The sequence below is a fragment of the Solwaraspora sp. WMMA2101 genome (genome assembly GCF_049179175.1).
Taxonomy (GTDB): Bacteria; Actinomycetota; Actinomycetes; order Mycobacteriales; family Micromonosporaceae; genus Micromonospora_E.
The window spans coordinates 1-461,373 of the sequence record NZ_JBMHMA010000006.1; the positions used below are offsets into that span (position 1 = coordinate 1).

General features: G+C 71.9%; 409 protein-coding genes, 1 tRNA gene, 3 rRNA genes, 9 pseudogenes and 4 riboswitches (1 of these 426 only partly in view). Of the genes and pseudogenes, 168 read left to right on the forward strand and 254 right to left on the reverse strand.

What is annotated here, in order from left to right; translation table 11 throughout:
• A partial coding sequence (locus ACN28F_RS00495) for an SDR family NAD(P)-dependent oxidoreductase (RefSeq protein WP_421356801.1) occupies window positions 1-372 on the reverse strand: 372 nt, incomplete at its 3' end.
• Window positions 373-445: 73 nt separating this feature from the next.
• On the opposite strand from ACN28F_RS00495, the gene ACN28F_RS00500 reads away from it, so the two are divergent.
• Complete coding sequence (locus tag ACN28F_RS00500; protein WP_421356763.1) at window positions 446-1,294, forward strand: patatin-like phospholipase family protein; 849 nt, start codon at window positions 446-448, stop codon at window positions 1,292-1,294.
• Window positions 1,295-1,382: 88 nt separating this feature from the next.
• Window positions 1,383-2,087 carry a hypothetical protein gene (locus tag ACN28F_RS00505; protein WP_289210961.1) on the forward strand — a complete coding sequence of 235 codons (705 nt, stop codon included), beginning with the start codon at window positions 1,383-1,385 and terminating at the stop codon, window positions 2,085-2,087.
• Window positions 2,088-2,165: 78 nt separating this feature from the next.
• Here the strand turns inward: ACN28F_RS00505 and cydB are convergent, their stop codons facing one another.
• Window positions 2,166-3,164, reverse strand: a complete 999-nt coding sequence (cydB, locus tag ACN28F_RS00510; RefSeq protein ID WP_289206187.1) for a cytochrome d ubiquinol oxidase subunit II — start codon at window positions 3,162-3,164, stop codon at window positions 2,166-2,168.
• Window positions 3,165-3,182: 18 nt separating this feature from the next.
• Window positions 3,183-4,604: a cytochrome ubiquinol oxidase subunit I gene (locus tag ACN28F_RS00515; RefSeq protein WP_421356762.1), complete on the reverse strand. Its 1,422-nt coding sequence runs from the start codon at window positions 4,602-4,604 to the stop codon at window positions 3,183-3,185.
• Between the two features lie 165 nt (window positions 4,605-4,769).
• Here ACN28F_RS00515 and ACN28F_RS00520 point away from each other — a divergent pair, with 165 nt between their 5' ends.
• Window positions 4,770-5,603 (forward strand): lysophospholipid acyltransferase family protein, encoded by an 834-nt coding sequence (locus tag ACN28F_RS00520; protein WP_289206189.1) that lies wholly within the window; start codon window positions 4,770-4,772, stop codon window positions 5,601-5,603.
• A 22-nt stretch (window positions 5,604-5,625) separates the two neighbouring features.
• Here ACN28F_RS00520 and ACN28F_RS00525 read toward each other — a convergent pair whose 3' ends face one another.
• On the reverse strand, window positions 5,626-6,147 hold the full coding sequence (locus tag ACN28F_RS00525; RefSeq protein ID WP_289206190.1) for a LuxR family transcriptional regulator: 522 nt from the start codon (window positions 6,145-6,147) through the stop codon (window positions 5,626-5,628).
• Window positions 6,144-8,726, reverse strand: a complete 2,583-nt coding sequence (locus ACN28F_RS00530; RefSeq protein ID WP_421356761.1) for a LuxR C-terminal-related transcriptional regulator — start codon at window positions 8,724-8,726, stop codon at window positions 6,144-6,146. The genes ACN28F_RS00525 and ACN28F_RS00530 overlap by 4 nt, the downstream gene beginning before the upstream one ends.
• Before the next feature lie 229 nt (window positions 8,727-8,955).
• Here ACN28F_RS00530 and ACN28F_RS00535 point away from each other — a divergent pair, with 229 nt between their 5' ends.
• Genes ACN28F_RS00535 through ACN28F_RS00545 form a run of 3 tightly spaced genes read left to right on the forward strand, consistent with a single transcriptional unit; the run spans window position 8,956 to window position 12,988 of the window.
• Complete coding sequence (locus tag ACN28F_RS00535; RefSeq protein WP_289206192.1) at window positions 8,956-10,482, forward strand: dynamin family protein; 1,527 nt, start codon at window positions 8,956-8,958, stop codon at window positions 10,480-10,482.
• On the forward strand, window positions 10,479-12,347 hold the full coding sequence (locus ACN28F_RS00540; protein WP_421356772.1) for a dynamin family protein: 1,869 nt from the start codon (window positions 10,479-10,481) through the stop codon (window positions 12,345-12,347). The genes ACN28F_RS00535 and ACN28F_RS00540 overlap by 4 nt, the downstream gene beginning before the upstream one ends.
• On the forward strand, window positions 12,344-12,988 hold the full coding sequence (locus ACN28F_RS00545; RefSeq protein ID WP_421356773.1) for a hypothetical protein: 645 nt from the start codon (window positions 12,344-12,346) through the stop codon (window positions 12,986-12,988). Before ACN28F_RS00540 ends, ACN28F_RS00545 begins: the two co-directional genes overlap by 4 nt.
• A gap of 61 nt (window positions 12,989-13,049) precedes the next feature.
• Here ACN28F_RS00545 and ACN28F_RS00550 read toward each other — a convergent pair whose 3' ends face one another.
• The gene (locus ACN28F_RS00550; protein WP_421356774.1) at window positions 13,050-13,460 is read right to left on the reverse strand and encodes a thiol-disulfide oxidoreductase DCC family protein; all 411 of its coding nucleotides are present in this window, start codon (window positions 13,458-13,460) and stop codon (window positions 13,050-13,052) included.
• Window positions 13,461-13,671: 211 nt separating this feature from the next.
• Here ACN28F_RS00550 and ACN28F_RS00555 point away from each other — a divergent pair, with 211 nt between their 5' ends.
• Window positions 13,672-14,895: a glycosyltransferase 87 family protein gene (locus ACN28F_RS00555; protein ID WP_421356775.1), complete on the forward strand. Its 1,224-nt coding sequence runs from the start codon at window positions 13,672-13,674 to the stop codon at window positions 14,893-14,895.
• Window positions 14,896-14,921: 26 nt separating this feature from the next.
• Here the strand turns inward: ACN28F_RS00555 and ACN28F_RS00560 are convergent, their stop codons facing one another.
• Complete coding sequence (locus tag ACN28F_RS00560; protein WP_421356781.1) at window positions 14,922-16,268, reverse strand: Hsp70 family protein; 1,347 nt, start codon at window positions 16,266-16,268, stop codon at window positions 14,922-14,924.
• On the opposite strand from ACN28F_RS00560, the gene ACN28F_RS00565 reads away from it, so the two are divergent.
• Both ACN28F_RS00565 and ACN28F_RS00570 read left to right on the forward strand, forming a co-directional pair.
• The gene (locus ACN28F_RS00565) at window positions 16,267-17,148 is read left to right on the forward strand and encodes a glycerophosphodiester phosphodiesterase (protein WP_421356780.1); all 882 of its coding nucleotides are present in this window, start codon (window positions 16,267-16,269) and stop codon (window positions 17,146-17,148) included. The two genes, ACN28F_RS00560 and ACN28F_RS00565, sit on opposite strands and share 2 nt — an antisense overlap.
• Window positions 17,149-17,164: 16 nt before the next feature.
• Window positions 17,165-18,571: an MFS transporter gene (locus tag ACN28F_RS00570; RefSeq protein ID WP_289206198.1), complete on the forward strand. Its 1,407-nt coding sequence runs from the start codon at window positions 17,165-17,167 to the stop codon at window positions 18,569-18,571.
• Window positions 18,572-18,713: 142 nt separating this feature from the next.
• On the opposite strand, the gene ACN28F_RS00575 is transcribed toward ACN28F_RS00570, so the two are convergent.
• Window positions 18,714-19,538: a poly-gamma-glutamate hydrolase family protein gene (locus ACN28F_RS00575; protein WP_421356779.1), complete on the reverse strand. Its 825-nt coding sequence runs from the start codon at window positions 19,536-19,538 to the stop codon at window positions 18,714-18,716.
• A 234-nt stretch (window positions 19,539-19,772) separates the two neighbouring features.
• The gene (locus tag ACN28F_RS00580; RefSeq protein WP_289206200.1) at window positions 19,773-20,162 is read right to left on the reverse strand and encodes a DUF1304 domain-containing protein; all 390 of its coding nucleotides are present in this window, start codon (window positions 20,160-20,162) and stop codon (window positions 19,773-19,775) included.
• A gap of 76 nt (window positions 20,163-20,238) precedes the next feature.
• On the opposite strand from ACN28F_RS00580, the gene ACN28F_RS00585 reads away from it, so the two are divergent.
• The 4 genes from ACN28F_RS00585 to ACN28F_RS00600 all read left to right on the forward strand — a co-directional run bounded on the left by ACN28F_RS00585 (window position 20,239) and on the right by ACN28F_RS00600 (window position 23,846).
• On the forward strand, window positions 20,239-21,456 hold the full coding sequence (locus ACN28F_RS00585; RefSeq protein ID WP_289206201.1) for a PP2C family protein-serine/threonine phosphatase: 1,218 nt from the start codon (window positions 20,239-20,241) through the stop codon (window positions 21,454-21,456).
• Complete coding sequence (locus ACN28F_RS00590; RefSeq protein WP_421356793.1) at window positions 21,453-22,367, forward strand: pentapeptide repeat-containing protein; 915 nt, start codon at window positions 21,453-21,455, stop codon at window positions 22,365-22,367. The genes ACN28F_RS00585 and ACN28F_RS00590 overlap by 4 nt, the downstream gene beginning before the upstream one ends.
• An 88-nt stretch (window positions 22,368-22,455) precedes the next feature.
• Window positions 22,456-23,706, forward strand: coding sequence for a pentapeptide repeat-containing protein (locus ACN28F_RS00595; RefSeq protein ID WP_421356794.1), 1,251 nt, complete (start codon window positions 22,456-22,458; stop codon window positions 23,704-23,706).
• Window positions 23,610-23,846, forward strand: a complete 237-nt coding sequence (locus ACN28F_RS00600) for a pentapeptide repeat-containing protein (RefSeq protein ID WP_421356800.1) — start codon at window positions 23,610-23,612, stop codon at window positions 23,844-23,846. The genes ACN28F_RS00595 and ACN28F_RS00600 overlap by 97 nt, the downstream gene beginning before the upstream one ends.
• A gap of 40 nt (window positions 23,847-23,886) precedes the next feature.
• Here the strand turns inward: ACN28F_RS00600 and ACN28F_RS00605 are convergent, their stop codons facing one another.
• Entirely contained in the window at window positions 23,887-24,168 is a 282-nt protein-coding gene (locus ACN28F_RS00605; protein WP_421356795.1) for a flavin reductase, read from the reverse strand.
• A gap of 228 nt (window positions 24,169-24,396) precedes the next feature.
• On the opposite strand from ACN28F_RS00605, the gene ACN28F_RS00610 reads away from it, so the two are divergent.
• The 4 genes and pseudogenes from ACN28F_RS00610 to ACN28F_RS00625 all read left to right on the forward strand — a co-directional run bounded on the left by ACN28F_RS00610 (window position 24,397) and on the right by ACN28F_RS00625 (window position 27,198).
• A complete protein-coding gene (locus tag ACN28F_RS00610) occupies window positions 24,397-25,284 on the forward strand; it encodes a helix-turn-helix domain-containing protein (RefSeq protein WP_421356796.1) in 888 nt (295 codons plus the stop codon).
• Window positions 25,274-25,456 carry a DUF397 domain-containing protein gene (locus ACN28F_RS00615; protein WP_421356797.1) on the forward strand — a complete coding sequence of 61 codons (183 nt, stop codon included), beginning with the start codon at window positions 25,274-25,276 and terminating at the stop codon, window positions 25,454-25,456. Before ACN28F_RS00610 ends, ACN28F_RS00615 begins: the two co-directional genes overlap by 11 nt.
• Window positions 25,457-25,682: 226 nt before the next feature.
• Window positions 25,683-26,426, forward strand: a complete 744-nt coding sequence (locus ACN28F_RS00620) for a D-Ala-D-Ala carboxypeptidase family metallohydrolase (protein WP_421356802.1) — start codon at window positions 25,683-25,685, stop codon at window positions 26,424-26,426.
• Between the two features lie 74 nt (window positions 26,427-26,500).
• A pseudogene (locus tag ACN28F_RS00625) lies at window positions 26,501-27,198 on the forward strand (histidine phosphatase family protein).
• Window positions 27,199-27,211: 13 nt separating this feature from the next.
• On the opposite strand, the gene ACN28F_RS00630 reads toward ACN28F_RS00625, so the two are convergent.
• The 3 genes from ACN28F_RS00630 to ACN28F_RS00640 all read right to left on the reverse strand — a co-directional run bounded on the left by ACN28F_RS00630 (window position 27,212) and on the right by ACN28F_RS00640 (window position 30,040).
• Window positions 27,212-27,802, reverse strand: a complete 591-nt coding sequence (locus tag ACN28F_RS00630) for a dihydrofolate reductase family protein (protein ID WP_421356803.1) — start codon at window positions 27,800-27,802, stop codon at window positions 27,212-27,214.
• A 66-nt stretch (window positions 27,803-27,868) separates the two neighbouring features.
• Window positions 27,869-28,708 carry a helix-turn-helix domain-containing protein gene (locus ACN28F_RS00635; RefSeq protein WP_421356804.1) on the reverse strand — a complete coding sequence of 280 codons (840 nt, stop codon included), beginning with the start codon at window positions 28,706-28,708 and terminating at the stop codon, window positions 27,869-27,871.
• 111 nt (window positions 28,709-28,819) lie between these two features.
• Entirely contained in the window at window positions 28,820-30,040 is a 1,221-nt protein-coding gene (locus tag ACN28F_RS00640) for a macrolide family glycosyltransferase (RefSeq protein WP_421361189.1), read from the reverse strand.
• 124 nt (window positions 30,041-30,164) lie between these two features.
• Between ACN28F_RS00640 and ACN28F_RS00645 the strand changes: the two genes are divergently transcribed.
• On the forward strand, window positions 30,165-30,749 hold the full coding sequence (locus tag ACN28F_RS00645; protein ID WP_289206208.1) for a TetR/AcrR family transcriptional regulator: 585 nt from the start codon (window positions 30,165-30,167) through the stop codon (window positions 30,747-30,749).
• A gap of 30 nt (window positions 30,750-30,779) precedes the next feature.
• Here the strand turns inward: ACN28F_RS00645 and ACN28F_RS00650 are convergent, their stop codons facing one another.
• Window positions 30,780-31,370: a dihydrofolate reductase family protein gene (locus tag ACN28F_RS00650; RefSeq protein WP_421361191.1), complete on the reverse strand. Its 591-nt coding sequence runs from the start codon at window positions 31,368-31,370 to the stop codon at window positions 30,780-30,782.
• A gap of 317 nt (window positions 31,371-31,687) precedes the next feature.
• Between ACN28F_RS00650 and pip the strand changes: the two genes are divergently transcribed.
• From pip to ACN28F_RS00665, 3 genes are read left to right on the forward strand one after another with little or no spacing between them, the layout of a single operon-like run.
• The gene (gene pip, locus ACN28F_RS00655; protein ID WP_421356805.1) at window positions 31,688-32,680 is read left to right on the forward strand and encodes a prolyl aminopeptidase; all 993 of its coding nucleotides are present in this window, start codon (window positions 31,688-31,690) and stop codon (window positions 32,678-32,680) included.
• The gene (locus ACN28F_RS00660; protein ID WP_421356806.1) at window positions 32,673-33,617 is read left to right on the forward strand and encodes an aminoglycoside phosphotransferase family protein; all 945 of its coding nucleotides are present in this window, start codon (window positions 32,673-32,675) and stop codon (window positions 33,615-33,617) included. The genes pip and ACN28F_RS00660 overlap by 8 nt, the downstream gene beginning before the upstream one ends.
• 34 nt (window positions 33,618-33,651) lie before the next feature.
• The gene (locus ACN28F_RS00665) at window positions 33,652-34,563 is read left to right on the forward strand and encodes a MerR family transcriptional regulator (RefSeq protein ID WP_289206213.1); all 912 of its coding nucleotides are present in this window, start codon (window positions 33,652-33,654) and stop codon (window positions 34,561-34,563) included.
• Here the strand turns inward: ACN28F_RS00665 and ACN28F_RS00670 are convergent.
• The 7 genes from ACN28F_RS00670 to ACN28F_RS00700 form a co-directional block, all read right to left on the reverse strand.
• Window positions 34,532-35,878 carry a DJ-1/PfpI family protein gene (locus ACN28F_RS00670; RefSeq protein ID WP_289206214.1) on the reverse strand — a complete coding sequence of 449 codons (1,347 nt, stop codon included), beginning with the start codon at window positions 35,876-35,878 and terminating at the stop codon, window positions 34,532-34,534. The genes ACN28F_RS00665 and ACN28F_RS00670 overlap by 32 nt on opposite strands.
• A 70-nt stretch (window positions 35,879-35,948) precedes the next feature.
• A complete protein-coding gene (locus tag ACN28F_RS00675; RefSeq protein ID WP_289206215.1) occupies window positions 35,949-36,932 on the reverse strand; it encodes a GlxA family transcriptional regulator in 984 nt (327 codons plus the stop codon).
• A 160-nt stretch (window positions 36,933-37,092) separates the two neighbouring features.
• Window positions 37,093-37,755 carry a nucleotidyl transferase AbiEii/AbiGii toxin family protein gene (locus ACN28F_RS00680; RefSeq protein WP_289206216.1) on the reverse strand — a complete coding sequence of 221 codons (663 nt, stop codon included), beginning with the start codon at window positions 37,753-37,755 and terminating at the stop codon, window positions 37,093-37,095.
• Complete coding sequence (locus ACN28F_RS00685; RefSeq protein ID WP_289210962.1) at window positions 37,752-38,072, reverse strand: hypothetical protein; 321 nt, start codon at window positions 38,070-38,072, stop codon at window positions 37,752-37,754. Before ACN28F_RS00685 ends, ACN28F_RS00680 begins: the two co-directional genes overlap by 4 nt.
• 79 nt (window positions 38,073-38,151) lie before the next feature.
• Entirely contained in the window at window positions 38,152-38,829 is a 678-nt protein-coding gene (locus ACN28F_RS00690) for an adenylate cyclase (RefSeq protein ID WP_289206217.1), read from the reverse strand.
• Window positions 38,830-39,324: 495 nt separating this feature from the next.
• Window positions 39,325-40,242 (reverse strand): hypothetical protein, encoded by a 918-nt coding sequence (locus tag ACN28F_RS00695; RefSeq protein ID WP_421356807.1) that lies wholly within the window; start codon window positions 40,240-40,242, stop codon window positions 39,325-39,327.
• A gap of 63 nt (window positions 40,243-40,305) precedes the next feature.
• Complete coding sequence (locus ACN28F_RS00700) at window positions 40,306-40,662, reverse strand: ArsR/SmtB family transcription factor (RefSeq protein ID WP_289206219.1); 357 nt, start codon at window positions 40,660-40,662, stop codon at window positions 40,306-40,308.
• Between the two features lie 74 nt (window positions 40,663-40,736).
• Between ACN28F_RS00700 and ACN28F_RS00705 the strand changes: the two genes are divergently transcribed.
• A complete protein-coding gene (locus ACN28F_RS00705; protein ID WP_421356808.1) occupies window positions 40,737-41,840 on the forward strand; it encodes a cation diffusion facilitator family transporter in 1,104 nt (367 codons plus the stop codon).
• A 12-nt stretch (window positions 41,841-41,852) separates the two neighbouring features.
• On the opposite strand, the gene ACN28F_RS00710 is transcribed toward ACN28F_RS00705, so the two are convergent.
• Window positions 41,853-42,344, reverse strand: coding sequence for an FBP domain-containing protein (locus ACN28F_RS00710; protein WP_289206221.1), 492 nt, complete (start codon window positions 42,342-42,344; stop codon window positions 41,853-41,855).
• Between the two features lie 51 nt (window positions 42,345-42,395).
• Between ACN28F_RS00710 and ACN28F_RS00715 the strand changes: the two genes are divergently transcribed.
• Entirely contained in the window at window positions 42,396-42,995 is a 600-nt protein-coding gene (locus tag ACN28F_RS00715) for a TetR/AcrR family transcriptional regulator (protein ID WP_289206222.1), read from the forward strand.
• Window positions 42,996-43,040: 45 nt separating this feature from the next.
• Here ACN28F_RS00715 and ACN28F_RS00720 read toward each other — a convergent pair whose 3' ends face one another.
• Both ACN28F_RS00720 and ACN28F_RS00725 read right to left on the reverse strand, forming a co-directional pair.
• Window positions 43,041-43,388 carry a transcriptional regulator gene (locus ACN28F_RS00720; RefSeq protein ID WP_421356809.1) on the reverse strand — a complete coding sequence of 116 codons (348 nt, stop codon included), beginning with the start codon at window positions 43,386-43,388 and terminating at the stop codon, window positions 43,041-43,043.
• Window positions 43,385-44,080 carry a hypothetical protein gene (locus tag ACN28F_RS00725; protein ID WP_421356810.1) on the reverse strand — a complete coding sequence of 232 codons (696 nt, stop codon included), beginning with the start codon at window positions 44,078-44,080 and terminating at the stop codon, window positions 43,385-43,387. Before ACN28F_RS00725 ends, ACN28F_RS00720 begins: the two co-directional genes overlap by 4 nt.
• A 128-nt stretch (window positions 44,081-44,208) precedes the next feature.
• Between ACN28F_RS00725 and ACN28F_RS00730 the strand changes: the two genes are divergently transcribed.
• Window positions 44,209-44,538, forward strand: coding sequence for a PadR family transcriptional regulator (locus tag ACN28F_RS00730; RefSeq protein WP_289206225.1), 330 nt, complete (start codon window positions 44,209-44,211; stop codon window positions 44,536-44,538).
• The gene (locus ACN28F_RS00735) at window positions 44,535-46,460 is read left to right on the forward strand and encodes a hypothetical protein (RefSeq protein WP_421356811.1); all 1,926 of its coding nucleotides are present in this window, start codon (window positions 44,535-44,537) and stop codon (window positions 46,458-46,460) included. Before ACN28F_RS00730 ends, ACN28F_RS00735 begins: the two co-directional genes overlap by 4 nt.
• A 24-nt stretch (window positions 46,461-46,484) precedes the next feature.
• On the opposite strand, the gene ACN28F_RS00740 is transcribed toward ACN28F_RS00735, so the two are convergent.
• The 4 genes from ACN28F_RS00740 to ACN28F_RS00755 all read right to left on the reverse strand — a co-directional run bounded on the left by ACN28F_RS00740 (window position 46,485) and on the right by ACN28F_RS00755 (window position 51,730).
• Window positions 46,485-47,489, reverse strand: a complete 1,005-nt coding sequence (locus tag ACN28F_RS00740; RefSeq protein WP_289206227.1) for a threonine/serine dehydratase — start codon at window positions 47,487-47,489, stop codon at window positions 46,485-46,487.
• A gap of 109 nt (window positions 47,490-47,598) precedes the next feature.
• On the reverse strand, window positions 47,599-48,387 hold the full coding sequence (locus ACN28F_RS00745; protein ID WP_289206228.1) for a hypothetical protein: 789 nt from the start codon (window positions 48,385-48,387) through the stop codon (window positions 47,599-47,601).
• Window positions 48,388-48,473: 86 nt separating this feature from the next.
• Window positions 48,474-51,257, reverse strand: coding sequence for an Hsp70 family protein (locus tag ACN28F_RS00750; RefSeq protein WP_421356812.1), 2,784 nt, complete (start codon window positions 51,255-51,257; stop codon window positions 48,474-48,476).
• Between the two features lie 62 nt (window positions 51,258-51,319).
• Window positions 51,320-51,730: a YunG family protein gene (locus ACN28F_RS00755; RefSeq protein WP_421356813.1), complete on the reverse strand. Its 411-nt coding sequence runs from the start codon at window positions 51,728-51,730 to the stop codon at window positions 51,320-51,322.
• Between the two features lie 141 nt (window positions 51,731-51,871).
• On the opposite strand from ACN28F_RS00755, the gene ACN28F_RS00760 reads away from it, so the two are divergent.
• The gene (locus tag ACN28F_RS00760; protein WP_421361193.1) at window positions 51,872-52,552 is read left to right on the forward strand and encodes a thymidine kinase; all 681 of its coding nucleotides are present in this window, start codon (window positions 51,872-51,874) and stop codon (window positions 52,550-52,552) included.
• 30 nt (window positions 52,553-52,582) lie between these two features.
• Here ACN28F_RS00760 and ACN28F_RS00765 read toward each other — a convergent pair whose 3' ends face one another.
• Window positions 52,583-53,581 carry a reductase gene (locus ACN28F_RS00765; protein ID WP_289206231.1) on the reverse strand — a complete coding sequence of 333 codons (999 nt, stop codon included), beginning with the start codon at window positions 53,579-53,581 and terminating at the stop codon, window positions 52,583-52,585.
• Window positions 53,582-53,696: 115 nt separating this feature from the next.
• Here ACN28F_RS00765 and ACN28F_RS00770 point away from each other — a divergent pair, with 115 nt between their 5' ends.
• Window positions 53,697-55,424, forward strand: coding sequence for an acyl-CoA dehydrogenase family protein (locus tag ACN28F_RS00770; protein WP_421356814.1), 1,728 nt, complete (start codon window positions 53,697-53,699; stop codon window positions 55,422-55,424).
• A gap of 84 nt (window positions 55,425-55,508) precedes the next feature.
• A complete protein-coding gene (locus ACN28F_RS00775) occupies window positions 55,509-56,516 on the forward strand; it encodes a TerC/Alx family metal homeostasis membrane protein (RefSeq protein ID WP_289206233.1) in 1,008 nt (335 codons plus the stop codon).
• Window positions 56,517-56,558: 42 nt separating this feature from the next.
• Here ACN28F_RS00775 and ACN28F_RS00780 read toward each other — a convergent pair whose 3' ends face one another.
• From ACN28F_RS00780 to ACN28F_RS00790, 3 genes are all read right to left on the reverse strand, one after another.
• Complete coding sequence (locus tag ACN28F_RS00780; protein WP_289206234.1) at window positions 56,559-57,572, reverse strand: tyrosine-type recombinase/integrase; 1,014 nt, start codon at window positions 57,570-57,572, stop codon at window positions 56,559-56,561.
• A 126-nt stretch (window positions 57,573-57,698) separates the two neighbouring features.
• Window positions 57,699-58,523 carry an SDR family NAD(P)-dependent oxidoreductase gene (locus ACN28F_RS00785; RefSeq protein ID WP_289206235.1) on the reverse strand — a complete coding sequence of 275 codons (825 nt, stop codon included), beginning with the start codon at window positions 58,521-58,523 and terminating at the stop codon, window positions 57,699-57,701.
• A 145-nt stretch (window positions 58,524-58,668) separates the two neighbouring features.
• The gene (locus ACN28F_RS00790) at window positions 58,669-59,094 is read right to left on the reverse strand and encodes an Hsp20/alpha crystallin family protein (protein ID WP_289206236.1); all 426 of its coding nucleotides are present in this window, start codon (window positions 59,092-59,094) and stop codon (window positions 58,669-58,671) included.
• Between the two features lie 179 nt (window positions 59,095-59,273).
• On the opposite strand from ACN28F_RS00790, the gene ACN28F_RS00795 reads away from it, so the two are divergent.
• Window positions 59,274-60,092, forward strand: a complete 819-nt coding sequence (locus ACN28F_RS00795) for a phosphotransferase (RefSeq protein ID WP_421356770.1) — start codon at window positions 59,274-59,276, stop codon at window positions 60,090-60,092.
• Here the strand turns inward: ACN28F_RS00795 and ACN28F_RS00800 are convergent.
• Both ACN28F_RS00800 and ACN28F_RS00805 read right to left on the reverse strand, forming a co-directional pair.
• On the reverse strand, window positions 60,081-60,869 hold the full coding sequence (locus ACN28F_RS00800; protein ID WP_421356769.1) for a Clp protease N-terminal domain-containing protein: 789 nt from the start codon (window positions 60,867-60,869) through the stop codon (window positions 60,081-60,083). The genes ACN28F_RS00795 and ACN28F_RS00800 overlap by 12 nt on opposite strands.
• Before the next feature lie 100 nt (window positions 60,870-60,969).
• Window positions 60,970-61,932, reverse strand: a complete 963-nt coding sequence (locus tag ACN28F_RS00805; RefSeq protein WP_421356768.1) for a TerC family protein — start codon at window positions 61,930-61,932, stop codon at window positions 60,970-60,972.
• Window positions 61,933-62,245: 313 nt separating this feature from the next.
• Here ACN28F_RS00805 and ACN28F_RS00810 point away from each other — a divergent pair, with 313 nt between their 5' ends.
• Window positions 62,246-62,551, forward strand: coding sequence for a helix-turn-helix transcriptional regulator (locus tag ACN28F_RS00810; protein ID WP_289206240.1), 306 nt, complete (start codon window positions 62,246-62,248; stop codon window positions 62,549-62,551).
• On the opposite strand, the gene ACN28F_RS00815 is transcribed toward ACN28F_RS00810, so the two are convergent.
• Window positions 62,541-63,290 (reverse strand): TioE family transcriptional regulator, encoded by a 750-nt coding sequence (locus ACN28F_RS00815; RefSeq protein WP_421356767.1) that lies wholly within the window; start codon window positions 63,288-63,290, stop codon window positions 62,541-62,543. The two genes, ACN28F_RS00810 and ACN28F_RS00815, sit on opposite strands and share 11 nt — an antisense overlap.
• Window positions 63,291-63,330: 40 nt before the next feature.
• Between ACN28F_RS00815 and ACN28F_RS00820 the strand changes: the two genes are divergently transcribed.
• The gene (locus tag ACN28F_RS00820; RefSeq protein WP_421356766.1) at window positions 63,331-64,497 is read left to right on the forward strand and encodes an erythromycin esterase family protein; all 1,167 of its coding nucleotides are present in this window, start codon (window positions 63,331-63,333) and stop codon (window positions 64,495-64,497) included.
• Here the strand turns inward: ACN28F_RS00820 and ACN28F_RS00825 are convergent.
• Entirely contained in the window at window positions 64,463-64,942 is a 480-nt protein-coding gene (locus ACN28F_RS00825; RefSeq protein WP_421356765.1) for a DUF6194 family protein, read from the reverse strand. The two genes, ACN28F_RS00820 and ACN28F_RS00825, sit on opposite strands and share 35 nt — an antisense overlap.
• A gap of 53 nt (window positions 64,943-64,995) precedes the next feature.
• Here ACN28F_RS00825 and ACN28F_RS00830 point away from each other — a divergent pair, with 53 nt between their 5' ends.
• Window positions 64,996-65,754 carry a MerR family transcriptional regulator gene (locus tag ACN28F_RS00830; RefSeq protein WP_421356764.1) on the forward strand — a complete coding sequence of 253 codons (759 nt, stop codon included), beginning with the start codon at window positions 64,996-64,998 and terminating at the stop codon, window positions 65,752-65,754.
• Window positions 65,755-65,856: 102 nt separating this feature from the next.
• Window positions 65,857-66,564 (forward strand): DUF3626 domain-containing protein, encoded by a 708-nt coding sequence (locus tag ACN28F_RS00835; protein ID WP_421361195.1) that lies wholly within the window; start codon window positions 65,857-65,859, stop codon window positions 66,562-66,564.
• Window positions 66,565-66,594: 30 nt separating this feature from the next.
• On the opposite strand, the gene ACN28F_RS00840 is transcribed toward ACN28F_RS00835, so the two are convergent.
• Both ACN28F_RS00840 and ACN28F_RS00845 read right to left on the reverse strand, forming a co-directional pair.
• Window positions 66,595-67,344, reverse strand: coding sequence for a methyltransferase domain-containing protein (locus ACN28F_RS00840; RefSeq protein ID WP_289206245.1), 750 nt, complete (start codon window positions 67,342-67,344; stop codon window positions 66,595-66,597).
• 32 nt (window positions 67,345-67,376) lie between these two features.
• Entirely contained in the window at window positions 67,377-67,871 is a 495-nt protein-coding gene (locus ACN28F_RS00845) for an endonuclease domain-containing protein (RefSeq protein ID WP_289206246.1), read from the reverse strand.
• 262 nt (window positions 67,872-68,133) lie between these two features.
• Between ACN28F_RS00845 and ACN28F_RS00850 the strand changes: the two genes are divergently transcribed.
• From ACN28F_RS00850 to ACN28F_RS00860, 3 genes are all read left to right on the forward strand, one after another.
• Entirely contained in the window at window positions 68,134-68,832 is a 699-nt protein-coding gene (locus ACN28F_RS00850; RefSeq protein WP_421356815.1) for a class I SAM-dependent methyltransferase, read from the forward strand.
• A 152-nt stretch (window positions 68,833-68,984) separates the two neighbouring features.
• Window positions 68,985-70,361: a serine/threonine protein kinase gene (locus ACN28F_RS00855; protein ID WP_421356816.1), complete on the forward strand. Its 1,377-nt coding sequence runs from the start codon at window positions 68,985-68,987 to the stop codon at window positions 70,359-70,361.
• Between the two features lie 241 nt (window positions 70,362-70,602).
• Complete coding sequence (locus ACN28F_RS00860; protein WP_289206248.1) at window positions 70,603-70,944, forward strand: RNA polymerase-binding protein RbpA; 342 nt, start codon at window positions 70,603-70,605, stop codon at window positions 70,942-70,944.
• An 87-nt stretch (window positions 70,945-71,031) separates the two neighbouring features.
• Here the strand turns inward: ACN28F_RS00860 and ACN28F_RS00865 are convergent, their stop codons facing one another.
• From ACN28F_RS00865 to ACN28F_RS00905, 9 genes are all read right to left on the reverse strand, one after another.
• Window positions 71,032-71,553, reverse strand: a complete 522-nt coding sequence (locus ACN28F_RS00865) for an FxsA family protein (protein ID WP_289206249.1) — start codon at window positions 71,551-71,553, stop codon at window positions 71,032-71,034.
• A 58-nt stretch (window positions 71,554-71,611) separates the two neighbouring features.
• Window positions 71,612-72,427 carry a polyprenol monophosphomannose synthase gene (locus tag ACN28F_RS00870; RefSeq protein WP_289206250.1) on the reverse strand — a complete coding sequence of 272 codons (816 nt, stop codon included), beginning with the start codon at window positions 72,425-72,427 and terminating at the stop codon, window positions 71,612-71,614.
• Window positions 72,424-74,034: an apolipoprotein N-acyltransferase gene (lnt, locus tag ACN28F_RS00875; protein WP_421361196.1), complete on the reverse strand. Its 1,611-nt coding sequence runs from the start codon at window positions 74,032-74,034 to the stop codon at window positions 72,424-72,426. Before lnt ends, ACN28F_RS00870 begins: the two co-directional genes overlap by 4 nt.
• Before the next feature lie 499 nt (window positions 74,035-74,533).
• Entirely contained in the window at window positions 74,534-75,967 is a 1,434-nt protein-coding gene (locus ACN28F_RS00880) for a glutamate mutase L (protein WP_289206251.1), read from the reverse strand.
• Entirely contained in the window at window positions 75,964-76,362 is a 399-nt protein-coding gene (locus tag ACN28F_RS00885; RefSeq protein WP_289206252.1) for a hotdog domain-containing protein, read from the reverse strand. The genes ACN28F_RS00880 and ACN28F_RS00885 overlap by 4 nt, the downstream gene beginning before the upstream one ends.
• Entirely contained in the window at window positions 76,359-77,117 is a 759-nt protein-coding gene (locus ACN28F_RS00890; protein ID WP_421361198.1) for an OAM dimerization domain-containing protein, read from the reverse strand. The genes ACN28F_RS00885 and ACN28F_RS00890 overlap by 4 nt, the downstream gene beginning before the upstream one ends.
• The gene (locus tag ACN28F_RS00895; protein ID WP_421356817.1) at window positions 77,101-78,693 is read right to left on the reverse strand and encodes a lysine 5,6-aminomutase subunit alpha; all 1,593 of its coding nucleotides are present in this window, start codon (window positions 78,691-78,693) and stop codon (window positions 77,101-77,103) included. Before ACN28F_RS00895 ends, ACN28F_RS00890 begins: the two co-directional genes overlap by 17 nt.
• Entirely contained in the window at window positions 78,690-80,333 is a 1,644-nt protein-coding gene (locus ACN28F_RS00900; RefSeq protein WP_421356818.1) for an amidohydrolase, read from the reverse strand. Before ACN28F_RS00900 ends, ACN28F_RS00895 begins: the two co-directional genes overlap by 4 nt.
• Window positions 80,334-80,338: 5 nt before the next feature.
• Window positions 80,339-81,388 carry a zinc-binding alcohol dehydrogenase gene (locus ACN28F_RS00905; protein ID WP_289206255.1) on the reverse strand — a complete coding sequence of 350 codons (1,050 nt, stop codon included), beginning with the start codon at window positions 81,386-81,388 and terminating at the stop codon, window positions 80,339-80,341.
• Window positions 81,389-81,526: 138 nt separating this feature from the next.
• Between ACN28F_RS00905 and ACN28F_RS00910 the strand changes: the two genes are divergently transcribed.
• On the forward strand, window positions 81,527-82,909 hold the full coding sequence (locus ACN28F_RS00910; protein WP_289206256.1) for a KamA family radical SAM protein: 1,383 nt from the start codon (window positions 81,527-81,529) through the stop codon (window positions 82,907-82,909).
• Between the two features lie 85 nt (window positions 82,910-82,994).
• Here ACN28F_RS00910 and ACN28F_RS00915 read toward each other — a convergent pair whose 3' ends face one another.
• The 4 genes from ACN28F_RS00915 to ACN28F_RS00930 all read right to left on the reverse strand — a co-directional run bounded on the left by ACN28F_RS00915 (window position 82,995) and on the right by ACN28F_RS00930 (window position 86,272).
• The gene (locus tag ACN28F_RS00915) at window positions 82,995-83,189 is read right to left on the reverse strand and encodes a CsbD family protein (RefSeq protein ID WP_289206257.1); all 195 of its coding nucleotides are present in this window, start codon (window positions 83,187-83,189) and stop codon (window positions 82,995-82,997) included.
• A 194-nt stretch (window positions 83,190-83,383) separates the two neighbouring features.
• Window positions 83,384-83,827, reverse strand: a complete 444-nt coding sequence (locus tag ACN28F_RS00920; protein ID WP_289206258.1) for an Lrp/AsnC family transcriptional regulator — start codon at window positions 83,825-83,827, stop codon at window positions 83,384-83,386.
• Between the two features lie 75 nt (window positions 83,828-83,902).
• Window positions 83,903-85,045, reverse strand: a complete 1,143-nt coding sequence (locus tag ACN28F_RS00925) for an acyl-CoA dehydrogenase family protein (protein WP_421356819.1) — start codon at window positions 85,043-85,045, stop codon at window positions 83,903-83,905.
• Window positions 85,046-85,126: 81 nt separating this feature from the next.
• Window positions 85,127-86,272 (reverse strand): DUF4037 domain-containing protein, encoded by a 1,146-nt coding sequence (locus ACN28F_RS00930; protein ID WP_421356820.1) that lies wholly within the window; start codon window positions 86,270-86,272, stop codon window positions 85,127-85,129.
• An 82-nt stretch (window positions 86,273-86,354) separates the two neighbouring features.
• Here ACN28F_RS00930 and ACN28F_RS00935 point away from each other — a divergent pair, with 82 nt between their 5' ends.
• Window positions 86,355-87,362, forward strand: coding sequence for a 5'-3' exonuclease (locus tag ACN28F_RS00935; protein ID WP_421356821.1), 1,008 nt, complete (start codon window positions 86,355-86,357; stop codon window positions 87,360-87,362).
• Here ACN28F_RS00935 and ACN28F_RS00940 read toward each other — a convergent pair.
• Together ACN28F_RS00940 and ACN28F_RS00945 are read right to left on the reverse strand one after the other, a co-directional pair.
• Window positions 87,333-88,232, reverse strand: a complete 900-nt coding sequence (locus ACN28F_RS00940) for an MHYT domain-containing protein (RefSeq protein ID WP_289206262.1) — start codon at window positions 88,230-88,232, stop codon at window positions 87,333-87,335. The genes ACN28F_RS00935 and ACN28F_RS00940 overlap by 30 nt on opposite strands.
• A 181-nt stretch (window positions 88,233-88,413) precedes the next feature.
• Window positions 88,414-91,194: a DEAD/DEAH box helicase gene (locus ACN28F_RS00945; protein ID WP_421356822.1), complete on the reverse strand. Its 2,781-nt coding sequence runs from the start codon at window positions 91,192-91,194 to the stop codon at window positions 88,414-88,416.
• A 133-nt stretch (window positions 91,195-91,327) separates the two neighbouring features.
• Here ACN28F_RS00945 and ACN28F_RS00950 point away from each other — a divergent pair, with 133 nt between their 5' ends.
• Both ACN28F_RS00950 and ACN28F_RS00955 read left to right on the forward strand, forming a co-directional pair.
• Complete coding sequence (locus ACN28F_RS00950; RefSeq protein WP_353850577.1) at window positions 91,328-92,071, forward strand: HAD family hydrolase; 744 nt, start codon at window positions 91,328-91,330, stop codon at window positions 92,069-92,071.
• A 29-nt stretch (window positions 92,072-92,100) separates the two neighbouring features.
• Window positions 92,101-92,847, forward strand: a complete 747-nt coding sequence (locus ACN28F_RS00955; protein ID WP_289206264.1) for an SAM-dependent methyltransferase — start codon at window positions 92,101-92,103, stop codon at window positions 92,845-92,847.
• A 37-nt stretch (window positions 92,848-92,884) separates the two neighbouring features.
• On the opposite strand, the gene ACN28F_RS00960 is transcribed toward ACN28F_RS00955, so the two are convergent.
• The 6 genes from ACN28F_RS00960 to ACN28F_RS00985 form a co-directional block, all read right to left on the reverse strand.
• On the reverse strand, window positions 92,885-93,784 hold the full coding sequence (locus ACN28F_RS00960; RefSeq protein ID WP_421356823.1) for a diacylglycerol kinase family protein: 900 nt from the start codon (window positions 93,782-93,784) through the stop codon (window positions 92,885-92,887).
• 25 nt (window positions 93,785-93,809) lie between these two features.
• A complete protein-coding gene (gene tatC, locus ACN28F_RS00965) occupies window positions 93,810-94,760 on the reverse strand; it encodes a twin-arginine translocase subunit TatC (protein ID WP_289206266.1) in 951 nt (316 codons plus the stop codon).
• An 18-nt stretch (window positions 94,761-94,778) separates the two neighbouring features.
• Window positions 94,779-95,081, reverse strand: coding sequence for a Sec-independent protein translocase subunit TatA (gene tatA, locus ACN28F_RS00970; protein WP_289206267.1), 303 nt, complete (start codon window positions 95,079-95,081; stop codon window positions 94,779-94,781).
• A 204-nt stretch (window positions 95,082-95,285) separates the two neighbouring features.
• Window positions 95,286-95,534, reverse strand: coding sequence for a hypothetical protein (locus ACN28F_RS00975; protein ID WP_289206268.1), 249 nt, complete (start codon window positions 95,532-95,534; stop codon window positions 95,286-95,288).
• Between the two features lie 9 nt (window positions 95,535-95,543).
• On the reverse strand, window positions 95,544-96,572 hold the full coding sequence (locus ACN28F_RS00980; RefSeq protein ID WP_421356824.1) for a helix-turn-helix transcriptional regulator: 1,029 nt from the start codon (window positions 96,570-96,572) through the stop codon (window positions 95,544-95,546).
• The gene (locus ACN28F_RS00985) at window positions 96,569-97,564 is read right to left on the reverse strand and encodes a helix-turn-helix transcriptional regulator (RefSeq protein WP_421356825.1); all 996 of its coding nucleotides are present in this window, start codon (window positions 97,562-97,564) and stop codon (window positions 96,569-96,571) included. Before ACN28F_RS00985 ends, ACN28F_RS00980 begins: the two co-directional genes overlap by 4 nt.
• An 81-nt stretch (window positions 97,565-97,645) precedes the next feature.
• Here ACN28F_RS00985 and ACN28F_RS00990 point away from each other — a divergent pair, with 81 nt between their 5' ends.
• Window positions 97,646-98,782 carry a DUF3866 family protein gene (locus ACN28F_RS00990; protein ID WP_421356826.1) on the forward strand — a complete coding sequence of 379 codons (1,137 nt, stop codon included), beginning with the start codon at window positions 97,646-97,648 and terminating at the stop codon, window positions 98,780-98,782.
• Here the strand turns inward: ACN28F_RS00990 and ACN28F_RS00995 are convergent.
• The 4 genes from ACN28F_RS00995 to rfbA form a co-directional block, all read right to left on the reverse strand.
• Window positions 98,775-99,050, reverse strand: a complete 276-nt coding sequence (locus ACN28F_RS00995; protein ID WP_289211149.1) for a hypothetical protein — start codon at window positions 99,048-99,050, stop codon at window positions 98,775-98,777. The two genes, ACN28F_RS00990 and ACN28F_RS00995, sit on opposite strands and share 8 nt — an antisense overlap.
• Window positions 99,051-99,068: 18 nt before the next feature.
• Window positions 99,069-100,427 carry a Pup--protein ligase gene (gene pafA / locus ACN28F_RS01000; protein WP_282227403.1) on the reverse strand — a complete coding sequence of 453 codons (1,359 nt, stop codon included), beginning with the start codon at window positions 100,425-100,427 and terminating at the stop codon, window positions 99,069-99,071.
• 113 nt (window positions 100,428-100,540) lie between these two features.
• The gene (locus ACN28F_RS01005; RefSeq protein ID WP_289206272.1) at window positions 100,541-101,164 is read right to left on the reverse strand and encodes a dTDP-4-dehydrorhamnose 3,5-epimerase family protein; all 624 of its coding nucleotides are present in this window, start codon (window positions 101,162-101,164) and stop codon (window positions 100,541-100,543) included.
• Complete coding sequence (gene rfbA, locus ACN28F_RS01010; protein WP_289206273.1) at window positions 101,161-102,072, reverse strand: glucose-1-phosphate thymidylyltransferase RfbA; 912 nt, start codon at window positions 102,070-102,072, stop codon at window positions 101,161-101,163. The genes ACN28F_RS01005 and rfbA overlap by 4 nt, the downstream gene beginning before the upstream one ends.
• A 64-nt stretch (window positions 102,073-102,136) precedes the next feature.
• Here rfbA and ACN28F_RS01015 point away from each other — a divergent pair, with 64 nt between their 5' ends.
• The 4 genes from ACN28F_RS01015 to ACN28F_RS01030 all read left to right on the forward strand — a co-directional run bounded on the left by ACN28F_RS01015 (window position 102,137) and on the right by ACN28F_RS01030 (window position 105,822).
• Window positions 102,137-102,805 (forward strand): class I SAM-dependent methyltransferase, encoded by a 669-nt coding sequence (locus ACN28F_RS01015; RefSeq protein ID WP_289206274.1) that lies wholly within the window; start codon window positions 102,137-102,139, stop codon window positions 102,803-102,805.
• 12 nt (window positions 102,806-102,817) lie between these two features.
• Window positions 102,818-103,804: a dTDP-glucose 4,6-dehydratase gene (rfbB, locus tag ACN28F_RS01020; protein ID WP_289206275.1), complete on the forward strand. Its 987-nt coding sequence runs from the start codon at window positions 102,818-102,820 to the stop codon at window positions 103,802-103,804.
• Entirely contained in the window at window positions 103,801-104,685 is an 885-nt protein-coding gene (rfbD, locus tag ACN28F_RS01025) for a dTDP-4-dehydrorhamnose reductase (protein WP_289206276.1), read from the forward strand. The genes rfbB and rfbD overlap by 4 nt, the downstream gene beginning before the upstream one ends.
• 93 nt (window positions 104,686-104,778) lie before the next feature.
• A complete protein-coding gene (locus ACN28F_RS01030; RefSeq protein WP_289206277.1) occupies window positions 104,779-105,822 on the forward strand; it encodes a glycosyltransferase family 2 protein in 1,044 nt (347 codons plus the stop codon).
• Window positions 105,823-105,882: 60 nt separating this feature from the next.
• On the opposite strand, the gene prcA is transcribed toward ACN28F_RS01030, so the two are convergent.
• The 5 genes from prcA to arc all read right to left on the reverse strand — a co-directional run bounded on the left by prcA (window position 105,883) and on the right by arc (window position 111,579).
• Window positions 105,883-106,734 (reverse strand): proteasome subunit alpha, encoded by an 852-nt coding sequence (prcA, locus tag ACN28F_RS01035; RefSeq protein WP_289206278.1) that lies wholly within the window; start codon window positions 106,732-106,734, stop codon window positions 105,883-105,885.
• A 65-nt stretch (window positions 106,735-106,799) separates the two neighbouring features.
• Entirely contained in the window at window positions 106,800-107,639 is an 840-nt protein-coding gene (gene prcB, locus ACN28F_RS01040) for a proteasome subunit beta (RefSeq protein WP_289206279.1), read from the reverse strand.
• Between the two features lie 139 nt (window positions 107,640-107,778).
• Window positions 107,779-107,994, reverse strand: a complete 216-nt coding sequence (locus ACN28F_RS01045; protein WP_282227412.1) for a ubiquitin-like protein Pup — start codon at window positions 107,992-107,994, stop codon at window positions 107,779-107,781.
• Between the two features lie 94 nt (window positions 107,995-108,088).
• The gene (gene dop, locus ACN28F_RS01050; protein WP_353850453.1) at window positions 108,089-109,606 is read right to left on the reverse strand and encodes a depupylase/deamidase Dop; all 1,518 of its coding nucleotides are present in this window, start codon (window positions 109,604-109,606) and stop codon (window positions 108,089-108,091) included.
• Window positions 109,607-109,797: 191 nt separating this feature from the next.
• Window positions 109,798-111,579: a proteasome ATPase gene (arc, locus tag ACN28F_RS01055; RefSeq protein WP_421356827.1), complete on the reverse strand. Its 1,782-nt coding sequence runs from the start codon at window positions 111,577-111,579 to the stop codon at window positions 109,798-109,800.
• Between the two features lie 203 nt (window positions 111,580-111,782).
• Here arc and ACN28F_RS01060 point away from each other — a divergent pair, with 203 nt between their 5' ends.
• Window positions 111,783-112,112, forward strand: a complete 330-nt coding sequence (locus ACN28F_RS01060) for a ferredoxin (RefSeq protein ID WP_289206280.1) — start codon at window positions 111,783-111,785, stop codon at window positions 112,110-112,112.
• Window positions 112,113-112,154: 42 nt separating this feature from the next.
• Here ACN28F_RS01060 and ACN28F_RS01065 read toward each other — a convergent pair whose 3' ends face one another.
• From ACN28F_RS01065 to ACN28F_RS01075, 3 genes are read right to left on the reverse strand one after another with little or no spacing between them, the layout of a single operon-like run.
• Window positions 112,155-112,721: a hypothetical protein gene (locus ACN28F_RS01065; RefSeq protein WP_289206281.1), complete on the reverse strand. Its 567-nt coding sequence runs from the start codon at window positions 112,719-112,721 to the stop codon at window positions 112,155-112,157.
• The gene (locus ACN28F_RS01070; RefSeq protein WP_421356828.1) at window positions 112,718-113,701 is read right to left on the reverse strand and encodes a tRNA (adenine-N1)-methyltransferase; all 984 of its coding nucleotides are present in this window, start codon (window positions 113,699-113,701) and stop codon (window positions 112,718-112,720) included. Before ACN28F_RS01070 ends, ACN28F_RS01065 begins: the two co-directional genes overlap by 4 nt.
• A complete protein-coding gene (locus ACN28F_RS01075) occupies window positions 113,698-114,882 on the reverse strand; it encodes a M50 family metallopeptidase (protein ID WP_421361200.1) in 1,185 nt (394 codons plus the stop codon). The genes ACN28F_RS01070 and ACN28F_RS01075 overlap by 4 nt, the downstream gene beginning before the upstream one ends.
• A gap of 130 nt (window positions 114,883-115,012) precedes the next feature.
• Here ACN28F_RS01075 and ACN28F_RS01080 point away from each other — a divergent pair, with 130 nt between their 5' ends.
• The 5 genes from ACN28F_RS01080 (at window position 115,013) to ACN28F_RS01100 (ending at window position 121,563) form a co-directional block, all read left to right on the forward strand.
• Window positions 115,013-115,978, forward strand: coding sequence for a RecB family exonuclease (locus tag ACN28F_RS01080; RefSeq protein ID WP_289206282.1), 966 nt, complete (start codon window positions 115,013-115,015; stop codon window positions 115,976-115,978).
• Window positions 115,979-116,006: 28 nt separating this feature from the next.
• Window positions 116,007-117,344, forward strand: coding sequence for a sensor histidine kinase (locus ACN28F_RS01085; protein WP_289206283.1), 1,338 nt, complete (start codon window positions 116,007-116,009; stop codon window positions 117,342-117,344).
• Entirely contained in the window at window positions 117,341-118,039 is a 699-nt protein-coding gene (locus tag ACN28F_RS01090; protein ID WP_421356829.1) for a response regulator, read from the forward strand. The genes ACN28F_RS01085 and ACN28F_RS01090 overlap by 4 nt, the downstream gene beginning before the upstream one ends.
• A 204-nt stretch (window positions 118,040-118,243) precedes the next feature.
• Window positions 118,244-119,017 carry an ABC transporter ATP-binding protein gene (locus ACN28F_RS01095; RefSeq protein WP_421356830.1) on the forward strand — a complete coding sequence of 258 codons (774 nt, stop codon included), beginning with the start codon at window positions 118,244-118,246 and terminating at the stop codon, window positions 119,015-119,017.
• Complete coding sequence (locus ACN28F_RS01100) at window positions 119,017-121,563, forward strand: ABC transporter permease (protein ID WP_421356831.1); 2,547 nt, start codon at window positions 119,017-119,019, stop codon at window positions 121,561-121,563. Before ACN28F_RS01095 ends, ACN28F_RS01100 begins: the two co-directional genes overlap by 1 nt.
• A gap of 85 nt (window positions 121,564-121,648) precedes the next feature.
• Here the strand turns inward: ACN28F_RS01100 and ACN28F_RS01105 are convergent, their stop codons facing one another.
• The gene (locus ACN28F_RS01105; protein ID WP_421356832.1) at window positions 121,649-122,317 is read right to left on the reverse strand and encodes an HAD family hydrolase; all 669 of its coding nucleotides are present in this window, start codon (window positions 122,315-122,317) and stop codon (window positions 121,649-121,651) included.
• Window positions 122,318-122,422: 105 nt separating this feature from the next.
• Window positions 122,423-123,178: a neutral zinc metallopeptidase gene (locus ACN28F_RS01110; protein ID WP_421356833.1), complete on the reverse strand. Its 756-nt coding sequence runs from the start codon at window positions 123,176-123,178 to the stop codon at window positions 122,423-122,425.
• A gap of 267 nt (window positions 123,179-123,445) precedes the next feature.
• Here ACN28F_RS01110 and ACN28F_RS01115 point away from each other — a divergent pair, with 267 nt between their 5' ends.
• The 4 genes from ACN28F_RS01115 to ACN28F_RS01130 all read left to right on the forward strand — a co-directional run bounded on the left by ACN28F_RS01115 (window position 123,446) and on the right by ACN28F_RS01130 (window position 127,732).
• Window positions 123,446-124,330, forward strand: a complete 885-nt coding sequence (locus tag ACN28F_RS01115; protein WP_289206289.1) for a PAC2 family protein — start codon at window positions 123,446-123,448, stop codon at window positions 124,328-124,330.
• Between the two features lie 68 nt (window positions 124,331-124,398).
• Complete coding sequence (locus ACN28F_RS01120) at window positions 124,399-125,421, forward strand: methyltransferase (RefSeq protein ID WP_289206290.1); 1,023 nt, start codon at window positions 124,399-124,401, stop codon at window positions 125,419-125,421.
• A 180-nt stretch (window positions 125,422-125,601) separates the two neighbouring features.
• Window positions 125,602-126,396, forward strand: coding sequence for a GntR family transcriptional regulator (locus ACN28F_RS01125; protein WP_289206291.1), 795 nt, complete (start codon window positions 125,602-125,604; stop codon window positions 126,394-126,396).
• Window positions 126,397-126,604: 208 nt separating this feature from the next.
• Entirely contained in the window at window positions 126,605-127,732 is a 1,128-nt protein-coding gene (locus tag ACN28F_RS01130) for a lytic polysaccharide monooxygenase auxiliary activity family 9 protein (protein WP_421356834.1), read from the forward strand.
• 61 nt (window positions 127,733-127,793) lie between these two features.
• On the opposite strand, the gene mshC is transcribed toward ACN28F_RS01130, so the two are convergent.
• The 6 genes from mshC to ACN28F_RS01160 all read right to left on the reverse strand — a co-directional run bounded on the left by mshC (window position 127,794) and on the right by ACN28F_RS01160 (window position 133,319).
• Entirely contained in the window at window positions 127,794-129,038 is a 1,245-nt protein-coding gene (gene mshC, locus ACN28F_RS01135) for a cysteine--1-D-myo-inosityl 2-amino-2-deoxy-alpha-D-glucopyranoside ligase (RefSeq protein ID WP_421356835.1), read from the reverse strand.
• Window positions 129,039-129,088: 50 nt separating this feature from the next.
• Window positions 129,089-129,907, reverse strand: coding sequence for an SCO1664 family protein (locus ACN28F_RS01140; RefSeq protein WP_421356836.1), 819 nt, complete (start codon window positions 129,905-129,907; stop codon window positions 129,089-129,091).
• 5 nt (window positions 129,908-129,912) lie between these two features.
• Window positions 129,913-130,521: a DUF3090 domain-containing protein gene (locus tag ACN28F_RS01145; protein WP_289206294.1), complete on the reverse strand. Its 609-nt coding sequence runs from the start codon at window positions 130,519-130,521 to the stop codon at window positions 129,913-129,915.
• 78 nt (window positions 130,522-130,599) lie between these two features.
• The gene (locus tag ACN28F_RS01150) at window positions 130,600-131,313 is read right to left on the reverse strand and encodes an MSMEG_4193 family putative phosphomutase (RefSeq protein ID WP_421356837.1); all 714 of its coding nucleotides are present in this window, start codon (window positions 131,311-131,313) and stop codon (window positions 130,600-130,602) included.
• Between the two features lie 70 nt (window positions 131,314-131,383).
• On the reverse strand, window positions 131,384-132,211 hold the full coding sequence (locus ACN28F_RS01155; RefSeq protein WP_289206296.1) for an undecaprenyl-diphosphate phosphatase: 828 nt from the start codon (window positions 132,209-132,211) through the stop codon (window positions 131,384-131,386).
• A gap of 55 nt (window positions 132,212-132,266) precedes the next feature.
• Window positions 132,267-133,319, reverse strand: coding sequence for an LLM class F420-dependent oxidoreductase (locus ACN28F_RS01160; protein WP_289210971.1), 1,053 nt, complete (start codon window positions 133,317-133,319; stop codon window positions 132,267-132,269).
• Window positions 133,320-133,527: 208 nt separating this feature from the next.
• Here ACN28F_RS01160 and ACN28F_RS01165 point away from each other — a divergent pair, with 208 nt between their 5' ends.
• Entirely contained in the window at window positions 133,528-134,499 is a 972-nt protein-coding gene (locus ACN28F_RS01165; RefSeq protein WP_289206297.1) for an aldo/keto reductase, read from the forward strand.
• A gap of 63 nt (window positions 134,500-134,562) precedes the next feature.
• Window positions 134,563-134,754, forward strand: coding sequence for a DUF5703 family protein (locus ACN28F_RS01170; RefSeq protein ID WP_282227433.1), 192 nt, complete (start codon window positions 134,563-134,565; stop codon window positions 134,752-134,754).
• A gap of 24 nt (window positions 134,755-134,778) precedes the next feature.
• Here ACN28F_RS01170 and ACN28F_RS01175 read toward each other — a convergent pair whose 3' ends face one another.
• Window positions 134,779-135,459 carry a hypothetical protein gene (locus tag ACN28F_RS01175; RefSeq protein WP_289206298.1) on the reverse strand — a complete coding sequence of 227 codons (681 nt, stop codon included), beginning with the start codon at window positions 135,457-135,459 and terminating at the stop codon, window positions 134,779-134,781.
• A 63-nt stretch (window positions 135,460-135,522) separates the two neighbouring features.
• A complete protein-coding gene (locus tag ACN28F_RS01180; protein ID WP_289206299.1) occupies window positions 135,523-136,845 on the reverse strand; it encodes a M20/M25/M40 family metallo-hydrolase in 1,323 nt (440 codons plus the stop codon).
• A gap of 167 nt (window positions 136,846-137,012) precedes the next feature.
• Here ACN28F_RS01180 and ACN28F_RS01185 point away from each other — a divergent pair, with 167 nt between their 5' ends.
• From ACN28F_RS01185 to ACN28F_RS01195, 3 genes are all read left to right on the forward strand, one after another.
• Entirely contained in the window at window positions 137,013-137,735 is a 723-nt protein-coding gene (locus ACN28F_RS01185) for a hemerythrin domain-containing protein (RefSeq protein ID WP_421356838.1), read from the forward strand.
• Between the two features lie 100 nt (window positions 137,736-137,835).
• Window positions 137,836-138,822, forward strand: coding sequence for a LysR family transcriptional regulator (locus ACN28F_RS01190; RefSeq protein ID WP_289206301.1), 987 nt, complete (start codon window positions 137,836-137,838; stop codon window positions 138,820-138,822).
• Window positions 138,823-139,048: 226 nt separating this feature from the next.
• Complete coding sequence (locus ACN28F_RS01195; protein ID WP_289206302.1) at window positions 139,049-140,551, forward strand: S1 family peptidase; 1,503 nt, start codon at window positions 139,049-139,051, stop codon at window positions 140,549-140,551.
• A 65-nt stretch (window positions 140,552-140,616) separates the two neighbouring features.
• Here ACN28F_RS01195 and ACN28F_RS01200 read toward each other — a convergent pair whose 3' ends face one another.
• Together ACN28F_RS01200 and ACN28F_RS01205 are read right to left on the reverse strand one after the other, a co-directional pair.
• The gene (locus ACN28F_RS01200) at window positions 140,617-140,973 is read right to left on the reverse strand and encodes a DUF3140 domain-containing protein (protein WP_289210972.1); all 357 of its coding nucleotides are present in this window, start codon (window positions 140,971-140,973) and stop codon (window positions 140,617-140,619) included.
• 67 nt (window positions 140,974-141,040) lie between these two features.
• Entirely contained in the window at window positions 141,041-143,584 is a 2,544-nt protein-coding gene (locus ACN28F_RS01205; RefSeq protein WP_289206303.1) for an ATP-dependent Clp protease ATP-binding subunit, read from the reverse strand.
• Window positions 143,585-143,748: 164 nt separating this feature from the next.
• On the opposite strand from ACN28F_RS01205, the pseudogene ACN28F_RS01210 reads away from it, so the two are divergent.
• The 5 genes and pseudogenes from ACN28F_RS01210 to ACN28F_RS01230 form a co-directional block, all read left to right on the forward strand.
• A pseudogene (locus tag ACN28F_RS01210) lies at window positions 143,749-144,117 on the forward strand (hypothetical protein); the annotation flags it as partial.
• 253 nt (window positions 144,118-144,370) lie between these two features.
• Complete coding sequence (locus ACN28F_RS01215) at window positions 144,371-144,631, forward strand: hypothetical protein (RefSeq protein WP_282227441.1); 261 nt, start codon at window positions 144,371-144,373, stop codon at window positions 144,629-144,631.
• A gap of 4 nt (window positions 144,632-144,635) precedes the next feature.
• A complete protein-coding gene (locus ACN28F_RS01220; protein ID WP_289206304.1) occupies window positions 144,636-145,535 on the forward strand; it encodes a hypothetical protein in 900 nt (299 codons plus the stop codon).
• Window positions 145,528-148,209 (forward strand): FtsK/SpoIIIE domain-containing protein, encoded by a 2,682-nt coding sequence (locus ACN28F_RS01225; RefSeq protein ID WP_289206305.1) that lies wholly within the window; start codon window positions 145,528-145,530, stop codon window positions 148,207-148,209. Before ACN28F_RS01220 ends, ACN28F_RS01225 begins: the two co-directional genes overlap by 8 nt.
• Window positions 148,209-148,874, forward strand: coding sequence for a hypothetical protein (locus ACN28F_RS01230; RefSeq protein ID WP_289206306.1), 666 nt, complete (start codon window positions 148,209-148,211; stop codon window positions 148,872-148,874). Before ACN28F_RS01225 ends, ACN28F_RS01230 begins: the two co-directional genes overlap by 1 nt.
• 23 nt (window positions 148,875-148,897) lie before the next feature.
• Here the strand turns inward: ACN28F_RS01230 and ACN28F_RS01235 are convergent, their stop codons facing one another.
• The 3 genes from ACN28F_RS01235 to ACN28F_RS01245 all read right to left on the reverse strand — a co-directional run bounded on the left by ACN28F_RS01235 (window position 148,898) and on the right by ACN28F_RS01245 (window position 151,599).
• Window positions 148,898-150,160, reverse strand: a complete 1,263-nt coding sequence (locus tag ACN28F_RS01235; RefSeq protein WP_289206307.1) for a cupin domain-containing protein — start codon at window positions 150,158-150,160, stop codon at window positions 148,898-148,900.
• Complete coding sequence (locus tag ACN28F_RS01240) at window positions 150,157-150,435, reverse strand: BatC protein (RefSeq protein WP_289206308.1); 279 nt, start codon at window positions 150,433-150,435, stop codon at window positions 150,157-150,159. The genes ACN28F_RS01235 and ACN28F_RS01240 overlap by 4 nt, the downstream gene beginning before the upstream one ends.
• Window positions 150,436-150,576: 141 nt before the next feature.
• Window positions 150,577-151,599: a LacI family DNA-binding transcriptional regulator gene (locus ACN28F_RS01245; RefSeq protein ID WP_289206309.1), complete on the reverse strand. Its 1,023-nt coding sequence runs from the start codon at window positions 151,597-151,599 to the stop codon at window positions 150,577-150,579.
• A 396-nt stretch (window positions 151,600-151,995) separates the two neighbouring features.
• On the opposite strand from ACN28F_RS01245, the gene ACN28F_RS01250 reads away from it, so the two are divergent.
• Window positions 151,996-154,461, forward strand: coding sequence for a glycoside hydrolase family 3 N-terminal domain-containing protein (locus ACN28F_RS01250; protein ID WP_421356839.1), 2,466 nt, complete (start codon window positions 151,996-151,998; stop codon window positions 154,459-154,461).
• Window positions 154,462-154,527: 66 nt separating this feature from the next.
• Here ACN28F_RS01250 and ACN28F_RS01255 read toward each other — a convergent pair whose 3' ends face one another.
• From ACN28F_RS01255 to ACN28F_RS01265, 3 genes are all read right to left on the reverse strand, one after another.
• The gene (locus tag ACN28F_RS01255; protein WP_289206311.1) at window positions 154,528-154,959 is read right to left on the reverse strand and encodes a DUF2267 domain-containing protein; all 432 of its coding nucleotides are present in this window, start codon (window positions 154,957-154,959) and stop codon (window positions 154,528-154,530) included.
• Window positions 154,960-155,095: 136 nt separating this feature from the next.
• Window positions 155,096-155,500, reverse strand: a complete 405-nt coding sequence (locus ACN28F_RS01260; protein WP_421361203.1) for a TraR/DksA family transcriptional regulator — start codon at window positions 155,498-155,500, stop codon at window positions 155,096-155,098.
• 133 nt (window positions 155,501-155,633) lie between these two features.
• Window positions 155,634-156,296, reverse strand: coding sequence for a winged helix-turn-helix domain-containing protein (locus ACN28F_RS01265; RefSeq protein WP_289206313.1), 663 nt, complete (start codon window positions 156,294-156,296; stop codon window positions 155,634-155,636).
• Between the two features lie 271 nt (window positions 156,297-156,567).
• Here ACN28F_RS01265 and ACN28F_RS01270 point away from each other — a divergent pair, with 271 nt between their 5' ends.
• Window positions 156,568-157,491 (forward strand): AEC family transporter, encoded by a 924-nt coding sequence (locus tag ACN28F_RS01270; protein WP_289206314.1) that lies wholly within the window; start codon window positions 156,568-156,570, stop codon window positions 157,489-157,491.
• Window positions 157,492-157,621: 130 nt separating this feature from the next.
• On the opposite strand, the gene ACN28F_RS01275 is transcribed toward ACN28F_RS01270, so the two are convergent.
• Window positions 157,622-159,124, reverse strand: coding sequence for an LVIVD repeat-containing protein (locus ACN28F_RS01275; RefSeq protein ID WP_421361205.1), 1,503 nt, complete (start codon window positions 159,122-159,124; stop codon window positions 157,622-157,624).
• Window positions 159,125-159,269: 145 nt separating this feature from the next.
• Between ACN28F_RS01275 and ACN28F_RS01280 the strand changes: the two genes are divergently transcribed.
• Complete coding sequence (locus ACN28F_RS01280) at window positions 159,270-159,950, forward strand: DUF305 domain-containing protein (protein WP_289206316.1); 681 nt, start codon at window positions 159,270-159,272, stop codon at window positions 159,948-159,950.
• Here ACN28F_RS01280 and ACN28F_RS01285 read toward each other — a convergent pair.
• The 3 genes from ACN28F_RS01285 to secA2 all read right to left on the reverse strand — a co-directional run bounded on the left by ACN28F_RS01285 (window position 159,919) and on the right by secA2 (window position 163,788).
• The gene (locus ACN28F_RS01285; RefSeq protein WP_289206317.1) at window positions 159,919-160,458 is read right to left on the reverse strand and encodes a DUF2231 domain-containing protein; all 540 of its coding nucleotides are present in this window, start codon (window positions 160,456-160,458) and stop codon (window positions 159,919-159,921) included. The genes ACN28F_RS01280 and ACN28F_RS01285 overlap by 32 nt on opposite strands.
• A 143-nt stretch (window positions 160,459-160,601) precedes the next feature.
• Window positions 160,602-161,249 (reverse strand): GAF and ANTAR domain-containing protein, encoded by a 648-nt coding sequence (locus ACN28F_RS01290; protein WP_421361206.1) that lies wholly within the window; start codon window positions 161,247-161,249, stop codon window positions 160,602-160,604.
• Between the two features lie 241 nt (window positions 161,250-161,490).
• Window positions 161,491-163,788, reverse strand: coding sequence for an accessory Sec system translocase SecA2 (secA2, locus tag ACN28F_RS01295; protein WP_289206319.1), 2,298 nt, complete (start codon window positions 163,786-163,788; stop codon window positions 161,491-161,493).
• Between the two features lie 169 nt (window positions 163,789-163,957).
• On the opposite strand from secA2, the gene ACN28F_RS01300 reads away from it, so the two are divergent.
• Window positions 163,958-164,965 carry a glucosyl-3-phosphoglycerate synthase gene (locus ACN28F_RS01300; RefSeq protein ID WP_421356840.1) on the forward strand — a complete coding sequence of 336 codons (1,008 nt, stop codon included), beginning with the start codon at window positions 163,958-163,960 and terminating at the stop codon, window positions 164,963-164,965.
• A gap of 54 nt (window positions 164,966-165,019) precedes the next feature.
• On the opposite strand, the gene ACN28F_RS01305 is transcribed toward ACN28F_RS01300, so the two are convergent.
• The 3 genes from ACN28F_RS01305 to ACN28F_RS01315 all read right to left on the reverse strand — a co-directional run bounded on the left by ACN28F_RS01305 (window position 165,020) and on the right by ACN28F_RS01315 (window position 167,736).
• Window positions 165,020-165,190: a hypothetical protein gene (locus ACN28F_RS01305; protein WP_421356841.1), complete on the reverse strand. Its 171-nt coding sequence runs from the start codon at window positions 165,188-165,190 to the stop codon at window positions 165,020-165,022.
• A gap of 107 nt (window positions 165,191-165,297) precedes the next feature.
• A complete protein-coding gene (locus tag ACN28F_RS01310) occupies window positions 165,298-166,437 on the reverse strand; it encodes a SigB/SigF/SigG family RNA polymerase sigma factor (protein WP_289206321.1) in 1,140 nt (379 codons plus the stop codon).
• Window positions 166,438-166,629: 192 nt separating this feature from the next.
• Entirely contained in the window at window positions 166,630-167,736 is a 1,107-nt protein-coding gene (locus ACN28F_RS01315) for a Vms1/Ankzf1 family peptidyl-tRNA hydrolase (protein ID WP_289206322.1), read from the reverse strand.
• A gap of 156 nt (window positions 167,737-167,892) precedes the next feature.
• Here ACN28F_RS01315 and ACN28F_RS01320 point away from each other — a divergent pair, with 156 nt between their 5' ends.
• From ACN28F_RS01320 to glgB, 4 genes are all read left to right on the forward strand, one after another.
• The gene (locus ACN28F_RS01320; protein WP_421356842.1) at window positions 167,893-168,441 is read left to right on the forward strand and encodes a hypothetical protein; all 549 of its coding nucleotides are present in this window, start codon (window positions 167,893-167,895) and stop codon (window positions 168,439-168,441) included.
• A gap of 187 nt (window positions 168,442-168,628) precedes the next feature.
• On the forward strand, window positions 168,629-169,552 hold the full coding sequence (locus ACN28F_RS01325; RefSeq protein WP_289206324.1) for a DMT family transporter: 924 nt from the start codon (window positions 168,629-168,631) through the stop codon (window positions 169,550-169,552).
• Window positions 169,553-169,886: 334 nt separating this feature from the next.
• The gene (locus ACN28F_RS01330) at window positions 169,887-171,311 is read left to right on the forward strand and encodes a glycosyltransferase family 4 protein (RefSeq protein ID WP_421356843.1); all 1,425 of its coding nucleotides are present in this window, start codon (window positions 169,887-169,889) and stop codon (window positions 171,309-171,311) included.
• Window positions 171,308-173,227: a 1,4-alpha-glucan branching protein GlgB gene (gene glgB / locus ACN28F_RS01335; RefSeq protein ID WP_421356844.1), complete on the forward strand. Its 1,920-nt coding sequence runs from the start codon at window positions 171,308-171,310 to the stop codon at window positions 173,225-173,227. The genes ACN28F_RS01330 and glgB overlap by 4 nt, the downstream gene beginning before the upstream one ends.
• Window positions 173,228-173,306: 79 nt before the next feature.
• Here the strand turns inward: glgB and ACN28F_RS01340 are convergent, their stop codons facing one another.
• From ACN28F_RS01340 to ACN28F_RS01360, 5 genes are all read right to left on the reverse strand, one after another.
• Window positions 173,307-174,590, reverse strand: a complete 1,284-nt coding sequence (locus tag ACN28F_RS01340) for a citrate synthase (RefSeq protein WP_289206326.1) — start codon at window positions 174,588-174,590, stop codon at window positions 173,307-173,309.
• Window positions 174,591-174,753: 163 nt separating this feature from the next.
• The gene (locus tag ACN28F_RS01345; RefSeq protein ID WP_421356845.1) at window positions 174,754-176,868 is read right to left on the reverse strand and encodes a sulfatase-like hydrolase/transferase; all 2,115 of its coding nucleotides are present in this window, start codon (window positions 176,866-176,868) and stop codon (window positions 174,754-174,756) included.
• Window positions 176,861-178,303 carry a methyltransferase gene (locus tag ACN28F_RS01350; protein WP_289206328.1) on the reverse strand — a complete coding sequence of 481 codons (1,443 nt, stop codon included), beginning with the start codon at window positions 178,301-178,303 and terminating at the stop codon, window positions 176,861-176,863. The genes ACN28F_RS01345 and ACN28F_RS01350 overlap by 8 nt, the downstream gene beginning before the upstream one ends.
• Window positions 178,304-178,316: 13 nt before the next feature.
• Entirely contained in the window at window positions 178,317-178,469 is a 153-nt protein-coding gene (locus tag ACN28F_RS01355; RefSeq protein ID WP_289206329.1) for a hypothetical protein, read from the reverse strand.
• Window positions 178,470-178,786: 317 nt separating this feature from the next.
• Entirely contained in the window at window positions 178,787-181,135 is a 2,349-nt protein-coding gene (locus tag ACN28F_RS01360; protein ID WP_421361208.1) for a HelD family protein, read from the reverse strand.
• Between the two features lie 285 nt (window positions 181,136-181,420).
• Here ACN28F_RS01360 and ACN28F_RS01365 point away from each other — a divergent pair, with 285 nt between their 5' ends.
• Window positions 181,421-181,867: an OsmC family protein gene (locus ACN28F_RS01365; protein WP_289206330.1), complete on the forward strand. Its 447-nt coding sequence runs from the start codon at window positions 181,421-181,423 to the stop codon at window positions 181,865-181,867.
• A 31-nt stretch (window positions 181,868-181,898) separates the two neighbouring features.
• Here the strand turns inward: ACN28F_RS01365 and ACN28F_RS01370 are convergent, their stop codons facing one another.
• The 3 genes from ACN28F_RS01370 to ACN28F_RS01380 all read right to left on the reverse strand — a co-directional run bounded on the left by ACN28F_RS01370 (window position 181,899) and on the right by ACN28F_RS01380 (window position 187,526).
• Complete coding sequence (locus ACN28F_RS01370) at window positions 181,899-184,358, reverse strand: putative bifunctional diguanylate cyclase/phosphodiesterase (RefSeq protein ID WP_421356847.1); 2,460 nt, start codon at window positions 184,356-184,358, stop codon at window positions 181,899-181,901.
• A 355-nt stretch (window positions 184,359-184,713) separates the two neighbouring features.
• On the reverse strand, window positions 184,714-185,751 hold the full coding sequence (locus tag ACN28F_RS01375) for a cobalamin B12-binding domain-containing protein (protein WP_421356848.1): 1,038 nt from the start codon (window positions 185,749-185,751) through the stop codon (window positions 184,714-184,716).
• A complete protein-coding gene (locus ACN28F_RS01380; RefSeq protein WP_289206333.1) occupies window positions 185,751-187,526 on the reverse strand; it encodes a PP2C family protein-serine/threonine phosphatase in 1,776 nt (591 codons plus the stop codon). Before ACN28F_RS01380 ends, ACN28F_RS01375 begins: the two co-directional genes overlap by 1 nt.
• Before the next feature lie 338 nt (window positions 187,527-187,864).
• Between ACN28F_RS01380 and ACN28F_RS01385 the strand changes: the two genes are divergently transcribed.
• The gene (locus tag ACN28F_RS01385) at window positions 187,865-188,068 is read left to right on the forward strand and encodes an STAS domain-containing protein (RefSeq protein ID WP_421356849.1); all 204 of its coding nucleotides are present in this window, start codon (window positions 187,865-187,867) and stop codon (window positions 188,066-188,068) included.
• Between the two features lie 201 nt (window positions 188,069-188,269).
• Here the strand turns inward: ACN28F_RS01385 and ACN28F_RS01390 are convergent, their stop codons facing one another.
• Together ACN28F_RS01390 and ACN28F_RS01395 are read right to left on the reverse strand one after the other, a co-directional pair.
• On the reverse strand, window positions 188,270-189,349 hold the full coding sequence (locus ACN28F_RS01390) for a glycosyltransferase family 4 protein (protein WP_421361210.1): 1,080 nt from the start codon (window positions 189,347-189,349) through the stop codon (window positions 188,270-188,272).
• Window positions 189,350-189,449: 100 nt separating this feature from the next.
• Window positions 189,450-189,989, reverse strand: coding sequence for a redoxin domain-containing protein (locus tag ACN28F_RS01395; protein ID WP_421356850.1), 540 nt, complete (start codon window positions 189,987-189,989; stop codon window positions 189,450-189,452).
• A gap of 164 nt (window positions 189,990-190,153) precedes the next feature.
• Between ACN28F_RS01395 and ACN28F_RS01400 the strand changes: the two genes are divergently transcribed.
• The 3 genes from ACN28F_RS01400 to ACN28F_RS01410 all read left to right on the forward strand — a co-directional run bounded on the left by ACN28F_RS01400 (window position 190,154) and on the right by ACN28F_RS01410 (window position 195,004).
• Entirely contained in the window at window positions 190,154-192,904 is a 2,751-nt protein-coding gene (locus ACN28F_RS01400) for a LuxR C-terminal-related transcriptional regulator (RefSeq protein ID WP_421356851.1), read from the forward strand.
• A 43-nt stretch (window positions 192,905-192,947) separates the two neighbouring features.
• A complete protein-coding gene (locus ACN28F_RS01405; protein ID WP_289206337.1) occupies window positions 192,948-193,628 on the forward strand; it encodes a BON domain-containing protein in 681 nt (226 codons plus the stop codon).
• Between the two features lie 98 nt (window positions 193,629-193,726).
• Window positions 193,727-195,004: a mechanosensitive ion channel domain-containing protein gene (locus ACN28F_RS01410; protein WP_421356852.1), complete on the forward strand. Its 1,278-nt coding sequence runs from the start codon at window positions 193,727-193,729 to the stop codon at window positions 195,002-195,004.
• Between the two features lie 64 nt (window positions 195,005-195,068).
• Here the strand turns inward: ACN28F_RS01410 and dnaK are convergent, their stop codons facing one another.
• The gene (gene dnaK, locus ACN28F_RS01415) at window positions 195,069-196,853 is read right to left on the reverse strand and encodes a molecular chaperone DnaK (protein WP_421356853.1); all 1,785 of its coding nucleotides are present in this window, start codon (window positions 196,851-196,853) and stop codon (window positions 195,069-195,071) included.
• A gap of 253 nt (window positions 196,854-197,106) precedes the next feature.
• On the opposite strand from dnaK, the gene ACN28F_RS01420 reads away from it, so the two are divergent.
• Together ACN28F_RS01420 and ACN28F_RS01425 are read left to right on the forward strand one after the other, a co-directional pair.
• Window positions 197,107-197,295 carry a DUF2795 domain-containing protein gene (locus ACN28F_RS01420; protein WP_289206340.1) on the forward strand — a complete coding sequence of 63 codons (189 nt, stop codon included), beginning with the start codon at window positions 197,107-197,109 and terminating at the stop codon, window positions 197,293-197,295.
• A 42-nt stretch (window positions 197,296-197,337) separates the two neighbouring features.
• A complete protein-coding gene (locus ACN28F_RS01425; RefSeq protein ID WP_421356854.1) occupies window positions 197,338-198,051 on the forward strand; it encodes a methyltransferase domain-containing protein in 714 nt (237 codons plus the stop codon).
• Window positions 198,052-198,133: 82 nt separating this feature from the next.
• Here the strand turns inward: ACN28F_RS01425 and ACN28F_RS01430 are convergent, their stop codons facing one another.
• Window positions 198,134-199,534, reverse strand: coding sequence for a hypothetical protein (locus ACN28F_RS01430; protein ID WP_421356855.1), 1,401 nt, complete (start codon window positions 199,532-199,534; stop codon window positions 198,134-198,136).
• A 20-nt stretch (window positions 199,535-199,554) separates the two neighbouring features.
• The gene (locus ACN28F_RS01435; protein ID WP_421356856.1) at window positions 199,555-201,381 is read right to left on the reverse strand and encodes a S8 family peptidase; all 1,827 of its coding nucleotides are present in this window, start codon (window positions 201,379-201,381) and stop codon (window positions 199,555-199,557) included.
• 238 nt (window positions 201,382-201,619) lie between these two features.
• Between ACN28F_RS01435 and ACN28F_RS01440 the strand changes: the two genes are divergently transcribed.
• Both ACN28F_RS01440 and ACN28F_RS01445 read left to right on the forward strand, forming a co-directional pair.
• Window positions 201,620-206,113: an HAD-IC family P-type ATPase gene (locus tag ACN28F_RS01440; protein ID WP_421356857.1), complete on the forward strand. Its 4,494-nt coding sequence runs from the start codon at window positions 201,620-201,622 to the stop codon at window positions 206,111-206,113.
• Between the two features lie 39 nt (window positions 206,114-206,152).
• Window positions 206,153-206,758, forward strand: a complete 606-nt coding sequence (locus ACN28F_RS01445) for a DUF1345 domain-containing protein (protein WP_421356858.1) — start codon at window positions 206,153-206,155, stop codon at window positions 206,756-206,758.
• 43 nt (window positions 206,759-206,801) lie between these two features.
• Here the strand turns inward: ACN28F_RS01445 and ACN28F_RS01450 are convergent, their stop codons facing one another.
• From ACN28F_RS01450 to ACN28F_RS01465, 4 genes are all read right to left on the reverse strand, one after another.
• Entirely contained in the window at window positions 206,802-207,371 is a 570-nt protein-coding gene (locus tag ACN28F_RS01450) for a hypothetical protein (protein ID WP_421356859.1), read from the reverse strand.
• A 49-nt stretch (window positions 207,372-207,420) separates the two neighbouring features.
• Window positions 207,421-208,902 (reverse strand): NADH-ubiquinone oxidoreductase-F iron-sulfur binding region domain-containing protein, encoded by a 1,482-nt coding sequence (locus ACN28F_RS01455; RefSeq protein WP_421356860.1) that lies wholly within the window; start codon window positions 208,900-208,902, stop codon window positions 207,421-207,423.
• Window positions 208,899-210,578 (reverse strand): hypothetical protein, encoded by a 1,680-nt coding sequence (locus tag ACN28F_RS01460; protein WP_289206347.1) that lies wholly within the window; start codon window positions 210,576-210,578, stop codon window positions 208,899-208,901. The genes ACN28F_RS01455 and ACN28F_RS01460 overlap by 4 nt, the downstream gene beginning before the upstream one ends.
• A 372-nt stretch (window positions 210,579-210,950) precedes the next feature.
• Window positions 210,951-211,802, reverse strand: a complete 852-nt coding sequence (locus ACN28F_RS01465) for a hypothetical protein (RefSeq protein WP_421356861.1) — start codon at window positions 211,800-211,802, stop codon at window positions 210,951-210,953.
• A gap of 586 nt (window positions 211,803-212,388) precedes the next feature.
• Here ACN28F_RS01465 and ACN28F_RS01470 point away from each other — a divergent pair.
• From ACN28F_RS01470 to ACN28F_RS01485, 4 genes are all read left to right on the forward strand, one after another.
• A complete protein-coding gene (locus ACN28F_RS01470; protein WP_421356862.1) occupies window positions 212,389-212,790 on the forward strand; it encodes a PPOX class F420-dependent oxidoreductase in 402 nt (133 codons plus the stop codon).
• Window positions 212,791-212,917: 127 nt separating this feature from the next.
• Window positions 212,918-214,147, forward strand: a complete 1,230-nt coding sequence (gene cbiE, locus ACN28F_RS01475; RefSeq protein ID WP_421356863.1) for a precorrin-6y C5,15-methyltransferase (decarboxylating) subunit CbiE — start codon at window positions 212,918-212,920, stop codon at window positions 214,145-214,147.
• Window positions 214,144-214,887 (forward strand): precorrin-4 C(11)-methyltransferase, encoded by a 744-nt coding sequence (gene cobM / locus ACN28F_RS01480; RefSeq protein ID WP_289206351.1) that lies wholly within the window; start codon window positions 214,144-214,146, stop codon window positions 214,885-214,887. Before cbiE ends, cobM begins: the two co-directional genes overlap by 4 nt.
• Complete coding sequence (locus ACN28F_RS01485) at window positions 214,884-215,675, forward strand: cobalt-precorrin-6A reductase (RefSeq protein WP_421356864.1); 792 nt, start codon at window positions 214,884-214,886, stop codon at window positions 215,673-215,675. Before cobM ends, ACN28F_RS01485 begins: the two co-directional genes overlap by 4 nt.
• Here ACN28F_RS01485 and ACN28F_RS01490 read toward each other — a convergent pair.
• Genes ACN28F_RS01490 through ACN28F_RS01500 form a run of 3 tightly spaced genes read right to left on the reverse strand, consistent with a single transcriptional unit; the run spans window position 215,663 to window position 219,083 of the window.
• On the reverse strand, window positions 215,663-217,186 hold the full coding sequence (locus ACN28F_RS01490; protein ID WP_289206353.1) for a precorrin-2 C(20)-methyltransferase: 1,524 nt from the start codon (window positions 217,184-217,186) through the stop codon (window positions 215,663-215,665). The two genes, ACN28F_RS01485 and ACN28F_RS01490, sit on opposite strands and share 13 nt — an antisense overlap.
• Window positions 217,183-217,821, reverse strand: a complete 639-nt coding sequence (locus ACN28F_RS01495; protein WP_353850454.1) for a precorrin-8X methylmutase — start codon at window positions 217,819-217,821, stop codon at window positions 217,183-217,185. The genes ACN28F_RS01490 and ACN28F_RS01495 overlap by 4 nt, the downstream gene beginning before the upstream one ends.
• Window positions 217,818-219,083 (reverse strand): precorrin-3B synthase, encoded by a 1,266-nt coding sequence (locus ACN28F_RS01500; RefSeq protein ID WP_421356865.1) that lies wholly within the window; start codon window positions 219,081-219,083, stop codon window positions 217,818-217,820. Before ACN28F_RS01500 ends, ACN28F_RS01495 begins: the two co-directional genes overlap by 4 nt.
• A gap of 118 nt (window positions 219,084-219,201) precedes the next feature.
• Window positions 219,202-219,328, forward strand: a riboswitch (cobalamin riboswitch).
• 57 nt (window positions 219,329-219,385) lie between these two features.
• On the opposite strand from ACN28F_RS01500, the gene cobN reads away from it, so the two are divergent.
• The 4 genes from cobN (at window position 219,386) to ACN28F_RS01520 (ending at window position 226,189) form a co-directional block, all read left to right on the forward strand.
• Complete coding sequence (gene cobN / locus ACN28F_RS01505; protein ID WP_421356866.1) at window positions 219,386-223,003, forward strand: cobaltochelatase subunit CobN; 3,618 nt, start codon at window positions 219,386-219,388, stop codon at window positions 223,001-223,003.
• A 48-nt stretch (window positions 223,004-223,051) separates the two neighbouring features.
• Entirely contained in the window at window positions 223,052-224,026 is a 975-nt protein-coding gene (locus ACN28F_RS01510; protein ID WP_281554737.1) for a pirin family protein, read from the forward strand.
• 137 nt (window positions 224,027-224,163) lie between these two features.
• Complete coding sequence (locus tag ACN28F_RS01515; RefSeq protein ID WP_421356867.1) at window positions 224,164-224,916, forward strand: lytic polysaccharide monooxygenase; 753 nt, start codon at window positions 224,164-224,166, stop codon at window positions 224,914-224,916.
• A gap of 22 nt (window positions 224,917-224,938) precedes the next feature.
• A complete protein-coding gene (locus ACN28F_RS01520; protein WP_421356868.1) occupies window positions 224,939-226,189 on the forward strand; it encodes an MFS transporter in 1,251 nt (416 codons plus the stop codon).
• Window positions 226,190-226,243: 54 nt separating this feature from the next.
• Here ACN28F_RS01520 and ACN28F_RS01525 read toward each other — a convergent pair whose 3' ends face one another.
• Window positions 226,244-226,930 (reverse strand): DUF4352 domain-containing protein, encoded by a 687-nt coding sequence (locus ACN28F_RS01525; RefSeq protein WP_289206360.1) that lies wholly within the window; start codon window positions 226,928-226,930, stop codon window positions 226,244-226,246.
• 384 nt (window positions 226,931-227,314) lie between these two features.
• On the opposite strand from ACN28F_RS01525, the gene ACN28F_RS01530 reads away from it, so the two are divergent.
• Complete coding sequence (locus tag ACN28F_RS01530) at window positions 227,315-229,228, forward strand: family 10 glycosylhydrolase (RefSeq protein WP_421356869.1); 1,914 nt, start codon at window positions 227,315-227,317, stop codon at window positions 229,226-229,228.
• A 29-nt stretch (window positions 229,229-229,257) separates the two neighbouring features.
• The gene (locus ACN28F_RS01535; RefSeq protein WP_278168928.1) at window positions 229,258-229,413 is read left to right on the forward strand and encodes a hypothetical protein; all 156 of its coding nucleotides are present in this window, start codon (window positions 229,258-229,260) and stop codon (window positions 229,411-229,413) included.
• Here ACN28F_RS01535 and ACN28F_RS01540 read toward each other — a convergent pair.
• The 3 genes from ACN28F_RS01540 to ACN28F_RS01550 are packed head-to-tail and all read right to left on the reverse strand — an operon-like array spanning window position 229,372 to window position 232,090.
• Entirely contained in the window at window positions 229,372-230,211 is an 840-nt protein-coding gene (locus ACN28F_RS01540) for a sugar nucleotide-binding protein (RefSeq protein WP_421356870.1), read from the reverse strand. The genes ACN28F_RS01535 and ACN28F_RS01540 overlap by 42 nt on opposite strands.
• Before the next feature lie 41 nt (window positions 230,212-230,252).
• Entirely contained in the window at window positions 230,253-230,927 is a 675-nt protein-coding gene (locus tag ACN28F_RS01545) for a response regulator transcription factor (protein ID WP_282227499.1), read from the reverse strand.
• On the reverse strand, window positions 230,924-232,090 hold the full coding sequence (locus ACN28F_RS01550) for a sensor histidine kinase (RefSeq protein WP_421356871.1): 1,167 nt from the start codon (window positions 232,088-232,090) through the stop codon (window positions 230,924-230,926). Before ACN28F_RS01550 ends, ACN28F_RS01545 begins: the two co-directional genes overlap by 4 nt.
• A gap of 131 nt (window positions 232,091-232,221) precedes the next feature.
• On the opposite strand from ACN28F_RS01550, the gene ACN28F_RS01555 reads away from it, so the two are divergent.
• Complete coding sequence (locus ACN28F_RS01555) at window positions 232,222-232,968, forward strand: DUF2306 domain-containing protein (protein ID WP_421356872.1); 747 nt, start codon at window positions 232,222-232,224, stop codon at window positions 232,966-232,968.
• Here ACN28F_RS01555 and ACN28F_RS01560 read toward each other — a convergent pair.
• Together ACN28F_RS01560 and ACN28F_RS01565 are read right to left on the reverse strand one after the other, a co-directional pair.
• A complete protein-coding gene (locus ACN28F_RS01560; RefSeq protein WP_421356873.1) occupies window positions 232,934-233,563 on the reverse strand; it encodes a hypothetical protein in 630 nt (209 codons plus the stop codon). The genes ACN28F_RS01555 and ACN28F_RS01560 overlap by 35 nt on opposite strands.
• Before the next feature lie 143 nt (window positions 233,564-233,706).
• Window positions 233,707-233,925, reverse strand: a complete 219-nt coding sequence (locus ACN28F_RS01565; protein WP_421356874.1) for a DUF2277 domain-containing protein — start codon at window positions 233,923-233,925, stop codon at window positions 233,707-233,709.
• A 116-nt stretch (window positions 233,926-234,041) separates the two neighbouring features.
• On the opposite strand from ACN28F_RS01565, the gene ACN28F_RS01570 reads away from it, so the two are divergent.
• Complete coding sequence (locus ACN28F_RS01570; RefSeq protein WP_289206369.1) at window positions 234,042-234,602, forward strand: TetR/AcrR family transcriptional regulator; 561 nt, start codon at window positions 234,042-234,044, stop codon at window positions 234,600-234,602.
• A gap of 34 nt (window positions 234,603-234,636) precedes the next feature.
• Here the strand turns inward: ACN28F_RS01570 and ACN28F_RS01575 are convergent, their stop codons facing one another.
• The 3 genes from ACN28F_RS01575 to ACN28F_RS01585 are packed head-to-tail and all read right to left on the reverse strand — an operon-like array spanning window position 234,637 to window position 238,657.
• Entirely contained in the window at window positions 234,637-236,037 is a 1,401-nt protein-coding gene (locus ACN28F_RS01575; RefSeq protein ID WP_421356875.1) for a cobyrinate a,c-diamide synthase, read from the reverse strand.
• On the reverse strand, window positions 236,031-236,633 hold the full coding sequence (cobO, locus tag ACN28F_RS01580; protein WP_289206371.1) for a cob(I)yrinic acid a,c-diamide adenosyltransferase: 603 nt from the start codon (window positions 236,631-236,633) through the stop codon (window positions 236,031-236,033). The genes ACN28F_RS01575 and cobO overlap by 7 nt, the downstream gene beginning before the upstream one ends.
• The gene (locus ACN28F_RS01585; protein WP_421356876.1) at window positions 236,633-238,657 is read right to left on the reverse strand and encodes a VWA domain-containing protein; all 2,025 of its coding nucleotides are present in this window, start codon (window positions 238,655-238,657) and stop codon (window positions 236,633-236,635) included. The genes cobO and ACN28F_RS01585 overlap by 1 nt, the downstream gene beginning before the upstream one ends.
• A gap of 80 nt (window positions 238,658-238,737) precedes the next feature.
• Window positions 238,738-238,865: riboswitch (cobalamin riboswitch) on the reverse strand.
• 112 nt (window positions 238,866-238,977) lie between these two features.
• Window positions 238,978-239,154: riboswitch (cobalamin riboswitch) on the forward strand.
• 32 nt (window positions 239,155-239,186) lie between these two features.
• On the opposite strand from ACN28F_RS01585, the gene ACN28F_RS01590 reads away from it, so the two are divergent.
• The 6 genes from ACN28F_RS01590 to ACN28F_RS01615 all read left to right on the forward strand — a co-directional run bounded on the left by ACN28F_RS01590 (window position 239,187) and on the right by ACN28F_RS01615 (window position 243,069).
• A complete protein-coding gene (locus ACN28F_RS01590) occupies window positions 239,187-239,387 on the forward strand; it encodes a CbtB domain-containing protein (protein WP_421356877.1) in 201 nt (66 codons plus the stop codon).
• A gap of 16 nt (window positions 239,388-239,403) precedes the next feature.
• Window positions 239,404-240,159, forward strand: a complete 756-nt coding sequence (locus ACN28F_RS01595) for a CbtA family protein (protein WP_421356878.1) — start codon at window positions 239,404-239,406, stop codon at window positions 240,157-240,159.
• Between the two features lie 47 nt (window positions 240,160-240,206).
• A complete protein-coding gene (locus ACN28F_RS01600) occupies window positions 240,207-240,548 on the forward strand; it encodes a hypothetical protein (RefSeq protein WP_421361212.1) in 342 nt (113 codons plus the stop codon).
• Window positions 240,549-240,844: 296 nt separating this feature from the next.
• Window positions 240,845-241,828 carry a LuxR C-terminal-related transcriptional regulator gene (locus ACN28F_RS01605; RefSeq protein ID WP_421356879.1) on the forward strand — a complete coding sequence of 328 codons (984 nt, stop codon included), beginning with the start codon at window positions 240,845-240,847 and terminating at the stop codon, window positions 241,826-241,828.
• Window positions 241,825-242,448, forward strand: coding sequence for a hypothetical protein (locus ACN28F_RS01610; protein ID WP_421356880.1), 624 nt, complete (start codon window positions 241,825-241,827; stop codon window positions 242,446-242,448). Before ACN28F_RS01605 ends, ACN28F_RS01610 begins: the two co-directional genes overlap by 4 nt.
• 30 nt (window positions 242,449-242,478) lie before the next feature.
• A complete protein-coding gene (locus ACN28F_RS01615; RefSeq protein WP_421356881.1) occupies window positions 242,479-243,069 on the forward strand; it encodes a hypothetical protein in 591 nt (196 codons plus the stop codon).
• On the opposite strand, the gene adhE is transcribed toward ACN28F_RS01615, so the two are convergent.
• The 4 genes and pseudogenes from adhE to ACN28F_RS01635 all read right to left on the reverse strand — a co-directional run.
• Window positions 243,002-245,782, reverse strand: coding sequence for a bifunctional acetaldehyde-CoA/alcohol dehydrogenase (gene adhE / locus ACN28F_RS01620; protein WP_421356882.1), 2,781 nt, complete (start codon window positions 245,780-245,782; stop codon window positions 243,002-243,004). The genes ACN28F_RS01615 and adhE overlap by 68 nt on opposite strands.
• 159 nt (window positions 245,783-245,941) lie before the next feature.
• Window positions 245,942-246,730 (reverse strand): helix-hairpin-helix domain-containing protein, encoded by a 789-nt coding sequence (locus tag ACN28F_RS01625; protein ID WP_289206378.1) that lies wholly within the window; start codon window positions 246,728-246,730, stop codon window positions 245,942-245,944.
• 108 nt (window positions 246,731-246,838) lie between these two features.
• A complete protein-coding gene (locus tag ACN28F_RS01630) occupies window positions 246,839-247,597 on the reverse strand; it encodes a maleylpyruvate isomerase family mycothiol-dependent enzyme (RefSeq protein ID WP_421361214.1) in 759 nt (252 codons plus the stop codon).
• Window positions 247,571-248,020, reverse strand: a pseudogene (locus tag ACN28F_RS01635) (ASCH domain-containing protein); the annotation flags it as partial. The gene ACN28F_RS01630 and the pseudogene ACN28F_RS01635, both read right to left, overlap by 27 nt.
• 116 nt (window positions 248,021-248,136) lie before the next feature.
• Here ACN28F_RS01635 and ACN28F_RS01640 point away from each other — a divergent pair.
• The 3 genes from ACN28F_RS01640 to ACN28F_RS01650 are packed head-to-tail and all read left to right on the forward strand — an operon-like array spanning window position 248,137 to window position 250,530.
• Complete coding sequence (locus tag ACN28F_RS01640) at window positions 248,137-248,670, forward strand: GNAT family N-acetyltransferase (RefSeq protein ID WP_421356883.1); 534 nt, start codon at window positions 248,137-248,139, stop codon at window positions 248,668-248,670.
• A 56-nt stretch (window positions 248,671-248,726) separates the two neighbouring features.
• Window positions 248,727-249,719, forward strand: coding sequence for a MerR family transcriptional regulator (locus ACN28F_RS01645; protein ID WP_289206380.1), 993 nt, complete (start codon window positions 248,727-248,729; stop codon window positions 249,717-249,719).
• Between the two features lie 37 nt (window positions 249,720-249,756).
• Window positions 249,757-250,530, forward strand: a complete 774-nt coding sequence (locus ACN28F_RS01650; protein WP_421356884.1) for an aminotransferase class IV family protein — start codon at window positions 249,757-249,759, stop codon at window positions 250,528-250,530.
• 77 nt (window positions 250,531-250,607) lie between these two features.
• On the opposite strand, the gene ACN28F_RS01655 is transcribed toward ACN28F_RS01650, so the two are convergent.
• Genes ACN28F_RS01655 through ACN28F_RS01675 form a run of 5 tightly spaced genes read right to left on the reverse strand, consistent with a single transcriptional unit; the run spans window position 250,608 to window position 252,854 of the window.
• Complete coding sequence (locus tag ACN28F_RS01655) at window positions 250,608-250,880, reverse strand: DUF6510 family protein (protein ID WP_289210979.1); 273 nt, start codon at window positions 250,878-250,880, stop codon at window positions 250,608-250,610.
• 28 nt (window positions 250,881-250,908) lie between these two features.
• Window positions 250,909-251,661: a ferredoxin reductase gene (locus ACN28F_RS01660; RefSeq protein WP_421356885.1), complete on the reverse strand. Its 753-nt coding sequence runs from the start codon at window positions 251,659-251,661 to the stop codon at window positions 250,909-250,911.
• Window positions 251,631-252,233 carry a sulfite oxidase-like oxidoreductase gene (locus ACN28F_RS01665; protein ID WP_421356886.1) on the reverse strand — a complete coding sequence of 201 codons (603 nt, stop codon included), beginning with the start codon at window positions 252,231-252,233 and terminating at the stop codon, window positions 251,631-251,633. Before ACN28F_RS01665 ends, ACN28F_RS01660 begins: the two co-directional genes overlap by 31 nt.
• Window positions 252,234-252,291: 58 nt before the next feature.
• Complete coding sequence (locus tag ACN28F_RS01670; RefSeq protein ID WP_282227517.1) at window positions 252,292-252,606, reverse strand: type II toxin-antitoxin system PemK/MazF family toxin; 315 nt, start codon at window positions 252,604-252,606, stop codon at window positions 252,292-252,294.
• Window positions 252,603-252,854, reverse strand: a complete 252-nt coding sequence (locus tag ACN28F_RS01675) for a hypothetical protein (protein ID WP_289206384.1) — start codon at window positions 252,852-252,854, stop codon at window positions 252,603-252,605. The genes ACN28F_RS01670 and ACN28F_RS01675 overlap by 4 nt, the downstream gene beginning before the upstream one ends.
• A 240-nt stretch (window positions 252,855-253,094) precedes the next feature.
• Here ACN28F_RS01675 and ACN28F_RS01680 point away from each other — a divergent pair, with 240 nt between their 5' ends.
• From ACN28F_RS01680 to ACN28F_RS01695, 4 genes are read left to right on the forward strand one after another with little or no spacing between them, the layout of a single operon-like run.
• Complete coding sequence (locus tag ACN28F_RS01680) at window positions 253,095-254,354, forward strand: ABC transporter substrate-binding protein (protein WP_289206385.1); 1,260 nt, start codon at window positions 253,095-253,097, stop codon at window positions 254,352-254,354.
• Between the two features lie 19 nt (window positions 254,355-254,373).
• Window positions 254,374-255,348: a carbohydrate ABC transporter permease gene (locus ACN28F_RS01685; protein WP_421356887.1), complete on the forward strand. Its 975-nt coding sequence runs from the start codon at window positions 254,374-254,376 to the stop codon at window positions 255,346-255,348.
• The gene (locus ACN28F_RS01690) at window positions 255,345-256,199 is read left to right on the forward strand and encodes a carbohydrate ABC transporter permease (protein ID WP_421356888.1); all 855 of its coding nucleotides are present in this window, start codon (window positions 255,345-255,347) and stop codon (window positions 256,197-256,199) included. Before ACN28F_RS01685 ends, ACN28F_RS01690 begins: the two co-directional genes overlap by 4 nt.
• Window positions 256,196-256,813 carry a hypothetical protein gene (locus ACN28F_RS01695; RefSeq protein ID WP_289206388.1) on the forward strand — a complete coding sequence of 206 codons (618 nt, stop codon included), beginning with the start codon at window positions 256,196-256,198 and terminating at the stop codon, window positions 256,811-256,813. Before ACN28F_RS01690 ends, ACN28F_RS01695 begins: the two co-directional genes overlap by 4 nt.
• Before the next feature lie 8 nt (window positions 256,814-256,821).
• Here ACN28F_RS01695 and sthA read toward each other — a convergent pair whose 3' ends face one another.
• The gene (gene sthA, locus ACN28F_RS01700; protein ID WP_289206389.1) at window positions 256,822-258,225 is read right to left on the reverse strand and encodes a Si-specific NAD(P)(+) transhydrogenase; all 1,404 of its coding nucleotides are present in this window, start codon (window positions 258,223-258,225) and stop codon (window positions 256,822-256,824) included.
• 334 nt (window positions 258,226-258,559) lie between these two features.
• Here sthA and ACN28F_RS01705 point away from each other — a divergent pair, with 334 nt between their 5' ends.
• The gene (locus ACN28F_RS01705; protein WP_421356889.1) at window positions 258,560-258,916 is read left to right on the forward strand and encodes a hypothetical protein; all 357 of its coding nucleotides are present in this window, start codon (window positions 258,560-258,562) and stop codon (window positions 258,914-258,916) included.
• On the opposite strand, the gene ACN28F_RS01710 is transcribed toward ACN28F_RS01705, so the two are convergent.
• Window positions 258,913-259,857, reverse strand: a complete 945-nt coding sequence (locus tag ACN28F_RS01710) for a serine hydrolase (protein WP_289206391.1) — start codon at window positions 259,855-259,857, stop codon at window positions 258,913-258,915. The two genes, ACN28F_RS01705 and ACN28F_RS01710, sit on opposite strands and share 4 nt — an antisense overlap.
• 206 nt (window positions 259,858-260,063) lie before the next feature.
• On the opposite strand from ACN28F_RS01710, the gene ACN28F_RS01715 reads away from it, so the two are divergent.
• Both ACN28F_RS01715 and ACN28F_RS01720 read left to right on the forward strand, forming a co-directional pair.
• Entirely contained in the window at window positions 260,064-260,930 is an 867-nt protein-coding gene (locus ACN28F_RS01715) for an MEDS domain-containing protein (protein ID WP_289206392.1), read from the forward strand.
• A complete protein-coding gene (locus ACN28F_RS01720) occupies window positions 260,923-261,381 on the forward strand; it encodes an ATP-binding protein (RefSeq protein ID WP_289206393.1) in 459 nt (152 codons plus the stop codon). Before ACN28F_RS01715 ends, ACN28F_RS01720 begins: the two co-directional genes overlap by 8 nt.
• Before the next feature lie 25 nt (window positions 261,382-261,406).
• Here the strand turns inward: ACN28F_RS01720 and ACN28F_RS01725 are convergent, their stop codons facing one another.
• Window positions 261,407-262,450, reverse strand: a complete 1,044-nt coding sequence (locus tag ACN28F_RS01725; RefSeq protein WP_421356890.1) for a sodium:calcium antiporter — start codon at window positions 262,448-262,450, stop codon at window positions 261,407-261,409.
• Window positions 262,451-262,633: 183 nt separating this feature from the next.
• On the opposite strand from ACN28F_RS01725, the gene ACN28F_RS01730 reads away from it, so the two are divergent.
• The 3 genes and pseudogenes from ACN28F_RS01730 to ACN28F_RS01740 form a co-directional block, all read left to right on the forward strand.
• Window positions 262,634-263,614 (forward strand): sporulation protein, encoded by a 981-nt coding sequence (locus ACN28F_RS01730; protein ID WP_289206395.1) that lies wholly within the window; start codon window positions 262,634-262,636, stop codon window positions 263,612-263,614.
• 441 nt (window positions 263,615-264,055) lie between these two features.
• A pseudogene (locus tag ACN28F_RS01735) lies at window positions 264,056-265,921 on the forward strand (BTAD domain-containing putative transcriptional regulator); the annotation flags it as partial.
• A 480-nt stretch (window positions 265,922-266,401) separates the two neighbouring features.
• Window positions 266,402-267,103 (forward strand): annotated as a pseudogene (locus ACN28F_RS01740) (tetratricopeptide repeat protein); the annotation flags it as partial.
• On the opposite strand, the gene ACN28F_RS01745 reads toward ACN28F_RS01740, so the two are convergent.
• From ACN28F_RS01745 to ACN28F_RS01780, 8 genes are all read right to left on the reverse strand, one after another.
• A complete protein-coding gene (locus ACN28F_RS01745; protein ID WP_289206397.1) occupies window positions 267,078-268,139 on the reverse strand; it encodes a lysylphosphatidylglycerol synthase domain-containing protein in 1,062 nt (353 codons plus the stop codon). The pseudogene ACN28F_RS01740 and the gene ACN28F_RS01745 overlap by 26 nt on opposite strands.
• Window positions 268,100-269,152, reverse strand: coding sequence for a glycosyltransferase (locus ACN28F_RS01750; RefSeq protein WP_289206398.1), 1,053 nt, complete (start codon window positions 269,150-269,152; stop codon window positions 268,100-268,102). The genes ACN28F_RS01745 and ACN28F_RS01750 overlap by 40 nt, the downstream gene beginning before the upstream one ends.
• A 14-nt stretch (window positions 269,153-269,166) precedes the next feature.
• Window positions 269,167-270,288: an endonuclease/exonuclease/phosphatase family protein gene (locus ACN28F_RS01755; RefSeq protein WP_289206399.1), complete on the reverse strand. Its 1,122-nt coding sequence runs from the start codon at window positions 270,286-270,288 to the stop codon at window positions 269,167-269,169.
• Window positions 270,285-271,304 carry a glycosyltransferase family 2 protein gene (locus tag ACN28F_RS01760; protein WP_421356891.1) on the reverse strand — a complete coding sequence of 340 codons (1,020 nt, stop codon included), beginning with the start codon at window positions 271,302-271,304 and terminating at the stop codon, window positions 270,285-270,287. Before ACN28F_RS01760 ends, ACN28F_RS01755 begins: the two co-directional genes overlap by 4 nt.
• A gap of 1 nt (window position 271,305) precedes the next feature.
• Window positions 271,306-272,316, reverse strand: coding sequence for a glycosyltransferase family 2 protein (locus ACN28F_RS01765; protein WP_289206401.1), 1,011 nt, complete (start codon window positions 272,314-272,316; stop codon window positions 271,306-271,308).
• Window positions 272,317-272,380: 64 nt separating this feature from the next.
• On the reverse strand, window positions 272,381-273,373 hold the full coding sequence (locus tag ACN28F_RS01770) for a UbiA prenyltransferase family protein (protein WP_289206402.1): 993 nt from the start codon (window positions 273,371-273,373) through the stop codon (window positions 272,381-272,383).
• A 13-nt stretch (window positions 273,374-273,386) separates the two neighbouring features.
• Entirely contained in the window at window positions 273,387-274,430 is a 1,044-nt protein-coding gene (locus ACN28F_RS01775) for an NAD-dependent epimerase/dehydratase family protein (RefSeq protein ID WP_289206403.1), read from the reverse strand.
• On the reverse strand, window positions 274,424-275,740 hold the full coding sequence (locus tag ACN28F_RS01780) for an aspartate aminotransferase family protein (RefSeq protein ID WP_421361217.1): 1,317 nt from the start codon (window positions 275,738-275,740) through the stop codon (window positions 274,424-274,426). Before ACN28F_RS01780 ends, ACN28F_RS01775 begins: the two co-directional genes overlap by 7 nt.
• A gap of 343 nt (window positions 275,741-276,083) precedes the next feature.
• Here ACN28F_RS01780 and ACN28F_RS01785 point away from each other — a divergent pair, with 343 nt between their 5' ends.
• The 5 genes from ACN28F_RS01785 to ACN28F_RS01805 are packed head-to-tail and all read left to right on the forward strand — an operon-like array spanning window position 276,084 to window position 280,736.
• Window positions 276,084-277,094: a glycosyltransferase family 2 protein gene (locus tag ACN28F_RS01785; RefSeq protein ID WP_353850455.1), complete on the forward strand. Its 1,011-nt coding sequence runs from the start codon at window positions 276,084-276,086 to the stop codon at window positions 277,092-277,094.
• The gene (locus ACN28F_RS01790) at window positions 277,091-277,891 is read left to right on the forward strand and encodes a polysaccharide deacetylase family protein (RefSeq protein ID WP_421356892.1); all 801 of its coding nucleotides are present in this window, start codon (window positions 277,091-277,093) and stop codon (window positions 277,889-277,891) included. Before ACN28F_RS01785 ends, ACN28F_RS01790 begins: the two co-directional genes overlap by 4 nt.
• A 1-nt stretch (window position 277,892) precedes the next feature.
• Window positions 277,893-278,525 (forward strand): class I SAM-dependent methyltransferase, encoded by a 633-nt coding sequence (locus ACN28F_RS01795; RefSeq protein WP_289206406.1) that lies wholly within the window; start codon window positions 277,893-277,895, stop codon window positions 278,523-278,525.
• The gene (locus tag ACN28F_RS01800; RefSeq protein WP_421356893.1) at window positions 278,522-279,769 is read left to right on the forward strand and encodes a glycosyltransferase 87 family protein; all 1,248 of its coding nucleotides are present in this window, start codon (window positions 278,522-278,524) and stop codon (window positions 279,767-279,769) included. The genes ACN28F_RS01795 and ACN28F_RS01800 overlap by 4 nt, the downstream gene beginning before the upstream one ends.
• A 49-nt stretch (window positions 279,770-279,818) precedes the next feature.
• On the forward strand, window positions 279,819-280,736 hold the full coding sequence (locus tag ACN28F_RS01805; protein WP_421356894.1) for an aldo/keto reductase: 918 nt from the start codon (window positions 279,819-279,821) through the stop codon (window positions 280,734-280,736).
• A 55-nt stretch (window positions 280,737-280,791) separates the two neighbouring features.
• Here the strand turns inward: ACN28F_RS01805 and ACN28F_RS01810 are convergent, their stop codons facing one another.
• The 3 genes from ACN28F_RS01810 to ACN28F_RS01820 form a co-directional block, all read right to left on the reverse strand.
• Window positions 280,792-283,275 (reverse strand): DNA gyrase/topoisomerase IV subunit A, encoded by a 2,484-nt coding sequence (locus ACN28F_RS01810; protein WP_289206408.1) that lies wholly within the window; start codon window positions 283,273-283,275, stop codon window positions 280,792-280,794.
• A gap of 38 nt (window positions 283,276-283,313) precedes the next feature.
• Complete coding sequence (locus tag ACN28F_RS01815) at window positions 283,314-285,371, reverse strand: DNA gyrase/topoisomerase IV subunit B (protein WP_421361219.1); 2,058 nt, start codon at window positions 285,369-285,371, stop codon at window positions 283,314-283,316.
• Between the two features lie 226 nt (window positions 285,372-285,597).
• A complete protein-coding gene (locus ACN28F_RS01820) occupies window positions 285,598-287,034 on the reverse strand; it encodes an endo-1,4-beta-xylanase (protein WP_289206409.1) in 1,437 nt (478 codons plus the stop codon).
• Between the two features lie 480 nt (window positions 287,035-287,514).
• On the opposite strand from ACN28F_RS01820, the gene ACN28F_RS01825 reads away from it, so the two are divergent.
• Complete coding sequence (locus ACN28F_RS01825) at window positions 287,515-288,486, forward strand: pyridoxal-phosphate dependent enzyme (RefSeq protein ID WP_289206410.1); 972 nt, start codon at window positions 287,515-287,517, stop codon at window positions 288,484-288,486.
• Window positions 288,487-288,575: 89 nt separating this feature from the next.
• Here the strand turns inward: ACN28F_RS01825 and ACN28F_RS01830 are convergent, their stop codons facing one another.
• On the reverse strand, window positions 288,576-289,790 hold the full coding sequence (locus ACN28F_RS01830; protein WP_289206411.1) for a S8 family peptidase: 1,215 nt from the start codon (window positions 289,788-289,790) through the stop codon (window positions 288,576-288,578).
• A 280-nt stretch (window positions 289,791-290,070) separates the two neighbouring features.
• On the opposite strand from ACN28F_RS01830, the gene ACN28F_RS01835 reads away from it, so the two are divergent.
• Together ACN28F_RS01835 and ACN28F_RS01840 are read left to right on the forward strand one after the other, a co-directional pair.
• Window positions 290,071-290,508: an SCP2 sterol-binding domain-containing protein gene (locus tag ACN28F_RS01835; protein ID WP_289206412.1), complete on the forward strand. Its 438-nt coding sequence runs from the start codon at window positions 290,071-290,073 to the stop codon at window positions 290,506-290,508.
• Window positions 290,456-292,543: a glycogen debranching N-terminal domain-containing protein gene (locus ACN28F_RS01840; RefSeq protein WP_289206413.1), complete on the forward strand. Its 2,088-nt coding sequence runs from the start codon at window positions 290,456-290,458 to the stop codon at window positions 292,541-292,543. Before ACN28F_RS01835 ends, ACN28F_RS01840 begins: the two co-directional genes overlap by 53 nt.
• A 47-nt stretch (window positions 292,544-292,590) precedes the next feature.
• Here ACN28F_RS01840 and ACN28F_RS01845 read toward each other — a convergent pair whose 3' ends face one another.
• The 3 genes from ACN28F_RS01845 to ACN28F_RS01855 all read right to left on the reverse strand — a co-directional run bounded on the left by ACN28F_RS01845 (window position 292,591) and on the right by ACN28F_RS01855 (window position 296,609).
• Entirely contained in the window at window positions 292,591-293,577 is a 987-nt protein-coding gene (locus ACN28F_RS01845) for a diacylglycerol/lipid kinase family protein (protein WP_289206414.1), read from the reverse strand.
• A gap of 124 nt (window positions 293,578-293,701) precedes the next feature.
• Entirely contained in the window at window positions 293,702-295,156 is a 1,455-nt protein-coding gene (locus ACN28F_RS01850) for a glycoside hydrolase family 43 protein (protein ID WP_421356895.1), read from the reverse strand.
• 58 nt (window positions 295,157-295,214) lie between these two features.
• Window positions 295,215-296,609, reverse strand: coding sequence for a family 43 glycosylhydrolase (locus ACN28F_RS01855; protein WP_289206416.1), 1,395 nt, complete (start codon window positions 296,607-296,609; stop codon window positions 295,215-295,217).
• Between the two features lie 135 nt (window positions 296,610-296,744).
• On the opposite strand from ACN28F_RS01855, the gene ACN28F_RS01860 reads away from it, so the two are divergent.
• Window positions 296,745-297,395, forward strand: coding sequence for a nucleoside/nucleotide kinase family protein (locus ACN28F_RS01860; RefSeq protein ID WP_289206417.1), 651 nt, complete (start codon window positions 296,745-296,747; stop codon window positions 297,393-297,395).
• Window positions 297,396-297,398: 3 nt separating this feature from the next.
• Here the strand turns inward: ACN28F_RS01860 and ACN28F_RS01865 are convergent, their stop codons facing one another.
• The 4 genes from ACN28F_RS01865 to ACN28F_RS01880 all read right to left on the reverse strand — a co-directional run bounded on the left by ACN28F_RS01865 (window position 297,399) and on the right by ACN28F_RS01880 (window position 301,980).
• A complete protein-coding gene (locus ACN28F_RS01865; protein ID WP_289206418.1) occupies window positions 297,399-298,196 on the reverse strand; it encodes an SAM-dependent methyltransferase in 798 nt (265 codons plus the stop codon).
• A 142-nt stretch (window positions 298,197-298,338) separates the two neighbouring features.
• A complete protein-coding gene (locus tag ACN28F_RS01870) occupies window positions 298,339-299,250 on the reverse strand; it encodes an ATP-grasp domain-containing protein (RefSeq protein ID WP_289206419.1) in 912 nt (303 codons plus the stop codon).
• Window positions 299,251-299,349: 99 nt separating this feature from the next.
• Complete coding sequence (locus ACN28F_RS01875; protein WP_421356896.1) at window positions 299,350-300,924, reverse strand: DUF4139 domain-containing protein; 1,575 nt, start codon at window positions 300,922-300,924, stop codon at window positions 299,350-299,352.
• Window positions 300,925-301,053: 129 nt separating this feature from the next.
• On the reverse strand, window positions 301,054-301,980 hold the full coding sequence (locus tag ACN28F_RS01880; protein WP_289206421.1) for an endo-1,4-beta-xylanase: 927 nt from the start codon (window positions 301,978-301,980) through the stop codon (window positions 301,054-301,056).
• 173 nt (window positions 301,981-302,153) lie between these two features.
• Between ACN28F_RS01880 and ACN28F_RS01885 the strand changes: the two genes are divergently transcribed.
• On the forward strand, window positions 302,154-302,975 hold the full coding sequence (locus tag ACN28F_RS01885; protein WP_289206422.1) for an HARBI1 family protein: 822 nt from the start codon (window positions 302,154-302,156) through the stop codon (window positions 302,973-302,975).
• A gap of 187 nt (window positions 302,976-303,162) precedes the next feature.
• Entirely contained in the window at window positions 303,163-304,359 is a 1,197-nt protein-coding gene (locus tag ACN28F_RS01890) for a hypothetical protein (protein WP_421356897.1), read from the forward strand.
• 104 nt (window positions 304,360-304,463) lie between these two features.
• On the opposite strand, the gene ACN28F_RS01895 is transcribed toward ACN28F_RS01890, so the two are convergent.
• A complete protein-coding gene (locus ACN28F_RS01895) occupies window positions 304,464-305,093 on the reverse strand; it encodes an ABC transporter permease (RefSeq protein ID WP_289210983.1) in 630 nt (209 codons plus the stop codon).
• Window positions 305,094-305,124: 31 nt separating this feature from the next.
• On the opposite strand from ACN28F_RS01895, the gene ACN28F_RS01900 reads away from it, so the two are divergent.
• The 5 genes from ACN28F_RS01900 to ACN28F_RS01920 all read left to right on the forward strand — a co-directional run bounded on the left by ACN28F_RS01900 (window position 305,125) and on the right by ACN28F_RS01920 (window position 308,942).
• Window positions 305,125-305,706, forward strand: a complete 582-nt coding sequence (locus ACN28F_RS01900; protein WP_421356898.1) for an ABC transporter substrate-binding protein — start codon at window positions 305,125-305,127, stop codon at window positions 305,704-305,706.
• Window positions 305,703-306,512: an ABC transporter permease gene (locus tag ACN28F_RS01905; RefSeq protein ID WP_421356899.1), complete on the forward strand. Its 810-nt coding sequence runs from the start codon at window positions 305,703-305,705 to the stop codon at window positions 306,510-306,512. Before ACN28F_RS01900 ends, ACN28F_RS01905 begins: the two co-directional genes overlap by 4 nt.
• A 72-nt stretch (window positions 306,513-306,584) precedes the next feature.
• Window positions 306,585-307,397, forward strand: a complete 813-nt coding sequence (locus ACN28F_RS01910; protein ID WP_421356900.1) for a class I SAM-dependent methyltransferase — start codon at window positions 306,585-306,587, stop codon at window positions 307,395-307,397.
• Between the two features lies 1 nt (window position 307,398).
• The gene (locus ACN28F_RS01915) at window positions 307,399-308,085 is read left to right on the forward strand and encodes a SitI3 family protein (protein WP_289206427.1); all 687 of its coding nucleotides are present in this window, start codon (window positions 307,399-307,401) and stop codon (window positions 308,083-308,085) included.
• Window positions 308,082-308,942 carry a hypothetical protein gene (locus tag ACN28F_RS01920; protein ID WP_421356901.1) on the forward strand — a complete coding sequence of 287 codons (861 nt, stop codon included), beginning with the start codon at window positions 308,082-308,084 and terminating at the stop codon, window positions 308,940-308,942. The genes ACN28F_RS01915 and ACN28F_RS01920 overlap by 4 nt, the downstream gene beginning before the upstream one ends.
• Here the strand turns inward: ACN28F_RS01920 and ACN28F_RS01925 are convergent.
• From ACN28F_RS01925 to ACN28F_RS02045, 25 genes are all read right to left on the reverse strand, one after another.
• The gene (locus ACN28F_RS01925) at window positions 308,832-309,575 is read right to left on the reverse strand and encodes a transposase (RefSeq protein WP_421356902.1); all 744 of its coding nucleotides are present in this window, start codon (window positions 309,573-309,575) and stop codon (window positions 308,832-308,834) included. The genes ACN28F_RS01920 and ACN28F_RS01925 overlap by 111 nt on opposite strands.
• Window positions 309,576-310,261: 686 nt before the next feature.
• Window positions 310,262-310,972 carry a hypothetical protein gene (locus ACN28F_RS01930; protein ID WP_289206430.1) on the reverse strand — a complete coding sequence of 237 codons (711 nt, stop codon included), beginning with the start codon at window positions 310,970-310,972 and terminating at the stop codon, window positions 310,262-310,264.
• Between the two features lie 448 nt (window positions 310,973-311,420).
• Complete coding sequence (locus ACN28F_RS01935) at window positions 311,421-312,380, reverse strand: tyrosine-type recombinase/integrase (protein ID WP_289206431.1); 960 nt, start codon at window positions 312,378-312,380, stop codon at window positions 311,421-311,423.
• 113 nt (window positions 312,381-312,493) lie between these two features.
• Window positions 312,494-312,567, reverse strand: a tRNA-Pro gene (locus ACN28F_RS01940).
• 93 nt (window positions 312,568-312,660) lie between these two features.
• The gene (gene der / locus ACN28F_RS01945; RefSeq protein ID WP_289206432.1) at window positions 312,661-314,046 is read right to left on the reverse strand and encodes a ribosome biogenesis GTPase Der; all 1,386 of its coding nucleotides are present in this window, start codon (window positions 314,044-314,046) and stop codon (window positions 312,661-312,663) included.
• Window positions 314,043-314,723, reverse strand: coding sequence for a (d)CMP kinase (gene cmk, locus ACN28F_RS01950; RefSeq protein ID WP_289206433.1), 681 nt, complete (start codon window positions 314,721-314,723; stop codon window positions 314,043-314,045). Before cmk ends, der begins: the two co-directional genes overlap by 4 nt.
• A gap of 100 nt (window positions 314,724-314,823) precedes the next feature.
• The gene (locus ACN28F_RS01955; RefSeq protein WP_282227610.1) at window positions 314,824-315,564 is read right to left on the reverse strand and encodes a pseudouridine synthase; all 741 of its coding nucleotides are present in this window, start codon (window positions 315,562-315,564) and stop codon (window positions 314,824-314,826) included.
• The gene (gene scpB / locus ACN28F_RS01960) at window positions 315,551-316,387 is read right to left on the reverse strand and encodes an SMC-Scp complex subunit ScpB (protein ID WP_289206435.1); all 837 of its coding nucleotides are present in this window, start codon (window positions 316,385-316,387) and stop codon (window positions 315,551-315,553) included. The genes ACN28F_RS01955 and scpB overlap by 14 nt, the downstream gene beginning before the upstream one ends.
• Window positions 316,384-317,373, reverse strand: coding sequence for a segregation and condensation protein A (locus ACN28F_RS01965; protein ID WP_421361221.1), 990 nt, complete (start codon window positions 317,371-317,373; stop codon window positions 316,384-316,386). Before ACN28F_RS01965 ends, scpB begins: the two co-directional genes overlap by 4 nt.
• 24 nt (window positions 317,374-317,397) lie before the next feature.
• A complete protein-coding gene (locus ACN28F_RS01970) occupies window positions 317,398-318,327 on the reverse strand; it encodes a ParA family protein (RefSeq protein ID WP_282227613.1) in 930 nt (309 codons plus the stop codon).
• Window positions 318,328-318,521: 194 nt separating this feature from the next.
• A complete protein-coding gene (locus ACN28F_RS01975) occupies window positions 318,522-319,481 on the reverse strand; it encodes a site-specific tyrosine recombinase XerD (protein ID WP_289210985.1) in 960 nt (319 codons plus the stop codon).
• 17 nt (window positions 319,482-319,498) lie between these two features.
• The gene (gene ald, locus ACN28F_RS01980; protein ID WP_289206436.1) at window positions 319,499-320,614 is read right to left on the reverse strand and encodes an alanine dehydrogenase; all 1,116 of its coding nucleotides are present in this window, start codon (window positions 320,612-320,614) and stop codon (window positions 319,499-319,501) included.
• A gap of 185 nt (window positions 320,615-320,799) precedes the next feature.
• Window positions 320,800-321,417, reverse strand: a complete 618-nt coding sequence (locus ACN28F_RS01985) for an NUDIX domain-containing protein (protein WP_289206437.1) — start codon at window positions 321,415-321,417, stop codon at window positions 320,800-320,802.
• Window positions 321,414-323,111: a CTP synthase gene (locus ACN28F_RS01990; RefSeq protein ID WP_421356903.1), complete on the reverse strand. Its 1,698-nt coding sequence runs from the start codon at window positions 323,109-323,111 to the stop codon at window positions 321,414-321,416. Before ACN28F_RS01990 ends, ACN28F_RS01985 begins: the two co-directional genes overlap by 4 nt.
• 45 nt (window positions 323,112-323,156) lie before the next feature.
• The gene (locus ACN28F_RS01995; protein WP_421356904.1) at window positions 323,157-325,403 is read right to left on the reverse strand and encodes a hypothetical protein; all 2,247 of its coding nucleotides are present in this window, start codon (window positions 325,401-325,403) and stop codon (window positions 323,157-323,159) included.
• Entirely contained in the window at window positions 325,403-326,599 is a 1,197-nt protein-coding gene (locus tag ACN28F_RS02000; protein ID WP_289206440.1) for a glycosyltransferase family 4 protein, read from the reverse strand. Before ACN28F_RS02000 ends, ACN28F_RS01995 begins: the two co-directional genes overlap by 1 nt.
• Window positions 326,596-328,236, reverse strand: a complete 1,641-nt coding sequence (gene murJ, locus ACN28F_RS02005) for a murein biosynthesis integral membrane protein MurJ (RefSeq protein WP_289206441.1) — start codon at window positions 328,234-328,236, stop codon at window positions 326,596-326,598. The genes ACN28F_RS02000 and murJ overlap by 4 nt, the downstream gene beginning before the upstream one ends.
• A gap of 12 nt (window positions 328,237-328,248) precedes the next feature.
• Window positions 328,249-329,106 (reverse strand): hypothetical protein, encoded by an 858-nt coding sequence (locus tag ACN28F_RS02010; RefSeq protein ID WP_353850456.1) that lies wholly within the window; start codon window positions 329,104-329,106, stop codon window positions 328,249-328,251.
• 19 nt (window positions 329,107-329,125) lie between these two features.
• A complete protein-coding gene (locus ACN28F_RS02015; protein ID WP_282227620.1) occupies window positions 329,126-330,061 on the reverse strand; it encodes a copper transporter in 936 nt (311 codons plus the stop codon).
• 93 nt (window positions 330,062-330,154) lie between these two features.
• Window positions 330,155-331,333, reverse strand: coding sequence for a putative cytokinetic ring protein SteA (gene steA / locus ACN28F_RS02020; RefSeq protein ID WP_289206442.1), 1,179 nt, complete (start codon window positions 331,331-331,333; stop codon window positions 330,155-330,157).
• 208 nt (window positions 331,334-331,541) lie between these two features.
• Window positions 331,542-333,299, reverse strand: a complete 1,758-nt coding sequence (recN, locus tag ACN28F_RS02025; RefSeq protein WP_289210986.1) for a DNA repair protein RecN — start codon at window positions 333,297-333,299, stop codon at window positions 331,542-331,544.
• 49 nt (window positions 333,300-333,348) lie between these two features.
• Window positions 333,349-334,278, reverse strand: coding sequence for an NAD kinase (locus ACN28F_RS02030; RefSeq protein WP_421356905.1), 930 nt, complete (start codon window positions 334,276-334,278; stop codon window positions 333,349-333,351).
• Complete coding sequence (locus ACN28F_RS02035) at window positions 334,275-335,093, reverse strand: TlyA family RNA methyltransferase (RefSeq protein ID WP_421356906.1); 819 nt, start codon at window positions 335,091-335,093, stop codon at window positions 334,275-334,277. The genes ACN28F_RS02030 and ACN28F_RS02035 overlap by 4 nt, the downstream gene beginning before the upstream one ends.
• 24 nt (window positions 335,094-335,117) lie before the next feature.
• Window positions 335,118-335,348: a hypothetical protein gene (locus ACN28F_RS02040; protein WP_421361224.1), complete on the reverse strand. Its 231-nt coding sequence runs from the start codon at window positions 335,346-335,348 to the stop codon at window positions 335,118-335,120.
• 29 nt (window positions 335,349-335,377) lie between these two features.
• Window positions 335,378-335,884: a phasin family protein gene (locus ACN28F_RS02045; protein WP_421356907.1), complete on the reverse strand. Its 507-nt coding sequence runs from the start codon at window positions 335,882-335,884 to the stop codon at window positions 335,378-335,380.
• A 147-nt stretch (window positions 335,885-336,031) separates the two neighbouring features.
• Between ACN28F_RS02045 and ACN28F_RS02050 the strand changes: the two genes are divergently transcribed.
• Window positions 336,032-336,370, forward strand: coding sequence for an SCP2 sterol-binding domain-containing protein (locus tag ACN28F_RS02050; protein WP_289206446.1), 339 nt, complete (start codon window positions 336,032-336,034; stop codon window positions 336,368-336,370).
• Between the two features lie 40 nt (window positions 336,371-336,410).
• On the opposite strand, the gene ACN28F_RS02055 is transcribed toward ACN28F_RS02050, so the two are convergent.
• The 6 genes from ACN28F_RS02055 to tyrS form a co-directional block, all read right to left on the reverse strand.
• The gene (locus tag ACN28F_RS02055) at window positions 336,411-337,496 is read right to left on the reverse strand and encodes an HAD-IIA family hydrolase (RefSeq protein ID WP_289206447.1); all 1,086 of its coding nucleotides are present in this window, start codon (window positions 337,494-337,496) and stop codon (window positions 336,411-336,413) included.
• Window positions 337,493-338,320, reverse strand: coding sequence for a tetratricopeptide repeat protein (locus ACN28F_RS02060; RefSeq protein WP_289210988.1), 828 nt, complete (start codon window positions 338,318-338,320; stop codon window positions 337,493-337,495). Before ACN28F_RS02060 ends, ACN28F_RS02055 begins: the two co-directional genes overlap by 4 nt.
• Before the next feature lie 1,464 nt (window positions 338,321-339,784).
• A 5S ribosomal RNA gene (rrf, locus tag ACN28F_RS02065) occupies window positions 339,785-339,901 on the reverse strand.
• 75 nt (window positions 339,902-339,976) lie between these two features.
• A 23S ribosomal RNA gene (locus ACN28F_RS02070) occupies window positions 339,977-343,083 on the reverse strand.
• 354 nt (window positions 343,084-343,437) lie between these two features.
• Window positions 343,438-344,954 (reverse strand): 16S ribosomal RNA (locus ACN28F_RS02075).
• Together the 16S, 23S and 5S rRNA genes form the textbook arrangement of a ribosomal RNA operon.
• A 656-nt stretch (window positions 344,955-345,610) precedes the next feature.
• Window positions 345,611-346,912, reverse strand: a complete 1,302-nt coding sequence (gene tyrS / locus ACN28F_RS02080; protein ID WP_421356908.1) for a tyrosine--tRNA ligase — start codon at window positions 346,910-346,912, stop codon at window positions 345,611-345,613.
• A 160-nt stretch (window positions 346,913-347,072) separates the two neighbouring features.
• On the opposite strand from tyrS, the gene ACN28F_RS02085 reads away from it, so the two are divergent.
• The 4 genes from ACN28F_RS02085 to ACN28F_RS02100 all read left to right on the forward strand — a co-directional run bounded on the left by ACN28F_RS02085 (window position 347,073) and on the right by ACN28F_RS02100 (window position 350,926).
• Entirely contained in the window at window positions 347,073-348,677 is a 1,605-nt protein-coding gene (locus ACN28F_RS02085) for a flavin monoamine oxidase family protein (RefSeq protein ID WP_421356909.1), read from the forward strand.
• 212 nt (window positions 348,678-348,889) lie between these two features.
• Window positions 348,890-349,342, forward strand: coding sequence for an OsmC family protein (locus ACN28F_RS02090; RefSeq protein ID WP_289206450.1), 453 nt, complete (start codon window positions 348,890-348,892; stop codon window positions 349,340-349,342).
• A gap of 92 nt (window positions 349,343-349,434) precedes the next feature.
• Window positions 349,435-349,788, forward strand: a complete 354-nt coding sequence (locus ACN28F_RS02095) for an ArsR/SmtB family transcription factor (RefSeq protein WP_289206451.1) — start codon at window positions 349,435-349,437, stop codon at window positions 349,786-349,788.
• Between the two features lie 103 nt (window positions 349,789-349,891).
• Window positions 349,892-350,926 (forward strand): App1 family protein, encoded by a 1,035-nt coding sequence (locus tag ACN28F_RS02100; protein ID WP_289210989.1) that lies wholly within the window; start codon window positions 349,892-349,894, stop codon window positions 350,924-350,926.
• 8 nt (window positions 350,927-350,934) lie between these two features.
• Here ACN28F_RS02100 and ACN28F_RS02105 read toward each other — a convergent pair whose 3' ends face one another.
• A complete protein-coding gene (locus ACN28F_RS02105) occupies window positions 350,935-351,126 on the reverse strand; it encodes a hypothetical protein (protein WP_289206452.1) in 192 nt (63 codons plus the stop codon).
• Window positions 351,127-351,143: 17 nt separating this feature from the next.
• Here ACN28F_RS02105 and ACN28F_RS02110 point away from each other — a divergent pair, with 17 nt between their 5' ends.
• The 3 genes from ACN28F_RS02110 to ACN28F_RS02120 are packed head-to-tail and all read left to right on the forward strand — an operon-like array spanning window position 351,144 to window position 353,177.
• Window positions 351,144-351,818, forward strand: coding sequence for a hypothetical protein (locus ACN28F_RS02110; protein WP_289206453.1), 675 nt, complete (start codon window positions 351,144-351,146; stop codon window positions 351,816-351,818).
• Window positions 351,815-352,555 carry a hypothetical protein gene (locus ACN28F_RS02115; protein WP_421356910.1) on the forward strand — a complete coding sequence of 247 codons (741 nt, stop codon included), beginning with the start codon at window positions 351,815-351,817 and terminating at the stop codon, window positions 352,553-352,555. Before ACN28F_RS02110 ends, ACN28F_RS02115 begins: the two co-directional genes overlap by 4 nt.
• Entirely contained in the window at window positions 352,497-353,177 is a 681-nt protein-coding gene (locus ACN28F_RS02120; RefSeq protein WP_289206455.1) for a TRM11 family SAM-dependent methyltransferase, read from the forward strand. The genes ACN28F_RS02115 and ACN28F_RS02120 overlap by 59 nt, the downstream gene beginning before the upstream one ends.
• Window positions 353,178-353,248: 71 nt before the next feature.
• Here ACN28F_RS02120 and ACN28F_RS02125 read toward each other — a convergent pair whose 3' ends face one another.
• Window positions 353,249-354,598, reverse strand: a complete 1,350-nt coding sequence (locus ACN28F_RS02125; protein WP_289206456.1) for a hemolysin family protein — start codon at window positions 354,596-354,598, stop codon at window positions 353,249-353,251.
• A gap of 256 nt (window positions 354,599-354,854) precedes the next feature.
• Between ACN28F_RS02125 and ACN28F_RS02130 the strand changes: the two genes are divergently transcribed.
• On the forward strand, window positions 354,855-355,682 hold the full coding sequence (locus ACN28F_RS02130; protein WP_289206457.1) for a sulfotransferase family protein: 828 nt from the start codon (window positions 354,855-354,857) through the stop codon (window positions 355,680-355,682).
• Here ACN28F_RS02130 and ACN28F_RS02135 read toward each other — a convergent pair.
• On the reverse strand, window positions 355,658-356,998 hold the full coding sequence (locus ACN28F_RS02135) for a helix-turn-helix domain-containing protein (RefSeq protein ID WP_289206458.1): 1,341 nt from the start codon (window positions 356,996-356,998) through the stop codon (window positions 355,658-355,660). The two genes, ACN28F_RS02130 and ACN28F_RS02135, sit on opposite strands and share 25 nt — an antisense overlap.
• Window positions 356,999-357,050: 52 nt before the next feature.
• On the opposite strand from ACN28F_RS02135, the gene ACN28F_RS02140 reads away from it, so the two are divergent.
• Both ACN28F_RS02140 and ACN28F_RS02145 read left to right on the forward strand, forming a co-directional pair.
• The gene (locus tag ACN28F_RS02140; RefSeq protein ID WP_289206459.1) at window positions 357,051-357,194 is read left to right on the forward strand and encodes a hypothetical protein; all 144 of its coding nucleotides are present in this window, start codon (window positions 357,051-357,053) and stop codon (window positions 357,192-357,194) included.
• Window positions 357,195-357,268: 74 nt separating this feature from the next.
• Window positions 357,269-357,535 carry a hypothetical protein gene (locus tag ACN28F_RS02145; protein ID WP_289206460.1) on the forward strand — a complete coding sequence of 89 codons (267 nt, stop codon included), beginning with the start codon at window positions 357,269-357,271 and terminating at the stop codon, window positions 357,533-357,535.
• A gap of 50 nt (window positions 357,536-357,585) precedes the next feature.
• On the opposite strand, the gene ACN28F_RS02150 is transcribed toward ACN28F_RS02145, so the two are convergent.
• A complete protein-coding gene (locus ACN28F_RS02150) occupies window positions 357,586-358,218 on the reverse strand; it encodes a DNA-3-methyladenine glycosylase (RefSeq protein ID WP_421356911.1) in 633 nt (210 codons plus the stop codon).
• 32 nt (window positions 358,219-358,250) lie between these two features.
• Here ACN28F_RS02150 and ACN28F_RS02155 point away from each other — a divergent pair, with 32 nt between their 5' ends.
• Window positions 358,251-358,598, forward strand: coding sequence for an antibiotic biosynthesis monooxygenase family protein (locus ACN28F_RS02155; RefSeq protein WP_289206462.1), 348 nt, complete (start codon window positions 358,251-358,253; stop codon window positions 358,596-358,598).
• Between the two features lie 53 nt (window positions 358,599-358,651).
• Here the strand turns inward: ACN28F_RS02155 and argH are convergent, their stop codons facing one another.
• From argH to ACN28F_RS02195, 8 genes are all read right to left on the reverse strand, one after another.
• On the reverse strand, window positions 358,652-360,115 hold the full coding sequence (gene argH / locus ACN28F_RS02160) for an argininosuccinate lyase (RefSeq protein WP_289206463.1): 1,464 nt from the start codon (window positions 360,113-360,115) through the stop codon (window positions 358,652-358,654).
• 8 nt (window positions 360,116-360,123) lie between these two features.
• Entirely contained in the window at window positions 360,124-360,648 is a 525-nt protein-coding gene (locus ACN28F_RS02165) for an arginine repressor (protein WP_289206464.1), read from the reverse strand.
• A complete protein-coding gene (gene argF / locus ACN28F_RS02170; RefSeq protein ID WP_289206465.1) occupies window positions 360,645-361,640 on the reverse strand; it encodes an ornithine carbamoyltransferase in 996 nt (331 codons plus the stop codon). Before argF ends, ACN28F_RS02165 begins: the two co-directional genes overlap by 4 nt.
• On the reverse strand, window positions 361,637-362,854 hold the full coding sequence (locus tag ACN28F_RS02175) for an acetylornithine transaminase (RefSeq protein ID WP_289206466.1): 1,218 nt from the start codon (window positions 362,852-362,854) through the stop codon (window positions 361,637-361,639). The genes argF and ACN28F_RS02175 overlap by 4 nt, the downstream gene beginning before the upstream one ends.
• Entirely contained in the window at window positions 362,855-363,775 is a 921-nt protein-coding gene (gene argB, locus ACN28F_RS02180; RefSeq protein ID WP_289206467.1) for an acetylglutamate kinase, read from the reverse strand.
• The gene (gene argJ / locus ACN28F_RS02185) at window positions 363,772-364,941 is read right to left on the reverse strand and encodes a bifunctional glutamate N-acetyltransferase/amino-acid acetyltransferase ArgJ (protein ID WP_289206468.1); all 1,170 of its coding nucleotides are present in this window, start codon (window positions 364,939-364,941) and stop codon (window positions 363,772-363,774) included. The genes argB and argJ overlap by 4 nt, the downstream gene beginning before the upstream one ends.
• Window positions 364,942-364,996: 55 nt before the next feature.
• Entirely contained in the window at window positions 364,997-366,022 is a 1,026-nt protein-coding gene (gene argC, locus ACN28F_RS02190) for an N-acetyl-gamma-glutamyl-phosphate reductase (RefSeq protein WP_289210990.1), read from the reverse strand.
• Window positions 366,023-366,192: 170 nt separating this feature from the next.
• Window positions 366,193-366,477 carry a DUF427 domain-containing protein gene (locus ACN28F_RS02195; RefSeq protein ID WP_289206469.1) on the reverse strand — a complete coding sequence of 95 codons (285 nt, stop codon included), beginning with the start codon at window positions 366,475-366,477 and terminating at the stop codon, window positions 366,193-366,195.
• A 197-nt stretch (window positions 366,478-366,674) separates the two neighbouring features.
• On the opposite strand from ACN28F_RS02195, the gene ACN28F_RS02200 reads away from it, so the two are divergent.
• Entirely contained in the window at window positions 366,675-367,760 is a 1,086-nt protein-coding gene (locus ACN28F_RS02200; protein ID WP_421356912.1) for an NUDIX domain-containing protein, read from the forward strand.
• A gap of 7 nt (window positions 367,761-367,767) precedes the next feature.
• On the opposite strand, the gene ACN28F_RS02205 is transcribed toward ACN28F_RS02200, so the two are convergent.
• Entirely contained in the window at window positions 367,768-368,196 is a 429-nt protein-coding gene (locus ACN28F_RS02205; protein WP_289206471.1) for a hypothetical protein, read from the reverse strand.
• Window positions 368,197-368,457: 261 nt separating this feature from the next.
• On the opposite strand from ACN28F_RS02205, the gene ACN28F_RS02210 reads away from it, so the two are divergent.
• The gene (locus ACN28F_RS02210) at window positions 368,458-369,801 is read left to right on the forward strand and encodes an SGNH/GDSL hydrolase family protein (RefSeq protein ID WP_289206472.1); all 1,344 of its coding nucleotides are present in this window, start codon (window positions 368,458-368,460) and stop codon (window positions 369,799-369,801) included.
• Window positions 369,802-369,893: 92 nt separating this feature from the next.
• Here the strand turns inward: ACN28F_RS02210 and ACN28F_RS02215 are convergent, their stop codons facing one another.
• The 25 genes and pseudogenes from ACN28F_RS02215 to rpe form a co-directional block, all read right to left on the reverse strand.
• A complete protein-coding gene (locus ACN28F_RS02215) occupies window positions 369,894-370,241 on the reverse strand; it encodes a hypothetical protein (RefSeq protein WP_421361226.1) in 348 nt (115 codons plus the stop codon).
• A pseudogene (locus ACN28F_RS02220) lies at window positions 370,239-371,150 on the reverse strand (phenylalanine--tRNA ligase subunit beta); the annotation flags it as partial. The gene ACN28F_RS02215 and the pseudogene ACN28F_RS02220, both read right to left, overlap by 3 nt.
• Window positions 371,123-372,473, reverse strand: a pseudogene (locus ACN28F_RS02225) (phenylalanine--tRNA ligase subunit beta); the annotation flags it as partial. The pseudogenes ACN28F_RS02225 and ACN28F_RS02220, both read right to left, overlap by 28 nt.
• Window positions 372,474-372,476: 3 nt before the next feature.
• Window positions 372,477-373,538: a phenylalanine--tRNA ligase subunit alpha gene (gene pheS, locus ACN28F_RS02230; RefSeq protein WP_289206474.1), complete on the reverse strand. Its 1,062-nt coding sequence runs from the start codon at window positions 373,536-373,538 to the stop codon at window positions 372,477-372,479.
• Between the two features lie 223 nt (window positions 373,539-373,761).
• Window positions 373,762-374,658, reverse strand: coding sequence for a TrmH family RNA methyltransferase (locus ACN28F_RS02235; protein ID WP_421356913.1), 897 nt, complete (start codon window positions 374,656-374,658; stop codon window positions 373,762-373,764).
• A 118-nt stretch (window positions 374,659-374,776) separates the two neighbouring features.
• Window positions 374,777-375,169 (reverse strand): 50S ribosomal protein L20, encoded by a 393-nt coding sequence (rplT, locus tag ACN28F_RS02240; RefSeq protein ID WP_282227657.1) that lies wholly within the window; start codon window positions 375,167-375,169, stop codon window positions 374,777-374,779.
• Window positions 375,170-375,200: 31 nt separating this feature from the next.
• The gene (rpmI, locus tag ACN28F_RS02245) at window positions 375,201-375,395 is read right to left on the reverse strand and encodes a 50S ribosomal protein L35 (RefSeq protein ID WP_282227658.1); all 195 of its coding nucleotides are present in this window, start codon (window positions 375,393-375,395) and stop codon (window positions 375,201-375,203) included.
• 19 nt (window positions 375,396-375,414) lie between these two features.
• The gene (infC, locus tag ACN28F_RS02250) at window positions 375,415-376,029 is read right to left on the reverse strand and encodes a translation initiation factor IF-3 (protein ID WP_289206476.1); all 615 of its coding nucleotides are present in this window, start codon (window positions 376,027-376,029) and stop codon (window positions 375,415-375,417) included.
• Between the two features lie 420 nt (window positions 376,030-376,449).
• A complete protein-coding gene (locus tag ACN28F_RS02255; RefSeq protein WP_289210991.1) occupies window positions 376,450-376,851 on the reverse strand; it encodes a PH domain-containing protein in 402 nt (133 codons plus the stop codon).
• Between the two features lie 165 nt (window positions 376,852-377,016).
• On the reverse strand, window positions 377,017-378,066 hold the full coding sequence (locus ACN28F_RS02260) for a DMT family transporter (protein ID WP_289206477.1): 1,050 nt from the start codon (window positions 378,064-378,066) through the stop codon (window positions 377,017-377,019).
• A gap of 72 nt (window positions 378,067-378,138) precedes the next feature.
• Entirely contained in the window at window positions 378,139-381,363 is a 3,225-nt protein-coding gene (locus ACN28F_RS02265; RefSeq protein WP_421356914.1) for a glycoside hydrolase, read from the reverse strand.
• 259 nt (window positions 381,364-381,622) lie between these two features.
• On the reverse strand, window positions 381,623-383,392 hold the full coding sequence (locus tag ACN28F_RS02270; protein WP_421356915.1) for an FAD-dependent oxidoreductase: 1,770 nt from the start codon (window positions 383,390-383,392) through the stop codon (window positions 381,623-381,625).
• Window positions 383,393-383,436: 44 nt separating this feature from the next.
• Entirely contained in the window at window positions 383,437-385,347 is a 1,911-nt protein-coding gene (locus ACN28F_RS02275) for a maleylacetate reductase and hydroxyquinol 1,2-dioxygenase domain-containing protein (protein ID WP_289206480.1), read from the reverse strand.
• A 131-nt stretch (window positions 385,348-385,478) separates the two neighbouring features.
• Window positions 385,479-386,390: a helix-turn-helix domain-containing protein gene (locus ACN28F_RS02280; RefSeq protein ID WP_289206481.1), complete on the reverse strand. Its 912-nt coding sequence runs from the start codon at window positions 386,388-386,390 to the stop codon at window positions 385,479-385,481.
• Between the two features lie 7 nt (window positions 386,391-386,397).
• Window positions 386,398-387,858: a benzaldehyde dehydrogenase gene (locus tag ACN28F_RS02285; protein WP_289206482.1), complete on the reverse strand. Its 1,461-nt coding sequence runs from the start codon at window positions 387,856-387,858 to the stop codon at window positions 386,398-386,400.
• A gap of 175 nt (window positions 387,859-388,033) precedes the next feature.
• Complete coding sequence (gene hisG, locus ACN28F_RS02290) at window positions 388,034-388,882, reverse strand: ATP phosphoribosyltransferase (protein ID WP_289206483.1); 849 nt, start codon at window positions 388,880-388,882, stop codon at window positions 388,034-388,036.
• Between the two features lie 48 nt (window positions 388,883-388,930).
• Window positions 388,931-389,194 (reverse strand): phosphoribosyl-ATP diphosphatase, encoded by a 264-nt coding sequence (locus tag ACN28F_RS02295; RefSeq protein WP_282227667.1) that lies wholly within the window; start codon window positions 389,192-389,194, stop codon window positions 388,931-388,933.
• A gap of 103 nt (window positions 389,195-389,297) precedes the next feature.
• Window positions 389,298-390,398 carry a GerMN domain-containing protein gene (locus tag ACN28F_RS02300; protein ID WP_289206484.1) on the reverse strand — a complete coding sequence of 367 codons (1,101 nt, stop codon included), beginning with the start codon at window positions 390,396-390,398 and terminating at the stop codon, window positions 389,298-389,300.
• Window positions 390,398-390,964 carry a SigE family RNA polymerase sigma factor gene (locus ACN28F_RS02305; RefSeq protein WP_282227669.1) on the reverse strand — a complete coding sequence of 189 codons (567 nt, stop codon included), beginning with the start codon at window positions 390,962-390,964 and terminating at the stop codon, window positions 390,398-390,400. The genes ACN28F_RS02300 and ACN28F_RS02305 overlap by 1 nt, the downstream gene beginning before the upstream one ends.
• 107 nt (window positions 390,965-391,071) lie before the next feature.
• Window positions 391,072-391,557 (reverse strand): 6,7-dimethyl-8-ribityllumazine synthase, encoded by a 486-nt coding sequence (ribH, locus tag ACN28F_RS02310; protein ID WP_289206485.1) that lies wholly within the window; start codon window positions 391,555-391,557, stop codon window positions 391,072-391,074.
• On the reverse strand, window positions 391,557-392,804 hold the full coding sequence (locus ACN28F_RS02315; RefSeq protein WP_421356916.1) for a bifunctional 3,4-dihydroxy-2-butanone-4-phosphate synthase/GTP cyclohydrolase II: 1,248 nt from the start codon (window positions 392,802-392,804) through the stop codon (window positions 391,557-391,559). The genes ribH and ACN28F_RS02315 overlap by 1 nt, the downstream gene beginning before the upstream one ends.
• Entirely contained in the window at window positions 392,801-393,445 is a 645-nt protein-coding gene (locus tag ACN28F_RS02320) for a riboflavin synthase (RefSeq protein WP_421356917.1), read from the reverse strand. Before ACN28F_RS02320 ends, ACN28F_RS02315 begins: the two co-directional genes overlap by 4 nt.
• A 4-nt stretch (window positions 393,446-393,449) precedes the next feature.
• Window positions 393,450-394,514: a bifunctional diaminohydroxyphosphoribosylaminopyrimidine deaminase/5-amino-6-(5-phosphoribosylamino)uracil reductase RibD gene (gene ribD / locus ACN28F_RS02325; protein ID WP_289206488.1), complete on the reverse strand. Its 1,065-nt coding sequence runs from the start codon at window positions 394,512-394,514 to the stop codon at window positions 393,450-393,452.
• A gap of 206 nt (window positions 394,515-394,720) precedes the next feature.
• Window positions 394,721-394,908: riboswitch (FMN riboswitch) on the reverse strand.
• Between the two features lie 116 nt (window positions 394,909-395,024).
• The gene (locus ACN28F_RS02330; protein ID WP_289210992.1) at window positions 395,025-395,987 is read right to left on the reverse strand and encodes a GGDEF domain-containing response regulator; all 963 of its coding nucleotides are present in this window, start codon (window positions 395,985-395,987) and stop codon (window positions 395,025-395,027) included.
• On the reverse strand, window positions 395,984-396,664 hold the full coding sequence (gene rpe, locus ACN28F_RS02335) for a ribulose-phosphate 3-epimerase (RefSeq protein ID WP_421356918.1): 681 nt from the start codon (window positions 396,662-396,664) through the stop codon (window positions 395,984-395,986). The genes ACN28F_RS02330 and rpe overlap by 4 nt, the downstream gene beginning before the upstream one ends.
• Before the next feature lie 293 nt (window positions 396,665-396,957).
• Between rpe and ACN28F_RS02340 the strand changes: the two genes are divergently transcribed.
• The 3 genes from ACN28F_RS02340 to ACN28F_RS02350 are packed head-to-tail and all read left to right on the forward strand — an operon-like array spanning window position 396,958 to window position 400,718.
• Window positions 396,958-398,589, forward strand: coding sequence for an amino acid adenylation domain-containing protein (locus tag ACN28F_RS02340; protein WP_421356919.1), 1,632 nt, complete (start codon window positions 396,958-396,960; stop codon window positions 398,587-398,589).
• Window positions 398,586-399,926 (forward strand): hypothetical protein, encoded by a 1,341-nt coding sequence (locus ACN28F_RS02345; RefSeq protein WP_421356920.1) that lies wholly within the window; start codon window positions 398,586-398,588, stop codon window positions 399,924-399,926. The genes ACN28F_RS02340 and ACN28F_RS02345 overlap by 4 nt, the downstream gene beginning before the upstream one ends.
• Before the next feature lie 27 nt (window positions 399,927-399,953).
• Window positions 399,954-400,718, forward strand: a complete 765-nt coding sequence (locus ACN28F_RS02350; RefSeq protein ID WP_421356921.1) for an enoyl-CoA hydratase-related protein — start codon at window positions 399,954-399,956, stop codon at window positions 400,716-400,718.
• 59 nt (window positions 400,719-400,777) lie between these two features.
• Here ACN28F_RS02350 and ACN28F_RS02355 read toward each other — a convergent pair whose 3' ends face one another.
• The gene (locus ACN28F_RS02355) at window positions 400,778-401,458 is read right to left on the reverse strand and encodes a response regulator transcription factor (protein ID WP_289206492.1); all 681 of its coding nucleotides are present in this window, start codon (window positions 401,456-401,458) and stop codon (window positions 400,778-400,780) included.
• Window positions 401,459-401,925: 467 nt separating this feature from the next.
• On the opposite strand from ACN28F_RS02355, the gene ACN28F_RS02360 reads away from it, so the two are divergent.
• The 5 genes from ACN28F_RS02360 to ACN28F_RS02380 all read left to right on the forward strand — a co-directional run bounded on the left by ACN28F_RS02360 (window position 401,926) and on the right by ACN28F_RS02380 (window position 407,356).
• The gene (locus ACN28F_RS02360) at window positions 401,926-403,377 is read left to right on the forward strand and encodes a cytochrome P450 (RefSeq protein WP_421356922.1); all 1,452 of its coding nucleotides are present in this window, start codon (window positions 401,926-401,928) and stop codon (window positions 403,375-403,377) included.
• Window positions 403,374-404,405, forward strand: coding sequence for a terpene synthase family protein (locus ACN28F_RS02365; RefSeq protein WP_421356923.1), 1,032 nt, complete (start codon window positions 403,374-403,376; stop codon window positions 404,403-404,405). The genes ACN28F_RS02360 and ACN28F_RS02365 overlap by 4 nt, the downstream gene beginning before the upstream one ends.
• Window positions 404,402-405,427, forward strand: coding sequence for a polyprenyl synthetase family protein (locus ACN28F_RS02370; RefSeq protein ID WP_421356924.1), 1,026 nt, complete (start codon window positions 404,402-404,404; stop codon window positions 405,425-405,427). The genes ACN28F_RS02365 and ACN28F_RS02370 overlap by 4 nt, the downstream gene beginning before the upstream one ends.
• A gap of 61 nt (window positions 405,428-405,488) precedes the next feature.
• On the forward strand, window positions 405,489-406,424 hold the full coding sequence (locus ACN28F_RS02375; RefSeq protein WP_421356925.1) for a septum formation family protein: 936 nt from the start codon (window positions 405,489-405,491) through the stop codon (window positions 406,422-406,424).
• Window positions 406,421-407,356 (forward strand): septum formation family protein, encoded by a 936-nt coding sequence (locus ACN28F_RS02380; protein ID WP_289206497.1) that lies wholly within the window; start codon window positions 406,421-406,423, stop codon window positions 407,354-407,356. The genes ACN28F_RS02375 and ACN28F_RS02380 overlap by 4 nt, the downstream gene beginning before the upstream one ends.
• A 37-nt stretch (window positions 407,357-407,393) precedes the next feature.
• On the opposite strand, the gene ACN28F_RS02385 is transcribed toward ACN28F_RS02380, so the two are convergent.
• Complete coding sequence (locus ACN28F_RS02385; RefSeq protein WP_421356926.1) at window positions 407,394-409,007, reverse strand: FAD-binding oxidoreductase; 1,614 nt, start codon at window positions 409,005-409,007, stop codon at window positions 407,394-407,396.
• A gap of 185 nt (window positions 409,008-409,192) precedes the next feature.
• Here ACN28F_RS02385 and ACN28F_RS02390 point away from each other — a divergent pair, with 185 nt between their 5' ends.
• The gene (locus ACN28F_RS02390; protein WP_289206499.1) at window positions 409,193-410,137 is read left to right on the forward strand and encodes a septum formation family protein; all 945 of its coding nucleotides are present in this window, start codon (window positions 409,193-409,195) and stop codon (window positions 410,135-410,137) included.
• 187 nt (window positions 410,138-410,324) lie between these two features.
• On the opposite strand, the gene ACN28F_RS02395 is transcribed toward ACN28F_RS02390, so the two are convergent.
• Entirely contained in the window at window positions 410,325-410,687 is a 363-nt protein-coding gene (locus ACN28F_RS02395) for a hypothetical protein (protein ID WP_289206500.1), read from the reverse strand.
• A gap of 208 nt (window positions 410,688-410,895) precedes the next feature.
• On the opposite strand from ACN28F_RS02395, the gene ACN28F_RS02400 reads away from it, so the two are divergent.
• Both ACN28F_RS02400 and ACN28F_RS02405 read left to right on the forward strand, forming a co-directional pair.
• On the forward strand, window positions 410,896-411,723 hold the full coding sequence (locus tag ACN28F_RS02400; RefSeq protein WP_289206501.1) for a DUF5753 domain-containing protein: 828 nt from the start codon (window positions 410,896-410,898) through the stop codon (window positions 411,721-411,723).
• Window positions 411,720-411,914, forward strand: coding sequence for a DUF397 domain-containing protein (locus ACN28F_RS02405; protein ID WP_289206502.1), 195 nt, complete (start codon window positions 411,720-411,722; stop codon window positions 411,912-411,914). Before ACN28F_RS02400 ends, ACN28F_RS02405 begins: the two co-directional genes overlap by 4 nt.
• A gap of 33 nt (window positions 411,915-411,947) precedes the next feature.
• Here ACN28F_RS02405 and ACN28F_RS02410 read toward each other — a convergent pair whose 3' ends face one another.
• The 3 genes and pseudogenes from ACN28F_RS02410 to ACN28F_RS02420 all read right to left on the reverse strand — a co-directional run.
• Complete coding sequence (locus ACN28F_RS02410; protein WP_421356927.1) at window positions 411,948-412,658, reverse strand: DJ-1/PfpI family protein; 711 nt, start codon at window positions 412,656-412,658, stop codon at window positions 411,948-411,950.
• A 90-nt stretch (window positions 412,659-412,748) separates the two neighbouring features.
• Window positions 412,749-412,886, reverse strand: coding sequence for a hypothetical protein (locus ACN28F_RS02415; RefSeq protein WP_289206504.1), 138 nt, complete (start codon window positions 412,884-412,886; stop codon window positions 412,749-412,751).
• Window positions 412,856-413,257, reverse strand: a pseudogene (locus ACN28F_RS02420) (zinc ribbon domain-containing protein); the annotation flags it as partial. The gene ACN28F_RS02415 and the pseudogene ACN28F_RS02420, both read right to left, overlap by 31 nt.
• A gap of 203 nt (window positions 413,258-413,460) precedes the next feature.
• On the opposite strand from ACN28F_RS02420, the gene ACN28F_RS02425 reads away from it, so the two are divergent.
• From ACN28F_RS02425 to ACN28F_RS02440, 4 genes and pseudogenes are all read left to right on the forward strand, one after another.
• Window positions 413,461-414,174 (forward strand): response regulator transcription factor, encoded by a 714-nt coding sequence (locus tag ACN28F_RS02425; RefSeq protein WP_421361229.1) that lies wholly within the window; start codon window positions 413,461-413,463, stop codon window positions 414,172-414,174.
• A 2-nt stretch (window positions 414,175-414,176) separates the two neighbouring features.
• The gene (locus ACN28F_RS02430) at window positions 414,177-415,658 is read left to right on the forward strand and encodes a sensor histidine kinase (protein ID WP_289206505.1); all 1,482 of its coding nucleotides are present in this window, start codon (window positions 414,177-414,179) and stop codon (window positions 415,656-415,658) included.
• A gap of 149 nt (window positions 415,659-415,807) precedes the next feature.
• Complete coding sequence (locus tag ACN28F_RS02435) at window positions 415,808-419,524, forward strand: MMPL family transporter (protein WP_421356928.1); 3,717 nt, start codon at window positions 415,808-415,810, stop codon at window positions 419,522-419,524.
• 137 nt (window positions 419,525-419,661) lie between these two features.
• A pseudogene (locus tag ACN28F_RS02440) lies at window positions 419,662-419,979 on the forward strand (class I SAM-dependent methyltransferase); the annotation flags it as partial.
• 82 nt (window positions 419,980-420,061) lie between these two features.
• Here the strand turns inward: ACN28F_RS02440 and ACN28F_RS02445 are convergent.
• From ACN28F_RS02445 to ACN28F_RS02470, 6 genes are all read right to left on the reverse strand, one after another.
• Window positions 420,062-420,925 (reverse strand): aldo/keto reductase, encoded by an 864-nt coding sequence (locus tag ACN28F_RS02445; protein ID WP_289206507.1) that lies wholly within the window; start codon window positions 420,923-420,925, stop codon window positions 420,062-420,064.
• Window positions 420,926-421,028: 103 nt separating this feature from the next.
• Window positions 421,029-422,798, reverse strand: coding sequence for a GNAT family N-acetyltransferase (locus ACN28F_RS02450; RefSeq protein WP_421356929.1), 1,770 nt, complete (start codon window positions 422,796-422,798; stop codon window positions 421,029-421,031).
• A 78-nt stretch (window positions 422,799-422,876) separates the two neighbouring features.
• Complete coding sequence (locus ACN28F_RS02455) at window positions 422,877-424,202, reverse strand: hypothetical protein (RefSeq protein WP_421356930.1); 1,326 nt, start codon at window positions 424,200-424,202, stop codon at window positions 422,877-422,879.
• Between the two features lie 100 nt (window positions 424,203-424,302).
• Entirely contained in the window at window positions 424,303-424,980 is a 678-nt protein-coding gene (locus ACN28F_RS02460) for a response regulator (protein ID WP_289206510.1), read from the reverse strand.
• A 25-nt stretch (window positions 424,981-425,005) separates the two neighbouring features.
• Window positions 425,006-426,619, reverse strand: coding sequence for a sensor histidine kinase (locus tag ACN28F_RS02465; RefSeq protein ID WP_289206511.1), 1,614 nt, complete (start codon window positions 426,617-426,619; stop codon window positions 425,006-425,008).
• A 109-nt stretch (window positions 426,620-426,728) separates the two neighbouring features.
• Window positions 426,729-427,097 carry a hypothetical protein gene (locus tag ACN28F_RS02470; protein ID WP_421356931.1) on the reverse strand — a complete coding sequence of 123 codons (369 nt, stop codon included), beginning with the start codon at window positions 427,095-427,097 and terminating at the stop codon, window positions 426,729-426,731.
• Window positions 427,098-427,313: 216 nt separating this feature from the next.
• Between ACN28F_RS02470 and ACN28F_RS02475 the strand changes: the two genes are divergently transcribed.
• Entirely contained in the window at window positions 427,314-428,159 is an 846-nt protein-coding gene (locus tag ACN28F_RS02475; protein WP_421356932.1) for a hypothetical protein, read from the forward strand.
• A gap of 355 nt (window positions 428,160-428,514) precedes the next feature.
• Window positions 428,515-430,341 carry a hypothetical protein gene (locus ACN28F_RS02480; protein ID WP_289206514.1) on the forward strand — a complete coding sequence of 609 codons (1,827 nt, stop codon included), beginning with the start codon at window positions 428,515-428,517 and terminating at the stop codon, window positions 430,339-430,341.
• Window positions 430,342-430,430: 89 nt separating this feature from the next.
• Here ACN28F_RS02480 and ACN28F_RS02485 read toward each other — a convergent pair whose 3' ends face one another.
• The 4 genes from ACN28F_RS02485 to dapF all read right to left on the reverse strand — a co-directional run bounded on the left by ACN28F_RS02485 (window position 430,431) and on the right by dapF (window position 435,801).
• The gene (locus ACN28F_RS02485) at window positions 430,431-430,811 is read right to left on the reverse strand and encodes a cellulose binding domain-containing protein (protein WP_289206515.1); all 381 of its coding nucleotides are present in this window, start codon (window positions 430,809-430,811) and stop codon (window positions 430,431-430,433) included.
• Window positions 430,812-431,087: 276 nt separating this feature from the next.
• Entirely contained in the window at window positions 431,088-432,959 is a 1,872-nt protein-coding gene (locus tag ACN28F_RS02490) for a S8 family serine peptidase (RefSeq protein WP_421356933.1), read from the reverse strand.
• A 108-nt stretch (window positions 432,960-433,067) separates the two neighbouring features.
• Window positions 433,068-434,390, reverse strand: a complete 1,323-nt coding sequence (locus ACN28F_RS02495) for an IS701 family transposase (RefSeq protein WP_421356934.1) — start codon at window positions 434,388-434,390, stop codon at window positions 433,068-433,070.
• A 367-nt stretch (window positions 434,391-434,757) separates the two neighbouring features.
• Complete coding sequence (dapF, locus tag ACN28F_RS02500) at window positions 434,758-435,801, reverse strand: diaminopimelate epimerase (RefSeq protein WP_289206517.1); 1,044 nt, start codon at window positions 435,799-435,801, stop codon at window positions 434,758-434,760.
• A gap of 137 nt (window positions 435,802-435,938) precedes the next feature.
• Here dapF and ACN28F_RS02505 point away from each other — a divergent pair, with 137 nt between their 5' ends.
• Window positions 435,939-437,000 carry an SMP-30/gluconolactonase/LRE family protein gene (locus ACN28F_RS02505; RefSeq protein WP_421356935.1) on the forward strand — a complete coding sequence of 354 codons (1,062 nt, stop codon included), beginning with the start codon at window positions 435,939-435,941 and terminating at the stop codon, window positions 436,998-437,000.
• 36 nt (window positions 437,001-437,036) lie between these two features.
• Here ACN28F_RS02505 and ACN28F_RS02510 read toward each other — a convergent pair whose 3' ends face one another.
• Window positions 437,037-438,152: an SGNH/GDSL hydrolase family protein gene (locus ACN28F_RS02510; RefSeq protein ID WP_289206519.1), complete on the reverse strand. Its 1,116-nt coding sequence runs from the start codon at window positions 438,150-438,152 to the stop codon at window positions 437,037-437,039.
• Between the two features lie 121 nt (window positions 438,153-438,273).
• Between ACN28F_RS02510 and brig1 the strand changes: the two genes are divergently transcribed.
• The 4 genes from brig1 (at window position 438,274) to ACN28F_RS02530 (ending at window position 444,337) form a co-directional block, all read left to right on the forward strand.
• A complete protein-coding gene (gene brig1, locus ACN28F_RS02515) occupies window positions 438,274-439,347 on the forward strand; it encodes an anti-phage DNA glycosylase Brig1 (RefSeq protein WP_289206520.1) in 1,074 nt (357 codons plus the stop codon).
• Window positions 439,348-439,408: 61 nt separating this feature from the next.
• Entirely contained in the window at window positions 439,409-440,743 is a 1,335-nt protein-coding gene (locus tag ACN28F_RS02520) for an SWIM zinc finger family protein (protein WP_289206521.1), read from the forward strand.
• Complete coding sequence (locus ACN28F_RS02525; protein ID WP_421356936.1) at window positions 440,740-443,328, forward strand: DUF6493 family protein; 2,589 nt, start codon at window positions 440,740-440,742, stop codon at window positions 443,326-443,328. Before ACN28F_RS02520 ends, ACN28F_RS02525 begins: the two co-directional genes overlap by 4 nt.
• A 22-nt stretch (window positions 443,329-443,350) precedes the next feature.
• Window positions 443,351-444,337 carry a hypothetical protein gene (locus ACN28F_RS02530; RefSeq protein WP_421356937.1) on the forward strand — a complete coding sequence of 329 codons (987 nt, stop codon included), beginning with the start codon at window positions 443,351-443,353 and terminating at the stop codon, window positions 444,335-444,337.
• Here the strand turns inward: ACN28F_RS02530 and ACN28F_RS02535 are convergent.
• From ACN28F_RS02535 to ACN28F_RS02575, 9 genes are all read right to left on the reverse strand, one after another.
• Window positions 444,313-444,990, reverse strand: coding sequence for a TcmI family type II polyketide cyclase (locus tag ACN28F_RS02535; RefSeq protein WP_289206524.1), 678 nt, complete (start codon window positions 444,988-444,990; stop codon window positions 444,313-444,315). The genes ACN28F_RS02530 and ACN28F_RS02535 overlap by 25 nt on opposite strands.
• A 101-nt stretch (window positions 444,991-445,091) precedes the next feature.
• A complete protein-coding gene (locus tag ACN28F_RS02540; RefSeq protein WP_421356938.1) occupies window positions 445,092-446,333 on the reverse strand; it encodes a cytochrome P450 family protein in 1,242 nt (413 codons plus the stop codon).
• Window positions 446,330-446,692: a putative quinol monooxygenase gene (locus tag ACN28F_RS02545; protein WP_421356939.1), complete on the reverse strand. Its 363-nt coding sequence runs from the start codon at window positions 446,690-446,692 to the stop codon at window positions 446,330-446,332. The genes ACN28F_RS02540 and ACN28F_RS02545 overlap by 4 nt, the downstream gene beginning before the upstream one ends.
• Entirely contained in the window at window positions 446,689-448,968 is a 2,280-nt protein-coding gene (locus ACN28F_RS02550) for an FAD-dependent monooxygenase (protein WP_421356940.1), read from the reverse strand. The genes ACN28F_RS02545 and ACN28F_RS02550 overlap by 4 nt, the downstream gene beginning before the upstream one ends.
• A gap of 138 nt (window positions 448,969-449,106) precedes the next feature.
• On the reverse strand, window positions 449,107-451,230 hold the full coding sequence (locus ACN28F_RS02555) for an alpha-galactosidase (protein ID WP_421356941.1): 2,124 nt from the start codon (window positions 451,228-451,230) through the stop codon (window positions 449,107-449,109).
• A gap of 4 nt (window positions 451,231-451,234) precedes the next feature.
• Complete coding sequence (locus ACN28F_RS02560; protein ID WP_289206529.1) at window positions 451,235-452,569, reverse strand: ABC transporter substrate-binding protein; 1,335 nt, start codon at window positions 452,567-452,569, stop codon at window positions 451,235-451,237.
• Between the two features lie 56 nt (window positions 452,570-452,625).
• The gene (locus tag ACN28F_RS02565; protein WP_289210995.1) at window positions 452,626-453,423 is read right to left on the reverse strand and encodes a carbohydrate ABC transporter permease; all 798 of its coding nucleotides are present in this window, start codon (window positions 453,421-453,423) and stop codon (window positions 452,626-452,628) included.
• Window positions 453,424-453,512: 89 nt separating this feature from the next.
• Entirely contained in the window at window positions 453,513-454,427 is a 915-nt protein-coding gene (locus tag ACN28F_RS02570; protein ID WP_289206530.1) for a carbohydrate ABC transporter permease, read from the reverse strand.
• Window positions 454,424-456,451, reverse strand: a complete 2,028-nt coding sequence (locus tag ACN28F_RS02575; protein ID WP_421356942.1) for a beta-galactosidase — start codon at window positions 456,449-456,451, stop codon at window positions 454,424-454,426. Before ACN28F_RS02575 ends, ACN28F_RS02570 begins: the two co-directional genes overlap by 4 nt.
• A 145-nt stretch (window positions 456,452-456,596) precedes the next feature.
• Between ACN28F_RS02575 and ACN28F_RS02580 the strand changes: the two genes are divergently transcribed.
• Entirely contained in the window at window positions 456,597-457,619 is a 1,023-nt protein-coding gene (locus ACN28F_RS02580; protein ID WP_289206532.1) for a LacI family DNA-binding transcriptional regulator, read from the forward strand.
• A gap of 23 nt (window positions 457,620-457,642) precedes the next feature.
• On the opposite strand, the gene ACN28F_RS02585 is transcribed toward ACN28F_RS02580, so the two are convergent.
• Window positions 457,643-458,302 carry a YceI family protein gene (locus ACN28F_RS02585; RefSeq protein WP_421356943.1) on the reverse strand — a complete coding sequence of 220 codons (660 nt, stop codon included), beginning with the start codon at window positions 458,300-458,302 and terminating at the stop codon, window positions 457,643-457,645.
• 481 nt (window positions 458,303-458,783) lie between these two features.
• On the opposite strand from ACN28F_RS02585, the gene ACN28F_RS02590 reads away from it, so the two are divergent.
• Together ACN28F_RS02590 and ACN28F_RS02595 are read left to right on the forward strand one after the other, a co-directional pair.
• Window positions 458,784-459,716: a hypothetical protein gene (locus ACN28F_RS02590; RefSeq protein WP_421356944.1), complete on the forward strand. Its 933-nt coding sequence runs from the start codon at window positions 458,784-458,786 to the stop codon at window positions 459,714-459,716.
• 157 nt (window positions 459,717-459,873) lie between these two features.
• On the forward strand, window positions 459,874-460,779 hold the full coding sequence (locus ACN28F_RS02595) for a septum formation family protein (RefSeq protein WP_289206534.1): 906 nt from the start codon (window positions 459,874-459,876) through the stop codon (window positions 460,777-460,779).
• A gap of 42 nt (window positions 460,780-460,821) precedes the next feature.
• On the opposite strand, the gene ACN28F_RS02600 is transcribed toward ACN28F_RS02595, so the two are convergent.
• A protein-coding gene (locus ACN28F_RS02600; protein ID WP_421356945.1) for an RsmB/NOP family class I SAM-dependent RNA methyltransferase crosses the window boundary here: on the reverse strand, window positions 460,822-461,373 show its 3' end. Its footprint extends 852 nt past the window's final position; the window shows 552 of its 1,404 coding nt (coding positions 853-1,404); its start codon lies off the right edge, out of view; its stop codon occupies window positions 460,822-460,824.

The following is a 461,373-nucleotide window of genomic DNA, read 5'->3' on the forward strand; positions in this document are numbered from 1 at the left end:
GCGGGCGGCCTGCTGGGCGCAGAGGACGTACCCGATGAGGTTGACGTCCACGACCCGGCGCAGGTCGTCGACGGTGAGGTCGACGAAGGGTCCGATCCGGCTGGTGACGCCGGCGTTGTTGACCAGGCCGGTGAGCGCGCCGAGGTCGGCGGCGGCGTCGAACAGCGCGGCGACCCCCGCCGGATCGGTGGTGTCGACGGCGACCGTGACCGCCCGGCGGCCCGCCGCCTGCACGTCGTCGCGGACCGCGTGGGCGGCGGCGGCGTCGCGCCGGTAGCCGATGACGAGGTCGTGTCCGGCGGCGGCGAGGCGGCGTACGGTGGCCGCGCCGATCCCCCGGCTGCCGCCGGTGACCACGGTGACCGGTGCCATGGTGTCCCCTCTCCCCTGCGGTGTGTCGTCGGCGGTGACGTTACCGCCGACGTCGCGGGGCAATAGGACAGGTATGGCGGGTAGGCGTGCGGTGGTGCTGGGCAGCGGCGGGGTGACCGGGGTGGCCTGGCAGATCGGGGTGTTGGCCGGGTTGGCGCGGGCCGGGGTGGAGTTGGGCGTGGCGGATCTGGTGGTCGGTACCTCGGCGGGCGCGGTGGTGGGTGCGCAGCTGCGCTCGGGGGCGGATCTGGATCAGCTGTACGCGGGGCAGCTGGTGGCCGGTGAGCCGTCGACGGACCGGATGGGTCCGGGTGCGGTGTCGTGTCTGCTGTGGGCGGCGGTGTGCAGCGGGGACGGGCGGCGGGCGCGGGCGCGGATCGGCCGGTACGCGGCGGCCTTCGCGGCGGGGTCGGCGGTGTCGCGGCGGCCGGTGTTCGAGGAGGCGTTGCCGGTGTGGTCGTGGCCGGAGCGGCCGTTGTGGGTGACGGCGGTGGACGCCGAGACGGGTGAGCTGGTGGTGTTCGACGGGTCACGGCCGGGGGTGGACCTGGTCGACGCGGTGTCGGCGAGTTGCGCGGTGCCGGGGGTGTGGCCGCCGGTGGTGGTCGGTGGGCGGCGGTTGATCGACGGTGGGATGCGGTCGGCGGCGAACGCGGATCTGGCGGCGGGGTACGCGTCGGTGGTGGTGTTGGCGCCGATCACGTGGGGGTTGGGCTGGTTGGCGCCGGTGGCGCGGCAGGTGGCGGGGTTGTCGGGGCAGGTGGTGGTGGTGTCGCCGGACCGGGCGGCGAGGCGGGTGATCGGGCGGCGGTTGCTGGATCCGGCGCGGCGGCCGGGTGCGGCGCGGGCGGGGTGGCGGCAGGGGTCGGCGGCGGCCGGCCAGGTGGGTCGGGTGTGGTCGGGTGGTGCCGCGTCGGGGTGAGCGGGGGTGGTGGGGTGCGGTCGGCGGTGTCGGCGGCGGCTGGTAGGAAGGCAGCACTCAAACAGGTGTACGGACGGAAAGGGTGCTGATGGTTGCCGCGGGCGCTGGTGCGGGTGGGTTGTCGGACGAGGAGTTGGGGGTGATCCGGGAGGCGGTGGCTGCTGGGCGTAAGCCGAAGGTGATGTTCACCGAGTCGGCGGGGCAGATCGCCGGGCAGGTGGGTCAGGTGGTGGGCCTGGCGGATCCGGCGGTGTCCGACGAGTGGGTGGTGGTGCGGTTCGGTCGTGACGAGTTGCCGTTCTCCCCCGGTGATCTGGTGGTGGCGCCGCGGGGTGCGGGTGCGCGGCGGCCGGCGGCGGAGCCGGTGGTCGACCCGGTGCCGGTGGTGCCGGAGCCGGAGTTCAAGTTGGGTGAGCCGCCGGTGGTGGTGCCGGCGCGGCGGGAGCAGGTGGAGGAGTCGACGGTGGACGAGGGTGCGCAGCGCCCGGCGCGTCGGGCGGCGAAGGCGGTGAAGCCGAAGGCGCCGGCCGGGTTGACGGTGACGTTGGCGTATGCCGACGGTGAGTGGACGGTGGCGGCGGCGCAGGGCGCGAAGGCGTTGGCGAAGCCGTACGTGATCCGGCCGGCGGAGGCGTTGAAGATGGTGGCGTTGGTGGATGTGCCGGGGGTGCATGAGGCGGTGGAGCAGATCCTGGCGTCGGAGCGGGCCGAGGCGCAGCGGCAGGCGGAGAAGTTGCGGGCGGAGTTGGCGGAGGTGGAGGCGCGGTTGGCGGAGTTGCCGGAGGTGGGTTGACGTCGGGCCTGTGGGTGGTGCCCCCGGTGGTTGGTCGCGCCGGGGGCACCGTCGTGTGCGGGTCGGTGGCTGGTGGAGTCAGTGGCTGGGTTGGTCGGTGACGTGGACGCGGTGGCGGAACACCCAGTAGGTCCAGCCCTGGTAGAGCAGGACGACGGGGGTGAGTGCGGCGGCGACCCAGGTCATGATCGTCAGGGTGTAGGTGGTGGAGGCGGCGTTGGTGGTGGTCAGGGTGCCGGCGGGGTCGCCGGTGGAGGGTAGGACGGTCGGGAACAGGGCGGTGAACAGGGCGGCGACGGCGAGGCCGATGGCGGTGGCGGTGCCGGTGAAGGCCCAGCCTTCGCGGCGTACCTGGTTGGCGGCCAGGCCGGCGACGAGGGCGAGGGCGGCGGTGACGGCGAGGACGACGGCGGTGGGGTTGGCGCGGATGGTGAGGGTCCAGGTGAGGAATCCGACGGCGAGCGCGGCAGCGGTCAGGCCGGTCCAGGTGGCGACGCGGCGGGCGCGGTGGCGCAGGTCGCCGGTGGTCTTGAGGGCGAGGAAGACGGCGCCGTGGGTGACGAACAGGGCGGTGGTGGTGGCGCCGCCGAGCAGGGCGTAGGGGTTGAGCAGGGTGAGCAGGGTGCCGGTGTATTCGTGGTCGGCGTCCAGGGGTACGCCGCGCACGATGTTGGCGAAGGCGACGCCCCAGAGTGCGGCGGGTAGCAGTGAGCCGATGAAGATGGCGTTGTCCCAGCGGCGGCGCCAGTGGGGTTCGTCTCGTTTGTCGCGGTATTCGAAGGCGACGCCGCGCAGGATGAGGGCGATGAGGATGAGCAGTAGCGGTAGGTAGAAGCCGGAGAACAGGGTGGCGTACCACTCGGGGAAGGCGGCGAACATGGCGCCGCCGGCGGTGATGAGCCAGACCTCGTTGCCGTCCCAGACGGGGCCGATGGTGGTGATGGCGGCGCGTCGTTCGGGTTCGGTGCGGCCGATGAGGCGGGCGAGGATGCCGACGCCGAAGTCGAAGCCTTCGAGGATGAAGTATCCGGTGAAGAGTACGGCGATGAGCCCAAACCAGACGGTGGTGAGTTCCACGAGGGGTCTCCGGGGTGGTCAGTGGGTGGCGGCGAGGGGCCGGTCGAGGGTGGTGTCGTCGTCGGTGTCGTCCGGTGGGGGTGGGTCGGTGAGGTCGGGCAGTCCGTTTCGGGCGTAGCGGATGAGGAGCTTGACCTCGATGACGGCGAGGGTGGCGTAGATGAGGGTGAAGGCGGTGAAAGAGGTGAGGACTTCGGTGAGGGAGACGCTGCGGCTGACGCCGTCGCGGGTGAGCATTTCGCCGAAGACGATCCAGGGTTGGCGGCCCATTTCGGTGAAGATCCAGCCGAAGGTGTTGGCCAGTAGTGGTAGGACGGGCAGGGTGAGGCCGGCGCGCAGCAGCCAGCGTCCGGTGGGGGTGCGGCCGCGGCGGGTGGTCCACAGGGCCCAGAGGGCGATGGCGGCGGTGGCGAGGCCGAATCCGATCATGAAGCGGAAGCTCCAGTAGGTGACGGGGATGATCGGGGTGTAGTTGCCGGGGCCGTACTGGGCGGCGTACTGGGCCTGCAGGTCGTTGATGCCCTGGACCTGGCCGGTGGGGTCGCCGGTGGACAGCCAGGACAGCAGGTACGGGATCTTGAGGGCCCAGATTTCGCGGCTGCCGTCGAGGGTGCCGACGGTGACGACGGAGAAGGAGGCGGGGCTTTCGGTGGTGTAGAGGCCTTCGGCGGCGGCCATCTTCATGGGCTGGACCTGGGTCATGATCTTGCCTTGGATGTCGCCGGTGATGATGACGGCAGCGGTGGCGGCCAGGGTGGTCCAGGCGCCGATCTTGGTGGCGGTGCGGAAGGCGGGGGTGTCGGGGCCGTCGGGGTGGCGGATGAGGTGCCAGAGGGCGACGGCCAGGACGAGGGCGCCGGCGACCATGAAGCAGCCGGCGAGGGTGTGCGGGAAGGTGATGAGGGTGACCTTGTTGGTGAGTACGGCGATGAAGTCGGTGAGTTCGGCGCGGCCGGTGTCCGGGTTGATGCGGTAGCCGACGGGGTTCTGCATCCAGGAGTTGGCGGCGAGGATGAACCAGGCGCTGATGATGCTGCCGAACGAGGCGAGCCAGATGGTGGCCAGGTGCAGGGCTTTGGGGAGCCGGTTCCAGCCGAAGATCCACAGTCCGAGGAAGGTGGATTCGAGGAAGAAGGCGAGCAGGGCTTCGATGGCCAGGGGTACGCCGAAGATGTCGCCGACGAACCGGGAGTAGTCGCTCCAGTTCATGCCGAACTGGAATTCCTGGACGATGCCGGTGACGATGCCCATGGCGAAGTTGATGAGGAACAGTTTTCCGTAGAACTTGGTGAGTTTGAGGTAGCGGTCGTCGCCGGTGCGGTGCCAGGCGGTCTGCAGGATGGCGACGAGCAGGCTGAGGCCGATGGTGAGTGGGACGAACAGGAAGTGGTAGACGGTGGTGACACCGAACTGCCAGCGGGCTATGTCGAGCGCGTCCACGGCTCCCCCATCTAGTTACTACAAGGCGTAGTACATACTACGGCCTGTCGTGGAACGGGCCAGGGGCGGTGGTCCCGACGGGAGAGGGCCGTCGGTCCCGACCCTCGCGGGACGGTCGGCACGGGGCGCCCGTGGCGGGCCGGACTGTGCGACGATCGACCGCTGATGGACACCCCCACTCCCCCTGCCCCGACGCCCTGGCGGCCGCCGCCGCTGTGGCGGCTGCTGCAGGTCGCCGCCCGGATCGTCGTCGGGCTGCTCGCCCGGCTGCGGGTCACCGGCGACGTACCGGACGCGCTGCGGCACGGACCGCTGATCCTGGCCGCCAACCACATCAGCCCGTTCGACCCGGTCGCGCTCGCCGCCGCCTGCCGCGTGCGGCGGGTCGCCCCCCGGGTGCTCGCCACCGGCGGGCTGTTCCGGGCCCCGGTGGTCGGCCCGGTGATGCGCCGCGCCGGGCACATCCGGGTCGACCGGCGCACCGACACCGTCGCCCAGGCGCTCGACGCCGCCGTGGCGGCCGTCGCTGGCGGCGCGGTGGTCCTGGTCTACCCGGAAGGGCGCATCGGTCTCGACCCGTGGATGTGGCCCGAACGCGGCCGCACGGGTACCGCGCGGCTCGCGCTGGCCAGCGGCGCGGTGGTGGTGCCGGTGGCCCAGTGGGGGGCCCACGAGGTGCTGCCGTGGGCGGCACCCCGCGGCCTGGGCCGCGCGGTGCTACGGGCGGTGCTGCGCCGCCCGGTGGTCCGGGTCCACTTCGGCGCCCCGGTGGACCTGTCCGGGGTCGACCCGGCGCGGCCGGGCGCCGCGCAACGCGCGACCCAACGGATCATCGACGCCCTCACCGACGAGTTGGCGGCGTTGCGCCCGGACGAGCCGCAGGCACCCCGGCACGTCGACGTGACCCGACCGGTCGACGTGAGTCGGCGACACCGCCGGGGCCGGGTCGACGCGGCGGACGACGCCCCGGCCGCCGGCCAGGCACCGGACGGCGGCTGACGGCGCCGTACCCGGTGCCGGTTCAGCGGGAGCGTTGCCGCAGGTAGGCCAGGACGGCCTCGCGGGTGGTGCGGACCCCGAACGCCGCGCGGGCCTGCGCGATGCGGCGGTTCGCGGTCCGCAACGACAGGAACTCGGCGGCGGCGGCCGCGGCGATCGTCTCGCCGTTGGCGAGCCGGTCGAGCAGGGCCCGCTGCTCCGGCACCAGGACGGAGTCGACCGGTGACGCCGGCGGGCCGACGTCACCGTGGCGCAGCACCGGGCCGAGCCGGCCGAGGTCGTCGACCAGGGCCCGACCGACGTCGCCGCCCGGGTCGACCACCGCGACGACGGCGGCACCCCGGGCGGCGGCCAGCGCCACCAGGGCCACGGTGTCGGCGTCGGTGACCCGGCCGTGCAGGGCCAGTCGGGCGGCGGTCAGGTCCCAGGCGGCCTCGGTCAACGCGAAGCCTTCCCGGACGGTCCAGCCGTCGCGGGCGAGCCGCCGCAGAACGGCGTTCGCCTCGGTGGAGCTGGACAGGACGTAGCGCGGCGGTGCGCTCATCGGTCGGTCTCCATGGCCAGGGCGGCTGCTTCGGTGCGGGTGCGGGCACCGAGTTTACGCATCCCGGCCCGGACGTGGGTTTCCACGGTTTCGGTGGAGATGCCGAGTTGGCCGGCGATGCGGCGGGTCGGCTCGCCCTGGGCGACCAGCCGCAGCACGTCACGTTCCCGGCCGGTGAGCAGCTCACCGTCGCGGGTGCCCCGGTCGTCGCGGCGTACCGCGTGCCGGCGCAGCGCACGTCGGCAGCGGCCCAGCAGTACGACCAGGCCGGCGCGCGCGGCGATGCGTTCCGCGGCGAGCAGGGCGGGCACCGCGCGGTGCGGGTCGGCTTCGTGCAGGCCCTGGGCGAGCAGGCAGCGGACCTGTTCGCGAACGCTGACGTCGGGCCAGGTGGCGGCGGCGGCGCCGAACCGGCGCGGGTCGGCCGTCGACCAGGCGGCCAGCGTCGCCGCTACCGGTGCCGGCAGCGTCGGTGGTGTCCCGGCGGCCGGCGGCGGTGTCACCGTGGGGGTGTCGTGGGCGGCCCAGTGGGCGGTGATCCGCCGCAGTCCGTCGACCAGCGGTGACGCGCTCGGCGCAGCGGCGGCACCGGTGGTCGGGTCGGTGCCGGCAGGCGCGGCGGCTCTGTCGGGTTGACCGTCGAGCCAGGCCGCTTCCCGGGCGACCCAGTCCAGCAGGCCCGGCGGCGGCGCGGTCGCGGTGGTGGCGGCGGCGAGCCGGGCCCGGGCGGCCGCGAGCAGTCCGCCGTCGGCTTCGAGCAGGCCCGCCGTGGCGGTGGCGTAGCGGTGGGCGGTGGCGGGCAGGGTGCGGTCGGTGAGGTCGGCGGCGGCGCGCAGCAGCGCGTCGGTGGCGGTGGGCAGTGTGTCGGTGGGTGCGGGCGGGTCGTCGCCGACCGGGCCGGGCTGGTCCCCTGCCGACGGTTCACCGCGCAGTGCCAGGCACCACAGGCGGGCGGCGAGGAAACGGGTCTGCCAGCTGTAGGCCAGGTCGGCGGCGCAGGCGGCCGCGGCGGCGGTGGCGGCGTGCGCGGCCTCGGCGAGCCGGCCGTCGCCGGTGAGGGTCTCGACCAGCTGCCAGGCGCTCCACCGGGCGGTCAGCAGGTCGCCGTCGGCGGCCGCCGCGGCGGCGGTGCCGGCGAGCCGGTGTTCCCAGCCGGGGGTGCGGTCGGCGGCGGCGACGGCGGCCAGCGCCGCGCGCAGGCCGACGTGGGTCGGCGTGGCGCCGTGGCGGGCGGTGACGGCGGCGGCACGGCGGGCCGCCGCCGTCGGGTCGACGGCGAGGTCGGCCAGCAGCAGCACCCGGTCGGCGGTCGCGGCGGGCGGCGACGTGGCGGCCGGGTGGTCGGTGACGCGGGCGGCCAGGGCGGCGGCGGTGGCGCGGGCGGCGGCGAGCTCCCCGGCCTGCAGCAGCGCTTCGGCGCGCAGGGCGGCGACCTCGTCGCTGACGTCGGAGTCGGCGGCGTCGAGCAGGGTCAGGGCGTGGCGGGGCCGGCCGGTGGTCAGGGCGGCCCGGGCCGCGTCGAGCCGCACGGTGGCGGTGGCGGCGGGCTGGTCGCAGGCGAACAGCAGCGCCTCGGCGCGGGCGCCGCCGGTGGTGGCGTCGGCGGCAGCGGTCACGGCCCGCTGGTAGGCGGCGTCGGTGTCGCCGGCGGCGGCGAGGTGCCGGGCGGCTTCCAGAGGGTCGGTGACCAGGTCGGCGAGGCGTCGGTGCAGGGCTCGGCGGCTGGCGGCGTCGAGCAGGCCGGCGGCCACGTCGGCCTGGTACGGCGACACCGGGGTGATCAGGCCGGTGGCGGCGGTGACCAGGCCGGCGTCGGTGAGTTCGGCGACGCCGTCGCCGAGAGCGGCGGCGGGTGCCGGCCGGCCGAGCAGGCCGAGGGCGGCCAGGGCGGTGCGGGCCGGCCGGGTGAGGTCGGCCAGGGCGGCGGCGACGGCGTAGGCGACCTGGTCGAGGTCGGTGGTGTCGGGTGGCGGCGGCGAGGTGCGGGCGGTGCGGTGGCGGGCCAGGGCGGTGGCGGCCAGCGGGTTGCCGCCGGCGCGTCGGGCCAGGTCGGTGACGGTCGCCGGGTCCAGGCCGGGGGCGGTACGGCGGATCAGGTCGGCGGTGGCCGTCGGGTCCAGCGCCGGGAGCGCCAGCCACAGGGCGTCGCCGTCGCGCAGCGGGTCGATGGCGGCGGCGGGCAGCGGGTGCGGGGTGCGCAGGGCGACGACGACCCGGCAGTGGCGGGCCACGGCGGGCAGGGCGGCGACGGTGACCGGGTCGGCCCACTGCAGGTCGTCGAGGACGAGCAGGCCGTGGCGTACCCGGGAGCGGACCGCCTCGGCGAGCAGCGCCACGTCGTGGGTGGGTAGCCGGACCCGCAGGGCGTGGCTGAGGGGGAACGCGGGGACGTGGCGCAGGGCGGTGAGAGCGCCGCCGGGGTGGACCGGGCCGGGCGACGCCGTGGCGACGCGGCGCAGCGTGGTGGTGCGGCCGCTGCCGGGCACGCCGGTGATGACGACGAGGCCGGGGCGGGTGAGCCGGGCGGCGGCGGCCGCCGCCACGTCGGTGGCGTGAGCGCCGTCGGCTGGTTGCCGCACCCGTCCTCCCCCGCTTTTCCGGCTCGTGGCCCTCCCCGGGCGAAGGTGGCACGAACATGGGATCCTGCGCCGGAGAGGATATTCGTACTGTGGATGTCGGTGGTGGGCGCACCACCGCGTGCCGTGCTGTCGGGAGGACGACCAGCGAGATGAGCGGGTACCACCGTTGGGCGTGGCGTCATTGTCGCCGACCCTGTGGGGCGGTGACCAATCCGTGGGTGCGGGGCCGTTGAGCAGCCGGGTCGCGGCGTTGTGTGACGAGGTGGGTCCCCGGGTGGGTGCGCCGACCGGTGGTGAGGTGGCGCGGGTCCGGCGGCGGTTGGACGAGCCGCTGCGGGTGGCGATCGCCGGGCGGCTCAAGGCGGGCAAGTCGACGCTGGTCAACGCGTTGATCGGGCGGCGGGTGGCGCCGACGGAGGTTGGTGAGTGCACCCGGGTGGTCACCCAGTTCCGGTACGGCACCGCCGACCGGGTGGACGTGGTGCGCCGCGACGGCGTACGGGTCAGTCTGCCGTTGGATCCGACGGGGATGATCCCGCAGCGGCTGGGGGTGCCGACGGCGCGGATCGCGTTCGTCGACGTCACCTTGACCAGTGACCATCTGCGGGAGTTGACGGTGATCGACACGCCGGGGCTGTCGTCGGCCAGCACCGGGGTCAGTGACGCGGCGCGCCGGTACCTGTTCGCCGGTGCCGGCGCGGACTCCCCAGACGCAGGTGAGGCGACGGCGCCGTTCGACGCCGGGATCGACGACGACTCCGTCGGGGCGGTCTCCGGCGCCGAGGCGATCGTGTACGTGTTCACCCAGTCGGTGCGTGACGACGACGTACGGGCGTTGGAGGCGTTCCGGGCGGTGTCGGCGCGGTTGTCGAGCAGCCCGATCAACTCGGTCGGGTTGTTCAACAAGGTCGACAAGTTGGTGGCCGGTGGTGCCGATCCGTGGCCGGTGGCGGCGCCGCTGGCCGCCGACCAGACGCGGGTGCTGCGTCGGATCGTGTCGGACGTGGTGCCGGCGGTCGGGTTGCTGGCGGAGACGACCGAGGCGGGCCGGTTGACGGCGGCCGACTGTGAGGCGTTGCGGACGTTGGCGCAGGTGCCGGCGGCGCAGTGGACGGTGCTGACCGCGTCGGTGGACCTGTTCGTGTCCCGGGACTGCCCGGTGCCGCGGGCGCAGCGGGAACGGCTGCTGGCGCTGCTGGACCTGTACGGGATCGGGTTCGCGGTGGCGCAGCTGCGGGCGGCGCCGCAGTTGGCGTCCGGGGACCTGGTGCGGGCGTTGTACGCGGCGTCGGGGTTTCCGCGGCTGCGGCACACCGTGGACGAGGCGTTCCGGTGGCGCACCGACGCGATCAAGGCCGGGTGGGCGTTGTCGACGCTGGAGAAGGTGGCCAGCCACACGGCGCATCCCGGTGACCGGGAGACGCTGCGCGACGCGATCGAGCGGCTGCTGCACCAGCCGGAGTACCACCGGCTGCGGCTGCTGGAGGTGGCGCAGCAGGTGACCACGGGCAGTGTGGAGCTGCCGGAGGCGATGGAGCAGGAGTTGACCCGGTTGGCGTTGTCGGCGGATCCGCGCTGGGTGCTGGAACTGCCGGCGGCGTCGGTGGAGCAGTTGGCGGCGGCGGCGGTGGAGGCGGCCACCCGGTGGCGGGTGTTCGCCGTCGCCGGGGCGTCACCGGCGCAGTCACGGGTGGCGTTGGTGGCCCACCGGGGGTTCCATCTGCTGTCGCAGCAGGTACGGGCGGTGCGCCGGTGAGCGGCGGGGCCGGGTCGGCGGCGTTGGGCACGTTGCTGACCGGGGCGGTCGACACGTGCCTGGGGTTCGTGCGTGGCCTGGACCCGGACGCGGCGGCGGAGATCGACGCCCAGCGGCGCCGGGAGGTGACCCGGCCGTCGGTGGTGGTCGTCGGGGAAACGAAACGTGGCAAGAGTTCCCTGGTGAACGCGTTGATCGGGGTGACCGGGTTGTCGCCGGTGGACGCGGCGGTGGCGACGTCGGCGTACCTGGAGTTCGACCACGGGCCGGTGACGGCGGCGCGGGCGTTCGTGCCGGGTGAGGCCGAGGCGGTGGACGTGCCGGTGGACCGGCTGCGGGACTGGGCCACGGTGTCGGGGGTGCTGCCGCAGGGGGCGCGTCCGCCGAGGCGGATCGCGGTGACCTGCCCGGCGCCGCTGCTGCGGTACGTGTCGCTGGTGGACACCCCGGGCGCGGGTGGGCTGGACCCGGCGCACACCGAGATCGCGTTGGACGCGGTGTCGCGGGCGGCGGCGCTGCTGTTCGTGGTGGACGCCTCGACCCCGTTCACCCGGCCCGAGCTGGATTTCCTGATCGAGGCGAGCAAGCGGGTCAACGTGGTGGTGTTCGCGTTGACGAAGACCGACGCTTACCCGGGTTGGCGCACGATCCTGGCCGACAACCGGGCCCAGCTGCAGGCGCACGCGCCCCGGTTCGCGGCCGCCGCGTGGTTCCCGGTGTCGGCGCGGCTGGCCGAGTTGGCGTTGACCCTGCCGGCGGCCGACGCCGGTGAACTGGTCGACGCCTCCCAGGTGGCGCCGCTGCAGCATGCGCTGATCGAGCTCGCCGGCAACGGTCACCTGTTGGCGCAGGCGAACGTGCTGCGGACGATCCGCAGCGAGCTGGTGCGGCTGGACCTGACGGTCGGGCAGCAGGTCGCCGCGTGTGACCCGGACCCGGGTGAGGTGCAGCGGGCGAAGCAGGAACGGGCCGGGTTGGCGGCCCGGAAACGGACCGAGTCGCGGCAGTGGTCGTTGGCGTTGAACACCGAGACGCAGCGGGCCCGGGTGGAGGCCACCGGTCGGCTGCGGACGGCGGTCGGTGGGCTGCAGGAGCAGTTCCTGGCCCGGATCGACGCGGCCCGGGGTGAGGCGTTGAAGCAGTTGCCGGCCGAGCTGGACCGGGCGTTGCACGCGGTGTCACTGCGGTTCTCCCACGAGTTGCAGGCCCGGTTCCGGACGGTCGCCGAACGGACCCTGGCGCAGGTGTTCCCGCCGGCCGAGTTGCAGTTCGTGGTGGGTCGGATCAACGCCACGTTGCGGCACACGTTGGCGAGCCGGCCGCGACGTGACGGCGGCGGCGCCGACAACGTGATGGTCGCGTTGTCGGCCGGTGGGATGGCGTTCATGGCCGGGCGGGGCGTCGCGGCGGGCGCGTCGGCGTTGGGCGCCGGCGCGGTGGTCGGCGGTGGGCTGCTGGTGCCGGTCGCCGGTCTCGGGCTGGGGTTGGCCGCCGGGGCGTTCATCCTGTACCGGCGGCGGGTCGCCACCGACCGGCAGCAGGCCCGGATGTGGCTGCGGGAGGTGCTCGGTGAGGCGCGGGCGGCGTTGACCGACGAGTTGGCGCAGCGGTTCACCGACCTGCAGTACGCGTTGACGGTGGCGTTGGACGACGCGATCGAGCGGCGGCTGGCCGAGTTGGACGCGCACATCGCCGAGATCGACGCGGCGGCGGCGCGGGACAAGGCGCAGCGGACGCGGCGGCGGTCGGCGTTGCAGGCCCGGCGGGACACGATCCGGGCCCGGGTGAAGCAGGTCGACGAGGTGCTGGCCCGGGCCCGGGTGTTGGCGCCGACGGCCCCGGCGGCGGAGGCGGTGGCACGGTGAACAGCGACTTCGGCGACTGGCCCGGTGACGACTTCCCGGGTGACGACGCCGACACCGCCGACCTGGGTGGTGGTGGCGACGGGTTGCCGCAGGAAGGGTTCGGCCCCGCCGACGCGGTGTCGGGGTTCGGCCCCGCCGACGACGTGCCGCTCGGCGACGACAGCGACGATGTCGACGACGGTCGTGGCGGTGACGGCGGCGGGGCTGCGGGTGCGTTGAGTTACGGCGGCGACCTGTCCGGGCCGGACCCCGACGACGCCGACACGATGCCGGCGGAGGCGGGTTTCGGCGCCGCGCCGGCGGCCGAGTCCGGGTTCGGCCCGGCCGACCCGCCGCCCGGTGCCGACCCGGACGCCCCGGCCGGTGTCGACGAGTGGTCGGCGGCGGCGTTCCCGCCGCCGCTGGACCCGTCCGGGGTGCCGACCCCGGTCGACGGCTGGCCGTGGGCGGATCCCGATCTGATCGGCGGCGGGTCCGTCGGCGACGCCACAGGTCCGGGCGGTGAACCGGTCGGCCCGGCAGACGTGGCCGGCTACGCCGGCCGCACCGACGACGACGGCGGTACGCGGCAGTGGGCGACGCTGATCGCCTCCGACGATCCGGCGACCAGCACGCTGGCCCGGTTCTGGTCCGACGGCTGACCTCGGGCGGCTGTCCGACGCGATCCGCGCGGCGGCGATCCCGTGACCTGCGGTGCCGGTTTCAGCCGGCCGACGCCGCCGGTGGACGCGGCACGGCGCAGGCGGCGGTGCCGCCTGGCAGCCGGTGCCGGTTCGCGGCGACCCAGCGGTACACCGGCCAGGCCAGGGCGGTCACCGGACGCAGACCGAGAACGGCGCCGGCGGCCCGCCACAGCGGGTTGCTGGTACGCAGCAGCGCGGCGATCGCCACCGGCCCGGCACCGGCCGCGCCGGTGGTGCCGGCGGGCACCCACTGCACGGCCGTCGTGCCCTGCTCCCGGGTGAGCCCGAGCGCCGGCAGGTCGGCCCACTGCCACGGTACGAGGGTCGCCTTGTGTGGCACCCGCCGTTCGATGAACCGTACGCACATAGTGCAGAACGCGCAGTCGCCGTCGTAGACGAACGTGCCTTCGGGTTCTCCGGTGCCGGTCACGTGGTGATTGTCCCGCGTCGGCGGCGGCCGGTGCCACCGGTTGTGTCGGATCACCCACCACCGGCGGCGGGGCGACGCCGCAGCCGGCCGCGCCGAATCCCCGCGACGGGCCCACGCGATCTCGCGGTCAGTGCCCCGCGCCGCACCGCGCTACGGGGACGTGCGTAGTCTGGTCCGGACTCGAGTCGGGACCGCTGCGTTCGGGGGCACAGTGCGGAGCCAGCTGGCGCGTCGGGGCACCATCAGTCGACGCGACGTCGCGGTGATCGCGGTGTGGGCGTTCGTGATCGCCGCCGCCGCAGGCCAGGTGGCGGGCGCGTTTCTCCGACCACCAGGCGAGCGTCTCACCGACCTCAACGTCTACTGGGGCGCCGTTCGCCTCATGTTGCGCGGCGGAGACCTGTACGGGTTCTCCGGCCATGACGGAGCTCCGTTCACGTATCCGCCGTTTGCGGGACTGCTGTTCGTCAGCATCGCCGTCTTCCCGGAAGTCATCATCCAGGTCCTGTGGACGGCAGTCACGCTGATCGCTGTCGTCTTCGCGGGATGTCTGCTTCGTGATGCGGTCGTCGGCCGCACGGGCACGCTGCCCGCCCTACCCGTCGTCTGCCTCCTGCTATTTCTGTCCGCACCGGTTTCCAGTAACATCCGCTTCGGTCAGATCAGCTTCTTCCTGGGCGTACTGGTTCTGATTGACTGCCTGGACACCGTCCCGGCCCGCTACCGGGGAGTCGCGACCGGGGTCGCCAAGGCCATCAAGCTCACACCCGCTATTTTCATCGCCTACTGGTGCGTCTCCGGCCAATGGCGGAAGGCGATCACCGCAAGTGCAGCGTTTCTGGCATCGACTGCCTTGGCGTGGCTGATTCTGCCCGCCGAGTCGATTCGTTTCTGGTTCACCGAGATCTGGAGTGTCGACCGGATTGGGAACATCGTCACCACCGGAAATCAGTCGCTCAACGCGGTGCTGCTGAGATTCGACGTAGCCGACGACGCCCGTACCCTGGCGGTCGGCGGGCTCGGCCTCCTGGTAGTCGGCATCGCCTTCTATTGTGCGGTACGCGCATCCCGACGTGGATGGAACCTGGCGGCTGCGGTCATTGTCGGCGCGGCGGGTCTCGTTGTTTCCCCGGTGTCGTGGACGCACCACCAGATCTGGTTGGTCTTCGCGGCGCTGTGCGTCGTGTCCGCTCACCGGAGATACAACATCGCGTGGTCGGTGTCGGTGGCCTTCCTGATGATTGCCCCGGTCACCTCGGTCGGTGGCGATCTGCTCGGCGACGCCGTCGCCGGCAACCTCCGTTTCGGGCTGGCTGTCGCTGTGGCCTGTTTCGTTCCGCTGCAGGATGCGCGACGCCCCACAGGCACCGGGGAGCGGACCGCACCGCGGCAGCCGGGCGCGGTCACCGCCGCGCTGGACCGGACCGCACCGTGACCTCCCGGTCCTGGACCCTGCCCTGCTCAGACCAGCAGCAGCGCCACGAGGACCACGCCGGCGACGCCGACCAGGGCGGCCAGGACGGTCACCAGGACGGGGCCGTGTTCGTCGTACCAGGGACGGGCCGGTGCCGCCGACGCAGCCGGCACCGGGTATGACGCTGGCAGCGGCGACTGGTACGGCACCGGCGCGACGGCAGGTGACCTCGGCGCCGGCGGTGGCGCGGGTGAGCCGGTGGGCGCGGTCCGGGCGGCGCCGCCGGTGCGCAGTACGCCGTCGGCGACGACGGTCTCCGGTTGCTCCAACGTGGTCGGCGCCACCCCCAGTTGGGTGTGGATCAGCCGCGCTGCCAGCGGAATCCGGCTGGAACCGCCGACGAGGAACACGCCGACCAGGTCGGCGGGGGTCAGGCCGGCGGCGGCGACGGTGCGCGCCAGGCAGTCCACGGTCCGGGAAAGGTGGCCGTGGATCAGTGACTCCAGCTCGTCGCGGGTGAGGTGGGCGGCGACGTCCAGCGCCGGCAGGTGCACGTCGGCGCTGGCGGTGCGCGACAGGGTCTCCTTGGCGGCGCGGACGTCGTCGTAGAGCAGGGCACGGGCCCGTCGCGATCCCGTGTCCGCGGGGGCGACCAGGCCGTTCCACATGACGGTGCGGTTCGGTGAGTAGGCGCGGCCCAGGTGTTCCACGAGGGCCTGGTCGAACTCGAGGCCACCGACCTCGGTCAGGCCCTGCTCGGCGAGGACCACGAACCCGGCGGCGTCGGATCCGGTGGCCCTGGGCCGGGCGGGGTCGCGTCCGGCGGCCTCGGATCCGGTCGGGTCGCGGCGGACCACCGCCGCGTCGAAGGTGCCGCCGCCGAGGTCGTAGACGGCCAACGCTCGACCGGGTGGCAGCGCCGCACCCAGCACCGCCGTGTAGTAGGCGGCGGCGGCGACCGGCTCGGCGACCAGCGTCGGTTGCGGCAGTCCGGCGGCGTACGCGGCCTGGACCAGGACGGCCCGGCGCCGCTGCCCCCAGCTCGCCGGGTGGCTCAGCCGGACCTCGTCGACGCCGCCGAGCTGGCGGCGGGCCTCGACGGCGACGTGGCGCAGCACGGCGGCGATCAGCTGCGGCACCGGGACCTCGGCGTCACGCAGCAGCACCGTGCCGTCGTCGACGCGGCGCTTCGGGTGGGGTTCGAATCCGGCCGGGTCGACGCGGGCGCGCCGGTGCGCGTCGTGGCCGACGGCCAGTCGTCCGTCGGGTTCCCGGTACACCGCCGACGGCAGCAGCGGGGTGCCGTCGAACAGCAGTGGCCGGGTCCGTCCGTCGCCGCCGCGCACCACCGCCACCGTGTTCGAGGTGCCGAAGTCGATGCCCAGTGCCCGCATGGGGGGCACCCTACTGCCGGCGCGGCGCAACCTGACGTACGCCCGCCGGTTGCCGGCGGCAGGCATACTGCCCAGCGTGCCGCACCGTTACGCGTACCTGGACTCCCCCACGCCGATCGCGTTCGCGCACCGGGGCGGGGCGGCCCGGGGTGACGAGAACACCGCCGAGGCGTTCGCCCGTGCCGTCGAGCTGGGTTACCGGTACGTGGAGACCGACGTGCACGGCACCGCCGACGGCGTGGCGGTGGTGTTCCACGATCCGACGTTGGACCGGCTGGCCGGGATCAAGGGCGCGGTGGCGAAGATGCGCTGGGCGGACCTGGCGACGGTACGTGTCGGCGGGTCGGCGGCGGTGCCCCGTCTCGACGACGTCCTCGACGCCTGGCCGCAGGTGCGGTTCAACATCGACGTGAAGGCCGACGGCGGGGTACGGCCGACGGTGGAGACGCTTCAGCGGTGCGGTGCCGCCGACCGGGTGCTGCTGGCGTCGTTCTCGGACCGGCGGCTGCACCGGCTGCGGACGTTGACGCAGGGCCGGGTCGCGACGTCGCTGGGGATGCGGGCGGTGACCCGGTTGCGGATCGCGTCGGTCACCGGTGGCCGGCTGCGGCTGCCGCCGTCGGTGGTAGCCGCGCAGGTGCCGGTGCGGTTCAACCGGGTCCCGGTGGTCGACGCCCGGTTCGTGGCGTACTGCCACCGGCTGGGGTTGCAGGTGCATGTCTGGACGATCGACGAACCTGCCGAGATGAACGAGTTACTCGACCTCGGGGTGGATGGCATCATGACCGATCACGTCGAGGTGCTGCGTGACGTCTATCTGCGTCGTGGCCACTGGCCGCCGGACCGGCGGGTCGACGTGGACAGTGCCGCCCGTACCTGACCAGTAGAAGGATCCGATGGCCGACCCCACCGAGCCTACGTCCGTTCCGCCCCCGGCCGCGTCGGCCGGCGCCGCACCGGCGAGCACCCGCCGGGAACGCACCGGCTGGTACTTCTACGACTGGGCGATGTCGGCGTTCTCCACGACCGTGATCACCGTGTTCCTGGGTCCGTTCCTGACCAGTGTCACGAAGCAGGCGGCCGGCTGCGCGATCGACGCCGTCGAGTGCACCGGGTACGTGTATCCGCTGGGTATCCAGGTGGCGCCGGGGTCGTACTTCCCGTACCTGGTGTCGTTGTCGGTGGCGTTGACGGTGCTGGCGTTGCCGGTCACCGGGGCGATCGCCGACCGCACCATGCACAAGAAGCGGCTGCTGGCGGCGACGGCGTTCCTCGGCGCGGCGGCGACCATCGCGATGATCTTCGTGACGGGTGACCGGTACCTGCTCGGTGGCGGGCTGTTCATCCTGGCCAACGTGACGTTCGGCGCGAGTGTGGTGGTGTACAACTCGTTCCTGCCGCAGCTGGGTGGCCCGGACGACCGGGACGGGATCTCCAGCAGGGGCTGGGCGTTGGGGTACCTCGGTGGTGGTCTGCTGCTGGCAGCGAACCTGGTGGTGGTGCAGTCGTTCAGCATCGACGGTGATCCGCAGCGCACCCTGGACCTGGCCCGCTGGTCGATCGTGTCGGCCGGGGTGTGGTGGGCGGTGTTCACCCTGGTGCCGCTGGCCTGGCTGCGGGAACGTCCGGCAGCCGACGCGCACCCGGGCGGCAACGTGCTCACCGACGGGTTCAGACAACTTGGTCGTACGGTGCGGGGGCTGAAGGCGTACCCGTTGACGTTGTTCTTCCTGCTGGCGTTCCTGGTCTACAACGACGGCATTCAGACGGTGATCGCGTTGGCCAGCCAGTACGGCACCGAGGAGCTGCGGCTGGGGCAGTCGACGCTGATCGTGACGATCCTGCTGGTGCAGTTCCTGGCGTTCGGTGGGGCGTTGGCGTTGGGGGCGGTGGCGAAACGGATCGGCGCGTGGAAGACGGTGCTGGCCAGTCTGGTGCTGTGGACGGCGGTGATCCTGGCGGCGTTCCGGCTGCCGGCGGAGGCGCCGGCGCAGTTCATGGCGTTGGGGGCGGCGATCGGTCTGGTGCTGGGCGGCTCGCAGGCGCTGAGCCGGTCGTTGTTCAGCCAGATGATCCCGGCCGGTAAGGAAGGCGAGTACTACGGGTTCTACGAGATCAGCGACAAGGGCACCAGTTGGTTGGGGCCGTTGGCGTTCGGGGTGGTGTTCCAGCTGACGAACTCGTACCGGGTGGGCCTCGTGTCGTTGTTGATCTTCTTTGTGATCGGGTTCCTGCTGCTGGCGGCGGTGCCGGTCCGGCGAGCGATCATCGCCGCCGGCAACACCCCACCCCGGGTGCTCTGACCCTCTCCCCTACCCCATGATCGCGACGATCTTGCGCTTATCGAGAAGATTTGTCGGAATTGTCCAACGATAAGCGCAAGATCGTCGCGATCATGGCCGGGGCAGGCGGGGTGGACGGTTACGGGACGGGTCAGGGGATGGGTCAGGGGATGGGCTGGGTCGCCTCGATGGCGGCGATGGCGGTACGGGTGGCCGCCACGAAGTTCCAGAACACCGTGTTGGTGGTGTTGCGCCGCTGCGCGACCGTGTTGGTGCCGAACATCGCCGTCCGCAGCGGGGTGGTGATCTCCAGCTGGGCGCCCATGCCGAGCAGCGTCCGGTTGACGATGTTGTTCGTGGCGGTGCCGGCGATCGCCGAGATGCCGGTGGCGTCGAAGGCGGTGAACCCGGCCGCCGTGTAGGCGGTGATCAGCGCGGCCCGGAACGCGGCGTTGCGCCCACCGACGGCCACGGCCTGGGCGTTCGACGGCAGCCCGGCGGTGCCCGGGGTGCAGCCGTGCAGGGCGACGACATTGAGCGCGCCGGCCGCCACCGACAACGCCGGGGTGTCGTCACAGTTGCTGGCGGTGACGTGCAGCTCGCCGTTGCCCGACGAGCGGATGCCTTCGAACATCCAGTAGTCGTGGACCGGGCCGGCGGCGGGGGTCGCCGCCAGGGTCGCCGGGTGGTAGCCGGCGATCGCCAGGCACAGCTCCGACGTGCCACCCTCGATGCCGCCGCCGTGCGGGGCGATGATCGCCGTACGCGGGAACGCGACCGTGCCCGCGTTGGCGTTGTCGAGCAGGGCGTGCCGGCGGAACCGGCGGGCGTAGTCGACGCCTTCGGCCAGGTCCGGGTCGGCGTACAGGTCGGTGTTGGAGTCGTACAGGTCGGCGGCGAGTGCCGGCGCGGCCGGCAACGTCACCAGGGGTCCGGCGACTGCCGCGGTGGCGAGCATGCCGAGGACGGCCCTTCTGCTGGTGCTCATGAGGTGGTTCCTCCATCAGGTGTGGTTGCCCGGTGGTTCGGGCGAGGCACACCGTGTCACATCGACTGCGACGATCACCAACGATTTCCGTTGCCGCAGGAAGCCTGCACCGCCGGATTCGGCGGCAAAATCCACTGGTACGGCGGATTTCGCACCGCTGCGGTGTCGGATCGACGACGTGGGCCGTATCGGCGACCCGACACCGCCCCGGGCCCGACCCAGGCGGGCGGGCGGTCAGGCGGCGAGACCCACCGCGAGCGCGACGATGCCGAGCAGCGGCGCCAACCCCTGGATGAGCGCGGCGCGCACCAACGCCGGCCGGGAGATCACCAGGACCGCACTGGCGGCGAGCATCGACCCGGCACCGGTGAAGACCAGGGTCGCGCCGACGGCGGTCGCCCCGGCGACGATCACGACGATGCCGAGCACCACCGCGACCGCCAGGAACAGGTTGTAGAAGCCCTGGTTGAAGGCGAGGGAGCGGGTGGTGAGGGCCTCCTGCTCGCTGCGGATGCCGAACACCGCACGGGTACGCGGCGCGGTCCACGCCACCGACTCGAGGTAGAAGATGTAGCCGTGGATCAGTGCCGCCACGGCGGCGAAGACCAGTCCCGCGACAACCACGTAGCCCCCCGATCCCCCGAGTCGCACGCCTACCGGAGGGAATCTATCGGATCGGCCAGGCCGTAAGGTGGCGGCCATGGACCGGACCCCGGAACGGCAGTGGCTCGACGCGCTCAGCGACGTGCTGACCCGTTCCCACCTGTTCCAGCCCGACGAACTCGCCCCCGAGTTCGCCGAGGTGATGGCCGGCCTGGGCGTGCAGACCACGATCTACCTGGTCGACGAGGAGCAGCAGGCGCTGCGCCCCGTACCGCATCCGGGCCGAACCGACCCGCCACCGCAACCGGTCGAAGGGTCCCTCGCCGGTCGGGCCTTCACCCTGGTCGAGTCGATCCCGGCGCTGAACGAACCCGCCTGGTGGATTCCGATGATCGACGGCACCGATCGGCTCGGCGTCATCGACTTCGCCTTCGACGACCCGGACGTCGCCGCCGACCCGCACACCCGGCGTCGCTGCGAGACCATGGCCGGGCTGATCGGCCACCTGATCACCGTGACCGTCCCGAAGGGTGACTTCCTGCTGCGGGTCGGCCGGTCCCGGTCGGCGACCGCCGCCGCCGAACTGATGGCGCAGGTGTTGCCGCCGCTGACCGCCGCCACCCGCCGGATCACCGTCAGCGCCGTCCTGGAGCCGAGCTACGACATCGGCGGCGACGGCTTCGACTACGCCATCGACGGCCACCACGCCCAGTTGGCGATCTTCGACGCCGTCGGGCACAGCATGAAAGCCGGCCTGACCTGCAGCGCCGTCATCGCCGCGATCCGGGCGGCCCGCCGTGCCGGGCTGGACCTGCCCGGTCAGGCCGAGGCCGCCGACGCGGCCGTGCTGGACCAGTTCACCGACGCCCGGTTCGTCACCGCGATCCTGGTCGACATCGACCTGGACAGCGGGCTGCTGCGCTACGTCAACGCCGGACACCCGAGGCCGATGCTGCTGCGCGGCGGCAAAATGGTCCGTGAGCTGCGCGACGGCCGGCGGCTGCCGCTGGGCATCCGGCACCCGGCCCGCGCCGTCGGCGAGGAACAGCTCGAACCCGGCGACCAGCTGCTGATGTTCACCGACGGCGTGGTCGAGGCGCGGGGCAGTGACGACGGCGGCGAGTTTGGCCTGAGCCGGCTGGCTGACCTCGCCGAACGCCAGGCCGCGACCGGGCTGCCGGCCCCCGAGGCGGTACGCCGGCTCGCCCGCGCCGTCGCTGACTTCCGGGGCGGCCCGCCCAGCGACGACGCGACCCTGCTGCTGGCCGACTGGTCCCCGGCCGCCGCCGAACGCACCGTGATCACCCCGCTGTGACGCCGCTGGAGGAGCTGCGGGCCACCGGGCTGTACGTGCGGGCCGCGCGTCAGCTCGGCGCCGACACCGCACCGGTACGCCTGGCCGGGCTGCACGCCCTGGAACGCCTCGGTCAGGCCGGTGCCGCCGACCGGCAGCAGGTCACCGACGTGCTCTGCGCCTACCTGCAGCTGCCGTTGCCGGCGCAGCGGCCGGACGCCGCGCAGGAACGGCGGGTGCGGCTCGCCGCGCAGCACATTCTGGCCCGGCACCTGCGGCCAGGGCCGGCCGAACACACCCCGGATCCGGCATTCTGGGCGGGGGTCGTCGTCGACCTGACCGGGGCCACCGTCATCGACGCCGACTTCACCGGCTGTCACCTGCACGACGCCCGGTTCGGCGGGGCATGTTTCGTCGGCGACGCCCGGTTCGACGAGGCGACCTTCACCGGCACCGCCGGCTTCGTCGAGGCCAGCTTCGCCGGTACGGCCGGTTTCGTCGACACCCGGTTCACCGGCCCCGCCGAGTTCGACCGGGCCGTGTTCAGCGGCCCCGTCGGTTTCGGCGACACGATCTTCGCTGGCACCGCCGGGTTCGCCGGGGCGACATTCGCCGGTACGGCCGGTTTCGGTGACACGACGTTCCACGGCATCGCCCGGTTCACCGGTGCCGTGTTCGCCCGCGACGCCCTGTTCGGCGGGGCGGCGTTCAGCGGCACCGCCCAGTTCGCCGACGTCCGGTTCGGGGTCGACGCCTGGTTCACCGAGGCCACGTTCGCCGGCATCGCCCGCTTCACCGGGGCGACGTACGGCAAGGATGCCTGCTTCGACGGGGCGGTCGTTGGCGTCGGCGGCCGGGACCGCGACGAATGGCCGGCCGGCTGGCACGTCGACCCCGCGACCCGTCACCTGGTACGCGCCCCGCACCGCTGACTGCGACCGCTACCACTGGCGCTGGCGGTACGGCTCTACTGTGGTGGGCCGACGACGGATGGTATCCAGCGGACGGCGGGACACACAGGTGATCAAGCATTGGAAGTCGGCGGCGCCGGCCGCAGCGGGTGCGGCGGCCCTGCTCGCGGCTGCTGTCGTGCTGCTGCCGGGTCGGCTGTGGTTGACGCTGTGGCAGACGATCGTCCAGCACTGGTTGGCCACGTTGCTCGCCGTTGTCGGCCTGGCCGGCCTGGTGAGCGGCGGTCTGCTGTGGCGGCAGGCGCAGCCGCCGGTCGAGTCGTCGGCGGCACCCGTACCGCCGCAGCGTCCACTGCGTCCGCTGCCGACCTGGATCATCCCGGTCGGCGCGCTGGTCGTGGCCGGCATCACCTGGGCGGCGGTGTGGGGTCTACAGTCCGCGATTCCAGCCGGCGCGGGAACACCGCTGGAGCGGGCGCAACTACGGGTGGAGACGATCCGCACCGGCCTGTCGGTCGGTGCGGGTGTCGGTGCAGCCGCCGCGCTGCTACTGGCGTTGCGCCGCCAGCAGGTCACCGAACGGACCCAGCAGGCCACGGAGTACGACGCGGGCGAGAAGCGGGTCACCGAGCTGTACGTCAAGGCCGCCGAACAGCTCGGCTCCGACAAGGCACCAGTACGCCTGGCCGGCCTGTACGCACTCGAACGCCTCGCTCAGGACAACCCGGTGCACCGGCAGAGCATCGTCGAGGTCGTCTGCGCCTACCTGCGCATGCCGTACACCCCACCGGCCGAGAAGCAGACAGGTCAAAGTAGTGCCGAGCCCGACGCGGCGGAGACCACGGACGCCGCCGAGAGGCCGAAGCCGGACCAGCCGACGCAACCTGACCCCCGTGAGGAACGCCAGGTACGGCTGGCCGCGCAGCGCATCCTCGCCCGCCACCTGCGGCCGACGACGCCGGACGGCACCCCGAGCCCGACCTACTGGAAGGGCGTGACTCTCGACCTGACCGAGGCCACCCTTCTCGACGCCAACTTCGCCAACTCCGTTCTGAACGATGCTTCGTTCGTCAGGTCGACGTTCACCGGCACCGCCTGGTTCGACGGGGCGACGTTCACCGGCACCCCCAGATTCGACGGGGCGACGTTCACCGGCACCCCCAGATTCGACGGGGCGACGTTCACCAGCACCCCCAGATTCGACGGGGCGACGTTCACCGGCACCCCCAGATTCGACGGGGCGACGTTCACCAGCACCCCCAGATTCGACGGACGACCGTCACCGGCACCCCCAGATTCGACGGGGCGACGTTCACCAGCACCCCCAGGTTCGACGGGGCGACGTTCGAGAGCGGGGTGACTTTCGGCGCTGTCCGTGTCGAGGGCGACGGTCGTGCCAGTGACGTGTGGCCGGCGGGGTGGCAGGTCGATCTCGACACGCGGCGGGTGGTGCGCGTACCGGTGGAGGAGAAGCCGGAAGGGGACGCGGAGCCGGAGTGACGGGCGGTGCTGTCACTCCGGCGGGGTGCCGCGACAGTGGTCAGGGCCTACCGGGACTCGCTGACAGCCGAGCCATGGCCGCGGTTTCGGCGATCTGGTCGGGCCAGCGGAGGAACCGGCGGTACAGGTCCGGCGGGCTGAGCTGCTCGGCGTCGCATTCCAGCAGGTCGTCGATCGCCTCGTACATGAGGGTGGCGAGGTAGACGCACATCCCGATCCGGTCGTTGGCCCAGTCGGCGGTGATCTCGATCTTCGCGCTTTCGCACGGCCATTCTGTACCGCACTCGCGACAGTTCCAGTCGGGCCGGTTGGCAATGTGCATCAGCCTTCTCCGTCCGCGTAGGCGTTGTGCCGTCGCGCGAACCGCGTCACGCGGTCGTGTGTGGACTTCAATCCCATCTGTCAACCCTTCTCGCAACACATTTCCCATGATCACTGAACACTTCCTTCACATCATGCTTATTTGCCAACTGGCTCAGCGCAATCTCGCACCGGTAGGTTCGGACCCAACATCCACCCGCCATTACGTGACACGAGAGGACGGGGTTTCGTGGACGACGTCGGCAGCACTGTCCCCCGCAGGCAACTGGGTCGATACCTGAGAGAGCTTCGCGAAGACGCTCATGTCACGGTCGCCGCTGCGGCCAAGGCACTCGAATGGTCGCCGCCGCGCATCTGGCGCTACGAGGGCGGCCAGGTGCCGATCCACCCGAACGACGCCGAGGCGATGTGCCGGCTCTACGGCGCGTCCCCGGAAACGATCACGACGATGCGCGACCTGGCCCGGGAGACCAAGTCACGCGGCTGGTACCACAGCTACGACCACGCCATCAAAGAATGGTTCAAGCTGTACGTCGGTCTCGAAGCCGCTGCCTCGACGATCCGTCAGTACGAGCCGAACGTCGTCCCCGGCCTGCTCCAGTCCCTGGAGTACATGACCGAGATCATCACCACCGGAAACCCTGACCTCAAGCCCTCCGACCAGCAGGCAAAGATCGAAGTACGGTCCAAGCGGCAGAAACTGCTCGCCCGCGTCGTCCCGCAGGCCCCCGACCTGGACGTGGTGATCGGCGAAGCCGCATTGCGCCGCCCACTCAAGGACCGGGCCGCAATGGCGCGCCAACTGCGGCACCTTGCTGCCGTCGCCACCCAACGCCACAACGTCACCGTCCGGGTGCTCACCTTCGCCGCCGGACTCCCCAGCCGACCAGCAGTCGCGCCGTTCTCCATCCTGACCTTCCCCAAGGTCAGCGTCCGCCCACCCGAGCCGACCACCGTCTACTCCGACGGCCCGTGCGGTGCCATCTACCTCGACAAAACCGCCGAGATCGAGACCTACGAGGGCATCTGGTCGTCGCTCAAGCAACACTGCCTCACCCCGTTAGAATCGACCGAATTCATCACCCGGATCGCCAAGGAGTACGACCATGAAGGCTGACGGCGTGTGGCGTAAGTCCACCCGGTCCGATGCTGACGGCAACTGTGTCGAGGTGGCCGGCCACCCGTACCGCGTCGCCGTACGCGACAGCAAGGACCACACCGGCCCGGTCCTCACTTTCGACACCGCCGCCTGGCAGCACTTCGTCGAGACGGTGAAGACCCGCCCCTGATCTGCCCCGGACCACTACCCCATTCCAGCGCCACGGGAATCCTCGCCACACCGAGGATTCCCGTGGCGTCTTCGTGTCCCGGACGTTACGTCAGCAGGCCACCATACTCGTCGCAAGATACGGCCACCACAGAGGACAGACGACAGAAAGTAGTGGCTCTTGACCGCTGCGTGATCGACGGGTGATGATCTCGCAGTTGATCGTCAACTGTCGATAGGAATGACCGATGAGGACTGCTCTCCACCGGGCCGGCCGCATGCTCGTCGCCTGCGCCGTCGTCGCCGCCACCGCTCTCGCGGGCGTCGTCGCCACCGGTAGTGCCGCCCAGGCAGACGGCTGCTACACCTGGGGACGCGTCCTGTCCCAGGGAATGTCCGGAGAGGACGTACGGCAGCTGCAGATCCGCGTCTCCGGCTACCCGGACTACGGCGCGGTGCTCGCCCTCGACGGCGCGTACGGACCTGCCACCCGGTCCGCCGTGGTTCGCTTCCAGCAGGCCTACGGCCTGTCCGCCGACGGCGTCGCCGGCTCGCAGACCTTCAACAAGATCTACGCGCTCCAGGACAACGACTGCACGCCGGTCAACTTCAGCTACGCCGAGCTGAACAAGTGCAACAGCAACTGGTCCGGTGGCGCGGTGTCCGCCAGCACCGCCAAGTTCAACGCCCTCGTGTCGATGTGGAAGCTCCAGGCCATGCGGCGCGCCCTCGGCAACGTACCGATCCAGATCAGCAGCGGCTTCCGCAGCTACTCCTGCAACAGCGCCGTCGGCGGCGCCTCCAACAGCCGGCACCTGTACGGCGACGGCGTCGACCTGGTCGGCTCACCCTCGTTCTGCCGGCTCGCCCAGCAGGCCCGCTACCACGGCTTCAGCAACATCCTCGGCCCCGGCTACCCCGGCCACAACGACCACACCCACGTGGGCGCCACCCCGAGCCGGTCCTGGTCCGCGCCGAGCTGCGGCATTTGATGATCATCGGCGGGCAGGTCCGGCCGCCCGGTGCCGGGTCCCCGGACGACGCGTCCCCCGAACACAATGAACAGATGGACACCGTCGCGCAGTTGACCATCGTCCGCCATGGGCAGAGCACCGCGAACGCGGCCTTCGCCGACGCCCACGCCCGTGGTGTGGCCGACCACGGCCTCACCGGTCGCGACGCCGACATCGAGCTGACTGCGCTCGGCTGGCAGCAGGCCACCCACCTCGGCACCTGGCTTGCCACCCGACCCGCAGACCAGCAGCCCGACGTGGTCTCTGCTCCCCGTACCTGCGGGCCCGTCAGACCTGGACCCGGGTGGCCGGCACCGCCGCCGCGCTCGGCGTGCCCTGCCCGGAGGCGGTCATCGACGCACGGCTGTGCGACCGCCTGATGGGCGACCTCGAACTGCTCACCCCGCAGATGATCACCCAGCGGTTCCCGGCCGAAGCCGCCCGGCTCGCCGCCGACGGACCGTACGCCTACCGCCCGCCGGGCGGTGAGACGTTCGACGACGTCGTCGCGCGTGTCAAGGCCGTCCTGGCCGACCTGGACCGCGATCACGCCGGCCGGCGCGTCCTGGTCGTCGCCCACGACGCGGTGGTCATCGCGGCCCGCCACCTCCTCGACGGCCTGCCGTTCACCGAACTCGACGCGATCATCGCGACCACGCCGGTCGCCAACGCGTCGATCACCCGCTACGCCGACACTGGCGACGGCCTCGAACTGGTCGAGTTCGCCACCACCGCCCACCTGCCGCCGTGACTTGTGCTGCCACTCAGGCAGACGGACGGCGCACCCGATAGCGCAGGTGAAGGACCCGGCTGCCCTGAATGATCACGTCAGGATCCGCCAACAGGTGCTGCGCGTCGACCGACCCGAAGTAGCGCTTGCCGGACCCGAACACGACGGGTATGACGTCCATGCGTACCTCGTCGACCAGGCCTGCGGCGAGCACCTGGCCGCCGACGTCGCCGGCGGCGACCTCGACGAGGCGATCACCGGCAAGTTCCTGCGCCCTGGCCACGGCCGCCTCGACGCCGTCGACGAAGTGAAACGGCGCCTCGGGGTCCCAGCCCTCTGGAGCCGGCCGGTGCGTCACGACGACCACGTGGTCGACCCCCGCTGGCGGGGTGCCGTCCCAGCCGTCCGTCATGTCGAAGACGTGGCGGCCGACGATCGTCACCCCGATCTGATCCCAGTACGGCCGGACGTAATCGTAGGAGGTCTGCGACACCGTCAGCTCGCCGCTGTCGTCCAACGGGACATCACCGTTGGACATCCAGTCGAACAGCGGTCCGGGCTGGTCCTTCACGTCGGCGATGAAGCCGTCCACCGACACCGACCCGTACATGACCACTATGCCCACGGGGCTCCCCCTCTACGTCTGGAGGCATCAACGTAGCGCGCCGTGCGCCGACGTGCTTGTAGAAAATCAATCCGCCGGCAGCGGCCAACTGTCCAGCACATGGTCGGGATGTTCGCGCAGGAACCGCTGCCGGACCTCGACGTACCGGGTCGGTGTGAGGCCGGTGAACGCCCGGAACTCGTGGCCGAAGTGCGCCTGGTCGAAGTAGCCGGCGCCGCTGGCGAGCTCGGCCCAGTCGACCGGTCCGGCCGGGTCGATCGCGAACACGGTGGCGGCGAAGCGGGAGGTGCGGGCCAGCCGCTTCGGCGTGACACCGACGATCTCCTTGAACCGCTGCGCCAGATGAGTGCTGCTCACACCGGCCGCCGTGCCCAGGTCGCCGATCGGGATCGCCCCGCGGGTCGCGGTGATGACGCCGCTGGTGTGGCGGACCAGCCCCAGACCGGCGGTCACGCGCAGCCGCCGCGTCAGCTCCTGCTCCAGCAGCGTCAGCATCTCGGCCGGTCCGTCCGCCGAGGCCAGCCGGTCCCGCAGCTCGACGACGGCGGGCCGACCCCACACCTGTTCCAACGTCACCGGCCGGTCGCACAGCTCGGCCGCCGGCATCGGCAGGAACGGCGCCAGCCCCCACGGCTTGACGTGCACGCCGACCGACCGGGTCTGGACCGGGTAGCCGAAGTCGTACGCGCGGGTGGGCGTCGTGACCACGCAGCCGTCGGCGTACTCGGCCGGCTCGATGTCGGTGCCGGCGCGGATGCGCAACGGCGCCCCGAGGTTGACGATGAGCAGCGCCGCCGGCGTGGGCGGCAGCGTCAACCGGGCGTACGGCGGCGTACCCTCCAGGTAGTAGATGTCGTCGATCAGCCCGTCCAGCGGCGGTCGCGGCACTCTGGACACGTACTCCATGCCCACAGCATCACCGACGCCCGGCCGGCACACGGTGGCGGGATGGTTCCAATTGATCGCCATCTGACCGTCTCGGGCCCCGCTGAGGCAACGACTGCACGCAGGTCAACGTCAGCTACGCCGAACTGACCAACATGCAACAGCACCTGGTCCGGTGGCGTGATGTCCGCCAGCAGCGGCGAGTTCGGCCTCGATCAGATTAGCGGCCCGGTCGGCGCCCCCAGCCGACCGGGCCTGCTGCTTCAGGTCGGCGCTGCGGGCCGCCACGGCGGGGTCCGCGGTGTGGGCGAGCAGCGTCCCACGGAGCTCGGCGGCGGTGACGGTGGCCGCGTCGACGACCCGGGCGACACCCAGGCCGGCCAGCTGCTCGGCGTTGGCGAACTGATCGGCCGCCTGCGGTACGGCGATCATCGGGGTCCCGCAGTAGATGCCCTCACTGCTGCCGCCCATGCCGGCGTGGGTGACGAAGGCGTCGGCCTGCTCCAGTACGGCGAGTTGCGGCACCCACGGGTGGACCTCGACGCTGTCCGGCACGGTGCCCAGCTCGGCGGGGTCGACGTGGCTGCCGATCTGCAGCACGGTGTGCCAGCCGGGCAGGTCACCGAAGGCGGCGACGCACCGGCGGTAGAACTCGGCCTGCCGGGTGAAGGCGGAGCCGAGGGAGACCAGCAGTACGTTGTCGACGCCGGCCGGGCGGACCCAGGTCCCCTGATCGGAGCGGTCGCCGAGGACCGGGCCGACGAAGCTGTAGACGGACCGGTCCACCCGGTCGGCGTTTGGTTGCAGCGCCTCCGGTGGCAGCACCAGGCTGCGCGTCGGCCGACCCTGGAACGCCATGCTGTCGGTGACCGACGAACCCTCCGAGGTCAGCCACTGCTCGAACCGCCGGTAGTAGTCGGCGCCGCGCGGATCAGCCCGCATCGCCGCCACGACAGGCGCCATCTCCTGCTCGTAGCCGTCCCACGCCACGAACGTCGACGACAGCTGGACGGCCGGGATGCCCCACTGCTCGCCGAGCAGCCGGGCCGGTGCGCCGGCGATGTCGTAGAGGAACAGGTCCGGCCGGTCGTCGGCGTACGCGGCCCGCAGCTGCGGCAGCATCGCGATGGCGTCGTCGAGGAAGAGCGTGAGCTGCTCGATCGGGTCGTCGGTCCCGGAGCCACCGTCGCTGGGCAGCGTCGATTCGTACGGTGTCAGCTCCGCGCCGGTGCGCTCGATGACCTCAGCGAAGGCGGGGTCGTTGGCGTAGGTGACCCGGTGGCCGCGCTGCACGAGGGTACGGATGATCTCCAAGCTCGGGTTGACGTGGCCGTGGAACGGGATGCTGACCATGGCGATGTGCGGCACAGCGGACCTCCGAAGCTTGGAGACGAGACGTTTCGTCTCGCCAGCAGCGAAGCACGACACCCGGCGGCACGTCAAGACGAGACGTACCGTCTCGCAGTAGGCTGTCGTGGTGACCCCACAGCCCGCCCGGCGCAACGAACAGTCCCGCCGCGCGATCCTCGCCGCCGCCCTGGCGCTACTGACCGAACAGGGCTACGCCGCCGTCACCGTCGAGGCCATCGCCGCCCGCGCCGGCGTCGGCAAGCAGACCATCTACCGCTGGTGGCGCGGCAAGGGCGCGGTCATCCTGGACGCGCTCACCGACAACCTGCCGGACGTCCTCGCCCTGCCCGACACCGGTGACCTGCGGGCCGACCTGCGACAGGTGCTCCGGGCCACCGTCGCCGAGTTCGCCGATCCACGGCTGTCCGCCACCACCCGCGCCATCACCATCGAGACACTCACCGACGAGCAGCTGGCCGACCAGGCGCGCGACCGGCTGCTCCGCCCCCAACTGGACATGGTCCGTGCCCGGCTGGAAGCCGCCCGCGACGCCGGACAGGTCCGCCCCGACGCTCCCCTGGACCAGGTCGTGGAGCTGCTGTTCGGCCCGCTCTACCACCGTTGGCTGCTGCGCAACGGCCCACTGACCGACGAGTACGCCGACAGCATCGTCGACCTGGTCGTCGCCGCCGTCACCCCCGCCGCCACCTGACGAGGCGTACGCCAACGATCGTATCGCCGGTCAGGCCGAGTGGCGGCGGACCCGATAGCGCAGGTGCAGCACCCGGCTGCCCTGAACGATCATGTCAGGATCCGCCAACAGGTGCTGCGCGTCGGCCGAACCGAAGAAGCGCTTGCCGGAGCCGAACACGACAGGTACGACGTCCATGCGTACCTCGTCGACCAGACCGGCGGCGAGCACCTGACCACCGACGTCGCCGGCGGCGACCTCGACCAGGCGGTCACCCGCAAGCTCCTGCGCCCTGGCCACGGACGCCTCGACGCCGTCGACGAAGTGAAACGGCGCATCGGGATCCCAGCCATCGGGCGCCGGCCGGTGCGTCACGACGACCACGTGGTCGACCCCTGCTGGTGGCGTGCCGCCCCAACCGTCCGTCATGTCGAAGGCTCGGCGGCCGACGATCGTCACCCCGATCTGATCCCAGTACGGCCGGACGTAATCGTAGGAGGTCTGCGACACCGTCAGCTCGCCGCTGTCGTCCAACGGGACATCACCGTTGGACATCCAGTCGAACAGCGGTCCGGGCTGGTCCTTCACGTCGGCGATGAAGCCGTCGACCGTCACCGACCCGTACATGACCACCGTGCCCACGGGGCGCTCCTCTGCTGACGGACGTTCCGGATGCCAACTTAGCGTGTCGTGAGCTGGCGTTCTTGTAGAAATCAAATCCGCTTCGATGTCGGTGCCGGCGCGGATGCGCAACGGCGCCCCGAGGTTGACGATGAGCAGCGCCGCTGGCGTCGGCGGCAGCGTCAACCAGGCGTACGGCGGCGTACCCTCCAGGTAGTAGAGGTCGTCGATCAGCCTGTCCAGCGGCGGTCGCGGCACTCTGGACACGTACTCCATGCCCACAGCATCGCCGACGTGGTGGCCTTCGCCCCCGCCGGCACCCGAGAAGGAGTACGCGAATGACCGAGCCCTACGACACCGGCATGCTCGACGTCGGCGACGGCCACCAGGTCTACTGGGAGGTCTGCGGCAACCCCGACGGCGTACCCGTCGTCGTGTTGCACGGCGGGCCCGGCAGCGGATGCACGCCCCGGCACCGCCGCGCGCTCGACCCCGAACGCTTCCGCCTCGTCCTGTTCGACCAGCGCAACTGTGGGCGCAGCACCCCGTCGGCGGCCGACCCGGCCACCGACCTGAGCGCCAACACCACCGCCCACCTCGTCGCCGACATCGAACGGCTGCGCACCCACCTCGGCGTCGACCGCTGGGTCGTGTACGGCGGCTCCTGGGGCGCGACGCTCGCCCTGGCGTACGCGACCAACCACCCCGACCGGGTACGCGGCATGATCCTCGTCGCGGTCACCATGACCCGCCGCAGCGAGGTCGACTGGCTGTACCGGGGCGCCGGCCGGTTCTTCCCCGAAGCGTGGCAGCGGTTCATCGCCCACGCCGGCCTGCCCGGCTACGCGTTGCCGACCGACACCGAGCCGCCGATCGAGCCGGTGCTGCTGCGCTACGGCCGGCTGCTCGCCGACGCCGACCCGGCGGTACGCCAGCGGGCCGCCGACGAGTGGTGCGCCTGGGAGGACGCGCTGATCTCCGAGGAGCACAACGGCAACCCCGGCGCGTACTCCGCCGGACAGCTGCGCCAGCGGCTCACGATGACCCGCATCTGCGCGCACTACTTCGGCAACGGCGCGTTCCTCACCGACGGCGAGATCCTGCGCGACGTGCCGAAGCTCGCCGGCATCCCAGGGGTGCTGGTCCACGGGCGGGCCGACGTCAGCGGGCCGGCGATCACCCCGTGGGAGATCGCGCAGGCCTGGCCCGACGCGCGGCTGCACGTCATCGGCGACGCCGGACACACCGGCAGCGCCACGATGCGCCGCGTCATCGCCGACGCCGCCGACACCATGGCCCGGCACACCGGGGCGGTGCGGTTCCGTGAGTGACGTTCCCGACCTCGGTCCCCCGCCGCAGCGGGTCACCGTCGACGCGCACCAGGTGCATCGGCTCGTCGCCGACCAGTTCCCGCAGCTGGCGCACCTGCCGGTCGCTCCGGTGGCCAACGGCGGTTGGGACAACTGGACCTTCCACCTCGGCCCCGAACTGCTGGTACGGCTGCCCAGCGCCGCCGAGTACGCCCTGGCGGTCGACAAGGAACACGGGTGGCTCCCGGCCCTCGCCGCCCGACTACCGCTGCCCGTCCCCACCCCGGTGGCGAAAGGCAAGCCTGCTGTGGGCTACCCCTACCCGTGGTCGATCTACCGGTGGCTCGACGGCGAGCCGGCGAGGGCGGACCGCATCACCGACCCGGTCCGCTTCGCGACCGACCTGGCCGAGTTCCTGGCGGCCCTGCAGGGCGTCGACGCCGCCGGTGGTCCGCAACCGGGTGTCCACAACTGGTTCCGGGGCGGCACCCTGCGTACGTACGGCCAGGAGGTGGAGCGCGCGCTCGCCGAACTGGGCGACCACGTCGATGCCGACCTGGTGCGCGAGATCTGGGCGGCGGCGCTCGACGCCCGCTGGGACGGAATCGACCGCTGGTTCCACGGGGACGTCGCCCCGGGAAACCTTCTCGTCGCCGACGGCCAGTTGGCGGCTGTCATCGACTTCGGGACCTGCGGCGTCGGCGATCCGGCCTGTGACCTGGCGATCGCTTGGACCTTGCTGACCAGCGACGGCCGGCAGGCATTCCGTGCGCGGCTGTCGGTCGACGACGCGACGTGGACACGCGGACGTGGCTGGGCACTCTGGAAAACCCTCGCCACCTGCGCCTACACCTACGGTGACCCGGAGCGCACGGAGGAATTCGCGACCGCGCGCCGCGTCCTGGCCGAGATCGTCTCCGAGTACGCCGCCGACATTTTCCCGTACCGTCCGGCTTGAGTCTCCACCGGCTGGAAGGTGCACGCTGAAAGCCATGAACGACCGCACCGAGCTGATCACCATCGGTCAGCTCGCCCGCCGTACCGGCCTGTCGGTACGCACCATCCGGTTCTGGTCCGACCAGGACGTGATCACCCCGACCGGCCGTAGCGCCGCCGGCTACCGGCTCTACGACGTGGCGGCGGTGGCCCGACTGGACCTGGTGCACACCCTGCGGCAGCTGGGGCTGGACCTGGACACCGTACGACAGGTGCTGCAGCGGCAGACCAGCGTCGCCGACGTCGCCAAGGTGCACGCGGCGGCGCTGGACACGGAGATCCGTGCGCTGCAGCTGCGGCGGGCGGTGCTGCGGTCGATCGCCGAACGGGACAGCACGACAGAGGAGTTGAGACTCATGCACAAACTCGCCAACCTCACCGCCCAGCAGCGGCAGCGGCTGATCGACGACTTCGTCGCCCAGTCGTTCGACGGGGTGGATCCGCAAGCTCCCGGCGCGCAGATCGCCACGATGATGCGGCAACTGCCGGCCGAGTTGCCGGCCGACCCCACCCGCGAGCAGATCGACGCCTGGGTGGAGCTGGCCGAACTGGTCAGCGACGAGCAGTTCCAGCGGCGGGTCCGCGAGATGGCGGTCACCGGCGCGCAGCAGCCCTCGGCGCAGCCGCCGTTCGACCCGGCCCGGGTCGCTGAGGAGGCCGGCGCGGCGCTGCAGGCCGGCGTCGCACCGGAGTCCCCCGAGGCCCGGCAGGTCCTGGACCGGATCGTCGGCGCCGACCTGACCGGCCCGGACCGGCTGCGCCTCGCCGCGCAGACGGAGACGTTCACCGACCGGCGGGTGGAGCGTTACTGGCAGCTGCTGGGCGTCCTCAACGGCTGGCCGGCCGCCCCGCCGCAGGTGCCGGCGATGGAGTGGTTCATCGCCGCCCTGCGCGCCCACGCCGGCTGATGCACCGGCCCCGGTACGTGTACCGGGGCCGGCCCAGCCACCGGCCCGCCAGCAGCGGCGTCGCGACTCCGGCCGCGACCGACGCCAGCAGGGTGGCCAGCGCCCATCCGGTCGCCCGCCACGGCCACGCCGGCCCGGTCAGCCGCAGATGTGCCTGCGGGTATTCGGTGAACTTGGCGGTCGTGCGGGCGGTTGCCCGGTCGGCGTCGCGGGCCAGGTCGAGCAGCACCGCGTCGGCGGCGAACCGGCCGTCGTCGACGCGGTGCGGCAGGCCGACCGGTACGCCCGCCGGAGCCCAGGTTGGTGCCGTGTCGACGCCCGGCACCACCAGCCGGTCCAGCTGCGGTGCCTGCGTCACCGCAGTGGTGAACAGCCGCAGCCCGTGGCGGGTGGTGACCACCGGGCCGGCCCCGACGGCGACCGTGTCGGCCGCCGACGACGTGCCCGCGTACGCCTCGGCGACGGCCGCGACCTCGACCTCGCCGACCCCGTCGACCAGGCCGATGCCGACCGTCGGGCGTCCCCACGGGAACGCGGCGTTCAACGCGTACGGCGCGTCGGACAGCGCCAGCCGGTGCGCCGGGATCGTGGTCGTGCCGCCGGCACGCCACCCCGGGAAGGCCAGCTCGCCGCCGATCCGCTCCGCCTCGTTGCGGCCGACGGCCAGCTCGACCGCGTACAGCGCGCCGGCGACCCCCGAGGTGACACCCGCTGTGGTGACGACGTCGCCGTCGTGCACGTACCGCTGCCCGGCCTGCCAGGACACCTGCGGATAGCTGCGGCGCAGCGACCCCAGGGAGGACCAGAAGCCGGTGGCGGACCGGCCGTCGAGGATCCCGGCGGCCGCCAGCACCTCCACCCCGGCGCAGACCCCGAGGACCAGGGTGCCGGCCGCCGCCTGCTGATCGATCCAGTTTCGCAGCGGCGCTTCGACGTCGCCGGTGGGCGCGGTGACGGCCGGCACCACCACGATGGCAGGGCGCGGGGCGGTCTCCAGAGTGTGATCGGCCGCCACGTGCAGGCCGCCGGAGAGGATCTGCGGGCCGGTCGTCGCGGCGACGGTGAAGACCGCGAACCGTTCGGAGCGGGCGAACACCTCGTAGGGCATCAGCACGTCGGCGGCGACCGACCCGCTGGCACCCAGGACGACGGCGACCGGGATCCGGCCAGCCGGCAGCGCCGCGAAGGTGGGCAACTCGGCTGCGGCGGAGTGCATCCCGGTGGTCGGCGTGGCGTAACTCGCCGACATCGTCGCCGTCACCCCGGCAGCCGCGGCACCGGCGAACAGGCCGGCGGCCAGGAACACCCCGACCACCGGGCCGACGACACGCCGGACCGGGGCCGCGGCGACCCGCCTCCGAGGAACAACGTGGACTCGTGTCGGCTCAGCCATGCCGCACCGCCGACGGTGCCGCCCCACGCCTGGCGGCGTACGTCCGGCGGAAATGCCTCGGGTCGGGGAAGCCGCAGCGCAGCGCCACCGCCTCCACCGGCAGGTCCGTCTCGCGGAGCAGGTTGGTGGCGTGCTCCATCCGCAGCTCCTGGTGGTATTCGAGTGGGGTCATTCCGACCGCGACGGTAAACGCCCGGCTGAGGCCACGCGGCGACAGGCTGGCCACCTCAGCCAGCTGGGTCAGGCTGAACCGGCTGGCGAGGTGCTGGGCGAGGTGGTCCTGCACCCGGTGCACACCGGGGTGCAGGTGGTCGCGGTGACGCAGGAACGGGCTGATCTGCGTACCGGATCCGGGGCGGCGCAGGTACACCACCAGGGTGCGGGCCACCGTCGCGGCCAGCAGCGGCCCGTGGTGGCGTTCGACGATGGACAACGCCAGGTCGATGCCGGCGGCGATCCCGGCGCTGGTGGAGACCGGCCCGTCGTGGACGTACAGGACGTCGTCCTGTACCCGGGCCCGCCGGTAGCGGTGCCGCATCGCTTCGATGAGCTGCCAGTGGGTGGTGCAGCGGCGGCCGTCGAGCAGGCCCGCCTCACCCAGGGCGGCGGCTCCGGTGCAGACCGCGACGACCTGGGCGCCGACGTCGTACGCGGCTCGCAGCCACCGGGTCACGGTGGGGTCGGTCAGCGGTTCGCCGGCGACCGGTGGACGCAGCCGGGGACCTGGTACGAGGACCAGGTCCCCGGCTGCGACGTGGGGCAGCGGGGCGAGCGCCGCCAGGGTGAGTCCCTGCGCCGACACGACCTCGGTACGCGTCGCGGCGTACTCGACGCGGTAGCTGGCACCGGCCACGGTGGCGGCGTCGAAGACCTGGACCGGGCCGGCCAGGTCCAGCAGGTTGACCTCGGGCAGGAGCAGGACGACGATTCGCCCGGTCGGCGGGGGTCGGTCACCGGTGGCGGGTACGGCATTCACACCGCTGACGGTAGAACGCCACTGAACTGCGGTGACAGGGCTCAGTTGGCCAGCCACCGGGCGGATCCGGCAGTCGACTCCCTCGACTCGCCGATTCGGACGTTCCGGCAGTGGCCGGTCACTGCTCACCTGGCTGGATTGGGCTGCCTGACAGCGGCCGTCAGGTCGCCGACCTCGGCCAGGTGGAGAAGCGGTGACGAACCTCGTCGACTTGCGCTGCCGTCAGCCCGTAGACCTCGCGGAAGACCGAGTCGTCCATCCGGTCCAGCCGCTGCACGGCGTCGGCGAAATCCTCCTCGGTCAGGCCGGAATCTGCCTGTCTGGCGAGTTCGATCAGCCGATCGCGGGAGTACCGGGCGAGCGCGGCGGACGTGTCGATGTAGTCACGAGGTGCGGCCCGGGTTGCCAGCGCCGCCACCTTCGTACCGAGCACATCGTCGAGGTGCAGCACCGGCCCGATCCGCATCGTCACCGGCTGGCGGTGCCGGTCGAACCGCACCAGCTGCAGCCGTACCACCTGGTGTTCGTCGCTGACCTCGCGCTCGACCAGGTCGTGCTCGAAACCGTCGAAGACGCCGCCGACGTCGTCCGCGTCACCGACCGCTTCGACCTGCAGCCCAGCCTGCCTCAGGGCTGACATCACCAGGTCGGCGGCGGCAGCGACCCCACCGTCCTGGTCCGTGAACAGGTCGACGTCCTCGGTCGGCCGGTCCACGACCCCGTGCGCGATCAGAGCGTGCCCGCCGGCCAACGCGAATCCGTGCCGCCGGGCGACGGCGAGCGCCAGCCGCGCCACCTCGGCCTGGAACTCCTCTGACGTCACGCAGCGGCGGGCTGATGGGACATGCGCAGCTGCGGGTGCCGGTCCTCCCACGCCTGCCGGACGCCGCGCGGGACCCACAGGTCGGGCCAGAGTCGGACCAGGGTCGGGCCGTGCAGCCAGGTGGTCAGCTCGACCGAGGTGACCGCCTCGACCAGCACGGTCTCGTACATCCACCGCAACAGCGCGGGATTGTCGAGGTCGACCCGGCGGTCTGCCTGCCAGTGCAGCCGGTGCGGCAACTCGACGACCCCGCTGACCGGTCCGCGCATCGCGGCGAGATCAGCGGCGACGACCGCGCGGCGGCCCGGCCTGGCCATGTACCGTGCCTGGCTCCGCCTGTCGGTCTCGCTGCGTCCCACCCTCTCAGGGTAGCGGGCAATCCCGCTCGTGACCGGCCTACGGGCCGCTCACCTGGCTGGCCGCGGCTGCCACGCTGATCCGATGGGCCGCCCGTGACAGCCACAACGCCACCAGCCAGATTGCGGTCACCGGCAGGGCGAGCGGTACGAGCAGCGGCAACCACATGCCCACCAGCACGGCAGTGGCCGGCACCGCCAGACACGCCGCCAGCACCACTGTCGCGTACGCCGGACGGACGTAGGACGTGACCAGCGGAATCGCGACGAAGGCGATCGTCGCGCAGACGCCCACCACGACACCCCAGAAGGCCTGTCGTGTCACCGCCGAGGTGGACACCACGCTGACCCACACCAGGCCGGGCAGCGCCACCACCCAGGCGGCCAGCAACAAGCCGTGCCGGGCCACGCGGGCAACCGTGGAGGCGTCGGCCCGCCGGCTGATCAGCTCCGCCCCCACCGCCAGGACGACGACGCAGCCGAGACCCGCGAACACCAACGCCGGGAGAACCTTGCCGGTGCCGTCGGGGCACTGCAGCTCGCCGCCGGGCAGCACGTCCCCACCGGCGGGACGACACCCGATCCGCAACGCGGACAGCACCAACAGGCCGACTCCGCCGGCAACCACGCCGACCACCGCAGCGGCGGCCGCAGTCGCGAGGTACCAGATGAACAGATGTTCCCCGCCGAATCGGCGCCGAGGACTCTGCCGCGACATCCTGATCATCTCCCTGAGACCGACAATGGCCCGTGCGCCCAGGCAGCCATGGAACCGGTGACGGTCAGACTGCCTGGGCCGGCACTATCAGCGTAGGCGTCAGTAGTAGACCACGGTTGGACAGCCGCTTACACCCGGAGCGTAGCGAATCGGATTGGTGAATCCCTTTCCCATCAGGAAGCAGGCCGGCACTGTGCAGTTGCGGCTTGAGGTGACCAGCGGGGCGCTGCCGTCGAACCCGGCTGGAGGATCTCGATCGGTGTTCAGTCCCATGCAATCGGTCTGCGGGGACAGTCCAGGATCGTTGCAGTGTTCCACGTTGTTATGCCGAGTTCCGTTCTCCCATCGCTCGGGAAAGTCGAAGGTTGCGCGCGGTAGGCGCTTTACCTTTCCGTTATCACATTTTTGAACGGTAAGTCATGTTTGTCAATATCAATCTTTGACTCTGGGTAGACCAATGTTTCGTGACCCCGACCTGCGGTCTCCATGGCGCGGCTACGGTCGGCCGTCGAGGAACATCCGCAGCCGGGTCAGCGTCTGCTTGTCCTCGCCTGGTACGTGCCCGTTGACCGCCCGGCAGACCCAACCCAGGCGCGACGCCAGCCGGGCGGCGGCCACCAGGTCACCGCCGAACCGGTCGGCGTACGGGGCCAGGTAGGCGTCGCGGAACGGTGTGGTGTCGACCGAACCCGGGACGTCGTCGAGCCCCCAGGCCAGCACGCCGTCGAGGGTGACCGACAGGGTGAAGAACGGGTGCGACACGCAGGCGTCGCCCCAGTCCATCAGCAGGTGGCGGCCGTCGCGGACGAAGACCTGCGCGTCGTGCAGGTCGTCGTGTTGCAGCAGCTCCGGCAGCCCGTACCCGGCGAGCTCGGCACACAGCCCGGCCACCACCGGGACCGCGTCGCGGAACCGCGGTTCGGCGCCGACGGCGTCGACCAGCTGTGCGTACGCCTGCGGCAGGGTGGCCAGCCGCCGGTCGGGCACCCCGAGGGCGAGCAGGTCGTCGACGTCGTCGGCGAGGTCGAGCTGCACACCGGCGTACAGCTGCAGGACGGCGTACCACCGGTCCAAGTTGCGCTCACGCTGGCTCACCACCCGCAGCGTCTCCCCGGCGTCGGCCATCAGCAGCCACCCGGCGGCGGTGTCGACGGCCAACGGCGGCGGCACCGCGTCGGGCCGACGGGCGGCGAGCCGGGTCACGACGGCGGCTTCGTGCCGCAGCGGCTCGGCGTTGGCCTTGAACCAGACGTCACCGGCGTCGGTCGGTACCCGCAGCACCGTCGACCAGGGGTACACGTGCGGCTGGACGGGCGGACCGGTCCTGGTCATCGCGAGCTCGTCGAGCCGGCCGTCGATCCAGTCCCGTACCTCGGCCAACCACTGGGGGTCGCGCCAGCGCATGTCGTCCACGGCCCGGGATGCTAGCGAGCCGTCTGGCCGGGCGACACCGCGTTTTCGTCGGGCGACGCGGCCTCAGTCGTGGTCGGGGGCGCCGGTGATGTGGTGGTCGGCGGCGTACAGCGCCTCGGCGACCAGTCGGCGGACGTGGCCGCCGCGCGCCCGGTAGAGCGCCCGACGCCCGTCGCGGCGGCTCGCGACCAGGCCGGCGAGCAGCAGTTTCGCCAGATGTTGCGACACGGCGGGTCGAGCGGCGCCGACCGCCGCCGCGAGGGTGCCGACGTCGTGCTCGCCCTCGCGCAGCTGCCACAGCAGACGCAGCCGGGTGGGGTCGGCGAGCATCCGCAACGCGGTCACCGCCGTGTCGATCTGCGCGCCGGTGGGTGGCTGCTGCCCAGCTGTGGCACCTGCAGCGTTGTCGCGTGCGTACATGAGCACCTATTCTGCCGTCCGGGTGGCCCGCACCGCCACCCGGCACAGCGGCGAGTGACAGAGGTGAACAAGACATGGCGCACGACCACGACCAGCACGGCCACCACCACCATCCGCACGCCGATCCGCATGCGGCACGGCATGGCTGGTGGCAGCGGGTACGGCACCAGCTGACTCCGCACTCCCACGACACCGCCAGCAAGGTCGACGACTCCCTCGAATCGTCGCGCGACGGACTCCGTGCCCTGTGGATCTCCCTGGCGATTCTCGCCGCCACCGCAGCAGCCCAGGCCGTCATCGTCGTCGCCTCCGGCTCGGTGGCGCTGCTCGGCGACACCCTGCACAACGTCGCCGACGCGCTCACCGCCGTACCCCTCACGATCGCGTTCCTCATCGGCCGCCGCGCCGCCACCCGCGCCTACACCTACGGGTACGGTCGCGCCGAGGACGTCGCCGGCATCGTCATCGTGGCCGTCATCGCCGGTTCGGCGATCGCCGCCGGTTGGACCGCCGTCGACCGGCTGATCGACCCGGCCCCGATGAGCCACGTGCCGTGGGTGGCCGCCGCCGGCGTCGTCGGCTTCGCCGGCAACGAACTCGTCGCCCGCTACCGGATCCGTGTCGGCCGGCGCATCGGCTCGGCCGCGCTGGTCGCCGACGGCCTGCACGCCCGTACCGACGGGTTCACCTCGCTGGCCGTCGTCGCTGCCGCCGGCGGCGCCGCGGCCGGCTGGCAGTGGGCCGACCCGCTGGTCGGACTCGCCATCACCGTCGCGATCGGATACGTGCTGCGCGACGCGGCGCGCGAGGTGTACCGGCGGCTGATGGACGCCGTCGACCCCGATCTGGTCGACACCGCCGAAACGACCCTGCGGTCGGTGGCCGGCGTCCGTGACGTCACGGCGGTACGGCTGCGCTGGATCGGCCACCGGCTGCACGCCGAAGCGGACCTGGTCGTCGACGCCGACCTGACCCTGATCGCCGCGCACGAGGTGGCCGCCGACGCCGAACACCAGCTCACCCACGCCGTACCGAGGCTGCGGTCGGCGACCGTGCACACCGACCCGGCCGGCCACGCCGGCGCCCACCACCACGTGACCCTGTCCCACCAGCGTCGTCGCGCCGCCGACCCGGAGTGCGACGCCCACCGGCACCACGACAGCGTGGCCACCGGCTGACAATGCGGCGATTCAGTCGGTGACCCTGGCGATGAAGGCCGCGACGTTCGCCACGGTCCGGGCGACCTTCTCCTCCAGGGTGAGCGACTCGTGCAGCCGCGCGCCCGCGCCGGCGTCCTTCCTGCCCCGTACGTACAGCGAGCAGGACAGGTCGCTGCACAGATAGGTGCCGACCGAGTTGCCGGCCTGCCCGGACCGGCCCGCCTTCGCCGCGACCATCAGCGACACCCCGGACACCGGCGCGGTCAGACAGATCGAGCACATGCTGCGCCGCCGCTGGGTGGTCGACGGCGTGGGGCAGCGCAGCGCCACCGCCACCGGCCGCTGCCCCAGCTCGGTGACGAGGTAGGCCCGCTCGGGCGACTGCGGGTCACGCCAGCCGAGGAAGTCCAGCTCCGGCCACGGCCGGCCAGCCAGATCACGCGGGACGTGCAGACGCTTCGTCTCGCCCTTGGTGCAGTTCACGAACGCGGCACGGATCTCCCGCTCACTCAGTGGGGTCATACCGGGCAGGCTAGTTTTGCCTAAAGGTGTTAGGCAAATGGATAATGGGTCATGGATTCGGTGTGGGAGGGGGACGTCGCGGTGCCACGTGCGGGGCTGACTACCGAGAAGGTGACCACGGCCGGGGCGGAGCTGGCCGATGAGGTCGGGTTCGACCAGGTCACCGTCTCCGCGCTGGCCCGCCGCTTCGGCGTCACCGTCGCCAGCCTGTACTCACACGTCCGCAGCGGCCACGACCTCAGGACCCGGATCGCTCTGCTCGCCCTCGCCGAGCTCGCAGACCGGGCCAGCGACGCCGCCGCCGGCCGCTCGGGCAAGGACGCGTTGACCGCGATCGCCGACGCGTACCGGAACTACGCCCGCGAACACCCCGGTCGTTACGCCGCAGCCAGGCTGCGGCTCGATCCGACCACCGCCGCAGCCAGCGCCGGTGCTCGGCACAGCCGGTTGCTCCGCGCGGTACTGCGCGGCTACGAGCTGCCCGAGCCGGAGCAGACCCATGCCGTACGGCTGCTCGGTGGTGCCATCCACGGCTACATCAGCCTGGAAACCGGCGGCGGATTCGACCACAGCGACCCCGACCCGCAGGAGAGCTGGTCGCGCGCTCTGGACGCGCTCGACGCCCTGCTGCACAACTGGCCGAGGCGCTGACACCGGGGGCCGATCCGAGTGCCGTCACCGGCCCGAAGGGTGTCGCTAGGGCCCATTGGCCGACTCCACACGGATGATGAGCTGCTTGAGTCGCGCGACCTCGTCGGTGAGCGCGCTGCGCCCGGCGGCGGTCAGCGTGATCCAGGTGCGGCCACGTCGACCCTCGTAGCCCTTTTCGATCTCGATCAGGCCGGCGGTTTCCAGGACGCTGAGGTGCCTGGAGAGATTGCCGGCCGTCAGCTCGAGATGGGTACGCAGGTATCCGAACTCGACCCTGCGTGCCTCGTGCGCGATGGTCAGGATGCCGAGCCGCGCCCGCTGGTGCACCACCTCGTCCAACCCGGTGACCGGGTGCCCGGCCTCAGGCTCCGGGGTGCCCGTCCCGGGCGTCACCGATGCCGCCTGCGGGCGGCGGCGAAGAATCCGATCGCGCCGAGCAGCAGCGCCCCGCCGCTGACGACCTGCGGTAGCGCGAATCGGGCCTGAAGGCCCCAGCCCGCCGGTCCCCAGCCGGTGTTCATCGGCAGCACCAGCAGCACCAGGACCAGGTAGGCGAGGGTGAACAGCAGCAGTCCGAGGTTGCGCTCCAGCCGGGCCAGCACCAACAGCGCGATCCCGATCATGCCCCACGGTGCGACCAGCCGGTCCAGCACCAACCCCCAGTACGGGAGTGGCTGCATCCACTCCGGGTTGCTCGGAAAGTACAGGGATGCGGCCACCCACGCGGCGGTGAACACGACGGTCGTCACGGCGCCGACGATCGCGTACGGCACGACGCGGGTGCCAAGGCCTCGCGTCCGGGCAGTCCGCACATAGCAGACGGCGATCACCGCGTAGGCGAGCAGGAGCGCCAGTGGCCAGTAGTACAGAACGCCCCGCCGCGCGAATTCACAGCTGCCATCCGACTGACAGCGCACGGTCATCCCGAGCCAGTCGAACGGGATCCCGACGAGGGTTACCGCGCCGAGTACCACCAGCGCGACCCAGGTCATCCGTTGGTCAAGGCGCACCTGGTACGCCAGGGAGCGGACATCGGACAGCAGCCGGCGGGGATCGCCGCCGGCAGACAACGGCTCAGTGGTCATGCCAATAGGTTTGCACAGCAAACCTATTGGCGCTAGTGCCAGATCGGGTCGAGTGTGCCCGGGCCACTATGTAGCGAAGCATTAAGCTATGTAGCAAACTTACCGAGGGGTCGGCTACGGTCCATGACGTGATAACCCCCGTACGCACCACCACAGCCGTGGTAACGGTCCTCGCCGCCCTGCTGGAGCAGCCCGACACCGACCGGTACGGCACCGACCTGATGCGGGCCACCGGCTACCCCAGCGGCACCCTGTACCCGATCCTGCACCGGCTGCAGAAGGCCGGCTGGGTCGACGCGGCCTGGGAGCAGATCGACCCGGTCGCCGCCGGACGTCCCGCCCGGCGCTACTACCGGCTCACCGCCGACGGTGCCGAAGCCGCCACCGCCGAAATCACCGCGCTGCGCCGGCAACTCGCCAAGGCACAGCAGCCCACCACGAAGGTGCGGCCGGCATGACCGCCCTCACCGACTGGTGCCTGCGGATCGCCGCGCGACGCTGGCCGGCCGACGTACGCCCCGACATGCTCGCCCAGTGGCACGCCGAACTCGTCTGGCTGGCACAGCAGGGCCGACACGCCGAACGCCTCCGGTTCGCGGTCAGCCTGGCCTGCGCGTCGCCGGACCTCGACGACGACCTGCCCCACGGATGGCGGGACGACCGGCCCGGATCAGACGCCGTGCTGCGGCCCGCAGCGGCCCTGCTGCTCATCGGCACAGCGGTGGTCGCCTTCGGCACACTCGCCCCGGTCGGTCTGCTGCTGGAGCAGATGTCCGGGACGTCGTTCGGCGACCCGGGCCAGCCGCTGCCCACCGGGGCGGTCGACGCCGTACTCATGACGGTGTTCTGCCTGGTGGCCGGCCGCGCACTCGGCCGGCGGCTACCGATGGCGGCGACACGTTCCGGTCGGTTCGGACCGGCCGGCCCCGCCGCGTACGCCGCCGTGCCGGTCGCCGTCGCGTTCGTCCTCGGTTCGCTGACCAGCCTGACCGCGCCGTCGCTGACGGCACTGGCGATCGCCGCACTCGGCTGGACGGCCGCCACCGCCACCCTGGCCATCGCGGTCGCCCGGCGGGCCGGCGGCACCCGGCGCGGCCGGGCGCTCGCGCTGGCGGCCTGCGGTGCCCCCGCAACGGCGGTGGCCGCCGTGCTTCCCGCCGTCTGGGTCGCCTCGCTGGCCACACCCGGCACCGGCCAGGTGCTGTCGTCGGTCGGCTGGTTCCTGATCCCGCTGATCCCACTGGGCGCACTGGTGGTGGCCTACGGCTGGGCGGCGGCCCGACACCGGCCGCCGGTCGACGCCGCCGCAGCGGCGGCCGACGGACACACCGCGACACCGGCCCGCGCGGCGCTGCCGACCCCGGTCCTCGCCGCCGGTGTCGCCCTGCTCACGGCGGCGGTCACCTTCTGGGCGTACGCCGTCGCGGTGCTCACCCCGGCGATGCCCGCAGTGTCCGCCCGGGCCCCGATGCCCGGTGGCGACGGCGAGATCCACGTGTGGGTCGCCGAACTGCGGTGGGCCGCCATCGTGCTCGCCGGGTTGGCGCTGCTGACCGCCACCGCGCACCGGCGTCGGGCCGGATACGGTGCCGGCGCGCTGACCGGGATGCTGGTCGTCGCCGACAGCGCGCTCGGCCGCACCGACCCGGACCTGCGGCTGCCGCTCGTCGTGGGGGCGCTCGCCGTCGGCGTGAGCTGGCTGCTCACCGGCCACCCCGGCCCCGCCACCCCCGCCGGGACCCGACGGCTGCGGCTGCGCCTCGGTACGGCGGCCGTCGCCGGCGCGGCCTGCGCACCCGTGCTGTTCGCCCAGGGCACCCCGGAGGTCAACCACGCGTTCCTGCCCGTCGGGCTGCCCGCCGGCACCGTCGCCGTGGCGGCCGGATTCGCGGTGCTCGCCGCCGTCGCCGCGCTCGCCGCCCGACGTGACCGGCTGCCGCGCCCGGCGGCGGTGGCCCTGCTGGTGGCACCCACGGTGGCCCTGGCCGGGCTCGGCATCTATCTCGGCAACGGCGTGGACAGCACCGTCCCGGTGTTCGCGGTCCTGCTGACGGTGCCGCTGGCGATGACCATGATCGGCGTGCTGCGGGACCGCAACCGCCACGCGGGCATGTGGTGGACGGCGACCGCGCTGTCCGCGTTGGCCACCCCACCGGTGATCTTCGTCGCCGCGGTGCTGCTGATGCCCGTCCCGTCGGCGCTGTTCGTCCTGGCCGGCACCGGCTACCCGGCGGACGGCGTCTCCGTCCTGCCGGCGATCGCGCTGATCGCCGTGCCGGTCGGTGCCGTCGTCGCCCACGCCGTCATGTCCCCGCCCGGCCAGCCGGCCACGGCCGACGACCCCCTGGTCGACCTGGCCGGGCGACCAGCGCCGGCCTGAACCGGTCAGCTCACGGCTGGGCCGTCAGCGCAGGCTGAAACCGGCGGCCCAGCCGGTCAGGTCGGCCACAGTCACGTTGCCGCCACACAGCACCAGGCCGATCCGGGCGTGCGGGCCGACCTGGTCGACCACCCGGCGGGCCGCCGGCAGCAGACAGCCGGCGGCCGGCTCCGCCCACACCTTGGCGTGCTCGGCCAGCTCCACGCTGCCCCGCACCGCTTCGGCGTCGGACACCACCAGCACGTCGGTTACCAGCGTCGACACGTGGTCGAGGGTCAGCTGGGACACCATCGGCGCGCTCAGCGTGGTCACGATCGACGACAGGTCCACCGGCACCGGGGCACAGGCCACGCGGGCCTGCGCCATCGCCTGCGCGCCGTCGGTCTCCACCCCCCAGATCCGGGTGCCCGGCGCGCGGGCGTGCAACGCGGCCGCCACCCCGGAGATCAACGCCCCACCGCCGATGCTGACCAGCACATCGGTCGGCGCGACCGCCGGGTCCGCGTCGGCTGCGTCAGCTGCCTCAGCGGCGAAGGCGTCGTCGGCGAACTCCAGACCGACGGTGCCCTGACCGGCGACCACGACCGGGTCGTCGAACGGGTGCACCAGCGTCAACCCGTCGGCACACAGCCGGTTCATCAGGTCGAACGCCGCGTCCATGCCGTCGACCAGCCGGACCGTCGCCCCGGCTGCGCGGGCGAGCTCGGTGGCCCGCGCCGGCGCGCTCGTCGGCATCACCACGGTCGCTTTCACATCCAGGGCCTGCGCCATCACCGCCACCGCGATGCCGTGGTTGCCGCCACTGACCGCCACCACACCAGCGGCGCGCTGCGCGTCGTCGAGGGTCAGCAGCTTCGACGCCGCACCCCGCGCCTTGAACGACCCGGTACGCTGCAGCAGCTCCAACTTCGCCGTCACCGGCACACCGAGCAGCTGCGACAGGCCCGGGCTGGGCACCGTCGGGGTCCGTACGACGTGACCGGCGATCCGCCGCGCCGCCGCCTCGATCTCCGCAAGCCCGATGATCATCCGGTCCTCCCCCGTGTCTGCCATCCAGCGGCAACGCCCCAGTATGCCCGGCCGCGCAGCAGTCTCTGACCCGGCCCGACCCGGTCGGAGCCAGGTCCGACCGGCGCGCTCAGCGCACCGGTCGGGCTCCGGCGGCCTGGTCACGCAGCTCCCACCGCGTATAGCTGAACGTCAACCTGCGGGCGAGTACGTCCGGCGGGTGCTCGACGGTCAGCATCGCGGCTGCGGTCCGCCCGTCGGTGAGACAGATGTCCGTACCGGCCGGCGGTTCGTACACGCCGTTGATCGTGCCGTCCCAGGTCTGCGGCGCGGCGTCCAGGCACCGGCGCACGGTGTGCTCGCCGGTCGCGCCGAGCACCGCCAACTCTCCACCGTCGAGCGCCGTCACCCGGTCCGCCCGCTGGGACAGCAACAGGTCCGCCCCGGCCAGGTGCTCACCGCCGAGCTGTCCGGTGTCCAGATCGACGGACTGGTGGTCGCCGAGCACGACACCGGTGCCGGTGCCGACCTCGACCCACCCCGGCGCCCCGGCCACCGTCGAACCGGTCTCGCGCAACGCCGCCGACGTCACCCCGATGGCGGCGGCGACCAGCAGCGCCGAGGCGATCACCGGCAGCCGGCGCGGTGCGCGCACCGGCGCTGTCGGATCCGCTGTCGGATCGGCTGTCGGATCGGCTGTCGGCGACGAGGGGTCGACGGCGTTGGCCGGCGGTCGCGACAACAGCCCCCAGATCTGCACGACGAGCGCCGCCACCCCGAGGAACACCGCCAGCACCCCGGCCCACTGGCTGGCCCGGTCGAGGCCCTGCGCCGCCAGGAACGCCACGAGGCCGACCAGCACCGCGGCCAGGACACCGGCCACGGCGAACAGGACGGGACCAGGTCGGCGGAAGGCCATGCCGCCCATTGTGGCAGGTCCACTCACCACAGCCGATCCCGCAGACGGAGGCGGTCACCCACCCGCCGCCCCGAAGCACAGCCAGGTCAGCCCAGGTCGGCAGGGACGGTCAGGACCCGTACCTGATGGTCGGCGGTGACCACGGCGACGGTGTCACCGCCGAGCACCACCCGCTGCACCCCGGCGGTCTCCAGGTCCGCGCCGACGTCGACGGCGGCGCTGCGGCGACCGGTCGCCGTGTCCCAGACGGCGACCTGCGGCACGGCCGTGCTCGTGGTCAGGTCGACCCGGATGCTCACCACCGCCGCACGGCCGGCACCGGTCGCGGCGGCCGAACCATGATCACCGGCCGGTACGACCTCCGTACCGTCGAAGGCGAGCAGCGCGAAGTCGTCGACGGTGTCGAACGTCTGGTCACCAAAGACCAGCGCGTCGGGGCCGGCGTACCAGTTGGCGTCGACGCCGGAGTCGGTGGTCCGTTTCCACGCCTCGGCGCCGTCGGTGGTGCGTACCGCGACCGTCCGGTACGCGGTGCCTTCGACCGCCACGCACACCAGTCGCGGGCCGCAGGCCTTGACCCGTTCGATGGTGTCGGCGCCGGCGAACGGCACCTCCCACTTCTTGGTGAACCCGTCCAGGTCGTAGGCGGCCAGCACGGCGCGCCCCGGCGAGGCGTCGTCGGAGAGTTTGCCGATGGCCAACCCGTCGTAGACCGTCCACCGGTCGTGGTCCAGCGGCAGGTCACCGTCGCTGACCGGGCGGCCGTTGCCGACGTCCAGGACGACGCCCCGGCCGCTGCCCTCGTTCAGCTCCACGACCCGGTCCGCGGCGGCGTGCCGGTTGTCGGCCAGGGCGTGTTCGGCGGCGGGCAGCAGCCCGGCGCCGTCGGGCACGGTGGCACCGTCGGTCCAGACGCTGACCGGCCGGATCCGTTCGGCGTCGATGATCAGCAGGTCGTCGTCGGGTGCCTCGCGGCGCCACCGCTGCTCACCGGTGGTCAGGTCGACCCGGGCGACCGCGTTGTCGAAGATGCCGTCGCGGATCTCCACGACCACGTCGGTGCCGACGTACACCACGTCGGTGAAGGTCTCCCAGCTGCGTTTCCACTTGACGGCGCCGTCGGCGGCGTCGAGGACGACCCGTATGTCGTCGCCGGCGTCGGTGGCCGAGTCGGCCGCGTCGACGACCAGCAGCCCGCCGACGGCGGTCAGCACCACCTCGGTCGGTTCGACGTCCAGGTCGACGTTCCAGACCGGGTCGCCGCCGCCGGCCGGCACGGCGGTGACGGTGGTCGCGCCGACCCGCACGGACGCGTACACGGCCAGGTCACCGGCGACGGTGACCGTCGAGGCGATCGTTGCGGCCGGCAAGGTGACCTCATGGGTCGGGGTCAGGCCGGCACCGACGGCCGGGTCGCCGCCCAGGAACCCGCCGAGCAGGCCGGTGCCGCTGCTGTCACCGGTGCCGTCGTCACGGCCGAGCATCCGGTCCAGCAGCCGACCGTTGGTCAGCCCGACGGCGCCGACGAGGGTCAGCACCACGGCGGCGGCGACCGCCGCGACCCACCGGCCGACACGCCGACGCGGCCTGCCGGCCGGCAGGTCAGCCGGCCCGGCCGGCCCGGCCGGGCCGTCCGCCGCAGGCCCGGCGGTCGGCGGGTACGCGCGTGCCGGCTGCTGCCCGTACGGCCCCGGCTGCCCGTACGGCCCCGGTGACGTCGGTGCCGCCCCGGTGGACGGTGCCGCGTACGGGGTGGCCGTCGACGGTGCCGGCCCCGACGTCGCCGGGTCGTGGTGCAACGCCCCGTACGCCACCGGCAGTTCCGGCTGCTCCGGCACGGACGCGGCGACGCCGAGCCGGGCGTGCAGCCGGCTGGCGACCAACGGCATCCGGCTCGCCCCGCCGACCAGCAGCAGCCCGGCGAGGTCCGTCGGTGCCACCCCGGCCAGTTGCAGCACCCGGCGGGTCTCGTCGACGGCCCGGTCGACCAGCGGCCCGGCGATGCGGTCCAGTTCCTCCCGGGTCAGATGCATCGGGTCGTCCCGCCCCGGCACCGTCACCGGTGCCACCGACGTCCGCGACAGCATCTCCTTCGCCGCCCGTACCTCGGCCCAGAACGCGTGCCGGTCCCGGCGGTCGGCGGCGGTCACCGGCCGGTCCAACCGGGCCCACAGCTGCTGATCCCGGGTCGCGACCAGCTGGCCCAGGTGAGCGACGAGGGCGTTGTCGACGTCGAGACCACCCAGGTCGTCCAGGCCACCGGTGGCCAGCACCCGCAGCCCGCCGGCCCGGCCGGCCCCGGCCGGCTCGTTACGGACCACCGCCACGTCCAGGGTGCCGCCGCCGAAGTCGAACACCGCCAGGGCACCACCGGGTGGGACCTGCTGCCCGAGTACCCGTACGCAGTAGGTGGCGGCGGCGATCGGCTCGTCCAGCAGCCGCACCGGGCCCAGCCCGGCGGCGTCGGCCGCCGCCCGCAGCAGGTCCCGCCGGGGCGTACCCCAGTCCGCCGGGCAGGTCAGCACGGTCGCGCCGGCCGGATGCACCCCGGCCAGCGCGGCTTCCCCGGCGACCCGGCGCAGGCTCGCCGCCAGCAGCTGCGCCACCGGCAGCTCCCGGTCGCCCAGCAGCACCGCACCGTCGTCGATGTGCCGTTTCGGGTGCGGCTCGAACCGCTGCGGCTCCCCGGCGGCCAGCCGCTGCGCGTCACGTCCGGTGTGGATGGTGCCGACGGCGTCGACGAACACCCCGGACGCCAGCAGCGGCGACCCGTCGAACAGCAGCGTACGGGGCGGCTCGTCGCCACGGCGGACCGTGGCGACGGTGTGCGTGGTACCCAGGTCGACGGCGAGCCGTACCGGTCCGTTCACGGTGAGTGTCGTCCTTTCCCGGTCAGGACCGGTGACATCGTCGTGCTGCGTCGGCGGGCATGCTATCTGCCGGCCGCCACCGCCGTGTCGGCGCCGAGCTGGCGCAACACCCGGGTACGCAGCGTCTCGTACTGCTCGCTGCACCGCGCCGGCGGACCCGCCGGCCGGGCCACGACCTCGCCGGCGGTGATCCGCTCGTGCGGCCCGAACTGGTCACGGGTCAGGTCGATCTCGACCGTGCCGAGCCGGTTCCACCAGTGGTGGCCGGTACGCCGCCCGTCGGCGTGCACCTCGCCGCGCAGCAGGTCACCGCCGAGCAGGTCGTGCAGCACCAGGGCGGTGACGCCACACTGGCCACGCGCCGGGTTGCCGGTGTGCCAGTCGGCCAGATCAGCCGGATCGCAGGTGTCGGCGGACCAGGCGGAGCGGATGACACGTTCGATGTGGGTGAGGGTCCAGGTGCGGGGGAACATGGCGGCAGATCCTGCCACAGTGGTCCGACATCGCTTTCGGTTGCGGCGTCGGCGGTGCCGGCCGCCGGCGGGCGGGGGCCACCACCTGCCGGGTAACGGCTAGTAAGCTGCCCGGTCGTGACCGACGACAGTCTGCGGGTGGTGTCCGGGCCGGCCAGTGGCGAACAGTCCGCGTTGGCGACCGCGTGCCTGGCCGCCGGTGACGGACGGCTACGCCACGGCGCGGCGTTGAAGTTCTTCTGGGGGCCGATGGACTGCGGCAAGTCGACCCTGGCCCTGCAGATGGACCACAACCATGCCCGGCAGGGCCGCCGGGGCCTGGTGCTGACCCGCAACGACCGGTCGATGGGCCCGCAGGTCACCACCCGGATCGGCCTGGCGCACTCGGCGATCGAGGTCACCGACGACCTCGATCTGGTGGCGCTGGTCCGGGGCCGCTGGGCCGACGGCACCCGGGTCGACTACCTCATCTGCGACGAGGCCTGTTTCTACACCGTCGCCCAGGTGGAGCAGATGGCCGACCTGGTCGACGGGTACGACGTCGACGTGTTCGCCTTCGGCCTGGCCAGCGACTTCCGGTCGGCGCTGTTCCCGGCCGCGCAGCGATTGTTCGAACTCGCCGACGAGGTGTGCCGTATCCAGGTCGAGGTGCTCTGCTGGTGCGGCCGGCAGGGCCTGCTCAACGCGCGGGTCGTCGACGGGGTGGTGGCCCGCCATGGCGAACAGGTCGTCATCGGCGACACCGTCGACCACGCCGACGTGCGCTACCAGGTGCTGTGCCGCCGCCATCACCGCACCGGCGACCTCGGACCCGCCACCTGACACGCCACCGGTGGCGGTGTCCGTGGTCGCTCAGAGCGGACCGAGGCGGGCCAGCAGCTCGGCCTCCCGCTGCGGGTCCAGCCCTACCGGTGGCCGGTCGGGGCGCTGCGGCGGCTGCGCGTCGAGGCCACGCAGCCAGGCCCAGGTGTCGGCGACGGTCTCGGCCACCGGCCGGCAGCGCAGCCCGGTCGCGACCGCCCGGGACACGTCACCACGGTGCAGCGCGTCGTAGAGCTCCCCCGGCGGCAGCCAGACCGGCAGCTCCGTCCAGGGCGCGATGCCGGCGTCGGCGATCACCGCCGGATCGACCCAGCGCAGTCGGGCGTGCGACCCGGTCACCCGTACGCAGGTTTCCAGCAGCTCACCCATCGTGGTGTGGCCGAGCGGGCTGACCACGTTGTACGGCCCCGCCAGTCCGGCGACGGCCGCGTCCAGCGCCCAGGTGGCCAGGTCCCGGGCGTCGACGTACTGCAACGGCAGGTCGGGTGGGCCGGGGGCGAGCACCTGGCCGCCCCGGGCGACACGGGTCAGCCACCACGGCAGCCGGCCGACGTCCTCGTACGGGCCGAGGATCAGCCCGGCGCGGGCCAGCAACGCCCGGTCGCCGAACGCGTCCAGTGCCGCCAGTTCACCGCCGCGTTTGGCCCGGGCGTAGTCGACGTCGTCGCCGTCGTCGGCGCACGCGTCGACCAGCGGGGCGTCCTCGTCGGCGTCGGCCGGTGGCGCGAACACGTACACCGACCGGCTGGACACGTACGTGTAGTGCCCGACCCGGCCGCTCAGCAGCCGGGCCGCGTCACGGACCACCGACGGCGCCGCCGACCAGGTGTCGACGGCCAGGTCCCAGTCGCCGGTACGCAGCCCGGCGAGGCCGTCGGCAGTCCTCCGGTCACCGACGACCACCTGCGCGCCGGCCGGCGCCGGCCGGTGGCCCCGGTGCAGCAGAGTGACCGCCCAGCCACGGGCCAGTGCCGCCTCGACGACGCACCGGCCGACGAACCCCGTACCACCCAGCATCAGCAACCGCATACCGGCCACTGTGCCGGCCGGCGGAGCCGTACGGAAGGCCGTCACGCTCTCAGCGGAACCACCACCGGTTACTGTCAGGTAGTCATGGCTGTCCGGAGGGGAAGGACCGAACATCGTGGACCGGTACGTCCAACCGGTGCCCGCCCCGGGTGACCCGTACCGCACCGACTGGCTGCTCGGCGCCTGGCTGCGCCGCCACCTCACCCCCGCCGGGCTGGCCACGGCCGACCACCACCTGACGTCGCTGTCCGCCGAGGTCACCGGCGCGCTACGGGCCGCGCACGACGACGCCGAACGGCATCCGCCGCAGCTGGTCCGCTACGACCCGTGGGGTGCCCGGATCGACCGGATCGACACCGCCGTCGGCTGGCGGCGGCTGCGCGCCGCAGCCGCCCGGCACGCCCTGGTCGCGCTGCCGTACCAGGGCGACGACCGGGCGGGTCCCGACCCGACGGGCCGGGTCGTGCAACACGCCCTGCTGCACCTGTACGCCCCCGAGTCGGCCACCTTCTCCTGCCCGGTGGCGATGGCCGACGGTGCGGCCGCGCTGCTGAGCCGGGCCGACGTCGACCCGGCGGTCCGCGACGCCTGGCTGCCCCGGCTGACCAGCACCGACCCGGACGTCGCGATCACCAGCGGACAGTGGATGACCGAAGCTCAGGGCGGCTCCGACCTGTCCGGGACCGGCACCGTGGCGGTACCGTCGGACACCGGCGGTTGGCGGTTGACCGGCGAGAAGTGGTTCTGCTCCGCCGTCGACTCGGCGATGGCCGTCGCGTTGGCCCGCCCCGTCGGTGCGCCCGCCGGCAGCCGGTCCCTGGCGCCGTTCCTGGTACCCCGCTACGCCGCCGACTCCCCGCTGGCCGCCGCCGGCGTCGACCCGGCCGCGCCCGCCCCCGGCGTGCGGGTCCACCGGCTCAAGGGCAAGCTCGGTACGTGGGCGCTGCCCACCGCCGAGGTCGGCCTCACCGACGCGTACGCGCTTGCGCTGGGTGACCCCGGCGCACCGGGGCTGGGCCGGGCGATGACCCTGGTCGTGGTGACCCGGCTGCACAACGCCTCCGCCGCGGCCAGCGGGATGCGCCGCGGCCTGGCGTACGCGCACGCCTACGCCACCGCCCGGCACGTCGCCGGCGGGCCGCTGATCGGTTCCCCGGCGCACCGGGCGGTACTCGGCGGGCTCGCCGTCGACGCCGCCGGCGCGTTCGTCCTGGCCGGGCACGCGTTCGTGTTGCTCGGCCGGGCCGAGTCCGGCGACACCGACGCCGCGGCCGAGCTACGAATCGTCGCCCCGCTGGCGAAGCTGGCCACCGGCCGGCTCGCCGTCGCCTCGGCCAGCGAGTACGTCGAGTGTTTCGGCGGCGCCGGGTACGTCGAGGACACCGGGGTGCCCCGGCTGCTGCGCGACGCCCAGGTGCTGCCGATCTGGGAGGGCACCACCACGGTGCTGGCCCTGGACGCGCTGCGGGCGGTGCGACGCGGCGGCGGCACCCCGTTGCTGGCCCGGATCGACCAGGCCGTCGACCTGGCGGCCGGGTTCGCCGCCGACCTGGCCGGTACGCTCGCCGCCGCAGCCGCGCGGCTGCGTGACGACCTGACCGGGGTCACCGCTGCAGTCGACGGGTCGGCGGCCCTGGCCGGTGCCCGACCGATGGCACTGCGTGCGGCGCACGCCCTGGCCGCCGCGCTGCTCGTCGAGCAGGCCGCCCCCACCGACATCGGCGGCGAGGGCGAGGGCGTCGCGGCCCGCGTCGCGGCCCGGCTGTGGGCGCGCCGCTGGTTGGCCGGCGACGACATCGCCGTCGACGCCCACCGGCACCTGGAACTGCTCAGTCGGATCTGACCGACGGTCGTCCCGCGACTACCCGGGCCGCGAATAGTGTGTGTCGGCGCGCGCGGCGGCGTCCGGCGGTGCACGATCACTGTCATGGGTTCGTTGGAGATCAGCCCGACGGTCTGGATCGTCACGATCGTCGTCATCGTCGCGTTGCTCGCGCTCGACCTGGCGGTCGCGGCGTGGCGCCCGCACGCCGTCGGCTTCGGTGAGGCCGTCGCCTGGTCGGTGTTCTACGTCGCCGTGGCCATCGTCTTCGGGTTGATCTTCATGGCCTGGGCCGGCAGCGGCTACGGCACCGAGTACTTCGCCGGCTACCTGGTGGAGAAGAGCCTGTCGGTCGACAACCTGTTCGTCTTCGTCATCATCATCAGCACCTTCGCCGTACCGGAGGAACACCAGCACAAGGTTCTCACGTTCGGCATCATCGCGGCGCTGATCATGCGGGCGATCTTCATCGCCGCCGGCGCGACCCTGCTGAACCTGTTCTCCTTCATGTTCCTCGTCTTCGGCCTGCTGCTGATCTTCACCGCGGTCCAGTTGTTCCGCCACCGCAACGAGGACCCGCAGGTCGACGACAACGTCCTCGTCCGCGCCACCCGCCGGGTCCTGCCGGTGGCCCCGGACTACGTCGACGGACGGCTGGTCACCCGCCTCGACGGCCGACGGGTCGTCACCCCGCTGTTCATCGTGCTGATCGCGATCGGCAGCACCGACCTGCTGTTCGCTCTCGACTCGATCCCGGCCGTGTTCGGCATCACCCAGGAGCCGTACATCGTCTTCGTCGCCAACGCGTTCGCCCTGATCGGGCTGCGGGCATTGTTCTTCCTGGTGAAGGGGCTGCTGGACCGGCTGGTCTACCTGTCGACCGGGCTGGCGCTGATCCTCGCGCTGATCGGCGTCAAGCTGATCCTGCACTGGGGGCACACCCTCGACGACCGGGTGCCCGAGGTGGAGACGCCGGTGTCGCTGGGCCTGATCCTGGTGATCCTGACCATCACCGTCGTCGCCAGCCTGATCAAGGTCCGCCGCGACCCGACCGCCCGCGCCCACGCCGGTTCGCTGCGGGCCCACGACGACCAGCGGCCCACCGCCGGCTGACCGCGCGGCCGACCCCGCCGGTCAGGTCCGCCGGTGGGGTCGTCAGCCGGTGGTCGCGGCCCGCGCCGACCGGGCGGCCGCGATCCGGTACGCCGGATCCCGGTCCAGGTTGTGCCGGTCCCGGTCGTAGCGCCGGGTGGTCCGGGGATCGGCGTGCCCCATCGCGTCCTGCACGTCCTCCAACGGCACGCCCTCGGCACGGGCGGTGGTGGCGAACGCGTGCCGCAGCGAGTGCGGCGACAACCGGTCCCACGCCGGCAGCCCGGCGGCCCTGGCCAGCCGGCGCACCAGCCGGAACACCGCGTGCCGGTCCAGCCGGGCCCCGGTGGCGGTGACCAGCAGCGGGCCGGTGAGCGCGTCGACCGTCGTCGCGGCCGCCCCGGCCCGCTCGTCGAGATAGGCGTCGAGAATTCGCGCGGTGTCCGGGGCGAGCGCCCGTCGCCTGGACCGGCCGCCCTTGCCGACGAACCGCACACTGCGGTGTCCGCGTTCGTGACCCAGGTCGGACACGTCCAGCGACACCAGTTCACCGACGCGCAGCCCGAGGTCGGCCAGCAGGGCCAGCACCGCGAGGTTGCGCCGGCCGCTGGGGCGCGGGTCGGCGCGGGCCGCCACGAACAACGCGTCGACCTGGTCGGGGGTGAGCCCGATCGTCGCCGAATGGTCCCGGTTGACGCGGGGCCGGTCGGCGTCGGTGACCGGGTTGGCCGGCACCGCCCGCAGCCGCACCAGGAACGCGTACCAACTGGACAGCGCCGACAGTTTGCGGGCCACCGTCGCCGGGGTCAGCAGCCGGCCGCTGCGCGGGTCGATCGTCGCCTCCAACGTCCGCGCGTAGGCGTTGACGTCGAGAAACGACGCTTGCAGCGGGTCGAGGTCCGCGCCAGCGCACCAGGTCAGCCAGCCGGCGACGTCGCGGCGGTACGCCTCCCGGGTGTGCGCCGACAACCGGCGGTTGCGCAGCCACGCATCGGTGAAGTCGGCCGGTGCCGTGGCGGCGGGCAGGGCCCGGTCGGTCGGCCGGGGGACGAGACCGGGGACGGCTGCGCGGCGCATCGCAGCAGGATGCCAAAACCGTACGGTGTCGGCGGTGCCGGCACGCCGTAGATGATGATCATTTCCCGCGAGCCCGGCGGTCCCTCGGTGTCGGCGGCGGCGCTGGACGCGCCGCGGCGTCGCCGCTCAGGACATCCGGATGATCTGGCCGGTGACGTAGCGGGCCTGGTGCGCGGCGAGCAGCACCACGACCTCGGCGACGTCCTCCGGCCGCGCGATGCGGCTCACCGGGCTGGCGCCGGTGACCTGCTGCTCGACCTCCGGGGTCACCCAGCCGGTGTCGGTGACCGGCGGCGCCACCACGTTGGCCGTCACCCCGTACGCCGCGAGTTCGGCGGCCGCCGACATCGTGTAGTTCTCCTGCGCCGCCTTGGCCGCCCCGTAGGAGACCTCCTCGGGGAAACCGTGCGGGCCGCCGGAGGTCAGCCCGACGATCCGCCCCCAGGTGGCCTTGCGGGCCAGGTGCCGGCGGGCGAACTCGGCGATCAGCAGCGCCGGGGCGCGGGCGTCGACGGCGAACTGCCGGTCGAAGGTGCCGGCGTCGACGTGGGTCAACGGCCGGCCGAACCGGTCCCGGCTGTCCGGGCGGAAGGTGTCACTGAGCCAGCCACTGGCGTTGTTGACCAGGATGTCGACCGGGCCGAACGAGGCAGCGGCCTCGTCGAACAACCGGGCCGGGGTGGCCGGGTCGGCCAGGTCCGCCTCGACGGCGACGGCCTTGCCGCCGGCGGCGACGATCCGGTCGACGACGCTGCGGGCGCTCTGGGCGCGGGCCCGGCCGTACTGGGCGGGAAACGACGGGTCGTCGGCGTAGGTGGCCGGGTCCATCCGCAGGTACGTGGCGAGCACCGCCGCTCCCTGGGTGGCCAGCGCGACGGCGATCGCCGCGCCGATGCCCTGGTTGGCGCCGGTCACGATGGCCACGTGGCCGGTCAACCGGGGATCGATCATGGCCGGGCCGGCTCCTCGCGGTGGTCGGGATACGGTGCTGCCGGTTCAGGATGCCGCCTCGGTCGCACCGCCGCGACCCGTTTCCCGCCGTGTCCCCCCGTCGGCGTCCCCCTGCCCGGCGGCAGGGAGACGCCGACGGGATGTTTCAGTTGACGAGCTGCCGGCGGCCGGTGTCGCCGACGCTGATCGAGACCCGACGCGGCTTGGCCCGCTCGGCGACCGGGATCCGCAGGGTCAGCACACCGGCCTCGTAGCCGGCCTCCAACTTGTCGGTGTCGAGAGTGTCGCCGAGGAACAGCTGACGGGTGAAGGTGCCCATCGGGCGTTCGGCGGCGACCAGTTCGACCTTGTCTCCAGTGGGACGCTTGCGCTCGGCGCGGACGGTGAGCACGTTGCGCTCCACGGTGCACTCGATGCTGTCCGGGTCGACCCCGGGCAGGTCGAACGCGGCGTAGAACCAGTCGCCGTCGCGGTAGGCGTCCATGTGCATCACGGCCGGACGCGCGCTGGTGCCGAAGAACTGCTCGGCGATCCGGTCGATCTCACGGAACGGGTCGGTGCGCATCAACATCGTCGGACCTCCTCACGGGTGCGAGCTCCCTTGCCTCTCGTACTTCTCAACTCCTGATGTTGAGCCCCTCAGACTCAACTTACTTATAGCTATAGCGCGCAACTCTGCCGTCGTCAACTTGTTCCGCGTACGTGACAAACCGGTCGACACCACGCCACCCGCGACGGCAGGATCCCCGCGTGCCCACCGACCGCGACGACCCGGCCGCCTCGACGGCCTTCGGCGACGACGACGCCACCGAGCAGCCGTTGACCGGCGGAAACGTCGCCGCCGCCGTGGTCCGCGTCGGGGACACCGTGCGCCGCCCCGCCGGCGAGTGGACCCCGGCCGTGCACGCCTACCTCACCCACCTGCACGACGTCAGCTTCGACGGCGCGCCCCGCCCGCTGGGCATCGACGACGCCGGGCGCGAGGTGCTGACCTACGTACCGGGAACGGTTCCCTGGCCGGACCGGTTCGACCTGCTCGGGCCCGACGCCGCGGTACGCCGGGTCGGTCGACTCCTGCGTGACCTGCACGACGCGGCGGCCAGCTTCACCCCGCCGCCGCACGCCCGGTGGCGACGGCTCATCCCACCCGACGGCACCGACCTGGTCGTCCACCACGACCCGGCCCCGTGGAACCTGGTCGTCGGCGACCGGTGGGCGTTCATCGACTGGGACACCGCCGCGCCGGGCACCCGGCTGTGGGACCTGGCGTACGCGGCCAAGAGCGTCGTGCCACTCACCGCCGACCCGGCGTGGCAGCCGGCCGACCCCGGCCGGCGGCTACGCGTCCTCGCCGACGGCTACGGGCTCGACGAGCGGCAACGCCGGGCGCTCGTGCCGCTGCTGACCCGCCGCGCCCGGTCGATGTACGAGTTCCTCGCCGCCCAGGCCGCCGTCGGCGCCGCACCGTGGACCCGACTGTGGCACGAGGGCCACGGCACCGTCTGGCGCGACGACGCCGCCTACATCCGGGCCCACCAGCGTCGCTGGGCCGACGCCCTACTCGGTTGACGCTCCGGCCCGCTGCTCCAACCGCTCCAGCCGGGCGAGGACCGGCGCCAACTCGCGGCGGACCAGGGCCGCGACGGCCTCCGCCCCGACCGGCGCGGCTCCCGCGCCCGCGCCGCCGGAGGCGGGCGAGGCACCGGCGGTCTGGGCACGCAGATGCGCGTACCCGACCAGGGCCGCCGCGACCGCCCGGCGGGTCGCCCGCAGGTCGGCACCGGACTCCCGCAGCACCCGTCCGGCGGCACCGTCCGGTTCGGCGACCAGTCCGAGCAGCAGATGCTCGCAGCCGACGTAGTTGTGCCCGAGCGCGGTCGCCTCGGTGACGGCCAGTTCCAGCGCGCCCGCCCCGGTGACCGACCACCGCGTCGGCGCGCCGGTCGCGTCCAGCGTCGCCGCCGCGTCCCCGGGCGCGCTGTCCGTCGTCGACCGGGCCGCCAGTGCGGCCGGCGACACGTCGAGCGTGCGCAGCACCCGTACGCCCAGGTTGTCGCCCTCGTCGAGCAGTGCCGCCAGCAGATGTCCGGTCCCGACCTCGGCGGCGCCGCCGGCCCGGGCCTGGTCCCGGGCCCGCAGCAGGACGTCGCGCAGCCGGCCGGTCAGGTGCGGCAGCCGCGCCGCCAACTGCTCGGCGTCGAGCTCGGCCAGGGGGATCGCCCGGACTGCGGTGACCCGCCGGACGGCCTGTTCGAGTGCCTGCTGGCAGACCGCCGACACCGGGATCCCGGTGTCGCGGACCGCGTCGGCGAGATCGTCGGGCAGGTAGACGTTGATTTTGGGCATGGTGTGGTCGCCTCTTCTCCGTGTCGGAGCAACCAGGACGCCCGCAAGCATAACCCCACCTGTAACCCTATTGGGGTTATGCTTGCGGGCGTCGGTCGGGTCAGCCGACCCGGCCGGGCCGCTCGTCGACCGGTGCCGGCGACCGGCCGGCACCGCGCGTGCTGCGCAGGCTCCACACGATCGACACGGTGATGGTGACGACGATGACGCCCAGGGTCACCGGGATCGGCAGCTTGCCGACCGGCGTCTCGGACAGGATCAGCTTCACTCCGGCGAAGGCCAGCAGGAGGGCCAGCCCGTAGTGCAGGTACACGAAGCGGCGCAGCAGCCCGGCGAGGCAGAAATAGAGGCTGCGCAGGCCGAGGATGGCGAAGGCGTTGGCGGTCCAGACGATGAACGTGTCGGTGGTGATGGCCAGGATCGCCGCCACCGAGTCGATGGCGAAGATGAGGTCGGTGGCCTCGACGGCGACGAGAACCACGAACAGCAGCGTGGCGACGCGCCGACCGTTCACGCGGGCGAAGAACCGGTCACCGTGGTAGGCCGGGTCGGTCGGGACGAGCCGGCGGACGAGGCGGACGACGGGGTTGCGGTCCGGCGGGGTCTGCTCGCTGTGGCGGAACGCCATCGTGTAACCGGTGTAGATGAGGAACGCGCCGAACACGTACGCCGTCCAGAAGAACGTCTCGAGCAGTTCGGCGCCGACGAAGATGAACACCAGACGGAACACCAACGCACCGATGACCCCCCAGAACAGCACCTTGTGCTGGTAGGCGGCCGGCACCGCGAAGTACGTGAAGATCAACGCGAAGACGAAGACGTTGTCGACCGACAGTGCCTTCTCGATCAGGTAGCCGGCATAGTACGTGCCGGCGACGTCGCCGCCCTGCCACGCCCACAGCAGCACCCCGAACAGCAGACCTGCGGCGATCCAGATCCCCGACCAGGTCAGGGCCTCGCGGAACTCGATGACATGGTTGTCGCGGTGCAGGTACAGATCGACCGCGAGCATCGCGGCGACCCCGACCATGACAGCGGCCCACACCCACCAGGAGACAGCCAACGCAGGACCTTTCGGTCGGCCGGACCCGCTGCCGCGGGCCGGCGCCACTGGTCGACAGTCTCCCCGGGACACCGCCGGTGGGCGGTGACCGCGCCACCGGGGCCCGGATCCGCCGGACCCGTACTGACGACAGCGCGTCGAACGCCGGGTACTCCCCCTCGAACTACGGTCAACTATTCACGAAGCACAGTTCGCCTGTCAAGGGGCGATCGGCTCGCCGACCGGTGGCGGCGGCCCATCCCCGGGACTTACGATGCGGTTTTCACGTCTCGTCGTACGTATGTGGACGCCGCCACCGCAGGAGGACCGCACCGTGTCAGGCACCGACGCGCCGCCGCCGGCACGCCAACGGAGCTGGACGTTCCTGACCAACCACGCCCACGTCCTACTCGCCATCGCCCGCGACCCCACCACCCGGCTGCGTGACGTCGCCGCCACCATCGGCATCACCGAACGCGCCGCGCAGGCCATCGTCGCCGACCTGGTCGCCGCCGGCTACCTGCGCCGCGAACGGGTCGGCCGGCGCAACCAGTACACGGTCAACCGCGCCGGGCACTTCCGCCACCCCGCCGAAGCCGACCGCAGCATCGGCGACCTGCTCAACCTGTTCACCGACTGACCGGCGCCGCCGCCCGCTCCCGCAGATAGGCGTCCAACTGCGCCGCCCCGACCAGCATCGCCCGGCCCCGCGCCGACAACCGGTCGCGCCAGCCCCGCAGCGTCGCCTCCAACGGGGCCACCCCGCCGGCGTCACGGACCTGCGCGATCAGCGGGGCGACCTGCGCCAACAGGTGGCCGCCCCGCCGCAACTGATGGATCAGCAGCACGTCCCGTACGTCGTGCGCGTCGTAGACGCGGTACCCGGTCCGCCGGTCCCGGCTCGGCCGGACCAGCCCGGCCGCCTCCCACTTGCGCAGCGTCGCCGGCCGCAGCCCGAGCCGGGCCGCCAACGGGCCGATGAACGTCCCGCCGGGCACCGGGGCGACCGGGGTCAGCTCGCGCAGCGCCGCCTCGACAGCCCGCACGGTACGCCGGTCCTCCCCCAACTGACAGTGGCTGTCGTCGATGATCCGCAACGCCTCGTCGACCGCGTCCCGGTTCACCGCCCGCATGACCGCCGTCGCCGTGGCGTGACCGTGCCCGCGTACCAGCGCGACGAACGTCCGCAGCGCCTGCGCGTGCAGCGGCGTGTAGCAGCGGTGACCGGCGGCGGTCCGCGCGGCCGCCGGCAGCACACCGGCGTCCTCGTAGTTGCGGACCGCCTGCGTGGACAGACCGTGCTCACGCGCCAGGTCCACCGGCCGCATCGACTCCCCCTCGTTTGAAGGTTCACCGGGCATCGACAGCGTGCCGGACACACAAACCTTCCACCGTCGATTCAACGATACCGTTGAAGCAATGACCATCACGGACCTGGCCCGCCCCGTCGACGGCGACGCCATCTCGGCGTTCCTGCGGGCACAGCCCACCCGCCCCCTGCTGCTCGGCCTCGGCGAAGCCCGGCACTTCGTCGGTGAACTGGGCGAACTACGCAACGAGATCTTCCGCCACCTCGTCACCCACGAGGGCTACCGGTCGATCGCCATCGAAAGCGACTGCCTGCGGGGCCTGCTCGTCGACGGTCACATCGCCACCGGCGCCGGCAGCATCGACGACGTCATGCGCGACGGCTTCAGCCACCAGTTCGGCACCTCGCCGGCCAACCGCGACCTCGTCCGCTGGATGCGGACCTACAACGACGACCACGACCACCAGCTGCGGTTCTTCGGCATCGACGGCCCACTGGAGTACTGGGCGGACAGCCCCCGGACGGCACTGACCGCCCTGCACGACCTGCTCGACGGCCCACTGCCCTGCACCCGGGAAACCCTCGACGCGCTACTGGGACCCGACGACCGCTGGTCGGACGAGGCCACCGTACGGGACCCGTCCCGGTCGATCGGCCGGTCCGCCGACGCCCGCCAACTCCGGCTGATCACCGACGACCTGCTGGCGCTGACCGACACCCAGCTGCCGCAGCTGGACCCTCCGCGCCGCGAACGGGCACAGCTGTACGGGCGTACCGCACTCGGTCTGCTGCGATACCACCACGCGATGGCCGACCCGTCCCCGGACCGACTGTCCCGACTGTCCGCGCTGCGCGACGCCATGATGGCCGCGAACCTGCTCGCCGCCGCCGACCACGGCCCCACCCTGGTCTTCGCCCACAACCTGCACCTGCAGCGCCACCCCGCCGTGCTGACCCTCGGCGACCAGCGGCTACGGATGTGGAGCGCCGGCGCGATCACCGCGACCCGCCTCGGTGACCGGTACGCCTACCTGGCCTCGGCCTTCGGCACGCTCGGCGACGACGCCCCGGCACCGGACACCGTCGAAGGTGCCCTGGCCATGCTGGGCTGGGACAACTGCCTCGTGGACGCCCACGCCCTGGCCCGCGCCCACGCCACAGCGGCGACACGGGTCAGCGAGGACTTCGCCTACTTCCCGCTCGACCCGGCCCAGCTCGACATGGTCGACGGCGTCGTCTTCCTCAACCAGGCCCGTCAGCTGCAGGACCCATGGTGACCCGGCGCGTCCCGCGACCCTGATCGCGCCAGTGGGCCGCGGCCAGCAGGTCCCGCACCAGCGACGCGGTCCGCGTACCGGGGTCGACCACCGCCAACCAGCCGGCGCCACCGTAGACGGGATGGGCGAACACGGTGTCGGCGGCTGCGGGATCGACCCCGGCCGGGTCCTGCCCGACGTGACGCCGCACCTCGTCGCGGCCCACGGCGATGTTGAGCCGGAACACCCCGGGCCGGTCCAGCCGCGACGACGTGTCACCGGGGTAGTCCTTGGTCACGATCGTCGCGAACGGCTGACGCCGGGCCGGGACCGTGCCGTCGGGTGAGACGTAGAAGAACGTGTCACCCCAGCTGATCGGCGGCGTGCCGTCGCCGACGGCCGGCCGCAGCACCAGTACGTCGTCGCCGAGGCCGGCGACGAAAGCGATGATCTCTTCCTGTGTCACCGTTCCAGCGTTACATTGCAGTGCTCGTGGAGACTTCACGCTCACGATCAGCGGTGAACGGGGCCGCATGTCTCCACTCGGGGGCCGTCGGTGCCCGCTCAGCGGCGCTGCGTACGGTCGACGTCGCCCGCCGGGCCGGGTACGGCGTCCAGCAGATCCGCAATCTGGAACGCGACGGCGTCCTGCCGCCGGCGCGTCGCACCGTCGCCGGCCACCGCATCTACGGGGAACTGCACCTGCGGTGCGCGCTGGCCTACCGGCACCTGGCCGCCGCGACGGCACCGGCCGACGCCCGCCGGATCGTCACCGCAGCACACCAGGGCACGCCCGCCGTGATGCTCGCGCTGCTCGACGCCGTACACGCCCGGCTGGACACCGAACGCGCCGCCCTGCGCCGGGCTCAACTGGCCGCCGAGGCCATCGCCGCCGAACCGATCACCGACGTACGGGTGTCCGACGCGATGGGCATCTCCGAACTCGCCGCCGCCCTCGGCGTACGCCCGTCGACCCTGCGGCACTGGCACGCCGAAGGTCTCGTCGTGCCCGACCGGGCCGGCACCACCCGGCGGTACACCCCGGAGCAGGTCCGCGACGCGCGGATCGTGCACCAGCTGCGGGCCGCCGGCTACCGGGTCGCGCCGCTGCGCGCACTGATGCCGCAGCTACGGACCGCCCGCAGGTCGGCCGACGTCCGTACCGCGCTCGCGGCCCGCGACACCGCGATCACCGCTCGGTCCCGGGCCCTGCTCGACGCCGCCGCCGAGCTCGGTACGGTGTCGACCCTCACCGCCGCCCGGGAACCTGTGTCGTGATGAGCCCCTACCAGCGCGCGATCGGTCGGCCCACCGCTGGATCCGACGGTCCCGGTCACCGTCAACTTCCACCCCGACCGCCTCGCCGGGCACCGTACCGTCATCGACGCCCTCGCCGACGACGGCCGGTACCTGTCCCAGTTCGTCACCGCGATCAGCAACGGCGGGCTGACCGCCCACCCCGGCGGTGACCGGTGGCGCTGGGAGAGCACCATGTTCGGCGGTGCCTACGACGACGCGCCCGCGCACCACCGACCGGTGTACGGGGCGCTCGACCCGCGCCACCGGCCCGGGGGCGCGGCGCCCCGGTTCGGCTCGTGTCACCTGAGGCTGTCGCCGACCGTGCTGGACCGGTGCACCTTCTGCTATCCGGACAGCGTGTTCGACCCGACCATGTTCGGTGTCGCCGCCTCCTGCGCGTTGGTCGACCTGCTGGCCGCCGCCGCACACGACGACCCGCTCGACGCCTACGTCGAGGCTCAGGTGCACGGCCCGGTCCGTCTCGACCGCGACGTCGCCGCACTGGTCCTCGACCCGTCGTACCGGGACACCCCGGTGGAGGCCGCCGCCCGGCGGTCGTCCTGCCCGCTGGAATGGCACCGCGGCTTCCAGCTGGACGTCGCCACACTGCGCCGCCACCACGACTACCGGGGCGCCCGGTACGTCGACCTCGGCGTCCGGCTCGCCGTCGACGGCACGCTCACCCCACGGATCATCGGCGACGCCGCCCGCACCGGCCGGTACGACCCGCAGGACCTCAAACGGGTCTGGCACTACCTCGCCCGGTTCGGGGCACCGGACCCGGGCTGACCCCTGCGGCGCGCCGACGCCGGTGACGCCTCACCGCCGCCGTGCCCGCACCAGGACCCGACGTGAGTGGGCGACGAACACCCCGTCGGCGACAATCCGCCGGTGCACCGCCGCCAACTCGTCGCGGTACCGCTCGACGGTGAACCCCGGCACCGTCCAGACGACCTTACGCAGGAACACGATCACCGCCGCGATGTCGAAGAACTCCATCCGCAGCGACTCCATCCGCAGGTCGACCACGTCCAGACCGGCCCCCGTCGCGGCGTCGCGGATCCGGTCCGGGTGCTGATCGGTACGTGGCGGCACCGACACACCCAACGCCGCCCGCAACTCACCGACCGAGTCCGGACCGATCTGCTGCGACAGGTACGTCCCGCCGCGTTCCAATACCCGCGCTACCTCGGGCCAGCGCACCACCGTCGGATGCCGACTCACGACCAGGTCTAAGACGCCGTCGCGAAACGGCAGGTCCTCGTCCTCGGTGGCGTGCACGACGGTCGCCCCGAGCGGGGTGAGCCGCTCGCGGGCCACCTCGACGTTCGGCGGCCAGCCTTCCGTGGCCACCAGGACGGGCGGCGGTGCCGCCACCGTGGCCAGCACCTCACCGCCGCCGGTCTGCAAGTCCACCGCCCGTCGGGCGCCGGCCATCCGCTCGCCCAACAGAGCGGAGTATCCCCAGGACGGGCGCCGCTCGGTTGCCCGGCCGGCGAACCAGGTGAAGTCCCAGCCGGCCACCGGCACCGCCGTCGCCTCGGCGACGTACTCATCGAAGGTCGGCACCGGCTGATTCTTTCGTCGGGCCGGTCGGGGCCTCAACCGGATAACGGCGGCGGCGTGGCCGTCGGGCCGGAGTTGGACGTCGCGTCCCGTGCCACAAGGTGCGTTTGCAGGTACGCCCGCACCTTGTCCAGCAGGGCGGGATTCTCCTCGACCGCCCATGTCACCAGATTGCAGCGGTGGCAGAGCAACTGCCGGACGACTCCGCTGCGGTGGTCGTGGTCGACCGCCAGGCGCCGTGGCGCACCGCCACGGCCGCGCGCTGTCTCGGACTGGCCGCAGATCGCGCACCGCCCTGCCTGGTCGGCCAGCATCTGCTCGTACTGCGCCGAGGTGAGGTTGTACTTCTCGCGCAGGACCTGCGCGTGCGAGACGCGGTCGCCGTCCTTGGTCGCGTAGCGGGCACGTTTGTCCGCCAGGATGCAGGCCTTGCATGGTCTGCGGGGCAGCGCCGAGTGCAGCTGGTCGTAGAAGGCGGTGCGCGGCTTCGTCTGGCCGCATTTTCTGCAGAACACTACGTCGTCACCCACTACTGCACCATACAACCTGTGTGTTGTTGCCGCATAACTGTCATTATGGTGTCTGGCGTCCTCAGGTAAGGCGGGTGACTCAATTATTGGATTGTCGTTATCGGCAATCCAATAATTGGGTCACGTAGTGGCCGTAAGCGATGGCGGGCGACTGGTCCGCTGCGGATCTCCCCCGTGCACACGCACCGTCGGCGCTGGACACCATGTGCCACCATCGTCCGGGTTGCTCCCACCGGACTGATCAGAGAATGCGAGGGACGGGATGAGGGCAGACCACTACGACGGCTTCGCTCGCAGCTACGCGCAGGAGAACGAGTCGGGTCTGTTCAACGCTCACTACGAGCGGCCGGCGATGCTCGCACTCGCAGGCGATGTCCACGGTCGCCGGATCCTCGACGCCGGGTGTGGCGCCGGGCCCCTGTTCGAAGCGCTCCGCACCAGAGGCGCCATCGTGACCGGGTTCGACGCCAGCCCTGCCATGATCGAACTGGCACGACAGAAGCTGGGCGAGGACGCCGACCTACAGGTGGCCGACATCAGCCTGCCGCTACCGTACGCCGACGACACCTTCGACGACGTCGTCGTCTCACTCGTGCTGCACTACCTGCAGGACTGGACGGCACCACTGGCCGAGCTGCGGCGTGTGCTCAAGCCCGGGGGCCGCCTTCTGCTGTCGGTCAACCACCCCCGCATCCTCGAGTCGAGCGACCCCAGCGCCGACTACTTCGCCGTCACGCCGTACTCGTTTGAGTACACGTTCGGCGAGGAACGCGCGATGCTGACCTTCTGGCACCGTCCCCTGCATGCCATGACCGACGCGTTCATCCGGGCCGGCTTCCGGATCGCGGTCGTCAGTGAGCCGCCCTTCTCACCCGACACCCCACGCGAACTGCTCCCGCCCGACCTCGGCGACCGGACGGCCTTCATCTGCTTCATCTTTTTCGTCCTGGAAGCACACTGAGGCCGCTGCTCCGAAGACCGCGCCTGGTGAACACCGTCGAACCGGCCACGGCCAGTGGAGGCCCCAACGCGGCATGAGCCAGGGCGCTGGCGGGCCATCCGGCTGCGGCCGACGAACCCCCGCCCCCGACGGCGCGGCTCCTCGCCCACCTGGTGGCATCGGCGACCGCACCGCGCGCCACGACACAGCAGCGCATCGACGCCGACCTGCAGACCTGGCGAGTGCTCAACGGCGACGTCCTGTCCTTCGACGGACCTGCCGCGCGCCGGTTCGTCACAAGCCCGCCGAGGGTTCGCGCCGACGACACCTGCGGCGGGACGTGGCCGGTGAGCGGCACCCGTTACACTTCGGCGGCGATGGACACCCCGCCGCCGGCCACCGCACCCCCGACCCGGCCCTGTGCGCACTGCGGAACCCCGGTGCCGCAACGGGCCGCCGCCGGCAGACCGTTCCGGTACTGCCGCGACAACGACGGCGCCTGCCAGCGGGCCTCCCGCGCCAACCGGATGCGCCACCGCGACGCGCCGGGCCTGGCCGGACAGCTCGCCCGCAGCTGGGAGCTGGTCGACCGGCTCGACCAGATGGTCGGCACCCTGACCGAGACCCTGCACGCCGAACTGTCCCCCGCCGGTGTCGAACGGCGCGTGGCGCAGGTACGCGCCGAAGCCGCCGCCATGCTCGCCGCCGCCCAGGCCGAACGCGACGACGCCAGACAGGCGGCCGAGTCCGCCGCCGAGGTCGCGGCCACCGCCGGGCGGAACGCGGCTGACGCCGCCGAGCAGGCCCGGCAGGCCCGGCAGCGGGCCGAGGCGGCGGAGTCCGCCGCCGAGGCGGCCCGGGCGGACGCCGCCACGGCGTACGCCGCGCAGACGACGGCGCAGCAGCAGGCGGCCGCCGCCGACGCGTTGCGGCAGCAGGCCGCCGCCGACCTGGCGGCTGCCCGTACCGAGCTGGCGGCCCTCACCGCCGCCCGTGACGACGACCGACGCACCATCGAAGCCCTGCGCCGCGACCTTGCCGCCGCCGACGAGGCGACGAAACAGGCGGCGACGCGGGCAGCGGACGCGCAGCTGCGGTGCCGGCAGGCGCAGCAGGAGGCCGAGCAGGCCGCCGCCGACGCCGCGACGGCTCGTGCCGAGGCCGCCGCGCTTGCCGAGACGCTGCGGGAGGTCCGGGCTGACGCCGACGCGGCCCGCCGCGACGCCGAGCAGGCCACGCGGCGGGCCGATACCGCCGATACCGACGCCGCGTCGGCGCGCGCGGCGGCGGAGACCGCGAGAGAGGAAGCGGAACAGGCCCGCACCGAGGTGGTCACCGCAGCCTCCCGCGTCGAATCGGCCCAGCACGACCTCGCTGCCCGCACCGCCGAACGGGACGCCGTCCGAGCCGAACGGGACGCCGCGCTGGCCCGGGTGGCCGAACTGACCCGTCAGGTCAGCGATCTGGCCGGGGCGTTCGCCGCGCTCAGCGCGACCGGCACCGGCGCACCGGTGACCGCACCGCCGCCGGGCACATCCTCGTCACAGTGACATACATCGCATCCGTGCCGTCACCGGTGTGCCAAACTTCGTTAACGCCACGTTTCAATCGCCTGACAATGCCCAACGCCGGACCGTGTCGACGCGGCGACGGGCGCCCGCCGGATACGCTCGCACAGGTCGTGCGCGGACTGGCGTCACCGGGGCGGCGCCGACCGACGGCGGGAATCGCCCGCCCCGCGCACATCGTTACACCTGAAGACCAGCACCACGACCGAGGGGATAGCCGATCATGGGCGAGCGCATGCTGCGCGGAAGCCGTCTGGGAGCAGTCAGCTACGAGTCCGACCGCAACACGGAGCTCGCGCCGCGCCAGACCCGCGAGTACCTCTGCGCCAAGGGGCACCAGTTCGAGGTCCCGTTCGCCGTCGACGCAGAAGTCCCGGTCACCTGGGAATGCAAGTTCGACGGCAGCGTCGCCCGGCTGGTCGACGGCAACGAACCGGAGCAGAAGAAGGCCAAGCCACCGCGTACCCACTGGGACATGCTGCTGGAGCGCCGGTCGATCGCCGAACTCGAGGACATCCTGGCTGAACGTCTGCAGGAGGTCCGCAACCGTCGCGGCGGTGTCTGACCCGGGGGCGAACACCCGGTCCGGCTGTAGCAACGGTGTGGGGCCCGTACGCGTCGCGTACGGGCCCCACACCGTTTCACACCACGATCAGCGTGGATCCACGATCTCGCCCTCGATCGTCGGGCCGTCCGCCGCCTGCTGGGCGGTGCCCGGGTCGGCCGGCGACGGCCCACCAGTCGACGACGGCGGATACACCCGGACCCGCCGTGGGCCGAAAACCTGTCCGGCCGCCGCTGACGACATCCGCCGCTCCGCCGCGACCTGGACCCGGCGGCGCACCAGCCGCCGCACCGGCGGCACCGCCAGCACCGCGCCGGCGGCACCGCTGACCAGACCGGGCGTCGCCAGCAGCAGACCGGCGACAAGACCGAGCACACCGTCGCTGACCTGCTCGCCAGGGGGCTGACCGGCCTGCGCCGCCGCCCGGAAGTTGCGCCACGCGCGGACACCTTCCCGCCGCAGCAGCACCATTCCCGCCATCGACGCCGCGATCACCACCAGCAGCGCCCAGCCGTACCCGATCTGGCGGGCCACCGACACGAAGACGACGAGTTCCAGAATCAATCCGGCGACCAGCGCCAGCGGAATCCAGCGCACCCGTCGACGCATGTCACCTCCAGCGAACGTGCGGTGTGGCGTCACCCGTCCAGCATGACACGCCGTACCGTCACGGCCAGCGCGCCGGCGACGCCGCGTCGCGGTCACGCCGTCCCGCGCCGGTGACCGCGTCACGACGGGCCCGCAGCCCCCACACCGTGACCCGCCACAGCGCCTCCCGCACGATCGCGGCGCTCATCTTGCTGGCACCCTGCTCTCGCTCGGCGAAGGTGATCGGCACCTCGACGATGCGGAACCCCTCCCGGTACGCCCGCCAGGTCAGCTCCACCTGGAACGAGTAGCCCTGCGACGACACACTCCCGTAGTCGATCTTGTCGAGGACCGGCAGCCGGTACACCCGGTACCCGCCGGTCGCGTCACGCACCGGCATCCCCAACGCCAACCGGGTGTACAGGTTGCCGCACTGCGACACCACCCACCGGTGCCGGGGCCAGTTCAACACCTCACCGCCCGGCACCCAGCGCGACCCGATGACCACGTCGGCGCCCACGGCCGCGTCCAGCAGCGCCGGCAGCTGCTCCGGCGCGTGCGAGCCGTCGGCGTCCATCTCCACGACCGCGTCGTAGCCACGGTCCTTCGCCCAGCTGAACCCGGCGACGTACGCCGCGCCCAGGCCCTGCTTGCCGGGTCGGTGCAGCACGAACACCTGCCCGTCGGCGGCGGCCAGCTCGTCGGCGACCGCGCCGGTGCCGTCCGGCGAGTTGTCGTCGGCGATCAGGACGTCGACCTGCGGCACGGCAGCCCGGACCCGCCCCACGATGAGCCGTACGTTGTCCGCCTCGTTGTAGGTGGGGATGACCACCAGCACCCGACCGACACCCGGGTAGCCCTCCGGGCCATCGCCTGCCGACACCGCCTCGCTCACCGTGCCTCCGCATCCACGCCGCCCGAGCGCCGTCGCAGCCACGCCGCCGCGACCACGACCGCCCCAGCGGCCACCACCAGCACCATCTCGGGCCAGAAACCTGTCCGAGTCGCAAGAGTACGCGTCGAGCCCAGATCCAACTCACTCACCACGACGGCGGCGGTGTTGAACTCCGTCGCCTGCGACACCCGCCCATTGTCATCGACGAATGCCGATACGCCAACCGTGGAGGCCATCAGCCCCGCCCGGCCGTGTTCCACCGCCCGCAGCCGCACCATCGCCAACTGCTGACCCGCCTCCGCGGCGTTGAACGTCGCGTTGTTCGTCTGCACCGCCAACACCTGCGCCCCACCGGTCACCGTGTCGCGGACCAGCCCGTCGTAGGCCACCTCGAAACAGATGATGCCGCTGACCGTCACCGGCCCCACCCGCAGCACGCCCGGCTCCGAACCGGCAACGAAATCCGCCCGGACCAGATCCACCTGATCAGTGACCATCCGCGCCAACCGCCGAAACGGGACATACTCGGCAAACGGCACCGGATGCCGCTTCACGTACACCTGCTCGACGCCACCGGAACCCGAACCCGGCTCCCACACCAGACTCACGTTGCGCACCTCCCCCTCACCGGGCCCGTACGCCAACGCACCCACCACGATCGGCACCCCGACGGCCGCCGCCGCCTCGTCGATACTCGCCGCCGCCCGCGCGTCCCGCATCGGATCCACATCACTGGCGTTCTCCGGCCACACCACCAGATCCGGCGCCGGCACCTGCCCTGCCCGCACCTGCTCCGCCAACCGCACCGTGCCCTGCACATGGTTGTCCAGCACCGCCCGCCGCTGCGCGTTGAAATCCAACCCCATCCGCGGCACGTTGCCCTGCACGATCGCCACCGTCACCGACCCCGCCGCACCACCACCCAGCGGCACCACCGCCCCCACCAGCAGCACCCCCGCCGCGACCAGCACACCACCGGCGGCCACCAGCGCCGACCGGCCCACCCGCCACCGCCGCCACACCGCCGCCGCCAGCACCCCACCGGCCACCGCCACCACGAACGTCACCAACGGCGCACCACCGACCGCCGCCCACGCCAACGCCGGCGAATCACTCTGACTGAACGCCAACCGCCCCCACGGAAACCCACCGAACGGGGTCCGACCCCGCAACGCCTCCTGCCCCACCCACAACACACCCGTCACCACCGGCCACACCACCAGCCGCCGCCGGTCCACCACCGGCGACACGAACGCCGCCGCCGCCCCCAGCACCGCCAGGTAACTGGCCTGCAGCCCCGACAGCAGCACCCACGGCAAACTCCCGGTATGCAGATTCGTCCAACTCAGCAACGGCGCGAAGAACACCACCCCGGCGAGGAAACCGACACCCGCGCCCGCCCACCACCGCCGACGGTGCACCGCCACCGCCAACGCCGCCACCCCCACCGGCGCCGCCCACCACAGGTCGTACGGCGGAAACGCCACCAGCAGCGCCACCCCGGCGACCACCGCCAACCCCACCGCCACCGGAACCGGCACCGCCCGACCCGGCACCGCCGACACCGACGGACCCGACCGCACCGGCACCGCCACCGCATCCACCATCGCCACGTCGAGCCCCACTGCGCCGCGGGCCACCGCCCACGGCGGCCTCTCCGATACGTCCGACGAAGGCTACCGGCAACCCGGACCCGGCGGCGACGCAAGCGACCACCGCGAACGGCGTACCGTCCGCACACGAAGAATCGGGGCGCGGCCGGTCGGCCGCGCCCCGCACTCCCAGGCCCCCGCCGGTGCGACAGGACACCCGTGCAGTGACCTTCGGACCGACCCACCGGGAACTGGCTGCCCCCGACGGGCCGTTGTCTACTGGCCCTGCACGACCACCTGCCCACACACCGGAAAGTCGCGGCCGGTCCGCGCCGCCTCGCCGACCCTCGCCCACTGGACCTGGCCGATGCGGACACCACCTGTGGCTGACCCACAAGTGGCCCACCCGCACTGCGACACACGTCGCTCGGCCAGCGGACGAAGAAACGAAGCGAACATCAGCCGCTTCCCGTGGTAGGACTCAAAGACGGTACGCGCCAGACCCCCCGTGCTGTCAACCCGACCCAGGGCATCGACCACCACCTACCGCGTGTCGACCGGCGTGTCCCCGCCGACCACCGGCCGCCACCCCCGGCACCGCCACCACATGACGCTCCAGCAGACCCGCCGCCGCCTGCGGAAACTCCCCCGCCAGCAGACCCGCCGCCGCCAACACGTACGACGTGTCGACCACCGGCACCGCCGCCCGCGGCACCAGCCAGCCGCCACCCCGGTCGTCGACCAGCCGCCGCAACACCCCACCCGCGTCGGCCCCCGCCGCGTGCCGCAACACCCCACCCGAACCCACCAGCCACCGCACCCGCCGCAGATCCCGACCACCGCCCGGCTCCTGCCCGCCCCCGCGCGCGTGCCGACGCACCGCCACCACCGCCGCCAACTCCACCAGCCGCAGATCCACCGCCCGACCCGCCGCATCGACCGGCACCAGACCCGGACACGCCACCCGCCGCGCCGCCAACGGCGTCAACACGGCCGCCTCCTCATCACCGACCAGACGCTCCGCCACCGCCGCGGCCACCACACCCGCCGCACCCGCCCGCACCCCCAGATCGCCCTCCACTGTGCGGGCCTGACCCCACCAGCCGGCCACCTCCGGCGTCGGCACCGGCTCGGCACCCGCCGGCTCACCGTCCGGCGCCACCACCGAATACACGTCCGTCGTCGCCCCACCCACATCGACCACCAGCACATCGCCCCCCACCCGGTCAGCGAGGACCCCCACCCCCGACACCACCGCGTCCGGCGTCGCCGCCCGCACCCTCGATGCGAACCGGCCGTCACGCGACAACCCCGAACCGCCGATCACATGCCGCAGAAACACCTCCCGCACCGCCGCCCGCGCCGCCGCCGGCGACAACACCCCCAACCGGGGAAGCACGTTGTCCGCCACCGTCACCGCCACCCCCGCCGCCCGCAACGCGGCGGCCGCCGCCGCCCGCCCCTGCACGTTGCCCGCCACCACCACCGGCGAAGACATCCCCGCCGACGCCAACCGCGCCGCGTTGTGCAGCAGCACCTCCACGTCACCGCCGTCGGTCCCGCCGACCAGCAGCACCACATCCGGTGCCGCCGCCCGCAGCCGCGCCACCTCCGGCGCGTCCAACCGGCCCGCCGCCACATGCACCACCCGCGCACCCGCCGACAACCCCACCCGGACCCCCGCCCGCGCCGTCACCAACGGCTCGTACCCCACCACCGCCAACCGCAGCCCACCACCCGCCGACGAACACACCAGCCACGGCGCACCCCGCACCCCGCCCGGCACCCGCGCCTCCGCCGCCGTCACCGCCGCCGCGAGGCCCTCCCACACATCCGAGGCCACCGTCGTCGGATGCGCCGCCGACGCCAGCAACGCCCCGTCGGCCGTGTCGACCACCACGACCTTCGTCACCGTCGACCCGACATCGGCACACACCGCCACGCTCACCCGGCACCACCCGCCGCCGGCACCACCACCGTCCCCGACGCCGTCACCGCCACCAACGGCGGCACCACCACCCGCGCCGCCGACACCGACAGGTCAGGCCGCCCCCGACACACCACCGCGCATTCGAACCGCACCGACCGGCTGCGGACCCCCACCCGTACCACCGTCCCGGTCGCTTCCACCACGTCCCCGGCCCGCACCGGCGCCACGAACCGCACCTCGTCGTAGCCCGCGAACAACCCCTCGTCGCCGTCACCCCGGATACACAACTCCGTCGCCACGTCACCGAACAGACCCAGCACGTATGCGCCGTCGACCAGACCACCCGCGTAGTGCGCATGCCCGTACGGCACGTACCGCCGATGCGTCACCGACAACCCGACCACCGCGCTCACGACGCCGCCACCCGCCCCCGCGCCACCACCGCGTGCACCAGATAACTCGCCACCTCACGCGGTGTCGCACCCCGACCGAAGATCCGGTCCACCCCCAGCTCCCGCGCCATCAGCTCGTCGAACCGGGGACCACCGACCACCAGCAACGGCCGCCGCGACGCCGGCACCGCCTCCCGCACCGCCGCCGACAACTCCCGCACATTGTGCAAATGCGCATCGCGCTGCGTCACCACCTGGGAAACCAGGACCGCGTCCGCGTCCACCCGCACCGCCTCCTCCACCAACTCGGCCACCGACACCTGCGCCCCCATGTTCACCACCGCGAACTCCCGGTAGTACTCCAGACCCTTCTCCCCCGCGATCCCCTTCACGTTGAGAATCGCGTCGATGCCGACCGTGTGCGCGTCCGTACCGATACACGCCCCCACCACCGACAACCGACGCCCCAACCCGCCCCGCACCGCCGCGTTGACCTCCCTGGCCGCCAACAACGGAAAGTCCCGCTCCACCACCCGCACCGCCGACAGATCCACCAGATGACGCACCCGCCCGTACACCACGAAAAACGTGAACCCCTCCCCGACCGGCGCCGCGTGCACCACCATCACCGCCTCCAGCCCCATCTTCTGCGCCAACTGCGCCGCCGCGCCCTCCGCCCGCTTACCCGCCGGCACCGGCAACGTGAACGACACCTGCACCATCCCGTCACCGGTCGTGTCCCCGTACGGACGCACCACCTCAGCCACCGACACCACCACCCACCGGCTCCGCCAACAACTCAGACACCGGATTGACGTACCCGTCGGCCTGCACCACGACCCCGTCACGGCCCTTACCGCCGTCCACCGGCCGACGCATCACCCCGAACGTGCCGTCGGCGATCGCCGACAACAACGACCCGTCGACGATCCGCTCCAACAACTCCACCGCCTCACCCAGCACCTGCCCGGCCCGCCGCTGAATGAACCCACCCGGCGCCGGAACGAAATCCTCCGCCAACCCCCCGGCCGCACCCAGCACGTACCGCACGTTCTGCAACGCGATGTCCCGGTCACTCAGCCACGGCGTCGCCACCGCCTCCGTCATCATGCCGACCAGCAGAATCCCCTGCCCCGTCAACACCCCCGCCAAATTGAAAAACCCGTTCAACAGATTCCCCCGGAACACGTCACCGGTCATGTGCCGGGTCGGCGGCATCCACTTCAACGGCGCATCCGGAAACAACTCCCGCGCCAACAACGCATGCGCCAGCTCCAAGCGGAACGACTCCGGCACCGACGGATCGATCTCGAACGCGTGCCCCAGCCCCAACTGCCAGTCCGCCAACCCCGCCTCACGGGCGAAGAACTCGTTCAGCAGCTGCGACACCGTCACCGTATGCGCCGCCTCCACCGCATCCGCCGTCGTCAGATAATTGTCCTCACCAGTGTTGATGATGATGCCCGCCCTCGCATGCACCTGCCGCGAAAACCGCTGATCCACGAACGTCCGAACCGGATTGATGTCCCGGAACAAAATCCCGTACATCGAATCGTTCAACATCATGTCCAGCCGTTCCAGACCGGCCAACGCCGCCATCTCCGGCATACACAGACCCGACGCGTAATTCGTCAACCGCACATACCGGCCCAGCTCAGCCGACACCTCGTCCAACGCCGCCCGCATCAACCGGAAATTCTCCTGCGTCGCGTACGTTCCCGCGAACCCCTCCCGCGTCGCCCCCTCCGGCACATAGTCCAACAACGACTGCCCCGTCGACCGGATCACCGCGATCACATCCGCACCGGCCCGCGCCGCCGCCTGCGCCTGCGGCACATCCTCATGGATGTCCCCCGTCGCCACGATCAGATACACCCACGGCCGCCGCGGCGGATCACCCCACCGCGCCACCAGCCGCTCCCGATCCCGCCGCGCCGCGTCCACCCGCCCCACCCCGACCGCCGCCGCAGACCGCGCCCACCGCCGCGCCGCCCGCGCCGCCGCACCCGAGGGCACCTCGAACCGCGCCCCACCCGACGCCGCCTCCTGCGCCAACCGGGTCAACGCCGCCCCGTCCACCCGCGACCCTCCACCCCGCAGCACCGCGTCACACACCGGCACCGCCACCCCGTACCCCAAACCCACCTGGTCCGCCACCGCGTCCACCAACCGGTTCACCCACGGAATCCCCTCCGCGTCCGCCCCGGCCACCCCCATCAACCGCAGCACCGCCCGCTCCACCGACACCGTCGTACGGCTCCGCGCCAACTCCACCACCGGCGCCCCCGCCCGCGCCGCCAACTCCCGTGCCCGCGCCACCACCACCGGGTCCAGGCCCAACACCCCGCTCACCCCGCACCCACCGCGACCTGCTCCGCCGCCACGAAGATCTCCCGCCCCCGCGACACCGTCCGCAGACACCTCGGCAACGGCGTCGGATCCGCCGGACCCCACACCGCCGGATCGTCCGCCAGCACCACCGGCAACCCCTGCGGCGACACCCCCGCCGGAGCCGACCACACCGCGAACGTCGCCGCCGCACCCAACGCCAACACCCCCTCCCGGGACGCGTCCACCACCCCCGGCGGCAACGCCCGCCACCCACCCCGGGTATGCGCCGCGAACGCCGACCGCACCGCCAACCGCGACGCCGGATTGAAATGCGCCGCCGCCGCCCGCACCGCACCCCACGGATCCAGCGGCGTCACCGGCGAATCCGACCCGAACGCCAACGGCACCCCCACCCCGTGCAGCACCGCGAACGGATTCGACGCCAACGCCCGCTCCGCCCCCAACCGGGCCGCGTACATCTGCCCGTCACCACCCCACAACCTGTCGAACGCCGGCTGCACACTCGCCACCACCCCGAACTCCACGAACGCCGCCACCACCCGCCGATCCAGCAACTCCACATGCTCCACCCGGTGCCGACCCGCCCGCAGCCGCTCCACGCCGACCTGACGCGCCGCCGCCGCGAACCCGTCCGCCACCGCCGACAACGCCGCGTCACCGATCGCGTGGAACCCGCCCTGCACCCCCGACCGGACGCACTCCACCAGATGCGCCGCCACCTGATCCGCCGTCAGGAAACACCGGCCACAACCGTCCCGGTCCACATACGGCCGCGACACGTACGCCGTACCCGAACCGAACGCACCATCGACGAACAGATCACCCCCCGCACCCACCGCACCCAGCTCCCGCGCCCGCGCCGCCCCCATCAACTCGCCCCAGTAGCCGTACACCTCCGGCAGCCCGTCCCCCGACATCGCCAACACACCGGCGAAATCCGCCTCCGACGAGATCACCGGACCACCACACTCGTGCACCGCCGCGATCCCCGCCCGCGCCGCCGACTCCAACGCCGCCCGCTGTGCGCCCGCCCGCTGCACCGCCCCCAACGCACCGAACGCCACCGCCCGCACCGCATGATGCGCATCCGCCCGCACCCAACTCGACACCCCGCCCGCCACCGGCCCGTCCGCCTCGGTCGTCGGCGCCGGCGGCACCGCCGCCAGCAGCGCCTGCGACACCAACGCCGAATGCATCGACGCCTGCGACAGATACACCCGCCGACCACCAGCCGCACTCGACAACTGCCCCGCGTCCGGCGGCACCGCCCGCTCCCACGTCGACTCGTCCCACCCGTGCCCCAGCACCACCGCGTCACCCGGCAGCCCCGCCGCGAACCCCGCCACCCGGTCCAGCAGCTCCTGCGGCGACCGCACCGCCGACAGGTCCAGCCCGCCCGACACCAGACCGGTGTCCGTCACATGCACATGGGCGTCCACGAACGCCGGCGTCACCACCGCCCGGTCCAGCTCCACCACCACATCGGCCCGGGGCGCGTCCGCATCCACCCCCAGCCAGGCGATCCGGCCGTCGCGCACCAGCAACGCCGTCGCCCCCGGCTGCGCCGGACAGTACAACCGGCCACCCCGGTACAGCACCGCAGGCAGATCGGCACCGGACACCATCGCAGGATTCGTCATGACGATCAGTCTGCCGCCAGCCGGGCCTCGAACAACGCCCGAACCCCCGGCTCGGCACGCAGCAGCCCCACCGCGAACTCCGCATGACCCGGCACGAACCCGTTACCGACCAGCATCGTCACATCCGCTGCCAGCCCCTCGGCACCCAACGCCGCCGCCGCGAAGCTCGTCGCCATCGAGAAGAACACCACCGTCCCACCATCGGCGGTCGCCAGCACCGCCCCGTGCTCACAACCGGGGACGTCGACACAGACCACCGTCACATCGGCCCCGCCGCCCAGAACCTCGCGCACGGCGGCCGACACCGCCACCGGATCCCGCGCGTCCGCCACCACCACCGCCGACGCCAGACCGGTCGCCGCCAGCCGGTCACGCTCCGCCCCGGTCGGCACCACCCCGACCGTACGGGCGGCACCCGCCCGCCGCGCCGCCGCCACCGCCAGGCAGCCACTCTTGCCCGCCGCCCCCAGCACCGCCACCGACAGCCCCGCGCGTGGGTCCGCCGGCACCTGCCGGCGGACCACCCGGTCGGTCAACGCCGGCGCACCACACACGTCGAACACCGCCAACGCCAACCGGTCCGGCAGATCAGCCGGCAGCGGAGCCACCACGGTACGGCCGAACAGGATCGCGTGGCCCGTACACGGCACCTGCTCCCCGGTACCGTCCCAACCCGCCAGCCCGTCGGTGACCACCAACGGCGTCAACGTCAACGAGACCAGGCTGGCCACCCGCTGCCCCACCCGCACACCGGCGCTCGACCGGGGACCGACCGCGTCGACCGTGCCGATCAGCATCCCACCGGAGCCGGTCACCGGGTTGTGCATCTTCCCCCGCCGCGCGATGATCCCCGCGACCTCGGCACGCACCGCCGCGCCGTCACCGCCGTGCGCCTCGCGCAGTTGGCGGAAGCTCGCCGCGTCGAGGTTGAGCCGCTCCACCCGGATCCGGATCTCGTCGTCGGCGATCCGGGGATCGGTGTCCAACCGCCAGGCCGCCTGCGGCAACGCGCCGACCGGCTCGCGTACCCGATGCAGACCGACCGGCGACGACACCGCACCCTCCCTCGCAGCAGACCCGCCTGCCGTCAAGAACCTCAACCTGGACCTGACAAGACGGGAAGTCTTCCGGCAGAATAGTGGTCCAGCGAAAAGATATCCAGATGCCTTCGAGGTCGGCCCGCAGGAGCACACATGCCGCAACCCATCTCGGCCGCGACCACCTCGGCCACCCCGCACCAGCCGTACGCCTACCGCCGACGCCCCCTCGTCGAACCCGACTGGACCCGGCTGCCCGGATGGCGGCACGTCACGACCGACGAGTGGCACTCCGCCCAGTGGCAGCGGGCCCACTGCGTCAAGACCGTCGCCCAGCTACGCGCCGTCCTCGACGACCTGGCCGACGACAGCTTCTACGCCGACCTCGCCGCCGACCAGACCGGCAACGCCACGATGTCGATGCTCATCACCCCACAGATGATCAACACGATGGTCCCCGACCGGACCCCCGACACCGACTCGCTGCGCGCCGACCCCGTCCGCCGCTACATGCTCCCGCTGGCCAGCGACCGCCGCACCGACTGGCCGTCCCACCCGTACGCCAGCCGCGACTCGCTGCACGAACACGACATGTGGGTCGCCGAGGGCCTCACCCACCGCTACCCCACCAAGGTCCTCGCCGAACTCCTCGCCACCTGCCCGCAGTACTGCGGGCACTGCACCCGGATGGACCTCGTCGGCAACTCCACCCCCACCGTCGACAAACTCCGGCTCACCCTGCGGCCCGCCGCCCGCTACCAGGCCCAACTCGACTACCTGCGTACCCACCCGCAGGTACGCGACGTCGTCGTGTCCGGCGGCGACGTGGCGAACCTGCCCTGGCGACACCTCGAGAGCTACCTGCAGGGCCTGCTCGACATCGACACCGTCCGCGACATCCGGCTGGCCACCAAGGCGTTGATGGGGCTACCACAGCACTGGCTGCAACCCGACGTCGTGGCCGGCCTGGAACGGGTCGCCCGGACCGCGGCCAGCCGCGGCGTCAATCTGGCCATCCACACCCACGTCAACCATGCCCAGTCGCTCACCCCACTGGTCGCCCGCGCCGCGCAGACCGCCCTCGACGTCGGCATCCGCGACGTCCGCAACCAGGGTGTGCTGATGCGCGGTGTCAACGCCGACCCCGACTCCCTGCTCGACCTCTGCTTCGGGTTGCAGGGCGAAGCCGGCATCCTGCCCTACTACTTCTACCTGTGCGACATGATCCCCAACGCCGAACACTGGCGGGTCCCGGTCGCCGCCGCCCAGCAACTGCAGCACGACATCATGGGCTACCTGCCCGGCTATGCCACCCCGCGGATCGTCTGCGACGTCCCCCTCGTCGGCAAACGGTGGGTGCACATGCACACCGAGTACGACCGGGAACACGGCATCTCCTACTGGACGAAGAACTACCGCACGTCGCTCGACGGCGACACCGACGACGCCCTCGACCGCCGCTACCCCTACTACGACCCGATCGACACGCTGCCGGAGTCCGGCCAGCGGTGGTGGCGCCGGCAGCGGAACCAGGCCTGAGACCGCCGGACGAAGGCCTGGCACGGAATCGGCCGGGCGGCCCCGTCACGGGGCCGCCCGGCCGATTCGATATCGACGCGCCTACTCAGGCACCGAACGCGTCCTTCACGTTGCGCCCAGCGTCCTTGGCGTGCTCGCCGGCCTGCTTGGTGCGCGCCTTACTCGCCTCCGCCGCACCTTCGGCCCGCATCTGCTCGTTGTCCGTGGCCGCGCCGTAGCGCTCCTTCGCCTGTCCCTTGAGCTCCTCGGCCTTGTTGCGCGCCTTGTCGGTCATGCTCATGGTGGTCACTCCTTCAGGTGCATCGGGTCGGCCGGTACTCCGCCTGTGCTTCCTGAGTTCCCCCGCTCAGTGCTGCCCAAACGAGTGTCGTGAGGGTGTGCCGGTTGGCACGCCTTCTCAGGCATCCTAGGATGATAGGTTGTTGGGGATCGGCACAGTGACCGCCGGCCCGATGCCGGATGCGTACCTGCCGGTCAGGTCAGCCGGGGCGGACGGGCCTCGTACGGCGTGGACAGCACCACGGTGGTCCGGGTCGTCACGTTGGCCGCGGTCCGGATCTCCTGCAGCAACCGTTCCAGCTCCGCCGGGCTACCCACCCGCACCAGCAGCAGGTAGAAGTCCTCCCCCGCCACCGAGTAGCACGAGTCGATCTCGGCCAGGTGCGACAACCGCTCCGGGGCGTCGTCAGGCTGCGACGGATCGAGCGGCCGGATCGCCACGAACGCACTCAGCGGCAGACCCACCGCCTCGTAGGACACCCGCGCCGCGTACCCCTTGACGACGCCCCGCTGCTCCAGGCGCCGGACCCGCTGATGGACCGCCGACACCGACAGACCCACCCGCTCGGCGAGGTCGGTGTACGACACCCGGCCGTCAGTGGTCAACGCGGTGACAATGGCGCGATCGGTCTCCTCCACGGCGGCAAACCTACCGCCGCCGCCCGGTGCGCGCGAGGCCGATACCCGCGTCGAGCGGACTCCCCCGCGCAGGTCTCAGTCCCGGGCGAGGGCGCGGGAGATCACCACCCGTTGGATCTGGTTCGTGCCCTCCACGATCTGCAGCACCTTCGCCTCCCGCAGATAGCGCTCCACCGGGTGGTCGCTGACGTAGCCGTACCCGCCGAGCACCTGAACCGCGTCGACGGTGACCCGCATCGCGACGTCCGTGGCGAACAGCTTCGCCTTCGCCGACTCGACCGCGTACGGTCGACCGGCGTCGCGCAACCGGGCGGCGGCCAGGGTCAACGCCCGCGCCGCCGACACCTGGGTCGCCATGTCGGCGAGCAGAAACCCGAGGCCCTGCAGATCGATGATGCGGCGACCGAACTGCTCCCGCGCACGGGCGTAGCCGACCGCGTGGTCCAGCGCCGCCTGGGCCAGGCCCACGGCACAGGCCGCGATCCCCAATCGGCCGCCCGCCAGCGCCGACATCGCCACCGTGAAGCCCTGGCCGGGCTCGCCCACCACCTGGTCGGTCGACACCCGGGCGTCGTCGAAGACCAACTGCGCCACCGGCGACGAACGCAGGCCCATGGTCCGCTCCGCCGGCTGCGCGGCCATCCCCGGCGTACCGGCGGGAACCAGCAGGCAGGAGATCCCGCCCGCTCCCGGACCACCGGTCCGGCAGAAGACGTTGTAGAAGTCGGCCACCGCGGCGTGGGTGATCCACGCCTTCGTCCCGGACACCACGTAGTCGGCACCGTCGCGGACCGCCCGGGTGGTCAACGCCGCCGCGTCCGAGCCGCCCTGCGGCTCGCTGAGGCAGTACGCACCGAGCAGGTCCCCGCCGAGCATCTCGGGCAACGCCTTGCGCTGGCGTTCGCTGCCGAACTCGGCGACCGGACCGCAGGACAGGGTGTGCACGCTCACCGCCTCGGCGACGGCCAGCCACCGGCTCGCCAGCACCTCCAGCACCTGCAGGTAGACCTCGTACGGCTGGCCACCGCCACCGTCGGCCTCGGCAAACGGCAGCCCCAGCAGGCCCGCGCGGCCCAAGGTCCGGAGCACCTCGCGGGGAAACTCGCCGCGCGACTCGAAGTCGTCTACCCGACCGGCCAGCTCCCGGTCGGCGATCTCGGTGGTCAACTCGATCAGGTCGTACGCCTCCGGGGAGGGCAGGATCCGTTCGACGGTCATCTCAGGGCGCTCCTGGGTGGTGAGCGGGTCCGACGCCGACCACGGTGGTGGTCGGCGGTGCCGCGACGACACCCTGCAAGCTTAACGTTCGTTTGGTAGCGGGACGGACGAGTGCAGACCGAGCGCGGTCGCCACCAGCGGCCGGGTCCACGCCACGTCGGTCAACAGCCCGGTATGGTCGACGAACTGGTCCACCCCGCCCAGCGCCGGCAGCGCACGCAGCCGGGCGTCGCCGATCGCCGCGCGCAACGCCCGGACGAACCGACCGGCGTCGAGCACCAGGAACGGCCGGTCGTGGAACGGACGTACGGTCGGCTCCACCGGGTCGGCCAGCCCCAGGGCGTTGGTCCGCGCCGCCAGCAACTCGTACGCCCGGCACAGCTGCCCGGTACGGACCTGCCAGCTGTCCGTCGTCGCCGCCACCGACAACACCCCCGCCAGGCCATCGACGTCGGGCAGGCGGGCGAACGCCGTGCCCAACCATTTGCCGTACGGCGGATAGCGCTGCCCGACCAGCAACGCCAGCCGCATCAGGTCACGGATCAACCGGGCGGCCACCACCGCGCCGCCGATCTCGTCGCCCACCTCACCGCACCGACCGACGAACGGCTCCTCGCCGGCGACCCGCGACCAGCCGGCCGCCAGGACGTAACGCCACACGTCGTCCGGGTACCAGGCCAACCGGTCCCGTCGGGCACACAGCCCACCGCCGCCACGGTCACCGCCCGGTGCCGACGGCCCCACCGGCAGCCCGTCGTGAAACACGTCCCCGCCGGTGAACTCCGCCAGCCGCTGGGTCGGGACCGCGAGCCAGTCCAGCAGCGCCACCCCGGACAGTGGGTCGAAGCCCAGTGCCCGTCGGCACCAGTCGCCGATCCGGGTCACCGTCACCCCGTGCCGGGTCCCGTTCAGCGTCGGCACCCCGAGGCTGCGGGACGCGTCCGGGGTGAACCGGGTCGGAAAGCCCAGGTAGGTCTCCGGCAGGGCGGCACCGACCTCGTCGCGCACCCGGTCGACCAGGTCGGGGCCGGCGTCGTGCAGGAGGATCTGCAGCCGTGGACCCCAGTCGTGGTCGCGGGACCGGACCGTGTCGAATCCGAACAGCTCCGAACCGTTGTCGACGCGCGCCGCGGCGTAGCTCAGCCCCGGAAACCGGGTGGTGAGCACCGGTTCCACCACGTCGTGGTGGAACCGCCGGCTCAGCTCCAGACCAGGCAGGAAGCTCATGTTCGCAGCCTGCCGTACCGGAGCCGGACGTGACCGGCCAACCGGTGGGTCCGGCCCGCATGGTGGGTGCGGGCGCTCAGCGGTGTCGGTGGCGTGTGCGAGGCTGGACCACGTGACCCGACACGACTCCCTGCTGGCGGTCGACGCGCCCAGCCTGTACTTCCGGGCCTACTTCGGGGTGCCCGAGGCCGCCGCCCGCACCGACGCCGGTGAGCCGGTCAACGCGGTGCGCGGCTTTCTCGACATGCTCACCTCGCTGGTCACCCGCCGCCGACCGGGGCAGCTCATCTGCGCGCTCGACCACGACTGGCGACCGGCCTGGCGGGTCGAGCTGCTGGCGACGTACAAGGCCCACCGGGTGGCGCCCGCCGGCGGTGAGATCGTCCCGGACACCCTCGCCCCGCAGGTACCGGTGCTTCTGGAGGTGCTGGCGGCACTCGGCGTACCGGCCGTCGGCGTGGCCGGCTACGAGGCCGACGACGTGCTCGGCACCCTGGCCACCCACCACCGTGGCCCGGTCGAGGTGGTCTCCGGTGACCGGGACCTGTTCCAACTGGTCGACGACGACCACCCGGTCCGGCTGCTCTACGTCGGCCGAGGGGTGGCCAGGCTGGAGGACTGCGACGACGCGGCCGTGCGGGACCGGTTCGGCGTGCCGGCCGACGCGTACGCCGACTTCGCGGCGCTGCGTGGCGACCCCAGTGACGGGCTGCCGGGGGTGCCCGGCGTCGGGGCCAAGACCGCGGCCCGGCTGCTGGAACGCTACGGCGACCTCGCCGGGATGCTCGCCGCGCTCGACGATCCCGCCGCCGGCTTCGCCCCCGGTCTGCGGCGGCGACTGGCCGACGCCCGGGAGTACCTGGCGGTCGCGCCGACGGTGGTCCGGGTCGCCCGCGACGTCGACGTGCCGGCACCGCCGGTACGGCTACCCGCCGCGCCGGCGGACCCGGACCGTCTGATGGCGTTGGCGGCCCGGTGGAACCTCGCCGGATCCTGCCGGCGGCTGGTCGACGCGATGACGCTCGGGCCGGCTACCGCCGAGGCTCCGTCGCCACGGCGGTCAGGCCTGGAACCCGTTGAATCCGCCTGAGCCGCTGGAGGAGTCCCGGTCACCGGTGCCGGCGGCGGATCCGCTGCGCAGCGGGGTGAAGCCGGTGGGTCGCGCCGGTGCCGGCGGCGGCGCGCTGCGCCGCTGCGCGATCCGCGCGTCCAGGTAGGCGGCCGCAGCCCGGTCCTCCTCGGTGGGCGCGGACAGCACCGCGTACACCAGGCCGATCACCACCAGCAGCACCGCGACGCCGATGGGGACCAGCAGGGTCGCGGCGGTGGCGCCGCTGAGCAGCCCGGTCGGCTCGTGCAGGTGCACCGACATGGCGGTCATTCCGGTGAAGTGCATGCCGTTGACCGCCACGCCCATCAGCAGCGCGGAGCCGGTCATCGCCAGCGGCCGACGGACCGTGACCGCCAGCCACAACGCCACGGTCGCGGCGACCACCGCGATCACCACGGACAACGCGACCCGACCGGCGTCGTAGCCGATGTCGCCGTTGAGTCGCATCGCGGCCATTCCGGTGTAGTGCATCGCCGCCACCCCGAGGCCGGTGAGGACCCCGCCGGAAAGGATCTTCACCAGTGACGGACGGCCGAAACCGACGAGGAACAACCCGAGCCCGACGGCGGCGATGGCGATCACCGCGCTGGCGATGGTGATCGCGATGTCGTAGCGGATCTGGGTGCCGGCCACGCTGAAGCCGAGCATCGCCATGAAGTGCATGGTCCAGATCGCGGTGCCGCCGATCGCGAACGCCGCGAGCACCAGCCACCAGGCCCGGCGACCCGGGGTGTTCGACTCACGGACCCGCACCGCGCAGATCAGACCCAGAAACGAACCGAGCACCGACAGCGCGTAGCTCAGTGTCGGCGTGATGAAGCCGTACTCGAAATGGTTGATCTCTGCCACGTCCGCCCCTTCATGGCCCTGCTCACCGGGCTGTGCTTCCCCGCAGACGATCCTGAGCAGCCAAAAGGCTCTCCGCAAGCGCACGATCGTTGTTTCGAGGGTCCGTGTCGACATCGTGACGTTCCGACGCGGACCGCCGGCCCATCCTGCCACGTACGGCGATCGGCCTGTCGACGGAGGGTCAGTTGACCGTGTTGAACGCCAGCACCCCGCGTTGCAGCGCGGCCACCGCCTGCGCGGCGGTCCTGGTCAGCTGGGGTGACGCGCCGTGCGCCTGGGCGAGCTGCCCGAGCAGGTCCGCCACCTGCCGGGCCCAGCGTACGAAGTCGCCCGCAGGCATCTCCCCGTCCAGGCTGTCCCCACTGGCGAGCACCTTCGCCAGCGGCTCACCGCGCGCCCAGCGGTACACCGGCCAGACGAAACCGAGATCCGGCTCGCGGGTCGATTCCAGCCCGGCGGCGGCCTCGTCCGCCTCCAACTGCGCCCAGATCGCCGCGGTCGCCTCGATCGCCGCCGTCACCGGCCCTCGGGGCAGGGCCGCCCGCTCGTCGGTGTCCCGACGGGCCTCGTACACCAGCACCGACACGGCCGCGGCCAGCTCCGCCGGTGCCAGGCCGTCCCAGACGCCCCGGCGCAGGCACTCCGCGACCAGCAGGTCGGTCTCGGCCCAGATCCGGCCGAGCATCCGGCCCGCGTCGCTGACCGTACCGTCGGCGCTGAGGTAGCCACGCGCGGTGAGCAACCCGCAGACCCGGTCGAAGGTACGGGTCAGCGACCCGGTCCGGCCCGCCACCCGGTCACGCAGCTCGTCGGTGTCTCTGGCCAGGCGACGCCGCCGCTCCGCCCACCGGGCGTGTTCCTCCCGGTCCGGGCAGCCGTGGCACGGATGCCGGCGCAGCTCGGCCCGCAGCTGCACGACCCGGTCGTCGGCCCCGTCGTCGCCGCCCCGGCCCCGCCGCCGACCGCCGTGGCGGTGCAGGCCGGTGCCGGCGACCGCCGACGCCAGGTCCCGGCGAGCCGCCGGGGACCGGTGGTTGAAGTGCTTCGGTACGCGGATCCGGGTCAACACCTCGGCCGGCACGGTGAAGTCGCTGGCCGCCACCCGGCCGGCCCACCGGTCCTGGGTCAGCACCAGCGGACGTGGCTCGCCGAACCCGCCCGTGTCGGGATCCAGGACCACCGCCAGGCCGGCGCGACGGCCCGACGGCACCCGGATGACGTCACCGACCCGCAACCGCTGCAGCGAGTCCGCCGCCGCCGCCCGCCGCTGCTGCTGGCTGCGGCGGGCCAACTCCCGTTCCCGGTCGGCGATCGCCACCCGCAGGTCGAAGTACTCGTCGAAGTCACCAAGGTCACAGCTGACCTCGACGCCGTACGCCTCGATGGTCTCGGTGTTGCGCTGCACCTGGCGGGCCAGGCCGACCACCGACCGGTCCGCCTGGAACTGGGCGAACGACGACTCCAGCAGCTCGCGGGCGGCGTCCGCGCCGACCGAGCCGACCAGGTTGACCGCCATGTTGTACGACGGCCGGAAACTCGATCGCAGCGGGTAGGTACGCGTCGACGCCAGACCGGCGACGTGCCGCGGGTCGACCTCGGGGGACCACACCACCACGGCGTGGCCCTCCACGTCGATACCGCGCCGACCGGCCCGCCCGGTGAGCTGGGTGTACTCGCCCGGGGTCAGGTCGACGTGGGCCTCACCGTTGAACTTGACCAGCCGCTCCAGCACCACGCAGCGGGCCGGCATGTTGATACCCAGCGCCAACGTCTCGGTGGCGAAGACCGCCTTGATCAGGCCCCGGACGAACAACTCCTCGACGACCTCCTTGAACGCCGGCAGCATCCCGGCGTGGTGGGCCGCCAGGCCCCGCTCCAACCCGTCGAGCCACCCCCAGTAGCCGAGCACGGACAGGTCCTCGGCCGGCAGGTCGGCCAGCCGCGACTCCGCCACCCGGCGGATCTCCACCCGCTCGTCGGGCGTCGTGAGCCGCAACCCCGACGCCAGGCACTGGGCGACCGCGGCGTCACAGCCGGCGCGGCTGAACACGAACACGATCGCCGGCAGCAGCCCTTCCCGGTCGAGACGCTCGATCACGTCGGCGCGGGCCGGCGGACGCCAGCGCGGGCCACGCCCACCGGAGCGGCCCCAGCCCGGCCCGTGGGTGCGGCCGTCGCCGAGCTCGAGCCGGCGCAGCATCTCCCGGCTGTAGCGCACCAGCTCCGGATGTACGTCGTGTTTGCGGGCCGCGTCCGCGTCGTGGAACAGGTCGAACATCCGTCGACCGACCAGCATGTGCTGCCACAGCGGCACCGGACGGTGCTCGCTGACCACCACCTCCGTCTCACCCCGCACGGTGACCAGCCAGTCGGCGAACTCCTCGGCGTTGGACACCGTCGCCGACAGCGACACCAGGGTGACCGACGACGGCAGGTGGATGATCACCTCCTCCCAGACCGCGCCCCGGAACCGGTCGGCGAGGTAGTGGACCTCGTCCATCACCACGTACGCGAGACCATCCAGAGTGGCCGATGCTGCGTAGAGCATGTTGCGCAGCACCTCGGTGGTCATCACCACCACCGGCGCGTCACCGTTGATCGCGTTGTCGCCGGTGAGCAGCCCGACGTTCGCCGCGCCGTGGCGGTCCACCAGGTCGTGGTACTTCTGGTTCGACAACGCCTTGATCGGCGTGGTGTAGAAACACTTGCGCCGGTGCCCGTCACCGGTCGACCCGCCCCGTAGGGCCAGATGGACCGCGAACTCGCCGACCACGGTCTTGCCCGCACCGGTCGGCGCGCAGACCAGCACCCCGCTGCCACGCTCCAGCGCCTGGCAGGCCGACCGCTGGAAGTCGTCGAGGTCGAACCCGAGATCGAGGGCGAACTCCCCGAGCGCGGGAAAGGAGGAGGCCTGCGCGGCCCGGCGGCGCGCTGCGGCGTACCGCTCGGCGGGGCTCGACATACCGCAAGATTAATCCCCGCCGTCCGACGACGTACCGCTCAGGGCAACCTGCAGGGCGGATGACCCGGCTCGATAGGGTGCAGGCGTGCCGGAGCATCCCGAAAGTCCCCTCGCCGACGTACCCGCCGGACCCGTGCACGAACCGGCGGTGGGTGTCCCCGGACGGCCACCCAGCCGGCCGGTGGAGGCGGTGCTGTTCGACTTCCACGGCACCCTCGCCCAGGTCGAGGACGCCGTACGGTGGGTCACCCAGGGGGCCGCCAGCTGCGGCGTCGACCTCGACCGGGGGCGGGCCACCGTACTCGCCGACCGGCTGCTGACCGCCGGCCGCGCCGGCGGGCCGCTGCCGGCCCGGGTCCCACCGCAACTGGCCGAGGTCTGGGCCGAGCGGGACCTGTACCCGCACGCGCACCGGGCCGCCTACACCGGGCTGGCCGCCACCGTCGACAGCGGCGTCGACGGACTCGCCGAGGCGCTCTACGAGCGGTTGCTCGTCGCCGACGGCTGGCTGCCGTACGCCGACACCGCCGCCACCCTGCGGGCGCTGCACGCCGCCGGGGTACCGGTGGCCGTGGTGAGCAACATCGGCTTCGACATCCGGCCCCATTTCGCCGCCTGGGGACTCGCCGACCTCATCGACGCCTGGGCGCTCTCCTACGAGGTCGGCCGCTGCAAACCCGACCCGGCGATCTTCCACCGCGCCTGCGGGATGCTGCGGGCCGACCCGGAACGCACGCTGATGGTCGGTGACACCCCGGCCGACGCCGGAGCCGTCCGGGCCGGCTGCGCCGCGCTGGTGCTGCCGGCCGCCGAGGCCGGACGCGCCAACGGGCTAGCCGCGGTGCTGGACCTGGCCACCGGCGGACCGGCCGGCTGACCCCCGACGTGGCGGAAAGGAACCAGGTCATGGACCTGCCCCGCATCTTCACCATCCGCGAGAGCGGCCACCGGATCCACAACCCGCTGACGGCGGCCAAGTTGGCAACGCTGGGCGACGCGCTCCGCCTCACCCCCGGGACCCGGGTGCTCGACCTGGCCAGCGGCTCAGGCGAGATGTTGTGCACCTGGGCGCGCGATCACGGCATCACCGGCACCGGGGTGGACATCAGCACGGTCTTCACCGCACAGGCCCGCGCCCGGGCCGTCGAACTCGGCGTCACCGACCGGGTCGAGTTCGTGCACGGCGACGCCGCCGGCCACGTCGCGGACCACCCGGTCGATCTGGCCGCCTGCGTCGGCGCCACCTGGATCGGCGGCGGCGTCGCCGGAACGGCCGAGCTGCTCGGCCGCAGCCTGCGCCCGGCAGGCCTGATGCTGATCGGCGAGCCGTACTGGCGACGCACCCCGCCGGACGAGCAGACCGCGACGGACTGCCACGCAGGTGCCATCGCCGATTTCCGGCCACTGCCGGAGCTGCTCGAACAGTTCCAGGAACTCGGCTACGACGTCGTCGAGATGATGCTCGCCGACCAGGACAGCTGGGACCGGTACGCCGCCGCCCAGTGGCTCACCATGCGCCGCTGGCTCGACCGCAACCCGGACGACGACCTGGCCGACGACGTACGGCAGGAACTCGCCACCGAACCTGCCCGCTACGTGCGCGCCACCCGGGAGTACCTCGGCTGGGGTGTCTTCGCCCTGATGCGACGCTGATCGCGCCGATTAGGGTGGTCAGCACAGGAGCCGGGGGTCAGCGCAGGAGCCGGAGCGCGTCCGGTACGGCGGTGACGGTCAACGGCAGCGGCCCGAGCCGTTCCCCGTCGGCGTACCCGACCACCCCGGCCGCTTCGATGGTGATCTGCCTGGCCCGGAAGCTGCGGACCAGCGGATGCCCGACGTGGGTGCCCCGGTAGACCTGGGGCTTGATCCGGATCAGGGTGGCCCGCCCGACCGGACCGGCGACCACCACGTCGAGCAGCCCGTCGGCAGGATCCGCCGCCGGGCAGATCCGCATCCCGCCGCCGTAGCTGGCGCAGTTGCCGACCGCGACCAGCACCGCGTCGAGGTGGTGCGGTTCGCCGTCGAGGACGATGCGGTACCGGCGCGGCCGCAGCCTGGCCAGCTCGACCAGAATGGCCAGGTCGTAACGGCGTGGCCCCGACGGCCAGCGCATCCGGTTGGCGCGTTCGTTGACGATCGCGTCGAAGCCGGCGGCCAGCACCGCGCCGTACCAGCGGTCCGGCGCGCCGGCGACGTCGACCCGGGCCAGGTCGACCCCCTGGGTCCGGCCCGCTCGGATCGCGTCGGCGATGGCTGCGGCCGCCGCTGTCGGATCGGCCGGGAATCCGGTGGCCAGGGCGAAGTCGTTGCCGGCGCCGGCGGGCACCGGTCCCAGCGGGACGCCGGTGATGGCCAGGGCCTGCAGCGCGGCGTGCACCGTGCCGTCGCCGCCGACGGTGACCAGTGCCGACGCACCGGCGGCCACCGCCCGACGGCAGGCCGCCACGGCGTCGGCGGCGGTCGCCGCCGACAGCAGGCACACCGGCCGCCCGGTGGCGGTCAGCAGCTCCCGTACGGCCGGGAGCAGCCCGCCGTGGCGGCCGCGGCCGGCCGACGGATTGGCCAGCACCGCCACCGCACCGGGGGTCACCGGCGGACCGGGTCAGGTCCGGGGTTCACGTCATGTCGTCGTAGCGACGCTCGATCGGCAGCGGTTTCGGCACCGGCTGGGCCGGCACGATCGGCGCGACGGTCTCGGTGCGGTCGGCGACCGGCACCGGCTGCGGATCGTCGTCCAGCGGCGACGCCTCGTCGTCGTCGAGTCCGGCGTACACCTCCTTGCCCCGGCCACGACGCTTGTCGTTGATGAACGCCACCCCGACCGCGACGAAGTACAGGGCGGAAAGACACGCTGCCAACGCGGTCATCCCGAACGGGTCGGGTGTAGGGGTGACCAGGGCAGAGAACAGGAAGAAGACGAATACGGCGACCCGCCACCAACTCAGGAGACGCTTGGCACTCGCAATCCCCACAAAGTTGAGCATCAGGACAACGAGCGGAAACTCAAATGCCACACCAAAAAGCAAGATCAGGTTCGTGACAAATGTTATATACCTCGTCACCTCGAGGGTTGTATTAATATCATCTCCGGCGAAGTTCATCAGGAACTCGAGGCCCTTCTCGACCACGAAGAACGCAAGAACCGCACCGGCCGCAAACAGGGGAGCCGCAATAGCGGTAAAGATGTAGGCATACCGCCGCTCATTGCGATGTAGCCCGGGAGCGATGAATGCCCAGAGCTGGTACAGCCAGAACGGCGCCGCCACGATAAGGCCAACCCAAAGGGCTACCTTGAGGTTCAGCAGAAAGACGTCTGCCGGCCCCAGCTGGACGAACTTACACTGTCCGTCGGGCCCGATCGAGGTGGGCAGGTTGCAGTACGGCTGCTGCAACAATCCACGTACCGGTTCTGCCAACCAAAATCCGAGCGCGATACCAACCACGATGGCAATCGAAGCGCGGAACAGCCTGGAACGCAGCTCGCGAAAGTGCTCGATCAGGGTCATCGAGCCGTCGGAGGCGCGGTCGAAATTGCTCGGACCGCGCCGGCGCAGGGCGAAGCCCACGGGAGGAGGCCCTTCCGGTCAGTTGGCGTCGCGGACGCGCTGTGGCTGCTCGGCCATCGGTGCCGCAGGTGGCTGGTAGCCGGGCTGGTGCACGCTGGTCGGCTCGATGATCGGCTCGGCCTGGTACGGCGCGCGGCCGTGCTGGGCTTCGGCCTTCTCCGCGAGGTCCTTGTCGTCCTCGGCGAGGCTCTTGGTCTCGGCCTTGATGATCCGCAGGGATCGACCAAGCGACCGCGCCGCGTCCGGCAGCCGCTTGGCGCCGAAGAGCAGGATCAGCACGACCACGAGGACGGCGATGTGCCACGGCTTCAGGATGTGCATGGCAAGGCTCCAGTCGGTGCGTCGGTGGTGACGAACCCATCGTACGTGCGTTCGCTGGGTCCGCCACCTGCCAGACCGGGTCAATCTGGCCTGGTCGGTGAAGTCTCAACCACGATCAACTGGCCCGTCAACCACGCGGGCACCAGCTGAAGGCGTCGAACCTGACGGCATGACCGAACAGGCCAGCTCGGCGTGGTCTGGCGGTCAGCCGGTACGGTCCGCGCGGGCCATCGCGCGACGGCGCTCAGCGGACTCCAGGTGGCGTTGCAGCTGGTCGACCCGGGTCTGCAGCTGCTCGGCCCGCAGCGCCAACGCCTCGACTTCGCCCTGGCGATGCTGCAGCGCCAGCACCGCCCGGCGCAGCGTGGACAGCCGGTACAGCACCGGACGGACCGACAGGACGAGCAGCACCAGGGCACAGCCCAGTACGGCGAGGACGATCCAGGTCAGCACCTGAGCAGACTAGCCGGTACCGACCGGGGCCGCAGCCGACGTCTCCTGGCCCGGCACCGGGTCGGCCGCCGCCACCGGGGCCGCGTACGCCGCCAGCGCCTGCGCCGCGCAGGCGTGCACCTGGGCGACCAGCTCGGCCGGCGCGGTGACCGTCACGTCCGCGCCGAGGGAGAGCACGAACCGCCGGGCCCAGGCCAGGTCGGTCACCCGCAGGGTGACCAGCCAGTCGCCGGTGGGCTCGACCTCCACCCGGTCACACGGGTAGTACTCGGTGATCCAGCGCCCGCCGCGACCCACCCGCAGGGTGACCGCCGGCAGGTCCGCCGTGGGCTGGAACGCGGTCTCGCGCGGCTCGCCCCGGCCGGCCTGCGGCGGTACGGCGGCCGGCTCGTCGAGCTCGACGAGTGCGTCGATGCGGTCGGCGCGGAACAGCCGCACCGCGTCGGCGCGCCGGCACCACGCCTCCAGGTAGCCGCGCCCACCGATCATCAGCACCCGGATCGGGTCGACGGTGCGTTCGGTGGTCTCGTCGCGGGTCGCCGTGTAGTAGGTGATCCGGACCGCCCGGCCGCTCTGGGCCGCCGTCCGCAGCCGGTCCAGCCGCTCCGGGTCGCCGACCAGCCGTACCGCCACCGGGGCTCCGGCCAGCTCCCCCGCCGCGTCCTCGATCTTGGCCAACGCCCGTTCGACGGCGTCGCGACCGGCCAGGCCCGGCGTCTCGGCCAGCATCCGCAGCGCCACCACCAGCGCCAACGCCTCGTCGGGGGTGAGTCGCAGCGGCCGGTCGATGCCGGCGTCGTAGGTGATGGTCACCCGGTCACCGTCGAACGCCATGTCGATCAGGTCGCCGGGCCCGTAGCCGGGCAGCCCACACACCCAGAGCAGCTCGAGGTCCTCCCGCAACTGCCGGTCCGTGGTGCCCAGGTCCGCCGCCGCCTGGGCTATCTCCACGCCGGGTCGGGCGAGCAGGTACGGCACCAGGTTCAGCAGCCGGGCCAGCCGGTCGGCCGACGCCCGGGATCCGGTCGGTTTCGTCACCTCGGCACCTCCGCCCCGGCCGGCTCGTGCGCCGCGACGATCTCCTTGAGTCGTTGGACCACCAGGTCGCGTACCTCCGGTGGATCGAGGACCCGCACGTCGGCACCGTACCCGGCGAGGTGTCCGGCGAGCGCCTCCGGTTCGCCGTAGCGCAGGGTGAGCCGGTCGCCGTCGGGCCCGGTGACGCAGGTCTGCGCGGTGCGGCGCAGGCCGGCGGCCCGACCGGGCCGGGCCAGCACCGTGGCCACGCCGGTGCGCTCCACCGGGCCGGACCACCGGGCGACGTGGCTGATCAGGTCGATGTCGGTGGGCGGGGTGAAGCTGCCGGGAGCGCCGGTCGGGCGGACCGGGCCGACCACCCGGGACAACCGGAAGCAGCGGGTCGCCGCGCGGTCCTCGTCGTGGCCGACCACGTACCAGCGGCCCCGCCAGCAGACCACGCCCCAGGGCTGCAGCCGGCGGCGGGTCGGGGTGTCACCGCTGGGCACCCGGTAGTCGAAGCCGACCGGCCGGCGGTCGCGGGCCGCCGCCGTCAGGGCGGCGAACGCCGGATCGACGGTGACCACCGGCTCCACCCCGAGGGTGGCCTGCGGGTCGACGTCGATGCCGGCGGCGCGCAACTTGGCCAGCCCGGACGACGCGGCGGCGGCCAGGCCGGCGTGCTGCCACAGCCGGGCTGCGATACCGACGGCGGCCGCCTCCTCCGGCGCCAACGGAATCTCCGGCAGGGCGTACTCGCGGCGGGCGATCCGGTAGCCCGGCTCGCTGTCGAAGACGCTGGCGGTGCCGGTCTCCAGCGGTACGCCGAGATCGCGCAGCTCCGCCTTGTCGCGTTCGAACTTGCGCTGGAACGCCTCATGGTCGCGGGAGTCGGAGGGATCGTGCTCATAGCCGGGCACGGTCGCGGCGATCTGCGCGGCGGTCAGGAACCGTCGGGTCGACAGCAGGCAGATCACCAAATTGACCAGGCGTTCGGTCCGGTTGCGGGACACGGCACGACGCTAGCAGTGCCGACGCCACGCCGACCGCCCCACCCGGGGCGAACGGTACGCGCGTTGACTACCGTGCCGGGCATGGTGCGTTGGCGCAGTGGCACGGTGACCGGTATCCGACGACGGTGGCGGGGCGCGGTGGAACTCGACGTCACCGTCGACGGCACGACCGTACGGGCGTTGGCCTACCCGGAACTGGTCGGCGTGCCGGAGCCCGGCGACGCGGTGCTGCTCAACGTCGGCGCGCTGGCGATGGGCCTGGGCACCGGCGGTTACGCCCTGGTGGTGGCGGTGCCGCAGCGGCTGCCGGCCGACCCGCCCGGCGGCGACGACCGCTCCGGCGGGCACCTGGTCAAGGCACGCTACACCCCACTGCAGGCGATCGTCTGCAGCGTCGACGAGGAGGCCTCGCCGTACCGGCAGGTGCTGGCCGACGCCGACGACCTGGCCGGCATGCCGGTCGTCACCGCCGACCTGCACTCGGCTCTGCCGGCGATCGTCGCCGGCGCCCTCGCCGACTCACCGACGCTGCGGATCGCGTACGTGATGACCGACGGTGGTGCGCTCCCGGCCGGCTTCTCCCGCACCCTCGACGGGCTGGCCGGCACCCTGGCCGGCACGGTGACCGTCGGCCAGTGCTTCGGCGGTGACCTGGAGGCCACCACCACGCACAGCGGTCTGCTCGCCGCCCGCCACGTGCTGCACGCCGACATCGCCGTGGTCAGCCAGGGCCCCGGCAATCTCGGCACCGGCACCCGGTGGGGGTTCTCCGGCGTCGCGGTGGGTGAAGCGGTCAACGCGGTCGCCACCCTCGGCGGCCGGCCGGTCGGCGCGCTACGGATCTCCGACGCGGACCCCCGGGCACGTCACCACGGCGTGTCGCATCACAGCGTCACCGCGTACGGGCGGGTCGCGCTCGCCCCGGCGGACCTGGTGGTGCCGGCGGAGCTGCCGACGACGATCGCCGCCGAGGTGGCGGCGGCGCTGGCGCCGCTGACCGCGCCGACCGGTCGGCACCGGACGGTCCGGGTGCCGACCGCCGGCCTGACCGCCGCGCTGCGGGACAGCCCGGTGCCGTTGCGCACGATGGGCCGGGACCTGGCCGGCGACCACGCCTACTTCCTGGCCTGCGCCGCGGCCGGCCGGCACGCCGCCGCCCTGGCGGCGGCGTCAGGCCCGGCCGGCGACGCTGGCACCGAGGGCGACGGCGTCAGCTGACGATGATCAGGGTGGCCCAGGCCACCAGGATCAGCCCGAGCGCGGCGGCGAGCACCCAGGTCGGCACGGTGTACTCGCCACGGCGGTTACGGGCGATCTCCTCGACGACCTTCCGGCGTCGGCGCTCCAGCCAGGACTCGGTGGCCGGGAACGGGCTCCACGGCGGTGTGGCCGCCGGTGGCGGCGACGCGCCGGGGCCCGCCGGATCGGACGGCCCAGCGGGCGTCGACGGATCCGGCGGGGAACCGGGTCGGGTGGAGTCAGCCATGACCGGACGAGCCTACCGTCACATGCTCGCGATCAACCGTTCCACCCGCTCGTCGTAGGCACGGAACGGGTCCTTGCACAGCACCGTCCGCTGTGCCTGGTCGTTCAGCTTCAGGTGCACCCAGTCGACGGTGAAGTCGCGACGCTTCTCCTGGGCGTGGCGGATGAACTCCCCGCGCAACCGGGCCCGGGTGGTCTGCGGCGGTGTCTCCTTGGCCTCGAAGATCTCCAGGTTGGTGGCCACCCGGTCGACCTGGCCGCGCCGTTCCAGCAACGCGTACAGGCCCCGGCCACGCCGCAGGTCGTGGTAGGCGAGATCCATCTGGGCGATCCGGGGATGCGACAGCGGCAGGTCGTGCTTGCGCTGGTAACGCTCGATCAGCTTCAGCTTCGTGACCCAGTCGATCTCCCTCGCCACCGGGTCGAGGTCCCCGGTCTCCACGGCCCGCAGCACCCGGCCCCACAGTTCGACCACCCGCTTGGCGGTCTGGTCGCCGCCGCGACGCTCGACGAACTCCGTTGCCCGGGCCAGGTACTCCTGCTGGATCTCCAGGGCGCTGACCTCCTTGTTGGAGGCGAGACGGATCTTGCGGCGGCCGGTGATGTCGTGGGAGACCTCGCGGATCGCCCGGATCGGGTTCTCCAGCGACAGGTCCCGCATCACCACGCCCGCCTCGATCATCCGCAGCACGATGTCCGCGCTGCCGACCTTGAGCAGGGTGGTGACCTCGTTCATGTTGGAGTCACCGACGATGACGTGCAGCCGGCGGTAACGTTCGGCGTCGGCGTGCGGCTCGTCACGGGTGTTGATGATCGGCCGGGAACGGGTCGTCGCCGACGAGACCCCTTCCCAGATGTGCTCGGCCCGCTGCGACAGGCAGTACACCGCACCCCGGGGCGTCTGCAGCACCTTGCCGGCACCGCAGATCAACTGCCGGGTGACCAGGAACGGGATCAGCACGTCGGCCAGCCGGCCGAACTCGCCGTGCCGGGAGACCAGGTAGTTCTCGTGGCAGCCGTAGGAGTTGCCGGCCGAGTCGGTGTTGTTCTTGAACAGGTAGATCTCGCCGGCGATGCCCTCGTCGTGCAGCCGCTTCTCGGCGTCGACCAGCAGGCCTTCCAGGATCCGCTCGCCGGCGCGGTCGTGCGCGACCAGATCGGTCACCGAGTCGCACTCCGGGGTCGCGTACTCCGGATGCGAACCGACGTCGAGGTAGAGCCGGGCGCCGTTACGGAGGAAGACGTTGCTGGACCGCCCCCAGGAGACCACCCGGCGGAACAGGTAACGCGCCACCTCGTCCGGCGACAGCCGTCGCTGGCCGCGGTAGGTGCAGGTGACACCGTACTCGGTTTCGAGCCCGAAGATTCGCCGTTCCATGAGCAGACACTAGCCGCCCGGGACGGTCCATGGTCAGTCTCGGATGACCTGTCGGGCGATGTTCGCGGGCCCGCGGCCGCAGATGCCGCCCGAGAGGTCCGATCTGCGTAGAGTCACTGCGGCGATGCGTACGGTGAATCTTCGGTGTTCAAGCGGGTGACGAACTCCTGACACCGCGCGTAGTCCGGCAGCAGTCCGTCGGCGCGGGCCTGCGCCAGGGTCGGCGCCGCCGCGTCCCTGGCGGACAGCTGCGGCGACCCGGTCGGCCAGTCGATGGCCAGGTCCGGGTCGAGCGGGTGCACCGCGTGCTCGGCCTGCGGGTTGTACGTCGTCGAGCAGAGGTAATTCAGGGTGGCGTCGTCGGTCATGGCGCAGAACCCGTGCCCGAGCCCCTCGCTGAGGTACACCGCCCGGCGGTCCACGTCGTCGAGCCGTACCGCCGTCCACCGGCCGAAAGTCGGCGATCCGACCCGCAGGTCCACGATGACGTCGACCACCGCACCCCGCACGCAGGTCACGTACTTGGCCTGGCCGGGCGGCACGTCGGCGAAGTGGATGCCACGCACCACGTCGCGTGCGGACACCGACAGATTGCCCTGGGCGAGCCGCAGCGGATGGCCGACCGCCTCGGCCAGGTGTTCGAAGCGGTACCACTCCATGAACAGTCCACGCGGGTCGCCGTGCTGCGCGGTGGTGACCTCCCACGCGCCCGGGACCTCCAGTTCGCGGAGCTTCATCGGTCCTCCTCGCCGGTATCGGCCCCGGTGAGCCGACGGTCGTACCGCTCATCGAGCAGGCTCAGCAGGTAGTCGCCGTACCCGCTCTTGGTCAGCGGCTCGGCCAGCGTCCGTAGCTGGCCGTCATCGATCAACCCGGCCCGCCAGGCGACCTCCTCGACGCAGCCGATCTTCATGCCCTGGCGCTCCTCGATGACCCGGACGAACTCCGCCGCCTGCATCATCGAGGCGAAGGTGCCGGTGTCCAACCAGGCGGTGCCCCGGTCCAGGACGGTGACCGAGAGCTGCCCGGCCCGGCGGTAGGCCTCGTTGACGGCGGTGATCTCCAACTCGCCCCGGGCGCTCGGGGCCAACCCCGCGGCGATCTCCACGACCCGGTTGTCGTAGAAGTACAGCCCCGGTACCGCGTACCGCGACCGGGGCCGCTGCGGTTTCTCCTCGATCGACAGCACCCGGCCGGCGGCGTCGAAGTCGACCACCCCGTACGCCTGCGGATTCGCCACCGGGTAGGCGAAGATCAGCCCACCGACGAGGCCGCCGTGGTCGGACAGCTGCCGCCCCAGGCCGACACCGTGGAAGATGTTGTCGCCGAGAATCAACGCCACCGCCTCGTCAGCGATGAAGTCCGCACCCAGGACGAACGCCTGCGCGATGCCTTCGGGCCGGGGCTGGGACCGGTAGGCCAACCGTAGCCCGAACTGTGACCCGTCACCGAGCAACCGCTGAAACTGCGGCTGGTCGTCCGGGGTGGTGACGACCAGAATCTCCTTGACGCCGGACGTGATCAAGGTGGAGAGGGGATAGTAGATCATTGGCTTGTCGAAGACCGGCATGAGCTGCTTCGACACCGCACGGGTAATAGGCCACAACCGCGATCCGGTGCCACCGGCGAGTAGGATTCCACGCACGGCCGGGAGCCTACCGGGCGGGCGTCTACGGGCGGGCGTCGACGGGTCATGATCGGGGGCACCAGTGGGGATCGGCACCTTCGTCCGACACCGGCTGGGCCGGTTGGAGATACCGGCCGCCGAACTGTACCGCCGCTTCTTCATCGACCTCGACCACCTGGGCGGCCGCGTCGCGGCGCTGCACCCGGCGAAACGGATCCTGGAGGTCGGTTGCGGCGACGGGGCGCTGGCCCAGCGGCTCACCACGGTCTTCCCCACCGCCGAATACCTCGGCATCGACCCGGCGGCGACCGCCGGTCGGCTCTACCGCGGCGATCCCGCCCGCGCCGAGTTCCGCCGCCAGGACATCGCCATGCTGGCGGCCGGGCAGCCCGACCCGTTCGACCTGGTCGTCATCGTCGACGTGCTGCACCACATCCCGGCCACCGCCCGCCCAGCGGTGCTGCGGCACGCCGCCGCGCTGACCGCCGCCGGCGGACTCCTGCTGGTCAAGGAGTGGGCCCGGGACCGGCCGGTCGCGGGCCGGCTGGCCTACTGGGCCGACCGCTACGTCACCGGCGACCGCGACGTCGAGTTCATGACCGAGGCGCAGCTGGCAACGCTGCTGGGCGGGACTTTGCCGGAATTCACCCGGACCACCCTGGCGCCGATTCCGCCGTGGCGGGAGAACGTTCTGGTCGCGTTGGAGCGGACTACCGACAGTGCGGGCCCGGGTCGCGGTGCGGTCGCGTAGACTTCGTGACCCGTGAGGATCCTCGTCACCGGCGGTGCCGGCTTCATCGGTTCCGAATTCGTCCGTATGCTGCTCACCGACCCGGAAACGGCGGGGGTGGCCCCCAGCGGCGTCACAGTGCTGGACAAGTTGACCTACTCCGGCAATCTCGCCAACCTCGACCCGGTCCGTGACGACCCGCGGCTGCGGTTCGTCCAGGCCGACATCTGCGACGCCGCCGCAGTCGACCGGGCCCTGCCAGACCATGACATGGTGGTGCACTTCGCGGCGGAGTCGCACGTCGACCGCTCGATCTCCGGGGCGGCCGAGTTCGTCACCACCAACGTGCTCGGCACCCAGACACTGCTCGACGCGGCGATGCGTCACGGTGTCGGCCGGTTCGTCCACGTCTCCACCGACGAGGTGTACGGGTCGATCGAGGACGGGTCGTGGACGGAGGACTGGCCGCTGTCGCCGAACTCGCCGTACTCGGCCTCCAAGGCCGGCTCCGACCTGCTGGCCCTGGCCTACCACCGCACCCACGGGATGGACGTGGTGGTGACCCGCTGTTCCAACAACTACGGGCCCTACCAGTTCCCGGAGAAGGTCATCCCGCTGTTCGTCACCAACCTGCTCGACGGTGGCACGGTGCCGCTGTACGGCGACGGCGGCAACATCCGGGACTGGCTGCACGTCCGCGACCACTGTGTGGGCATCGCACTGGTGGCGGCGGGCGGGCGGGCCGGCGAGGTCTACCACATCGGCGGTGGCACCGAGTTGACCAACAAGGAGCTGACCGGACGGCTGCTCGACGCCTGCGGGGTCGGCTGGGACCGAGTGGTTCCGGTCACCGACCGCAAGGGCCACGACCGTCGCTACTCGCTCGACATCGGCAAGATCTCCCGCGAACTCGGCTACACGCCGAGCGTCACCCTCGACGAAGGGCTGGCCGACACGGTCCGCTGGTACCGGGAGAACCGTGCCTGGTGGGAGCCGCTCAAGAAGCCCGTGGCGAAGTGAGCGCGCCGGACCGATGGCTGGTCACCGGGGCTGGCGGGATGCTCGGCCTCGACCTGCTCGCCGTCCTCGCCGACCAGCCCGACCCGGTGGCGGTGACCGCCTGCACCCGCGCCGAACTGGACATCACCGACCCGGCCGCCGTCGCGGCGGCCGTCGACGGACACCGGGTGGTCATCAACGCCGCCGCCTGGACCGATGTGGACGGCGCGGAGACCGCCGAGCCGGCGGCCACCGCCGTCAACGGCACCGGGGTCGCCCATCTGGCGCAGGCCTGCGCCGAGCGGGGCACCGTCCTGGTCCACGTCTCGACCGACTACGTGTTCGCCGGTGACGGGCGGTCGCCGTACCCGGAGGACGCCCCGACCACGCCGGTCAACGCGTACGGACGCAGCAAGCTCGTCGGCGAGCAGGCGGTCACCCGGCTCCTGCCGGATACCGGCTACGTCGTACGCACCGCCTGGCTCTACGGTGCCCACGGCCCGAACTTCGTCGCCACGATGCTGCGGCTGGCCGGCCAGCGCGACCACCTCGACGTGGTCGACGACCAGCACGGCCAGCCGACCTGGTCGTACGCGCTCGCCGAACGGCTGGTCGCGCTGGCCCGGGTGGCGCGGGCCGGAGCCGCGCCAGCCGGGATCTACCACGGTACGGCCAGCGGCCAGACCACCTGGTGCGGCCTGGCCCGGGAAGCGTTCGCGCTGCGTGGACTCGACCCGGACCGGATCCGCCCCACCGACAGCGGTCAGTTCCGTCGACCCGCCGCCCGACCGGCGTACTCGGTCCTCGGACATCAGCGTTGGGCGCTCGCCGGACTCCCCGCCATGGCAGACTGGCGGAGCATGCTCTCCGCTGCGCTGCGTGACCCCCGGTTCGTCGGCTGACGGCCAGGCTGTCGGCTGATTCGCCCGGCCCGGCCCGCCGCCGCGGGTCGTGTTCCCCGCCCCGCGATCCCCACCCCCAGGAGAGACATCGACATGTCGGCAAGCAATCCTGAGCAGGACTCCACCGGACTCCCACGGGTCAGCGCGATCGTGCTGGCCTGGGGCGCGGAGCCGCTGCTGCGGCGCAGCGTGGAGGCGCTGCTGCACTCGGCGAAGGTCGACGTCGACGTCGTACTGGTCGACAACGGATGCACCACCGACGACGTCACCCACCTGCGGGAGGTCCCCGGGGTGAGCGTGGTCGGCCACGGTGAGAACGTCGGCTTCTCGGCCGGCTGCAACCTCGGCGTCGAGGCTTCCACCGGCGAGTACGTGGCGTTGATCAACGGCGACGCGGTGGTCGAACCGACCACCCTGGCTCGTCTGGTCGAGGAGCTCGCCGATCCCAGCATCGGCATCGCCGCCGGGGCGGTACGCCTGGCCGACGAGCCTGAGCTGTTGAACTCCAGCGGCAACGAGGTCCACGTGCTCGGCCTGAGCTGGATCGGCGGGTTCCGTCAGCGGGAGACCCGCACCGAACCGACCGAGACGGCCGGCGCGATGGGCGCCTGCCTGGTGACCCGACGGACCCACTGGGACCGGCTCGGCGGGTTCGACCCGCACTACTTCGCCTACCACGAGGACGCCGACCTGTCGTTGCGCACCTGGCGGGTCGGCCTTCGGGTGGTCAACGTACCGGACGCGGTGGCGTTGCACCGCTACGAGTTCAGCCGCAACAGCTTCAAGTTCTACCTGGTGGAACGTAACCGGGTGATGTTCGTCGTGACCCTGTGGGGGGCCCGCTCACTGGTCCTGCTCGGCCCGCCGTTGCTGGCACTGGAGTTGGCGATGCTGGCGTTGGCCGCCAAGGACGGATGGTTGCGGGACAAGCTCCGTGGCTACCGCTGGCTGTGGCAGCACCGGCGGCATCTGCGACACCGGCGGGCCCAGCTGCAGGCCGAACGGACCGTCGCCGACCGGGTCTGGATGCGGGTGCTCACCGACCGGCTGGACACCCCGCTGATCAACCCACCGGGCACGCCGGTGTTCAACGCCGCGATGTCGGCCTACTGGCGGCTGGTGCGCCGCTGGGTGTGACACCCGGCGCGGGTCGGCGACGGCTGCTCGGCGTGCCGTCGCCGACCCGCGTGATCGGCGTCAGTCCTGGTCGGTGTCGGCGGACCCCGCCGTGTCCTCCAGGTCGGCGGAGGCCGCCGACGAGGTCGGCTTGTCCGCTGCGGACCCGGGCAGCCGCGGGCCGTCCGTCCGGCTCGCCGCCTCGTCGTCGTCCGACGCCGGGTCGGCGGTCGTTTCGCCGTCGAGCAGCGCGGTGAGCGCGGCACCGGTCACCCGCCGGAACGTCCGCCCACGACGACGCCGGTCGAGCACCGCCACCTCGAGTTGATTGGCGGCAAGGCTACGGGTCGTGCCGTTCTCCGCGCCGACGCCAGCGAGCGAACGCACCGCGAGCGAGATCGCGTCAGCCAGCGGCATGTCCGCCCGATGGTCCGCCCGCAGCGTGCCGGTGATCGCCTCGGCGTGCCCACCCATCGCCATGCAGCCGGGCTCGTCGGTCACCGAGCCGTCGTAGGTAAGCCGGTAGATCTCGTCCGCCGCCGGCTCCAGGCCCACCTCGGCGACGCAGATCTCGACCTCGAACGGCTTGGACTGCTCGGTGAAGATGGCACCGAGGGTCTGCGCGTACGCGTTGGCGAGCGCCAGCCCGGTGACATCGCGCCGGTCGTAGCTCAGGCCGTTGAGGTCGGCCATCCGCACCCCGGCCCGCCGCAGGTTCTCGAACTCGTTGTAGCGGCCGACCGCGGCGAACCCGATCCGGTCGTAGATCTCACTCACCTTGTGCAGCGCGCTGGACAGGTTCTCCGCGACGAAGAGGACCCCGCCCTCGTAGCTGAGCACGAGTGCGCTGCGGCCCCGGGCGATGCCCTTGCGGGCCAGCTCGGAACGGTCCCGCATGATCTGCTCGGGCGAGGCGTAGAACTGCATTGCCACGGCGGCGGCTCTCCTTCGGCCAGGTGGATCGACGACAGCGGACGCGACGGTCGGTGGTGGACCGCTCAGCCGCCGGGATTCTCGGTACGCGCGGCGACGACGGCCTCAGCGATCTCGGCGGACTCCGCGTCGGTGAGCCGATGAGTGCCCTCGGCGGTCGCGGTCATCACCACCGGGAAGATCCGGCGGGTGAGGTCCGGGCCGCCGGTGGCGGTGTCGTCGTCGGCGGCGTCGTAGAGTGCCTCGACCGCGAGCCGGACCGCCTCGGCGCTGCTGAGCCCGGACCGGTAGCGCTTCTTCAACGCGGCCTTGGCGAACAGCGAACCTGAACCGATCGCGTCGTAGCCGGTCGTCTCGTACGGGCCGCCGGTCACGTCGAAGCTGAAGATCCGGCCCGCCGTGGCGGGGTCGGTGGCGGCCAGGTCGTAGCCGGCGAACAGCGGCACCACTGCCAGGCCCTGCAGGGCGGCCCCGAGATTGTTGCGGATCATCGAGGCGAGGCGGTTCGCCTTTCCGTCGAGGGAGAGGACCGCGCCCTCCATCTTCTCGTAGTGCTCCAGCTCGACCTGGAACAGCCGCATCAGCTCGATGCCGATGCCGGCCGTGCCGGCGATGCCGATCAGCGAGTACGCGTCGGCCGGATGCACCTTCTCGATGTCCCGGTTGGCGATCAGGTTGCCCATCGTCGCCCGCCGGTCACCGGCCATCACGACACCGTCGGCGGTGACGAGGGTGACGATCGTGGTGGCGTGCGGCGCGACGTCGGCACTGAGCCCGGGCGGCAGCGGGCGGCGCCCCGGCAGCAGCTCGGGTGCGGCCATCGCCAGGAACTGGGTGAAGGAGGACGTCCCCGCGTTGGTGAACACGTCCGGTAGGCGCCCGGATGGATCGAATCCCGCTGCCACGTGGTCCCTCTCTGCAGAACGTGAACGCCTCGACCAGCCAGCTGTCACAGCCATCCGACCGGTCGAGGGCCGCCGTGTGGTTGAAGCAGACTAGCGTGCGCGCCCGGCGGGCGCGATCATCACCCGCTGGGCGCGGCGGCTACTGGCCGCCCTTCTGGACGTACCCCCGGACGAACTCCTCGGCGTTCTCCTCGAGGACCGAGTCGATCTCGTCGAGCAGGTCGTCGACGTCCTCGGTGATCTCCGCGTGCCGCTGTGCGACCTCGGGGTCGACCTCGGTGACCGCCTCGTCGACCTCCTCGGCCCGGCGGGTCTTGCCGGACTGGGACTGCCCTGCGTTGTCACGGGTAGCCATCAGGTGCCTCCTCAACGATCGCCTGAGTGAAACTTACCTCGCGACGGCGGCGGCGGGCGAGGTGACCGCGCGCCCCGCCGCCAGCGCGGCGACGTCAACTGTTGGTGAGCGCTTCCAGCAGGTCCTTCGCGCTGGCGCAGCGGTCGAACAGTGCACCGACATGTGCCCGGGTACCCCGCTCGGGTTCCATCATCGGCACCCGGACCAGCGACTCGCGACCGACGTCGAAGATGACCGAATCCCAGCTGGCCGCGACGACCTCCGAGGCGTACTGGGCCAGGCAGCGGCCCCGGAAGTAGGCCCGGGTGTCCTCCGGCGGTTCGACCATGGCGCTGCGGGTCTCGGCGTCGTCGAGCAGGGTCCGCATCGCGCCCCGGCTGACCAGTCGGTGGTAGAGGCCCTTCTCCGGTCGGACGTCGGCGTACTGCAGATCGACCAGTTGCAGCTTCGGCGACGCCCAGGTCAGCCCTTCCCGTTCCCGGTAGCCCTCGAGCAGCCGCAACTTCGCGACCCAGTCGAGGTCGGACGCGCAGGACAGCACGTCGCGGCCGAGCCGGTCCAGGACGTCCTCCCACCGGTCGAGCACGTCGGCCGTGGCGTCGTCGACGTCGTCGCCGTACCGGTCGGCGACAAAGGCCTTCACCCGCTCGAAGAATGCCCACTGCAGGTCGAGCGCGGTCAGCCGCCGCCCGTCACGCAGCCGCATCAGGTGCGACAGCGACGGGTCGTGACTGACCGCCTTGAGCTCGGCGACCGGATCGGCGATGCCGAGGTCGGCGCCGAGCGCCTTCTCCTCGATCATGGTCAGGATCAGCGACGTGGTGCCGACCTTGAGGTACGTGGAGATCTCCGACAGGTTCGCGTCACCGATGATCACGTGCAGCCGGCGGTACTTGTCCGCATCGGCGTGCGGCTCGTCGCGGGTGTTGATGATCGGCCGCTTCAGCGTGGTCTCCAGGCCGACCTCGACCTCGAAGAAGTCGGCCCGCTGGGAGATCTGGAACCCGGCGTGCCCGCCGTCCTGACCGATGCCGACCCGACCCGCGCCGCAGACGATCTGCCGGGTGACGAAGAACGGTGTCAGATACGCGACGATGTCGGCGAACGGCGTCTGCCGCCGCATCAGGTAGTTCTCGTGCGCGCCGTAGCTGGCACCCTTGTTGTCGGTGTTGTTCTTGTACAGCTGGATCGGGTGGGCGCCGGGGATGGTCGCCGCGCGACGGGCCGCCTCGGCCATCACCCGCTCCCCCGCCTTGTCCCACCGGACCAGGTCACGCGGGTTGGTCACCTCGGGGGTGGAGTACTCCGGGTGTGCGTGGTCGACATAGAGCCGGGCACCGTTGGTGAGGATCACGTTGGCCAGGCCCAGGTCCTCGTCGGCGAGCGCCTCGGCCGGGTCGTACGCCGCACCCGAGTACGTGAAGCCGCGGGCGTCACGCAGCGGCGACTCCTCCTCGTAGTCCCACCGGGCCCGGCCGCCCCGGTTCAACTCGGGCCGGGCGCCGTAGGCGTTGACCACCTGCGAGGAGGTCACCATCGGGTTGGCTCCGGGCTGGCCGGGTACGGAGATGCCGTACTCCACCTCGGTGCCCATGATCCGCCGCACACTCATGCCGTTACCTCATCGCTTCCCTTGGTGCCGGTCAGGTCGAGCGTAGTCCGCGCGGGGGCGGATCCGGACGCGGCGTGCCTGTCGGCTCCTCGGACCGCGCATCGGGACATCCGGCACCAGGGACGCCGGTAGGAGCCGCACGACGGCGGTGGCCCGCACCCGGACCGGGTGCGGGCCACCGCCGTCGTGCCTCAGAGGTACTGGCCTGTGTTGCTGGCCGTCTCGATCGACCGGCCGGCCTCGGTCCCCTTGCCGCCGGAGACGAGGGTACGGATGTAGACGATCCGCTCCCCCTTCTTGCCGGAGATCCGGGCCCAGTCGTCCGGGTTGGTGGTGTTCGGCAGGTCCTCGTTCTCCCGGAACTCGTCCACGCAGGCGTCGAGCAGATGCTGCAGCCGCAGCCCCTTGCGCCCCGAGGTGAGGAACTCCTTGATCGCCATCTTCTTGCCCCGGTCGACGATGTTCTGGATCATCGCGCCGGAGTTGAAGTCCTTGAAGTACAGGACCTCCTTGTCGCCGTTGGCGTAGGTGACCTCCAGGAAGCGGTTCTCGTCGGTCTCCGAGTACATCCGCAGCACCACGGCGTCGATCATCGCCGACACGGTGGCCTGCGGGTCGTTGCCGTGCTCGACGAGATCGTCGGCGTGCAGCGGCAACCCGGTGAGGATGTACTTGGAGAAGATGTCCTTGGCCGCCTCGGCGTCCGGACGCTCGATCTTGATCTTGACGTCCAGCCGGCCGGGCCGCAGGATCGCCGGATCGATCATGTCCTCCCGGTTGGAGGCACCGATCACGATCACGTTCTCCAGGCCCTCGACCCCGTCGATCTCGCTGAGCAGCTGCGGGACGATGGTGTTCTCCACGTCCGAGGAGACCCCGGAGCCCCGGGTCCGGAAGACCGAGTCCATCTCGTCGAAGAACACGATCACCGGAGTGCCCTCGCCGGCCTTCTCCCGGGCCCGCTGGAAGATCAACCGGATGTGCCGCTCGGTCTCGCCGACGTACTTGTTGAGCAGCTCCGGGCCCTTGATGTTGAGGAAGAAGCTGGTGTGCTTCTCCTCGCCACGCCGCTCGGCGATCTTCTTCGCCAGCGAGTTGGCCACCGCCTTGGCGATGAGCGTCTTGCCGCAACCCGGCGGACCGTAGAGCAGGATGCCCTTCGGCGGCCGCAACTGGTGCTCGCGGAACAGCTCCGCGTGCAGGAACGGCAGCTCCACCGCGTCGCGGATCTGCTCGATCTGGGAGTGCAGGCCACCGATGTCGGTGTAGTCGACGTCCGGCACCTCCTCCAGCACCAGCTCCTCGACCTCGCTCTTCGGGATGCGCTCGTAGGCGTACGCCGACCGGGGCTCGATCATCAACGAGTCACCGGCCCGCAACGCGGCGCCCACCAGCGTCTCCGCCAGATGGACCACCCGCTCCTCGTCGGCATGCGAGATGACCAGCGCACGGTCACTCGCCTCGCCGGTCGGGTTGTCGAGGAGCTCCTTGAGCATCACCACCTCGCCGACCCGCTCGTAACCGAACGCGTCGACCACGTTGAGCGCGTCGTTGAGCAGGACCTCCTGTCCGCGTTGGAGCTCGTCGGCGTCCAACGACGGAGAGAGCGCCACCCGCAGCTTCCGGCCGCCGGTGAACACGTCCACCGTGCCGTCGGCATGTCGGGCCAGGAAGACGCCGTACCCGCTGGGCGGTTGCGCCAGCCGGTCGATCTCCTCCTTGAGCGTGACGATCTGGGCGCGGGCCTCCTTGAGGGTGGCCACGAGCCGTTCGTTGTTCTCGGTCAGTCGGGCCAGCTGCGCCTGCGCTGCCGCCAGCCGTTCCTCGAGCTGCCGGACGTGTCGGGGGCTTTCGGTCAACTTGCGCCGCACCAGAGCGAGTTCCTCTTGAAGAAACGCGACCTGGGTGGAGAGATCGTGGGCCTCCTTCTCCCACCGTGCGGCGCGCGAGTCCGCGTCGTCGCTGCGTGCCACGTCCCACCTCCCCGGGGGCTAAAACGTACTGCCCTAACACTAGCTGTTTGCCGGACGTTTCGAACCCACGCAACACAGTCGTCCCACAACGTTGATCGCTTTGTTCACGTCACCGGGGGTCCGGAGGGGCGCTGGCGTGCCGCCGACCCGGCGTGTCGGGTACCGTCGAGCGCGACCATGGTCAGCATCCAGGGAGGGCACTCGTGACGACCCCGGCCGAGATCCGGGCCACCGACGCACCGGGGGCACCGACCGACGCACACCTGCAGGTCTGGGTCGACCAGGACCTCTGCACCGGCGACGGGCTCTGCGTGCAGTACGCCCGGGACGTGTTCGAGTTCGACATCGACGGGCTCGCCTACGTCAAGGACGACGAAGGGCAACTGCAGGTCGCCGAGGGCGCCCGGGTCGCCGTACCGGCGCACCTGCGGCTGGACGTCATCGACGCGGCCAAGGACTGCCCCGGTGAGTGCATCCACGTGGTGCGCGCCGACGACCAGGTCGAGGTCGCCGGTCCGGCGGCTGACAGCTGACAGCTGACGAGGATCCTGACCGGGGTTCGGACGCGGCCAGGATCACAACAACGGACGACCGATGACAGATGCGACAACCCGGGCGAACTCCTCCAGCCGCGCGATCTGCCCGGAACCGCCGTCGTCGAGGGTCTTGCCGAACCGCAACGCGTCGTGCCGGGGCCCGGTCTGCTCCTCCGGCGAGGACTCGTCCTGTGAGCTCAGCAACAGGTAGACGTCGACGCTGTCCACCCGGACCTGCCCGGTCGGCGTCCGGGTCAACCGCCGCCGGCACCCCACCTCGGTGACCGTCGACAGCGGCACCACCCGCAACGACGACGTCATCGCGCCCGGCGGGCCGTCACCCGGCGGTACGTCCTCACCGTGCCAGAGGACGACGCGGGTGCCGTCGCAGACGGCCACCTCCTGCCAGACGCCGTTGACCTCGTTGACGAACCGTTCCAAGGTGAACGCCAGCACCTCGGCCCCGGCCAGGACCCCACCCAACGCTTCCAGGGCGACGTCCGGGTCGCGCAGGTAGGCACGGGCGGCCGCGTCCAGGTCGAGGTACGGCGACCAGTCCGGGAACACGGCCGGCAGCTCGCCGCCACCGAACGACGGTCGACTCACTCCGGCTCCACCCCGGTCGACTCCCCGACCACGTCGGTGCCGGACACCGCCGGCGGTGGGGCCGCCGTGCGGTCCTGCCGACGCAGCGCGTACGCCTCGGCGCCCTTGCTCGGCTTGCGCCGCCGCGGCGGCGCGGTCACCCCGGGGGCCAGCCGCCGGGCCGACACCAGAAACGCGGTGTGCCCGATCATCCGGTGGTCCGGGCGCACCGCGAGCCCGTCGACGTGCCAGTCGCGCACCAGCGACTCCCAGGCCCGTGGTTCGGTGAACCCGCCCACCTCACGCAACGCCTCGACCAGCTCACTGACCTGCGGTGTCGTCGCGACGTAACCGATGAACACCCCGCCGGGCACCAGCGCGGTGGAGACCAGGTCCACCAGCTCCCACGGGCTGAGCATGTCCAGGATGATCCGGTCGAAGCCCACCTCCCGGCAGGTCGCCACGTCCCCGACGTGCAACCGCCACGCCGGATGGGGACCGCCGAAGAACCCCTCGACGTTCGCCCGGGCGATGTCGGCGAAGTCCGGTCGCATCTCGTACGAATGCACCTCGCCGTCGACGCCGACGGCCCGCAGCAACGAACAGGACAACGCGCCGGAGCCGGCACCGGCCTCCAACACCCGCGCCCCTGGGAACACGTCACCCATCGCCACGATCTGCGCGGCGTCCTTCGGGTAGATCACCTGCGCACCGCGCGGCATTCCCAGCACGTAGTCGGCCAGCAGCGGCCGCAGTGCCAGGTAGGCGGTGCCGCCCGCAGACGTCACCACACTGCCGTCCGGCAGCCCGATCAGGTCGTCGTGCGCCACGATGCCCCGATGGGTGTGGAAGGACCGCCCCGGACTCAGGGTGATCGTGTGCATCCGACCCTTCGGGTCGGTCAGCTGCACCCGGTCGCCGGGCTGGAACGGGCCACGCCGGGCAGAGACCGGAGTGGTGGGGACAGCGCCGGTTGCCACGGCGGTCGGCGGAGGGGTCACGGATTCATCTTTCGGCTCGGCTCCAACAACTGGGCGAGATCGGCGACCTGCAGGACGCCGATCACCTCATCGTCCCGGGTCACCAGATACTGCGCGCCCGGACGTTCCTGAACGGTACGGACCACCTGCTCGCCGTCGAGACCGACGGGGATCCGGGGCAGCCCGTCCACGCCGCGGGCCACCGTGTCGACCGCCACCCACGGCCGGCGCGGCGCGGGCACCGCAGCCGCCGCCGTCCGGTCGACCAACGCCACGAGCCGACCGGCCGCGTCCACCACACCCACCGCCGGCATACCGCGATCCGCCGCGCCGACCGGACCCGACCCGGACGCCTCGGCGCCCCGACGCTCGGCCTCGGCCAGCGAGGTCCCGCTGGGCACCGCGAAGATCGGACGGGCCAACGCCGCCAGGTCGACGAGCGGGAACCGACGGCCGATCCGGGCCACCCGGATCGACTGCCCGGCACCCTGCCAGAGGGTGAACGACACCAGCAGCATGAAGATCAGTCCGAAGGGCGACAGCAGGCCCGTCACGGTCAAGGTCACCACCACCAGGGCGGTCACCGCCGCCACCAACCGGCCCACCCAGCCGGCCACCTCGGTGCCGACGTGCCGGTCCCGGGTCATCGCCCAGACCGCCGCCCGCAGCGCCCGGCCACCGTCGAGGGGCAGCCCGGGCAGCGAGTTGAACGCGGCCACCAGCAGGTTCGCCACCGCCAGCTGGAACGCCAGCTGGTCGATCAGGGTACGGTCGGGCAGCAGTACGGTGACCACCACCGCCACCAGGCCCAGCAGCAACGACACCGCCGGACCCGCCAGCGACACCAGCAGGTCCACCCTCGGTGTCGGCGCGTCCCGGTCCATCTCGGTGTATCCGCCGAGCATCTCCAGGGTGATGCCGCGCACCCCGATACCGTACCGACGGGCGGTCAACGCGTGCCCCAGCTCGTGCAGCAGGACCGAGCCGAGCAGACAGACCACGAAACCCAGACCCACGGCGTACCGCACCGGCGGCGGCACGTCGAGCTGGGTGCGGACGAACTCGCCGTACACGACGGTGACCAGGACCGCGAGCAGCAGCACCGACGCGTTGAGGTAGACCGGAAAGCCCAGTACCCGGCCGAGGCTGAGCCCCGGTCGCCGGTCAGGACGGCGGTCAGGTCGCTGCGCGGTCTCCTCCATCAGCACGATGCTACGGAACACCCGGTCGCCCGCCGCGCACGGTTTGCCCCTCTGGTCGGCCCACGCCCCGGCCGACGCCACGCCCCGGGCGCGGGCCGGGGCGTCACACCCGTGCCATACCCTGCCTGCCATGACAGCGGAAACGGTACGGCGCACGACGATCGGCGCGGACGGCGCACCCGAGGCCGAACATCCCCGGCACGCCACCCTCTCGCCGTCGCGTGCCGCCGACTTCAAGACCTGCCCGCTGCTGTACCGCTTCCGCAGTATCGACCGGCTGCCGGAACGGCCCACCGCCGACCAGGCCCGCGGCACGCTGGTGCACGCGGTGCTGGAGCGGCTGTTCGACCTGCCCGCGCCGGACCGGACCCCGCAGGCCGCCGCCGATCTGGTGGCACCGCAGTGGCAACGGCTGCTCGCCGAGGATCCGGCACTGGCCGGTGTCCTCGCCGACCCGGCCACGACCGGCACGCTCGGCGAGGACACCGGCCCGGAGGCACCAGGCGACGCAAGCCACACCGTCGGCCCGCAACAGGAGACGTTCCTCGCCGCCGCCCGCCGGTTGCTGGACGGGTACTTCACCGTCGAGGATCCCCGTCGGCTGGAGCCGGCCGAGCGGGAGACCCTGATCAACGCTGTGGTCGACGACGAGTTGCTGATCCGCGGCTACATCGACCGGCTCGACGTCTCGCCCAGCGGCGACCTGCGGGTGGTCGACTACAAGACCGGCGGCGCGCCCCGGGAGGCGTTCGAGTCCCGGGCGCTGTTCCAGCTGAAGTTCTACGCGCTGGTGCTGTGGCGCACCCGGGGGGTGGTCCCCCGGGTGCTGCGCCTGGTGTACCTGCGCGACGCCGAGATCTGCGACTACACGCCGGACGCCGAGGAACTGCTGCGCTTCGAACGCACCGTCGTGGCGCTGTGGCGGGCGATCCTGCAGGCGACCCGCAGCGGTGACTTCCGGCCCAAGCCCAGCCGGCTCTGCGACTGGTGCAGCTACCAGGCGTACTGCCCGTCGTACGGCGGGACGCCGCCGCCGTACCCCGACCCGGGTGTGCCGGGCGGGCCGCCCTCCGGCCCGGGGGCCGTCTCCTCCTGACAGGGGCCGTCTCCTCCTGAAGGAGGAGGTGAGGTTCGCGCCGTGGCGGGCGGACCGGTCCGACGTCACCGGCTACCGTCGCGACATGCCACCCGCCACGCCCGGTACGCCCGTCGTCCGCCGTGTGGCGTACCGCTGGTGGCGCCGTGCGCGGGCGGCGGGGCCGGCCGGACCCGCCGCAGGGCTGCTGGCCCGCGACGGGCTGCTGGCGGCGGCGATGGTCCTGGTCGACCTGGCGCTCACCGCGATCGGCCCACCGGAGATCGACGCCGGTCTCGGCTGGCCGGCGATAGTCGGCTGGGGCGTCCTGGCCGCGGTGCCGATCGCGGCCCGCCGGGTGCTCGTCTGGCCGGCGGTCGTGGTCAGCGCCGCGACCCTGGCGATTCCGCTGGCCACCGGCCACCAGCCCGCCGGTATCGGGCTCGGGCTGATCATCATGACCTACACCGCCGCGTGCTGGCTACCGCTGCGCGGTGCCGTGATCGCCACGACCATGCTGTGGCTGCCGGTCGTGACGGCCAACGCCCTGCTGCTACCGGATCCGCAGACACCCGACCTGTCCTGGCCGTACCTGGTGTTCATCAACGGGCTCACCGCGCTGGTCAGTTTCTTCATCGGCCGGGCGGTGCACGCCCGGCGCGCCTCGACGCTGGCGCTGACCGAACGCGCCAGGGTCGCCGAGGCCAACCAGCGGGTCGCCGCCGAGCAGGCCGTCGCCGACGAACGGCGGCGCATCGCCCGCGAACTGCACGACGTGGTGGCGCACCACGTCAGCGTGATGGGGGTGCTCGCCACCGGGGCACGACGGGTGCTGCACCGCGACCCCGACGCCGCCGACGAGGCGCTCGGCACGATCGCCGAGACCAGCCGCAGCACCCTGCGGGAGATGCGCCGACTGCTCGACGTCCTGCGTACCGACGCCGAACCGGCCGGCGCCGAACTGGCACCCCAGCCCGGGCTCAGCGGCATCCAGTCACTTGTCGAACAGATACGCGAGGCGGGCCTGCCGGTGACGTTACGGGTCGACGGGGTACCGGGCGAGCTCGACCCGGGGGTGACGTTGACGCTCTACCGGATCGTGCAGGAGGCGCTCACCAACGCCCTGAAACACGCCGGCACGCCGGCCACCGCCGAGGTACGGCTCAGCTTCGGCATCTACTGGCTGATCGTCGAGGTGTTCGACACCGGTCGGGGCCCCGCCCCGGAGCGGACCCGGTTGGGACACGGTCTGGTCGGCATGCGCGAGCGGGTCGCCCTGTACGGTGGCACGCTGCGGACCGGTCCCCGACCCGGCGGCGGCTTCCGCATCTACGCCAAGCTGCCGATGGAGCAGTTGGGCGCGGCGAACCGAGAAGGAGCACCGTGAGCGAGCCCGCATCCGGCGCGCAGTCCGCCGCCCGTCCCGTCCGGATCCTGCTCGCCGACGACCAGCCGCTGCTGCGTACCGGGTTCCGGATGGTGCTCGGCGCGGAGGACGACCTCGACATCGTGGGCGAGGCCGGGGACGGCGCGGAAGCCGTCGACCTAGCCCGGCGGCTGCTGCCCGACGTGGTGCTGATGGACATCCGGATGCCCCGGATGGACGGGGTGGCCGCGACCAGGGCGATCGTGGACGCCCGGCTACCGGTCCGGGTGCTCATCCTGACCACGTTCGACCTCGACGAGTACGTGGTCGGCGCGCTGCGGGCCGGCGCCAGCGGGTTCCTCGCCAAGGACGTGCCCGCCGAGGACCTGGTGGCCGCGATCCGTACGGTGGCCGTCGGCGAGGCCGTCGTCGCCCCCCGGATCCTGCGCCGGCTGCTGGACAAGTTCGCGCTCACCCTGCCCGACCCGGACGCGGCACCGCCGAAGACCGTGGACGTGCTGACCGAACGGGAACGGGAGGTGCTCGTCCAGATGGCCAAGGGGCTGTCCAACGCCGAGATCGCCGCCGCGTTGTCGATCAGTGAGACCACGATCAAGACCCACGTCGGGCATGTGCTGACCAAGCTCGGGCTCCGCGACCGCGTACAGGCCGTGGTGCTGGCGTACGAGTCCGGGCTGGTCCGGCCCGGACTCTGAGCCGCGCCGGCAGCGGGCCGACGCCGGGCGGCGACACCCGCAGGGGGTCGCCGTCGGCCGCTGGGCGGACGTCGGCGGCGCTCAGCTCCTTCTCAGGTGGGAGGGCCGGTCGCGCCGTGACCGAGCGGTGAACCCTTCCCCGGCACGAGGGAACCGGCCCGGTCCGCGCCTACCGTGAGATGACAGTCCGCAACGGTAGGAGTGATGATCGACATGACGACAGCGACGGGTCCAGCGGCCCGGGCGACGGACGTGTGGAAGGTGTACGGCACGGGCGAGGCACAGGTCATCGCCCTGCACGGGGTCAGCATCGACCTCGAGGCCGGCCACTTCACGGCGATCATGGGCCCCTCCGGATCCGGCAAGTCCACCCTCATGCACTGCCTCGCCGGACTCGATTCCGTCACCCGCGGCACCATCACCATCGGCGACACCACCGTGACCGGCCTGAACGACAACGGCCTCACCCGCCTACGCCGCGACAAGGTCGGCTTCATCTTCCAGCAGTTCAACCTGCTGCCCACCCTGACCGCGCAGGAGAACATCCTGCTCCCCCTGGCCATCGCCGGGCGTAAGCCCGACCCCGCCTGGTACGACACGGTGATCGACACCGTCGGCCTGCGTGACCGCCTGCACCACCGGCCCACCCAGCTGTCCGGCGGGCAACAGCAACGGGTCGCCTGCGCCCGCGCGCTGGTCGCCCGACCCGACGTCGTCTTCGCCGACGAACCCACCGGCAACCTCGACTCCCGGGCCGGCGCCGACGTCCTGGGCTTCCTGCGCAACTCGGTGCGCGACCACGGTCAGACAATCGTGATGGTCACCCACGACCCCGTCGCCGCCTCGTACGCCGACCGTGTCGTCTTCCTCGCCGACGGCCGGATCGTCTCCGAGCTGACCGCACCGACCGCCGACGCGGTCCTGGACCGGCTGAAGAACCTCGACGTCACCGTGCCGGCCGGGCAGGAGCACGTCTGATGCTGCGCGCCACGCTGAAGAGTCTGCTCTCACGCAAGCTGCGGCTGGTGCTGTCCGGGGTGGCGATCATCCTCGGGGTGCTGTTCGTGTCGAGCGCCACCGTGCTCACCGACAGCCTCAGTGACCGCTTCGAGCGGCTGTTCCAGACGGTCAACGCCGACGTCGCCGTCCAGGTGCAGGCCGCCGACCCGGCCAGTCAGCAGGCGCAACCACCGCTGCTGACCGAGGCGGACCTGGACCGGCTCGCCGCCGTGCCCGGCGTGGCCTCGGTCTCCGGCGACGCCAGCGCCACCGGGGTGATCCCGTTCCGGGCCGCCGACGGCAAGGCGGTGCCGAGCCAGGCCCCGCAGCTGGGCATCGGGCTGGCCGACACCGGCGACGACGACGCGCTGCTGCAGGTGGCCCAGGGACGGGTTCCAGCCGCCGACGACGAGGTCGCGCTCACCCGGCTCACCGCCGAGCAGGCCGGCGTCACCGTCGGCGACCGGCTGCGGGTCTACGTCTCGAGCACCTACGAGACCAGCGAGTACGAGGTGGTCGGTCTGCTGGAGTACAGCGGAGGCCGGGCCACCCTCGGCGGGGAGACCCTGGTCGCCTTCACCGTGGCACAGGCCCAGCAGCTGTTCTACGGCGAGACCGGGGTGTTCGGCGCCGCGCAGCTGACCGCCGACGCCGGCATCGCCGACAACGAGCTCAAGCGCCTGGTCGCCGCCGAGGTACCGACCGGATTCGAGGCGGTGACCGGCGCGGAACTCGCCGACCAGCAGGCCTCCCAGTTCACCCAGCTGCTGACCTTCGTGAACTGGTTCTTCCTCGGGTTCGCGCTGATCGCCCTGCTGGTCGGCATGTTCCTGATCTTCAACACGTTCAACATCCTGGTCGCCCAGCGGTCCCGTGAGCTGGCCCTGCTGCGGGCCCTCGGGGCCAGCTGGACCCAGGTGACCTCCACGGTGCTGATCGAGGCGCTGGTCGTCGGGCTGATCGCGGCCACCCTCGGGCTCGCGGCCGGCGTCGGTGTCGCCGCCGGTCTGCAGTACGTGGCGGTCAGCGCCCTGTCGCTGCCCGCCGGCGGACTGATCGTCTCGCCGACGGCGGTACTCGCCTCGTACCTGGTCGGCGTCCTGATGACCGTCGTCGCGGCGTTGGTGCCGGCGATCCGTGCCTCGTCGGTGCCGCCCATCGCGGCGATGCGCGACGTGGTACGCCCGGACCGGTCGTTGACCGCGCTCACCATCACCGGCGCGGTCGTCACCGCCATCGGCGCCGTCGGGCTCGCCCTCGGGCTCGCCGGCGTACCCGGAGTGACCGCCATCGCCCTCGGTGGTGGCGTCCTACTGTCGATGATCGGCGTGGCGCTGCTGTCCCCCGCCCTGACCCGGCCGATCGCCGGCACCGTCGGACGCCTGGTCAGCTGGGGTACGGCCAGCGGGCTCGGGCGGCGCAACACTTTGCGTAACCCGCGCCGCACGGCGGTAACCGCCGCCGCGCTGATGATCGGCGTGACCCTGGTCAGCACCATCGCCGTGATCGGCGCGTCGCTGAAGGCGACCACCACCGACCTGGTCGAGAACGGACTCGGCGCGGAGATCATCATCCTGACCAACGGTCAGCAGTTGCCAACCGGACGGGAAGGTTTCGACCCGCAGCGACTCGACGAGGTCGCCGACCTCGACGGGGTTTCCGGCACCCTCGCCTACCACCTCGCGGTACTCACCGCCGACGGGCGACCCAACCAGATCGTCTCCGCCACCGACCTGTCCCAGGCCGGGTCGATGTTCGCCTTCGAGATCGAACAGGGTCGCCTCGACGCCGGCGACGGCGAAGCGGTGGTGGACGTCAACACCGCGCAGACCAACGGCTGGGCGCTCGGCGACGACGTCGTCGTCGACATGCCGCGCGGCGGCGAACGGTCCTACGAGATCGTCGGGATCTACCGCACCGCGCTGACCGCCGGCCTGATCCTGCCGCGGTCACAGGTGCAGTACCTCGCCGGGCCGCTGGCGTACCAGGGGTTCGTCGCCACCACGCCGGACGCCGACGTCGCACGCATCGTCGCCCAGACCGAGGAGCTGATGGCCGACTACCCGCTGGTGACCGTCGGCGACCGGTCGAGCTTCGTACAGCAGCAGAACCAACTGGTCGACATCCTGCTCAACATCTTCTACGTCCTGCTGGCGCTGGCCGTGCTGGTGGCGTTCATCGGAATCATCAACACGCTCGTCCTGAGCATCTACGAACGAACCCGCGAGCTGGGCCTGCTACGAGCGGTGGGGATGAGCCGGCGGCAGATCCGCCGGATGGTCCGCGTCGAATCGCTGCTGATGGCGGTCTTCGGCTGTCTGCTCGGCGTCGGACTGGGCGTCGCGCTCGGCCTGTCCGCCTCGTACGCGATGCGCAGCCAGGACGTACTGTCCGTGGTGAGCGTCCCGTACGGGCAGCTGGCCGGATTCGTGGTGGCCGCCGCCCTGGCCGGAGTGGTCGCCGCGTGGTGGCCGGCCTGGCGGGCGTCCCGGCTCAACGTGCTGCAGGCCATCGCCTACGAGTGACACCACACGACGGGCGGCTGGCCGCCCGCCGACGGGGGCAGTGGGGACGACCGGTTAGCCGGTCGTCCCCACTGGCGGCGGCGGGTCAGCCCACCTCCACCCGTGGCACGGCCCGGTCACCGGAACACACCGCGGCCAGGTCCGCCACGGTGATCCCGACGAGACTGTCGACGACCCGGACATCGGCGGCGACCGCGAACGACACGTCCGCCGGCACGGCGAGCACCGCCGCGCCGGCGGCACGGGCGCTGGCGACACCCGCCGGCGAGTCCTCGACCGCCAGACACCGCCGCGCCGGCACGCCGAGCGCGGCCGCCGCGGACAGGTACGGCGCCGGATCGGGCTTGGTGGCGGTCACCTCGTCACCACAGACGACGACATCGAAGTTGGCCCGGCCCAGCGTGTGCAGCGCCACCTCCACCAGGGCCCGCTCGGTGGAGGTCACCAACGCGGTGGGCAGGCCGGCGGCGCGTACCGCCCGCAGCAGATCCGCCGCCCCGGGCCGCCACTGGACCCCGGCCGCGAACAGGGCAGCCACCCGGTGCGTCAACCAGGCCGCACCGACCTGCGGATCCCGCTCCGGCTGACCGAGGTCGTCGTGCAACAGCCGCATCGTCGTGGCCATGTCCGACCCGACCATCGTCAGTCGCGCCTCGTCGGACAGCCGGCCGCTGTAGTGCACGGCCAGCTCGGTCAACGCCACGTCCCACAGTTTCTCGCTGTCGATCAGCGTGCCGTCCATGTCGAACAGCACCGCCGCCGGTGTCCGGGTGGTGCTCAGGGTAGGACCTCCTGATCGACTCGCCGCCCACACCGATCCTGCCAGGTCGGCCCGGACACCCGGCCAGTGCCCGCCAGGTCAGCTCAGGTCGCAACCGGCCAGTGAACCGTCGTAGCCCTTGAAGAAGGCCGCGATCCGCTGCTCCGCGGTGCCGTGCGAACCCTCCTCGAACCAGGGTTGGTCCGGGTCGTCGGCGACGGCCTCCAGCCCGCGTTGGAACTCGTCCAGGTCGCCGTCGTCGAGCTGCAGGGTGCCGTCGCGCACCGAGTCGCCCAGGTACGCCCCGGCCAGACAGTCCGCCGCGAGCTCCCGCTGGATGCTGAACGAGTACTCCAGCTCCAGCCTGACCTGGATGCCATGGGCGTACTCGTGGCCGATCAGATAGAACAGGAACGAGTCGCCTACCGCCTGGAACACCGAGTACGCCCAGTTGGCGTCGTAGGCGATGAACTCCGAGGCGGTGGTGAGGCAGTAGACCGCGTTGTTGCGCGGAATCAACTGTTCGCCGCAGGACACCTCGCCGTCGCGGTAGTAGGCGATGGTCCGCCCGATCGGCCGGAACGTGGCACCGAACCCGGCGAACCGCTGCTGCCAGTACCGGTCGGCGAGCGCCTCGGCACCCGCGATGTCCTGCTCGAACTCCTCGACCGTGTCCGTACCCTCCAGCAGGCCGTCGTCGCCAGCCGGTTCCCCACCGGGCACCGCCGGCTGGTTCCCCTCCCCCGACCGACCGTCCGGCAGGGGCGCGACCGCGCAGGCCGCCGCCGCGACGAGGGCGGCACACAGTGCCGCCACCCGGGTAAGACTCCAGGAACGTCCGTCGGGCTGCTCCATCGTCGGCTCCTTCTCCCGCCACGGTCAGATGACGACACACGCGGCCCCGTCCAGCACCATGCTGCCCCAGTTGCGCAATACGGGCCACGGCGGTGTGGGGATCATTCACCCACCACCGATGGTGCCCGGCGCGTGCCGCCGGGCCGAGCCGACGGCCGCAACGTAGGCTGGCGGGGTGAGGCTCGACAACGATTCCGCCAGTACCTGTCGACCGCCCGTGCGTACCACCGGTGGCACCCCCCGGTGCCGCCGGGTCGGGGAGGCACCGTGACCGAGTTCGACGGCCTGCCGGTGCTGCGATCGCCGGTGGCGATCGCAGCCTTCGAAGGATGGAACGACGCCGCCGACGCCTCCACCGCCGCCGTCGAGCATCTCGAGCAGGTGTGGCAGGCACACGAGATCGCCGCGCTGGACCCCGAGGAGTTCTACGACTTCCAGGTCAGCCGGCCGACCATCGCGATGTCCGGTGGGGAGACCCGCCAGATCCAGTGGCCCACCACCCGGTTCATGGTCGCCAGTCCGCAGGGCACCGACCGTGACGTCGTCCTGATCCGGGGCATCGAGCCGAGCATGCGCTGGCGCACCTTCTGCGAGCAGGTGCTGGAGTTGTGCCACAGCCTGGAAGTCAACCGGGTGGTGCTGCTGGGCGCGCTGCTCGCCGACGTGCCGTACACCCGCCCGCTGCCGATCAGCGGCACCGCCTCGGACAAGGAGGCCGCCGAGCGACTCGCGCTGATCCCGACCCGCTACGACGGACCGACCGGGATCGTCGGCGTACTGCAGGACGCCTGCAGTCGGGCCGAGGTCGACGCCGTGTCGTTCTGGGTGCACGTGCCGCACTACGCCAACAACCCGCCCTGTCCCAAGGCCACCCTCGCGTTGCTGCACCGGGTCGAGGAGGTGCTGGACCTGCCCGTGCCGATGGCCGACATGGCGGAGGAGGCCGCGAAGTGGGAGGCCCGGGTGCGGACCACCGCCGAGCAGGACGCCGAGCTGGGCGAGTACGTGCGCGAGCTCGAGGAGCGCGTCGGGGACGCCGGGATCCAGCCGCTCACCGGCGACGAGATCGCCCAGGAGTTCGAAAAGTACCTCCGACGGCGAGGCGGATCGGCCGGCCCGACAGCTGGATCAGGTGAGTGGCCGTCCGGCTGACCACGCCGGTTCTATCGGCTAACTGACACCTCGGTCAGCCGGACGGCCCATTGCCGGAAAATGTCCGGATGCTAACCCCCCTCCCTCTTATGCGTCTGGTGACCGGTTTCTGGAGCTTCAAGACCCTCGCCGCCGCAGTCGAGCTGGACCTGTTCACCCGGCTGGCCGATGGCCGGAGCATCACCGTCGCGCAACTGTGCGACGAGTACGGGCTCGCCGAACGACCCGCGGACACCCTCCTGGCCGCCTGCGCTTCCCTCGGCCTGCTGGTCAAGGAGCCCGGTGGTGACGGATACCGCAACGCCCCCGTCGCCGAGGAGTTCCTGGTGGTCGGGCGGCCGTACTACTTCGGTGGACAGGTACGCTACTGCGACGAGCGCACCTACCTGCCGTGGCACCGCATCGGCGAAGCGCTGCGCACCGACCGGCCACTGACCTGGGATCCGCAGACCCAGGAGTCGGTCTTCTCCAATGTCGACCCGCAGATGCTCGAGCTGTTCTGGGAGGCGATGTACGCGACGTCGATCTTCACGGCGCGGGCGCTCGGCGAAGCGTACGACTTCGGTGCCCACGACCGGTTGCTCGACCTCGGCGGTGGCTCCGGGGCTTACCCGATCGAACTGTGCCGTCGCTACCCGGACCTGCGCGCGAGCGTCTACGACCTGCCCCATGTGGTGCCGATCGCGGCCGACAAGGCGGCTGCGGCGGGCATGAGCGACCGGATCGGCACCATCGCCGGTGACTTCTTCGCCGACCCCGCGTTGCCGGATGGCCACGACGTGATGCTGCTCAGCATGGTCCTGCACGACTGGGACGAGACGACCAACCGGGCGCTGCTCGCCCGCTGTCACCGGGCGCTGCCGTCCGGCGGCGTGATCGTCATTTCCGAGCTGCTGCTCAACCCGGACCGCACCGGGCCGACCGAGGCGGCCCTGATGGGGATGAACATGCTGGTGGAGACAGTCGGTGGACGCAACTACTCGGAGACCGAGTACGCCGACTGGCTGGCCGACGCCGGCTTCGGGTCGATTCGGACCGTGACGTTCGACGCTCCGGGTGCCAACGGCGCCATCATCGCGCGCAAGCGCTGACCGGGACGTCCGGCGGGCGCCCGCCCGGGATCGGGCGCGCCGCGCGGGACGTGCCGACCCAGGTGGACTCGACGGGGGTGGCGGAGGCGTGTTGCCTTCGTCGGTGGTGTCCGGTGTGGCTGGACACAGCCCGTTCGTCATCCTAGGATGCTAGGTGGTCCCCGTCGAACGGAGCAGCCGATGCCACAGGTCAACCCCGGTGCCGCCGAGGTTCCGCACCGTCAGATCGCCGACCAACTGCGCGAACGCATCCGCCGTGGCGACTGGGCACCCGGCGAACGCCTGCCGGCGATTCCCGCCATCGCCGAGATGTACGGGGTCGCCAAGCAGACCGTCCAGCGCACCGTGGACCAGCTCCGCGTCGAAGGCCTGCTGATCACCAAGCCCGGCTCGGGCACCTTCGTCCGTGGCACCCGCCGTCGACTCAACCGGCTCGCCCGGGGCCGCTACGGCGGCCAGCGCGGCTACCACGCCGATCTGGCGGCCCGCTACCGCCAACAGCTGACCGAGGTCGGCCGGGCTCCCGCGCCGGCGGAGGTCGCCGACGCCTTCGGCGTGGCGGACGGCACCGAACTGGTGGTACGCCGGCACGTGGTCCGTACCGACGACTCCCCCGTCGAGGTCGGCGCCTCCTGGTTCCGGGTCGCCGACGCGGCCGGCACCAGCCTGGACCGGGCCGAGCCGTTCGGCCGTCCGCTGTACCAGGAGGCCGAGGAGGTGACCGGCCGGCGGTACACCTGGGCCCGCGACGTACTCACCGCGCGCCAGCCCAGCCGCGACGAGGCGCAGACCCTGCGGATCAGACCGGACACCCCGGTGCTGCACCTGCTCCATGTCGCCTACGACGCCGAACGTCGACCGATCGAGGTCGCTCAGGCCACCTGGCCCGGGCCGGTCACCACCCTGACCGAGGAGTACCGGGTGCCGGCGCCGGTGCCCGATCCGGACCCGGATCCGGGTCTGGTACTCGGCTGAGCGGCGTTTTCTTACGCCGTACTTTGTTTTCCATACCAACTATTGACACGTGTGATCGAGATATGTGAATCTCCCGGCAAGGGTCCACCGCACGGGTCGTGCGGCGGTAGCGGGATCTCCGGGCATCCAGCGCCGACCCCGACCCGGGTGGCGGCGTGCCGTCCCCGGTGACCCCACGACCGTTCCGTCCACCTGTCCGGGAGCAGACATGCCTTCCCTCTCCGTCACCGTCTGGGCGCCCGTACGCCGGGCGCTCACCGTCACGGCAGCCGCCGCCCTGCTGCTGGGCGGTGCCCTCGCCGAGGTCGCCACCGCCCACGGTTCGTCGATCGATCCGCCGTCGCGCAACTACGGCTGCTACGAGCGCTGGGCCAACGACTTCCAGAACCCTCGGATGGCCACCGACGATCCGATGTGCTGGCAGGCCTGGCAGGCCGACTCCACCGCCATGTGGAACTGGAACAGCCTCTACATCGACGGCGTCGACGGCCAGCACCAGGCCCACATCCCCGACGGACAGCTGTGCAGCGCCGGCAACACCGGTGGTACCCGCTACGCCTCGCTCGACGTACCCGGCAACTGGCGGGCGGCCAGCGTCGGGACCAACTTCACCGTCACGTACCACGATCAGGCCCTGCACGGTGCCGACTACCACCTGGTCTACGTCACCCGACAGGGCTTCGACCCGCTCACCCAACGCCTGCGCTGGAGCGACCTGGAGCTGGTCCGGACCACCAGCGGCGCGGCCCCCGGCGCCGGCACCCGGACCAGCAACCCCAACCTCAACGGCGTCTCGGTCGACATCCCGGTCAGCGCGCCGGGACGCACCGGGCGGCACATCGTCTACCTGATCTGGAAGGCCAGCCACGCCGACCAGACCTACTACTTCTGCAGCGACGTGAACTTCGGCGGTACCGGGGCGACCCCGGCACCGACCACTCCCGCACCCGCACCGACCACCCCGGCGCCCGTACCCACCACGGCCGTGCCGACCACGGCCGTACCGACCACGGCCGCGCCGACCACCAGCGCGCCAGGCGACTGCACGGCGACGCTCGCGGTCGTCGCCAGCTGGCAGGGCGGCTTCCAGGCCGAGGTACGGGTCACCGCCGGCGCCTCCGAGCTGACCGGATGGACGGTGGGCTGGACCAATCCGACCGGCCAGCAGGTGACCCAGGCGTGGAACGCCGCCCTCACGAGCAGTGGGTCCTCGGTGACCGCCCGCAACGCCGCCTACAATGGCGCGCTCGCTGCCGGCGCGAGCACCAGCTTCGGCCTGATCGGGTCGGCCACCGCAACGCCGTCGGCGTCGGCGTTGACCTGCCGGGCCGGCTGACCCGCACGCACCGCCGGGGCCGCCACCGTCGCGTCGGTCCCGGCGGTACCGTGGGCACCGATCAGTCGCGGACCCGCACGCCCAGCAGCGCATCGCACATGTCGGCCATCAGCGCCGGCGCGTGGGCGTCCACGCCGACACCGGCCAGCGCCTCGTCGACCCACTCGTCGACCACCGCGAGCGCACCCGGGGTGTCGAGGTCGTCGGCGAGGCGGCCGCGTACCGTGGCGAGCAGGTCCGCGCCGGACGGGCCCGCCGCCGCGCCCGCCGCCGCCCGCCACCGCTGCCACCGCTGCTGGCCCGCCTTGAGTACGTCGTCGGTCCACTGCCGGTCGGCCCGGTAGTGCCCGGACATCAGCGCCAGCCGTACCGCCATCGGGGCGACCCGGTCGCCGCGCAGCCGGGAGACGAACACCAGGTTCCCCCGCGACTTGGACATCTTCTCGCCGTTGAGGCCGATCATCCCGGCATGGACGTAGTGGGCCGCGAACGGTGCCTGGCCGGTCAGCACCTCGGCGTGCGCCGCGGAACACTCGTGGTGCGGGAAGATCAGGTCGTTGCCGCCACCCTGGACGTCGATCCGCTCGCCCAGCAGGCGCAGTGCGATCACCGCGCACTCGATGTGCCAACCCGGCCGCCCCGGCCCGAGTGGACCGCCCTCCCACGCCGGCTCGCCGTCGCGCGCGCCCCGCCACAGCAACGGATCCAGCGGGTCGCGCTTGCCCGGTCGCTGCGGGTCACCGCCGCGCTCGGCGGCGAAGATGAGCATCTGCTCCCGCGACAGGTGCGACTCGTAGCCGAACCGGTCCGCCGCCGCCAGATCGAAGTAGATGTCGCCGCTGCCGTCGGCCAGCCGGTACCCCGCGCCCCGGTCGAGCAGCACCCGGACCTGGTCGGCGATGGCGGGAATCGACTCGACCGCGCCGACGTAGTGCGCCGGTGGAATGATCCGCAGCGCCTCCATGTCCTCACGGAACAACGCGGTCTCCCGCATCGCCAGGACCACCCAGTCCTCGCCGTCACGGGCCGCCCGCTCCAGCAGCGGGTCGTCGATGTCGGTGACGTTCTGGACGTACTCCACCTGATGGCCGGCGTCGCGCCACATCCGCTGCACCAGGTCGAAGGTGATCATGGTGGCGGCGTGGCCGAGATGCGTGGCGTCGTACGGGGTGATCCCGCAGACATACATCGTCGCCGGGCGTCCCGGGCTGGTGGGGGCCACCGCCTGTCGCGCCGAATCGAACAACGCCAACGCCGCGCCGGTGCCCGGCAGCCGGGGCACCTCGTGGCCGGTCCAGGAGTCCATGCCGTCAGCCTATCCAGCGGTCACCGCACGGCTGGTCGCTGCCACAGAGATCACATCGGCGGCCACGGGATCGCGCTACGCTCGTCCGGCGGCGCAGGAAACCGACCGGACTCCGCCAGGTGGGCCGCCCGCCGCCGCAGCTGGGCGATCTCCGCCGAGGTCAGCAACGGGGCCAGCGCCGCACCCACCGGACCGTCCAGGGCCGTCAGCAGCCGGCGCAACGCCGGTGGAGCCTGCGCCGGCAGCCGCTGCCCGGCCCACCCCCACAGCACGGTACGCAGCTTGTCGTCCACGTGGAAGCACAGTCCGTGGTCGACCCCGTACACCTGATCGGAGTCGCCGGTCAGGACGTGGCCGCCCTTGCGGTCGGCGTTGTTGACCACCACGTCGAACACCGCCATCATGGCCAGCCGTGGATCATCGGCGTGCGCCAGGGCGTAGGCGTTGCCGGCCGAATCCCGGGCGGCGGCAATCGGCAACCAGTCCGCCGGCACCTCATCGGCCGCGACGAAGCCGATCAGCGGCACCGCCGACGTGGGCTCGTCGATCCACAGCTGGCAGGCACCCGGACCGAACGGTCCGTCGCGCAGCACCGTCGGCGGCACCAGCGGCCAGTCCAGCGCCTGGGCCACCAGGTACGCCGACGCCTCACGGGCGGCCAACGTACCGTCCGGAAAATCCCACAGTGGACGTTCGCCACGGACCGGCTTGTAGACGCACCGGGCCGCCTGCCCGTCGCCGCTGACCACTGCGCGCAGCGTGGTGTTCGACGCGTCGACCAGCTGCCCCTCCAGCTCGATCGACCCGGTACGCAACAGGGTCAGCGTGTCGGCGACGTCGCGCACCGAGGGCTGTCCACCGGGCTCCATCACGCTCAGCGGTGGTAGCCGTTGTTCCGGGGGCAGAGATGGCCGCGCGGATCCAGCGGCTGGCCGCAGAGCGGGCAGGGAGGACGACCGGCCGCAACCACCCGACGGGCGCGGTCGATGAAACCACGGGTGGCGGCGGGGGTCAGTCGCACCCGGAGGCGGTCCAGGCCCGGATCGTCGGCATCGTCGTCCTCGGCGTCGGCGAGCAGCGCCGCGACGGCACCCGCGTCGGCGTCGTCCTCGGCGTCGGGCTCGGGCTCGGGCTCGGCCTCACCGACGGCAATTGCCTCGATCACCACGGTCGACGTGTCGACGTCGAAGGCCAGCCCGAGGGTGCCGACGCGGAACTCCTCGTCGACCGGCGTCTCCAGCGGGTCGTTGTCCGACTGGCCACCGGGAAGTTCCGGCACGTCGACGCCGAACCGCCGCTGCGCCTCGGCCAGCAGCTCCTCCAGCTTCTCCGCCAGCAGCGACACCTGGACCTTCTCCAGGGCCACGCTGACCACGCGGCCGCCGCCCCGGGCCTGCAGGAAGAACATCCGCTCCCCCGGCGGCCCCACGGTCCCCGCGACGAACCGCTCCGGCGGCTCGAAGGCATGCACCTGGTGGGTCATGCCGTCGACCCTATCGGGCTCCCGGGTCGATCCGGTAACGCACCGACCCGATTGCCCGACCGGCACCCCACCGACGGTTCACCGCGACGGCTCACCATCTCCGGCGCCACCCCCGACGGGAGCGTCCGACTCCGACGGACGACCCCGACGCCGGCCCCGGCCCCGTTTGGCCACGACCGGGCCGGTCAGGTCGGCCCCGGTGTCGTTGAGCCGCAGCAGGAACGGTCGGGTCGCGGTGTAGCGGATGACCGTCAGCGACGCCGGATCCGCCACGATCCGCTGGAACAGGTCGAGGTGCAGACCCAGCGCGTCGGCGACGATGGCCTTGATCACGTCGCCGTGGGTGCACGCCAGCCAGAACGCGTCCGGCCCCTGCTCGGCATCGACGACGGCGTTCCAGTGGCGGACCGCCGCCACCGCCCGGGCGGCGACCGCCGCCATCGCCTCGCCACCGGGGAACACCGCAGCGCTCGGGTGCTCCTGAACCACCCGCCACAGCGGCTGCTTGGCCAGGGCACGCAACGGCTGCCCCTCCCATTCGCCGTACCCGCACTCGATCAGACCCTCGTCGAGGGCCGGCGTCACCGCGGGCAGTGCCAATGCCAGCGTCTGCCGGCAGCGCACCAGTGGGCTGCTGACCACCTGTGCCCACGCCACCTGGGCGAGTCGGGCACCGACCGCCTGGGCCTGGGCCCGGCCGGTGTCGTCGAGCTCGACCGGCCGGCGTCCGGCCAGACCGCCCTCGGCGTTGGCCGTCGTGCGGCCATGTCGCAGAAGCACCACTGTCGCCATCGGGCCAGCGTACGGCGAACGCCGCCGCGCGGTGCGGCCAGCGCACCGGCACCCGGTCGACCGGCGGCGGTCAGGTCGCCGAAATGGTGCCCGTCATCAGCAGCGCCATCACCAGAGAACCGAGGGCCACCCGGTAGAGAACGAAGGCGTACAGGGTGTGATGGGCGACGTAGCGCAACAGCCAGGCGATCGCCGCGTAGCCGACCGCGAAGGCGATCACCGTCGCCACCGCCATCTGGGCGACCGTCGGCGCCCGGCCCTCCGGGTTGAACACGTCCGGCAGGCTGAACAGACCCGACATCACCACCGCCGGGATCGCCAGCAGGAAGGAGAACCGGGCGGCGGCCTCCCGGGTCAGGTTGAGAAACAGGCCGGCGGTCAACGTGCCACCGGAACGGGACACCCCGGGAATGAGCGCCATCGCCTGGGCGAAACCCATCACCACGCCGTCCCGCATGGTCAGGCGCTGCAAGGTACGGGTCTGCCGTCCCCAGTACTCGGCGAACGCCAGAATCAGGGCGAACACGATGAGCACGGTGGCGGTGATCCACAGATTGCGCAGGCCGCTGCGGATCTGGTCCTTGAACAGGAAGCCGATCACCCCGATCGGGATCGACCCGACGATGACGTACCAGCCCATCCGGTAGTCGGGGTCGCCACGCACCGACGAGTCCCAGATGCCCACGATCCAGGTCTTGGAGATCCGCCAGATGTCCTTGGCGAAGTACAGCAGCACGGCGGCCTCGGTGCCGAGCTGGGTGACCGCGGTGAACGACGCCCCGGCGTCGGCGTCGAAGAACAGCGCCGAGGTGATCCGCAGGTGCGCCGACGAGCTGATCGGCAGGAATTCGGTCAGCCCCTGCACCACGCCGAGCACGATGACTTCGATCCAGCTCACCGCCGCACCCCCGGCCGGGCACCGGCGGCCATCGACGCGGACCGTTCCCGGTGGTTCACTGGCCCACCCCGGCGGTGTCGAGGGCCTGCGCCACCGTCCGCAACGTCGCCTTCTTCTCCTCGACGTCGCCGCCGAACAGGCTCACCGACAGCGTCGTCACCCCGGCCGCGGCGAAGTCACCGATCCGCTCGGCGATCCGCCTCGGCGGACCCAGCAACGACGTACGGTCGATGAACTCCAGCGGAACGGCGGCGGCGGCGTCGCGGACCCGGCCGGCCAGATAGTGGTCCTGGACCTCGTCGGCGGCCGCGCCGAACCCCATCCGGGTGGCCAGCTGGTGGTAGAAGTTGCGGGACCGGCTGCCCATCCCGCCGATGTAGAGCGCGGCGTAGCCGCGTACCAGATCGGCGCAGGCGGCCACGTCGTCGCCGACCACCACCGGTACGGTCGGCACCACGTCGAAGCCGGCCAGGTCCGCCCCGACGCGGAACCGGCCGGCGGCGACCGCCGCCAACTGCTCGGCTGCCGCCTCCGGTGAGTAGAACACCGCCAGCCAGCCGTCGGCGATCTCGCCGGCCAGCTCCAGGTTGCGCGGGCCGACCGCAGCCAGGTAGACCGGGATCCGTGACCGTGGCGGACGGAAATTGAGTCGCAGGGCCTTGCCGGGGCCGTCCGGCAACGGCAACGGATAGTGCTCACCGGCGTACTCGACGCGCTCGCGGGCGACCGCGCGACGGACGATCTCGACGTACTCCCGGGTCCGTGCCAGCGGCTGGCCGAACCGTACGCCGTGCCAGCCCTCGGAGACCTGCGGCCCGGACACCCCCAGGCCGAGCCGGAACCGACCGCCGGAAAGGGTGTCGATGGTGGCGGCGGTCATCGCGGTCGCCGCCGGGGTCCGCGCCGGGATCTGCATGACCGCCGCACCCACGTCGATCCGGCTGGTCTGCCCGGCCAGCCAGGCCAGTACGCTCGGCGAGTCGGATCCGTACGATTCGGCCACCCAGACCACCGCGTAGCCGAGCCGATCGGCCTCCTGGGTCAGGGCCAGGTGTTCCACCGGCGAACCGGTGGACGTGAGGTAACCGAGGCTGAGCCCGAGTCGCACTCCCGTCATCCCCCATCCCCCGCGCACGGGGCGTCGACGCGTCCACCCGGCGAGAGCCGGGTGGCAGGCCGCATCAGGGTACGCAATCGTCCGCCGCCGTTGGACGACCGGCCGGGGCGACTCGCCGGTGACCGGATGTCCGGGCAGGTGACCGGGGTTGACAGGAGCGAGGATATCCGTGCCGCCGGGTTCTGCATAAGGTGCACCCATGCAGCAGCGACCGCTCGGCCGCAGCGGGCTGGCGGTTTCCCGGCTCGCGCTCGGCACCATGACCTGGGGCCGGGACACCGACGCCGACGACGCGGCGGCGCAGCTGAAAAGCTACCTGGACGCCGGCGGGAACCTGGTCGACACCGCCGACGTGTACGGCGACGGCGACGCCGAAGCGGTGATCGGGACGATGCTGGACAGTATGGTCCCCCGCGAGGACCTGGTCATCGCCACCAAGGCCGGGTTGCGACCGGGCGATGCACGCCGGCGGGACACCTCCCGCTGGCACCTGCTGCGTACCCTCGACGCCTCGCTGCGCCGGCTCGGCACCGACTACGTCGACCTGTGGCAGGTGCACGGCTACGACCCGCAGACCCCGTTGGAGGAGACCCTCGCGGCGGTGGACCTGGCGGTCGCCAGCGGACGGGTGCGCTACGCCGGTGTGTCGAACTTCAGCGGCTGGCAGACGGCACGGGCCGCCGCCTGGCAGACGGCGGTGCCCGGCCGGGCACCGGTGGTCGCCGTCCAGGTCGAGTACTCGCTGCTGCAGCGCGGCGTGGAGCGCGAGGTGCTGCCGGCCTGCGCCGCCCTCGGGTTGGGGCTGCTGGCCTGGTCGCCGCTGGGTCGTGGAGTGCTCACCGGCAAGTACCGGCACGGCCGGCCGGTCGACTCCCGGGCCGCGTCGACGCACCTGGAGCGGTTCGTCGCCGGTTATCTGGAGCCGCGGTCCTCGAGCATCGTCGAGGCGGTCGCCACCGCCGCCGCCGGGCTGGGGGTGGCACCGTTGGAGGTGGCGCTGGCCTGGGTGCGGGACCGGCCGGGCGTCACCGCGCCGATCCTCGGTGCGCGCACCGCGGGCCAGCTCGTGGGGGCGCTGCAGGTCGAACGGATGACCTTGCCGGCGGAGATAGCCCGGGCCCTCGACGACGTGTCCGCGCCACCGGTCGGCTACCCCGAGCGCGACGGGTGACCGGCGGCGGCGCGGCCGCAGGCCTCGGGTGACAGTGCGCCGCCGGCCCGGCAGGATGGGTCCATGGACTACGAATACGCGCCGCTGCGGTTACCGCCGAACGTCGACCGGGTGACCGCCGCCGCGCAGCTCGCGATCCAGGCCGAGTTCTCCGGTTGGGAACTGGCCCGGGTACGTCTGTACCGCGACGGCACCCGTCAGGTGGTGCTGCGCCGCAAGGTCGCCGCGCTGCCGCAACCCGGCCTTTCCGTCTGACCGGGTCACGGCAGCGACGACGGTTCAGCCCCGCCCGATGGGCTCCGCCTCGGTGACCGCGTCGTCGTCCGACAGGTAGGCGTGCTCGTCGAGGCGTCCGACGATCTCGTCGCCCGGTGCCGACCGGAACGCGGCGTCGACGTCGTCGACATCGAGCGCCTCCGGGTCAAGCGGCGTGCCCACCTCGTGCACCGTCACCACCCCGTCGAGCGGGTCCAGCTCGGGGATGTCCAGTGCGCCGAGCGAGCCGTCGCCGGCCTGCAGCAGCTCCAGGACCGCCTCACCGACCCCGGTCACCGGCTCGGTCTCCTCGGTGGCCGGGGCGCCCTGGCGACGGGCCGCCTCGGCGATGCGGATCAGCGCCGCCACCGATGGCACCCGGTAGTCACGACGCTGCCGCACCGAAACGAACCGCGGGTGCGGATCGTCCGGCTCGCCGCCGTCGACACCGCCGGCACCGACACCGAACCGTTCGTCGGCCTCCTGCGGGTCGATCGACTCGACGTCCCAGGGGGTCACCTCGCCGAACGCGTCCAGCAGCAGCTCGTCATAGGCGTAGGAGGCGTTGTTGAGGGTCACGTACGCCTGCCAGACCGCGTCGTCGTCGATGCGGCCCTGTGCGGCCTTGACCGTGTCCAGGTGTGCCCGGGCCGCCTGGAACACCTGCTCCAACGCGGCGTCGAGTGCGGTGTGCTGGTCGGTCATGCGGATGGAGTTCCCTTCACGGGTGATCTGGCCGCCACCGGCCGGTGGCGGTGGGGCCGTCGGTCAGCTCTGCCGCAGGAAGCGGTCGAGCACGTGCACGCCGAACTGTAGCCCGTCGATCGGCACCCGCTCGTCGATGCCATGGAACAGTGCGGAGAAATTCAGGTCGGCCGGCAGCCGCAGCGGCGCGAACCCGAAGCAGCGGATGCCGAGCTGTTGGAACGCCTTGGCGTCGGTGCCGCCGGAGAGCATGTACGGCACCACCCGGGCACCGGGATCGGCCCAGCGCAGCGCCGCCGCCATCGCGTCGACCAGCGCGCCGTCGAAACCGGTCTCGATCGCCGGCTGCCGCTCGACGTGCTCGATCTCGACGTCGGGGCCGACGATCTGCCGTAGCTCGGCGAGGAACTGGGCCTCCTGGCCGGGCAGCACCCGGCAGTCGATGGTGGCGCTGGCCCGGCCCGGGATGACGTTCTCCTTGTAGCCGGCGTGCAGCCGGGTCGGGTTGGCGGTGTTGCGGATCGTGGCCCCGATGATGTTGGCGATCGGTCCCAGTTTGGCGATCGTGAGCTCCGGGGTGTCCGGGTCGAACGCGATGCCGAGCAGGTCGGAGACCTCCGTCAGGAAGTCCCGCACGGTCGGAGTGACGACGATCGGGAACTGGTGGCGGCCGACCCGGGCCACCGCCTCGCACAGCGCGGTGACGGCGTTGTCGTCGTGCACCATGGATCCGTGCCCGGGACGTCCCCGGGTGTGCAGGCGCAGCCAGTTGATGCCCTTCTCCGCCGTCTCGATCAGATACAACCGCAGGTCGTCGCTGACGGTATAGGAGAAGCCGCCGACCTCGCCGATCGCCTCGGTGCACCCGTCGAACAGATCCGGGCGTTCCCGCACGAGGTGGTGTGCACCGTACCGGCCGCCGGCCTCCTCGTCGGCGGTGAAGGTCAGCACGATGTCGCGGGGCGGCCGGACCCCGGTCCGCTGCCAGTCCCGGACGACGGCGAGCATCATCGCGTCGAAGTCCTTCATGTCGATCGCGCCACGGCCCCACAGGTAGCCGTCACGCACCTCGCCGGCGAACGGCGGCACCGACCATTCGGTGGCATCGGCGGGGACGACGTCGAGATGTCCGTGCACCAGCAGCGCGCCCCGGCCGGGGTCGGTGCCGGGAATCCGGGCGACGACGTTGGCCCGGCCCGGTGCCGACTCGACGATGGTGCTGTCGAGGCCGACCTCGGCGAGCTCGGCCGCGACGTACTCGGCGGCGAGCCGTTCACCGGCGCAAGTGAGCGGATCGCCGGTGTTGGTGGTGTCGATCCGGAGCAGGTCGCGGCAGATCCGCACGACCTCCTCGGCGGGTGCCGGCGACGCGGGAGGTGCACTCATGCGGTTCTTCATACCAGCCCGCCCGCCCTGGACCCAGCCCCGGTGGCCGGTGGCGGGGCCCGGACCAGCGTTGGTGGTGGTCGCGTGTTTGGCAGCCGGCGGGCCCGGGTATCGCCGCGGGCGCCACCGGATGCACCGGCACCCGGTACGGCCCGGAGGAGGTAGGCGTGTCCGTAGGTCTCCCCCCGATCCCGTCGCTGGGCGGGCAGGACGCACATCACGACCCCGGCGGCACCGATCTGGTCACCCTGCTGGTCGAGGAGCACGCGCGGATCGACCGGCTCTGCGCGGCGCTCGCCGACGAGGCCGACCCGGTGCGGCGGCGCGACGGCACCGACGTGCTGGTGGCGATGATCTCCCGGCATCTGTCCGCCGAGGAGCAGTACCTGTACCCGGCGGTACGCGCGGCGGTGCCCGACGACGGGGCGCGGCTGGCCCGGGCCGGACTCGACACCGACGAGTCCCTGCAGGCGGCGTTGGTCGCCTGGCGGACCGCGTCGACCGACGACCCCGCCGGGTCGACGTCGTCGGACGACGAGGGCGGGCCGGGCACCGGTCGGGGCCGGGCGGTCGACGCGGTGGTCACCGGATGGCGAGGCCATCGTGAGGTCGTCGAGACGACCCTGCTGCCCCGGCTGCGGGCGGCCGCGACGCCGGAGGAGCTGATCCGCCTGGGCAACCGGGTGGCGATCGCCGAGGAGGCCGCGCCCACCCGCCCGCATCCGCACGCGCCGACACGTCCACCGTGGAACCGTTTCACGGCGCCGGCCTTCGGCGTGGTCGACAAGGTTCGGGATCTGGCCAGTGGCCGCACCACCTACCCGGAGGATCTGCCATCCGACGACCCCGGCGCGGTCACCGAAAGTGGTGCAGACCGCACCCCAGGTTGATCGATGATGTCCGTTGGGTTCTGTTTCACATTGATGTCGTGGGACGTTTCCCACATCGAAGGTCTTCCCGTCGATCCCGTCTTGGTCCTACCGTCACGTTATGAACCTGGAGCTGCGTCACCTGCGGGTGGTCTGCGCCATCGCCGAGACCGGTAGCGTGACCAAGGCGGCCTCCATGCTAGGTCTGGCACAGCCCGCGCTCACCGCGCAACTGCAGCGCATCGAACGGACCCTCGGCGGGCCGCTGTTCGAGCGAGACCGCCGGGGCGCCCGGCCCACCGCGCTCGGTGAACTGGTGCTGGCCCGCGCCCGGGTGCTGCTGCCGGCGATGAAGGGACTGCAGGACGAAGCCGCCCGGCTGGCCGGCACCGGCAGCGTGATGGGCCGCTTCCGGCTGGGTGGGGTGAACAGCCCCATTCTCGGCGGTCTGGTGCACCGGCTCGCCGCCGACCAGCCACAGGCGCAGATCAGCACCTACGCGTCCTGGTACGTCGACGAACTCGCCCAGATGGTCCTCGGTGGGCGGCTCGACTACGCGCTCACCGGAGTCTGTGGGGACGCGACCCCGTCGTCGGAGTTCGGCCTGGCCTGGCGGGCGGTCGCGGTCGACGCGATCTTCGTACTGCTGCCGGAGTCGCACCCGATGGCGCAGCACCGGGAGATCGAGCTGGGGATGCTCGCCGATGAGCAGTGGGTGGCCGCACCCGGCGACGGCTGCTTCGGTGACTGCTTCGCCGCGGCCTGCGCCCGGTCCGGCTTCACCCCCCGCAAGATGTACGAGACCGACATCCGTGGCTGCGTCGACCTGGTCGAGTCGGGCGAGGCGGTCGCCCTGTGCCAGGCGACGTTCCGGCCGATCAGTGGCCTGGTCACCCGGCCGTTGGCGGATGCGCCGCTGCGCTGGCGGCTGTTGCTGGGGTGGCATCCGGACGCGCCGGCCGCGACGCTGGCGGAGCGGGTGTTCGCGCACGCGGTGTCGGCATACACCGACTCACTCGCCCGCAATCCGCAGTACCTCGGGTGGTTGGCCGCCAACCCCGGGTTCGGTGCGCAGGGACTGGCCGGCAGCCCGGCCACGCCGGGCTGACCTACCAGCCGGCGACGGCGAACCCTAGGACATCGACACAGCTCGCAGCGGCTGATGTGACGGTATGAGCCAGGTGATATCTGCCCACTGACATAGATCGCCATTACGTTGACGAGAACCCGACATTCGATTGATGTCGATGGTGCGGGTGTCAGGTGACGGCACGGTGCCGGCGTGGGATCCGGACGGCCGTGACGACATCTCCCGACGATGGCAAGGGGAGCAGATGAGACGACCACTGATCGCAGCAGCCGCCGCCACGGTGCTGCCACTGGCAGCGGCCGGTCTGGCCGCACTACCAGCCACGGCAGCCCCCGTCGACGGCCCAGCGGCCCGGCCCGGCGCCGACGCGGCGTCCGCCGGGATGCTCGCGGCGATGCAGCGTGACCTCGGCCTGACCGCCGAGCAGGCGAGGACCCGGATCGCCGACGAGGCCCGCGCCGGCAAGAAGGAGTCGATGCTGCGGGCCACGCTCGGGGCCGACTTCGGCGGTGCCTGGCTGTCACCGGACGGGGCGACGCTGACCGTGGCGGTCACCGACGCGGCCGACGCCGCCGCGGTCGTCGCTGCCGGAGCGAAGGCCAAGGTGGTCGCTCGAGGCGAGGCGGAACTGGACCGGGTCAAGGCGACCCTGGACCGCGGTGCGACACACGCCCCGGCCGACGCCGTCGCCGGCTGGTATGTCGACGTGGCCACCAACACCGTCGTGGTGCTGGCCCGTGGCGACGCCGCCGGGGCCCGGACGTTCGTCGCCGACAGTGGCGCGGACGCGGCCGCCGTGCGGGTGGTACGCAGCGACGAGGCACCGACCACGTTGTACGACGTACGCGGCGGAGACGCCTACTACATGGGTGGCCGGTGCTCGGTCGGTTTCTCGGTCACCGGTGGCTTCGTCACCGCCGGCCACTGCGGCTCGGTCGGCACCGCGACCCAGGGGTACAACCAGGTCTCCCAGGGCACGTTCCGGGGCTCGTCGTTCCCCGGCAACGACTACGCCTGGGTGCAGACCAACTCCAACTGGACCCCACAGCCGTGGGTGAACAACTACAGCGGTGGCAACGTGACCGTGGCCGGCTCCGCCGAGGCGGCCGTCGGCGCGTCGGTCTGCCGGTCGGGCTCCACCACCGGCTGGCGGTGCGGCACCATTCAGGCCAAGAACTCGACGGTCAACTACCCGCAGGGCAGTGTGTCCGGGCTGACCCGCACCACCGCCTGCGCCGAACCGGGTGACTCCGGCGGCTCCTGGCTGTCCGGCCAGCAGGCGCAGGGTGTCACCTCGGGCGGCTCGGGCAACTGCAGCATCGGCGGCACCACCTACTTCCAGCCGGTCAACGAGATCCTGTCGGTGTACGGCCTGACGCTGCGTACCGGCACCGGTGGCGGCACTCCCCCGCCGACCACCCCCCCGCCGGGCGGTGGCACCTGCAGCGGCTACCAGAACACCTACTCGGGCACGTTGTCCTCCGGCGCCACCCAGATTCAGCCAGGCGGCACGTACTTCACCGCCGGGGCCGGCACCCACCGGGCCTGCCTCGACGGGCCGACCAGCCGGGACTTCGACCTCTACCTGCAGCGGTGGAGCGGCGCGAGCTGGGTGAGTGTGGCCAGTGGCACCAGCCCCGGCCCGGACGAGACCCTGACCTACAACGGATCGTCGGGCTACTACCGGTACGTCGTGCACGCGTACAGCGGCTCGGGCAGCTACTCGCTGGGAATCACCCGACCGTAGTACCGACCTCCCGGCCCGTCGCCGGTGGGTGACCCGTCATCCGGGCCCCACCGGCGACGTGCCGGTCAGCTCTGTCGCTCGGCACGCAGCGGATCGTGACCGAGGTCCAGCAACGCCCGACGCCAGCGGTCGTCGGCGGACCCGGCCGGCGGTCGCCGATCGAGCAGGTCCCGGATGGTCGCCACCGTGTCAGCCATCACCTGACGGTCCGTCTCGGTCAGGTCGCCCCGGCGTTTGCCCAGCACGGCCAGCACCGCGCGACCGGGATCGGGCAACGACAGGTCGCGGGCACCGAATGCCTCCTCGCCGGAGGACTCGGTGAGCAGCCAGTCCCGCAGCTGCTCGGAGTTGAGGTTCACACAGGAGTGGAAGTCGTCCCACAGCTCGTCGGTCGCGGTCCGGGAACGCCGCTGTGCCGCCATCATCGTCCTCCTCGTGGTCGGCCTACTCGGGTGGTCGGGGCAACGGCCACGGTCGACGCCGACGGGTTCACGGCCGGGCCGGCTGCATCTGGGCCCGCGCGCTGTCACCGACGTCGAAGCGCAGTCCGTCGTCGGCGGCGTCGATGGTGACCCGCTGGCCGGCGACCAGTGCACCGTCGAGAAGCATTCTCGACAGTTGGTTGTCGACCTCGCGCTGGATCGTGCGGCGCATCGGGCGTGCTCCGAACTCCGGCTGGTACCCGGCCTGGGCGATCCAGTCGGCGGCGGCGTCGGTGACCTCCACGGCGATGTCCTGGGCGTGCAGCCGCCGCCGCGTCTCGTCCAGCAGCAGGTCGGTGATCTGCCGCAGCTGCGGCGCGGCCAACTGACGGAAGATGATGACCTCGTCGATCCGGTTGAGGAACTCCGGGCGGAAGTCCTCCTGCAGCCGACGCAGCAGGCGGGCCCGCAGGTCGTCGTCGGGGCCGTCGCCGTCGACGCCGCCGAACCCGACGCTGCGGCCGCCGCCGGTGATCAGCTCCGAGCCGAGGTTGCTCGTCATGATCAGTACGACGTTGCGGAAGTTCACCGTGCGGCCCTGACTGTCGGTCAGCCGTCCGTCGTCGATCAACTGCAGCAGGATGTTGAACACGTCCGGGTGGGCCTTCTCGATCTCGTCGAGCAGCAGCACCGCGTACGGCCGACGGCGGACCGCCTCGGTCAACTGGCCGGCCTCGTCGTAGCCGACGTAACCCGGCGGTGCGCCGACCAGCCGGCTGACCGTGTGCCGTTCCTGGAACTCGCTCATGTCCAGGCGGATCATCCGGTCGGCGTCGCCGAACAGGGCCGCCGCCAGTGCCCTGGCGAGCTCGGTCTTGCCGACTCCGGTCGGTCCGAGGAACAGGAAGCTGCCGACTGGCCGGTCCGGGTCGCCCAGCCCCGCACGGGATCGGCGGACCGCCTCGGCGACCGCAGTGACGGCGTCGTCCTGCCCCACCACCCGCTGGTGCAGCTCCCCCTCCAGCCGCAGCAGCCGCTCCCGTTCCTCCTCGGTCAGCTGATTGACCGGAATCCCGGTCGCCCGCGACACCACCTCGGCGATCTCCTCGACGCCGACCTGCGGCACCCGCGCCCCGTCGGGGCTGCGCGCGGCGTCGATCCGTCGCTGCGCCTCGGCCAGCTGGTCACGGAGCGCGCAGGCTCGTTCGTACTGCTCGTCGGCGACCGCCTGGGCCTTGTCCCGATGCAACTGCTCCAGCTCGCGTTCCAGCTCGCGGACGTCGGCGGCCGGAGTCCTGGTGCGCAACCGCACCCGGGCACCGGCCTGGTCGATCAGGTCGATCGCCTTGTCCGGCAGGAACCGGTCGCTGATGTAGCGGTCGGCGAGTTCGGCCGCCGACACCAACGCGTCGTCGGCGAACCGGACCTGGTGGTGGGCCTCGTAGCGGTCCCGCAGCCCGTGCAGGATCGCCACGGTGTCGGCCACGGTCGGCTCGGGCACCAGCACCGGTTGGAACCGTCGGGCCAGCGCCGCGTCCTTTTCGATGTTGCGCCGGTACTCGTCCAAGGTGGTGGCCCCCACCACCCGCAGCTGTCCACGGGCCAGCGCCGGCTTGAGCATGTTGCTGGCGTCCATCGACCCTTCGGCTCCCCCACCGCCGGCACCGACCAATGTGTGCAGTTCGTCGAGGAAGACGATCAGGTCGTCGCCGTGGGTCCGGATCTCGTCGATGACCTTCTTCAACCGTTCCTCGAAGTCGCCCCGGTACCGGGTGCCGGCGACCAGTCCGGCGAGGTCGAGCTGCACCACCCGCTTGCCGGTCAGGGTCTGCGGTACGTCACCGTCGGTGATCCGCTGGGCAAGGCCTTCGACGATCGCGGTCTTGCCGACCCCGGCCTCGCCGATCAGCACCGGGTTGTTCTTCGTCCGACGGGACAGGATCTCCACGGCCTGCTCGATCTCCTCGTCGCGGCCGACCACCGGGTCGATCGCGCCCTGCGCGGCCAGGTCGGTCAGGTCCTGGCCGTACTGGTCGAGGGTGGGCGTGCCCCGGGCGGGCCGCGACCGCGCGGCACCGGCACGGCCGCGTTCGGCGCTGGCGTTCTGCAGCGAGCCTGGCTCGACGTGACCGGCGGCGAGCATCCGCCCGGCGGCGGACTCGGGGTTGACCGCCAGGGCCATCAGCACGTGCTCCGGGCCGATGTAGGTGGCCCCGGTGGCCCGGGACAGCTGGTGGGCGTCGAGCAGGGCACGTTTGGCGGCCGGGGTCAACGACAGGTTGGCCGGCACCTCACCCCGGCCGGCGGCCGGCCCGCCGAGCTCGCTGAGCAACCCGTCCGGGTCCGCGCCGGCCCGGCGGACCAGGTCACGCAGCGGCTGGCGCTGCAACGCGGCCCACAGCAGATGGTCGGTGTCCAGGTCGCTGGTGCCCGAGTGGGCGGCCCGCCGGGCGGCCGAGGTCAGCAGATCCCGGGCGTCGGCGCTCATCAGTCGGGTGATGTCCACCCGGTGTACCGGCAGCCGCGGCTCACCCCCGGTGAGGAACCGGGCGAGCAGATCCTCCCAGGGATCGGTGCCCAGCCCGCCCGGGCCGTACGGTCCGTCACTCATGGTTCGCGCCCCCTGCCCGGGTCACCCCCGGCGGTGGCCCGGGCAGTGGCTACCCGAGGCGGACCGGTACAAACACCGACGACGGCGGTCGGCGAGACCTGGGCCGGCACCGGGCCGGCGATGACGGCTGGCGGCGCACGGACGGTGGCTGGCAGGCTGACCGGATGGCACACGTGCTGATCGTGGACGGCGCCAACGTGGTCGGGTCGCGGCCCGACGGCTGGTGGCGCGACCGGCTCGGCGCGGCGGCCCGGCTACGCGACCAGTTGACCGGACTCGCCGGTCGCGACCTGCCCGGCCTCGGACCGGTGGCCGAGGTGGTGCTCGTCGTCGAGGGTGCGGCCCGCCCCCTGGCGGGGATCCCGACGGTACGGGTCGCCGCCACCGCCGGCTCCGGTGACGACCTCGTCGTGGCGCTCGTCGCCGAGCGTGCCGCCGCGACCGGGTCGGTCGCGGTGGTCACGGCCGACCGGCGGCTGCGCCAGCGGGTGAGTGCCGCTGGTGCGACGGTCCGCGGCCCCCGTTGGCTGACGGATCAGCTCGACCGCCGCCAGATCGAGTCACCGGCACCGGCCGAACGGCACCCGGCCGACCCGCTGGACGGCGACCCGTATTCAGACTGAAGCCGCCGCGCCGGCGGCGCCAGACCAGCAGGTCGCGCCGCCTGCAACGGTCGGTGCCGGGACGTGAGGGCTCAGCCCATCTGCAGGATCGGACAGCCGGGCAGCAATCACCCGCCGGCGGTAAGCTCTAATAGAGCCTTCCAGCGCCGAGGAGGTTTCACCCGTGGCGAGTGTCGCCGAGGTCAAGTCCGCCATCGAAGCCGCGATCATGCAGGTGTCGGAGGGTCAGGCCGCCGTGCAGGCGGCCAGCGAGAAGATCGCCGAGGCCCAGCAGAGCCTGGCGGCGGCGTTCGACGGCAGCGGCCACGAAGCGGTGGGTGCCGCCCAGGCCGCGCTCTTCCAGGCCAGCTCCGAGCTCGAGGAGTGTCTGGCCGCCACCCTCGCCGCCGTCGAACAGGCCCAGACGTACTCCGCGACGCTGTAGCCCGATGTCGCTCGTCGAGAATCTCGCCGCCCGGGTCCAGGCCACCGCCGACGACCTGCCGATCGGCCAGATCGCCGTGGCGGTCGAACGGCTGCGCGCCGCGACCGAACTGCTCATCTGGGTACGCCAGCAGTCCGCCGATCCACTCGCCGTACCGCAGCTGCTCGGTGCCGTCGAACACGTCGAACAGGCCGGGTACGCGGTGGAGGTGACCCGGCAGTCGATAGCCGACTACCTGGCGTCGATCGGCATCGGCCAGGCAGCGGGCACCGACGGATCCTGGCGTGCCGCGCTGACCGACCGCGATCAGCCGACGGGCTCCGACGGCGAGCGGCAGCCGGGGCACGCCGACGCACCACGGCTGGGCAACTGGTGGGCCGTACGGGTCGCCGAGCTGACCGACAGCGGACAGATCGACCAGGACGGGCCGGCCGGCACCGTGTCCGACACTGCGCACCTGTTGCGCCAGGTGGCGACGGCGGTCGCGCGGACCGACCGCACGGCACTGCACCGGGACCTGGCCGGCGTCGCCGCGCCCACCGGGTTGGGTCTGGCCGCGATCACCCCGCCGGTCCTGCACCGACTGGCCGGCGACCTGCTCGACCACGAGCCCCGCCCCGAGGACCTGCCGGCGCTGACCTCGGCGACCGCCGCGAGGGTGCGCGAACTGCTACCCGGGATGCCCGAGCCGGTGCTGCAGACCCTGCTGGCCCGGATCTGCCGGGTGCCGGTCGAGCAGCAGGTGGCGGCGGACCGGCACGACGAGCCGCCACCGCCACCGCACCCCGCTGACACCGCCGTGGCCGGAGCGGTGCTCACCGGGGTGGTGCTGCGGTTGCTCGACCGCGATCCGCAGACCCTGCGGCCGGAGCAGCCGCAGGCCCTGCGGGGGCGCGATGCCTGACGCGCGGACCGAGCTGGTCGCCAGGGTCCGCCGGGCGCTGAGCCACGCCCGGGCAGCGGCACGGGACCAGCTGGACCTGGTCGAAGCCGATCTCGCGGCAGCCGAACACCAGCTCAAACGCGCCCAGCGAGCCGCCGAGCAGGTGCCGGCCCGGGCGGGCGCGCACCGGGACCAGCGGCTGGCTGAGCTCACTGATCGTTACCACGACCGGATCACGGCGGCGGCCCGGGTGGCGGTGGCCGCCGCCAACCGGGCCGCACCGGGTGCGGCGTCGAGCGACTGGACCAGTTGGACACCGGCACCGGCACCGCGCACCGAACCACCCGGGATGCTGCGGATCGGGTTGACCGGGCTGACCGGCGGGCCGCCGGTACCCGCTCTCGTACCGCTGCTGGACCATGGCCACGTGCTGGTCGACGGCGACGACCTGGCCGGCCGCGACGCCGTGATCAGCACGTTGTTGCTGCGGGCGCTGGGTCGGGCGGCACCGGGCGGGGTGCGGCTGACCGGATACGACCCGGAGCACCTCGGCGGCGGTCTGGCCGGCTTCGCCCCGCTGGCCGGTCCGGGCCTGCTGAGCTTCGTCGGGCCGGGCGGACTCGGCCGACACCTGGACGAACTGGTCGACCACGTCCGGCGGATCAACGAGACCGTACTCGCCGGCGAGTTCGGTTCACTGCGCGAACTGGCGGCGGCCACCGGTCGCCGGCCCGAACCGTGGCGCATCGGCGTGCTGCTGGGCAGCGCGGGTGAGGAACTGTCCCGGCACGAACGGGCCCAGCTGGACCGGATCGCCCGCGCCGGGGCCGCCTGCGGGGTCCACCTGGTGGTCCGCGACGTGCCATTGGGCGACACACCAGCGCTGACCACCGTGTCGGTCTCCGGCGGGACCGCGAGGATCAGCGGGTACGCCCAGTTGCCGGTCCGGCTCGATGCGCCGCCACCACCCGAGCTGGTCACCCGTACCTGCCGGGAGGTCGCGTCCGCGATCATGGCCGGCCCGGAGCCGGCAGCCTTCGCGGACCTGCTGCCCGAGCAGGAATGGACCGGTGACGCGACCAGCGGGATCACCGCTCCGGTCGGCGAGAGTACACACGGTCGCCCAGTGGAGGTGACCTTGAGCGACTACCCACCGCACGCGCTGATCGGTGGGCCGTCCGGTACCGGCAAGACCAACCTGATCTACGCGTGGATCGGTGCGCTCGCCGCCCGCTACTCCCCGACGGAGCTGGAGTTCTACCTGCTGGACTTCAAGGAGGGGGTGTCCTTCGCACGGTTCGCCCCCGGACGCCGGGACCCGAGTTTCCTGCCGCATGTGCGGCTGGTCGGCGTCAACGTCAACACCGACCGGGAGTTCGGGTTGGCGATGCTGCACTTCCTCGGCGCCCAGCTGCGGCGGCGGGCCGACGCCGCGAAGCGGCACGAGGTCACCAAGCTGGCCGAGTTGCGGGCCGAGGACCCGCAGGGCCGGTGGCCCCGGATCGTCGCGGTGATCGACGAGTTCCAGGTGCTGCTCGCTGGCAACGACGCGCTGGCCACAGAGGCGGCGACCCTGCTGGAGGACCTGGCCCGGCGCGGCCGGTCACAGGGCATCCACCTGATCCTCGCCTCCCAGGACGTCTCCGGCATCCAGGCGCTGTGGGGCCGGACCGCGCTGATCGCCCAGTTCGCGCTGCGGATCGCGTTACCGAAGGCGCGGCGCATCCTGCCGGAGACGAACACCGCCGCCGAGGCGTTGCCGCGTCACCACGCCGTGGTCAACGCCGAGTCCGGAGCGCTGGAGGCGAACCAGGTGGTCCGGGTGCCCGCCGCCAGCGACCGGGACACCTGGCAGGAGCTGCAGCACCGGCTGTGGCGGCGACGGCCGGACGGGCTGGCGCCGCCGAGGCTGTTCGACGGGGACGCCGTACCCCGGTTGGCCCAGGCCCCGGACTACCTGGCGCTGTCGGGCGACGGGTCCGGCCCGCACGAGCCGGTCGCGCTGCTCGGCGAGACGATCGACGTCCTGGCCCGCTCGGCGCGGCTGGGGCTGCCCCGGGCGCCGGGCCGCAACCTGGCGGTGCTGGGCACCCGGGTCGACGAGGCGTGTGCGCTGCTCGACGCCGCCGCCCGTTCCCTCGCCCGGCAGTACCCACCCGGCGCGGCCCGGTTCGACCTCGCCTGTCTCGACCCGGACGCGGTGGCCGCCGCCCGGCAACTGCACGCCGCACTGCCGGCCGGGACCGGCCTGTACGATCTGGACACCGTCGGTGGGCTGCTCGCCGACACCGCCGACCGGCTGGCGGTCGACGCCGTGGACGCCCCGGTCCGGCCGCACTTCCTGGTGCTGTACGCGGTGGACGCCGCGGCCGGGCGACTGGCCGCCAAGTTCGCCGGCCGGTCCGGCCTCGACCGGCTCCGCCGGGTGCTGCACCTGGGCCCGGAGCGGCACACCCATGTGCTGGGCTGGTGGCGCGGAGTCGCCCGGATGCGCGACGACCTCGGTGGGATCGGGTCGCGGACCGACCAGATCGGCGCGTGGGTCGCGCTCGACGTGCACGGTGCCGAACTCGCCCCGCCGTTGTATCCGAAGGCCGGCGGACCGACCTGGTACCCCCGGCCGTGGCGGGCGCTGTTCTTCGACCGGACGGTGCACCGCACCGCCGAGGTGATCATCCCGTACGGGTTGTCCTGATGGACGACTCCTATCCGGCGGCGATGCGCCGGCTGGCCGAGCTGGCGGCGGCGTTGCAGGCCCGTCGCGACGAGGCACACCACTGGTACGCGCAGCGCCGCACCATCGCGCAGGACGCGGTGAGCGCGGCCCAGGCCGAGGTCGACGACCTGCTGCAGGCGCACGCCGACGCCGCCCACGACGTAGCGGAGGTCGACCGCGAGGCGGCGCAGATCTGGACCGAGATCGGATACCAGCTCGGCCCGGTCGCCGACCGCTTCGGTGGGCTGCCGGCGCCGGCGGCTGGTCCCGACGCCGCCGGCGGCCCCGAAGGTCCACAGGTCTGGCTGGACCGCGCCCGGGCCCTCGCTGCACGCTCGGCCGAACCCGGTGCGCTGACCCCGGCGGCACAGCCGGTGCTGGCGCTGTTCGGCGCACTCGGCGCGGCGGCGGCGTTCGGCCTCGCCACGCTGGCCCGCTGGGTGGGCCTGCGCTACGGCGGCGACCTGGCGGTCGGCATGCCGGTGATCGCCCTGGTGGTGACCCTGCTGGGACCGCTGTTCGGGTTGGCCCCGGCCAAGGCGCTCGCCGACCGGCGACACGCGGTGCTGCACCTGCGTGCCGTCGCCACCGTGCTGATCGCCGGAGGGGTGACCACAGTGGCCCTGGTCGGCCTGCTGCGCTGACGGTGCCACCCGCTCGCTGGGGATCAATCGACCACGGCGATCGCCTCACGCAGCAACCGTCTCGCCAGCACCACCCGGTCGTCGTCGGCCAGGCCGGGCAGGTCACCGACCCGGATCCGGCGGGCGTGCAGCACGGCCCGCAACGCGGGCGCGCACGGTGCCGGGAAGCTGACGGTACGGTCGAACACCTCGACCGCGATCCGGTCCGGCGGTTGCGGGACCAGCCGCCAGGACAGACCCTGCCGTAGGCGGATCACGTCGTCGAGGTCGAGCGTACGGAGCCGGTCGGCCTGCTCCAGCGGCCGTAGCGGGGCCGGTCGGGTGACGTGCCGGCCCCGCCGACGCAGCTCGGCGGCGAGCTGCGTGGGGGTCACCTGGGTCAGCCAGTCCCGCAGCGCGGTGACCGTGGCGGTCAGTTCCGGTGCGACGCCCGAGGGGTCGGTCAGGTCGACGCCCATCGGCACCGACGCCCGCAGCGCCGGTTCGTCGACCGCCAACTCCAGCAACGCCTCCACCAACGAGAACCGGGTCCGGGACCGGACTCCGACGGTGAGATGCAGGGAGCTGTCGTGTTGGGCCGTGGCGCTGTGCAGCCAGCCCCGGGGCAGGTAGAGCGCGTCGCCGGGGGCCAGCACGACATCGAGCGCCGGTGGTCCGTCGGCGCGGGCGGCGACCTCGTCGGCCCGGCCCGACCACGTCTGCCGGGGCAGCGGGTCGGCCAGCACCGGAGCGTGCACGCGCCACCGCTTGCGTCCCCGTACCTGCAGCACGAACACGTCATGGGTGTCGTAGTGGGTGGCGAAGCCCTGGTTGCCGGCCGGGGTCAGGTAGGCGTTGACCTGCAACGGCTGGCACAGCGCGGCGGACAGTTCGGTGGTGAAGTCGATGATCGGCGGCCAGAGCCGGTGCAGCCCCTGCAGCACGATGGTGGCGCCGTCGGCGTACAGCCCGAGCACCCGCTCGTCGAGGACCTGGTCGCCGATCTCAGCACCGGCCCCGCCACTGCCGGTGTACGTCGATTCGGCGAGCACGGCACCGTCGCGGGCCACCCGGATGAACGGTGTGCGCAGCCCGCGCCGGCTCAGCAGCTCGTCGGCGGTGTCCCGATCGAACAGATCGGTGAAGCCGACCGGATTCGCCAGGTCGGCGGCGCGGGAGAGCAGCGGAGCCCGGCCCCAGTAGGTGGCGGCGAACTTCGCTGGTTCGACGGCGACGCAGCGCGCCAGCGCCGGGCGGGGTGCTACCCCGCCCGGCTGACCGGCCGGTCGCGTGGCGACGCTGGTCACCGCCGGTTGGCGCCGCCGTCGGCACCCCCGTCGTGACCACCCGGATTGGCCCCGCCGTCGGCGAGGCCCTCCTTGGCCCGGGGCCCGGCGCCACCGTCGGCACCCCCGTCGTGACCGCCCGGGTCGGCACCGCCGTCGGCGAGGCCCTCTCCGGCGGCCGGTGCGGCGCCGCCGTCGGCACCGCCGTCGTGACCAGCCGGATTGGCCCCACCGTCGGCCGGGCCGTGACCGGCGGACGGGCCGCTGCTGCGAATGTCGTCGTCGTCGAGTTTCATGGTTGCCCCCTGCGGCGTGTCCGACGCCCGCCGGTACGCGGACGTCGTGATCGTGCCGTCGGGTGGTACCCGGCCCGGGGGCAGGCTAACCGCACCGTGCCCGGCGACGCCGCGCCCCTGCCCCGGCGACGCCGATCGGACTCACTGACCGGGATAGGGCGCGCAACTGTCCCGCACGACAAGCTCGGTGGCCAGTTCGACCCTGGGGGTGTCCAGGGACTCGCCCTGAGCCAACCGCAGGACCGTACGGGCGGCCAGCAGACCCATCTCGGCCAGTGGTTGCCGGACGGTGGTCAGCGGCGGTGAGGACCAGCGGACCTCCGGCAGGTCGTCGAATCCGACGACGCTGACGTCGTCGGGGACCCGCAGGCCACGCAGCCGCAGCGCCTCGTACGCGCCCAGCGCCATCTGGTCGCTGGAGGCGAAGATCGCCGTCGGCCGCTCGTCCAACTCCAGCAACGCGGCGGCGCCTTCGAACCCTGACTCGTGGTAGAAGTCGCCCGGCATGATGTACTCCGGCCGTAGCGGGATGTCGGCCGCCTCCAGCGCGGCCCGGTAGCCGTCCAGGCGGGCCCGGCTGCACAGCAGGCGGGGTGGCCCGGCGACGAAGCCGATCCGGCGGTGCCCGAGCGAGATCAGGTGTTCGGTGGCCCGGAGCCCACCGGCCCAGTTGGTCGCACCGATGGTGGGGATGTCCAGGCTGGGCACGCCGGCCGGGTCGACCAGGACCATCGGTACGTTGAGTCGGCGCAGCTCGGTGTGCAGCGGTGGGGCCAACTCGCTGGTGACCAGGATGACGCCGTCGGTCGCCCGGGTGCGCAGGTTCTGCAGCCACTGCCGGGTCGAGGTGGACCGGCGGTGGATCGCCGAGACGACCGTACCGACGCCGGCGGCGTGAGCGACGTCCTCGACGCCCCGGATGATCTCCACCGCCCAGGGGCTGTCCAGGTCGTTGAAGACGAGGTCGATCAGGCTGGCACCGGCTCGCGACCGGGTGGCCCGTCGCCGGTATCCGTGCCGACGCAGCAGCTCCTCCACCCGCTCGCGGGTCTGCGGGGCGACGTCGTTGCGGCCGTTGAGCACCCGTGACACGGTCGGCACCGAGACACCTGCCTCCTGGGCGATCGCGGTGATGGTGATCCTGCGTCCTTCGTCGACCGTCACAGCAGCTCCTTCGTCGAGACTTCAGCGTACGGCCGAACGTTCCGCCAGTCGGTCCGGCACCGCCCACCGCGTCCGCAACCCATCTTGCCGCACTGGGAAAGCGCTTGGCAGCAGCCCTGCGGCGACGGCATCGTGGCAACGCGGGGCGGAGGGCGACCGGCTGTTGCGGAGCGCGTTTCCGGAACTCGCCCGCTCCGCCGGGCCCCGTACCGCCGACCGCGACCACCGGCGGACATGCGGCGCGGCCGATCATACCCGCCCCGGTGCCAACAAGTTGCCGACCACGAGACCTCGACGGAGCCGCAAATTTCCGGAAACATGTCGGAAAAGTAGCGGCGACGAACCAGTGGGAACAGGACCGGGCAGGTCCCGGCGAGGACGGACAGGAGACTGCGGGTGAGCAGCAAGGACGACACCCCGGGCGGCACGGTGGTCGGCACCGGGCAGGTTGACCGGTCGCCGGCTGCCACGACCGCCGGCGGCAGCCGGCCGACGGACCCCGTCGAGGAGTCGGTGTCGTGGCGTGACCCGACGCTCGCGGTGCAGGATCGGGTCTTCGACCTGCTCAGCCGGATGTCGCTGACCGAGAAGGTGGCGCAGCTGTCCAGCTTCTGGCGCGGCGCCAACGCCTCGATCGACGACATGGCGCCGCTGCAACACGACCTGGTCGACGACACCGTCGACTGGGCCGATCTGTTGCACAGCGGACTGGGGCAGTTGACCCGTCCGTTCGGCACCACTGCGGTGCTACCCGCAGACGGGGCCCAGGCCCTGGCCCGGGTCCAGGCAGGAATCGTCGCCGGCAACCGCTTCGGCATCCCGGCGCTGGTCCATGAGGAGTGCCTGACCGGCTTCATGACCTGGGGTGCGACGGTCTACCCCACCCCACTGGCCTGGGGTGCCAGCTTCGATCCGGACCTGGTGGCGCAGATGGCTGCCCGGATCGGGCAGGACATGCGCCAGGTCGGTGTGCACCAGGGCCTGGCGCCGGTGCTCGACGTCGCCCGGGATCCCCGCTGGGGCCGCACCGAGGAAACCATCGGCGAGGATCCCTACCTGGTCGGCACGATCGGGACCGCGTACGTACGGGGTCTGGAGTCAGCCGGCGTCGTCGCCACCCTCAAGCACTTCGCCGGCTACTCGGCGTCGCGGGCCGGACGGAACTTCGCTCCGGTGTCGGTCGGCCCCCGGGAGTTCGCCGACGTGCTGCTACTACCGTTCGAGATGGCGGTACGCGACGGTGCCGCCCGCTCGGTGATGCACTCCTACGCCGAGGTCGACGGCGTTCCGGCGGCGGCCGACAGCGGACTGCTGACCGATCTGCTGCGCGGCCGGTGGGGATTCACCGGAACAGTCGTCGCCGACTACTTCGGCGTGTCGTTCCTGGAGCTGCTGCACGGGGTGGCCGACAGCCCCGCGGCTGCCGCCGCGCTCGCTCTCGGTGCCGGGGTGGACGTAGAGTTGCCGGGGGTCCGCTGCTACGGAACTCCGCTGGTCGACGCGGTGCGCCGGGGCGGCGTACCGGAATCGGTCGTCGACCGCGCGGTCACTCGGGTGCTGCGGCAGAAATGTGAGCTCGGCCTGCTCGACCCCGAGTGGTCCCCGGTACCACCCGCGATCGCCGATGTCACGGAGGGCAGGCCGATCGACCTGGACCCGGTGTCGAACCGGGACCTCGCCCGTCGCCTGGCCGAGGAATCGGTCGTGCTGGTGAGCAACGACGGCTGCCTGCCGTTGCCGCCCAGGGGTCGGATCGCCGTCGTCGGCCCACTGGCCGACTCGCTGACCGGGATGCTCGGCTGCTACACCTTCCCCAGCCACGTGGGGTCGACCCCGGCCGGCGTCGACGACGACCCCCGGATGACGACCGTGCTTGCCGCGCTGCGCACCGAACTTCCCGACGCGACGCTCGAACACGTCGCCACCGGACCGGTCGACGCCCAGGACACCCCGAGCATCGTGGTCGCCGCCGACGCCGCCGCCCGTGCCGACATCTGCGTGGCGGTGGTCGGCGACCGGGCCGGACTGTTCGGCAACGGCACCTCCGGCGAAGGTTGCGACGCCACCGACCTGGAACTGCCCGGTCGGCAGGGCGAGTTGATCGAGGCGTTGGTGGCCACCGGGACGCCGGTGGTCCTGGTGCTGCTCACCGGCCGGCCGTACGCCCTCGGCCAGTTCGCCGACCGGCTCGCCGCGGTCCTCCAGGCCTTCTTTCCCGGGGCCGAGGGCGGGCCGGCGGTCGCCGGAATCCTCACCGGCCGGGTCTGCCCCTCCGGCCGGCTGCCGATCGGGGTGCCCCGACTACCGGGCGGGCAGCCCGCCAGCTACCTCAGTCCCGCGTTGGCACACCGCAGCGAGGTCAGCAACGTCGACCCCAGCCCACTGTTCCCGTTCGGGCACGGGCTGTCCTACACCACGTTCGAATGGTCGACGCCACTGGTCGACGGCGCCCGAGTCGACCCCGACGACGACGCTGGAGAGATCGGCACCGACGGCGCGGTGCGGGTCACGGTGCGGGTGACCAACACCGGCACCCGCACCGGCGCCGATGTGGTCCAGCTGTACCTGCACGATCCGGTGGCCCAGGTGACCCGGCCGGTGGCCCGCCTGATCGGATACGCCCGCGTCGAGTTGGCACCGGGCGAGTCCCGCCGCGTCGAGTTCGACGTCTCGATGGACCTGTCCTGCTTCACCGGCCGGGACGGACGACGCATCGTCGAGCCGGGTGACCTGCTGCTGTGGCTGGCCACGTCGAGCCGCGACGTGCGGGCACAGGTGCGGTTGCGGCTGACCGGGCCGGGTCGACAGGTCGACCACCGACGTCGCCTGACCTCGACGGTGCGAATTGAGCCGGGTGGGTGAGCACAGGCGGCAGGCTCCGCACGTGCTGCCGGGAGCCCGCTGCCCGCGCCGGCACGGACCAGCAGCTCACGGATCGAGCAGGTTGCGCAGGTCCGCCGGGACGGTCGCGGCCACGTCCTGCCACTGCCCCGCGCTGACGTGCCGGCGGAGGACGTCGGCGACGGTACGGATGACCTGTTCGGCACCGCCGTCGACGTCGAACCGGAAGTCGCGCCGGACCCGACCGACGAACTCGGACCGGTCCAGCTTGGCCGGCGCCGAGGTCGGATCCCAACCTTCGTAGTAGAGCCCCCGCACCAGCATCGGCAACTGTGCGCCGAGATGGACCACCTCGGCCAGCGGAATCCGGTCCCGCAGGGCGTGCAGCACCGCGGCGAGCGCGGAGTAGGACTGGTGGCGGCGCTCGGCCGGCCATCCGAATTCGTGCTCGATCTCGTTGAGCATCCGGTTCGTCTTGTCCACCGTCGAGTCGATCGCGGTGAGCTGTGCGGTCGCCATGGCTGATCCCCCTCGTGCAGTCGGGTCACGGACCGGGGGGCCGCTTCATCGTGGCCGACGAGGGGGTGAGCGGCGGTCACTCCCTCGGAGTGACCGCCGCCGAAACCAACGGGCCGCGCTGTCGGTACGGACCGCTTCAGGCCGCCCGTCGCTCCCGCGACTGCTTGCAGGTGACGCAGGTCGTCGCGGACGGATAGATCTGCAGACGCTCGACGGGAATCGGCTCGGCACAGCCCTCGCAGTGTCCGTAGTCGCCGGCGGCGAGTCGGGCGAGCGCGTGCTCGAACTGGGTACGGCGGTCCAGGATGGTACGGATCAGCGACTGCGCGGCGTCACGTTCCGCGGTCTTGGTACCGCTGTCGGCCTGGTCGTCGCCAGCGGTGTCACCGCCCTCGATCAACCGCAGTACCTGACTCTGCGCCATCGCCTGCTCGTACTCGGCGGTGAGCTCGTCGTACCGGCTGGTCAGCGCGACCCTGATCTGGTCGCGGTCGACCGTCGCCGGGCCGTCGAGGCCTGCTCGCCGTTTCACGTCGTGCATCAGCATGCGCCCATCCCCCTTCGGAATCGACCGCAGCGATCCGTGGCGGCCCACCGGACCGCGTCGCCGATCGCCGCGAAGATCCCGCTCATACCCGTGGTCGACGGCGGGCAAACCTGGTCGCGAGGGCAGGTCAGCCAGCCGGGTCGACGGTGATTCGCACGTCGTCGGAGAGCCGGTAGCCCACCCCGTAGACGGTGGTGATGATCGGCGACTCACCGACCTTGACCCGCAGCCGACGGATGTGCACGTCGACGGTGCGCACCCCGGTGTGTTCGTACCCCCAGACGGCGGCCAGCAACTGCAGTCTGGTGAACACTCGGCGCGGATTCTCCACCAGGTGCAGGAGCAGGTCGAACTCGAGGCGGGTCAGCGGCAGCGGCTCCCCGTCGAGCAGAACGGTCCGGGAGGCGACCATCACATGCAGCGCGGCGGCGGTGGCCGTGGCGGACCGACCGGCCCGGTCGACCGACCGACCGCCGGCGGCCGGGGTGGGCTCCGGCTCGGTGGACCCGACCGCCGATCCCGGTCCCGCCGGCACCACCCGGTGCAGGCCGGCGGTCGGCACCTCGACCGTCGCTTCGCCACGTTCCACCAGCTCACGTGCGGCGTCGAGCAGCCGGCGCGTGGACGGGGACAGCGCCTCCTCACCAGCCAGCAGGGGAATGGAGACGGTGACCGTGACGGTGGCCGTCGCCGGACCGGCGCCCCGGCGCGGGGCGGCCGGCGGCCGGGCTGCTCCCGCGGGTGGTGGACCGGACCAGCCGGCGCGGGGCGAGGCGGGGCTGACCGACATGGTCCTCCTAGGTACCGGGCCGGGAGGGAAGTCCCGCCACCGTCTGGGATCCGTACGAAACAGTCACCAGTCGTCTCAGGACGACCGACACCGGACACAGCAGACAGTGATGTGTCGTGAGCCTCGTACGTCCCGATGCTGCCGCCCGGGGACGTGCCGGTCAATACCCGATGGCGTTGTGGAAATGTGATGATTGACAAACGTAACGTAATCGATTGCTCGCTCTGAATACCCGCCCTCGATGCTAGTGGCGACCCGGCAAGATGATCACATGCGCGCCATCCTCGCCGGATTCGCCGCGATCTGGTCGGTCACCGCGATCGGCTATCTGATCAGCCGGTACGGACTGCTGGGATCCGACGCGACCACGGTGCTCGCCCGACTGGCCTTCTACGTCGCCACGCCAGCGCTGCTGTTCACCACGTTGTCGACCACTCGCCCGGCGGAGGTCTTCACCGGGGCCTTCGCCGCCTACCTGCTCAGCACCGCGGCCGTCGCCCTCGGCTACCTGGCAGTAGCCGGCTTGTGGTGGCGGCACCCGGCAGGTGACGTCGCGGTCGGCACGCTGGGAGCCTCGTACGTCAACGCCGCCAACCTCGGCATCCCGGTCGCCGTCTACGTCCTCGGCGACGTGTCGGCGGTCGCCCCGATCCTGCTGTTCCAGGTCCTCGTCGCCGCCCCCGCCGCCATCGCCGTCCTGGACGTCAGCACCGGCGACCGGCGGCCCTCGCTCGGCCGGCTACTGTCACTGCCCACCCGCAACCCGATCATGATCGCCTCCGCCGCAGGGCTCGCCGTGGCGGTCGCTGGCGTACGCCCACCGATGGAACTCCTGCGTCCATTCGAGCTGCTCGGGGCGGCGGCGGTGCCGTTGGCCCTGCTGGCGCTGGGCATGTCGCTGCCGGGCGCCCGGCCACTGGCGGCAGGACCGCAGGCCGGTCAGCGCGCCACGGCGGTGGCGCTCAAGGTCGTCGGGCAGCCGATCGCCGCCTACCTGATCGGCCGGTACGCCCTCGGCCTGACCGGGCCGGCACTGATCAGCGCAGTGGTGACGGCCGCACTGCCGACCGCCCAGAACGTCTTCATCTTCGCCAGCCAGTACCAGCGCGCTGAGCGACTGGCCCGCGACACCATCGTGCTGTCCACCGTCGCCACCGCCGTCACCCTGCCGTTGATCGCCGCCTGGCTCGGTTGATCCACTTCCCGCCCCGCCGGTCCGGACGGAGCGGCGGTCCCCGCCGGGGTGACACGAGCCGACGGCCGACGCACCGCCACGGTGGGCGGTGCGTCGGACCTGCGTGCGAGCTACCGGCCAGCGGCAGATGTCACCAGCTCAGGTACCAGGACTGCGTCTGCACGTTCAGCTCGGGCAGCCGGACCAGCTTCGCGCTGGCGGTCCGCCAGTCCCGGATCTCCAGCACGTCCAGACCCTTCTGGATGTCGCTGGAGTAGATGTAGCCGTTGTAGTAGTAGGTGGACCACGGCCCACCGGTGACCATCCGGGTGTCGGAGACCGGACCACGCTCCCAGTAGGCGATCTCGACCGGGCGGGCCGAGTCGGTGAAGTCCCAGACCGAGACGCCGCCCTGATACCAGGCCTGGACCATGATGTCGCGGCCGAGCACCGGAATCAGCGAGCCGTTGTGTGCCACGCAGTTCTCGGTGGGCCCGTTCGTCCGGGGAATCTTGAAGTAACTGCGGAAGACCAACGTACGCGACGCACCCTTGCCGGTGATGTCGTACACCGCGTTCGCGCCTCGCTCGAGGCCGATGGTCGGGTTGCAGGTCGCAGCGCCACCGCCACCGAGCTCATCGGTGAAGACCACCTTGGTGCCCGAGTTGTTGAACGTCGCCGAGTGCCAGAAGGCGAAGTTCGTCGTGTCCCTCACCTGGTGGATCACCCGGGGCGCCTCCCGGTCGGCGATGTCCAGCAGGACACCGTCGCCCATGCAGGCCCCAGCCGCGAGGTCCTTCTGTGGATAGGCCGTGATGTCGTGGCAGCCGCTGGTCGTGGAGCTGCCATTGCCGCCGGGGTTACCGCCCTCGGGGAACAGCACCGGCGTGGCGACCAGCGCGGCGTCGGTCGGCTTCTTCACCGGCACCTTGACGATCGAGATCAGGTCATGCGGCGGCTGGCAGTCGGGGAAGCTCGCCGACGGGCTGTACGAGGAAACGTAGAGGTACACGGTACGGCGGTCCTTGCCCGGCACCAGGGTGTGGGTGTGCGAGCCGCAGTTGGTCTCGACCGACTTGATGTACCGCGGGTTGCTCTTGTCCCGGATGTCGAAGATCTTGATGCCCTCCCAGGACTCCTTGATCCCTGCGGACTGGGAGGTGCTGGCGCAGGAGTCGTCGCTACGGGACGAGTCGGTCGACAGGAACAGCAGGTCACCGTGGACGGAGATGTCGTTCTGGGCGCCCACGCAGAGCACCTGCGAGACCAGCCGGGGCTTGCGGGGGTTGAAGATGTCGTAGATGACGAAGCCGTTGTAGTTGCCGACGAAGGCGTACCGGCCCTGGAACGCCAGGTCGGAGTTGAGGGCCGACTCCGTGTCGAACGGCGCGGGCTTCGGCAGGTTGGCGATCTGACGCAGGTTCGGGCTGCTGTCGATCTCGTCCACTCCGAGACCCGGATCGTCCGTTGTGGCCGTCGCGGCCCGGGCGAGGCAGAGCTCGACCGCCAGTGCGTCGGTGGTGTCGGCGCAGTCGCTGTCGAATGGTGTCGTGGCCCGACCAGGGGATGCCATCGCGGTACTGCCGAGCAGGACGGCGATCGCCGTCACCGCAACGACCCGCAGTTGCCGCGGCCCTCGTGGGGAGCGTGTGATCATGTGCGGCACCCTTCGAAAGGGATTGATGATGAGGCGACGATACCGCCGAGTTCCCGCCATCGATGTGATAGGCATCACATCGATGGTGCGGACCGTCCGGATAGCATCGCCGCATTCCCGCCGGCGCCGGCAAGGAGGACTGATGCCGCGACCGACGCTCCACCGACGCTCCACGCTGCTGGCCGTCGCCCTCGTCGCCGGTGCTGTCGTGCTGGTCGCCGTCGTGCGGTCGGTCGGCTCTCCCGGCGACGGCACGAGCTCCACGGTGGCGAGCGTGCCGCCGACGACCGGCACCGCTCCACCGGTGATCGTTCCGGGACGCCCCGGTGAGGAGTCCGAGATCCGGCCGGGGACCGCCATCGTGGTCGACCCGCCGCAGTACAACACGGTGGACACCTGGTACGTCCAGATGATGATTCCGCACCACACGCAGGCCGTGCAGATGGCCGCGCTCGCGCAGACCCGGACGGAGGACCCAGGGGTACGCGCCTTCGCCGACCGGATCCGGTCCGGTCAGGCCGCGGAGATCGACGTCCTGAAGGGCTGGTTGCAGGTTCGCGGGCTACCGGATGGCGACCACGACCACGCCACGATGCCGGGCATGCAGACCGAGGCGGCGATCCGGGACCTCGCGGCGGCCCGTGGCACCGCCTTCGACCGGCTGTTCGTCACGATGATGACCGACCACCATGAGGGCGCGGTCGAGATGTCCCACCGGGTTCTCACCGGTGGCACCGATCTTGCTGTCGAGGAGTTGGCCACGGCCATCGCCGCCGAACAGGCTGCGGAGATCACCCGGATGCGCGACCTGGTCGACGGCTGAGCGGCGACGGGTTCGACTGCGGGTGGACGCTCGTCCGCTGGCGGACGATCCGATCCCCGGCGCGGGACGGCGGCTCGCCTACGGCGACGTCGGCAGCGTGACGCAGCAGGTCCGTGCCGTAGCGCAGGCCGACGGCACCGACCGCCAGCCCGACCAGTTCGACGACCACCAGCGCGGCTCCCGCCACCTGGCCCGCGCCGGAGGCTCGGATCAGGCAGGCGATCAGGAAGACCGACCCCATCGCGCCGGTGACCAGGTTGAACCGGACCAGGGCGCCGCGGGTCCGGCCTGGTGGTTCTTCCCAGAGGTCGACCAGGCCGACGGTGAGAGTCAGCCCGATGGCGGCCAGACCGGCGACCACCGTCGCGTAGCCGACCTCGCCGAACAGACCGGGAGCACCGGCGAGCACCGAGACGTCGAACAGGGTGGCGCAGACGAACAGTCCGAGCGGCAGCGTGACCAGCATCGGCTGGACAGGTCCAGTGCCCGCCCGCAGTCTGCCCCGCATCGTTGCCGCCTCCCTGGTCACGCTGCACGCGTCACGCCCCTACCCGAGTATCACCGTGGACGAACGGTGCCGCCACCGGGCGCGCGGCACCGAGGCAACCAGCCGCTCAGCCCTCGGCGCGCAGCACCGAGGCAACCAGCCGCTCAGCCCTCGGCGCGCAGCACCGAGGCAACCAGCCGCTCAGCGACCTGCGGCAACGGCATCGCGGTTGCCTGGGCGGCGTCCCGCAGCACCGCCAACGCCTCCCCGGCCCGGCACCGCCGCTGGGTCATCACGATGCCGATCGCCGGACCGATCAGGTCGGTGCCGTCCCACCCGGTACCGGCCGGGTCGGCCTCGACGCGGCTGCGGTGCCGTACCGCCGCCAGCAGCAGCCCCGCGTGTTCGGCGAGCAGCAACGCGGTCAACTGCTCATCGTCGGATATCGCGCCGGGCCGGTCGGCGTACAGGTTGATCGAGCCGATCACCTCGTCGTCGACGTCCACCGGGGCACAGAGCACGCCCTGGATGCCACGGTCAAGCGCCGCCGACCGCCACCGCGGCCACCGGGTGGTCCCGGTCAGCGTGGCGGCGAGCACGATCTCCCGGCCACGGATCGCGCTCATCGCTGGTCCGTCCGCGCTGTACTGCAACTCGTCGAGGTCCTTGATCAACGGGTCGGAGGCGGCCACCGAGGCGGGCTGCCCGGCACGCAGGAAACAGACGCTGGCGTACGTCACACCGGGCAGCGCGAACCGGGTGGTCCGGGCCAGATGCGCCAACGCCTGGTCGAAATCGTCGCAGCGGATCATCCCGGCGGTGAGTTCGCGCAGCACAGCTGCGGTCTCCAGCACCGCCAGCCGGCCGTGGTCGACCTGCTCCGGTCGGCTCACCGCGCCCGTACCGGCCAGACCGGACCTGCCGCACCGGCCCGCTTGCTCATCGTCACTCCCGTCGTCGTCGGCGGCGGCCGGACGGTAGCGGTACCACCGCCGGGCACACCTCGAGCGAGGGTACCGGCGACGTGCGGCCGGCACCGGCACTTCGGCCGACTCAGCCTCGTCGGGCACCGCCGAGTCGGCGACCGACCGAGGAGATCAACCGGTCGAGTTCCGAGCCGAACGGGTTGTCGTGCACCAGGTAGGTCCAGGTCGCGCTCGGCCGCACCAGCTGCGCCTCGTCAGGCTGCCAGTCCTCGTCGAACTCCGTCTCCTCGAACGTGGCCACCGTGCGTGCCTCGATTTCGGGAATCAGCTGGTTGAAGGCCGGTACGGCGGCCCGGTGGAACTCGTCGAGCGGATCGAGCCGGCCGAGTGCCCGCAGGTGCACGCCCTCGCGTACCTCGGACAGTTCGGCGAGGTGCTCGGCCCAGAGCCGGTCGAGGTGGTACAGGGCGATCGCGCGCGCCGCCCGCGACAACAGGTCCTCGTCCATGTCCGCGCACCGTTGCGGGAACCGCTCCATCAGCATCAGAGCGGCGACCTCACTGGTGAGCAGCCGCTCACGCCGCTCGGCGAGCGCCTTGCGTTGCTGCTCGATGACGACGCTGTAGCGCCAGGTGTTGCGGTGGATCTCGTAGTCGACGCCCTCGGCGATGCGCTGGGCGTGTTCGATGGCGAAGTCCACCTGCTCGTCCTGCACGATGCCGTCTGCGGTCATCCGAGGCGACGGCGGGATCGCGTCCGGGGCGTGCCGGACGACCAGGTCGTCCTCCAGACTGACGAAGAAGACCGAGCCTCCGGGGTCACCCTGACGACCCGCCCGGCCCCGCAGCTGGTTGTCGACCCGGCGGCTGTCGTGCCGGCCGCTGCCGATCACGTACAACCCACCCAGCTCGGCGACCTGGTCGCGGTCGGCCTGGTCGCTGCCACCGAGCCGGATGTCCACACCACGCCCGGCCATCTGGGTGGAGACCGTCACCGCGCCGAGCGCGCCCGCCTCGGCGATGATCGCCGCTTCCTCGTCGTCGTTCTTGGCGTTGAGCACCACGCACCGCACCCCGGCCTCGCCGAGCGCCGCCGCCAGCGACTCCGACTCCTTGACATCGAGGGTGCCGACCAGCACCGGTCGGCCGGACGCGTGCGCCGAGCTGATCTCCGCGACCAGCGCCTCGTCCTTCTCCGCGCGGGTGGCGTAGATCCGGTCCGGCTCGTCGACCCGCACGCACGGCGTGTGCGGCGGGATCACCGCCACCTCGAGCTTGAAGAACTCCCGCAGCTGGTCACCGACGAGCACCGCCGTCGCCGTCATGCCGCACAGCGTGCGGTACATCGCCACGAACGCCTGCACGGTGGTGGTGCCGAGCACCTCGCCCTCGGCGGTCGCGGCCAGCCCTTCCTTGGCCTCGACCGCGGCTTGCAGCCCGTCGGGCCACCGGCGGCGCTGCGCCACCCGGCCGCGCATCTCGTCGACCAACTCCACCACACCGTCGCGCACGATGTAGTCGACGTCGCGTTTGAGCAGCGCGTGGGCGTGCAGGGCCACGTGCACGGCGGACAACTGCTCGACGTTGTCGTCGGCGTACAGGTCGATGCCTTCGAGCTTGGCCTCGACCGCGGCCAGACCGGCCGAGGTGAACGCCACGCTACGGCCGTCCTCGGCGACCTCGTAGTCGCGGTCTGCCCGCAACCCGCGCACCAGGGCCGCCGCGGTGTGCACCGGATCCTGCTCACTGGTGACGGCACCGGCGAGCACCATCGGCACCCGGGCCTCGTCGATCAGGATGGAGTCGGCCTCGTCGACGATCGCGGTGGACAGCGACGGCTGGACCCGGTCGGCGATGTCGGTGACCAACTGGTCGCGCAGGAAGTCGAAGCCGGCTTCGCTCACCGACACGTAGGTCACGTCCCGCTGGTACGCCTGCCGGCGCTGCTGCGGGGTGCTGCTCTCGGTGACCCAGCCGACGGAGAGCCCGAGCAGCTCGTACACCGGGGCCATCCACTCGGCGTCCCGACGCGCCAGGTAGTCGTTGACCGTGAGCACGTGCACCGGGCCGTTGCCGCGCCGGACGTGGCCGTACGCGGCGATCGTGGCGGTCAGGGTCTTGCCCTCACCGGTGGCCATCTCCGCCACCTTGCCGGCGAGCAGCGACATCGCGCCCAGCAGCTGCTCGTCGAAGGGGCGCTCGCCGATCGCCCGCCGCGCGGCCTCCCGGCCGATCGCGCAAATCTCGGCGAACTCCTTGGCCCGACCGGCCGCCTCGGTCAGCGCGGTGTCCTCCAGCGCCTTCAGATCCTCCTCCCGGTCGGCGATCGCGGGGAGCAACTTCGCCAACGGGGCCAGGTCGACCGTACTTCCCGGCCGCTGGAGGAAACGCCGGAACCGACTCTTCAGACGCTGCGACACACCCATGTCGGTCAACGCTACGCGACCCGTGCGCGATGCGACGCCCCGCCCGGCCCGGACACGGCGACCCGGGACGCGGCGGCCCGGTCGGCGCACCGGCCCGACCCCCCAAGGCATACCTGGTCGGCGCACGGGTAGCCCACCCACAGTCGTGATCGTCGTCAGGGGGTGGATCATGGTTGACGCACGAACAGGCATCACTGCCACGGTCGAGGACTGGGCGGCCCGCCGGACCGCGTCCGCCGGCCGCTGGACCCCCTGGGAGCTGGCCATGGCCAAACAGGGGCGGCGGGTGAGCGTGGTCCTGCCGGCCCGCAACGAAGAGGCCACGGTCGGCGCGATCGTAGGGTCGATCCGCGACCATCTGGTCGACCGGGTGCCGTTGGTCGACGACGTGGTGGTGGTCGACTCACGCTCGCACGACGCGACCGCGGCGGTGGCCACCGCCGCCGGTGCCCGGGTGGTGGGTCAGGACGAGATGACCCGGGGACTGCCCCGGCTGGAGGGCAAGGGCGACGCGCTGTGGGCCGGGCTGGCCGCCAGCGACGGCGACCTCGTCGCGTTCGTCGACGCCGACCTGCGGGAGTTCCAGCCGGCGTTCGTCACCGGCCTGCTCGGGCCGCTGCTCACCGACGACTCGGTGAGCTTCGTCAAGGGCTTCTACCACCGACCGCTGGTCCGGTCGAGCGACGTCGAGGCCGACGCCGGTGGGCGGGTCACCGAGATCATGGCCCGGCCGTTGTTCAACCTCTTCTGGCCGGACCTGGCCGGCTTCGTGCAGCCGCTCGCCGGCGAGTACGCCGCCCGACGCGCCGTGCTGGAGCAGATTCCGTTCGTCTCCGGGTACGGCGTGGAGACCGCCATGCTCATCGACCTGCTCGACGTCTGCGGCCTGGACGCCCTCGCCCAGGTCGACCTCGGTGAACGCCGGCACCGTCACCAGAGCACCGAGGCGCTGGGGCGGATGTCGGCCCAGATCCTGCTGACCGCGTGGTCCCGGCTCTACCGCAAGGGCTGGGTGATCTCGCAGCGTCCACCGGGCAGTCTGCTCACCCAGTTCCGGCGCGGCGACGCGGTGGCGCTGAGCAGCCTGGAACGCGAAATCGTGGTCAGCGACGTGTCCGTACAGGAGCGTCCGCCGCTGGGTCGGCACCGCAACGCGCTCGCCGTGGCCGCCGGCTGAACCGGCACCGACCACCGGCCGCCGACGGACCGGCGGCCCCGCCCGCGGCCCGCGCTAGTTCTTGCTGGGTTTGGTGGCGCTGAAGACCACCAGGCCCACCACCACGCCGATCAGGGCGATCGCCCCGGAGTTCGAGGTGTCCTCCCCGGCGCCGGAGATTCCGAAGGCGAACGTCGCCGCGCCGGCGACGACCGCTGCCATCATGCGATGTCCACGTTGCTTCACGCCTGCGCACGTTACGGAAGGTGCTGTCTGCGCACCGCCGGTGCGACCCGGCTGTCCCCCGATCGGGGTCACCGGCGGATCCGGGTCAGGTGAACGGCGGGTACGGGTCAGGTGAACAACGGTGCCAATCCGGCCACGACCAGGCTGCGCCGCACGTACGGCTGCGGGTCGGTGATCCGCAACCGGACGGCGGCCCGGCGGGCGGCTTCGTGGCTGGCCAGCAGCGCCGCGATGCCGGCGGCGTCGATGAAGCCGACTCCGTCGAGGTCGACGAGCACCTCGTCGGTGCCGGCGGCACAGACCACGTCGACGAGTGCGCAGCGGATCCGCTCGGCGGCCGACCGGTCCAGTTCGCCCCGGATGCCGACCTGGACCCGGCCGTCGGCCCGGTCCACCGATACCGTCACCGCGTCCGGCGGCTCCGGCGGGGCGCCGGTGGACTCCCACCTCGGCGGGGTGTCGGTGAGCATCGCCTGGCGTAGCCAGGTCAGGGTGCGCGACAACAGCCGGGAGACATGCATCTGGGAGATGCCGAACTCCGCGGCGATGTCGGACTGGGTGTAGTTGCCGTAGAACCGCATCGCGAGGATCCGGCGTTCCCGGGCGGGCAGCCGGTACAGCAGTCCGCTCACGGTGAGCCGGTCGTCGACCGATTCCAGGTCGGCGTCGAGCGCACCGAACATGTCGCCGAGCTCGGCCGGGCCGTCGTCACCGACCGGCCCGTTGAGCGAGGCCGGGGTGTAGCCGGCGGCCGACTCGAGTGCGGCCAGGATGTCCTCCTCGGAGGTCTCCAGCCGGGCCGCCAGCTCCGCCACCGTCGGCGACCGGGACAGCTCACTGGTCAGGACGGCGGTGGCCTGGCTGACCTCGATCGTCAGGTCCTGCAACCGCCGGGGTACGTGTACCCCCCAGGTGCGGTCACGGAAGTGACGTTTGATCTCGCCGGTGATGGTGACGGCGGCGTAGGCGGTGAAGGACCCGCGTTCGGGGTCGTAACGGTCCACCGCCTTGACCAGGCCGAGCCGCGCCACCTGCTCCAGGTCCTCCAACGGCTCACCGCGGCCACGGTAGCGACGGGCGAGCCGGCCGGCGAACGGCAACGCCAACTGGACCAGTTCCTCCCGCAGGTGGTCCCGTCGCCGGCCTTCGGACTGCTCCGCGAAACGGGCCGCATAGGACAGCGCGGCCCCGTCCAGATCTTCCAGTGCGTGTTCCGAACGAGTCGCGGTACGTCGTTGTCCGGACATTCCGCCCCTCCCGGTGATCCGGCTCTGAGCTGCACGTTCCGGTATCCGGGCTCGGTCACCGACCAGGCCCCCCTCGCCGGAACACCGATCCCTATGCCGGACCTTACTGCCAGTGACGGGGCCACCCAATCCATAGGCGGTAACTGGCGCGAAAATTCCACGCCCACCCGGTCGTCGCACCGGTGCCGCGTCTCATCCGGTCGCCGGATCCAGATAGCGCAGCACCGCACCGACGCCGCCGTCCAGGTCAGCCTCTCCCGGGCCTACCAGCACCAGGTCCGCGTCGGTGCCGGCCAACGCCCGCAGCAACGCCGCATCGGCGCGCACCTCGCGCGGCGCGGCCACCGACATGGCGGTCAACTCGTCCGGATCCAGTGCGATGTGGGTCGGCTCCGGCCCGATCCACAGCCGCTGCGTCGACGACGGATCGTCGACCAGCAGCAGGGTGTCGACCTGCGCCCGCTGCAGGGCGTCGACCACGGCACCGATCCCGTCGCCACGGCCCCGCTGGGCGCCGTACCGGTCCAGGGCCTGACCGGTGTGTGCGGCCGCGACCTCGGCGATCGCCTGGATGGTGACCTCGGTCAGCGGCTCCGGGTCCGCCCCCACGGCGCGCGAACCGACGTCGGTCTGCACCGTCCGCGACTGCCAGCGTCGCGGCAGCTCGCTGATCAGCAGCTCGCGGGCCTGCGGGTCTCCGGCCACGACCAGGACCTCTGCTCCCACCTGGTCGGCGAGGGCCGCGGTGGCGGCCGCGCTGTGCCCGGCGTTGCGCTGCCAACTGACCTCGGCCGCCCGCTGGAACCGCGCCTGTGACCACGCCCCCGGGTTGACCTTGCGGATCGGGTGGCTGGCCGGACCGGTGACATTCGCCTGCCGGGGCAGGCCGCCGGCGCTGACCGCGTCGATGTCGGCACCGGTCCGGCTGACCAGCACCCGCAGCCAGCTGATCTCCTCGCCGCGCTGGGCCACCAGCGGCATCGCGTGGGGCAGCGGTCCCACGACGGCCAGATCGTGACGTGGCGGCGCAGGCAGGTAGTTCTGCAGGACCACCTCGCCGTCCGTGGCGCTCAACGCCAGGCCGTACTCGCCGGCGCGGGGAACGTGGCGCAGCACCGCGTGGCCGAGCGCGGCGACCGACAACTGATCCGCCCCCTGCTGTTCGAGCTGCTGTCGCAGCGCCCGCCAGCGCAGTTCGAGCGCCTCCACCGCGTCCTCGGTGTCGCGTGACGCGTCCAGGTAGACCGAGGCCCAGGGGCCCGGCCGGGAGTACAGCGGTTGCAGAAACGACAGGTCCATGACGCACCCCCTCCTCTCCGGGCCGACATACCCAGCTGGTCGTACAAATCACCGCAAATCAAGCCTCAATCACCCCATGAGCATCATTCATTCACGGCATTCACTTTCAACAATCGATACAATCTGTGAATAGTTGGCGACTTTGGGTGGTGTCACATGGATCCCGAGCTCTTTCCTGAGCGGGCCGCACACCGGCCCGGACCGATCATCACCGGGCACGTGGTCCGCCTGGAGGGCGGCTACTCGCGACCGATCAAAGTCGGCCAGCCGATCCTGATCGGCGTCCTCGCGGCGGCCGGCATCCCCCGGGTCCTCGGCGCCGCCCTGGCGACACTGCGACTGGCCGGCAGCGGCTCCACCGCCGCCCGCCGCAAGTGGAAGCAGCTACGGACCGGACCCGAGTTCCTGGTCACGCCGCTGCACATCCGCGACACCAGCGGCGTCCTGTGCGAAATGGAGATCCACGGACACGTACCGCAGAGCGCACTGGACCCCAGCGACCACGTCCAGGTGACGGTCCGCCGGCAGAAGGACCCCGAACTGCCGCCCCGGGTCGAACGGATCGTCAACCTGACCACCGGCCAGTTCCTGACGCCGAGGACGCCGACGGTCTGGTCACATCTCGGTCCCGCGCTGTTGTTCCAGGCGTTCCTCGGGGTACTCGTCGTCGCCGCGATCGCCGGCGTCGTCCTGGCCCTGCGGTGAGCCGGCCCGACCCGGCCCCGACCACCTAGGTGATCCACCGGGTGCGCCCCTCCACCTGACGGAGGACCCGACAGCCAGGAGTACTGCGTGAGACGGATACGACGTCGAGCCGACGGACCGAGGCCACCGCAGCCGCCGTACGGGATCATGGATCCATGACCCGCCCGCCGCGCCGACAGGCCGGACCGTGACCGCGCTGCTGATCTCCGTGGCGTTCGCCGTCGCCTCAGCCGGCGCCTACGCGCTCGGCGCCATCGCCCAGGAACGGCTCGCGGTGCGCCTCGGCGCACAGACCCCGTGGCGGGACATCCTGCGCGCCCTGCTGCGGGCACGTCGCTGGTGGCTGTCGGTGGCACTGAACGCCGCCGGCGGCGGGCTGCACGTCGCCGCCCTCGCCTACGGACCGCTGTCGGTGGTACAGCCGCTCGGTGTACTCACCCTCGTGCTGGCGCTGCCGATCGGTGCCGCCGTCAGCGCTCAGCGGATCACCCGGCGGCAGTGGGGCGGAGCCACGGCCACCGTCGTCGGCCTCGTACTGCTGCTGGTGCTGACCGTTCCCGGCAGTGGCGACGGCATGGACGCCGGCGATGCCGACCTCCTCGTGCTGACCAGCGCCGCCGTGCTGGTCGCAACGATCGCCGGGACCATCCTCGTCCGGCGGCCGGTGCCCCGCAGCCTGATGTACGCCGCTGCCGCCGGCGTGGCGTTCGCGATCGCCTCGGCGCTGACCCACGCGGTCACCCGGGAGTACGCCGACGGGGGGCCGTCGGCCCTGCTCACACCCACCGTGCCGGCGATCGCGGCGATGGCGGTCGCCGGTGTACTGCTGTCCCAGCTCGCCTACCGGGGCAGCGGCCTCGGTGCCCCGCTGGCCACCGTCACCCTGGCCAACCCGGTCGCCTCGGCGATCATCGGGGTGGTGCTGTTCGAGGAACGCTTCGCCACCGGGCCGGTCGCGATGACGCTGCTCCTCGCGGCCGGGGCCACCGCGGGCGCAGGCATCCTGCTGCTCGCGCCGCCGTCGGTACCGTCGGCGGCGCCGCCGACGGTACCGGCCGAACCGGTCGCCGACGACCAGCCGCCGCGTACCCCGGCGCTGTGCCAGCGCTGACCGCCACCGCCCGCTCCCGGACACGTCGCCGCCGCCAGGGCACCCGCACGCCGCGCCCCGGCCGTGTCTTCGGTCACCTCCGGCCGTTCCGGGATGCGAATCCGGTCGCCATGCCGTTTGCTTGAGTACGGGCGACGACGCGCACCGCAGCGCGAGCCCACCACCACCGGCCGATCGGCCACCCCTACCGCACCTCGTCGGCCGAACGGCCGGCGCCCCTTCGCGCGTACCCGCAGCAGACACCGCCGCACCAGCAACACCACGCCCCATTAACACCCGGAGCACCTCCCGCCCCTGCCGCCGCCGGTGCCGGCGCCCGCACCACCTCGTATGGATGGAGAAGATTGCGATGACCCTGCGGATCGGCGACCAGCTCGCCAACGCACTGGTCACCCAGGACGGTCCGTGCCGTCCGGTCCCGACGTCACGCCCGCACCCGCCGACCGGCGTCGGCGGCGACTCCGCCGACGGTCGCCGCCGCATCCTGATGCTGTCCTGGGAGTACCCGCCGGTACTGGTCGGCGGCCTCGGCCGACACGTCCATGCCCTCTCCGTCGCCCTCGCCAACGCCGGCCACGAGGTCACCGTCGTCACCCGCCACGCCCCCGGCGCACCCCTGGAGGAATACGCCGACGGCGTCCGCATCATCCGCGCCGCCGAGGACCCACCCCTGTTCCCCCTGGCCACCCCCAGCCTCCTCGCCTGGACCATGGCCTTCAACCACACCCTCACCCGCGCCGCCCTACGCGCCACCCAGTCCGCCGAATACGACGTCATCCACGCCCACGACTGGCTCGTCACCCACACCGCCATCACCCTCAAGGAACACCTCGACATCCCCCTCGTCGCCACCATCCACGCCACCGAAGCCGGCCGCCACCAGGGCTGGCTCCCCGACGAGATGAACAAGTCAATCCACTCCATCGAGCACTGGCTCAGCCACGAGGCCGGCCGGGTGATCACCTGCTCCGGCTACATGCGCGACGAGGTGATCGACCTCTTCGGTGCCCGCGCCGACCGGGTCGACGTGGTGGCCAACGGGGTCGACACCCGACGCTGGCAGGTCCCGGCCGACGCCGTCGCCCACGCCCGCGCGCGCTTCGCCGGCGACGGCCCGCTGGTGTCGTTCGTCGGCCGGCTGGTCTACGAAAAGGGCGTGCAGCACCTGATCGCCGCCCTGCCCCGGCTGCGCCAACGCCACCCCGGGCTACGTCTGGTCATCGCCGGCGACGGCCCGTACCGAAGCGAACTGGAAGCCGACATCGACCGGCTCGGTCTGCGTGACGCGGTCACGCTGCCCGGCTTCCTCGGTGGCACCGACCTGCCGGCGCTGATGGCGGCCTCGGACTGCTTCGCGGTGCCCAGCATCTACGAACCGTTCGGCATGGTCGCGTTGGAGGGTGCCGCCGCCGGTGCGCCGCTGGCGGTCGCGGCCACCGGCGGCCTCGCCGAGATCGTCGAGCCCGGCATCACCGGGATGACGTTCCAGCCCAAGGACACCGACGGGCTGGTCTCGGCGGTCGACGCCCTGCTGGCTGATCCGGACCTTGCCCGGCAGGTCGCCCGGCGGGCCCGGCGAATGGTCACCGACCAGTACGGGTGGGCGGCCATCGCGTACCGCACCGCCGCCACCTACGCCGCCGCCATCGCCCAGGCCTCGGCGTTCGCCACGGAACGGGCAGCCTCTCGGATGGCGCAGGGTCGGGCCACTATCGTCATCCCGGACGGAAACCTCCTCGCTGGCGCGGGGAGCAGGTGACCCCTACCCGGGAGGCCCCGCTGACCGAGACGATCGGCGACTTCGACCTGTATCTGTTCGCCGAAGGCCGCCACGAGCAGCTGTGGCGGATGCTCGGCGCCCACCCGCGACCCGGCGGATGCCGGTTCGCGGTGTGGGCGCCGAACGCCCGCCGGGTCCGCGTGATCGGTGACGGACCCGGCTGGGGTCCGTACGAAGGACAGGAACTGGAACGGCTCGGCTCCGGTGGCGTCTGGGCCGGCTTCGTGCCCGGCGTCGTCGCCGGGCAGCGGTACAAGTACCGCGTCCAGGGTGCGGACGGTTCCTGGTCCGACCGGGCGGACCCGATGGCCGCCGCCACCGAGGTGCCGCCCCGGACGGCCTCGGTGGTGTACGAGTCGGGTTACGTCTGGCAGGACGCCGACTGGCTGGCCGCCCGCCGCAGCGACCACCACGCCCGCCCGATGGCGATCTACGAAGTGCACCTGGGGTCGTGGCGACCGGGGCTCAGCTACCGGCAACTGGCCGATCAGCTGGTGGACCACGTCACCGACCTGGGCTTCACCCATGTGGAGTTCATGCCGGTGATGGAGCACCCGTTCGGCGGCTCCTGGGGCTACCAGGTGACCGGCTACTACGCCCCCACCTCCCGGTTCGGCGCGCCCGACGAGTTCCGGCACCTGGTGGACCGGTTGCACGGCGCGGGGATCGGGGTGCTGCTGGACTGGGTGCCGGCGCACTTCCCGCGTGATGCCTGGGCTTTGGCCCGGTTCGACGGTACCGCGCTGTACGAACACCCCGACCCCCGCCGGGGCGAGCATCCGGACTGGGGCAGCCTGATCTTCGACTACGGTCGCCGGGAGGTGCGCAACTTCCTCGTGGCCAACGCGCTGTACTGGTTGGAGGAGTTCCACATCGACGGGCTGCGGGTCGACGCGGTAGCGTCGATGCTGTATCTGGACTACTCCCGTGGCCCGGGTCAGTGGCTGCCCAACCACTCCGGCGGAAACTCCCACACGGAGGCGATCGAGCTGCTTCAGGAGCTCAACGCCACCGCGTACCGGTTGCACCCGGGCATCGTCATGATCGCCGAGGAGTCCACCGCCTGGCCCGGCGTGACCCGCCCGACCGACACCGGCGGCCTCGGTTTCGGACTCAAGTGGAACATGGGCTGGATGCACGACACGTTGAGCTACCTGGCGCGGGACCCGGTGCACCGCAGTCACCACCACGACGAGGTGACCTGGCCGGCGGCGTACGCGCACACCGAGCAGTTCCTGCTGCCGATCAGTCACGACGAGGTGGTGCACGGCAAGGGCTCGCTGACCGCGAAACTGCCCGGTGACCGGTGGCAGCGGCTGGCCGGCCTGCGCGGCCTGCTGGCCTACATGTGGGCATTCCCGGGCAAGCAGCTGCTCTTCATGGGCTGCGAGCTCGCCGACGAGCAGGAGTGGAGCGAGCAGCGCGGCCTGGACTGGTCGCTGGCCCACGACCCCGGTGTCGGTGGGGTGCAGCACCTGCTGCGGGATCTGAACGCGGCCTACCGGGACTGCCCGGCGCTGTGGGAGCAGGACACGGTGCCGGCGGGATTCCGTTGGATCGACCACACCGACCGGGACGCCAACACGATCTCGTTCCTGCGCTACGACGCCAACGGCGGTGTGCTGGCGTGCATGGTCAACTTCTCCGGGGCGGCGCGCCACCAGCACCGGATCGGACTGCCGGTGCCGGGCCGGTGGCGGGAGGTCGTCAACACCGACGCCGACTGTTACGGCGGATCGAACGTCGGCAACTGCGGTGCCGTCACGGCGGACGGTCCTGCGCTGGCCGGCCAGCCGGTCAGCGCCACCGTCGCGGTCGGACCGTTCGCGGCGGTCTGGCTACGCCCGGAACCGGCACCCTCGACGGTGCCGGTCGACGCCGACGCCCCGGACTGAAACGCGACGTGCCGCTGCGGCGGCCGCCCCGATCCGGGGGTCGGCCACCGCAGCGGCACGTCGCGGTACGGCAGACCGCTCAGCGCTGCGCGATGGGCACGAAGCCGCGTTCGGCCGGTCCGACGTACAACTGCCGGGGGCGGCCGATCTTGTTGCTGGGGTCGGCGATCATTTCCCGCCACTGTGCGATCCAGCCGGGCAGCCGGCCCAGCGCGAACAGCACCGTGAACATCTTCGGCGGGAACCCCATGGCCTTGTAGATCAGGCCGGTGTAGAAGTCGACGTTCGGGTAGAGCTTGCGGGAGACGAAGAAGTCGTCAGCGAGCGCGATCTCCTCCAACTGCATCGCGATGTCCAGCAGCGGATCCGGCTTGTCCAGCCGGCCGAGCACGTCCTGCGCCGCCTGCTTGACGATCGCGGCCCGCGGGTCGTAATTCTTGTACACCCGGTGGCCGAAGCCCATCAGCTTGACGCCGCGTTCCTTGCCCTTGACCCGCCGGACGAAGTCCTGGACGTCACCGCCGGAGGCATGGATCTCCTGCAGCATCTCCAGCACGGCCTGGTTGGCACCGCCGTGCAACGGACCGAACAGCGCGTTGACTCCGGCGGACACGGAGGCGAACAGGTTCGCGTTGCTGGACCCGACCAGCCGTACGGTCGACGTCGAGCAGTTCTGCTCGTGGTCGGCGTGCAGCACGAAGAGCATGTCGAGCACCTGGGCGGCGACCGGATCGACCTCATACCGGGCCGCCGGTACGCCGAACGTCATCCGCAGGAAGTTCTCCACGTACCCCAGCGAGTTGTCCGGGTAGAGCAGCGGCTGGCCGATCGACTTCTTGTGCGCGTACGAGGCGATCGTCGGCACCTTGGCCATCAGCCGGACCGTGGAGATCTCCACGTGGTCGGTGTCGAACGGGTCCAGGCTGTCCTGGTAGAAGGTCGACAGGGCGCTCACCGCCGAGGAGAGCACCGCCATCGGGTGGGCGTCGCGTGGGAACCCGTCGAAGAACCGGCGCATCTCCTCGTGCAGCAGGGTGTGCAGGGAGATCCGTTCGCTGAACGCGGCCAACTGGTCACTGGTGGGCAACTCGCCGTAGATCAGCAGGTAGCTGACCTCCAGGAACGAGGCCTTGCCCGCCAACTGGTCGATCGGGTAGCCCCGGTAGCGCAGGATGCCGGCGTCACCGTCGATGTAGGTGATCGCCGACGCGCACGACGCCGTGTTGACGTACCCGGGGTCGAACGTGACGTGGCCGGTCTCCTTCAGCAGTGCGCCGATCTCGATCCCGGGCGGCCCGTCGACGGCCGGCTGCACCGGCATCGACAGTTGGCCACCAGGATGGTCGAGCTTCACATCCGTCATATGGTCCCTCGCTTCGCCGGCAGATCTTCGTCGAGTGCCTCACTTTTTACCGTAATCGTGCGGCGTGGCGCTGCCACAGGGACAGGGCGAGGGTGAGGGATGCGTCACCCGATCAAGTGGCGCATCCCGCGCGAAACCGGGCAAACCACAGGACTTGGTGCGGTCACCAGCGTCGGACGAGCTGCGTACCGCCGCCGACGACCTCGAACAGCTCGAGCCGGTTGTCGCCGGCGCGCAGCAGCGATTCGTCCTCCAGCAGCACCGCGAAGCGGCGCCCTTTCGCATCGGGGGCCAGCGCCGGCACCACGGTGGCGATCTCGCCGTTGACGGCGACCGCGAGCGGTGCGCCGGTCGGCACGGTGGCGGGCAGTTCGCCGTACGCCAGCATCGGCAGCTCGCCGCTGGCCGGGTCGACGCCGCTGAAGTCGTCGGCGTTGAGAACCTCCGCCCGTACCCCGTCGTCGGTGACCGGTTGGTCACCGACCGACCGGCCGACCAGCTCCGGCAGCATCGGCGCCGGCAACGGCGGCCCCCCGCGCCCGGTGAGCAACGCGTCGAAGGTCGCCGGCCCCGGCACCGTCACCGGCTGGCCAGGTACGTCGCGGAACTCCTTGTCCGCCCGCTGCCGGGGCGGGCACCCGCCGCAGATACCGTCGACGTCGAAGGGCAGCGTGATGCCGGCGTGTGCGGCGATGGTCGGCAGCAGGTCCACGTGTTCCCAGTTGCGGTCGTCCACCCGGCCGCTGCGCTGACCCGGCTCCTTGACGAACGTGGGCACCCAGAGCACCTCGGCCGGTGCGGCCTCGACCGCGCCCATGCCACGCCCCTGCGCCCCCTGGGTGAAGCTCACCCCGTGGTCGGCGGTGACGACCAGCAACGCGTCGTCGTAGCGGCCGCTGGAGCGCAGCGCGTCGAGGGTCTGACCGATCAGCCCGTCGGTGTAGCCGAGCTGGGCGAGGTGACGTTGCCGGGCCAGTTGCACCCAGCCGGCACCCTCGTTCGGAAAGTCACCGGGGGCCTCGTAGCGCACCCCGGACGGCAGGTAGTTCCACGGCGCGTGCGGCATCAGCAGGTGCAGAAAGTGCAGCGTCGGACCGTCGTCGGGCCGGGACAGCCCGTCGATGAACTGGGCGAACCGGGCCGGCTGGTGGTCGTTGAGGGTGTGGAACCGAAACTTCGGATCGCTCGGTACGGCCTCGTCGGCGGTGCTCGCCGGCCCGGTCAGCCCCGCGTCACGGGCCGTCGGCTCCCGGAAGCTGGCGGTCGGATCGTCATGGTTGTCCACCGGCGCGAGGATCTGGCCCAGCAACTGCCCGGTCTCCCGCAGCAGCACCGGCAGGGTGTCCGTCGCGGTCTGGTCGGTGGCGGGGCACACCTGCGGCGCGCAGAGCTCGGTGATGCTCTCCTGCGCCTTGATGTCGTATGTGCCGCCCAGAGCGCTGAACAGGTTGTCGGGGTGCTGGGAGTAGTGCGGCGCCACCTCGTGCTGCGGGTACCGACCACTGAGCATCGCCGGCAACGCGTACGGCGTCCAACCGCCGACCGCGGTGGAGTTGCGGTACCAGGTCGATCCGCCCGCCAGCTCCGCGAAATGCGGGAAGCGCTGCGCGTCGACGCGCCCGTCCGGGCCGAGCAGCGACACCAGCGGCAGCTCGTCGAGGACCAGGACCACCACCGGGGGATGTGACTCACCGGTGGCGGCCCCCGGCCCGGAGCTTTCCTGGCCGCTGGCGAGCACGACCGCAGACGCCGGCGAGGCGAACACGAACAACGACACGAACACGATCGGACCGACCGACGCCAGCCGCAGCAACTGGCCGACTCCGCTCCAGCGGCGGTACGCCCACACGCCACCCAGCGCGACCGCCGCGGCGAGACCCAGCAGCAGCGCACCGCGCAGCGGTGACACCTGCTTGCCGATCTGTACGGCGAACGCGGTCAGCAGCAGTCCGAGGGTCACCAGGTGCGCGACGCGGCGCGCCTGCGGGCCCGCCAACCCGGCCGCCAGCCCTGGCAGCCAGCACACCAGTGGCGGCACGACCGTGTAGAAGGCCACCAGCAGCAGGATCTCGACCGTCCCGGCCCCGTGGAACAGGAAGAAGTCGGGGCTGCGCCCGACGACGTCGAGCAGTGGTTGCGCGACGACCAGTCCGCAGAGCGCGACGATCTCCAGCAGCCGCCGAAGCTCCCCGCCGGACCGGGCATCTGCCCCGACCGGCGGGTCGGCCGGCGGGTCGCCAGTCACCGGGCTGGCCGGCTTCGGGTCGGCGTCAGCCACGGACCACCCCGGCGTACAGGGTCCGCGTCCCGGACGGGAGCTCCTCCCGTCGGGTGATCTCGTAGCGGTCGGCCAACAGGCGTTCGAACTCGGCGCGGTGGTAGTCGGGGAACAGCCCGGCCGGCTTGTTGGCGAGCAACTGCTGAGCCATCGGGTCGTCCGGATGCACGAACTCGATGATCAGCTGGCCGGGGCGGCCCTGGCCGGGCAGCATGGCGGTCAGCCAGTCGAGGACCCGGGGCAACGGCACGTTGCGTCCGATCGCCAGATGGTGCACGACGGCCAACGCCAGCACGGTGTCCGCCCTGGCCCGGGCGAGGAACGGGGCACGCTCGTCGCCGGCCCATCCCCCGCCGGGTGAGGGATCGGCGAGATCCATCAGGATCGGCAGGATGCGGCGCTCCCCCTCGCCGCGCAGCCGACGGTAGAGGTCGTCGACGACCGCCGGATCGCTCTCCACAGCGACCACGTAGTCGGCGTGCTTCGCCGCTACCCGCGAATAGGTGCCGTCATTGGCGCCGAGATCGAAGACCGTCGCGGGCCGCCGGTTGGCCAGCTCCGCATCGACGAAGGCCGTCTTGACGGTCCGGTCGTCGTCGGAGTACGTGCAGGTCTGCTGGTAGTTGACCCAGTGGCTGCGCGGTGGTGCCCAGTCCAGGCGGTCGACCAACCGGGCGACCGCGCGGACCGTGGCCTGCACGAGTTCGGTGGAGAAACCCGCGTCGCGGATCTCCTCGCGGACCTGGCCGGTGGCGGTGCCGGCGTGCCGGGCCTGGATGGCGTCATGCAGGTGCACGTGCTTGAACACCCCGGCGCGCCACCGTCGCGCACCGCCGAACAACCGGCGCATCTGACCGGGCTCAATGCCGTCGATGCGGGCCCGCAGCAACGGCTGGAAGTCCAGCCCGAGGTGGGCCTGGAGCATCAACGGGTAGAGCATGGTCTGGCAGAACTGCCGGTACCCGGCCCACGGTTCGCCGGCGGCACCGGGTTGGAACGAGCCCACGTCGATGAAGACCGGACCCGCGCCACGCCACTGCAGGTTGTACGCCGACCCGTCGGTCATGGTCACCCCGTCGGCGAGCGCCGCCTGCAGGATCTCCAGGTGCAGGCGGGCGGCGTCGCGCAGCATCGCGAACGACCACTCGTACGGGTAGGACACGAACGGCACCCGCTCGTGGCGCAGCACCGTCGTCCACCGACCGGCGGCCTCCGGGGGCACCTCGTCCGCCTCGGCGGTTTCGGTGCCGATCACCGTGCCGGCGGCGAGTAGCGGCGGCAGGAAGGTGCTGGCGGCGACCGCCGACCAGTCCTTCGCGGCCTGCGGACCCAGCCCCCGCAGGACCCGGTCGCCGGCGTAGAAGACCTGGTTCCCGGGATCCCGGAAGGATCCGGGCTCGTCGTGTGACGTCGAGGTCGTCGGTTCGGAGATCATCGAGTGGTGCCGCTCAGTCCTTCTTGGCGGGCTGCTTGCGGAACCGGCTGACCAGGCGGCGCCAGTAGAGCTTCGTCGCGACGACCATCCCGGCCGCACCGGCGACCACCGCTTGAACGATCAAGCTGCCGGATCCGGCGTCAAGGTATGCCAATACGTCAGTCATGCCGGCCACCTCCCAACTGTCGAGTCTCGTGCCGTACAGGGTGGGCGATCGACCACCGACGGGCCGAGCCGGCGTCATCGTTGGTTCGCCGGCCCGCCACCTGGCGGACAACTGCCGTCCACCACCCTACGCCGCCCGTCTCACCCACACCGACAGCCCCACGCACCACGCGGCCCGTGGTGGCCGCACCCCTCGGCAACGTTGTCGCATTTCACAGCCTTTCACCGGGGTTCACCCCGCTGGTAACCCTGCCCGGGGCACGGTCGCCCGCTTGGGTAACAGTTCGACAACGGCAGGTGAAGGCGCGCCGCCGACGCCTACTCGTCACCGGTGCGCAGCACCATCGGCAGCGTTCCGGGGTAGAGCACGCCGAGCCGGGCCGTCGCCCTGGTCAGGGCGACGTACAGGTCGTTTCGTCCCCGTGCCGACTCGGCGAGGATCGCGCCCGGATCCACCAGGATCACCGAGTCGAACTCCAGACCTTTCGCCTGTGCCACGGTCAGCACCACCACCGGCGCGGCCAGATCCGGTTGTTCCCCGAACGCGACCTCGCCGGCCCCTGCCGCCCGGACCGCCTCGCCGAGCGGCCCGGCACCACCGGCGGGCACGATCACCCCCAACCGGCCGGACCCGACCTGGGGCAGTTCCCGGCGGACCAGCTCGACCAGCCGATCCGCCAGCTCCTGCGGCCCGGACACCTGCTCCCACCACGGGTCGACGCCGGACTCCCGGACGGCCTGCGGGACGCTGACGTCGGGATCGATCGCGGCGAGCACCCGGGCGGCGACCGCGAGGATCTCGGCCGGCGTGCGGTAGCTGACGGTCAACTGCGCCAACCGCCACCGGTCGGCCACGTACGGCTCCAGAATGTCCGACCAGGCGGCGGCACCGCCGAGGAAGCCGGTCTGCGCCACGTCCCCGACGATCGTCATCGACCGGCTCGGGCAGCGACGCATCAACAGCCGCCACGCCATCGCCGACAGTTCCTGCGCCTCGTCGACCACGACATGGCCGAAGGTCCAGCGACGATCGGCGGCGGCCCGCTCGGCGGCGGTCCGCCGGTCGCCCGCCACCTGGCGGGTCGCCAGCGACTCGGCGTCGAGCAGGTCCGTCGCGGCCAGGATCTCGGGTTCGGCCTCGTCCTCCACGTCGATCGACTCCGACCCGCGCAGCACCTCCAGGGCGCCTTCGGCGTACTCCAGACGGGCGCGACGACGCAGTTCGGCCGCCGTCCGTGCGTCGCTGTCGTCCTCACCCAGCAGTTCGGCGGCCTCGTCGAGCAGCGGCACGTCCGCCGGGGTCCAGCCGCCACCGGGTGGGCGCGCCAGCAGCGCCCGGCCGGCGGCGTCGAGATGCGGCGCGGCGGCGGCGAGCCGCTCCTCGGAGGCGTACAGGTCGGTCAGCAGCCGCTGCGGGGTCAGCACCGGCCAGAACCGGTCCAGGGCCGACCGCAGCGCGGGGTCCGTCCGCAACTCCCGTCGGATCTCGGCGAGATCAGCTTCGGCGAGCACCTGCGGGTCGCCGGGCGCGTCGTCGCCACCGAGTGGATCGTCGGCGTACGGATCGACGCCGATCTCCTCGGCGATCTGGCTGGCCAGGGCGTGCACGATCTCGGTGTCGAACAGTGGGCGGGCCAGGTTGTGCAGTCGCCCGGCCCGCCGGACGTTGTCCCGGGCCGTCTGACAGATCTGCGGGGTCAGCCGGAGCTGGTGACCGTCCACGTCGATCACGACGGTCTCGTCCGGCACCTCCTGGCGATCGCGGACCGCGGCGGCGATCACGGCGGCCATCTCGGCACGCCCCTTGAGCTGAGCTGCCGCCACCGGCTCGACGCGGGTCGCGCGTACCCCGGGGAACAGTTCCCCCAGGGTACGCAGCAGCACACCGGTCTCCGCCAACGACGGCAGCACCTGCGCGATGTAGCGCAGGAACGTCGCGTTGGGGCCGACGACCAGCACGCCACGGCTGGACAGCTCCCGCCGGTACGTGTACAGCAGGTAGGCGGCCCGGTGCAGCGCGACGGCGGTCTTGCCGGTGCCCGGACCGCCCTGCACGACGAGCACCCCGTCCACCGGCGCTCTGATGATCTCGTCCTGCTCGGCCTGGATGGTCGCGACGATGTCCTTCATCCGGCCGGTGCGCCCGGCGGTGATCGCGGCGAGCAGCGCCGCCTCACCGGTCACCGCGGTCGTCGGCCGGTCACGCGCCAGGTCCAGATCGAGCACCTCGTCGTCGAGCGCGGTCACGGTCCGCAGCCGGGTACGCAGGTGCCGCCGCCGCCACACCCCGTCGGGTGCCGCCGCCGTCGCCAGGTAGAACGGTCGGGCGGCCGGTGCCCGCCAGTCGATCAGCAGCGGGTCGTAGTCGCCGTTCTCGTCGAACAGCCCGATCCGGCCGATGTAGTGGCGGGTGCCGTCGGTCAGGTCGAGCCGACCGAAGCAGAGGCCGTTCTCCACGGCGCCGTACTGGGCGATCCGCTCGCTGTGCAGGGCCACCGTGCTCTCCCGCTCGGAGCGGGCCTGCGGCGTGCCGCCGGTGGAGCGCAGGGCCGCCGCCAGTCGCTGCTGCGCCTGCTGCCGTAACCGGTCCACCTGCTCGTACAGCGTGGTGACGTACTGCTGCTCGGCGGCGAGCTCAGCGGCCAGGGCCGGGGCGGCTGAGGCGATCCGGTGCGCGTCGCCGACGTTGTCACGACCACGGGCGCCCACGACACTTGACACACTTTCCCCCTGTTTGTCCGCCTCGACGCGCCCGCGCCGACCGGTGCGTGGATCCGGCCGTGTCCGCAGCCCACGAAAGATCCCACGATAGCGTGCGACCGCCGGCCGACCCGCCGGCCGCGTCGCCGCCCGACCGGGCCCCGACCCGGGCCCGCCCCGGCACCGACCGGCGGTGTTTCCCCGCCCACCCGGGGGGTACGCGGGGTGGGCGGACGACGCGGAGGGGGCACGATGGGCGACTCAGACACCTGGATCCATCAGGCATCAGCAACCGCCGAGGCGGGTCGGGTCCGGACCGACGACGGCGAGTTCTCCAGCCGGTTGTCCTCACCACTGGCACCGCAGGGCTCGGGGCTGACCCCGGAGCAACTGCTCGCCGCCGCCTTCGCCTCCTGTCTGCACCACGCGGCGGTGGAGGCAGCCACCGAGATCATCGACGAGTCGCACACCGTCGAGGTCCGCGCCGAGACCCGGCTGCACCGGGACGCGGACGGCCGCTACCGCGCCGACGTACGGGCGAGTGTCTCGTCCTGCGGCCTCAGCGGTGAGCAACTGGCCGCCCTGGTCCGCCGGGCGGACCTGCTCTGGCCGTTCTGCGCCACCGACGGCAGCCGGCACACCGTCGACGTGGTGGCCGCCCGACCGGAGGAGAGCCGGGTCGGCGTCCCACCGGGCTGACCTCGCGCCGGCCACTGCGGCACCGGCGTGGTCAGCCCGAGCCGGTCCGGCGCAGGCGTGGCATCCGGACCACGTGGGCGCCGGGGTGCAGCCGGGGTACGAGTGCCCCGACCACTCCGTCACAGCCGCGCCGCAGCGCGGCGAGCAACTGGTCGGCACCGGCGGCCGCCGGCCCGAACAACCGGCCCTGCCCGGCCGCGCAGCCGAGTTCCCAGAGGGTACGCCGGTGTGCCTCGGTGGACACTCCGTCGGCGACGACGGTGTCGGCGAGGTCGCGCCCCAGCCCGATCAGGGACCGTAGCGCCAGCGGGGAGTTGTCCGCCGCGACGAGCGACTGATGGTCCACCTTCACCAGGTGCACCGGGATCCGCAACAGCGCCGACAACGGCGCGTCCGAGGTGCCGAATCCGGCGAACCCGATCCGGACGCCGTCGTCGTGCAACTGGTGCAGCGCGCGCAGTGCAAGCTCCGGGCAGGTGGCCCCGGTCGTCTCGGTCAACTCGACGGTCAGCAGATCCGCCGGCACCTGATGGGCCGCCAGCAGCCGTCGGACCTCGGCGGGAAACGCCGGATCGAGCAGGCTGCGCGAACTGATTCCGATCGACACCGGCAGGGCGAACCCGCCGTCGCGCCAGCACCGGGCGGCGGCCAGCGCGCGGTCCATCGTGCCCCGGGTGAACTCGGCCAGCCAGCCGGACCGCTCGACCAGGGTGAGCAGGCGCTGGGCGGGCTGGTCACCGAGATCAGGCTGACCCCACCGGACGGTCGCCCCGGCGGCCACGACCGTACCGCTGCCGAGGTCGACGACCGGGTCGAAGGCCACCGTGTAACGGCGGGCCGCGAGCGCACCGGGTAGTTCGCCGCCGAGAGCCAGCTGGTCGGGGTCGGCGGTGTCGCGGCTGCGGTCGTAGCGGCACAGGCCCTGCCCGTGCTCCTTGGCCTGATACATGGCGACGTCCGCCCGACGCAACAGTTCCTCGGTGCTGGTGTTGCCGTCCGCGGTGGCCAGCCCGGCGCTCGCCCGCAGGCTGATCCGGATCCCGTCGAGGTCCATCGGCTCCCGCAGGACCTGCAGGATCTGCCGGGCGTGGTGCTCGGCCCGGGCAGGGGCTGTCGGACCGGTGAGCAGGATGGCGAACTCGTCGCCGCCGAGCCGGGCCACGAGGTCGTCGGCCGCCCCTCGGGCGAGTCGCCGGGCGACCTCGATCAGCACCTGGTCGCCGGCGGAGTGCCCGAGGGTGTCGTTGACCTCCTTGAAGTGGTCGAGGTCGATCAGCAGCAACGCGGTCCGGGGCAGGCTGCGCCGATCCGACAACGCGGCGGCGAGGCGTTCCCGCAGGTATCGACGGTTGGCCAGCCCGGTCAACGGATCGTGGGTGGCGTCGTGCTCATGCCGGGCCGCGAGCTCGGTGACCTGGGCGTAGGCGACAGCGTTGCGGATCGCGGTGCCGAGGGCGGAGCCGAAGGTCCGCAGGGTGTAACGCTCCCGGTCGGACAGCGCCGCGCCGGTGAGGCCGAGCCGCAACGTGCCGAGGCCCGCTGGCGTGGTCGCCGCCCCCAGCGGCACGCTGACCACCCCGTCGTCGGTACGCGGCGGTGCGCGATCGGCCGGGCCGTCGTACCGTAGGCCGTGCTCATCGCCCCGGACGAGGCGGCGCTGCGGGCCGTGCTGGAATTCGATCTCGACGAGTCGCGCCGCGAACAACCGGCCGGCTCCCGACAGCGCGGTCCGCACCACGGCGTCCAGGTCGACGTCGTTGAGGGCGTCGGTGGTCTCGGCGAGCTGCCGCCACGCCGCCCGTTCCTCGGCGAGGTGCAGTCTGCGGCGGTAGCCGGAATGCAGCAGCAGCACGGCCAGTGGGGTGGCGACGAGCAGCCGGGCGTCGATGGCGACGACGACCACGGTCAGCATCGCGATCAGCAGCGTGGCGGCCTTCACCACCGCGCGCATCCCGGCACCCCGGCGGACCACCCGTCGCCAGGAGGTGCGTTCCGCCAGCGAGACGACCGGCACCGGCAGGGTCTCGTCCACCAGGGCGTACGCCAGGGCGGCTGCGCACAACGCGAGTGCCGTCGTGGCCCAGGACCGGGTCAGGTGGGTGGTCGACCCGAGGGCCGGGGACAGTCCCCACCAGGCGGCGGCCGAGGCGGCACCGAGCGCGCCGAGCGACTCCTTGGCGCTGGCGAAGGCGACCTTGACCGGGGTGGATCCGGCGACGAGTCGGCCGGCAGCTACGCCCAGCGCCGTACAGACCACCACCCAGGACGGTGGCAGGACCGCCACCGAGACCAGCACCGCCGCGCTGGTCGGCGAGATACCCTGCGGAGCACGGATCCGGATCGGTACGGTACATCCGCTCGCCACGGCGACCAGGCAGGCCAGGACCAGCGGGTGGTGCAGGGCGGGCAGGCTGGGCGTTGCCGCGATCCGCGACACCGCCCATGCCAGCGCCACCAGGCCACAGCAGACGATGAGTCCGACGAGAGGCACCAGCCGCCGGTCCGCCCCATCATTACGCACCGCCGCCGTCGCCTCACTTCCCGTTCGGACAGCACCCTCCACATGAGCCTCGCGTTAGCGTCTCATAACTCACCGTCCACACAACAGGCCCCGACTCAGATCCAATCGTTGTCACGCATCTCGCCACCTCCTCCATCCGACGCTTCGAAGCGAAGGGTAAAGAAGATAAGTGACGTTTGGTATAGCTAAATGTCTTTTACTCCAGTAAGCGAGCAATATTGCCAATATAACTTTACGCCCGTTTCTGGAAACAGCCCGTGAAGCTCACTCTTGACGCCGATCGGCGTGGACACCACAGGTGCCACCACGACCGGTAGCGCCGGACTCAGCGCGCAATCGCGTGGGCGACGGCACGTCGGCCGTCGCGCAGAAAGTCGTACGCACGAGGGAAATCACGCAGGGTCGCAGAGAATACACTCAGCGTTCTAAGCACCCCACGTTGCGGAACGCCACGCGCCCGCAGCACCTCGACCGTCCACGAAATGGCATCGACGAACAGGGCGCCGTCGTCCATGTAGACAGCCGCCGCGAGAAAATCCACCAGATGACCGAGATCGGCGATCGTGGCATCCCACTGTGCCTGTGTGTAGCCGGAGGTGATCCGTTCGGAGCGGCGCAGGTCGTCCAGCGCCAGGTCGATGATCTCGGCCCGCCGCTTCACCAGCCCCGCGTACTCCTCGCCGCCGAGCCGGCCCGTCGGCGCCGCCGCCCCGGACGACACCTCGCCCGGGGCAGCGAGCAGATCGGCGGCGGCGCGGGCGTCCGGCGCCCAGGCCACCCCGAACGCCCGCGCCCACCGGCCGTCCGGACCGAAGCCACGGCCGCCGACCAGAATCGGCACGTCGGCCCGGCGGCAGGCCTCGATCATCTGATGTGCCTGCGGCAGCCGCATCGGCAACGCGCAGGCCAGGGCCAGCGCCACCGCGTCGTGTCGGTGCAGGTAGGCCATCAGGTGTACGGCGGGCACACTCGCGCCGAGGAAGGTGACCTGCCAACCGCGCAGTCGCAACACCTCGGCGACCAGCCGGGGTGGCAACGCGTGCCACTCGCCGTCCATGCAGGCCACGACGACCCGCCCCCGGTGCGCTCGGGGAGCGGCCCGGGCGACGACCGCGGCCACCACCTGTTCGCTGATGTGCGTGGCCGCGTGTTCCTGGGCCACCGACCACTCGTTGCGCTGCCACCACTGACCGACCTGTGCCTGGGCCGGCGCGACGAGGTCGAGCAGCACCGACTCCGCCGGGATCCCGGCCTCCAGCAGGTCGTCGGCCAGGTCCCTGGCGCCGGCCTCGTCTGCCTCGGCCAGACAGTCGAGAAACGCCGGGTATGCCGAAGTGACGTCGACGGTCGAGACAGCGGCCACTACCGTCCGTCCTCCGCCGCCTCGGGGTCGGGAACGGCGCGCAGGTGGCGGTCCCGCTGGCGGCGCGCCGGCGGCTGCGCCCGGATCGCCAGGACCGCGATGTCGTCGTGGTCGCGACCGGCCAACCAGTCCCCGGCCAACTGTTCGACCCGCTGTGCCAGCGCCGGCGCCGGCATCCGATGACACCCACGCAGCGCCTCACAGAGCCGGGCGAGGCCGTACTGCTCGGTGCCGTACCGCCCGCCGCGCGCCTCGGTCACCCCGTCGCTGTAGAGCAGGCAGGTGTCCCCCGCCGCGAGTTCCACGGTGAGCTGGCCGATCCGCGGGTCCGGCACCACCCCGATCAGCATCCCGCTCAACGGCACCGTCTCCACCGTGCCGTCACCCCGTAGCACCAGCGGCGGCAGGTGCCCGCCGCCGGCCAGGGTCAGGCTCAGCCCGCCGTCACCCGTCGGGCTCGCGGTCCCCAGCACCATCGTGGCGAACCGGCCCTGGCCGTGCGCCTGGGTGGTCTCCAGCACCGACTCGTTGAGCAACCGCAGCAGCCGTCGGGGATCGGTCTCGACGTTGCGCAGTGCCTGCAGTCCCTGTCTGACCTGGCCGGTGAAGACGGCCGCGTCGACACCCTTGCCGGAGACGTCACCCAGGAAGAACAGGACGTCGCGGTCGGCGAGCCCGAAGGCACCGTAGAAGTCACCACCGATCCGCAACGACGACTGCGCCGGTCGGTACGCGGTGCCCCACTGCACGCCCGGCACCGGGTGCGGCTCGGTCGGCAGCAGGCTGGCCTGCAACGTCTCGGCGATCTCCGACTGGTGCCGGTAGAGCACGGCGGCGTCGAGTGCGGAACCCGCGCGGGCGGCGAACCCACGCAGCAGGTGCAGGTCCGCGTCGTCGAAGCCGACCGCGCCGCGCCGCGCGACGAGCAGGGCACCGGTCGGTTGCGCGCTGCCGGGCAGCCCCACCACGCGTACGGCGGCATCGGACGCCTGTGCCGGAGCCAGCCAGCCGAGGTCGACGGCCTGCTCGGCGAGCCAGTCCACCGATGTCGCCCCCGTACCGGCGAGCGTTTCGACGAAGGCCGCCGGCAGGTCACCGACGGCGAGTACGCCGCCGTCGACCTGCGGGCCGGTGCTGCCCCCGCCGCGTGCCCGCCACCACCGCGCCTGACCCCGGCGTGGCGCGACGACCAGCACGGCGACCTCACCCAGCGTCGGTACGGCGAGGCGCACCACGGCCCGGGCGGCGCGGTCCTCGTGCAGCGGATTACCCAGCCGTTGGCTGGCCGTGGCGAGGAACATCCAGCGGGCCCGCTCGGCGAGCAGCGCGTCGGAACGTGTCGTGCTCTCCGTGGCGTCGTCGACGTACCACGCGGTCCGGTCCCGGTCCAGGGGCACCCGGCGCAGCCGCAGGCGCAGCCCGCGATGGGTCAGCTCGCCACCGTCATCGCGCATCGCCGCGTCGAGGCCACCGACCCCGCTCACCACGACGACCTGTCCGACCACGAGCTCCGGCAGCAACCGACGCGCCGTGGCGTCGATGTGTCGCACCACGGCAGCCGCGTCGCAGATCACCAGCCCCTCGCGGAAGTTGTCCACCACGGCGGTCATTTCGAAACCGGGCTCCGCCGAGGGCGCGGCAGTGGGTGCCGTGGGGCGTTGCGCGGGCGGCGTACCGGCATCGGACGGATCAGACCCCCCAGCCACCGTCGCCGGCCCGGGTGTGGAGATCCGCCCGTCGCCCGACTCCCAGTTCGTGACGTCGGCGGTGCTCACCAGCCCAGGCCCCACTCCTCGTATCGATCGTCGACACCGGGACGGCGCCCGGCGTCACTGCCCGTGCCCCCACCCTACGCGGCGGCCGGCGAAGCGCCACCCGAGCGTGCGCCCGAGCACGCCGGCGCGGCCGGGTCTACCCTGTAGCTGAGCCAGTCCCGATCTTCCGCCGTCCGCTGACGATGGCGGACACCGACGCGGGCGGACAAGAGACGCGGGTGGGCAGGAAGTGCCGGACCACCATGTCCGGCGGCACAACGAAACGCCGCTGCAGGCGCAGAAGGGGTGATTCTCCGGTGTGGGGTGGCGGATCGGACACCACGGCGGCCCCACTCGTCGTGACCGCAGGCCCGGCCTCGCCGCAGGACGCGGTGCTGCGTCTCGCCGGCGATCTCGACTTCCAGACAGCCGCCCTGGTGCACCAGCAGGTCGATCTGGCCCTCGCCGGGCGACCGGCCCGGCTGGTCCTGGATCTGCGTGGGCTCACCTTCATCGACAGCACCGGCCTCGCGGCGATCGTGTACGCCTGGCGCGCCGCCTAGGACCAGCAGGCCACGGTGCAGCTGCACGACGTTCCCGCATTCCTCGCCAGCGTGCTCGACATCACCGGTGTCGGTGAGCTGCTGGCACGGCCGCTGCCCGAGGCAGCCGACCCGGATGCCAGCACGGCCTGACCGGCCCGCGAGACTCCGGCCGTACGCTCACGCGGGGCCCGCGAGACACCGGGCCCCGCACCACGCCGGTCAGCCGCTGACGACCGCCGGGAGCAGTTCGGCTGACGTGACCGCCGGCCCGGCCGACGCCGTCGCCGGCATCGCGTGCTTCCACCGGTGGTAGATGCGCTCGTACCGGGACGCCATCAGATCCGGGGAGAACGACCTCCGGACATGCTCGGCACAGACCTGCGGATCGAACTCACGCGACCGCTCGATCGCCGCCGGCAACTCCGCCGGGTCGTCGCACACCACTCCGGTCTCACCGTGGCGGATCACCTCGGGTACGGCGCCCCGGTTGAGCGCCACCACCGGGGTACCACACGCCATCGCCTCGAGCATCACCATGCCGAACGGTTCCTCCCAGCGGATCGGCATCAGCAGACACCGCGCCGCGCCCAACAACTGCCAACAGCGCTCCCTGTCGGGGTTGACCAGTAGTTCCACATCAGGGCCGAGCATCGGGCGGACCGTCTCGTCGAGGTAGCGCTGTTCCGACGGTTCGGTCGCCTTGCCGGCAAGCACGAGCCGGACACCGGCCTCCCGGACGGCCTCGATGGCCAGGTCCGGGCCCTTGTCAGCGGAGAACCGGCCCAGCCAGAGCACCGGGCCGTCGGTCGGTGTCGGTTTGGGCCGGATGTCGGCGGCCAGGCCGTTGTGTACGGTTGCCGCCCACGGCAGACCGGCACCCACCCGACGCTGGGCGTACGAGATCGCCACCAGGGCCACCGCCCGGTCGATACCCCGCAGATACTCGCCGAGTTCGCCGTCAGGTGAATTGTGCACCGTGACCACGGTCGGCACCCGGCGCTGCGCGGCGGCCAGCGGGCCCACCGTCGTGTGGTCGTGTACGACGTCGAAGGTGTCGTCCTCGATCAGCCGGTCCACCCGGGCAAGGTGCACGAGCTCAGGCAGCGAATGGCCGAGCCGGTCGGCCTGCAGCTCCCGGACGGTACTGACGAAGTTGGCCGCGGTGCCGGTCCTGCTCCCGGCACCGAACAGGGTCACTTCGTTTCCTCGGGCCACCAGCGCGTCGACGAGCGCCGCGCAGACCTGCTCGACGCCGCCGTATCCGGGTGGCGGGAGTTCGTAGTAGGGCGGCACGATCATCGCGATCCGCAACGGCTGCTGCTGCTCGGTGTGCGTGGACGGGACATCGTTCACGGCGCACCCCCCGCGTTAGCCGACACTACGGCCGGATAGGTTCGGCTTACCCCGTGAAAGCGGGATAAAAACTGATATCTGATGAGTAGGCGGGGACGGTAGCCGGCTCACCCGGCGGGAGGCGCCGGATCGCGTCCAGGATCCCGTCCACACCCGGATCGTCGTCGATCGACGACAGGTGGGTGTAGGTGACCACACCGTCGCGGTCGAGCACGAACACCGCCCGACCGGCGACGGCGCCCTGCGGCTGGTAGACGCCGTAGCGGCGGGCCACCGCGCCTCGGGGTACCGAGTCCGACAACAGCGGGAACCCGATCCCCTGTCGCTGGGCTAACGCCCGGTGGGAGCGGTACCCGTCCACCGACAGCCCCAGCAGCACCGCCCCGTACCGGTCGAACTGCGCCAACGCCGCCGTGCAGCCGGCCAGCTGGGCCGCGCAGACCGGGCTGTCGTCGGCGGGGTAGAACAACAGCACCACCGGACGTCCACGCAGCGAGGCCAGGCGCAGCCACCGCCCGGCACCGACCGGCAGGCAGAAGTCCGGCGCCGCAGCGTCCGGCATCGGTACGCCTTCTCCAGTGCTCATACGGGCGATCGTCGCGCCGCCGCGGATGAGCGCCGTTCACTCGCCCGGGGTGGTCATGTCCCGGCCGGCGCGTTAGATCCGCGGCGGTCGGGGAACGCGCTGCGGCGACAACGACCTCAGGCCGGCCGATCAACGGTACGGCCGGATCGCGACGGGAGCGGCGGATGCGCACAGCCGGACAGGACACCGTGGCGGAGCCGAACCACACGCTGCGGCCGACCGACCCGGTGGGCGTCGGCCCGGTACCGCTGCTGGCCTCGAAGATCACCGCCGCCGGCCCGCCGGCGGGTCTGGTCGAGCGGCCGCGCCTGGCCAGCCGGTTGGACACCGGTACGCGCGGACCGTTGACCCTCCTGGTGGCTCCTGCCGGCTGGGGCAAGACGGCCCTGCTCGCTGGCTGGTTCGCCGCGCGGCAGGGGTCCGGCATCCTCGCCTGGCTCACGGTCGAACCGGCGGACCGGGGCACCCGCTTCTGGACCTATCTGCATGCCGCACTCGACACCGCGCTCACCCGCCGGCCGACGGACCGCCCCGTGCTGCCGGTGCCAGCTGACGACGTGGAGCAGTTCCTGCCCCGGCTCGCCTCGGCACTCGCCGCCCAACCAGAGCCGGTGCTGGTGGTACTGGACGACATGCACACCGCGTCGGACGCCGACGTGTTCAGCGGCCTGGAATTCCTGTTGCGGCACTGCCGGGGCCGGTTGCGTCTGGTGATCGCCGGCCGCAGCGAGCCGCCAATGGCCCTGCACCGGCTGCGGCTGACCGGTGAACTCACCGAGATCGGCACCACCGAGTTGGCGTTGACCTGGGAGGATACTCGGCGTCTCGTCGCCGAGCAGGGCATCGACCAGCCGCCGGAAGTGGTCCGCGACCTGCACCGGCGGGCGCAAGGGTGGCCGGCCGGGGTCCGCCTGGCGAGTCTGGCGGTCGGTCCGCCCGACGAGGGTGCGGCCGGCCGGTCCGGCGTCGATGGCGCGGCGGACCCGGGTATCGCCGACTATCTGCGGGCCGAGGTGCTGGGTGCGCTCGACCCGGCGGGGCGGCAGACTCTCGTACACACGGCGCTGCTCGACCAGGTCTGCGCCCCACTGGCCGACGCGCTGACCGGCCGGACCGACGCCGCCGACCAGCTGTCCGCCGCCGCCCGCGTCGCGACCGGGTTCGTCAGCACCAGCGGCGGTGACCCGACCTGGTACCGCTGTCACCCGATGCTGGCCGACACGTTGCGCGCCGAACTGCTGCAGCGATACCCCGACGAGGTCTCACGGTTGCACCACCGGGCCTACACCTGGCATCGCGACCAGGGCCGCCCGCTCGCCGCGCTGCGGCACGCACTGGTCGTGGCAGATGTCGCCGGGGCGAGGGCGCTGGCCGACGCGCACTGGCCCGAGCTGCTGCTCTGCGGCCATCAGGACGCCGCGACCGGTCCGCTACCGACGACCACCGACGACCACCCGGCGTTGCTGCTGGCGGCCGACCTCGACCGGCTCGAAACGAACGGCACCGCCGGCACGATGCCCGCCGTTGACCCCGACGGTGCCGACCCGCCGGTCGACGTCGGCCAGCCGGTCGTCATCGCGGCGCGACTGGCCGCGGCCCTCGTCGAGGGCCGGTTCACCCCGGCGGTGCGGTACGCGGAGCAGCTGCTCGCCACCGCGACCGCGATGCCGCCACCGGTGGCGGACCGGGCACGAACGGTGGCGGCGGTGCTGCTGGGCACCGCCCGGTACGGGTCAGGCGACCTGTCGGGCGCCGAGGCCCTACTGGCCGAGGTCGTCGACGCCGGTGAGGGGGTGTCCCCCTGCGCGCGTCGGTCGGCCGCCGCTCAGTTGGCGCTGCTGAATGCCGGAGGCGGCCGGCTCGCCGAGGCACACCGGCTGGCACAGACCGTGCTGACCACGCCGGCCTGCCCGGGGCGGCGCTGTGCCGGCCACGCCGCCGCCGCGCATCTCGCGCTGACGCTGATCGCCCTGCACCGCGACGACCTGCCCGACGCCGCCCGCCAACTGGGCCAGGTCGCCGCGCTGGCGGGGCCCGGCACGGTGGCTACCGTGACCGGGCTGGAGCCCCTGGCGCAGGCCTGGCTACGCCACGCGGAGGGCGACTTCGGGGCGGTCACCGAGCTGCTCGCTGCGGCCGACGGCGCGGATGCCGCCGGCCATCACGCGGGCCTGCGTCGGCTGGCCGTGGCGGAGACCTTGATGGCCTGTGGCGACTTCGGCGGGGCCCGGGAGCTGCTGACCGCCCTGGCGGGTGCCGACACCGGTCCAGGGCCGGCGACCGGCCCTGCGGAGACGGGCCCGGCGGCGACCGGCCCGGCGGTGTACCCGGAACTGGTCCGTACGCAGGCCCGGATCGCGCTGGCCCGGCTGCACCTGTTGGCCGGTGAGCCGGCCGCCGCCCTGGCCGGGCTGCCCCTGGACTCCCCGGCGGACCACGACGCACTGACCCGGCTACAGCGGCTGGACAGCGGCCTGATCGAGGCGGTGGCGACGCGAGCGCTGGGTGACCAGCGGCGGGCCCGCGAGCTGCTGGAAGGGGTGCTCGACCGGGCCGTGTCGGACGGTCACCGGCGAGTGTTCACCCAGGCCGGTGCGCCGGTGCGGGACCTGCTGGTGGAACATCTCGACTCGGGCACCCGACACCGGGGGTACGTCAACGATCTCGTCGACTCCGCCGGTCGGCGGCCCGCCGACCGGCACCGGCCGGTGACGACGCTGGCCGAGCCGCTCACCGAGCGGGAACTGACGGTGCTGCGCTACCTGCAGGGCACCTTGTCCAACGGGGAGATCGCCGCCGAACTGTTCCTGTCGGTGAACACCGTCAAGACCCACGTGCGCAACATCTACCAGAAGCTCGGCGCCCCACGCCGTCGGGAAGCCGTGCGCCGGGCCCGGGAGCTACGGCTGCTCTAGCCGCCGGGCGGCAGCCGGGCCAGGCAACGCCATGGGAGGACAGATGACCGCCGCCACGGTACGTACCGACGAGGAGATCCAGCGCGACGTCCTGGAGGAGCTCAAGTGGGACGCCCGGGTGCAACCCAACCAGATCGGCGTGACCGTGCAGGACGGGGTGGTGACGTTGCTCGGCTGGGTCGACAACTATGGCAAGAAGTGGGCGGCGGAGCGGACCACGCACCGGGTACGCGGCGTCGTGGCCGTCGCCAATGACGTGGAGGTACGGCTGCCCAGTTCGGCGGAGCGCACCGACGCCGACGTCGCGGGCGCCGCGACCCGGGCCCTGGAGTGGGACGCGTTCGTCCCGATCGAACGTCTCGAGGTGACGGTGGCGCAGGGCTGGGTCACGCTCAAGGGCGAAGTGGAGTGGGAGTTCCAGCGCCGGGCCGCGGAGCGGGCGGTCCGCCGCCTGTCCGGGGTCCGTGGCGTCACCAATCTGATCGCGGTCCGGCCCCGGATCAACCCGTCGGCGCCGCAGCTGCGCCGCAGCATCACCGACGCGCTGGTCCGCAGCGCCGCCACCGACGCACGGCAGATCACCGTCGACACCGACGGCGGCCGGGTCGTCGTCAAGGGCGTGGTCCGGTCCTGGTTGGAACGTGAGGAGGCGGAACGGATCGCCTGGTCGGCACCGGGGGTGACCTCGGTGGAGAACCGGCTGACCGTCGATCCGGGCGCCTGACCGACCGACGGCGCAGCGACTGGCCGGTCCGCATCCATCGGGCCGCCGCCGGGGGCGACGCGACACGACGCGTACGTGGGTGGGGAGGCGACCGGAGGATGTGGGACGAGCAGGTGGGCCGTCTGGTGCTGGCGGTGATCGCCTCGGTCGGCGGGGCGCTCGCCGTCGCCTGGCTGTCGGGTCGGGTGATCCGCCTGGCCGCGCGGGGCCGGTACGCCGCGTTCCTCACCACCTTGCACCGGGAGTGCCACCGTCCGTGGCGGGCGACGTTACTGGTAGGCGGGCTGCTGACGGCGGTGCCGTTCAGTGGCGTCACCGGTGACCTGCGCGGTGATGTTCTGCACATCCTGCTGCTCGGGCTGATCTACGCCGGTGCCTGGCTGGTGATCCGGATCCTCTTCGTCTTCGAGGACACCGCCTTCCGTCGACTTCCGGTGGACATGGCCGACAACCGCCGACGTCGGCGGGCCCGTACCCAGATCGGGCTGCTGCGCCGCCTCACCGCAGTGATCATCGGTGTCGTCGCGTTGGCCGCGACTCTGATGACGTTCTCCCAGCTGCGGGCCCTCGGCGCATCGCTGCTGGCTTCGGCCGGGGTCGCCGGTGTGGTCGCCGGCCTGGCGGCGCAGTCGGTGCTGGGCCATGTCTTCGCCGGCCTGCAGCTGGCGTTCAGCGACGAACTGCGCCTCGACGACGTGGTGGTGGTCGACCAGGAGTGGGGCCGGATCGAGGAGATCCGGCTCACCTACGTCGTCGTCCGGGTATGGGACCAGCGTCGGCTGATCCTACCGACGTCCTACTTCACCACTACGCCGTTTCAGAACTGGACCCGCAACGAGGCCCAGGTGCTCGGCAGCGTGATCCTGCACCTGGACTTCACCGCCGACATCGACGTGCTGCGGGCCGAGGCGCACCGGATCGTCGACGCCTCCGCGCTGTGGGACCGTCGCGAATGGGTGATGCAGGTGGTCGACGCCACCGAGACGACGATCTGCGTCCGCGTCATCGCCTCGGCCGCCGACGCGCCCAGCTCCTGGGACCTGCGCTGCGAACTGCGCGAAGGACTGTTCGGGTTCCTGCGGCGGCATCATCCGGACTGGCTGCCCCGGGCCCGCAGCGAGCTCGCCGGGCCGTCCGAGGCGGCAGAGCTGGCACCGCCGGGCGGCCACCCGACCGCAGCGGTGGGCCGGCCGGCGACCGCGCGGCTGGGCCGCCCCGGTGCGGGCGGGCCCGACCCGGGCAGCAGCAGGGGGACCGGTCCGCGTGGTCGGGCCGCCCGCACCGCCGGGGGCCGCCAGCAGTTCGGCAGCGCCGAGGCCCGTCGCCAGCAGGCAATCGGGTCGGCGGCGGACCGGCCGTCGGCAGCCGGCGGCTGACCGTCGGCGACAAGGCGCTGACCGTCGGCGACAAGGCGGACGACGGATACGGTCGGCCGGCGCGTCACCGACGACGACGTCCGCTGGTGTCCTCGGTGGCGAAGACGGCGGCAACCTGCCGCAGTTCGGCGGCGAGGGTACGCAGCCGGTCCGCCGGCGCCCGCTCGGCGATCGCACCGCGGGCGTCGTCGACCAGCATCCGCGCCCGGGTCTGCTCGTGTACCGGTGCGGTGGTGGCGTCGGTCAGGGCCCGGTCGACCAGGTCGGCCAGGGCCGCCAGCTCGCGGCCCGGATCGGCGGTGTCGTCGTCGACGTCCGGCGACGGGGCAGGACCGGTCGGTGCCGTGGCCGGCACCTCGACCTGTGTGACGGTGACCGACCGGCAGCGGTCACCGTCGACGTCACGGGCCGAGATGGTGACGATGCCGTCGACGTCGATGTCCACGGTGACCTCGATCCTCGGTACGCCGCACGGCGCCGGCCGGATGTCGGTGAGGCGGAACCGGCCCAGTATCCGGTTGTCCGCCGCGCGGGTGCGCTGGCCCTGCCGCACGACGACGTCGACACTTGTCTGGCCGTCGCGCGCGGTGGAGACGACCTGGGTACGGCGGACCGGAAGGGCGGTGTTGCGCTCGACGATCGTCACCATCGTCTCGTCGTGCGCCTGTAGCCCCAGCGCCAACGGGGTCACTTCCCGCAGCCGCGCCCGGGTGCCGCCCCCGGTGAGCACCCCGGCCTGGACCGCCGCACCCAACGCCACCACCTCGTCGGCGTTGATCAGCAACTGCGGCTCGTGGCCTTCGGTGAGCCGCCGCAGCAGGTCGCGCACCGCCGGGATCCGGGTCGCCCCGCCCACCATCAGCACCTGGTCGAGGTCGGCCGGGCCGACCCCGGCAGCGCGCATCGCCTGCTCCACCGGTGCCTGGCAGCGCCCGACCAGATCGGCGCTGAGCTCGTCGAAACAGGCCCGGTCGACGAGGGTACGCAGATGCCGCGGCCCGGTCGGGTCGGCGGCGACGAACGGCAGGTTCACCTCGGCCTCGGTGGCCGAGGAGAGTTCCTCCTTGGCACGCCGCGCCGCCTCGGCCAACCGCTGGCCGGTCTGGGCGTCGGCCGCCAGGTCGATGCCATGGTCGCGGTGGAATTCGGCCACCAGATGCTCCACCAGCCGGTGGTCGAAGTCGTCGCCGCCCAGATGGGTGTCCCCCGCTGCCGCCCGGACCTCGACCACCCCGTCACCGACGTCCAGGACGCTGACGTCGAAGGTGCCGCCGCCGAGGTCGACCACCAGCACCGTCCGCCGGTGGCGCAGGTGCAGGCCGTAGGCGAGCGCCGCGGCTGTCGGCTCGTTGATGATCCGCAGGATCTCCAGGCCGGCGAGCTGGCCCGCCCGCCGGGTGGCGGTGCGCTGGGCGTCGTCGAAGTGCGCCGGTACGGTGACCACCGCCTGGTCGATCCGCTCGCCCAGGACCGCTGCCGCCTCGTCGGCCAGGGTACGCAGCACCATCGCACTGATCTCCTCAGGTGCGTACCGCCGGCCCTTGACCTCGAACCGGGCCATCGCGCCCTCGTCGACGACGTCGAACAGCACCGCGGCGGCCTCCCGGCCGACCTCGTCGTGGCGACGTCCGGTGAACCGTTTCGCGGAGTGGATCGTGCCCTTCGGGTTGAGGACCGCCTGACGCCGGGCGGCGTCGCCGACGAGGCGGGCACCGGCGTCGGTAAAGGCGACCACCGACGGTGTGGTCCGCAGCCCGACGGTGTTCGGCACGACTGACGGACGTCCCCCGCAGACCGCGGCGACGACCGAGTTGGTGGTGCCCAGGTCTATACCCACTGCGCGCGGCATGGCCGTTCCCCCTCGTGCCGGTGTCCGGCGCAGGGCTGACGTCAGCTGTCGACGGCACGGTCCGGGTCGGCGCCGACGCCCCTGCGGCGTCCGGTGTCAGCGCCATCGTGGCGGCGGGCCGGGCGATCCCGGCTCATCCTGCGGGAGTGATCGGTCGGCCGGGGCGTAGACCCACCGGTCGGCGGGTAGGTGTGCGTCTTGACGATCCTGCTCGCCCTGGCCTGAAGACAGAGGGACCCACGGAAGGAATCCGATGACGGACGCGCTGTGGCTGGCAGACCACGCCGAGGGTCTGGACTTCCCGCTGTCCCGGGAGGATCTCGTCCGCCGGGCGCAGGAGCTCGGCGCCGACACCGCAGTGCTGCAGGCGCTGCGGGCGCTGCCGGTCGAGCGGTTCACCAGCGTCGAGGAGCTGCTCGCGGCGATAGGCGAACCACGCTGACCGACGGCGTTTCACCGACCTGGCACCGGGTACCGGCGACGGGTGTTCTACACGGAATTCTCCCACGCCCGGCACCGGCTGCACGACGGGTACCTGTCGGCTGTCGCCGCTGACCTGCTGGCCACCGATCCCCGGTTGCGCGACCTCGACGTCGAGGTCCGCTTCGACGGTGGGGTGGCCCATCTGACCGGCGACGTGGCCGACGACGACCAGCTCCGGCGGGTACGCGAGGCGCTCGGCCGGCTCGCCGGGGTGCACGGGGTGTGGGACCGGGTACGGGTCGCCGGCCGGAACCCGGTGATCCTCGACATCGGTTGTGGCGAGTGTCCCCAGTATCCGGGCAACATCGGGTTGGACCAGCGACCGGGCAAGGCCGTGTCGGTGGTGGCGGATCTGCGTAACGGATTGCCGGTACGCGACGGATCGGCCGACCAGATCTTCGCGGTGCATGTCCTGGAGCACCTGACCGACTACCTGAAGCTGCTCGACGAGTGCCACCGGGTGCTGCGCCCCGGCGGCGTACTGCATGTGCTTTCGCCCTGGTGGCGGCACGTCAACGCGGTCGCCGACCCGACCCACCTGCGGTTCTTCGACCTGCAGACGATCAAGGGCATCTGCCAGCAGCCGGCTCCGGCCGGTCGCTGGTACCCGCAGCACGCGTCCTGTGACGGGGCCACGGTCTTCGCCGACCTGGTCGCCGCCCGGGCTGCGGATCCGGAGCCGGACCCGCAGCACCTGGCCCGGTTCTTCGACTGACCCGTCGGCTTTACACCCGTCCTCGGACCGGGACCGGACGTAGCGGGGGCGTGCGCGGCGGGTCCGTGATCCGGCGCAGGGGTCAGGCCGGTGTACCTGTGCGGCCGACCAGGCCGCCAGCGGCCAGCACCAGCCAGCTCAGCTCGGGATGGACGATGTCGCTGTGCGCACCGGCCGGCGGACCACCCCGGCGCACCACCGCAGAGACGTCGATGTTGACCGTCCGCCGATGTTCGAGCCGGTAGCCGGCCCGGTCCCCGGCCGCGACCACCGGCACGGACACCGCGTCGACCGCGCTGGCGCCGTGGTAGCCCAGGGCGCCCCAGCGTCGCCCGAGCGACGGCAGCGCCGCCGCGTCGTCGCCGACGGCCACCGACGCGAGCGGGTAGAACACGGCCAGTGCCGCGTCGTTGACCGAGCGGCAGACCACCACCGGTCCGTCGATCCGCTGGGCAAGTCCGGCCAGCGCGCCGCGCCGGTCGACGGCGAACGGCAGCCGAGGGGCGAACGCGTACCGGGACAGGGCCCCCTGCAGCAGCGTCACCGACCGGACGGTGACGTCGGTGTGGGCCGCCGCGAAGCTCACCAGGCGGGCGCCGAAGCTGTGGCCGACCAGATGGACCCGGATGCCGGGTGCCACGGCCGGCACACGGTCCAGCACCGGGCCAAGGCCGATCTGCCCGACGACCCCGGCACGGTTCTTCATCTGCCAGTACGTCAGCTGCCGGAGCGCCTCCTTGGCACCGTGCCAGATCCCGCGCAGCGGATCGGCCAGGGCCGCCGCGCCGGAGGGCGCGGGTTCGGCCAACGGTGTCCGGCACCGGCGCAGCTCGTCGAGGAACCGGCGGTAGACGTCGGTGGGTTCGGCGGCCAGCATCCCTGGCAGCGGCACCGTGTCGGGGTGGGCCGGCCCGCTCTCGCCGTCGTCGAACCCGTCCGCCACGGCCAGCGCGAACCCGCGCAGCTCGGTGGCGAACGCCCGGACCAGGGTCGGGGTCGGCCGGGTCAGCAGCAACGCGGCCATCCGGTCCAGCGCCGGCGCACCGGCGGGAAACGTCGACCGCAGCAGGCGCAGGGTGGCGTCGTCCAGCCACGCCGGGTGCGGTGCGCCGTCGTCGGGCCGGCGGGTGACGGTGGCTGCACCCGCCGGCAGATGGCTCGTCAGCGGGTCGCCGGGCGGGAAGTCCGGCACCGGCTCGTCCGGCCATCGACGCGCCGGCCAGTGCACGCCGAGCAGGCCGATGCTGTCCGCCCACGGTCCGTCCCGGCGGGCCTGGGCGGCCAGCAGACCCAGGAAGCCGTCGTAGAGCGTCGCCGCCATGGGTCCGTCGTTGTTCCACCCGTGGGCGAAGACCACCAGATCGGTGACGGCGCAGGCGCGTACCCCGGTCAGCAGCGCCGCGACCGCCGCCGGATCGGCGTCGCCGGCCGCGTCGAAACGGACCTGCCAGAACGGCAGCCCACCGATGCGTCGAAGCGTCATCTCCGTCTCCTCCGAGCGGGTCACACCGCCTGCAGGGCCCGGAGCAGATCGACCAGGCCACGGCCCTGGAAACGTCGGTCCCGGCCGAGCGGCACGGCCGTGTCGAGCAGCACCTGTTTGACCCGGTCGGGCTGGCCGATGAACTCGCGGCGCACCGACAGGAACGCGGCGACCGCGCCGGAGACGTGCGGTGCGGCCACGCTCGTGCCGGACTCCTCCAGGTAGACGGCGACCGGCGGACCGGTCCAGCCGGTGAGGGCCGCCGTCAACCGGGCGCCGGCCGCGCAGGAGACGATCCGTTCGCCGGGGGCGACCAGGTCGGGTTTGGCCCGCCCGTCACCGGTCGGCCCCTTGGACGAGAAGTACGACACCCCGTAGGTGTGTGGCATGTCGCGGTGGGTCGAGCCGACGGTGATGGCCCGTTCGGCGTTGCCGGGGTCGTTGATCGTCGATCCGAGGACGAACCGTGACGGTACGCCGTACGGTGCTCCGACCGTGCCGTAGCCGGAGTTGCCGGCCGCGGTGACCACGACGACTCCGGAGCGGACCAGTTTGTCGACCTCCCGGCACAACGGTGACTGCCCGCAGGCGAACCATTCGGGGTCGAACTCGTAGCCGACGCTGAGGTTCACCCCGTGGATCCGCATGACCCGGTCGCTCTGGGCGTTGACCTGCCGGACGTAGGCGAGCGCGCTGATCACCCGGGACACCCGCTCGGCGAGTCCGCCGCCACCGTGCAGCACCTTGAGGCTGACCAGTCGGGTCTGCGGCGCGATCCCGGTCAGTCGGTCCGGGTCCACCTGTTCACGCGGCACCGGGATCGGCTCGTCGGGGTTGTCGAGGTCGTGGTGGTACTCGATGATCCGCGCGGTACGTCGCGGGTCCTGGGCCGCCCAGTGGTCGATTCCGCCGGCGATGATGCCCGCGACGTGGGTGCCGTGGCCGCTGTCGTCGACCAGTGCGCCGTCGGGGTGCGGTGCGCCGCCGGCGGGAAAGCTGCGGTGCAGGTCACGCACCTCTGGGGCGCTGAGCGTGGCGTAGCTGGTGAAGTGCGGGTGGCCGGCGTCGATGCCCGAGTCGACCACCGCCCAGACGATCCGGTCGCCCCGGGCGCCGAAGGTACGGCGGGCCGCGTCGGCCTTGATCGTCGCGGCCGATACGTCCAGTTGCGGACGAACCGGGAAGTCCGGCCAGATCCGGTGCACGCTGCGGCCGGCCGGGTCAGCAGCCACCGTGTCGGCGGCTACCAGCCGTTTCATCTGGTTGAGGCTGAGTTCCCCGACGACGTACTCGCCGGCGAGTGGGCGGGGATGCTGCCCGGCGGTGACCCGGAACCAGAGTCCGGCCAGGTGTTCGGTGGCCCGCTGCGCACCGCCGACGAAGTGCAGGTTGAGCGCCACCAGGACCGGCATCGGCTCGTCCGGGCCGGCGGGGAATCCCAGGCGTCGGCGGCCGCCGACGCCACGTAGCGGGTCGGCGATCACGCCGGGGGCGGCGATCGGGGCCGGTGACGGCGGGTCCGGGCCGGTCAGGGGATCCGTTTCGGGCAGGGCGGGCGTGACCGGTGCCGCGGCGGCGAGGACCGTGGCCCGCTGCCGGCCGGCCGGGGTGAGCCGCACGGTGCGTACCCCGTCGACCAGCCCGGCGGCCCGCAACCGGTCGAGCGCGGCCCGCACGGCCGCATGCCAGGCGGGTTCACCGGCGAGGCAGGCGCGGTCGGCGTCGGTGAAGGTCTCCGCGAACCGGAAGGCGACCTCCCGCAGTACGGCCGGTAGGCCGGGTGCCGCCCGAGAGCGGCCCGCCAGGGCGAGCAGCGTCCGGCTGTCCCATTCGTCCGGCTCCGCCATGGCGGTCCCTCCCTGCGGGCCACCCCGGTCGGTCGATCGACGACCACAGCGACCATTTCCAGCATAGAGCGAGCATCCAGTTACTCAAAGTGACCAGTTGGCCACTTCTCGAGCAGGCGGACAGATCCGGAAAAGAAGAAAGCACCTCGGATCCGTCGCTGGCGGATCTACGGTGGGTAAGCGACATGACCATCACCGTCCTCCCCCCGGCGGGCCGCCCACAGGGAGGTGACGCCCCATGCTGGAGCGTCCGGCAGCCACCGTCAGGTCGGTACGGCGACACCGGATGGCGCACGCCCGGCACGCCTGGGCCTACGACGGCCACGCCCACCTGGAAGTCAGCACCGACGACCACGGCCAGGTCGTCGCCGACGTCGCGGAGCTGGAGCAGGCGCTGCAGAGCGTCGACGGGGTGCGGTGGGCGGCATGGAACGGCGCCCTGTGCCGGATGGTGGTCCGGTTCGACCCCGAGGTCCTGGGCGGCAGCCGGCTGATCGCCGCGCTCACCCGGGCCGAGCAGCAGGTCGCCCCGCGGGCCACCGGGACCACCCACGTCGACTCCGGCACGGGCAACATGGTCTCGCTGGCCGGTGACCTGATCGGCGCCGGCGTCGGTGCGCTCGGCAAGGTGCTCCGGCTGCCCGCGATGCCCAACGAGATCGCGGCGCTACCGGCGGCCTTCGAACACGTACCGCAGCTGCGGGCCTGGCTGCGCCGGGCCCTCGGCCCGGTCGGGGCGGACCTGGGCCAGGCCCTGTTCAGCACGGCGGTGGCCGCCGCCTCCCAACGCCCGCTGACCAGCCTCACCGACGCCGTGCTGCGGGCTTCGCTGATCGCCGAGGACGCCGCGTACCACGACGTGTGGGCCCGGCGGGTCCACGAGCTGCATCCCGACGCCGACGCCAGCCGCGCCCCGGTGCTGCCGCCGCCGACCCGTCCCCGGCCGCTGCCCGACGGGCCGATCGAGCAGTACGCCCAACGGATGAGCACGATGACCCTGGTCGCCGCCGGCATCCTCACCGTGCTGCCCGGCGGCCGGCAACGCGCCGCCCGGGTCACCGCCGTCGCCTCCCCCCGCAGCGCCCGCACCGGCCGCGACGCCTACGCCGGTCAGCTCGGCCGGACCCTGGCCCGGCACGGGGTGGTGGTCCGTGAGGCGGCCGCGCTCCGACGTCTGGACCGCGTCGACACCGTGGTCGTCGACGCCTCGGTGCTGCTCACCGGCCGTACCTTGATCACCGCCGTGGTCACCGTCAGCGGCACCGAGGAGCAGGCCCGGCAGCAGGCGACGCGACTGGTGGACACCGGCGCGGGCCGCGGTACCGCCGGGTGCAACGACGGCTGGGCGCTGACCCCACCGCACCGGCTGCACCGTCCGGTGCCCGCCGACGCGCTGGACCGGGTCGGTGCCGGGCCGACGGGCAACGGCGCGGCACCCGACGTACTGGCGCTGACCCGCGACGGCGAACTGATCGCCCTGGTCCGGGCGGAGGCGGAGCTGGACCCGCAGGCCGAGGCGCTGACCGCCGCCGCCCGCCGGGTCGGACGGTTGCTGATCGCCGGACGCGCCAGCGCTGGACGCAACCCGGCCAGCGGCTCCTCCGGCAGCGCCCTGGCCCGGCGCTGCCAGGCCGACGGCACCGTGGCCAGTGGCTCGAAACTGGCCGCCTCGGTACGCACCCTGCAACAGGCCGGCCACGGGGTGATCCTGGTGGCCGCCCGCAACGACGTGGCCCTGGCCGCCGCCGACTGCGGCATCGGGGTGATCCGTACCGCCGCCCGCCGACCCCCGTGGGGCGCCCACCTGATCTGCGCACCCGGCCTGGAGACTGCCTGGCTGGTCCTGGAGGCGACCGCCCTGGCCCGCTCGGTGAGCGCCGCGAGCGCACAGCGGGCCATGATCGGCTCCCTGGCCGCCGCCGCGCTCGGGGTGCTCGACGGTACGCAGCGGGGCGCCGCCCGGTCCCTGTTGATCGACAACGTGGCGGGACTGGTCAACCTCGCCCTCGGCCACCGCGCCGCCCGCGACCTCGGGCACCGGCCGACGCCCGCGCCGGCGACCGACACACCGTGGCACACCATGCCGGTCGAGGAGGTGTTCGACCGGCTCGACGCCGGTCCCGACGGGCTCAGTGAGGCGCAGGCCCGGCAGCGCCGGACCGAGCAGGGCGAACGCACCGAAACGGACACCACCCGCGGACTGTGGCAGGCCGCCGCCGAGGAACTCGACACCCCACTGACCGGGCCGCTGGCCGCCGGAGCCGGCGTCTCGGCGATCACCGGATCCACCGTCGACGCCCTCATGGTGCTATCCGTGATCATGGCCAACGCGTTGCTCGCCGGCGCCCAGGAGGTCACCGCCGGACGGGCCCTGCGGCGGCTGCTCAGCGCCGGTGCGCTACGGGTACGGCTGCGCCGCGGCGGCGAACAGCGCGTCGGACCGGCCGAGGACCTCGTCGTCGGCGACCTCATCTGCCTGGAACCCGGTGACTCGGTGCCCGCGGACTGTCGGCTGGTCACCGCCAACGGCCTGGAGATGGACGAGTCCAACCTGACCGGCGAGTCGACCCCGGTCGCCAAGTCCGCAGACCGCACCGGTGCCACCGATCTCGCCGACCGGACCAGCATGGTGTACGCCGCCACCACCGTCGCCGCCGGAACGGCGACCGCGGTCGTGGTCGCCACCGGCCGGTCCACCGAGGCGGGACGCTCGACCGACCAGGTCCGCGACGAGGCACCGCGCGGCGGCGTCCAGGCCCGGCTGCGGCAGCTCGCCGCCGCCTCGGTGCCGACCGCGCTGGCCGCCGCCGCCGCGACCCTCGGCAGTGGACTGCTGCGGGGCCGGCTCGGCGAATCGGTCGGTTCCTCGGTCGCGCTGGCGGTGGCAGCCATCCCCGAAGGGCTACCGTTCGTCGCCACCGCCGCGCAACTGAGCGCCAGCAAGCGGCTGTCCCGGCACAACGTGCTGATCCGCGACCCCCGGGCGATGGAGGCACTCGGCCGGGTCGACGTGATCTGCTTCGACAAGACCGGAACCCTGACCCAGGGGGCGATCCAGCTGCAGGCGGTCTGCGACGGTCGACAGACCGAACCGGTGGACGCACTCGGCCACGGACACCGGCACATCCTGGCGGCGGCGCTGCGGGCCACTCCGGTTCCGGACGGCGACCAGCGGCTTCCGCATCCGACCGACCAGGCCGTCGTCGACGGCGGGCACCGTGCCGGGGTCGGCATCCGAGAGGGCGCCGACGGTTGGGAACTGCTGGCCGAACTGCCGTTCGAACCGGGACGTGGCTTCCACGCGGTGCTCGGCTCCTGCCCCGACGGGGCGACGATCAGCGTCAAGGGCGCACCCGAAACCGTACTGCCCCGGTGCGCGACCTGGCGGCGCGACGGCGAGGTGGTCCCGTTGGACGACACCGGCCGCCGCGAGATCGACGCCGCGATCGACCGGCTCGCCCGCGACGGGCTGCGGGTGCTGGCGGTGGCCGGTCGGACCGCGTCCGGCCGGCGCGACCTCGACGACGACCGGGTCGGCCAACTCGAACTACGGGGGCTGCTCGGACTCGCCGACCCGCCCCGCGACAGCGCCGCCGCCGCGATCGGGCGGCTCCGCCAGGCCGGCATCGCCGTGGTGATGCTCACCGGCGACCATCCGAGCACCGCCGAGTCGATCGGTGCGCAGCTCGGCCTGCTCAACGGCAGCGCAGTGGTCACCGGGGCCGAGCTCGACGCGGCCGGTGCCGACGAGCTGGCCGATCTGGTGTCGCGTACGGCGGTCTTCGCCCGGGTCAGCCCAGCGCACAAGGTCGCCGTGGTGCGCGCGCTGCGTCAGGCCGGCCGGGTCGTCGCGGTCACCGGCGACGGCGCGAACGACGCCCCCGCGATCCAGCTCGCCGACGTCGGCATCGCGCTGGGCGACCACGGCACCAGCGCCGCCCGGCAGGCCGCCGACATGATCGTGGTGGACGGCCGGATCGAGAGCATCGCCGAGGGCGTGACCGAGGGCCGGGCGATGTGGATCTCGGTACGGGAGTCCCTCGCGCTGCTGCTCGGCGGGAACCTGGGCGAGATCCTCTTCTCCGTACTGAGCTCGCTGCTGTCCGGACAGCAGGCGCTCAACCCCCGGCAGATCCTGTTCGTCAACCTGATGACCGACCTGCTCCCGGCGATCACCGTCGCCGCCCGTCCACCGCGCCGGCGTACCGCCGACGAGCTGGCCCGCGAAGGGCCGGAATCGTCACTGGGCGCGAGCCTGCACCGCGAGGTCGCGCGGCGGGCCGCAGCGACCGCGCTGGCCACCACCGGCGGCTGGCTGGCCGCCCGGTTCACCGGCACCCCCGCGCGGGCCAGCAGCGTCGCGCTCGCCAGCCTGGTCGCCGCGCAGCTGGCCCAGACCGCCGTCGCGGCCAAGGGCGACCCGATGGTGCTCGCCGCCGCCGGCGTCTCGATGGGCGCCCTCTTCGGGGTGGTGCAGACCCCGCTGGTCAGCCACTTCTTCGGCTGCCGGCCGCTGGGGCCGGTCGGCTGGTCCATCGTCGGTGGATCGGCGGCCGCCGGCGCCGCGTTGGGTCTGCTGCCGTTGGAACGCATCGACCAGCTCCGGCGTACCCGGTTGGGCCGGCTCACGGTCGACGTCGCCCGCCGCAGCCGCGACCTGCGGCCCCGTCGGACGGTCCGGCCGGTCCGTCGACTCACGCCGACCGGCGCCGATGCCCCGCAGCCGGTCTGAGCCACGCCGGGTCGGCGCCCGGCACCCGCCCTGGAGCTGGTGGCGCTCGCCGGTCTCGGCGTCGGGGTGGCCGTCGGCGTGGCGGTGACCGGGCCGACGTCGCTGGGGCCGCTGGTCGGCTGGGGCGTCACCGCTGGCGGCTACCTGGCGTGGCGGTGGCCGGTGATCTGGCGCAGCGACGCCGCGGCGACCGCCCGCGCGGTCGACCAGGTCGATCCCGGCCGGATCCTCGCCGACGTGGTGCTGCTCGGTGCGGCGGTGGCCAGCCTGCTGGCGGTGGCGGCGCTGCTCGGCGCACCGCAGGTGGCCCACGACCCGGCTGGCACGCTGCACATCGGGGTGAGCGTCGGCACCGTGGTGCTGTCCTGGGCGGTCATCCACGAGGTGTTCACCGGACGCTACGCCCGCCTGTACTACGGGAGAGGTCAGATCGGCGGCATCGACTTCCACACCAACGAGCCGCCCCGGTTCAGCGACTTCGCCTATCTGGCGTTCACCGTCGGCATGACGTTCCAGGTCTCCGATCCTCAGCTGACCAGCAGCGCGATGCGGCGCAGCGTACTGGGCCACGCGATGTTGTCGTTCCTGTTCGGCGCGGTCATCCTCGCGGTGCTGATCAACCTCATCGGCAGCCTGGTGCGCTGAGGGGCACGACGCGGATGGGGTGGTCGACGTGGTCGGCGGTGCCTCAGGCGGCCCGGCTGACCTGGCTCTCGAACCGCTTGCGCAAGGTGTCCGCGCGGCCCGGGTCGGTGAACCCCTTGAACGACTGCTCCACGAACTCCGCCGGCATCATCGCCTCGACCTGGGAGCGGAAGTCCTCGTCGAGGGCGGTGACGGTGATCTGCGGTGGGTCGGTCAACTGCGCGACGATCGGACCGGCGTTCATCCGCGACAGCATGTACGGCGTGCCCGGGGTGCCGGTGGCGCAGAGGTAGTAGCCGTAGGCGGTCGCGGCACCGCTGGCGGCGGCCGGTTCGTCGATCCGCCAGACCTCGGCCGTACACAGCATCCGCTCGTCCGGATTCACCTCGTGGCCGTGCGCGGCGTGCTCGTCGCTGGTCGACTGCTCGATCGTCACCGCGATCCGCGCCGCCGCGTCCGCACGTGCCTGGCCCTCGGTCAACGTCGGTGCGGCCACCGCCGTCGAGTAGTAGAAACCGACGCCGAGCAGCGCCAGCGCCAGCGCCTCGGGCAGCAGCCACCAGGAGCCGGACCGACGCCGCCGGGCCAGCGATGAATCGACATCTCTCGACACCCTTGCAGTGTCGCAGGTGAGTGCCGGGAAGAAAAGCTACGTCGACCCGTCAGTGGCCGCTCTTGCCCTCGCTGAGCCGCAACGCCAACGCCGGACAGACGTTGACCGCCTTGCGGGCACCCGGCTCCAGCCACACCGGCACCGGACTGGACGGAAAGGCCGGGTACCCGTTGGCGTCCAGCCGGATGTACTCCGGCACCACGTGCGCGCAGAGCCCATGGCCGTCGCAACGGGTCCAGTCCACGCTCAGCCGTTTGGTGCCACCGGACGGCGCGTCCACCGGCAACGGCAGGATGCCCTTCACCGGCTTGCCGCAGCCGTCACCGCCAGCATGCGCGGCGAGGTCCTCGGCGAAGACGTCCAGCGCTGAGATCGCGAACCGCGAGGTGCCGTCCGGATGGCTGCACGCCCCCCGGCCCTTGATCACACTCGCGGCGGCCCGGACCGCGTCGACCGCGGCGCTGCCGATCACCAGCGAGTCGATGGTGCGGGCCATGTCGGGCAGGCCGAGCCGGCACGGCCCACACTGACCGGCGGACTCGCCCGCCATGTAGTGCACCACCCGGGCGACCTCGCCGAGTGGGCAGGTCCCCTCCCCCAACGGAATGGTGATCCCGGCACCGAGGGTGCCGCCCACCTTGGTGAAGCCCTTGCGGGAGACCTCCACCGTGGCCACCGCCTCCGGCGTGATCCACTTACCGTGGTACCCACCGATCAGCAGGCCCGGTCCGACCGGCGCCTCACACAACTCCAGGATGTCGCGCAGCGGCGTGCCGGTCGGGCACTCGACCACCGCCGGACGGGCGGCCGACCCGCCGATGGTCAGCAGCACCGTACCGGGCTCGTCGGGCAGGCCGACCGCGCAGTACTCGTAGGGGCCGAGCCGGGCGGCGACGGCCAACTGCGAGAAGGTCTCCGCGTTGGACAGCAGGGTGGGCAGGCCGGACACGCCGGAGTCGCTGGCCCGGACCTTGACCCCGGGCGGGATGTGCGGCAACCCGTTGATGCCGCGGACCAGCGCACCACCCTCGCCGGAGATGAACCGGTGCGGCACCGTGACGATGCTGGTCGGTACCGGCATCCGCCGTTCCGCCAGGGCCGCCGACAGCGAGCCACCACCGACCCCGTCGTCGGCCACCCCGATGACGATCTCCTCGGCCTCCAGCGCGAACGCGGCGAGCGCGGCACCGTCGAGGATCAGGTGCGGGGCCCGGGTGAGCAGCACCTTGTCCTTCCAGCTGGCCGGCTCACCCTCGGTCGCGTTGACCACGACGACCACCGGCTTGTCCTGCTTGTCGGCCGAATCGACGACCGCTTTGACCTTGCGGTGGAACGGGAATCCGGCCCCGCCGCGGCCCTTGAGATCGATCGCCTCACCGAGGCGCATCAGATCGTTGACCGACAGCGGCCCCACACCTCCGTGCACCTCTTCGTGTGCCCGCAGGTCCAGTCGACCGAACTCCTCGAACCCGGCGGTCAGCCGGGGCGGGCCGACGGTCGCGACGGGAGGAACGGTCGTCGTCGCCCTCAATTCGCCTCTCCTCGTAGCTGGGTCCAGTAGTCCTCGTCGGTGTCGTCGGCCGCACCACGGCGACCACGGGTGCGGCGGCCGGCAGATTCGGCCGCCGCAGCCCGCTGGGCGCGGCGGGATGCCAGGTCGACCAGCGTCGGGGTGTCGTCACCCGGCGGGTAGTCGTCGATCTCCCGACCGACCGGCGCCTGCGCCTCGGCCCGCCGGCGGGCCGACCGGCTACGGGCCGGCTCGGCCGAGACCGGACGGTCGTCGAAGCGGCCACGTGGCCCGGCTCCGGAGACCGGACGGTCGTCGGCGAACCGGCTGCGCGCACCCGCGCCGGAGACCGGACGGTCGTCGGCGTACCGGCCCCGGGAGCCGACCGGTTCCTCCGCCCGCCGGCTGTCGTAGCCACGGTCGTCGTAGTCGCGCTCGTCGTCGGCGTAGCGGCGACGGGCGCCGTCCGGCTCGGCCTGGCGCCGACGCTCGGCGTCGTCGCTGTAGCGCCGTCGCGACCCGGTGTCGTCGTCGGCGTACCGGCCCCGGCCGGCGGGTTCCTCGTCCCGCCGGTCCCGGTCGACGGCGTCGCCGCGACCGGTCGTGCCACGCCGGGCGGCGGGACGGTCCTCGGCGTACCGGCCGCGGCCGTTGTCCTCCTCGCGGGGTGCGTCGATCTGCCGGTACGCCCGGGTCGGCTCGGCCACGGACGACCGGGCGGCCGGCTGCGGCACCTCCGGTACCCGGTACCGGTCAGCTGAGCGGCCGGCCGATCCGCGCCCGGCGCCCGCCTGCGCCCAGGAGTCGATCATGTCGACCGGACGGTCCCCGAAGGAGCCGAACCGGGCGGTCGCCGGTTCCAGGCTGACCCCCTCGTCCCGGCTGCCCCGCCGCCGGCTCGACGAGGAGCGGGAGTCGTCGGCCATCTTGCCCACCGGCTTCATGGACGTCCCGGTGGCCTGCGACACGAACGGCTTCTTCTTGCCCACCCCGGTCGCGAAGCGGACCAGCAGCCCGATGACCACCATCAGCACACAGCCCAGGTAGCTGAGCGTCACCCAGGTCGCCGGCGGCCGCCCGGCACCGAGCCCGTGGGTGATGCCGATCGGCCAGGCCACGTACGCGCCGCTGTGCAGGGCCCGCCAGAGCCACGGCGGGCCGACCCCGACCCAGCGGGCCCGGGCCAGGCCGGTCCAGAGGATCGCGAACATCAGGTACGCCGCGAAAGTGCCGAGCCCGACGTAGACGGCCTGGCCACCACCGAGGAACGGGATGAACGCCCCCACCGCCGAGACGGCACCCGTGGTGATCTGGGTGACGATGTGCAGCACCAGAAAGACGATCGCCATGATCCCGGTGGTCCGGTGCGCCGACTGCAGCAGCACCCGGTGCCGGGGCAGCAGCACGATGCGGTCGGTCGCGGCCAGCCCGATCATCACGGTGAGACTCAGCGCCACCAGCGCGAAGACGCCACCGAAGAAGTCCAAAAAGAAGAACGTGTAGACGTAGGCCACCCGGCCCGCCGACGTGAGCATCGCCAGTGCCCAGAAGACCGCCAGGACCGATGCCGACAGAATCAGGACCGACAACCGCGACGGCTGCCGTCCGCCGGCGAGTTCGGGCCTGGGTCCGGCGGGTCGCTGGTTCTGGTTCGTCCGCGCCATATGCTCCTCGATCTCCCGCTCGGTGCCACCCACACCTGCGGCGCTCCGCGCTGTGTGCCCGGATCGCCGTCAGTATCCTGCCCTCGGCTTGGCGCCGGGAGAAACCGTACCGCTTCCCGGTTGTTTCACCCGCTCCAGTGCCCGTCCCTCAGCATCTACGTACCGGAGGCGTCGGCGGATGAACGGTGCCGCAATTTGATTGCGGCCTGGCCGCTGCGCCGGAATCATCCCGCTAGTTCCCGGTCGGATCCTGCCGCCTGACGCTGCGGAGATGACCCGATGTGATTGCTTCATCACCAGGAATCTTCAGTGGAAATTAAGATGCCCCTCCAGCGCCGCGAGGAGTGCGGCACCGGAGGGGCCGGTTCCCGGGTGAGCGGCGGGAACCCGTTCGTGACGGTCGGTTCAGCTCTGCAGCTGGCAGGTCGCGAGCGACTCCAGGCCGACCGGCCGGTCACCCTGACGGCCGATCGAGATCGCGATCCGCTCCAACGCCGCGATCCGCTTGTCCTCCAGCGGCCCGAGGATCGCGAGGTTGACGAAGTTCGGACCACCCTGACCCTGGCTGCTGACCAGCCGCGCGTTCGCCTCGTCGATCTGCGTCTGCAACTGCTGCAGGTTCCGGTCCACCTCGGCCCGCGCCGCCGCCGGAACCGCCGGCAACCGGTCGGCCACGCTCGGGCAGACGATCGTGCCGGCACCGGTGTTGGCACCGTTGCCGTTGTTGCCGGCGGGCGCCTGCGTCTGGGCAGGTGCCGCAGGCGCGGCGGGCAGGTCAGCGGCGGCACCCCCGCCGGCCGCCGAACCGGCTACCAGTTGGCAGGTCGCGAGCGACTCCAGGCCGACCGGCCGGTCACCCTGACGGCCGATCGAGATCGCGATCCGCTCCAACGCCGCCGTCCGCTTGTCCGCCAACGGCCCGAGGATCGCGTTGTTGACGAAGTTCGGACCACCCTGACCCTGGCTGCTGACCAGCCGCGCGTTCGCCTCGTCGATCTGCGTCTGCAACTGCTGCAGGTTCCGGTCCACCTCGGCACTCGCCGCCGCCGGAACCGCCGGCAACCGGTCGGCCACGCCCGGGCAGACGATCCTGCCGACGTCAGCCGAGCTGGAGGTGTCGGCCGACGCCAGGCCGAGTCCTGCCCCCATGATGACGGCGGCCAGACCGACCGTGCCGGCGATCTTCCAGCGCCGCGAGTTCATCGGCGAGGCAGCGTCCGGGTGGTCCACCTTGCGGCGGGGAGTACGGGAATACATGGGACTGACAACCCAACCCTTCTGGGGACAGCTGCCGGTAGCCGCGCCGCTCGATCGACGGCGTCCCGGGGGCCTTTCGGCCCGTGTCCGGATGACGCCCCGAGCGTGGGGTCACCGGACACTGTCGGAATGTTTCGGTGAGTCGTCGACGGTTTCCGCCGGGTCTCGACCATGCATACGGTGGTCCCACAGGGACGGTTCAACACCGCCCGGTGGATGTTGCGCGGATTTTCCCGCCGCCCCGATCGGGCGACGCCCGGCCGATCGACACAGGTAAATCGTCGTGCGATCAGCGCCACACCCGGTCGACGGCGTCGCGGCGCGACAGGCGGCGGGGCGGTCAACCGGGGCAAGATAGGTGGGGCGACGCAGCCGACTCTTGCGGGAGACCGACGTTAAGGCGCGCCGCCCCGGCTGCACACCCTACTCCCGCACCCTGCGAAAAGGATCGCTGGACGCGCTGTAGCGGACTAGCAATTGCTTGGGCGACCAGCCGGTGGCCGTTGCGTCAGTGAGTCGTCACTCAGCGACGGGCCCGCCACGCCGCTGCCGGACGCCCGGGCCCGACGGTGCGACAATGCCCCTGATGAGCACCTCGGAATCCTGGTTCAGCGACGCACTTGTCGACTTCTGGCGCGAGCGACATCTGTGCACGCTCACCACCCTGCGCCGCGACGGCACCCCGCACGTCGTACCGGTCGGGGTGACCGTCGACCCGGACACCGGCACCGCCCGGGTGATCACCTCCGGCGGATCCCGCAAGGTCGCCCACGTGCGGGCCAGCGGCTCCGACGGTGCCCGGGTGGCAGTGTGCCAGGTGGACGGGGCGCGGTGGTCGACGCTGGAAGGCATCGCCCGGGTCCACGACGACCCGCAGACTGTACGGGACGCGGAGCAGCGCTACGCCCAGCGGTACCGGGTGCCACGCCCCAACCCCCAGCGGGTGGTGATCGTGATCACGATCACCCGGCGGCTCGGCAACGTCTGAGGTCCCGACGGACCGCCAGCACCGGCTGGTCCCGCCCGGCACCGCCGGAGCCGGCAGCGGCCCCGCCGACCGTACCGGCGACAGGTCGACTACCCCGACAGCCGGGGCACCGGTTACGGTCGCAGCCATGCCACCCGCCGCCACGCCCGCCAGGATCACCGTCGTCGGCATCGGCGCCGACGGATGGGACGGGCTCTGCGGCGCCGGCCGGGCGGCGCTGCGGCGGGCCGACGTCCTCATGGGCAGCCGACGGCAGATCGATTCGGTGCCGCCACCGCACCGGCCGGCGACGACCGTCACCTGGCCCACCCCGCTGCTGACCCACCTGCCCCGGTTGCTCGACGAGCATCAGGGGCGACGGCTCGTCGTACTGGCCAGCGGCGACCCCATGCACTTCGGCATCGGGGCCACGCTGGTGCGACTCGTCGGTGCCGACCGGGTGCACGCGGTGCCGCACCCGTCGGCGGCCTCGCTGGCCTGCGCCCGTCTCGGCTGGCCGGTCGAGGAGACCGACGTGGTCAGCACCGTCGGGCGCCCGGTGCAACTGCTGCACCCACGGGTGCAGCCCGACCGCCGGCTGCTGGTGCTCAGCGCCGGCCCGCACACCCCCGGCGAGGTGGCCGCCCTGCTCACCGCCCGCGGCTACGGCCCGAGCACGCTGACCCTGCTCGAACAGCTCGGCGGCCCGAGCGAACGGATCCGGGTCGGCACCGCCGCCGACTGGGCCGGTCCGCAGGCCGATCCGCTCAACGTGGTCGCCGTGCACTGCCGGCCCGCACCGGACGCGCCGACCCTGCCGACCGTGCCGGGACTGCCCGACGACACCTACCGGCACGACGGTCAGCTGACCAAACGGGAGGTCCGGGCGATCACCCTGGCCCGGCTGGCACCGGCACCGGGACAACTGCTCTGGGACGTCGGCGCCGGCTCGGGCAGCATCGCCATCGAATGGGCCCGGGTGCACCCGCAGTGCCGCGCTATCGCCGTCGAACGGCACCCGCAGCGCGCCGAGCGGATCACCACCAACGCGGCCGCGCTCGGCGTACCAGGGGTGCGGGTCCTCGTCGCCGACGCCCCGGCCGCGCTGGCCGGACTGCCACCACCCGACGCGGTCTTCGTCGGTGGCGGGGTGACCACCGCCGGACTGCTCGAAGCCGCCTGGGCGGCGCTGCGGCCCGGTGGCCGGCTGGTCGCCAACGCGGTCACCATGGAGTCCGAGGTGCTCCTCGCCGACTGGTACGCCCGGCACGGCGGGGACCTCACCCGGATCGCGATCAGTCGGGCCGCGCCGGTCGGCGGCTTCACCGGTTGGCGCCCGGCGATGCCGGTCACCCAGTGGGCGGTGCACCGCCGGTGACCGTCCACTTCGTCGGGGCCGGCCCCGGTGCCGCCGACCTGATCACCGTTCGTGGCCGCGAGGTCATCGCGACCAGCCCGGTCTGCCTGTACGCCGGCAGCCTCGTGCCGACCGCGCTGCTCGCCCACTGCCCACCGGACGCCCGGCTGGTCGACACGGCCCGGCTGACCCTCGACGAGATCGTCGCCGAGATGGTCGACGCGCACGCGGCCGGGCACGACGTGGCCCGGCTGCACTCCGGTGACCCGTCGGTGTTCAGCGCCGTCGCCGAACAGATCCGCCGGTTGGCGGCGGCCGGGGTGCCGTACCGGATCGTCCCGGGGGTGCCGGCGTTCGCCGCCGCGGCCGCCGCGCTCGGCCGGGAGTTGACCGTTCCCGAGGTCGGGCAGACGGTGATCCTGACCCGGGTGTCGGCCCGGTCGACCCCGATGCCCCCCGGTGAGGAACTGGCCGTCCTCGGTGCCAGCCGGGCGACCCTGGTGCTGCACCTGGCGGTGCAGCGCATCGACGCGGTCGTCGCCGACCTGGTGCCGCACTACGGCGTGGACTGTCCGGTGGCGGTGGTGGCGCGGGCCAGCCGACCCGACGAGGTGGTACTGCGCGGCACCCTGGCCGACATCGCCGCCGCCGTGCACGCCGCCGGCATCGTCCGCACCGCGGTGATCGTCGTCGGCGCGGTGCTCACCGCCGCCGGTTTCCCCGACAGCCACCTGTACAGCGCCGACCGGTGCCGGCCGTGACCGATCACCGGCCCGGCCCGGACGGCGGGCCCCGGGTGCTCATTCTCGGCGGCACCGCCCAGGCTCGTCAGCTCGCCGCCGCGTTGGCGGCCGACCCGGCGGCGCGGGTGGTGACCTCGCTCGCCGGCCGGGTCGCCCGGCCCCGGCTGCCGCACGGCGAGACCCGCGTCGGTGGTTTCGGCGGACCGGACGGGCTGGCCCGCTGGCTGCGGGCCGAACACATCGGCGCGGTGGTCGACGCCACCCACCCGTTCGCCACCCGGATCTCCGCCTCGGCGGTGCGGGCCTGCGCGCTGGCCGGTACGCCGCTGCTGGTGCTGCGCCGGCCCGGCTGGGTCGCCGGTGCGGGCGACGTCTGGCACCGGGTGCCGGACCTGGGCGCGGCCGCCGCCGCCCTGCTCCGGTTGGGCACCCGGGCGATGCTCACCACCGGTCGGCAGAGTCTGGCCGCCTTCGCGCCGCTGGCCGGGATCTTCTTCCTGATCCGTACGGTGGACCCACCGCAGCCGCCGCTGCCCGCCGACCGGGTGCTGCTGCTCGACCGCGGCCCGTACACCGTGGACGGCGAGCGGGCGCTGATGCGCGCGCACGCCATCGACGTGCTGGTGACCAAGGACAGCGGCGGCGACGAGACGTCCGCCAAACTGGTCGCCGCGCGCGAGCTCGGACTCCCGGTGCTGATGGTCGACCGGGCCGCCGCGCCGTCCGCGCCGACGGTCGCCGACGTCGACGCCGCCCTGACCTGGCTCGCCGACCTCGGCGTGGCGGCGGGCGCTCAGCCCGGGTAGTGCCGTGGGGTGAACACCACCGGCGGCCCGGCGGCGTCGTGGCTGACCTGGGTCGCCGACGAGCCGACGATCAGCAGGGTCCGCATGTCGACCATGGCCGGATCCAGGTCGGCCAACGCCACCACGTCGACGCGTTCACCCGGACCGCCGACGTCGCGGCCCACCACCACCGGGGTGTGTGCCGACCGGTGCTCCAGCAGCAGGTCCCGGGCCCTGGCCAGCTGCCAGGTCCGGCTGCGCGACGCCGGGTTGTAGATCGCGATCACCAGGTCGGCGCGGGCAGCGGCGAGCAGCCGCCGTTCGATCACCGGCCAGGGCTTGAGCCGGTCCGACAGGGACAGCACGCAGTAGTCGTGCCCGAGTGGTGCCCCCACCCGGCTGGCCACCGCCTGGGCGGCGGTCACCCCGGGCAGCACCCGGACCGGCACGTCCTTCCAGCGGGGCTCGGCGGCGACCTCCAGCACCGCCGTGGCCATCGCGAACACCCCGGGATCACCGGAGGAGACCACCGCGACCCGGGCTCCGTCGGCCGCCAACCGCAGCGCGTGGGCGGCGCGCTGCGCCTCGACCTGGTTGTCCGAGGGGTGCCGGCGTTGCCGGGGGTTGGCCGGCACCCGGTCCAGGTATGGTCCGTAGCCGACCAGGTCGTCGGCGGCCGCGAGGGCGGCCTGCGCCTGCGGGGTGATCCAGTCCCGGCCGGCCGGGCCGAGGCCGACCACCACCACCTCGCCCCGGCCCGACCGGTCGGGCTCGGCGGGGCCCGCCGCGACGGTGCCGCCGCGTCGGCTTGCCAGCAGCGCGAGGGAGAAGTACGGCACCGTCGCCGGGTCGACGTCGGCCAGCGGCGCGACGCGTTGCCCGCCGGTGCTGGCCCGCTCGACGTACCAGGCGTCGTCGAGGCGGCCGGCGGCGGTCAGCGCGTCGCGGACGGCCGGGAAGGTCCGACCCAGCTTGAGTACGGCGGCGGCGTCGGTGTCGGCCAACCGCCGGGTCAGCTCCCCGCCGTCGAGGGTGCCGGGCAGGACGGTCAGCACCTCGTCGGCCTCGACCAGCGGCCGGCCGAGTGCGGCGGCCGCCCCGCTCATCGAGGTGACCCCGGGCACCACCTCGGTCGGGTAGCGGTGCGCCAACCGCTTGTGCAGGTGCATGTAGGAGCCGTAGAACAGCGGATCGCCCTCGGCGAGCACGACCACGGTCCGACCGGCGTCGAGGTGGGCGGCGAGCCGTCGCGCGCAGTCGGCGTAGAACTCGTCCATCGCCGCCCGGTAGCCGCCGGGGTGGGTGCTGCGTTCGGTGGTCACCGGGTAGACCAGTGCCTCCTCGATCTGCCCGGCGCGCAGGTACGGCTCGGCGATGGACCGGGCGACGCTGCGGCCGTGCCGGGCGCTGTGGTGCACGATCACGTCGGCGGCGGTGATCAGCCGTGCCGCCTTCACGGTGACCAGTTCCGGGTCACCGGGGCCGAGGCCGACGCCGTACAGCCGACCGGTTGCGTCCTGCCGCGTGCTCAACGCCCCACCTGTCCCTCGTCGTCGCTGGCGATCGCGTTGAGCGCGGCCGCCGCCATCGCGCTACCCCCGCGTCGGCCCCGGACCACCAGGTGTTCCAGTCCACCATGGTCGGTCAGCGCCTGTTTGGACTCGGCGGCACCGATGAAGCCGACCGGTACGCCGAGCACCGCCGCCGGCCGGCCGGCACCGGCGTCGACCAGCTCCAGCAGCCGGAACAGCGCGGTCGGCGCGTTGCCGACGGCCACCACCGCGCCGTCGAGATGGTCGACCCACAACTCGACGGCGGCGGCGCTGCGGGTGGTGCCGAGCTTGTCCGCCAACGCGGGCACCCGGGGGTCGGCCAGGGTGCACAGCACCGGGTTGGCGGCCGGCAGCCGGCGTCGGGTGACCCCGGCGGCCACCATCGTGGCGTCGCAGAGGATCGGCGCGCCGGCGCGCAGCGCGGCCCGGGCCGCCACCACCACCTGCGGCGAGAAGACCAGGTCGTCGACCAGGTCGACCATCCCGCAGGCGTGGATCATCCGGACGGCGACCCGGGCCTGTTCGGCGGTGAGCCGGCTCAGGTCGGCCTCGGCGCGGATGGTGGCGAACGACTGCCGGTAGATCTCGGCCCCGTCGCGGACGTGGTCCATCACGGCTCCTCGCGTGCGGTGCGGACGGCGGCGGCCAGCGCCGCCCCTGGTGGGACGTGGACGGTGGGGCGGCCGGGCGCGCTCACCTGGTAGCCGTCGCCGGTGGCGAGGACCCGCAGCGCCGGCCCCGCTGGGGTGCCGCAGCCGCGCTCACAGCCGATCCAGTGCACCGGCAGGTGCGCCCCGCCGGTCGGGTCCGGCCGTTCGGCGTGCGTCGCCGCCGCGTCGGCCCGTACGTCGGCCCGGGACCGGGCACAGCCGGGCCGGCCCGCGCAGGCGGTGACGCCGAGCCATGGCGACCCGGGATCGGTGTCGAGGCCCGCACGGTGCAGCCGGCGTGCCCAGCCGGGTGCGTCGGTGAGCCGGGGCAGCACCACGGTCCGCCACGGGGTGATCCGCGCCTGCGGTGCGGCGGCGGCGAGCAGGTCGGCCTGCGCGGCGGTGAGCCGACCCAGCGGTACGGCGAGCGCGAGTGCCTGGTCGCCGTCGGGGCGGCGCAGCACGCCCACCGGCGGTACGCCGGACCGTCGCGGTGCGGTCGGCGGATCGGCCGCGACCCGGTGGACGCCCGGCGTGGTGGCGAGCGCCGCGACGAACCGTGCCAGTTCGGCGGCGGCGAGGTCGCCGATGCGCCAGATGGTGCCGGCCACGGCACGTTCGTCGGCGAGGAAGATCCGGGCGGCGGCGACCGCCACCCGGACCGCGTCGGTCGGCGTGGTCCGTAGGCCGTGGTCGACCCCGGCGAGCCGGATACCGACCCGGCCGTCCGACCCGGGCAGCAGGCCCACGTCGGGGCGCGCCGCGACGGTGGCGCCCCGGCCGTCGTCGACGGCGAACAGGAACCGGCCGGAGAGCCGGGCCAGGTCCGGCTGCGCGCAGATCGCCGCGTCGAGGGCGCGGACCTGCGCCGCGACGTCCCACCGAGGCACACTGTCCACACCGGCCAGTGGGGAGCCGAGGATGTTGCGGGCCCGGTCGTGTCCGGGTGCGGGCAGCAGCCCGGCCGCGCTCAGCCGGCCGGCGAGCACCCCGGCGGCGTCGGCGGCCACCCCCCGCAGTTGTACGTTGGCCCGACTGGTCAGCTCCAGGTGTCCGTCACCGAGGTCACGGGCGGCGGCGGCCAGTACGGTCAGCTGGCCGGCGGCTAGCAGCCCACCGGGGCAGCGGACCCGGGCGAGGTGCCCGTCGGCGGCCGGATGCAGCGCCAGCGTGCCGGGGCAGGCATCGGGGCCGCCCCGGACGGGCGGCAGCGGCGAGGCGGACACGCGGCGGATACTACGGGCTGCCACCGGGAGGCGACGCCCTCGCGGCGAATAGATCACACCTTGACGAAACGTCCCCGGGTCGTGACAGTGGTCGGTAGCCAACTGCGGCGGCAAGTGGAGGAAGCCGGTGTGATTCCGGCGCGGTCCCGCCACTGTCACCGGGGAGCGGACCCCACCGACGGCCACGGCCCCGATCCACGGGGCGGGAAGGCCGGGGCGAGCCTCGATCCGGGAGCCAGGAGACTCCGGTCGCCGCGACCGACGACCCGGGGCGCGGACCCCGAGGGAGGACCAGGCGTCCGATGATGCTACTTCTGTCCACTTCAGATACTGATCTGCTGAGTGGACGGGCCAGCGGTGCCGACTGGCGCCTGGCGAACCCGGCCCGGCTGTCGGTCGACGACCTCACGCCCCTGCTTGCCGACGTCGACCTCGTGGTGGTCCGGCTGCTCGGCGGCCGCCGGGCCTGGCCGGACGGACTGGACGCGCTGCTGACCGACGGACGCCCAGTGGTGGTACTCAGCGGCGAACAGGCACCCGACGCCGCCCTGATGGAGCTGTCCACCGTACCGGCCGGGGTGGCCGCCGAGGCCCACGCCTATCTGGCCCACGGCGGCCCGGCCAATCTGGCCGAACTGCACCGATTCCTGTCCGACACGGTGCTGCTCACCGGGCACGGCTTCGCCGCGCCGCGGCCGGCCCCGGAGTGGGGCGTACTGGAACGCCCGAACGTGCCGACCGGACCGGGCCAGCCGACCGTGGCGGTGCTCTACTACCGGGCCCACCACCTGGCCGGCAACACCGGCTTCGTACACGCGCTGTGCGATGCGGTCGACGCGGCCGGCGGCCGACCGCTGCCGGTCTACTGCGCGTCGCTGCGCTCGCCCGACCCACAGCTGCTGGCCACCCTGCGCCAGGCCGACGCCCTGGTGGTGACGGTGCTGGCCGCCGGCGGGACCCGGCCGGCGACCGCCTCCGCCGGCGGCGACGACGACGCCTGGGACGTCGGCGCGCTCGCCGAACTGGACGTGCCGATCCTGCAGGGACTCTGCCTGACCAGCTCCCGGCAGACCTGGGCGGCCACCGACGACGGGTTGTCCCCGTTGGACGCGGCCACCCAGGTGGCCATCCCCGAGTTCGACGGCCGGCTGATCACCGTGCCGTTCTCGTTCAAGGAGATCGACGCCGACGGGCTGTCGGTCTACGTCGCCGACCCGCAGCGGGCCGCCCGGGTGGCCGGGATCGCGGTCCGCCACGGCGCGCTGCGGCACATCGCGGCGGGCGACAAACGGATCGCGGTGCTGCTGTCGGCGTACCCGACCAAGCACGCCCGGATCGGCAACGCGGTCGGGCTCGACACCCCCGCCAGTGTGCTGGCGCTGCTGTCGACGTTGCGCGACGCCGGCTACGACGTGGGGCCGCCCGACGGCCCCGACGCGCTGCCGGGGCTGGCCGACGGCGACGGCGACGCGTTGATGCACGCGCTGATCGCCGCCGGCGGGCAGGACCCGGACTGGCTCACCGAGGAGCAGCTGGCCGGCAACCCGGTGCGCATCCCGGCCGCCGACTACCGGCGCTGGTACGCCGAGCTCCCGACCGAGCTACGCGAACAGGTCGAACGGCACTGGGGTCCGCCGCCGGGCGAGCTGTACGTCGACCGGTCCCGGGATCCGGACGGCGAGATCGTGCTGGCCGCGCTGCGTACCGGCAACATCGTGCTGCTGGTGCAGCCGCCGCGCGGCTTCGGGGCCAACCCGGTGGCCATCTACCACGACCCGGACCTGCCGCCGAGCCACCACTACCTGGCCGCGTACCGGTGGCTGGAGCACGGCTTCGGCGCGCACGCCGTGGTGCACGTCGGCAAGCACGGCAACCTGGAGTGGCTACCGGGCAAGACGGTCGGACTCAGCGCCGACTGCGGGCCGGACGCCGCCCTCGGCGACCTGCCGCTGATCTACCCGTTCCTGGTCAACGACCCCGGCGAGGGCACCCAGGCCAAACGCCGGGCACACGCCACCCTGATCGACCACCTGGTGCCGCCGATGGCCCGGGCGGACAGTTACGGCGACATCGCCCGGCTGGAGCAGCTGCTCGACGAGCACGCGAACATCGCCACACTGGACCCGGCCAAACTGCCGGCGATCCGGGCGCAGATCTGGACGCTGATCCAGGCCGCCCGGCTCGACCACGACCTCGGTCTGAACGACCGGCCGCACGACGCCGAGTTCGACGACTTCCTGCTGCACGTCGACGGCTGGCTCTGCGAGATCAAGGACGTGCAGATCCGTGACGGGCTGCACGTGCTCGGGTCGGCGCCGGTCGGCGCGGCCCGGGTCGACCTGGTGCTGGCGATGCTGCGGGCCCGGCAGATGTGGGCCGGGCAGGTGGCCGCGCTGCCCGGCCTGCGGGAGGCGCTGGGCCTGGACGAGTCCGGCACCGACCGTGACGACACCGACGCGGCCGAGGCGACCGCCCGGGAGCTGGTCGCGGCGATGGAGGAGCACGGCTGGCGGTCGGACGCCGTCGCCGAGGTCGCCAAGCGCGTGCTCGGCGCCGACGGACGGGCCGCGCTGGTCACCCGGATTCTGGACTTCGCGGCGACCGAGGTGGTCCCCCGGCTGGCCCGCACCACCGACGAGCTGGCCCACGTCGCGCACGCGCTGGCCGGCGGGTACGTGCCGGCCGGGCCGAGCGGGTCGCCGTTGCGTGGATTGATCAACGTGCTACCGACCGGGCGCAACTTCTACTCGGTGGACCCGAAGGCGGTGCCGAGCCGGCTGGCCTGGGAGACCGGGCAGGCGATGGCGGAGTCGCTGCTGGCCCGCTACCGGGCCGACGCCGGCGACTGGCCTCGCTCGGTGGGACTGTCGGTGTGGGGCACGTCTGCGATGCGGACCGCCGGTGACGACATCGCCGAAGTGCTGGCGCTGCTCGGCGTCCGGCCGGTGTGGGACGAGGCGTCGCGGCGGGTGACCGGCGTCACGGTGGTCCCGGCCGAGGAGCTGGGCCGGCCGCGCATCGACGTGACGGTGCGGATCTCGGGCTTCTTCCGCGACGCGTTCCCGCATGTGGTGGCCATGTTGGACGACGCGGTCCGACTGGTCGCGGCCCTCGACGAGCCCGACGAGGTGAACTTCGTCGCCGCGCACGCCCGCGCCGACCTGGCCGCCCACGGCGACACCCGGCGGGCCACCATGCGGATCTTCGGCTCCAAGCCGGGCACGTACGGTGCCGGGCTGCTGCAGCTGATCGACAGCCGCAACTGGCGCGACGACGCCGACCTGGCCGAGGTGTACGCGGTGTGGGGCGGCTACGCCTACGGCCGGGACCTCGACGGCGCGCCGGCCCGCGACCAGATGGAGTCGGCGTACCGGCGGATCGCGGTCGCGGCGAAGAACATCGACACCCGCGAACACGACATCGCCGACTCCGACGACTACTTCCAGTACCACGGCGGCATGATCGCCACCGTCCGGGCGTTGACCGGGTCGGCCCCGGCTGCCTACGTCGGCGACAGCACCCGGCCGGAGGCGGTGCGCACCCGCGCCCTGCACGAGGAGACCGCTCGCATCTTCCGGGCCCGGGTGGTGAACCCGCGCTGGCTGGCGGCGATGCGCCGGCACGGCTACAAGGGGGCGTTCGAGCTGGCCGCCACCGTCGACTACCTGTTCGGCTACGACGCCACCGCCGGGGTGGTAGCCGACTGGATGTACGACAAACTGGCCGAGACGTACGTGCTCGACGAGGTCAATCAGCGGTTCCTGACCGAGTCGAACCCGTGGGCGTTGCACGGCATCACCGAGCGGCTGCTGGAGGCGGCCGACCGCAAACTGTGGGAGTACCCCGACCCGGCGGTGCTGGACGGGCTGCGGGAGGTGTTCCTGCGGACCGAGGGCGACCTGGAGGACCGCGCCGGGTGACCGCGCATCCCGGCGGCGGCCCGGCGGCATCCCGCGTAGGGTCGAGGCATGAGTGCGGCGGCGTCGGGAAGCATCCGGTACGACGGGACCACGGTCGCCGGTGCGCAGCCGGAAAGCGTCCTGCTACCCGGCCACGATGTACCGTTGGGCCGCTACACGACGGTCCGGCGGCTGCTGCCGCAGCGACCCCGGCGGATGGTCGGTGCCTGGTGTTTCGTCGACCACTTCGGGCCCGACGACGTGGCCGGGCGGCCCGGCATGCAGATTCCGCCGCACCCGCACACCGGGCTGCAGACGGTGACCTGGCTGGTCGACGGGGAGATCTTGCACCGGGACAGCCTGGGCAGTATGCAGTCGATCGTGCCGGGGCAGCTCAACCTGATGACCGCCGGACACGGGATCGCCCACTCGGAGCAGTCGCCGCCGGCGCATCCGCCGGTGATGCACGGGCTGCAGCTGTGGGTGGCGTTGCCGGAGTCGGCCAGGCACGGGGAGCCGCGGTTCGAGCACTACGCCGCGCTGCCGCGGGTCGGTGCCGGCGACGCGGGGCTCACCGTGGTGGTCGGCGAGTACGCCGGCGTCCGGTCCCCGGCCCGGATGGCCAGCCCGATCGTCGGAGCACAGATCGACATCGGCAGCCCCGCGCCCGTCGAGCTGACGCTGCGCGACGATTTCGAGTACGCCCTGCTGGCGATGTCCGGCACGGCCCGGGTCGACGGGGTGGAGCTGGCCCAGGGTGGGCTGCTCTATCTGGGTGAGGGTCGGTCGGCGTCGACAGTGACCGCCGCCGACGGTGATGCCCGGCTGTTCCTGCTCGGCGGTGAGCCGTTCGAGGAGCCGCTCGTCATGTGGTGGAATTTCGTCGCCCGCAGCCACGAGGAGCTGGTGGCGGCCCGCGACGACTGGGCGGCCGGCCACCGGTTCGGCACGGTGACCGGTTGTGTGGACGCCCCGCTACCGGCACCGGAGATGCCGATCACCCGGATCAAGGCCCGCGACCGGCACGGTCGCACCGTCGGCTGACCGTCGCACGGCGACTCACGGGCGTCGACGTATCGAAATTCTTCGTTCACAATCTTTACTGTTAACTGTCTTTACGCTAACTTTGTCGGCAACGGCCGGCCGCCCCCACCGCCACCCACGACGTGCGGAGCGCCCCCATGCAACGACGACTTCTCCTGCCCCTGCTCGCCACCGGCACCATCCTCGGCACCCTGCTGGTCGCCACGCCGGCCAGCGCCCACGGCTACGTCTCCTACCCGCCCAGCCGACAGGCGATGTGCGCGCAGGGCCGGGTCGCCAGCTGCGGCCCGATCGTGTGGGAGCCGCAGAGCGTCGAAGGCCCCAAGGGGCAGCGCACCTGCCACGGCGGGGTGAGCCGGTTCGCCATTCTCGACGACGACAGCGTCAACTGGCCGGCCACCACGGTCGGCGGGGCGGCCACCTTCACCTGGACGCTGACCGCCCGGCATGCCACCAGCACCTGGGAGTACTTCGTCGGCAGCACCCGGATCGCCGTGTTCGACGACGGTGGCCGGCAGCCCAACGCCACCGTGTCGCACACCGTGCACCTCGGTGGCCGCACCGGCCGGCACAAAGTGCTGGCGATCTGGAATGTCGCCGACACCACGAACGCCTTCTACTCCTGCGTGGACGTCCAGATCGGGGCCGGGCCCGGCCCGTCGCCGACCCCGCCACCGCCGTCACCCACTCCGACGCCACCGCCGCCGACCACCGCGCCACCGACCACCGCGCCGCCCGGCCAGCCCGGTGGCACCTGGGCCGCCGGCACTGCGTACCAGGTCGGTGCCGTCGTCAGCTACGCCGGCGTCGACTACCGGTGCCGGCAGGCACACACCGCCCTCGTCGGTTGGGAACCGCCGAACGTGCCGGCACTGTGGCAGCGCCTCTGACCGGTCGGTGCATGATGTACACATGTCGCAACCGCTCGGTCGACCGTTCTGGCGGTTCTGGAGCGCCGCCACCCTCGCCAACATCGGTGACGGGATCCGCCTCGCCGCACTCCCGCTGCTGGCCCTGTCGCTGACCGGGGACCCGCTCGGGCTGGCCGTCGTCGCCACCGCGCAGACCCTGCCCTGGCTCGTCGCCGGGCTGGCCGCCGGCGCGCTCGCCGACCGGGTCGCGCCGCGTACGCTGCTCGCCGCCGCCGACACGGTACGCGCCCTGCTGCTGGTGGCCCTGGTGGCGACGGTGGCCACCGGCACCGCCACCATCGCCCTGGTCGCCGTCTGCGCGTTCGGTCTCGGCGTCGGCGAGGCGGTACGGGACACCGCCGGTCAGGTGGCGGTGCCGAAACTGGTGCCGCCGGCCGCGCTGGAGCGGGCCAACGGCCGGCTCACCGCCGGCACCATCGTCGGCAACGAGTTCGTCGGCCCACCGGTCGGTGCCGCGCTGTTCGTCGTCGGCGCGGCCGTACCGTTCGCGGCCAACGGGGCCAGCCTGGCGCTCGCCGTGATGCTGGTGCTGTCGCTGCCGCTGAGCCTGGCCCGTACTCCCACGGCCACGGCTGCCGCCGCGACCGCCGCCGCGACCGCCGCCGCGACCGCCGCCGCGACGGTCGGCCCGAGCGTCCGGGCCGGGCTGGGCTGGCTGGCCCGCCACCGGACGCTGCGCGCCCTGGCGCTGGTGGTCGCGGCGGTCGCCGCCGCCGACGCCGCCTGGTTCGCGATCTTCCTGCTGTACGCCCGGGACGTGCTCGGTGTCGGCGCGCTCGGCTACGGCCTGCTGCTGTCCGCCGGGGCAGGTGGCGGGCTGGCCGGGGCGTTCCTGGCCGACCGGCTGGTCGCCGGCCGCCGGCACCGGCTGGTGTTGGCGGTCTCCCTGGCGGTCACCGCCGGGGTGCCGGCGCTGCTCATCGCCGTACCGCAGATCTGGGTGGCGGTGATGGTGACCGTGGTGTCCAGCGGCGCGTTCGCGGTGCTGAACATCTGCGCGGCGGCACTACGGCAGCGCACCGTACCGGACGGACTGCTGGGGCGGGTGACGGCGGCGTCCAAGACGCTGATCTACGGTGCCGCCGGCGGTGGTGCACTGCTCGGTGGCGCGCTGGCCGCCGGGGTCGGGCTGGCCGCCCCGTTCGGCTTCGCCGGGCTGGTCGCCGTGGTCGCCACCGCCGGCTGGTGGCTGGCCACCCGGGGCGACGCACCACTGGTGCAGCCAGCCTGATCACCGGATCATTCTACTGCCGGCGACGTGCCCGACCCGGTTCCGGACCGACAGTCAGTTGAGGCGCACGGTGACGCCGCCGGAGAACATCGAGTCATGCAGTTCCAGAGAGACGAGGTCGACGCCCTTCGGCACGTCGAAGGCGACGATGGCGGTCACCTGGTTCCCGGGGTTGATCTCGGTCAGGAAGGACTCGGCATCCTGGTTGACCGCGAGCCCGGCGGAAGTGTCCGCCTCGAACCGCCGGCCGTCCTTGTCGAAGGCGCGCTGGCTACCGTCGTGGAAGGTCCGGGCCTCGTCGCCGATATTGGTGACAAGCATTGTCACCAGGCAGTACTGTCCCTGCGCGGTCTCGGTGAAGAACCCGCTACCGACCTTGGACTTGCCGCATTCGATCTTGTTGACAACGAACTCGAACTTGCCATCGCGGACCGGGTCGCCGATCCCCGGCTCCGCTGCCGGAGCAGGAGGGGGCGCTTCCTCGGCAGGGGCGTCAGGCTCGCCGCCGTCCGCAGGCGCGACTGCCGTATCGGTCCCGTCCTGAGACACCTCACCCTCGGCAGCCGACTCCACCTGTTGCTCGGTCCCGCTGCGGGCAGTCGACGTCGTCTCGTCGGTGGACCCGTTGAACGCGCCGATGAGCGCGCCGCCACCGCAGCAGAACAGGACGACCACGGCAGCGATGATCCCGACGATCCCGAGCGGCGTCAGTTTGCCCCGGCCCGGTGGCACCGGCTGCACGGGAACGCCGTACGGGGGTGCGGTCCCGGGGTGGTGGGCCCCCGGCGGGTAGCCACCAGGCGGCAGGGGAACAGGCGGGTACGGCCCCGGGTTCGGGTTGCCGTATCCACCAGGCGGGTTCGAAGGCGGGTAAGTCACCGGCTCACTATCGGTGATCGGCGATGACGCTCGCATGGGCCGGCCGGCTCCAACAAGATCCACTATCGCTCGCTGAATGCCCTCCCACCAGCGCAGACGCGGCGACGGGTAGGCGGGATCAGCCACCCTGACGGCGAAACGCCCACTACCCAAACGGCGACCAGCGGAGCCTGGGCGACCATCCGGTCCAGGGTGACGGTGGTGGCCGACGGCGCGGGGCACGGTATGTGCGCCACCCTTGCGGCCATGTCAGCAGCAGGTCCTCCGCCGAAGCGGCAGTTCCGGGGCTTCTGGCTGGCCACGGTCGCCAACCTGGACTGGCCGAGCCGGCCCGGACTGGCGCCGGACGCCCAGCAGGCGGAGCTGCGCGACTGGCTCGACCTGGCCCGGCGGCTACGCTGCAACGCCGTCGTCGTGCAGATACGTCCGAGCGCCGACGCGCTCTGGCCGTCGCCGTACGAGCCGTGGTCGGCGGTGCTCACCGGGCAGCAGGGCGGCCACCCCGGCTACGACCCGCTGGGCGTGCTCGTCGCCGAGGCGCACGCCCGCAACCTGGAACTGCACGCCTGGTGCAACCCGTACCGGGTCGCCAACCACGCCGACCCGACCCGGCTGGTCGCCGGCCATCCGGCCCGCCGCCACCCGGAGTGGGTCATCGCGTACGCCGGCCGGCTCTACTACGACCCGGGCCAGCCGGCGGTACGGTCGTTCGTCCAGGACGCGATGCTCGACGCGGTCACCCGCTACGACGTCGACGCGCTGCACTGGGACGACTACTTCTACCCGTACCCGGTCGCCGGGGAGACCTTCGCCGACCAGGCCAGCTTCGCCGCGTACGGGGCCGGCTTCGACAGCCTCGCCGCGTGGCGCCGGCACAACGTCGACCTGCTCGTCGCGCAGATGAGCGACCGACTGCGGGCGGTCAAGCCGTGGGTGCGCTTCGGCATCAGCCCGTTCGGCATCTGGCGCAACGCCGCCACCGACCCGCTCGGTTCCCGGACGAACGGGTTGCAGTCCTACGACGCGATCCACGCCGACAGCCGCCGCTGGGTGCGGGAACAGTGGATCGACTACATCGCGCCACAGCTGTACTGGCACCTCGGCCACCCGGCCGCCGACTACGCCGAGCTGGTCCGCTGGTGGTCGGCGACGGTGTCGGGTACCAGTGTGGAGTTGCTCGTCGGGCAGTCGACCTACCGGGTCGGCGTCGCCGGGCAGGACCCGGCCTGGCAGGACCCGGCCGAGCTGAGCCGGCACCTGACGCTGCACCACAGCTACCCGCAGATCCGTGGCGACCTGCAGTTCAGCGGCAAGGACGTGCGCGCCGACCGGCTCGGCGGGGTCAGCCGGCTGGTCGCCGACCACTACGCCCGGCCCGCGCTGGTGCCGGTCGCGGCCGGGCGCGGCGGCGTACCGGCCCCGGGCAGCACGCCGCCGCCGCCGGCGATCACCGCCGCGACCCGCACCCCGACCGGGGTACGGCTGGACTGGCTCGCCGCGACCGGCGCCACCGTCCCGACGGCGTACGCGCTCTACCGCTGCCCCGGCACCGACGCGGCCGACCCGACCGCGTTCGACGACGCCCGGTACCTGCTGGCGACGGTACGGGCCACCGGCACCGGCGGCTCCTTCACCGACGTGACGGCGGCGCACGGTTCTGCGTACACGTATCTGGTCGCCGCCCTGGACCGCCAGCACCGGGAGAGCCCAGCCGGGCCGGCGCGGGTGCTGGCCGCCGGCAGCGACGCGTTCAGCGTGATCGTCGACAACCGCACGCCGGGCGGATTCACCGCCGGCGCCGCCTGGGGCACGTCGAGCTGGTCGGCCGGACGCTACGGCGCCGACTACCGGTTCACCAGCCCGCAGCCGGTCAGCGACCCGGCCTGGTTCACCGTCACCGTGCCGGCGGCCGGCAGCTACCGGGTCGAGGTGTGGCATCCGGCGGCGTCGGGCTACCACCCGACCGCGCCGCACCTGGTACAGACCACCACCGGGCTGGTCAGCCGGCCGGTGGATCAACGCACCGGCGGCGGCCGGTGGCGGGAGCTGGGCGTCTTCGCGCTGGCGGCGGGGCGGCGGCCGGTGGTCGGGGTGAGCCGGTGGGCACCGGCCGGCGGCCACATCGTCGCCGACGCGGTACGCCTGACCCGGGTCGGCTGACACGGGGTCCTACACGGCCCCGCCGTGGCATGGCAGGCATCCACGAGGCCCACGGTTTCGTGGCGCAGATGAGTGTGGACGACATCCACGAAGCCGGTCGGTTGTCCGGCCGGCTGACCGAGGCGGACCTGCTCGCGCAGCGGTCAGCTCCGCCCGGCGGCGAGGAACTCGTGGGCACCGCGTAGCCGGGTGGTCAGCCGGGCACGGGTCCGGGCGCAGTCCAGCCGCAGCTCGGCCGGTCCGGGAACACCGCTGGCGGCACGTCGGCCGGTGGGCAACGCCGTGGGGTCGAGGCCGTCCCGGCGGGCGATGAGCACCCCCAGGCGATGCCGGCTGATCGCGTCCGGACCGGCGACGTGGTGGATCCCGGAGTACGGCGACCCGGCGAGTTCGCGCAGTGCAGCGGCGAGGTCGGCGACGTGCACCGGGCACCGCACGTCGTCGGTGAACAACACACCGGTGCCGACGCCGGCAGCCAGAGCGTGCACGTGTCGCTCGTGGACGGACTCGCCGTACCCGATGATCAGTGACGTCCGGGCAATGACGGCGTCGGGAGTGATCGCCGCGACCGCCGTCTCAGCGGCGGCCTTGGCCGCACCGTACGGCGTCGTCGGGTCCGGTGGGCACGTCTCGTCGTAGGCGACCGCCGCACCGGCGAAGACCGCGTCGCTGGAGACGTGGACGAGCCGGGCCGCCACCGCCGCAGCGGCGAGGGCGACATGAGCACCGCCGTCGGCAGTGCTCGCCCAGTCGCTCTGGCGGTAGGCGGCGTTGACGATCACGTCGGGCCGGGCCATGGCGGCGACACGGGCGACATCGTCACGGATGCGGATGTCGAGCGCGTGCCAGTCGACTCCGGCGCCGAGATCAGCGCTGGGCGGACGGCGGTGGAAGGTCGCGGCCACCAGGTGCCCGGCGCGCCGAGTCTGACGAACGATCTCCCGGCCGAGGAACCCACTGCCACCCACCACGAGAAGCCTCACCCGACCACGGTAGGCCCGGCGGTCCGCCCGCGCGTCGCACGCTACGTCGGCCGGTCGAGGCCGGCGCGGACCCGGCCGGTCTCGTACGCCCAGATCGCGACCTCGACCCGGTTGCGGACGCCGAGCTTGGTCATCAGGGCGGCGAGGTGGCTCTTGACCGTGCTGAGGCTGATGTACAGCTCGCCGGCGATCTCGGTGTTGGTGCGGCCCCGGGCGACGGCGACGAGCACCTGCTCCTCGCGGTCGGTCAACGGGTCGAGCGGTTGGCGGGCCGGTGCCACCGGACCGGCGGCGGCGAAGGCGCTGAGCAGCCGGGTGGTGACGGCCGGCGCGATGAGCGCGTCACCGGCGGCGGCGGCCCGGACGGCCTGGGTGAGCAGTGCCGTGCCGGCGTCCTTGAGCAGAAACCCCCGGGCACCCGCGCGCAGCGCCGCGTAGACGTACTCGTCGAGGTCGAAGGTGGTGATGACGACCACGGCGAGCGGGTCGACGACGCCGGGGCCGGCGAGGCGACGGGTGGCCTCGATGCCGTCCACATCGGGCATCCGGATGTCGAACAGGCACACGTCCGGACGCAACCGGTGGGCGAGGTCGACCGCCCGGCGGCCGTCGGCCGCCTCGCCGACGACCTCGATGCCCGGCTGGGCGTCGAGAATCATCGTCAGCCCGGTCCGGACGATCTCCTGATCGTCGGCGACGACCACCCGGATGGTCACGTCCCGGCCCGACCGGCCGGGGCCTGGCGGGGCAGGGCCACAGCGACGGTCCAGCCCCGATCGGGGCGCGGTCCGGCGTCGCAGGTGCCGCCGAGCAGGGCCGCCCGCTCGGTCATGCCGACGATGCCGAAGCCGCCGGTGGCGGCGGGCCGCGCCGTGCCGGTGTCGCCGTCGTCGCTGACCCGCAGCCGTACCGCGTCGGCGTCGACGTCGACGCGGACCTCGATCCGGGTGGCGTGCCGGGCGTGCCGGCGGGCGTTGGTCACCGACTCCTGGGCCAGCCGGTAGACCGCGGTGGCGACGGTCGACGGAATGTCGTCGATGTCGCCATGCAGGGTGACGTCGACGACCGGCCCGGGCTGCGCCCGGCTGGCGAGTCGGGCGACGTCGCCGATTCCGGGGTTCGGGGTGAGGTCCGCCGGGTCCAGGTGTCCGGCGGGTTCACCGTGGCGCAGGCCGCGCACCATCAGCCGCATCTCGGCCAGGGCGCGGGTCGCCTCGGCCTCGATCACCGCCAGCGCGTCGAGGGCCGCCGCCGGTCGGGTCGGTGCCACCGCGATGCCCGCCTGGGCGCGGATCGCCATCGCCGACACGTGGTGGGCCACCGTGTCGTGCAGGTCGCGGGCGAGGCGTTCCCGTTCGGCCAGCTTGGCCTGGTCGAGTTCGCGGGCCCACAGAGTGGCCCGGTACCGCAGGGCGGTGGCCACGGCCATCGCGGCGGAGACCACCACCGTCCCGCCGACCAGGTCGGCGAGGTCGAGGTGGCCGACCGCCGCCGACAGGCCCATCTTGGCCAGGATGATCGCCGTACCGGCCACGATCTGCCGGCCGGAACCCCAGCGGTACAGCGCGTACGGCAGGATCAGCAGGTAGACACCGGTGACCAGCTCCGGTTCGTGGCCGGCCAGCAGCGCGGTGACGGCGGTGACCGGGAAGGCGACGGCGACCATCAGCAGCGGCCTGGTCCGGCGCCAGCACAGCGTCGGCGCCAGCACCAGGGCGACGATCGTCGAGTACGCGGGCGACATCAGGTCGGTGCGCAGCAGCCCTTCGAGGGTCGCCGCGACCCAGACCGCGCCGAGCAGCACCCAGTCCCGCCAGACCCGCGTCGGCGGGTCGGCGACGCGGGGCTCGGCCCACAGCGACCGCAGCAGCGCACGCACACCGCGATCGTACGCAGCGGGCCGCGACGGCGTACCGGCCACAAGTACGACGAGCGGCCCCGTCCAACGGCGGGGACGACGCCGGCCCGCGCGGCGATGACCGCTCGCCGCCCCGCCGCGACGATCGAGGCATGTCCACACCCGTACCGCATCCACGGTCGATGCCCCGGTCCACCGCCCACACCGTCGCGGGCCGATCCTCTCCCGCCAACTGGCTGATCCCCACCGGGTTGGTGCTGCTCAGCCTGGTGCCGGTGGTCGCCGGCAGCCTGCGACTGGCCGAACTGGTCGGCGGGCCGCCCATCGTGCCCGACGGCGACCGGGTCACCGCTGCCCCGGTGGCGCTGGTGACGCACATCGTCAGCGTCACCGTTTTCAGCCTCGTCGGCGCGTTCCAGTTCGCGCCGGGCCTGCGGCGACGCCGCCGGGCCTGGCACCGGGCCGCCGGGCGGGTCCTGGTGGTCTGTGGGTTGCTCACCGCCGGTACCGGCCTGTGGCTGACCCTGTTCCTGCCGCCGGCGGCGGTCGACAGCGAGCTGCTGGTCGCCATCCGGGTGGTGGTGAGTGTGGCGATGGCGGCGTGTGTCGGGGTCGGATTCCTCGCGGTCCGGCGCCGCGACTTCGCCGCGCACCGGGCCTGGATGATCCGGGGTTACGCGATCGGGATGGGTGCGGGCACCCAGTTCTTCACCCAGCTGGCCTGGCTGGCTGTGGTCGGCCCGGTGACGGCGTCGGGCCGGACCGGCACCATGGCTGCCGGTTGGCTGATCAACGTGGTGGTGGCGGAGTGGGTCGTCCGGCGTCGCGCCGCCGGCTCTCGCCGGCGACGCGACCCGGTACGGGTCAGCGGATCCGCTCGACCACGACCCGCCGGATGACGAACTTGCCCGGTTCCCGGACCTGTTCGAAGGCGGCGTCGTTGAGCAGCACGCAGCTGGCCGACGGGCTGGTCACCGTGACGGTGACGCTCCGGTCGTTGTCGAGGTTGGTCACCTTGAGGACGGTGCCGATCGGGAAGGTGCCGCTGGAGGCGGCCGGGGCGGCGTCCTCGTTGAACAGAGTCACCGTCGAGCCGGCGCAGACGACCTCACCGGGCGCCCCGGTGTCCGGCGCGGCACCGGTGTCCGTACCGCCGGGTGGCGCCGGCTGCGGCGCCGCCGGGGTGGCCGGGGCCGCGACCGGGGCGTCGGCCTGTACGTCGGCCGTGCAGCCGGCGGCGGCCCGCCGTTGCTGGATCAGGTCGACGACGGCCTGCCGGTTGGCGATCCGGTCGGCGGACAGAGCATCCGGGTTGGCCCGCTGGTCGGCGATGAAACTGAGATTGTTGCGCAGCGCGGTGTCCAGACCGTCGCAGTTCTCCCCCGCGTTGCCCAGCCCGGTGCCGACCGCCAGTCCGCCGCCGAGCAGGGCGGCTGCCGCCACCCCGATGAACACCTTGCGCGCCCGTCCGCTTCTGACGTCCCACCCGTACATGCACCCGCTCCTCTCGTCGCACGGCTGCGCGAGGCGCAGCCCACCGACCGGTACGGGTGGCGACACCGGGTGGATCTACCGCAGGACTGAAGTTTTGCTTAAGAATCCTCACAGAGGCGGCGGTGCCCCGGCCGACGGCGGGCCTACCGGCTGGCCGGGGCCCGCACCACCAGGCGTTCCAGCAGGTCACGGCTGGCGGCGGCGACGGCGGCCACGGCCGCGTCGAACGCTTCGGCGTTGTGAGCGGCCGGCTGGCGGAAGCCGGAGATCTTCCGTACGTACTGCAGGGCGGCGGCCTCGATGTCGGCGTCGGTCACGTCCGGGGTGTACGGCTCACGCAGGGTCTTGATGCTTCGGCACATGCGCTCCATCGTGCCTGACCCGGCGGCGTCGCGGGACCCCGCGTTGACACCGACAGCTAACGCAATTAGCTTTCAGGCTATGACTGGTAGTTCGACACCTCGTCCCGGCGGCCGGCGTGCCTAGGGTCGGCCTCACCCCGGACGCTCTGGTGGACGCCGCGATCGCCCTCATCGACGAACACGGCGTCGACGCGCTGACGCTCAGCGCACTCGCCGGCCGGGTCGGTGTCGCCGCCCCGTCGCTCTACAAGCACGTCGGCGGCGGGCTCACCGAACTGCGCGCCCTCGTCGCCGTACGGGTGCTCGACGAGGTCGCCGACGAACTCACCCGGCACACCCTCGGGCTGAGTCGCGACGCCGCCGTCGCCGCACTGATGCGCGCCAGCCGCGGCTACGTCCGCCGGCACCCGGCCCGCTGGGCGGCGATGCCCGCCGACCCGCTGAGCCAGCCGGCCACGGCAGCCGCCGGCACCCGGCTGCTGGAAGTGTTCCTCGCCGTACTGCGCGGCTACGGGCTGGACCCTGCCACGACGGTCCACGCCACCCGCTGCCTGCGGGCGACCGTGCACGGCTTCGTCGCGCTGGAGGTCGCCGGCGGCTTCGGCCTGCCGGAGGACCTGGAGCAGACCTACGACCGGCTCGTCGCCATGGTCGTCGCCAGCCTACCGCGCGACTGACCGGCGAGCGGACGGGCACGGCGCGGAGCAGCGGTCACCGCCGGCGCGCGGCGGCGACCAGCCGGGCCGCGATCTGCGGCCGCGCGGCCCAGTGCAGATGCAGGTACGACGCGTGCACCCCGGCGGTGACGAAACCCTCCGGCGCGCCACCACGCCACCCCCACGCCGCCGCCACGCCAGCGCGCGGCGACACCTCGGTACGGTGGAACTCATGCCCGGTCAGCCGGCTGCCGACCGGCACCGCCACGCTGTCGGTCAACGCCACCGCGTCGCGGTAGCCGAGGGTCAACCGGGGCGTCATCCGGGCGTCCGCCGGCAGCACCCCGCACATCGGAGCACCGTCGAGGGTGCGGCACAGCCACAGCAGGCCGGCACATTCGGCGACGACCGGCGCTCCGGTGGCGGCGACCGCCGCCACCTGGGAGCGCAACCCGGCGTTGGCGGTCAGCTCACCGGCGTACACCTCGGGGAAGCCGCCGCCGACGACCAGCGCCGCCGTGCCGGCGGGCAGTCGCTCGTCGCGGACCGGATCGACGGTACGCACCTCGGCGCCGGCCGCCGTCAACAGCTCCACGGTCTCCGGGTAGCCGAAACTGAACGCCGGGCCGGCGGCGACCGCCACGACCGGTCGGCGGTCGGTCGGCGCGCACCGCCCGGCGGCCACCGATCCGGCGTCGGCGTCGAGACCGGGGGCGACGGCGCGGACCGCCGCCGCCGGTGACCAGGCGTCGGCCGCCAGCGCGGGTGCGCGGCGCGCCACCGCCGCCACGGCGTCCAGGTCCACCGACGCGGCGACCAGCGTCGCCAACGCGGCGACCGAGGCGCGCGCCTCGACGGTACGTTCGACCGCCGGCACCAGACCCAGGTGCCGCGACGGGGTGTCGACCGACGGCTGCCGGCGCAGCACGCCGAGCACCGGGGTACCGACCTCCTCACAGGCGTCCCGCAGGACCTGCTCGTGCCGGTCGGAACCGACCCGGTTGAGGATCACCCCGGCGATGTGGACCTGGCCGAACGACCGGAAGCCGTGCACCAGGGCGGCCACCGAACGGCTCTGCCCGGCCGCGTCGACGACCAGCAGTACGGGCGCGGCCAGCAGCGCCGCGACGTGCGCCGTGGAGCCGAGGTCGCCGGCGCCCACCCGGCCGTCGTAGAGACCCATCACACCCTCGACCACGGCCAGGTCGACGCCGGTGGCGCCGTGGGCAAACAGCGGCGCGACGAGGTCCTCGCCGACCAGGACCGGGTCCAGGTTGCGGCCCGGCCGACCGGAGGCGAGCGCGTGGTAGCCGGGATCGATGTAGTCCGGGCCGACCTTGAACCCGGCTACCCGGAGGCCGCGGGCGGCGAAGGCGGCGAGCAGGCCGGTGGCCACCGTGGTCTTGCCGTGGCCGGAACCGGGGGCGGCGATCACCAGCCGGGGTACGGCTACCACTCGATGCCCTGCTGGCCCTTGCGCCCGGCGTCCATCGGATGTTTGACCTTGGTCATCTCGGTGACCAGGTCGGCGAGGTCGATCAGCTCCGGCGCGGCGTTACGGCCGGTGATCACCACATGCTGGCTGCCCGGCCGCTGCCGCAGCACGGACACCACCTCGGCGACGTCGATCCACCCCCAGGTGATCGGATAGGTGAACTCGTCCAGCACGTAGAACCGGTACGCCTCGGCGGCCAGATCCCGCCGGATCTGCGCCCAGCCTTCGGCGGCCTCGGCGGCGTGGTCGCGTTCGGTGCCGGGGCGCTGGATCCAGGACCAGCCCTCCCCCATCTTGTGCCAGGTCACCGGCGCTCCCTGGCCCGAGGCACCGAGGGTACGCAGGGCCGCCTCCTCGCCAACCTTCCACTTCGGAGACTTGACGAACTGGTAGACCACCACCGGCCAGCCGGCCGACCAGGCCCGCAACGCCATGCCGAACGCCGCCGTCGACTTGCCCTTACCCGGCCCGGTGTGCACGGCGAGCACCGGCTGACGACGCCGGGCCCGGGTGGTCAGCCCGTCGTCGGGGACATGTTCCGGTTTACCCTGTGGCATCAGGCAGCCCTCCGCCGGTCGTGGACCTGTGAACCCGCCGCCGACAGCGCGGCCAGCGGCAGCCACTGCGCGGTGAAGCCGGCAGCGAGCCGGCGGGCCAGACCGAGCCGCACCGGGCCGGCCTCGCAGTCGAGCACCACCATCGGGGTGCCGGCGAGCAACGGCGCCAGCGTCGTCGGATCCGGGCCGGCAGTCGCCCGCCCGTCGGTGACCAGCAGAACCAGCGGCCGGCGACGCGGATCCCGACGGCGCTCGGCGGCGACGGTGGTCGCGGCGGCGCGCAATCCGGCGGCAATGGGGGTACGCCCCCCGGTGCGCAGCTGCGCCAACCGGGTGACAGCGACCTCGTGGCTGCTGGTCGGCGGCAGTACCACGTCGGCACCGGCACCCCGGAAGGTGATCATGCCGACCCGGTCGCGCCGGTGGTACGCGTCGCGCAGCAGCGACAGCACAGCGGTCTTGACCACGGCCATCCGGTGCCGGGCCGCCATCGAACCCGAGGCGTCGACCACGAACAGGATCAGATTCGCTTCCTTGCCGACGAAACGGGCCTGACGCAGATCGGCGGGGACGATCCGCCGGCCACCACGCGACGCGGTGGCGCGCACCGTGGCCGGTAGGTGCAGGGCCGACACCCGCCCGGTCGGCGTCGTGGCGCCGACCACCCGGCCCCGGTCCGCGTGGGCGGCCGACCGCCGGCCGGGCGTGCCGCCGTCGCCGAGTCCGGGCAGCCGCAGCGTCCGGGGCCGGTACGCCGGACCGGCCGCCGCCGGGGCGGTCGCCGATCCGGCTGTGCCGTCGTCGTCGCGGTCGGCACCCTCCTGGCCGGCACGGCTCTGACCTTCGCGGCCGTCGCGGCGGGCACCCTCCTGGCCGTCGTGGCCTTCACCGTCACGGCCGTCGCCGCCGCCGTCGGCCGCCTGCGGTGGGGGTCCGTCCGCGCTGGTCGGCGGCGTACCGTCCGGCGGCGCGGGGCGTCCCGGGGGCGGCGGTGCGGGGTCCGGATCGTCGTCGGGACACTCGTCACGCAACACCTCGTCGAGACGCTGCGCGTCGGCACCGGGCGGATCCAGCGGATCCCGTCGCCGCCGGTGCGGCAGGGCCAGCCGGGCGGCGTCGGTGACCTCGGCGGCGGTGACCGCCGGCAGGTCACGCCAGGCGGCCAGGGCCACGGCGGCACGGGCCATCACGATGTCCGCCCGCAGCCCGTCCACCTGGTACGCCAGACAGATCCGGGCGATCCGGTCGATCTCCGCGTCCGGCAGGGTCACCGCCGGCAGGGCGGCCCGCGCCACGCGTACCCGCTGTGCGAGGTCGTCGTCGGCGGACCGCCAGCGGGCCGCGAAGGCCGCTGGGTCGGCCTCGTAGGCCAGCCGGCGGCGGACCACCTCGGCCCGGTCGGCCACCTCGGTCGGCGCGGTCACCGACACGACCAACCCGAAACGGTCCAACAGCTGCGGGCGCGGCTCCCCCTCCTCCGGGTTCATCGTGCCGACCAGCAGGAACCGGGCGGCGTGGCTGACCGACACCCCGTCGCGTTCGACGTGTGCGCGGCCCATCGCCGCCGCGTCCAGCAGCAGATCGACCAGGTGGTCCGGCAGCAGGTTGACCTCGTCGACGTAGAGCAGGCCCCGGTGCGCGGCGGCGAGCAGCCCCGGCTCGTACGCCTTCGCCCCGGCGCTGAGCACCCGCTGGATGTCCAACGTCCCGACCACCCGGTCCTCGGTGGCACCGACCGGCAACTCGACCAGCGCGGCCGGCCCGCCCCGGGCGGTGATCGGCCCAGTGTGCGGACCATCGGGGCAGGCCGGGTCGGTGGCCGCCGGGTCGCAGCCGAACCGGCAACCGGCGACCCGGTCGACCGGTGGCAGCAGGCTGGCCAGGGCCCGGACCATCGTCGACTTCGCGGTACCCTTCTCGCCACGGATCAGCACCCCGCCGATGCCGGGGTGCACCGCCGCGAGCACCAGCGCCTGCCGCAACTCGGGCAGGCCCACGATGGCGGAGAACGGGTACGGCGTCATGCCGGGCACCAACAGGTGCGCATGGTGAATCCCTTCCGCGGGTGTCCACGCCCGCGTGCCGGTGGACCAGGGAGCGGCCGGAGTCTCCTGGCTGCCGGATCGACATCACGTCCCGAGCCTTCCCGCCGTCGTGGCAGTGGCTGTCTCATGGGGACGTGACTCCCCGGTCACAGTGGCGGGACCGCCCCGGATTCGCACCGGGTTCCTCCGCGTACCGCTCGTGCCGGCCATGCTCCCCCACCACTCGGGTCACCGTCAATGTGGCCCCGGTCCCTGCGCTGGTCGTGACGGTGGGCATTGTCCGGCCGGGCGGACCGGCGGTACGCTGCGCGGGCCACGGTGTTCGGGAAGCCGGTGTGATTCCGGCGTGGTCCTCGCCACTGTGACCGGGGAGTGTCCGTTCCACCACGCCACTGGGCCGACGAAGACGGCTTGGGAAGGCGGGACGGCCGCGACGATCCGGGAGCCAGGAGACCGGCCGTGGCACGCACCGCATCGCCACGAGGCATGGACGAGAGGATTCCCTGGCATGACTGCACCTTCTGTCGGCGGCGAGGCCACCACCCCCGCCATCCGCGTACCGCTGGCCGGCTGGCTGCTGGCCGCCGTCGCGGCGGTCGTCATCTACCTGGTCGCGCAGGACAACGGGCTGGTGCTGGCCGGCGCCGCCGAGTTCGTGCACGAGTTCACCCACGACGGCCGGCACGCCCTCGGCGTCCCGTGCCACTGATCGGGGGTCGGCTCACATGAGCGGTCACCCGTTCGGCACCGTACTGCGTCGTGGTCTGCTCGCCGGGCTCGCCGCCGGGGTGGCCGGCGCGGCGGCGGCCCTGCTGATCGTCGAACCCCGGATCGAATCGGCGCTGGTCGTCGAGGAGGGCCGGGCCGCGCCGGGCGGCGGGCACGGCCACGAGGAGGAACTGGTCAGCCGGGGCGTGCAGGTCCTCGGTGGACTCGTCGCGACCGTCGCGGTCGCGGTCTGCCTGGCGGTGATCGTCGCCGTGGTCTTCGGCGCGACCCGGCACCTGCTGCCCGGCCGCGACGACTTCCGCCGGGTCGGGCTGCTGGCCGGGCTCGGCTTCGTCGTGGTGGCGTTGCTGCCGGCCATCCGTTTCCCGGCGAACCCGCCCGGCGTCGGTGACCCCGACACCGTCAACCAACGCACCGGCCAGTACCTGTCGTTCATCGTCGCGGCGGCGGCGGTCACCTGGCTGGCTCTGCTGGTGCACCGGCGGCTGGCCGCCTGGTCGCGGCCCGCGCCGTACCGGGCCGTGGTCGCGACGGTCGTCGCCGTCGTCGGGTACACGCTGCTGCTGACGCTCTGGCCGGCCACCGGCGTCGAGGTGCCGGGCGACATCCCGGCGGCGCTGCTGTGGGAGTTCCGCCTGGCGTCACTGGCACAGCTCGCCATGATGTGGACGGTCCTCGGGGTGGTGTTCGGGCTGCTGCTCACCCCCGCCCGCGCCGGCCACCGGCGGCCGGTCACCGCCGACGTCGCGTGACGACGCACGCCGACGCGGGGCGTGGCCCACTGGGGCAGTCGGCCCGGGTGACGGTCTGCCGGGGATGCTGCTGCGGCACCCGCCGCAAGCACCCCGACGTGGACCATGACCGCCAGCTCGACGTTCTGCGCACAGCCGGACCGGTGCAGGTGTCAGAGTGTCTCAACGCCTGCGACCGGTCCAACGTGGTCGTGGTCCAGCCGGCACCACTGGCGCGTCTGCTGGGGGCCCGGCCGGTCTGGCTGGGCGGGGTGCTCGACGACGCGGCGGTGTCCGCCGTCGCGCGGTGGGTCACCGCCGGCGGACCGGGGCTGGCCGCGCCGTCCGGGCAGCTCACCGGGCTGCGGTTCGCCGCGCCCCGGTGGGGCAGATCGACCCCGGAGTCCTGACGACGTCGCGCCGTCGCCGGCCACCGTTGCCTGCCGCCGTCGCCGTTGCCTGCCAGCCGAGTGGTCGCGGCTGGCAAGCAACGCCCCCGAACGTTCACCTGCCTGCACGACGGTCGTCCGTCCCGGGCGGTTGCGGCAAGTTCCGTCCCGAACTGGTTGCATGATTGTGCAACCGCCCCGAGCCGTGGGCTTCTCCACGACCGCATGGCTGTGTTGAGCTGATGTCTGTGACACGGGGAACGCGGACCATCACGACACACGACGCGACGGCGGTTCCACAGCTGACCAGGTGGGGCGTGTCGCCCGACGCCGACCTCGTCTTCCGGGCGCTGACCATGTTCGGCGCACGCGACGACGAGGAACTCGCTCACGAGCTGGGATTGGCACGCAAACGGGTCAAGGTCGCACTCGACGAGCTGACCAGCTGGTCGGCGGCGGGGGTGGCGGCTGGCGGCCGGTGGCGAGCGGCACCGGCCGGCACGGTCCTCGCCCGGCTACGCCAGCCCACCCGACCGGTACGGCGACGCGACATCTGGCGCCAGCACTTCCGTGCGATGCACGGCATCGACCTGCCCGGCCCGGACGACCCGACGGTACGCCGCCTGGTCAGCCGGGCCGCCGCCCGGGACCGGGTGCAGCGGCTGGTCGCCGCCGAACGGCACGAACATCTGACCATCAACACCGAGGTGATCAGCGCGGCGGCCTCGGCGGCCGCGCTTCCGCTGGACCGTCGGCAGGTGGAACGCGGCGTCCGGGTCCGGGTGCTGCAGCGACCGCCCACTGTCGACGACCACAGTCTCCATCATCTGGCCCAGCTCGACACCGCCGACCCCGAACGGGTCCGGGAGCTGCCCGATCCACCGATCAAACTGCTGGTGTACGACCGCCGGATCGCCCTGTTCCCCGTTGATCCGCTCAATTTCGAAGCGGGGTACGTGGAGACCGCGGACGCGGTCGCCGTCGACCAGTTGTGCGCGTTGTTCGACCGTTTGTGGGCGCAGGCACGCCGGTCCGGTCCAGGAGGGAGACCTGCGATCACACTCACCCCGCGAGAGCAGGCGCTGGTCGCGCTCCTCGCTTCCGGACACACCGACGCCTCCGCCGCCGAGGAGCTGCGGCTGAGTCTACGGACCGTGGCGTACACGATGCGCAACCTGATGGACCGCCTCGGTGTCGAGAACCGCTTCCAACTGGCGATCCTGCTCGGTGCCTCGGGTACCGCACCGCTGCCGCCCGTACGCCGAACGCAGCCGGCCGGCCCGACCGAGGAGGGGGCATGACGATGGGGCCTGCTCGTGCCCGGGTCGCAGCGTTCCTGGCCATCGGCCTCGCCACGCTGACTGCCATCGCGATGACCGGCATCGGCACGGCGTCGATCATCCTGACTCCGATCGGCTCGCTGTCCCCGATGACCAGTCAGCCGGTCCCGGTTGTCCCGACCACCGGCGGCCACCAGTGGATCACCGCGCCGTGCGCCCACGCCAGCTTCGGCGACGTCGGGCACGATCCACAGCTCGGCATGCACATCGACGTGTCGGCGACGACCTGTACGCCGTACAAGCTGGACAGCGCGTTCGCGGTCGCCACTTTTCGGAACGACCGCGATGTCAGCTTCGTCCACGGACATCAACTGGTACCGTACTCGCCCACCGGCGACACCTCGCTGTGGGTCCTGATCCGTCCGGCGACCCCCACTGGTTCGACGGTGTGCCTGCTACGGACCAGCACCGCGCGGCTCGACTGCGTCAAGATCGTCTCCGCTGGGCAAACGATGCCGGAGGTGGAGCCGGTCGCGGTGGACGATCCGTTGGTCGACCGCGCCGTCATCTTCGACGGCAGCCCACGGCCGGAGGGCCATCCGATGCCTGGCTGCGCCAACTGCGTCGAGGCGCCGTCCTGAGCACTGACAGCGAACCACGAAGGAGTCACAGTGATTCGGAGCATCCGCCAGGCGGTTCTCTGGCTGACTGGTGTCGTGCTCGTGGTGGCTACGGCCATGCCCGGGCCAGCTACCGCTGAGGCGTTGGCACCCGATGCGTCCACGGCTGGGGTGCCCGGCCTCAAGGATCCGCCACCACCGCACATCGACCCGTGGATTCCGGCTACGTGCGCCACCGCCGAATTCGATCAGGCCTACGTCGATCCGCCGCGGGGCGGCTTGGTCCTGGGTACGGTGACCCGCTGCGGAACGTACATAACCGACAGCAAGTACGCTCTGGCGGTCTACTGGCCCGACGAGATCCCGGTCGTCTACACCTCGCAGCTGAAAAGTTTCCTCGTCGACCGTCCCACCGTCGGCGTCCAGCTCCTCGTCGGCAACAGACCCGTCGCCGACGGTGTCGGGGTGTGCGCGCTGCTCACGAGCAACGTCAGGATGGGCTGCGCCCGGCTCAGCGAGGGCCCCGACGGCCTCGTCGTCGAGTCCATCCCGGTCAACGATCCGCTGGTGCTGGCTACAGCAACGGTGATCTACGACGGAACACCGGACGTACCGGACCCCGGCTGTGCCAACTGCGTCTGACGGCACCGGCACCGGCACCGGTGACCGGGCCGGCTGCGCCGGTATCGGTGTCCGGCCGGTTCCCGTTGTCGGTGCCGCTCGTGCCGTAGTAGGCGGTCCGCATGAGCTGTTGCATGTCGTCGAGCATCGGCATCCGTGGGTTGGCCGGCGCGCACTGGTCCTCGTACGCGTTGACCGCCTGCTGCGGCAGGCTGGCCAGGAACGACGCCTCGTCGACCCCGACGGCCTGGAACGACGGTTCGATGCCGACCGCGTCGCGCAGCCGTTCGACGGCGGCCGCGTACGACTCGACGCCCTCAGCTGGGGTGGCGGCCGGCAGGCCGAGCATCCGGGCGATCTCCTGGAAACGTTCCGGGGCCCGGTAGTTCTCGTACTTCGGCCAGCCGGACAGCTTGCCGGGGCGGGCCCCGTTGTACCGGATCACGTGCGGCATCAGGATCGCGTTGGTCCGGCCGTGGGCGATGTGGAACGTCGCGCCGAGGGTGTGCGACATGGCGTGCACGATGCCGAGGAAGGCGTTGCCGAACGCCATCCCGGCGATCGTCCCGGCGTTGTGCATCTTCTCCCTGGCCTCGGGGTCGGCGGCACCGTGCCGCACCGCCCGCTCCAGGTGGGCGAAGATCAGCCGGATCGCCTGCAGGGCGAGCCCGTCGGTGTAGTCGTTGGCGTACACGGACACGTACGACTCGGTGGCGTGGGTCAGCGCGTCGAATCCGCTGTCGGCGGTGACCACCGGTGGCAGGTCGGCGGCGAGCACCGGGTCGATGATCGCCACGTTCGGGGTGAGCGCGTAGTCGGCCAGCGGGTACTTCTTACCGGTCACCGTGTCGGTGATCACCGCGAACGGGGTGACCTCGGCCCCGGTCCCCGATGTGGTCGGAATGCAGACCAGCTTGGCCAGCTCACCCGGTGCAGGGAAGGTGAACGCCCGCTTGCGGATGTCGAAGAACTTCTCCCGCATGTCGGCGAAGACCACCCCGGGGTGTTCGTAGCGCAGCCACATCACCTTGGCCGCGTCCATCACCGAGCCGCCGCCGAGGGCGATGATGGTGTCCGGGCGGAAGTGACGCATCTGCTCGGCACCGGCATCGACGGTACGGATGCTCGGCTCCGGCTCGACGGTGTCGATGATCTGCAGCGCCACCCGCTGCGCCCGGCCCTGCAGCACGGTCAGGACCCGGTCGACGAACCCGAGCCGGGTCATCGTCGCGTCGGTGACCACGGTGACCCGGTGCACGTCCGGCATGTCGGCCAGGTACCGGATCGCGTGCGGTTCGAAGTAGATCTTCGGCGGCACCTTGAACCACTGCAGGTTGTTCGTCCGCCGGGCCACCCGTTTGATGTTGAGCAGGTTCACCGCAGTCACGTTGTTCGACACCGAGTTGCGCCCGTAGCTGCCGCAGCCCAGGGTCAGCGACGGTGCGATCGCGTTGTACATGTCACCGATCGCACCCTGCGAGGCCGGAGCGTTCCAGATGATCCGTACCGCCTTGACCCGGCGGCCGAACTCCTCGGCGAGGGCGGCGTCGCTGGTATGGATGACGGCGCTGTGGCCGAGGCCGTGGAACTCGACCATCTGTTCGGCGTACCGGATGCCGGTGGCGTGCCCGTCGGCGCGCAGCACCGCCAGCACCGGGCAGAGCTTCTCCCGGGTCAACGGCTCGGCCGGGCCGACCTCGTCGACCTCGACCAGGATGATCGACGTGTCGGCGGGCACCGTGAAGCCCGCTTGCTGGGCGATCCAGACCGGCGACTGCCCGACGACGGCCGGGTTGAGCGCGGCCCCGGCGCAGCCCGCCGAGCCGGCGGCGACCCCGAACAGCAGCTCCTCCAGTTGGCGTTTCTGCTGCGGGGTCGCCCGGTGCGCGTGCAGCGTGGCGAACTCGGCCATCGCCGGTTCGTAGATCTCGTCGTCGACGATGACCGCCTGCTCGGAGGCGCAGACCATGCCGTTGTCGAACGACTTGGACAGCACCACGTCGTTGACGGCCCGGGCCAGTTTCGCCGTCCGCTCCAGGTACGCCGGGACGTTGCCGGCGCCGACGCCCAGCGCTGGCTTGCCGGCCGAGTACGCCGCCCGGACCATGCCGTTGCCGCCGGTGGCCAGGATCAGCGCGACCCCGTCGTGGCGCATCAACGCGCCGGTGGCCTCGACCGACGGGTGCTCGATCCACTGGATGCAGTGGGCCGGCGCACCGGCGGCGATCGCCGCGTCGCGGACCACCCGGGCCGCTTCGGCGCTGCACCGTTGGGCGGCCGGGTGGAAGGCGAAGATGATCGGGTTGCGGGTCTTCAACGCCAGCAGGGCCTTGAAGATGGTCGTCGACGTCGGGTTGGTGACCGGGGTGACCCCGCAGATCACGCCGACGGGTTCGGCGATCTCGACGATGCCGCTGATGTCGTCGCGACCGACCACACCGACGGTCTTCAACGTCGCCATGCTGTGCGTGACGTGTTCGCAGGCGAAGATGTTCTTCACCGCTTTGTCCTCGAAGACGCCGCGGCCGGTTTCCTGCACCGCCATCCGGGCGAGGTCGCTGTGGCGACCGAGCGCGGCGACCGATGCCTTTCCGACGATCGTGTCGATCCGCTCCTGATCGAACTCTGCGTAGTCGTCGAGCGCCTTGGACGCCGCCGCCACGAGGGCGTCGATCGCGATCTGCGTCTCGGTCGACACGGCCGGCTTCGTGGACACCTGGACGCCTGCGGTCATTTCCGATCACCTCGTTCGGTCAGCACCGGCGGCACCTTGCCGCCGGTGCTCACCCTCATCGTCACTCCGGACGGTGATCGCGCGCTGCCGCCGTACGTCCCCGGTCGTCGGGACCTAGGTCACCGGTTCCACCCGCACCCCGGTGACCGGTCGCGGCGGTCAGGTGCCGGACCGCGCCGCCGCGAGCTCCCGCGCCCGGGCCGGCCAGCTCGGCAGGCTCGCGGTGGCCCGGACGCCGGCGGCGCGCACCGCCGCACGCAGGGTCGCCTCGTCGGTCGCGCCCAGCTCGTCGTACGTACGGATGCCGGCGGACTGCAGGGCGGCGGCCATCTTCGGCCCGATGCCCTCGATCCGACGGAAGTCGTCGGCGGGTCCGGAATCCACAGTCGCCGGGGCGGTGAGCGGGGCCGGCTCGACGACGGCCGGCTCAGCGGCGGCAACTGGCTCGACGACGGCCGGCTCAGCGGCAGCGTCGACCGGCGCAGGCTCCACGACCGCTGGCTCGGGTTCTACGACGGCGACCGGCTCAGGCGCGGCTGCCACCGGCTGCGGCTCGACGGCGGGCACAGACTCGGCGACCACCGGCTCCGCCGCCGCCGGCTCGGTCTCGATCGGCGCGGACTCGGCACGTGGCGACGGCACCGTCACATCGGGCGTCGCTGCCGGTTCCGCCGTGGACGTCGAGTCGACGGTGGTCGTCGCGGCGGGGGCGGTCTCCGTGGTCGGCTGGGGATCCGGGCCGTCAGCGGCTGCCGTCGCCGCTGGAGTGTCGACAGGTGCCGGGGTGTCGACAGCCGCCGGGGTGTCGGCCGTCGACTTCCCGGGCCCGGCGGGTGGCTCGGCGGTGCCCGCGGCTGCGGACCGGCGGCTCATCACGAGCCAACCGGCGACCGCACCGAGCAGCACGACGACCAGCAGAATCAGTACGTTTCCGAGGGACCAGTCCACGGCAACCTCCAGCGGCAAAAAGTCAGAATTGCGAAAGGGTCTCGTTGTGGCCTTGCCGCTGTCAAACTACGGGCAGCGGCAGGACGTGACGAGGGCAGGGATGCTTCGCTACTCTTCGCCGACTGTCGAGGAACGGTGCGTACCGCCGAAGTACGGCGCGCGAACGCCGGCTGGTCGCACCGCCGACGAATCAGCCGGGGCCAGACCGACCCGGCCGGTGACGGCCCGTAGCAGATGTGCCCGGTCCCATCCGCGTGCCGCGCGCACCGGTGCCAGCGTGGTGCCCGCCGCCAGAGCCACCACCAGGTCGGCCGCCGCGTCGGTCAGCCACGGATTGACACCGAGGCCGTCGGCGAGGTCGACACCGTGGACGGCCAACTCGACGACCCGGGTGGCCTGGAAGTCGGTCAGGGTCATCGGATCACCGTGCCGGGTGACGACCAGCCGGTCCATCGGTGCGGCCGCGACGTGCGCGGTGGCGCTCGCCGTCCGGGCCGCGAGCTCGTCGACCGCGCCGTCGACCGTCCGGGCCGCCGCCCACCGCTGGGCGTCGACGACCCGGGCCCCGTCCACGTCGGGACGGAACCGGGCATCCGCCACGTAGTAGCCGATCGCGTCCACCAGGCCGCCGGGACCGGCGGTAGGCCCGTCGCAGGCAAGCATCTCCACGGTACGGAACGACGCAATCACCGTGTGTCCCAGCAGTTCCTTCACCGTCCATGGCGCACACCGGGTCGGCCGGTCGAAATGTGTCGCCGGGACCGTCCGCAGCGCGTCGACCATCGCCCGGCTCTCCGCCGCGTAGGCGGCCGCCACTTCGTCGGCCCGCCAGATCCGCTGCACCACCCGGAACCGTTCGGCCACCACCATGGTCCGGTCGTCGACGGTGAAGGTGTCGTCACCCAGTGCTGCCCGCATCGGCGCCGACTGCCAGAAGCCGACGTGCGCCCGACGCCAGGCGGCCACGTCGGCGAACCCTTCGCCCTCGTCCACGGCGTGCGCCAGGTCCACCTCGGCCAACGGGACCACCCGTACACCGGTGGTTTCCAGCACCGCGCACGGCCGGTCCGCCGAATCCACCAGGACGGACCGGTCCCCGGGCAGCGGCAGCGGCTCGTCGTCGTGCTCGTACTCACGCAGCAGTCCGGACGTCGCGGTCTTCGCGCCGGTGAGGATCGCCGCGACCAGTCGGTCCCGCAGCGGCCCGGGGAACGCGAACTGCGCGGGCGGCAGATCATCGTGCCGACTCGGTACGTCCTGACCGGCGCCACGGCCCGCCTCGGCTGTCACAGCGGCAGTCTACTGACGGCCGGTGTCACCGGCCCTGCCCCCGCAGTGCACCGGCGCTTCCCGGGTGGTCCCGCAATTGACGTGACGGCCCGCGCCCGGTGCGCCACGATGTCCCCGTGACGACGACCGGATCGTGCGCGGTGACGCTGCACCCGATGACCCAGGCCGAGTACGACGTACGTATTCCCGCGCTGATCGCCGGCTATGCCGGCAGCCTGCTGCGGTCCGGGCGGGCGACGACCGCGACGGCGCTGGCCGAGTCGCGCCGTCAGCACGCCGAGCTGCTGCCCGACGGGCTCGCGACCGAGCGAATGCTCTTCCTGGTGGCCCGGTCGGCGGGTGCCGACGACGCACCACCGGTCGGCTGGATCTGGGTGGGACTGCCCGGTCCGGCCGAGCCGGAACGGCCCGCCTGGATCTACGACATCGAGGTCGACGCGGCGCAGCGCGGCAACGGGTACGGCCGGGCGCTGCTGGCCGCAGTGGAACCGCTGTTGGCGGCGCGCGGAGTGACCCGGCTCGGGCTCAACGTCTTCGCGGACAATCCGGTGGCCCGCCGGCTCTACGAGTCGGCCGGGTACGCGGTCACCGCCCAGCAGATGGTCAAACCGATCGGGTCCACCTCCGCAGCGCCAGCCGCGGAGGCGTGACGGCACCGCGCGCCGGGCTTGCATCTCAAGCCGCTTGAGGTCGCATAGTTGGCGTCGTGGACATGAACGAGCTCTATCCCATCGGGGATGTCGCCCGGCGCACCGGTCTGAGTGTCAGCGCCGTCCGCTACTACGCCGACGCCGGTGTCGTCACGCCGGCCGCCAGTACCCCGGGCGGCCACCGGCTGTACGACGTGTCGGCGATCGCCAGGCTGGAGCTGGTCCGCACGCTGCGGGAACTCGACGCCGGCCTGGACGAGATCCGGCGGGTGCTGGCCGGCGAGGCGACGCTGCGCGAGCTGGCCACCACCCACCTGGCCCTGCTGACGCAGCAGGAGGCACGGCTGCGTAGCCGTCGCGCGGTGCTCTCCACCATCCTCCGGCAGGGATCCACCGCCGAGCAGGTGACGCTGATGCACAAGCTGGCCGGCATGTCCGACGAGGAGCGCGACCGGCTGATCGAGGAGTTCTGGGTCGAGGTCTCCACCGGCTGGGAGCCGCCGGAGCGGATGATGCAGTGGTGGCGGTCGGCCCACCCGAAGCTGCCGGACCATCCCACCACGGCCCAGCTGGAGGCGTGGATCGAGCTGGCCGAGCTGGTCCGCGATCCGGAGATCCGACAGGCCGTACGCCGTGACCTGTACAAGGTGTGCACCACCGGAGCCGGGCCGTTGATGACCTCCGGACCGATGTTGGACCGTCTGGAAGCGGCCACCCCGATCGGCCAGGCGGCGATGGACGCCGCGCGCGAACAGGTCCCGCCGGACTCGCCACAGGGGCGGGAGATCGCCGACCGGTGGATGGGGTGGCTGACCACCGTCTTCGCGACACCGGACAGCCCGGGGATACCGGACACACCCGAGTTCCGGATCCAGACGGCCGACCACATGCTGACCGGCGCGGAGTGGGACCGTACGCCGCCGGACCCGCCCGGTCCGCTCGACCGGTACATGGCGCTGGTCACCACCGTGAACGGCGTGGAGCCCGAACGGTTCCCGTTCGAGTGGCTGGCCGACGCGCTTCGCGCGTCCGCCCTACCGGCCCGTTGATCGCGGCGGCCGCACGCCGATGGGGAAGACTGGCGTCATGATCCTGAACGGAAAGCCCGTCGATCTGGATCACCTGAAGATCCTGGGTCTCACCAATTACGGCCACTTCACGTCCATGCGAGTGGACGCCGGCCGGGTGCGCGGACTCTCGCTTCACCTCGACCGGCTGACAGCGGACTGCCGCGCACTCTTCGGCGTCGATCTCGACCAGGACGAGGTTCGCGGCTACGTCCGCCAGGTGGTAGACGGTTGCGCCGAGCCGACCGTCGCCAGGGTGACGGTATTCGACCCCGATCTCGACCTGGGACACCCCGCCAGCGCAGCACACCCCCAGGTGCTCGTCACGACGCGAACGGTGTCGTCGACACCACCGCCGCCGCTGGTGCTCACTGCACGCTGGTACGAACGGGACGTGCCGCCCGTCAAGCATCTCGGCCTGTTCGCAACGATGTTCCACCGCCGACAGGCTCAGCTCGCCGGCTTCGACGACGTGTTGTTCGTCGACCGGGAGGGCTTCATCTGCGAGGGGGCGACCTGGAACCTCGGCCTGGTCGCAGGGGACGACATAGTGTGGCCGCAGGCACCGGTGTTGCCGGGAGTCACGATGGCGTTGATCAAACAGGTACGCGCGGGACACGAGCGCCGCGTCAACGTGACGGAGCTGGATCGTTACACCGCAGCGTTCGCCACCAACGCAACCGTTGGCGTCCGGAGCGTCATCGCGGTCGACGCCACTCGATGGACCGGCACGATCCCGCTGGTCGAGCAGATCGGCAGGGAGTACAGCGCCATCCCCGGTGAACCGCTCTGATGCGCCGGACGTCGGGCTCCTTCGGCTGACGGTGGGCTGCTACGAGTCGACCATCGAGGCGGTCACGGTCCGGCGGCTCAGCTCGTCGGTACGGCGATCCGCAGGCTGAGTGCGCCGTGCAGGTCGAGCCAGACGTCGGCCGGGCCGCGTACCAGGCGCAGCAGCACCCCGGCACAGTGCGGGCAGCGGGCGACCAGGCCGGGCGCGTCAGCGTAGACCATCAGGGCGGCGAGCGGCCCGGACCGGCCGCAGCCGGCGCAGCGCCCGACAGCCGTGGTGACGTCGACCGCGAAGATCTCGCCCAGCGGTCCGGCCAGGGCGTTGCCGTCCAGGTGGTGCTCGTCGGGCAGCAGGGCGACGGCGGGCTGGTCGGTCATGTCAACCTCCGGTGGGTCCGAATCGTTCGGTGCGGACGCGGCGGGGGTCGTGCCCGAGGGCGATCAGGATGTCGGCGACGGCCTCGACGAAGCCGGTCGGCCCGCAGACGTAGCAGGCCGGTTCGAGCGTCGCCGGCCAGCCGTCGGTGTTGATCCGGGCGACGCCGATCCGGCCCATCTGGCCGGGCCAGCCGTCGGGTGCTTCCCGGGTGTAGACGTAACTGACGTCGAGTCCGGCGTCGTCGCGGGCGCGGCGGCGCAGCTCGTCGGCGTAGTAGATGTCGGCCGGGGTCCGTACCGAATAGATGAGCCGGAACGGCACCCGGCTGCCGGCGGCCCGCCGGGCGCGGACCATGGCCATCAGCGGCACGATCCCGGAGCCGCCGGCGATCAGCAGCACCGGGTCGGTCGTGCCGGGCCGCCAGAGGAACCAACCGCCGACCGGGCCGCGGATCTCCACCGGGTCACCGACGGCGTACGGGCCGGCCAGGTAGCCGGAGACCTCGCCGTCGGGCACCCGCGCGACGGTCAGCTCGACCCGGTCGCCGTCGACGGCGTTGGCGAGCGAGTAGCTGCGCTGAGCCTGGTAGCCGTCGGGGGCGGTGAGCCGCACGTCGACGTGTTGGCCGGGCAGGTGTCCGGGCCAGTCCGGCACGTCCAGCAGCAGGGTACGGGCGGTCGGCGTCTCGTCGCGGACGGCGGCGAGCCGGGCCACCCGCCAGCTCAGTCGCCCTGGTACCGCTGCTCGCGCCACGGGTCACCGTAGTCGTGGTAGCCGGCGGTCTCCCAGAAGCCCGGTTCGTCGTCGAGCAGCAGCCGGAGGCCACGCACCCACTTCGCCGATTTCCAGAAGTACAGGTGGGGCACCAGCAGCCGGGCCGGGCCGCCGTGTTCAGGGCTCAGGTCGGCGTCGTCGTACCGGTAGGCGACCCAGGCCTGACCGTCGAGCAGGTCGGCCAGGGGCAGGTTCGTGGTGTAGCCGCCGTACGAGTGGGCCACGGCGTAGTCGGCGGCGGTCTCGACGTCAACCAGCAGCGTGTCCAGCGAGACGCCGCGCCAGCGGGTGCCGAGCTTGGACCACTTGGTCACGCAGTGGATGTCGACGGTGATGTCCTCGCTCGGCAGGTCGAGCAGTTGCGACCAGTTCCAGCGCTGGGCGGTGCCGTCCTCGGTGGTGACGACGAACTCCCAGCCGGCGATGTCGATCCGCGGCGTCGGGCCGGCGGAGAGCACCGGGAAGTCCTCGGTCAGGTACTGCCCCGGCGGCAGGGTGACTGCGCCGGGGGAACGCGGACGGCCCTGAAATCCGGGCGACACGATACCCATCGGACAGTTCTATCACCGGCTGGGGCGGTGCTGCCAGCGGCTGCCGGGATTGCACCCGTCAGAGGTCGAACAGGTCCCGCATCGCCTCTTCCAGGCGGGCCATGCTGGCCCCGGTGACCATGCCGACCCGCTCGGCGCCGGACTTGCCGGAGATGCGCCGCATCCGGTTGACCACGACGACGCCGGAGAGCGGGTCGGTCTCGGCCAACGGCACCACGAACGGCGGCAGGGTGGTCGCGCCGCGCTGGCGCACGATCGGGGCGCAGTACGGCGCGGCGCGGGGCCGGTCGTTGTGGGCGTCTCCGGAGAGCACCACCACCCGGTAGCGCAGGTCGGATCGCTCGCCGACGGTCCAGATCTCGCCGCGGTTCACGCCGCGTCAGACAGGTCGGACCAGCCGGACTCCAGCGTGTCGGCGAGCCGGTCGAAGCCGTCGAGCTCGTCGCGCACGTCGGGGTTGGCGGCGAGCCATTCCTCGTGGGCCCGTGCGGCGTCGCGGCAGGCCTCCCGGCGGGCGGCGCGGTCCATCCAGTCGGAAAGTGTCATTCCTTCCCGCTCGGCAGCGGCGCGTGCTCTGGCCACCGTCTCCGGGCTCAGGCGCAGCGTGACCATCTCTGCCATGTCGCGATGGTACGACGTCGCTGGGCGGTACGCCTGCCCGGGCTCGCCCGCAGGTGTCGGCCATCGCGGCCGGCAGACATGTCGTCGTGCTCGAACCCCGGCGGATTGTAACGTTCAAGACAGCCATCGACGTGGATCTAACAGACTCCTAACCTACGTTGACAAGCGCTTCCTGTGGTCGACGACACACCCGACCGGCATCGTTCGTCATCCCGAAACCGGAGGATCCGCATGGCGACAATGAAACGATTCAGGGCAGTTCTCGCTGCGTCCGCAGCGCTCGCCCTGGTCGCGGTCGGTGCCGCTGCCTGCGGTGACGACGACGCCTCCGGGCCGGTCACCCTGCGGTACTCCTGGTGGGGCAACGCGGAACGGGCCGACCTGATGCAACAGGCGATCGACCTGTTCGAGGAGCAGAACCCGGACATCAGGGTCACTCCCAGCTTCCAGGAGTACGAGGCGTACTGGCAGAAGCTGACTACCGAGACCGCCGGCGGCAACATGCCCGACGTCGTCCAGATGGACTTCTCCTACCTGCGCGAGTACGCCGACCGGGGCGTCCTGTACGACCTGGGCGGCCAGGCCGGCGACGCGCTGGTCCTGGCCGACCTGCTCCCGGGCTTCGACGGGGTCGGCGAGGTCGACGGCACCCGGTACGCGGTGCCGATCGGCGGCAACACATGGAGCATGTTCTACAACCCGGCCCTGTTCGCCCAGGCCGGTGTGGCCGCCCCACAGGTCGGCTGGACCTGGGACGACTACCACGCCACGATGGCCACCATCAGGTCCACCACCGGCACCTACGGCGGCGGCAACTACACCGGGGTCATCTACAACCTGGAGGCCCAACTGCGCCAGGAGGGCGGCGCGCTGTTCACCGAGGACGGCCGACTCGGCTTCGACGCCGAGCGGCTGGCGCGATTCTGGCAGCAGGGCATGGACCTGATCGCGCAGGACGTCGTACTGCCGGTGGAGACCGCCGTCGCGATCAAACCCGCGTCGCTGTGGGTGGACGACCTGGCCGCCTCGGACCTGGGCTGGGACAACTTCCTGGTCCGCTACGCGGGTGAGACCGACACCGAGATCCACCTCGGCCCGCTGCCCACCGACAACCCGGGCCGGCTCGGCCAGTACCTCAAGCCGGCGATGCTGCTGAGCGCCTCGGCCCGCACCGAGCATCCGGAGGCCGCCGCGAAGCTGATCTCCTTCATGATCAACGACCCCGAGGTGGGTCGGATCTTCGGCGGCAACCGGGGACTGCCGGCCACCAACGCCCAGCGCGACGCGGCCGAACTCGACGGGCCGCTGGCCGCCGTCGCCGCCTACGAGGAGACCATCGCCGATCAGCTGACCCAGGCCCCGCCGGCGCCGCCGCGTGGTGCCGGTGGCATCGAGGCGGCCTTCATCCGGATCAGCGAGGAACTGCACTACGGGCGGATCAGCGTGGCGCAGGCCGTCGACCAGTTCTTCACCGAGGCCGAGGACATCCTGCGGTCCTGACCGGTGAGGAGGGCGACCGATGCGCACGTCCACCGTCGGCGCGAGGCGGACCCCACCGGGTGAGCCCGCGACGGGTGAGCGCCGACCGGCGGCGCCGTCACCGCGCCGCCGCCGGTCCGGCGACGGGCTCGCCGGCTACCTGTTCCTGTCATCCTGGATCGTCGGCATCGCGCTGCTGACCATCGGCCCGATGGCCGCCTCGCTGTACCTGTCGTTCACCGACTACAACCTGTTCACCACCCCGGAGTGGGTCGGCCTGGACAACTACCGACGGCTCTTCGACGACAGCCGGTGGCTGCAGTCGGTGCAGGTGACCGTGACGTACGTGCTGCTGGCCGTACCGCTCAAACTCGCGGCGGCGCTCGCGGTCGCGATGCTGCTCGACACCCCCCGACGCGGCCAGGGCGGATACCGGACGGCCTTCTACGGACCGTCGCTGATCGGTGCCAGCGTCAGCATCGCGATCGTCTGGAAGGCGCTGTTCAGCGAGGACGCGATCGTCGACCGGGCGCTCGGGGCGGTCGGGCTGCCCACCGGTGGCTGGGTCGGCAACCCCGACTTCTCCCTGCTGATGCTGGTGCTGCTGGCCGTCTGGCAGTTCGGCGCACCGATGGTGATCTTCCTTGCCGGGCTCAAGCAGGTGCCCCGGGAACTCTACGAGGCCGCCGAGGTCGACGGCGCCGGCCGGTGGCGGCGGTTCCGGGCGGTGACCGTACCGATAATCTCACCGGTGATCTTCTTCAACCTCCTGCTGGAGACGATCAACTCATTCCAGATCTTCACCTCGGCGTACATCGTCGGCGGACGCAATGGCAGCCCGGCCGGGTCGACCCTGTTCTACACGGTCTACCTGTACGACCGGGGCTTCACCGACTTCCGGATGGGCTACGCCTCGGCGATGGCCTGGATGCTGCTGCTCGGCGTCGGCCTGGTGACCACGCTGCTGTTCCGCACCGCGCGGGGCTGGGTCCACTACGCGGGAGACGCACGATGAGCGGGCGGGCCGGTCACCGACGACTGCGGCACAGCGTCGGCTGGCACCTGGCGGCGCTGGCGTTGCTGGCGGTGGTCCTCTACCCGGTGGGCTGGGTGGTCTCGGCGTCGTTCACCCCGTCGGCGTCGATCCTCGGCGACCTTCGACTGCTGCCCCGCGACCCGACGGTCGGCAACTACCAGCGCGCCGCCGAGGGTATGGCCGGCATCAGCACGCTGCGGTTCTTCTGGAACTCCACGGTGCTGGCGGTGCTCGCCGTGGTCGGCACCGTCGCGTCGTCAGCCCTCGCCGGGTACGCCTTCGCCCGGCTGCGGTTCCGGGGCCGCTCGACGATGTTCGTACTGATGGTCTCCACCCTGCTGCTGCCGTTCCACGTGCTCATCGTGCCGCAGTACGCGGTGTTCCAGCACCTGGGACTGGTCGACACCTACGTACCGCTGCTGTTGGGCAAGTTCCTCGCGGCGGAGGCGTTCTTCGTCTTCCTGATGGTCCAGTTCATCCGCACCATCCCGCCCGAGCTGGACGAGTCCGCCCGCATCGACGGTGCCGGGCAGTGGGGCACCTTCTGGCACATCATCCTGCCGCTGTCGCGACCAGCGATGATCACGACGGCGATCTTCACCTTCATCTGGACCTGGAACGACTTCCTCGGCCCGCTGATCTACCTCAGTACGCCGGACAAGTACCCGCTGCCGCTGGCCCTGCAGCTCTACATCGACCAGACGACGCTGTCGGACTACGGCGCGTTGATGGCGATGTCGATGCTGGCCCTGCTGCCGGTCATCGGATTCTTCCTGTTCTTCCAACGCTTCCTGGTGGACGGGATGTCGGCGTCGGGGCTGAAAGGGTGACCGGCGACGACACCTCGGCGGCGCGGGCCGACTGCCAGCGACGTGGTGCCCAGTTCGCCCTGTTCGGCGAGACCCTGCTGGTCGGGGTGCTGGTGCTGGCCGCGACCGTACCGCTGGTGACCCTGCTGGCGGCCCTCGCCGCCGGCTGCGCCCACCTGCGCGCGCACGTCGACGGCACCGGCAGCACCAGCGTCCGGGCCTTCGCCGCGACCGTACGGGCGGCACTGCCGGGCAGTTGGCCGTGGTCGCTGGCGGTGCTGGCCGCCGCCGGGCTGCTGGCGTTCGACGCGGCGGTGGCGCGCACCGGGCGACTGCCCGGCGGCGGCCTCGTCGCGGCCGTCTGCCTGCTCGCCGCCGTGGCACTCGCGGCGCTGGCACTGCGGGCCGCGCAGTTGTGGCGGCCGGGGGCGCGCTGGGCCGTGACGCTGCGGGCCGCGACGATCCGCACGGTGCACGACCCCGGCGGTACGGCGTTGCTCGGGCTCGCCGTCGGCGGGCTGGTGCTGGTCACCTGGCAGCTGACCCCGTTGGCGGTGCCGATGACCGGCTGCGTGGTGCTGGCGGCGGTGTCGGTGGCCCGCCGGCCGGCGGCACGGGCCGACAGACGCGGGTGACGCCCGGCTCAGTCGTGCAGTTGGGCCAGGTGACGGATCTTGTTCATCGCGTCCAGCGCGGCGACCTTGTACGCCTCGGCGAGGGTCGGGTAGTTGAACACCGCGTCGACGAAGTAGTCGATGGTGCCGTGGCAACCCATCACCGCCTGCCCGATGTGGACGAGTTCGGTGGCACCGGTGCCGAAGATGTGCACCCCGAGCAACTGCCGGGTCTCCGGGGCGACCAGCAGCTTGAGCATCCCGTACGAGTCACCGATGATCTGCCCCCGGGCGAGCTCGCGGTAGCGGGCCATCCCGACCTCGAACGGCACCCGCTGGTCGGTGAGCTGGTCCTCGGTCGCGCCGATGAAGCTCATCTCCGGGATGGTGTAGATGCCGATCGGCTGTAGTTGCGGCATGCCGCGCGCCGGCTCGCCGCAGGCGTGGTGCGCGGCGAGACGGCCCTGCTCCATCGAGGTGGAGGCCAGCGCGGGGAAGCCGATGATGTCGCCCACCGCGTAGATGTGCCCGGCCGAGGTCTGGAAGTTCTCGTTGACCTCGACCCGGCCGCGCGGGTCGGCGGACAGGCCGGCCCGTTCCAGGTCGAGGTCGGCGGCGACGCCCTGGCGTCCGGCCGAGTACATCACCGTGTCGGCGGCGATCCGCTTGCCGCTTTCCAGCACGGCGACCGCGCCCTTGGCGTGGCGCTGCACCGACGCCACCTCCTCGCCGAAGCGGAAGGTGACGGCCAGGTCACGCAGGTGGTACTTCAGTGCTTCCACGATCTCCAGGTCGCAGAACTCCAGCATCCGGTCGCGGCGTTCCACGACGGTGACCTCGGAGCCGAGCGCGGCGAACATCGAGGCGTACTCGATGCCGATGACACCGGCACCGACCACCAGCATCGACTGCGGTACGCGTTCGAGGTTGATGATGCCGTCCGAGTCGATGATCGTCTGCTCGTCGAAGTCGACGCTGGCCGGTCGGGCCGGTCGGGTCCCCGCCGCGATCACGATCTTCTCCGCGGTGACCTTGTTGCCGTGCCCCGACGGGTCCGTCACGACCACCGTGTGCGGATCGTCGAAGCGGGCCGTCCCGGTCATGATCCGCACCCGGTTGCGGGTCAGCTGGCTGCGGGTGACATCGATCTCCCGGCCGATGACGTGCTGGGTACGGGCCGCCAGGTCACTGACCGTGATGTCGTCCTTGACCCGGTAACTGCGGCCGTAGACCTCGCGCTGGTTGAGTCCGGTCAGGTAGAGCACCGCCTCGCGCAGCGTCTTGGACGGGATCGTCCCGGTGTTGATGCACACCCCACCGAGCATGTGCGCCCGTTCGACGACCATGACCCGCCGGTCGAGCTTTGCCGCGGCGATCGCCGCCTTCTGTCCGCTGGGGCCGGAACCGATCACGAGCACGTCGACGTCATACACCGCCCCAGTGTGCCAGCTCCGCGTTTCGGGGTGCTTACGCCCGCCCCACCCGTCCGGACCCACTACGGCGATGGATGGGTTGCCTTCCGCAGCGAAAAGCCTACTATGGGGCATCGTGCGGCATACGAACGTGACGTGTGTGAATATATGGCGTCACGGACGCTAATGTCCGCTATGCCGTACGAAGCTGCTTCCCTCGTCTCCCTTCGCCCAGTCAGACATGAGAGGCACCACCGTGAGCCAGCCACGCCCCGCTCCCACCGGCCACTCTGGATACAGGTCCCCCCGGCGGTCCCGACGCCGCTCCGTCTGGCTGTGGGTTCTCGCCCCGGTCGTGCTGGCCGTCGGGGTCATCGCCGTCGGTGCGCTGACCCGCGAGGAACAGTTGCAGGCGACCCCGCAGCCGCTGACCAGCGGCACCACCGCACAGCCGACCCCGCCGGCCGACACCGACGGTTGGCAGGCCTGCCAGGACCTGCGCGAGCTCAGCGCGGCCGAACTCGGTCACGACATCAACCGGGCGATCGCTCGGCAGGCACAGACCTCGACCGACGACACCATCGCCGCGCTGGGCAAGGAACTGGAACAGGCCACGGCACAGGCCGCCGACCAGGACCCCATCGAGGGCAACCTGGCGATCTCGGCCGCGCAGGTCAGCCTCCGGCAGGCCTGCGAACGGGTGTTCGGCTAGTCGCGCCAGGCGTCGAACGCGGTCCGGGCCACCTGCTCCACCACCGCGACACCGGCGTCGAAGGTGTCGTGGCGGTCGGACAGGATCGCCACCAGCCAGTCCCGGTCGCCCTCGGCGATCCGCCCGATGCTGTTCACCAGCCACCGGCCGTCGTGCTCGTCGACGGTGACCCAGCCGTTCTTCACCCAGACCCGCGAACCCGCCGACGACGCCCCGGCCGACACCCCCCACCGCTGCTCCGCTACGACGTCACCCATCAACTCCAGCACCAGCTCGCGTTCGGTCGAGCCCAGCGGTCCATCGTCGCCGGCCAGGGCCCGCATCAGCCGGATCTGGTCGGCGGCGGTGGTGGTCGTCGTCCCCCACGACGGCGTCGGCCGGGTCTCGGTCATCCCCAGCGCGGCGTTGGCGCGGTTCAACCCGGACACTCCACCCACCTGGGCGAACATGTCACTGGCCGCCGCGTTGTCGCTGACCGTGATCATCCGGGTGGCGGTCCGCCGCTGCGCGCCGGTGAGCCGACCCTGCTGGAGCAGCAACGCCGCCAGGATGTCCACCTTGACGATGCTCGCCGTCTGGAACCGCAGGCCGTCGCCGATCCGGAACCCGGTCCCCGTACCCTGGTCGACGACCGCGACACTGAGCTGCCCAGGCAGGTCGGCGGCGTACCGGCGGACCTGCTGCGCGGCGCGGACCGCACGCTCCCGTTGCTGAGCGACCGGGTCCGGGCGCGGTGGCGCCGTCGGTGCCGGCGCGTCGCCGAAGCGGGCCGCCACCCGGCTGCCGTTGGCCGAGGCCGGCAACCGGCCCGCCTCGTACCAGCCGTAGCCGGCGGCACCGGCCGCGAGCGTGCCGAGGACGCCCAGACCGAGCAGGGACCGCCGCGACGTCCCGCCGCGCCGCGTGTGCCGACCGCCGGTACGGACTCTTCTGCTCGCCACGTCTGCTCCACCACGTCGCCACCGGTTCCGTTGCCGCCCGGTGGTACGGACCGGACCGCCGGAGCGTTCAATGCCTGGCTGGACCAGATCGGCAGGGAGGGCGCACCAGACGCACGACGCCCAGGCGAGGGGGCATGTCCGGGCGTGGTCGGACCCACCGCTTAAGGTGGCAGCCATCCCTCCGATGACGAACAGGCGGACCGACGATGGCGGACACGGCTGCAGTTGGCGCACTCGGTGCCGGTGACCACGCCTGTCTGACCTTCTCCGACCAGGAGGAGCGGTTGGACCTGGTCGCAGCCTTCGTGCGGGGCGGCCTGCGCGCCGGGCAGAAGGTCGTCTGCTGGACCGACTCGGTGAGCCCGGACGAGCTCACCGGTGAGCTGCACGGCCGTTCGGTACGCCCCGGCTCGGCGTTGCGCCGAGGTCAACTGCGCATCGCCCCGGCCACCGGATCGCTGCTCGGTGACGTACCGGCCGACGCCGCCGGCATGGTCGACGCGCTGGCCCACGAGATGCACGTCGCCACCCGGGAGGGCTACCCCGGCCTGCGGGTCACCGCGGACATGTGCTGGGCGACCCGACCGTTCGCCGCCGCCGAACAGCTGCTCGAGTTCGAGACCCGGGTCGGCGAACTGTTGGCCCACGGCCAGCTCTGTCTGATCTGCCAGTACGACCGGGGCCGGTTCGACGCGGTCACGCTCGCCTTCGCCGCGCGGGCGCACCCCCGGACGGTGGCCGCCCAGGTCTACCTCGAGCATCCACTGCTGCGGATCTGTCGGCAGTACAGCCCGCCCGGGGTGCGGATCGCCGGTGAGCTCGACTACCGGCACAAGGACGTCCTGGAGCTGGCGTTGGCCGAATCCGTGCGCATCGACCGGCGGATGCACCTCAACCTGACCGCCCTCGACTACATCGACGGCGCCTGCGCCGGGATCGTCGTCGCGGCGGCCCGGGCACTGCCCCGGTCCCGGCGGATGACCATCTCCTGTCGTCGGCTGGTCGGCACGGTACTGTCCCTGGTCGGCGCGGATGACGTGGCCCAGCTACGGGTACAGAGACGCCATGAGTAGCCCGGATCCGCAGCCGACGGGCACCGGCGGCCGTCCCGAGGGCGTGGCGGCGACCGACGGCCGCCTCGAGCACCAGTTCGACGGTGACGGGCTGTACGGGCTGCGGGCGACGCTCAGCGCGCACGCCCCCCGGCTGGAGTTGTCCGCCGAGCAGACCGAACACCTGCTGATCGTCGCCGGCGAACTCGCCACCAACGCGATCCGCCACGGCGGTGGGGGCGGCCGGCTGCGGCTGTGGCGCGCGCAGGACAGCCTGTTCTGCCAGGTGAGCGACACCGGTCCGGGGATCGACGACCCGCAGGTGGGCAGCTTGCCGCCGGACCAGGAGCGCACCGGCGGCCGGGGCGTGTGGATCTGCCGGCAGCTGTGCGTCGCCCTGCTGATCGAGCGGGCCGTCCCGGCCCCGGGGGCGGTCGTCACCGCGGTCATCGACCTCAGGGCCGAGGGCTGAGGCCGTACCTGCCCGCCGGATGCACTCAGAAGGCCAGCACCGCGACCACCGCGAGATAGCCGACGAGCAGCAGGGTGCCTTCGAAGCCCAGCCGACCCCAACCCCGCACCTGGCGTACCAGCAGGCCACCGAGGAGCAGCGTCGTCATCAGCATCGCCGAGGTGGTGAGGAACAGTTCGTCGGTGCCCGCCTGGTGGTAGAGCGAACCGTCGCGGTAGAAGAGGTCGCCGACGACCAGGTTGAGCGCGTCGAGGCAGTTGCCGCCCAGGACCGCCGCGACGGCCAGGGTGACCGCGCCCCGGCGGACCGCGGCGATCGCCGTGATGGCCTCCGGCAACGCGTTGATCAGGCCCATCAGCACCCCGCCGACGAAGCCCGCACGCAGCCCGGTCGCGGCCACCAGGCTCTCCCCGGCCAGGGCGATGACCCAACCGCCGGCCGCGACGATCAGGCCGACCGCGACGAAGCGGACCCACAGTGCCGGCAACGGTGGACTGTCGAGCGGTCCGTGGCTCTGCGGCAGGTCCTGGCGGGTGTCGACGGTGTCGACCGCTTGCCAGTACGGCGTAACGTCGGTGGAGTGCACGATCATGACGCCGCCGACGTAACAGCCCACCATCACCACCGAGACCGGGTGGACGCCGGCCACCGTCGCGTCAGGGGTGTAGGTGCCGAGCAGGGCGAGCGCCAGCAGCGCCAGCAGCAGGCAGCCGAAGAGCACGTTGGACAGCGAGGCGCTCGCGTGTTCGAGGTTGACCCGGCGGTAGAACAGGTCGGCGACCGCGACCGCGGTGGTCTGCGCGGCGATGCCGCCGACGGCGTTGCTGTACGCCAGTTGCGGCGCGGCGCCGGCGGCCGTCACCGCGGTCATCACGATGCCCGACAGCGAGGTCGCCAGGCCGAAGAAGATCGCCCCGAACAGCGCCTCGCCCCAGCCGGTGCGGTCGGCGAGTGCGTCGCCGAGGGCCACCAGTCGGACACTGCCCACCACAGTGAGTCCGCCGGCGGCGACGAACGCCACGACCGACCAGGAGATCGGCCAGCTCGCCGCGAGCACCGCGTCAGTCACAGGGAGCATTCTCTACCATGAGCTGCACAAAACCCGGCAGATCACCGTATAGCGCCCCGGCGAGCTCACAGGAGTCGTTCAGAAACCGCTGATATCGTCTGATCCACGTCCATTATGGACGCCTTGCCTCCGGCACCCGATCCCGCACAACGGATACGACATCACCGAACGAGAGGAACGTACGTGGTCTTCAAGAAGATGTTGGGCGCCCTGGGCATCGGCGCCCCCAGCGTCGACACGGTGCTGCCCAACCCCAACATCCGCCCCGGCCTGGTCCTCAGCGGCCAGGTCAACCTGGTCGGCGGCAGCCACGAGACCCAGCTCGACCAGATCACCGTCAGCCTGGTCACCCGGGTGGAGGTGGAGGCCGGCGGCGAGGACCACAACGCGACGGCCGAGTTCCACCGGGTCGCGGTGGGTGGCGGATTCTCCCTACGGGAGGGCCAGCAGGTCTCGTTGCCCTTCCAGTTCGCCGTACCGTGGGAGACCCCGGTGACGGACGTGTACGGCCAGCGGCTGCACGGGATGACCATGGGGCTGCGCACCGAGGTGGCGATCCCGGGCGCGATCGACCGGGGCGACCTCGACGCGGTGCACGTGCACCCGCTACCGGTGCAGGAGCGCATCCTGGAGGCCTTCGCCCGGCTCGGTTTCGGCTTCAAGGGCGCCGATCTGGAGTACGGCCGGCTGCACGGCGTACCGCAGACCCTGCCGTTCTACCAGGAAATCGAGTACTTCGCCGCACCGCAGTACGCCGGCGGCATCCGGGAGGTCGAGCTGACCTTCGTCGCCAGCGAGTACGGCGTGGACGTCGTGTTGGAGTTCGACAAGCGCGGCGGGCTGTTCACCCCGGGCCACGACTCGTACGGCCGTTACCGGGTCAGCCACGCCGACGCCGACACCGTGGACTGGACGGCGCAGGTGGACGGCTGGGTCCGACAGGCACTTTCCCAGCGGCAGTCGTTCCTCGGCGGCGGCGGGTACGGCCAGCCGATGCACGGCGGGTACCCGCCGGCCCATCGGGGCGGGTCCGGCATGGGCGGCATGGTCGCGGGGGCGGTCGGCGGTGCCGCGCTCGGCTTCGCCGGCGGGATGGTCGCCGGCGAGGTGTTCGACAGCTTCGGCGACGACGGCGGCGGCGACGAGGACTTCGGCGAGGAGTGACCGACGTACGGTCGTGGGCGTCCGGGTGCGACGCGGGAGACGCGTCGCACAAATGCGGATGCCCACGACCATGTCGACCTCCGGCGACAATTGTCGCGCGCCTACCCACCTCCACTTCACCCGTACGAACGCCGTTTCTTGCCGTCACGGACGTCGGCGGCAGGCTGCCCGGAGTCGACAGGTGTCAACAAACCGTCCTATTACCAATGTCCCGGCAGTCCACGGCCGCGCATGGGCACCACCACCAATCAGCGCAACCTCCGGCGCCAATTCGTCCATGAGGGACATCAGGTGGCCACCAATGAAGGAATTCACTCTGATCATTCACAGCGGAGGATTGCACAGCCGCCGATGCTGATTTAGCGTGAGGCGAACCGACCGCCGAATACGGCCACCCCGTCCTGAGCGGCGGCACCAGCACGACCGGCGAGGGTGACGACGTTGCGTATCCAGATCCTCGGCCAGGTGCGCGCCTGGCGCGACGGTGAACAGCTGGATCTCGGACCGGCCGCGCAGCGGGCCGTGCTCGGCCTGCTCGCGCTGGCCTGTGGCCAGCCGGTGCGCACCGCCGAGATCTCCGCGGTCGTGTGGCCCGACCGTAGTCCGCCGCCGAGTGCGCGCAACGTCATCCAGACCCACGTCAAGCACCTGCGCCGTCGACTCGAGCCGGACCGTCCCCCGCGTGCGCCCAGCCAGGTGCTGCGACAGGTCGGGGACGGCTACGCCCTGCAGCTGCCGGACTCCGCCGTGGACGCCCTGCGCTTTCGCGACCTGCTGATCGCCGCCACCGGCCGGCAGCGCGCCGGCGACCTGCGCCGCGCCGCCGACGAGCTCGAGGAGGCGCTCGCCCTGTGGCACGGCCCACCGATGGCGGACATCCCGGACCTCACCACCCATCCCAGGGTGGTCGCCCTCGTGGAGGAACGGCACGCCGCGCTCGCCCGCTACGGCGAAGTCATGATCGCTTCGGGGCGGGCCGCCGAGGCGGTACCGGCGCTGGAGGAGGCCGCCGCCGCCCAGCCACTGGACGAGGCGGCCCAGGCCCGGCTCATCCGTGCCTACCAGGCCGCCGGCCAACGTGCCCGCGCCTTCCACACCTATCATCAGGTCAGGCACCGCCTCACCGACGAACTCGGTGTCGATCCCGGACCCGAGTTGTCGGCGGCGCACACCACGCTGCTGCACGACGAAGATCCGAACACTGCCGCCGCGGGGCCGGCCCCGACCGGCGCACAGCGGTCCGACCAACGGGACACCCGTACGGCCCCTGCCGCACCGGCCCAGCTGCCCGCCGACATCCCGGACTTCACCGGCCGGGGCACCGAACTGGCCCGGCTGGACAGTCTGCTCGACGCCACCGACCCGGGCGGTGGCACCGTGCCGGGCGTGACGCTCGTCGCGACCTCGGGGACCGCCGGCGTCGGTAAGACGGCGCTGGCCATCCGCTGGGCGCACCGCGTCCGGCACCGGTTCCCCGACGGCCAGCTCTACGTCGACCTGCAGGGTTACGACGCCGGCCAGCCGGTCTCCCCCGGTCACGCGCTCGCCGGTTTCCTGCGGGCGCTCGGTGTCACCGGGCCCGACCTGCCGCTTGATCTCGACGAACGAGCGGCCTGCTACCGGAGCCTGGTCGACGGCCGCAGACTGCTGGTGGTGCTGGACAACGCCGCCTCCGCCGAGCAGGTCCGGCCGCTGCTACCCGGCTCGCCGTCATGCTTCGTCCTGGTCACCAGCCGGGACTCCCTCGCCGGTCTGGTGGCCCGGCACGGGGCCCGGCGCATCGACCTCGACCCGCTGCCGTTGGACGAGGCCGTCGCCCTGATCCACCGGCTGATCGGTGCCCGGGTGACCGCCGAACACACCGCCGCCGCCGTGCTCGCCGCGCAGTGCGCCAGACTCCCGCTGGCGTTACGGGTGGCGGCGGAGATGGCCGCCACCCGCCCGGGCGCGCCACTGGTGGAACTGGTACGGGAACTGGCCGACCAGCACCGCCGGCTGGACCTGCTCGATGCCGGCGGCGACCTGCGTACCGGCGTGCGGGCCGTCTTCTCCTGGTCCTACCTGCATCTGCCGACGGACGCCGCCCGCGCGTTCCGGCTGCTGGGCCTGCATCCCGGTCCGGGACTGGAGCCGTACGCCGCCGCTGCGGTCATCGGTACGACAGTGGCCGACGCCCGCCGGCTGCTGGACCTGCTCGCCCGCGCCCACCTGCTCGAACGTGGTCCCCAGCACCGGTACGGCATGCACGACCTGCTCCGTGCCTACGCGGTGGACCTCGCCGAGGCGCAGGACGCGCCGGTCGACCGGCACCGGTCGATGACCGCGCTGTTCGACCACTACCTGCACACCGCGGCGACAGCGATGGACCTGCTGTATCCGGCCGAGCGCCACCGCCGACCGGCGGTCACCGGCCCGTTGGCGGCCGCCCGGCCGCTGGCCGACCCGGCGAACGCCCGGTCCTGGCTGGAGCAGGAACGGGCGAACCTGGTCGCCATCATGGCGCACTCCGCCGGGCACGGCTGGCCCGAGCATGCCCGTCGGCTCGTGCTCACCGTCTTCCGCTACCTGGAAGGCGCCGGGCACTACCCGGACGCGGTGACCGCGCACCAGCACGGTCTGCTCGCCGCGGCGGCGATCGGCGACCGCGACTCACAGGCCCACATGATGACGAACATCGCGGTCGTCTACGGCATGCAGGGGCACCGGAAGCTGGTCGTCGACCATCTGCAACGCGCCCTGGTGCTGTACCGGCAGACCGGCGAACGCGCCGGTGAGGCACGGGCGCTGGGCAATCTCGGTGTCTTCCACGGCCAGCAGGGCCAGTACGACCAGGCCCGGGAACACCTGCAGGAGGCGCTCACGCTGCTGCGGGCCACCGGGGAGACCCACGGCGAGGCGATGGCGCTGGGCAACCTCGGCTGGATTCATGTCCTGCAGGGCCGCTACGCCGAGGCCAGCGAACACCTCGACCGGGCCATCGTCCTGTGCCGACGGATCGGCCACCGGGTCGGGATGGCGTTCGCGCTGGACTCCTTCGGCCAACTCCACGCCCGGCTCGGGCGGTTCCGGGACGCCGCCGACCACCACGGTCGGGCATTGCAGATCTACCGTGACACCAGGCAGCCGGTGGGTCAGGCCTCGGCGCTGGTCGGTCTGGCGGACGCGCTGATGGAGGTCGGGGACCCGGCAGCCGCCCGCGAGCACTACCGGCAGGCGTTGTCGATCGCCGCCCAGATCGGTGACCGGACGCAGCAGGCCCGGGCCCACGCCGGGCTGGCCCGGGCCGGGCAGCGGCTGGTCGACACCGACCGGGCGCCGGCAGCCGGGCCGGAACGCACCCCGGACGAGGTGTGGGACCACTGGTGCCACGCGCTGTCGCACTTCAGCGCCATCGGTGCCCCGGAGGCCGAGCAGATCCGCGCGCATCTGGCGGCGGTGGGCCGCCACCGCGACGAGGTCGGCGTCAGCGCGCCGGCACCGGGTCGCTGACCAGCGCACCGACACCCCGCTGTCGACGTCGGTGCAGATACTCGGCGAGCGCCAGTCCGCCGGCACCGACCGCGACGTCGCTGAGCACCGACACCACCCGGCTGGCCAACACGACGGTGCCGGCCAGGGGCAGTGGCATCACCGTGGCCAGTCCCACGACGAGCACCGCCTCCCGCACCCCGATGCCGTCCGGGGCGATCATCACCAGCAGCCCGGTGACCGTCGCCAACCCGAACCCGGCCACACACACGAGGTAGGAACGGCCGGGCGGCGCCCCGGCCACCACGGCCAGCACCCACAGGTGATGTCCGGAGACCCACCAGGACAGCGCCTGCGCGACGATCGCGCGGCGGACGCCACCCGGGGTGGCACCGAACTGCGGCTCCGGCCGCCGCAGCAGCCTCGCGGCGAACCGTACGGTCCGGTCGAGCAACTGCGGGCGGATCAGCAGGACCACCACCGGCAGGGCGGCCAGCAGCAGCCACCACACCCCGCCACCGACGACCGCCGGGCCGGCGGCGATGCCGATGGTCAGCCCGGTGAGCGCCACGATGCTCCAGCTGACCGCGAACACCGACGCCAGCCGGACCGGACCGACGTCGACCTGCCTACCCAGCCGCAGCAGCACCGGCACCGCGACGAACCGGCCCGGCACGAACTTCACCAGGAACCCGACGAAGAAGATCCGCAGTGCGGTCCAGGTGGGCACCTGGGCACCGAGATCGACGAAGACCGCGCGCCAGGACAGCACGCCGAGGGCCAGGCCGAGACAGTTGATCCCGATCGCGGCCGCCACCGCCAGGTAGCCGGTCACCGGATCCAGCGAAGCGGCCAGTTCGACGACCGGGGTCCAGTCCTGGGTACGCAGCACGGTCACCACGCCGACGACGAGCAGCACCACGAAGAGCACCACGAAGGCCCGGTTCAGTAGCCGCCACCAGCGACTCCAGCGGCCCGCCGGGCGCATCCCGCCGACCGCCGGTGGCATCCCGCCGCTCACCGGTCGGCCCGCCGCGAGCTGGCCGGTGCGCGCCATCTGCTCCGCAGCGCCGCAGCAGCGAACCCGGCGGCCATGCCGGCCAACTGGGTGGTGTGCATGACGAAGTGCATGCCGACGAAGTACACCAGGAAGCGGTTGCCCTTGCGTCGCCACACGAAGCGCAGCAGTCCACGGTCGACGACGAGGAAGGCCGCGCCGAACAACGCCGGTAGCACCAGTAGCCACTTGTCGAACAGCGCCAACGGGAGGGTGACCAACGCCGCCGTACAGCAGAACATGGCCACGGCCGCGGCGACGTCGAAGCCGCGCCCCGGTCGGTCCGTACCGTCGGACAGGCCCGACGTGTGCGGTCGGTGCGGCGACCGCCGCCGGGCGCCGACCAGGGTGCCGGCGAGCAGCGCGCCGTAGCTGACGGCGCGCCGGACGTGCTCGGCGAGAAACGGCCCCAGTCGGTCGACGTCGTCGTGGCGGCCGATCACCTGCGCGCTCATCCTGATCTGGTAACGCTGCGGCAGCCGGGTGCCGAACTCGACGTCCTCGGAGTCGCGCAGGCGCTCGTCGAATCCACCGACCGCGTCGAACGCCTCGCGACGGATCGCGGTGAGTGCGAACAGGGTCGAGTCCGCGACGCCCGCGCGCCGACGCCGCCAGTAGTGCTCGAACAGTGTCTTGTACACCTCCACCGGGCCGTCGGCGGCGAACGGCTCGGCGGCGTAGATGCCCTGCACCACACCGCACTCGGGGTGCGCGGCCAGCACCCGCAGCGCGTTGCCGATCGCGTCCGGCGCGAGCGCGATGTCGGAGTCGAGGAAGAAGAGCACCTCACCGGTGGCGAGGGCGGCACCGGCGTTGCGGGCCGCCGAGACGCCCCGGTTGGCAGGCAGGCAGACCAGTTGGCACGGCAGGCCGGCGGCGATCTCCCGGGACCCGTCGGTGCTGGCGTCGTCGACCACGACCACCTCCACCGGCTGGCAGGTCTGCCGGTACACCGACCGTACGCATTCGGCCAACGTCTTGGCCTTGTTGTACGTCGGAATGATCACCGACACCCTCGGCACCCCGGTCACCACGACACCCACATCGTCTGAGGCAGGTGGTCCGACATTCCCCGCGCGTCGCCGAACTCGTACCGGTGCACGGTCAGCGGATCCGAGACCAGTGCCCAGTCCAGCCGCCACGCCGACGGCTGCTCGGTCGGCCACGAGCCCGGGTAGAAGGACCTGCTGGCCGACACCGCGTCACGCAACCCCGAGGGCAGCCGGCGGGTGTCCCCCATCGCCGGCGTCGTGTTGAGGTCACCGGCCAGCAGCACCGGGTACGGGTTGGCCGCCACATCGGCGGCGAGCACCCGCCACTGTGCGAGGCGGCGCTGCCGCTGTTGGCGTACCGTGTCGTGGAACTGCCGGCTGAACACGCTCGGTCCGCCCACCCACAGCGGCACCGGCAGATGCGCGTTGTACGTCGAGAGCACCCGGTCGCCGACCTGCAGGTCGGTCCGGAGCACCTGGTAGTGCCAGAAGTCCACGAAGTCGTCCGGTGCCGGGGGCAGCCCGGCGGCCTCCAACGGCACCTGCTCGACGATCGGGAACCGCGACACGGTGACCAGTTCGCCGACGACCGCGACGTGGTAGCCGGGCAGCTCGCGGGCCAGCCGGTCCAGGTCGTCGATCGGCACGATCGCCCCGTCGACCTCGGCGATGTACTCCTGCAGCAGGTACACGTCGGCCCGCTGATCGCGCAGCAGCCGGTAGAAGTCCGCCGGCTGCTCACCGGAATGCCAGTAGCCGGTGTTCCAGGACACCACCCGTACCGCCTCCGCCGGCACCGGCTGCTCGCCACGCAGCGGACCCGGCAGGTTGATCCCGGACAGCCCGGCCCCGAGGATCAGGGCCGCCGCGCACAACAGCGCCGCGGGCCGCCGGGTCCGCCGGCACCCGGCGGCCGCCGCCGCGAACGTCAACGGTACGGCGACGAACAGCAGCGGCGGGGTCAGCTCGGCCAGCAGCCACCACCACACCCGCCCGCTGAGTGCCCGGTGGGCCAGCACGTACAGCAGCCACACCGCCGAGCCGGTCAGGAACAGCCGGCCCAGCCAGCGCCGCCACCACCGCCCCCAGGGCCCCGGCCCCGGTGCGGCGGCGACGGCCTCCACCGGGGCCGGCGCGATCTGCGGTGACGCGGTCACGCGGTCGCCTCCACCGGAAAGGTGCTGTCGTAGAGCTGCCGGAACGGTCGCGACACCAGCCACTGCAGGGCACCGGCCGCCACCCCGGCGGTGATGGTCACGTTCACCAGGAAGTGCACCGCTACGAAGAACATCAGGAACACCGGGCCGCGCCGGCGGTAGGCCAGCGCATAAAGTTCGCGGTCGGCGGCGACCGACGCGGCGACCAGCGCGGCCGGGACGAGCAGCCACCACGGCCCGAACAGCACCGGCAGCGCCAACGCCGGCAGGGCGGCGGTCGCGATCAGGCTGCCCCAGGCTCGGGCGGCCGTCTCGAAGCCGGTGGCGAACCGGCGAGCCCGCGCGTACAGCGGGATCCGTAGCCGGGCCCGGTGGAACAGCTTGCGCAGCAGCGGCAGCAGCTCGTGGTCGTGGTCGTGCCGGCCGCGGACCCGGGAGGTCAGCCGCAACTGGTGCCGACGGGACAGCCGGTAGCCGTAGTCGACCTCCTCGGTCTGCTTGAGCGCCGGGTTGAACGGACCGATCTCCGCGTAGACGCGACGACGGATCGCGCACATCGCCGGAAACAGGAACGTCACGTTGCCTTCTCCGCTGGCCGACCAGTGGTGGTACTGCAGACCCCGGTAGCGGGCCACCAACGTGTCGTGCAGCAACGGCTCCGGGTCCTCGATCCCGCAGACCGCCCCGACCTGCGGTTCGGCCTCGAGCAGCGCCACCGCCTCGGCGACGGCGTCGGGTGCCATCGCCACGTCGGCATCGACGAAGAACAGGATCTCGCCGGTGGTGTTCGCCACGCCGACGTTGCGGGCCCGGCCGCAGCCGCCGTTGTCCGGCAGGGCGATCACCCGTACGCCGAGGGCCCGCGCGACCGCCACCGAGTCGTCGGTGCTGTGGTCGTCGACCACCAGCACCTCGATCTGCGGATAGGTCTGCGCGGCGATGGCCCGCAGGCACACGTGCAGGGAGGCGGCGTAGTTGTAGCTCGGCACGATCACCGAGACCTTCGGCAGCGTCATGTCACACCGCCTGCGCCGGCTTGTCGTAGAGCCGCCGGAACGCCCGCGAGGTCAGGTAGCTGGCGAAGCCGGTGGCCGCCGCGACCGCCATGACCACGTTGAGGAAGAAGTGCATGGCGACAAAGTAGGCGACGAACAGCGGGTTGCGGCGAGCCGCGACGAACCGGTACATCGGCCAGTCGCAGGTGACGAAGCCGGCGGCGGCGAGTACCGGCAGCACACTCCACCAGGGACCGAACACCAGCGGCGCGACGGCGGTCAGCACCACCAGCAGCGCGGCGACGCTGCTCCAGGCCCGGGGCCCACTGCGCAGCCCGCCGGGGAAGGTCGGATTCTGGGCGTACATCGGAATGTGCAACCTGGTGCGGGTGAAGACCTTGCGGATCATCACCCGCAGTTCGTGGTCGTGGTCGTGGACCCCCCGCACCGCCGGGGTCAGCCAGATCTCGTACCGGCTGGCCAGCCGGAAGCCGTAGTCGGCGTTCTCGGTCTCCCGCAGCCGGGGGTTGAACGGGCCGATCTCGGCGAACACCTCGGCCCGCATCGCCAGCAACGCGGTGTACATGGTGTAGATCCGGCCCTCGTCGGCGATCAGCCAGTAGGACTGCTGCATACAGCGGTACTCCTCGACCAGGCTGTCGCGGATCAGCGGCACCGGGTCGTAGTTGCCGCAGACCGCGCCGATCTGCGGCCGCTCGGTGAGCAGGGCCACCGCGTTGGCCACGGCGTCCGGCTTGGCCGCGACGTCGGAGTCGACGAAGAACAGGATCTCGCCGGTGGCGTGGGCGGCCCCGAGGTTGCGGGCCACCGACGGCCCGCCGTTGGCCGGGGTGCGCACCACCTGGACGCCGTACGACTCGGCCACCGCGACCGAGTCGTCGGTGCTGCAGTCGTCGACGACGATGATCTCCAGGCGAGGGTACGTCTGGGCTCGAAGGGCGGACAGGCACAGCCCGAGCGCCCGGGCGTAGTTGTAGTTCGGCACGATGACCGACACGAGCGGTTCAGACATGGACACACACACCGCTTTCACTGGTCACGAGGTTGCACTGTGGTGGGTTCGGGTGGCGCTGGGGTCAGGACGACGGGTAGTTGACGGCGAACAGGGCCGCGCCAACCACCACCGCCAGCAGGGCGGCGGTGGTCAGGATCAGCCGGTCGCGCAGCAGGGTCCGGACCGGGTCGCCGCCGCCTCGGCGGACCAGCACGGCCTGCAGGTACCGGGAGACCCCGAACAGGGTCAACGGAACGGCCGCCAGCAGCAGGGCGTCGCGGTGTGCGCCGACCGGCGCCTCGGAGTTGAGGTAGAGCAGGAACCCGAGGACCGCCACGGTCGCGTTCACGGTGATCAACTGGTCGGCCAGGCCGAGGTTGTAGCCGCGCAGCGCCGGGCGGTGCGCGGCACCGTCGACGGCGAGTTCCTGCCGACGTTTGCCGAGGATCAGCAGCAGGCAGGTGGCGAAGACCGTGGTCAGCAGCCAGGCGGACACCGGGCCGCCGGTCGCGGCGTAGCCGAGCAGGACGCGCAGCACGAATCCGGCGGCGACGACGCTGATGTCGATCAGCGGTACGTGTTTGAGCCACCGGCTGTACGCCAGGTTCAGCACCAGGTAGCCGGCCAGCGGCCACCAGGCGATGTCGGGTCCGACGACGACGGCCGTGCCGAGCAGCCCGGTCAGCACCGCAGCGATCGTCCAGGCCAACGTCGGCGAGATCCGGCCACTGGCCACCGGGCGGGACCGTTTGCCCGGGTGCCCCCGGTCCAAGTGCCGGTCGGCGACGTCGTTGACGACGTACACCAGCGACGACGCCAGGGTGAACAGCAGCACCGCCCACCCGACCCGGCCCACCGTCGCCGCGGTCCACGCCGGCGCGTCGAGCAGCGCCAGGGGCACCGCCAGCAGGTTCTTCGTCCACTGCTGCGGGCGCAGCAACGTGGTCAGGTCCGTGCCGGCGCGTACCGACCGGGCGATCCAGCCGGGCCGGACGTCGGCCGTCGGGCCGGCGGGGTCGCCCGCCACCGACCCGGGTGCCGGCATCGGCTCGGCTGCCACCTCCACAGCGGTCATCGCGCACCTCCTGTCAGAAGAAGACCTTGGCGGCGGCGAGGACGCCCTGGCGCCACGGATCCCGGCTGGTCCGGCCGCTGGCGGCGGGGCTGACGGCGGTGGCACGCTGCGCCTGCCACCAGCGGAACGTCTCCAGCACCGCGTCCTGGTTGCTGTACCGGGGGGTGAAGCCGAGTCGGTGCCGGGCGCGACCGATGTCGACGTACGAGTCGTCGCGCAGTTTGTGCAGCAGCCGCCCGTACACCGGGGAAAGCCCGGTGCGCTGCAGCAGGCCGAGCGCGGCGCGGGCCGGGCCGGCCGGCAGCGCCACGACCCGTTTGCCGTGCCCGGCCGCGTCGAGCACCGCCTGGAAGTCCTCGCGCAGGGTGCCGAACTCGGCGGCCCCGATGTTGTACGTGTCGTTGGCGACGGCGGCCGGTGCCCGCAGCACGGTGACGACGGCCTCGACCAGGTCGGCGACGTGCAGCATCTGGATCCGCACCCGGCCGTCACCGAGCACCGGGAAGTTGCGCCCTTCCTGGGCCCACTGGAACAGCATCGAGAACAGCCCCATCCGGCCGGGCCCCAGGAACGTCTTGGGCCGCAGCACCGGCAGCACCAGACCGGTGTCGCGGTAGCCGATCGCCAGCCGTTCGGCGTCGGCCTTGGCGGTGCTGTACGGATCCACCGGCGCGTACGGGTGTTCCTCCGGCGTGGGCACCTGGCGGGGCAGTCCGTAGACGGCGGTCGAGGAGATGTAGACCAGTCGGGCGACACCGGCCGTACGGGCGGCGTCGAGCACCGCGCGCGAGCCGTCGACCACGATGGAGCGGATCTGCGCCGCCGGGTAGCTCGGCAGCGCGGCGGCGCAGTGCACGACCGCGTCGACGCAGTCGAAGGCGACCCGCAGCACTGCCGGATCCCGCACGTCACCGACCAGGTGCCGGTACCCGCCGGTCGGACCGCCGGGTGCCGGCTCACGCAGGTCGACCCCGACGACCTCGGCACCGTCGGCGACGAGTCGGGCCACCACCGATGCGCCGAGCATCCCGGCGGCGCCGGTCACCGCGATCACCACAGCGAGCCCACCTTCTGCGCCACGAACCGGGTGAGCAGCCGGGTGAGGCCCTGGCCGAGCACGGTGTCGAGGCTGTCGAGGAAGTACTCGACGTCGTCGTCGGAGACGACCAGTGGCGGGCCGACCACCAACGGGCTGGCCCCGTTGAGGGTGTAGTAGGTGTAGATGTCGTGGTCGCGGTACAGCGCGTTGATCACCGCGCAGGTCACCACCTTGGTCCGCAGCCGGGGGTCGCGGGCCAGTCCGGCCGGGGCGAGCTTCGCCGCCAGGTCCAGTACCTTCGGTCCGCCGTCGATGAACACCCCCCACAGCGCTCCCGCGCCGGTCACGTCGGCTACCGAGTCGGGGTGCTGCTTGGCGATGCGGCGCAGCCCGGCGGCCAGCTGCTGTTCGATGTGTCGTGCCCGCGCCGGATAGTCGTCGTCGATGGCGACGTTGACCGCCTCGATGGCGGTGGCGCATTCCTCACCGAAGCCGTAGTAGGTGGTCGACGTCGAGTGCAGCAACGCGTCCATCGGATTGTCGTATGCCTTGCGGAAGATCGGCTCCCGCGCGACGTACGCCGAGATCGACGACTTGCCGCCACCGAAGGACTTGGAGGTGGTCAGTACGTCCGGCAGCAGACCCGGGTACCGCATGAAATAGAACAGACTGCCGGTCTTGCCCCACCCGGTGTAGATCTCGTCGAAGATGAGCACTATGCGGTGCGCGGTGCACAGTTCCCGCAGCCCGCGCAGGAACTCCTCGCTGCACCAGCGCATCGTCGAGGCACTGAACGGCTCGATCAGGATCGCGTACACGTCGTCAGGATGGGCGGCGACGGCGGCCCGTACCGATTCCAGGTCATCGTACTGAAACGTGACGACCCCGGAAATGCCGGGAAATTTGAAGTGGTTCTGCGCGCCGCCAGTCAAACTACCCGAACCGAGCAGTTTTCCGTGGAAACTGATGTCGGCGCGCAGGATCGTATGGCGTCGCCCCCCGTGGTACTTGTAGGCGAGCTTGACCGCGCCTTCGACCGCCTCCGCCCCGGAGTTCGGCAGGAACGACATGTTCAGGTCGCCGGGAAGCACCTCGGCCAGGTTGTGCGCCAGGCCGGCGACGTACGGCGAGAAGTAGGTCTTGTGCACCTCCATGCGGCGTCGCTCGGCGAATCGGCGCCGCACGGCCGTCACCCGGGGGTGGTTGTGTCCGTGGTTGAGCACGCCGACGCCGCCGGTGAAGTCGAGGATGCGCCGGCCGTCGCGCAGGTAAAGGTAGGCGCCCTCGGCGTGGTCGACCAGCTCGCGGCCGAAGCCGAAGGACGTCATCAGCCCGACCTGGCTGCGGTTGACGTACTGACGGTAGAGGTCGTGCACTCGCTTGACCGGAAGCTCGTCGCAGTCATCGACGCTGAACAGAGCCACCACGCATCGGCCCTTTCTCCAGAGCAGGTGGAATTCTCCTGAAACCGGTGTCGGCGTCGGGCGTCCACCAGGAGTCGGCATGGATTTTTCCGGACCGCACTGAATGGCGACTGGAGCGCCACTGAATTGATGCTGGATCACGGTTGGACGACCACAGGGACCAATTGACCAGGGACGCTGCCACGGATAGCCTTTCGCCCAGTCACGACGGCGGGGTGAACCTCCCCGGTCCCCGCACTCCGACAAGGTGGTGTCCGTGCCTACGCACGTATCGGTCGTCATTCCTGCCTACAACAACGAACGCACCCTGCACGCCTGCCTGTCCGCGGTGTACGCCCAGACGCATCCGCCGACCGAGGTGATCGTGGTCGACGACGCGAGTACCGACCGCACCCGGGAGATCGCCCGCCAGTTCCCGGTACGGCTGTTGCACACACCGGTCAACAGCGGCCCGGCCGCCGCCCGCAACCGGGGCATCCGGGCCAGCACCGGCGCGGTGATCCTGTTCGTGGACGCCGACTGCGCCCCGACCCCCACCGCGCTCACCACCGCGCTGGACATCCTCGCTCGGACACCGGGTATCGACTGCGTACACGGGATCTACCTGACCGAGCCGCTGTACGACGACGGCCCGGTCGAGGCGTACCGCCTGCTGCACGCGCACTACTGGCGGCTACGCAGCGTCGGCCGGGTCCGGACCGCGATCTTCGCACTCTGCGCGGTGCGCCGCGACGTCTTCGACGACGTCGGACTCTTCGACGAACGGTTGCGGGCCTCCGAGGACGTCGAACTCAGCGACCGGATGGCCGACCGGCACGGCATCTGGCTGTCCGCCGAGATGACCTGCCACCACGACGACGACAGCCGGCTGGGATCACTGCTGCGCAAGCAGTTCGGCCGCTCGCAACTGCTGGTGCCGGTGGCGGTGCGCGAACGCGGGCCGGCCGGGCTGCGCGCCAACCGACCGGCCGGGGTGCTGGCCACCGCCGCGATGCTGGCCACCCTGCCCCTGGCGGCGCTGACCCCGACGCTGCTGGTGCTGCCGGGCGCGGCGCTGGTCTGGTTCGCCGCCGCCGACCCCGGCCTGGTCCGGTTCGTCCGGCGCCAGCGCGGCACTGCGTTCGTCGGCTTCTTCCTCGCCCTGCACCTGCTGGTGCATCTGGCGATCGTCGGCGGCGCCGCGGTCGGCGGCGTACGGTTCCTGCTCGACCGCGACTTCGGCCCGAGCCGGCAGCTGCGCCCGAGGCCGGGCCGGTGACCGGGCCGACCCCGCCGGCCGGCGGGCGGGGACGCGACGAGGAACGCCCCGGCGGGAGCCCACTGATCGGAGGTCGGTCCACCGACGGACGCCTGGCGCGGGCGCGGGGGCGGGCCTGGGAGGCGATGTTCCTCGGGGTACGGACCTACCACCGGCTACGCATCCGCCCGGCGCACCCCGGGCCGACCTGGCCGGTGTTCCGGATCGACGCCGACACGGTCGCGCTCACCGTCGACGACGGTCCCGATCCCCGCTGGACCCCGGCGCTGCTCGACCTGCTGGCCCGCTACGACGTGCCGGCGACGTTCTTCCTGATCGGTGAGCGGGCCACCGCGTATCCGGAGCTGGCCCGGCGGATCGCGGCCGCCGGGCACCGGATCGGCAACCACTCGTTGCGGCATCCGATGCCGTTCGCGGCGCTGCCGACGGCCGCGCTGCGCGCCGAGATCACCCAGGCGCAGCAGCGGATCCTCGACGCTACCGGGGTACGGGCCGAACTGTTCCGCGCCCCCAGCGGCGGCTGGTCCACCGAGGTGCTCGCGGCGACCGCCGACGCCGGGCTGGTCCCGGTCGACTGGAGCGTCAACTCCAGCGACTGGAAGGAACCCGGCGTCGACCGCATCACCCGGACCCTGTCCCGGGCCCGCCCCGGGCACATCCTGCTCTGCCACGACGGCGGCGGCGACCGGTCGCAGACCGTGGCCGCGCTCGACACCGTACTGCCCCGGCTGCTGCGACGCGGACTGCGGTTCGCGCCGGTGCCCGGCCGACCCACCACCACCGACCAGGAGGCATGAGATGGCACACCCGATCTTCCGACTGGCCGGACGGCTGCTGAACTGGCCGTTGACCGTGCTGGTCCGCCCGTACCCCCGGCTCAACGCCATCGCCTGGGACCTGCAGTACGCCCTCGGGCTGTGGCGCTACCTCGACCGGGGCCGCGACCCGGTGCCGTTGGCGCTCGCCCAGCGGGTCACCGACCGGCCCCGGATCCTGGACCTGGGCTGCGGTACGACGGTCAATCTGGCGCTGCCGGCCGACGGGTACCGGCACTACCACGGGGTGGACATCAGTCGTACGGCGATCCGCCGGGCCAGGTCGCTGCGTCGGCCGAACACCTCGTTCGAGGTCGCCGACCTGGTCACCTACCAGAGCACCGCCAGGTACGACGCGATCCTGCTGCGCGAGGTGATGTACTACCTCACCCCGCAGGAGGCGATCGCCGTGCTGCGCCGCGCGGCCGGGATGCTCGACCCGGGCGGCCGGGTCCTGATCTGGCTGTACGACGGCACCGCAGCGGTGGCGGCGGTGCTGCCCCGGCTGCGGGAGTGCGGGTTGACGGTCCACGCCGAACTGCCCGACGGCGACACCGGTGACGGTGTCGTGCTGGTGCTGGGTGCCGACGACCCGGCGCACAGCAGGCAGCCGTGACCGCACCGGTGGCCGGTACGACGCCGGACCGGCCGTTGGTCAGGACCTGGCTGTACGCCGTGGCGATCGCGACCGGCCTGGCTGGCGCGGCGGCGGTGGTGCACCAGGTCACCGGACGGTTCTGGGGCGACCTCGGTGCCTACCGGGCCGGAGCGGTGGCCGCCGCCACCGGTGACGGCAACCTGTACCAGGCCAGCCACCTCACCCCCGACGGCATCGCCCTGGGTTTCACCTATCCACCCTTCGCCGCGCTGCTGATGCAGCCGCTGGCGGTGCTGAGCATGCCGGTCGCCGTCGCCACCTGGACCGTGGTCAGCGTCGTGGCGCTGGTCGCGGTGATCGGCCTGGTGCTGCACCAGGTCGGTACGCCGGACCGGCACCGGCCGGCCACGACGATCGGCGCGCTGGTCGCCGCGCTGCCGGTCTTCGCGGTCGCCGGGCACCTGCAGGTCGGGCAGGTCGGGCTGATCCTGATGTGGCTGGTGCTGGCGGATCTGGTCGGCGGCCGGCACCGCCGGTGGCACGGGCTCGGTGTGGGCATCGCCGCCGGGATCAAGCTCACCCCGTTGGTCTTCATCGGGCTGCTGGTGCTGACCGGCCGGTGGCGGGCCGCGGCCACCGCGCTCGGCGGCTTCGCCGCGACCGTCGCGGTCGGGTTCGCCTGGCGCCCGGCCGACTCGGCGTGGTTCTTCTCCGGCGGTCTGCTGGACACCGACCGGGTCACCGGTGACCCCCGTACCGTGCTCAACCAGTCGCTGGCCGGTGCGGTGACCCGGGTGGCGGACGACCCGACGCCGGGGTTCGTCTGGTGGGTGCTGGCCGCCGTGGCCGCCGTGGCCGGATTGGCAGTCGCCGTCGGTCAGCACCGCCGGGGCGACGTGCTGACCGCCGTCCTGGTCTGCGCCGCGACCGGCCTGCTGGTCTCCCCGGTCTCCTGGCACCACCACTGGGTGTGGTGGGTGCCGGCGCTGCTGCTGCTCGGCGGGCACGCCTGGCGGCACCGGCACCGGACGGCGACGGCCACCACCGTCGGCGTCTGGGTCGTGCTGGTCGCCAGCACCAGCTGGGTGCTGGCCGCCCCGGGCGGCTGGGACCTGCACTTCACCGGCCTCGGGCTGGTCTACAGCAACCTCTACGTACTGCTGGGCGTGGCCGGGATCGGCGTCGCCGGCTGGCGGCTGCGCCAGCCGACGGGGCCGCCTCGACCGGCGACCGTCGATACCCTGTCGGGCAGTCAACCGTGATCCGCGAAGGGACACGACCGTGCACATCTGACCATTCGGCACCACCGGGATGCAGGTCAGCGCGATCGGCCTCGGGGCCTGGCAGCTGGGCCGCTCGACACACTGGCCGGACGGCCCCGACGAGGCCGAGGCGGTGCGGATCGTGCACGCTGCGCTCGATGCCGGGGTCACCTTCATCGACACCGCACCGGGTTATGCCGACGGGGCCAGCGAGCTCAACATCGGCCGGGCGCTGACCGGCCGACGCCGCGACGAGGCGATCATCTGCACCAAGGTCGGCTACCTGCCCGACGGCAGCGAGAACTGGTCGGACAGCGAGATCGAGGCCTCGGTGGCCCGCAGCGCCCACCGGATGAACGTCGACCACGTCGACATCGTGGTGCTGCACAACCCACCGCCGGAGATCCTCGACGGCAGCCGATCCGACCACTACGACGTCCTGCAACGGCTGCAGGACAAGGGCCACATCCGGGCGTACGGGGCGTCGGTCGACTGGAGCGCGGACCTGGACATGGCCGCGGACACCAGCGCCTCCACCGCGTTCGAGGTCCGGCTGTCCGCGCTCTACCAGGAGCCGTGGCCGGCGGTGGGCCGGGCCCGCGACCGGGGCGCCGGCATCATCGTCAAGGTGCCGTTGGAGTCCGGCTGGCTGTCCGGGCGGTACACCGCCGACAGCGTGTTCACCGACGTACGGGACCGCTGGTCACGCGCGGACGTGGCGGTGCGGGCCGGCCTGGTACGGGAGTTCGCGGCGCTGCTGCCCGCCGGGGTGAGTCTGCTCTCCGGTGCGCTGCGGTTCCTGCTCAGCTACGACGCGGTGTCGACGGTCATCCCCGGCACCAAGTCGGTGGCACAACTGCACAGCAGCGTCGCCGCCGCCGCCGACGGGCCGCTGCCAGCCGAGGTGGTCGGGGCCATCCGCGCCTGGTACGACCAGCGGCTGGCCGCCGCGCCGCTGGACTGGTGAAGCGCCGGTGGGTGCGCCCCGGCCACGGCGTGGTCCGTCAGGGCGCACCCATCGGTCAGCCGCGTTCCAGCAGGTGCCCGACGACCTGTGGGACCAGCATCACCGGGCTGCCCGAGCCGTCCCGGCGCGGGTCGACCGGCGGCAACGCCACCGACTCGCCGGACTGGGTGGAGCCGACCGGACGGGAACCGATCCAGGCCAGGTCGAGCGCTGTCTCGCCCTTGAGGAACCGCTGCGCCCGTACGCCGCCGGTCGCCCGGCCCTTCGCGGGGTAGGCGGCGAACGGCGTCAGCTTCACGCCACGCCCGGTGCAGGTCACCACCATCGGTTCGCCGTGCGCCGGGTCGTCGGTGCGTACCGCCGCGAAGAACAGCACCCGGGCGTCGGTGGCGAGACTGATCCCGGCCATCCCGCCGCCCTTGAGCCCCTGCGGGCGGACCAGCTTCGCGGGAAACCGCAGCAGGGCGGCGTCGGTGGTCACGAACGCGAGGCTCTCGGTGCCGTCGGCGAGCCAACTGGCGCCGACCACCTCGTCACCGTCGCGCAGGCCGATGACCTCGAACTCGTCGGCGCGGACCGGCCACTCCGGCGCGCAGATCTTCACCACCCCCTGGCGGGTGCCCAGCGCCAGCCCGGGGGTGTCCCGCTGGGCCGCCGGGGCCAGGCCGACGACCCGCTCACCCGGGCCCAGCGCGGCGAGTTCGGTGGCGGGCATCCCGCCGGACAGCGACACCGTGCCGGCCCGCTGGGGCAGCACCGGCAGCGGCAGTACGTCGGTGCGGATCGCCCGACCCGCGCTGGTGATCAACAGCACCTGGCCCCGGGCGGTGGCCGGGACGACCGCCGCGACGGCGTCGTGGCGTTCCCGGCTGTTGCGGCGGGCGTCCTCGACGGATTCCTCGCTCTGCGCCACGGTCCGGGCGACCAGCCCGGTCGCCGACAGGATCACCTGGCAGGGGTCGTCGGCGACCTCCAGCGGCCCGGCCGGTACGGAGGCGGCCAGCACCTCCTTGAGGTCACCGTCGACCAGGGTGGTACGGCGGGGGGCGGCGAACTGCTTCGCCACCTGGGCCAGCTCGTCGGAGACCACCTTGCGTAGCACCGCCGGGTCGTCCAGGATGCGCGACAGCTCGGTGATCTCGCCGCGCAGCCGCTCCTGCTCGGTCTCCAGCTCCAGTCGGTCGAAGCGGGTGAGCCGCCGCAGCGGGGTGTCGAGAATGTAGCCGGCCTGCACGGTGCTCAGCCCGAACTCGGCCATCAGGGCGTCGCGGGCGGACTGCGCGTCGTCGCTGGCCCGGATCAGCCGGACCACCCGGTCGATGTCGAGCAGGGCGATGAGCAGCCCGTCGACGAGGTGCAGCCGCTCGGCGCGTTTGCGGCGGCGGAACTCGCTGCGTCGGGTCACCACCTCGTAGCGATGGGCGAGGAACGCTTCCAGCAGCTCCTTGAGGCCCAGCGTACGGGGTTGCCCGTCGACCAGGACCAGGTTGTTCACCCCGAACGACTGCTCCATCGGGGTCAACCGGTAGAGGTCGGCGAGCAGCGCCTGCGGGTTGACGCCGATCTTGCATTCGACGACCAGCCGGGTGCCGTTCTCCCGGTCGGTGAGATCCTTGACATCGGCGATGCCCTGCAGCCGTTTGGTCTTGGTGACCTCTTCGGTGATCTTTTCGATGATCCGTTCGGTGCCGACTCCGTACGGCAACTCGGTGACGGTGATCGCCTGCCGGCCACGGCTGCCCTCCAGCGGGCCGATCTGCACCTTGGCCCGCATCCGGACCACGCCCCGGCCGGTCTCGAAGGCCCGGCGCACCTCGTCGAGGCCGAGCAGCAGACCGCCGGTGGGCAGGTCCGGGCCGGGCACGAACTCCATCAGCTTGTCCAGCGTGGCGTCGGGGTGGCGGATCAGCCACCGGGTGGCGGCCACCACCTCCCCGAGGTTGTGCGGGATCATGTTGGTCGCCATCCCGACCGCGATCCCGGACGCCCCGTTGACCAGCAGGTTCGGAAACGCCGCCGGAAGCACCTTCGGCTCGGTCAGCGACCCGTCGTAGTTCGGCTTGACGTCGACGGTCTCCTCGTCGAGCTCACCGACAAGGAGCATCGCCGGGCGCGACATCCGCGCCTCGGTGTAGCGGCTGGCGGCCGGGCCGTCGTCGGGCGAGCCGAAGTTGCCGTGCCCGTCGATCAGCGGCACGTTGAGGGAGAAGTCCTGCGCCATCCGGACCATCGCGTCGTAGATGGCGGTGTCGCCGTGCGGGTGGAACTTGCCCATCACATCGCCCACCACCCGGGCCGACTTGACGTAGCCGCGGTCGGGACGATGGCCCTGCTCGCTCATCGAGTAGAGGATCCGCCGGTGCACCGGTTTGAGGCCGTCGCGCGCGTCGGGCAGGGCCCGCGCGTAGATGACCGAGTAGGCGTACTCCAGGTAGGAGTCCTGGATCTCGGTCTCCAGCGGGTTGTCCAGAATCCGGGCGCCGGCCTGGTCGAACGCGGACAGGTCCACCCGGGACTGCTTGCTCTTGCTGCGTGCCATCTACGTTTCCAACGCTTCCTCGATTGAGCGGGGCCTGCTCAGGCGTCGATGCTCTCCTGGTCGACCCGACCAGCGGAGTCGATCAACCAGTTGCGGCGGGGCTCGACCTTCTCCCCCATCAACAGCTCCAGGGTGCGGTCGGCGACCTCCGCGTCGGCCAGGGTGATCCGGCGCACGGAGCGGGTAGCCGGGTTCATGGTGGTCTCCCACAACTCGTCGGCGTCCATCTCACCGAGGCCCTTGAACCGGGGCACCGGGGTGACCACCTGCCGCCCGGACCGGGTCAGCCGCCGTACGGTCTGCTCCATCTCTGCCTCGGTGAAGGTGAAGATGGTCTCCGCGTTGCGCCCCTTGGTAGTGATCTTGTGCAGGGGCGGCATCGCCGCGTAGAGCCGACCCGCCTCGATCACCGGGCGCAGGTACTTGGCGAACAGGGTGATCAGCAGAGTACGGATGTGCGAGCCGTCGACGTCGGCGTCGGCCATCAGGATCACCCGGCCGTACCGCATGGCGGCCAGGTCGAAGGTGCGCCCGGTGCCGGCCCCGAGGACCTGGACGATCGCCGCGACCTCCGCGTTGCGCAACGTGTCGGCCAGGTTGGCCTTCTGCACGTTGAGGATCTTGCCCCGGATCGGCAGCAGCGCCTGGTACTCGGCGACCCGGGCCATCCGGGCCGAGCCGAGAGCGCTGTCGCCCTCCACGATGAACAGCTCGCTGCGCTGCAGTCCGGTCGACCGGCAGTCGACCAACTTCGGCGGCATCGACGCGCCCTCCAGGGCCGTCTTGCGCCGGGCGGCGTCCTTCTGCTGTTTCTGGGTGAGCCGGACCCGGGCCGCGTCGACCACCTTCTGCAGCACGGTCCGGGCCTCGGTGCGCGTCTTGCGCTCCTCGACCCACGTCTTGATGTGCCGCTCCACGATGCCCTGCACCACCCGGGTGATCCCGGCGGTGGAGAGTTCGTCCTTGGTCTGCGAGGTGAACTGCGGCTCCGGGATCCGCACATGCACCACGGCGGTCATGCCTTCCAGCACGTCGTCGACGGTCGGTGCGTCCTCCTTGGGCTTGAGCAGCCCCCGGGTGTTGCGTACGGCGTCGACGACGGCCCGGGTGACGCCGCGTTCGAAGCCGCGCCGGTGGGTGCCGCCGTGCACGTTGCGGATCGTGTTGGTGAAGCACTCGACGATCCGCTCGTAGCCGGTGCCCCAGGAGAGAGCGACCTCGATCTCGGCCCGACGCTGCACGTCCGACTGCATCACGCCGTTGGCGTCGGCGGCGTTCTCCTTGTAGGTGCCGGAACCGGTGATCAGCAGGGTGCCGCAGACCGGCTTGTCCCCGCCGGGGGTCAGGAACTCCACCATCTCGACCAGCCCACGCGGATGGTGGTAGACCTCCTCGACCGGCTCCGCCCCGGTGGCGTCGCGAAGCACGTAGGTGACGCCGGGGACGAGGAACGAGGTGTTGCGCAGCCGGGTCCGGACGGCCTCGACGTCCAACGCGGCGCCGGCGTCGAAGTAGCGGGCGTCGTACCAGTACCGCACGCAGGTGCCGGTGGCCTCGCCCCGTTTCATCCGGCCGACCGCCCGCAGCCCCGACTCGGGGGTGAACGGGGCCGCGGGGCCGGGGCCGTCGAACACCCCCGGCACGCCCCGTTGGAACGACATCTCGCTGACCCGGCCGTCCCGCTTGACCCGTACGTCGAACCGTAGGGACAGGGCGTTGACCGCCGAGGCGCCGACACCGTGCAGTCCGCCGGAGGCCTTGTAGCCGGAGCCGCCGAACTTGCCGCCGGCGTGCAGCCGGGTGAGCACCAGCTCGACCCCGGACAGCCCGGACCGGGTGTGCACGTCGGTGGGGATGCCCCGGCCGTCGTCGTCGATCTGCACCGAGCCGTCGGCGTGCAGGGTGACCTCGATCCGGCTGGCGTGCCCGGCGATCCCCTCGTCGGTGGCGTTGTCGAGGATCTCGTTGAGCAGGTGACCGACGCCCCGGCTGTCGGTCGAGCCGATGTACATGCCGGGCCGCTTACGGACGGCGTCCAGCCCTTCGAGGTGGGTGAGGTCGTCTGCTCCGTACAGCGTCTCAGGTTGTGCAGTCAACGCGTCGAACTCCCGGGTGCCGGCCAGCGCGCCCCTGTCCACGCCGGCACGGACGCCGACGGGCGGGACCCGGTGGCCTGCGGGCCACCGCCTGACGAGCGTAACCGCAGCCCCCGACAGGGCCGCGCCGGGCCGGAAAGCCGGGCCGGCGTGGCGGACACGTGCCGCCGGCCGGTGCACGAGGGTGTCATTCCTCGCGCACCGGCCGGCCAGGTGATCGGGTCGGTCAGCTGGAGCTACAGGTCGGTGTCATCCCGCTGCCGCTGCCGGTGCCCTGGAAACCGAACTCGGTCGACTGCCCGGCGCCGATCCGGCCGTTGTAGGACACGTTGGCGAACCGCACCGAGCCGGTACTGCCGCTGGCCTGGGCGTTCCAGGTGTTGGTGACCGCGGCCCCGGACGGGATCGTCATGGTCACCGCCCAACTGTTGGTGCCCGAGGAGCCGGCGGTGACCCGCACTGTCGCCACGAACCCACCCTGCCACTGGTTGAGCGAGACGGTGGCGGAGCAGTTGCCGGGCGGTGGTGGTGCCGTGGTCGGTGGCGCCGTGGTCGGCGGCGCGGTCGTCGGGGGTGCCGTGGTCGGCGGCGCGGTCGTCGGCGGCGCCGTGGTCGGCAGCGGGGTGCCGCTGTTCAGCGCGGCGAGAGTGGCGTCGTACGCCTGCTTCTTGTTGCCGTTGTTGTCGAACAGCAGCGGCGTGCCGTAGGACCGCCACGAGTCGCTGTCCCGGATGCCCCACACCGTGATCCCGGTGCATCGGGCGATCGCCAGACAGTCGTTGACCACACCCCGGTACGCGTTGGCCTGTGCCTGCCCCGAGCCTTCGATGTCGAGCTCGGTGATCTGCACGTCCACACCCAGCGCGGCGAAGCTCGACAGCGTGGTGCGGTAGTTCGACGGGTACGGCGACTGGGGGTTGAAGTGCGACTGCAGACCGACGCAGTCGATCGGCACACCCCGCTGCTTGAAGTCCCGCACCAGGTTGTACGCCGCCTGGGTCTTCGCCCACGACCAGTTGTCGATGTTGTAGTCGTTGTAACACAGCTTCGCACCCGGGTCGGCCGCCCGGGCGGCCCGGAACGCCGCCTCGATCCAGTCGTTACCGGTGCGCTGCAGGTTCGAGTTACGCCGGGCACCGGAGTTGCCGTCGTCGAACGCCTCGTTGACCACGTCCCAGGAGTGGATCTTGCCCCGGTAGTAGGACGCGACCCGGGTGACGTGGTTGAGCATCGCCTGCCGCAGCGCGGTGCCCTCCATCTGCTCCATCCAGGCCGGCTGCTGCGAGTGCCAGGCCAGGGTGTGACCGCGTACCGACATGCCCCGGGCCAGGGCGTGGTTGACGATCCGGTCCCCGTTGGTGAAGTTGAACTGGTTCGGCTGCGGCTCGGTCGCGTTGATCTTCATCTCGTTCTCGGCGGTGACGCTGTTGAACTCCCGGTTCAGGATGTTCACGTACGTCGAATCACCGAGCTTGTGGGCGGCGACGGCGGCACCGAAGTACCGGCCGGTCTGGGCGGCGGCCGCCCCGAGGGTGGACTCGGCGGCGTTGGCGGAGCTGGCGTACAGCAGGGCGGTGCCGGCCGCGAGGGCCACCACCGCGACCGAAGCCAGGGCGGCCCGCGGTCCCCTTCTCCTCGATCTGCTGGCGTGATGGTCTGTCATGTCGGTGATTGCCTCTCGGTACAGGATGTGGACGGCACAAACCTCGGCCACGCATCGACCATGGTCGAAGTTCTGCCCGGATGCTAACGGAAATATTCCGGAAACTCAATGTTGAACTCAGCCATGCCGCACCGGCCCCGATCGACATCGGCGCACGTCAAAGCGGCCAACCGTCGGCACACCACGATCGACAGCACCGAAAATCTTTCGGAACGGTGGCCATCGGGTGCAGCATCGGACAGTCGGCGGACCACCCTGGCCCCGACTCGACGCCCCGAACGGTTCCGGCCCACGCGCCGGTCAGCCGCGACCCACGACCACACCTGGGTCGCGGGCGCGACGTCAGCGGTACCTGTCGCGCTGCGGCGTCGAGGTGCCCGACCGCGCCCGGACATGCGGCATGGACACCCGCCGGTCAGCTGCGACTCGCCCGACCGCTGTATGAAACTGTGTCAGATCCTAGCTCCGGGAGGAAGCACCATGCCGCAGTTGTCGTCCGTCACCCTCGACGACGTCCGCGCCGCCGCCGCGCGGATCGCGGGAGTCGCGCACCGTACGCCGGTGCTGCGCTCACGCACGCTGGACGCACTGGTCGGTGCCGAGGTCTTCGTCAAGTGCGAGAACCTGCAACGGGTCGGTGCCTTCAAGTTCCGTGGCGCCTACCACGCGATCTCCCGCCTGTCCCCCGACGAACTGGCGCACGGAGTCGTCGCCTACTCCTCCGGCAACCACGCCCAGGCCGTCGCGCTGGCCGCGCGGGAACTGGGCACGACCGCGGTCATCGTCATGCCCACCGACACGCCCACGTCGAAGGTCGCCGCCGTCACCGGCTACGGCGCGCAGATCGTCACCTACGACCGGTACACCGGCGATCGGGTCGCCATCGGTGCGGCACTCGCCGCGGAACGTGGATCGGTGCTGATCCCTCCCTACGAACACCCGCATGTGATCGCCGGGCAGGGCACGGCCGCACTGGAACTGATCGAACAGGCGGGTCGGCTCGACGCCGTACTGGTGCCGGTCGGCGGGGGCGGGCTCGCCGCAGGCACCGCCGTCGCGGCCACCGGCGTCAGCCCGGGCATCCGGGTCGTCGGCGTCGAACCCGCCGCCGGGGACGACACCCGACGGTCCCTGGCGGCCGGCCACCGGGTCGCCATCGAGGTCCCCCGCACCATCGCCGACGGCCAGGCCGCCGAGATTCCCGGCGAACTGACCTTCGCCATCAACCGACGGCTGCTCGACAGCGTCGTCGTGGTCGACGACGCCGAGATCCGCGCGGCGATGCGGTTCGCGTTCGACCGGCTGAAGATGGCCGTCGAGCCCAGCGGTGCCACCGGTCTCGCCGCGTTGCTGACCCACCGGCTGGACCCGATGCCCGCCCGGGTCGGCGTCGTCATCTCCGGCGGCAACATCGACACCCGACGCTTCATTGACCTGCTCGGCACCGGCTGACAGCGGTCCGGCACGCCGGGGTCGGCCGGGTGCCCGGCCGACCCCGGCGTGCCGGACCGCCTGCGTGAGACGCAGGCGGTCCGGCCGCGTCACAACCAGCGCTTGTTCAGCAGCAGACTCGGCGTGCCGGCCAGGTTCCCGGAGACCGCACCAGGGACCCCGTTGGCCACGATCCAGTTGTGCACCGTCGACTGGGGCACGTCACCGTAGATCGACTTGTACAGCGCAGCGACCCCGGTCGCGTGCGGCGCAGCCATCGACGTACCGTTGACCGACCTGGTGGTCGACGTCGGATAGGTCGACACGATCGCCGATCCCGGGGCGTAGATGTCCACGCACGATCCCGTCGACGAGAAGCTGGCCCGGGCGTCGGTCCAGGTGGAGGCACCGACCACCAGCGTCGCCGCGAGATTGCGCGGCAACCGGTCACACGAGTCGGCCCCGGTGTTGCCGGCCGACGCGGCGAGGAACACACCGCTGTCCATCATCCGGGTCAGCGCGGTGGCCAGCGTCGCGCTGTAGGTGTAGTTCCAGGAGGCGTTCGCCACCGCCGGCTTGACCGCGTTGGCGGTCACCCAGTCCACCGCGGCGATCGCCGCCGACAACGTCCCACCCCCGGAACAGTCCAGCCACTTCACCCCGTACAGCCGGACGTTCTTGGCCACGCCGTGGGTCGCCGAACCGAGCGTCCCCGCCACATGGGTCCCGTGACCGTTGCAGTCGACGTCGTTGTCGTCGATCGTGTTGTGGACGAACTGGGCCCGCCCCTCGAAATCCGGATGATCGGCCTGGATGCCCGAGTCGATCACGTAGGCGTGCACCCCCGCTCCGGTCGCGGTGTAGCGGTAACTGGCCGACAACGGCAGTCCCACCTGGTCGATCCGGTCCAGACCCCAGGACGGCGGATCGGTCTGGACAGCATCGACGACGTCGCTCTGGAACACGTCCCGCTCGATCCGCAGCACGTTGCCGTTGTGAGCCAGTTCGGCGACCTGGGCAGCGGTCAGCCGGGCCGAGAATCCATTGAGTGCGGTACGGAAGTACCTGGTCGCGGTGGTTCGCAACGCGCGTACCGGTGCCGTCGCGTCGGTTCCGGGCCGCATCGTCACGACGTAGGCGTCAGCGACGACCGTGACGTCCGACGCCGCCCGCGGGGTGGTGACCGGCACCGCGACGGCGCGGTACGGGCCGCCGGCGGCCATCGCCGCCGATGGCGGTACGGCCAGAGTCGCCACGACGGTCGTCGCGATGATGCTGCCGGCGGCCACGGCGCGTCGCAGGCGCCGTAGACGTGCTGGTGACACAGAGCCTCCTCTAGGCGGACCATCCGATAGATGATCATTCGCGTTGACGGCAGGCTATATCGATCGGGCCGCCCGGTAGGAGATCCGTTGCTGCGGATTCGTCGACCGATCGGCCCTGCACCACTCACCCCGATCGCCGGGCCACCGGCTCACCCGGTCACCGGACCGCCCGCTGACCGGCTCACGGCGGGTGCGCTTTCACCCGGACCGGGTGATGTGCGGCCGTCGTCGCCCGGCCTAGGTTCGCCAGGTGACGCTCTGAACGGGAGGGTGCGGCACCGTGGCCGATACGATCGAAGACGCGCTCGACCTGCTGGGACGCAACGACCCGGCGGTGGTGAACCGGCTGCCGCCCCGGATGCGCGGCACCGTACGACTGGACGTGCTCGACGACGGCCGCACCACGAGCTGGTTTGTCCTGCTCGACAGGGGGAAGGTGCAGGTGTCGTCGACCGGGTCCGAGCCGGACTCGATCATCCGCAGTGACCGGACCACCTTCGACCGACTGGCCCGGGGCGACGACCGGTTCATCCCCCTGCTGTTTCGCAACAGCCTCGTCGTCGAAGGGGATCTGGGGATCGCCGACCAGATCTCCCGGGCCCTGTTCGCCGACGCTCCGTCCGGACAGCATCCGAGGGACTTCGCCCGCAAGGGAGCCGCCGAGCATGAACGAGAAGACCGTCAGCATCCTGGACGGGAACACGTTCGTCGTCACTGACGAACGCGGAGACGTCACCCTCTCGCCGGACTTTCCCACCGGACTGTTCTCGTTCGACACCCGGTTCCTGTCGACCTGGCTGCTCCGGGTCGACGACGCGCCGCTGAACGTCCTCTCTCGCGACGACCTGCACTTCTTCGAGACCCGGTTCTTCCTGGTACCGGGCCGGCCCACCCACTACGTCGACGCCAAGGTCTCGGTGATCCGGGAACAGTCGATCGGCGCGACATTCGTCGAACGACTGACGGTGCTCAACCACGACGTCGTGGCCACCACCATCACCGTCCGGGTGGACATGGCCAGCGACTTCGCCGACCTGTTCGAGATCAAGGAGGTGCAGCGCAAGCGCGGCACCACCTCGGTGCAGGTGGACCGGGACGCCCTGCGCTACACCTACCAGCGCGACACGTTCCGCCGGGACACCATCGTGACCAGCACCGCGCCAGCGAACGTCGACGAGGGTGGGATGACCTTCGACATCCATCTGGAGCCACGCGGCCAGTGGCACACCGAACTGCAGGTCGAACCGATCCTCAACGGTGGGGACGCCGACTCCCCCACGGTGTGGGGAGCCTACCGGCGCCGGGCCCGACCACAGCTGCGCCAGGAGCTGGAACACTGGATCGACCGGGCCCCGCAACTGCACGCCGACAGCGAGCAGCTCAAGACCGCGTACGAGCGTAGCCTGGTGGACCTGGCCGCGATGCGGTACGCGTCGTTGACCGCCACCGGTCCGATACCCACCGCCGGGCTGCCCTGGTTCATGACGCTGTTCGGTCGCGACAGCATCTTCATCAGCCTGCAGACGATGCCGTTCCTGCCCCGGCTGACCCCACCGGTGCTGCGGCTGCTCGGCTCGTTGCAGGGTGGCAGCCTCGACGACCTGCGCGAGGAGGAGCCCGGGAAGATCCTGCACGAGTTCCGCTACGGCGAGTCCGCAGCGTTCGAGGAGCAGCCGCACACGCCCTACTACGGGTCCGCCGACGCCACTCCGCTGTTCGTGATCCTGCTCGACGAGTACGAGCGCTGGAGTGGCGACGCCGACCTCGTACGCGGTCTGGAACGTCAGGCCCGCGCGGCGCTGCGCTGGATCGACGAGTACGGCGACCTGCTCGGCAACGGCTACCTCTCGTACTGGCGGCGCAACACCCGTAACGGTCTGGAAAATCAGTGCTGGAAGGACTCGTGGGACGCGATCTCGTACCGCGACGGCCGGCTGTCCGCGCTGCCGCGAGCGACCTGCGAACTACAGGGGTACGCCTACGACGCCAAGATCCGTGGCGCCCGCCTGGCCCGCGAGTTCTGGAACGACCCCGTGTACGCCGACCAGCTGCAACGGCAGGCCGCCGAGCTCAAGGCCCGGTTCAACCGGGACTTCTGGGTCGCCGACGGTGAGTACTACGCGCTCGCGCTGGACCCCGACGGCACCCCGGTCGACGCGCTCGCGTCGAACATGGGGCACCTGCTGTGGAGCGGCATCGTGGAGCCGTCGCGGGCCCGAAAGGTCGCCGACCATCTGCTCGGCCCGGCGATGTTCTCCGGCTGGGGGGTGCGTACCCTGGCCGAGACCGAGGCCCGCTACAACCCGGTCGGCTACCACGTCGGCACGGTCTGGCCGTTCGACAACTCGATCATCGCCTGGGGTCTGCGGCGGTACGGTTTCGCCGACGAGGCGGCACGCATCGCCGAGGGCATGATCGAGGCGTCGGAGTACTTCGACGGCCGGCTGCCGGAGGCGTTCGCGGGCTACCGGCGCGACCTGACCGGCTATCCGGTCGAGTACCCGACGGCGTGCAGTCCACAGGGCTGGTCGGCCGGGGCCGTACTGCTCCTGCTGCGCACCATGCTCGGCCTCACGCCGTACCACGACCATCTCGGGGTGGACCCGTGCCTGCCGTCGTCGATCGCCCGTATCGAACTGCTCGACGTACCGGGGCGGTGGGGGCGGGCCGACGCGCTCGGCCGGCGGGCCGAGCACCGCCGCCGCAACCACACCCGGTTGCTCGCCCGGTTGGGACACGGCGAGAACCGGTGACCCGGTGACCGGTGGTCCCGGGGCCACCGGTCAGATACCGGCCCGGTTCACTGGTCGGTGCGGGCCCGGTCGACGAGCCGCTCGCCGCGCCGGGCGGCGGCGTCCGCGTCGACGGCGAGGTCCGGATCCTGCGCTGGGACCGGTACGCACAGCAGCAGTGCCGCCGGCTGTACGGTGGCCCGCAACGTACGGTCGGGCTCGATCAGGTCGCCGTCGAGTTCACGGGGCTGCACCCGGTCGCTGACGACCGACACGGTCCGCCCCCGGTGCACCTGCATCCGGGGCACCCGCTGGCGCCGCCGCAGCACCGCCCAGCCCAGCGCCAGCCAGTGCCGAAGGGTCCGCGGGGTCAGTACGGCGACGTCGAGCTGCCCGTCGTCGGGTTCGGCGTCGGCCAGCAGGGTGACCCCGCCCTGCAGCCGACCGACGTTGGCCACGAGGACCGTCAGCGCCCGGGTGGCCACCGGCGGCCGGTCGTCGACCTGGACCCGTACCGACATCGGCCGGTCGCGCAGGTGCCGCAGCGCCCCCGCGACGTACGCCGGCCAGCCGATCCTCGCTTTCGCCTGCTCGGACGTCGCGCCGAGCATCTTCGCGTCGAACCCCATGCCGGCCATCACCACGAAGTAGCGGCCGTCGTCGAGCCGGCCCACGTCGAGTCGGCGGGTGGCCCGTTCCACCGCGACCTCGATGCCGGCGGTCAGGTCGGTGGAGAGTCCCAGGTTGGCCGCCAGCAGGTTGCCGGTGCCGGCCGGCAGGATGGCCAGCGCCACGTCGGAACCGACGAGGCCCGCCACGCAGGCCATCACGGTGCCGTCGCCGCCGCAGGCGAGCACCACCTCGACCCCGGCGTCGACGGCCTGGCGGGTCTGGGCCTCACCCGGCGAGTCGACCGTCGTCTCCAGCCACATCGGCGCGGCCCAGCCCGCCTCGGTCAGTGCGCCGTCGACCGTCGCCCGTAGCCCGTCGAGGTCGGTGACCTTCGCCGGGTTGACCACGACGGCGGACCGGACCGCCGATGTCTGCTCATCCACCGGGTCAGTCTGGCCGACGGGGCACCGGCTGGCCAGTCGACCGCTGCGCAGCGGTCGACTGGCCAGCCGGTCGGCGGTCGGTCACGGTGATCCGGTCACCGGTGATCAGCGCGCGTCGTGATGATCAACTCGTCACCCGGAAGGTCGCGTCGGCACGGCCTGCGGCGTCGGTGATCGGGTCGAGCCGCAACTGGTAGCCGTAGTGGCGGATGTGGCGCTGCGGATAGTTGTACGACTGGAACGACGACCAGCCGGCGTCGGCGAGGCCGGCCACCTGACGGAACGTCGCGTCCGCCGCGAACATGGCGGTACCGTCGTTGGCGGCCAGGACGAAGTCGTAGCCGTAGTGCCGCAGGTAGTGACCCGGATAGTTGACCGACTCGAACGACACGTACCCGGAGTTGGCCGCCAGACCGGGCACGAGCCGGAACTGGGCGTCCTGAGCGGGACTGACGGTGGCGTCGATGCGCACGTCGAAGTTGGCGTGCCGCACGTAGCGGTCGGGGTAGTTGTACGACTGGATTCGGTTGACCGGCACGGTGGAGCCCCAACGGGCGAGCACCCGGGACTGCTCGGCGGCGGTCAGGTTGAGGATCGAGCCGTGGCGTTTACGGGTGCCGCCCATGCTCTGGTCCGACCGGATCTGGAAGTTGCGGGTGCTGCCCAGATTGGTCGAGGTGAGCGGCAGGTAGCCGCGCCCGGTGGCGTACTGGTCCAGCCAGAGCACCCACTCGTTACGTCCGTTGAACTGCGCCCACATCGGCCCCTCGACGACGTTGCCGCCGCCGGTGCCGTTGGAGATGCCCAGGTGGGACAGGTTACCCAGGGTCGTCCAGCCGCCGAGGATCGAGCTGCTCGCCTCGATCGTGATGTGCCCGTCGGCCGAGGCCCGGTAGTAGCGGTAGCCGCCGACGTTGTTCGGCACCTCGATGATCTGGGTGTCGATGATGCCCTGGCCGCTGCCCCGGTCGATGTAGAGCTGCGGGCTGGTGACGGTGCGGAAATCGCTGGTCCGTACGTACCAGATCCGGTGCTTGGTCACTCCGTCGCGCGACGAGTTGGTCGCCCAGTAGATGACGTAGTCGCCGGTCGCCGGGTTCCAGATGGCCTCGGGCGCCCAGGCGTTACCCGCACCGGCGATGCCGGCGGCGACGTTGAGCAGCCGGGGTGGCGACCAGTTGACCAGGTCGTTCGACTCCCAGACGACGATCGACGTGCTGCCCCGGTTGGCCGCGTCGTTCCACGACGTACCGCTGGCGATCCGCAGATCGGTGGCGATGATCCAGTACCGGTCGCCGGCCGGCGACCGGATGATCACCGGATCACGGACCCCCCGGGTACCGACCGTGGAGAGCAGGACCGGCCCGCCGTTGTTGAGGTCGGTCCAGCGCAGCCCGTCGGTGCTGTGGGCCAGGTGGATCTGCTCACCGTTGGCCGACTCGCCGGTGAAGTGGACCATGAGGTATCCGGTGAACGGGTCGAGGGCGGCGGCCCGCTGGGGGGTGACAGCGGTCCAGGAGGTGAACAGCAGGCAGGCGGCGAGGGCGATGGCGCCCAGCCGCGCGGCGGTTCGTGGCATCGGTGCTCCCAGGGGGTGGGCTCGGGTCGGACTTGGGTCTGGCTGGCTTGAGGTCCGGTCAGCGGCTGGGGGTGATCGGGCGGATGGTGCCGTCGGCGGCGAACTCGAGCGGGTCGATGACGATCTCCCGGTTGGTGCCGTTGCCCGCCGGTACGGCGAACCGGTGGTAGGCGATCCGCCAGGTGTCGGTGCCGGGAATCCGGATCACCGAGTGGTGTCCGGTGCCCTTGATTCCGTCGACGAGGCGTTTCTGCAGCACCACACCCCGGGCGGTCCACGGGCCGAGCGGTGACGGCCCGGTGGCGTACGCGACCTGGTAGTCCTCGCTGCGGGTGTCGTTCTCCGACCACATGAAGTAGTAGGTGCCGTTTCGCTTGAAGACGAACGGCGCCTCGTTGTAGCCAGCCGGGGTGATCAGGCGCACCTGCGCCGGATCGAACGAGACCATGTCGGTGCCGAGCGGGACGACCCGTGCGGCGCCCTGCCCCCAGTACAGGTAGGAACGGCCGTCGTCGTCGGTGAAGACCATCGGGTCGATGGCCTGACCGGAGTACTGGCCGCCCCGGATCAGCGGCCGGCCGAGCGCGTCGCGGAACGGTCCGGTCGGGGTGTCGGCGACGGCGACGCCCAGGTGCTTGACCGGGTCGCCGCTGGCCGCACCCCCGGAGAAGTAGAGGTAGTAGCGGCCGTCGCGGGCGGCGACCGCCGGCGCCCAGGCGGAGTCGTCGGCCCACGACACGTCGGGACCGTGGTCCAGGATCACCCCGTGGGCGGTCCAGTTGACCAGGTCCGGTGAGGAGAACGCCTGATAGTACGGGGCGGCCCAGCCGGCGTAGCCGTCGGTCGTCGGGTACAGGTAGTACCGGCCGTTGAAGATCGTCAGGTGCGGGTCGGCGAAGAGCCCAGGGATGGCCGGCCCCTGGTTGGTCGCCGGCGCGAGCGGCGGGGCGAGCCGGAACGAACTGTCCGCCCGGAAGCTGGCGGAGTCCTGGTACGCGTCGAGCCGGAGACCGAAGTCGCGGTGCCGGATCCGGTGCGTCGGATAGTTGTACGCCGCGAGCGCGACGGTGCCGGCGACCGACCCGTCGACCGGGCAGAAGGTGGCGTCGCGCCGGAAGGCGGCGTCGCCGGTGTTGACGTCGACCCGCAACAGCCAGTCGCGGTGTCGCAGAAACAGTCCGTCGCGGGTCTGCAGCGAGTAGCAGTCCGGGGTGGCCAGCCCGCTGACGATGGTGAAGGTGGCGTCGAGCCGGGCCTGTACCGGGCTGGCAGGCGTGACCGGTTCGAGCTGGACGGCCTGGTTCAGGTGGCGAACGTACCGCCCGGGGTAGTTCACCGATTCCAGGGAGTGCGTCCCGGTCGGCAGCGGCGCGGCGCCGGCCGGTGCACCGGTGCCGGCGATCACGGCGAGGCAGAGCATCGCCGCCAGGACCGGGCCAACGCGGTGTCGCATCCAGACACTCCTATGTTTGCGTTAACAATCACGATCGGCGGCAGTTACGACGAAATTGCCAGCTGAGATCGACAGTGTTAACTGGGACACGGAGTCCTGTCAATGGGGGCCCGCGATCGGCAGCTAGGCTGACGCATGCTCGCTGAACTCGTCGCGCACGCCCGTCGGCTCGTGCCGACCGAGGGCCGGCACGTGCTGGGCATCACCGGCTGCCCCGCCGCCGGCAAGTCGACCCTCGCGGCGGCGCTCGTCGACGAACTGACCCGCCACGGCGAGGCGGTCGCCGCCGTGCCGATGGACGGGTTCCACCTGTCCGACGCCGCACTGAGCCAACTCGGCCGCCGGGACCGCAAGGGCGCCATCGACACCTTCGACGCAGACGGTTACCTGGCGCTGCTGCGCCGCATCCGGGCCGACCACGACAGGACCATCTGGGCTCCCGGCTTCGCCCGCGACCTGGAACAGCCGATCGCCGGCACCATCCCGGTCGACCCACAGGTACGCCTGGTGGTTACCGAGGGCAACTACCTGCTCGCCGCGGAGCCGCCGTGGCCGCAGGTCCGCGCCGAGCTGGCCGAGGTGTGGTACTGCCACCTCGACGACGACCTTCGTCGCGACCGGCTCGTCCGCCGGCACGTCGAGTTCGGCAAGTCCGAACAGGCCGCCCGCGACTGGGTCCGAGCCGTCGACGACCCGAACGCCGCACTGATCAGCAGCAGCCGCGACCGAGCCGACCTGGACATCGACATGGCCAGGATCGGGCCGCTCGGCCCGACCACCGGGTGACCGTCAGGGCTTACGGGCCACCGCGCCGTAGGCGTCGATGTGGCCAGCGTCCGGGTCGTCCGACCGCCACCGGGTGATCGGCACCAGGCCCGGCTCCACCAGGGCCAGACCCTCGAAACACTCGGCGAGCTGCTCAGGACTGCGCAGGACGTAGGGCACTCCCCCGCTCTCCACCAGCTTCTCGGCACCCCGTACCACCGCAGGACTGGTGTCGGTGCCGTCCCACAACACGAGGAAGCTTCCCGACGCGACGGTGCCCATCAGGTGATCCACGATGGACTGGACAACGTCGAGATCGGGCTCGTACCCAAGGACCCCCATGAACAGCACCGCCGTCGGCTCCCGCAGGTCCAGCACCGACCTCGCCCCAGCGAGGATCCGCTCCGGGTCGTGATAGTCCGCGTCCACGTAGGTGACCGCTCCGCCAGCGCCCGAACTGGTCAGCAGGGCCCGGGCGTGCACCAGCGCCAACGGGTCGTTGTCGACATAGACGGTCCGCGACTGCGGCGCGACGCCCTGGGCCACCTCGTGGGTGTTCTGCATCGTCGGCAGCCCCGTCCCGACGTCGACGAACTGCCGGACACCAGCCTCGGCGGCCAGGAACCGCACGGCGCGGATGAGGAACCGCCGGGACTGCCGGGCCATCACCGCGATCTCCGGGTAGACGCTGGCCACGGCGTCACCGGCATCCCGGTCGGCCTGGAAGTTGTCCTTGCCGCCCATCCAGTAGTTCCACATCCGCGCGGCATGCGGCACGTCGACCTGGAGCTTCGAGGCGAGTTCGGGGTCGGTGTCGGACATGTCACGGCTCCTGGAGGGTGGGGTGTCCGGGGTCGGACCCGGCGACGCCTACCGCACCCCGGTACGGCTGGGCACGTGTCGACGACAGGACATCCTAACCACGCCACTGCGGAACCGCCCACTCTGGACCGAAAAACTTCGGTCATCCAGTGCTGAGAGTGGAACCGTTCACGCGGGCGACGATCGCGTCGGCGAAGCGGTCCAGAGCGGCGCTGTCGGCGTACCGGAATCCGAGACTGGGCTCGATCAACTCCACCTCCAGCACCAACGGGCCACCCGTGCCGCGTACCACGTCCACCCGCGCGTAGAGCAACTGCTCCGGCACCACCCCACCCCGGCGCGCGACCACCGCGAGTGCGCGCTCCGCCAACGCGCGCGTCGCCCTGTCCGGCGTCGTGGCGGCGAGGCGCTCGGCCAGGTAGAGCTCGCCCACGGTGTCGACGGCACCTCGGGCCAGCATCGGTCCCTTCCAGAACGCGTGCGAATACCGACCCTCGACGAAGACCAGGGCCTGCTCACCATCGGTGTCCACCGCCTGCTGGTAGGGCTGCACGAGGGCGGCGAGCCCCTGCTCGTGCAGTGACCGGATCAGGCTGCGGGCCTGGTCCGCCATTCCGGGCCCGAACCGCCCGGCACCCCGCGACCCCGCGCCGACCACCGGCTTCACGACGTACTCGGCACCACCTGCGATCGACTCCGGTGCGTCCGCCGCCGGGTCGCCGGGGTCGACGACGGTCGTCGGGATGGTCGCCACCCCCGCCGACTGGAGGTCGAGCAGGTACCGCTTGTCGGCGTTGTACCGCACCAGCTCAGCCGGATTCGCCAGCCGCGGCACCTCGGCGCACCACCGGAGGAAGGCGGCGGGCTGGTCCGGGTAGTCCCAGGTGGCGCGGAGCACGACCAGGGTCTGCGGGGCGACCGGACCACCCCACGGTCGCCACGCGGCGGCGACTCCCCGATGGCCGAGTGCGTCGACCAGTTCCGCCTCGTCGCCGTCGCCTTCCGGCAGCGCGGTACAGGAGGCGAGCAGGACCTGCGGGTCCGACAGGGGCATGACGGCGTCCCTTTCATGTTGTCGCGAACGATCCCGCTCCGGATCTTCAGGAACCATCCCGCTCCGGATCGGCACCGGCAGCAGGCACCGTGCCGTGGGCTACTCGCGCCAGCCGGCGACTTCGACCCCCTTGGCCAGCTCCACCCGGAAGCCCAGCGCTATCTCGCCGATCTCGCCCGGAGCGAGCGACAGCCGCCAGGTCAACTCACCGAGCTCCGTACGCTCGACCGGCGGCGGTACGACCACCGTCTCCCGGACCACCACCGCCTCGTCACGCGCCACCGGAAGCTGATCGCGCACCTCCACGTTCGCGGGGCGGGTCGTGTGGTTGCCGACGATGATCCGGTACTCCACCTCACGCCGTCGGGTCGACCCGAGCGTTGCCTTGGTCTCGACACGCCGATGCAGTTTCCGCTCCACCCTGAGCCGGTCGTCCACCCCCAGCGCCAACTTGGTCTCCTCACCCGGCGCCCACATCGGCAGCCTGGCGGACGCGACGAAGTCGGCGTGGTGGAACACCGCTGCCGGCCCAGGCAACAGGGTGTGCTCCGAGGTGTTGCGTACCGTGGCCCGCAGATGTGCCTCAGCGGTGACCACCGGCGTCGTGACGTGGTCCAGCCTGGCGGGCAGCTCCAACACGGCGACGGTGGCCCGGTGTGTGCTGCCGTCGGCCGGCACCGCCACCGGCCGGGCCGGCCGGTACGTGGCCGCGCTGACCCCCTGGGCGACGTCGGCGACGCGCTCCCGCAGCCGTGGCCGGGCCGCTGCGGACCGGACCCGGCCGCTGGCCGCCGCCCCGCTCGGTGTCGGCATCCCGGCCAGCATGTCCGCCGACACCGCGAGCGGAGGTGCCGGCTGGAGCCGGTCGAGAAACCAGGGCGACAATTCGGTCACCCCCGTCGTCGCGGCCGGCCGGGCGGTGGAGAGCTGAAGTTCGCACTCCGGCCAGTCCTCGCCGGTGCTCTGGCTGACCACTGCGAACCAGGTGACCGTCACGGTGTCCTCGACCAGCCGTAGGTCGTAGGAGGACTGCCAACTGGCCCCCTCCACCAGGTAGGTCAACTCCAGTTCGACTTCGGCATCGTCGGCATCCACTGCCACGACCACTTCGACGGCCAACTGGTCCGGCTCACGCTTGCCCTGCGCGGCGGCGAGATCCCGCCCGACGGCGGCCAGTTCCTCGGTCAGTTCGGTACGCCGACGGGCCAGGCCACGGCGACGGGCCCGCGAGTCGGTGAGCTGAGTGGCCACCGCGTCGGTGAAGTCGGCCACGTCGCCCGGCGTCGCGTCGCCGGCGGCCAGCGCGCGGGCGTAGGTGCCCCCGGCCCGCTCGGCCAACTTCGCCAGGAACTCCCCACGCTGCTGCTCGATGCCGTCCGCGTCGTCGACCCCGGCCAACTCGTCGGCCAGCTCACGGCGACGCCGCTCCAGGCCGACGACCTGCGCGTCGCCGCTGCGGGCCTGTCGCCACGTGGTCACGTCGACGCCGAGCACGGTGGCCGGGCCCCGACCGCCGACCCGGACCGAGTCCCGGCGCAGGCCGAGCGGGAGCGGAGCCACCCGTACCCGGTGCCGACCAGCGGCCAGGCGGACCCCGCCGCGCCGGGTCACCCGGGCCCGGTCGGGATATACGGTGACGCCGACGACGGGCGCCTCGACCTTGGTGGTGTCCACGGCGGCGAGAGTAGTCGAATCACGCTTGCGGCCGACCGGTCCCCGTGTCGCGCCGGGCCCCAGTGCGGTGTGACGGGTGCTCTCCCTGTCCTGGACGGGCCCGGACGGCCCGTCCAGGACAGGAGGCGTTCAGGCGGTACAGACCGGGGTCATACCGGTCGCTGTCCCGGTCCCTTGGAAGCCGAACTCGGTGGACTGGCCGGCGCCCACCGCGCCGTTGTAGCTGACGTTGCTGAACCGGACGGTGCCGCTGTTGCCGCTGCGGTTGGCGTTCCAGGCGTTGGTCACGGTGGCCCCGGACGGCAGGGTCAGTTGGACGCTCCACCCGTTGATCGACGAACTGCCGGCGGTGACCCGTACGGTGGCGACGAAGCCACCGGGCCAGGAGTTCAGCGAGACGGTGGCCGAGCAGCCGGACGGGTTCGGCGGCGGGGTCGTCGGCGGCGCGGTCGTCGGCGGCGGAGTGACGACGGTGCGGCCCTTGTTCAGCTCGTCGAGGACCGCATGGTAGGCGGCCTTCTTCTGGTAGTTGCCGTTACCGCCGGTGAAGAGCAGACCCCGCTCCGAGGAGCGCCACGACTCACTGTCGGAGATGCCCCAGACGGTGATGCCGGTGCACTTCTCGACGTTCAGACAGGCCCGGACGACCTTACGGTAGTTCTCCGCCTGACCCGCGCCGATGTCGTTGTTGCTCAGGTCGTCGTCGATGTCCACCTCGGATAGGTGCACCTCGACGCCGAGGTCGGCGAAGCGCTGGATGTTGGCCTGCAGGTCGTCGGTGATGATGCTGTTCGGGTTGTCGTTGAAGTGGGCCTGGAACCCGACGCAGTCGATGTACTGCCGGTAGTTACGGACGATCTCGTACAGCGCGTCGGACTTGCGGTTCGGGGTACCGCCCCGGACCGTCAGGCCCTCGACGTCGTAGTCGTTGATACAGAGCTTGGTGGACAGCCCGCCGGCCTGCACGACCTGCCTGGCCCGGATGAACGAGTCCCGGATGACGTCGGTGTCACCGGGGTCGAAGAAGTCACCGTCACCGTTGGCGTCCCGGTTCATGCTGTGCGGCCACTGAGCCTTTCCGGGTAAGGCTCTGATCACCGGGCGCGGTGTCCGGAACGGTCAAGATGTGTGGGAATCGCCCTGGTGAGCCGGGATGAACGATGAGGGCGCGGAACGCCGGTACGAAGTGTTCCTCTCACAGACCACGACCCCGGAGTCCCGCGCCGCTCATGAGTATCACCTATACCGCAACGCTGCCCGTACGCGACGAGACCGTGTTCCACCTCTCCGGACTGCTGCACGCCGAACGTCTCCGGCGCGGCACCCGCCGGGGACGGCGGGTGTTGACCTGCTTCCGCCAGGCCGTGCTGGTCCTGCGCTGGCTGCTCGACGGCACCCGGATGAGCCAGTTGGCCCGCGACAACACGATCAGCCTGTCCACCGGGTACGCCCACCTGCACGAGGCCATCACGGTCCTGACCGCCCAGGCACCCGGCCTACACGGCGCGCTGCCGGCGGCCAAGGCCGCCGGCTACGACCACGTCCTGCTCGACGGAACCCTGATCGAGACCGACCGGATCGCCACCCCGGGTCCCACCCCCGGCGTCGACCTGTGGTGGTCGGCCAAGCACAAGAACCACGGCGGCAACATCCAGGTCCTGACCGCCCCGGACGGCTGGCCGCTGTGGACCTCGCCGGTACGCCCCGGCCGGGAACACGACACCAGCTGCCTGCGCGCCCACCCCGGCCTGCTGACCACCCTCACCGAGATCCGCGAGAACATGCGGACCCTGGCCGACCTCGGCTACGAAGGCGAAGCCGACACCATCGCCGTCGCGTTCAAGAAGCCCAAAAACGGTGAGCTCACCGACCTGCAGCAGACGTTCAACCACGCCCACAACCGGCTCCGCGCGGTCGGTGAACGCGGGAACAGCCTGCTCAAGACGACGTTCAAGGCCTTACGTAACGTCAGCCTGTGCCCGTGGAAGATCGGGAACATCGTCGCTGCGGCACTGGTCATCCTCCACATCGAGCACAACCGAACCACCTGAGCCGAGTACCGGCACTACACCCAGTCGCGAACCGTTACTCGCAAAGGCTCACTGACATTGACCATCTCTGGCTTGCGCCCGGACATCACAATCCATTGTGGATCTTGTTACCTTTTCGAAGTCGGCATCAATCGAAGTATCTGAATCATGATGGTGCCGCACCCGTTCTTCGTCGAGAGGATCACGGATGTCCCGTCCTGCCCGCCTGACCCGGCGCGCCCTCGTCGCCACCCTCACGCCCGGCACCCCGGTCTCGGCCGCCGACCGACCCTTCACCTACCAGGTGACCCCCGGCTCCGCGCAGTGGCGCGCGCTCGGCAGCCACCAGGAGATGGTCGACGCCGTACAGATGCCGGCCAAGACCGCCGCCGTCCTGCGGACCCCGCTGCTCGTCGACGCCGTCCTGGCGTACCCGCTGCTGCCCGACGCCCTGGCCTTCAACAGCGTCCAACACGGCTTCGAGACCGTCACCGCCCGCTTCACCGGACTACAGGAACTGCTCCGCCGCCCCGACGCCGGCCAGGAACTGCTCACGCGCTACCGGACCCTGAACGTCGCGGCCCGCGGCGGTGAGTCCCTCGCCGACGCCGGCGACCGGGCGCTGGCCGTGTGGAAACTGGAGACCGTCCTCGCCCAGCCGCAGGTGCTCGCCACCCTCACCGCCGCGCAGTCCGAGGAGTTGCTGCGGCTCGGCCTCGCCGTACACCGGGCCAAGCAGACCGACGCCACGACGTACGGCCAGGCCGGCCTGGAACCGACCGCGGTGCTGCTCGGTCGCGCGCTCGCCACCCGGGAGAGCTGGGACTGGTCCCGCTCGGAGCTGCTGCGCGAAGCTGTGCAGCTGCGGCCGGGCGCGGTGGAAACCACCGTCGCGGCCGTACGGGCGCACCTGGCCGACCCCAGCGTCGCCCACCCGGTCAGCGACGACGTCGGGACGCTGGACTACGCCAGCACCGCCTACACCCCCAACGGCTCGGCCGTCTCGGTGATCACCATGACGTCCGAGCTGACCAGCGCCCAGATCAGCAGCTACAACAGCTACGTGGCGACCAACTATCCGTCGGCGTCGCGGGAACGCAACGCCTCGCGCAAGTACAACTGCCACTCGTACGCCTGGTACAGCACCTCCAGCGCGAACGACCGGTGGATGAACACCCCCGGGGACGACCGCTACTGGCAGGACGGCAGCTATACCCGCTGGCAGATCCCGTACCAGTGGTTCTCCAACATGAAACTGTCGTACGCCAGTGACGACCACTCCGGCATCTGGGTCGGCACCGGCAACTACGTACGGTCCAAATGGGGCCAGCTCGGCCTGATGTACCACTACTGGACCTACTCCCCGTACAACAGCTCCACCACCAACTCGTACTTCCGGCTCTGATCCACGGTCGGCCCGACTGACCCTGACGAAACGGCGACGTGCCTGGCGGGAGTTCCATCCCGCCAGGCACCTCGTGCGTCCGGTGGCCTACCTGCCAGCTGCGGCTACTCGTAGCGCAGCGAGTCGACCGGGTCAGCCCGGGCCGCCCGCGACGCCGGCAGCGTGCCGGCCAGGAACGCGATCGCCATCACCAGGCCGATGATCGCCGCGATGGAGACCGGCTCGAAGGCGATCAGCGTGAGCCCCGGCAGGTCCGCGAGGAAACTGCCGGCCAGTGCGCTGCTGATCGCGGTGCCCGCCGCGACCGCCAGCACCGCGCCGATGGCGCTGCCGAGGAAACCGATGAACGTGGCCTCCAGGCTGAACAGGCCGAACACCTTGCCCGAGCCCATGCCCATCGCCTTCATCAGGCCGATCTCACGGGTCCGCTCCTGCACCGACATGAACAGGGTGTTGACGATCCCGAAGCTCGCCGCCAGCAGCGCGATCACCGCGAAGGCGTTCAGCACCCAGACGATGCCGTCGATGACGGTACGGAACGCGCCGAGCTGATCGGCGACCGTGCTCCCGGTGTAGCCGGCGTCGGCCAGCCGGTCCTTCAGTGCGCTGATCTGCTCGTCGGTCGCGGCCGGGTCGAACCAGACGGCCGCCTGGGCGTACCGCTGCGCCTCGGCCGCCGGGACACCGGTGTTCTGCGCGTCGAACAGCGCATCGGTCAACGCGTCGTCGGGCATCCGCACGCCGGCTGACCTGGCGGGCCGGCGGTTGTCGTACCTGCCGGGCGGCATCAACCATGTGCTGTTCCCGACGTACGCGCAGCTGGCCGGTTTCGACCCCTCGGGTGTGCAGTGGGTGAGCAACCCGGTGCCGGCCCAGCACGCGGCGCTGCTCGCCGAAGGACGAGTCGACGCCATCAGCCAGTTCGTGCCGGCGGTGGAGTCGGTGCGGTCCGTCGCGAAGCAGGACCTGTCGGTGCTGCCGTTCGTCGACTGGATCGGTGACCTGCACGGCTCGGCGATGGCCGTCTCCACAGCGACCGCGACCAACCGTGCCGACGTGGTCCGCCGGTTCAACCGGGCGCTGCTACGCGGTCTGGTCTACTGCATGCAGGACCCCGAGCCGGCTGGCAAGGCGTACGCGGCACAGCCAGAGACGCAGGGCCAGCAGGCCCACCTCGCTACCGCCGAGCTGACCGCGCTGCGCGGCTACGTCACCCCGGCAGAAGGACGCCTCGGCCACTTCGACGAGGCGAGGGTGGCCCGCAACATCGCGATCCTGCACGGTGCCGGGGCCATACCCGCTGGGCTGACGCCGCCGGACATCATCGCCCCCGACCTCGTCGAATGAACCGACCCACGCCGCCAACGCCTGGTCTCGCCTCGGCAGCCACGGCCCGGCTGCGGACGGTGGTCGCCGGAGCCTGCCCGCCGGTCCTCGGTGTGGCCGGGCTGGTCGCCGTCTGGTGGGCCGCCGTCGAGGTGTCCGGCGTCGCCGACTATGTTGTGCCGCCGCCGTACGCGGTCGCCGCCGTGATCCGTGACCAGCCCGGCTACCTGCTCCACCACGCCGCCGTCACCCTCACCACGGCGATGGCCGGCTACACGCTCGCCGCCGGCACGGCGGTCATGCTCGGCACTGTCCTGGCGATGTCCCGGCCACTGGCGCGGGCAATCACCCCGACCCTGCTGGTCCTCAGCGTGCTACCGAAACCCGCCCTGGTGCCGGTGCTGATCATCGCCCTCGGCTTCGGCGCCGGCCCGAAGATCGTCCTGGTCTGGCTGATGTGCTTCCTCCCGATCGCCCTCGCGACAGCCACCGGCCTGACGGCCACCCCGGCGGAGCTGGTCGAGCTGGCCCGATCCCTGACCGCGTCCCGCTGGCAGACGTTCGTCAAGGTCCGGCTACCGGCCGCGCTACCGCACCTGTGCTCCGGGCTGCGGATCGCGTTACCCCTCGCCCTTATCGGCGCCGTCGTGTCGGAGTTGTTCGGCGGGCTCGCCGGGCTCGGCGTCGTCATCCAGAACGCCGGCACCCGCGCCGACATGGCCTTCGCCGCCATCACGGTCCTCGCCGCCATGAGCACCGCGATGTACGGGCTCCTCACCGCCGCCTGCACTCGGGCAGCGCCGTGGATCCGCCACACGACCGCCTGACCCCCGGGCACGCTCACCCGTCCAACGGGTCCAGGCCATGCCCGCTGACCCTAATGTTTGAAGGAGACAGCTGTGACCACGTCCACCTACCTGTTCGGCGACGCCCCACCCGACACCCGCGACGACAACGCGGTCATGCTCGACGCCCTGGCCGGCATGCTCGACCCGTTCTCCCGCCGGCAGCTACGCCGCGTCGGAGTCCGCGCCGACGCCCGATGCCTCGTCGTCGCCGTCGGCGCCAGCTGCATCGCCGCGACCCTCGCCGAGATGGCCCCGCACGGCGACGTCACCGCCACCGACATCGACCTCACCCCGAGCCGCCGACGCCCCCGCGTCCGGCTGATCCGCCACAACATCGTCACCGACCCCTTACCCGACGACGGCTACGACCTCATCCACGTCCGGCTCCTCCTCGCGCACCTGCCCGCCGACCAGCGCACCGCCGTACTCGGTCGGCTCGTCGACGCCCTCACCCCCGGCGGGCTGCTCATCGTCGAGGAGTTCGAACCCACCTGGCGCAGCTCCGTACTGTCCGCCCCTGACCCCGACGAGGCCGACCGGCTCTTCGCCGCCTACCACCGGGCGTTCGGCGCTGTACTCACCGGCTCCGGCAACGACCTGACATGGGGCCGCCACGCCCACCACGCGATGCGCGCCCTCGGCCTGCACGTCGACACGACCGGCCACACCGGCACCTGGACCGGCCGACAGGCCGGCTGTCTCCTGCCCTACGCCACCGCCGGAGTCATCCGCGACCGGCTCGTCGCCGCCGGCATGACTCCCGACGACATCGACGCCTTCCGTACGCTTCTGCTCCACACCGACCTGGTGGTCAAAGGCAACCTCGCCCTGTCCCACGTCGGCCGCGTCCCCACCGGCAGTTGACATGGCCGCCGAGTACCGCCTCTACACCACCGCCACCGCACCGGTCGCCATCGTCCTGAACCTGGTCGGAACCGTGCTGCACGCCGAACCGGTCGAGATCGGCGTCGCCCGCGACGGCATCACCGTCGAAGCCTGGCCCCTACACCCCGACGACGACGACAACCTCGCTGGCTCCTACGGCCAGCACAACGCCCGCCTCGAACTGCTCTACCGCCACCGGCCCCACCACACCAACGCCGACCAGGAAACCGCCGACATCATCAACAGCGTCGTCACCCTCCTGCGAGCGCATCCGGGCGACGCCACCCTCGTCCACCACGAACAGATCGTCCTGCGCCAACGCGACGGATGGACCACCATCAACACCGACTGGCCCGGCTGGCACGAGATTCCCACCCTCCGCTGGTACCGCCAGGCGATCCCCGGCCGAAGCATGCCCACCAGCCATACCTTCCGCGGCGACACCCTCAACCGCGAGCAGATCATCGCGCTCCTCGCCCGACGCCGCACCAACCCCGTCAGCGTCCGCCTTGGCGAGCACTACCTCGTCGGCGTCGTCAACGTCGACTACGACCCCCGACACCACGAGATCGTGCTCGACCTGGACCCCATCGCCCTGTCCGACATCCTCACCATCCTCACCACCGACCGCGCCCACCCACCCGCACCGAGGACAACCAGCACATGACCCCCTACCTCCGACTCACCACCGGCCGCCGCCGCCTCATCCTCCAGACACCGCTCAGCGCCTACCGCCACCCCGACAGCGGGCAACGAATCATCGTCGTCGCTACCCACCACTACGCCGAGCCCGCCTACTACCACCAGCTGCTGCACGACATCGACCGCTACCAACACGACGGATACGTCGTCCACTACGAGAACGCCCAGTACCAGACCCCCGGCGACAACCCCACCCAGGCAGAGCAGGCCGTCCTCGACGACCTCAACGCCCTCCGCGACCTCGAGACCGTCCGGATGGCTCCCCTCGGCTGGGTACGCCAACCCAGCCTGCTCCACCACCCCACCTGGCAACGCAAAGACCTCACCGACCTCGACGTCATCCGCCACGCCGGCACCGACGCCATGACCCACTACCTCACCACCCGCCGCGCCCTGTTCGACTGGCCCGACCAGCAGGTCTGGCGACTCAGCCGCGTCTACGCCTTCTTCGCAATCAGCACGCGCATGATCGCCGCCCTGGCCGCGAAGAACGCCGTACCCCGGCCCCACCGCGACCCCCGCATGCGGGCCGTCACCCAGGTCCTCACCGACACCCGCACCGCACTCGCCCTCGACGCCGCCACGACAACCACCGACGACACCGTCATGATCTGGGGCGCGGCCCACCTCCCCGGCATCCACACCGGGCTCACCGCCGCCGGCCACCACCTCGACGGCGACCCACAGTGGCGCACCGCCGGCTACCTCCCCTCAATCGCCGCGTCCGCACTGCGCTACCTCCTCCGACAACCACCTGCCATACACCCCCGCTACCACCACGCCACGCCGGCCGCACCCCTCGGCGGCAAGCCCACCACGTGACTTCCTCACGTCCCGGCTCAGGCCACGGCCGGGCCGGCACCCGAGATCAACCAGGTACGAGACCAGTAACCTGATGTGGGCGGCGCGGAACCATGTCGATCTCCCGCAAGAATCGACCGCGCCGCCCATACAGGCCTCCATGTCAGCCAGGACGCTGTCGGTGACCCGGTTGATCAGCTGCCGGGACACGTCAGCGCCGTACACGTCGGTCAGGTGGGCGGCAATCTCCCCGGTCGTCAACCCCTTGGCGTACAGGTACAGGATGGCCTCGTTGAAGCCGTCGAGGCGGCGAGCGTGTTTGGGCACGATCCGCGGGGTGAACGACCCGGCCCGGTTCCGGGGGACCTGGATCCGCACCGGCCCGACCTCGGTCTGCGCCGTCGTGGCCCCGTGGCCGTTACGGATGTTGGTCCGCCGACCGGTCTCCTCGTCGACACCGGCGGTGTCGAGGTGGGCGTCCATCTCGGCGTCGAGCGGTGACTCGAGGACGGTGCGGGTGATCCCGGTGAGGAGCCCACCCGGTCCGACCAACGAGACTCCGTCGGCCTTGGCCCGCTCGATTAGTTGCTGGGCGAACTCCCGCTCCGCCGTCATCGGCTCCGCAAGCTGAACCGGGTTCTTCTTGTCTGCCATGACGTGGTCCTTCCTGGACAGGATCGACCTCCTGTCCAACGGACCACTCCCAGGTCAAACACGGAAATCTACGCAGTCCCGGCACCGGCCCGGACGGGACCATCGACGCAAAGGCCCTCGCGGCCTGGGCCGAGGAGGCAAGACGACGGTTGTCGGCCTCCGGCCGACTGCGCCTCGCCGACGGGAAGATCGGTGCTGTCCTCGCTTTCGCCGAGCCAGACGAGGACGGCTCGGTGCCACCTCTGGCCACCCCTGGGATACGAGCCTGCGACCGCAGCGCTAATTGATCATCACTCTCGGCGCGATGGCAGGGTAAGGCTCCTGAACTGGACGAGCACGACCGCTCCGGCGCAGGTCGTGCTGTCCCGACCCAGCCGTCCCTGCGGTCCGCACCAGTGACGTGACCGCGACCCAAACGGCCACGGCGACAACGGACCGCGACTCAACCGTGAGTCGCCACGACGCGCCTACGGGGCACCTGACGTCGGCGACGTTCCTGTCGCTGCCGGCCAGACTCACCCGGGGGTTCCTCTCCTCAGACTCGGTAGACCCCAGCCGTCGTCCCTCCCCTGGCACCCTAGGCTGCGCCCCCCTTGCTGTTGCCCGACGAGCCACGCGCATGGATGCTGCGGGGTGTCGCCCGAATCTACCGACGGCCAGTGGTCCGGGTCGGTGGCGGAGGCCGGTCAACGCCCGTCGAGGTTCAGCCGCTGCCGGGCGCCCGCCGCCCTGGCCCGCACCGCGTCGCAGAACCCCGCGTCGATCGCGTCGTCCAGGTCGCCGTTCGACGTCTGCGTGTCGTCGTCCTCGTCGGTCGGGTCGCCCGGTATCTCGGCGTACTCCTGGTAGAGCAGCCAGCAGCCCCGGATTCCGGACAGCAGGTCTTCCAGCATGTCCCGGGCCGGCCTGCGGGGATTCAACGTGGTCAGCCGAATCTTCCGGAACCCGACCGTCGAATGCGGTTCGTCCTGTCCGTACCGTTCGGCGTCGTCCTCGGCTTCCTCGATCTTCTTCCGCAGCTCGTACACGTCAGGTGCCTCGCCCTCGGCCAGGGCCACGGCGTCGCCGATCAGGCTGGTGACCGCAGCCGTCGGTGACAGGCCGATCTCCATCAGCTCGAGGACGGCGGTGGGTGTCTCGTGCGGCAACGCCTCGATGTTGTCGGCCTCCGTCACCACGGCGGTCGCGGCGATCCCGGACAACTCCGCCGCCGCGTCCGCGGCGGCCTGCAGCCAGTGCGCCGCGGCGACACACGCCGACGTCGGGTCCAGCTCGAGGAACAGCTCGTCGCTGCCGAGCGGGTTGGTCGCGAGAACCTGGTCGGCGGCGGCGACCTGTACCGGGGAGGCGTCCTGCCGGGTCAGGCACGGCCTGCACCGCTCGGCCGGACAGGTCACCCAGCTCCGCGCGTTCCACAGCGGCCAGCTCCATCTCCACCTCAGCGATCACCACAGCGGACAGTTCCGCGTCGGCGGCGCGGTGCAGGCAGCGACCCACCCGGTGCGCTAGCTCCTCGACCGGGTCGTACGAGACCAGGAGGCTGTCGTGGTCGTCTGGAAGGTTCGGTCGGCGGATGTGGTCGGCCACGGACGCGAACCCGTTCCTGGTCTGCGCGCGCCGCCACCCCTCGGTGTTGACGTCCAGGTTGTCCGCAGCGCTGGCTGGGTGGGTGTAGCAGCGCCACAACGCCTCGGACAGGCCAGTCAGCTCGGCGGCCAACGCGCGGCGCTGCGGGGCGGGCAGGTCATCTCTTACCCTCCTTCGCAACGCCCGCGGCAGCTCACCCACCCGGACGGCACGGCGCGCAGGACCCGCCATCCTGTACGCGCCGCGCCGACCACCTACCTACACGCGTTCGCCGATACCGATGCGCTGCTGCGTCGCCATCGCCCGCTCGGCAGCGGCACTGGCCCCGTACCGGCGCGGCATGTCCTCCGACGCCCAGCCCAGCAGCAGCATCAGATCGCCGGTGTCCGCACCGGCCAGCTTCCACTCGTGCGCGAAGCTGTGCCGCCACCGGTGCGCGTGCAGATCCGGCACCCCGGCGGCGGCGCCGAGCCGCTTGAGCCGGATCTTGATGCCGTTCGGAGTCAAGGGCGCCGCGCCCCGGTCGGCCAGCCACAGGCTCGGCGACGCGGCGCCCTTGTGGTTGTCCCGCGCGCGCAGGTACCGCGACAGGGCCCGCGCGGTCTTCGGCCCGAACCGCACCCGCCGGTCCTTGGCGCCCTTGCCGTGGAAGTGCACCGACTCGGTGTTCATGTCCACGTCGGAGACCAGCAGCATGCCCACCTCCGACAGACGGGCGCCGGTGTTGGCGTACAACCGGACCAGCGCCTCGTCGCGCAGGCCGACGAACCCCTTGCCCCGACACGCCTGCAGCACCTTCGCCGTGTCCGCCTCACCCAGCACCGGCACCAGCTTGGTCGGCGTCTTCGGCGGCCGCAGCCGGTCCATCGGATTGCGGTCGATGACCTGCTCGTCGCCCTGCAACCAGCGGAAGAACTGCTGCAGACACTTGTACTTGTTCAGCGCCGTCGACGCCGAGCGGGTTTCCACCATCCACGCCTGGAACGCCTCGACGTGCGCCCTGGAGACCACACACGGGTCGGCTGCGCCGTCGTCGGCGTCCGGGTCCGGCGAGTGCTCCCCCAGGTACCGCGCCAGCTGCGCCGCCGCGAGGAGATAGTTGTACCGAGTCGTCTCCGGATAGTTCCCCGAACGCAGCGACCGGTCCCAGTCCCGCAGGAACCCGGCCCACGTCCGGGACAGTCCTCCGGTCAGCTTCTGAAGATCCAACAGTGCCATGGCAACCTGCCCGAGTTTTGTAATTCAACAGCGGCGTGCTAGACCGGGCATCCATGCCAAGCAATGAAAAGAGGGCTTCCGCAAGTCGTTGACCTGCGGAAACCCTCGCGCTGTCGGGACGGCCGGATTCGAACCGACGACCCCTTGACCCCCAGTCAAGTGCGCTACCAAGCTGCGCCACGTCCCGTTGCCGTCAAGCAGCACCTGCGGCAACCGGTACAGCGTAGCGCATGGCGGATCCGGACGACACGACCCCTACCCGGCGGGCCGAGCCTGCGGGTCAGCCGTGGGCCTTGCCGCGACCACCCGGCCCGACCTGCTTACGGGGGCGCACCGACACCTCGATCGGGGTGCCCTCGAAACCGAACTCCTCGCGCAGTTTCCGCTCGACGAACCGCTGGTAGCCGGCGTCGAGTGGGCCGGTGGTGAACAGGACGAACCGGGGCGGGGCGACGCCGGCCTGGGTGGCGAAGAGGATGCGCGGAGCCCGGCCGCCGCGTACCGGGTGGGGGGTGGCCTGGACCAGCGCGGTGATCCACTGGTTGAGCTGCCCGGTCGGGATCCGCGTCTCCCAGCTGGCCAGGGCGGTCCGCAACGCCGGGGCCAGCCGCTCCACGGACCGGCCGGTCCGGGCGGAGATGTTGACCCGGATGGCCCAGGGGATGCGACGCAGATCGCGTTCGATCTCCTTCTCGAGGTAGTAGCGCCGGTCGGCGTCGACCAGGTCCCACTTGTTGAAGGCGATCACCAACGCCCGACCGGCCTCGACGACCATCGACAGCACCCGCTGGTCCTGCTCGCTGAGGGTCTCGCTGGCGTCGAGCAGGACGACGGCCACCTCGGCGGCCTCGATCGCCCCGGCGGTGCGCAGGCTGGCGTAGTACTCCGTACCGCTGGCCCGGTTGGCGCGTTTACGCAGCCCGGCGGTATCAACGAACTGCCACGGTTCGCCGCCGATCTCCACGATGCTGTCGACCGGGTCGACGGTCGTTCCGGCGACCGAGTCGACGACCGCGCGTTCCTCCCGGGCGAGCCGGTTGAGCAGGCTGGACTTGCCGACGTTGGGCCGTCCGACGAGTGCCACCCGCCGAGGGCCACGCGGCCCGCCCGGCTCGGCCATCGGCGGCGGATCGGGCAGCGCGTCGAGGACCGCGTCGAGCAGGTCACCGGAGCCGCGCCCGTGCAGCGCGGAGACCGGGTACGGCTGGCCGAGACCGAGCGACCACAGGCTGGTCGCCTCCAGTTCGACGTTGGTGTTGTCCGCCTTGTTGGCCACCAGCAGGACGGGTTTGGCGCTGCGCCGCAGCATCTTGACGGCGGCCTCGTCGACGTCGGTCGAGCCGACCGTGGCGTCCACGACGAACAGCACCACGTCGGCGGTGGCGACGGCGGCCTCGGCCTGCGCCGCGATGGCGGCCGCCCGGTCGCGCGCGTCCGGTTCCCAGCCGCCGGTGTCGACGATGGTGAACTGCCGGCCGGACCAGTTGGCGTCGTAGGGCACCCGATCCCGGGTGACTCCCGGCACGTCCTCCACGACCGCCTGCCGACGACCGATGATCCGGTTGACCAGTGTGGACTTACCGACGTTGGGGCGGCCGACGACAGCGACCACCGGTACCGGCGCGGTCGGGTCGGTCAACTCCTGCGGTACCGCCTCGGCGTTCACCGGGCGGCCTGGGCGGCGAGCAGGTGGCGGAGCTGGTCGACGACCTCGTCGATGCCCAGCTCGGTGGTGTCGAGTACGACCGCGTCCGGGGCCTGCCGCAGCGGATCCACGGCCCGGTTGGAGTCGAACTGGTCGCGCCGGGCCAGCGCCTGGGCGGTGGCCGCCACGTCGGCGGCGGTCTCGGCGCTGCGGCGCATCGCCCGGGCCTCGGCGGACGCGGTCAGGTAGACCTTGAGGTCGGCGTCGGGGGCGACGACCGAGGCGATGTCCCGCCCTTCGACGACGATCGGCGCATGGGCGGCGATGAGGGACCGTTGTTCGGCGACCATCCGTTCCCGGACCGCCGCGACGGCGGCGACCGCGGAGACCGCGGAGGTCACCTCGGCGCTACGGATCTCGCGGTCGACCGAGACACCGTCGGCGCTGATGTGCGGGTCTGTCGGATCCGTGCCGACGGTCAGGGTGACGTCGGCGGCGACCTTGCCGACCCCGTCCGGATCGTGCGGATCGACGCCGGAACGCAGTACCGCCCAGGTGACGGCCCGGTACATCGCGCCGGTGTCCAGGTACCGGGCACCGGTCGCGCCGGCCAGGCGCCGGCAGACGGTCGACTTTCCCGATCCGGACGGGCCGTCCACCGCTACCACAAAGTGCCCGGTCCGTTCCTGCTCAGCCACCGTCGCTCCTCTCACCCGCACCACTGTCCCCGGCCGTCCCACCGAGGTACGTCGGCGCGCACCCTCACGGGTGCCCACCAACGGGCTCCATCATGCCTGGCTAGTCACTGACTGCTGCGAACAGGGCGGCGACCTCCGCGTTGTTGAGCCGCCGAGTCCGACCGGGCCGCAGGTCACCGAGCCGGATCGGTCCGATGGCGGTCCGGACCAGCCGGGAGACCGGGTGCCCGACCTCCTCGAAGAGCCGTCGGACGATGTGGTTGCGCCCCTCGTGCAGCACCACCTCGACCTGGGCGGTCCGACCGAGGGTGTCGAGCAGTGCGTACTTGTCCACTTTGGCCGGCCCGTCGTCGAGGTCGACGCCGGCGAGCAACCGGCGGCCCACCGCCCGGGGAACCGGTCCGGCGACCTCGCACAGGTAGGTCTTCGGCACACCGTACGAGGGGTGCATCAGGCGATGCGCCAACGTGCCGTCGTTGGTCAGCAGCAGCAGGCCCTCACTGTCGGCGTCCAGCCGGCCGACGTGGTAGACCCGCTGGTCGACCCGGTCGAGCAGATCCGACAGCGCGGTCCGGCCCTTTTCGTCCGCCATGGTCGACACGACGCCGCGGGGCTTGTTCATCGCCAGGTACGCCAGCCGGTGGTCGGTGACGATCCGTTCGCCGTCGACGTGGATCACCGCGTTGCGCGGGTCGACCTTGTCGCCCAGTTCGGCGACCCGCCCGTCGACGGTCACCCGCCGTCGGAAGATCAGGTCCTCACAGGCGCGGCGGGAGCCGACGCCGGCGGCGGCCAGCACCTTCTGCAGGCGCTGCACACCACTGTCGTCATCGTTGGGCATCGGCGATCTCTTCCACGTCGTCGGGCAGGAACGGCGCCAGCGAGGGTAGCTCCTCGACGCTGTTCAACCCCAATTTCTCCAGGAACAGGGTCGACGTACGGTAGAGGTAGGCGCCACTCTCCGGCTCGCTGCCGCATTCCTCGATCAGCCCCCGTGTCGTCAGGGTCCGGATGACCCCGTCGCAGTTGACCCCCCGGATGGCCGAGACCCGGCCCCGGGTGACCGGCTGCTTGTAGGCGACCACCGCCAGGGTTTCCAGCGCGGCCTGGGTCAGTCGCACCGACTGCCCGTCGAGCACGAACCGCTCCACATAGGGCGCGTACTCGGGGCGGGTGTAGAGCCGCCACCCACCGGCCGCCCGGCGCAGGTCGAACCCGTGCCCGGCGGCGGTGTAGCTGTCGGAGATCTCCCGCAGCATCGCGCCGACCCGCTCGGTCGGCTGCTCCAGCACCTGCGCGAGCACGTTCTCGGAAACGGGTTCGTCGACCACCAGCATGATCGCCTCGATCGCCGGTCTGAGTTCGGCGTCGTCGAGCAGCGCCAGTGCGGCGGGTGCCGCCGGCTCCGGTTCAGGTGCCGGCTGAGACCTGGCGGTCGGCGCCGGCGGTGCCTCGGGCTCCGGCTCAGCCGCCGGCTCCGGCTCGGGCTGCCCGTCGGACGCGGCGGGTGGCTCCGCCGCCGGGACCGGCTCGGGCGCGGGTGCGGGGGGCGGTGCCGGCTCCGGGGCGGCGGCGTTCTGCGACGGTACGCTGGCCCGCGCCCACGGGGGCACCCAGGCCGCGGCCTGCTCGGCAAGCGAGTCGGGCTGCTCGTCGCTGCTCACGAAGCCTCCTCCTGGCCGGCGTCCGACTGACCGGCGTGCGGCCCGCTGGGATCTGACGGCGCGGCGGGCGTCGCCGCGGTGTCGGTTTCCGCCGGCTGGCCGGCGTACTCGTCGACGGTGAGCTCCGCTCCCCCGTGCGCGCCGCCGGTCCAGCGTACGGTGAGGTCGCCCAGCGCCTGCTCCTGGCTGAAGCCCACCAGACCTTCGCGGTACAGCTCCAGCAGCGCCAGGAACCGGGCGACGATCTCCAGGGTGGACTCGCAGTCAAGGCAGAGCGTCTCGAAGGTGGCGGTGCCGACCCGGCGCAGCCGGTCGCGCAGCAGGGTGGCGTGCTCCCGTACGCTGACCCGCACCTGGTGCACGTGGTCGATGGTGACGACCGGCACCACCCGTGGCGTCATCGCCTTGATGGCCAGTTTGGCCAACCGGGCAGGGCCGACGCCGAGCACCAGTTCGGGCAGCGCCCGGGCGTAGCGCTCTTCCAGGGTGACCGCCCGCGGGTAGCGGCGGGCACCGGCGGTCTCCAACTCGGCGATGTGCGCCGCAGCCTCCTTGAACGCCTTGTACTGCAGCAGCCGGGCGAACAGCAGGTCCCGGGCCTCCAGCAGCGCCAGGTCCTCCTCGTCCTCGACCTGGGCGGCGGGCAGCAGGCGGGCGGCCTTGAGGTCGAGCAGGGTGGCCGCGATGACCAGGAACTCGCTGGCCTCGTCGAGGTCCCAGTCGTCGCCCATCGCCCGGATGTAGGCGATGAACTCGTCGGTGACCTGGTGCAGCGCCACCTCGGTGACGTCCAGCTTGTGTTTGCCGATGAGCTGCAGCAGCAGATCGAAGGGACCGGTGAAGTTCGCCAACCGCACGGTGAACCCGGTGCCCTCGGCGGGCGGGGCCGCACCGGCGTCGTCGGAGGCCCCGGTCGGCGGCAGGGCCGCCGGGTCGGTAGCCACGTCGGCGGCCGTCGGTGCGCTCACCAGTCGACCGTAGTCCACCCGCTGCGCGAGCCGCACCGCAGGTTAGCGCTCCGCGTGGTGCGCGATGACCTCGCGGGCGAGCTGGCGGTAGTTGCGGGCACCGGACGACGCCGGGTCGAGGCTGGTGATCGGCGCGCCGGCGACGGTCGACTCGGGGAACTTGACCGTCTTGGTGATCACCGTCTGGTAGACCTTGTCGCCGAACGCCTCGACGACCCGCTGCAGCACCTGCCGGCAGTGTGTGGTGCGGCTGTCGTACATGGTCGCCAGGATGCCTTCCAGCTCCAGGTCGAAGTTGAGCCGCTCGCGGACCTTGTCGATGGTGTCGAGCAGCAGCGCCACACCGCGCAGGCTGAAGAACTCGCATTCCAGGGGGATCAGCACCCCGTGCGCCACGGTCAACGCGTTGATGGCCAGCAGGCCGAGTGACGGCTGGCAGTCGATCAGGACGAAGTCGTACTCCTTGCGGATCGACTTGAGCACCCGGGCCAGGGCCATCTCCCGGGCGACCTCGTTGACCAGCTGGATCTCGGCGGCCGACAGGTCGATGTTGGCCGGCAGCAGATGCAGTCCGGCCACATCGGTCTTGATCAGCACGTCCTCGGCGGTCACGTCGTCCTGCATCAGCAGGTTGTAGACCGAAAGGTCCAGATTGTGCGGATTGACCCCGAGGCCGACCGACAACGCGCCCTGCGGGTCGAAGTCGACAAGCAGCACCTTGCGGCCGTACTCGGCCAGCGCGGCACCGAGGTTGATCGTCGTGGTGGTCTTGCCGACCCCGCCTTTCTGGTTGGCCATCGCGATGACCCGGGCCGGGCCGTGCCGGTCGGTCGGCATCGGCTCCGGGATCGGCTTGCGCGTGGTGTACGCGGTCGGATCGGCGGGGCCGAGCTCGGCGCTGAGATCGAGCCCGGCCTGCTGTTCGCGGAGCGTCGAGGTCCACGCCTCGGCACGGTCACTGTTGCCCGCCATGTCCTGTGCGCCCCCTCCCGACGACTGCCCGGCGCCGGAGCCGACCGGCGTCTGCAGCGGCGTCGCCGCTGCGGGGCCTTCGCCTGCCGCCGTACGAAAGCCGCGCCGTTGCCCGACTGTACGCCACCGGGCGGGGGCGTGGCGGGCACCTGCCCGGCGTGTCGACCCGGCACGCCCCGTCGCCTGCCTGCGGATCAACGCCGAGCACGGGGATGCGAGGTGGCGTAGACCTCTCGGAGCCGGTCGACGGTCACCAGGGTGTAGACCTGGGTGGTGGTCACCGACGCGTGGCCGAGCAGCTCCTGCACCACCCGGACGTCCGCGCCACCGTCGAGCAGGTGGGTGGCGTAGGAGTGCCGCAGGGTGTGCGGCGACACCGCGTGCGTCCCGTCGACCGGCAGCCCGGCCCGTTCGGCCGCCCGCCGCAGCACGATCCAGGCACTCTGCCGCGACAGCTGCCCGCCCCGGGCGTTGAGAAAGATCGCCGGGCTGCCCCGACCGGCGGCGGCGAGTGCGGGACGCACCCGGGTCAGGTATGCGCGCAGCGCGTCGGCGGCGTACCGGCCGACCGGCACCAGCCGTTGCCGGCCACCCTTGCCGCGCAGCAGCACCACCGCGGCGGTGAGGTCGAGGTCGTCGACGGCCGCGCCGACCGCTTCGGATATCCGCGCTCCGGTGCCATAGAGGAACTCCAGCAGCGCGCGGTCGCGGACGGCCAACGGCGCACCGGCAGGGTCGAGGCCTCCGGCAGCGGTCAGCAACCGCTCGACCTGGTCGACGTCGAGCGCGCGGGGCAGCCGGCGGGGCGGTAACGCCGGGCGGACGTCCCGGCTGGCGTCGACGCCGGCGTGCCCTTCCCGGGCGGCGAACCGGTGCAGGCCCCGGATGGCGCTGGCGGCCCGGGCGGTGGACGCCGCCGACAGCGGTGCCTGCCCGTCGCCGCCGGCCCGCAACGTGGCCAGGTGGGTCGTGATCCGCTCGGGTCGCACCTGGGCAAGGTCCCGGACGCCGGTCGAGGCAAGTGCCGCCCGGTAGCGTTCCAGGTCACGGCGGTAGGACAGCACCGTGTTGCGGGACAGCCCGCGTTCCACCGTCAAATGGTCCAGGTAGCCACGGACGACGCGGTGCAGCGCGTCGACGGGTCGCTCGGGCAGGACGTCGTCGTGGTCGATCAGCCAAGCACCTCCGTCAACGGCCGGCTGGTCATGCCGTGCGCCTCGGCGACCGGGCCGTAGGTGAGCTCGCCGTCGTACGTGTTGAGGCCGGCGGCGAGGGCCCGGTCCCGGCGCAGCGCGTCGCGCCAGCCGTGGTTGGCCAGTTCGAGGGCGTACGGCAGGGTGACGTTGGTCAGTGCGTACGTGCTGGTGTGCGGGACGGCGCCGGGCATGTTCGCCACGCAGTAGAAGACCGACTCGTGCACCCGGTAGACCGGATCGGCGTGGGTGGTGGGTCGGGAGTCCTCGAAGCACCCGCCCTGGTCGATCGAGATGTCGACGAGCACGCTGCCGGGCTTCATCCGGGACACCAACTCGTTGGAGATCAGCTTGGGTGCCTTCGCCCCGGGGACCAGCACCGCGCCGATCACCATGTCCGCGTCGCGCACGGCCCGCTCGACCTCGTAGGTGTTCGACGCGACGGTCTGCAGGTGACCCTGATAGATCGCGTCGGCCTGCCGCAGTTTGTTGATGTTGCGGTCCAGCAGCAGCACCTCGGCCTGCATGCCGAGGGCGATCGCGGCGGCGTTCATGCCGGACACCCCGGCCCCGATGACCACCACCTTGGCGGCGTAGACACCGGAGACCCCGCCCATCAGCACTCCGCGACCGCCACCGGAGCGCATCAGATGGTACGCGCCGACCTGCGGGGCCAGCCGACCGGCGACCTCGGACATCGGCGCCAGCAACGGCAACGCGCCGTCGGCGGTCTCCACCGTCTCGTACGCGATCCCGGTGACGCCCTGCTGCAGCAGGGCGTCGGTGCACTCCTTGGAGGCCGCCAGGTGCAGGTAGGTGAACAGCACCTGGCCGCGTCGCATCCGGTGGTACTCCTCGGCGATCGGCTCCTTGACCTTGAGGACGAGCTCGCCGGCCGCCCACACGTCGTCCGCCGTCGCCACGATGGTCGCCCCGGCCGCGGCGAACTCGTCATCGGTGATCGCCGAGCCGGCACCGGCGCCGGCCTCGATCAGCACCTGGTGCCCGGCCCGGACGAACTCGTGGACGCCGGCCGGAGTGACCGCCACCCGGTACTCGTGGTTCTTGACCTCGCGGGGAATTCCCACCAACACGTCGCCGTCACCTCTTCCGCAGGCACCGCTGCCCGTCCGTACTCGGCGCAGTCTAGGGCCGTCGGGCAGCGCGCCCGGCCAACACCTTGGCAGCCGATGCCGTCCGGAGTTGACGATGTGTCAGTCGGGCGCTCCCCGGCGACCGGCGGTGCCGCCACCCGGTCGCCGGGTGGCGGCACCGTCGGTCAACACGGCACCGGGTCGGTGGCCGGACGCAACACCGCCCAGCCGGTTCGCCGGGCACGGTCGGCGGCCAGCAGCCCGGCCACCGCCGCCGCGTTGGTGACCTCCCCGGCCAGGACCATCCGCACCGCCTCGTCGAGATCGACGAGGCGGACCTGCATCTCGGCCTCCTCGTCACGACGGTCGTGGCGCTGCGGCCGCGGCACCACCGACAGGTCGCGGGCGAGGAAGATCCTGATCGTCTCGTCCGAACAGCCCGGCGAGGTGTGCAGGTCGACCAGCAGGTCGAGTCGCCCGGCCTGCAGGTCGGCCTCCTCGGCCAACTCGCGCAGGGCCGCCGCAGGCAGGTCCTCCCCGCTGACGTCGACCAGTCCCGCCGGCAGCTCCCACAGGTACCGGCCGACCGGGTGGCGGTACTGGCGGACCAGCACGACCCGGCCGTCGTCGTCGAGCGCCACCACCCCGACCGCGCCGACGTGGCGCACGTAGTCACGCCTCGCCACGCCACCGCCCGGCATCGTCACGTCGTCGCTGACGACCGAGAAGACCGCGCCGGTGAACCGGTCGGTGCGCTGCCGCACCTGGTAGACGTGATGGTCCGCCGCCGGATCGCGCGTCACGACTGACCGCCGGTGGATCCGAGGTCCACCGGCAACTGGTCGGCCTCGGAGTAGACGATGACCGCACCGACGAACGCATGGAACAACGGGTGCGGCCGGGTCGGGCGGCTCTTGAGCTCCGGGTGGGCCTGGGTCGCGACGAAGAACGGGTGTTCGGCGGGGTCCAGCTCGACGAACTCGACCAGCCGGCCGTCCGGTGAGGTGCCGGAGATCCGCAGACCGGCCTTCTCCAGCACCTCGCGGTAGGCGTTGTTCACCTCGTACCGGTGCCGGTGCCGCTCGCTGACCTCGGTGGTGCCGTACGCCCTGGCGACGATCGACCCCTCGGACAGCCGGGCCGGATAGGCACCGAGGCGCATCGTGCCACCCAGGTCGCCGCGGCCGGCGACGATCTGCTCCTGATCGGCCATGGTCGCGACGATCGGATGCTCGACGTCGTCGTCGAACTCGGCCGAGTTGGCGCCGACCAGGCCGGCAGCGTTACGGGCCACCTCGATCACCATGCACTGCAGACCGAGGCAGAGGCCGAGCACCGGGATACCGTTCTCCCGACCGTACCGGGCGGCGCCGATCTTGCCCTCGATGCCCCGGACGCCGAACCCGCCGGGGATGACGATGCCGTCGACGCCGGCCAACGCGGCCGCGGCGCCGTTCGGGCTGACACACTCGTCGCTGGGCACCCAGCGGACCTGTACCCGGGCCCGGTGCCCGAACCCGGCCGCCCGGATCGCCTCGGACACCGACAGATACGCGTCGGGCAGGTCGACGTATTTGCCGACCAACGCCACGGTGACCGTGTGCCGGGGATGGTGCACCCGCTCCAGCAGGTCGTCCCAGCTGCTCCAGTCCACGTCCCGGAAGGACAGGCCGAGCCGGCGCACCACGTAGGCGTCGAGTCCCTCCCGGTGCAGGACCTTCGGGATGTCGTAGATGCTCGGCGCGTCCGGCGCGGCGATCACCGCTTCCCGGTCGACGTCGCAGTAGAGCGACAGTTTGTGCTTGAGCTTGTCGGGGATCTCCCGGTCGGAGCGGCAGACGATCGCGTCGGGCTGGATACCGATGCTGCGCAGGGCGGCCACCGAGTGCTGGGTCGGTTTCGTCTTCAACTCGCCGGAGGGCACCAGGTAGGGCACCAGCGACACGTGCAGGTAGAAGCAGCGGTCCCGGCCAACGTCGTGTCGTACCTGGCGGATCGCCTCCAGGAACGGCAACGACTCGATGTCGCCGACGGTGCCACCCACCTCGGTGATCACCACGTCCGGCACCAGGCCCTGCTCGTCCGGCTCGCCCATCGCCCGGATCCGTGCCTTGATCTCGTTCGTGATGTGCGGGATGACCTGCACCGTGTCGCCGAGGTACTCGCCCCGGCGTTCCTTGGCGATGACCGCCGAGTAGATCTGGCCGGTGGTGACGTTCGCCTTGCAGGACAGGTCACGGTCGAGAAACCGTTCGTAGTGCCCGACGTCGAGGTCGGTCTCGGCGCCGTCCTCGGTGACGAACACCTCGCCGTGCTGGAAGGGGTTCATCGTGCCGGGGTCGACGTTCAGGTACGGGTCGAGCTTCTGCATGACCACCCGCAGACCCCGGGCGGTGAGCAGGTTGCCCAGGCTGGACGCGGTCAGCCCTTTACCGAGTGAGGACGCGACGCCCCCGGTGACGAAAATGTGCCGTACCGTTTGTGTCGAAGGGGCCAAGGCGTGCTCCCGTGGGTCGTCTGACTGGTCGTGCAGACCGGCGCGTCACTGATGAAGCTGCTGGCGCGATCCACGGGACTCCACGGTAACACCTACCGAACCAGCGGATTCGTCGACCTCGGTGGCCACCGGCGGCGGGTCCGACCCGGGACCGTCGGAACCGGAGCCCTGCGGGTCGGGGCCGATCGTCGGTCGGGTCCGGTCCGCCGAATGGCCCAGCACCCGCAGCGCCAGCAGAGTCGCCATCGGTACGGTGACCGCCGCCGCCGCGCCGGCGACGTCGAGCGCGGCACCGGCCAGCCCACCGCCGATCACCGACGACACGGCGATGCCCGCCATCGCCGCGCGCACCGCCGGATAGATACCGAACAGCCGCTTGAGCCCACCCCAGGACTGCAGCAGGCCGAACCAGACCAACGCCGCGCTGACCAGGGCCAGGATCGTCAACGGGCTACCCAGCAGGGTCGACATGTTCGCTGACGAGGAACGGTGCAGCGTCAACCCGCCGGTGCCGTCGGCGAGCGCCGTCAGGAACCGGCCCAGGCTGCCCCGTTCGGTCTCCGGTCGCTGCAGGTCGAGCAGCGCGAACCCGGCGGTCACCACCAGGCCGGCGATCGTCGCCCAGGCCACCCTGGGCAGGCTGAGCCAACCGCCGGTGCTGATCGCCGCCGCGATGCTCACCCCGGCGGTCAACGCGATCGCCCCGACCGGGTCGGCACCCAGGTACGGGCTGCCCACCAGGACGACCGCCGCACCGCCGATCGCCACCACCACCGTGACCCGCCAGGTACGGCGGACCCGCTGGGCCAGGCAGCCGGCGGCCAGCAACGTCCCGGCGATCAGCACACCCAGACCGATGGTGCCCAGCCCGGCGTAGCGCCCTCCTTCCGTCGCCGAGTACCCGGTGACGCCGTTGAGCTGCAGCCGGGAACCGGTCAGCACGTCGGCGGCCACCACCGCCGCCGCGATCGTCGCGACCGCAGCCATCGGCCCGAGCGTGCGGCGGTACGGACCGCTGATCCGTACCGCCGCCGTGGCGGTGGCGACCGCCACCAGCGTGATCCCGACCAGCAGCAGCCCCGGATGAGCGCTGCGCCACCAGGGCACCACGTCGGCCAGCAACGCCGCAGGGATCGCCAATGCGGCGGCGATCAGCAGCACCTCCAGCACCGCGCCCGCCCGACGGACCACCGGATCCGGCCCGGGTCGGCCGGCGGTGCGCCGGACCCGCCGCAGCAGCGGCACCACGGCGACTGCGAGCAGGCTCTGGAAGCCGGCGAGCAGCCCGAAGAACCAGTTCGACGCCTGCCGTTGGGCGCGCGCCGCACGGTCGGCGTCGGCCGGGGCCGCGATGGCCGTCGCCAGGTCGGCTGGCCTGCCCGGCACCGCGTTCGCCGGTTGGCCGATGAACAGCCCGTCGGGCTGCTCCCGGCCGAGCACCTGCAACGCGGTCGGCGCGAGGTCCACCAGCTGCAGGTACCCGTCGCGGCCGGTGGTCGGTGAGGTGATCCAGCCGTCCTGCCAGCCCGGTCCGTCGGCGGCCACGACGTGCAGCCGGTCGCTGGTGCCGGTGTCGGCGAGCCCGGCCACCAGCACCAGCGACCGGGCCGGCCGGGCCGCCAGCACCCGGGTCAGTTGCGCGTCTGCCTGGCGGGCCGACGCGGCCCGCTCGGCTGGGTCGGTGCCGGCGACCACCCCGGCGTCGACGATCGACAGTACGCATGAGGCGAGCAGGTCCCGCGAATCCTCGGGAAGTTCGGGCTCGTACCGGTCGACCCGGCCGAAGGGCCGCGCGGCGGCCAGCGCGGCACCCGGGCCCACCGCCACCGTGCAGCGCACCGACTCGGCCAGCGCGCCGGGTACCGCCCCCCAGGCCAGCCGTTCCTGGTTGAGCCGCACCGTCGCTGCCTGGGACGGCAGGTAACCACCAATCCCGTCGGGCTGTTCCACGGTCACCGGCTGCTCGACGCAGTCGCCGGCCGGATCGACCCCGCTGCCCTCGGCGGCGGCGTAGGTGCCGGCACCGAGGGTCACCCAGCCGTCGGCCGGGCAGGTCGGACGCTGGGCGCTGCGCACCGACAACGAGGCGATCGAGCCGCCCTCGGCGAGCCGCCACAGCGCCGGGGTGGTGGCCTGGTCGACGTCGTCCCAGCGCAGCCCGGGCACCCCGACGACGATCACGTAGTCGGCGGTGCGTCCGGACGTACCGACTGCGGGCCGGTCGGCCAGTGCCGCCGCCGCGACGGCGAGCAACACCGACATCAGCAGGAGCGGCACGAGCCGGTGACGCATCAGCCGGACCCCTCGCCCACCTGGTCGGCCCGTGCGCCACGGTCGGTACGGCTACTCGAGGTGGCCCGCCCTCCGGCGGGGCCGCACTCGCCGGCCAGTTCCCGGTAGACGGCCCGGACGCCGTCGACGGTGTCGGCCTCCGTCGGCCACGACCGGGCGCGCAGCGGCCCCCGGCCGGCCAGGTCCGCCCGCCGCTGATGGTCACGCAGCAGGTCCCGCACCGCCGTGTCGAGCGCGTCGACGTCGTCGGGTGCGACGAGCACCGCGGCGTCGCCGACGAGTTCGGGCACCCCACCGACCCCGGTGGCCACCAGTGGTACGCCGGCGCGCAGCGCCTCCTGAGCGAACAGTTGCCGGGCCTCCCAGTCGCTGCACACGACCGCCAGGTCGGCGCCGAGCAGCAGGTCGGCCACGTCGGTACGGTGCCCGAGCAGAGTGACCGGGGCCCGGACCGCCGAGATCTGCGCGGCCAGCGCCAGGTAACTCGGGCCGGAACCGGCGATCACCACCTGCGCCGGCGGATCCAGCTCCCGCCAGCGGGCTGCGGCGTCGACGAGCAGGTCGTAGCGTTTCTGCGGATGCAGTCGCCCCACCGAGAGCACCAGTGGCTGCCGGGGACCGACACCGAACTCGGCCCGTACGGCGGCGCGGCTGCGCGTCGGTGGTGGCATCTCGGGGGCGGCGACCGGGGCCAGCCGGGCGTCCGGTGCCCCCAGCCGCGTCGCCTGCGCCACCAGGTCCGGCGACGCGCCGAGGGTGACCCGGGCGGACCGGGCCACCCGGCGCTGCGCCCACCGCGACAGTCGACCGCGAAGCCCTCCGGCCATGACGGTGTTGTGCCAGGTGACGACGACCGGTACGGACGGGCGGGCCAGTACGGCCACCAGGCCGGCCCGCAGCCCGTGCGCGTGCACCACGTCGACCGGGTTCGCGGCGAGGACCCGTCGCAGGGTCCGGACCGCCGACGCGTCCGCCAGGGTCGGGCTGGCCGGGATCTCCACCGGGACGAAGGTCGCGCCGGTGGCGGTGAAGCCGAACTGTTCCTCGGTGGCCTGCGGGCCGCACACGACCACGCGGGCACCGCCGCCGACCAGTCCGGCGGTCAGCGACGTCAGGTGCTGTCCGACACCGCCGGTGCTCGAGCCGAGCAGCAGTAGCACCGTGCCGGCCCAGTCGGTCCGCGTCACGTCGCTCACGGTGACTCCGTCCCCTTCCCGCCCGGCCGGGCGCGGGCCGCGACCCGCCGGAGCGCCCTGGCGATCGTCGGGCGCAGATCGTGGCGATCCAGTGGCAGGCAGACCGCGAGGAAGACCACCACCGCGGTCGCTCCCGACAGCATGCCCTGCCAGACCGCACCGGCTGTCGTCGGGGGGGCCGTACCCGGCCCGGTCCCGACCGCGACGAGGCCGCCGGCGACCGCCGCCGCCGCCCCGGCGCCGAGGCCGATCGCGGTGGCCCGGCCGAGGCCGGCGAGCACCGGCCTGCCACCGACGCGCCGCAACGCCGCCACCAGCAGCACCCCCATCACTGACAGGCCGACGGCGTTGGCCATCGCCAACGCCAGCACCCGGTCGGTGTCGGGCAGGGTCGTGGCCAGCAGCACCGCGCTGAGGATCACCGCGCTCCAACCGGCGGCGACCGCGCCGGCGGCGGCGGCGGGTCGGCCGGCGGCGTACAGCGCCCGGGACCCGATGGCGAACAGTCCGTAGCCGATCAGCCCCGGCGCGAACCCGGCGATCCCCGCCGCCAGCGCGCCGGCCTGCTCCGGCGGGACGAGAAACGCCGCAGCCGGTACCCGGACGGCGACCAGCGCGGCGGCGCCGAAGCTGGCCAGGAGTACCACGAGGCGGGCCGCCGGCGCGAGGGCGGCGCGGTAGCCGTCGTGGTCACCGCTGCCGTGGGCGGCGACCATTGTCGGGTAGGCGGCGGTCGCCAACGGCACCGCCAGCACCGACCAGGGCAGCAGGAACACGGTCTGGGCCAGGGCGAACAGCACGACGGCACCGTCCGGCGCCCCCCAGTTCAGGCAGAGCCAGACCGCGGTGAGCAGGGCGACCTGCTGGGTGCCGACGGTGACCGCACCAGCCGTCGCCAACCCGCCGACGGCGGTGCGGGCCGCGCCCACGAAGCGCACCGCCGGCCGTAACCGCAGCCGCAGCCGGCGCAGTGGAATCATCAGGCTCAACGACAGAACCGCCACCCCGGCGGTGGTACCGACCGCGAGCAGGGTCTGTCCGGCGGCGCCGACCTGTGGCAGGTCGGCCAGTCGGCCCTCGGCGGCCACGAACGTCAGGTAGGTGCCGATCACGACGACGCTGGACAGCAAGGGTGCGAGGACCGGCCAGGCGAACCGGTGGTGGGCCTGCAGCACCCCGATGAGGACCACCGCGATGCCGTAGAGCGGCAGTTGCGGTGCGAACAGGCGCAGCATCAGCACCCCGGCGTCGATCTGGTCCGCGCCGCCGTCGTCGGCGAGCAGCCGGATGATCGGCCCGGCGGCCACCGCGAGCAGCACCGCCAACGGGACCAACAGGCTCAACGTCCAGGTGAGCAGGGCCGATGTGGTGGCCGAGACAGTGGCGCGGTCGTCGGCGGCGACCGCGCCGGCCAGCAGGGGCACCACCAGGCTCGCCAACGCGCCGCCGACGACGATCTCGAACACGATGTTCGGGATGGTGTTCGCCGCGTGGTAGATGTCGCCCAGCGTGGTCGGGCCGACCGACCAGGCGAAGACCGCGGTCCGCCCGAACCCGACCAGCCGGCTGGCCACCGTGAGCACCGCGATCACCGTGGCCGCACCGGCGACCCGGGTGGCGACCGCCCGACTGGTCATCGCCGGCGCCGGTCAGGGGGTCCGGCGACCCAGCGCGTCCAGCTCCCGGAGCCCGGGGGTGCGCTGGATGACCTGAGTGAAACTGACCCGCTCACTCGCCGCGGTCAGGGCGGCGATGACACCCAGTGCGGCGGCCCGACCGACCGGACCGCTGCGCTGGGCGAGGGCCACCCCGAGCAGGGCGCCGAGGGAGTTGGCACCGCAGTCGCCGAGCATCACCCGCTCGTCGAGGTCGTCGGGCAGCAGACCGAGGACCGCGCCGGCGGTGCCGGCGGCGGTCCCGGCCGACGGACCGGTCAGCAGCGGTCCGGCCACGAGCAGCCCGGCCTTCGCGGCCCGACCCGGCCGCAGGTCGAGCAGGTTGACCAGGTTGGCCATGCCGGCGATGACCCCGGCACCGAGCAGCAGGTCGGCACCGCGGACCGCCGGATGGCGGGTGGGTCGACGCCGGTCGGCGGAGAGCAGCGCAGCGGCGGCGACCCCGGTCGCCCCGACCCCGACGATCTTGACCAACCCGCTGGTCACCTGTCCGCGCCGCAGCGCCGCCAGGTGACCGGCGAACCCCTTGGCCGCCCGCTGGTCCGGGCGGGCGCCGACGATGTCGTCGTAGAGACCGACGGCACCAGCGCCGGCACCGGCGACCAGACTGGCGGCGGCGCCCGCCGGATGCCCGGCGCCCAGGGCGGCGGCCAGCGACGCGCCGACGGCCAACGCCGGACCGCCGGCCAGGCTCACGGTACGGCCACGGAAGTTGGTGCGGTCCAGGACGCCGCGCGGGGCCACCCGGCGGGTGGTACGCAGCGCCGCCCGGGCGGCGACCACCCCGACGGCGGCGGCCAGCGACAGGCCCAGCGGGCCACGGGTCAACATCAGGGTCTGCTCCGGGGTGCTATTCGGGGCGCTTGGGCATCAGGCTGGTGGCACCGGCGCCAAGCCCGTAGTGCCCGGCCTGCCCGAGGGTGAACTGCTCGGCGGTGGCGAGAGCGGTGACGGCCTGCCCGGCCGTGGTGTTGCCGTTGTCGACGGTGGAGATCGACTGGGTGAGGGTCGGATCGCCGCGTACCGCCGAGATCAGGTTGCCGTCGCTGGACCCGGTGCCGGCCACCACCACCTGGCTGTTGCGGTCGAACTGCACGACCATGGTCACCACGGCGGCGTCCTTCTTGGCCGCCTGTCGGTCGACGTACGGCTGACCGCTGACCACGACGACGGCCTCCGCGGGGCCGGTGACCGGCGTCTCCACCGTGATGTAACCGGCGTCGCCGTACGCGTCGAGCACTGCGGCGAGATCCGCCGGGTCGACCGCCGGCTGCTCGGCGCGGTCCAGCAACGCACTGGCCAGCAGCGCACTGGAGGTTTCGACACCGTCGCTGTTGCCGGGCAGTCCGGTGGTGGGAACTGTGGGTCGGGCCGCAGCGGTGGCGAGTTCGAGCAGGTTGACGCCGTTGTCCGGATCGACGAACTTGTCCTGTACGTCGATCCGACCGGTCACCGTCGCCCCGGCCATGTCCAGCGCCGCGACCACCCCCTCGGCGTGGTCCCGGCCGCTGGGCAGGCAGATGACCAGCAGTCGCCGGCCGGCCAGCTTGTCGGCCAGCAGGATCGGCGCGGCTTCGGCGACGAAGTCCTCCTCGCGGTCGACCTCCTCGCGCAGGCTGTTGACGGTCTCCCGCAACTGGGTATTGTCTTTACGTAGAGCATTCACGTTGTCGCTCAACGAATCGGCGACCGGGCCGTTCAACGCGGCGGTACCCACGACGAGGCCGATCGCCAGGGCGAGGAAGACCGCTGTGAGCGACACCACGTGGTAACGGAAGTTGATCACTCTTGCCGCCTTCTCCGATCCGTCTGCGCGTGACCGGTTGCTCCGTCCACGCTCTTACCAGGCCTTTCTCCGCTGGCGGAGCCGCCCCGTCCGTCAGAAGAGCTGCCCCACCTGGAAGACGAAATTGTCCCACCACTCGGAAGCCACTCCGAGATAGGCCTGACCGACCGTGGAAACAGCGACGGCCGACGCCATCGCGGCGATTGCGGAGAGCACGAGCAGCAGCAGCGACGATCCGGAGATGCTCTGTCGGTAGAGGCGGCTGACGCCCTTGGCGTCGACCAGTTTACCGCCCACCTTGAGGCGGGTCAGAAACGTGGAGGCCATCCCGCCCCGGCCCTTGTCGAGGAATTCCACCAGGGTGGCGTGCGTACCGACCGCCACGATCAGGGTGGCACCCTTCTCGTCGGCCAGCAGCATCGCCAGGTCCTCGCTGGTCGCGGCCGCAGGGAAGGTCACCGCCTCCACGCCGAGCTCACGAACCCGGTCCATGCCGGGAGCCCGGCCGTCCGGGTAGGCGTGTACGACGACCTCCGCACCGCAGCGCAGCACGTCGTCGGTCACCGAGTCCATGTCACCGATGATCATGTCCGGGGTGTAGCCGGCCTCGACGAGGGCGTCCGCGCCGCCGTCCACCCCGATCAGCACCGGCTTGAACTCACGGATGTACGGCCTCAGCACATCGAGATCGGCCTTGTAGTCGTAGCCACGGACCACGATCAGACAGTGCCGGCGAGCGATGCGGGTCTCGATCTCCGGCACGCCGACACCGTCGAGAAGCAGATCCCGCTCCTGTTTGAGGTACTCCATCGTGTTGGCGGCGAACGCCTCCAACTGGACCGACAGGCCCTCCCTGGCATCGCTCATCGACCGGGCCACCGAGTCGGCGTCCTGCCGCACCCCGGAGGCCACCTGCGCGTCACCGACCAGGACCGTGGCACCGTCGATCCGGACCGTGTCGCCGTCACGGACCTTGTCGAACACGTCCTCGCCGAGATCGTCCACCAGCGGGATCCCCGCCTGGATCAGCACCTCCGGGCCGAGATTGGGGTACCGACCGGACACCGACGGCTTGGCGTTGAGCACCGCGGCCACCCCGACCGCGACCAACGAGTCCGCGGCGACCCGGTCCAGATCGACGTGGTCGATGACCGCGATGTCGCCCGGACGCAGCCGCCCGACCAGCCGTTTCGTCCGGCGGTCGAGCCGCGCGGTGCCGGAGATCGTCCCGGGCTCGGCGGTCCGGGCCCGACGCAAGGTGGGTAGACGCATCCTTACCATCCTGGCATGGGGGGCAGCGGAATCCGGCGCGACATGCCCGCCGCGTCACGGCCGGCAGGAGCGGCCAGCCGCCCGGTCCGGCACGCCCCTGTTCTAGCGAACCACATCGCCGCCCGTCTGTCGGCACCGCAGCGCACACCGGGACGGCCCCGACCGTCGACACCCTGCTCACCGCACCGACGCACCGACCGGTCAGGGGTCAGCCGCGCCGCTCCCGCGCGGCAACCGCGAGCAACTCCTCCGCGTGCGCGATACCCAGGTCCGAGTCCGGCAAACCGGCAAGCATCCGGGCCAGCTCCCGGGCCCGGTCGGTGTCCTCGACCACCCGGACGCCGCTGGTGGTGACCGCTCCCCCAGTGTCCTTCGCGACCACCAGATGCCGGTCCGCGAACGCCGCCACCTGCGGCAGGTGCGTCACCACCAGCACCTGATGGCTACGGGCCAGCCGGGCGAGGCGTCGACCGATCTCCACCGCCGCCTGACCGCCGACTCCGGCGTCGACCTCGTCGAAGACGAGCGTCGGTGGCCCGCCGGCACCGGCGAACACCACCTCGATCGCCAGCATCACCCGGGACAGCTCACCCCCGCTCGCCCCCCGCTGCAGCGGCAACGCCGGAGCGCCCGGATGCGCCAACAACCGCAACTCCACCTCGTCGGCACCGTCCGGTCCGACACCGGCCTCGACGCCGTCGACGGTCAACGCCGGTTCACCCCGGCCCGGCGGGCGGGCCAGGACCACCACCTCGACCCGGGCGTGCGGCATCGCCAACCCGGCCAGCTCCACGCTGACCTGCTCGGCGAAGCGCACCGCCGCCGACCGGCGGGCGGCCGACACCCGGCTGGCCAGCTCCGCCACCTCCTCGGCGAGCCGGGCCCGCTCCCGGTCGAGTTCGTCGAGCAGCTCGTCGGAGGTGTCCAGGTCAGCCAGCCGCTCCCGGGCCCGCTGCGCCCAGGCGATCACCCCGTCGACGTCGTCGGCGTACTTGCGGGTCAGCCCACGCAACGCCATCCGCCGCTCGTAGACCGCCTGCAGCCGTTGCGGGTCGGCGTCGAGCGCCGTCAGGTAGCCGGACAGCTCCGCAGCGACGTCACCGACCAGGGTCGCCGCCTCGGTCACCCGGGCCGCGAGGTCGCCGAGGATCCGGTCCACCCCCGCCTGGGCCTCCAACGCCCGACGGGCCGCCCCGAGCAGACCGGTGGCGTCGGGCGTGTCGTCGGCCGTGTCGCCCCCACCGGCGAGCGCCAGCACCGCCACCTGCGCGGCGGCCCGCAGCCCTTCGGCGTGCTCCAGTCGCTGCGCCTCGGCCTTGAGCTCGGCCTCCTCGCCCGGCTGCGGATCGACCCGGGTGATCTCGTCCAGACCCAGGCGCAGCAGGTCGGCCTCCTGGTTGCGCTCCCGCGCGTTGCGCCGCCGATCGGCCAGATCGTCGCTGACCTGCCGCCACCGGCCGTGCACCTCGCGCATGGTGTCGAGCAGCTTCTCGTGCTCGGCGCCGGCGAACCGGTCGAGCGCGGCCCGCTGTTCAGCCGGGCGCAGCAGCCGCAGCTGGTCGGACTGCCCGTGTACGGCGACCACCTGGTCGCCGATCTCGCCGAGTACGGAGACCGGCATGCTGCGGCCACCGACGTGGGCACGGGACCGCCCTTCAGCGGTGACCGTCCTGGTCAGCAACAGAACACCGTCGTCGTCGGGTTCCGCCCCGGCGTCGACGATCCGCCCGTGCACGACCGCACCGGTCGCGCCGACCAGCCGCAGCCGGCCCTCCACGATGGCCCGGCCAGGGTCGGCGCGGACCCGCCCGGCGTCGGCCCGGCCGCCGAACAGCAACCCGAGACCGGTCACCACCATGGTCTTACCGGCACCCGTCTCGCCGGTTATCACGTTCATGCCACGGGTCAGCGGCAGCGTGGTGTCCTCGATGACGCCCAGCCCGGTGATGCGCAGCTCTTCCAGCACAGCCACCGACAGTAGTAGCGGGAGCCGACGTTGACCACCCGGGGCCCGCTCAGCGACGGTTTCCCCGCCAGCCGTTCACCGGCAGGTCGAACTTGGCGACCAGCCGGTCACTGAACGGCCGAGGGTGCAGCCGGACCACCCGTACCGGCAGGTCGCCCCGGCGGACCGTCACCCGCGCTCCGGGCGGCAGGTCGTAGACCCGCCGCCCGTCGCAGCACAGCACCGCGAACGTGGTGTACGGATCCACGGTGATCACGAACGTCGAGCTCGGCGCGGTCACCAGCGGGCGACTGAACAGGGCGTGTGCGCTGATCGGCACCAACAGCAGGGCCTCGACCTCCGGCCACACGACCGGCCCGCCAGCGGAGAACGCGTACGCCGTGGAGCCGGTCGGGGTGGCACACACCACACCGTCTGCGCCATAGCGCGACAGCGGCCGACCGTCCACGTCGACCATCAACTCCAGCATCTGGGCACGCTGCCCCTTTTCGACGCTGATCTCGTTGAGCGCCCACGAGTCGATGACCACCCCGTGCTCCAGCTCGGCCCGCACGTCCAGGGTCAACCGCTCATCCACCGTGTACTCGCGGGCGACGACCTGCCGTACCGCCCGGTCGAGGTCACCGATCTCGGCCTCGGCGAGGAAGCCCACCTTGCCGAGATTGATGCCGAGCAGCGGGGCCTTCGCCGGACGGGCCAGCTCGGCGGCCCGCAGGAAGGTGCCGTCGCCGCCGAGCGCGAAGACGATCTCCACTCCGACGGCGGCGTCCGGCCCGTCGACCGGCGACACACCCGGCAGGTCCAGGTCGTCGGCCTCCTCGGCGATCACCCGGACCCCGAAACCGGCCTCGATCAGGTCGGCGGCGACGGTACGGGCGTGGTCGGTGCTGCGCTGGCGCCCCGTATGGGTCACCAGCAGCGCCGACCGGACGCTCGACGGTGCCGCCTGGGCACCGCCGGTCGGAACTGTCGCGTTCACCGCGTTCCACCTTCCTCCGTCGCCGGACCGGCGTCGACGATAGCCCGGATCTGCTGTGCGTCGGCGGGCGGTGCGCCGACGCGGAACCAGACGAAGAACTCGACGTTGCCCCGGGGGCCGGGCAACGGGCTGGCCACGACCGCCGCCACACCGAGGCCGAGCGACTCGCCCGCCAGGGCAACGTCGTGCACCGCCTCGGCGCGCAGCGCCGGATCACGGACCACCCCGCCGCTGCCGACCCGGTCGCGGCCCACCTCGAACTGTGGTTTGACCATGAGCAGCAGATCGCCGTCGGGTGCCGTGCACGCCCACAGCGCCGGCAACACCAGACGCAGGGAGATGAACGACAGGTCCGCGACCGTCAGGTCGACCGCACCGCCGATCTGGTCGGTGGTGAGGTTGCGGACGTTGGTCCGTTCGTGCACCCGTACCCGCTCGTCGCCGCGCAGCGACCAGGCCAGCTGGCCGTAACCGACATCGACCGCGACGACCTCGGCCGCCCCGCGCCGCAGCAGTACGTCGGTGAACCCTCCGGTGGAGGCACCGGCGTCGAGACACCGCCGGCCCACGACCGGTACGCCGGTGCCGTCCAGCGCTCCGATGAGCTTGTGGGCGCCACGCGAGACGTACCCCTGGGCCGGGTCGTCGCCCCGGACCCGGACCGCGTCGGCGGGGTCGACCATCGCGGCCGCCTTTGCGGCGGCGACACCGCGGACCTCGACCCTGCCGGCGGTGATCAACTCTGCAGCCTGTTCCCGGGACCGGGCCAGACCCCGACGGACCAGTTCGACGTCGAGACGGTTACGGCGTGCCATGGATCTCCGGCGTCGTGTCCATGCTCAGCCCTGGTCGATCGTGGCGAGCGTCTCCTGCAGGGTGCCGTGTGCCGCCTCGTACTGCGCGATCTGGTCGGCGGGCGGCAGCCCGGCGGCGTTGCGGATCGCCTGGACCGCCGCGTCCACCGCCGGGTGACCGGTCTGCTGTGCCGCCGGGTCGCCGGGAACCGGGTCGGTCGTGGTCGCGTCCGGGCCCGCCACCGCAGCGGTTGCCCGGTTGCCGGGCGGCGGCATCGGCACCGGACGAAACGGCCCCGTGGTGGTCACTGCCCACCCACCGGGCCGACACCGGGTTCCTGCACGACAGCCTTCTTGGCCACCGTCTTCTTGGCCACCGCCTTCTTCGCGACGGCCTTCTTCGCCACCGCCTTGCCTGCCGCCGGAGCGGGTGACGCGGCGGCGCCCGGCTCCGCAGCCGGCAAGGACGCCTCAGCGGTCGCCGCGGCGGCGGTCGCGGCGGCGGTACGCGCCCGTGCCTGTTCCATGTCGCCCTCCAGCCGGCGGATCCGCTCCCGAAGGGCGGCCACCTCGTCGGCCTTGGCCAGCCCGACCGCGTCCAGCGCCCGGTCGACCTCGAGGCGGACCAGACGGGTCAACGACTCCCGATTGGCGGTCCCGGCCGTGAACAGGTCCTCGGCCATCGCCTGCAGCTGCGCGGCCGTGGCCCCGCCCTTGCCCACCAGCGACCGCGCGGTCTGCTCCGCCTTCTTCCGAGACGCCTCGGTCAGCCCGAGGGCCACTTCAAGGTACGCTCGCCAGGCGTCACGCATGTCCCACTCCTTCACCGCGAAGAATGTTCGATCGCCACGCTACCGGGACACGCCGGCACAGTGCGGTACGGTGCCAGTACCAGCGCCCGGCGTGCCGCCCACGCACGGTCGCGGGACGATCCACGACCCACCTGACCGGGAGGTGCGATGGCCAGCGTCGACGAGTGCCGCCAGGCGCTGCACGAGCTCGCCGCCAGGCTCGCGGACAACGCCGACGAAGTCCGCGACCGGGTCAACCTGGACCGCACCCTGGCCTGCCGAATCACCGACCTCGACGCCGCGTTCCACGCACGGCTGGCCGACGGGCGGCTCGTCGACATCGCCGACGGCGACGACCCCAGGGCGAAGATCGCCCTGAACATCGGCAGTGACGATCTGCTTGCCCTCGTCCGGGGCGATCTGGACGCCGGCCGTGCCCTTGCCAGTCGTCGGCTGTCGGTCAGCGCCAGCCCGTTCGACCTGCTCAAGCTACGCAAGCTGCTCTGAAAGGCCGGCGGCTACCGGCCACAGTGGCGCACCCGGCCGCTCACCCCAGGCCGAGTTCCCGCAACGCGGAACCGGCCGCGTCCGATCCGGCCCGGATCGGCCCCGGCGGCCCTCCGTCGCGCCACACCGCCCGGCACAACAGCCGAAGCGCCGCCACCGCACCGTCGAATCCATCGGCGGGCCCGTCGGCGGATCCGTCGAGGATCAGACCGACGCCGTCAGCATCGCCGCGTACCCGCCATCCCGCCTCGGCTGTCGGGTCGTCCGAACCAACACCGTCGCCAGCGATCGGCCGCGCCGCCGCCGGGTCGAACAAGCCGCGCAGGTCAGCCGAGACGTACGTGGGGCGGCGGGCCGGTGGCGCACCGAGCAGTTCCTGGGCATCGCTGATCCCGGTCAGCACCAGGAGGCTGGCCATTCCGGCCCGGTTCGCCCCTTCGATGTCGGTGTCCAACCGGTCACCCACCACCAGTGGACGCTGCGCACCGACGCGCCGCGCCGCAGCGAGGAAAAGTCCCGGCTCCGGTTTGCCGACGACCTGGTCAGGGTCCCGGTCCAGCGCGGTGCGCAGCGCCGCGACCAGCGACCCGTTGCCGGGCAGCGGGCCACGGCCGCTGGGCAGCGTACGGTCGGTGTTGGTGGCGACCCAGTCGGCACCGCCCCGGATCGCCACCGACGCTTCGGCCAGGTCGGCCCAGCCGACCTCGGGACCGTATCCCTGGACCACCACCGTCGGCTGGTCGTCGGCCGCCGCCGCCAGCACCAGCCCGGCGGCGAGTATCTCCTGACGCAGCGCGTCAGCACCCACCACCAGTGCCTTCGTGCCCGGCCCGTAGCGCTGCGCGAGCACCGAGGCGGTCGCGCCGGCCGAGGTGAGCACCTGCGTCTCGGTCGCCGGCACACCCATCCCGGACAGCAGCCCGGCAACATCGGCTGGGCGCCGGGAGGCGTTGTTCGTGGCGTACGCCACCGGCAATCCCATACCGCGCAGGCGGTCCACGGCATCCACCGCGCCCGGGATCGGCCGGTCGATCAGGTAGATCACGCCATCCAGGTCGAAGATGACCAGGTCACAGTCAGCGGACAGGCCTGACTGGTGCCCGGCGACGGTACCGGCCCCCGTCACCGCGTCGTGTCCTCGGCCGACGGCCCGGCCTCCGACGACTCAGCCTCGGGCGAAGGCTGAGCCTCCAACGACGGCTCGGCCTCCGACGACGGCTCAGCCCCGGCAGCCGGCTCCGGTCGCTCTGGCTGGTCGGCCCGCTGCTGCGTCCCGGTGTCCGTACCAGGGGCGGCGGCGGCATCGGTGCCGACCGCGTCGTCGTCGGACCCGTCGTCGTCGCCGGTCAGTACCACTCCGTCGAGCTCCAGCAGCCGCTCGGCCGCGTCGGTGGAGCCGTCCACGTCCGCCTCGGTCGCCCGGGCGAACCACTCCCGGGCCTCGTCCTTGCGACCGGCCTGCAGCAGCGCGTCGGCGTAGGCGTACCGCAACCGGCCGGACCACGCCTGGTCCGAATCGGCAGTCAACTCCCGGACCTGCAGCATCGCCACTGCGGCCTCGGACTGGCCCAGATCGCCACGGGCACCGGCGGCGACCATCAGCAACTCGATGGCCGATTCGTGGTCCAACGCCGCACGGTCGGCACCCCGGAAGATGTCAATCGCACGCTCCGGGCGGCCCAGCGCCCGTTCACAGTCTGCAAGCACCGCAAGATGCGTCTGCCGGCCCGACATCCGATGGTACGTACGCAACTCCGCCACGGCGGTCGTCCAGTCGCCGGCGCGGTAGGCGGAAAGTCCCACCGCTTCGCGTACCGCCGCGATCCGGGACGCCAGACGCCGGGCAGCCAGGGCGTGGGCCAGGGCCAGATCAGGGTCCTCGTCGATCGACCGGCCGGCCGCGACAAGGTGCCGGGCGACCGTCTCCGCCACCGGACGGGCAAGGCCCAGCAGCTCGGCCCGCACCTCGCCGTGCAGATCGGTGGCGACGATGTCCTCGGTCAACTCCGGCGCCGCCGCACGCTCGCCGCCCGAGCGCGGCGTGTCGTCATCGAGGGGTCGTGAGCGGGGCGCGGCCGAGGTGTCGGCTCGCGCCGCAGAACGGGGCCGCTGCGTCCGGTCACCGTCGAACCGCCGGCGGTCGCCCGCGCGGTTGTCCCGGTCGCCGCCGGACGGGCGGCGGTCGCCGTAGCTGGGTCGGGCCGCCCGCTCGCCACGGGCGTCAGGACGGCCCTGCTCGCCCTGTCGACCGGCACCGCCACGATCCGACCACCGTTGGCCCTCGGGCCGAGACGGGCGTCCGCTGTCACCATGGCCACCGGTACGTCGGTCGCCACCGCGTCGGTCCTCGTGCCGACGGTCCTCGTGACGCGGCGCGCGGTCGCTGCGGCTGGTGTCGCTGCCGCGCTGGCGGGCTCCGGCCGACGAGGACCAGTTGCCGCCACGCCGGTCACCGGCACCCTCGTCGCGCCGGAACGCAGGTCGGTCGGCGGGCCGGTAGCCACGGGAATCGCCACCGCGCTCGGTCTGCCCCTCTCGCCTGTCGCCCCGAGGCTGGTCACGCCAGTTGCCTGCGCGGGACTCGTCGCGCCGGTCGCCGTCACTGCGAACCGGACGGCGGCTGTCACGGTCGTCGCCCCGGTCCGCCCATGGACGCGAGCCCCGCTGGTCACGGTCGTCGCCCCGGTACGGTGCCCGGCGGTCACCCGACGGTGTCGCCGGACGGTCGGTCCGTGCCCGCCAGGTGCCGTCGCGCGACGGACGGCCGTCAGTGGATCCGGTCGAGCCGGTCGCGCGGCCGTCCCGCGTGCCGCTGCCGTACGTTGGTCTTCCACCGGCGTCGTCCCGACGGTAGGAACCACCGTCACGGCGTGCCGGACGAGGCTGCTGCGAGTACCCACCGGTGCGGTCACGGCCACCGCTGTAGCCGGAACGGTCGCCACCTCTCGCGCGATCGCCGTCACCGACCGTGGGGCGGCTGCCACCGTCCCGATGCTGGTAGCCGCCGTCGCCGCGGCGGCCGCCGGCTGGCGAGTCTCTACGGTCCGAACGGAACCGGTCCGGGCGGGCAGCGTCGCCATGGTCGCGACCCCGGGCGTCGTTGTCGCGCCAGGATCCCTCCCGACGCGCGCCTCGGTCATCGTCACGACGGGGACCTCTGTCGTCGCGCGACGGCCGGCCATCACCGCCTCCGGCACGGCCGCCAGCGCGACCAGCGCCACCGCTACGGCTTCCTCCGGCACGGCCGGCACCACCGGTCCTGCTGCCGCGGTCATCGGCACGGCGAGGTCGGTCGCCATCCTGCCCAGTTGGGTTCACGACTCTATCCTCCCTGATGCCGCCGGACCGACGCACGGCGGGCGCACACAGTTAAGGGCCGCTCCCCGCAGGGAGCGGCCCTTAAACTGTAAAGATGTCCGGCGGTGACCTACTCTCCCACACCCTCACGAGTGCAGTACCATCGGCGCTGGAGAGCTTAGCTACCGGGTTCGGAATGTAACCGGGCGTTTCCCCTCCGCCATAACCGCCGTAACCCTAACAACAAACCAAACACACCCACAGGAATGTTCGTTTGCCCAGAATCACACAGTGGACGCGTACACCTTCGAAGTCAAGTCCTCGGCCTATTAGTACCGGTCAACTGAACCAGTTACCTGGCTTACATCTCCGGCCTATCAACCCAGTCATCTACTGGGAGCCTTACCCCATCAAGTGGGTGGGACACCTCATCTTGAAGCGAGCTTCCCGCTTAGATGCTTTCAGCGGTTATCCCTTCCGAACGTAGCCAACCAGCCGTGCCCCTGGCGGGACAACTGGCACACCAGAGGTTCGTCCGTCCCGGTCCTCTCGTACTAGGGACAGCCCTTCTCAAGTATCCTACGCGCGCGGCGGATAGGGACCGAACTGTCTCACGACGTTCTAAACCCAGCTCGCGTACCGCTTTAATGGGCGAACAGCCCAACCCTTGGGACCTGCTACAGCCCCAGGATGCGACGAGCCGACATCGAGGTGCCAAACCATCCCGTCGATATGGACTCTTGGGGAAGATCAGCCTGTTATCCCCGGGGTACCTTTTATCCGTTGAGCGACACCGCTTCCACACGCAAGTGCCGGATCACTAGTCCCGACTTTCGTCCCTGCTCGACCTGTCAGTCTCACAGTCAAGCTCCCTTGTGCACTTACACTCAACACCTGATTGCCAACCAGGATGAGGGAACCTTTGGGCGCCTCCGTTACTCTTTAGGAGGCAACCGCCCCAGTTAAACTACCCACCAGACACTGTCCCTGAACCGGATCACGGTCCGAAGTTAGAAACCCAAATCAACCAGAGTGGTATTTCAACAATGACTCCACCGATACTGGCGTACCAGCTTCACAGTCTCCCACCTATCCTACACAAGCTAATTCGAGTGCCAATGTCAAGCTATAGTAAAGGTCCCGGGGTCTTTCCGTCCTGCCGCGCGTAACGAGCATCTTTACTCGTACTGCAATTTCGCCGGGCCTGTGGTTGAGACAGTAGGAAAGTCGTTACGCCATTCGTGCAGGTCGGAACTTACCCGACAAGGAATTTCGCTACCTTAGGATGGTTATAGTTACCACCGCCGTTTACTGGCGCTTAAGTTCTCAGCTTCGCCCCGAAGAGCTAACCGGTCCCCTTAACGTTCCAGCACCGGGCAGGCGTCAGTCCATATACATCGAATTACTTCTTCGCATGGACCTGTGTTTTTAGTAAACAGTCGCTTTCCCCTGGTCTCTGCGGCCATACAACGCTCCACCCGCAAGGGGCTTCACGTCTCCGGCCCCCCTTCTCCCTAAGTTACGGGGGCAATTTGCCGAGTTCCTTAACCACAGTTCGCCCGATCGCCTCGGTATTCTCTACCTGACCACCTGTGTCGGTTTGGGGTACGGGCCGCTAGAAGCTCGCTAGAGGCTTTTCTCGGCAGCATAGGATCACTGACTTCACCTGAATCGGCTCGGCATCACGTCTCAGCCTCATGCACCACGGATTTACCTATGGTACGGCCTACACGCTTACCCCGGCACAACCACCGGCCGGGATCAGCTACCTTCCTGCGTCACCCCATCGCTTGACTACTACCCGCCAGGTTCCCGCGCTCCCTCAGATCAGTCCGAAAACCTCACCAAGTTCGGGCAGTTAGCACAACGAGGTTCATCATGGGCGCTCCTTCGCGGGTACGGGAATATCAACCCGTTGTCCATCGACTACGCCTCTCGGCCTCGCCTTAGGTCCCGACTCACCCAGGGCGGATTAGCCTGGCCCTGGAACCCTTGGTCATCCGGCGGAAGGGTTTCTCACCCTTCTTTCGCTACTCATGCCTGCATTCTCACTCGTGCCGCGTCCACAGCTGGGTCACCCCGCTGCTTCACCCCCGGCACGACGCTCCCCTACCCATCCACACACCTGCACCAACCCTCCGAAGAGAATCAGCGAAGTACACGCGTGAATGCCACAGCTTCGGCGGTGTGCTTGAGCCCCGCTACATTGTCGGCGCGGAACCACTTGACCAGTGAGCTATTACGCACTCTTTAAAGGGTGGCTGCTTCTAAGCCAACCTCCTGGTTGTCTAAGCGACCCCACATCCTTTTCCACTTAGCACACGCTTAGGGGCCTTAGCTGGCGATCTGGGCTGTTTCCCTCTCGACTACGAAGCTTATCCCCCGCAGTCTCACTGCCGCGCTCTCACTTACCGGCATTCGGAGTTTAGCTGATTTCGGTAAGCTTGTAGGCCCCCTAGACCATCCAGTGCTCTACCTCCGGCAAGAAACACGCGACGCTGCACCTAAATGCATTTCGGGGAGAACCAGCTATCACGGAGTTTGATTGGCCTTTCACCCCTAACCACAGGTCATCCCCCAACTTTTCAACGTTGGTGGGTTCGGCCCTCCACGCGGTCTTACCCGCGCTTCAGCCTGCCCATGGCTAGATCACTCCGCTTCGGGTCTAGAACATGCGACTCAACGCCCTATTAAGACTCGCTTTCGCTACGGCTACCCCACACGGGTTAACCTCGCCACATGCCACTAACTCGCAGGCTCATTCTTCAAAAGGCACGCCGTCACCCCTAAAGGCTCCGACGGATTGTAGGCGAACGGTTTCAGGTACTATTTCACTCCCCTCCCGGGGTACTTTTCACCATTCCCTCACGGTACTCGTCCGCTATCGGTCACTAGGAAGTATTTAGGCTTACCAGGTGGTCCTGGCAGATTCACGGCAGATTTCAGGGGTCCGCCGCTACTCGGGAACATCCACAGAAGACCAGCCACTTTCACCTACCGGACTATCACCGCCTACGGTTGGCTTTTCCACACCATTCGGCTAGCAACTGGCTTTGTAACTTCTCGACCGGATGTCAGTCCGATCAGCAGAGTCCCACAACCCCGACCACGCAACCCCTGACAGGTATCACACGCAGCCGGTTTAGCCTCATCCGCTTTCGCTCGCCACTACTCACGGAATCACTGTTGTTTTCTCTTCCTGCGGGTACTGAGATGTTTCACTTCCCCGCGTTCCCTCCACACACCCTATGAGTTCAGGTGCAGGTGACACCACATGACTGATGCCAGGTTTCCCCATTCGGACACCCTGGGATCACAGCTTGGTTGACAGCTCCCCCAGGCCTATCGCGGCCTCCCACGTCCTTCATCGGCTCCTAGTGCCAAGGCATCCACCGTTCGCCCTTGACAACTTGACCACAAAGATGCTCGCGTCCACTGTGTAATTCTCAACAAACGACCAACCCACAACCCCAAGCCCCACACCAGCACCACCAACCGGCAGCCGGTATGCGAGACCAGGCCATGCCTGGCACACCAAGACAACAACCCACACGTGGCTTGTTCCCTCAGGACCCAACAGGATGCTCTACATTCACACCAGCCGCACCAACACCACTCTCCACACCCCCACCCGAAAGCAGAAGCAGTACCAGCAGCATCAGCCGTTGCCGACACGAACTCACCAGTGTCTCCGCCAAATGAGCACCCCCACCCCACACTCGGAGGCGGCAGGCTCCCTACCCGACCTTCGCCGGGAGAGCGCTCCTTAGAAAGGAGGTGATCCAGCCGCACCTTCCGGTACGGCTACCTTGTTACGACTTCGTCCCAATCGCCAGCCCCACCTTCGACAGCTCCCTCCCACAAGGGGTTGGGCCACCGGCTTCGGGTGTTGCCGACTTTCGTGACGTGACGGGCGGTGTGTACAAGGCCCGGGAACGTATTCACCGCAGCGTTGCTGATCTGCGATTACTAGCGACTCCGACTTCACGGGGTCGAGTTGCAGACCCCGATCCGAACTGAGACCGGCTTTTTGGGATTCGCTCCACCTCACGGTATCGCAGCCCATTGTACCGGCCATTGTAGCATGCGTGAAGCCCTGGACATAAGGGGCATGATGACTTGACGTCATCCCCACCTTCCTCCGAGTTGACCCCGGCAGTCTTCGATGAGTCCCCGCCATAACGCGCTGGCAACATCGAACGAGGGTTGCGCTCGTTGCGGGACTTAACCCAACATCTCACGACACGAGCTGACGACAGCCATGCACCACCTGTGACCGCCCCCGAAGGACCCCACATCTCTGCAGGTTTTGCGGCCATGTCAAACCCAGGTAAGGTTCTTCGCGTTGCATCGAATTAATCCGCATGCTCCGCCGCTTGTGCGGGCCCCCGTCAATTCCTTTGAGTTTTAGCCTTGCGGCCGTACTCCCCAGGCGGGGCGCTTAATGCGTTAGCTGCGGCACAGAGAACCGGAGAGGCCCCCCACACCTAGCGCCCAACGTTTACAGCGTGGACTACCAGGGTATCTAATCCTGTTCGCTCCCCACGCTTTCGCTCCTCAGCGTCAGTATCGGCCCAGAGACCCGCCTTCGCCACCGGTGTTCCTCCTGATATCTGCGCATTTCACCGCTACACCAGGAATTCCAGTCTCCCCTACCGAACTCTAGCCTGCCCGTATCGACTGCAAGCCCACAGTTGAGCTGTGGGTTTTCACAGTCGACGCGACAAGCCGCCTACGAGCTCTTTACGCCCAATAAATCCGGACAACGCTCGCGCCCTACGTCTTACCGCGGCTGCTGGCACGTAGTTGGCCGGCGCTTCTTCTGCAGGTACCGTCACTTGCGCTTCGTCCCTGCTGAAAGAGGTTTACAACCCGAAGGCCGTCATCCCTCACGCGGCGTCGCTGCATCAGGCTTCCGCCCATTGTGCAATATTCCCCACTGCTGCCTCCCGTAGGAGTCTGGGCCGTGTCTCAGTCCCAGTGTGGCCGGTCGCCCTCTCAGGCCGGCTACCCGTCGTCGCCTTGGTAGGCCATTACCCCACCAACAAGCTGATAGGCCGCGAGCCCATCCCAAGCCGAAAAACTTTCCACACACCACCATGCGGCAGCATGTAATATTCGGTATTAGCCCCGGTTTCCCGGGGTTATCCCAAAGCCTGGGGCAGATTGCTCACGTGTTACTCACCCGTTCGCCGCTCGAGTACCCCGAAGGGCCTTTCCGCTCGACTTGCATGTGTTAAGCACGCCGCCAGCGTTCGTCCTGAGCCAGGATCAAACTCTCCAACAAAAATTTAGAGAATCAAACCCGGCATATAAAATGCCAAGGAATCACCAACCAGAAAACCACCACCAAAGCAGCAGTCAACCAGCCGGGAACCAAACAAACTTTGGCACTGGCTTATCAAGCACCCTGTTGAGTTCTCAAAGAACAAACACACACCAGCAGAACCACCCACACCAAGCAGGCAACCCCACCAGGGCCATCCGTCCCACCCGACTTCCGCCGGGCACTTTTACTACCTTACTTCGACTCTTTCGCCCCGTCAACCCGGGTTTTTCCGGATCGTGGTGCTTAGTGCCGTTTTGACCTGACCGGTTCCAGGCAGCATCGTACCGCTGCTCCGTACCCGGGTCTTGCAGGCCGGCCGCGACGTCTCCGTCGGCTGCCCGGTACCCTGCGGTCGTCAACCTTACTCGGTCGGCCTCGCCGCGCCAAATCGGCCCCGGCCTTGCCGGTGCGACCTCAGCGGCCCCGCCCGACCAGCTCCGTTCGGTGTCAGAACACCCGGACCTGGAAGGTCGTCCCGCAGTTCTGGCCTCTCGCTCCGGCTTTCGCCTCGGCGTTTCCGTCCGTTCCCCTGCGGGCAGAGAGAAAGTTACGCGCCCGCCCGATCACACGTCAAATCGAGCGGACGCGTCCCACGTCACACCATCGCTGGCGGACTATCTTGCCAGCTCAACGCCAGCAAAAGTGCGCTTGCCCCGGCGCAGGACCAGGAAGCGCCCGTGCAACAGCGCCTCGGTCGGCACCGCCGCGTCGACGTCGACCACCCGCTGGTTGTTGACGTACGCGCCACCTTCGGCGATCGCTCGACGTGCCTCGTTGAGGCTGCCGACCAGACCCGACTCCTTGAGCAGTACCGCCACCGCAGGCACCTCGCCACGCACCGTCACCAGGCCCGCTTCCCGCAGCGCGGCCTGCAACGTCTCCGGGGACAACTCCTCGAGCGAACCGCGGCCGAACAACGCCTGACTTGCCGCCATCGCCTGGGCCGCCTCCGGTGCACCGTGCACCAGGGTGGTGAGCTCCTGCGCCAACGCCCGCTGCGCCGCACGCGCCGCCGGCCGGGCGGCGGACTCCTGCTCCAGGGACTCGATCTCGTCACGGTCACGGAAGCTGAAGTACCGCAGGTAGCGGCCGATGTCGCGGTCGTCGACGTTGACCCAGAACTGGTAGAAGGCGTACGGGCTGGTCAACGCAGCGTCGAGCCAGACCGCACCGCCCTCGGTCTTGCCGAACTTGGTGCCGTCCGCGCGGGTGACCAGAGGAGTCGTGAAGGCGTGCACCGGCCCGGCACCCCGGCGACGGACGTAGTCCACCCCTGCGGTGATGTTGCCCCACTGGTCGGAGCCGCCGAACTGCAGCGCGCAACCGTACCGGCGGTGCAACTCGAAGAAGTCGTTGGCCTGCAGCAGCTGGTAACTGAACTCGGTGAAGCTGATGCCGCTGTCCAGCCGGGCGCGCACCACCTCACGGGCCAGCATCCGATTGACCGGAAAGTGCTTGCCCACGTCCCGGAGGAACTCGACCACCGACATCGGGCTCGTCCAGTCTAGGTTGTTCACCGCCAGCGCCGCGGCGGGGCCGTCGAACGAGACGAACGGGGCCAGCTGGCCCCTGATCCGGTCCACCCAGCTGGCGACGACCTCGGGTGGATTGAGGTTACGCTCGCCACCTTCCTTCGGGTCGCCGATCTGCCCCGTGGCGCCACCGACCAGCAGCAGCGGCCGGTGTCCCGCCTGCTGCAGCCGGCGGGCGGTGACCACCTGCACCAGATGCCCGACGTGCAGGCTCGGTGCGGTCGGGTCGAAGCCGACATAGAAGGTCGTCGGGCGGGTCAGCTGTGCGCCCAGCTCCACCGCGTCCGTGGTGTCCTGGATCAGGCCACGCCAGCGCAGCTCATCCAGCACCGTCGGCGTACCCGTGGGGTCTCGTTGGTCCGTCACCGCGCGATTGTCTCTCATCGCCGGGTTGCGGCGACATCCGGTTTCCCACCTGCGGCGCAGGTGGTGACCGGCACACCAGTGCATCGAAACTTGTCGTTCATCTAGTCGGACACTTCCGGCAACACGTCGCTCACATGATCGATCCCTGCCGATCAGATCCGAGGCTGTGGAGGTCGATGTGACCGAGCCGTCCCCCGGCGTCAGCCGACGCCACTTTCTGCACCAGGTCGGCGTCAGCGGTGGCGCTGGCGCCCTGTTCGCCACCATGGGCGCGCTCGGCCTGGCACCGAGTGCGGCAACCGCGACACCGCCGTACACGCCGCCCCGTGCCGGGGACCTGCGGGTGACCGGACGTAGCGCCGGCCGGGTGGTGATCCTCGGCGGCGGCGTCGCGGGCCTGGCCACCGCGTACGAGCTGGGCAAGGCCGGCTACCGGTGCACCATCCTCGAGGCGCGCGACATCGTCGGTGGCCGCAGTCTGACGATCCGCCGGGGCAGCACCGAGACGGATCTGGACGGACACGTGCAGCGGGCCGCCTACCATGCCGGCACGTACTTCAACGCCGGACCAGCCCGCATCGCGCAGTGGATGGTGACGATGGACTACTGCCGGGAGCTGGGCGTCCCGGTGGAGGTCTTCACCAACGCCAACGCCAACGCGATGATCTACAACGAGTCGAGCGCGGCGCCGACCGCGAACCCGGTACGGTACCGGACCGCGAAGGCCGACATGTACGGCTACGTAGCCGAACTGCTCGCCAAGGCCACCGACCAGGGGGCTCTGGACGGGCAGCTCACCGCCGACGACAAGGACCGGCTGCTGTCGTTCCTGCAGAGCTTCGGAGCGATCGGCGGGCGCAGCGCCGGCTGGGCGTACACCGGGACGACCCGGCGCGGATACGCGACCGACCCGGGAGCGGGCAACGACGTCGGTACGCCGCTGGGCGCGCCACCGCCGCTGTCCGAGGTGCTGGCCAGCAACGTCGGGCGCTACTTCAGCTTCGAGCTCGGCTACGACCAGGCGATGCTGATGTTCCAGCCGGTCGGCGGGATGGACCGCATCGTCGAGGCGTTCGTCCGCGCCGTCGGTCCCGGCGTGGTCCGTACCGGCACCGAGGTGGTCGACGTGGTCGACGGGCCGGACACGGTGACCGTCACCTACCGGCAAGGTGGCCGCCTCCGACGGCTGACCGCCGAGTTCTGTGTGGCGACCCTCCCACCGCACCTGATGGCCCGGGTGCCACACAACCTCGGCGCACCGGTGCAGTCGGCGCTGGCCAGCTTCCCGCCCGCACCGGCGGGGAAGATCGGCATCGAGTACCGCAGCCGCTGGTGGGAACAGGAGTTGCGGATCTACGGCGGGATCACCGAAACGGATCTGGACCTGGCCCACGTCTGGTACCCCTCGCACGATTTCCACGCCGATCGGGGCCTGATCGTCGGCTACTACAACACCGGGTCCGCCGCCCGTTCGTACGGACTCTTGACGCCCGCCGAGCGCCACGAACGGGCGATCGCCCAGGGCGTCAAGATCCACGGTGAGCGGTACCGCACCGAGGCGGCCACCTCGTTCTCGGTCGCCTGGCACCGGGTCCGCCACATCGAGGGCGCGTGGGTGTCGGCGCCGTACGGATCACCGGCGTACGACCTGCTGCTGCGCCCGGCCGGGCGGGTCTACTTCGCCGGCGACTGGTTGAGCCGCACGCCTGCCTGGCAGCACGGGGCGCTGCTGTCCGCCCGGGCCGTCGTCGGCGCGCTGCACTCCCGGGTGCTGGCCGGCTGAGCCGGCTGGACTCCCCGTGCTGGCCGGCTGAGCCGGCTGGACTCTCCCGTACCGGCCGAGCGGGTTGGCCGGGTGGGGCGGACGTCCCGGACGCTCGGGTCGCACGACCGGGCCGGGTCAGGGTCGTACGGCACTGACCCGGCCGCTCGCCAACTGGTGTGCTGAAGGTGGCCGGCAGAGCAGGATCGGTCACCGGCGGAAGGAGCACCACGATGAACACCATGGTCACCGAACGGGTGCCGCAGGTCCGGCACGATCCGACCGGAGCCGGGCTGACCGTGCGTCACGTCGACGGTGAACGGTACGCGGTGCAGGTCCGGGGTCACCAGGTGTTCGTCGACCAGCCGGCGACCAACGGCGGCGACGACGGCGCACCGACCCCGGTCGAACTGTTCGTGGCCTCGCTCGCCTCCTGCGTCGCCTTCTACGCCGGCCGCTACCTCCAGCGGCACGGACTGTCCAGGGAAGGTCTCGCCGTCTCCGCCCGGTACGTGATGGCCACCGACCGGCCGGCGCGGGTCAGCGCCATCCGGATCGAGGTCACCGCACCGGCCGATCTGCCGGCGGGACGGCGGGCGGCGCTGCGGGCGGTCGCGGCCCACTGCACGGTGCACAACAGCCTCGTCGACGTACCCCGGGTGGAGATCGAGTTGGATCCGGCCTGACCGGTCCGGTCGGGGCACAGTCCCGGCGAGCGCGGTGTCGCGACGGCGGCGCTGTGCTTGCCGGGTGTACCGCCGGCTGCCAAGGTTGACCCATGGAGCAGACCCTGGTCGAGCCGGGTGGCACCGGTGTGCCCTGCTGCGCGCCGTTGATGAGCGCCGCCGTTCCCGCCGAGCACGCCGGTGAACTGGCGCGCGCGTTCAAGGCACTGGCCGACCCGGTCCGGCTGCGGCTGCTGTCCATGATCGCCTCCGCTGGGGCGGAGGTCTGCGTATGCGACCTTTCGGCGGCGTTCGCGTTGACCGGACCGACGATCTCGCACCATCTGCGGGTGCTGCGGGAAGCCGGGCTGGTCGACTGCGAACGACGCGGTACCTGGGTCTACTACTGGCCCCGCCCTGCGGCCATCCGCCGTCTGTCGGTGCTGCTGTCTGCTCCGGAAGGGTGATCCGTTCGCTGCGGCCCGGTCCGGGGGGCCCGATGTCGGGCGGCCCGGGCCATCACCACGCCGCGCCCGAACGGGACCGCTGTGGCAGGGTGGCACCGTGGCGATGACTCCCGTGAGCCCGGCTGCTCGTGGTGCCCAGCGGGCCGTGCGGCTGGAGGATGCCATCCACGCCCTGTTCGAACGACGCCTGCGTCGGCGCGGCTGGGACGTGACGCTGATCCCGTACACCGGCTACGGCGCTCCGGGCTGGGTGCGGGTGATGGCGCGGGTGCTGCTGGGGCGCCCGGATCCGCACCCCCGACGTCCGCACAAGGTCCGGGGCTGGCGCAGCTTCGCGACCCTGCCGGTCAAGCACGCGCCGGTGGTCATCGAGGCCGGCGGCCGCAAACACCAGGTGCAGGCCGACCGGGGCGGCTTCGTGGACACCGTCGTGCCGGCCGACCTTTCGCCGGGTTGGGCCTCGGTCCGGCTGTACAGCGGCGACGCCGAACCGGTGGAGGCCCCGGTACGGATCGTGGATCCGCAGGTGCGTTTCGGCATCATCTCCGACATCGACGACACGGTGATGGTGACCGCGCTGCCCAGGCCGATGCTGGCCGCGTGGAACACGTTCGTCCTCGACGAACACGCGCGCGCCTCGGTGGCCGGGATGGCCGTGTTGTACGAGCGTCTGGTCACCGCACATCCCGGCGCGCCGGTGCTCTACCTGTCGACGGGGGCCTGGAATGTCGCGCCGACGTTGCGCAGGTTCCTGTCCCGGCATCTGTACCCGGCGGGTCCGCTGCTGCTCACCGACTGGGGGCCGACGGCGGAACGGTGGTTCCGCAGCGGCCGGGAGCACAAGCGCGCCAGCCTGGCCCGGTTGGCTGACGAGTTTCCGCAGGTGCGGTGGCTGCTCGTCGGCGACGACGGCCAGCACGACCAGGAGATCTACGCCGAATTCGCCGCCGAGCATCCCGACAGCGTCGCGGCTGTCGCGATCCGCCGGCTCTCCCCCACCCAGGCGGTGCTGGCCGGTAACCTGCCGGCGCCGGCGGGCGAGACGTCGCGTACCGCCGGACCTGGTGGGCGTCGCTGGCTGTCCGCGCCGGACGGCGCCGGCCTGGCGCATCTGCTGCGCCAGGCGGAGCTGCTGTGACCGTACGGTCAGCTGGTCGCGTCCGCGTCCGCGTCCGCAGACGCGGCGGCCGGTCCGGCCTCGGCCAGTCGCTGCCGCAACCGGCCACGGACCTCCTCCGGCGTGTAGGCCCGGCGGCGCCGTTCGGCCCGGACGATCACCGCACCGGTCGCCGCGACGCCGACGAACGCGGCCAGGCCCGTTACCTTCCACCAACGCATCCGCCTAGGGTAGTCGGATGACCGGCGGCCCACTTACCCTCGACGCTGCGGTGGAGCTGACCCGCACCGGTGACCTGTGGCTGTTCCGCGGGCGCACAGTGCCCGACCGCGCCATCCAGCTGACCACGAACAGCCCGGTGAACCACGTGGGCATGGCCGTGGTGATCGACGACCTTCCGCCGCTGCTGTGGCACGCCGAGCTCGGTCGCTCGTTGCCGGACATGTGGTCGGGCACCCATCATCGTGGCGTGCAGCTGCACGATCTGCGTGACGCGGTCACCGTCTGGGCCCGCCGGTACGGTCAACGGGGCTGGTTGCGGCAGTTGGATCCACCGGCGGACCCGGCCATGGAGGACGCCGTACTGCGGACGGTCGCACGGCTGGACGGCACGCCGTTCCCGTCGACCGCGCAACTGGCCTGGCGCTGGCTGCGCGGGCGGGTGCCCGCCCCGGCGATGCGCCAGCGCACGGCCGGGCAGTGGGAGAGCGTCTACTGCGCCGAGGTGGTGGCGGTCACGTACGAGGCGATGGGACTGCTGCCAACGGGCCGGCGCAGCAACTGGTACGACCCGGGCCGGTTCTGGAGCGGCGACGACCTGCGTCTGCAGGGTGGTGCCCGGCTCGGTCGGGAGATTCCGGTGTCGGTGCCGTCGGCGGGCGAAGCTGAGCGGGCCAGCGACCAGACGTCATGACCGGCGGGCCGACCGAGGACCGCAGCGCCCGGTGGGAGCGGCGGCTCGCGGTGCCGGTGCTGGTCGCGGCGCTGGCGTCGGTGCCGGCGGTGTTCCTGACGCTGGCCGGTGGGACGTTGGCCATGTTCGGCGAGGTGCTGCACTGGGTCAGCGGGGCGGTCCTGGTGGCGGAGAGCGTCGTGCTGCTGGCGCTGTCCAGTGACCGGCTCGGCTGGTTACGGCGCAACCGTGGCCTGGTGGGGTTCACTCTGGTGGTGGTCCCGGTGACGGTGCTGGCACTCGGCCCGTTGCAGGTGCTGCGGCTGCTGTACACGGTGGGTACGTTGCGGTTGGTGCGGGCCCGGCGAATCGTCCGGGCGACGATGGTGCTGCACCGGCGTTTCGGACCGGAGGGTCCGTGGGCGAGCTCGTTCGCGCTGGGGGCCGGGACACTGGCCGCCGTCTTCGTCGCGATCACCCTGGTGGACCCGTCGTCGCGGTCGCGGCTGCTGCTGGAGCAGTGGCTGGGCTGGACCGGCAACGGCCGGACGGTCGCGGTCTGTGTGGCCCGGCGCGGTGGTGTTCGGTGCCACCTGGGTGGCGTTGCGCAACCGGGGCCCGGCGTCGCCGGCCGACGACGCGGACTGACCCCGGGCACACCGGTCGCCGACGCGGATCAGGTCGGGGGACAATGGTGCGGTGAGACCTTGGCTCCACCTGTCCGCCGCGGATCTGGCCGCGCAGTTGCCCGACGGTGAGGACCAGGAGGTGCATTTCCCGGAGTCGTTGGTCGAGGCGGTGCTCGCCGAGTACAGCGTCCCCGGTGCCACAGTGCTCGACCCGTTCGCCGGGTTCGGCACCACACTGGTCACCGCGCAGCGGATGGGCCGGCAGGCGGTCGGGATCGAGCTGCTACCGGAGCGGGTCGAGCTGATCCGCAGCCGGCTGGCTGCCGGCGCCGGGTCCGGGTCCGGGTCCGGCAGCGTGGAGGTGCTCAACGGGGACGCGCGCAAGCTGCGCACGCTGGTGCCCGGCCCAGTCGACCTCTGCCTCACCTCCCCGCCGTACATGGACGCGGTGAACCACCCGGAGAATCCGCTCAACGCCTACGAGACCCTCGACGGCCACTACCCGACCTACCTGGAGGAGATCGGTGACATCTTCGCGCAGGTGGCCCAGGTCCTGCGGCCCGGCGGGTACGCGGTGGTCAACGTGGCGAACATGCGGATCGACGGTCGGGTCACCACCCTGGCCTGGGACGTCGGACGGGTCGTCGGGGCGCACCTGACGCTGTGCCAGGAGGTGTTCCTCTGCTGGGACGCGCCGCCGGCCTGGCTGACCGGTGACTACTGCCTGGTGTTCCAGCGCCCGCCGGTCTGACCGGGTCTGACCAGCCCTTGACCGGGTCCGACCCGCGCGCGGCCGCGCTGGTCGACCATGTCGGCGCAGGGTCAGCGCGGCTCGGTCGAACCGTTCGTGACCGGGTCTGCGGCCACGGCGGCGTCGGTGCTGTCGGCGGCGGCGTCCCGGTCCGGCGCCCGGCACAGCCGTACGGCGGAGATGGCATGGTGGTCGACGGCGGCCACGGTCAGCGTCCAGCCGTCGATGGCGACCGACTCGCCGCTGCTGGTCGGGATGTGACCGAGCCTGGCCAGCAGCAGACCGGCGACCGTGGTGTAGTCCCCGGCGGGGCGGGCCGGCAGCTCCACCCCGATGTCGGGCAGGTCGTGGATCGGGAAGGTGCCGGGCACCAGCAACGTACCGTCGCTCTCGGTGCGGACCGCGCGGACGTCCCGGTCGGTCTCGTCGTAGATCTCGCCGACGATCTCCTCGAGCACGTCTTCCAGGGTGACGATGCCGTCGACGGCGCCACGTTCGTCGACCACCAGGGCGATGTGCTGGCGCTCGGCCTTGAACTGCCGCAGAGCGTCGACGACCGGCAGCGACTCCGGCAGCAGCATCGGCGGGCGGGCGGCGGCGTCGACCGGCCGGTCGTCCGGTACGCCGACCAGGTCACGCAGGTGGACGACGCCGACGGTGTCGTCGAGCATCCCGTTGCGGACCACCGGAGCCCGGGAGTGTCCGGAGGCGGCCAGCACGATCCGGGCGGCCTCGGCGGAGGTGCCGCTGTCCAGGCAGAACACCTCCAGCCGGGGCACCAGCACGGCCCGCAGCCGACGGTCGGCGATCTCCAGTGCCCCCGAGATGATGGTCTGCTGTTCGACGGTGAAGGCCCGGTGCCCGGCGACGATGTCACGAAGTTCGTCCGGGCTGATCTCTTCCCGGGCGGCCTTGGGGTCGCCACCGGTGAGCCGTACCACCAGGTCGCTGGTGGCGCCGAGGGCCCATACCGCCGGTCGGGCCAGGCTGGCCAGGACATCCAGCGGCCGGGCCACCGCCAGCGCCCACTGCTCGGCCCGCTGCATCGCGATCCGTTTGGGGGCCAGCTCACCGAAGACCAGGGTGACGAAGGTCAGCACCAGGGTGATCAGCACGACCGCGACCGGTTCGGCGGCACCGCCGAGCGCCTCCAGCAGTGGCACCAGGGGTCGGGCCAGCGACACCGCCGCCGTCGCCGAGGCCAGGAAGCCGGCGAGGGTGATGCCGATCTGGATGGTGGCGAGGAAGCGGTTCGGGTCCTTGGCGAGCTTCGCCAGCACCCGGCCGGTGCGCCGGGACCGTTCGAGCCGTTGCAGCTGACTCTCCCGCAACGACACGAGGGCGATCTCGCTGCCGGCGAAAACGGCGTTGATCACCACCAGGACCCCGACGAGTGCGAGTTGCGTCCCGTACCCCTGCACGTGTGCACCTTCCGTCGTCGCCACCGCGCCGCAGCGGACCCGTCCGGGTCGCGCGTGGAGCGCCCGTCCGGGTCGCGGACGAGCGCCCGTCCGGGTCGCCCAGCAATGCCCAGCCGGGACGACTGCGAATCCTGCCACTCCCGGCGGCACCGGCGGTGTCCGGCCCGTCGCGCTCCTCGTCCCGGCCGGGCCCACCGATGCCCGATGGCGGCTACCCCTAGCATTTTCCCAGCTAGGGTTCCTAAGGTCGGACCGTATGAGCTGGAAGCACCACCTCGCCGTACGCATCGCGCGGTCGACCGGGGTGCAGATTTCTCGACGGGGCGGCCGGGGGCTGCTCGTCCGTCGGCCGCAGCGGCTGTTGCGGCAGCCGGTCTTCGTCCTGTCGTCGGTACGGTCCGGGTCGACGCTGCTGCGCATGATGCTGGACAGCCACTCGGCCATCTACGCCCCCCACGAACTGCACCTGAGCAAGCTGCGGGTGCAGTTGGGTGACCACTACATCACCAACAGCATGGCCGAACTGGGCCTGGACGCCCAGGAGGTCACCCACCTGCTGTGGGACCGGGTGCTGGACACCGCTCTGCAACGCAGCGGCAAGCGGATCCTGGCCGAGAAGACCCCGCACAACGTGTTCATGTGGTCGCGGATCGCCCGGGTCTGGCCGGATGCCCGGTTCCTGTTCCTGCTGCGCCATCCGGCGGCGATCCTCGACTCCTGGTCGCGGGCCCGCCCGCAGCAGACCCCGCAGGAGGCGGCCGACAGCGTCGGGCGGTACCTGTCCAGCCTGGCCGAGGCACGGCGGGCGCTGCCTGGTCACACGGTCCGCTACGAGGACCTGACGGCCGACCCGGCGGCCGCGACCCGGCGGATCTGCGCCTTCCTCGGGCTGGAGTGGGAACCGGCGATGCTGGAGTACGGCCGGTTCGACCACGGCACGATCAAGGCCGGCCTGGGCGACTGGACCGGCCGGATCCGGACCGGCACGGTGCAGCCACCGCGTGAGGTGCCGGACCTGGCGCTGCCGGACCCGCTGTACGACCTCGCAACGGGGTGGGGTTATCCGGCCCGACGGGCCGGCTGAGCGGTCTGCGGCAGCGGCCGGCCCAACGCGACGGCGGCGGTGGCCTGGCGGAACGCCTCGACCGCGCCCACCGGGTCGCCGGTGTCCGCCAGCATGTCGCCGAGTTCGGCCCAGGCCCTGGCCGCCTGCCGGGAGGCGTGCAGCCCGGCGAGGGTCCGGGCCGCCTCGGCGAACGTTTCCCGGGACTGCTCCACCTCGTCGGTGGCGGCCAGCGCGGCGGCGAGCGCGGTCTGCGCCCGGGCCCGTTCCAGGTGGGCCTGGCCGCCGAGTTCGGTCAGTGACCGGCGGGCGGTGTCGGCGGCGGCGGCCGCGTCGCCCTGCAACAGCAGGGTGCGGGACAGTTCGGTCAGTACGTAGCCGCGGTCGATACCGCCGCCGATCTCGGTCAGCTCCCGCAGCGCCCGCTCGAAGGTCGTCCGCGCCTCGTCCAGGCGGGGCGGGCTGTGGCTGAGCAGGATGCAGCCGTACGCGGTGAGCAGTCGGGCGGCGCTGCGCCGGTCCCGGTCCTGCCGGAAGAAGGTCAGCGCCTCCCCGGCCAGCTCCAGCGCTTCCCGATAGCTGCCCTGCTCACAGGCGACCTGGCTGGCGTTCCACAGCAGCGCCGCGCGGGCGCGCGGTGAGCCGATCCGTTCGGCGCGTTTCATCCCCTCACGCAGCAGACGTTCGGCCTGGCGGAGGTCGCCGAGCTCGGAGTGGGCGGCGGCGACGGTCGCCAGCAGACGGACGGCGTCCTCGGACTCCCACGCGCCGAGCCGGTCGACGCGTTCCAGGGTGCCCATGCCGACCTCGACGACCCGTTGCAGTTCGCCGAGTTCGTACAGGCACCGGATCCAGCTGATCACCATGCCCAGGGAGGCGACGAAGGCCGGCCCGTCGGGGTTGTCGCGCAGCAGCGATTCGTACTGCGCGGCGGCTTCGGTGAGCCGGCCCTGCTCGGCCAGCGCCCGGGCGAGCCCGAGTTGCGCCTCGGATCGGGTGACCGGGTCGGGTGGGTCCGTGGTCAGCACGGCGGTGAACTGCCGTTCCGCCTCGGTCGGGTCGCCGGCTTCGATGGCGAGATGGCCGTAGGACAGGGTGAGCGCCGCCGGGCGGGTGGCCTCGGCGTCGGCGTCACCGGCCAGCTCGGCCACCGAGCAGCCCAGGGTGGCCGCCAGCTCGCGCAGCACCTCCGGTTTGGGCGAGCGCCGGCCGGACTCGAGCAGCGAGATGTAACTGACCGACAGACTTCCCCGGGCAAGTTCGCGCTGCGTCATGTTGCGCGCGGTCCGCAGGGCGCGGAGCCGACGAGGGAAGTCCGGGTGAACTTGTTGACTCACGTCCGGCCCCCTTATTTACTGCGTGCAGGTTAACTCACCTCAAGGAGGAGCGATGAAGCTTGTACGCGTGGCGTTGCTCGCCGCGCTGGTCGGGGTACTCGCCCTGGTAGCGACCGGTCTGACCGGAGCCTCGGGCGGCGGGCAACACGAGTCGAATCTGTGGGGCTGGCCGTCCTGTTGTGGACTGCCCGACTAATCACAGTCAACTCGTTGACTCGTTGGGAGTCAACTGCCTAACCTTCCGGAGTCACCGCGCTCCGGGAGGCCATCGTGTCCACATCCTCGCGCCACCGCACCCCACGACTGTCGCCGCAGGAGACAGCCGTCCTCGTCGCCTACCTGTCCGGACTGACCATGGACGCGTCGGCCCGACGCGTCGGCGTCGGCGTCGGCACCGCCAAGCAGTACCTGGAGCGGGTCAAGCGCAAGTACGCCGCCGCCGGACGACCCGCCCACACCAAGCTCGACCTTGCCCGCTGCGCCGTCGAGGACGGCCTGTTGACCTGGGCCGAGCGGCCGACCCCGCAGGTCCGCTAGCCGGTCCACCGCAGGTCCGCTGGCCGGCTCACCGCCGGGCCGTTGGTGGTTCACCGCCGGGCCGTGCGCTGGCGGGGCGCGGCACGACGGTACGCGCTGACCGTCGGCTCGTCGGCCAGCCAGAACCGCCACGGGGTCTGCTGGGCCGAACCCACCCCGACCCGGGGCCCGCTGCGGACCGCCGCGACCTCCACCGGGTCAGCCGGTGCCGTCAACGACGCCGGACCGCAGCCGTCGAGCACCGACGTGTCGGTGGCCGCACCGTCCAGACCGAGTGCGACCATCAGCCGGGCCGGCCCCCGCGCCAGATCCCGGTCCGGCACCCGTACGCCGCGCCGACGCCGGGCGGTCCCGTGGCCGGCCACGACCGCCCCGGCCCGCAGCAGCACCGCCGCCGCCTCGCCGGGTGGGCCGGTCACCACGTTGCCGCACCAGTGGATGCCGTAGCTGAAGTACACGTAGAGGCGTCCGGGTGGGCCGAACATCGCCGCGTTGCGCGGCGTACGGCCCCGGTGGGCGTGCGAGGCCGGATCCGCGCCGACCCCGGCGTACGCCTCGACCTCGGTGAGCCGGACCGCGACGTCACCGGCGGTGACCACGCAGCCCAGCAACGCGCGGGCGGCCACGTCGACCGGCCCGGCGAGCACCGCCGCCAGGTCGCCGGCCGGTACGGGTGATCTCATGGCACCAGCACACCACACCCCGGGAGCGACCGATGAACCCCGCACAGACCCCGTCCCCGCCGTACCACCTGGTGGTTTTCACCTCCCGGCTCAGCCACGACGACCCGCAGGGGTACGCCGAGACCGCACGTCGGATGCTGGAGCTCGCCGCCGCCGCGCCGGGGTTCCTCGGCGTCGACACCGCCCGCGGCGGCGACGGCCTCGGCATCACCGTCTCCTACTGGCGTGACGAGGCCTCGATCGCCGCCTGGCACCGGCAGGTGGAGCACCAGGCGGCCCAGGACGCCGGCCGGGCCCGGTGGTACGCCAGCTTCACCGTGCACGTCGCCCGGGTCGACCGCGCCTACCGGTTCCCGCCGGCCGGCACCGGCACCACGTGACCGCACGGTCGCCGGTTGACCCCACGACCGGCTGCCCCTGCGGGTCGACAACCTCAGCGGGGCACGACCGACGCCGCCGCCCAGGCCCGCCACTGGTCGAGCTGCTCCACCACCGAGGCCAACTGGTCGGCCACCGGCCCGGGGCCGGTGGAACCCGGCGTGGTCCGCGCCGCCAGCGCCGAACGCACCGACAGCACGTCGCGCACGCTGGCGTCCAGGTGCTCGCTGACCAGCCGCAGGTCGTCGTCGGAGACCTCGTCGAGGGCACATTCCCGGGCCGCGCAGAGCGCCACCAGCTTGCCGGTGATCTCGTGCGCGTCGCGGAACGGCACCCCCTTGCGGACCAGCCAGTCCGCCACCTCGGTGGCCAGGGTGAAACCGACCGGCGCGGCGGCGGCGAGCCGGTCCACCCGTACCGTCATGGTGGAGATCATCCCCGCGAGGGCCGGCAGCAGCAGCGCGAGGGTGTCCACCGCGTCGAACGCCGGCTCCTTGTCCTCCTGCATGTCCCGGTCGTAGGTCAGCGGCAGGCCCTTGAGCATCGTCAGCACCGCGACCAGCCCACCGACGAGACGACCGGACTTGCCCCGGGCCAGCTCGGCGATGTCGGCGTTCTTCTTCTGCGGCATGATCGACGACCCGGTGGCGAAGGCGTCGTCCAGCTCGACCCAGCCGAACTCCTGCGAGGTCCAGAGCACCACCTCCTCGCCGAGGCGGGACAGGTGCACGCCGATCATCGCGGTCACGAACAGGAACTCGGCGGCGAAGTCCCGGTCGGCGACGGCGTCCATCGAGTTGGCGAACGAGGTCTCGAAGCCCAGCTCCTTGGCGACCACACCAGGGTCCAGCGGCAGCCCGGAGCCGGCCAGCGCGCCGGCGCCCAACGGCGACACCGAGGTACGCGCGTCCCAGTCCCGCAGCCGGTCCAGGTCACGCAGCAGCGGATGGACGTGGGCCAGCAGCCAGTGACCGAACGTCACCGGCTGGGCGTGCTGCACATGCGTCATCCCCGGCGCCGGGGTGTCCAGGTGCCGCTCCGCCTGCTCCACCAGCGCCCCGGCCAGCTCGACCAGCTGGGCGGCCAGCCCACGGGCGTGATCACGCAGGTACAGCCGCAGGTCGGTGGCGACCTGGTCGTTGCGTGACCGCCCGGCGCGCAGCTTGCCGCCGAGCGAACCCAGCCGTTCCAGCAGGCCACGCTCCAGCGCGGTGTGCACGTCCTCGTCGTCGACGGTCGGGCGGAACGTCCCGGCGGCGCAGGCCGCCTCCAGGTCGTCCAGGGCGGCCAGCATGCGGCCCAGTTCGTCGGGGTCCAGCAGACCGGCGGCGGCCAGGACCCGGGCATGCGCCCGGGAACCGGCGATGTCGTACGGCGCCAACCGCCAGTCGAACTGGACGCTGACCGACAACCGGGCCAGGGCCTCGGCGGGGCCGCCGGCGAAGCGGCCACCCCACAGACTGGTGCGGTTCGGGCTGGCGGTGTTCGCGGTCAGGTTCTTGTCGTCCACGGCGACCATTGTGCTGATCAGCTCCCGGTGCCCGACAGCCGGGCGTCGCTGGGTGGGGTAGCGGCCCAGGCGGACAGCTTCTCGGCCAGCTCGGCGCCGCCGGCCGGGTCCCGGGCGACGACCAGGATGGTGTCGTCGCCGGCGATCGTGCCGACCACGTCCGGCAGGCCGGACCGGTCCAGCGCGCTGGCCAGGAACTGCGCCGCGCCCGGCGGGGTCCGCAGCACACAGATGTTGGCGCTGGCGTCGACCCCGGTGAGTAGTTCGTGCAGCAGCCGGACCAGTCGCGCCGGGGCCTGCTCGGACGGGCGCAGCGTCGGATTGCCGTCCTCGGGGATCAGGTAGACCGCCGGCCCGCCGTCGCGCCCGCGCACCTTGACGGCACCGAGCTCCTCCAGGTCACGCGACAGCGTCGCCTGGGTGACCTGCATCCCGTCACCGGCGAGCAGCTCGGCCAGCTCGGTCTGGGAGCGGATCGCCTTGGCCCGGATCAGCTCGATGATCCGGGCGTGCCGGGCGGTGCGGGTCCCCGGCCCGGTCACCGGTGCCCCCCGGCAGGTCCGTCGTCGCCGGCACCCACACCGCCACCGGCACCGGCACGCACATCGTCACCGGTCTGGGCGACCAGCCAGGCCAGCAGCGCCTTCTGCGCGTGCAACCGGTTCTCCGCCTGGTCGAACACGGCGCTGTGGCCGCCGTCGAGCACGTCGTCGGTGATCTCCTCACCCCGGTGCGCCGGCAGGCAGTGCAGCACGATCGCGTCGCGTGCGGCGAGCGCCAGCAGTTCCTTGTTGACCTGGTACGGCCAGAACGGCGTCCGCCGGTCCCGGCCGTCGGCCTCCTGCCCCATCGACGTCCAGGTGTCGGTGGCCATCACGTCGGCACCGTCGACGGCTTCCCGGGGGTCCCGGATCAGCTGCACCGATCCGCCGGTCCAGGCGGCGATCTCGGCGGCCCGGGCGACGACCGCCGCCGCCGGGTCGTGGCCGGCCGGCCCGGACACCCGTACGTGCATGCCGGCGGTCGCCCCGGCCAGCAGGTACGAGTTCGCCATGTTGTTCGCCGCGTCGCCGACGTAGGTCAGGGTCCGCCCGGCCGTACCGCCGCAGTGTTCCCGCACGGTCAGCAGGTCGGCCAGCAGCTGACACGGGTGGAACCCGTCGGTGAGCGCGTTGACGACCGGCACGCCCGACCCCGAGGCGACCTCGGCGAGCCGGTCGTCGCCGTAGGTACGCATCACGATCGCCGCGACGTAGCGCGACAGCACCCGACCGGCGTCGGCCAGGGTCTCGCCGCGACCGAAATGGGTGGCCTGAGTGTCGACCACGATCGGGTTGCCGCCCAGCTCGGCGATGCCGACGTCGAACGACAACCGGGTCCGCAGGCTCTGCTTGTCGAACAGCACCGCCACCGAACGGGGGCCGGCCAGCGGCCGGTGGCCGTACCGGTCGGCCTTCATCGCGGCGGCCAGGTCCAGCACCGCCGACTGCTCGGCGGGGCTGAGGTCGTCGTCGCGCAGCAGGTGCCGGGTCACGAGCCTTCTCCTGTGGTGGTGGCGGCGTCCAACGCGGCAGGCAACGCGGCGAGGAACCCGTCGGCCTGCTCGGCGGTGAGAATCAGCGGCGGGGCCAGCCGGATCACTTCCGGCTGCGCCGGGTTGACCAGGAATCCGGCGTCACGCAGGGCCACGGCGACCGCCGGCGCGACGGGCGCGGTGAGCACGATCCCGAGCAGCAGGCCGGCGCCGCGTACCGAGGCGACGAGCGGATGGCCGAGCGCCTCGACGCCCCGGCGCAACTGCTCGCCGACCCGTTTGACGTGGTCGAGCAGACCGTCGGCGGCGATGGTCCGCAGTACGGCGAGCGCGGCCGCGCAGCAGACCGGGTTGCCGCCGAAGGTGCTGCCGTGACTGCCCGGGGTGAGCAGCGCGCCCGGAGTGAGTGGTGCGGCCGGGTCCCCGACCTGGGTGTCGGCGAAGGCGATGCAGGCGCCGATCGGCAGCCCGCCGCCGAGACCCTTCGCCAGGGTGACGACGTCCGGGGTGATCCCGTCGGCCTGGTGGGCGAACCAGTGGCCGGTCCGCCCGACCCCGGTCTGCACCTCGTCGAGGGTGAGTAGGGCTCCGTGCCGGGTGGTGATCTCCCGGGCGGCGGCCAGGTAGCCCGGCGGCGGCACCACGACACCGGCCTCACCCTGGATCGGCTCCAGGATCACCATGGCGGTGCGGTCGGTGACGGCGGCGGCGAGCGCGTCGGCGTCGCCGTACGGCACGTGGGTGACCTCGCCGGGCAGCGGCCGGAACGGGTCGGCCTTGGCCGGCTGCCCGGTCAACGCCAGCGCACCCATGGTCCGGCCGTGGAAGCCGTCGTGGGTGGCGACCACGTGGGTGCGCCCGGTCCGGCGGGACAGCTTGAACGCCGCCTCGACCGCCTCGGCACCGGAGTTGCCGAAGAACACCGCGCCGGGGCGACCGGTCAGCGCCAGCAGCAGTTCGGCCAGGGCGACCGGCGGCTCGGCGACGTACAGGTTGGAGACGTGGCCGAGGGAGCCGATCTGGCGGGTGACCGCCTCGACGATCGCCGGGTGGGCGTGGCCGAGCGCGTTGACCGCGATCCCGCCGAGCAGGTCGAGGTAGCGGCGGCCGTCCTCGGCGACGACGGTGGCACCCTCACCGCGTACCAGCGCCAGCGGCGGCGTGCCGTAGTTGTCCATCAACGATGCGGACCAGCGGTCCCGCAGCGAGGTCATTCAGGACTCCCCGTCGTTCGTCGGATCGGTGACCATGGTGCCGAAGCCTTCGGAGGTGAAGACTTCCAGCAGGGTGGAGTGGGCGACCCGGCCGTCGACCACGTGCGCGGCGGGCACCCCGCCGCGTACCGCCCGCAGGCAGGCCTCCATCTTCGGCACCATGCCGGCGGCGAGGGTGGGCAGCAGGCCGGCCAGGTCGTCGGCGGTGATCCGGCTGATCAGGCTGGCGGTGTCGGGCCAGTCGGCGTACAGGCCGGGCACGTCGGTGAGGACGACCAGTTTGCGGGCCTCCAGCGCGATGGCCAGCGCGGCGGCGGCGGTGTCGGCGTTGAGGTTGTGCAGGACGCCGTCGACGTCGGGGGCGACCGTGGAGATCACCGGAATCCGGCCGGCGGCGATGATGTCGGCGACCGCCGACGGGTTGACCGTGTCGACGTCGCCGACCTGGCCGACGTCGACCGGTTCGCCGTCGACGTACGCGGGGCGGCGCACGGCGGTGAACAGGTGGGCGTCCTCACCGGACAGACCGACCGCGTACGGCCCGTGCTCGTTGATCAGGCCGACGAGTTCCCGGCCGACCTGGCCGACGAGCACCATCCGGACGACGTCCATCGCTTCCGGGGTGGTGACCCGCAGGCCGCCCTTGAACTCGCTGGCGATGCCGAGCCGGCGCAGCATGCTGGAGATCTGCGGCCCGCCGCCGTGCACCACGACCGGCCGGATGCCGGCGTAACGCAGAAAGACCATGTCCGCGGCGAACGCCCGCTGCAGCTGCGGGTCGATCATGGCGTTGCCGCCGTACTTGACCACGATCGTCTCGCCGTGGAAACGGGCCAGCCAGGGCAGCGCCTCGATCAGGGTGGCCGCTTTGGCCTGGGCGGCACTGAGGTCCCGGCTGAGCTGGGTGTGCGGGTCGATCATGTCGAGTACGCCGAGTTCTCGTGCACGTACGCGTGGGACAGGTCGTTGGTCCAGATGGTCGCGGTGTCGGTCCCGGCGTGCAGGTCGACGCGGATGTGCACCTGCCGGCCGGTTAGGTCGACCTGGTCGCGGGGCGCGGCGGCGGCCCCGTCCCGGCAGATCCACACGTCGTTGATCGCCACGTCGAGCTGGTCGGGGTCGAACGCGGCGCTGGTGGTACCGACCGCCGCGAGGATCCGCCCCCAGTTGGGGTCGTTGCCGAACAGCGCGGTCTTGACCAGGTTGTTGCGGGCCACTGCCCGGCCGACCTGCACCGCGTCGGCCTCACTGGCCGCGCCGAGCACCTCGATGGCGATCTCCTTGCTGGCCCCTTCGGCGTCGGCGATCAGCTGCCGGGCCAGGTCGGCGCAGGCGGCGGTGACCGCGGCGGTCAGCTCCTCGACCGACGGGGTGACCCCGGAGGCGCCACTGGCCAGCAGCAGCACCGTGTCGTTGGTGGATAGGCAGCCGTCGGAGTCGATGCGGTCGAAGCTGGTCCGGCAGGCCGCATGCAGCGCGGCGTCGAGATCGGCGGCGTCGGCGAGCGCGTCGGTGGTCAGTACGCAGAGCATCGTCGCCATGGCCGGGGAGAGCATCCCCGCGCCCTTGGCCATCCCGCCGACCCGCCAACCCGCGCCGTCGATCACCACCGTCTTCGACCGGGTGTCGGTTGTCATGATCGCCTCGGCGGCGGCCGGTCCGGCGTCGGCGGACAACGCCGCCACCGCGGCATCGACCCCGGCGAGCAGCTTGTCCATCGGCAGCCGCTCCCCGATCAGCCCGGTCGAGCAGACCGCGACCTCACCTGCCCCGACGCCCGTACCGCCTGCTTTGGTGAGCGTCGCGGCGACGTGTTCGGCGGTGGCGTGGGTGTCCTGGAAGCCGGCCGGCCCGGTGCAGGCGTTGGCCCCGCCGGAGTTGAGCACCACCGCCCGCAGCGCACCGACGCGCAGCACCTGCCGGCTCCACCGCACCGGTGCGGCCTGCACCCGGTTGGCGGTGAAGACCCCGGCGGCGGCAGTGGCCGGCCCGTCGTTGACGACCAACGCCACGTCGGCCGCACCGCTGGCCTTCAGCCCGGCGACCACCCCGGCCGCCCGGAACCCTTTCGGTGCCGTGACGCTCACCTGAGCCACCCTTCGTTCGCGACTGCGGGACTCCGCTGCGCTGCGTTCCTCGCGCTCACGGCGCGACCCCGAGCGCAGTCAGGCCGGTGGTCTCCGGCAGGCCGAGCATCAGGTTGGCGCACTGTACGGCCTGGCCGGCGGCACCTTTGCCGAGGTTGTCGATGGCGCTTGTCACGATCACCCGTCCCGAGTCGATGTCGGTGGTCACCTGCAGGTGGCAGGCGTTGGAGCCAAGGGTCGCGGCGGTGGTCGGCCAACTGCCGGCGGGCAGCAGGTGCACGAACGGTTCGTCGGCGTACGCGGCGGTCAGCGCCTCGCGCACGGCGGCGGCCTGGTCTCCGGCGGCGTCGGCACCGCCGGCCGGGCGGGCGGTGACCGTGGCCAGGATGCCCCGCGGCATCGGGGCCAGCACCGGAGTGAAGGAGAGGCTGGTCGCGCCGGTGGCCTGCTTGATCTCCGGGACGTGCTGATGCGCGCCGACCTTGTACGGCGACAGGCTGCCCATCACCTCGCTGGCCAGCAGGTGTGTCTTGGCGGCCCGGCCGGCGCCGGAGGTGCCGCTGGCGGCGACCACCACGACGTCGGTGGGGTCCACCGCGCCGGCGGCGATCAGCGGGGCGAGTGCCAGGGTGATGGTTACGGCGTAGCAGCCGGTGGCGGCGACCCGGTCGGCGGCGGCGATCCGGTCCCGCTGGCCGGGCAGCTCCGGCAGGCCGTACGTCCAGGCACCGGCGTGCCGGCCGCCGTAGTAGCGGTCCCAGGCGGCGGCGTCGGTCAGCCGGTGGTCGGCACCGAGGTCGACGACCTTGACCCCGGCGGGCAGGGTCGCGGCGATCGCTGCGGACTCCCCGTGCGGCAGGGCGAGGAAGACCAGGTCCGCGTCGGCGAAGCTGGTGGCGTCGGTGCCGGCGAAGGTCAGGTCGAGGCCGGCCAGATGCGGATGTACGGCGGCGACCGGCGCGCCCGCCTGACTGTGCGCCGTGGCGGCGACCAGATCCAGTTCGGGGTGCCCGGCGATCAGCCGCAGCAGTTCTCCCCCGGCGTACCCGCTCGCGCCGGCGACGGCGACCCGGATGCCCATACCCACCTCCGCATTTCTATGCAGTGGAAGGTATCAGGATGCAGCTGCCCCGGCAAGACCCTCCCAAGATCCTCGCGATCTTGCAGTTGTCGATCGACAATTCCGACAAATGCTCTCGATAACTGCAAGATCGTCGCGGACTGAGGGGGTGGAGGAGTGACGTGCCGCTGTCAGTCGACGACTTCGACGTCGCGCCAGAAGGCGACCCGGTCCCGGATCATGTCAGCCGCCGGTAGCGGCTCCGGGTAGTACCAGACGGCGTCGGCGCTGCGCTGACCCTCGTGCTCCAGCGAGAAGTAGGACGCGTCGCCCTTCCACGGGCAGTGCGTGTGGGTGTCGGAGTCGCGCACCAGGTCGTCGCGCAGGGACGACCTGGGAAAGTAGTGGTTTCCCTCGACGACGACCGTGTCGTCGCTCTCAGCGATCACGAGTCCGTTCCAAATGGCCTTCGGCATACCGCCCAGCGTAGCCACCACCGGTGCCGACGCGGTCGGTGTCGAGGTACGGACAGTTGATCCACAGCTGTCCATTGTCGGCTAAGGTCGACACACCGACCCTTGGACGCGAGACACCTTCAGACACCCCGGCGATGCGGTATCGGCGGATGTGTCGCAGCCGGCGATCGGGACGGCTCCTGCCTAGCATCGGCAGCATGGACCGGGCAGATCACCAGCGGAGCCGTGCGGGACCCGACGAGGCGGTGGGAGCGCACATGGCGGAGGACCGCAGCGTCCTGGCGATCTTCGTCGACGTGCGCGGATTCACCCGGTGGTCCGAGACCAACGAGGTCTTCATCAACCTCGACCAGTTCATCGCCGGGTTCTTCACGATCCTGCGGCGACGCTTCCCCGAGACGTACAGCCTCAAGCCGCTCGGCGACGGTGCCCTGCTGGTCTGCGAGATCCCGGAACGCAACAGCCCTCGTGAACTGGCGGCGATGCTCTCCCGGGTGCTGACGATCGTCAACCGCGTCGACGCCGACTTCGCCCGACACTGTGCTGAGTTCGCCAACCGGGTCGGCCACCGCACCGACCTACGACTCGGCTGGGGCGTCGTCCGCAAGGTCATCCGCACCGGCGACGACTGGGCCGGGCACAACCTCAACAAGTGCTCCCGGCTGTGCGCCGAGGCCCGCCCGTTCGGCATCGTCATCGACCGCGACGACTTCCCCGAGCTCCCCCGCGACGTGCGCGGCATGACCAGCCAGATCCGTCGGCTACGCGGTATCGGCGAGGTGCCGGTCTGGGTGAGTCACGAGATCGCCTCGCAGTTCGTGCCGCGTGAACGGCTGCGCGAGACGCCCGAGGTGCACGTCGCCGGGATCTGTTTCACCGAGGACCACAGCGGCGGCATCCGGCTACTGCTGGCCCGTCGGTCGGCCGAGCGGGCGCTGTTTCCCGGCCTCCTGGAGGGCTGCGGAGGGCAGCTTCGCTACTCCGAGACGTTCACTGACGGCGTCCGCCGGCACTTTCAGCAGGAGATGGGCCTGGACGTCGAGGTCCGCGAGGACCTGCACTGCTTCTACACGATCCGGGAGGCCGACGTGCCGGTGATCCCGGGCATCCGGTTCCTCTGCCGCCGGGTCGGGCGCGGTGAGCCGTCCTCAGGCAATCACTCCGAGCTGCGCTGGATGAGCGAGGAGGAGTTCGCGGCGATCCCGGCCACGGAGTTCGTCGGCGGGTTGAAGGCCGAGGTGCTGGAACTGCTGGCCCGTTACCGGCAGACCCGGCAGCGGTGACCTCGGGCTACCCGGGCGACGGCACCCCGAGCAGGACCAGCAGACCGGCGACGGCGCCCAGCAGGGCGGCGACGAAACCCAGACCCTCCCCGACGCGGCGCGCCACGGCTGAACTGCGGCCCGGCGGCAGCGCTACGGCCGACCCGCCCTGGCGGTCGCCGGCCGGGGTCCGTGGTTGCGCGCCAAGGAGCCGCTCGATCTTGTCGAGGCGGTGCAGGTGGCAGCCGACCAGCAGACCAGGCCCCAGGTACGGGCAGTCGCCGTCGCGCCACAGCGGCTCGCCGCACCGCGCGGGAATGGCGAGGACCGCGTACGGCAGCCCGACGGCGAGCGTGAGGAACCAGCCCCAGTCCGGCTGGCCGGTGGTGAACGCGGCCACCGCGAACACGACGATCGACGCGCCGGCGACCAGACGTGTCGTCCGCCATTGAGGCATGCCTGCATCCTAGTCGGAGGGTCGGCCCACGTTTCGCCCACATCGGAACCGAGACCTGACCTGAAGAAGTCTCAGAGCTGGATGATCCCGACGGTGGCGGCGAGACGCGCGACGTCGGCGGGAGTGGGACCGGCTTCCGCTCCCGCGTTCCCCGCTGCGGGAGCCTGCCACAACCGCGACGCAACCACCTGGATCGATATATATATCTATCATTGTCAATCGGCCCGACGTCCGGTCGGGCCGACCGACAAGGAGGTGGGCGTGCGTCCCAGCGACAATCACACCTACACGGCTGACTCAACCACCCCGGTCCGAGGTACCCGATCAGCGGGGCGAGCGGCGGCGTTCAGCGGTGGCTCAGTCCTGGCGGTCACGATCGCGGCCGCGCTCGCCGCGACCGTCGGCGCGGCCGCACCCTCAGGGCCCTCGGCACACGCCCGACCGGCGGGCACCGACGGGCGCGGCGCGACATGGGTCGCCGCCTGGGCGCCGAGCCCGGTCGAGGGCAGCACGATTCCCTGGTCGGACTGCCCGGCCGGGGACGGGCTGGCCGACCAGACCATCCGCAACGTCGCCTTCGTCAGCGCCGGCGGCACGGCGGTGCGGGTACGGGTCACCAACACGTTCGGCACCCGGGCACTGAAGGTCGGCCGGGCGTCGGTCGCCGTCCAACGCGACGGTGCGACCGCTGTCGCCGGCTCGATGCGGGAGCTGACCTTCGGCGGGCAGCGGGAGGTCACCGTGGCCGCCGGCGGGCGGGCACTCAGCGACCCGGTGCCGTTGCGGGTCGCCGCACTCAGCACCCTGCTGGTCAGCGTCTACGTACCGGAGCCGACCGGGCCGGTGACCAACCATCCGTTCACCGCCCAGGGCAACCACCTCGCGGCCGGTGACCGGGCGACCGCACCGACCGCCGACGGGTACGCCGACACGCCGTGCTGGATGCTGGTCGACGGAATCGACATACAGGCGGGCCCCAGGGTCGTCGGCAGCGTCGTCGCGCTGGGCGACTCGATCACCGACACCGCCAGCACCACCGGCAACGCCAACCAACGCTGGCCGGACCATCTCGCCCGCCGGCTGCACGACCGCCCCGGACCCACCCTGTCCGTGGTGAACGCCGGGCTCGGTGGCAACCGGCTGCTCGCCCCGCGCGACGGCGAACCGTACTGGGGTGTGCCTGCGCTGGCCCGCCTGGAACGCGACGTCTACGCCCAGACCGGGGTACGGGCGGTGATCCTCCTGGAGGGCACCAACGACATCGGCTACAGCACCCCGGCCGCCGACATCATCGCCGGCTATCAGCAGGTCATCGTGCAGACCCGGGCACAGGGGCTGCCGATCTTCGGTGGCACCGTGCCGCCGTTCGGCGGCTCGTTCCTGGACACTCCTGAGCGGCAGGAGATCTGGCACGACGTCAACCACTGGATTCGGACCAGCGGCGCGTTCGACGGGGTTATCGACTTCGCGGCGGCGCTGGCCGACCCGACCGATCCGAACCGGCTGGCGGCCACCTACGACAGCGGCGACCACCTGCACCCCAACGACGCCGGCTGCGCCGCGATGGCCGACGCCGTCGACCTCGCCGCCCTGCTGCGCCGCTGACCACGGTCGCTGGCAGTCCAGTCTGCCCGTGGTCCCGGCCTGGTCCGCCGCGACCACGGGCAGACCGGGCCGGGACTCCGGCGTCGGTACGGTCAGGCGCCGCGCAGGGTGGCCCCGAGCCGCGTAGCGGCCTCGGCGACCGCGCCGTCGCGGGCCGCCACCGCCTCCTCCACAGTCAGCGTGCGGTCCGGGGCCCGGAACACCAGCTTGTACGCCAGAGACTTGCGCCCGGCGCCGAGCTGCTCGCCGGCGTACACGTCGAAGAGCCGGACCGATTCGAGCAGCTCGCCGGCACCGGCCACCAGCGCGGCGCGGACCTGCGCCGCCGGGGTGGCCTCGTCGACGACCAACGCGACGTCGATCAACGCCGGCGGGAAGCTGGCGAAGTCCGGTGCCGGCACGACCGGAGCCGGCGGCACCGCGTCCAGGTCCAGCTCCATCGCGCAGGTACGCCGAGGCAGTTCCAGCGCGGCGACCGCCGCCGGGTGCAGCTCCCCGGCGTGGCCGACCACGACCCCGTCGACCAGCAGCTCGGCGCAGCGGCCGGGATGCCAGGGTGCGTACTCGCCGGCCCGGACCTCGACCCGGCCGGCCGGGACGCCGGCGGCGTCGAGCACGATCCGGCCGGCTTCGACGGCGTCGGCCCAGCTGGCCGGGCGTCCGGCACCCCACCAGCCACCCGGGGCCACCTCACCGGCGAGCACCACGGCGACGTGCCACGGCTGGTGCGGTACGGCGGCGTCGGCGGCGGCGAACACCGCGTCGTCGGGCCGGTCGTCGACGCCCATCGCCGGTGGCGCGGCAGCGCCCGTGCGGGGCTGGAACACCACGCCGATCTCGTAGAGCGCGACGTCGCGCTGCCCCCGGCCGATGTTGCGCCGCAGCGTCGCCAGCAGTGGCGGCAGCAGGGTGGTGCGCAGCAGCGGGTCGGTGTCGGCCAGCGGATTGGCCAGCCGGACCGCGTCGCGGCGCGGGTCGTCGGCGGGCAGCCCCAGGTCGTCGGCGGCCCGCGGGGAGACGAACGGGTAGCACAGCGCCTCGACGTGGCCGGCTTCGGCCAGCGCCCGCGCCACCGACCGGCGTCGCCGCTGGGTGGCGGTGAGCCCACGCCCGGCCGGGGCCGGCGGCAAGGCGCTGGGCACGTTGTCGTAGCCGGCCAACCGGACCACCTCCTCGACCAGGTCGGCCGGGTCGGTCAGGTCGGGCCGCCAGCTCGGCGGGGCGACGACCAGCGGCGCGGCCCCGTCGTCGGGTGCCGACGCCGCCGAGGTGGCGGTCGCCGCCCCGGTCGCGACGGTGCTGGCGCTGGCCACTCCGGCCCTCGCCCCGCTGGCGACGGTGCAGCCGACGGCTTCCAGCAGTTCGACGACCCGCTGCGGCGGGTACGCCACCCCGACCCGGCGGCCGGGCAGCCCGGCGTCGATCACGATCGGGGTCGGCGGGGCGACGTGGTCGATGTCGAGGATCTCCGCGCCGGCCTCACCGCCGGCGTGTTCGATCAGCAGCCGTACGGCACGGTCGATGGCGACCAGCGGCAGCGCCGGGTCGACGCCACGTTCCCACCGCTTGGCGGCCTCGCTGAACAGCTTGTGCCGCCGGGCGGTGCGTCCGACCATCACCGGATCCCAGTGGGCGGCCTCGAACAGCACGGTACGGGTGTCGGCGACGACCTCGCTGGTCTCGCCGCCCATCACGGCGGCGAGCGAGATCGGCCCGGTGTCGTCGCAGATCACCATGTCCTCGGCGTCGAGGACCCTGGCCACCCCGTCCAGGGTGGTCAGCTTCTCCCCCGCGACCGCCCGGCGCACCACCAGCGGGCCGGCGATCCGGTCGGCGTCGAAGGCGTGCATCGGCTGGCCGAGTTCGAGCATCACGTAGTTGGTGATGTCGACGGCGAGGCTGATGCTGCGTACCCCGGCGGTGGTCAGCCGGCGGACCATCCACTGCGGCGTCGGCGCGGTCGGGTCGATGCCGCGCACGATCCGGGCGGCGAACCGGTCGCAGCCGACGGTGTCGCGGACCTCGACCGGGTACGCCGGGGTGTCGGTGGCGCCGGGTGCGTCGACAGCCGCCGGGTCCCGCCACGGTACGCCGAGCGCCTGGGCGAGTTCCCGGGCGATCCCGCGTACCGACATGGCGTACCCCCGGTCGGGGGTGATCTCGACCTCGACCACGACGTCGTCGAGGCCGACGACGGGCCGGGCGTCGTCGCCGGGCGCGGCGGTGACGTCCGGTGGCAGCACGATGATGCCGGCGTGGTCGTCGCTGACGCCCAGTTCGCGGGCGGAGCAGATCATGCCGTTGGAGTTGCGCCCGTAGGTTTTGCGGGCGCCGATGGCGAAGCCGCCGGGCAGCACCCCGCCGGGCAGGATGACGACGACCTTGTCGCCGGCGGCGAAGTTGGTGGCGCCGCAGACGATTTCCTGTGGTTCGCCGGTGCCGTTGGCGGTGCCGACGTCGACCCGGCAGAACCGGATCGGCTTCTTGAAGCCGGTGAGTTCCTCGATCTCGCGGACCTCGCCGACGACGAGGGAGCCGGTGACCGAGCCGGCCAGGTCGACGATGGACTCGACTTCCAGGCCGAGCCCGACGAGGGCGTCTTCGAGCTGCTGCGTCGTCAGGTCGGCGGGCAGGTCGACGTGTTCGCGCAGCCAGGAGATTGCGATCCGCATGATTCAGACCTCCATCCCGAACGCGCGGGTGAACCGCACGTCGCCTTCCACCATGTCGCGCATGTCGCTGATGCCGTGGCGGAACATCAGGGTGCGTTCGATGCCCATGCCGAACGCGAAGCCGGAGTAGACCTCCGGGTCGATGCCGCAGGCCCGCAGCACCCGGGGGTTGACCATGCCGCAGCCGCCCCATTCGACCCACCGTGGCCCGTCGCGGTGCTGCGGGAACCAGACGTCGAACTCGGCGGACGGCTCGGTGAACGGGAAGTAGTGCGGCCGCCAGCGGGTCCGCGCGTCGGCGCCGAACATCGCCTGGGCGAAGTGGTCGAGGGTGCCCTTGAGGTGCGCCATGGTGATGCCCCGGTCGACGACGAGCCCTTCGACCTGGTGGAACACCGGGGTGTGGGTGGCGTCGAGTTCGTCGGTGCGGTAGACCCGTCCCGGGCAGACCACGTAGATCGGCGGCTGCCGGGTCAGCATGGTGCGGGCCTGCACCGGTGAGGTGTGGGTGCGCAGCACCAGGCCGGGCAGGTCGAGGTGGAAGGTGTCCATCAGCCCACGTGCCGGATGGTCGGGGCTGATGTTGAGCGCGTCGAAGTTGGTCCACTCCAGCTCGGCTTCGGGGCCTTCGGCGACCTCGTAGCCCATTCCGACGAACAGGTCACCGATGCGTTCCATCAGGGTGGTCAGCGGGTGCCGCGCGCCGCGCGGGCGGCGGTCGTACGGCAGGGTGACGTCGACGCGTTCCTCGGCCAGCACCCGGCGGGCCCGTTCGGCTTCGAGTTCGCCGCGCCGGGCGTCGTACGCGGCCTGCACGGCGGCGCGGGCCTCGTTGACCCGTTTGCCGGCGTCGGACTTGGCGGCCGGCGGCAGGGCGCCGATCTCCCGGCGGGCCAGCGCGATCGGGGCGCGGTCACCGAGGTGCTGGTGGCGCAGCGCGGTCAACGCGTCCAGGTCGGCGGCCTCGGCGAACGCCTTCTCGGCGTCGGCGACCGCACCGGCGAGCGCGGCCGGGTCGAGCAGCGCGACCTGCTTCGGATCGTATGGGTCGTTGCGGTAGGTCATGACGTGCGGGCACTCCCTCGCGGCGTGCGGTCACCGGGGCCGATGACCGGCAAGAGTCTACGGACGCGCGGCGTTGCCGCAGCCCGCCGGTGGGTGCCAGGGAGCAGGGTGGTGTCGGTTCAGCCCTGCTGCCCGCCGGAACCGGCGGGCCGGGTAAACAGCTGACGAGGTGGCACACCGCAACCACGGCGCCGGTGACGGCGCATCGGCTGGTCGCTGACGCTCATCGCGGGGGCCTTCCTGGGCGCTGTGCTCTGGCCGAAGTGTACAGGCAGACGGCGGCGGCGGCAGCCAGGTTCAGGCTCTCGGCGCGCCCGTACAGCGGGACCCGGACCCGGGCGTCGGCGCGGTCGACCAGTTCAACGGGCAGGCCGTGGGCCTCGGTGCCGAAGAGCCAGGCGGTGGGCGCGGCCAGCGCCCCGGAGTCGGCGAGGTCGTCGAGGTCGGTGTCGCCGTGGCCGGTGGTGGCCAGCACCCGCAGGCCGGCGGCGCGGAGCGCGTCGACGGCGTGGGCCGGGTCGTCGTGGCGGACCACGTCGAGGTGGAACAGGCTGCCGGCGCTGGCCCGGACGCACTTGCCGTTGTAGGGGTCGACGGCGGCACCGGCGAAGATCACCGCGCCGGCTCCGGCGGCGTCGGCGGTGCGCAGGACGGTGCCGGCGTTGCCGGGGTCGCGGATCTCGGCGAGGGCGGCGACCAGGGTGGGGCGCCGGCCCAGCGCGGCGTCGAGGGTGACGTCGACGTGGTCGCAGACGGCGACGACGCCCTGCGGGGTGACGGTCTCGGTCAGCGCGGTGAGGGCGTCGTCGTCGACGGTGGAGACGGTGGCACCGGTGGCGGCCGCCGCGTCGACGAGGTCGGCGTACCGGTGCAGGCCGGCGGCGGTGGTGAACAGTTCCCGGACCACGCCCGGCGCGGCGAGGGCTTCGCGGACCGCCTGCGGGCCTTCGGCGAGGAAGCGCCGCGTGGCGTCGCGGTCGCGGCGGCGGTGCAGCCGCCGGGCGGCCACGATCCTGGGGGTACGGGTGGTGAACGGTGCCGCTGTCCGCCCGCCCGGGGACTGGCCCGGTGCCTCGGCCGGAACGTGGTCGAGGCGTCCGGCTGGCCGTGGTGCGGTCATGCCGGACGCCTCGTTTCGTGCCGTGTGTCGTGCTGTGTGCTGTTGCGCTTCGCGGCTGGTGCCGCGGTGCGCGTGCTGCTGCTCGCCTGCCGCTGTGCGCGGATCAGGTTCGTGCGGGTCAGGCGGCCTGGGCCGCCGCGCCGCCGGTGCCTTCGGCGGCCACTGCGGTACGGGCCACCTCGACCAGCGCCGCGAAGGCGGGGGCGTCGTTGACCGCGAGATCGGCGAGGATCTTGCGGTCGACCTCGACACCCGCCAGGCGCAGGCCCTGGATGAGCCGGTTGTAGGTCATCCCGTTGGCGCGGGCCGCCGCGTTGATCCGGGTGATCCACAACTGCCGGAAGTCGCCCTTGCGGTCACGACGGTCCCGGTAGGCGTACTGCATCGAGTGCAGCACCTGCTCCTTGGCCTTGCGGTACAGCCGGGAGCGCTGGCCCCGGTAGCCGCTGGCGTCCTCCAGCAGGGTACGGCGCTTCTTCTGAGCGTTGACGGACCGCTTGACGCGTGCCATTTCACCTACTCCTTCAGGTCAGTGGCGCGCGTCAGCGGCCGAGCAGCTTCTTGATGCGCTTGACGTCGGCCGGGGACACCTCGACGGTGCCGGTGAGCCGACGGGTCCGGGTGGAGGGCTTGCCCTCCAGCAGGTGGCGCTTGCCGGCCTGCTCGGACAGGATCTTGCCCCGTCCGGTCACCTTGACCCGCTTACCCATGCCGGTGTGCGGCTTCATCTTTGGCATTTGTTGCGTCTCTCCCCTGTCACTCGCCGGTGTTGCCGGCGGGTTCGACCTCGGCGGCCGGTGTTCCCTCGGCGACACCGTCGCGCGGTTCGCGGCCGGGTCCGACCCGGGCCGCGGTGGCGGCGGCCGCCGCTGCCTTGGTGGCCCGGTGCGGGGCCAGCACCATGATCATGTTCCGGCCGTCCTGCTTGGGGGCGGCCTCGACGTACCCCAGATCCGAGATCTCCGATTCGAGCCGGCGCAGCAGCCGGTAGCCCAGCTCCGGTCGGCTCTGCTCCCGACCACGGAACATGATCGTGACCTTGACCTTGTCGCCGGCCTTGAGGAACCGCACCACGTGACCCTTCTTGGTCTCGTAGTCGTGCGGATCGATCTTGGGCCGGAGCTTCATTTCCTTGATGACGGTCTGCTGCTGGTTACGCCGCGCTTCGCGCGCCTTGAGTGCGCTCTCGTACTTGAACTTGCCGAAGTCCATGAGCTTGCACACCGGCGGGCGCGCCATCGGCGCAACCTCAACCAGGTCCAGGTCGACGTCCGCGGCCAGCTGCAGGGCGCGCTCCAGCGGGACGATGCCCACCTGCTCACCTTCAGGGCCGACCAGTCGGACCTCACGTGCCCGGATCTGCTCGTTCACGCGTGGTTCGACGCTGATGGGGCCTCCTCGAGTCGTAATCTGCGTGGTGCCGTCGCCCGCCGCAGGCACCCCCCGGTTGGGGACACCTGGGGAAAGCAGAAGGCCCTGGCACACATGCCAGGGCCTGCTCGACCGGTCAGCTGACGCCGTCGACGGCGTCGACCCCACAGGCGGCGGGGATCCGTCGCGTGTCGGGTGACCGGACCCGACCGCTGGAGGTTGATCCGCGATGCGGGTGGGAGCAGGCGCTCCGCTTTCGTGACCGCCGCCGACCAGGCTCCGACAGGAGCGCGGGACGGCGACAGCATGGTCGACTTGTCAACGATACCAGGCGCACCGCAAACCGTGGGCCAGGCCCACCCTCGGCCTGGCGAACTCACCGCCTGGTGGCGACGGTCGCCCGTGGCGGTGTGGCGGGGCTCAGCCGTTCGTGGCGGCGGCGTGCAGCGCCCGCAGGGCGCGGACGGCCTCGACGGCGTGCTCCCGGTCGACCGCCTGCAACGCCAGCACCGGGACCAGCTCGTCGTCGCGTAGTTCGAGGCTGGCCCAGGCGGCGTCCCGGTCGAACCGCACCGCGACCACGAGCTCCCACGGCAGCTCGTACGAGCGCAGGACGTTGCGGACCCGGATCCCGGCGGCGTCGGCGGCGACCCGGGGCCGGGTGAACATCAGGATGATCAGTGCACCGAGCACGCCCAGGCCGATCATCGCCGCCTGGTCGCCACGCTGGAAGGTGCCGAGGTTCTCCCCGGTGGAGCCGGTCAGGCCGAAGCTGACGGTCGTGAACACCACCACCAGCGCGGCCGCCAACGACCAGCACATCACCCGGATCCGGCGCGGCCGGACGACCACGTTGCCCGTACCCCCCGGGGCGGGCGTCGCCGTCGGTGGGGACTCCTTTGTCAGCTCGTCTGCCACCCGCCCAAGTCTGCCACCCTGCGACGCGGCGCCGACCACAGCAGGTCCCCCGCCGCCGCGATCTTGCAGTTATCGAGAGTTTTTGTCGCTTTTGTCCATCGATTTCTGCAAGATCGTCGCGATCTTGGGAGTCGGAGGGGTGGTGCGGGCAGGCTGACGGGCACCCCGGCCGGAGACGACCACCGCGACGATGATCAGTGCCGCGCCGGCCAGCAGTCCCCAACTGGCACCGGGTCCGCCGGGGACGGCTACGTCGATCAGCAGCGCGCCGACGAGCTGGCCGGCGACCACCCCGAGACCGGTCCGCAGCACCCCCACCGACCGGACCCCGACCAGCAGCGCCACCACGATGCCCACCCCGAACAGCCCACCGAGGTAGAGGTACCACTCGCCCGGCCAGGGACGGCCAACAGCCGCCCCGTACGCCCCCAGCAGGCCGGCGGCGATCAGCACCAACGGGGTACTGACCACGAAGTTCGCCACGATGCCCATGGCGGTGGTGCTGGCCGCCGACACCCGGCCGTTGAGCGCGGACTGGATCGACACCGCCAGCCCACCGACGACGGCGAGCACGATCAACCCGACCGCAAACTGCCCCACCGGCCGCCCCAGCTGGGCCACCACGACCGCGCCGACGCCGAGCAGCGCCCCGGCCAGCCGGGGACCGGTGACCGCGAGCCGGCCGGCGGGCGCCAGCCCGACCCGGTCCACGACGAGCCCGCCGAGGCTGTTGCCGGCCACCTGGGCGATGGTCAGCACCGCCACCCCGAGCACCGGCACCGCGTAGGTGGCGGTGGTGACGAAGAACGCCCCGCCGATCCCACCCAGGTACGTCCACCAGGGCAGCCGGGCCGCCCGAAGGGTGCGCAGCCCGGACCGCATCGACGGCAGGAGCACCAGTCCGGCGGCGACCAGCAGGGAGCCGCCGATGTTGTTGGCGACCGCGCCGATGGCGGCGCTGCCCATCCGGGCGCCGAGTTCGGCGTTGACCGCGCTCTGCGAGGCGGACGCGACGCCGCCGAGGCCGGCGACGACCAGCGCCAGCCAGGGCGCCAGCACCCCGGGAAGGCGGCGCGCCGCCGGCCGTACGGTGGGTGGCGGATCGTCCGGTGTGCTCACCCACCCACTGTCACAGCCGGCCGCCACCGGTGTCTGTGACCGAGATCGCCGCCGCCGGGTCCGTACCGCCGGTCATTGGAAGTCGATCCGGTAGGTCCGGGTCCGGGTGCCGTCCTCGCTGGTCACCACCACGGTCGCGGTCGGCGCGTCGGGCTGCGCCTGGGTGACGGTCAGGTCGGCGTACGGGTCGGCGGGGGTCGCGTCGACCTGCCCGGGGCGCTCACCCGCCGGTACGGCGTACTGCGTGCGCCCGGGGTCGAAGTCGGCCAGCGGCACCCCGTCGACGGCGATGCTCCCGGCGTCGGCGACCGCCGACGTGCCCGGCGCGGCCACCACGACCTCGATCTCGCTGAGCGTCATGTGCCGGTCCGGGTGGGCGGTGAGGAGCAGCCGGACCGCGTCGGTGGTGGCGGTGACCGGCACGTCGACCACCGGCGCGGTCGGCGTCGGCGTCGGTACGGTGACCGGCTCCCCGGCGTCGACCCAGTTGCCGGCGCCGTCGCGCAGCTGGGCGGTGACGCTGCGGGCGTAGCTGTCCGAGCCGTCGCGGTAGAAGTGGACCCGGACCCGGTTGAGGGTGTGTTCCCGGGGCAGGGTGACGGTGAGGGTGTCGGTGGCGTTCTTGGTGCCGGAGCGCCAGTTGGACCAGGCCTTGTCGGTGAGGTTGCCGTTGGTCAGGCCCACCGTGGAGTAGCCGGGTTCGGTGAAGCTGGCCTCGACCCCGGCGACCGTCGTGGTCGCCTCGACCGGCGCGGTGACCTGGACCCGTACCGTCGCGGGCAGGGTGACGCCGGCACCGGCGTCGGCGCGGCCGGTGAGGGTGACCACTCCGACCTCGTCGAAGGCGCCGGGCGGTGCGGTGTCCCAGTCGACCGGCCGGGTCACCGTGATCCCCTGGCTCGACGTCGCGGTGACGGTGGCCGGCAGGTCGGGGGTGCCGCCGACGAACGTCTTGGCCCGGGTCGGCACGGTGGATTCGAGAGTGTCGACCACGACGGTGGCCCGGGCGAGGTGGGTGCGGCCCTGGGCGTCGACGACGCGGCCGGTGACCGCGACGGTGCCGGTCTCGCGCCACCGGACCGGGGCGATGTCGCGCCAGGTCACCGGCAGTGCGCCCCGGGGTCCGTCCGGGTGCACCGGGACCACCGTCGCCGGCAGCGTCGGCGCGACCCCGGGGGTGGTGAACAGCTCGACCGGGGTGAGGCCGACCACCCGTTCGTCGATGATCCGCCAGCGCTGGTTGGCGCCGGAGTTCGGCAGCCAGACGGAGACGGCGGCACCGTCGTTGGTGGCCTGACCGCCGACGTCGAGCAGCCGACCGGTGGCGACGTTGACGACGGTGTACGTGCCGTCGCCGGTGGTGGAGAGGATCCACTGCGCCTGCGGACCGGGCGTGCCGGTGGCGTCGACCAGGGTGGCGGTGTCGTCGACGACGGCGAGCCAGCGGTCACCGTCGACGGTGCCGACGGTGTAGCGGGCCCGGTTGTCGTAGCCGTCGGTCAGCCGGGTGAGCTGCCACAGCTGTTCGGGGGCCTGCGGCACGTCGGTGCGGATCACCAGGGCGGAGCCGGACGGGGTCAGCGACCGTCCGCTCGGCACGCCCTGCAGCCGGTAGACGTGGGTGTCGCGGATCAGGGTCTCGTCGAGCAGGACACCGGAGACGCCGTCGATCAGGAAGGTGGTCACCGACTGGGCCGGCACGTCCAGGCTGGCGGCGCGGTCGCGGACCGGGACCGGGGTGCCGGTGCGCAGCGCACCGTCGGCGCTGGTCACCACCGGGGTGACGGTGGCGTCGGCGGTGACGGTGCGAAACGCCGACAGGTCCAACCGGACGGTACGGGCGGCGGTGGTCGCGTTGACGTGCACGACGGTTGCCCGTTTGCCGGTGGCGAGGGCGGCGACGCTGTCCGGGTCGTCGACGGCCATCAGCCGGTCGCCGGGGCGGATGTGGTGGGTGAAGTTGCGCAGCGTGTCGAACTTGGTGTTGGTGTAGATGGGGCAGGTCTGCAGGGTGTCGGTGGCCGTGCAGTCGAACGGCACCTGGATGCTGCCCCAGTTGGATCCGGCCGGGAACTCGCCGCCGGGGGCCATGTTGTCGTAGTCCTCGACGGGCTGCCAGAGCACCCAGGCCGCCGGTTCCAGCTCCCGCAGGTCGTCGACGACGTTGCGGGCGATGCCGAGGCCGGGCAGCATGCTGGTGAAGTCCTGCCCGCCGCTGCCGTAGGAACCCTCCACCTCGCTCATCCACAGTGGCTTGCCTTCGGCCTTGGCGAGGTCGCGGACGGCGGTGCGCTGCCCGGTGCCGTACGTGTGGACGTTGAGCTGGGCGATCCGCGCCCGGGTCGCGGCGCTGTAGGCGTTCCAGTTGGTCAGGAACGTGCCCGGGTTGGTCTCGTCCATCGCGGCGATGGCGGTGTCGCTGCCGGCGGCCCGCAGCGCGGCGTCGACGGCGGCGATGACCTGCTGCTGGCTGGTCGGCCCGGCGTGGGCACCTTCCTGGCGGCCGCCGACCGGCTGGCCGTCGGGGCCGAGCCGGGTCGACCAGTACGGGGTGTTCGGCTCGTTGAGCGGGTCGATGGTGGCGACGTCGATGCCGTGTGCCTGTTCCAGGTGCTCGGTGACGCGGACCAGGTAGGTGGCGAAGTCGTCGACGGTGTCCGGGCGGATCTGGTCGGTGGTGGCGTCGAAGCCGCCGGAGACGTACCCGCTGACGGTCTGGAACCACGGCGGCGAGTTGCTGAACGTCTCCCAGTGGGTGACGTCGGCCTTGATCCGGTCCACCCACCAGCGTTGCGCCGGGTCGGCGGCCCAGTTCCAGTGGGTCGGGTCGTCCGGGTTCCACCAGTCGCGGTCGGTGCGGGTGGTGCCTTCGGGCGCCTGCCACCAGCCGGGTACGGCGCCGCCGGGGCGCAGGTAGTCGGGCACGTCGGGGGCGTTGCCGCCGCCGATGTTGTAGCGGGCGATGTTGAGGTTGAGTCCGTCGTCGCCGAAGAGCAGGTCGGCGAGTTCGTCGCGGATCTCGTCGGGGTAGTCGCCGGTGGCGTTGGCGAACCAGACCAGGCTGGTGCCCCAGCCCTGGAAGGGCTGTCCGAGGTAGGCCGGATCCGGTCGGACGGTGACCACTGCCGCCGCGTCGACGTCGACGTCGGCGGTGGCGGTGGCGGTGGCGGTGGAACCGGGGGAAGCGGCGGAGGTGTCGGTGGCGGCGTGGGCGGGTCCGGCCACGCTGGCGCTGACACCCACGATCACCGCGCTGACCGCCGTGGCAAGTCGCCGGGTGGTGCTGTGTCTGTTCACGATGGCGGGCCTCCGTCCGCTGGTTCCGGCCACCGGGGCGGTGCCCGGTCGCCACCACAGTCGATGTTTGCGCAAACATCGCCGGTCCGGTGGTGGCGGAGGGGGATCTCCCCCGGGACACCACCGATGGCCGCCGAACGCGCTACCGCAACACGCCGGCAATGTTTGCGCAAACAGTGGTGCAGATGGTTGCACCACCGTCGGGCACCGTCAACCCCCGTGACCGGCCCGGAGTCAGCTGCCGCCTGAGAGCCCGGAGTCAACTGCCGACTGAGAGAACGTGTCGCAGCGCCGCGCCGAGCGCCTGGCGCGGATCCGCAGGCAGCCGTACGCAGCGCCAGCCCACGTAGTTGTCCGGACGCAGCAGCACACATCCGGTGTCCTCGACCTCGCGCAGCCGCGCCCAGTCACCGTAGCGGTCCTCGTAGTCGCCACCGGGGCCGATCAGGTGACCGACGACGTCGACACCCAGGTCGGCGGCGAGCGCGGTGGCGGCGGCCAGCCACGGCCGTCCACCCACCCCGGTCAGCACGGCGAACCGACCCCGGCCGCCCAGATCCAGGGTGGACACGGCCTCGGTGCCCCGGCCCAGCCAGGCGTGCGGCACCTTGGCACCCGGCCAGGTGGTGGGATGGTGGTACAACTCGGCGTCGCGTGGGTTCACCGGCGGCGGCGTACCGTCGGACAGCACCGCACCGGAGACGTACCGCTGGTCCAGCTCCACCCCGTGCGTGTTGAACTCGTAGTCCTTGACCGCGATCGCCTCGCGCAGCTCCCGCCGCTGCGTCTCGAACGCCGCACCGGCCCGGGTCCGGGCCGCCATGTTCGCCCGCATCTGATCGGGGTCCTCGGTCGACAGCAGCCCCAGCGCCTGGAAGATCCGGCCGGTCTCGCCGATGCTGCGGTTCGCCCGGTCGACGATCTGCCGGCCGACCGGCGCGCGTTCGGCCGAGTACGACTCCAGCAGCCGTGGGTCGGCCGCGCCGGAGAGCACCAGCTTCAACTTCCAGGCCAGGTTGTACGCGTCCTGGATGGAGGTGTTGCTGCCCAGCCCGTTCGACGGCGGATGCCGGTGCACGGCGTCGCCGGCGCAGAAGACCCGCCCGCTGTGGTAGCGCTCGGCGTACAGGTGGTTGACCGTCCAGGCCGACGACGAGGTGATCCGCAGCGGGATCGACTCGTCACCGATCAGCCGGTACGCCACCTGCCGCGCGTACTCCTCGGTCAGGTCCGGCGGCGGGCCGTCGATGTCGTAGCCCCACACGATCAGCCATTCGTTCCACGGCCGCACGCAGCGCACCAGACCCATGCCGATGCCGCCGACGTCGGCACCGGTCTGCAGCACCCAGTAGAGCGTGCTCGGCCGGTGCGCCACGTACCGGCTCAGATCCGCCTCGAAGACGATGTTGATGCTGCCGGCGACGCCCATCCGGCCGACCATCGGCAGCCCGATGTCCTCGGCGACCCGGCTGCGCCCGCCGTCGGCACCGATGAGGTACCTGGCGCGGATCTGGTACTCGTCGCCGCGCAGCCGGTCCCGGACGGTCGCGGTCACCCCGTCGGCGTCCTGGACGAGCGACAGGTACTCGGTGTCGTAGCGCAGCCGGGTGCCCCGGGCGACCGCCGCGTCGACCAGCACCGGCTCCATCAGATGCTGCGGCATGTCGCAGATCGCCGTCGGGGAGGCGAGGTCGTGGTCGGCCTGCCGCGCCGGGTGGGTGTACCAGGTGTGCAGCCGACCGAACTCCTCCCCGGCCAGACTGGTGCAGAACGGGGTCTGCCCCATCAGCCGCTGCGGGGTCGCCTGGGCGACCACCTGCTGCTCGATCCCGACGTCGCGCAGCACCTCCATGGTGCGCTGGTTGGTGATGTGCGCCCGGGGCGTGTCGGCCAGCCGGCCGTACTTGGTCACCACGATGTTCGGCACGCCGTACGTGCTCAGCAGCAGCGCCGCCGCGCCACCGGCCGGGCCGGAGCCGACGATCAGCACGTCGGTCTCGACGGGGCCGCTGTCGCGTGAGGTCGTCACGGGGCCACGGTCGGCGGAGGTCGTCACGGTGGTCTCCCTGGGGGTCAGGTGGTGGGGGCGATGCGGAACGTGTACGTGACGGTGCGCCAGTCGGTCACCGCCCGCCCGTGCGGCGGCGTGCCGGCACCGGGCGGGAACTCGACGACGAGGTCCTGCTTGACCCCGAAGACCGCGTCGGAGTTCAGGTAGGCGCCGCCGGCAACGAAGAGCTGGGTGACCAGCCGGCGGTGGCCCGGCGCGCTGATCATGAAATGCAGGTGCGGAGCCCGGTACGGGTGCCGGCCGGTGCCGGCGAGCAGCTGCCCGACCGGACCGTCGTCCGGGATCGGGTACGCCGACGGCAGGATCGACCAGAAGTACACCCGGCCGTCGGGGTCGGCGTGGAACCGGGCGCGCAGCACCGGACCGGCGAGCTCCGGCAGCTGTACGTCGTAGAATCCGTCCTCGTTGGACTGCCAGACGTCGACCACGGCACCGCCCACCGGCGCCCCGGTCAGGTCGACGATCCGCACGTCGGCCCAGAGCGGGACGCCGGGCAGGCCGGCGGCGATGTCCGCGCCGAGCGCCTCGGCGGGCGGGCCGGGCAGGTAGAACGGGCCGAGCACGGCCGACGGGGTGGTCTGCGGGGTCCGGGAGTTCGCCAGCAGGTCCACCACGCTGGACACACCCAGCGCGTCCGACAGCAGCACGAACTCCTGGCGGCGGTCGTCGCAGAGCTGCCCGGTACGGGTGAGGAAGTCGATCGCGTACTGCCACTCGTCCTGGGTCACCTCGTTGCTGGCGACGAAGTGGTGCAGGTGCCGGACCAGGTCGGCGGCGAGCCGGCCGACCCGGGCATCCGGCGCGGCCGCGAAACTCGCCACCACCTCATCGGTGAGCCAGCCGACGTCGGGCGGCCCGGCCGGGCGGGCGCCGGCCCAGGCGTCGCGCAGCAGCTGCCCGACACCGGCCTCGGTGACCTCCCGGGGGTTCGGGTACGGCCGGTCGGTGGCGGCCCGCGCGACCGACGGCAGGTCGTCGACGTCCAGCCCGAGTTCACGCAGCGACGTCGGACCGCCCAGCGACGCGATCAGGTCGTACATGCCGCTCGGCGCGTCGGGCCGGCCCAGCGCCGCCGCGACCCGGCGCATCGCCTGTGGCGCGGCGGCCGCGTTGTACGCCATCGCGTACGGCAGGACGACGGTGTGCGTCGGCGCGTGGGCCAGCCCGTACGACCCGCCGAGCAGGTGACACAGCCGGTGGTGCAGACCCATGCCCACCGCGCCCAGGCAGACACCGGCCAGCCAGGCACCGAGCAGCGCGTCGGTGCGGGCCTGCCGGTCGGCGGGGTCGGCCACGATCCGCGGCAGGGCGGCGGCCAGCCGGGTGATCGACTCGACGGCGATGGCGTCGGCCATCGGGTTGGCGCTCGGCGCGTAGAGCGCCTCGACGGCGTGCGCGATCGCGTTCACGCCGCTGGTCACGGTCAACGGCACCGGCAGCCCGACGGTCAGGTCGACGTCGTAGATGACGGTCTCCGGCAGGATCCGCGCATCGGTACGGGTGACCTTGCCGGTGGTGTCGGTCTCGCCGAGCACCGGGGTCACCTCCGACCCGGCGTACGTGGTCGCGACGGCGATCTGCGGCAGACCGGTCCGCACCGACAGTGCCTTGCCGAGCCCGGTGGCCGAGCCGCCGCCGAGGCTGACCACGCAGTCGGCACCGGTGTCGCGCAGCAGGCGCAACGCCGATTCGGTCACGTCGACCGGGGTGTGCATGGCGACCCGGTCGAAGTGGCCGGCGTGCAGCGGCCCGAGCAGGTCGGCGACGGACGCCGCGAGCGCGGGCCGACCGGTGCCGGCGACGGTGAGCACCCGGCCCCGGCCGAGCCGGTCGACCTCGGCCGGCAGCTGCGTGATGCTGCCGGCGCCGAACACGACACGGTTGGCGGTGCCGGTGTGCACGAACGACGTCACCGAAGACTCCGATCCGCTGCCGTCCCGGTCGGACGGGTCAGACGAGTATCGGCCGCGTCACCGAAGCATTTCCTGCACGTTTCTGCTGCCGTATCGGCACGTTCCTGCTGCCGTACCGGCCGGCGCGCTGGTCAGGAACCGCGCCGCAGCGCGGCCGGTGTCGTCTGCAGGCGCGCCCGCATCACCCGGGTCAGATGCTCCTGGTGGGAGAACCCGCACCGCAACGCGACCGTTGCGATCGGCAGGGTCGGGTCACGCAACAGCCGACAGGCCGCCTCGACCCGCAGGTTCAGCAGGTACTGGTGCGGCGCCACCCCGGTGCGGGCCTTGAACTGCCGGGAGAACTGGCTGACACTGAGCCCGGCCACCGCCGCCATCTGCGCCAGCGGGACCGGCTCGGCGAGCCGGTCGGCCAGCAGCGCGCGGACCCGGGCGAACTGCCGGTCGCCGAGCCCGGTCTGGCGCCGGGCCGCCGGTTCGTCACGAGCCCGCCGCACGCTGTGCCGGCGGGCCAGCTGCCCGGCGAGCAGCGTCACCACCTGGTCCAGATAGGTACGCGCGGCCGGTTCCCAGGTGCGCATCGTCTCGTCCAGGGTCAGCACCAGTTGCCGCAGCAGCGGGTCGACGACGCCGAGCTGCTCGGTCAGCTCGACCGGGGCGCCGTCGTGCGCGGCCTGCAGCGCCTCGTCGCGCAGGTAGACATGCACCGTGTCCAGCGGGCCGCCCAGTTCGACGGTGAGGTCCTTGCCGGCGGGGTGGACGAAGAACCCGCCGGGTGCCACCGTGCACGACGAGGTCAACCCGAGGTGACCGCGGCGCACCCGGACCGGCCCGTCGCGGTGCAGGATCAGCAGGTGGCTCGGGGCGGGGTCGAACTCCGCCCGGTACGGCTGCTCCCGCTGGGTCGACACGTACAGGTCGGACCAGCCGAGGCCGGCGCTGGTCCGGTCCGGCCGGACCCAGGGTTGCCGGAGAATGCCGGTGGTGTCCTGGAGCGACAGCTCCCGCACCGGGTGGTGCCCGGTGCCCCTCGGGCGGCTCACCGGGCGCTCAGAACGGGAACCGGCTGATGGTGCCCTGCATGGTGAGCCACTGCGTTTCGGTGAACGCCTCGATGTTCGCCGCCGGCCCGCCGAACCGGCTGCCGGTGCCGGAAGCCCCCACCCCGCCGAAGGGCGCGACCGCCTCGTCGTCCACCGTCTGGTCGTTGATGTGCACGATGCCGCTGGGAATCCGGTCGGCCAACGCCATCGCCGCCATCACGTCCCGGCTGAGGATGCCCAGCGACAGGCCGTACTCGGTGTCACTGGCCAGGGCGACGGCCTGGTCGAGGTCGGCGAAGGTCGCCACCGGCGCGACCGGGCCGAACACCTCCTGGGCGAACGCCGGGGTGGCCGGGGTGACGTCGGCGAGCACCGTCGGCCGGTAGAACAGTTCGTCGTAGGTTCCCCCGGCGGCCAGCCGGGCACCGGCGTCGACGCTGGCCGTGACCAGTGAATGGATCTTGTCCCGCTGGTGTTCGTCGATGATCGGGCCGAGCGCGACCTGCTCCTTCGCCGGGTCGCCGACCGGCAGGTGATCGGCCTTGGCCGCCAACTGCTCGACGTAGCGGTCGGCGATCCGCTCGTGCACCAGGTGCCGGCCGGTGGCCATGCAGATCTGCCCCTGGTGCAGGAACGACCCCCAGGCGCCGGCGGAGACCGCGAGGTCCAGGTCGGCGTCGTCGAGCACGATGAGCGCCGAGTTGCCGCCCAGCTCCAGGTGGGCCCGCTTGAGGTGACGGGCGGCCGCCTCACCGACCTTGCGGCCGGCGGCGGTGGAGCCGGTGAAGCTGATCACCCGGACCCGGGGGTCGGCGACGATCGCCTCACCGACGTCGGCGCCGCCGGGCAGCACGTGCAGCAGCCCGTCGGGCAGACCCGCCTCCTGGAACACCCGGGCGATCGACACCCCACCGCAGACCGCCGTACGCGGGTCGGGTTTGAAGACCACCGCGTTGCCCAACGCCAGGGCCGGCGCGATCGACCGGATGGACAGGATCAACGGAAAGTTGAACGGCGCGATGACCCCGACGACCCCGACCGGTAGCCGGCGGGCCAGGCTGAGCCGGGGCTGCCCGGTCGGCAGGATCTCGCCGAGCGGCTGCGAGGCGAGCGCCGCCGCCTCGTAGCACTCCTGGGCGGCGGTGGTGGTCTCGACCGCCGCTTTCGGCGGGACCGAGCCGGCCTCGCGGATCAGCCAGTCGCCGATCTCGTCGGCGTACTGCTCGAACAGCGCCCCGGCGCGGCGCAGCACCGCCGCCCGGTCGAGGTAGCGGGCACCCGCCCAGTCCCGCTGCGCGGCGGCGGCCCGGGCACAGGCCCGCGCCACGTCGTCGGCGTTGCCGACGCCGACGCGGCCGATCTCCTGCCGGGTGGCCGGGGAGGTCACGGCCATGGTGCCCCCGGCCGCCTCGGTCCAGCCGTCGCTGTAGACGGCACCGTGCCACATAGTCGTGTCGAGCAGAGCCATGGTGAACCTCCTGTCGAACCGGTTGTCGTAACCTTCCCGGAACAACGGGGAATCCACCACTGGAACCGGCATTCACCGGCAGGATCGGCGCGGCCGGTCACCCGACCGTGGCCAGCCGGCGGCCCGTCGTCGGTCGACGCCGACCGACCGCGCTCAGCGGGGAGCGGCTCGGCTGTTACAGGCGGCAGGCGTGGATGGAGGTGACCAGGATGGCGCGGGCGCCGACCTCGTACAGCTCGTCCATGATCCGGTGCACCTCGGCGCGGCGGACCATCGCCTGCACCGCCACCCAGCCTTCCCGGTGCAGCGGCGAGATGGTCGGCGACTCGATGCCCGGGGTCAACGCGCTGGCCTGCTCCAGCAGGTCGGCGCGCACGTCGTAGGCGAGCATCACGTACCGGCGGGCCACCAGGACCCCCTGCAGGCGGCGGATCAGCTGGTCGGCCTGCCCGGTGGTGGCGGTGCCGGCCGGGTGCACCAGCACCGCCGAGGAGCGCAGGATCGGGTCGCCGACGGTGACCAGGCCGGCCTGGCGCAGCGTCGCACCGGTCTCCACCACGTCGGCGATGACGTCGGCGACGCCGAGCCGGATGGCGTTCTCCACCGCGCCGTCGAGCCGGATCACGTCGGCCTTCAGGCCGTGTTCGCCCAGGTAGCGTTCGACCACCCCGGGGTAGGCGGTGGCGATGCGCCGCCCGGCGATCTCCTCGGGCACCCGGGTCAGGGTCTCGGGTCGGGCTGCGAACCGGAACGTCGCCCCGCCGAAGTCGAGGTCGAGCAGTTCCTCGGCCGGGCTGGCCGAGTCGATCAGCAGGTCCCGGCCGGTGATGCCGAGCTCCAGTTCACCGGTGCCGACGTAGGTGGCGATGTCACGGGGCCGCAGGTAGAAGAACTCGACGTCGTTGGCCTCGTCGCGGCAGACGAGGTCCTTGGGGTCGGTGCGCTGGCGGTAGCCGGCCTCGCGCAGCATGTCGGCGGCCGGTCCGGAAAGGGTGCCTTTGTTCGGTACGGCGATGCGCAGCATCTCGGTCTCGCTCCTGATCGATCGACGGTTCACGGTCGCAAGGGCGGGTCAGAGATGTCGGTAGACGTCCTTGAGTTCCAGTCCGGTGGCCAGCATCAGCACCTGTGCCTGGTAGAGCAGCTGGGAGATCTCCTCGGCGGCCCGGTCCGGGCTCTCGTGCTCGGCGGCCATCCACGCCTCGGCGGCCTCTTCGACGACCTTCTTGCCGATGGCGTGCACCCCGCGCTCCAGCGCGGCGACCGTCGACGAGCCGGGGGTCCCGGCCGCCGCCTTGGCCTGCAGCTCGGCGAACAGCTCCTCGAACGTCTTCACGGTGCCCGATTGTGGCAGCCCGGTGACGGGCGGGTCGGCACCGGGTCCGCACCGGTCCATCTGCTGATCACGGTACGGCGGTCGGGCGGGTCGCCAGGTGACGTCAGCGTACGGTGACCGCCGCGTCGACGAGGTGCCGTTCGCCTTCGCCCTCGACCATCGACTCCTCGTACGCCTCGATGGTGTAGTCGCCCGGCGGCAGGGTCAGCTCGGCGAAGCCCTCGCCCCGGCCGGGCGCGCCCGCGTCGAGGGTGACGTACCGCTGGTGGACGATCTTTTCACCCTGGCGGACCCGCAGCTGGGCGGTGGCCTCGTGGACGCTGCCGGCGAGGTGCACGGTGAAGGTCCGCCCGACGGTGTCGCCGTGCTGCGGGTCGATCAGCCAGAGCATGGCCAGGGTGTCCAGCGCGGCCCCCTTGGTGATCTCGTCGCGGGTGTCGACGTGACCCCACAGCCGGGGCACCGGTTCGCCGTCGAGCAGCAGCCGGATCCGGGGGTCGCCGCCGACGACGCCGGCCACGGTCCAGACGAGCTGCTGTACGGCGGCGGCGGCCCCGGCGGCGTCGAGGTTGGCGACGTCGGCGCCACTGATGTTCACCCCGACGATGTCGTATTGGGTCCAGACGCTGGTCAGCTCGGCGCCGACCGGCCAGAGGGTGCGGTAGTCGGGGTCGCGCAGCCGGGCACCGGTGAGCATTTCGCCGAGCGCGGCGCGCAGTTCGCCCAGGGTGCCGGCGCCGGTGGCGGTGAACCGGTGATACTCGCGGTAGAGCCGCAGCTGGCCGTCGGCCCCGCCGACGTAGTAGACCGGCAGCGTCGCCACCGGGTCGCCGGCCTGGTCGCTGGCGGTCGGGTCGTCTCCGGGTGCGCCGACGGCCGGGGCGTCGCCGGCCGACGCGGGGCCGACCGGGCCGGTGGCACCCACCCCGGGGGTCACCGGACCGCTGCTGCTGGCGGCGGGTGGCGGGTCGGAGTGCGGCATCGTCGGTAGGCAGCCGACCACGCCGACCAGGGTGGCGGCGGCGGTCGCGGCGGCGGTGCCGGCCAGGGCGACCGGGATGCGGCGTCGCTGCCGGGCGTCGACCCTTTCGCGGATCGCGGTCAGGGCGTCGGGTCGTACGTCGACCCGGTCGGCTTCGGCGCGCAGCGCCCGCCGCAGCACATCACCGGTACGGGCGTCGCCAGGGGTGTCGTCGGTGTCCATCACAGGCCGTCCAGGCTGGTGCGCAGCGCGGCGATTCCGCGCGCGGTGTGGCTCTTGACCGCTCCCCTGCTGACCCCCATCGCGTCGGCGATCTGCGCCTCGGACAGGTCGGCGTAGTAGCGCAGGACGATCGCTTCCCGCTGGCGGGGCGGCAGGGCACGCAGTGCGGTGATCACGTCGTCGTGGCGCAGCTGGTCGAGGGCGCCGGCTTCGGCGCTGGGGGCGTCCGGGCCGGGCCGGGCGGCGGCGAGGTGGGCCTGTACGACGCGTCGGTGCCGGATCGCCGACCGGCAGCGGTTGACCACGGTGACGCGCAGATAGCCGACCGCCTTGTCCGCGTCGCGCAGCCGCCACCAGCGGCTGTGCAGGGCCACGTAGGCGTCCTGCACGATCTCCTCCGCCATGCCCGGTTCCCGCAGCAGCAGGGTGGCGAGGCGCACCAGCGGACGGTAGTGCGCGGCGAACAGGGCGGTGACCGCCTCGTCCGCCGCCCACGTCGACGTCGGTGTCCGCTGCCGCAGCATCGTCCTCCCCGGGTGCAGGCCGGTGACCAGTTCGGGTGCCACGTCAACTACGACGTGTCACCGGCGCATCTGGTTTACCGCGCGAGCGGCGGGAACGTGACGGGTGCGGACCGGGTTGCCTGTCGGGTGCGGACCGGGTCGTGTCGCGGTCAGCCGGCCGGTACGGCGTGCACCGCGCGGAGCGCGAGCGCGGCGTCGAGGACGGCGACCATCGACGCCCACCCCTTGTCCTCGGCCGAGCCGGGCAGTCCGGCCCGGTCGCGGGCCTGCGCGATGGTCTCGACGGTGAGCACTCCGTGGCCGACCGGTGTGGCTTCGTCCAGCGACACCCGGGTCAGCCCGTCGGTGACCGACCGGCACACGTAGTCGAAGTGCGCGGTGGCACCGCGTACCACGACGCCGAGGGCGACCACCGCGTCACAGCGACGGGCCAGCGCCTGGGCGAGCACCGGTAGTTCGACCGAGCCGGCCACCCGGGCGACCTGTACCTCGGTGACGCCGCAGGCCTCGGCGGCGGCCACGGCCCGGCCGAGCATGACGTCGACCAGGTCGGCGTGCCAGCGGGCGGCGACGACGCCGACCCGTAGTCCGGCGGCGTCGACCCGGATGACACCTGGTTCGCCGAATCCCGCCATTACGCCCTACCTCCGGAGAGTTCGCCGACGGGGTCGAGCCCGTCGAGCAGATGGCCCATCCGGTCGCGCTTGGTCCGCAGGTAGCGCAGGTTCTCCGGGTGGGGGTGGATGGTCAGCGGTTCCCGGCCGACGACGGTGAGCCCGTACCCGGCCAGCCCGGAGAGCTTGTCCGGGTTGTTGGTGAGCAGCCGGATCGACCGCACACCGAGGTCGTGCAGGATCTGCGCGCCGGTGCCGTAGTCGCGGGCGTCGGCGGGCAGCCCGAGCTCCAGGTTGGCGTCGACGGTGTCACGGCCCTGGTCCTGCAGCTGGTAGGCGCGCAGTTTGTGGGCCAGCCCGATGCCGCGCCCCTCGTGGCCGCGCAGGTAGAGCACGACGCCACGGCCTTCGCTGGCGACCCGGCCCAGCGCGGCGTCCAGCTGCGGGCCGCAGTCGCAGCGCAGCGAGCCGAACACGTCACCGGTGAGGCACTCGGAGTGCACCCGGACCAGCACGTCGCGGCCGTCGTCGATGTCGCCGAGGACCAGGGCGAGGTGCTCGGCGGGGTCGTGGGCGACCCGGTAGCCGTAGGCGCGGAACACCCCGTACGCCGTCGGTAGCCGGACCTGGGCGACCCGCTCGACGTGGGTCTCGGTCCGTCGCCGGTGGGCGATCAGGTCGGCGATGGTGATCAGGGTGAGCCCGTGGTCGGCGGAGAACTTCTCCAGGTCGGGCAGGCGCATCATGGTGCCGTCGTCGTTGACCAGTTCGCAGAGCACCCCGGCGGGGTGCAGTCCGGCGAGGCGGGCCAGGTCGACGGCGGCCTCGGTGTGGCCGGGCCGGTGCAGGACTCCGCCGGGGCGGGCCCGCAGGGGCACGATGTGGCCGGGGCGGGCCAGGTCGGCCGGGCTGGTGGCCGGGTCGGCGAGCAGTCGCAGGGTGTGTGCCCGGTCGGCGGCGGAGATGCCGGTGCTGCCCCCTTCGCGGGCGTCGACGGTCACTGTGTACGCGGTGCCGCGCCGGTCCTGGTTGGTGTGGTACATCGGCGGCAGTTCGAGCCGGTCGCAGTCGGCTTCGGGCAGCGGCGCGCAGATGTAGCCGGAGGTGTGGCGCACCATGAAGGCGACGAGTTCGGCGGTGGCGTGTTCGGCGGCGAAGATCAGGTCGCCTTCGTTCTCCCGGTCGGCGTCGTCGACCACGACCACCGCCCGGCCGGCGGCCAGGTCGTCGAGGGCCTGTTCGACGGTGCCGAACTCGGCGGCCGTCACGGGCGGACCCCGCTGGTGGGTGCCGGCTGGCGCAGTTGCTTCGCCACGTACTTCGCGATCACGTCGACCTCCAGGTTGACCAGGGACCCGACCGGTTTGCGGCCAAGTGTGGTGAGTTGCAGGGTGGTGGGGATCAGTCCGACGCTGAACCAGCCGGCGTCGTCGCCCGTCACGGCGGGTTCGTAGTCGGACACCTCCATCACGGTCAACGAGACGCCGTCGACAGCGATCGAACCTTTTTCCACGAGGTAGCGGCCAAGGCCGGCGGGGAGGCTGAACCGCACCTGCTCCCACCGGTCGCCGGGGACGCGCTCGACGATGGTGGCGACGCCGTCGACGTGGCCCTGCACCAGGTGTCCGCCGAGACGGGTGGCGAGGGTGGCCGCGCGTTCCAGGTTGACCGGATCGCCGGGGCGCAGCCCGCCCAGCGCGCTGCGGTCGAAGGTCTCCTTCATGACGTCCACGGTGAACCGTGCGCCGTCGACCGCGACGACGGTCAGGCAGACCCCGTCGACGGCGATGGAGTCGCCGTGGCGGGCGTCGGCGGCGACCAGCGGACCGTGGATCGTGAGCACGCCGCTGTCGCCGTGCCAGTCCAGGGTGCCGGCCTCGCCACGCTCCTCGATGATGCCGGTGAACATCGGCTCAGCCTTCCTTCTTCTGCCGGGGTTCGGCGGTGATCCGCAGGTCGGGGCCGACCTGGGTGACGTCGACGATGGTCAGGTCGAGGGCGTCGCCGATGGTGTACGCACCGGCGTCGCCGAGCGCGGCGGGGCCCGCGCCGAGGAGTCTGGGCGCGAGGTAGCCGACGACCCGGTCGACCAGGCCGTCGCGCAGGAACGCCCCGGCCAGCGTCGGTCCGCCTTCGAGCAGCGCGCCACGCACCCCCCGGTCGTAGAGGCCGGTCAGCAGGGCGCTGAGGTCGACCCGCCCCCGGTGGTCGGTACCGACTCCGGCGGCGGTGGCGATCCAGGTGTCGGCGGCGCCGTCGCGGACCCGGGCGTCGGCCGGGGTACGTCCGTGACTGTCGACGACGACCCGTAGCGGCTGGCGGATGGCGAGGGTGCCGTCGCGCGGGTGGCGCACGGTGAGCCGGGGGTCGTCGGCGAGCACGGTGCCGACCCCGGCGATGATCGCGTCGGTGGTGCCGCGCAGCGCGTGGACGTCGGCGCGGGCCACCTCCGAGGTGATCCACATGCTGGTGCCGTCGGCGGCGGCGGAGCGACCGTCGAGGGTGGCGGCGTACTTCCAGATCAGGTAGGGCCGGCGGCGGCGTACCGCGGTGAGCCAGGCGATGTTGGCGGCCTCGGCGCGGTCGGCGTGCAGGCCGACGGCGACGTCGATGCCGGCCGCGCGCAGCGTCTCGGTGCCGCCGGCGGCGATCGGGTTGGGGTCGGGTACGGCGAGCACGACCCGGGCCACACCGGCGTCGACCAGGGCGGTGGAGCAGGGTCCGGTCCGGCCGACGTGGTTGCACGGTTCGAGGGTGACCACGGCGGTGCCGCCCCGGGCCCGTTCGCCGGCCTGGGCCAGGGCGACGATCTCGGCGTGCGGGCCGCCGGCGTAGGCGTGGAAGCCTTCGCCGACGACGTGGCCGGCCGGGTCGAGCAGGACGCAGCCGACGATCGGGTTGGGGCTGACCGCGCCGAGGCCGCGCAGGGCGAGGGCGATCGCGTGTCGCATCGCCTCGTCTTCGGTGAGGGTCGCCATCGCCGTCGTCGTCTCCTCGCCAGCCGGGCCGGGTACGCGCGACGGGTGGCGGGAGGTGCCGGGCCCCGGGGCGGGGTGCCGGCGACAGCGATGCGGCGGCGGGTGCGACCCCGGGGTCGTCACCGGCCCACGTGGGACCGGCACCGGGGTGCCGCACGGGCATGGCGGTGCCGTTTCGGGCACGCCACACCTGGGCGTCCGTATCCGCGCGCTGTCTCCCATCCGGACTGTCTGGGCCGGTCCGTGCCGTGGTGGCACGATCTGGCCCAACCGTCGGCCCTGGATTTTCACCAGGTCCACCGGGCGTCGTGTCGACGACCGGGTCGCGGGCTGACCACGACTGGTGCCGTGGATCACCGCCGGTTCGGAATTTCACCGAGTCCCGCCAGCGCGTGGTGGGTGCTGATTCCGAGTCTTACACGGATCCCGGTAGCCTCGGCCAGGGACGCGGCGGACATCACAACTGTCGGATAGCTGACAGATTCCGGCGGTGGAGAAGGGATTCCCAGCTCAGCTGGGGGACAACCGGCGGTCGACCGCGATGTACGACCCGGGCTGACTCTTGGCCACCGACTTCATCTCGTTGGCCACGGTGATGATCTCGCGGGGTTCACTGAACCGACGGGGACCGGCCGACACCGCGACCCCCACCGAGAGGGTGACCAACGCCGCCTTCTGCAGGTTGCCGCGCCGGTCCTTGACCTCGACGTAGCCGCGTGCGGCGTCGCCCGGATCGTAGAGCTCGTCGGCGGCCTTCTCGAAGTCGAGGATCGCCTTCTCGATGATCGGCCGCACCTGCTCCGGCGCGCAGACCACCACGAAGTCGTCGCCGCCGATGTGGCCGAGGAAGGCCGGCGGCAGCCCCACCGACACCACCGCCCGGTGCATGCACCGGGCCAGGGTGGAGATGAACTCGTCGCCGCGGCCGAACCCGTACACGTCGTTGACGCTCTTGAACCGGTCGATGTCGACGTACCCGACGGCGTAGTCGGCGCCGCTGCGGACCCGGTCGGTGATCTCCCGGCTGACCCGGGTGTTGCCCGGCAGGCCGGTCAGCGGCGACACCTCGCGGTACTCGCGGTTACGCCGCAACGTGGAGGTCACCCGGGCGATGAGCTCCGAGGTGTCGAAGGGCTTGACCAGGTAGTCGTCGGCGCCGGCGGTCAGCCCGTTGACCTTGTCGGCGGTCATCCCCTTCGCGGTGAGCATGATGATCGGCAGCGCGGCGGTCATCGGGTCCGCGCGCAGCTTGCGGGTCAGCTCCAGACCGGTGATGCGGGGCATCATCAGGTCGACCACCGCCAGGTCGGGGCGGTGCCGTTCGATGACCTCGATCGCCTCCTGACCGTCGTGGGCCAGAATCACGTCGAACCCGTGCAACCGCAGGTTGACCTCGACGAACCGGGCGATGTCGACATCGTCGTCGACGACCAGGATCAGATCGGGCCGGGGCTCGGCCCCGTCGGGGCTCACCACCGTGGCGCGGTCCGCTCGGCGGTCCGGCGGAGTCTGCGTACCGCTTCGGCGGGGTCGGCCGCGCCGTAGACGGCGGTGCCGGCGACGAAGGCGTCGGCACCGGCGGCGGCGGCCTGCTCGATGGTGTCGGCGGCGATCCCGCCGTCGACCTCGATCCGCAGCTCCAGGTGGCCGCTGGCCACGTGCCGACGGGCGGTGCGGACCTTGTCGAGCATCTCGGGGATGAACCGCTGCCCGCCGAACCCGGCCTTGATCGTCATGATCAGCAAAGTGTCGAAGCTGGGCAGCAGGTCGAGATAGTCGTCGACCGGGGTGTCCCGGTCGATCGCCAACCCGGCCTTGGCCCCGGCCGACCGCAGCTCCTTGGCCAGCGCGACCGGGTCGTCGCACGCCTCGGCGTGGAACGTCACGTTGTACGCCCCGGCGTCGGCGTAGCCCGGTGCCCAGCGACGCGGGTCGGTGATCATCAGGTGCACGTCAAACGGCAACGTGGTGGCCGGCAGCAGACTCTGCACGACCGGCAGGCCGATCGTGAGGTTCGGCACGAAGTGGTTGTCCATCACGTCGACGTGCAGCCAGTCGGCCGCCCCCTCGACCGCGTGCGCCTCGTCGGCCAGGCGGGAGAAGTCTGCGGCCAGGATGCTGGGTGCGATGATCGGCGCTGGTGCGGTCACCGCGCCAGTCTACGAACGTGAGCAAGCGTTCCACATCCGCCACCGCGGATCGGCTCCGATTGTCCGCATATCGGGACAACTCAGGCATCGGGTCGTCGTGTCAGGCCGGACCCGCGCGGGTCGACGGACAGCCCTCCACCCGCAGTCGCCGCCGTTGCCGCAGTGAATCCCTCCTTCCCGAAGATTGACCACGATCAAGACATATCACAACAAATCCAAGAAATTTCCCAGAAGAATCGTCAACCATCGATCTATTGGGCCGCAAGAGGCGGCCCGGGATCGAGGAGCAAGCCATGCTGTCGCACCGCACCGGCATGATCGACGACGCACCGCCGCGCACCAGCGGCCCGACCGTGCCGACCATCCGCCCGCTGTCGACCGATGGTTGGCAGGGGCCGCTGCTGCACCACCTGCCACCCCGGGACCGCCAGTTGTTCCGCCAGTTCGGGCAGGGCCCGACGGTCGCCGCGGCGCCGCCGGGGATTCATCTCGCGGTGCGACGCTGGGCGGCCACCACACCGGACGCGATCGCGGCCGAACACCTCGGCACCACCATCAGCTACCGCGAACTGGACCGCCAGGCCGACCGGCTCGCCCACCGGCTGATCGCCCTGGGTGTGCGCACCACGGACGCGGTCGGCGTCTTCGCCAGCAGGTCGATCCCGATGCTGGTGGCCATCCTGGCCAGTCTGAAGGCCGGCGCGGCATACGTGCCGCAGGACGTGCGGATCACACCCGTCGGACAGCTGCGGCAGATCGCGTCGACCGCCCGGTGCCGGGTCGTCCTCACCACCGCCGACGCGATGCACCGGACACCGCACCTGCCGGCGGTGCCCCGGATCGCGGTCGACGAGCTGATGGCCCAGCCGGTGCCACCGGTGCCCCCGGCGCGACCGTCCCGGCCGGTGCGGGCCGACGACGGCTGCTACATCCTGTTCACCTCCGGCACCACCGGACGGCCCAACGGGGTCACCGTGACGCACGGCAACGTGGCCAACATCGTGCTGACCTCCCCCGGGGACCTGGGCATCCAGCCGGGATGGCGGGTGGCGCAGCTGCTCAACGTGGCGTTCGACATGGCGGCCTGGGAGATCCTCGGCTGCCTCAGCCACGGTGCGACGCTGCTGATCCGCGACCGCGACCTCACCGCCACCGCCGCCCGCTGTGACGTCGTCATCGCCACCCCCACCGTGCTGGGCCGCATCGACCTGGCCCGGTGCGACCGGGTCAAGGTGGTGGCGGTCGCCGGCGAGCCGTGTCCGCGGCCGCTGGCCGACCGGTGGTCCGCCGGCCGGACCTTCTACAACTGCTGCGGGCCCACCGAGACGACCATCGTCAACACGATGCACCGGCACCACCCGGCGGCCGACCGGCTCACCATCGGCCGGCCCACCCCTAACAACACCGTCTACGTGCTCGACGCCGACGGCCGGCCGTGCCGCATCGGCGAGGTCGGCGAGATGTGGGCCGGCGGTGACTGCGTCTCGGCCGGGTACCTGGACGACCCGGAGCTCACCGCGCAGCGGTACGCACCCGACCCGTTCCTCGGCGGCGGCCGGCTGATGTTCCGTACCCGTGATCTCGGCCGCTGGACCGCCGACGGCGAACTGGAGCACCTGGGCCGCACCGACGACCAGGTGAAGGTCCGCGGCTTCCGGGTCGAGCTGGACTCGGTCTCCGCCGTGCTGGAGACCGTGCCGGGTTGCCGGCACGCGGTCACCCTCAAGCTCTCCGACCGTGAACTGGTCTCCTTCGTGACCCCCGCCGAGGTGGATCCCGTGCGGTGCCGCGACGCGGTCGCCGCCGCACTGCCCTACTACTGCGTGCCGGCGGCCGTGCACCCGCTGCCCGAGTTGCCGATCACCGGACGGGGCAAGGTGGACCGGGCCGCTCTGCACCGGCTGGCCACCGGGGCACAGCGGTGAGCGCCGTCTCGACCCGACGGTCACCGACGGCACCGTCCACCGGTGAACCGACGCCCGGCACGACGCTGCCACCGGTCCTGCCCGGGTGGCGTGGGCTGCTCGCCCACCCCCGGCTCATGCACCATCACCGGCTGGTCGCGACGGTGCTCGCCGGCAACCTCGCGCTGCTGGGGTACGGCGCCAGCGCCGGCTGGTGGGCCGGGCCGAACGGGGTGCCGGCGCTGGGCGCGGCGGCCCTGGCCAACGTGGCGCTGGCGGTCCTGGTCCGCCAGCAGTACGTGATCAACCTGCTGTTCCGGCTCGCCACCTGGGCGCCGGTCAGCTGGCCGCTGCGGGTCCGCGCGAGCCTGGCGAAGGTGTACCACTTCGGCGGCCTGCACGTAGGCGCGGCGCTGGCCGGCACCGCCTGGTTCCTGGGGCAGTTGTCGGCCATGACCGTCCATGGCGGGCCCGGCGGTACGGCGGCGCTGCTGACCGCCTACGCGGTGGCCGTCCTGCTGCTGGGGATGGTGGCCACCGCGCTGCCGCCGGTCCGGTCGGCGCACCACGACCTGTTCGAACGGGTCCACCGCTTCGGCGGCTGGGCGGCGCTGGCGCTGCTGTGGGCGCAGACCGCACTGGTGGCCGGCTCCCCCGCCGACCTGGCCGGCACACCCCAGGCCTGGATACTGGCCGTGCTGACGGTCAGCGTCGCGCTGCCCTGGCTGCGGCTGCGCCGGGTCGCCGTCGAGGTGGTCCGCCCGTCCTCGCACGTCGCACTGGTCCACTTCGACCACGGCGTGACACCGTTTCCCGGATCGTCCACCCCGGTCAGCCGCAGCCCACTGCGGCAGTGGCACTCGTTCGCCAACGTACCGGCGCCCGGGCGCGGCGGCTTCCGGCTGGCGGTGTCCCGGGCCGGCGACTGGACCGGGCAGTTCATCGACGACGCACCGGAGCAGGTGTGGATCCGGGGCATCCCCACCGCGGGGGTGGCCAACATCGAGACGCTGTTCCGCCGGGTGGTGTACGTGGCCACCGGCAGCGGCATCGGCCCGGTCCTGCCGCACCTGCTGGCCGGGCACGTGCCGGCCCGGCTGGTGTGGGCGGCCCGCCGGCACCGGGAGACGTTCGGCGACGAGTTGGTGGCCGAGATCCTCGCCAGCAGCGCCGACGCCGTGCTGTGGGACACCGACCGCGACGGCAAGCCGGACATGCTCGCGCTGGCGTACCGGGCGTACGTCGAGTTCGACGCCGAAGCTGTCATCTGCATATCCAACCGCCGGCTGACCTGGCAGGTGGTGCACGGGCTGGAACGGCGCGGAATTCCGGCGTACGGCGCCATCTGGGATTCCTGACCGCGACGCGAGCAAGGGAGAGTCCGGATGAACATCACGATTGACAAGGCCGACCGGGTGGTCACGGTGACCCTGTGCCGCCCGCAGGTACGCAACGCGCTGGACACCGCGACGGTGGACGAGCTGGTGGCGGCGCTGTCTCCGCTGGACCGCGACCCCGGGGTGGGTTGTTTCGTCGTCACCGGCTCGGCGCCGGCGTTCGCGGCCGGCGCCGACATCCGGGAGATGGCCGGTAAGTCGTTCCTCGACGTCGCGTCGACCGACCACTTCGCCGGCTGGGACGCGTTCGCCGCGCTGCGCACCCCGAAGATCGCCGCGGTGGCCGGGTACGCACTCGGCGGTGGCTGCGAGCTGGCCATGATGTGCGACCTGATCTTCGCGGCCGAGGACGCCCGCTTCGGCCAGCCGGAGCTGAGCCTCGGGGTGATGCCCGGAATGGGCGGCACCCAGCGGCTGACCCGGCTGGTGGGTCGGGCGCGGGCGATGGACCTGATCCTGACCGGCCGGCAGGTCGACGCCGTGGAGGCGGAGCGGTTCGGTCTGGTGTCGCGGGTGGTGCCGGCGGACCGGCTGCTCGCCGAGGCGCAGGCCGCGGCGGCCACCATCGCGGCCCGGAGCAAGTTGGCGACGCAGCTGGCCCGCGAGGCGGTCGCCCAGGCCGAGGAGGTCGGCCTGAGCGCCGGCGTGCTGTTCGAGCGCCGGGTCTTCCACAGCCTGTTCGCCACCGGGGACCAACGCGAGGGCATGGCGGCGTTCGTCGACAAGCGACCGGCCCGGTTCACCGGGCGCTGACGGCGACGGGGCGGCCGGTCGGCCGGGGGCGTGCCACCGCCTCCGGTCGACCGGCCGGGTCACAGGGTGCCGATCTGGTACCCGAGCCCGTGCACCGTCCGCACGACGCCGTCGCCGAGTTTGCGGCGCAGGTAGTGCACGTAGGTATCCACTGTGGTCGGGGAACGACCGGCGCCGAACACCCGGTGGCGCAGCTGTCCCCGGCTGTGCACCGTCCGGGGATGGGTGGCCAGCAGCCGGATCAGCGCGAACTCCCGGGCGCTGAGCGCGACCTGGTGGCCGTCGGGCAGGCGTACCCGGCGTTGGGCCAGATCGAGCTGCGCCGCACCGATCGGGACCAGCTCGGCGGTGTCGAACCGACGGCGGGTCAGTGCCCGGACCCGGGCTCTGAACTCGGCCACGTCGAACGGCCTGACCAGGTAGTCGTCGGCACCGGCGTCCAGGCCACGGACCCGTTCGGCCGGATCGGCCAGGGTGCTGACCAGCAGCACCCGGGCGGCGACCGCGCGGCGACGTAACCGCCCGACCAGGTCCATACCGTCGATCACCGGCAGCCGCCGGGCGAGGACGATCACCTGGTACCGCTGGCACAGCGCAAGATGCAGGCCCTGCTGGCCGTCGCGGGCCAGGTCGATCCGGTAGCCGTCGACGCGCAGCGGCGCGACGAGCGTGCCGGCGACGTCCGGATCGTTCTCGACGACGAGCAGGTGGCCGCTCGTCCCGCCGGGCAGGTCGTCCATGGAGACATGTTCGCATCGAAACATCGAATAGTTAACCCGTCAAAATTCGACCCGACAACAGTCAAAACTTGAACTATTCCAGTCTGGGCCTTCCCGGACGACGACCCCGCACGTGCGGCCACACCATCTCTCCATCCTCGACAGAGCTAAGTGGGCATTCGTTACCTAACCGACATCACGGAACATTCTCCCCGCAACTCAGAAACGACCTCAAGGACCACAATTGTCAAAACAAATTGTTGTTTGTAGTGGAGTCGCCACCTTCGGTAAGGTGATCACCGCAGGGCGGACAGAAACCAAGAATCCATGATCACATGACCCACCGACAGCTTCTTTGCGCTCAGGAAACAATCTGAAACGACAGCGACATCAGCCTGACACAAATCGGTGACAATGCGATGATCACCGAGTATTCACTGCCAACCCACCACCCCAGCAGCGACCCCGACCCGGGAAGGCGCGTCGCCATGTCCTCCGACCAACGCGGCCACGTCACCACCGCAGCCAGGGAGATTCCCACCATTCGATTAGGCAGCGGAGTCGGCGGCACCCTCGCCTTCAAACGCGACCAGATCACCTTCCTGCGGCGCGGCATCGACCGGTACGGCGACATCTTCCGGTTCCGGCCGCTGGGCATCCCGATGGTGCTGGTCAACCACCCTGACTACATCCGGCACGTCCTCGTCGACGAGGGGGAGAAATACGACAAGAACGCCGTACTGTCCAAAGTGGTCCGACCGGTCCTGCGTAAGGGCCTCATCGCGAATCCCGACATGGAACTGTGGCGGCGACAACGGCGGATGATGGCACCGCACTTCACACCCCGTACGGTTGCCACGTTCACCCGCAACATGACAGATGAAACCGAGCAGATGCTTGACCGGTGGGAGCGGAACTACGGCCCCGGTGGCACCATCGACGTGACAGACGAGATCGGTCAGCTCGCACTGCGAATCGTCAACCGGTCACTGTTCAGTGCCGAGGTCGGCGCCAGCGCACAGGCGTTCGAACGCGCATTCGGCGAGGCCAACGCGATTCTCGGGGCGTTCTTCCGTTTCCCGTTCCCACCGCTGACCGTACCGATCCGCCGGCACCGCCGGCTGCACGCCGCGATCGCCACCATGGACGACTTCGTCTCCACCTTCATCCAGCGGCGACTGCACGTACAACCGCCGGACACCGCAGCGGACGCCGGGACGGCCACTGGATCGGCCACCGGCGCGGACCCGGCCGGGCAGTCGGAGCCCACCGACCTGCTGACCTTGCTGCTGCACACCGTTGACGTCGAGGACGGCAACGGCATGGACCTGGAGCAGCTGCACCACGAGGTGCTCAACATCTGCATCGGCGCCTACGAGACCACCACCAACACCCTGTCCTGGGCGTTCTACCTGCTCGCCCGGCACCCGCAGGCCGAGGCACGACTGCACGCCGAGGTCGACACCGTCCTCGCCGGACGGCTGCCGACCGTCGACGACCTGTCCCGGTTGCCGTACACCCGGATGGTCGCCGACGAGACACTGCGCATCTACTCACCGGCGTACCAGTTCATGCGCCGGGCCAGCGCCGACGACGTGATCGACGGCTACCGGGTGCCGGCCGGCACCAACATGCTGATCAACAGCTACTTCCTGCACCGCCACCCGGACTTCTGGGACGACCCGGAACGCTTCGACCCGCTGCGCTTCACCCCCGAGCGGATCGCCCGCCGCCCGAAACACGCCTACGTGCCGTTCGGCAGCGGCCACCGGGTCTGCATCGGCAAGCACTTCGCCCTCGCCGAACTGGTGCTGGTGCTGGCCACCGTGGCCAGCCGGTACCGGCTGGTGGCACCGCCCGGCGCCCCCGAGGTACGGCCCGAAGCCCTGATCACCCTGCACCCCCACGGCGGGGTCCATCTCACCTTGGAGCGCCGGTGACCCTCGATCCCGTCCAGCAGACCCTCGACCGGTTCCCGTACCAGGTCAACCCGCACGTCGCCGAGGCCCGCGCCCACCTGACCGAGTGGGTACGCGACACCGGCCTGGTGCTGCGCGACAGCGCCCGTGCCCGCTTCGACCACGCCGACTTCGGCTGGTTCGCGGCCATGGTCTACCCCCGCGCCGACGCCCGGCACGCCGAGCTGACCGCCGACTGGTTCGCCTGGCTGTTCCTGGTCGACGACCAGCTCGACGACGGCGCGGACGGGCGCGACCCGCAACAGCTGGCCGAGGTGATGGCCGCGATGCGGGCGGTGCTGACCGCCGCCGACCACGGTGCCGCGCTCGCCCGACGCCGCGACGTGCCCCGGGCGGTGTCGTCGCTGGCCGACCTGTGGCAGCGGACCGCTCCGGACGCCTCGCCCCGCTGGCGACAGCGGTTCGTCCGGCACCTGCAGGAGTGCCTGACCACCGCCGCCACCTGGGAGGCCGGCAACCGGCTCGCCGGCATCGTGCCCGACGAGGCGACCTACATCGCCAACCGCCGGCACACCGGGGCGATCTACGTCTGCATGGACCTGATCGAGATCGTCGAACGGATCGACGTACCCGACGTCGTCCACGACAGCCCGCCGGTGCGGACCGCGCTCGACGCCGCCTGCAACGTGGTCTGCTGGACCAACGACGTCTACTCGTTGGACAAGGAACGCTCCCTCGGCGAGGTGCACAACCTGGCGTACATCGTGCAGCACCACCACGGGCTGGACCGGGACGCGGCGGTGGACCGGGTCGTGCGGGCGATCAGGGCCGAGACCGCGCTGTTCCTGTCCGTCGAAGCGGCGGCGCTGGCCGACCACCCCCGGCACGCGGCGGTGCTGGTGCCGTACCTGGCCGGGATGCGCAGCTGGATGCGGGGCAACGTCGACTGGTCCGCCCGGACCCGCCGCTACCGCCCGGCCGGGTCGGTCGACGCCGCCGCACCGCCGGCCGAGTACCTGGAGGCGGCCCTGCTCGGGAGCCAGCATTGACCGCGGCGGCCACCACGCCACGTGACGTCCGGGCCCGGCTGGCGACCGCGCGGTCGCTGCTCGAACCCCCACTGCGCCACGCGGTACGCCGCCTCGCCACCCCGGTGCGCACCGTCGCCGAGTACCACTTCGGCTGGTGCGACGCCGCCGGTGACCCCACCGACGCAGGCTGGGGCAAAGGGCTGCGGGGCGGGCTGACCCTGGCCGCCGCCGACGCGGTCGGCGGGTCGGCCGCGTCGGCGGTGCCGGCGGCGGTCGCGGTCGAACTCGTGCACAACTTCACCCTGCTGCACGACGACGTGATGGACCACGACCAGGTCCGCCGGGGCCGGCCCACCGCCGGCGCGGCGTTCGGTGACGCGCAGGCCATCCTGGCCGGCGACGCGCTGCTCGCGCTGGCCCTCGACACGGTACGCGGGCGGCCGGCCGCCACGGCGGAGGTGTGCCGGGCGCTGCTGGACCTGGTGAGCGGGCAGAGCGCCGACGTGGCGTTCGAGTCCCGTACCACGGTGGGGTTGGATGCCTGCCTGACGATGGCGGCCGGCAAGACCGCGGCGCTGATCGCGGCCGCCTGCGCCCTCGGCGCACTCAGCGCCGACGCCGACGCCGACGCCGACCGGGTCGACGGGCTGCGCGGCTACGGCCACCACCTCGGGATGGCGTTCCAGTTGACCGACGACCTGCTCGGCATCTGGGGCGACCCGGCGGTGACCGGCAAGCCGGTCGACGCCGACCTGCGGCGGCGTAAGAAGTCACTGCCGGTGGTGTACGCGTTGACCAGCGGCACCGCCGCCGGGGCCGAGCTGGCGTCGCTGTACGCGATCCCGGGCGCGTCGACCGACACCCAGGTACGCCGCGCGACGCAGCTGGTCGAGCAGGCCGGTGGCCGTGACTGGGCCCGGCAGGAGGCCGACCGGCACCGGCTCGACGCGCTGGCCTGCCTGGCGGCGGCCCGTCCGGGCCGGGACGGCGCGGCGGTGCTCGCCGGTTTCGCGGACCTTGCCACCACCCGCGACCATTGACCCGACGGGGCGATGCCGTAGGCTCGCCGGCCGGGCCACGGCGACGGAGGGCAGGCAGGGCATGGCGCGACAGTGGATCGTCGGGTCCGGCAACGGACGACGAGCTGTGCTGGCCACGGCGCTGACGCTGACGGTGGCGACCGTCGCCGGGTGCGGACAACTGCCGGACGGAGTGGACGGTGACCTGACCGGTGGGTGGACTCCACTCGCCGAGCCGGTCCCGTTCGTGCCCGAGGCCGGTGTCTGCCACAACCGGGAAACGACCTCCGGTGCCATGGTCGATTACATCCCGATCGACTGCACCCAGATGCACCTGCTGGAGATCGTGCACGTCGGCGAGTTCACCGGGGAGCACGCCGCGGCCGACACCGCGCCGGAGCCTGGGTCGGCCGCCCGGCTCGCCGCCCGCGCCGAGTGCGATCAGCGGGTCACGGAGTTCATCGGCGGCTCCTGGCGGTCCGGGACGCTGCGGCTGGTGGTGGTCACCCCGTCGCAGCAGGCCTGGGACGGCGGTGCCCGGTGGTTGCGCTGCGACCTCGGGGAGACCCAGGGCACCGACTTCGACAACATCATCTTCCGGTCGGTCACCCTTGCGGGTGTGCTGGCCGACGCCGAGAGTTCGGTGCCGCTGCGCTGCTTCGACTCGGCGTCCGTCGCCAGCGACGGCGAACTGCTCGTCGAGCGCGTCGACTGCGACGCACCGCACCAGTCCGAGTTCGCCGGGACGTACGTCGAGGACAAGCTCAGCCACCAGGAGGTACGGTCGAACGCCGACGAGGTGCACCGCCGGTGCAAGACGGTGGTGGCCGGGTTCGCGAAGGTGCCGGATGACGGTGACCTGCAGTACCGGGTCGGCACCGTCTACAGCTACCCCGCCGCGTCGGACTGGGCCGACGGTGACCGGACCATCCGCTGCTACGCCTGGCGGGCCGATCCGCTGCTGACCCGGTCGGTGCGCGCCGGCGGCACCAGCGCTCTGCCGGTGCAGTACGCGTGACGCGGCGGCAGACTCCCGCGCCGGTGCGGGCCCGACTGGCGGCGTTGCTGACCGCCGCCGCACTGTCCGTGGTGGCCGGCTGCGCACCGCCGCCGTTGGAAGGCGTCGACGGTGACCTCGCCGACGGGTGGGCCGGGTTCGACACACCGACCGTCTTCGTCCCGGCGAACTACGTCTGCCATCGCAGCGAGGCGGTCTCCGGCAGCGCCCAACGCTACGAGCCGGTCGACTGCGACCGGCTGCACCGGGCCGAGACGGTGCACGTGGGCACCTTCACCGGTGCCGACGCGGAGCTGACGATCGTACCGGCGCCCGCAACGCCGACCCGGGTCTCGGCGCGTGCCGAGTGCGGCACCCGCTCCGCCGAGTTCCTCGGGCAGTCGCTGCAGCACGGCCGGCTCACCCTCCGGGTGGTGGTGCCGACGCAGCAGGCCTGGAACGCCGGGGCGCGCTGGTTCCGGTGCGACCTGGCCGAGATCAGCAGCGTGTTCCTCGGCCAGGTGGTGCCGCGCACCGGGAGCCTGCGTGGCGCCCTGACCGGCGAGTCGCCGCTGGCGCTGGGCTGCCACGAGCCGATCTGGAACATCAACGACTATCTCGCGGCCATCGATCCGGTAGCGTGCAGCGAGCCGCACTACAGCGAGTTCGTCGGCGCCTACGCGGAAAGCGACGCCTTCGACTACGACGATTTCAACGTCGAGGACGACACCGTCCACGAACGGTGCCTCCAGTTGATCGCGCGTTACGCGGCACTGCCGGTCGACGACGATCTGGCGAACCGGGTCGGCACGCTCTACTTCGAGCCGAGCCGGCAGGAGTGGGTCGACGGAGACCGTCAGGTCCGCTGCTTCCTGTACCTGTGGGACTCCCATCCGCCGCTCACCCGGTCGGCGAGGAACGGCGGACCCGACCTGCTGCCGGTGGTGTCCTGACCCGGTGCGGGCCTGGTACGTTCCGTCCAGTGCCTGCTCAGCGCGGCAGCGTGATCGACATGGCGTGGTGGAACAGGTCACGCGGATCCCAACGGGCCTTGACCCGCTGGAGCCTGCGGTAGTTGTCCTTGTAGTACAGGGTGTGCCACGGCACTCCGGAGGTGTTCCATCGCGGGTCGGTGGTGTCGACGTCCGGGTAGTTGATGTACGAGCCGTCGTTCACGCTGCTCGGGACCGGCACACCGCCGGTGTCGGCGTACATCGCGGCGTACCACCGCCGGACCCAGTCCAGGTTCGCCTGCTCGCGGTCCGGGTCGGTCCAGATGACGACGTACACCGCTTTCATGATGCTGTCCCGCTGGGGCATGGCGGTCGCGTCCGGTGCCACGGCGTTGACCTTGCCGCCGTACGACACCAGCAGCAGCATCGCGGTCTCGTTCTGGTGGTCCGCGCTGGTCAGGTAGGTGTAGGCGGTGGCGATCTGCGCGTCGGTGAAGCTCTTGCGCAGGTAGGCCGCCTTCAGCTTGTGCATCCCGGCCTCGTCGGCCTGGCCTAGTGACTGGGCCTTCACCCCGGCCAGCCACGGCAGCCGGCGGGGCGGCTGGACCGTGATCGTGCCCGGTACGCCGTCGGTGACCTCGGCGACGTGGTCGCGGAGCAGCCGGTCGGCGTCGGGCAGGGTGCCGTCCAGGGCGGTCACCATGGCGAACGCGCCGGGGTCCGCGCCGGGGTTGCGGCGGGTGATCGGCAGCAGGCTGAAGAGACTGTCGTACGGGGAGTCGGGCGCGCTGTGGCGCTCGTGCCATTGCCCGTAGTTGCGCAGCAGCCGGTGGAACGACTCCTCGGTCATCGCGTCCCAGCTCCACGCGATCGTCGTCTCCAGCGTCACGGCGGGTGGCCTCGGCAGCAGCCGGGTGGGATCGTCGCCGGTGGCTTCGGGGGTGCGCATCCAGTACCGGGTGACCACTCCGAAGTTCCCGCCCCCGCCCCCGGTGTGCGCCCACCACAGGTCACGATTGGCGTCATCCGGTTCGCGGGTCGCCACGACCGCCCGCGCCCGGCCTGCGCGGTCCACGACGACGACCTCCACCGCGTACAGGTAGTCGACCACTGAACCCAGCTGCCGCGACAGCGCGCCGTACCCGCCGCCCTGGATGTGCCCGCCCGCCGCGACGCCGCCGCACTGGCCGCCGGGAATGGTGACGCCCCAGCCGAGGTAGAGCCGCTCGTACACCGTCCAGAGGCTGGCACCTGGCTCGATCATGAACGCGGTGCGGCGCCGGTCGAACGTGACCTGCCGCATCGCGGACATGTCGATGACGACCTCCGCGCCGGCACCGACGAAGTTCTCGTAGCAGTGCCCGCCGCTGCGCACGGTCACCCGCTTGCCGGCACGCACCGCGTCCTGCACCGCCCGCACCACCTGCTCGGTGGTGGTGGGCAGCCGGAACGATCCGGGCCGTGGGAAGAAGCGCTCGTTCGTCCGGCGCAGCACCAGGTCCTCGTAGCGGGGGTCGTCCGGCAGGATCACCGGAGACTCCCGTACGCCCTCTTTGGACGGCACCCCCGCTGCCGCCGGAGCGCCGGTCAGCATCACACCTCCCAGCGCCGCAGCGCCGGCGATCAGTCCACGACGGGTCGGACCAGACATGCCTTCTCCGATCTGGAACAGATGTGCCGTACGAAGCGATGCTTGCACCGTCCGCGCGGCGAATCGTCGTCCGAACGCAGGCGGGCCGCTACCGCGATCGCGGTAGCCGCGACTGGCGCCGGTGTCGTACCCTCGCCGCCTGTGCTGGCGGACATCGAGCTGGCGGACGTGGAGGCAGTCGGATCGTGACACAACGGCGAGGCGGTGGCCGGTCGCCGGCCCTGGCGGCACTGGCGGCGCTGCTCACAGTCTTGTCCCTGCTCGTGACAGCCGGCTGCGCGCCCCCGCCTGAGGGCATCGACGGTGACCTGGCTGACGGCTGGGCCAGCTTCGGCGAGCCGACTCTGTTCACCCCGCAGGCCGGCACCTGCCACCGCGACAAGGCCACCTCCGGCAGCGTCAGGTACTACCTGCCGGTGGACTGCACGCGGCTGCACCGGTTCGAGACGGTGCATGTCGGGACCTTCACCGGGGCCGCCGCACGGCGGACGACCACCCCGGTCGGTTTCGATCAAACGTATGAAGCGGCCCTGGAGGAGTGCGAGACACGCGCCGCCGAGTTTCTCGGCGACATCTGGCAGCACGGGCTGATCAAGTTGACCGTGGTGATGCCGACGCAGACCGCCTGGAGCAACGGGGCTCGCTGGTTCCGCTGCGATCTGGCCGAGGTCAGCGGCGTGATGACTCCCATCAAGGTGACCCCGCGGACCGGGAGCCTACGCGGCGCGCTGGCCGGCGATGCTCCGCTCCGGTTGGGCTGCTACCAAACGCCGTTGGACAGCGACGGCTATGTCGCGGCGATGGAACCGGTCGACTGCCGCGTGCCGCATCACAGCGAGTTCGTCGGATCGGTCGACCGGCGAACTCTACCGACTGTCGACCTCGACACCACTGGGACCGAGTCGGACATGCTGCATCAGCGATGTCTGCAGCTGGTCGCCGAATACGCGGAGCTGCCGGTCGACGACGACCTGCCCAACCGGATCGGCACGGTCTGGTTCGACATTGAGGACAGGTTCAGATGGGACGGCGACCCACGGGTGCGGTGTTTCCTGTACATGGCGGATTCGTTTACCCTGCTGACCGAGTCGGCCAAGGGCGGCGGGCCTGAGCTGCTGCCGGTCCGGTGACCTGGCCCCTCAGGCGCAACCGCCAACAGGCCGCACACGATGAGTACCGGTGGCCCGCTGACGTCGCAGTACCTGTCGGGGGTCACGCTCAAGGTGCGGGGTATGGCAGCCGGAGGTCGGCCCGGTCTTCTACGTCGGGCTGCGGCACCGTCCTTGCGCCACCCACCCGCTCTGACCGCCGTACCGGTCAGTACAGCCAGATGAGGTCCAGCTCGTCGATGGTGGTGCCGACGTAGACCTCGGCCAGGAAGCGACGCATCAGGCTGCCCGGGTCGGCGGCGTCCTCGATCTGGATCAGCACGCCACGTCCGTGGGCGACGACCGCGTCGAGCACGAGACGTTCGATCTTCTCGGCGTTGACCGGGCCGGGCCGGCAGCCGCACGGTGCGCCGTACGCCCGGCCGCTGAGCGTCTGCAGGCAGGCGAGCCGACGGTCGCAGCCGGCACAGGTCAGCAGTCCGTCGAGCGGAAACTCGGACCGGCCCGCGCGGTCGACGCGGGACACGCCGGTCGGCGGTACGTGTCCGTCGTTGGCGGTGCGCTCACTCATGTTCGCAAACCTCCGTCATGAGATACCGGATTCCATGAATTGACCCCTGTGGCGGACCACATTTCCAGCCCGCGTACGGCAGACTCAATCGTGGACGCCGGCTCGTCTCCACTGTGATGTGGCGAATTCGGCGACCGACCCGACCAGCGGTTCCGTTGTGAAACATTGGCGCGGGTGCTGGGTGTGGCGACGAGAGGAAGGTGAAGCGATGCCGGTCACCGGACCGACTGTGGTGCGCCGTCAGCTGGGGCGACGACTGCGCCGGCTGCGGGAGGAGTCGTCCCGCACCGAGCAGGAGGTGGAGCGGGCGAAGGTCTGTTCGCGTACGACGTTGTGGCGCATCGAGACCGGCAAGTTTCCGGTCAAGATGAACACCGTTCGCGGGTTGTGCTGGTTCTACGGTGCCGATCCGGAGACGACAGACGCGCTGACCCGACTCGCCGCCGCCAGTGATGATCACGGGTGGTGGGAGTCGCACGGCGACGCCGTACCGGATTGGTTCCGCCTGTACGTCGGCCTCGAAGCCGCCGCCACCGAGATCCACAACTACAACCCGGAGTTGATTCACGGCCTGCTTCAGACGCCGGACTACATGCGCGCCGTCTTCCGCGCCGCCGACCCGCAGGCATCCGACCAGCAGATCGAACGCCAGGTCTCACCACGGCTGGATCGGCAGATCTCCTACTACGACCGCGAGCAGCCGGCTCGGATCGTGGCGGTCCTCGGTGCCGGCGCGCTGGTCCGCGAGGTCGGCGGCCCAGCGGTGATGGCCGAGCAACGCGCCCACCTGGCCAGTCTGGGTCGACGGGTCCGGGTCGAGGTCCGCGTCCTGCCCTGGTCCGCCGGTGCACACGCCGCGATGGTCAGCCCGTTCACTCTGCTGGACTTCGCCGACCCGGACGACCCGGACATCGCCTACGTGGAGTCCCATGTGGGCGCTCGTTACCTGGAGCGCCCGGAGGAGTTGGCGGAGTACCGTCGAATTTTCCGGCTGATCCGTGAGCAGTCGGTCCCGATCGAGGAGCATCTGCGATGAAGCCCGACACCCCCTGGTTCACCTCCAGCCGCAGCGGTGGCAACGGCGGCGAGTGCGTCGAGGCCCGCCGGCACGCCGGCCAGGCCGAGGTACGCGACAGCAAGGACCGCACCGGCCCCACCCTCACCTTCACCACCCGCCAGTGGGGCACCTTCACCACCGCCCTACAAACCGGCACCCTCCCCCACTGACACCTCTCCCGGCACGGGGCACGGTCTGCCGGCTCACTGGGTCCAGACCGTGCCCCGTGCCTGGTATTCGAGGGCTTCCTCGACGCGGATGGCGACGTCCGCGCCCAGCAGACGCTTCACCAGGTGCAGCCCCAGATCCAGGCCGGAAGTGATGCCGGCGGCGGTGACGAGGTCGCCGTCGTCGACGACACGGGCGTTCTTGACGATGCCGCCGCGCGAGGCCAGCTGCTGCTTCGCGACGGTGTGCGTTGTGCAGGGACGGCCATCGACCAAGCCGGCCACGGCAAGGAGCACCGCGCCGGTGCACAACGACGACATGATGAGCCTCGGCCGGGGAGCCGCCGCGAGTGCGCTGGGCAGCGCCCCGTCTTCGATCTCCGCCCAGATGCCGGGCTCGCCGGGTCGACCACCACCGGGCACGATGATCACGTCAGCTGTCTCGGGCTGCCAACCGTGCTTGACCCGTACCTCGGTGCCGAACGCTGCGGTGACCAGGCGTGGCCAACCGTGCACCATGTAGTTGACGTCGATCTCCCGCTCGCTGTACCACCCAGCCAGCGAGAACACTTCCTTCGGGGCGATGAAGTCCTGCTCCTCGACACCATCGAACATTACGATCCGTACCCGCAAGGGTCTGTTGGTGTCACGCGGCGGCGCGGCCGTCGCCGCAGCCGCAACCGGTCCGCCGGCCAGCGCTCCGACGCCCACCGCCGCCCCACCCGTCAACATCGCCCGTCGCTTCATCTACGTCCTTCCGTCACCAATGCCAGCTGATAGATAGTCGGCGATAAAACCGTGCTGGTTCCGGGTGACGCACGGGAAGGATCCTTTGGTTCAGCCGAAGCTGGCCGCCAGGAACGCTCCGAGGCCGAGCAGCGCCAACGGCAGCGCCGTGGCGAGGCTGAAGATCCGGTTGCGGGTGGTCCGACCAGCCAGGACGATCACCAGTACGCCGAGCACCGCACGGGCCACGACATGCGGAATCGTCTCGCTGCCTTGACATCCTCGCCGCCCGGAAGGACGGCGATTCCAGCCACGCTGCGCGTGACACGCGCGGCGTTCCGGTGGGTTACCGTTTCACCGCGCGGTACCGGGACGAGTCCCGGTCCTACCCGCGCTCGACGGTCGTTGAAGTCCGCCTGCCCGGCGGCCTTGATGTTGATGGCGGCGTTGACGTCCCGGTCATGGTGACTGCCACAGGCGCAGTCCCACGCTCGAACGTCGAGCGCCGTCTTCTCGTCGACGCGTGCGCAGTCGGAGCACATCCGGGTGGACGGGAAGAACCGGTCCATCCGGCCGAACGTCCGCCCGTGCCGCGCGGCCTTGTACTCCAACATGCTGGTGAAGCTGGCCCACCCGGCGTCACGAACGCCGAACCGTCCCGGTTAGGCACTGCTCGGGCCTTGGCGACCCTCCCAGTGCGGGCTTCACCGCCCAGCCGAAGGCCGGAGCACTGGCCCGCATTCCGGTAGCTACGGACGTCCGGGTGGGCCGGCATGCGCGCGTGCCTGTGCACTTCAGCTGTGCGCTTCGCCTTGGGCCGGTAGTGGAGGAGGATGTGCGGGTGCCGGTGCCACGAGTCCTGGTCGTCGACGACGACGCGCAGATCCGCGAGTTACTCGAGTCGACCCTGCGGTTCGCCGGCTGGGAGGTGCACGCCGTGCCCGACGCCGCTACGGCGTTGGTGCGCCTGACCGGCCAGGAGTTCGATGTTGTCGTGCTCGATGTGATGATGCCTGGCCTTGATGGGTTCGAGACCGTCCGGCTGCTGCGCGGCCGGGGCAAGACCACGCCGGTGCTGTTCCTGACCGCGCGGCAGGAGGTGGAGGACCGGATCCAGGGGCTGCGGCTCGGCGCCGACGACTATGTCACCAAGCCGTTCAGCGTTGCCGAGGTCGTCGCCCGGCTGGAGGCGCTGGTGCGACGGACGGCGGGCACCGACGTGCCGTCCAAGGACAACCGGCTGCTGCTCGCCGACCTGGCCGTCGACCTCGATGCTCACCTGGTTACTCGTGCGGGGCGGCCGGTGCACTTGTCGCCGACCGAGTTCCGGCTGCTTGTCTTTCTACTCAACAATGCGGGGCGGGTGCTGTCCAAGAGCCAGATCCTGCAGCACGTGTGGGGGTATGACTTCGGTGGGGACGCCAACGTCGTCGAGCGGTTCGTCGCCAATCTTCGCCGCAAGATCGATGACGGTGCGTCCGTGCCGCTGATCCACACCGTGCGTGGTTTCGGGTACGCGGTGAGGGAGCCCCGGTGAGGGTGCGGCGGCCCGTGCGGCCGCTGTCGATCCGTCGCCGGCTCCTGGTCCATCTGCTCGTCCTGCTGCTCGTCGGGCTGGTCGGCGGTCCTGCCCTGACCTCGTTGTTCCTGCAGCGCTACCTCGCCGAGCGGGCCGAGGAGCGGCTGTGGAACATCAACGCCTCCGTCGGCGGGATCCTCAGCGGACGTGACCGGGTGGTGATCGAGCCGGACGCGTTGCCCGCCTTCGCCGGCGTGGTCGTGGTCGGTCTGGACATGAGCGGCCGGCCGGCGTTCACATTCGACCGGCTCCAAGATGGCCCACCACCACCGGCGGGCGACCTCGTCGCAGCTACCCGCGACCTGCCGATCGGGGAACCCGCCGACCTGACCGCTGGGGGCCGTACGTTCCTGGTGGCCCGTGCCCGGGCCACGGGACTGGTCGTGGAGTCCGGCGACGGCACGTCGATCCCGCTCGGGTTCCTTGTCGTCGCCGTCGACCGGACCGACGACGTGGCGGTGATCGTCCGCCTGCGGCGGACCGGGTTCGGGTTCGCCGTCGCCGCGTTGATCGTGCTGGGGTCGGTGGCCGCGTTGAGCCTGCGTCGCGGCCTGCGCCCGCTGGAACGGATGGCTGAGGCCGCCGACCAGATCGCCGGAGGCGCCGGGGACCACGACTTCGGCGATCTCGCCCACGGCTCCGGTACCGAGACGGTCCGGCTGGCCGCGGCCCTGACCGAGGCGTTCGAAGCCCGGCGCCGCGCCGAGCAGGCCCTGCGCTCGTTCGTGGCCGACGCCTCGCACGAACTGCGCACCCCGCTCACCGGCATCAGCGGCTGGCTCGACCTATACGTGCAGGGCGGCCTGGAGGACCGCGACGACCTGGACCGGGCGATGGGCCGGATGGAGGCCGGGGTGGGCCGGATGCGCCTGCTCGTCGAGGATCTGGCCCTGCTCGCCCGGATGGACGCCGGGCGGCCGCTCGCCGCCGAACCGGTCCCCCTGCTGCCCCTGCTGGAAGGCGTCATCGAGGACGCGCGCGTGATCAAGCCGGACCGGGCGATCACCCTGCAGGCGGCCGGACCGGTCACCGTGCTCGGCGACGCACCGCGGCTGGAGCAGGTGTTCCGCAACCTCGTCGGCAACGCCGTCCAGCACACCCCGGCCGGCACGCCCGTCGAACTGGCCGTCGGCCCCGCCGCCCGCAGCGAGGTCGCCGTCGAGGTCGTCGACCACGGACCGGGCATCGCCGAGCACGACCTGGCCCGGGTGTTCGACCGGTTCTACCGAGTCGACGCCGGCCGGTCCCGGGACGGATCCGGCTCCGGGCTGGGGTTGTCCATCGTCCGAGCCCTGGTGACCGCGCAGGGCGGCGAGGTCACCGGCCGGTCGGTGGTCGGCGAGGGCACCACGATCACCGTCCGGCTCCCGGTCGCGGCACCCACAGCGCTGCCGTCAGCCAACCATCAGGTTCCCGGCAGGGGCTCGTCAGGGTCCGGATAGGCGCACCGTCAGCTCATGCCGGTCGACTGGACGGCGAGCGGGCATCCGGCCCGCCGGACAGCGGAAGGGACGACGAGCTGATGGCCCGGTTGTTGCAGCGCGTAGGCAGGTTCGCGCACCGGCAGAGATTCATCGTGATCGGAGGCTGGGTGCTGCTGCTCCTGGCCCTCGTGGGAGGCCTCGCGGCGCGCGGGAGCGCCCTGACCGACGAGTTCACCATCCCCAGTTCGGAATCCCAGGCGGCCCTGAACGTGCTGCAGGAGGAGTTCCCCAGTGCAGGCGGGACCTCGCTGCAGATCCTGCTGGAGGCACCCGACGGCGGGACAGTGAGCGACCCGGCCTACACCGCCGCCGTCCAGCGGTCGCTGACGGCGGTGTCCAAAATCGACCACGTGCGGGCCGTCGCGCCACCGCAGGCCCCGGGCACGGTCAGCGCCGACGGTCGATCCGGGCTGGCCATCGTGCAGTTCGACGTACTCAAGGGCGAACTGCCCGACTCGACAGGCGACGACGTCCGGGCTGCGATGGCCCCGGCCGAGCAGGCCGGGCTGACCGTGCTCCTCGGCGGCAACGCCCTCTCCGGCGGGCCGAGTTCCGCCTCGCACGCGGCGGAGGTGATCGGCCTCCTGCTGGCGGTCGTCGTCCTCGCGGTCACCCTCGGGTCGGTGGTCGCCGCCGGGCTGCCCCTGCTCACCGCGCTCGTCGGCGTCGCCGCCGGGCTGGTCGGTATCTGGGTGGCCTCGACCCTGACCACGATCTCCACGACCGCCCCGACGCTCGCGCTCATGCTCGGGCTCGCGGTCGGTATCGACTACGCCCTGCTGCTGGTCGTCCGCCACCGCGCCGAACTGGCCGCAGGGGCGGACGTCGCGCAGGCCGTCGCCCGGGCCACCGCCACTGCGGGGTCGTCGGTGGTGTTCGCCGGGTCGACCGTGATCATCGCCCTCCTTGGCCTGGCCGTGGCGCAGGTGCCGTTCCTCACCGTGATGGGGGTGTCCTCGGCGGCGACCGTGCTCCTCGCGGTGCTGGTGGCGATCACGTTGCTGCCGGCCCTACTGTCGGTGGCCGGGCGGCGGCTGGCGCCGCGCCCGGGCGGGCGGGACAGCCGGCGGGCCACGGCCGTCGCCGAGGGCCGCGCGGTCCCCGGCGCCGAGCGCTGGGTGCGGGGCGTGCTGCGCCGGCCCGTCGTCATCCTCGCCGCCGGGGTCGGCGCGCTACTCGTCCTGGCGGTGCCGGTGACGGGCATGCGACTGGCGCTGCCCGACAACGGGAGCCTGCCGAACAGCGACCAGGCGCGCCAGGTCTACGACACGGTCTCCGACGAGTTCGGACCCGGGCTCAACGGTCCGGTCCTCGTGCTCGCCGACCTCTCCAGGTCCAGCCAGCCGGACACGGCCGCCACGGCCGTCGCCGAAGGTCTCAGCGACATTCCCGGGGTAGCGTCGGTAGCGCCGCCGCGGATTTCCGCCGACGCCCGGTACGCGCTGATCCAGGTGATCCCCGCGACCGGACCCGCCGACCCGGCGACCGCCGACCTAGTGCAGACGATCCGGCACGAGGCCGCGGACATCACCGCCACGACCGGCGCAACCATCCAGGTCAGCGGGACGACCGCGCTCGGCGTCGACGTCTCCGCCCGGCTGCTTACCGCGATCCTGCCGTTCGCCCTGGTCGTCGTCGGCCTGTCGATGGTGCTGTTGACGATGGTCTTCCGCTCCCTGCTGGTGCCCCTCATCGCCGCGGTCGGCTACCTACTCACCCTCGGCGCGACCCTCGGCGTCACCGTGGTGCTGTTCCAGTGGGGCTGGCTCGGCGGCATCCTCAGCGACGGCGCCACCGGCTCCCTGGTGAGCTTCATGCCGATCATCGTGATGGCTGTGCTGTTCGGTCTGGCAATGGACTACCAGGTCTTCCTCGTCTCCCGGATCCACGAGGCGGTCATCCACGGCCGCGAGCCGAGGGAGGCGGTACGCGAGGGAGCACGGCACGCCGGCAGGGTCGTCGCGGCCGCCGCACTGATCATGATCGGGGTCTTCGCCAGCTTCGTGGTCAGCGGGACGGCAACGGTCCGCCCGATCGCCTTCGCGCTGGCCCTCGGCGTGCTCCTGGACGCCTTCCTCGTCCGGATGACGCTGGTCCCCGCCGCACTCGGGCTGCTCGGCACACACGCCTGGACACTGCCGCACCGCCTCGACCGTCTGCTGCCCGCCATGGACGTGGAAGGTGTCGCACTGGACCGCCCGGCCGACGGGGACGCCGCCGGCTCCGTCGAGGGACACACCCGCACCGAGGACGACATCACCCGCGCACCATCGCCGCCGTCGGGATCCGATCCCGATCCCGACGGCACTCCATCACCTGGCAAAGGCAGTGACAGGGGTGCCCCAACCAGCAGGAAGCCGTCCTCCTCAAGAGGAGGCACCGCCGGTAGCACGGGCCGCACGAAAGCGCTTATCACCGATCTCTCAATCAATTCGATCAGGGAGGTTCGCATGCCCACCCGCCCTCTGGCAGCCATGTCGGTAACCGTGATCGCAGCGCTCGTCGGGTGCCTCGCGGTGCCGTCAGGCGCCCAAGCCACCGCGTCGACAACGACGTCCAGCATCGACGCCTACCTATACGGTTACGCTCCGGTCGTTGCCGCCCGCACCCGGGCCAACCAACTGTGCGCCATCGGGAACGTCAACACGCTGGCGAGCTCGCCTGAGCTCACCACTCCCGCCAGCCGTGACGTGGTGGCACCCAACGTCGACACCCTCTACTCCATCGCATGGCTCGACCTGCGTCGTGGGCCGGTCGTGCTGACGGTACCGGCGATCGACGACCGGTACTACAACTTCCAGTTCCTCGACATGTACACCAACGTGTTCACCAACATCGGCACCAGCACCGTGGACCCTGCGGGCGGCAGGTACGCAATCGTTCCGCCCGGATGGTCCGGTGAGCTTCCGACCGGCGTCACGTCGGTGTCCGCGCCGACCTGGGACGTATGGCTGCTGGGTCGCACACTCGTGAAGAACCCCGACGACGTGTCCGCCGCCTGGGCTGTCATGGCCGGGTACCAGCTCGCCGTCCTCGAAACGCCCGCCACCGGCACGCCGCCGCCGCTGCCTACGCCCGACTGTGCGAACCTGCCACGGCCACAGACCCCCTACGACGCCGGCGCCGCCTTCTTCGACGAACTGGCCGCCGTGCTCGCGGCCGACCCGCCACCGGCCGCCGACGCGCCGGCACTCGCCGGTCTCGCCGCGCTCAGCGTCGAGCCGGGCGGGAACCCGAGCCAAGGGGATCCGCAGGCCGTCGCCACCCTGGAGGCGGCGGTGACCGACGGGCAGGCGTACCTCGCCGCCGGCCACGCGGAAGCCGCGTTCCCCACCGCCGGGCGGACGTGGCGGTCGAGCCTCAGCGCCGGCACCTACGGCACCGACTACCTGCTCCGAGCCGGCATCGCCGCCGGCGGCCTGGGCGCCAACGTGCCCGCCGAGTCGACGTACTATTTCTCCCAGTCCGATCTGCTCGGCCAGCCACTCAGCGGTGAACACTCCTACCGACTGCACTTCCGGCCGGGCGCTCTCCCACCGACGAGCGCGGACGGATTCTGGTCGGTGACAATGTACGACGAGAACTACTTCCTCGTTCCCAACGAGCTCAACCGGTACGCCCTCAGCGATCGTTCCGCTCTCACGGTGAACCAGGACGGATCACTCGACCTGTTCCTGTCCACCACTCCACCACCCGGCGGGACGGCGAACTGGCTGCCCGCCCCGACCGGCACCTTCCACGTCTACATGCGGGTCTACCTACCCACCGACGACGTGCTGACCGGCGAGTGGCAGCCGCCGCGCATCACCCGGTGGTTCTGCTGAGGCGTGTGCTGATCACGCGATCGGGTCAGCACCGGCTGACCCGATCGCCGCTGCTCCGGATCGCGGCGCCAGCCGCAGCGCGTCGGTGATCCGCGGACCGCGGCGCATGAGAATGACCGGGACCAGCCGGTAGTCCCGACCGTGACGTCACGGCGGTGGAACCGTCGGCGGTCATGCGGGCGCAGCGGCCCCCGGGTGCAGCGCCGTGTCTGGCCGCCGCTGCGGAGAGCCTGCCGTTCGATGACCAGTCCTTTGACGCCGCGATGGCGGTCAGCACCGCCCATCACTGGCCGGACCCCGTCGCCGGGTTGCGGGAGATGCGGCGGGTGGCCCGCCGCGTGGTGGTGTTCACGTACGACGCCGCTGACACCGGCTGGCGTGAGCGGTTCTGACTCACCCGCGACTACCTCCCCGAGTTCGCCGACCTCCTCGTCGACTGGCCGTCGCTGGCCGACACATGGATCCGGTGGCTGCTCCCGGGTCCGCCGCCGCCCGGCAGCGGCAGGACCAGCTCCGGCAGCCGGGCGGGCCGGGCGGTCAGGCGGCCTGGTCGAGGCTGGCCAGGTGTTCGGCCGACAGCGTGAGGTCGGCCGCCGCGACGGAGTCACGGATCGTCTCCGGGCGCGACGACCCGGGGATCGGGATCACCACCGGCGACTTCGCCAGCATCCAGGCCAGGCAGACCTGCTGCGGGCTGACCCCGTACTCCTTCGCGACCTGCGCGAACGCCGCGAACCGCGACCCGAGGTCGGCGGCGCTGGAGATACCGCCAAGCGGACTCCACGGCAGGAACGCGATGCCGAGTTCGGCGCACAGCTCCAGCTCCGGTTCGCTGGAGCGGAAGGCCGGGGAAAACTGATTCTGTACGCTGACCAGCCGGCCACCGAGGATGTCGTTGGCGAGCCGGATCTGCTCCGGGTCGGCGTTGGAGATGCCGGCGAGGCGGATCTTGCCGGCGTCGAGCAGGTCGCGGATCGCGCCGACCGAGTCCGCGTACGGCACGTTGGGGTCGGGCCGGTGGAACTGGTAGAGGCCGATCGCCTCGACGCCGAGCCGCTTCAGCGACGCGTCGCAGGCGCTCTTCACGTACTCCGGCGAGCCGTTCTGCGTCCAGGAGCCGTCGCCGGGTCGCAGGTGACCGCCCTTCGTGGCGATCAGCACGTCGGAGGTGTCGCCACCGTAGGTCGCCACGGCGCGGGCGATCAGCGACTCGTTGTGGCCGACGTCGTTGGCGTACAGATGGTAGGCGTCGGCGGTGTCGATCAGGGTGACACCGGCGTCCAGCGCGGCGTGGATCGTGGCGATCGACCGCTGCTCGTCGGGACGTCCCTCGATCGACATCGGCATACCGCCGAGCCCGATCGCGCCGACGCCGACCTCACCGATGTAGCGGGTGTGCATGCAGACTCCTCCTGGAAGCTGTTCGGTGCGTTGCGGGATGACGTACCCGCTCTGCCCAAATTTCACCCTCTCCCGTGAGCGGCTGATCTGTCCAACGGCAGAGTTACCGCCCGACCGCGATGGTACGGATGACGCCGACCATGTCGAGCGCCCCGTCGCCGCGCCGCACGGCGTCGGCGTAGAGAGCACGGCACAGGTCGCTGAGCGGGACGGCGGCACCTGCGGAGACAGCCGCGTCGACGATGAGCGCGGAGTTCATCTGTACGTCGGAGATCGCTGCCTGCGCGGTGAGGTCGCCCGCGACCAGCTTCGCGGTCTTGACCCGGGAGATCGGGGAGGACATCTGCCCGGCGTCGAGGATCTCACGCAGCAGGCGTGGATCGAGACCGTGCCTGTCCGCGAAGTGGAACGCCTCGGCGAGGCCGGTCACGAGGGCGATCAGGAACACGTTGACGGCAAGCTTCATCGTGATACCGGATGGCACGGGTCCGCAGATGGTGATCTGCGCGCACATCGGATCGAGCAGCGGGGCGACGCGTCGGACGGTGTCGGGACGGCCCGCCACCATCGCGACGAGGTTGCCGTCCTGCGCCGGCACCCGGGAGCCGGAGACCGGCGCTTCGACGTAGTGTCCGCCGGCGCTCTCGACCTCGTCGGCCAGCGCCTTCGAGTACTCCGGGGAGAGGGTTCCCATGTTGACGATCGTGCGTCCGGCGACGAGACGGGCGAGCCCTCCAGGGACGTCGCGGAGGACCTGGTCGACCGCGTCGGCGTCGCGCAGCATGACGAACACCGTGTCACTGCGGGCGAACACCTCCGTGACGTCGACGGCGGTGCGGGTGCCGGCCGAGTCGAGTTCCTCGTCGGCCTTCGGGGTGCGGCTCCACACGGTCAGCCGGACGCCCCTGTGCGCGAGCCGCCGGGCCATCGGCAGGCCCATGATGCCCAGCCCGATGAAGCCGACTCCGCCAGGTGGGGCACCGGTGCCGCCGCCGGGCAGCGGTTTGACGAACCAGTGGTGTGCGTACGGCTCGTCGTTGAACGGGGCGACCTCGTCGTACCCGGCTGCCCGGTACAGGCCGATCGCCTCGGTGAGGGACCTGTTGGTCTCCAGCCGGACGGCGCTCGCCCCGAGGGACGTGGCCGCCTGCTCGGCCGCGTCGAGCAGGCGCCGGCCGACTCCCAGCCCGCGCAGCTCGGGCGACACCCAGAGTCGTCGGATCGCTGCCGCCGTCTCGTCGACCTTCGTGACGGCGACGCATCCGACGGGGCGGTCCTGCAACGTCGCCAGCAGGAACTGTCCGGACGGGGGACGCAGTGTGTCGTCGACGGCGGGAATGCTGCGCTCCGGCCGGAACCCGCCGTCGAAACGTTCGTCGAGCGTACGGTGGTACGCGTCGACCGCCCACCGCGCCGCGTCGCTGGCAGGGTCGACCGCAGCGATCGTGACCGCTGACGCGGTGAACATGCGTCGCACGGTCGTCGCCGCCGCGACGAGCTCATCTCGCTGACGTTCGGTCAGTGGAGCCAGAATCGTCTCGACGAGTTCGTCGGAGAGCCGGTCCAGCACCGTCAGCTCTGCCAACCCCGCAGGCGTGAGCGTTGCTCGACGGACCCGGCTGTCGTGTTCCGACGCGGACACGGCGACCAGACCTTCCTGCTCCAGGGCGCGGAGCTGCCGGCTCGTGTAACCGGAGTCGAGCCCGAGACGGCTGCGCAGCTCGCGGACTTCGATGCCAGCCTCGCCGATCTCCCACAGCAGACGGTCGAGGCTCAGTGGCCGGTCGCGGGCGAGGTAGCGGTCCTCCAGCACGCCGATTCTCTCGGTGACGAGGCGGTTGAACGCACGGATGGTCTGGGTCTGAGACGTCATGCCCACAATCTCTGACTATAGTCAGAGAACAGCCGCGCAGGGTGCCGGCGGGGCCGTCGAACTGACCCAGATCCCCGGTTACCGGCCCAGGTTGAGTCGGGGGACGGTGAAGGTGCCGTTGCCGACGGAGTGCACCAGCGGCCACAACTCGCGCGGCCAGCCGGCCTGCCGGGCCGACCGGACGCCCAGGCCGACCGCCACCTCCTGGGGGACCTGCGCGCCCAGCAGGATCGTCGCGCCCGGTGCGCTGGCCGCCTGCTCGGCGATCCACTGGGCCGCCGTCGCCACGATCTGCGGATAGTCCTGCCAGTGGTGGTGTGTCTCCCCCGGCCGGGGCAGGTAGCGCCATTCGCGCAGCGTCGTCGACACGGTCTCCGACAGGCCCAGCCCGGCGGCGTCGTGCAGCTCGACGACGAGCGGTTCGCGGTCGCTGGCGGCGGCCGCGTCGTCGTGGGCGGCCCGCTGGGTCAGATCGGCCGGCAGTCTCGGCAGTGGGCCGAACTCGTGATGGTTGGTCCGCAGCACCAGCAGCAGGATCTCCGGCGTCGCCCCGTCGTCGGTGGCGACGACCGAGGAGGCGACCCCGGCTGTGGCGACGCCGGCTGTGGCGACCCCGTCTGTGGTGACCCGCAGCCTCGCCGGGTGGCGCTGCACCCGCAGCTCCCCGGAGAGCCCGCCGTCGGGTCGGTCGGCCGGGCCCTGGAAGGTGTGCCCGGGCTCGACCGGGCCGACCCGCAGCGGCCCCTGCCGGCCGAAGCTGTCACGCTGGCGGACCTGCAGCGCCCGGCCCCGTTCAGCCACGGTCACCTTGTGTCCGAAGGCCGCCGCCACCGGCCACGGCGCCCAGACGAACAACGACCGGTCCAGGGCGGCGTCCCGGCCGTCCGGGTCGTAGCTTGCCACCTGGAAGTGGCGGACCAGGTTGTCGACGTCGCGGCCCCAGCGGACCGCCTCCGCCCCCTGCGGCCAGACCGCCGCCCGGTCGAAGGTGCGCAGCGGCGGCACCGGCCGGAACACGGCGAACCGGCCCCGGACGTCGTTGAGGAAGCCGTCCTTCTGCTCCGGAGTCCAGCCGGCCGCCACCTCGTTGACGACGTAGGCGACGCCGAGGCGGTCGCGGAGCCGGTTACGCCACCACCAGGCTCCGACGCCGACGGCAAGGGTGACGACCCCTGCCAGGGTGAACGCCACCAGCCAGCCGCCCCGGCCGCCGGTCCAGCCCTCGGCGGCCAGGTCCGGTGCGATGCCACCGGCCGCGCTGAACGCGGCCGTCGCGACGGTGAAGAAGACCCCGACGACGCCGGGGCCCGCCGGACCGGCCAGCCACCGCCCGACCCGGGCGACGTCGACGGTACGGCGGACAGCCCGCGCCTGCTGCGGCTGCTTCTGATCCACCTCGGACACGGGTCACCTCGTCGTCGTCACCGGTACGGTCAACCGACCGTAACCAGTGGGCCGGCGGGCGCAATCCTCCGGGTGGATCTTCCGCTGCCGCGCTCGTCACTCAGCGGGCCGGACCGGAGGGCGGCTCCAGCAGGCCGGCCCGTTGGGCGAGCATGGCCGCCTGGACCCGGTTCTCGCAGCCGAGCTTGGCGAACACCCGGTACACGTGGGTCTTCACGGTGCCTTCGGAGACGAACAGCTGTTGGCCGATCTCGGCGTTGGACAGGCCCTGGGCCAGCAGTACCAGGACTTCGCGTTCCCGATCGCTGAGCATGTCGACTCTTTTCAGGTCCTCTTCTGGACGTACAGTGACAGTGGGTAGCCGGTTGAGCACCTGTCGGGTGATCTTCGGTGACAGGTAGGCGTTGCCGGCGGCGGCGGCGCGCACGGCGTACACGAGTTCGTCGACGGCGGACTCCTTGAGCAGGAAGCCGGCGGCTCCGTCGGCGAGCGCCTGGGCGACGTACTCGTCCTCACCGAAGGTGGTCAGCACCACGATCTGGACCGCCGGGGCCAGCCGGCGGATCTCCCGCAGCGCCGCCAGGCCGTCGAGGACCGGCATCTGGATGTCCAGCAGCGCCACGTCCGGTCGGTGCCGTACGGCCAGGTCGATCGCGGCCCGCCCGTCGGCGGCCTGGGCGATCAGCTCGATGTCGGTCGCCGGTCGCAGCACCGCGTCGATCGCGGTACGGATCAGCGAGTCGTCGTCAGCCAGGAGCACCCGTACGGGGTCGGCCATCGTGTCGTCCCTCATCGTCGTCGGATCACTGTCGCGGTTCCTTGACGATCTGTTTGTCGACGAGCGTTGCGTCGCGGAAACAGAACCGGTACAGGGTCCGCTCGGTGCCGGAGTCGGCCTGGTCCAGGATCGACGAGTCGTAGTCGACGCAGGTGGCACCGGCGGGCGTCCGGCGACCGGCACCGTCGGCGTCGACCACGCCGACGTCGACGTCGGGCAGCACCGCCCGGACCTCGTCCTCCGACTGGCCGATCCGCACCGCGTCGTAGGTGTCGCGGTCGACCACGACCAGCGTCATGGCCAGCCAGGCCCCGGCCAGACACAACGCCAGGCAGGCGGCGATGGCCAGTCCGGTGACCGCCAGGGTGAGCCGGGACCGGCGCTGGTGCCGCTCGATCAGGCCGTCGAAGTCGGCCCCGGCCACCGGTGGGGGACGGTGCCCGGCGGCAGCGGGTTCGTCACCCAGGTACGGCAGGGTGGCCGCCAGCCGGAAACCGCCGTCGGGCGTCGGACCGTGGTAGAGCATGCCCTTGGCGATCCGGACCCGTTCGGCCAACCCGATCAGTCCCTGTTGGGAGGTGGACCGGGCGACCCGGTGCCCGGCGGTGTTGGTGACGGCGGCCACCAGCGCGTCGGATTCGTAGCGCAGCAGCAGGACGATCACCCCGCCTCTGGCGTGGCGCAACGCGTTGGTCAGGCCCTCCTGGATCACCCGGTACGCCGCGTGTTCGGTCAACGCCGCCAGCGGTCGGGCTTCTCCCTGGCGGACGACCTCCACTTCGGCGCCGCCGGCCCGGGCCTGCGCGGCCAGCTCGTCCAGACCGGTCAACGGCCGCACCGCAGACTGGCTGTCGTCCTGGCCGAGGATGCCGAGGATCTGCCGCAGCTCGGTCATCGCCGCCGAGGAGGTCTGCCGCACCAGGTCGGTGGCCTCGGTCCGCTGGTCGCCCTCGGAGGTCCGCAGCATCCCGGCGTACAGCGAGATCAGGGTGAGCTTGTGACCCAGCGAATCGTGCAGGTCCCGGGCGATGCGGGCCCGCTCCCGGGTCTGCGCCTGACGGGCGATCTCGCCCTGCTCCCGGCGCAGCGCGACGTTGCGGTGGTGCAGCGCCGCCAGCAGGCGGCGGCGCCGCCGCACCAGCCGGGCCACACCGGCCGGGAAGATCGCCACCAGGACGAACAGGGCCGAGTACGCGACAGCCAGTTCCGCCGTCACCGGTTCCGACCAGCGGGTCGACCCGACGTAGCTGACCCAGGCGACGGCCAGCGCGGCGACGACCTGCCACCACCGGGCCACCCGGTACGCCAGCACGGCGCTCAGCACCGCCAGCAGCAGACTGTTCTGTCCGCCGGTGGCGAGGCCGATCAGTGCCGCGGCGACGTACGCCGTCGTCGGGTGGAGCAGCCGCAGCACCATCAGCACCGGTGTGGTGAGCCCGACCAACCAGGGCGCGAGCGGGTACCAGTCGGCGCCGACGGCGGCCAGGGTCGCCATCACGGTGACCAGCGCCACCAGGCAGATCTCGTAGAGCAGGCGCCACGGCCCGGCCCCGACCACCTGGGTACGCCACCGCCGTGCCCGCTCAGGCCACCGGGCTGTCCGGTCGTGCCACCACGCCGCCCACCGGAACGTCGTCATCGCGGAGGTGCTCCTTCGGTGGTGTCAGGCGTGGACGACGGCGGGTCGGTGGGATTCTGGCCGATCGCCGGCCGTCGCGCCGGTCGGGGGCCACCGGGGGCGGGCGGCGTCACTGCGGGATCGTGATGGCGCTCTTCTCCGCGAGCGCGCCGTCGACGAAGCAGAACCGCCACAGGTCCGGGCCTTCGGCCTCGAACGGGGTGATCGTGTAGTAGACGCACGAGGCACCGGCGGGCATCCCGAGTTTGTCCGGGTCGTCGCCGTACAGTTCGTGGTCCTTGATGTCGGTCAGCGGCTCCGGCAGCGCCGCCCGCACCTGCGCCTCCGGCGTGCCGACCCGTTGGACGGCGAACTCCTCGCGGCTGACCCCGGCCTCGATGATCTCCCTACCGAGGTCGACCACCTGGTACGCGACCCAGCCGAGACCGCCGCACAGGACGACGACCACGACCGCGACGACGATTGCCACCTTGCGCATTGACTGTTCCTCCGTCGTTTGTGGGGTGGCTCAAGCGTGCCGAGAATCGGCGCACGAGTCGTCATCGGTTGGTGGTAACTCCGACGGTGGCGGTCTACGACGAAAGTCGTAGGTGAGCGGGGAATCGCCGGCCGGTGGTCGACGGCCAGTTGGGTTGACCGCCCCCGGTACGATGCCGGCCGACAATCTGGGACAGCTGAACAGGGAGTTCACTTCGTGTCGACACTGAACAGGGCCGCTTCCGTGGCGGTGGCCTCGGTCGCCGTACTCGCCCTCACCGCCTGCGGTGGCGCGCAGCCGGCGGCCGAGGTCGCCGCCGGCGGTGGGACCGGCGTGCTGACGCAGCTCGCCACCGACGCGGTCGGGTCGCTGCAGCGCACCATCGAGACCACCAACAAGGCCACCTCGGTGAAGGTGACGATGACCGGCACCGCCGGTGGTGAGTCGATGGACATGAGCGGCGTCATCGCCTTCGGGGACGAGCCGAAGGCCGAGCTGACGATGGTCGACCCGGAGGACGGGGAGATCACCGTGCGCACCATCGGGACCACGTACTACGTGAGCATCCCGGAGGCGGAGCAGGCGTCGATGGAGGGCAAGAAGTGGTTCAAGATGGACCTCGCCGCGCTGGGCGCCGGCTCTGAGGAGCTCGCCAAGCAGGTCGACGACATGGACCCGGTCAAGGGCGTGCAGACCCTCCTCGATGGCAAGGAGGTCGTGGTCGTCGGCGAGGAGACCATCGACGGTGTCAAGACGGTGCACTACACGTCGACCAGCCCGGTCGAGACCTACCTGGGGCAGCTCGACGCCGAGCTGCGCGAGGGCGTCCAGGAGCAGCTCGCCGCCGCCGGCGTGACCGAGGTCAAGGCCGACGTGTGGGTCGACGAGCAGTACCAGCCGCGCCGGGTGAAGATGGTCATGGGAACGATGAGCGACATCACGGTCGACTACACCGACTACGGCACCCCGGTGTCGATCGAGGCGCCGGCGGAGGCGGAGACGCTGGACTTCGCCGAGATGTTCGGTGACCTGCAGGACCTGCTGGCCGACGTCGAGGCCTGAGCTGACCCGACGCCGCCCGAATCCCGCGCTGCGGGGTCCGGGCGGCGTCGTTTGCGCATCCCCTCGGTGACCACACCGCACCTCCAATGGTGACCCGTGGCAATTGGCGTGCCGACGATCAGTGACGGCCACTCCGGTAGCTGCCCACATCTGATGTGGACGTCGGAAATCAGACGGCAATCACCGTTGTCTACTGTCCTGACTGGGTGGACACTCAGCTCACCTCACGAAGCCGACATTGCCACCGTCCGCGCCCGTGACCAGGGTTTCGATGCTGTGTTCCGTACTGCCCGTTCTGCCACGGAATGCGGTCCCCCGGCGGCGGGTGTGGATCGTGCCGAAAGAAAGGGAATTGATGCGCTGGCCCCTGATATCCCGACGGCGACTGATTTCCGCCATCGCACTGTTCGTCCTACCGGCCCTCGTCGTGGCCCCGGCACCGGCGGTCGGCCAGCAGGCGGTGTCTGCCGGATCACCGGCGTTCGCGCACGAACTGCTCGCCAAGGCCACCCCTGAGGAGTGCTTCGTCGGCATCGGGCTGCCCTACCCCGCCGGGCCGCCGTGTGCGCAGGGCCAGGCCAAGGTCAACCAGGCGTACGTGTGGTCGCTCGCGAAGGCCGACGACCGTCTCTGGTTCGGCACCGGGGCGAACGTCCACTGCATAGTGACCGGGGCAACGCTGGCCCTGCCGAACCCACGGATCACCGACGACTACGTGTGCGAGTTCGCCGAGAGCCAGGTGGTCAAGCAGAACCCGACGATGCCGGTCAGCGTCGGCGACCACCGCCAGCCCCGGGCGTACGTCTACGACCTGGCCTCGGCAACGTTGACGGAGAAGACCGCGGAGATCACCGGCGCGTCCGCCGACGACCTGTCGCGGCTGCGCCGGACGCTGGGGCTGCGGGCCGGCGGCACGCACGACGGCGTCGTCCTGCTGGCCGGGCCGGCGCTCGGCGCGACCGTCAACATGTTCGCGTTCGACACGGCCACCGGCGAGTACCTGGGGTCGGCCAACTTCGCCAAGTACGGCAACATCCGCCACTTCGTGGTCGCCCACAACGTGCTGTACGCCGGGGTCGGCGTCGGCCCGAACGGCCGCGACGGCGGCTACATCCTGCGCTGGGCCGGCGACCGGGACGACCCGTTCAACTTCGTCGAGGTAGGCAAGCTGCCGGCGCAGGTGGCCGACCTGGAGGTGCACGACGGTCGGGTCTTCGTCAGCACCTGGTCGGCGGCGGGAGGGTCGTCCTCGGCGGGGGCACGCCCGGGCCCCGACGCGGAGCCGGTCCGCGTCGGCGTCGTCCCGACCGCCCAGGCCGATCCCGGCATCGCCGGGGTGTGGATGAGCCCTCGGCTGCTCGACGGCGAGCCGGGGCTCACCCCGGACGACGCCGAGGGGTGGACCCAGGTGTGGAGTGCGGCGTCCTACGAGCCCGACCCGGTCATCGCCGGCTCGTACGGCCTCGGCGCGCTGGCCTCGTACCGTGGGCACCTCTACTGGGGCACCATGCACGTGCCGATGAAGTCCACGGCGATGGTCGCCGAGGCGTACCCGCCGGCGGACGAGCCTGCGGCCCGCGCGACGCTGGAGCGTTCGCAGCGGGCGGTGAGCATCTTCCGGGGACGGTCGTTCGGCACCGCGCAGGAGAGCACCGAGCTGCTCTACGGCCAGGCGGTCCTGCCGGTGTACGACCCTGCCGCGGACTACGGCGTCGGTGCCTGGCGGTGGGCCCTCACCGGCTACCGCCCGAAGTACGGACGGATGGGATTCGGCAACATCTACACCAACTACACCTGGACGATGGCGGTCTCGAACGGGCGGCTGTTCGTCGGCACGATGGACTGGAGCTACCTCGCCAAGGACCTGCTGCCGCAGGCGGCGGCCGAGACGGGCTTCCGGGGGGCGGCCAATGGGCTCAGCGACGAGTTGAACCCGATCACCATCGACCCGGCGCTCTACGGCGGCGACCTGTGGATGTTCGAGTCGAACAACAAGCCCGCCACCCCGGTCGACACCCAGGGGCTGGGCAACTACCTCAACTACGGTTTCCGCACGATGGTCGCCGATGGGTCGACGCTCTATCTCGGCATGGGCAATCCGATGAATCTGCGAACCGACCCGACCGATGAGGTGCCGGAAGGCGGCTGGGAGCTCATCAAGTTGACGCCCGCCGGCGGCTGACCCCGGCATTGCGTCGCGGTGACGGCGGGTGTGCCCCGGGCAGGAACGGCCCCGGGCACACCCGCCGTCACCGGCGCGGCGTGCGGATGTCAGAGCGGCCACAGGATCGTCGGGAGGCCGGTGCCGGTCACCACGAACCCGATGGTGACCGACTGGCCCGGTGCGAGTGAGCCGTTCCAGCTCGTATTGATCATTGTGTAGTGCGGCGTGGTCGTCGCGACCTGGGTGCTCCACGCGCTGGACACCGACGAGCCGGCCGGCAGGGTGAACGCCACCTCCCAGCCGGTGATGGGCACGGTGAAGTCGTTCGTGACGACCACCTCGCCCACGTACCCGGTGGACCAGGCGCTGGTCTGGGTGAACGTCGCCGTCGTCGCCTGCGCCGGTGAGGTGAGGGCCAGGGTCGCCGCCACGCCCACCGCCAGAGCCACGAGCACGCCGATGAGCTTCCGCACGGGGATCACCACCATCCACTTGATTGTCCGAGGTGACCCACCATACGACAATCGATCACCACTCATGGATGTCATTTTGTTCGCCATAGTCGAATGCTCAAATGCCGTGGCGAATCAGTCCGGCATACATTCGGCATATCAGCCAAAGTATGCCGACTGATCACCCATGCCCGACATGCGATGGCAGTCACATGCGCGAATCGCAGAACAAATCGGTTATGCGTCCGGCTACGCGAAACGCCCGGAGCCCGGCGGTACGCCGGAGCTCCGGGCGGTGTGTTCGGCGCCCGACTACAGGTTCAGCGTCCAGCTGTCCAGGTAGCCGGTGTCCAGGCTGGCCGAGTCCTGCACCCGCAGCTTCCAGGTGCCGTCGGCGACCTCGCTGGACAGGTCCCGGGTGTAGGTCTGGAAGATGTTGTCGGTGCTGCTGCCGGTCCGGCTGTGCAGCACGTAGGCGCTGCCGTCCGGAGCGATCAGCGAGACCGTCAGGTCACCGATCCAGGTGTGGTAGATGTTCACCTCGATGGTGCTGGCGGCCCGGGCGTTGCCGGCACAGCCGTTGATGACGATCGGACTCTCGGTCGTGCTGTTGTCGCTGATCGGGAAGTCGGTGGAGTTGGTCTGCGAGCAGCCGGGCGGACCGTTGACGGTGAGCGTGAACGGCGCCGACTGCGACGTCTCCGGGCCGGTGCCGACGATGGTCAGCCGGTAGGTGCCGGGTTCGGTCGACGCGGCGGTGGCAAGGGTGAGGGTCGTCGCCCCGCCGGAGGTGACCGATGCCGGGCTGAACGTGGCGGTGACGCCGGCCGGCGCTCCGGTGACGCTGAAGGTGACGGTGTGCGGGTCACCGACGGCGGTGGTGGTGCTGACGGTGGCGCTCGCCGGGTCGCCCGGGTCGACCGTCGCGCCGGCCGGAGCCACCTCGACGGTGAAGTCCTGGGTGGGCGGGACGATGTTGCCGACGTACAGCAGCTTGTTCGGCGAGCCGGTGCCCGGGTTGGTGACGACGCCGTCGATCGCGTCGGCGATCAGCAGGTTGCCGATCTGCGCCGGGGTGTAGCCGGGGTTGGCCGCCAGCGCCAGCGCGGCGGCACCGGCGACGTGCGGTGCGGCCATCGAGGTCCCGTTGATGGTGTTGGTGGCGGTGTCGCCGGTGTGCCAGGCCGAGGTGATGGCGCTGCCCGGGGCGAAGATGTCGACACAGGTGCCGTAGTTGGAGTAGCTGGCCCGTGCGTCGGTGCTGGTGGTGGCGCCGACGGTGATCGCGGCCGGGGTGCTGGCCGGCGAGTAGTTGCAGGCGTTGGCGTTGCTGTTGCCGGCGGCCAGTGAGTAGACGACACCGTCGGCGATGGACCGCGTCACGGCGTCGTTGACCGCCTGGTCGAAGCCGCCGCCGAGGCTCATGTTGGCCACCGCCGACTCGCCCGGCGCGTGGTCGGTGGTCACCCAGTCGATACCGGCGATGACCCCCGCGTAGGTGCCGCTGCCGCTGTTGTTGAGCACCCGTACGCCGACCAGCGTGACGTCCTTGGCGACGCCGTACGCGGTGCCGCCGACGGTGCCGGCGACGTGCGTACCGTGACCGTTGCCGTCGTCGGCGCTACCGCCGTCGACCGCGTCGAACCCGGTGACCGCCCGCCCGCCGAAGTCGCTGTGCGAGAAGCGGATGCCGGTGTCGATGATGTACGCGGTGACACCTGACCCGGAGTTCGGGTAGGTGTAGCTGTTGTTCAGGGGCAGTGCCGACTGGTCGATCCGGTCGAGCCCCCAGGACGGGGTGGGCGTCTGGGTGGCCGCGAGGGAGACGGTACGGTTCTGCTGGACGTACTCGACGGCCGGGCTGGCGGCGAGCCGCTTGGCCGCCTTCTCGCTCATCCTCGCTTCGAAGCCGCGCAGCGCGTCGGTGTAGGTGCGCACCACCGCGGCGTCGTGGCGGGCGGCGACGGCGCGGGCCGCCGCCGGCACCCCGGTGCGGGACACCCGCTCGTCCTTGAACACCACGATGTAGGAGTCGGCGACGGTGGTGGACTCACCGGCGTACAGGACAGGGCCCTCCGCCGGCGCGGCGTTGGCCGGCGCGGCGAAGGCGACCGTGGCTGCGGCGACCGCGGTGGCGGTGAGGGCGAGGCGCCAGTGGCGCCGGGACGGCCGGGAGAAGGTCATCTCCCGCCTCCTTTCGATACCCGGCCGACCCGATTGTGACAGGTCGACCGATGACCGTGAATCTGACTGACACAGATGCTAGTAGGGCAGCCGTACTTCGTGACTTGATCATGTGAGTCTGGATCGGTAGTGGTACCAGCGGGCGCGGGCTTGATGGCGGCGGCGCCACCAGGACCAGCGGAGATGGTGTTCGAGGCTGTGCCAGGCTCTGGTCGCGAGGTTGTACAGCCGTTTGATCTCGACCACGGTCAGCCGGGCGAGTCCGAGGTCGGCCGGTGGTGGTTCGCTGGGGTGGGTGGGTCGGGGTGGTGGCGTGGTCCCGGCCGCGGCGTCGGCGGCGGTGACCGCGCAGACGGCGAGCGCGGCCATGACCAGCACTATGTGCCGCATGATCGGGGTGTGGAGGCGGTTCTGGAACTGGTCGAACCCGAAGTGGTCCTTGCCGAAGCCGTGGTCCTCCTCGATCGTCCACCGCCGGCCGGTCACCCTCACCAACGCGGTCAGGGTCGCCGGAAGGCGCTCCGGTATCCAGCAGTAGAAGTAGGCCAGGTCGTCGGGGTCAGCCAGGCTCCGGCGTACGAGCAGGTAGTGGCGGGGGCTGGCGGTGGCGATCCACGCCCACGCGTACCAGCGGTCGCCTTTGGAACCCGCCCCGCAGGACATGGTCTGCCAGGCGGTGTCGGTGGTCAGGGTGGTGGCAGCGGTGTCGGCGCGGATCTTCGTCTTCCAGCCGGGCAGGGTGATCCGGAACGAGCACGGCACGCCGAGGCTGTAGCCGATTCCCCGGGTCTCGCAGGTGTCGCGTAGTCGCCGGTCCCGGCCGTAGACGGCGTCGGCGGTGCACCACCGCACGGGTACGCCGGCGTCGAGTGTCTCGGTGAGCAGGTCGGTGGCGAGTCGGGGTTTGGTCGCGAACTCGGTGTCGGCGGGGACGCCGGTGGCGGCGCGGCGGGCGTCGTCGTCGAGGTGGGCGGCGGGGATCCACAGGCGGGAGCCGACCAGGGCGTGGCCGGCGCGGGTGGCGTAGGTGGCGTTGACCAGGTTGACGGCGTTGGTGACCTTTCCCGCGCAGCCCACGTACTGGCGGGTCACGCCGCACGTGCCGGTGCCGGTCTTCTCCACGCCGCTCTCGTCGAAGATCAGCGTGTTGTCGCCGTCCGGGTCGGCCAGGCGTGCCACGGCGAAGTCACGGACCACGCCCATCGCCTTGTCGGTGTCCCAGACCGCGCGTTCGAGGAGTCGTTGCATCCGGTCGGGGGTGGTGTCCCCGGCGTGTTCGGCGAGGGTCCAGCAGTTCTTGCGTGGCAGGTCGGCGATCAGGCCACGGACGTACTTGCCGGCCTGCCGTAGTGGTTCGACCCGGGCGAAACACGCGCCGAGGTCTCCCATCAGCGTGGCGAGGTTCTCCTCGACACGACCGGCCTCTACCATGGCCGCTGCGGCCACCTCGTGATCCTTCGTTGTCCACACAACACCGGACGATCATGCGGTGGCCGTCTCCGTCGCCGCACACCCTGTCCGTCCATACCCCACCGCACCGGTCAGGTCACGAAGTACGGCTGCCCTACTAGGCCGAAATCAGATCGATGTAGAGATATGTGATTCAGTCTCATGTTCCCGTATCCTGACCCGTTCGGCCGCCACACACCGACGACACCACCGACCATCGAAACATTTGGCTTCGACGATACAAATTCATCTGATTGATGGCCGAACTCTGGCGACGGACCATCGGACGGCGGGCAAAAATGGGATTCAGCCCGGATTCAGCCCGGATTCAGCTCCGGTTCGGCCCGGTTCAGCCGACCGACGGATACACGCCGGCGGCGTGCAGCACACTGTGGTTGTTCCGTCGCAACTGGGCGAATGCCTCGACTTCGTCGACGAACGTGTCGCGCTCGACACGACCGACCACGCCGGAAACGACCGCCGCGAGGTCGACGTCGGCGCGGTAGACGTACGACGCGTTGCCCTGCAGGGTGGCCTGCCAGGCGGATCCGTCACCGGTCAACCAGGCCGTGGCGACCCCACCCGGATTACGGACGGTGATCCGCTCCCCCGCGTCGGCGTGCCCCAGCCGGGACCAGACCGCCCGCGAGGCGACCACCCCCGAACCGCACGACGGGGTCAGCCCGGCCCCCCGCTCGTACGTCTGCACGTAGATCTCGTCGTCGTCGAGCGCGAACACGAACGACAGGTTCGCCCCCCGTGGCACCACGTCCGTGGCGGCGACGATCCGCAGCCCGGTCGCGACCAGCTCGGCCTCGTCGAACTTCTCCACCACCGCGACCAGATGGTCGTTCGGTACGGCGAGCGCGGTCAACCCCAGCGTCGGGTGCAACGCCGGCACCGGCGTGTCGACGTGCGGCTGCGCCAGGGCGAGCACCGGCTCGGCCGGGTCGAAGTCCACCTTCGGCATCTCGACGGCCGTCTGCCGGACCCCTTCCGGGGTGGATTCCGCCCGCAGCACCACGAAATCGCTGCCGCCGGCCCGCACCACCGCCCGATCGGCCTCCCGGGTGTCCAGCACCAGCCGGCCGACGCAGCGCATGCCGTTGCCGCACAGCTTCGCGAACGACCCGTCCGGGTTGAAGAACGCCGCCTGCGGCACCGCCGGTGCCAGATCGACGAAGTAGACGCCGTCGCCGCCGCCGAGCGGACCGGACCGGTCACACAACTGGCGTACCAGGTGCGGCACGTCCGCGTCGGCGGCGTAGTCACCCGGCCGGCCCTCGATGACGAGGATGTCGTTCTGCGAACCGTGCGCCTTGAGGACCGGCAGGTGTGACCTCATCCGTACCCGCTCCCCCGCCCGCGACCCGCCGCCGCTACCGTCCGACACCGGCGACCAGTGTACGGCGACCGTACCGCCCGCCGTCCGGTGTCCGACCCGGTGAACGTCACACCAGTTCGCGCCGTGCCTTCCGGTAGGGCGTCGACCGGTCCAGGTGGTCGACCGGAACACAGGAGGCATCACCGATGGTGAACCGCAGGCGTACCGCGATCGGCGTGACGGTGTCGGCGGCGGCCCTGGCCGGCGCGCTCGCGCTCGCCACCGGCCTGGCCGCCGCCGGCCAGCACGGCACCGACCCGGCCGGCACCGGCGGCGACCCGGTCGGTGCCGGCGGCGACCCGGTCGGTGCCGGCGGCGACCCGGTCGGTGCCGGCGGCGGCAGCGTCGAACTGGTCGACACGGTACGGCTGCCCGACGGGTTCGCCCCCGAAGGCATCGCGATCGACGCCGAGCGGCACACCGCGTACGTCGGATCCCTCGCCGACGGCGCGATCTTCCGCGCGGACCTGACGACCGGCGTCGGTGAGCTGATCGGCGACGCACCCGGCACTCCGTCGGTCGGCCTGGCCCTCGACGCACAGGGCCGGCTCTTCGTCGCCGGCGGCCCGGCCGGCGACGCCCGGGTGATCGACGCCGACACCGGCGACCTGCTCGCCCGCTACGACCTCGCGACCGTGCCGGAGAGCTTCGTCAACGACGTCACCGTCACCGACGCCGGCGCCTTCTTCACCGACTCCACCAACCCGGTCGTCTACCACCTGCCGACCGACGCCACCGGGGCGCTGCCCGACGCCGCGCAGGTACGCCGGATCCCGCTCACCGGCGACATCGTCTACGACGAGGGCATCAACGCGAACGGCGTCACCGCCAGCCCCAGTGGCACAAACCTGATCATCGTGCAGTCCAACACCGGACTGCTGTTCACCGTGGACCCGGCGACCGGGGTCACCGGCCGCACCGGCGTCGTCGACGTCAACGGCGACGGGCTCCTGGTCGGCGGCGACGGGCTCCTGGTGGTCGACCAGACCCTGTTCGTCGTGCAGAACCGGGCGAACACCCTCGTCGAGCTGCAGATCAACGCCGCCGGCAGCCAGGGCGACATCGTCGGGCGGATCACCGACGAGCGGTTCGACGTGCCGACCACCGTCGCCGCCGCCGGCGACCTGCTCTACCTGCCGAACGCCCGGTTCGGCGTCGAGGTCACCCCGGAGACGACGTACGAGGTGGTGGCGGTGCCGCGACCCTGACAGCAGCCACCACACACGTGACCGCCGCAGGTCGGGTCACCAGCGCAGCGGCAGCTCGTCCAGTACGGCACTCAGCCGGTCGGCGAGCACCTGATGGTCGGCGACCGACGGATGCCAGTGGCAGCCGAGGGAGTCCAGGCCGGCGCTCTCGACGTACCACATCCGGACCCGGTCGTCGCCCCGGTCGGTGCGCTCGGCGACGACCTGGGTGACTGCGTCCCGGAACGCGGTGGTGTTCCACATCTCGTTTGCGGTGACCACGACCTGGGTCCGGTTGCCGTACCGGGCGCGCAACTGGTCGAGGAAGCCGTGGTACGCGTCGCGGTAGGCGGCGCTGAGCGTCTCCGGCGTCCAGGACTCGCCCGGGGCGATGTCGGTGGAGAAGTCGTTGAGGCCGAGGCCGACCACGACGACCTGCGGCCGCCAGCTGCGCGGCGGCGACCAGACGTCGCCGTCGACGGCGAGCAGCGCCCGGTCGTAGTACGTGCGGTAGGTGGTTCCCGGTGAGTGGCCGCCGTAGTTGCGCGCCATGCCCAGGCCCGAGTACCCGTTGATCTGGTAGTCGGCGCCGTACCGGCGGGCCGTGATCGCGCCGAAGCTGCGGTCGGCGTTGGTGGTCCGGTGCACCTCGTCGCCGGTGCAGTCCCGGCTGGTCGACTCGTTGCCGTACCCGGCGGTGTGCGAGTCGCCGATGAACTCGATCTGGCGGTGCCGTGGCGCCGGTGCGGGCAGGACGGCACCACCGGGCCCCGGCACGAAACCGCCGAACCCGCTGGTCGCCCACTGGCTCTCGCTGCGCTTGACCACCCGTACGGTGTGCCGACCGGGCCGTAGCCCGTCGACCCGGTGCGTGATCGCGCCCGGCGTCACCAGGGTGGCGACGGTCCGGCCGTCGATCTGGACGTCGTAGTCGGCGTGCGGGTCGTCCAGGACGATCCCGATGCCGGTGCCCCGGAACCGGCCCTCGAAGTAGACGCCGGGCCAGCTGTACCGCGCGGTGGTGCCGTCGACGACGACCCGACCGGCTGTGTGCACCCGGTCCAGACCACCGTGCCGGTGGTCGGGGCCGCCGGGACCGGCGACCGCCGTGGTCGGCACGGTCGTCCCGAGCAGTACGGCCGCCAGCACGGCGGCCACCGGAACCCTTCGCACCACTGAGCTCCCTCTACCAGACCCCATTGATCGACCACTGTCGACCAATCCCCGACACGGTATCATAAACGTCGATATTTTAGGGGCACGCGGCCAGGATGGATGCCTTAAGGTGCCCCGCATGACGACGGCACGGGAACGGGTGGCGGCATTCTGGGATCAGCACGTGCAGCAGTGGCTCGACGGCCGCGATCCCATGGCGGATCCGCTGCCCGAGTGGTACGCGTCGTTTCAGGGCACCGGCCTGGGTGCGGTGACCCGCGACGGCTTTCCCGAGCCGTACATCGGCGATCTCACCGGCCTGGCCCCCGACGAGCCGGTCGTCGTCGTCCTCGGCCTCAATCCCGGCAAGTACTTCCCGGAGTTCCAGTCCCGGACCGGAACCTTCGCCGAGGAGATTCGACGCTACGGCTCCTACCGGTCCTGGGCCGCGAGCGGCCCCTACCTCCGGGACCCCTGGCAGACCCGGCTCGGGGACAACAAGTACTGGCGGGACCGACGCGCCTTCGCCCGCCGCTGGCTCCACGAGCCGACGCTCACCGAGCGCAACCTGCTGGTGTTCGAGTGCTACCCGTGGCATTCGACCAAGGTGACCGGCAGCATGAAGCCGCCGGCCGACATCATCCGACAGTTCGTGTTCGAGCCGATCGGTGAGCTGGCCACGGACCATGTCTTCGCCTTCGGCAAGCCGTGGCTCGGCGTCGCCGAGAGCCTGGACCTGCCCCCCATCGTCAAGCTCGGTCTTGGCGGCATCCCTTATGGCTCCAATGTCGGCAGCCGCGCCGTCCGGGTCTTCGCACTGCCGTCCGGGCAACGGCTCGTCGTCGAGTGGCATCTGGGAAGCTCCGGCCCGCCGAGCAGCCCCGAGACCGAACTGCTCCGGTGGGCGTTGTCCGACGACTTCCGCCCACCCGCCGGCCCGACCGCCGCGAACCCCACCCCGTCGCCCCGCCGGGGCGACGATGAGCCGCTCGGCTGGTCCCCCGACCTGCGGACCCTTGCCTGGGCCCGCGACCGAGTCTCCGCTGACGACCTGGCCAGGCTGATCACCGCCGATCTGCCGTCGCGGGCCCCGGTGCCCGACCGACTGCCCAACGACTTCTGGTTGGCCGTCGCCGACGCCGCGTACGAGGCCACCTGGAACACCGTCATGCAAGACGCGGCACGGTACGCCGACCAGCCTGCCGAGCCGTGACCGCCACGTCGACTCGCTGGTGGGCGGCGGATGTCGGTGGGCGTGGGTAACGTGCGCCGGCGTGAGCGCCACCGCGACGTACCAGTATCTTCGCCCCTCCGCCCTGGCCGACCGGGACCTGACCCTGCAGACCAGCGGCGGGCCGGCCGCCCACCCCCGGTTCTTCACCGGGTTCCTCACCGCGCCGACGGCTGCCGCCGCCGGGCTGCTGGCGGTCGCCGAGGTGGCCCGCACCCGCTACCACCGGCCGGTCGACCCGGCCAGCCTCGACCCGGTGGTCACCGGCAGCCGGGACCGGCTGCGGTTCGAGTCCTTCTCCGGCTGCTGCGGCGTGTACGCCCGGCTCGACGTGACCCCGGACGGGCTGGACGGTGACATCGTCGCGCACGGCACCACCAACGTCGACGTCAACCCGCCGTTGCGCGAGGCCCTGGCCCGGGTCGGCGGGCTGGACCCGCTGCACCTGTCGGTCGGCCCGGACGATGTGACGGTGTCGACCATGGATGGACAGGTCGTCGAGCGCAAGGTGCCGCTGCCGCGCCGCTGGCTGCGTGGCTTCGCCGAGGTGCAGGTGGTCGCGGCGGCGATGGGCCTACGGGCGGAGATCCCGGTCGCCGAGGCCGCGACGTTCCTGCAGCGGCTGCCCGGTGCCGCCGACCGGTCGGTGCTGTGGGCGGTGCCGGCCGGTCGGTCACTGCGGCTGACCTCCCGCGCCGCGCCCGGTGCCGGGTGCCTGGCCGGCGCCGGTCGGCTGGTCGCGCTGCGCGGCCTGCTGCGGCACGCCGTCGCGTTGCGGGTGTACGGGCCGGCGGTAGCGGCCGGTGCCGCACCGGTGGCCAGCGTCTGGGAGTTGGACCTGGGCGGGATGAGCCTGTCGCTGGCCCTGTCACCGGACCCGACTCGGGGCTTCTCCGGTGAGGGCGGCGTGCTGCGTGATCTCGCCAGTGACGACGTGACCGACGACGCCGAGCTGGTCGGTGCGCTGCTCGACTGGGAGCCGACGGTCGACGTCGACGCGTTGGCCGACGCGGCCGGCATCACCGCTCGACGGGTACGCGCGGCGCTGACTCTGCTCGGCACCGCCGGACGGGTCGGCTACGACGTCGCCCGGGCCGGCTACTTCCACCGGGTGCTGCCCTACGACCCCGGCCGCACCGAGCGGGACAACCCTCGGCTGGCCGGTGCCCGTGCGCTGGTCGAGACCGGCGCGGTGACCGTCGACGACGCGGGCGCGACCGTCCACCATGGCGACGAGGTGTACCGGGTACGGCGACTGCCGGAGGGCGGCCACACCTGCACCTGCGTCTGGTGGGCGCGGCACCGGGGCGGCCGGGGGCCGTGCAAACATGTCCTGGCGACCACGATGGTCACCGCACCGGTGGAGGCGACGGCGTGACCGACCCGCTCGACTTTCTCCACACCGGCGACATCGCCGCCGCCACGGCCACCGTCGACGGCCTCGACGAGACGCAGCGCCGCCGGCTCGGCACCGACCTGGTGGCCCACGTTCGTCGCCGCCGCGACGAGTGGTGGAGCAGCTGGCAGGCCACCGCGCTGGCCATAGCGGCGGTCGGCTGCCTGCCGAGCGCCGCCCAGGTCGCCGAGGTGCTGGGCCGACGCAACGTCTCGCTGCGGCAGGTGCCCGCGACCCCGGTGATCGAGGTGGCCCGCCGCCGGGGCGTCACCTGGCTGGCGGATCTGGCGTACCGGCTCTGCGCGCGTGTCGACCGGTCCACGCCCGGGGACAGCTGGCGGTTCGTGGCCGACCTGCTGCACGCCGAGCAGGCACCGCCGCCGGCCGAGGACCGGTTCGTCCTCGGTTGGGCGGCGATCGTCGGTCGGCCCACCGAGGACGAACGGCGGGCCGCGCTGGTCGATCGGCTGCGCGGGGATCCCTGGCTGGATTCGCTGACACCGCGGCTGTTCGAGGTGGACGGTGTCGGCGACCAGTGGTCCTGGGCCCGGCTCCAGCAGGACGATCAGGACGGTACGGACGCGCCGCTGAAGCTGCCGGCGGCGTTGGCGCAGCTGGCCGCCGACGGCCGGCTCGACCGGTCGATGCTGCTCGACGGCACGCTCGGTCGACTGCTGCGCGGCGAACGGCCGGCCGCGCTGCGGGTCTTCGTCGCGCTGCACGAGGCGCTGGCACCGACCGTGGACGAGGTCCGTGACCGACTGCCGGCGTACCTGCGGTTGCTGGCCGACGGGCCGTCGACGGCGGCCACGGCGGCCCAACGGAGCCTGCGCGCGGTGCCGGACATCGACCTGGATGCGCTGCTCGACACCGCACCCGCCGTCCTGGTCCGGCCGGAGAAGACCCTGGTACGGGCCCAGCTGACCTGGCTGGACCAGACAGCCCGCCGCGACAGGGCCCAGGCGGCGCGGATCGCGCGGGTGCTGGCGGTCGCCGCCGACCACCCGGAGATCGACATCGCCGAACGGGCGAACGCGCTCGCCGCCCGGCACGGCCACCAGGTGAGCGCACCTGCCGAGGTGCGGCACGTCGGTGACACCCTGCCCCCGGCGGGGGCGCCGCCGCCGGTGCCACCGCCGATCACCGGTCCGGACGAGTTGGCCGAGCAGGTGGCCGCGATGTTCGCCGCCGAGTGGACCGCGCCGCTGGAGCTGGAGCGGATCCTGGCCGGCGTGGTCCGGCTGGGCCGCACCGACCGGGCAGGCGTGGCGGCCGCGCTGACGCCGGTGCTCAACCGGGCGCACGCGATGGTCTGGCCGTCGCTGCCGGAAAACAGGTTCGGCGGCCTCACGGTGGTGCTGCGGGTCCTCGCCGGGGCAAGCGACCCGATCGTCGCCGGCACCGACCAGACGGTCTCGGCCCGCGCCTGGGCGTCGCTGTCGGCGGCGTGGGGCCGGGAGCCGACCAGTGGGCAGCGGCCGGCCGACCCGCAGGGGGAAATCCTGCGCCGGCTGCTGCGGACCCGGGTGGCCGAGATCGGGCAGTTCGTCGCGGGGCACGGGACGACGGAGCGGACCGCCGGACCGACCCTGGCCACCCCGACGCTCGCCACCGGGGCGATCGAGCCGGAGGCGTTGTTCGACCGGCTTGCCCGGCTCGACGGGCAGCCGCCGTGGCCAGCGGACCTGGCCCAGGCGTTGCTGCGGCTGCCGGCCGCCGTCGACGAGCCGTTGGCGGCGAAGGCGGCGGCGCTGGGCACCCCGGCCGGGCAGGAGTTGGCGGCCTGGCTGCGCGCCGGCGGCCTGCCCCGAGGGCACCACCGGGTGGTGACGGTGGCCCGGCGGGACCGGCACGGCGGCTACCACTACCGGCACGACCGGCTGCCGCAGCGGCGCCGACTCGTCGACGTGGCCGCGCCGCCGGGGGCCGGCGACCCGTACGGGCTGCTCGATGTGACGCCCCGACCGGTCGACGTCAGGTTGCTGCTCGACGAACGGCTCTGGCCGGCGCAGCTGCCCGGCTACCGGGGGCTGGTCGCCGCGTACACCCTGCCGTTGGTCGCCGGGTGCGCGGACCTCGACGAGCCGGGCGGCGCCGTGCTGCTGCCGATGCTCGCCGAACGCACCGGCGCCGCCGGTCCGGCGCTGGACCTCGCGGTGGCGTACGGGCTGGCCGCCCGGCACGAGGCAGACCGGGTGGCGACCGTCGACGCGCTGCTGATGCTGGCCGCCGACGGCGGGCTCGACCCGACGGCGGTCGGCACCCATCTGGGGTCGCTGGCCGCCGACGGGATGATCACCCTGTCCCGGGTCGTCGGGCCGCTGCGGGACGCGACCGCCGCCGGGGCGCCGCTGACCGTCTGGCGGATCCTGGCCGCCGCGCTGCCGGCGTTGCTGACCTGCCGACCCGCGCCGCGTGGCCTGCCGGACCTGCTGGCGCTGGCCGCGCAGAACGCGGCGACCACCGGTGTACGCATCGACGTGCCGGGGCTCGCCGACGTCGCCGGTCGGGGCGGGTCTAGCCGGCTGGTCACCGAAGCCCGCCGGCTTCGGGACGCGTCGGCGTGACGCGGCAGTGGGACGGATCGGCGTGACGCGGCTGCTGTTTGGCGGCGGTGTGTGGTGCTGCGCCGTCGTCGCGGGACTGATGCTGCCGCTGATCTGGCTGGACGCCGTCGGGCACGAGGGCTACCGCCCGGAGCGGGCGGAGCTGGCGACGGCGGCCAGGGTCGTCGCGGCCGGCCTCGGGCTGGGCGTCGGGTACCTGGTCGGTGTCCGTTCGTCGCCGGGGCTGGAACGCGTCGCCGTCGTCCGCCGGTGGGCGATCGCCGCCGGCGCCGGCGCCGGTGCTGCCGTGGCGCACCTGGTGGCGGACGAGGCCACCTACCGGTACGTCATCCCCGTGGAGTCGGCCAGGGTCGACGGGACAGACCCGGTGGCGGCGATGGCGTGGGCCTGGCTGGTCGGTGCGCTGCTGGCGGTCGGTGCCGCCACGGTCGGGTTCGGAATCGGGCTGTTCCGGCGGGACGACACGCGGGGTCGGGGACGGGGGTGGTACGCGGTCGCCGCCGCCGGGGCGGTCGCCGGTCTGCTCGCCGTACCCGAGTTCGTCCGCGTCGGTGCGGAGCTGGCCACCGCACGGTTCCTGCCGGCGGGGTTCGTCACGGTGCCGGTCGGGCAGCCGGTGCCGGTCGTCCTGCCCACCGGGCGCAGCGCCATCTTCCGCGACCACGGTCAGGAATGGTCCGCCGAGGACTGTCAGGTCACTGACTCCGGTGGTGCCAGGATCCGGGTGAGGGCGCCGTCGGTGCCGTTCACGGACAACAGCGACAGCATCGTGACGGTGGTGCTGGGCACCGTCGAGGTGTCCAGCACCACGTCCGTCAGCGTGGAGTGTCAGGGCCTGCCGGGGCAGGTCTACCAGGTCGGTGCGGCGCCGACCGTCGACGGACCGCTCGGCCCGCTGCTGTACGTCCCGGCCTGGGTCCTGCCGGTGGGCGGCGCCCTGCCAGGGTTGGTACTGGCCGTGGCGGTGGCCCTGGTCCGGCGGGGTCAGTCCTCGGCGCGCCAGCGGTAGTACTCGGTGGCCACCGCGTCGACCGGTCCGCGCCAGGTGTCCTGGTTGTACGGGCTGATGTACGGGCTCAGCTCCTGCATGATCTTGCCGAACTTCGGCTTGTCGTGGATTCGGGCGTCGTCGGCGGTGTGCGCGACCGAGCGTTCGAGCAGGTGCACGTAGACGTCGTCGATGGAGTAGAGCCACCGGGCCGTCACGCTCATCTCCACCGGCAGCGTGCCGGCGTCGGACTCGGTGAAGATCTGGGCCACGTTCTCCTCGGCGCCGGGCTTGATCCGCCCGACGATGACGGTCAGGTGCCGCTCGCCCGGGTCCGGTTGCGCCCCGGCGTCGTCGGCTGGCGCCCACCGGTAGAACTCCTTGGCGACCGAGTGCGACGGGTTCTGCCAGTTGCGCGGGTACGGGGTGACGTACGGGCCGATCGCCTCGGCGATCTCCTTGAACGCCGGCAGCCCCCGGTTCTGGCCGGAGATCGCCGGGTCCTCGTTGCGTTCCACGATGTGGATGTAGAGGTCGTGGTGGGACAGCAGGATGCGTCCGATCACACCGAAGTCCTGTGGCCGGGTGGCCTTGTCGTAGTGGCCGAACACCTTGGCGATCTTGTCCTCGCTGCCCGGCACCATGCGGCAGACGATCACGTTTCGGAAGACCATGACAAACTCCTCGCAGAACGGTGGGATCAGCCCGGGTCGGTACGCCCGGTGGTCAGGTGGTGGCTCAGCCGGGCCGGTGGGCCCGACGGTCAGATGGCGGCTCAGCCTGCGGCGGTGAACCGCACCGGCAGCTCCAGCAGGCCACGGAACGGTGACGCCGCCGGCAGCCGGGGCACCCGGTCGACCGGTACGGCCAGGCACAGGTCCGGCAGCCGGTGCAGCAGGGTGCCGATGCCGATCCTTGCCTCGATGCGGGCCAGTGAGACCCCGAGGCAGTAGTGCACGCCGTGGCCGAAGCCCAGATGCGGACCGCGTTCGCTGGTCACGTCGAGCCGCTGCGGGTCGGTGAAGTGGTCCGGGTCGTGGTTGGCCGAGTTGAGTACGACGCCGACCGCCGCACCGCGCGGGATGCGTACGCCGTCGTACTCGATGTCCTCGGTGGCCACCCGGGGGCTGGCGATCGGCAGCGGGCCGTCGAAGCGCAGCAGTTCCTCGACCGCGCCGGGCAGCAGCTCCGGCCGCTGCCGCAGCAGGTCGAGCTGGTCGGGGTGGGTCAGCAGCGCCAGCATGGCGTTGCCGATGAAGTCGGCGGTGGTCTGGTGGCCGGCGAACAGCAGCAGGAACGCGGTGGAGACCAGCTCCCGCTCGGAGAGCTTCCCGTCCTGGTCGCAGGCGTCGATGAGGGCGCTGACCATGTCGTCGGCCGGTGCCACCCGCTTGGCCCGGACCAGCCCGGTCAGGTAGTCGTGCAGCAGCAACTGCACCTGCTGCACGGCGGCCCGTTCCTGCTCCGGCGGCCGGCTGGCCGATCCGGAGGTACGGATCACCTGGGTCCAGCCGAGCACCTGTTCGTGGTCGGCCCTGGGCACGCCGAGCAGTTCGCAGATCACCACCATCGGCAGCGGTACGGCGAAGTCGTGCATCAGGTCCGCCTCGCCCCGGGGCGCGAACTTGTCGATGAGGTCGTCGACGACCTGGGTCACCCGGGGCCGCAGCGCCTCGATGCACCGGGGCGCGAACGCCTGGGACACCAGTCGCCGCAGCCGGCTGTGCTCCGGCGGGTCGGAGTTGAGCATGTTCTTGTTCAACCCGTCCGAGTTCGGCCCGAAGAACCGCAGGTAGTGGCCTTCCGGGCCGTACAGATCCTTGGACAGCCGGTGGTCGGTCAGCGCGGCACGGGCGTCGTCGTAGCGGGTGATCAGGTAGGAGTCGAACCGGGGTGAGGAGACCAACTGGACCGGGTTCTGTTCGCGCATCCGGGCGTAGGTGGGGTACGGGTCGGCGGCGTACTCGTCGGTGAAGAACTCCCCGGCGGGTACCGGTCGTTGCGCATCGGCGGTCATCGCGTCTCCTCCGGCTCGCTCGGCACGCTGTGCAGCACCTGACTCGGCACGCTGTGCAGGACCTGGTAGGTGTGTCGCTGCGCGGACTCCCGCAGGTCCCGGATCACCCGCAGCAGCCGGTCCCGCTGGGCGCTGCGACCGAAGGCGTCCAACCGGCCCCGGTCGGCCCAGTCGGTGACGATCAGGTAGCTGCGCGGGTCGTCGGCGTCGCGGAGCAGGTCCTGACGCAGGCAGCCGGCGAGCGTCCGGATCTGGTCGGCGATCGCCCGCCATTCGTCCTCGAACCGCTGCTCACAGCCGGGTCGGGTGCGCATCGCCAGGATCGCGCGGACGGCGCCGGACGGCGGTGACGTGGTCACCGTGGACCGCCGCCGAACACCAGGTGCAGGTGGTGACGCAGCGCCTCGGCGTCGATCGGTTGGCTGCGGAAGCCGACGTGGCCGTCCGGTCGGATCAGGTACGCGGCGGCACCGGTGATGCCGTACCGGGTGCGCACCGCCCCGTCGGTGTCGCGGACCACCGGCGGATGCGGCAGCGACGGCGTCGCCGCGTCCGGGCCGACGATCAGGTACACCTCGACCTCGCCGTACGCCTGGTCCCGCACGTCGGTGCCGATCTTGTCGACCAGGGCGAGGGTGGTCTCGTCGGTGCTGTCGGCGTAGAGCAGCAGGGTGTGCCGGGTGCCCCGGGTCAGGTCCCGCAGCCGCAGCGGATGCCCGACCCCGGGGCGGTGCAGCCCGTACACGTCGGGGGCGCGGTCGCCGGCCGCCGGGCCGGCGCGCAGCGCGTCCGGGTCGGCCACCGCCTCACCGACCAGTGGACTGTCCGCGTAGCTGACCAGCATCGACATCTCCTGCAGGAACTGGCCGGTGAGGTCCTCGCGCTCCAGTTCGTCGGTGAACGCCAGCCGCACCGCGCGGCCGACGACCTGTTCGCCCTGCGGTCGGCGTTCGATCTGGTAGCTGTCGAGCAGTCCGGGCGCGGCCAGGCCACGCACCGCCAACGCCAGTTTCCAGGCCAGGTTCCAGGCGTCCTGGATACCGGTGTTCATGCCCTGGCCGCCGGCGGGTGGGTGCAGGTGGGCGGCGTCGCCGGCGACGAAGACCCGCCCGACGCGGTAGCGGTCGACGATGCCGTGACTGATCCGGAAGATCGACGACCAGCGCAGGTTCGACGCCGTCGTGCCGGCCGGAGCGAGCTGATCCAGGACCGTCTGGACATCGGCGAGGGTGGGTTCGTCGAGTTCGGCGCTGAACCCGGGCGGGGCGTTCTCGCCCCGGGTGGCGGCGAAGTAGCGCGGCGGCGCCATCGTCGCGATCCGGTACCGGGACTCACCCCGCAGCGGTACGCAGACCAGCATGTTGTCCAGCTGGCCGTCGGTCTCGTGGATGAACCGCAGCAGGTGCCCGGCCGGCATGTCCCAGTCGAGGTCGACGTCACCGAGCATGAACAGTTGCGGGAACCGGCCCAGCCCGCCGGTGAAGGTCAGCCCGAGCAGCTGGCGGACGGTGCTGTGCGCGCCGTCGGCGCCGACGAGGTACTGGGCCCGGATGGTCCCGGTCGTGCCGTCGGCGTGCGCGACGGTGGCGGTGACGCCGTCGTCGTCGCTGGTGAAGCCGGTGAGCGCGGTGCCGCGCCGGGGCCGTACGCCGAGAGCGGCGAGCCGGTCGGTGAGGATCCGTTCGGTCTCGTACTGGGGCAGGCCCAGGTGCGCGTACGGCAGGTCCGGCAGCTCCCAGCTGCCCCGGTACACCTGGTGGCCGTTGACGAAGACCGCCTGGCCGGTCAGCCAGCTGCCGGCGTTCATCGCCTCCCCGACGACGCCCTGGTCCTCCCAGATCTCCATGGTGCGGCAGTGCACGCCGATCGCCTTGTCCGCCTGGGCGGGCGGGCTGGTGAGCGTGTCGATCACCCGGCAGTCGATGCCTCGGCGGGCGAGTTCGATCGCGGCGGTGAGCCCGGTCGGGCCGGCTCCGACGATCAGCACGTCGGTGCTGTCGGCCGGTGCCGCCGGTGGATCGGTCGACGCCGTTGGCGGGTCGGTCGGCGGGTCGGCGGGGTGGAAGATCCGGGGGCGGATCCCGACGAGGAACTCGGCGATCGGGCCGGCTTCGGCCCGTTCGTGGTCGGGGTCGGAGATCCACCGGCGGAACTGTTCCTGGCTGCGCCACTCGGCGAAAATGTGGTGCACGGGGGTGCCGGGTTCGCGCAGCAGCTCCTCACGCAGGTAGCCGTCCACCCCGGACAGTCTGCTGACGACCTCGGCGTGCCCACGGTGGAACTCGTCGACCCGGTCGGCCGGGACGGTGATCGCCACGTCGACGTAGATCCGGGTGTCGGCGCCGGACCGGCCACGCATCACCCGGTAGCTGCCGGCGTCCGGTGGTTCGCAGGCGGCCGCCACGGCGTCGGCCCACTGCCGGGCGAGAGGCCCGTCGAGGTGGTCGCGCAACGCGTCGTCGTCGGCCCATTCGGTGACCGCGACGAAGGTACGCGGATCGGTGGCGTCGACGAGCAGTTGGCGCAGTCGGTTGCCGGGCGCGGCGCCGATGCCGTCGGCGACGGCCTGCCACGCTGACTCCACAACCGTCTCGAATCCGCTGCGGGCGCGGACCCGGAGCATCGTCCTGATCATGTGGTCCCCCTGAACGGCGTGCGGTGGACCTGACCTTGTCCGACACCGCGTCACCCGGCCGTCAACGCCGTACGGGGCCCAGTGGGTGGCCGGTGACGCGCCGGCTACCCGTCGGGACGATGATCTGCAGGCGTGCGCTCAGCCGACCGCCCCGGCGGTGAACAGCGCCGCCTGTTGCGGGTGCAGCAGCGGCGCGGGCAGCCCGATCTCGGCCAGCACCCGGCCGGGCAGGACCGCCTCGCCCCGCTGCAGCCAGGCCGGCGGGCGCACCTGCAACGTCGCCGGCGCCGGGCCGATCCGCAGTGGACTCACCCGGTAGCGGCGCTGCGGGTCGAGGCCGGCCAGCCGCAGCGGCACCGGCAGCGCCGACCGCGCCGCGTCGAGTGCCACCAGAGCGAACACGCCGGCGCTGCGGTCGGCGTCGACGACCCCGTACAGCTGCCGGGCCGGGTCGGGGCTGTCGGTACGCACCAGCGTCCCGGTGTGCAGCAGCGGCCGCAGCCGCCGGTACGCGGCGATCCACCCGGCGACGTCGGCACGTTCGGCGTCGGTCGCGGCGGTCAGGTCCCATTCGATCCCGGCGTGCCCGAACAGCGCGGTGGCCAGCCGGAAACCCAGGTCGGTGGCCCGGCCGGTGACGTGCGCGGTGCCGGCACCCAGATGCCCGCCGAGGTACTCCAGCGGCATCAGTACGCTGGTCCAGCGCAGGATCCGCTGCCGGTCGAGCGGATCGTTGGTGTCGGAGGTCCAGAACCGGTCGACCAGTTCGCCGATGCCCAGGTCGATGCGGCCGCCACCGGAGGCACAGCTTTCGATCTCCAGGTCCGGGTGGGTCACCCGCAGGTCGGCCAGGAGCCGGTACAGCGCCGTGGTCTGCCGGTGCGCGCCGCCCGCCGCGAGCAGGTCGCGGTTGTGATCCCACTTGAGGTAGGCGATCGGGTACGTGTCGAGCAGCGCGCCGAGCCGCTCCCGCAGATACCGGTAGGCGTCCGGGTTGTCCAGGTCGAGCACCCGCTGGTACCGCCAGGTCGGGGCGTGCGTCGGCCCGAGCAGCCAGTCGGGGTGGGCGCGGGCGAGGTCGGAGTCGGGGCTGACCATCTCCGGTTCCACCCAGAGCCCGAAGTCCATGCCCCGGGAGCGGACCCGGTCGACCAGCGGCCCCAGGCCGGCCGGCCAGCGCTGCGGGTCGACGGACCAGTCGCCGAGCGCCCGCCGGTCGTCGACCCGGCCGGTGAACCAGCCGTCGTCGAGGACGAAGCGTTCGACGCCGACCTGCGCGGCGGCGTCGACGAGCCGGGTCAGCCGGTCGAGATCGTGGTCGAAGTAGACCGCTTCCCAGGTGTTGAGCACCACCGGTCGGGGTCCGCGCAGTGGCCGGCGGGCCCGGATCCAGCCGTGCAGCCGCTCGGAGAGTCCGTCGAGTCCGGCGTCGGAGCAGACGGCGACCGTCCACGGCGTGGTGTAGATGCTGTCGGGCGGCAGGATCATCTCGCCGGGGGCGAGCAGTTCACCGGCGCCGAGCAGGCTGTGCCCGGTGGCCTGGCGTTCGGCGTACAGCTGCTTGTCGCCGCTCCACGCCAGGTGCACCGCCCAGACCTGGCCGTGCCGGAACCCGAACCCGGCGGTGCCGGCGACCATCAGGTACGGGTCGTCGTGGCCGGGTCGGCCGTGGCGGGTCTGCCGGGTCCACGTGCCGTCGCGCATCCGGCCACGCTGCGGGCGCCGCTCGTGGGCCCACAGCCCGGTGAAGTCGAGCACCTCATCGGCCTGCTCCGGCACCGGCAGCACGACGTCCGCCGCCGTCAGGTGCAGGTCGACCTCGGCGGTGTTGCGCACCTGGTGGCGGACCCGCAGGACGCCCTGCTCGCTGAGCGAGACATCGGTGGTGACCCGCAGCCCGCCGGCGGCGGGGCCGCACTCGATCACCAGGTCACGGGGACCGGTCCGGCCGACGGTGTGCAACCGCAGGTCGTCGACGGGTCGACCGGCCCCGGGTCTGCCGTCGCCGGGCCGCCCGGCCCAGTGTCCGGCGATGCCGGGCCGGCCGGTCCAGCCCTGACCCGGGGTGGGCAGCAGGGTGAGCCGCAGCGGCTGGTCGACCGCGCTGGGTGGCACCGGCGGGGTCGCCGCCTCCGCCAGATCGGTCAGCTCGGCCTCGGTGAGGTCGCCGAGGTCGCCGCCCCAGTGCAGGACGACCGGTGGGTACGGGCCACGGGCGTCCAGCACGAGGCTGGCGCCCGCGGCCCGCAGGTGCGCGATCAAATGGTCACTCCGCTACCGGGATGGACTGGGACTTCAGGGTATCCACGGTAGAGGTCTGCGCGGCGGTCAGCGCGTCCAGCAGGGTGCCCTGCCCGGAGACCGCCGCCTTGAAGCCGTCGGAGGCGTCGGCGTAGGTCTGGGTCATCGTCGGGCCCCAGACGAAGTCCGCGGCGACCTGCGCCGACGCCTCGGCGAAGACCTCGTAGATCGGCTGGCCGCCGTAGAACTCCACGCCCTCGCGCAACGCCGGCAGCTGGGCACCGGCGGTGGTCGCCGGGTAGAGGTTCGCCTCGGCGTTGAGCAGGGTCAGCGCTTCCTCGGAGGTGTTCAGCCAGAGGGCGAACTGAGCTGCCTCGTAGACGTGCTCGCTGCCCCGGAAAACGGCGGTGGAGGAGCCGCCCCAGTTGCCGGCGCTCTGGTCACCGGCGTTCCACTGCGGCATCGGCGCGACCGCCCACTTGCCGGCGGTGTCCGGCGCGCCGGAGCTGATCGAGTTGGCACCCCACACGGCCGACACCCAGGTCCAGGCGGAGCCGCTGTTGTAGGCGTTGTCCCACTCGGTGGTCCACGGCGGCACGGTCGAGACGAGGTCCCGGTCGATCAGGTCCTGCCAGTACTCGGCGACCTGGGTGGTCTGCGGGTCGGTCAGGTCCACCGTCCACTGGTCGCCGTCGTTGGCGAACCACCGGCCGCCGGCCTGCCAGGCCAGCCCGGCGAACTGGTTGATGTCGCTGGAGGAGAAGTTGGTGATGTAGCCGCCGGCGGCGCGGACCGTCTCGGCGGCGGCCGCGTACTCGGCCCAGGTGGTCGGCACCTCGATGCCGTTGGCCTCGAACAGGTCCGCCCGGTAGAACAGGGCCATCGGTCCGGCGTCCTGCGGTACGGCGTACGCCGAACCCTCCTCGCCGAAGCTGACCTGCCCCCAGGTCCAGTCGACGAACTGGTCCTGGGCGTCGAGCACGATGTCGCAGGCACCGAGGTCGACCAGGCCGTCCTGGACCCGGAAGCTGGGCAGTGCGTCGTACTCGATCTGGCCCAGGTCCGGCGCGTTGCCGGCCCGCAGCTGGTTGAAGAAGTTCTGGTAGGTGCCACCGTTGCCGTTCGGCCCGGTCTGCACGTTGACCTGGATGTCGGGGTTCTGCTCGTTCCAGACCTCGACCACCTGCTCGATGCCGGGGATCCAGGAGGTGAAGTCGAGGGTGACCGGGCCTTCGGCCGGGCTGCAGTCGGTGGCGGCGTCGGTACCGGTACCGGCATCGCCGGAGTCGCCGGAGGAGCAGGCGGTCAGCGCGAGCGTGCCGGCGAGCAGTACGCCGACCGTCGAGGCGGGGAGTCTCATCGAAATCCTTCTCTCGTTATCGGTGGGTGGACGAGGTACGGCGAAATAGGCAGGGTTCACTTGACCGAGCCGGCCCCGAGGCCGGTCCGCCAGAAGCGTTGGAGCAGCAGGAACGCGGCGACCAGCGGCACGATCGACAGCAGCGCGCCGACGAGCACCAGGCCACGCAGTTCGGGCAGCTGGTTGACCTGGGTGTTCCAGGTGTAGAGGCCGAGGGTGACCGGGAACAGCCGCTCGTCGCCGAGCATGATCAGCGGCAGCAGGAAGTTGTTCCAGACCGCGACGAAGTGGAACAGGAAGATGGTGACCAGCGCGGGCAGCATCAGCCGGGTGGCGACGGTGAAGAAGGTCCGTACCTCACCGGCACCGTCGAGGCGGGCCGCTTCCAACAGTTCGTCCGGCACGCTGGCGGCGGCGTAGATCCGGGCCAGGTAGACCCCGAACGGGTTGACCAGGCTGGGCAGGAAGACCGACCAGAAGGTGTTGGTCGCCTCGAACCGGCTGAAGATCAGAAACAGCGGCAGGGCGAGCGCGGTCGCCGGCACCAGCACCCCGCCGAGCACCACGTTGAACAGCGTCTCCCGGCCGGGGAACCGGTACTTGGCCAGGGCGTACCCGCACATCGCGGCGAGCAGGGTGCCGATCAGGGCGGCGCCGCCGGTGTAGGCGAGGCTGTTGAGGATCCACCGCGGGAACACCCCGTCGCGGTAGGTGAGGACCTCGGTGACGTTGTCGACCAGCGAGAAGTCGTCGAACCACAGGGGCGCGCCCTGGGTGACCCGCCCGTCGGGTTTCGCCGAGGCGACCACCAGCCACCAGATCGGCACCAGGAAGTACGCGGTGCAGACCAGCATGACCAGGGTCGCGGCGGACCGCGACAGCAGCGACTCGCGGGTCGACGTACCGGTGGACGTGCGGCCGGCGGGGGTCCGGGCCGGGGCGCTCATCGCGCGCTCCGACGCTGGGTGAACTTCAGGAACGTGAACGACAGCGCGAAGGTCGCCAAGGCGAGCACCACCGAGAAGGCCGCGGCCAGGTTGAAGTTGGGGATCGACGAGGTGGAGTAGACGGTCAGGTTCGGGGTGTAGCTGCTGGACACCGCCGAGCTGAAGGTGCGGAACACCTGCGGTTCGGCCAGCAGTTGGAGGGTGCCGATGATGGAGAAGACGGTGGTCAGCACGATCGCCGGCATCACCATCGGGATCTTGATCGACCAGGCGATCCGGGCCGGACCGGCGCCGTCGAGCCGGGCCGCCTCGTAGATCTCCGGCGGGATCGCCAGCAGCGACGAATAGATGATCAGCATGTTGTAGCCGACGTAGACCCAGGTGACGACGTTGGCGATGGACCACAGCACCAGGTCGGCGCCGAGCAGGTCGACCCGGCCGGTGACGGCGGCGAACGGCGACAGGTTGGGCGAGTACAGGAAACCCCACATGATCGCCGCGACGACGCCGGGCACCGCGTACGGCACGAAGAAGGCGAGCCGGAAGAACCGCCGCCCACGGACCAGACCGGAGTCCAGCAGCAGAGCCAGCAGCAGGGCGACGCCGAGCATCACCGGTACCTGGACCACGCCGAACAGCAGCACCCGGCCGATCGAGGACCAGAACGGGCCGTCGGTGAAGACCCGCTGGTACTGGGCGAGCCCACCGAAGACTTCCCGGGCCGGGCCGAAGGTGCCGGTGCGCTCCACGACGTACAGCGACTGGACCACGGCGTAGCCGATGGGGACGGCGTAGAAGAGCGCGAAGAGCGCCCCGAACGGCACCACGAAGATCGCGATGGCGCTCTTGTGCGGTACGGGTGCCCGGCGGCGGCCGGTTGCCGTCGACCGCGCCGTACGGGATCTGATCACCGGGCCGACTCCTCTCTGACCACCCGGACCTCGCCGGGGCCGACCCGCAGCCGCCCGTCGACCGGGGTCCCGGTGACGAGCTCGTAGCCGGTGGCGGCGTGGCGGATCTCCCGACGGCCGTGGTTGACGACGAACAGGTAGCTGCGGTCGGCACCGACGCGGCGGATCACCTCGACCGAGCCGTCGTTCTCCGGACCGGGCGGGATAACCCCGGCCCCGTCGACGGCGGTACGCAGCACGCCGCGCAGCCCGTCGGGGGCCAACGCGGTCGCCACGTACCAGGCGGTGCCGGCACCGTGGGCGTTGCGGGTGACCGCCGGGGTGCCGGGCAGCGGGCCGTCTGCGTAGCGGGCGAGGGTCGCGGCGGTGGTGGTGCGCAACCGCTCGGTCCACCATCGGGCGTGTGCCCCGTTGTCCAGGGCGACCTCGGCACCGGGCGGCAGCGGGACGAACTCCTCGCCGACCACGCCGAGCAGGTCGCGGAAGGCACCGGGGTAGCCGCCGAGGCGGATCCGGTCGTGCTCGTCGACGATGCCGCTGTAGAAGGTCACCAGCAGGTGGCCGCCCGCGTCGACGTAGTCGGCCAGCCCTGCGGCCTGCTCGTCGGTCACCAGGTGCAGACACGGCACGACGACCAGCCGGTAGCCGGTGAGATCGGCGTCGGGGGCGACGACGTCGCAGGTGACGCCGAGCTCCCGCAGGCCGGTGTAGGCGGCGTGCACCTGGTCGAGATAGCGGATCTCGGTCGACGGGCGGGCCGGACCGTCGGCCGACCACCAGGACTCCCAGCTGAACAGCATGGCCACGTCGGAGCGGACCCGGGTGCCGACGACCTCACCGACGCGGTCGAGCACCTCCGACAGCCGCAGCACCTCCCGCCAGGTGGTGGTGTCGGTGCCGGCGTGCGGCAGCATCGCCGAGTGGTACTTCTCGGCACCGGCGGCGGAGGCCCGCCACTGGAAGAAGCAGATCGAGTCGGCACCCCGGGCGACGTGGGTGAGCGAGTTGCGGATCATCTGGCCCGGCTCCTTGGCGAGGTTCCAGGGCTGCCAGTTGACCGCGCCGGTCGCCTGCTCCATCAACATCCACGGCGCTCCCCCGGCCAGCCCCCGGGTGAGGTCGGCGGCGAAGGACAGTTCCGCGACCGGGTCGCCGAGCCGGTGGTCCAGATAGTGGTCGTTGGCGACGATGTCCAGGTCAGGAGCCCAGGACCAGTAGTCTAGGTTCCTGATATGGGCGGTTACCATCAGATTCGTGGTGATCGGCGCGGCGCTGTGCCGGCGCAGCACCGCCGCCTCGGCCCGATAGTGCTCCAGCAGCTGCGCGGAGCTGAACCGGTGGAAGTCCAGTAGCTGCGCCGGGTTGGCCACCGACAGGTTCGCCCGGGGTGGGTCCACCTCGTCCCAGTCGCCGTAGCGCTGACTCCAGAAGGCCGTGCCCCAGGCGTCGTTGAGCGCCTCGACGCTGCCGTAGCGCTGCCGCAGCCAGCGCCGGAACGCGACCGCGCTGGTCTCGTCGTAGCACAGCGCGTTGTGGCAGCCGAGCTCGTTGGAGACGTGCCACAGCGCCAGGGCGGGGTGCCCGCCGTAGCGGCGGGCGACCTGCTCGACCAGCGCCAGGGCGTGCTCGCGGAACACCGGTGAGCTCGGGCACCACGCCTGCCGCCCGCCGGGGAACCGGGTGGTGCCGTCGGCGGCCTGCGGCAGCACCTCGGGGTGGCGGGTGGTCAGCCAGGGCGGCGGGGAGGCGGTGCCGGTGCCGAGGTTGAGCCGGATGCCGGCGTCGTGCAGCAGGCCGATCACCTCGTCGAGGGCGGCGAAGTCGTACTCGCCCGGCCGGGGTTCGATGCTCGACCAGCCGAAGATGTTGATCGCCACCAGGTCGACGCCGGCCTGCCGCATCAGCGCGACGTCCTCGCGCCACACCGTCGACGGCCACTGCTCCGGGTTGTAGTCGCAGCCCAGTGCGATGCCGCGGATCGACGGCAGCAGTGGTGCGGCCGACCGGTCACGGGGCGGTGTCATCGGGATGTCCTCGCTGTGCGTCGCGGATGTGTGTGCACGTGCACACATTTCGTCGCGTGAACAACCGGCGAACGAATGTGTGAACGTGCACACGTTAGAGCCGGGTTCCGCCGCAGGTCAAGGGCCGGCCGCTACAGTGATCGGCGTGAACCGGCCGAGACCGACGACGAAGCGGGCCACCGTGCACGACGTCGCCGCCGCCGCCGGCGTGTCCCGGGGCACCGTCAGCCGGGTCCTCAACGGCGGCTACGTCTCCCCCACCGCCCGCGCCGCGATCCTCGCCGCCATCGCCGAGGTCGGCTACGTGCCGAACACCGCCGCCCGTAACCTGGTCACCCAGCGCTCCCAGGCGGTCGGCTTCATCGTGCTGGAACCGCACTCGCTGTTCCTGGAGGACCCGAACATCGGGGCGATCATGCTGGGGGCCAACGCGGTGCTCTCCACCGCCGAGTACCAGATGGTCAACCTGGTGGTCGACTCCGACCGCGACACCGAACGGGTCGCCCGCTACCTCAGCGGCGGTTTCGTCGACGGCGCGGTGATCGTCTCGGCCCGGGTGCACGACCCGATCACCCGGGTCGTCACCGACCTGAAACTGCCGGCCACCTTCGTCGGGCATCCGCCCGACCTGGCCCAGGAGATCCCGTACGTCGGGGTCGACAACGTCGGTTCGGCACGCGAGATCACCGCGCGGCTGGCCGCCACCGGCCGGCGGCGCATCGGCATGATCGCCGCCGCCCTGAACCGCGACTCCGGCGCCGACCGGCTCACCGGTTTCCGCCAGGGCCTCGGCGACCGGTTCGACCCCCGGCTGGTCGTCGAGGTCCCGCTCTACGACTACTCGTGCGGCGTCAGCGGCATGCAGACCCTGTTGGAGCGGGCACCCGACCTCGACGGTGTCTTCGCCGCCTCGGACGTGGTCGCGGCCGGAGCGATCCAGACCCTGCGCGAGGCCGGCCGGACCGTACCGGCCGACGTCGGCGTCGTCGGCTTCGACGACAGCGCCTGGGCCCGACGCACCAACCCGCCGCTGTCCACCGTGCACCAGCCGGCGAAGGAGATCGGCGCCCGCGCCGCCGACCTGGTGCTGTGCCAGCTCAACGGGGCACCCGTCGCACCCGGCGGGGTGCTGCTGCCCACCCCCGTCGTCTGGCGCGGATCCGCCTGACCGAAGCGGGCCGGCACGGCAGGTCAGCCCTGGTGGATCGCCTCGCCGGCGATCTCGATCAGCACCTTCTTGCCGACCAGGAAGCCGCCGCTGTCCAGCACCACGTTCCAGACCAGACCGTACTCCTCCCGGTCGATCTCGGCGGTCGCGCTGAACCCGAAGATCTCCTGCCCGTACGGATCCCGTCGGGCACCACCGAACTCGACCTGCAGGTCGACCGGGCGGGTCACGCCCTTGACAGTCAACTCGCCGGTCAGCACGAACCGCCGGGCGCTGGCCTGCGTGGCCGGCGGTGCCGGCGTCGTGCGGCCGGGTCGGTGGCCACGCAGCCGGGCCCAGTAGAAGATCGGGTCGTCGGCCTGCTGCCACTGGATGCCGGTGCTGCGGTACTCCAGCGTCGGGTGTCGCTCGACATCGAGGAAATCGGCGCTGCGCAGGTGGGTGTCCCGCTCGGCATGGTTGGTGTCGATACTGGCCGTCCGGATGCTCGCCACCGCCTGCGACCGCAACGGGTCGTCCTCGACCACGATCGTCGCGCCGCCCTGGGTGAACTCGCCCCGTACCGGACTGACCATCATGTGGCGGGCAAGGAAGCCGATCCGCTTGTGGGCCGGATCGAGCTGGTACACACCCGGCGCCGGGATGGTCATTCCACCCCAGGACCGGGTGGCGGAGCCGTTCATCGTTTACGTGTCCCCCGGTAGCTGGTACCTGTTTGCCCAGCATAGGTGGGGTGTGTAGGCCAACTGCCAGCTGCGGGTGCGGGTGGATCCTCACGTGGGCCGGCTGAGCGCCCGGCCAGTGGTGGCCCCGGCCACCCGCGCCACCCGCGCGGGATCGGCCACGACCGGACGGCACCGGGCCCACCGGAACGCAATTCCTCTTCTCGTTTTCTCCGACACTTCACCTCCCTTCGGGCGGAAAAGGCCCAGATCGATGACGAAACGCTCGCCGCACCGGCATCCGCAACCGGGAATCGACGATTTTCCGTGCTACAAAATCCCGTAGCACCCAGCCGTTGCGCGAAACGTGAAAGGGGCAACCTCTTTGAGGATCATTCGATTTTCCACACGCAGCAGAGTCGGCGCACACCGCGCCGTCGAACCACGTTCGGTCGGCAACCGGAAAAGGCGACTCGTCCTCGGATCCATTGTCGCGTCGGCCTTGTTCGCCGGCGCCACCATCGCACCGCAGGCGTACGCCACCACGGACTTCACCGGTCCCGGCATCCGCACGAGCGTGATCGACGCCGCGACCGGCGAACCGGTCGCCGACATCTGTGTGTTCGCCGTACCGGTGTTCACGTTCAGCTTCGCGGACGTGTGCCCGACACGCAGCGACTCGCGTGGACGAGTCAATGTCCCGGTTCCCGGGACCGGCTCGTACAACCTGTTCGCCCTGCCCGATTCGGGCAGTCGGTACGGCGCACAATGGGTGGGCCAGACCGGTGGCACGGGCACCCAGAAAGAGGCACGGTGGTTCACTTTCACCGCCGATGAGGTCAAGCCGGGCCCGACCATCCGACTGGACGACCGGTCGGTCGTGACCGGCGTACTGACCGGGTCCGACGACGCCGCCCTGGCCAACGGCACAGTCGGCATCGTCGCACCGGTCCCGGACGGTTCCCGGGATCCGCGCTACTCGCCGGTAGCCGAGGACGGCATGTTCATCATCGACTGGCTCGGGCCGTACCAGTGGCCCTTGCTGTTCAAGGCGGACGGGTACCCGTACCAGTGGAGTGGCCACGTCGGGAACCGGCTGCGGGCCGCGCTCGTCGATGTGGACGTCAACGCTCCGCCGTACCAGCACGAGCTGGAGGCGGGCACCAGCGTGACCGTGGAGATCGCCGAGGCGCCCGCCGGCCCGGGTCGGATCGTGCTGCACAACGCGATCACGAAGGACCCGGTCGGGGTCGTGGAGCTCGACGACGCGGCGACCACCGCCTCGTTGGTCGTCCTCCCCCGCCAGTTGGTGAAGATCCACTGTGTCTGCAGTGCGGAGCATCGCTGGCACGGTGGCACCGATTTCAGCAGTGCGACCGGCGAACCGATCCGGACCAACGGCCCACAGGCCGTCACGTTCGCCCAGCCCAGCTGAGCGACGGCAACAGCACCGGGTACGGCCCGACGGTCCACCACGGACCGTCGGGCCGTACCCGTCACAACGGAGCAGACGATCACTCTAGAGATATGTTCGACTACTTGCAGTAGACTTAACCGCCTACGATCACCCGGCCACGGGAGGACGTACGGCGATGCGACGGCGGTGGATCCGGCTGCTCCTGGCGGTCACAGTCCTGACAGCGGCAGCAGGATGCGGGCTCGCGCCGCGTACCGCAGGCGGTGAACTCACCGACGGCTGGGCCGTCATGCCGACCCCGAAACCGTTCGTTCCCGACGTCGGCGCCTGCCACCCGGTCGCCACGAACGGCACCGGCCACCGCGACGATTACACCCCCGTCACCTGCGACCGGCCGCACGACCTGGAGACCGTCTTCGTCGGCATCTTCACCGGCACGCATGCCGTCAGCGACCGCGCTCCGGCACACGGTTCGGCCGCACGTCGCGTCGCCCGCCACAGCTGCGACCAGCGGGTCCGCCAGTTCCTCGGCGACGACTGGCAGGCCGGCCGGGTACGACTGGACGTCGTCGTCCCGTCGACCGCCGCCTGGTCCGGCGGGGCCCGCTGGTACCGGTGCGACGTCGGCGAGATGACCAGCATGCAGGACCGCAGCCTGGTGACCCGCACCGGCAGCCTGGCCGGTGCGCTCGGCCCCGACGGCCCACTGCGCTGGGGCTGCTTCAACCCCGGCTCGGTCAGTGGAGGCGACGTTGACGTGCTCACCCCGGTGGCCTGCACGCAGCCGCACCGCAGCGAGTTCGCCGGCCTGTACGTCGAGAGCGACCTGCCCTACGACCAGTTCGCCGCCAACTCCGACCGGGTCCACGAACGGTGCCGGCAGGTCGTCGCCGAGTACGCCGCGCTTCCCGTCGACGACGATCTGCGGTACCGCGTCGGCACCATCTACGACTATCCCTTCAAGGACGAGTGGGACGACGGCAACCTCACCGTACGGTGCCTGCTGTGGCGCGACGACCCGCCGCTGACCCGCTCGGTCCGTGACGGCGGACCGGCCGCCCTGCCGGTGCGGCAGAACTGACCCCTACGGTGGTGCGCCACGACTGAACCGTACGGCGACGCGCTACTGCTTATCCGTCCGGCGCAGCACCGCGAGGAACATCGCGTCGGTGCCGTGCCGGTGCGGCCACAACTGCACCGACGGACCGTCACCGAGGCCCGGCATCCCCGCCGGCAACAACGGCCGCGCGTCGACGAAGTCCACCGGTACGCCGCTGCGCCGCGCCGCCTCGGTCACCGACACGTGGGTCTCCACCCGATGCGGCGAACAGGTCACATACGCCACCACCCCACCCGGGCGGACCGCGCGCAGACCGGCCGTGAGCAACTCCCGCTGCAACCGGGTCAACGGCGGCAGGTCCGACGGCTGACGGCGCCAGCGCGACTCGGGACGGCGCCGCAGCGAACCGAGCCCGGTGCACGGCGCGTCGACCAGGACCCGGTCGAAGGAAGCCGCCGGCAGATCCTCACCGGCACCGACCCGCCGGCCGTCCGTCGTCCGCACGGTCACCGGCAGCCCGCGGACCGCCTGCTCCACCAGGCGGGACCGGTGCTCGGCGATCTCCACCGCGGTGACCTGCGCGCCCCGGTCGACGGCGAGCGCGCCCAGCAGTGC

Excerpts from the sequence above, each read along its gene's own strand:
- ACN28F_RS00500 (WP_421356763.1), top strand. The coding sequence starts at position 446 with ATGGCGGGTAGGCGTGCGGTGGTGCTGGGCAGCGGCGGGGTGACCGGG.
- ACN28F_RS00505 (WP_289210961.1), top strand. The coding sequence starts at position 1,383 with ATGGTTGCCGCGGGCGCTGGTGCGGGTGGGTTGTCGGACGAGGAGTTG.
- ACN28F_RS00520 (WP_289206189.1), top strand. The coding sequence starts at position 4,770 with ATGGACACCCCCACTCCCCCTGCCCCGACGCCCTGGCGGCCGCCGCCG.
- ACN28F_RS00525 (WP_289206190.1), bottom strand. The coding sequence starts at position 6,147 with ATGAGCGCACCGCCGCGCTACGTCCTGTCCAGCTCCACCGAGGCGAAC.
- ACN28F_RS00565 (WP_421356780.1), top strand. The coding sequence starts at position 16,267 with ATGGGGGGCACCCTACTGCCGGCGCGGCGCAACCTGACGTACGCCCGC.
- ACN28F_RS00560 (WP_421356781.1), bottom strand. The coding sequence starts at position 16,268 with ATGCGGGCACTGGGCATCGACTTCGGCACCTCGAACACGGTGGCGGTG.
- ACN28F_RS00570 (WP_289206198.1), top strand. The coding sequence starts at position 17,165 with ATGGCCGACCCCACCGAGCCTACGTCCGTTCCGCCCCCGGCCGCGTCG.
- ACN28F_RS00575 (WP_421356779.1), bottom strand. The coding sequence starts at position 19,538 with ATGAGCACCAGCAGAAGGGCCGTCCTCGGCATGCTCGCCACCGCGGCA.
- ACN28F_RS00585 (WP_289206201.1), top strand. The coding sequence starts at position 20,239 with ATGGACCGGACCCCGGAACGGCAGTGGCTCGACGCGCTCAGCGACGTG.
- ACN28F_RS00605 (WP_421356795.1), bottom strand. The coding sequence starts at position 24,168 with ATGCACATTGCCAACCGGCCCGACTGGAACTGTCGCGAGTGCGGTACA.
- ACN28F_RS00615 (WP_421356797.1), top strand. The coding sequence starts at position 25,274 with ATGAAGGCTGACGGCGTGTGGCGTAAGTCCACCCGGTCCGATGCTGAC.
- ACN28F_RS00620 (WP_421356802.1), top strand. The coding sequence starts at position 25,683 with ATGAGGACTGCTCTCCACCGGGCCGGCCGCATGCTCGTCGCCTGCGCC.
- ACN28F_RS00635 (WP_421356804.1), bottom strand. The coding sequence starts at position 28,708 with ATGGAGTACGTGTCCAGAGTGCCGCGACCGCCGCTGGACGGGCTGATC.
- ACN28F_RS00640 (WP_421361189.1), bottom strand. The coding sequence starts at position 30,040 with ATGGTCAGCATCCCGTTCCACGGCCACGTCAACCCGAGCTTGGAGATC.
- pip (WP_421356805.1), top strand. The coding sequence starts at position 31,688 with ATGACCGAGCCCTACGACACCGGCATGCTCGACGTCGGCGACGGCCAC.
- ACN28F_RS00665 (WP_289206213.1), top strand. The coding sequence starts at position 33,652 with ATGAACGACCGCACCGAGCTGATCACCATCGGTCAGCTCGCCCGCCGT.
- ACN28F_RS00685 (WP_289210962.1), bottom strand. The coding sequence starts at position 38,072 with ATGGCCAGGCCGGGCCGCCGCGCGGTCGTCGCCGCTGATCTCGCCGCG.
- ACN28F_RS00690 (WP_289206217.1), bottom strand. The coding sequence starts at position 38,829 with ATGTCGCGGCAGAGTCCTCGGCGCCGATTCGGCGGGGAACATCTGTTC.
- ACN28F_RS00700 (WP_289206219.1), bottom strand. The coding sequence starts at position 40,662 with ATGTACGCACGCGACAACGCTGCAGGTGCCACAGCTGGGCAGCAGCCA.
- ACN28F_RS00705 (WP_421356808.1), top strand. The coding sequence starts at position 40,737 with ATGGCGCACGACCACGACCAGCACGGCCACCACCACCATCCGCACGCC.
- ACN28F_RS00710 (WP_289206221.1), bottom strand. The coding sequence starts at position 42,344 with ATGACCCCACTGAGTGAGCGGGAGATCCGTGCCGCGTTCGTGAACTGC.
- ACN28F_RS00715 (WP_289206222.1), top strand. The coding sequence starts at position 42,396 with ATGGATTCGGTGTGGGAGGGGGACGTCGCGGTGCCACGTGCGGGGCTG.
- ACN28F_RS00725 (WP_421356810.1), bottom strand. The coding sequence starts at position 44,080 with ATGACCACTGAGCCGTTGTCTGCCGGCGGCGATCCCCGCCGGCTGCTG.
- ACN28F_RS00735 (WP_421356811.1), top strand. The coding sequence starts at position 44,535 with ATGACCGCCCTCACCGACTGGTGCCTGCGGATCGCCGCGCGACGCTGG.
- ACN28F_RS00740 (WP_289206227.1), bottom strand. The coding sequence starts at position 47,489 with ATGATCATCGGGCTTGCGGAGATCGAGGCGGCGGCGCGGCGGATCGCC.
- ACN28F_RS00745 (WP_289206228.1), bottom strand. The coding sequence starts at position 48,387 with ATGGCCTTCCGCCGACCTGGTCCCGTCCTGTTCGCCGTGGCCGGTGTC.
- ACN28F_RS00755 (WP_421356813.1), bottom strand. The coding sequence starts at position 51,730 with ATGTTCCCCCGCACCTGGACCCTCACCCACATCGAACGTGTCATCCGC.
- ACN28F_RS00765 (WP_289206231.1), bottom strand. The coding sequence starts at position 53,581 with ATGCGGTTGCTGATGCTGGGTGGTACGGGGTTCGTCGGCCGGTGCGTC.
- ACN28F_RS00775 (WP_289206233.1), top strand. The coding sequence starts at position 55,509 with ATGGGTTCGTTGGAGATCAGCCCGACGGTCTGGATCGTCACGATCGTC.
- ACN28F_RS00780 (WP_289206234.1), bottom strand. The coding sequence starts at position 57,572 with ATGCGCCGCGCAGCCGTCCCCGGTCTCGTCCCCCGGCCGACCGACCGG.
- ACN28F_RS00785 (WP_289206235.1), bottom strand. The coding sequence starts at position 58,523 with ATGATCGATCCCCGGTTGACCGGCCACGTGGCCATCGTGACCGGCGCC.
- ACN28F_RS00790 (WP_289206236.1), bottom strand. The coding sequence starts at position 59,094 with ATGTTGATGCGCACCGACCCGTTCCGTGAGATCGACCGGATCGCCGAG.
- ACN28F_RS00800 (WP_421356769.1), bottom strand. The coding sequence starts at position 60,869 with ATGCCCAAAATCAACGTCTACCTGCCCGACGATCTCGCCGACGCGGTC.
- ACN28F_RS00820 (WP_421356766.1), top strand. The coding sequence starts at position 63,331 with ATGACCATCACGGACCTGGCCCGCCCCGTCGACGGCGACGCCATCTCG.
- ACN28F_RS00850 (WP_421356815.1), top strand. The coding sequence starts at position 68,134 with ATGAGGGCAGACCACTACGACGGCTTCGCTCGCAGCTACGCGCAGGAG.
- ACN28F_RS00860 (WP_289206248.1), top strand. The coding sequence starts at position 70,603 with ATGGGCGAGCGCATGCTGCGCGGAAGCCGTCTGGGAGCAGTCAGCTAC.
- ACN28F_RS00865 (WP_289206249.1), bottom strand. The coding sequence starts at position 71,553 with ATGCGTCGACGGGTGCGCTGGATTCCGCTGGCGCTGGTCGCCGGATTG.
- lnt (WP_421361196.1), bottom strand. The coding sequence starts at position 74,034 with ATGGTGGATGCGGTGGCGGTGCCGGTGCGGTCGGGTCCGTCGGTGTCG.
- ACN28F_RS00900 (WP_421356818.1), bottom strand. The coding sequence starts at position 80,333 with ATGACGAATCCTGCGATGGTGTCCGGTGCCGATCTGCCTGCGGTGCTG.
- ACN28F_RS00910 (WP_289206256.1), top strand. The coding sequence starts at position 81,527 with ATGCCGCAACCCATCTCGGCCGCGACCACCTCGGCCACCCCGCACCAG.
- ACN28F_RS00915 (WP_289206257.1), bottom strand. The coding sequence starts at position 83,189 with ATGAGCATGACCGACAAGGCGCGCAACAAGGCCGAGGAGCTCAAGGGA.
- ACN28F_RS00925 (WP_421356819.1), bottom strand. The coding sequence starts at position 85,045 with ATGACCGTCGAACGGATCCTGCCCTCCCCGGAGGCGTACGACCTGATC.
- ACN28F_RS00930 (WP_421356820.1), bottom strand. The coding sequence starts at position 86,272 with ATGAGCTTCCTGCCTGGTCTGGAGCTGAGCCGGCGGTTCCACCACGAC.
- ACN28F_RS00945 (WP_421356822.1), bottom strand. The coding sequence starts at position 91,194 with ATGTCGAGCCCCGCCGAGCGGTACGCCGCAGCGCGCCGCCGGGCCGCG.
- ACN28F_RS00955 (WP_289206264.1), top strand. The coding sequence starts at position 92,101 with ATGGACCTGCCCCGCATCTTCACCATCCGCGAGAGCGGCCACCGGATC.
- tatA (WP_289206267.1), bottom strand. The coding sequence starts at position 95,081 with ATGCACATCCTGAAGCCGTGGCACATCGCCGTCCTCGTGGTCGTGCTG.
- ACN28F_RS00990 (WP_421356826.1), top strand. The coding sequence starts at position 97,646 with ATGGTGCGTTGGCGCAGTGGCACGGTGACCGGTATCCGACGACGGTGG.
- ACN28F_RS00995 (WP_289211149.1), bottom strand. The coding sequence starts at position 99,050 with ATGGCTGACTCCACCCGACCCGGTTCCCCGCCGGATCCGTCGACGCCC.
- pafA (WP_282227403.1), bottom strand. The coding sequence starts at position 100,427 with ATGGAACGGCGAATCTTCGGGCTCGAAACCGAGTACGGTGTCACCTGC.
- ACN28F_RS01005 (WP_289206272.1), bottom strand. The coding sequence starts at position 101,164 with ATGAAGCTCCGCGAACTGGAGGTCCCGGGCGCGTGGGAGGTCACCACC.
- ACN28F_RS01030 (WP_289206277.1), top strand. The coding sequence starts at position 104,779 with ATGTCGGCAAGCAATCCTGAGCAGGACTCCACCGGACTCCCACGGGTC.
- ACN28F_RS01045 (WP_282227412.1), bottom strand. The coding sequence starts at position 107,994 with ATGGCTACCCGTGACAACGCAGGGCAGTCCCAGTCCGGCAAGACCCGC.
- dop (WP_353850453.1), bottom strand. The coding sequence starts at position 109,606 with ATGAGTGTGCGGCGGATCATGGGCACCGAGGTGGAGTACGGCATCTCC.
- ACN28F_RS01075 (WP_421361200.1), bottom strand. The coding sequence starts at position 114,882 with ATGGAGGAGACCGCGCAGCGACCTGACCGCCGTCCTGACCGGCGACCG.
- ACN28F_RS01080 (WP_289206282.1), top strand. The coding sequence starts at position 115,013 with ATGACAGCGGAAACGGTACGGCGCACGACGATCGGCGCGGACGGCGCA.
- ACN28F_RS01095 (WP_421356830.1), top strand. The coding sequence starts at position 118,244 with ATGATCGACATGACGACAGCGACGGGTCCAGCGGCCCGGGCGACGGAC.
- ACN28F_RS01100 (WP_421356831.1), top strand. The coding sequence starts at position 119,017 with ATGCTGCGCGCCACGCTGAAGAGTCTGCTCTCACGCAAGCTGCGGCTG.
- ACN28F_RS01110 (WP_421356833.1), bottom strand. The coding sequence starts at position 123,178 with ATGGAGCAGCCCGACGGACGTTCCTGGAGTCTTACCCGGGTGGCGGCA.
- ACN28F_RS01120 (WP_289206290.1), top strand. The coding sequence starts at position 124,399 with ATGCTAACCCCCCTCCCTCTTATGCGTCTGGTGACCGGTTTCTGGAGC.
- ACN28F_RS01125 (WP_289206291.1), top strand. The coding sequence starts at position 125,602 with ATGCCACAGGTCAACCCCGGTGCCGCCGAGGTTCCGCACCGTCAGATC.
- ACN28F_RS01130 (WP_421356834.1), top strand. The coding sequence starts at position 126,605 with ATGCCTTCCCTCTCCGTCACCGTCTGGGCGCCCGTACGCCGGGCGCTC.
- mshC (WP_421356835.1), bottom strand. The coding sequence starts at position 129,038 with ATGGACTCCTGGACCGGCCACGAGGTGCCCCGGCTGCCGGGCACCGGC.
- ACN28F_RS01140 (WP_421356836.1), bottom strand. The coding sequence starts at position 129,907 with ATGGAGCCCGGTGGACAGCCCTCGGTGCGCGACGTCGCCGACACGCTG.
- ACN28F_RS01145 (WP_289206294.1), bottom strand. The coding sequence starts at position 130,521 with ATGACCCACCAGGTGCATGCCTTCGAGCCGCCGGAGCGGTTCGTCGCG.
- ACN28F_RS01150 (WP_421356837.1), bottom strand. The coding sequence starts at position 131,313 with ATGGCGACAGTGGTGCTTCTGCGACATGGCCGCACGACGGCCAACGCC.
- ACN28F_RS01165 (WP_289206297.1), top strand. The coding sequence starts at position 133,528 with ATGCAGCAGCGACCGCTCGGCCGCAGCGGGCTGGCGGTTTCCCGGCTC.
- ACN28F_RS01170 (WP_282227433.1), top strand. The coding sequence starts at position 134,563 with ATGGACTACGAATACGCGCCGCTGCGGTTACCGCCGAACGTCGACCGG.
- ACN28F_RS01175 (WP_289206298.1), bottom strand. The coding sequence starts at position 135,459 with ATGACCGACCAGCACACCGCACTCGACGCCGCGTTGGAGCAGGTGTTC.
- ACN28F_RS01180 (WP_289206299.1), bottom strand. The coding sequence starts at position 136,845 with ATGAGTGCACCTCCCGCGTCGCCGGCACCCGCCGAGGAGGTCGTGCGG.
- ACN28F_RS01190 (WP_289206301.1), top strand. The coding sequence starts at position 137,836 with ATGAACCTGGAGCTGCGTCACCTGCGGGTGGTCTGCGCCATCGCCGAG.
- ACN28F_RS01195 (WP_289206302.1), top strand. The coding sequence starts at position 139,049 with ATGAGACGACCACTGATCGCAGCAGCCGCCGCCACGGTGCTGCCACTG.
- ACN28F_RS01200 (WP_289210972.1), bottom strand. The coding sequence starts at position 140,973 with ATGGCGGCACAGCGGCGTTCCCGGACCGCGACCGACGAGCTGTGGGAC.
- ACN28F_RS01205 (WP_289206303.1), bottom strand. The coding sequence starts at position 143,584 with ATGAGTGACGGACCGTACGGCCCGGGCGGGCTGGGCACCGATCCCTGG.
- ACN28F_RS01220 (WP_289206304.1), top strand. The coding sequence starts at position 144,636 with ATGTCGCTCGTCGAGAATCTCGCCGCCCGGGTCCAGGCCACCGCCGAC.
- ACN28F_RS01225 (WP_289206305.1), top strand. The coding sequence starts at position 145,528 with ATGCCTGACGCGCGGACCGAGCTGGTCGCCAGGGTCCGCCGGGCGCTG.
- ACN28F_RS01230 (WP_289206306.1), top strand. The coding sequence starts at position 148,209 with ATGGACGACTCCTATCCGGCGGCGATGCGCCGGCTGGCCGAGCTGGCG.
- ACN28F_RS01240 (WP_289206308.1), bottom strand. The coding sequence starts at position 150,435 with ATGAAACTCGACGACGACGACATTCGCAGCAGCGGCCCGTCCGCCGGT.
- ACN28F_RS01255 (WP_289206311.1), bottom strand. The coding sequence starts at position 154,959 with ATGGCGACCGCACAGCTCACCGCGATCGACTCGACGGTGGACAAGACG.
- ACN28F_RS01260 (WP_421361203.1), bottom strand. The coding sequence starts at position 155,500 with ATGCACGACGTGAAACGGCGAGCAGGCCTCGACGGCCCGGCGACGGTC.
- ACN28F_RS01265 (WP_289206313.1), bottom strand. The coding sequence starts at position 156,296 with ATGTCGGTCAGCCCCGCCTCGCCCCGCGCCGGCTGGTCCGGTCCACCA.
- ACN28F_RS01270 (WP_289206314.1), top strand. The coding sequence starts at position 156,568 with ATGCGCGCCATCCTCGCCGGATTCGCCGCGATCTGGTCGGTCACCGCG.
- ACN28F_RS01280 (WP_289206316.1), top strand. The coding sequence starts at position 159,270 with ATGCCGCGACCGACGCTCCACCGACGCTCCACGCTGCTGGCCGTCGCC.
- ACN28F_RS01285 (WP_289206317.1), bottom strand. The coding sequence starts at position 160,458 with ATGCGGGGCAGACTGCGGGCGGGCACTGGACCTGTCCAGCCGATGCTG.
- ACN28F_RS01290 (WP_421361206.1), bottom strand. The coding sequence starts at position 161,249 with ATGATCCGCTGCGACGATTTCGACCAGGCGTTGGCGCATCTGGCCCGG.
- secA2 (WP_289206319.1), bottom strand. The coding sequence starts at position 163,788 with ATGGGTGTGTCGCAGCGTCTGAAGAGTCGGTTCCGGCGTTTCCTCCAG.
- ACN28F_RS01300 (WP_421356840.1), top strand. The coding sequence starts at position 163,958 with ATGGTTGACGCACGAACAGGCATCACTGCCACGGTCGAGGACTGGGCG.
- ACN28F_RS01310 (WP_289206321.1), bottom strand. The coding sequence starts at position 166,437 with ATGTCCGGACAACGACGTACCGCGACTCGTTCGGAACACGCACTGGAA.
- ACN28F_RS01315 (WP_289206322.1), bottom strand. The coding sequence starts at position 167,736 with ATGGACCTGTCGTTTCTGCAACCGCTGTACTCCCGGCCGGGCCCCTGG.
- ACN28F_RS01320 (WP_421356842.1), top strand. The coding sequence starts at position 167,893 with ATGGATCCCGAGCTCTTTCCTGAGCGGGCCGCACACCGGCCCGGACCG.
- ACN28F_RS01330 (WP_421356843.1), top strand. The coding sequence starts at position 169,887 with ATGGAGAAGATTGCGATGACCCTGCGGATCGGCGACCAGCTCGCCAAC.
- ACN28F_RS01340 (WP_289206326.1), bottom strand. The coding sequence starts at position 174,590 with ATGACGGATGTGAAGCTCGACCATCCTGGTGGCCAACTGTCGATGCCG.
- ACN28F_RS01350 (WP_289206328.1), bottom strand. The coding sequence starts at position 178,303 with ATGATCTCCGAACCGACGACCTCGACGTCACACGACGAGCCCGGATCC.
- ACN28F_RS01355 (WP_289206329.1), bottom strand. The coding sequence starts at position 178,469 with ATGACTGACGTATTGGCATACCTTGACGCCGGATCCGGCAGCTTGATC.
- ACN28F_RS01365 (WP_289206330.1), top strand. The coding sequence starts at position 181,421 with ATGGGCGACTCAGACACCTGGATCCATCAGGCATCAGCAACCGCCGAG.
- ACN28F_RS01390 (WP_421361210.1), bottom strand. The coding sequence starts at position 189,349 with ATGATCGTGCCGCCCTACTACGAACTCCCGCCACCCGGATACGGCGGC.
- ACN28F_RS01395 (WP_421356850.1), bottom strand. The coding sequence starts at position 189,989 with ATGAGCACTGGAGAAGGCGTACCGATGCCGGACGCTGCGGCGCCGGAC.
- ACN28F_RS01400 (WP_421356851.1), top strand. The coding sequence starts at position 190,154 with ATGCGCACAGCCGGACAGGACACCGTGGCGGAGCCGAACCACACGCTG.
- ACN28F_RS01405 (WP_289206337.1), top strand. The coding sequence starts at position 192,948 with ATGACCGCCGCCACGGTACGTACCGACGAGGAGATCCAGCGCGACGTC.
- ACN28F_RS01410 (WP_421356852.1), top strand. The coding sequence starts at position 193,727 with ATGTGGGACGAGCAGGTGGGCCGTCTGGTGCTGGCGGTGATCGCCTCG.
- dnaK (WP_421356853.1), bottom strand. The coding sequence starts at position 196,853 with ATGCCGCGCGCAGTGGGTATAGACCTGGGCACCACCAACTCGGTCGTC.
- ACN28F_RS01420 (WP_289206340.1), top strand. The coding sequence starts at position 197,107 with ATGACGGACGCGCTGTGGCTGGCAGACCACGCCGAGGGTCTGGACTTC.
- ACN28F_RS01430 (WP_421356855.1), bottom strand. The coding sequence starts at position 199,534 with ATGACGCTTCGACGCATCGGTGGGCTGCCGTTCTGGCAGGTCCGTTTC.
- ACN28F_RS01435 (WP_421356856.1), bottom strand. The coding sequence starts at position 201,381 with ATGGCGGAGCCGGACGAATGGGACAGCCGGACGCTGCTCGCCCTGGCG.
- ACN28F_RS01440 (WP_421356857.1), top strand. The coding sequence starts at position 201,620 with ATGCTGGAGCGTCCGGCAGCCACCGTCAGGTCGGTACGGCGACACCGG.
- ACN28F_RS01465 (WP_421356861.1), bottom strand. The coding sequence starts at position 211,802 with ATGTATTCCCGTACTCCCCGCCGCAAGGTGGACCACCCGGACGCTGCC.
- ACN28F_RS01470 (WP_421356862.1), top strand. The coding sequence starts at position 212,389 with ATGAGCACCTCGGAATCCTGGTTCAGCGACGCACTTGTCGACTTCTGG.
- cbiE (WP_421356863.1), top strand. The coding sequence starts at position 212,918 with ATGCCACCCGCCGCCACGCCCGCCAGGATCACCGTCGTCGGCATCGGC.
- cobN (WP_421356866.1), top strand. The coding sequence starts at position 219,386 with ATGATGCTACTTCTGTCCACTTCAGATACTGATCTGCTGAGTGGACGG.
- ACN28F_RS01510 (WP_281554737.1), top strand. The coding sequence starts at position 223,052 with ATGAGTGCGGCGGCGTCGGGAAGCATCCGGTACGACGGGACCACGGTC.
- ACN28F_RS01515 (WP_421356867.1), top strand. The coding sequence starts at position 224,164 with ATGCAACGACGACTTCTCCTGCCCCTGCTCGCCACCGGCACCATCCTC.
- ACN28F_RS01520 (WP_421356868.1), top strand. The coding sequence starts at position 224,939 with ATGTCGCAACCGCTCGGTCGACCGTTCTGGCGGTTCTGGAGCGCCGCC.
- ACN28F_RS01530 (WP_421356869.1), top strand. The coding sequence starts at position 227,315 with ATGTCAGCAGCAGGTCCTCCGCCGAAGCGGCAGTTCCGGGGCTTCTGG.
- ACN28F_RS01535 (WP_278168928.1), top strand. The coding sequence starts at position 229,258 with ATGGCAGGCATCCACGAGGCCCACGGTTTCGTGGCGCAGATGAGTGTG.
- ACN28F_RS01555 (WP_421356872.1), top strand. The coding sequence starts at position 232,222 with ATGTCCACACCCGTACCGCATCCACGGTCGATGCCCCGGTCCACCGCC.
- ACN28F_RS01560 (WP_421356873.1), bottom strand. The coding sequence starts at position 233,563 with ATGTACGGGTGGGACGTCAGAAGCGGACGGGCGCGCAAGGTGTTCATC.
- ACN28F_RS01565 (WP_421356874.1), bottom strand. The coding sequence starts at position 233,925 with ATGTGCCGAAGCATCAAGACCCTGCGTGAGCCGTACACCCCGGACGTG.
- cobO (WP_289206371.1), bottom strand. The coding sequence starts at position 236,633 with ATGCCACAGGGTAAACCGGAACATGTCCCCGACGACGGGCTGACCACC.
- ACN28F_RS01585 (WP_421356876.1), bottom strand. The coding sequence starts at position 238,657 with ATGACGCCGTACCCGTTCTCCGCCATCGTGGGCCTGCCCGAGTTGCGG.
- ACN28F_RS01590 (WP_421356877.1), top strand. The coding sequence starts at position 239,187 with ATGACTGCACCTTCTGTCGGCGGCGAGGCCACCACCCCCGCCATCCGC.
- ACN28F_RS01595 (WP_421356878.1), top strand. The coding sequence starts at position 239,404 with ATGAGCGGTCACCCGTTCGGCACCGTACTGCGTCGTGGTCTGCTCGCC.
- ACN28F_RS01610 (WP_421356880.1), top strand. The coding sequence starts at position 241,825 with ATGACGATGGGGCCTGCTCGTGCCCGGGTCGCAGCGTTCCTGGCCATC.
- adhE (WP_421356882.1), bottom strand. The coding sequence starts at position 245,782 with ATGACCGCAGGCGTCCAGGTGTCCACGAAGCCGGCCGTGTCGACCGAG.
- ACN28F_RS01650 (WP_421356884.1), top strand. The coding sequence starts at position 249,757 with ATGATCCTGAACGGAAAGCCCGTCGATCTGGATCACCTGAAGATCCTG.
- ACN28F_RS01665 (WP_421356886.1), bottom strand. The coding sequence starts at position 252,233 with ATGGGTATCGTGTCGCCCGGATTTCAGGGCCGTCCGCGTTCCCCCGGC.
- ACN28F_RS01675 (WP_289206384.1), bottom strand. The coding sequence starts at position 252,854 with ATGGCAGAGATGGTCACGCTGCGCCTGAGCCCGGAGACGGTGGCCAGA.
- ACN28F_RS01680 (WP_289206385.1), top strand. The coding sequence starts at position 253,095 with ATGAAACGATTCAGGGCAGTTCTCGCTGCGTCCGCAGCGCTCGCCCTG.
- ACN28F_RS01685 (WP_421356887.1), top strand. The coding sequence starts at position 254,374 with ATGCGCACGTCCACCGTCGGCGCGAGGCGGACCCCACCGGGTGAGCCC.
- ACN28F_RS01690 (WP_421356888.1), top strand. The coding sequence starts at position 255,345 with ATGAGCGGGCGGGCCGGTCACCGACGACTGCGGCACAGCGTCGGCTGG.
- ACN28F_RS01715 (WP_289206392.1), top strand. The coding sequence starts at position 260,064 with ATGGCGGACACGGCTGCAGTTGGCGCACTCGGTGCCGGTGACCACGCC.
- ACN28F_RS01720 (WP_289206393.1), top strand. The coding sequence starts at position 260,923 with ATGAGTAGCCCGGATCCGCAGCCGACGGGCACCGGCGGCCGTCCCGAG.
- ACN28F_RS01745 (WP_289206397.1), bottom strand. The coding sequence starts at position 268,139 with ATGGCGCGCACCGGCCAGCTCGCGGCGGGCCGACCGGTGAGCGGCGGG.
- ACN28F_RS01760 (WP_421356891.1), bottom strand. The coding sequence starts at position 271,304 with ATGACGCTGCCGAAGGTCTCGGTGATCGTGCCGAGCTACAACTACGCC.
- ACN28F_RS01765 (WP_289206401.1), bottom strand. The coding sequence starts at position 272,316 with ATGTCTGAACCGCTCGTGTCGGTCATCGTGCCGAACTACAACTACGCC.
- ACN28F_RS01770 (WP_289206402.1), bottom strand. The coding sequence starts at position 273,373 with ATGACCGCTGTGGAGGTGGCAGCCGAGCCGATGCCGGCACCCGGGTCG.
- ACN28F_RS01780 (WP_421361217.1), bottom strand. The coding sequence starts at position 275,740 with ATGACGTCCTTCGGCTTCGGCCGCGAGCTGGTCGACCACGCCGAGGGC.
- ACN28F_RS01795 (WP_289206406.1), top strand. The coding sequence starts at position 277,893 with ATGGCACACCCGATCTTCCGACTGGCCGGACGGCTGCTGAACTGGCCG.
- ACN28F_RS01805 (WP_421356894.1), top strand. The coding sequence starts at position 279,819 with ATGCAGGTCAGCGCGATCGGCCTCGGGGCCTGGCAGCTGGGCCGCTCG.
- ACN28F_RS01810 (WP_289206408.1), bottom strand. The coding sequence starts at position 283,275 with ATGGCACGCAGCAAGAGCAAGCAGTCCCGGGTGGACCTGTCCGCGTTC.
- ACN28F_RS01820 (WP_289206409.1), bottom strand. The coding sequence starts at position 287,034 with ATGACAGACCATCACGCCAGCAGATCGAGGAGAAGGGGACCGCGGGCC.
- ACN28F_RS01825 (WP_289206410.1), top strand. The coding sequence starts at position 287,515 with ATGCCGCAGTTGTCGTCCGTCACCCTCGACGACGTCCGCGCCGCCGCC.
- ACN28F_RS01840 (WP_289206413.1), top strand. The coding sequence starts at position 290,456 with ATGAACGAGAAGACCGTCAGCATCCTGGACGGGAACACGTTCGTCGTC.
- ACN28F_RS01850 (WP_421356895.1), bottom strand. The coding sequence starts at position 295,156 with ATGCCACGAACCGCCGCGCGGCTGGGCGCCATCGCCCTCGCCGCCTGC.
- ACN28F_RS01855 (WP_289206416.1), bottom strand. The coding sequence starts at position 296,609 with ATGCGACACCGCGTTGGCCCGGTCCTGGCGGCGATGCTCTGCCTCGCC.
- ACN28F_RS01860 (WP_289206417.1), top strand. The coding sequence starts at position 296,745 with ATGCTCGCTGAACTCGTCGCGCACGCCCGTCGGCTCGTGCCGACCGAG.
- ACN28F_RS01865 (WP_289206418.1), bottom strand. The coding sequence starts at position 298,196 with ATGTCCGACACCGACCCCGAACTCGCCTCGAAGCTCCAGGTCGACGTG.
- ACN28F_RS01870 (WP_289206419.1), bottom strand. The coding sequence starts at position 299,250 with ATGCCCCTGTCGGACCCGCAGGTCCTGCTCGCCTCCTGTACCGCGCTG.
- ACN28F_RS01880 (WP_289206421.1), bottom strand. The coding sequence starts at position 301,980 with ATGAACCGGGACGCCAACGGTGACGGTGACTTCTTCGACCCCGGTGAC.
- ACN28F_RS01885 (WP_289206422.1), top strand. The coding sequence starts at position 302,154 with ATGAGTATCACCTATACCGCAACGCTGCCCGTACGCGACGAGACCGTG.
- ACN28F_RS01890 (WP_421356897.1), top strand. The coding sequence starts at position 303,163 with ATGTCCCGTCCTGCCCGCCTGACCCGGCGCGCCCTCGTCGCCACCCTC.
- ACN28F_RS01895 (WP_289210983.1), bottom strand. The coding sequence starts at position 305,093 with ATGCCCGACGACGCGTTGACCGATGCGCTGTTCGACGCGCAGAACACC.
- ACN28F_RS01905 (WP_421356899.1), top strand. The coding sequence starts at position 305,703 with ATGAACCGACCCACGCCGCCAACGCCTGGTCTCGCCTCGGCAGCCACG.
- ACN28F_RS01915 (WP_289206427.1), top strand. The coding sequence starts at position 307,399 with ATGGCCGCCGAGTACCGCCTCTACACCACCGCCACCGCACCGGTCGCC.
- ACN28F_RS01920 (WP_421356901.1), top strand. The coding sequence starts at position 308,082 with ATGACCCCCTACCTCCGACTCACCACCGGCCGCCGCCGCCTCATCCTC.
- ACN28F_RS01925 (WP_421356902.1), bottom strand. The coding sequence starts at position 309,575 with ATGGCAGACAAGAAGAACCCGGTTCAGCTTGCGGAGCCGATGACGGCG.
- ACN28F_RS01935 (WP_289206431.1), bottom strand. The coding sequence starts at position 312,380 with ATGGCACTGTTGGATCTTCAGAAGCTGACCGGAGGACTGTCCCGGACG.
- ACN28F_RS01955 (WP_282227610.1), bottom strand. The coding sequence starts at position 315,564 with ATGCCCAACGATGACGACAGTGGTGTGCAGCGCCTGCAGAAGGTGCTG.
- ACN28F_RS01970 (WP_282227613.1), bottom strand. The coding sequence starts at position 318,327 with ATGGCGGGCAACAGTGACCGTGCCGAGGCGTGGACCTCGACGCTCCGC.
- ACN28F_RS01995 (WP_421356904.1), bottom strand. The coding sequence starts at position 325,403 with ATGCGTCACCGGCTCGTGCCGCTCCTGCTGATGTCGGTGTTGCTCGCC.
- murJ (WP_289206441.1), bottom strand. The coding sequence starts at position 328,236 with ATGACCAGTCGGGCGGTCGCCACCCGGGTCGCCGGTGCGGCCACGGTG.
- ACN28F_RS02010 (WP_353850456.1), bottom strand. The coding sequence starts at position 329,106 with ATGTTGACCCGTGGCCCGCTGGGCCTGTCGCTGGCCGCCGCCGTCGGG.
- steA (WP_289206442.1), bottom strand. The coding sequence starts at position 331,333 with ATGCGTCTACCCACCTTGCGTCGGGCCCGGACCGCCGAGCCCGGGACG.
- ACN28F_RS02035 (WP_421356906.1), bottom strand. The coding sequence starts at position 335,093 with ATGGCACGCCGTAACCGTCTCGACGTCGAACTGGTCCGTCGGGGTCTG.
- ACN28F_RS02040 (WP_421361224.1), bottom strand. The coding sequence starts at position 335,348 with ATGCCGCCGCCCGGCAACCGGGCAACCGCTGCGGTGGCGGGCCCGGAC.
- ACN28F_RS02045 (WP_421356907.1), bottom strand. The coding sequence starts at position 335,884 with ATGCGTGACGCCTGGCGAGCGTACCTTGAAGTGGCCCTCGGGCTGACC.
- ACN28F_RS02050 (WP_289206446.1), top strand. The coding sequence starts at position 336,032 with ATGGCCAGCGTCGACGAGTGCCGCCAGGCGCTGCACGAGCTCGCCGCC.
- tyrS (WP_421356908.1), bottom strand. The coding sequence starts at position 346,912 with ATGAGAGACAATCGCGCGGTGACGGACCAACGAGACCCCACGGGTACG.
- ACN28F_RS02090 (WP_289206450.1), top strand. The coding sequence starts at position 348,890 with ATGAACACCATGGTCACCGAACGGGTGCCGCAGGTCCGGCACGATCCG.
- ACN28F_RS02095 (WP_289206451.1), top strand. The coding sequence starts at position 349,435 with ATGGAGCAGACCCTGGTCGAGCCGGGTGGCACCGGTGTGCCCTGCTGC.
- ACN28F_RS02100 (WP_289210989.1), top strand. The coding sequence starts at position 349,892 with ATGACTCCCGTGAGCCCGGCTGCTCGTGGTGCCCAGCGGGCCGTGCGG.
- ACN28F_RS02105 (WP_289206452.1), bottom strand. The coding sequence starts at position 351,126 with ATGCGTTGGTGGAAGGTAACGGGCCTGGCCGCGTTCGTCGGCGTCGCG.
- ACN28F_RS02110 (WP_289206453.1), top strand. The coding sequence starts at position 351,144 with ATGACCGGCGGCCCACTTACCCTCGACGCTGCGGTGGAGCTGACCCGC.
- ACN28F_RS02115 (WP_421356910.1), top strand. The coding sequence starts at position 351,815 with ATGACCGGCGGGCCGACCGAGGACCGCAGCGCCCGGTGGGAGCGGCGG.
- ACN28F_RS02130 (WP_289206457.1), top strand. The coding sequence starts at position 354,855 with ATGAGCTGGAAGCACCACCTCGCCGTACGCATCGCGCGGTCGACCGGG.
- ACN28F_RS02140 (WP_289206459.1), top strand. The coding sequence starts at position 357,051 with ATGAAGCTTGTACGCGTGGCGTTGCTCGCCGCGCTGGTCGGGGTACTC.
- ACN28F_RS02150 (WP_421356911.1), bottom strand. The coding sequence starts at position 358,218 with ATGAGATCACCCGTACCGGCCGGCGACCTGGCGGCGGTGCTCGCCGGG.
- ACN28F_RS02155 (WP_289206462.1), top strand. The coding sequence starts at position 358,251 with ATGAACCCCGCACAGACCCCGTCCCCGCCGTACCACCTGGTGGTTTTC.
- argH (WP_289206463.1), bottom strand. The coding sequence starts at position 360,115 with ATGGTCGCCGTGGACGACAAGAACCTGACCGCGAACACCGCCAGCCCG.
- ACN28F_RS02175 (WP_289206466.1), bottom strand. The coding sequence starts at position 362,854 with ATGACCTCGCTGCGGGACCGCTGGTCCGCATCGTTGATGGACAACTAC.
- argB (WP_289206467.1), bottom strand. The coding sequence starts at position 363,775 with ATGATCGACCCGCACACCCAGCTCAGCCGGGACCTCAGTGCCGCCCAG.
- argC (WP_289210990.1), bottom strand. The coding sequence starts at position 366,022 with ATGGGCATCCGGGTCGCCGTCGCCGGCGCGAGCGGGTACGCCGGGGGA.
- ACN28F_RS02195 (WP_289206469.1), bottom strand. The coding sequence starts at position 366,477 with ATGCCGAAGGCCATTTGGAACGGACTCGTGATCGCTGAGAGCGACGAC.
- ACN28F_RS02200 (WP_421356912.1), top strand. The coding sequence starts at position 366,675 with ATGGACCGGGCAGATCACCAGCGGAGCCGTGCGGGACCCGACGAGGCG.
- ACN28F_RS02205 (WP_289206471.1), bottom strand. The coding sequence starts at position 368,196 with ATGCCTCAATGGCGGACGACACGTCTGGTCGCCGGCGCGTCGATCGTC.
- ACN28F_RS02215 (WP_421361226.1), bottom strand. The coding sequence starts at position 370,241 with ATGGAGCTGGACCTGGACGCGGTGCCGCCGGCTCCGGTCGTGCCGGCA.
- pheS (WP_289206474.1), bottom strand. The coding sequence starts at position 373,538 with ATGACCTACCGCAACGACCCATACGATCCGAAGCAGGTCGCGCTGCTC.
- ACN28F_RS02235 (WP_421356913.1), bottom strand. The coding sequence starts at position 374,658 with ATGACCGCACCACGGCCAGCCGGACGCCTCGACCACGTTCCGGCCGAG.
- rplT (WP_282227657.1), bottom strand. The coding sequence starts at position 375,169 with ATGGCACGCGTCAAGCGGTCCGTCAACGCTCAGAAGAAGCGCCGTACC.
- rpmI (WP_282227658.1), bottom strand. The coding sequence starts at position 375,395 with ATGCCAAAGATGAAGCCGCACACCGGCATGGGTAAGCGGGTCAAGGTG.
- ACN28F_RS02255 (WP_289210991.1), bottom strand. The coding sequence starts at position 376,851 with ATGTGCTGGTCGTTGGCGGCCGCGCTGGTGGTGGTGTTCACGACCGTC.
- ACN28F_RS02285 (WP_289206482.1), bottom strand. The coding sequence starts at position 387,858 with ATGGCTCTGCTCGACACGACTATGTGGCACGGTGCCGTCTACAGCGAC.
- hisG (WP_289206483.1), bottom strand. The coding sequence starts at position 388,882 with ATGCTGCGCATCGCCGTACCGAACAAAGGCACCCTTTCCGGACCGGCC.
- ACN28F_RS02300 (WP_289206484.1), bottom strand. The coding sequence starts at position 390,398 with ATGGACACCGACGACACCCCTGGCGACGCCCGTACCGGTGATGTGCTG.
- ribH (WP_289206485.1), bottom strand. The coding sequence starts at position 391,557 with ATGGCGGGATTCGGCGAACCAGGTGTCATCCGGGTCGACGCCGCCGGA.
- ACN28F_RS02320 (WP_421356917.1), bottom strand. The coding sequence starts at position 393,445 with ATGTTCACCGGCATCATCGAGGAGCGTGGCGAGGCCGGCACCCTGGAC.
- ribD (WP_289206488.1), bottom strand. The coding sequence starts at position 394,514 with ATGGCGACCCTCACCGAAGACGAGGCGATGCGACACGCGATCGCCCTC.
- ACN28F_RS02340 (WP_421356919.1), top strand. The coding sequence starts at position 396,958 with ATGCTGTCGCACCGCACCGGCATGATCGACGACGCACCGCCGCGCACC.
- ACN28F_RS02350 (WP_421356921.1), top strand. The coding sequence starts at position 399,954 with ATGAACATCACGATTGACAAGGCCGACCGGGTGGTCACGGTGACCCTG.
- ACN28F_RS02355 (WP_289206492.1), bottom strand. The coding sequence starts at position 401,458 with ATGGACGACCTGCCCGGCGGGACGAGCGGCCACCTGCTCGTCGTCGAG.
- ACN28F_RS02360 (WP_421356922.1), top strand. The coding sequence starts at position 401,926 with ATGTCCTCCGACCAACGCGGCCACGTCACCACCGCAGCCAGGGAGATT.
- ACN28F_RS02375 (WP_421356925.1), top strand. The coding sequence starts at position 405,489 with ATGGCGCGACAGTGGATCGTCGGGTCCGGCAACGGACGACGAGCTGTG.
- ACN28F_RS02385 (WP_421356926.1), bottom strand. The coding sequence starts at position 409,007 with ATGTCTGGTCCGACCCGTCGTGGACTGATCGCCGGCGCTGCGGCGCTG.
- ACN28F_RS02395 (WP_289206500.1), bottom strand. The coding sequence starts at position 410,687 with ATGAGTGAGCGCACCGCCAACGACGGACACGTACCGCCGACCGGCGTG.
- ACN28F_RS02400 (WP_289206501.1), top strand. The coding sequence starts at position 410,896 with ATGCCGGTCACCGGACCGACTGTGGTGCGCCGTCAGCTGGGGCGACGA.
- ACN28F_RS02405 (WP_289206502.1), top strand. The coding sequence starts at position 411,720 with ATGAAGCCCGACACCCCCTGGTTCACCTCCAGCCGCAGCGGTGGCAAC.
- ACN28F_RS02410 (WP_421356927.1), bottom strand. The coding sequence starts at position 412,658 with ATGAAGCGACGGGCGATGTTGACGGGTGGGGCGGCGGTGGGCGTCGGA.
- ACN28F_RS02445 (WP_289206507.1), bottom strand. The coding sequence starts at position 420,925 with ATGCACACCCGCTACATCGGTGAGGTCGGCGTCGGCGCGATCGGGCTC.
- ACN28F_RS02450 (WP_421356929.1), bottom strand. The coding sequence starts at position 422,798 with ATGACGTCTCAGACCCAGACCATCCGTGCGTTCAACCGCCTCGTCACC.
- ACN28F_RS02460 (WP_289206510.1), bottom strand. The coding sequence starts at position 424,980 with ATGGCCGACCCCGTACGGGTGCTCCTGGCTGACGACGACTCGCTGATC.
- ACN28F_RS02465 (WP_289206511.1), bottom strand. The coding sequence starts at position 426,619 with ATGACGACGTTCCGGTGGGCGGCGTGGTGGCACGACCGGACAGCCCGG.
- ACN28F_RS02470 (WP_421356931.1), bottom strand. The coding sequence starts at position 427,097 with ATGCGCAAGGTGGCAATCGTCGTCGCGGTCGTGGTCGTCGTCCTGTGC.
- ACN28F_RS02480 (WP_289206514.1), top strand. The coding sequence starts at position 428,515 with ATGCGCTGGCCCCTGATATCCCGACGGCGACTGATTTCCGCCATCGCA.
- ACN28F_RS02485 (WP_289206515.1), bottom strand. The coding sequence starts at position 430,811 with ATGGTGGTGATCCCCGTGCGGAAGCTCATCGGCGTGCTCGTGGCTCTG.
- ACN28F_RS02490 (WP_421356933.1), bottom strand. The coding sequence starts at position 432,959 with ATGACCTTCTCCCGGCCGTCCCGGCGCCACTGGCGCCTCGCCCTCACC.
- ACN28F_RS02495 (WP_421356934.1), bottom strand. The coding sequence starts at position 434,390 with ATGGTAGAGGCCGGTCGTGTCGAGGAGAACCTCGCCACGCTGATGGGA.
- ACN28F_RS02505 (WP_421356935.1), top strand. The coding sequence starts at position 435,939 with ATGGTGAACCGCAGGCGTACCGCGATCGGCGTGACGGTGTCGGCGGCG.
- brig1 (WP_289206520.1), top strand. The coding sequence starts at position 438,274 with ATGACGACGGCACGGGAACGGGTGGCGGCATTCTGGGATCAGCACGTG.
- ACN28F_RS02535 (WP_289206524.1), bottom strand. The coding sequence starts at position 444,990 with ATGGTCTTCCGAAACGTGATCGTCTGCCGCATGGTGCCGGGCAGCGAG.
- ACN28F_RS02540 (WP_421356938.1), bottom strand. The coding sequence starts at position 446,333 with ATGACCGCCGATGCGCAACGACCGGTACCCGCCGGGGAGTTCTTCACC.
- ACN28F_RS02550 (WP_421356940.1), bottom strand. The coding sequence starts at position 448,968 with ATGATCAGGACGATGCTCCGGGTCCGCGCCCGCAGCGGATTCGAGACG.
- ACN28F_RS02560 (WP_289206529.1), bottom strand. The coding sequence starts at position 452,569 with ATGAGACTCCCCGCCTCGACGGTCGGCGTACTGCTCGCCGGCACGCTC.
- ACN28F_RS02565 (WP_289210995.1), bottom strand. The coding sequence starts at position 453,423 with ATGCTGGTCTGCACCGCGTACTTCCTGGTGCCGATCTGGTGGCTGGTG.
- ACN28F_RS02575 (WP_421356942.1), bottom strand. The coding sequence starts at position 456,451 with ATGACACCGCCCCGTGACCGGTCGGCCGCACCACTGCTGCCGTCGATC.
- ACN28F_RS02585 (WP_421356943.1), bottom strand. The coding sequence starts at position 458,302 with ATGAACGGCTCCGCCACCCGGTCCTGGGGTGGAATGACCATCCCGGCG.
- ACN28F_RS02595 (WP_289206534.1), top strand. The coding sequence starts at position 459,874 with ATGCGACGGCGGTGGATCCGGCTGCTCCTGGCGGTCACAGTCCTGACA.